The following is a 461,373-nucleotide window of genomic DNA, read 5'->3' as shown; positions in this document are numbered from 1 at the left end:
GTCTAGAATGCCTACACGGTTTGCATAGCCGTGCATTGCAAAAGCCATGGCAAGATTAACAGTTACTGTGCTTTTTCCAACTCCGCCTTTGCCGCTTATAACCGCTATTTTATGCTTAATCCTGCTTATTCTCTGCTTTAGCCTCTGCTGCTCCTCCCACCTTTCCTTTCGCGGGTCTGTGCATTCACCCTTCTTTGAACAAGATTCACATTTGCCGTCACACTCTGCGCTCATGGTAATTCCTCTTCGCTTTTTTGCTATTTACCCATTGATTATCTCGATCTGTTTGTGAATAATAGTTTGATGCGCAAACTATATTAATACTTTATGTTTAGAAAATAAACAGAGGAACAAGCCTTGGACGATGTTGACAGAAAGATAATTTCGCAGCTTCAAATGGACGGAAGAACCACCTTGGAAGACATCGCTAAAAATGTTGGATTCACAAGCATGGGAGTAAAGAAAAGGCTGCAACGGCTTGTTCAACAAGGCGCCATAAAAGTTTCCGCTTCAATAAACCCATTCTTTTTCAAACTTTTTCCGGCTGTGGTTCTATTGGAAATGGAAAGCGCTGAGGCGATGCAAAAGCTGCTTGAACGTTTCAAAGATTGCCCAAGAGTAATTCACATTTTTAAGACTATAGGCGGCTACAACCTAATCGCCCTAGTTGTTGCGGAAAACCAGGACACCCTCGAAAGCATATCCATAGAAAAATGCTCATTAAGAAGCAGCGCTGGCATACGGAGATCAGAATTTTATCCCATAGGCGAGGTTCACTTTTCGCCGTTCCTTCCAGTAAGAGAACACTTAACCCACAAAGAAATGGAAACCGCGCCATGCAACGTAGACTGTAGACCATGCATAAGATATGCGGACGGAAAATGTGTCGGATGCCCCGCAACAATCCATTACAGGGGAACCCTTTAAGGAGGTTAAACCGTATGACCGAAGGCAATGACAAACCAGATTTGAAGCTCAAAGAAGCAGAAGGCGCGGAAATAATCAGTTTAATGGATAATTCGGTGGATATTCTTTCAACGATCCAGAGAAGTGAAGTTAAAAGCGTCAGGGAGTGGACTAAGAAACACTTTCGCCTTCCAATAGCCGAACATGGATTTTCAATGCTTGTCCGAGTCTTTGATGAAGGCAGGGTTCACAGCATATTGTTCGACACGGGTTGCAGTCCCAATGGCGTTGTAACAAACGCTAAAAGGATGGGAATAGACCTGTCGGAAATAGAATGTATAGTTCTCTCCCATGGACATTACGACCATTTCGGCGGGTTACCCGCCGCAGTCAAAGCTATTAAGAAGAATAAATTGCCAATAATAGTGCATGAAGACATGTTCAAAAAGCGAGGCGTAGCCAACCCAAACGGAACCATAAGAGAATATCCCGCGTTCCCGGAAGAAGAAAGGGTGAAGCCAGCCAAATACATCAAAACCAAACAACCATACCTAATAGCAGACAACCTCATACTCGTCACAGGCGAAATCCCAAGAACAACAAGCTTCGAAAAGGGATACCCTCAACACAGAGCCTTCATAGATGGCAAATGGCAGTCTGACCCGTGGATATGGGATGACCGCGCCCTAGTAATCAGCGTTAAGAATAAAGGCTTAGTCATCGTATCTGGATGTGCCCATGCAGGCATAATAAACACTATACTTTACGCACAAAAACTCACAAGGGTAAAAACCATCCACGCCATATTAGGCGGATTCCACCTAGCGGGAAAAGAATATGAACCACGCATTGGCCAAACAGTGAAAGAGCTGAAAAGAATAAAACCCAATTTAGTAGCGTCTTCACACTGCACGGGCTGGCGCGGAAACCACGCCATTGCTGAGGCAATGCCAGAATCCTACGTCTGGAACAGCATTGGGAACCTCTACAAGTTCTAACCATACTATTTTAAGATATTCGCCATTTACCACAAACCACCGAATCTTGTCGCATAAACTGTTTTCTATTAGTGTCTCTTAACAGAAAAAGTGACAGAAATAGATAGATATTTTAGTTTAGTGCAAATAAAGGCTCATCTTTTCTCGATTGAATGAAAGTAGCGCAAATTTAGAGAATTTGGAGTGTTAGTGGATACGCCAAGTAACGAAATCTTACGCTTCTCAGATTCATATATAGCCAATCAGTTACCTCTGTAGAAAAGTCTGAAGTGTAAGCTGCCGAAGCGTAGAGATAGGTTATTTTTGTATTGTCTGATGGGTTTATGTCTTCAGTTATTTCATTTGTGTAGGCCTTTATTTCATAGCGACCTGTAGCATTCGGCGTCCACGTGAAATTTAATGTTACGAGTCCTCCGGGTTCTAAGGTTACTGTTTTTGTTCCGATTAATGGGTCAAAGAGTAAAGTATAGTTGAGGCTTACATCAAAGGTTTCTGTGAAGTTGCCTCGGTTTTCCACTGTTACATAAACGAAGATCGTTTCGTTGACAGAGGGGTTTTGCTTTGAAAATGTAATGTTTGATATAGCGATGTCATGTATTACGTCTATTTCTTCTATCGTGACTGTTCCATCTACATAGATGTTGTCTCCGGCATCAGTTTCGTCTTGAATTGGGGTGGCATAAGCACTGATGATGTAGTTGCTTGTGGTAAAGCCTGCTGTATTCCATGTGAAAGAGAATGTTGCTGAGGTTCTGATGGGCAAATCTGTTATCGTTTCTGTTCCGATAACTGTTGTGTTGGCATAAACTGTTAGATTAAAGGTCTCAACAAAATCTCCTTGATTAATAACCGTCACATTAATGGTTAAATAGTCTCCTCGTTTCACACTTAAAGAAGAAGGAACAACATTGATTATTGCGAGATCATGTGTAGGCCAAGTGTTCATGAGCGGGTATCTGTCCGCATTACTTGGATCAATGAAGTATTGGTTGTCCCCAATGGCATCCATGCCCGTTTCGTTTTGATATGCACCACTATAGTAATCAACTCCACCATAATCACTCCAATAGTTTCCGCCAGAAGGATAACCATAATCCCAAATGTTGTAAGAATTCACGTATAAACGCACATGTGCGAAGTTATCTACAAAATTATTGTGGTAAAACAAATTGTCCGAGGAATTATACAACAATACTCCATCACCATTATCTTTTATAGTGTTTTCTGAAACCGTATTTTGTTTTGAATTAAATAGTGCGCAGCCTACCAAGTAATTTGCTATATTGTTTTTCGAAACTATGTTATTATAAGAAGCTTCGAATTGAACGCCAATGTTGTTGTTTGTTATGATGTTATTGGCTATTATTGTATCATTTGTCATTGAAAGCTGTATTCCTATGTCTGTGTTTGATAAGTTGAGATTTTCCACTATTATGTGATTGCAGTTAACAAGTATAACTTGCCCAGCGTCGATAACAGTCATGTTTGAAGCACCCTCAAGATAAACTAAAGGCTTTCCGTTAACAAGGTTATCTGCTACAATGTTTCCATAGGAATTATAAATGACCAAACCATCTTCAACGAAGATGTTTCCTGAAAAAGTGTTGTTAGAGGATGCTTCCAGGTCGATACCAAACCAGTCATTGCCAGCTATGTTATTCTCTGAAACAATACTGTTATAGGAATTATAAATAAAGATCCCAAAGTTGTTGTTCGCTGTTATATAGTTTCTGGTAATGCTACAATTATCTACGTTATCTAAGCAAATTCCAGCATCAAGAACTCCCTCGCCACCGTTTCGTATCGTGAAACCTGTTATGCTTACATTGGATGTTGTTATATTTATAACAGTTCCGAAACCTCCTCCGTCAATAATTGTAGTTGCCGGATTTTCTCCGACAAGTGACACGGCTTTGTTTACTGTAACGTGCTCATAGTAGGTTCCAGCTCCGACCATGATGGTGTGTCCATCCAAGGTTTCTGATGCATCTATTGCCTCCTGTATACTCATGTAGCCCAAGAGTGTGTTGCTATTTCTAACCTTTGAAGCTTCAACTATTGCTCTGTTTGCCAAGTATGTAAAAACTGGTAGCCATCGTTCAATTACCGCCATTATTTGAGTTGGTTCTGGGTTGAAGACTTGTGTTATACCTTTCTCCCAATATGTGTCAGGTTCGGGGCCAGGCTCATATTGCCAAGCACTTTCATTACCGTAAATTTCGCATGTAAATGGGAATTTGCTTATGTTGGGATATATCCAGTCATCCCAGAAGCCTGTTGGAAACCCCAATTGACCTGCAAAATACCATGGCACTCCTACAAGATCTGAAAGATTTGCTGCAATTTCAATAAATTTTCTACTCTCTTCTTCAGTATATCCTTCCGGGCAACCTATCGAAGCAGCACCAGAATGAAAACTTATGGCATATTGAAAATAATGTTGGAGCGTGAAATCGCGTATTGCTTGTGTTTCAGGTTCTGAGAAGGGTTCTGGTCCTCTGTATGTTTCGTCCCAGGGATTTGGGCTTCCAAGAGCATAGAACTCATCCCAGTTGTAGTTTCTGTTTAGGTCGACTCCTCCAATCCAGTCTTCGTTATATAAGCCGTCGCCATCATCGTCGAATCCTTCCACTCTAATGAACCAAGAGTGGGTTTCATTTCGGAAGAAAAGGTTTTCTATGTAGCCGTCTCCGTCTTCGTCATCTGGTGGATCTTCGTCAAGTAGACCATCTCCATCTTCGTCGTATGGGTGGACGTTTTTACGTTGCCATTCATTTAATTTAACGGCATCGAAGCCATCCACATTTAATGCTGGGATTATGTAAATTTCGCTGTAGTTTAGCATGCGAGTTATAGTTTCATTTATGCCGAAATTTGTAGCAGCGTCTACTGCAAAGTATAATGGTAATTCTGCACTTATGGGTTCTCGGGCATGGTGATAACCTATGAATAGTAACTTGGGCTTCGGATTTGTTATTCTTTCGTTAGTTAGTTTGATGCAGTAAATGCTTCGGCCCTGCCAACTCTTTCCAATTGGAAAGGCATCTACAATTTCTGGATAAGTCATATATAAGTGGAAAATGGTGCTGACAAGTTCATTGTAACTGTGGTAATGTGTCCAATCACGCCATGGTAAAGACAAAGTAATAGGGTTCATAAGTGGATAGCGATCTTGGTTGTTCTCGTCAATTACGTATGGTTCATCGCCTATTCCGTCGCTTCCAGTTTCATTCTGATATGGGCCACTATATAAGTCAACGCCATTATAGTTGCTCCAGTAGTTTCCGCCACTTGGATAGCCATCATCCCACCTATTCACTGCACCACTATACATTTGACAAGTGTTATTTACAAAGTTGTTATGATAAATGGTGTTGCTGGCACAATCGCTTGAAATCGAAAGCCCATATTGAACATTGTCCTCGATGTGATTCATATATAAGGCGTTGTTGGAGGAATAATGGAAAAGGATTATACCGCGCGCGTTAGCCGTGATATTGTTACCCCAGATATTGTTGAATGAAGAATACCAAAGCCAAATGCCCCAACGGTTTTCGTTTATTTCATTGTAGAAAATCTGATTATAGTTTTCAGATATCTGCAAGAGTAAGCCAACATCGCTATTGTTTGTTATGTTGTTACCAAAAATGAGGTTGTAGTTTGAAGAATAGCAAAGTCTAACGCCAACATTGTTGTTTGTTATGTTGTTGCCCGAAATGGTATTGTTGCTAGAGTTCTCAAGATTGATGCCGTAAGAGAATTGTTTGATTGTCAAGTTCTTGAGTGTAACGTTGTTTCTTCCAGTTAGGTCTACTCCTCTCGAATCAGACGCTCCTGTTCCCTCGAGGGCATAGCCTGCTCCATCAACCACAATGTTATTCCGTTCAATAACAATTCCATTGGCATTGCCGATGATGTCATCTTTTAGAGTATAAGTTTCATTGTCAACGGTTGACATAGGAGCGTCTGCTGGATCTATTCTCCCATCAGCCCTAACATAAACAGTTCCAGTCCAACCCTCAGTCAGTTCAATTTTGAATGCGAACATCAACATGTTTGCCAAAAGAAGGAATAACAATATTTCTGCAGCAGTTTTCCTAAACAATCCATCATTCTCCTACTCTGCTTAATACGTTCTAAAAAATAAGACTTGTGAAGAAATCCTCTATTACTATTATCTAACAACTATTTTCTGTTAGTCATCGTTAACAGAAAACCTAACCCTTGATGGTGTTTGTTGCCGCTGTCTTTTACGAAAATTTTTAGCTTTCCTTCGTTTTACCTATTTCATTCTGCAGGTTTTTCTCCTGTAGTTAATAGGGTTGTTTTTCCGTAGTATGTGGGGGTTGTTTTGATGTTTTTGAAGCCTGTTTTGGACATGAGGTTTTCGATGTATTCTTTTTTGTAGTGGATTATGTTTGTTTTTAGTTTCATGGGGAGGTTCATTAGGGCTACAGCCAAGTAGAATGGTGTTGAAGTTATTGCTTGGAGCGGTTTCTGTTTTATAAGCAGCTTGTAGTCGCTTACTCCTTTTGTGTAGGCGACCGTTTGCACGTATACGAGGCTTAGCCTACCGCCCTTCTTTAAAACCCTTTTCGCCTCTGAAATCAGGTTTTGCACGGAAGATGGTTCTATGTAATTGATGAAGTTTACAGCGGAAATCCCATCTAAAGATTCGTCTTTGAGGGGTAGCTTGTCCACGAACTTAAAAAGGTGAATTCTGGCAGAACCACTTGTTTTTTGCTTTTTTATTTTTGCATAAGCCACTTTTAATGCTGAAAATGAGGAATCTAAACCGTATACGGTTGCGCCCTTTGATATGAGCAGTTGTATTAGGTTGCCTGTTCCACACCCCAAATCAAGGTATACGCTATTCTTTTTGGGAGACAAGCTTTCAGCAACTTTCTCCATCATCTCTCTGTATGAGGGGAGAATGCGCATCCTATCATAGAAAAAGGGATAAAGCGTCCACAGCCAATCATTTAAAACGGTTCTAAAGCGCATTGATTTCTTCCTCAAGCTGCCGTGAAGGCTCGAGGATGATGTTGTGGGGTTTATGGTGAATGTTCGAGTAGACTATTCTCCTTAATTTGTCCTCTTTAACCCTTTTCACTCTTACAAAATCGTAAATTGGCGGATATGCGATGTATCTAATTTTTTGGCATATTTCATCAAAGTCGCTTTTTTTAATGCTTTCTGGAACGAGTATTATGAGTTCATCTTTTAATTGAGGCTTAAAGATCGCATAGTCATAGCTGCAGTGTGTTGCGAGAATTTCATTCAAAATTGGCAGGGACATGGGATACTCCCTTATTTTAACATAAGAGCTTTCATGGCTCCTTTTAATATCGTATGAAAGCAACGCATACGGCAGGTTTATTCTCCACCCTTTAAATTCAACAGCGCTATTGTAGCTTAATAGTTTTGTAACATCTCCAGGAGCATAATCGATTAGGGTTGTTCCTTCAAACGGGGAAGTTATCCTTATTTCGCCTTCCTCGCCTTCCTCAACGTTTTCACCATTCCTGTCCACCACCCTAACATGGCAGAGATTTCCCATAACCATCAAACCTTCAGTAGGCTCCCAGCTCTTATCTAGGCTTGAAATGGTTCCAGAGGCTATGCAGCCTAAAGGCATACATTCTTGCACGCTATATGCGTTTATAATTAGTTGTGCACCTATTTCATGTCCTAACTCCACAGCCTCTTTTGTAACCTTAAAACCACCGGTTCCTATATACCTTAAATTTGGATATTTGAGGTTATTCTCTACCATAAAATCGCCTACATCGCAAAGAGTAGATGGGGGAATGATTATACCATTTGTGTCGTTTTCGATTGAATCAAGAACATAGTCGCAAAGCTGTTCTTTACTTGAAGGTTCACTATACGGAAAAACTATGACATGACGCTTACAGGATATTCTTAAAAGGCTTGCGAACGGATAGGTTCCAGACCCCCCGTAAACATAAAACCTCGAGAAAATTGCAATTCTTGGTATAATGTTGTTTGGAAATAGTCTTTCTAAGCCACGACTATAGGCTTCATTTATTACAAGCTTTAAATCGTTCTCTGTAAAAGCCACCTTTTTCCTTCTAAACTTTCTTGCAGCCTCCAGAAACTTTTCACCTTTTCTTAAACGCTCAACTAACGTATAGCCAGACGAATATTGAACCCAAGTTCTTTCGCTTTTAGGTGTAAGGCTTAAGTGGGAGGAAAAATCTCCGTCAATAAGGTCTTCGCTTTTCACCCATTCTATCTTGTGTTTTTGAAGGAAAACGTCAAGCTTCTCAATGGTGTTAATCCCCTTAACCTCATGAAGCCCAATAGAGTTTTTCTTCAGCTTCTCTCTATAGAAGGGAATAGAAAGCAAAGCCCTCCTAACCTTCTTGGCAACCAAATCCCTACGCCTCTTAACAAACCAAGAAGAAACCTTACCCGCAAACCATCCAAGCCACAAACCAACATCCCCATTCATAAAACATTAAAACTAAAATGCAATCACTAAAGCTATAATTTTTTTGGAAATATCCTCTATAACATTCACCCTTAACGAAATGACATATATTTCTGTTAGTCGCTGTTAACGGAATCTCGTGGCAAATGTGGTTTTTTGAAGTACAAGCAAGCAGTGTGTTCTTTGGCGTTTTTATTCGACGGTATTATTATTCTTATAGTGGCTGTTCCAGAGAATGTTGTTCCATCTTTGAATTCGCCAGTTATTGTTAGCGATACTTCCATGGACTTCTTCTTGCAAATGATCTCTTTAGAGATGAGTTCAATGACGGCCTTTCTGTCAAATCTAACTATTAAATAGCGACTTCTTTCAGCTTTGTTGATAACTTCGCCTTTGATGGTGCCGTTTAGCATAATTGTTGACTTGTCGACATCTTTCACGGTATAGCCTTTAGGAAGTTTTACAATACAGATTATCCATTTGCCTCTGCTCTTCAAATTTAACGTGCGTGGACAGAAACTAACTTTGACGTTTATTATGCTTGGTTTGATCCAAATGCTTGTTTCTGTTATGACCATCTGGAGAAACATGCTGGTTTCGTAGCCCTTCTCTATGTTGGTGTAACTGGCGTTCATTTTTTGTTCGCATAATATGCCGCTTATCCTATCCCAGTGAATTTCGAAGTCCATAACGGTTCTATAATAGCCTGGAATGGTTGTATCTGTTTTTATTAATAGAGAATTGACCACCCTTTGCAAACCTGCGTAGAACGCTACGGATGTTAAGTTTATTGTTGGGGCGTAATCATTGAAATATACTTTATCGCCCGCTGTTAGGTTTGCTGCAATGATTGGTCCATACGACATTGTGGCTCCATAGCAGGTTAGTCCTGTAGTTATGTCCAGCCACGAAACTTCTTTTTGTTCAGTTCCATTTTTGTAGCGCACAATAGACTCATAGGTGACATTAGTTCTCACAACTGAAACGATTCTTATTAATAAATAATCTATGTCCGCGAGGGGAGGAACTGGCATAGTAGGATCATTTGTTGAATAGTTGAAGATCACGTTATATTTTGCCCAGTCGCCTTCTTTTACTCCGACGCTTCGTTGAGCAAATTCCAGCACTATGAACATCACGTTGTCAGAGGTGTTTGATGCGACATCCAATGCCAGAATCGTGTAGTTTCCAGGGCTAACGTCCGGTACGATAAAAGTTGTTGACCACCCTCCGTCGTCATAAGCTATTGTGTTTGCGGCATTTAAATGGTCAAAGTAGATTTTGACTTCACCTTTTGGGGTTGCTCCATGTCCTGCTATGAAAACTAGAGTATCTGGGTATCCTTCAACTGGACTAATATTTTCTATTCGTATTTTGGTAGGAGTTGGCGGTAATACGTAAAATTTGGTTACATCGCTTGTTTGGGTGAAGTTATCTAAAACAAAAATTTCGTATTCTCCTGGAGACGCTTCAGGCACAGTGAAGGGTATAGACCAGAATCCATCGGAGTCTGCTACAGTCCACCCTAAAGTCATGTTGATTATAATTGTTACGTTTTCTTGGATTTTTGTGGATTGTGAATCTATAATAACAATTGTCTGATTTATTGGGCCGCTCAGCAAGGCAACAACCGTCCCGTTCGGAGTGGCTCCCCCTCCGAAAATGAAGGCTTCTGTTCCCGGGGTGCCTTTAATTGGTTTGATGGCGTCGATGTAGATGTGCGAGGCAACTTCCGCATTTACAAAGCTCGAGCTGTATCCTCCAATCCTATCCTCATATTGATAACTTGGGCCAACACCAGCTTTTTCTCCAACAATTCCTGTAATCTTCCCTTCTGCCTCAACTGTTATTGAATAGTTTCCTGGACGCTCAGCTTTAACCCTCCAAGAAGTTTGAGCACTGCCACCAGCGTAAATTTCTCCGAGGGTTTTAGTTGGTGATTCACCATCAGCGGGGGCTAATCCTTCTGGTAAGGTTATTGTCGCATTGCATGAAGAGGCTTCATAAACATAAATGGGAGTTTGAAGGGGACAAACATAGAAAACTGTTGCCGTAACAGTAAAAGTTTGGCCCACGTAAATATTGCTTGGTGTTTCAATTTTAACGTTCCATGGAGAAACAAATAATCCCCAGTGGCCAGAGTAGTCCCACATCTCATTAAAGAATGTGTAATTCATAGGTAGGTTTGGACCGCCATAGTCTCCGCCCCAAAGGACATTATTCCACGGATCATGCAAGAAAACATGCGTCGCATTATAGCCCACAGCAACCCTATAATGGCCATAAGATTCGCCCGGAATCCACCTCATGAGCAAGATTACTGGAAAATCCCTATCAATAAGAGCCTTCAAATCATCCAATGTCATACTGAACATTTCAAAAGCTGCATATCCAAGTTTTCTGGCTGAGTATCCAGTTATGTTTTCTGGCATTTCGCTTCCCATAGAAGTGCTCATATCACTAAAATGGACCGCCCTCCTAAGCTCATCAGTATAAGTCACATAAGGCACTGTTCGCGCAACATCAGCAATCTCAAACTGAGAAACATTCTCACCAAAATAATCAAAAACCATTTGCAAAGCAGCTGGGCCGCAATAGTAAGTTTTCACTTGATAATAAAATGGAACATCGATAAAATGGCCTTCCGCAATAATAATAGCCTCTGCAACGTTAGGCAAACCCGCTGGAGCGTCTGAAACACTTACAGTGAACGCAGGCAAAATAGATACGCAAATCAAAATCAGAATAAACCATTGATTCAATCTAAACTTTAACAATAACCCTCCTCCAAAAGAAATTCGGAATAGCCGATATAAAAAGATACTCTTTAGAAAACTTCACACCAAACTTTTATTTCCAACCTCTGTTAGTTGCAGTTAACGGAAAGTTGTTTACTTATGGGGTGTAAGTGCTTACGGGGGTAACAAATTAACGGCACCTTAACAATAGAATAGAAAAAGGGGGAAGGTGCGGGAGAAATCGACAACTTCTAATAGATTTGACCGGACTATACTACCGGAGCTTCCGCTAATAGAATATGGTTTTGTTGTTTAAATTTTTGGTGTATTAAAACGTGGGGTTTTGGGAGTGAGAAAAAATTAGAAAGGGGGGCTATTCTTCGCTTTCGGTTTCTCCGCCTTTTGGTGGTTTTTCTTCTTTTGGTTTTGTTGCGGCGATGACGTCGTCTATGCGGAGTATCATTGATGCGGATTCTGCGGCGGATTTGACTGCTTGTTCCTTAACCACTAGTGGTTCGACTACGCCGTTGTTGTAGGTGTTTTCTGTTTTGCCTGTGAAAACATTCACGCCCATGTGCTTCCCGTCTGTCTTCTCGTGTGCAGCGCGTAGTTCAACGATTATGTCTATAGGTTCTAACCCAGCGTTTTCGGCTAGTGTGCGCGGTATTACTTCTATGGCGTCTGCGAAGGCTTCTATTGCAAGTTGTTCGCGTCCGCCGACTTTTGTTGCGTAGTCTCGCAGTTCTTTGGCTATTTCAACTTCTACTGCGCCTCCGCCTGCGACGATTTTGTTGTTTTCTATCACGTCTGACACGACTGATAACGCGTCTGTCATTGCACGTTCGGCTTCGTCAACCATTCTTTCCAGTCCTGCGCGGATTAGCACGGCTACAGAACGCGGGTCTTTACATTTTTCGACGAAAATCATTTTGTCTTCGCCGATTTTGCGTTCTTCAACTACGCCTGCGTCGCCAAAGTCCTGTTTTGTTAAGTCGGCTAAGTCTGTGATTATGCGTCCGCCTGTTGCGCGTGAAAGTTTTTCCATGTCTGATTGCTTTACGCGTCTGGCGGCGAGTATTCCTTCTTTTGCTAGGAAATGCTGTGCCATGTCATCTATGCCTTTTTGGCAGAACACCACGTTTGCGCCTGAGGCTTTGATTTTGTCAACCATTTCTTTGAGCATTTTGGTTTCTTGGTCTAGGAAGGCTTTCATTTGGTTGGGGTCTCGTATGCGTATTTCGGCGCTGAATTCTGTTTTTTCAATTTCTAATGGGCAGTCTAGTAAGGCGATCTTGGCTTTTTCGATTTTTTTGGGCATGCCTGGGTGGACGACTTCTTTGTCGATTATTAAGCCTTGGACTAGTTGTGATTCGAGTAGGCTTTTGCCTGTTTTTTTGATTATTTGGATGTTGTCTATGTCGGCTATCATGCGGTCTCCGCGTTTTTCTGCTATTTGTTTGACTGCGTCTATGGCTATTTCTGCTAGGTGTTCGCGTGCTGTGCCTACTGCTTTGCTTGCCATTGAGGTTAATGCTACTTTTTTGAGGGTTTGGCGGTCTTCGATGTTTACTGGTGTGGCGATTTTATTTATGATTTCTACGGCTTTGTTTGCTGCTTTGCGGTAGCCGCTTACGATTATTGTTGGGTGGATGTTTTGGTCTAGGAGTTCTTCTGCTTTTTTGAGTAGTTCGCCGGCTAGTACTACGGCGGTTGTTGTTCCGTCGCCTACCATGTCGTCTTGTGTTTTTGCGATTTCAACCATCATTTTTGCTGCTGGGTGTTCGACTTCTATTTCGTTGAGTATGGCTGCGCCGTCGTTGGTTATTGTTATGTCGCCGAGGCTGTCGATTAACATTTTATCCATGCCTCGTGGTCCCAGCGTGGTTTTGAGTACTTCGCCGATTACGCGGGCTGCCATTATGTTGTTTCTTTGGGCTTCGCGTCCGCGGGTTCTTGATGTGCCTTCTTTTAGTATGAGTACGGGTTGTCCAGATGCTGTTGTTGTTAAGTATGCCATTTTTAACTCACCTTTCACCTTTATTGTTAAAATGTTAGTTTTTTGCCAATTCGGAATAAGCAAAAGGCACAAAAATATAAACTTTTACTTTGGTTTGTTGCGATTGTATAATTGAATGCATAAGGGTTAAAATTGTGGCTTTGCTCTTGTGTTTTTGGTGAGTGTTGCAGTGCGTGTTTCGGTGCGGTTCTTTACTAGCCTGCGAGAGTTGACTGGCAAGCGAGAGGAGACGTTGGAGTTTTCAGGTAAGGAGAAGATTACCATTGGTTTGGTTTTGGAGAGGCTTTCGAAGCGTTATGGGCGGGAGTTTGTTGATTACGTTTTTGACCGGAAGACGGGTGAAGTGAAGGGTTTCTTGCAGTTTCTTGTTAATGGAAGAAGTGCGTCAACGCTTAATGGTTTGGACACGCCTCTTAGAGATGGGGATGTTTTGGCGATTGTTCCGCCTGTGGGCGGCGGTTAACGGTTATGGGTAAATGTCTTGTTTGTGGTTATAGTGCCGAGACGGTTTCGGATGGTTTAGGCGTTTGTTTAAGGTGTATTAGGGATAAACCGGAGAAGGCGCTTGAGATAACGCGTAGTGTTCATGCAAAGAGTTGCGGTGTGTTTGGTTTACCTGCTGAGCCGCCGCGTGATGCGGGTGGTTTGGCTTGTGGCGTATGTGCGAACGAGTGTGTGATTGGCGATGGTAAGCGTGGGTTTTGTGGGCTTGTAGGGAATGTTGGTGGACGTTTGGAGCGTTACGGTGGCACTGCTGAGCGGGGTGTTTTGGAGTGGTATTATGATGGTTTGCCGACGAACTGCGTGAGTTGGTGGTTTTGTCCAGGCTGCACGGGCGCTGGTTATCCGCGTTACGCGCTTAAGCCTACTGCGGAGTTTGGGTATGCGAATTTGGCGGTTTTTTACGGCGCTTGCAGCTACGATTGTTTGTTTTGTCAGAACTGGCATTATCGGCGTTTGTCTGTTAAGCATGAGCCTGTTTTGAATGCAGCGGATTTGGCGGCGAAAGTGGATGCGCATGTTTCTTGTATTTGCTATTTTGGTGGTGACCCGTCGCCTCAAATGCCGCATAGTCTTGAGACCTCGCGTATAGCGTTGGAAAAGGCAAAAACGGAGAAGCGTATTTTGCGGGTTTGTTGGGAAACGAATGGTTACATGAATCCTCGGTTGGCGGAGAAAGCAGCAGAAATCGCCTTGGAGAGTGGTGGTAACATTAAGTTTGATTTGAAGTGTTGGAGTGAACCGTTAAGCCTTGCGTTGTGTGGAGTTTCGAACAAGCCTACGATTGAGAATTTCCGGATGATTGGAGAGAAGTTTTATGCGAAGCGTAGGGAGTTGCCGGTGCTTGGTGCGAGTACGCTTCTTGTTCCGGGCTACGTGGATGTGAAAGAAATTGAGGGTATTGCCAAGTTCATAAGCGAAATAGACGCGAGTATTCCTTACACGCTTTTGGCGTTTTACCCTTGCTATGTGATGGATGATTTGCCGACTACTAGTAGAAAGCAAGCCTTGGAGTGTCAAGAGGCGGCTGAGAAACATTTAAAGAATGTGCGTGTGGGAAATGTTCATTTGCTTTCGTGAGTTAAGCCTTTTATATCAAGTTGACCATTTAATTCCCGTGGTACTATGGGTTATGTGCGAATTCGTGGAGTTATTGCTAATCCTTTAGACCGTAATTTGAAGGAAGAGTTGGAGTTTATTGTTGATACGGGCGCGATTTATACGGTAATCCCTCAAGGCGTTGCTGAAAGATTACAGTTGAAAGTTGTGGATATGAGGAAGTTCAAGATTGCCAGCGGAGAGGTTGTTGAATATCCCGTTTCTGAAGCATACATAATGATTGAAGGGAAAGGGGTTACGTCGCTGGTTGCTATAGCGCCAGAGAAAACACCTATACTGTTAGGAGTTACAACTCTGGAATTGTTAGGCATGCAGGTTGACCCAGTTACTGGAAAATTGACGCCATTAGAACTTATGATTCTTTAGGAACACGCTTTTACTTACATAACCAAGTTGCATAGGGGCTTTCAGTTTGGTTAAAAAGGAGAAAATTGGCGTTAAGATTCTTTTTCTTTGTGAAATGTGCGGTTTGGGCTACTTGGATGAAGAGACTGCTCGCGAATGCGAAGAATGGTGTAAGAAAACCGGAACATGCTCTGTTGAAATTACCAAAAAAGCAGTATACTTCCCAAGCCCCTTCAAGAAACAAAAATGAACGTTTAATCGTGTGTCATTCATGTGGACAAATAAAAATAGTACCCCATAATCTCGTAGATGTTAAAAATATAAGCTTCTTGTTAATCAAGTTCTTCTGGGTGGGAACATGCCTCCGCCAGTGGTTAGGAGCGTTAGGGATTTGATTTTTTGGCAGTATGCTAAGATTATTGCTGAGTCTGCGGGTTTTGGGAAGAAGAATTATGGTTTTGTTATGAAGAAGTTTTGGCAGCTTAAGGAGGGCGAAATTTTCTGGAATGAAATTAGAGAGTATGTGAAGGAAAGAGAGAGAAAAGATGAGTGCATATTCTGCGGAGCTAAAACAAACTTGACGATAGACCATATGTTGCCTCGATGTTTTAATGGACCAGATGATGAGAAAAATGTAATTTGGGTTTGTCAAGAATGCATTTCATCTAAAGGTTCAAAGAGGCTTTACGAGTTTTGGACCATTAAGAAAGGTTTAGAGGGAGCTAAATATGAAGTGCCTAGAATAGCAGAAGGCAAATATCTCAAACTAGTTTACGAAGTTCTAAAAGAAAAAAATCTGTTAAATTTAGGTGCCAACAAAATCAGAGAAGATGTTTGCCCAAAATGCGACATAAAGAAACTGTGTGTAAGGGAGAAGTCTGAAGGAAAATTTTCTCCACTTTGTCTGGATGGAATTTTGACTTTATGTTTTCAATAAAACGATGCAGTTATGCCTTTCAGGGTGACGAATTAAAGTGAAAACCTCGATTAAGTACGTTTCAACATACTTAACTAAATGCATCAAAAAACACCCATCTCCCTTGTTGTATCTCGGAGTCTATTTTATCTTTTCCCTAGTTTTCTCTCTTGCTATTTTTCTAAGACTGGTTTATACTGTTAATGTTGGTTTGATTCATATTGTGTTTTTTGATATTTACTATGGCTTTATGCCCTCAATCGGAATCAGTATCCTTATACTTATGTTGATCAGTCGGCAGTCTCAGAAAACCAATAAAATGAAGAGTCTCAGAGTCTTAGGGTGTGCAATCTTATTCTCGGTCTTCATGATGCTACTGATCCGTGTCTACTATGTTATGCTAACCATCGGTTATGACTTTGCTACGTCTTTACCTTACGTATACCTTCCATTGGTCTCCATTCCGGTCGCTTGCTTGTATTTCTATTTCAGAAAGCCTGATGATTTTTCGCTATCAAAAAAGAAAGCCTCAATGATTTCAGCTCTCATGCTAATTGTTACTCTTTTGGCGCCTTATGTGATGACATATATAGGCATCAGCGTGACTCTTTCAAATGCTAGAGGCATACGGAGCGACATAGAGAGGGTGAAATTTGTTTCGTCTTATGTTCTTAATTCCACGATTTGGGCTGGAGGACCTGATGGGATTGAAGGCTGGTATGTGTATCTTCATCGATGTTCAAGCAACTTTTTGCAATTTCTAATGCTTGGTGTGGGAAACTGTGGAGAGATGGCTTATGCAGCAAAAACTTTGCTTGACAATCTAGGCATAGAATCACGTATAGTGCACCTGTCTGGGGAAGACCATATGTTCGTAGAAATCAAATTTAATGGCACTTGGATGGTTGTCGATCCAGGCTATAGCTATAATTTGGTAACAAGAGAGGAGAGAGCGTCTAAAAGACTTGCAGAGATGGGCGGCTTATCTTATGTTGTTGCAGAGACGGGTCAAGGGTTGATAGAGTTGACCACATACTATGTGACAACAGATAAGATAACAATAAGAGTAACTGAACATGGCGAGCCCGTGATTAATGCCCGAATCATTTTTAAACATATGTTCCATGGCACTGAATTTTCTTTACCAGAATTTCATTCTGGTCCTGATGGTATGCTTACATTGAATTTAGGCCCCTCAACTTATAATAACACTGGCATAGAACCAGCCGAGCCCTACTACAGAGTTTATGTCAACGACAGAGACAGTAATTTTATTGTAAACAGCACAGGAACCGGCAGATCTTTTTTCATAGAAATAGATTTAGCGAATATTCCTTAAGAACGCTTATTTTCTATGCAAAGGAGCGAGTCAAGGTGGCAGTGTATATCTGTTATTTGAAGTTGATGTTTTTCTTGATTTTTTTGATGGTGGCTGTTAGGAGTTTTACGGCGTTGACGACATCGTTAACGTCCAGAACCTCATATGAATGCGCATATCTTGTTGGTATTGATATTACGCCGCTTGGGACTCCTTCTCTTGTCAAATGGATTGTCGCTGCGTCGGTAGAACCTCTGGGCAAGACTTCCATTTGATACGGAATCTTCTCTTCCTCAGCCGTCGCAACCAGAAGCTCCCTCACTTTCGGGTGAGAAATCAAACCCAAACCGCCACCAGCCTCATCCATAACCTTAATCGCTGGACCCGCACCAAGCTTCGTGACTTGATCCTTCTCGGCTACGCCTGGAATGTCTCCCGCAAGCGTTATATCAACGGCTATAGCCATGTTTGGCGCTATCCTATAGGCTGCAACTTGTGCTCCACGGCAGCCGACCTCTTCCTGCACGTCCGCTACGCCATAAACATTCGCTTCAACCTTCTCTTTCGCTAGTCGCTTCATAGTCTCAATAATCACGCAAACGCCCACACGGTCGTCAAACGCCTTACTCGCAAGAATATTCCCAGAACCTAAAACCCTGAACGGGCGCTCAAAAGTAACCGAATCGCCTATTCGCACGCCCAACTTTTCAGCCTCAGCTCTACTCTTTGCACCTACATCAATGAAAAACGTCTTCAAATCAGGCACTTTATTGGCTTCTTCGGGCGTTTCTGGTGATTTACAGTTTATTAAGCCATAGACTGGGCCTTTCTTGCCGTGGACTATTGCGGGATGAGCAAACAAAGTTCTCGGAAAAACCCCGCCGACTTTTTCAAAGTACAGAAAACCTTTATCATCAATATGTTTAACAATTAGCCCAATCTCGTCCATGTGTCCCGCAAGCATAACTTTCGGAGCATTCTTCACAGAAGCCTTCTTAAGCGATATCACATTCCCAAAATTATCCATCTCAATGGAATCCGCGCATTTCTCAAGCTCCTGATAGACAACTTTTCCAACATTCATCTCGTACCCAGCAACTCCCGGAGCCTGAGTCAAACGTTCCAGAAGACTCTTAATTTCCTTCTCCAAACCAGTTCCACCTTACATGTCAAGAACTTTGCACTATACAGTCAACAAATAAAAGACTTTCCCACGTTCCAAACAAGTTTACACCAAATCTACCCAAAAATTTTCCACAAAAACAAAACAGAAACGTGCAAACCAAACCCTAACCACAACTTCAACCTATATATAAGGGGGGCTAACAGCTACAGAGAGCCTAAAAAATAAGGCTATCACCTAGTTTGCTATCACTTCAAACAATCGTTAAGGTGTCAACCTAAACTTATCCCGAGGATAAAGCGTCACTTCTCTAATATTCTTCTTCCCAGTCAACATCATAGTCAACCTCTCCAGCCCAATAGCCCAACCAGCATGCGGAGGCATCCCATAGTCAAACGCTTGTAAATGATACCTAAAAGATTCCGGATTCAAGCCCTTCTCCTTCAACCGCTCTATCAAAAGCTCTTTAGAAGCAATTCTCGTTCCACCAGAAACAAGCTCTATCCACCGCCACATCAAATCAAAACCTTCACATAATTCAGGATCATCATCACGTGGCTTTATGTAAAAAGCCTTAGAATGCGTCGGCCACTCAGTTATGAAATAAAGATGTGGATGAATCTTGCCCAATTTTCTAAGCGCTGGTGTAGGTATGTCTTCTCCCCATGGAATCTCTATGCCTTCACGTTTTAATTCACGCAATGCTTCATCATACTTTAAGCGTTTCAGAGGTAACTCCGGCACTTCCACAGAATATTTCAGCACTGCTAACTCTCTCTTACATTTCTCACGGACGGTTATGCAAACATACCGCATCAACTGCTCAAGTAACTGCATTACATCTTCAGCATCGGCAAAAGCCTGCTCAATATCCACAGAAATAAACTCGCTCGAATGAAGACGCGTATGTGACTCCTCAGCTCTGAAAAAAGGACCAACCTCAAAAACCTTCTCCAAACTCATCACCAACTGCTCCTTATACAACTGCGGACTCTGCGCAAGAAACGCCTTTCGCTCAAAATAATCAACCTGAAAAAGAGCTGCACCGCCTTCAGTTGCGGACGCAATTATCCGTGGTGTATGCACCTCCAAAAAGCCCTTCTCGAATAAGAAATCCCGTATTGCCTCTACGGCTACATGCTGCACTTTGAAAACTGCAGTGTTTTCTTCTTGGCAAAGGTCCAACGCACGCGCATCCAATCGAACCTCAAGATTTGCAGGCGTTTTTCCAGTTGTATCAATAGGCAATTGAGAAGCAGCAGTGCTGAAAATCTTAATCTCCTTCGGTATTACTTCGATGCCTCTCGGCGTCATATCTGTCTTTTTCACAACACCCTTCACGCCTATACTATACCTTCTCTGCAACACATCAGACTTCGACAAAACTTCGCTAGACACCTTTTTCTTTGGAACAGTAACTTGAACAGTGCCCTCTCGGTCCTGCAATATAATAAACCGAATACCACCTAAATCCCGAACATCTTGAACCCAACCAAAAACAGTAACTTCCTCCCCATCCATTTCAGGCTTAATCTCAACAGTATAGTGCGTTCTACGCCACCCACCAAGAGAATCCAACTTCACAATTCCACCGCCAAACCTTAATCCGCAAACTCCACACGCAAGACCATGTTCCGAACCTTACGCGCAATCTCCTTTAAAGCCTTTACATCAAAAGGCGGCTGCGCGCCACGCCGCTTCTTCAAAATCACCCTCGTCTCAGTAGTTCCATCAGGCAACCAAATCGTATTAATAGTCATTATGCTCAAAGGCGCAAACAAATCTTCCAAAAACTTACGATCATCAACTCCATACTCCAAAACACGAACCTTCCTACCAGTTTCCTCACTCAACGCCCTCATAATTTTACCACCATAACCCAAAAGTCGAGGAACATCACCATGCCCAACAACCAAAGCCAAAGTTCCGTCCACTTCAACCGCGCCGTGAAAATAAACATTCTGAAGAGAAGGATACTTCTCCTCCAAAGACAACAACAAACGGGCAATCCTCAAATCAAGCTCACTAATTTCTCCAGACTTTAATTTAGCCGAACACTTCTGACACAGTATCCCACTCTTTAAACAGAAACTACATAATACTGTTTTCACCTGAAACAGTGCCCTCCACAAATAAAGGAGGGGGGCGGAGCTCTGAACATTTACGCGAACGCTGTTTAGCGTTCTAGGGTTATCTCGATTGTGCTTACGTTTGTGGGCGTGCTACCCTCTTCTCTGGGTGCCATTTGTTCCGTTCCAATGCCGACTTTCTTGATCTTTACGTCTGGCAGGAATCGGCGTCTAACGACTTCGACGACATCTACGGCACGACTTATGGATCGCCCTCTTGCTTTAACATTTACTTCTTTTGCTCCGCCGTGAAAGAGGGTTATGCAAGCCAGTACATAGTTCATTACTGGCTTATTTCCGATCAATACCGAGTTGCTTTCTGACATACTGACCGCCTCACTCCTAGTTTTTCCATTTTTTATGGCTTCATAACCATTTTTGTCGACAAATAAATACATTACGGTTTATACTTCTAGTTAACGGCTGAAAACTGCTCATGCCTTGTGCTTTTTTGTTTGCTAAACTTTTAAATAATCCCTACTATTGTAAAATTTCACTTTAACAAAACGTTACAAAGAGGAAGAAATATTGGAGGCATTAACAAGACGGTCATTGAAAATTCTGCGGATGCTGTATGAAAAAGGCAAGTCCACAAGCACATACACGTTACATGTGAAACAGGACGAGTTGGCAAGGCAGTTGGGCATAAGTAGGCAAGCATTGAATGTTCACTTGAGGAAACTTAGAGATTTAAATTACATACGCACTGGCAGAGGGTTCATAGACGTAACCGAAAAAGGGCTGGATGCGCTTGGGATAACGTCGGCTCCCGCGTTTGTTTTTCTTAAGGTGTCTCCTCACAAGAGAATGTATGCTTATGAAAAGGTTAAGGAGCTTACTCTTCAAAGGGCTTTCAGAATAGCCGGTGATGTTGACGCATTATTGATAGTTGACCGTGAAAAACTTGACGAAGTTCTGAAAAGGTTATCTGCGATTGAGGGAATACAAGACACAAAATCTTACGTTACTATAGAAAGCATAAAGTGAGGAGCGAATTAGTGTGAAACTGTTCGAGTATGAAGCTAAAAACATACTTGCAAAGTATGGAATTCCAACGCCTCAAGGTGGATTGGCAACAGACAAAACTCAAGCACATGAGATATTATCTAAACTGAAACCGCCATTCGTCGTCAAAGCACAAGTATTGGTTGCTGGGAGAGGGAAGGCTGGCGGAATACTTTTCGCTGATTCCATCTCTGAAGCGGAGAAGTCCGTTGAAAAACTGTTAGGCATGCAGATAAAGGGTATTCCCGTCAGAAGTGTTTGGATTGAAGAGAAAATACAAGTTAAGAAGGAGCTTTACTTCGGCATAACCACAGACAGATTCAACCAAAGTTACGTAGTGATTGCCTCTGCAGTTGGCGGAATGGAAATAGAAGAAGTAGCCGCTCAAGCTCCAGAAAAAATCATTAAATTATTGATAAATCCTCGGCATGGTTTTAGTTCTTTTCATGCTCGGCAAGTGGCTAGAAAACTTGGCTACGCCAGCGGTCAACTTTCTGAGCTTGGAAAAATTTTTGAAAGACTTTACCAAGTAGGCATGGACTATGATGCTGAACTGATTGAAATGAACCCTATCGTAGAAACAGTTGAAGGAAAATTTGTTGCAGCAGACGCCCGTATAATAATAGATGATAACGCGCTTTTCCGACATCCAGAGTACAAAAAGAGACTTTTAAGCGAAGAAAGTGAGCTTTCTCCGCAAGAGATAGAGGCTCTGAAAAACGATTTGGCTTACGTTAAACTGGACGGAAATATAGGCGTTATTGGCAATGGAGCGGGGCTTGTGATGGCGACGCTTGACACAATCCAATATTATGGCGGAAAACCAGCGAACTTCTTAGATGTAGGCGGCGGAGCTCCATCGGACAAAATTGCCACAGCATTAAAAATCGTGCTTTCAGACCCAAACGTCAACGCCTTATTCATCAACATTCTAGGTGGAATCACCAGATGCGACGAAGTTGCACGTGGAATTCTCGAAGCAAAGACGAGAGTTGGAGTAACAAAACCCATGGTTATAAGACTTGTTGGAACAAATGAAGAAGAAGGAAAACGAATACTAACAGAAGCTGGCATACACGTATTAGAAAGCATGGAAGAAGCAGCGCAGCGTGTTGTCGAAATCGCTAAAAGCGGAGGAAAATAACGTTGGGAATAATAATTGACAAGAACACTCGAGCAATCGTTTGGGGCATCACTGGAACCCAAGGAAGCTTTCACACAAAGCTAATGTTGGAATACGGCACAAAAATCGTCGCTGGCGTAACTCCCGGAAAAGGCGGAACCCAAGTCCTCAACGTTCCAGTTTATGACACTGGAGAGGAAGCCCAAGAAAAACACTCAGCAAACGCAGCAATAATTTTTGTTCCAGCACCCTTTGCTGCAGACGCGACTCTGGAAGCCTTAGAAAACGGAATAAAAACCGTTGTAATAATAACTGAACACATTCCCATAAAAGACGCAATCAACATAATGGCGCGTGCAAAAGAAGCAGACGCAACAATAATTGGCCCAAACACTCCCGGCATAATAACTCCTGGAGAAAGCAAACTTGGAATAATGCCGGCACATATTTTTAAGCCCGGCAAAGTTGGCATGGTTTCTAGAAGTGGAACCCTCACATACGAAGTAGCTGCAAGCCTAACAAGAAAAAATCTTGGACAATCAACATGCCTTGGACTGGGCGGAGACCCAATAACGGGCTTGAACTTCATAGATGCACTAAAAATGTTTGAAAGAGACAAGCACACAGAAGCGGTGGTTTTGATAGGCGAAATCGGCGGCAACCTCGAAGAATTGGCAGCCAAATACATCTCCGAAACTAAATATCCAAAACCAGTTGTAGCATTTATTGCTGGGCGTTCCGCGCCACCGGGGAAACGTATGGGTCATGCAGGGGCAATAGTGATGGGCAAGGCAGGAACTGCAGAGAGCAAAATCGACGCTCTCAGAAAAGCGGGTGTAAGAGTCGCCGAAAAGCCGGGCGATGTAGCTGAACTCATAAACGTCTGATGCAGACAAAAAGTATATGTGCAAGCAAATAGTCTGTGTTCTAGTCAAAAAGAGATGTTGACAAATGCCAATCTTAGACCCGCTCAAAAAGACCATAGCTCAGAAACATAGGCTATACATGAAAATCTGCAGAGAATGCGGTGCGCGAAACGCAGAGACTGCAGTAAAGTGTAGAAAGTGCCGAAGCAAGAATCTTCGTTGGAAGAAACGAGAAATTGTGAAATAGCTTCTTTTAAAGAGTTTTAATCAGAGTTTCAATGTTGAAAATTGTATTTGCGCAACCGTTCTTTATTAGCGGAACAGCTTGGCTGGCAACGTCCATATGTTGCGTTATTTCTCCGCCAAGCCTTATTTCTTCACCGCAAGCTATCCCGACAACGCCCTCATAGCGTTTACTGCTCAAGATTTTTGGTACACATGAACCTCCTGGTAAAATGTAAACGTCATAGCCCTTTTTCTTTGCAAGCGTTGTTGCTTTATTAATTAGGCAATCTGGAGAACAGTGAGCGCAGACGTAGGATGGAATGTTAGGGTCGAAGGTTGCGTTACAACGGTTATCCATGTATTTCCTTGAGCAGTGGGGCAGAAAAAGTGCTCTTTTCTTTGTCTGCATGAATTTTTCTCTTTCTTTTATGTTCCTCGCTTGCATGTCTATTAGGTCTTGTATAACAATCACTGCGTCAGATAAGTTGAGACCCGTTGCCTCGTCAATTTTGAATTTTTTTATTATTTCCTGAGCGGTTTTGCCAACTTTTTTGTGCACGCTTGCTTGATAGCCCACTATAGCGATTTCTTTAAAGAAGAAACGTGGAATCCTTGAAAGGTCAAAGGCAAATTTGTATGGCATATTCACATAATAGACAGACAAACCTTTAAAATTAACTGATGTTTATATCTAATGCTAAATATAAAAACGCTCAATAATCGAGGAGGATTAACCGTGGGCATACTTAGCAAATTTAGAAAAGGAAAAGAAAAGGAAAAGAAGGCAACCGTTCAACCCGTACAACAAAAAACTGCTCTTGAAAGACTTTGTGGAGATGATAGAGAAACTTATGAAGCATTGCTTAACACAATGTTTCTTGATCCGAGAAAAACTGGGACGACGATGAAAGAAGCTGCTGAAAATGCCAAGAAATTTGAAAAAGCTAAAGACATTGTGAGAGCCAAAGTATGGTATGAAATTGCTGGGGGTTTGGCGATTTATGAAGGAGACGTCAAAAGAGTTGAGGAATTTTTTAGTGCTGCTGAAAAACTTTCGCCGAATACAAGGTACACGATACTGAAAAATCCGGAGAAGGCCGTTGCTAAAGCGCAAGAATATTACAAGAAATATTTGGTGCAAGCGGCAGAGAGCTCTTGATCTTCTCATTAAGCGCAAGAAACTGCTAGCGTTATTTTTCTGGGTTCTCGCTGTAGCCTAGCAGTTCTCTTAAAGATTTTACTTCCTCTCTTAACATGCTGACTTCGCTCTCGAGAGCTGTGACTTTTGATTCCGCTACCTTCCTCAATTTTTCAATTTCAATCATTAAGTTTGCCCGTTCTGTTTCTAAGGTTTTTATTTTTTCGCGTAGATTTTTCAGTGTCTGCATTAGTTCTCCCCTTATACCTTTTATTCTTTCAACTATATTTTTAATGCTTACTGTCTCTTCGACTTTGGTTTCAAATTCAACAGCGGCTCTGAACCTAGCTTTACAGTTTGGACATTCGAAAATTCCCATTGCCATTTTGGTTTCTTCGCCTTTTTTTAATGGTTTTCGGATAGAAATTGGCCAGGTTTTGATGGGTGTTGCTACTTCGCTCCCGCATTTGGGACAATTAACCAAACTATGAGCCCCTTCCTATAATTATCGTGTTACAGTCTAAAATGTGTTTTGTAAGCAACATAGGGTGTGACGGACAAGATAAAATATTAATGCTGATTATGTAGAATAGATGTTGAGAGGGTGGAGAGCGTATGCAAGTTATAGGCATGAAGACTAAGCTGGAAGAAAGGATTAAGGCGTTAGAAAATGAGAAAAACATGCTTTTGGAAGAGATAGAGCAGCTTAGAGAGGTTGTTGAGTTAAGCGAAAAGGCGAAGGTTTTAGAGAATGAAGTTGATAAACTGAAAAAAGAAGCTAAAACTCTGAAAGAGAGAATTCCACACGAGCTTCTTCAAGAACTCGGTGAGGCGACCTCTCAATTCTTGGAAGAAGAGGAAGAACAATGCTCAAGTTGTGATGAAGAAGAGCTTCTCTAAAAAGGTTGAAAATAAAAAAAGGAAGGAGCTAAAGAGCCATCTGAAACATTAAGCGGTCAACAAGCTCCTTGTAACGGTTCCGAATAGTAACCTCCGTTACCTGCGCTATCTCAGCTATTTCTCTTTGCGTTTTTCTTTCTCCTGTTAATACTGAGGCAATGTAACTTGCTGCTGCCGCGATGCCCGTTGGGCCTCGGCCTGAGGTAAGTTTTAGCTCTTTTGCTGCACCCAAAATTTTGTGAGCTATTTCTTCAACTTTTCCTTGCATTGTTAACTGATTTGAAAACTTTGTTATGTATTGTCCTGGTTTAAGCGGAGGAATGGAATAGTCAAGTTCTTTTATTAGGAAGCGGTAGCTGCGTCCAACTTCTTTTTTGTTTACGCTCGATGCTTGTGCTATTTCTTCTAATGTTCTAGCTAATCCGCATTGTCGGCAAGCCAGATAAATCGCTGCCGCGGTTACGCCTTGAATTGATCTTCCGCGTATTAGTCGTTCTTTTACGGCTTTTCGGTATATGACTGACGCTGTCTCCAGAATGTTTTTGGGAAGGTTTAAGTTGTTTGCGATTTTTGTGATTTCTGACAATGCGAAAGCTAGGTTGCGTTCTGTTGCGTCGGAGACTCTTATTCGCCGTTGCCATTTTCTGAGGCGATAAACTTGTGCTTTCTGTCCAGGGGATAGGCTTTTTCCATAGATGTCGCGGTCATGCCAATCAATCATTGTTGATAAGCCTTTATCATGAATTGTGTAAGTTAATGGCGCTCCAACTCTAGTTCGTTTTGTTCTTTGTTCATCATCGAAAGCTCTCCATTCTGGTCCTCTATCAGCTATTTTTGCAGCTACTACGAAGCCGCATTCCATGCATACTATTTCTGCGCATTCATAATCACGCATGAGCCTTGTGCTGCCGCATTCCGGGCAACATTGAACCTTTGTTGGTTCAGCATGTGGTGCAGATGATTGAGAATTAGCAGTTTCATGTCCTTCTTCGTTACTACTCATTTACGCCTTCTCCTCTCTCCTTTTGAGGGGACTACATACAATGTTTTGTTAGCTAATTTTTCAAGTTCTCGTGATGTCGGTTTTACTGCTGCGTATGGCGAGGATACTGGGCCGAATATGTCAAAGATTTTTCCAATAGGCTTTAAATTTTCATCAACAACTGTTTCGCCGATTTTTGGAAGTTTATCAATTTGGATGATTATGCTTCGGCTTGGACTTATATGAAGGACCCGACCCAGTCTCTGCAAAATGTTGATTTCCCCTCGCGAAAAACGAATGGTTCAAAAACGAAGCATTTTATTTAAACCTTTCTACTTTAATTTGTAACTGAAACTTCTTCTGCACACAATTTTACTCGAAACCTTCACAAAAATGCATACATAAAACAGAAGACTTCTCCCGCAAACTCTTCCTTCTCTTTACTCTATACCATATAACAACCAGAACTGCAATATCAACAACCAATAAGATACTCGGTATTCTCTGCAAACCTCCCAAAGCAAACAACCAAAAATTCAACCTATATATAAGGGGGGTATAAAGCCTCTTCACACCCACAAACACCTAATATCCCCCGCAAAGATACAAATTACGCCATTACAAGAGTCGAAACATTCATAAATAAGAAAAGTTGATAAGACTGTGCATTTAAAGGGTGAGGCTCATGTCCAAACCATTCTATGTAAAATTTGAAGTCCCGAAAGAAATCGCAGATGCGGCCTATGAAGCCCTGCAAATAGCCTGCAAAACAGGCGCTGTCAGAAAAGGCACCAACGAAACAACAAAAGCAATCGAAAGAGCCCAAGCAAAACTCGTAGTAATAGCTGAAGATGTAGAACCACCAGAAGTCGTAGCGCACCTGCCACTTCTATGCGAAGAAAGAAAAATCCCATACGTGTTCGTGCCACATAAAGAAAAAATAGGCACCGCAATAGGAATCGACGTGCCAGCCGCTTCTGCATGCATAATCAAAGAAGGAGACGCAACCGGACTAGTCAAAGAAATAGTATCAAGAATCGAGCAGATGAAAAGAGGAACAAAGTGATGAGTAAAGAAGAGAAAACCGCAGAAGCAGTAGAGGAAGAATTAACACCCGCTGAAGTGATTCAAATAATCGGACGCACAGGCGTGACTGGCGAAATTACACAAGTAAGAGTGCGTATTCTAGAAGGAAAAGACAAGGGACGCATAATAACACGTAACGTTAAAGGACCAATCCGCGTACAAGACATTCTCATGCTGAGAGAAACCGAAAGAGAAGCAAAGAAAATCACACGCTAAACTAAACCTAACACACTCTGGAGGAACCATAGTTGCCTAGACCAAAAAAATGTTCATTCTGCGGCAATGAATTCCCAATAGGCACCGGAATGATGTACGTCAAAAATGATGGGTCTATCCTATGGTTCTGCTCAAGCAAGTGCAGAAAAAGCTCATTGAACCTCAGAAGAGATGCGCGCAAGCTCAAGTGGACAGCATACTTTGGCAAAGAAGAAAAAGGAAAAGCCTAAACCTCAAAGTAGACCATGCCTGAAGATTTAAGTCAAACCACTATTTTATTTTTAACAACTCTTTCCCACAAAACTCTGTTGCAGATGCACCCTATATCTGGTTTGTTTATATCCCCATCAAAGTACCCGTAAGACCTTGCGCGACAACCTCCACATATGTACTTATCTGGGCAACTTCCACACCCAACTATTTTTCCATCTACCATGAAATCTTGCAGGTTTTCTCTCACGCGCAGATTCCACAAAAATGAATTATTATCCCATATTTCTTCAAAATTATCTGTTAAGATGTTGCCAAGAACCGTATCTTTGTTGGTGGGGAAAAACACACATGGCTTTATGTCTCCATTAGGCTCAAGACAACAGTATAACCGTCCTGCCCCACAACCGCCTAAAAAGTGTGCAACATTTTCTACACCCTTTTTTGCCGCATAATGTGCTTCTACAAGGAAATTTTGTCCATGCCTTTGTGAAATTTCTTTGGTCACACTTGCATATTGTGGACAAGTACTAAAAAACTTGTCAACTTTTTTGTGAGATTTTCCATATTTCATTTCCTCTTCTTTTGCTTGTAAGTATAACTCGATTATTTCTTTTCCAATAGTCTCAAGCACTTCATATCTCTCTTCTGGGGTTAAATCCAATTCAACATGTGCCTTTGCTCTTCCAGTAGGGATGTAATTGAAATGTATGAATCTAACATTCAATTGCTTTGCAAACTCAATTAGCTTGTCAAGTTCGAATATGTTATTCTTGTGCAAAACTGTTGCTATACACGTATCTAATCCTTCTTCGATACAATTTTTTACGCCTTCCATAGTTTTTTCGAAGGCTCCATGTATCCCTCTAAACGTGTCATGCACTTGAGGAGTTGCCCCATCAATGCTTATTTCTACATAATCCACCCCCGCATCTTTAATTCGCTTCGCATTATCTTTTGTGATGAGCGTTCCATTAGAAGCTATACTCACATAACTAACTCGCTTTTTGGCGTATGCAGCAATTTCATAGAAGTCTTTCCTTACGAGAGGTTCTCCTCCACTGAAAGAGAGAGCCGGTAAACCTACCCCTACTAACTTAGAAAGGATATCTAACACCTGTTTTGCTTCTTCCGTTGATAACTCAAAGCGTTTCCCACCAGCATTTTCATAACAGTGCTTACATTTCAGATTACATTGATATGTAAAATTCCAAACAACCTCGAAAGGCCCCGCTGGAACAAAAGGTATGCGGACACCATATTTTCTCATACCTTTCATCATCAAACCGAAACCTCTAAGCCAAGCGTCACCATATTGTTCATTTAAGAACTGGTTACGCATGAATTCTCTATCTACATGTAACAAACGACTACCAACTTCGTAGAACGGTTTGGCTATTTTATGGCTCACGTTGTAACATAAACGACATAAAGAAACTGGCTGACCAAGAAACTCCTTTAGAGAATTTAAAAGCAAGCTTCCATCTTTTTGACATTCCCTATCAAAAAGATTGATCAGCAATTTAAGTATAGGATTGACTGCCACCGAAAATAGGGTATTCTCGACGGCGTCAACTTGCATACTAAATCAAACTATTATAATCCAGAAATAAGACATATATTTTTCTCATCACGACTTGAATGGCATATGTTGTTTTTCGACATATTCTTGAACAGAAAGAACTGATTTATTAAGATACACGAAAATACATAAAAGGGATCAAAATGGGCTCCAAAAACAAAAAACCACAGAATCTACTAGAACTGCCCAATCCAGAAAGACTTAAGCTCATCAAAGAATTAAAAGAAAAACTTCAACAAAGAATCATAGAAGAGAAACTCTGGCAATCACTACTGGAAACCGAAAACATAGTTATCAATGGAAACACTGTTTACCGAATGGGCGAGCAACTGTGCGGGTTTTCAGTGAATAAATAGTCTTTCCCTATACTTTCTCTTTCTTCTATTTCCTTAGTTCATAGATGAAAAAACGCCATAGTCATATCACTTTAAGATAAATAATTTTGGTAGCGGGGGGTTGATTTGAACAACCGATCTCTGGGTCTTTCAGCTTAAGCTTATGAGCCCAGCGGGTTAATCCTGGCTACCCCACCCCGCTACTGTTATGCTGAATGAAGACTTTCTTAAATCTTTTGGGAATACTCTTTCATTGGGTATAGGTTTTCTTTCAGTAAAACATTTTTTAGCATCCAAATTACTTATTGACTTTGGTTGTTGCCATATGGATAGACCATATTTCAATTACATGTTCAATCCAGCCCTTGAAAATCCAATTTTTGTGCAAGGGCTTCCGGGATTTGGAAATGTTGGAAAGATCGCAGCACATCTTCTAATAAAGTTTAGTGGGGCGAAGCCTTTTGCTGAGTTATATTCGCCTACTTTTCCAGATTATGTTTCAGTTAATTCAGATGGCATTTGTCGTTTGCCGAAATACGAGTTCTACGCTGCCTCGATGAAAGAGAATGATTTTATTATTATGACTGGCGACACGCAACCATCTTTTGACGACGTGCTCGCGCATTATGAAGTCTGTAGCGAAATCCTAGATTTCCTATTAAAGCAAGGATGCCGTTTCCTAATAACAATAGGCGGAGTGCCAATTTCAGAAGAGAAAACACAAGTATACGTCGCTGCAACTTCGCCGAGGCTCGCATTAGAGTTTATGGAAAAAGGCGCCGTGATATATAGCAAAGGCAGAATTGTAGGCGCCACCGGATTGCTGCTTGGCCTCGCAAAGGAACGCAATCTTGAGGGCATATGCCTTCTAGGCGCAACGGCAGGCTTCAAAGCGGACCGCGGCGCAGGTTTTTCTGTTTTCAAGTTTCTTATGAAAGCGTTAGGTAATGAAGTTAAGGAAGGGTTATAAGGGAAAAATTTAGATTGTTACTAGAGCGTGAATTTATGAGTGAGGAAGAGCAAAGGGGTAAAAGCAGTCAATCGTCAAGGGTGAATTTGAATTCGAAATTTTGGAGAGCATTTCTTTTTGTGTTGGCAGCTTTTTTGATATTTGCTGGACCAACATATGTTGTTTATGCGCTTATGGGTGTGCTTGATATGAGCTATGTTTTTTCGATGCTCTCTGGATTTATCTTGTTGGTTATTGGGTTAGTGCTTTTATGGTATTTGGTTAGGAATAAGGTTGTTTCTTAAATAGAAAGTAGTTTTGTGCCTCAGATACCCTAGGGTGCATCATCCATTCAGACCCTATTTTCGTCATTGGCAATAATCTACATGTAAGTGCAATGCTAAAAATCGTTCGGTTGCAGTGATTGAATAGTAAAGCATAAAGTGTCTAGGCGACAAAACGGTGTAAGAGGATGTTGGTAATAATTCGTTCATGAACTATTTGTTTATCTGGCGCATAGAGACATAAAGCATATATGATATGTCGAAAGATATATCCTCTATGCAAGAGGATAAAGAGAAAAAGCTCGAAGAAATGATAAAAAAAGATGAAGAATCAACAAAACGGACAACAATAATTCTGGAAAAAGAAGAACGCGAATTTATCGACTCACTAATTCGAGAAGGAAAAGAACCAGGCATAAAACCTCTAATTTCCAAAATGCTTGACGTTTACAGAAGCATGATGATTTACGATTGGCGTTTTCCCGGCGAATACTATTGTGGCATAAGCCGCATAGCCTTCGTGAACGTAGAATTAATCAACATCCTAATACAACATATTCCAAAAGAAAAATGGCGCGAAATAGGCAGGAAAATGGGTGAAGCTGCAAAAGTTTCCATGGAAACAAGCCTCGGTATCCAAACTGGTGAACGGGAAAAATGGTCAGAAGTTTTCAAACGTTTGAGAGTGCAAGGATTTGGCGATTTCTACCTGAAAGATAAATACCTTCTTGTTAAAACGCCTTTTATTAATGAAACTGATATTTGGGCTGGTTTTTTGGAAGGCTTGCTTAGTATAGAATTAGATGTAAAAACCGATGCTCCACCTTTCGTTTTTGAAATAAGAGAAAAACCAGGTTCTGCGTTAAATAAGTAAGTGATGTTTTAAATAGGCAAAGATTTACACGGAAGATTGAGTCTAAGAAATTGAAGGAAGGTTAAATGTCTCTGCATGAAGCTATGCTCTATGAAAAGTTGAAAGATAAAAAAGTCAAATGCAACTTATGCGGGAGAAGATGTCTAATAAACGAGAATGGAACAGGCTTTTGTTTAGTGAGAAAAAACGAAGGTGGAACGCTTTTTTCGCTTGTTTATGCTAAAGCCATATCAGCGTGTATAGATCCTGTAGAGAAAAAACCTCTTTCACATTTTAATCCTGGGTCGTTGGTTATGTCTGTCGCTACTGTTGGCTGTAATTTTCGTTGCCAATTTTGTGATAATTGGATGATAAGTCAAGAGAAAAAAATAGAAGGTAAACATTTCCCTCCCGAAGAGGTTGTTAAAGCGACGAGAGATAACAATTGTCAAGGAATAAGCTACACATACACGGAACCGACGATATTTTTTGAGTATGCCTATGAGACTGCTAAGCTCGCTCATCAAGTGGGGTTCTTTAACACTTTTGTTACTAATGGTTATATGACGCCGGAAGCTGTTAAAACTATTGCGCCGTATTTAGATGCAGCTACTGTGGACTTTAAAGGTGGTGGAGATCCGGATTTTTACAAAAGTTATTCTGCGGTTCCTTCTGTGGAGCCGATTTATGAATCTTTGAAAGAGATGAAGAAGAATGATATTCACATTGAGATTACGAACTTGATTGTGCCGAAGATTGGAGATTCAATTGAGAGAATTAGGGAGCTTGCTTTGTGGATAAAGGATAATCTTGGTGGCGATACGCCTTTTCATTTGTTGCGTTTTCATCCGGATTATCAGTTGACGACTGTTTCGTCTACTCCGATTGAGACTTTGGAGAAGGCGTACATGGCTTCTAAGGAAGCTGGATTGAACTATGTCTATATTGGTAATGTGCCTGGGCATCCTTGTGGAAACACTTATTGTCCAAACTGTAATGAGTTGCTTGTTAAGCGTTTTAATTTTGAAATTGCAAGGTGGAACTTGACAAGGGATATGCGTTGTCCAGTGTGTGGGCACGCGATTCCTATTAAGGGTAAGTTGCATGCAAGTGGGTACTCTTATCCTTATGCGTTGTTTTAGTGTTGTGTTTGTGTGCGCGTGCGATTGTGTTAGACCTCTCTATTTAAAGCCCAATAGGTTTTGAAGGATGCTAATGTTTAAGATTTCTAAATCTTATCGTATAAATTGGTGTTTGTATTAACTAATTATTGAGACGAAATGTGGAGGATTCTTCGTTCAGACGCTGTTGCTGTGCTAAACGATAAATTAGCGAAGAAGAGTTTAGGTAGGTACTTCGCTGTCATGCAAAATGAGAAGCCAGCGAAATTCCTTATTGCCAAAAAACTGCCAGCGGAATTCAGCGAAAGGGATTCTTTAGAGGAGCTTTGGCAGAAACATGCAATGCTCACGCAAGAGTTCTATGGACTGGAAAAAGAAATTGATAGTGGTCAGAGAAACTTAAAAGAAATGCGTGTTCCAAGAGAGTCTTATTTGGATTTGAAAATTGAAATTGCAAAGCGTATGCTTTCGCGTTGTCATTTTTGTACTCGTAGATGTGGGGTCAACAGGCTTGCGGGTGAACTGGGGTTTTGCGGGTGTGGCAATGAAATAACAGTTTCAAGTATTTTTGAACACGTTGGTGAAGAGCCGGAGCTTGTGCCTTCTGGAACAATTTTCACTATGGGCTGTAGTATGCGTTGCAAACATTGCCAAAATTGGACAATTTCGCAGTGGATTGAGAGAGGCGAAATTTATCACCCTGAAGAATTGGCTAGGGAAGTTGAAAACTTACGTGCAAGTGGCTGCAGAAATGCAAATCTTGTGGGCGGTGAACCAACACCTTGGTTGGAGCAGTGGCTTGAAACATTTAAACATGTGAACGTTAACATTCCAGTTGTGTGGAATTCTAACAGTTATTATAGTCCAGAAACAGCTCAGCTGTTAGCTGGATTTACTGATGTTTACTTATTAGATTTCAAATATGGACCAAGCGATTGTGCCGTCAAAATTTCTGACGCTCCACACTATTGGGAAGTGTGCATACGCAACCATCTAGACGCCAAAAAATATGGAGAACTGATAATTCGCGTGCTTGTTTTACCGGGTCATTTGGAATGTTGCACGAAGCCAGTGTTGAATTGGATTGCCGAGAATTTAAGCGTAGAAACAAGAGTAAACGTGATGTTTCAGTACAGACCAGAATGGCGAGCTTACGAAATTCCTGAACTACGCAGAAGATTAACTAGAGATGAGATGGAAAGAGCTCTGAAACTGGCTAAAGAAGCAAAACTAACAAATATCATAACGTAGATAGCAAAATTGGTTGGCGGCAATAGAAAGCTATTTCTCAAAGAATGTTCAATTTTAATGGCGGAATCGTGATTAAAAAATGCCCTATTGTCCAGAATGCGGCGGCGAAATGCATTACATGATTGCAACTAAGCACTATGTTTGCAAAAGCTGCGGTTTATCCGTAACACAGCAAGAACTTATGGAGCTCAGAGAGAAACTACGTCCAAGCACGGAATCCAAAGAAGAGGAAGAGGAACAGCGAAGAAAAGAATACTTGAAATGGTGGCTTAGCAAGAAAAAATAAGTCGGATGCCTCAGCTTTTTGAAGAGTATGTTAGCAAATAGCATAAAAGTGGAGTTACCCTATTTTTACAGCATGTTTGTCTGTGCGGTGGTAACAAATGAATAGGGAGATGGAAATAATCTGTGTTGGCAACGAATTGTTAATCGGTAAAACTTTGAACACAAACGCACATTGGATGGCTAAACGCGCCACTTCTCTGGGTGTTTCGGTGAAACGTATAACCGTTGTAGGCGATGATGTTAGCGAAATTGCAAACGCCATCCGAGAAGCTCTGCAACGAAAACCAAGATTCATAATAACAACTGGCGGATTGGGTCCAACTTTTGACGACAAAACTTTGGAAGGAATCGCCAAAGCCTTAAACAACAAATTGGAAGTCAGCGAGAAAGCTTTGAAAATGGTTAAGGAAAAATATGAAGCTTACGCAAAAGCAGAAAAAATAGAGCAAGTTGAGTTAACACCACATAGGGTCAAAATGGCGAAACTTCCCAAAGGCGCTGAACCATTACCCAATCCAGTTGGCACTGCTCCGGGCGTGATGATTCAAATTGATGAAACTTTTCTAGCGGCATTGCCTGGTGTTCCCTCCGAAATGGAAGCTATTTTTGACGAGTCAATTGTGCCTTTGCTCAAGAAAGCAGCAGAAGGCGTGGTGTTTTTTGAAACCAGCATATACGCAGACAAAATTATGGAGTCAACGTTAGCGCCTTTAATTGACCAAACAATGCGTGATAATCCACACGTTTATATAAAATCTCATCCCAGAGGCGAGGAAGAAAAGCCTCACATAGAAATTCATTTCTCGACAACCGCGAAAGAATCAAAAACTGCCAAAGACCGTTTGGGAAAGGCAATTATTCAACTGTCAGAATTGATTGAAAAGAAAGGTGGAAAAGTTAAGCTAAAAAGAACGTAGTAGCCTTTGCAAAAAAGTTTTGCCGCTACGTTACTGCTTGATATTATCGTTATTACACAAGAAAGTCAGAATTTCTCATATTGATTTGCATTTCATAAATGCCTTAAATCAACTTTGCAACAAAGTTTTCTATGAAAAAAACAAAAGTAATGCTAGCTCTGGCAATATTATTCATTTTTTTGCATTTGCTTCCTTCTTGCTTGTCAGAAAATTATGCTCAAACTTACCAGCTTTTGAACCATCCAAACGGTTCAACATATTATAGGCTTAACGTCGTAATTCCTCAATCGCTTTATGATTATTATACTGAAAAAAGCCATAGCGTAAGCTCAATTAGTGACTTTGCTAAATTCGTTACGCCTTATGCTTTGGAACCTATCGCGGAGAGCCTCTGGCAAATTTACAAGGATGATGAAGACTTTGCAAATGGAGTGTTAATGATTGTTCATCAGATACCCTATGAAGTAACTGCTCCAGCGCGCTATCCGGTGGAAACAATGGTGAAGAACAAAGGTGACTGTGACCTTTTTTCTTTTATCGCTGCCTCAATCATTGAAGCTGGTGGAATCGATGCAGTTCTTCTCTACTATGAAGACCAAGAGCACATGAACATCGGCGTTAGGCTGTCTCATGAACCTTATGATGCGAGAGGACAAGCATACAGTATAACATATGGCGGCGCAGAATATTACGTAGCTGAGTGCACAGGTGATGACTGGCAAATTGGATGGAGAGTCGGCGAGTGTCCCGAAGAATTGAGACAAGCGTTAAAGACTGTGAAGATAATTTCTCTTGGGACTACTGAACAGTGGGCTCCTGGACAAGTTTCTGCAAGCTATGCAACTTTGGCGTCTTCCTCTATTTCGTTAACTGTTTCAGCAACCTATATTATCCAAGGAAACACAATTTCTCTTGTAGGGCAACTCTTTCCAAATCTGCAAGACAAGACGGTGATTATTTACATTAAAGAAAACAGTTCTCCCTGGGCGGTTTTAGGCACGGTTGTAACAGATTCTAGTGGACGTTTCTCATATTCTTGGGTTGCTGAAACTGCTGGTATGTATTATGTGCGTGCAAGCTGGTCTGGAGACGATGTTTACGCTGGAGCTGACAGTCCAACCTTAACCATTACAGTTCTATCCATGTTCTTTATTTTGTTAATAGTTGTCACCGTAATCCTAATCTGTGTTGGCGTGGTTGTTTTCGTCTTCTCCAGAAAGGCACAGTCACAAGTGTTGGAACCACAGCCACCACAAGCTCCCACTTGAGAAGAAAAGCTTTTACTAATCAACGAACGCTTTTCTAGGCAATATGATTTCAAAGTCAAAGTAGGGTGATGCAAAGAATGTTTATAGTCTTTATCATTGGGACTGCAGGGTCTGGCAAGTCTCTGTTGACAGCAGCATTTAGTGAATGGTTGAAAATGTCAAAGCAGGATATTGCTGTGGTTAATCTGGACCCTGGAGTTTTGTCGCTTCCATATTCTCCTGATGTGGATGTTCGGGATTTTGTAGATGTTGGAGATTTAATGGAGAAGTATGGTTTAGGTCCTAATGGCGCGTTGATACTTGCTGCTGATTTAATTGCAGACGAGGTTGAGAATATTTCGAGGGAAATTGAAGATTTAAACTCTGATATTGTTTTGGTAGATACGCCTGGACAGATGGAGCTGTTTGCTTTTAGGGCAAGTGGGCCATACATTGCCAGTGAGCTTACAAAGGCGCCTAAGGCTATCGTTTATTTGTTTGATGCTGTTTTTTCTGTTAACCCGTTAAATTATGTTTCAAATGTCTTTCTATCAACGGCGGTTTATAGTCGTTTTCTTCTTCCTCAAGTGCATATCTTATCAAAATGTGATTTACTGCCTAAAGGAGAAGTTGACAAGATTGTGGATTGGTCAGCTAATCCGAATGTCTTAGAAACGGCAATCGAGCAGAAACTTGAGGGAACAAGGCGTTTATTGAGTAGAAATATGATGCGGGCGATTTATCAGCTTGGTTTGAGATACTTGTTAATTCCAGTTTCTGCGAAAACGAATGATGGAATGGTAAACTTTAACGCGGCATTAGAACGTATACTGGCTGAAGGAGACAAATACACTTACTAAAGCAAACCGACAGTTGTTAGCAGTCACTAATTAGCGTCCACATAGCGGCTAACGTTCCATACTCAGCATCTGCTAAATTATCAGCGCTTCCAATTATTATCACATCATTTTCTTCTGGTTTCAGAAGTTTAAAAATTTGGTTTGCCGCTTTTGGAAAATCCTTGGCTACATTCTCGCTTGCGGATGGAATTATTAAGCATCCTTTATTGAACAATATTGTTATGGCTCCTTTTGCGCCAATTCTAACAGCAGCATCACGTTGTTCCATTCCTGACTTAACCTTGTTTCCATGGTTTTTTACCAGAATCGCGAAATTATAATCTGCAAGGGTCAACTCATTTTTTTCAATTTCAACTTTTTTGACTATGTCCGCATATTCTTTCCAAAGTTTCATGCCTTTGCTCGTTAAACTGCATCCAATCTTAGATGTGGCAATTAAATCAGCGTTTTTTAAGCGTTCTATTATAGTGCGCATGGTGCCTTCTCCTACATTGAGTTTCTCGGCTAGTTTTCCGCGACCAATTGTTTTTTCAGAGATGAGCTCTATTGCGTGGAGAAGATGCAATGCGGAGAAAGTTGGTGATGGACCCGGCGCTTTTTCACTTGATAGTTTTTCTAAAACTTGCTTAAACATGTGAGGCATAGTTCCACAAATTATAGATTATCTTGTTAATTATTATAATTATTGTAGGTGAAAAATTTGCTGCTCTGTCGTGGTCAGTTTTAGAAGCGGGGTTTTCTGGCGTAATATTCTCTGACTATGCCCGCTGTAAGCGATACTAAACCTACTGCTAACAAGTAGATTAATGGATAAATGAATATTGACAGTAAAGTTTCGTATGTTACTGATGGCAGCATTGGCGTGAAGAAAATTGCAATCCACGTAATTACGAAAGTGGCGATGCATCCAATTCCAAGCCCAACAGCTAATCCATGTATGAAACTGCTTCTGTCTTCTCCAACGTTGTTTATTTTTGAATTTTTTGGAAACCTTTGTTCTTGTAGATTTTCTGTTTCCGTGTATTCTTGTTGTTCAATCTCTTGTTCTGGCTGAGGATTTTCGCTGGTTGCTTCTTCTTTGTATTGATTATTTTCTTGCGTCTGTTGTTCAGCAGCCATAGTATTCGCCTTCTTGTTTTTGTTGTAAGTGTCGATTAATAAAATTATTCAATTCTAGATTATTATTTAGAATGTGAATTCAAAATAAGCAATTAGCAATTGTGACTATTTTGAAACAAGTTTTGGCGTAAGCTGTTCAATGGCATTCTTGAGTTTGTTCCACTCTTCCAGATTGCGCACGTTAAACTTGTGTTTTCTTCTCCACACTTCTTGATTCTTTTCTTTATCTAGCCTTTTTTGCCAAAGATACAAGCCGATTGAACGTCTTCCAAAGGATTCGAACACGACTATGGCTTCCCACCATTTTTCGCTTTTGAAGATTGTAACATAGTCCACTACTTTATAGAATTCAGATATTGGCAGTTTTTCGCTTGTCTCAACCATTTTTAACGGCACCTTCTCTATAACTTCCCGCCTCAACCATTTAAATGTTTTAACCCTTATTGCACTACATAATCTTTGAATTTTCTGTTTTGTGAACGACAAAGTTTTAGAATTAAATGGCTCTTTCGTTTTTGGAGGAGCAGTGATGCGCAAAGACATTATAGATTTTATTGCGTGTCCACTTTGTCGGAGTCAGTTAATTTTTGAAGGCGACGAATCGAATGAGCGTTTTGTTAATGGGCATTTCAAGTGTAGCCGTGGGCACTTGTTTCAGGTTAAGGAAGAAATTGGATTGTTAAAGGATGCGAAGGTTTCGGCTGGCGAGTTTGAGTGGAAGGTTAATGTGGCAGATGAGAAAAGATATGATGAGATACAGAGGCAGTACATTTCATATTTGAGAGATGACCAGAAAGACGCGTTGAAAAAGCTCATGGACAAACTAGTAAGTTGCACAATTGCTTCTTGTGAAGAATCTGGTAATACGGTTTTGGATGTTGCAACTGGAATGAGCAGATTTATTCTACCGTTAGCTGAAAAAAGTTCCAGAGGCGTCTCTATTATTGGGACGGATATAGATGAGAAACCTTTACGCGGTGCTATGAGTAAAGCAAAAAGAGCGAATACTTATCAGAAAATTTCTTTGGTTGTCACTGACGCTAAACATTTAGCTTTCAAGAGCAACGTCTTATCGACAGTAACGTCAAATTTTGGTTTTGACAATGTTCCTGAAGCAACTTTAGCGTTTATGGAAGCTGCGCGTGTTTTGCAACCTAATGGTAAAGTAATCTTTTCTTCTTTGTGGTTTAAGGAAGGTTCAGAAAGCATGAAATTGGCTGAGACGCATGGTTTTGGGCAAATGGCAAGTGAAGCGAGGCTTAAGAGGACATTGGATAAAGCGGGACTTGTTCTTGACTGGATTGAGAAAGTATATTCTGGAATTTGGCCATATAATCCTATGGATTTGTTGCCTTTGGAAGGCGAAGAATATTCGCATGTGGTAGTGCAAGCGCATAAGCCGAAAGGCTAGGTGGCGCTTGTCTTCGTTCTTTTGGCAATCAAGTATATGGGGATTAGGAGAAGCCACACTAAACCTAAGAGTGTGAAATAGTTTGTGTAGTTTGCAGTTGATATGAAAATGTTGGTTGGTGCGAGGTTTAAGATTCTGCCAATCATTAATCCTGCTTCCAGCATGACCAGTATGCTTGCATGGTATTCTTTGCTGAAGGAGTCTCCGTAATGGGCGAACCATGAAAGGGAGAAGGCGCTTGCAAATCCTGAGAGAAGCGATAAAGCAACAATTTCTTGCGGTGTAGATGCGAAAGATATACTGAAATACCATGCTGCGTTTAGAACTGCGCCGACAATAGCGAAATTTACGCGTGTTCTTTTGATGTCTGAAAGCCAATTAACAAGAAAGGTTACTGTGCAGATTAACACGGCGCTTGCGGCTAGAACTAGTCCCATCTGAAAAGTTCCTCCGGAAATTTTGTTAAGGAATAATGGGTAAGTGAGCCAATATGCTTCGGATAAGCCTAGAAGAATGAAGGAGATGAAGAATATTTTGAATGTTCTGTTTTTAGGAATTGTGAATTTGTGAGTTTCTGATTGAAATTTTATGCGTCTTGAGAAGAGGAAAGCAGTAATGTATAGGAGGATTGAGATTGCAAAGAGTGTTGGAAAACCAAAAGTTGAGGCGACAAAACCACCAACTGCTGGGCCGATGATGCTTGCAATGGAGGGTATTATTGAGGAGAATAGACTTACGGTTCTGGCGCGAATTTGTGTTTCGCTTAAGCGGAATTGCAAAAGGTTAAAGCTTGGCCAGAAGGTGGCTATGCCTAGTCCGTAGGTTAATCCTAGAATTATGGGGTTTTTTATGTAGATTAGAGTTGCGAAAAAGAGTGCGGTGGAGAGTATTCCGAAGGCTATTATTTTTTCAAAGTTTTTCACAAGTTTGAGCAGTGTTATTGGGAGCAGTCCTATCACTATGAAGGTTGAGAGTAAAAGTTGGGTAATTTCGGTTACGCTTAAGCCTGTTTCCATGTAATAGACTGGTAGAAAACTTGTTGAGAGGTTATTTGTGAAAAAGAAGATGCCGACAGTGAGTGCTAGTATCTTCAGCGAGTTAGTTTGCACTTTGCACACCTAAACAGAAGTTACAGTAACAAGAAATTTATGTTTAAGCAAGTAAACGCTTTAGCGTGTGGAATTAGGTTAGTAGGTTTGGATTTTTCCTTGAGCTAGTTCATAGCAGAATTTGTCTATATCTTCCAGTTCGCAGTCAAGTACATCGTTTATTTCATGTCTGACCTTGTCTAGGTTGTTGTTGCCTTTCATGATGACTTGGGCTGCTGCTACTGCTGGCTGGTCTATGGGGCTTCCGATTTTGCTTAGAAGCCAAATGTAGACTTCTTCAACTTCTGGCACTTCTTCGTAAACGTGTTGTGCGATTTTGTATGTGAGAACGTTGTAGATTTTTCCTACGTGGCTTACTGGGTTTTTGCCTGCTGCGGCTTCGGAGCAGAATGGTCTGTTTAGGGATATTAAGCCGTTTACGCGGTTTCCTCTGCCGACTTGTCCGGAGTCTCCGCTGTCTGCGCTTGTGCCTAGGACTGTTAGGTATAAGCCGCTTAATCCTCTTCCTTGTATGTCTAGGGTGTTCAGTTCGATTGTGATGTCGTCAAAGTCTGTGTTTGCTGTTACAAATTTGCGTGTTTCTTCGAGGATTTTTGTTTTCTTTTCGAAGTAGTCTTCTTCGCTGTTTATGAATTGGTCGACGAATGCCATGGCGATTGTTAGTTTTAGGTGGTTGTTGTTTCTGAAGCCCATTACTTTTATGTCTTCGCCGGATTCTGGGAAGCGTTGTTTGAATTCTTTTGAGTTTAGGAATTGTTCGGTTTTTTTGACTATTTTTTCTGTTTTTGTCATTGGTGCGTAGCCTACTGCTGCGGATGTGTCGTTTGCGCCTAGGACTTTACCTTTGCGCTTGAAGATGTCTGTTAAGCCTATTGAGCCTGGTTTTAGTTCTACTTGGTATTTTACGTGTTTTTCTGGGTCTATGAAGCGCATGTTGTTTTTGAACCATTCTTTTGCTGTTTGTATGGCTATTTGGTTGATGTCTATTTTGACTTCTCCGATTTCTGATGTTGCTCTGTCGCCGAACACGAAGAGCATTGGTTGTTTTACTGTGCCTCCTCCAAATTTTGGTTCGGATTCTCCAGCGACTAGGAGTGATTTGTCAACGTTGTGGTGTAGTATTGTTCCGGCTTTTTCTAGGTATTCTTTGCTTAGGCGTATTGAGATGCTGTCCATTACTGCGTCGCATATGTAGTCCGGGTGTCCTAATCCTTTTCTTTCGACTATTTCTATGCGTTGTTTTTCGAGGGGTGTTTGTTTAAGGTCTTCGACGATTATGTTTCGCATTGTGTCCTTTCTCCATTGTGAAGTTTAGGGTGTATGCACACCATTAAATATATATTTTACTGTATTAATTTATAAATAAAAATAACTGGTGGTTATTTTTGGCTATAACGGGAACTACGCTTAAAAAATTAAGGGTGGAGGCTGGTTTAACACAGAAGAAATTGGCAGAGCTTGTTGGCGTTTCACAGGCGCATATTGCTAAGATTGAGCAGGGGAAGGTTGACCCTAGGCTTTCGACGATTAACAAGATTTTGCAGGTTTTGACTGTGACGAAGCAGAGTAAGTGTAGGGACATAATGACTAAGGGTGTGCTTTTTGCGAAGCCGAGTGATACTATTTTGCGGGTGAGTGAAGTTATGATGCGTCATGCTATTTCGCAGTTGCCTGTTATGAGTGGAGGCAGGGTTGTTGGGACGGTGACTGAGGAGGTTATTATTCGGAATTTGCGTTCGAATTTGGCGGAAGAGAAGGTTAAGAATGTTATGGGTGGTCCTTTGCCGACGGTTCAGGAAGAAACGAGTATTGATGTTGTTCGGCGGATTTTGGAGAAGCATCAGGGTGTTTTGGTGGCGAGGGGGAAAGAGATTGTTGGTATTGTGACGCGTTCTGATTTGCTTAAGACGATAGGTTGAAGGCTGGTTGCTCTCGGGTTTCTATACCCCCCCTTATATATACCTTGGACGCGTGGTTCTAATAGAAAGTTCTATTATTATGTTATAGAAGTATACTGCAGAACGCATAAAGAGGACTTGTCCCTTTTTTGTATTTTTGGAGGAAGGAGACTAATGAATAAGAAGTTTGCGTTATGTTCTCTCTCAGCAGTTGCGCTGGTTATTGTTTTGCTTGTTTCGTTTTTCAATTGGGCCACTCAATCGTTTGCTTGCTTGGCATGTGGAAGCGAAGGCGGCGTAGTTGATAAAACGCCATGCGAGGCTTTTACGGTTAAGATTACATTCAAAAACACCGGCACGGCGGAAGGCACATGGTTTATCAACATAGCTTTTGAGGGAAACGCTTGGAATTGGAGCGGAACACAGCAAACATTAACGCTTAAGCCTTCCAAAACCAAGACTTTATCGTGGAATGGCCGTGTTCCATTCAATGCTCCAGTAGATTCTGTGGCGCGACTTATAGTATACTACAATGATTCATATACTGCACTAAACTGGTGGATACACGTAGTTTCTGGCGCGGAGCTGAGCATCACATCAAGCACAGTAGAATAGCCAAACTTGAAAAACGCATTGCTATGATGTTCCTAATTCTATAGATTTTGTTTCTTCTATGTGTTTAACGTCTGTGAAGAACCAAGAAAATATTAGTATCAACATGCCTGAAAGGCTGCATCCAATAAACAGGTATGATGCTCTAACAAACTGCACTATGGCTCCTGAAATAATCATTCCAGCCGGTTGAGCAGCGGTGGCTAACGCCATCGTAACCGCGTTTACTCTGCCTTGCATGTTTAAAGGAACAACCGTCTGCGTTATTGTTTGTATCAGAACGTTAGCCACTGGAAGGCACAAAGTTAGGATTAATACGCTTAAAGCCATGAACCAAAACATACCCGTAGGAGTCAATGCTGCAAGTGCATATCCAACAAAAGCAACAAAAATCGAAGCCATGCACACTGCCATTTTGTTTTTGATTTCCTTCTTAACTGACATGAACAAGCCGCCAGCAAGAATTCCCGCTTGCAACGAAGCAGTGACAAGAGCCAACTCCGTTGCTCCTCCAAAATGGTCAAAAACCACGAAGTAAGAAAGCAAAGTAGAGAATGGCGTGAAGAGGAAGTTTAGGGCGGTCGCTAATACGATAAGAGGCATGAAGCCTCTTGCATGTTTGATGAAGCTGAATCCTTCCGCGAGATCTGCTTTGAAAGAGCGGTTCTCGCTTTTCTTTTTGACAGCAGGTATATTTATCGTCAGTAGAGGGACTATTGCCACTAAGAAGGTTGCGACATCTACCCATAAAATCTGATAGATTTGCCATGCTTGAAGCAAAATCGCCGCTAAAATGGGACCAACAAGATATACTGCTCCAGAAAAGAGATAGTTTAACCCGTTCATTCGGCTTAGCTTGTCTTGAGGAACCATTGAAGGAGTGATTGCTGAGACAGTTGGCGCGTGAAAAGCTTGGAAAACGCCTCGAAGACAAAGCAGAAGCAGCACTATCCAGATTGAGATGCTTCCATGCCAGAAAAACACTATAAGAACCACCGTAGCCACTGCTTGCAACAAATCCACTGTTGCAATTAGCATTTTGCGGTTCCAACGGTCAGCGAAAACGCCGGTAAACGGAGCAAGAATCACTATTGGAGCCAAACCTAGAAAATACGCAAGCGACAAATATAACGCGCTTTGTGTTGTGACTGTTATCCACCATATTATGATAAATTGTGCAATAGACGAGCCAAGCAACGAAACAAGTTGTCCAGACCAGAAGAACAAGTAATGCCTAAATGTAGCATAGTCTGGCTTCGTTTCCATAGATGGCACTTGCATCTTTTCCACTTCCTTGAAAGAAACTAAACATGTGGATAACCCAATTATTCATTGTGGAAAAAAGTGACCAATTACTCGGTCACTTTTGGCTGTCGAAAACGATAAGAACAGTTACTTCTTTCATAAAGAGTTTACAAGGGTTTACATGTGAAAATAAAGGATTTGTATTTGGAAATTGTCAGCGAACTTACAAAAAGAGCTGATGCTGAAAGAGCCAAACTGGACAAATATTATCACAAAACAGCGGGGCACAAGTCTTACGGAATCAAAACCGCAGAACTCGAAGAACTTATCAAAAAACACCGCAACACCTTCAAACAACTAAGTTTACAAGAAAAACTTGGCTTGTCAAGGATGTTTTTTGAATCTGGCTATTCCGAACAATCAACTTTTGGAATTGTAGTTTTGGCGCAAGGCGCAAAAGAAATGAAACCGTCAGATTTCGGTTTTCTGGATGAAATTGCTAACTATCTCAACAATTGGGGAACCACAGACGGATTCAGCCTTTATGTTATGCAGCCTTTGCTAGTGGCATATCCAAAGGAAACCCTTAATCTCTTAGAAAAATGGAACAAATCAGACAATTTGTGGAAACGGAGAGCAAGCGTTGTTATTTTCACAAGAAAAATTGGGATGAGCGGAAAATTTACAGATAAAGCGCTAGCGTTATGCGGCAATCTAATTTGGGATAAAGAGGACATGGTGCGAAAAGGCGTTGGCTGGACACTCAAAGATTGCATGCGCGGCGACAGAGAAAAAGTTCTCAGCTACGTGAAGTCACTGAGACAGAAAGGCGTTTCTGCAGTAATCACGCTTTATGCAATTCGAGACTTAAAAGGCAAAGAACGAAAGGGAATTTTAGACATAAAACCATAAAATTAGGCGTAGCTCACAATTCATGGACTTTTTATTTAAAAATGTTCTAAAAACTGATAAATAACCACTTACTTCTATTGCCCATCAGACAGGAGAGGAACCCAAATAGGCTGCGGAGTCTTCGCCGCAATAAACTACGAAAACCAGCCAATCTTCCCTTACATATACTGGGGAATGCGCGCCCAAAATCACCGTGGACACCAATCACACGGTTTTCTCACATACCACGATGGCAAATTCCATGTACACAGAAGCCTAGACCTCATACCTAAAATAAAAACAAGCGCCATCCAAGAATGGTTTGGACGGTTACCAGGCAATGTTGGCATCGCAAACGTCAGATACACCACTTCTGGAAAAACCGACGAGAAATCCCTCATAAAAGGCACACAACCAGTTACAGCCACAAAAAACGGACACAAACTCGCAGTCTCCTTCAACGGCAACGTAGTCAACACATTCCAAATAAAAAAAGAAATAACTAAAGAGTTCCCAGGTTTTTCTTACGAATGCGACGCAGGCCTCATCTGCCACAAACTCCTCATCGAACTTATGAAAGGCAAATCCCTCACGTCAGCAGTTGAAGCATGCATGCAAGAAATTGAAGGCGCTTTCTCCGTGTCCGGAATAACAAAAGACGGCAAATTCTTCGCCTTCAAAGACCCGCATGGAATAAGACCGTTATGCGCTGGATACAACATGGAAAAAACAATTTTTGCATTTTCCTCAGAAACCGTGGGCTTAGACATAAATGGCTTCCAACGAGACCACGAAATCGAACCCGGCGAACTCATAACCGTGACAAAAAACGGCTTCCAAAAAGAAAAGCTAGTCAGTTGCAGCCATAAGGCTTTTTGTGCTTTCGAATTTGCATATTTTGCTCGTCCCGACTCGCGGTTTGACGATAAGTATGTTTATGAAGTTCGCGAAGAATTTGGAAGAAACCTTGTCAGAGAAAACCCAGACATAGTTAAAAACGCGGACGTAATCATCTCGTTGCCAGAAACAGGCGATGACGCCGCTTTGGGAGCGCATGAAGAGTCTGGGTTAAGATGGGAACGGGCTTCGCGGCGGCACCGTTACGTGACCGAAAGAGCCTTCATTCTCCTAAACAAAGAACGGTATGCGACAATCGACAAGAAAATCAACATTTTACCAACAAAATTTGAAGGCAAACGCGTCATAATAACCGAAGACAGCGTAGTCCGAGGTGACACAACAAAAGTCGCTATAGAAAAGCTTCGAAGAATGGGCGCCAAAAAAGTCTACTTGTTCGTGACTTTCCCGCGCATTATCGGACCGTGCTTCTACGGAATAGACATGGCAACTTACGGGCAACTAATCGGCTCAAAGCACACGCCAGAAGAAATAGCTGAAATAATCGGTGCAGACGCAGTGTGTTACCAGTCAATAGAAAACTTTGTGAAGGCAACGGGCTTCACGCGAGACCAGCTTTGCATGGCATGCATAACTGGTAAGTATCCAACGCCGCTTGCGCAGAAAATCGCCGATGAGATGAAAAAGCGTTTCCTTGAAGGCTACGAGGAAAAGGGTCGCCTTTACGAGATAGAACAGTTAGTTCAAAACATGTGATTAGCCAAAAGATAATTAGGTTTTGCGCTTAATCTTTTCACAGTTTCGACGGGATTAAATCATGGAAAAAGTAGGAATACTCGTAGTATCGTATGGCGCAAGAGAAGTCGCCATGGTTGATGCTTTCGCGCGCAGCCAAAACTACAATGTGCACCTTTACATTGCAGATAAACAACGAAACCCCTTCAATGCGAAGAACGCTACAGAAATCGTGGTCATACCAGACTTGAATGTTGAGGAAATCTGCAAATTCGCAGAACACAACAAAGACAAAATCGACTTTGGCATTGTTGGTCCAGAAAAACCCATAATCGAAGGCGTCCGCGACCTCGTGGAAAAGCGCGCTGGAATACCCATGATTTGCCCAACAAAAGACTACGCTATAGAAGCAAGCAAAGTGCAGCAACGCATGCTCTTCGAAGAAATCGTGCCAACCGCGAATCCTCGCTACAAAATCTTCCACCCAAAAGACTACAAAAACCAAGAAGAAGTGAAAAAGGCAGTTTACAAATGGCTTGACGAACTAAACAATATGGCAGTTGTGAAGCCAGACCAGCCCGCAGCGGGAAAAGGCGTCGGCGTGTGGGGCGACCACTTCACAACTCGAGAACAACTCATGGAACATTTTCTAGCCAATTTCCAACACGGCGCAGTCATCATAGAAGAAAAAATCGAAGGCGAAGAATCAAGCTTTCAAGCTTTCTGCGACGGCAAACACCTCGTTCCCTTACCAGAAACAAGAGACTACAAACGCGCCTTTGACGACGACAAGGGACCAAACACTGGAGGAATGGGCTCCTACAAAGATGTTGACGATGTTTTGCCTTTCATAACAAAAACGGATAGAGCCAAAGAAATAGAAATCGTTAACAGAATCTTCGAAAAATGGAAAAGAAAAGATAACACTGGCTTATGGGGTGTTCCTTTCTACGTGGCTTTCATGCACACCGGTAAAGAGCCTAAAATTCTTGAGAATAACAGTCGACCCGGCGACCCAGAAATAATTAATATTCTGCCAATTTTGAAGGATGATTTTGTGGATGTTTGTTTCAAAATTTTGGAAGGCAACCTGACACATGTAGAACTGGAAAAGACGGCGACTGTTTTAACTTATAAGGTTCCGCCAAACTACGGCGGCTACATGGATGTATTCCCAAATCTGGTAGACAAAAAGGAAATTGGCTCGCCTGTTGACTTGACAAAAGCATACGCGCTGACCAAAAAATACCATGATAGAGTTCGTGTTTATCCGGCAGCGATGGAACTGCGTGACGGCGGAACTTTCGCGCTTAAATCCCGAGCCGTAGGCGTTGTCGGCATAGGCGAAGACATCAGCGAAGCACGGCAGCTATCTCTGGAAGGCGTTAAAGCCGTGAAAGGCGGAGCGCTCTGGCACAGAACAGACATAGCGTCGCCGCAGCATATAGAAAAAAGCGTAAAACACATGGAGGAGTTGAGGCGCAAAAAGTGAAGCGCGTCTTCGTTTCCGACTGTGAAGGACCCATATCCAAAAACGATAATGCCTTCGAACTGACAGCGCACTTTGTTCCCGACGGCGATAAACTCTTCACAGTAATCAGCAAATATGACGATGTTTTGGCAGATGTTCTCAAGAAATCACATTACAAGGCTGGCGACACGTTAAAGCTCATCTTGCCCTTCCTCAAAGCTTATGATGTTACAGACAGCAAAATGCGCGAGTTTTCAGCGCAAAATCTAATTTTAATCTCAAACGTGAAGGCCACGCTACAACACGTTAAGAAAATAGCTTACACGTTTATCGTAAGCACAAGCTACGAGCATTACATGAAAGCCTTATGCAAAGCAATCGCTTTTCCATACGAGAGCACTTACTGCACAAAACTAAACATCGACAAGTATCACATAACGGAAGAGGAAAAGGCAAAACTGAAAAAACTTGCAAAGGAAATCGCCAAGATGCCTCTTATGGCTATTCCTAAAAACGCAAAATCGCTTGAGGATTTTTCAGAACAAGACCAAGAAACGATTCGGAGGCTTGATGAGATTTTCTGGACTGAAATGGCAAGTATGGGGTCTGGAAAGATTTTGGACGAGGTTAATCCTGTTGGCGGCAGCGAGAAGGCTGAAGCGATAAATGATGTGGCGCAGAAAGTAGGCGTTGCATTGGCGGATGTTATGTATGTTGGCGACAGCATAACCGACGTCGAAGCCTTCCGACTTGTCCGCGAACACGGCGGCTTAGCAGTTTCTTTCAATGGCAACCAATACGCTGTGAAGAATGCTGAAATCGCGGTTTTGTCAGAGAACAGCATAGTAACCACTGTTATTGCAGATGCTTTTGCCACTTTTGGAAAAGAGCAAACTATACGGCTTGTTGAGAATTGGACTCGTGAAGTATTGGCAAAAAGCGGAGTAAACAAAACCTTGCTCACTAATCTTTTTAGGTTATATCCCCGCGAGTTGCCTAAAGTTAAAATAATAACAAACGAGAATATGGAAACTCTGGCAAAAGAGAGTAGCGAATTCAGAAAAAAAGTGAGAGGAGAAGCCATCGGACGGTTGGGATAAAATGGTCAAGAAAGGTTTGATTGAAGACACTTACGCGGAAGCTTTTGAAGGCATCTATTGCCGAATAATTGTGACGGCTGATGATGAAGAAACGTTGCGTAAAGCCGCGTTGCATGCGACAGCCACGCCATCAATAGTCATCGGTAGAGTTGAAGGCGGAATAGAGAAGTGGCTGAAAGAAAAAGAAACTCCAGACAAACGCAAAGGCGTAGTTCTGCAATTCTGGGGCGGAATAGACCCAAAAAAACCATTCAGTGAATCATTAAAAAAATTTGAAATCGAGCTTTCTTACAGGATAAGGCAAGACATTCTCGTTAAGCCCTTCACCGCAGTTTTTGACGCGATGTCCAAGGCTGAAGGAAAAATTGACATGATGGAACGTGTGGGACACTGTGGCGACGGTTACGAGTGGACTGAAAAGCGTTATGGACGTGAAGTGATAATCGTGCCGATAATGGTTCCAGATTTCATAATTGAACGCCACATTGGCTACGCGCATGGTGTGATGGGCGCAAACTTTTGGGTGATGTGCAAAACTAAAGAGGCGCTTAAAGAGGCTGGTGCAAAAGCCTTAAGCGCCATACACAAGATAAACGGCGTAATAACCTCCTTTGATATTTGCTCTGCTGGGTCAAAGCCTGAAACGCGTTTTCCATGGATTGGTCCGACAACAAATCATCCTTATTGTCCATCGCTTAAGAAAAAGTTGGGTAAGGAATCGAAGGTTCCCGAGGATGTCGGCTACATTCCTGAAATAGTGATTAACGGTGTCTCTTTGGATGCGGTGAAAAAGGCCATGAAAGTCGGCATAGAAGCAGCTGTGGACGTTGATGGTGTTGTGAAGGTTTCTGCTGGAAACTACGGTGGAAAACTGGGTGAGTATAAGATTTATTTGCGCGAGCTGTTCGCATGACACATTTTGACGTTGTTGGATTTGGCGCGTTAAACGTAGACAAACTCTTCAGAGTAAATAAGATAGCTGGTGCGGAAGAGGAGGGCTTCATAATAGAATGCGAGGAAGCTTGCGGCGGTTCAGCAGCTAACACAATCGTGGGTTTGGCGAGGCTTAAGTGCAAAGTGGGCTTTATTGGAAAAGTAGCAAGTGACAGAGAGGGCAAGATGCTTGTTGAAGATTTTCGCAGAGAAGGCGTCGACACAAGCGGCATTATTCATGTGAATAACGGGCGAAGCGGCGTGGTGATGGGGTTCGTGGACGAGAAAGGCGAACGCGCATTGTATGTGGACCCTGGTGTGAACGACACGATAGGCTTTGACGAAATAGATAAAAAGTATGCTTTCCAAACGAAATTTCTGCATTTAACATCTTTTGTCGGAGAGAAATCCTTCCAAACTCAGAGAAAACTAGTTGAAGTTCTTCCCAAAACTGTTAAGGTAAGTCTTGACCCTGGAGAGTTGTATGCACGAAAAGGAATCGCCAAGCTGGAGCCCATGATAAGCAAGGCGTTTGTTTTGATGCCAAATCAAGCTGAGCTTAAACTGTTAACAAGAGTGAATGATTATGAGAAGGGTGCTGAGGTGTTGCTTGAGAAAGGCGTAAGAGTGGTTGCCGTAAAACTCGGTAGCAAAGGCTGCTACGTGACGGACGGAAAAGAAAAACACTTAATAGAGCCTTTCAAAGTTCGAGTCATCGATACGACAGGTGCGGGCGACGCTTTCTGCGCAGGCTTTCTCTACGGACTGCTCCGCAACAAGAGCCTTTACGAATGTGGAAAACTTGGCAATTTTGTAGCTTCCAGATGCATAATGAAAATGGGCGCTAGAACGGGACTTCCACACCTTGAAGATTTAGAAAAGGGTAAGCTGGCATGATTTTTATGAGTAGAGGGAAGGAGCTAGTTATAATACGCGAGGCAGATGAGACTGATGACTTTGCAATAAAAGATGTCGTTAAAAGCGTTGCAGCCGAAAAATATTACATTGTTCCAGAAGATTCAAGAGAAGATTGGCATGAGACTATTAAAGAGATAAAGAAAAGGAAAGGAGTAATTATAGTCGCACAAGTCAAAGATAAAATCGTAGGTATGGCATATCTAGTTAGAGGAAAATTTGAGAAGAACAAACATGTCGCGTCTTTGGGTATCACTATTTTGAAGAGTTACAGGCAAATGGGCATCGGCACAGCAATGATGAATCACCTACTCGAATGGGCAAAAAAGCAAGAGAGCTTAGAAAAAATCACATTAGAGGTTTTCTTAACAAACAAGCCTGCAATAAACCTTTACCGCAAACTTGGCTTTGAAATTGAAGGTGTAAGGAAAAAACAGTACAAGATTGGAGAGAAATACGTTGACGAAGTAACAATGGCAAAATTCTTAACCTAAACTTTCATGCAGCAGTAATATATCTGCTGTGGTTCATTTCTTTGTCCTAAAAGTTGTCCACAACAAGCCAAAGAGAGTTATTAAAAATATTGATGTAGATGTAGCTAAGGCATTGAGAACGTTCATTTTTCGCCATACCAACAAATCTGCTGTAATGTACGCTGCGAAGGCAGCAAGCCAAGTTATTGTTGCAACCATTAACGCTTTTAAAACTTTTTTTCATTCCATTAGCATCTCGCTTCTCAGGTCTTTTGGTTTTAAATAGTATCATGAATCCCGGTAAGAAAACCACAAAACCAAGTATAAATCCTATTAATGGTGCATCGCAAAAAGCTCTTTCTAGCGGTTTATCATATAGGATATTTGCTATTACTGAAAATAATCCAGCTGCTGCGGACAATCCGATACCCATAGTTAAGGAGCCAAGAAAAGCATAACGAGTAAGCTCACAAAATGTTGCAGGAGACCAATATCTCAGTTTTCTACCTATCCTCCAAGACAACCAGAAAACTAGAATTACAAGAAAACCATAGAATAATATTAACAAAACATGAATAGCAGAAACTTCCATAGTCTCTTCTCCTCTGCAATTTCAAACAAAACAATAAAATATAGTTTACTAAAAAATTTGAGAAAGAAAAACAATGAGAAATTCTAGTTTATCCTTTCTTTTCTAAACAGCTGAGCAAACTTAAAAACTGAAAGTTTGTGTCTCTATTATCTTCTCTTCTTTTTTCTAATTTCATGCGAGTGGTTTATAATCTCGTCTCTTGCCTACATGATCTCCTACGAAGGCTCCTACTGATATCGATGTTGCCATGGTTATGGAGAAAGGTATCCAGAATCCAATAATAGGGCTGAGCGCCTTTATCACAAGGAAGTTCATGATTATGAAAAGAGGGAAACCAATCACACCTATGCCTGCTATTATCCAGATTATTCTCCATAACCTAAGCGAGGAAGTAGTCCGAACATAGTAGGACAATGCTATGAAAGCGGTCGTTACCATATATGCAAGAATTGTTGTGTTTCCACAAGTCTGCCAGCCACAAGCATGCCAAAAAGTGTTAAGATCGCAAAAAAGGCAACACGTTTCAAAGAAGGAATGCTATATGTTATGACCTTTGGGATAGGCTTCGTTTCTGCCGCCATTTTTCTTGGAGCAACCTTTGCTCTAATATTACTTTCAATACCCAGTCTTCAAAATGCCTTCGTTTGGATTATATGCGCTTTTGTCATCATTTTCGGATTTAATCTGTTGGGTTTGTTCAAACTACCCTTTCAAACAAAATCCTTACTGAAGAAACTGACAGAAAGATATGTGTTCACTTATGCTGGGCTTTTTTCTCTTGGTTTCCTTTTCTACTTTCTAGATCCTTGCATTTCTCCATTCCTGTTCAGCGTGCTGGTGATGCTTCAAAATTCCGAATTTACATTTCCCCTGATACTCTTCTGTTTAGGTGCAATACTACCTTTCATTTTCATCGGAATTGCCGCTGGTTCTGCATCAAAACTAACCAGAAAAACCTACAAACATCGCCGCAAAATCCGAGCAATCCAGTGGTCTAATCCTAATAAGCTACGCTATCTACCTCATCTTATCATATCTTCTTTAACTCGGCATACGCTTGTTAACGTTTCTCAATAAAAGAGAATCAATGAGCTTGAATTATAATTAGGCCCTAAGATGCGGGAAACAGTGAAAGAATTTCTCAGTTATCCTTTTTTTCGAGGTAGTTTATCAAGCCTTCGAAGATTAGTTTTCCGTCGCCGTGTTGTGGCATCTGCTTTTGTCTCGTCCAGTTTGGTTGTTGCCACCAGTAGAAGGCTCTTTCTGGATGCGGCATCAAACCAAATATTGTTCCTTCTGGGTTGCATATTCCAGTTATGTCATGGAAAGAACCGTTCGGGTTCGCCGGATACCGCCCATCCGCATACGCTCCATCTTTCATACAATACCGAAAGACTAGCTGGTCATTCTCATAAAGCCTTTCTAAAAGTCGCTTTTCCTTTTCTTTTGCAAATATAAATCTGCCTTCCGAATGCGCAACTGGAACACGCAAAACCTTCCCTTTCGGTATTTTCGATGTAAACAAGCATTTTCCGTTATTCTCATGCTTAAGATAAACCCAACGACAATTATACCCCGGCGGAACATTAGTAGCCAAAGACGCTTCAGGATAAGGACTCATTCCCTCAAAACCCGGAAGCAAACCAGCCTCAACAAGCACTTGAAAACCATTACAAATGCCCAAAATGGGGCGGTTTTCGTCAACAAACGTCTTCAACTCCCTGCCCATCTTAGCCAGTATCCACTTAGCCCATATGGCGCCAGCCCGCACATAATCTCCATAGGAGAAGCCGCCTGGAAAAACCAAAGCGTGATATTCAAGCAGTCCGCCATGCTTGACAAGCTCGTTCACATGCACAACTTCCGCATGCACGCCTAACTCTTCAAACGCCCTTTTTGTTTCCGCGTCGCAGTTAGTTCCACCCACACGCAAAACACAAACCTTAATCTCTCCACGCTTCACAGTTTACACCCCGCTGCTTAATGTTCTCTTCCAACTTGCCAGCAACTCTGCAAGCAACGCGTCAACAACAACCTTTCCATCCAACCCTTTGATGCGCAACCTTGGATTTTCGCTGACCTTGCCTATCTCCGCACAAACCGTGTTCTTCATTAGAACCTCAAAATCCACTTTATCCCTCTCTGAAACTTCAACTAGAAAACGGCTGTTAGACTCCGAAAACAAAACAAAATCATCACGTGCCAACGCCTCGCATGGAACTTTTAGCAAATCCAACTCCAACCCAAGCCCACCAGCAAAAGCCATCTCTGCAGCACCCACTGCCAAGCCACCTTCAGACAAGTCATGGCAGGCCTTAATCAAACCCAAATCAACAGCCTTCGTAATAGCACTAAACGTTTTCTTAGCCTGAGCTGCACGCACTTTTGGCACAGTCTTCCCAACAAATCCTTTCAGCTTATAATACTCCGAGCCGCCTAACTCCGCAAATGTCTTGCCAACAATGTACACCGAATCGCCCACATCCTTAACATCCATCGAAACAGCCAAGCGAATGTCTGGGATAATGCCTAAAGCTGTGATTAAAAGAGTCGGTGTCACTGGACCAAGCGGAGATTCATTGTATAGGCTGTCTTTTCCGGAAATAAACGGCGTTCTAAAAGCCTTTGCAAACTTGTAGCATGCCTCGCACGCTCTAACTAAACTGCCGAGTCTTTCGGGCTTTTCAGGGTTGCCCCACGTAAAATTATCCAGCAAGGCGATTCTTCTTCCGCCAACAGCTACATTATTCCTAACAGCCTCATCTATCGCGGACGCGGCCATCCAATAAGTGTCAATCTTACCGTAGTTCGGATTCATCCCACACGAAATGGCTATGCCCTTCCAAGAATTTTCTAGAGGTTTTATAACCGCTGCGTCATTAGGTCCGCCGTATTCTCCTTGCAAAGGCTTAAGCGTCGTGTTGCCCTTCACTTCGTGGTCGTAACTGCGAATTACGCTTTCCTTGCTTGCAATGTTCGGCGAAGACAAAAGCTGCAAAACAGTCTTTGTTAGGTTTGTTGGCTCTGGAAAAACTGGCTCCTCAAAATTCGATGGTTCATACTTTGCGGTTCTCACAATTTTTGGCGGTTCAAAGAGAAAGGAAATATCCATCTCAGCAACTTTTTCGCCGCAATAATAGATTTGCAAAAGCTTGTCTGAAGTGTATTTCCCAATAGCCGTCGCCTCAACATCTTCATTTTCAAAAATTTCCAAAACCTTACTGAGGTTCTCAGACGGAACAGCCAAAAGCATTCTCTCTTGCGATTCGGAAACATAAATCTCCCACGGAGCCAATCCCGGATACTTCAATGGAACCCTATCAAGCTCTATAACAGCACCGCAACCAAACTTCTTCGCCGTTTCACCAACAGCTGATGATAATCCACCGCCTCCAAGGTCTGTTATCGCCGACGCTAACTCACAGTCGCGAACCGTGATTATGGCTCTTTTCAGTTTTTCCTCTTCAATCGGATTTGCAATTTGAACCGCCGGTCTAGAAACTTCCTCTGATTTCTCCGTCAGCTCAGCAGACGCAAACGTTACTCCATGAATCCCGTCGCGTCCAGTTTTTCCGCCAGCCAAAACAATTACGTCATTAGGCTTAGCGTTTTTCCTGAATTTTTTCAGCGGAAGCAACCCTACGCATCCGCAGTAAACAACCACATTTCCAGTGTAGCTTTCGTCAAAGTATATTGCGCCATTCACAGTGGGAATGCCCATGTTGTTGCCGTAGCTTCCAATACCTGCTACGACACCCATGTAAATATATTTTGGATGCTTCACTCCAGCTGGAAGCTTACTATAATCGAAATCTAATGGTCCAAAACCTAAAACATCCGTGCATACAATCGGGTCAGCCCACACTCCCAAAATGTCTCGGATGACGCCGCCCACACCAGTCGCGGCTCCGCCAAACGGCTCTACAGCAGAAGGATGATTATGCGTCTCAACCTTAGCCGCTACACCATAGCCCCTGTCAAATCGTATAATACCCGCATTATCTTCAAAAACAGAAAAACACCATTTTGGATTAATCTCATCCGTAGCCCTTACAATGTATGTTTTAAAGAGGCTGTCAATCTCTTTTTCGCCCACATTTATCTTGCCTTTAAATGTCTTGTGAAAACAATGCTCCGACCACGTTTGCCCGATGGTCTGAAGCTCCACATCAGTTGGATTACGCCCTTTTTTCCTAAAATATTCTTGGACTGCCTTCATCTCATGCAAATTTAATCCTATGCCAAGTTCTCGACTGATTTCCAACAGTTGCTGGTCTGTAGCCTCGAACACGTTTATTTCAAAAATTGGAAAGGCCGTTTTTCTGCGGATATACAAGCTGCCGTTCATTTTTCTTCCTCAATCGTTACTGTGTAGTTGTCTTTTGTTGGATTCGCCAGAAGCCTTCTACACATTTCATCAGCCTTCACTTCAGCCTCCTTTCTCGAATCAGCATTAAGAATTACACGGTAAACTTTGCCCACATTAACCGTTTTAACTTTATACCCAAGCTCTCTCAGCAAGCGCTCAGTTGTTTCGCCTTCGGGGTCGCTATGTCCAGGTTTAAGGTTAACTTCAATTTTTAAACGGTATTTCATGGGTTAAGTTTGAATTTTATGGAATTTAAACGCTTTTATCAATAACAAGGCAAATTACCACTTCAAAATTATTTTCTTGTCTCTATAATGAATTTTTATGCCCGCGTTGTCGGTCACGTTGCCTATTTGCTCCGCCTGCGCACCTGTCTTCTCCAAAACATCCACAGCCTCATCCTTGTCTCTTTTATCCACTATTACTGCGAAACCCCAACCCATGTTGAACGTCTTGAACATCTCCTCATCAGTTATTGTCTTGCCCAACTTTGAAGCAGTTTTCTGAATTAACTCAAAGATTGGTTGAGGCTTAAAGTTGTCAAATTCAAAGCCTACGCCTTTCGAGAATCTTGCTAAATTGTCAAATTTAAGATACGCATCGCCCGTAATATGCACTGCCGCCTTCACCTTAAGCACATCAGCAACTTTGAGCAATGGCTTAACATAAATTTTCATAGGCTCCAAAGCCTCCAAAACAACCTCACGGTCTAGCCCCTCTGGAATGTCATGAGGCTCATACATGCCACCCCACTTTTTGAAAAGAATCTTCCTAGCCAAAGACACGCCATTACTGTGAACTCCAGAACTCCGCAAGCCAATAATCGAGTCGCCTGCCTTTATGTTTCTCCCATAAATTATCTTTTCACGCGTCACCACGCCTATTGTAGCCACAACCATGTCGAAACCTTTCCCTTCTACCAGCCCCTTCACTACTTCAGCGACATCGCCAATTTCTCCACTCGGCACCACACATTCAGCTTCTACCGCACCTTCCGCTATACCCTTCAACCACTCCCTAACTAAATAAGGGTCTGAAACTTGCGCATGAATATTATCCGCGACGGCTAACGGTTTAGCTCCAGACCTTATAACATCATTAACAGCCAACGCCACAGCATCAACACCAATCGTATCATATTTATCAGCTAACTGCGCGACAAGCACCTTCGTGCCCACGCCTTCAATAACCAAATCCAAGTAACGATCTGCACCAAAAGGAAAAATGTTCCCATAAGGAAGCTGAACAACCTCGCCATAGCCGCTAAACCTGTAAGTTTCCCGCAAAACTTGCAAAGCCTTTTTCGACTCTGCCCTTAACTCTCTGTCAACTCCGGCTTGCGTATATGTAAATTCACGTGGCAACCAACATCGCACCGAATTACAGTGAGCAACATTCATTTATAAAGTGATAGATTGCGCTTCCAAAATCACTACTTAACTCCAGTTGTTTTCCGAAAACTAAGTTTATTGGGCGGGGCAAGCGGAATTCGCTTTTAAGCCGAAAGGAGAAGGGGATTAAAAGCGTGAAATAGACTGGTATTCCGCTTGCCTTTCCGCTAATGTTCCGTAAGTTAAGATTTGTGATTTGGTTTCTGTTGACGCTTCTAACAGCATTTCTTGAAGAATGTAGTATTGTTTCAGAAACGCGAGTCCTTTCTTGCTAGCGATATATAAAAAGCGGTTATTTTTTAAGGTAGCTTCTGCAAAGCCCAGTTGGATTAAGGTTTTTAAATATCTATTAAGCTGAGCAGAGTTGGTATTTGCATGTTTCATTATGAAAAATTTAGATGCGCCATTCTCTCTCATTGCCTCCAGCATCAAGGCTATGATTTCAATACGGCTTCTGTACTTTCTGTAAAATCTGAAACCGTTTTCTTTAAGCAAAGGAATACAAAGCTTCACAGTATAACGTTCCAAACTCTCCGCCCAATAATACTCTCCCTATTGAATAAGTTACGGATTTTTTCGGTAGACTACATTGAAAAGCAGATCAAATACTCGAAAAACTGTTGAAACTATTGAAATCACCATCCAATACGCGAAGACTTTTTAAGCTTGTTTCAACTGAAACTATTGAAAAGGAAGAAAAATGTCTCAGCACAAACCAACATTAGACGAAATAAGATTTTTACAAGAAGCTCTAAGGGCGGACCTTAAAATAGCCAATATTCGATTGCGTGAAGGCGAATATCAATATACTCTCGCCAAAGCTATCGCATCTTTTCAGCTTGAACTGTATTTTCCAGATGTGAAAGATCTCGTGAAAAAATTGTATGGGGAAGAAAAAGCAAATGATATTCAATTTATACGGAAAATTCAAACAATTCTGAAAAAAATGGAAAAAAGCAATATTGTAAAAATTTTACCAAAGAAGCGACCTTGGGATCTACAAAGATATGCTCTTTCAAGTTTTAAGTTTCAAGATACCGATAAAAATCTAGTAATTCTTGTGACCGACCAGGAAATGAGGGATGCAAAAGAACTGCTTGAAACAGCATTAGCTCGGCAACAAGCTATCGTGGCTAAAAAAATAGTAAATATTAAGGTTCAAGCTTTTGCATTTGCATTAATGGCATTTGTGTTATACACAGCAGCTTTATGGGCTATTACACAACCTGTCATTGATCCAATCATTTTTGTTCTCGCTTTCTCTTTTGCTACTGCATGTTCAGTTATGCTTGGGAAATCGCTCGCAAAAATATGATTATTTGCGTATGTTACCTTAACGTTTAATAATTCTACATTCTAACATAAGAGAACGTGGTTAAATTGAAAACATCAATATCGAGTTTGTTTATATTTCTATCTTTATTATCTCTACCCTTCCTACTAGCTTGGAAGACAGATGTAAAAGCGGAAACCAGTGTTATATATGTAGACTCGCGTAACATTCTTGGTCCTTGGGATGGCACTATAGAGCACCCCTATAGAAACATAACAAGCGCGTTAAAAAACGCCTTGGATGGGTATACCATTTATGTTCGAAATGGAACATATGTTGAAAACTTACTTATCAATAAAAGCGTGTCATTAATTGGCGAACATACAGACCTTACAATTATTGATGGTTCTGGAAACGAAAACGTGGTAGTTATAACGGCTGAAAACGTGACGATCAGAAACTTCACGGTTAGAAACAGTGGAGAAGATGCGATGAACTGCGGAATACTATTAAATTATTCCAACCGAGTTGTCGTAAGTTATAATAAAATAATACAGAACACAAATGGAATTAGCCTTCGCTTCTCTAGCAACAACATAGTTCTAAACAATACAATATTTTCTAACGTCTTAAATGGACTAAGTTTGCATTACTCAAGTAGTAACACGATATCTTATAACACAATTACTTATAACATAAATGCGGGCATCTATCTTCTATCCTCTAGCAACAACATGATTTCTGGCAACACTGTGCTCTCAAATTACTACGGAATACATCTCACACTCAGCGGAGAGAACACTATTTATCATAACAATTTTAATAACACTCAGCAAGTGTATTCTGACACTACGAATTCTTGGAGCTATAATAGTGAAGGCAACTATTGGAGTGAGTATTCTGGTCGTGATTTGAATTATGATGGAATAGGCGATGATCCGTACCTCGTGGATTCAACGGTTCAAGATAATTATCCACTAACGGGTATGTTTTCTATTTTCTATGTTGATTTTCAAGGTAAAGCGTATGCTGTACCCTTTATTTGTAATTCAACAATTTCTAATTTCAAATTTGAGGTTGCGACTGAAACAGCAGATAGAATGATAATATTCAATGTTACCGGTAAAGAATCTACTACTGGTTTCTGCAGAATTGTTATTTTAACGGAATTGATGAACTATTCACTTATTGTTACTATAGATAACGAAGAAGTTCAACCAAATTTGCTGAGTCCCTCTAATGAAACACACCGCTTTTTATACGTCAACTATACCTTCAGCACACACACAATCAAAATAATCTCTTCCAAAACCATGTACCTCTACACTCAACTTCTCGGCAATTACGCCCAACTGCAATCAGATTTTGACAGTTTGAACGCATCATATTATGAATTCTTGGACAACTATACCATTCTTTCCGAAAACTACTCTTATCTTCAAGAAATTTACAATCAATTAAACAATGCTTTCCTCGAACATTTGTCAGCTTACAATGAAAGTATACGCAATTTTCAAAACCTAGTCTATATTTTTGCGGCAACTATAGCAATCTTTCTTCTTATCACTGTCTACTTATCAAAACGTGCTCATGTAAGCGCTTCGATTAAGAAAAAAGTAGAAGAGGAACAGTTAACATAAAACTGGTATCCCTAGGGCTTTTAGGTAATGAAAAACCTAAATTATCTCAAATGATGGATTTTGGTGAAATCATTCGTGTCCCTTGTTTGTATGCTTGTTTATTTGTGTCGACAGTGTTCCTAGTTACAGTATCTTTGATGGCGTTCTGAATTGCCTTTTCACTGACGATGTTTGTGGCTTTTACTAAGGCGCCAAGCATAATTATGTTTGCATATACTTTGGCGCCGAACATTTTTTCGGCGTTCTCTGTCGCTGGAATCTGAAGCACTTTTGCTGTTATCTCCGGTATTTTCTTTACGTATGTACTGTCGACAAGTAACACTCCGTTTTCTTTCAAGTCTCTGAGATGTTTCTCGAGGGCTTGCTGACTCATTGCGATTAGTATGTCGCTTTTTCTTACCGCAGGAAAACCAATTTTGCTGTCTGATATTATCACTTCGCTTTTTGCTGCGCTTCCTCTTGCTTCAGCACCGTAGCTTTGAGTTTGAACAGCATTTTTTCCATCGTAGACTGCTGCTTTGCCTAATATTTGACCTGCCAAAACTACGCCTTGCCCGCCAAGTCCGCTTATTCTAACTTCAATTTTCATCGATTTTTTGTGCCTCCTCAATCATTTTGTATACATTGTCAACAAACGTGGGGCGTTGTCTTTGGATAAATTCGCCTACAACTATCTTCTCGGCTAACTTGTCTTCATCGAGTTTCTCTGCTTGTTTTATCGAAACAGAATTTTCTTTGAACCACTTTAGCATTTCTCCAGCATCTTTAAAACCCACTCTTCTTCCAAAAGCTGTTGGACATTGACTTACTGCCTCAATGAATCTGAAACCTTTCATTTTCATCGCCTTTTTTATGGTTTCTCTTAATTCGTTTTGATGTATTGTAGTCCAGCGCGAAACGTAACATGCTCCGGCCGCAACGGCTAATCTCGTGGCGTCTAATGGTTGCTCAAAACTTCCATAAGGGGTTGTTGTAGTCTTTATTTTAAATGGCGTTGTCGGTGCGACTTGTCCACCAGTCATTCCGTAAACCATGTTATTAACCATTATGACGAGTATGTCTAAGTTTCTTCTGGCTGCATGGATAAAGTGGCTTAGGCCTATACCCACTATGTCTCCGTCGCCACCGAAAACAACCACGTTAACGTCTGGACGGAGTAGCTTTACGCCTGTTGCGATTGGTATGCTTCTTCCGTGTGGTGTATGGATTGAGTCGGCAATGAAGTGTGGTGATGGAATCCATGCTGAACAACCGATTCCGCTGCAAAAAACGAATTTGCTCAGGTCTTCGTGGCCTAGTTCATGGACGGCTTTCAAAAAAGCGTTCATAACTGTGAATATGCCGCAGCCTGGGCAGAAGGGCATCTCGATGTCTCGGAGATATTTTCTTATTGAGAATTGCTGCGTCATTTCTTCTCCTCCTTCGCTACTTCTTGAATTTTAGCTGTTAACTCTTCTGGCGTGATTAATTCTCCACCGCCAATTTTGTTTAATGGGATTATCTCCGCTGAACCCTTTGCGGCTCGTTCTACCTCGTAAAATATTTGTTTCAAATTCATTTCTGGCACAATTATCTTCTTAGCCGATTTTGCTAGTCTTCTGATGATTTGTTCCGGAAAAGGCCAAAGAGTCCTCAATCTCACATATCCAGTTTTTATTCCCATTTTTTCCGCATTTTCTGCTGCTTCGTAGATGGCGCGTGATGTGCAACCAAAGGCGACTATACCTATTCTGCACTTGTCGACATTGTAGCTTTCGTAATCTGCAATTTCTTCCGCGTGGTTCTGTATTTTGTTGTTGAGTCTCTCTACGAGGCGTCTATGCACAATCGGGTTGGCTGTTGACCTAACACCATACTCGTCATGGGTTGACCCAGTAACGATAACATTGTAGCCTTCGCCAACTGCTGGCATAGGCGGGACTTCTTCATTGCCAAAAAATGCTTTTTCTCCAGTTTTTGGTTTTCTGCGGTTAATTATTTCTATACGTTCTATTGGCGGCACGGTTACCTGTTCTCTCATGTGAGCGACTATTTCGTCTGCAAGAAGTATAACTGGAGTGCGATATTTTTCTGCATAGTTAAAAGCTTTAATGGTTAACGTGAACATTTCTTGGACGGAGTTTGGCGCAAGCACAATAGCTGAGTAATCGCCGTGAGTGCCCCAGCGAGCTTGCATCACGTCTCCTTGCCCGCATTTTGTGGCTTGTCCAGTGCTTGGTCCTACCCTTTGCATGTCGGCTATCACGCATGGCGTTTCAGTCATAAACGCGTAACCTATCAATTCCTGCATTAAGCTAAAGCCTGGTCCTGATGTGGCGGTCATGGCTTTGTTTCCTGTCCAGCTTGCGCCTATAACTGCGCCTAAAGAAGCCATTTCATCTTCCATTTGAATAGTTATTCCACCAACTTGTGGCAAACGTTTAGCCATATGTTCAAATAATTCGCTGGCTGGCGTTATTGGATAGCCTGCAAAAAAGCGACATCCAGCAATTATGGCGGCTTCTGCACATGCTTCGTTTCCTTGCCAGAAATAAGTATTCAGCTTGGCTATTTTCATGAATTTTGACTTCCTTCGTTATGTGGTAGAAAGATAGTAATAGATAAAAGTTCAAGTTAATTATTTCTTTGCATGTTTTATGATTGCATTCGTAGACTCATTGAGACTCCATTAACAATAGAAGATTTTTCCACAAGTCTTATCTTTTTGCATAGAATTGTTTTATGATTCTTCGGAGAAGGGAGAAATATGTCTGCAAGAATGGCCTTCAAGATAATGGTAATGTTGTTGTCAGTGAGCATGTTAGTATTGGCACTTAAAGGCAACGGAGTCAGTGTTAAAGCCGAAGGTGAGGTTGCGACAATAAGAGTGCTTAACCCGGAAACAAATGATAGTTTCTTTATACTGAAAGCTTCAGAATACCCTATCGGCAGTGTTTTTACAGCAGTGTTCTCTATAACTCACGTTGAAAAATTGGTCGCATGGGAGATTTCTGTTTCATGGAACAACAGTATAGTAAACTTCCAAAACGTTTCGATACCAGACGGCAATGTTTTTGCCTCTGCTATTGACGGAGCCACATTAATAACTTCCGCTTCAAGTGATGTTGTAGATGATACTGGATACTTAAAAGTGAATGCAACATTATTACCAGAAACACCTGTAGATGTCACAAATCAAGGAGTGTTATGTCAAGTCAACTTTACAATACAACAACTTCCAAGCGATGAAGTATTGTGCACAGAAATAACGTTCGTACAGCAAGAAACTTTCGTCGTCTTGGAACTTGGACAAAAGCCGGTCTTCACAACGTCTGCATATCTCTGTATACTTAATTTCTCACCTATACCCGACATCAATGATGATGGAGTTATAAAATTCGATGACGTCATGGCAGTCGTAGATGCTTTTGGCTCATATCCAACTCACCTAAGATGGAATCCACACGTGGATTTGGACCTGAATGGCAGAATAACAATGGCAGATATAGTTGTCATATTAATGAACTTTGGAAAAACCTACCCATAATTCCCATTTTTTCTCTCCGCCCTAAACCGTTAACTCGTCACTGTGATTAATCGATTATACGTAGCTTACGTGCCACTTTTCTGTATCTAACAAATAACATTGCTTGAAATTTGGGTTATCTAACTTTCATGATTCTAATCAACACTTTTGGTTCAGCTAATGGCAAACTCAAGTTTGAGTGCCACAAGCAAAATCTATAATACATTAATGGAGTTAACACTCGACCAGACCAAAAGCAGTATTGACTCAATTGACCTAAATCTTAAAGAATCAAGCTTCAATAATCAAAATAGTTGCGGTCGTAGTCCAGTCTGGTTAGGACATCGGCTTCCCAAGCCGACAACCCGGGTTCAAATCCCGGCGACCGCACTGTTCTCGGCTTCTTTCCTTTTTTCAGCAATAATTTATATTTCATGCGGCCTAATTATTTCTTGGAGAGATAGGCTCTTTGTTTAGCGTATTAAGCGTTCATGCTCCGAAAATATTTGCGTTTACTGGGTCAACCTTTACATTTTTTGGCATAGCATTGTTGAAACCGTTAGGTTTTTCTGTGGAAGCTACTACCTTTCTGAGTTTAGGAGCCGTTTTTCTGACGATTTTTGTTACATTACATTTTGAGATCTCTCGAAAGAGTTCTTTTCAAGAAAAAGCCTTCGCCACAATCTTATGTGCCTCTTTACTTTTTGTAACACTAGCGATAATCACCTACACCCTTGTTAACGTTGAATACGAGTGGATTGAAACAGCGCAAGGGGGGTATGCATATTATCGATCTAATGATTTGGCTGGAACATTTCTCGATCCTCGCTCCGTTGCTCCACCCGCTGGGGTAACACCAAACGCCAACCCTCATTATAAACTTGAATTAAAAGTGGCACATGTGTATGCAGATTATGCTATTCTTTTTTGTGAAATAGGCACAGCACTTTTCTTTTTATCTGTTTATATTAAACGAAAATTTCTCTAAACCTTCTAATGTCAAGTTTTGGTTTGGTATTCGATCCTTAAAAGTGTATTATTTAATTCGATATTAAATTAAAAAGAAAAAAGGGTTATGGGTAGGTTTTTCCGAAGTTGCCGCATGTTATGACTATGTCGCCCATGTCTACTTTGCTGTTTCCGTCTACGTCGTAGTTTGGATTATGGGGACATAGTATGCAGGGTGGCGTGTGCCAGTACCATCCGTCTGCTCTAAGCGTTGACCCGAAAGCACCAACAATAAGCACTATATCATCCATCTTCACTTTAAAATCACCATCAACATCGCCAGGAATAGTCACTTTTATAGTACTATCTACGAGTTGGTTGTCGTATACGTCTATTTCGTCGGGTACAACCGAACTGGAAGCCCATACTGTGTAGATTCCTTTTTCGTAGCTGTTGGTGTTCCAAGAGAAGTTCAGAATGATTGACATTCCTGCGGCTAGGTTGTTAACTGTTTGAGTTCCGATAACTGTTGAATTTGTGCAAAGTGTTACTTCAAAGGTTTCTTGGAAATCGCCTTCGTTCGTTACGGTTATGCTAATGTTTGCGTTGTATCCTTGTCCTACAATGGTTTTGTTTGGCTTTATGCTGGTGACTGCCACATCATGGTCTGGGTATGGAAACATGCATGGGTATACCTTAGAAATAGCTACGGAATGAATTGCTCCACCGGTCATCCAACTCCACTTAAATCCAGTATCCTTGTCAAAGAACCAGACGTTGCCTGTGTTATCTCCTGCAACTCCGTATTTTCCGGAAAGTGTAAGATCCACTGACTGAATCGAGCCTGGCATTATGCCGATTTTTTGTTGAATGGTTGCGTCGTTTTTTAGGAGGTAGGTGTTGTGTGGTGTGCCGCCTGTGGCTATGTAGTTGCCGCTTTCTGAGATTGCTACTGTGTAGAAGTCTGCCAAGGGGTTTTGTGCGCTTCCTATGTCCTTGTCTGGCCAATAAGTCCATACTGGTATTGAGTCTCCGGCGTCCCAGCCGTTGCCGCCGTCATTCCAATAGATGGCGAGGGCGCCGACTGAATCGCTTGGGTCGTCGTTAACTACTACTATGCTTTTTCCGTGGCATGGCATGTCAACTCTCCAGAATGCTGATTGTGGAAGGTTGGCTTGCCAAACTTGAAGGGGCGGTGTTGTTTTCATTTTAATTAAGCTGAGTTGGTTAGGTGCTGGCCATGATCCGCCAGTATAGGTTATGTAGCTGCCGTCTCCAGAGATGGCTGCCCAGAAAGCATGCACGTCAGGGGACTCCCAAACAGGAAGGCCGTCTGAAGCTTGCCATCCTGGTATTCAGTTGCGCATGTGCGAGAAGTAATGCACTTGTCCGTCGATGTTTCCTAGGCATATTATGTAGTTTCCATCTTGTGAGATTCGTACTAATGTTTCGCTTATTTGGTGGTAGAATTGCCATATTTGGTTTCCATTCTGGTCGAACAAGTACAAACCTTGATCTGTTGCGGCCGCTACTACGACTAGGCCGCTATAGGCGTTGTATTTTACGTCGACTGATTTGGATTCTGTTCCCGCCCAGCCGCCATTATAGCTCGTGGACACGTTAAGGTTTGATTTTACCCATTGAAGATTGCCGAGAGCGTCAAACAGCCATAGGTCGCCTACTCCGCTGGAAGTTCTTGTTCCTGCAGCTACAAATGTTCCGTTGTTGTCCATCGCAACTGATATTACTGGTTTTCCAAGCTGTTGTTGCCATTGTAATGCACCGAAGAAGTCCCAGACATAGAGGTTCGTGTCTTCTGAGCCTGCGGCGACGATTCCTGTTTTGCATGAGGTTACAACTGCATATTCTATCTCTGTGAAGAGTTGTTCACCAGGCAAGTATTCGCCGTCGAATTCAAGGAATTCGTCTGGAGTGTTTTGACATGAGCCGAAGTTGTCGATAATATATTCTGCTGGATAGTCATAGAATCCGAAGGGTCCGCCTGGGCTTGGTGATGGTCCTATTGGATAGAAATCGTGCGAAACGTATAGTGCGTCGTTGTGGAGTGTTTCGGGTATTCCTGTGTGTGGATGTGGAGGTGGTGGCAATACTCTTCCTTGTGAAAGTCCCATTTCCGTAGCGTCTATGTATGGGTCGCTTATTGCAAGCTTCCAATTTGCGGAGTCAACGCCTGCGCATGTCACGTAGTGTCCGCCGACACGCACCCACTGTTGTATGTACGGATTAAACTGCCAGAATCCGAGAAGCAGTACTACGTCTTGGCACTTTTTGATTTCTTCTCCTATCCAGAGGAAGCCTGGAGCTTTCTGCAAGTGCACGTAGAATTTCCAGTCGAGTCCTTGGCGTGATATGTATTCGTTGAGCCCCATAGTCATCTCATGCACTTCCGTGCCGCAATGTTGATGACCGAATCTTTGACCGTTAGTGTCCATAAGAAAAGCAAGGTCTTCGACGAAGGGTGGAACGTTTTGCGGGTCATGGTCGTCCCAAACTCCAGGTGCGTAACTTTGGACTAATGGGAAATTGTCATTGATTATCGGTGGGGGTATTGGGTTTGGTTCGTGTTCTGAGTCAAGCCACCATAATGAGTTTGCTATTGCTACTGGTCCACAGTAGCTCCATGTGCCGACTGGTGGGAACGGGTTTATCCACATTTGCGTGCCCCATTGTTTTTGGTCGAAGTCTGGAACGCCGCTTGGTGCGTAATCGGGGTATGGTGGTTTAAAGTACCAGCTGGTTTGTGTAACGCGTCCATTTATAATTTTATTAACTGGAATGGGGTTTAGGTATGGGTCGAATAAATAGTATTGTGCTATGGTTAAGTCGCTTATTCCTCCGCCAGTACAGCGGAATGTGAAATGTGCTAGCGGTATGGAACCATGAATGGGAGGTTCAGCTACGCTTTCTATTTGCATGTAACCGTTCGCATCATCGATTATCTTGTTTGTAGTCGAAAAGGGGGGAACCGCTTCAACATCTACTGCGTCAATAATTGAAGTGTCGTAGGTCAAAATTATTCCGTCCATATAAACGTCGAAAAAGCTATCTACCCAAACAAATACATCGAAAAACGGTTCATCTGGAATTTCTTGTTCTGGTGGGTCAACACGAAGTGTTGCTGGTTCTTGTCCGTGTACGTTTATGTTACTGATTATCGGCATGGTCAACATGAAACAAAGCAGCATAGTCGCTACTATTTTTCCAGTTATTTTCTGCATTTTTCCTTCTCCTTTCCCTTTTTTTACTATTCAAACAGTTTCAGAATAATCCAAACGATGGTTCAGACTAAACTGAAAATGTCTGTAAATGAAGTATTAGGTTATCTATGGCATAAAAGGTTTCTGTAAACTTATTATAGAACAAAAATTCGCTTGCCCATTAAATCTATCATTTGCAAAATCGTCTAATAATTTAAATTTCTCGGTTGATATAACAAGCTAATTCTGACTTCAACGTGTTTACTACGGCATAATGGGCAATGTGTACTACCCTACAACGAAAAAAGAAACTGACAAAGGTCCCCTTTACACCAGGGCAATAATCTTCCTGACCTTTTTCTTTCTTGTCTCTTCGCAACCTATTTTTGTCGGATGTTTTTGGGATTTACGTAATTCTTGCAGTTTTGGAAGTCATGTTTTCCATATTGCGTAGAGTTCCTTTTTTTCCAATTCTTAATTGTCTTTCGCCTCTAAACGTTGATGTGCTTGCATTTTCAATCTGGATATTGTCTCCTGTGGATATGGAACTTATCTGTTCATTCCATAAGCATAGTTTGATTGCTCCTGTTTCATCCGCTATCAAAGCGTTAGCTACGCTGGCATAGTTTCCAAATCTTGTAATGACCAATTTTGGTTTTGCAATCTCCAAAACTTTCGCTTTCACATTGACCTTTTTCATTCCTATTCGCAAATCTTTAATCTGGAAGGAGCGCTTTTCACTATGCCTCTTGAGTAGATGTCTGCGGAGCATTTCAGTTTCTCTGAGACTTTTGATTGAGCTAGTCTCTTCTTGAAGAAATTCTCCTGGTATGGGAAATTGTGCAACTACTTTTTGACCGTTTGTTATTAGAAAAATAGCCTTGTTTTTTTGTTTGCCGCGGCATTCTATTGAAAGTTTTCCGCAAGAAGACTTCTGATTTTCCCATGCTGAAATTAACGCGTAAAAAAGTTTGTCGGGGTCAACTTCGTATTTTATTGAAAGAAAGGCGAGGTACTCGCCGGGGGATGCTTTGTTTCGCAATGTTTTTCTACTCTTTTGTCAGCGTTATCTCCATTGTTGAAACCATTCTTGACCTGTTTTCGCCTTCTCTCGGCGGCATTTCCATTGTGCCTATGGATACTTTGCTAATTTGTAGGTCTTTTAGGAAGCGTCTTCTTGCTATTTCAGCTGCGTCAACTGCTGTGGTAATTGCTTGTCCGCGTGCTTTCAAGGTTATTTCTTTGGCATTGCTTGAGGAGAGGCTTGTAATTATTGCTAGAACGTAGGCCATTGGTGGTTTGTTTCCGATGAAGATAACATCTTTATTTTGTGTCATTTTTCATTTCACTCCTTATTTGTTGTTTGTTGTGTGTAACGCTGCCGTGAAACTGTGTCGGTGACAGAACGTTACTGACACATAATCGTCAGCCTTGCTTATAAAGGCAATTGGAAATTGGTTAGAATAGCGTGTGTTTTTCATTAATTTTTAGAGTATTGAATCTGTAAGCGCGATTGCGTGCAATATTCTGACAATAGCCGCATAGGCGAATATTTATTTCACGAATTTCATTGGGTGTCTTTTGAATTTTTTCTTGCATGCCAAGCTGCAAAAATGGTAGGTTTCGCCATCATAGGTTATCTTAAATTTTGCTGTTTTTTCGTCGAGAACAATGCCGCAAACTGGGTCCTTAGGCATTATTTTAGTCTTAACCTCACTTAAGCATGTGCATTCTGTTTATTATGGTTAGTGGTTTAAAAAAAGGTTTGGGGAACGAAATAAAGATGTTAGCCTAAAAGCTTAATATCTTCTCGGGGGTCTTCGTTTTGAATAGCATTCTCGGCAGTATACTGGTCTGCTTCCGTCTGGTTTGAAGGGAACTTCACATTCTCTTCCGCAATCAGCACAAACTGCCTTATGCATCTCTTTCTCATACATTTTGCTGATTCAACTCCTTATACTATTTAGCGCAAAAAATGTTTTTGCACACCTTGCTTAACTGGCAACACTGCTTTAAACTTATCCCTTCGCAACCATCTATTTCTTGATTGTTTCTATTCTAAAGTATGTGGCGCATCAAATTTGGGTAATGAATAAGAGGAGCTAATTGTCATTGTAGTTCTTCTATGGTGGTTTTAGTTAAGGCTCTTATGTTATTGAACTCTGCAAGTTCTCCGTAGCCTACAAGCGTTATGGCTATTCCTTCGCGTCCTACTCTGGCTGTACGACCGATTCTGTGAAAATAGACTAGTGCATCCAGTGGAACATCATAATTTATTATATGTGTTACTCCTTGAATATCCAAGCCTCTTGCGGCAACATCCGTTGCAACAAGCAACTTCAGTTTTCCGTTTCTGAAAGAATTTATTACGAAATCTCTTTGAGGCTGCGTGAAACCGGCATGTAGTGGTTTTGCGTCGTATCCTCTGGTTCTTAGTTTGTCTGCGAGGGTGCTTGTGTCTGTGCGTGTTTTGCAGAATATTATTGCGCGGTTTATGTGGTTTTCGTTTAAGATGTTGCAGAGGGTTTCGAATTTGTCGTGAGGGTTTACAACCATGAAATATTGGCTTATCTGCGTGAGGGCTATTTCATCTTTGCTTACGAGTATCTTTTCTGGGTTTTTCATGTACTTATTACATATTTTCATTACTGACTGGTCTATTGTCGCTGAGAAAAGGCTTGTCTGTCTGTTTGACGGCACTCTCGCAAGTATGTATTCGATGTCGTCTATGAATCCCATGTCAAGCATTCTATCCGCTTCATCAAGAACTACAGTCTTCACTGAAGAAAGATTTAGAATGCGGCGTTTAAGCAAGTCGATTATGCGGCCTGGTGTGCCAACAACGATTTGGACGCCTTGTTCCAACGCGCGTATCTGCTTTCCTACTGGTTCTCCTCCATAAACCGGCAAAACTTTTAATCGTGCATACTTTCCTAGGTGGCTAATGTGCTCTGCGACTTGGACAGCAAGCTCGCGGGTTGGCACTAACACCAAACCCTGCACATTTCTATCTTTCGGATTCAATCGTTCAACCATTGGAACTCCGAAAGCTGCAGTCTTGCCGGTTCCTGTTTGCGCTTGTCCAATAACATCTTTGCCTTCAAGCAGCGGTGTTATGGCTTGAGCTTGAATTGGAAAAAGATTATGGAATCCAAGCTCTTCAATGCTTTTTAAAACCTCCATGCTCAATGGTAGGTCTTTAAAGTTTTGTATTTGCATATGTTTCATTTCTCCTGCCACAAAATTTTTCATGCATCTAGTTGAAAGCTTCAAAAGCTTTGTTAATTACATGAATTAATGTGACAACACTACAGAGCATCAATCGCCTTATAAAAAGGTTTACCACGTATCACGAAAGAAAGAATCATGTTAATGGTTCATTTCAAATTTTATGAGAGAATAATACCGCATGTAGACGGGCGAATAGGATTTGCTCCCCGTTCTCGGAAGAGAAAACTCCCGCAAAACCTTTTTTTAAGTCAGAAACAGTTACATGACTTTATCGGGAAATCCTTCCCATTCGATGACGCCGAGTTGTTTGAGGAAATCCATTTGGTCATAGACTATCCATCCTTCTACAATCTTGCCCTCAAAGATACGCCAGATAGCAATAACCGTGTATGAGAGTTTATTGCCTGTTGGGGCTAATCCATGGTATTCGCCTCTATGTGTTCCAGTTTCTTGAAGACGAACACAAACCTTGTCCCCCTCAGCGATTATGTCTTCAATAGCTACATATAAATCGGGAAAAGCCTTGATTTCACCCTCTACGACTTGTCTATTAACTTCCCATCCCTTCATTTGTTGGGCATGCATATGCAGAACAAAATCAGGTGCCATCAACTCGTCCAGCAAAGCTAAGTTCTGCTTATTAATAGCTTCAAACAGCGCACGAACAATCGCCTTATTCTCTTCCAATGACATGGAACATAACCTCTCCTTAATTCTCTTTTTCAACATTTAAGGGTTGTTGACACCTGCACAAATGCTAGTGTGGGCTTTGCACTCCAGAATTGATGGCGGAGGCTCCCTAAAACAGATCCTAAAAGCGTCCGGGAGTTCGGCGTAGACGGGCGGGGTGGGATTTGAACCCACGACCGCCGACTTAGGAGGCCGGTGCTCTATCCGTACTGAGCTACCCGCCCACACAAGCATACCTACTCAAAATGTGAATTTTAACTTAATGCATACACGGCACAAAAAACTTAAACTGCACAAAGCAATCAACAATACGCGGTGCGGCGGGGGTACCCGAGCCAGGTCTAAATAGGCGTGGGCCAGAAAACACATAAGCCTAAGATAAGGGGGAGGACTTAAGATCCTCTGGCGTAGGCCTTCGTGGGTTCAAGTCCCACCCCCCGCACTATATTTTGGCTTTTTTAGGAATCTATTTGATTTAATAAGTTTGATTTGAGCGTTTTTTCATCAATAGAGCATAATTACGGACAGTTGTAGCGGAATTTGCTTAACGTATTCTTTGAAGCTTTATAATGACCCATTTACAATTCTTTCATAGTAGTGGGGACCAAGGAAATGACAAAGAAATTGTTGCTTATCAATCCAGTTAACACCAGCCGCGTAGGGTTAACAGTGAATCCAAGCTCTCGCTTTCAACCATTAGGGCTGGGAATAATTGCCGCATTGACGCCTTGTGATTGGAAGGTCGAAATTGTTGATGAAAATTTCACTTCTTTTAGTTTTCAAGAAGCCGATTTAGTAGGTTTAACAGCTTTTACGGCAAATGTTTGCAGAGCGTATGAGATTTCTAGCCTTTACAGAAAAAGAGGAATACCGACTGTGCTGGGCGGAATTCACGCTTCAATGTGCCCAGAGGAAGCTTTGCAATATGCAGACGCCATCGTAATTGGCGAAGCAGAAAGTGTTTGGGCTGACGTCATTTCCGATTTTGAAGCAGGCAAAATGCAAGAAATCTACAAAGGAGACTGGTTGGATTTGCAGGAGATGCCTCAACCCCGCCGTGACTTGTTCCATCCAAACTACATGTTCGGTTCAGTTCAGACCTCACGAGGATGCCCAATGAATTGCGAATTCTGTTCTGTCACAGTCTTCAACGGTCATAAATATCGCAAGCGCCCTGTGGAAATGGTTCTGGATGAGCTCCAAACGATTCCTCAAAAAATGGTTTTCTTTGTAGATGACAACATTATCGGCTTTGGCAAAGAGGATGAGGAACGAGCTATCGCTTTGTTTAAGGGAATGATTAAACGCGGCGTTAAGAAGGATTGGTTCTGTCAAGCATCCATTAACTTTGCTAGCAATGATGAAGTGTTGGAATACGCGGCGAAGAGTGGTTGCCGCATGGTGTTTCTCGGATTGGAAGCTGAGAAGACAGACGCACTAGAAGAAGTGAACAAAAGAATGAACCTGAAAGTGGGAGTGGACGCGTATGAAGAAACGTTCCGTCGCATTAATAAGCATGGTATTGCTGTACTTGGAGCTTTCATCTATGGAATGGACGGCGACACGCCAGAAAAGTTACACCAACGTACCCGCTACATTCTAAAATCCGGAATTGACGTGATGCAAGTAACTTATTTGACGCCTTTGCCAGGAACCAAAACATTTAACAAACTTAAAAGTGAAGGGCGACTGCTTTACACCAATTTCCCGTCTGACTGGGTTCATTACGACATGACTGAAGCTACCTACAAGCCTCTCTCGATGAGCCCAGAAGAACTCACAAAAGCCATGCAAGAAAGCACTCGCCAACTTTACAGTCACTGGGCAATTCGAAGAAAATTCATGAAGACATGGTGTGCCACTAAAAACTTTACAACAGCAATGTGGGCTTACACCTCCAACAAAAACTATCGCAATGTAGCTTTTGGAAGAGAAAACAGATACAAGAATTAGAAAAATATCCCCGTATCACACTGTTCCTTTCCATTTACGTGTAGAAACTCAAGGTTCGACCTATTTATAAGGGAGGGGCTAGTCAACACAGAAAGCAAAAAACACACAATCTTCATCCAACCAATCAAACCCTTAAATGAATGGGCAAGTTTTGCTATGGAAAGACTAATCTCATTAAAACCGAAATAATCTCCCTCAATAAGGTAACGTGTAAACAAATGCACGACAACACAAAACGCATCGCAACACAACGCATCCACACACTCTTCCGTTTAGCAAAAGAAACCTTCCACGACAACCCACAACTAGCACAACGCTACGTAAACATAGCAAGAAAAATAGCCATGGCAGCCAAAATCCGCTTACCCACAGAATACAAACGACAGATATGCAAACATTGTAAAAGCTTTATCCTACCAGGCGTAAATTGTCGTGTGCGCATAAAACAGCAAAGAGAACCACACCTAGTAATAACATGCCTCAATTGCGGTAACCAAATGCGCATACCACTAAAAAACAAGAAAAAGGAGAAAACAAAAACATGAGCAAACTCAGCGCAGGCGCCAAACGCCGCATCAAACACAAACTAAGCAAAGAAAAACCCACAATATGGATTGGCAAAAGCGGAGCTTCGCAAGAGCTTTTAAAAGAAATCGAAAAGCAACTTGACAAAAAAGAAATGCTAAAAATTAAACTGTTAAAAACCGCATTAGGAGAAAACGAAGCAAAACAAATCGCACAGCAAATAGCAGAACAAACACAAGCAGAACTAGTCGAAGTTAGAGGCCACACATTCATCCTTTACAAGCACCACAAAAAGTGAAAGGCTTTATATTTGGCTTCCCGATTTACTGAAGGAAAAATCAGAGGAAAAAGAATCTTGGTAACCCCCCACGACGTCCCAGCATCAAAACTCATCGAAAAACTAGCCGAATACCTAAAAGAAAACGTTGAAACAATAAACCCTCCAACATGGGCAAACGCAGCTAAAACAGGCTCGCACGTTCAAAAGCAACCACAAAACCCTAACTGGTGGTACATTCGCTGCGCATCCCTCCTGAGAAAAATCTACGTTCACGGACCAATAGGAATAGAAAAACTACGAGCAGACTACGGTGGAAGAAAAGATTTCGGAGTCAAACCAGAACACGTAGTCAAAGCAGGTGGAACAATAATAAGAAAAGCCCTACAACAACTGGAAGCCGCAGGTTTGGTTGAAACCTTGAAACCCAAAGGAAGAAGAATAACACGTGAAGGAAGAAAGCTCTTGCAAGAAATCGCCGAAGAACTTTACAAGAACTTAACAAAAGAAAATCCTGAACTAGAAAAGTATAGGAAAGGCGACTGAAATGTCAGATGAAGACGAGCTCGAGGAGCTTCGCAGAAGAAAACTTTTGGCTTTACAACAAAAACTTACAGAAGAACAGAGACAAGAACAACTACAGCAGCAGTTGGAACTGCAAAAGCAAGCATTACTAAGAAAAATATTAACTCCGGAAGCAAGACAAAGACTAACAAACCTAAAAATGGTCCGACCAGACTTCACGGAACAGCTAGAACTACAGCTAATCCAACTGGCGCAAGCAGGAAAGCTGCCCATACCCTTATCAGATGAACAATTAAAACAGTTACTCATCCAACTTCAAACCCACAAGCGAGAAACAAAAATAAGGAGAATATAACATGGCGCGAAACAAACCAACAGCAAAAAAACGAAGATTAGCAAAAGCGGGAAAACAGAAAAAAGCTGTCCCATCATGGATAATGGCTAAAACAGCAGGAAAATTCAGGACACACCCAAAAAGAAGACAATGGAGAACCAGAAAGATAAGAGCATAGGAGGAACACAAATTGAAAGAAGAAAACGAAGAAAAACCAAAAACCAAAGAAGAACACGAAGAGTTACCCGAAACTTCGAAAGAAGAAGAAACCAAAGAAGCAACAGAGGAAACCATTGAAGAAGTTGAAAGCGAAATAGAAGAGGAAACAACAGAAGAACCTAAAGAAGCCGAAGTAAAAGCAGAAGAAAAAATAGAAGAAACAGTTGAAGCAGAAAAAGAAACATTAACGACAGAAGAGGAAAAAGAGGCAAAACCCGAAAAAGAAGAAAAACGCGAAGAAGAGGAAATAGTTGAAGAACGAATCTACACCATTCCATTAAGCAGAGCATGGATTGCCCCGCCACGAAAAAGAGCACCAAGAGCTATCAGAATAATCAAAAGCTTTGTGACAAAACACATGAAACTTGAAGCACGCAAAGAAGGAGAAGAGGAAGAAGAACCTAAAAGATTAATCCTTGATAACAAAGTAAACGAAGCTATTTGGAGCAGAGGTATAGAAAAGCCCCCCAGAAAAATTCGAATAAGAGCTGCAAAAGACAAAGAAGGCAACGTTACAGTTTATTTGGCTGAAGGAGATTAACGAAGCGCTTAGCAACCGCGTAAACAAACTTGTAATCCTAAATTTAGAGATATGCTTCTTCAGTCCCAACAACCATCAAACATGTTTATCTAACTGAGAATAATTACGTGGGAGAAGAGGGAAGGGAAGGAAAAGGGCGACTTCGCGTCGTCCTAATTCACTGGGCTCTCTCCCATTCAGTAATAGGCGCTATTGCATATTTAAGTTTTTGTTTTTCACCGTTTTAAGAATTTTTTGGGGCATTTTCCAAAAAGGAAGAATGTCATATGCTACGATGATAAGAGCACAGTAAAGCATTATTGAAATTTAATTCATAAACAAATTCACATCGCTTCTTTATGGTAGCCTTTAAAAAGAAGCTACAAATAATTATCTTCGCTCAAACTTAACACGACTAAAGGAGACTATTGTTTGGCAATTTACCTGTCCACAATCGTTGGAAGCGTAAGCATAGGCGTTTATTCGCTTGCAACAGATAAGATAGTTATAGTTCCCAGAATTGTTCCTCTAAAAAAAGCTGAACGGCTTCGTGAATGGTTGAAAGTCAAACTAGTACATACAACTATTGGTGGTTCAATCTTAGTCGGCTCGCTTGCATGTGCAAACTCAAATGGAATTTTGCTTCCCCATTTCATTAAGGAAGAAGAACTTGACACCATAAAATCCACGTTCGATGGAAACATCACCATCATGGAGACAAAGAAAACCGCATATGGAAACTTGGTTCTAACAAATGACCATGGAGCAATCGTTGACCCAAGATTAAAAACGCCGGAAATTCAGAAAATCTCAGAAACATTAGGCGTTGAAGTTGTAGCTGGCGAAATTGCTGGATTACCTTATGTAGGCTCGCTTGGAGTTGCAACTAACAAAGGTGTTTTGGTTCATCCGATGTTGAAGGATTCTGAACGTAAACTTTTGGAAGAAGTGTTAAAGGTTCCGGTTGAAGTTGGCACCATTAATTGTGGCATACCTTACGTTGGTACTGGTTTAATCGGTAACAGTTATGCAGCTGTGGCTGGAGCTATGACAACTGGACCCGAGATGTTTATAATTGGGAACGCACTGGATGTTGTGAAGGAGGAAACTGCATGAAGGTTTTCAGAGTATCCGGCGAAATTCAAAAGCCAAACTTGAAAACTTCGTTCAAAAAAGAAGTTGTGGCAATGAAGCCAGAACATGCTATCGAAAAGGTTTATACAGAATTAGGAAGTAAACACCGCGTGAAACGTTACCACATAAAAATAGCAAATGTAGAAGAAATTCAACCTCAAGACATCGAGAATCCGCTATTGAAAAAACTTGTTGTTGGAGAAGAGGAACTTGGCGAACAAAAGTGAAGAAGAACTCCGCAAATTAAGCGTAGAAATACGTGTTCTCGAAGCCAACGCAGAAACAGTCCAGTCAAGAATTAACATGGTAAACGCCGTCATAACAGACTTATCCTATGCGAGCATGACACTGGAAGGTCTAGAAAAGGAAAAGGAAAACTCTGAACTCATGGTTCCCATAGGCGGCAACTCCTACATAAAAGCAAGACTTGACAACCCAGACAAAATAATCGTTGGAATGGGTGCTGGAGTATCAATTGAAAAGACATTAAAAGAAGCAAAAGAAATAATCAAAAAGCGCCTTGAAAACTTGGAAAACACGAGAATAGCGCTTCAGCAACAGCTCGCTCAAATAGCTGAAAGAATAGGCGAGGACAGAGAAAAATTTGAAGCTTTAGTGGCAGCGCTCAGAGAGGAGAAAGCCAAAAAAGATGTTTGAACGGCTTAAATCCGGATTAAAAGGACTTGTAAACAAGGTCACCACAACCGAGCTTAAGGCTGAAAATCTTCGTCCAATGCTTTCTGACTTCAAAATAAGCCTTGTTGAAAACGACGTCGCTTTTCCCGTGGCAGAACGAATATGTGACGAAATGGAAAAACGCTTAGACGGCGTTCAAGTTAAGCGTCTAGAAGACCGCAAGAAAATTGTAGAAAAGAACTTGCGAGAAGTACTTTTAGAAGTTATGCTTACAAATAACAAAATAGACTTTTTTAGGGCAATTGAAGAAAAACGAAAAAAAGGCGAGCCTTTCGTGATAGTTTTTGTTGGAATAAATGGCACTGGAAAAACTACATCAATTGCCAAAGTTGCACGCCTACTGAATAAAAAAGGTTACTCTGTTGTTCTTGCGTGCAGCGACACATACAGAGCTGGCTCCATTGAACAGTTAGAAGAACATGCAAAACGTTTAGGGATACGAATGATTAAGCACGAGTATGGTGCGGATCCTGCTGCAGTAGCCTACGACGCTATAAGCCATGCTAAGGCTCACGGAATAAACGTTGTTTTAATAGACACAGCAGGTAGGATACAGACAAACAGAAACTTGATGAATGAACTTGCAAAGGTAAAACGAATTGTTAATCCAGACCTCACCATTTTAACTGTGGATTCGCTTACTGGAAACGACGCTGTAATGCAAGCCGAGGAATTTCACAAAATCGTGAACATAGACGCGACAATACTAACTAAGGTTGATGCTGATGTTAAAGGCGGATCAGCCCTCAGCGTCACTTATGTAACAAAAAAGCCGATTCTTTTCATTGGTGTTGGACAAACCTATGATGATTTGGAAGAATTTAACCCAGAAAAATTTGTGCAAATGATTTTAAAATAGTCTTTTACTGTTTTTTCAATAGTTTTAGTATTATTGCCTTTGCCGAGTAAAGCCTATTTTCGCTTTGTTCATATATAACTGACTTTGGGCTTTCAATGACATCTGCACTGATTTCGTATCCTCTGTGGATGGGCATGTCATGCATTATGTAGGCATTGCTTTTCTTTAGTAACTCCTTGTTTATTTGGTAAGGCATCATAAGTTTTACGCGTTTTTCTTTTTCTGCTGCAAATTTAGGGTCCAAAAAGAATTCCATGTCAACCCAAGTATCTGTATAAACAAAATCCGCGTCCTCAACCGCTTTCTTAACATCCAAAGTAGTTTCCCAAAGTCCAGTCTTCCTTGCATTTTCCAAAAGTTCTTCGTCTCTTGAGGGCTCGTTGAATATCGGCGTCACCGTGGTTATTTTTACTCCAGTTTTTGTGCATCCTTCAATAAGCGAGTTACAGACATTGTTGTGAATGCCTATGTAAACCAATTTTGCACCTTTTAGCTTTCCTTTTTTCTCTTTCACTGTCATCAAATCTGCTACTGCTTGGCTTGGATGATATTTTTCGTCACATCCATTTATTACTGGAACGCGTGAAGCCTTAGCCATAACTTGTAAGTCAGCGTTTTTCAGCAATCTCGCCATTATACAATCAACATTACGCGACAAATATTGCACTTCATCGTAAATGTCTGCAAGGGCAAAGTTTGTTGTTCTCCAATCTATGTAGAGCGCGTGACCGCCAAGCTGAGTCATTGCAACCTCAAAAGAAACACGAGTTCGGGTAGAAGTTTTTTGAAAAATCATAGCTAAAGACTTGCCTTCCAGCGCAGTGCGATATTTTTGCGGGTTACTCTTGACTTCTATGGCTCTGTCAATAATCTCTTCGAGTTGCTTACCAGTTAGCTCCTTAAAATTGATTAAGTGCATTTTTCCACCTTTATTTTGGACTTTAAAGGCTCAACCGACTTCAAAAATTATAAACTTTGTGGAAACATTTTTCTTCAAACAACAAGTGTTGTATCATGGAAGTATGCTGATGATTTTGATTGTTACTTCAAACAAGGATGTGGCAAGTCAAAACATCACAGAACAAATACTGCAACACTATTCTTTCGAGAAAACCGCAGAAACTTTTCAGCAAAACCCAATTTACGAAGCCAACTTAGACCATAAAAAAGTCCAAATTGTAACATTAAACAACGAATCTGTTTATGCACAAAACATAACTGATTTTTTCCCAAATTCCGAACTCATACTCTTCGTCTCAAGACACAGCAGCATTAGTGGCACTCCCACGTTGTCCGTGCACACTCCAGGCAACCTAGGCGAAGCAGAGTTAGGCGGGCTTCCCAGAAAAGTTTCAGTTTCTCCAGCAAATGTCATGCGTGATGCTTTAAAAGCTATGGCACGCTTACGAAATGCAATGCGGCTTAACTATGAAGTTTCTTATGAATGTACGCATCATGGGCCATCTTTAGATGTGCCAACAATGTTTGTTGAGCTTGGCAGTTCACCTAAACAATGGAACGACTTGAAGGCTGCAGAAGCTATAGCGCACTCGACAATAGAAGCCATTTCATGCTTCGGCAATTCTCAAGCAAAGACTGTCATGGGAATTGGCGGACCACACTACAACAACAAATTCACCAAACTGGCACTTGAACAAGAAATAGCGTTTGGACACATAATTCCTAAATACGCTTTTCCAAACATAGATTCGACGATTCTAAATCAATGCAGAGAAAGAACCTTAGAAAAGGTTGAGTTTGCAATTTTGGACTGGAAAGGAATAAAAGGTGAACATAAACCAAAACTGATTGAGATTCTTGAAGAAATAGCTCTTCCGTTTGAAAAATTTTAGGTTCCTTCGTTTTCCGTGCGCGTCTCTCTTCAATAAGGGAAAAGTTAATAGAAATGTCTAGCTTATCCTAATAGAAACCAGCAATCGTAGTAACGTTTATATTAAGAGTGATATGTTGAGGTTGCGATGAACCATGGGTTTAAGGTCGTTCCTTTCAGGATGCGCAAGAACACTGAAGCTATCGGTGAAACCTGGAAAAAGCGAGTTGTGGCTTTCAATAAAAATATGCTTCTTAGGCATAGGAGCCATCGGACTAATCGGTTTCGTCATTAAACTAGTCTCTTCTGTTTTGCAATCAAGCGCGCCTGCAACAAGCTAGAAGGAAGATTCTTATGGAGAAAAAGGAAGAAACATTTCCAACGAAGATTTTTGCAGTAAAAACGACAACTGGACAAGAAAAAAACGTAGCTAAACTTGTTGCCGCAAAAGTTGAGATGAACAAAATACCAATAAAAGCCATTCTAGTGCCCGAAGCCTTGAGAGGATACGTATTCATGGAGGCAGAAGGCCCACATATGGTTGAAGAGGCAATAGCTGGAATAAGACACGTACGTTCACGAGTTCCAGGTGTTGTGAGCTTCGCTGAAATTGAGAGATACATCGTGAGAAAGCCGGTGATTGAAGAATTAAGTGAAAACGACATCGTTGAAGTGACTGGTGGACCCTTTAAGGGTATGCGTGCAAAAATTACTCGTATCGATAAGACTAAAGCTGAAGTAACGCTTGAGTTGTTGGAAGCAACTTTCACTTTGCCAATCACTGTTCATTCCGACTACGTAAAATTAGTTGAAAAAGCAAAAACAGAAGGCGGTGAAACATAAAATGGGCGAAAAAAAGGTAATAGAACTACTCGTAAGCGGAGGACAAGCAACCGCTGGACCACCTTTAGGTCCCGCTCTTGGTCCTTTAGGCGTGAATGTTCTTGTCATTGTGAACAAAATAAACGAACTAACCAAAGACTATTCTGGAATGAAGGTTCCCGTGAAAGTTAGTGTTGACCCTGAAACTAAAGATTTTGAAGTTAGCGTTGGAACCCCAACAGCATCGGCGTTGATTGTTAGCGAACTTAAAGTAGAGAAAGGTTCTGGTGCTCCTAATACGCAAAAAATTGGAAACCTCTCAATGGAACAGATTATTCGCATAGCAAAAATCAAACGCGAAGAGCTCTTAGCAAAAAATCTAAAATTAGCTGCAAAGGAAATCCTAGGCAGCTGTGTTAGCATGGGCGTTACTGTGGAGGGCAAGGATCCGCGTGAGATACAACGAGAAATTGATGAAGGCAAATATGACGAAATATTTAGTAAGAGTTAAGCCTAAGAGAATATTTTTATAATCGCGTTATATTCCCTCATTGGCACGAGGCTTTAAAATGCCCCTAGACCAAAAAACTATCTTAGACGCAGTTAAAGAAGCAAAAGGAAAATCCGAAAAAAGAAAGTTTACCCAATCAGTAGAGCTCATTCTAAACCTTAAAGACATCGACATGAAATCTCCTGAAGGCAGAATTCAAGAACTCGTAGAATTGCCGCATTCACCGCCGGAAAAGCCAAACAAAATATGCGTAATAGCATCTGGCGAATTGGCTTTGAAGGCAAAAAAGGCAAACGCGGATTTAGTAATTGAAAGATCTGAACTTGAAGGCTTAGCTGGCAAAAAGCGTGACTTGCGTAAGATTGCCGATGGATACGACTTTTTTGTTGCTGAGGCTCCTTTGATGCCCTTAGTGGGCAAAATTTTTGGTCCAGTCTTGGGTCCTAGGGGTAAAATGCCAGTTCCAGTTCCTCCTACAGCAGACATATCAAGCTTGCTTGAAAAGTACCGTAAAACTGTCATTGCGAAGATGCGAAATCAGCCGATATTGCAGTGCCGTGTTGGAACGGAAAGCATGAAAGAAGAAGAGTTGGCCGATAATATCCAAGCAGTTTTGAGAGCAGTCGAAGGGAAACTTAAAAAAGGAATGAAAAACATCAAATTCGTCTACATAAAAACTTCCATGGGTAAGCCCGTGAAGATTAAACCGTGAAAGAGGAAGACAAATGCCATCCCAACAAGTTTTGCAGGAAAAAATCAGCGAGGTTGAACAGATAACTCAGCTAATAAAGAAACATAAAGTCATTGGAATCGCCAGTTTGCAGAAAGTTAGGGCTGCCCAACTACAAGAGTTAAAGAAGAAATTATCAGACAAAGCATACATGAAAGTTATAAAAAACACGTTAATGAAATTGGCTATTGAAAACTGCAAGGAAAAGCCAGAGCTGAAAAAAATCGAAGAATACTTAAATGGGTCCAACGTCTATCTAATGACCGACCTTAACCCGTTTAAGCTCGCTTTACTTCTCGAAAGAGGAAAAGTACGAACAACGGCAAAGGCTGGTGACATAGCTGCTTTTGACGTTGTAGTTCCCGCAGGAAACACTGGACAACCGCCAGGTCCAATAATTAGCCAGTTGAACGCGGTGGGTTTGCCAACAAGAATTGAAGCAGGTAGCGTTTGGATAAACAAAGATACATTGGTCGTTAGAAAAGGTGAAGTAATCTCTGAAAGACTTGCTAGTGTTTTGTCGAAGCTTGGAATAAAACCCGTGGAAGCTGGGCTTTCAATGAAAGTGGCGTATGATGATGGCTTAGTGATAACTGCTGAACAACTCAAAATAGATGTGGCTGGGACTAAACAAACCGTTGAAAAATCTCACATGGACGCCTTTGCATTATCGATAGCTGTAACTTATCCGACGAAAGAAAACGTTGTAGTGCTTTTGCAATTGGCGCATCAGAAAGCCTATGCACTTTCAATAAATGCTGCTGTCCCAACCAAAGAAACGATTGCAGATTTACTTCGAAAAGCACATGCTGAAATGTTAAGTCTAGGAAAAAAGACTAACCAACCAGTTTAGTTTTTACTTTTTTGCCTTAAAGTAAAGTCATTCTTTGCTCTCTTACTTATCGTACATACAATGCAAGATTTCCAGCGCAGCCACACCAACCGTCACGTAATAGGCGATGAATCCTAAGAAGGTAGCATAAGCAAATACAAAGAGACCAAGCAAACCAGCAAATAAGCAGACATAGAAAACCACAATAGCATGCAGTGGAGAGATTCTCTCAACTACGCGGTGTTTTGGAAAATCTTCTCTGAACAGCATAAACCTAAGAGTGCTTGAATGGCGTATCTTTTCTATTGCGTGTTTTAGATTGTTGGATTTGGTATGTCTCCCCAAATTGTCTTTATGTAAGGCGCTATTATCACTGTTGCCAGAGTTATTATCAATGGAAGCCACTTTATCAGTTTGGTTTTCCACAATAAGTTTCACCTCCTTTTTTGTTTGTTTCCGTCTTAAGTTTGTGTAAGGCTAAAGCTTGAGCTGATGAAAAATTCAAGCGAATATGGTGTTTCTTCGGTGAAGTTTCCAACAATTGGAAGTTTCACGCAAAAACTAGAGTTAGCTCCCTAAAACTACTTAACAATTATGAACTCAAAATATAGATTGAAGTTTCTGAAGCTATTACGCAGAATTCGCTTGGCAAAGAGATCATTTTCGGCTTACATCAATTTATCCAAAGCATGAAACCCTACCAGATTAATCTGGCTTTTGCAGCTATTGCATTGCAGAATTATCTTTTCTAAGCAGTCTCCGTTCATCACAGTTTCCAAAATAGTATAAATCTTGTCGGTTTTGTCATCCGGAGAAATTTGGATGCCACATTTTGGGCATTTAAACTCTCCTTTTCCTCTAGTTCTGCTTATGTCGATAGTGTAGGATTTAGTTTCTTGCAACTCCATTCCTTCAGGGTCTCTACTAGTAATTGGTTTCGACGAATCTAAATGCTTATCGGAAAATTCTTCTACTTGCGCAAAATTACAAAGCGGAGGATTGATATTGGGCGGTTCTTAGACATTTGCATGCGAATGACAGAAAAGGTTTATATTTTAAAGCTTGGTATTTGAACCGAAAGGTGAAACGAGTATGGAATATGTTTACGCTGCCATGCTTCTTCACAAGGCTGGAAAGGAGATAAACGAGGAAAACTTAACGCAAGTTTTGACAGCAGCAGGCATAAATGTTGATGCTGTGAGGGTTAAGGCTTTAGTGGCTTCCTTAGCTGAAGTGAATATTGACGAAGCGATTAAGTCTGCTCCCACAATGATGGCTGCACCTGCAGCAGCGCCGGCAGCAGCGGCACTAGCGGCAGAAGCTAAACCAAAAGGAGAAGAGAAGAAAAAGAAGGAAGAAGAGGAGAAAGCCAAGGAAGAGGCAGCGCTTGAAGGTTTAGGCGCACTTTTTGGCTAGACACTTCTTTTTGAATTGCCGGTTTTTCTCTTTTAAATTCTCTTTAATGTTTTAGGGTTTTCCAAATTACTTTTAAAATTACTAGGGGTAGCCATCCGCAGATGATCATTAACGTGCCTGGGAATGCTTTCAGTTCATAGTTTAATAGTATTGTTTCGAAGATGAAGAATGAAATGCACATTGCGGCAACCGATAATATTGCGAATTTTTTGTCGAACTTTTTCATGGTTTGTATGCCTAATAATCCAGCAAAGAAAAAGTCGCCAAGACCTAAGGACATATAGATTATTCCCCATTCTGTTGTGATTGCAGGAAGAGTTGGCAATGAAACAAGCACAGGGAGTCTTAGAACTGAGACATGTCTTGCTGCGGAAACCATCGCACCCGTGAATAACACTAGAATTATGTCCATAACTGTTAATAGTGTGGCGAAAATCAGTGTGGTTTTCCATGTGAATAGTGTTCCTAAGTAGAGAGTTATTAAGACTGCGAAGACGATTCCGTACATGTCAAGTAGATAAGGAAACCATATTGGTGTTCTGCTGAAAAATACGTATAGGCATATGAATGATGCTGGTGGCAACACTGCCAGATACCATCTTTCTTCCGTGCTAATTCTATGTTCCTCATATAGCAATGCCACCAATGCAAAGCTGGAGAGACCGAAAAAGGCTAGGGCTCCATAAGCCACCATGCTGTTTGCTCCAGAAGTGAGAATGCTAATCATGGCGATGGCGAAGCTGATTATGAGGAATGCTTTGAAAAAGAGCTGAGCTTTTGCTTTTGGGAGGTTTGAGAAAAGGTAAGAAAAAATGAACAGTACCATTGAATATGCAAAGAGAAACATCGTCATGATTGCCATTTGCGGTACAAACACTATTAGCGATATTGTTATACTCATCGCTACGACGAGTACTATCGCATTCCAAGTGCTGAATTGTTTTTCTTCGAAAATGCCCTTAAACTTTCCTTCAATTTTCTTTTCTAAAAGCATAGCTGCTATTGTGACTAGGAAAAGTGTTAAGGGCATGACGATGTCGAAATACATAAACGCACATATGCAAAACGTGCATTTAAACGTTAAAATCGTAAGTGCATGTTTAAGATTGCTAAAGACGCTATGAGTGCTTCTTCTGTTCTAACAGTCTCCGTTCCTTGCGTTGGAATTGTGTTGACGATAAAATCTACTACATCGTCCAAGTTGAACCCTTCACGTTTTACTATTTCGTACAAGCCTTGAGTTGGCGCACCGAACGCTACAAGAATTTTTTGTGCTGGTTGCCATCGTTCTGAAATTTCTTCGGATGCATCTACAAATGGAGTGCCATATTTGGAGGTGGCGATGGTTAAATCGAAATTTCTGTTTTTTAACATTTTCACGAATGGTTGTGTTTCAGGGGTGATTGTGTATCCCCAATAATGGGGTATTTCTTCGCGGCTTGCGGTTTCAACTTGTGCTTGCTCGTTTATCTTGGTTATTTTTACGGTTATGCGCTTGTTTTTTGGTAATTGTTTATTTTGGATTATTGCTGGTTTTTCTACGCCTATGTCTATGAGTGTGCCATTTTCCTTGTTAGATAGTGTTACTCCTTCTCGGTATTCGCCGATTTTCAAATCTTTTGTTTTGCGGTTTAATGGGTGGTGTGGTGTGCGTAATGGTGGAAGTATTCCTGCGTATCGTAGTGTTGGTTTGAGTTTGAACAATCTTTTTCTTAGATACTGGGGTGTTTCTATGTAAGCGAGCAAGGTTGCGATTAAATCTATCTCATGTCTTTGATTTGTTTCCGGGTTATCTGGGTAAACTATGATTTCGTCTACTTTGAAAATTGCGGCTGCTCTTCCGATAAGACCTATTTTTGATGTTTTTTCACGTAAATGAGGAGTGTCAGAAACAACCGAAGCAGGTATGGCTATCGAAATTTTTTTCTCGTTCAAACTGTGTTTTCCGCCTTTATTGCTATTGGGCTAACCCTCAAATGGTTATTATTTATACATCTTATGCTTAAAAGCTAAAAGCGTATGGCTTTCACATTTGACTGTAACGGGTGAAGGAGTTTGCCAAAAACAGCCATTCTGGATAGTCTTGAGGAAATTAAACGGATTGATAAGAGCGATATGCTCTCTTTCTGCGTTGATGCTCCTAAACATTGCAGTGAAGCCGCAAGGTTAGCTGAAACGATTCATATCAGTTATCCAAAGCCTAACTCAATAATTGTTGCGGGCATGGGTGGGTCAGCTATCGGCGGCGAGCTTTTAAAAGATTGGACACGAGACAAATTGACCGTTCCAATAGAAGTTTGTCGGGAATACTCTTTACCTGAGTATGCAAACAAGAGCACTCTGGTTTTTGTTGTGAGCTATTCTGGCGAAACTGAGGAGTCACTAAGCGTATTTTTAGATTCGGTGAAACGAGGATGTATGAGTGTTTGCATAAGTTCTGGAGGAACGTTGCAAGAATTTGCCGAAAAATTAGGTATTCCGCATTTACATGTTCCTTCTGGAATGGCTCCACGCGCAACTCTTCCTTACCTTTTCCTACCTCTTTGCATTTTGATGGAGAAAATCGGTTTAATCAAAGATGCCAAGCCTGAAATTTCTGAAACCATTAGTGTTCTGAAGCAGATTAGCGGGTCAAACGCGTCTACGATTCCTTTAAATGATAATTTTTCTAAGAAGTTGGCATTAAACATCCGCGGCACTGTTCCGGTTGTTTATGGCTTTGGAATTTACCGTGCAGTTGCTCAACGTCTCAAGCAGCAGTTTAATGAAAACAGTAAGGTTCCGGCGAAATGGGAGTTTTTCCCTGAACTTAACCATAACGAGATTGTGGGTTGGGAAAGGGCAGAGAAACTTGCAAAGTGCTTCTCTGTATTATTCATTCGGGACAATGACGAGTCAGAAGCAATGCGGCAGAGAATTGAAACTACGAAGGAGCTGATAAGCAAAGAGTTATTGAAGGTTTTTGAAATTCGAGGTCAAGGTAGAGGAAACTTGGCGAAGATGTTGTCGACGGTTGTTTTTGGTGATTTTGTTAGTGTTTATTTGGCTGTTCTGCGTGGTGTCGACCCGACGCCGGTGAAAACTATAGCTTTTTTGAAGGAAAGGATGAAGCATGTTGGAGTGAAGGAGAAGGTGGTACGTGAACTGCAGAAAATTGTTAGGCATTAAGGCGCTTAAGTTTGTTTTTCCATGATGAAGTCCATGAACATTTTCTCTGCAGTTTCCAGCGGTATAATTTGTGGTGGATGTTTAAACGCGTAGGCGCAGATTGGCAATATGGTTCCTTTTAGCTTTTTGTCCAGCGCTATCTTCATGGTTCTTATTACATCTAACAATACAGAACCCGCGTTTGGCGCGTCTACTGTCGAAAGTTTCAAGTCTATTTGCATTGGGGTGTTGCAGAAGTATAAGCCTTTTATCCAGAAGTAACTGTCTCGTCTGTTCTCTAAAAAGTCAACGTAATCTGTTGAGCCTGCAACCACTTCAGCCTTGTATGGCAAAGCGGTTTCTACAGATTTTGTTTTGACGGTGCGTTTTACGTCTCTTGTTCTTTCAAGCGTGTCTAAGGATTCTGTTCCTCCGCCGACATCTAGCTGGTATGTTTGGGTTATGCGAACGCCATGCATTGAAAGGAGTTTCAGTAATGTTTTGTGTAGTGTGGTTGCGCCTACTTGGTCAATTAAATCGTCGCCTGCAAGTTGCAGTTCTGCGTCTTCAAAGCGTTTAGCCCATGCTGCGTCGCTTGCGATAAAAGCTGGTGTAGCATTTACGAACGCGCAGCCTGCCTTTAAGGCTTGTTCAGCATACCATTTTGAGGCTTTTGCTGCACCGCTTGGAAGCAGATTTAGCATGATTTCTGCGTCGTTTTCTTTCAATGCGTCTGCGATGTTTGTTTCTGGTTGGTTGCTGATTTGGATGAGGTTTTTTGTGTATTCGCCGATGCCATCTAATACGGGACCTTTGTTTACAGTAACGTTCAAGTTTGGTACAGTGGTTATTTTTGGGGCGTTGTTTGGTGCTGCAAAAATTGCTTCTGAAAGGTCTTTGCCGACTTTTCTGTTGTCGATGTCGAAGGCTGCGACAATTTGTACGTCTCTTGGGTGGTAGCCCCTTATAAATAAGTGGCGTAGTCCAATGGCTTGGTTTTCTTTATCGCAATTGCTGTAGTATTGTATGCCTTGAATTAGAGCGGATGCGCAGTTTCCAACACCGACGATGGCAACTTTTATTTTTGGCATGGTTGATTCCTCTCTTTTGCATTTGATATTTTGCGTCTTCTTTATAAAATGCTACGTTGCCTTATTGCTAAAATGGTGAATGATGAGGTTAGGGTTTGGTTGGACGTATCTCTTTTTTTTGTTAGTTTTGTCTTAAGCTGGAAAAGTTTTGTGCGACAAATAAGCGTGTGTTTTGTGCTCTTTGAAAGTTATAGCCCTCCCTTATATATAGGTTGAAACACTGGTTCTTCCTTGGTTGATGTTTTTGGCATGTTGTGAATGGAATCAGACATTGAATATGGCTATTGTAGAGCAGAATTTAACAGTAAGAAAAACGCGAAAGACCGTGTGATGCTCGATTCCAAATAGACGAGAATGGAAAAATACAGGATGTAAAAATTGTTGAACACATAAAACTAGAATAGTCAGCACTTGATGTTGTAACGCAAACTGCTTGTAACATTTCTGAAACTATTGCAAATTTTAGTAAGCCTTAAAGTCTTTGAGTAAGTATCAATAGAAAAGGCTGAACACAATTGATTGATAAGACTAAAAATTTGGACAAGTTTGCAATAATTGACGAGTTAGCGCGCCGCAGAGGCTTCTTTTGGCAATCATACGAAATGTATGGCGGAGTAAGCGGCTTCGCAACTTACGGTCCTTTAGGCGCAAAACTAAAGCAGAACATCGAAAACAAACTTCGAGAACTCTTCGTAAACAAACTAGGCATCTTAGAAATAGAATCTCCAATAATCGCTCCAAGCAAGGTATTCGAAGCCTCAGGCCACGTGGACCATTTCAAAGAAGCCATGGTGGAATGTCTAAAATGCAAGAAACGATTCCGCGCAGACCATCTACTCCAAGAATTCGCAAAAATAACCGAGGCTGAAGCTGAAAAGCTAAGTCTAAAAGAATTGAAAACCGCAATCAAAAAACATAATATTAAATGTCCAGAATGCAGCGGCGCTTTCAGCGAACCAAAACTGTTCCTAACAATGTTTAAAACCACGATAGGTCCGTATTCCGGCGCGGTTGGTTATGGAAGACCCGAAGCAGCGCAAGGAATTTTTGTAGAGTTTCGGCGTTTGTACGAAATGGCTCGAGAAAAGCTTCCCTTTGGCGTTCTGCAAATTGGTCACGCGTTAAGAAACGAAATTTCACCGAGGCAAGGGCTCATACGATTGAGAGAATTCACAATAGTGGATTTAGAATTCTTTTTTGACCCTGAAGAACCCGACTGTTTTCTCTTGAAAGATGTTGAAAATGAAAAGTTGCGGCTTTTGCTTGCTGAGACCAAACTACGGGAATCTGACGAAATAACTGAAGTTACTGTAAAAGAGGCACTAAAGAAAGGTCTAATCAAAGCAGAGTGGCAAGCAGTTTTCATGGCTTACGCCAAAAAACTATTAATGGATTTAGGTGTTCCAGCCGAAAAACAACGTTTCATAGAGAAACTTCCTTGGGAAAGAGCCCATTATTCGCTTCAGAGTTTTGACCAAGAAGTTTACGTTGAACGTTGGGGTTGGGTAGAAGTTTCTGGGCACGCTTACAGGGCAGATTACGACTTAAAACAACACATGAACTTCAGCGGAGAAGACTTGCAAGTTTACAAAGAATATGCTAAACCAGTCGAGAAGGAACAGCTAATCATAAAGCCAGTGATGGCTAAGCTTGGTCCAACGTTTAAAGCTGAAGCTGCGAAAGTGGCGGAGCTTTTTTCTAAAGCTGACCCAGAGAAGGTTGAGGCTTCTCTGAAGAAGAACAAATACTACATGCTTGGAAAATACAAGATTCTTCCAGAACACGTAATGATTACACGGCAAAAGGTTGTTGAACGCGGAAAGCGTTTCATCCCGCACGTTGTTGAACCCAGTTTCGGCTCTGACAGGCTTGTTTATGTCGCCCTTGAGTACGCCTACAATGTTAAGGATGATAGAGCTGTGCTAAGCTTCCCTCGTGATATTGCGCCAATACAAGTCGGCGTTTATCCTCTTGTAAGCAAAGATGGACTGCCCCAAAAAGCATTAGAAGTGTATACCATGCTACTCGATGAAGGTTTCGCAGTTGAATATGACGAAGCGGGTTCAATTGGTAGAAGATACGCTCGTGCAGACGAAATCGGCGCAGCCTTAGGCGTAACAGTTGATTATGAAACACTGAAAAACGATACAGTAACTATTCGCGACCGCGATTCATGGAAACAAGTCAGAACCAAAATCCAGAACCTGCCAGAGCTTCTGCGCAAATATTTCAAGAAGAAAATCAATTTTGAAGATTTAGGTAAGCCACTCTAAAGCACTGTTTACGTTACCTTTTTTAATGCTTCAGTATATTTAATGATAAGAAAATTTGCCCTGTTTTGCGGGCGGGAAAAACTTTGGTGCTTCCAGCAGAAACTGAAGAACGTGTAAAACGGCGAGCCTTAACCGTTTGTCAAGACCACCTAAGAAAAGTCTTAGACGTCACTCGAAAGGTTCCACAAATGATAGACTGTTTTATGCGAAACGATAAGGAAAAAGCAAAACAGCTTTTCACTGAAATCAGAAGCGGCGAAGAAGAAGTTGACAAAGCCAGACGACTGGTTTCGCAGGAACTTGCAGAGATAGGCGCTATTCTTCTTAGCAGAGAAGACTTTTTGAGGTTTACCAACTTGACAAGCGAAATTGCGGACTTCTCTGAAGGTATAGCCTTCAGGCTAGTTGAAATTATGGAGCACAATTGGAACGTTTCGGGAGACATAAAGAAAGATTTGCTTAAGCTTTCCGAGGCTGTTTTGGACGCTGTTGTTAGGCTTAGAGAGACTGTAATGGTTCTGAGTTATGGTCCCGCTAAAGCTATGGAAAAAGCTAAGGACGTTGAGGTTGCTGAAAGGGCTGTTGATGAGCTTTACCGCGAGTTTGAAATAAAACTTCTAAGCAGCAAGTTAGAGTTTCCCGTGTTGATTTTATTAAGAGATGTTCTGCAACTTCTTGAGGATTCTGCTGACAAGGCGGAAGATGCTTCCGATGCTGCACGAATCTTATCTTTGATTATGTGAGAGCGCGAAAAACGAAATGCCTAAAAAAATAGAAGTGGAGTTCATCGAAAACTTCTTAGTGGTGTGGGATTCAACTAAGGGCTCAGAACTTTACAAAATGGGTTTCTACGGAAAACCTTTAGGAATTTCTAAACCAAAAATTCCGGAATTCAATGTTCCGCTTGTTTTAGATTTGATGGAAGGCTTGTATCTTGCAACGAAGGGAATTATAACCATCTATGAGGGCATTGACAAGAAGAAAGTTAGTCTAGTTAAGTTACGTCAAAGAGCTAGGCAATTGTATGAAGATTTTGACGAGAAATACGCTGTTTATCGAGATTTGCGAGATGACGGATTAATCGTCACACCAGGGATAAAGTTCGGATGTGACTTTGCTGTTTACAAATATGGTCCTGGTGTTGAACACGCGCCGTATATGGTGTCTGTTAAAAGTGCCAAGTCTGAAATTACCGCCACTGACATTGTTAAAGCTGGAAGACTAGCGACAACCGTCAGAAAAAGATTCATTATTGCAGTGCCGAACGTAGAGAAGGGAAAAATACGATATCTAATTTTTAAGTGGTTCAAAGCCTAAATAAGCATAGAAAAGTGGTCATTTCCTCTTCTCTTTATTAAAACAGATTTTAAGTATGATACTTTGATAGGATGGAATGAACCTGTTTATGGGTGTTTTTCTGAAATAACTGTCAGTAATTCTTCTTCAAGGGTTGGTTTCTGCGGGTTTTCAATTATTTTTCCGACTTCTTTCCCTTCCTTAGAGAATAATATTATGAGTGGAATCTTATCCACTCTGAATGTTTCTACCTCAGGCGGCGATGGCGGGATTCTCCATTTTCTAATATGACTTAACGGGTCTTTCATTAATCCACCGAAGACTCTGACTTCCAATCCTGTTGCCTCTGATATTAATGCTAGAACTGGGATGTTGGCGGCGCAGTCTTTGCACCATTCTGCTGAAAAAGCAATCACCACAAATTTGTCTGCAAATTTTTTAAGTTGGGTTATCGCTTCTTGATTTAACTTGTAAGTTTGTTTTCTGGCGAAGAATTTTTCGCGGAATGGTTCTTTTAAACTATTTAAATATTCGTTTACTGAAACTGTTCTCTTTCTGATTTCAGCTAATTCGATGTCCATTTTTAACCTGGCATTAATGTTTGATTGTTGAATTCTCCTCTTACATATTGGTGAGGGTAGACTTTTGTTGCTGTTAGTTTGCATCCTTCTGCTATTGTGACATCATCCGCAACAACTGATACTCCCTCTATCGTTGTCTGTTTCCTCGGACTTGATAAAACAGTCACGTGTCTTCCTACAATGCTGTCCTTTATCTCCGCTTTCTCTTCGATTATGACCCTGTCTAGAATTGCCGAATTCTCTATTACAGCATTCTTTCCTATCTTCGTATAATTGTCAATGCATGAATTCACCAGTCGCACACCATCGCTTATTTCACAGTGCCGCCCAATCAGAACGGCACCCTCAATTTCTATCCTTCCCTGTTTAATCTTCCTTATAATTTCTTGTCTTCTCTTCTGCGATTCAGAGCTTTCTCCTTGAACCCACACTCTTGTTTCTTCGCCTATTCTTCCTCCAAAATCCTTTAAGGACGAGAAGCGTCCATTGAGCATGTCTTGCATTGCTTCCAAATAGCGTTTTGGACTGCCGACATCATACCAGCTTCCCTTCAAAGTGTACCCGTACACTGGTCTTCCAGTTTTTATGAGGTATGGAATAAAGTCAAAACCAAAATCTAGGCGATTTTTTTCTTTGATTATTTGTTTTACTCCTTTTTCTTTGAAGATTTTCTTTATTTCTGGAGAGACCATGTATAAACCCGTGTTGGCAAGGTTTGATGGGGCTTCTTTAGGTGTTGGCTTTTCAACGAATCTTGAGATTTTCATGTCTTTGTTTATGTCAGCTATTCCGTAGCCTTCAACATCAGCAACCTCCCGCAATGCTATCGTCATAGTTGCGCCTTTTTTTCTGTGAAATTCTACAAGCTCTTTCACATTCACATCAAAGATGTTGTCACCTTGCACCGCGAAAACAGGGTCTCTAACGTTGTAATATTCCATGTTTATTCTCGCTGAATCTGCACTTCCTAAGTCATCAACGTTGGGTTGATATTTTATGTGAACACGTGGACTGATGCCATACCTTGTGGAAAATCCATAGCCTGACTCAAAATAGTCATGTAAATCTCTATAATTCGTGTAACCTTTCACTCCGAAAATGAAGTTTCGGATGCCTTGACGTGCAAGAGATAGAAGCGAAAATTCTATTAACGGTCTATTCAAGAGACGGATGCAGGCCTTGCTGGTTTCCGCTGTAAGCGGTAATAAGCGTTTGGCTTTGCCGCCTACTGGAATTATCACTCTTAGTCTTTCTGGTGCGTAGTTGTCACGCAAAAGTTGTCACCAACTTCGAAAATGTTTATTTTACGTTCAACGTATTAAACTTTCGAATCTTATCGTGAGTTTTATAACTTTAATGAAGGCTTATGGTTTAGTGCAAGGCTTGAGAAAATGCAGAAATTCGTTGGTTATCTGCGTTTGATGCGTCCAGTTAATTGTTTAATGATGGGTTTCGCGGTAATAGTCGGCGCGGCGCTTGCAAGCTCAAGTGAGTTAGGCGTTTTTTGGCAGAATTTAGCTTATGGCTTTTTCACTGGTTTCTTTCTTACTGGCGCTTCCATGGCGATAAATGATTATTACGACCGGGAAATAGACGCCATAAATGAACCGAATCGCCCGATTCCAAGCGGGGTAATCAAGCCAAAAAATGCCCTAGTCTTCGCATTTATCCTTACTGCCACAGGTTTTGTGTCTGCATATTTAACAAATATTCTCTGTCTATTTACCGCCTTAATTGCTTGGATAGTTTTCGTTATTTATATCACAATTGGAAAACGTAGCGGATTACCCGGGAATCTTCTTGTGAGCACATGTGTGGCAATACCCTTTATCTATGGCAGCGTAGCAATCGCTAATGAAGTCAAAACAAACGTCTTAATTTTCGTCTCTATGGTTTTTCTTTCTAACACGGGCAGAGAAATAACCAAGGGAATCGTGGATATTGAGGGAGACAAAGCGCGAAACGTGAAAACTTTGGCTGTGCGTTTTGGTGAAAGAGCCGCGGCTGTTGCGGCTTCGGTATTTTATCTTTCTGCGGTTTTACTTAGTCCTGTTCCGTGGCTTTTAAACATCGTTTCTTTATGGTTTATTCCATTTGTTGCAGTAACTGATTTTGGGCTTGTTGCTTCTTCAATTCTGCTTCTAAGGGATTATTCGAGAGAAAACGCCAGAAAAATCAAGAACATTGTTCTGTTATGGTTTGTTTTTGGATTAGTAGCTTTCCTTGTCGGTGTTCTTGTATTGTGAGTTGATGTTTGGTGAAGAAATCAATCATGTATTATGTTGCCATCCTTAGTATTGTTCTAAAAATTGGACTTATAAGTGTCATATTCTAGAACTATATTTTGAGAAGCGTGTTGCTTGTTGAATGAGGCTGAAGAGGCAAAGTTTGAATACGCGCTTAGGGGAAAGGCTTGGAAAGTATACTGGCTTCTTTTGAAAAGCGGTCATCCCCTGAGTGTCCGAGAAGTTCAGAAAGCCTTGCATTTTAGCAGTCCTAGTGTGGCGCAGCATCATCTTGAACAGCTCCGAGAATTGGGACTGGTTGAGAAGCAGAATGTCGGCGGTCACTATTTCTTAGTCAACGAAGTCAAAATTGGCGTGCTTAGACACTTTGTCAAGCTGGGAAGATTATTGTTCCCGCGTTACTTCTTTTATGCCGTGTTTTCCACCGTTTTTTACGCTCTTTTTCTTTTATTTCTCGTTCAAGGGATTACAAGAGAGAACTTGTTTATAATAACTTTCGGAGCCATTGTCTCGGTTATTTTCTGGTACGAAGCATTTCGAGTATGGTCTTTACGACCGTACTAACTTTTGGAACATCGCGTTCCAAAGTATAGCATGAAATATCGCTGAAACTCTAACGAGTAGTAGGTGATTAATCAGTGGAAAGCAAAATTAAGAAACAAGCACTCATCTATGGACTCGCTGCTATTCTGCTCGCCTCTATATTAACAGCAGTAATTCTTAACATCATTATCCCGTTTAAGTATACTCCCGGCGCTCCACCAATCTCGGCACCACAGTCTCCTCTGCTCTCATCATTTCAATCCGAGGAAGAGCTGAAGAACTTCTTAAGAATAAATTCTAGGAATCAAGCGCCTTTCTGGATTTATGGATCTGCAGATGCCAGGTTCACTAACTCGCTTGGCATACTATCTGAAAGCGGAATAGTGAAAAGTGCTGCTCCTTCGCATTCAACCACAAACATTCAAGTTGCTGGAGTAGATGAAGCAGACGTTGTAAAAGTTGACGATAGGGGTTATATGTACACTTTGTCTGGTAATGCGGTTTATATCCTGAGAGCTTATCCTCCCACGCAGGCTAAAATAGTTTCAAAAATAACCTTTGAGAATCTATATCCTGTTGGACTTTTTGTCAACGGCGACAAGTTAGCGGTTTTAGGGTCAGAATATCACTTTCCACTAGTTTACGATAAATATTACGTTGTTGATATCAAGACCTTCGTGAAAGTATACGATGTCGAAAATCCTGACAATCCAATACTCTTGCGCGACCTTGTCATTTCAGGTAGCTACTTCAACTCCAGAATGATTGGCGACTATGTCTACTTCGTCGTCAGTGAAGCAGCTTATTTGATTAATGAAACGCTTTTCCTTCCAGAAATTAGCTCTGACGGTAAAATCATACGGATTGCTCCTACTGAAATCCGATACTTCAATGGAACTGATGAATATTATCAGTATACAACATTCTTTGCTATGAACATGCAAAACATAACGGAATCACCAGTTTATTTGACACTAATGCTTGGTGGCACATGCAACATGTATGTCTCACTCAATAACATATATGTGACATATCGAGGCTGGGACTGGAATGGCAACACCACTATCTACCGAATACGTGTACAAGGTAGTAATATGACATGCGAAGCCAGAGGAACAGTGCCAGGGCATGAACGCAACCAATTTTCAATGGATGAATACAGCGACTATTTCAGAATCGAAACAACGTCGTGGACACAGAACTGGACAACGCAAACAAACCTCTACGTGCTAGACATGAATCTAAGCGTAGTTGGAAAACTGGAAGGGCTTGCACTTGGTGAAAACTTCCATTCCGCCAGATTCATGGGCAATAGAGCTTATTTTGTAACTTTCAAAAAAACTGACCCCTTGTTCGTGATAGACTTAAGCCAACCAACCAACCCCTCAGTTCTAGGAGAACTGCACATTCCTGGGTACTCAGATTATCTGCATCCTTATGATGAAACACATCTAATCGGTATAGGCAAACATACAGTCGAAGCAGACGAAGGAGACTTTGCATGGTATCAAGGAGTAAAAATATCCCTCTTTGACGTCACCGACGTCAACAATCCAAAACAAATAGCAAACTACACGATTGGTGATAGGGGATCAGATTCACCGGTTCTGAGCGATCATAAAGCGTTTCTTTTTGATAAGTCAAAAAATCTTCTAGCTATACCCGTTTTAGTTGCAGAAATAGATGAAAGCGAATATCCCGGCGGTGTACCTCCTTGGGCATTAGGAGAACCAGTGTGGCAAGGTGCTTACGTGTTTAGCGTGTCTCTTGAAGGTTTTATGCTTAGAGGAAATATTACTCACTTATCTGTAGGGATGGATGTATGGGCTCCTAGTTACTGGGTGAAGCGAATATTTTACATCGAGGAAACACTTTACACCGTGTCTGACAAAAAAATTAAAATGAACAGCTTGGACGACTTACATTTGATAAACGAAATTGAACTTCCATAGTTTCTTATTTTTTCTCTGGTTCTATGTGAACGGTGACTATTGTTTCCGCAAATTTTTCCTTCAATTTTTCTTCAATATAAGAAGCGAGTTCATGCGCATCTTTTATTGACGGTTTGCCGCTGAAACTGCAGTCTATGTTTATGTAACGTCTTTTTTCAGCCACGTAAGTCACTATTTTTTTAATTTCAAAAGTTTGCTTATACTTATCCATAGCATGATAAACAATTTCTTTTATTTCATTCTCGTCTACTGCAGAGCCTTTCCGCAATTCAGCGTCAAATGGTTCTATGTGAACAGTTATGTTTTTAACATCCCGTATTCCTTTACTAACTTTTTGTTCAATTTTATCCGCTATTTCATGGGATTTTTCGATGGACATCGTTGGGTCTACTTGCGCATGCAATGTTATGTACAGTCTTCCTCTAGTGCATGTTACATTTATTTCATGAGCTTCCTTTACACCTTCAACTTCGGTTGCCAATTTCTCCACAAGCTTTTCAGTTCGTCCTTCTGCTTCTAATGGTTCAATGTGAATTGTGACATCTGCATTTCCCAGAGAGCCTTTGATATCTGTTTCTATCTTTGAGGCTAGTGCGTGCGCTTCTTCTAGACTCATGTAATCTGGCACTTGCACCGTAGCTTCCACAAAGGTTTTCTCGCCTACCCTTCTGACTCTCAAGTTCTCGCATTTGCAGACTCCTTTTATGCTGAGTATTTCTTTCCTAACTTTTGTTGCAACGTCCCCTGATATTGCATCGCTTAACTCCATTCCACTGCTCCAGATTAATCTGACGCTTAAGTATCCTATTATAGCGCTAAGAACCATGGAAGCTAGCGCGTCGCCGAGGAAAATTCCTATCGTTGCCAGTCCAAATCCGAGAAACGCGATGAGTGTTGACCCTAAATCTGCTAGAGCATGGTAGAGTCCCGCTTTAACCGTTACACTTTCATGTTCTGTCTTATGCAACATTGTAACTCTTAATATGTCTATGCAGAAAGTGTAGGCGATGGCTATAAAACCAGCAAACTCCCACTCTGAAATCAAATATGGCTTGCTTTCCAGAAGTTTTAAAACAGCCTCAAACATCAAGAAAACTGCTGTAACAGAGAGAATTATTCCGCCAATTAATCCGCCAATAGGCTCAATTTTTTCATGCCCATACATGTGCTCCTCGTCTGGCGGTTTAAGCGAAGCTCTTGTCGCAATTACGAGCACAAACATGGATATGGCATCTAACAACGCATGAGCGCCATCACTTAGAATTGCTAAACTTCCAACAATAAAGCCCAAGATAACTTCTACAAAGACTACGCTCATTATTGCGACTGTCGAAATTTTCAGAATTAACAGTTTTTGATTGTGTTTTTCCATAATATGCATTCTTCTTCACGTAGTATTGCCAAATGTTAGAGATTTAAGAATTGTGTGGCGGCAATTTATTATTCACCTTACTTTTAACAAGAAAGTTATTATTGAAAACGAAACGTTTAAAATTAAAGATGCAATTAGGGTTGTAAGGTGCTAAATTTGCACGGTGAACGTTTTAACTTCACCTGAAAAAGCTGAATCTTCTTTTGGATTTATAAGCATCTACTCCGTAAGTTTTGAAGAAGGTGCTTGCACATGAGCGTTAGCGATATATTAGACGGAAAACTAACCGAAAAAGAAGTTGAGATAAAGGGCTGGCTAGTTACAAAACGTTCCGGCGGCGGAGTCCAGTTTTTGATGGTGCGAGACGGAACTGGAACAATACAAGCCACAGTTCACAAAGACGAAGTCTCTAAGAAAGTTTTCAGCGACGCTGACAAACTAACACAAGAATCATCCATCATAATTAAAGGCGTAGTTAAGGAGGACAAAAGAGCACCAGGCGGCTACGAAATAAGAATTAAGGATTTACAAATTATCCATTTAGCAGAACCAGAATATCCATTAGGCAAGAAGGAACACGGCATCGATTTCTTACTTGGCTTTCGACAATTATGGGTTCGAAGCCCAAGGCAAGTTGCTATATTGAAAGTGAGAGCTGAAATCGTGAAAGCATGCAGAGATTTCTTGGATGAAAGAGGTTTCACCTTAACGGATTCTCCAATTCTCACCCCAGCCGCCGTAGAGGGCGTTGCAACTCTTTTTGAAGTTCCATATTTCGGCGACAAAGCATTCCTAACACAAAGCGGACAGCTTTATGTTGAAGCTACAATCGCCGCGTTTGGCAAAGTTTACTGTTTCGGACCAACCTTTCGAGCTGAAAAATCAAAAACTCCACGGCATTTAACAGAGTTCTGGATGCTTGAGCCTGAAATGGCATTCTACACTTTTGAGGATAATTTGAAGCTTCAAGAAGAATTAGTCACATATATAGTGAAAACAGTCTTGGAAAAAAGAAAGCGAGAACTGGAAGCCTTAAAGAGAGACTTAAAGCCTCTGGAAAAAGTTGAGCCTCCTTTCGAAAGAATCAGCTACACGGAAGCAATAGAGATGCTGCAGAAAGCCAAATGCCCAATACAATGGGGAGAAGATTTGGGAGCACCTCATGAAAGATTCATTTCATTAAAATTTGAAAAACCTGTCTTCGTTCACAGATACCCAGCAAAAGTCAAAGCCTTCTACATGCAACCTGACCCGAAAAATCCTGAAGTTGCGCTTTGCGCTGATTTGATGGCTCCTGAAGGCTACGGCGAAATAATTGGAGGAAGCGAAAGAATTCACGATTTAAAACTGCTTGAACAAAGAATAGAAGAGTTCGGCTTGCCTAAGAAGGCTTACGAATGGTATTTAGATTTAAGAAGGTACGGCTCAGTGCCTCACTCCGGGTTTGGATTGGGACTTGAAAGAACTGTTATGTGGATATGTAAACTAAAGCACATACGGGAAGCAATTCCTTTCCCTAGGACAATCACTAGAATTTATCCCTAAAGCTGTAAAATGTGATGTTGAAATAAGCGGTCTAGTTTCTTCTGGTATAGGTCATTTAGGAATACTTTAAAGAATATGTATCGTATATACTAACATGTGAAGGGCGCATTCTGCAAAGAATGGAGGGCGAGAGGATGGGCACTGAAAATCTTGACAAAATCTTCAATCCTAAAAGAATTGCAGTAATAGGCGCAAGCGACGAGGAGGGCTCAGTTGGCGCCAGGCTTATACAAAATTTGGTTGGTGTAGGCTACACTGGAGTAGTTTATCCTGTTAACCCTTTCAGACCCACGGTTCAAGGCATCACTGCCTACCCAAGCGTCACTAAAATTCCGTGGCAAATAGACCTTGCAGTAATTGCAACTCCGGCGCATACGGTTCCGCAAATCGTAGAAGAATGTGGAAAAGCTGGCGTAGCGGGAGCAATCATTATTTCGGCTGGTTTTAGAGAAACAGGAAAAGAAGGAGAAGCACTCGAGAACCAAATTCTTGAACTCAAAAATAAATACAGCATGCGAATCATCGGGCCAAACAGCCTTGGAATAATGCGACCAAAAATCAAACTAAACGCTACGTTTGCAAATAAAACAGCCATGCCTGGAAGAATAGCGTTCATTTCTCAAAGTGCAGCGTTATGTGCTTCAGTGCTAGATTGGGCTGCTGAAGCAAATATTGGTTTCAGTGCCGTAGTCTCTACAGGCTCAATGATTGACGTAGATCTTGGAGACTTGATTGATTATTTCGGAAATGATGTTCAAACACGAAGCATCATACTCTACATTGAGTGTGTCACAGACGCGCGGAAATTTATGAGTGCTTCTAGAGGATTCGCTAGAGCCAAACCTATCGTAGTGGTGAAGGCGGGGCGTTTTCCCGAGAGTGCAGAGGCAACAGTTTCTCATATCGGCGCCCTCTGCGGAGAAGATGCAATTTACGATGCTGCTTTTAGACGCGCTGGAATTGTTCGTGTTGAAGCGATAAATGATCTCTTTAGCTGTGCAGAAGCTTTGGCGATGCAATCAAATCCAAAAGGACCAAATCTTACAATAATCACTAATGCTGGTGGACCGAGCATAATTGCAACTGATTGTCTCATTGCGCGTGGTGGGCGTCTTTCAAAGTTAAGCAGTGAAACTGTTCAGGCTTTGCGGAATGTTTTGCCTTTATATTGTCGTGTGGCAAATCCCATTGACATTTTGGAAGAAGCCACCGTGGACAGGTTTAGGAAGGTTATGGAAATATGTTTTAAAGATCCTAATAGTGATGGCTTCTTGATTGTGTATACTCCTCAAGGGGCGGCTAACCCTCTTGCAACAGCAAGAATGATAATTGAGCTTTCAAAACAAACCACAAAGCCGGTTCTTACGTCGTTTACAGGTGAAGGTGACTGTCGAAGGGCTAGGCAGCTGCTGCAAAAGAACAATATTCCAGCGTTTAGTACGCCAGAGCAGGCTGTTTCTACGTTCATGTACATGTATAGCTATACTCAAAACTTGGAGCTTCTCTATCAAACTCCAGAAGAGCTTTCCATCGAGTTAACTGTTCCCGCCTTTCTCAAAGAGATTTTGCGAAGAGCTTTTAGCGAAGGACGAAAGGTTTTGACTCAACCAGAGTCTCTTCAGTTTCTCGAGGCGTATCAGATTCCCACAATAAAAACTATGACTGCAAAGACTCCGGAAGAAGCTGAAGCTGTGGCTTCTGCGTTAGGATACCCAGTTGTCATGAAAGCCCTTTCGCCACAAATAACCCACAAATCCAAAGCTGAAAGCGTTATACTCAATGTTTGGTCACCAGCAGAAGTCAAAATGTTTTTTGACGAATTAGCGCAAAAAGTAAAAAGCTATAGCCCTGAAGCCGAATTTCAAGGCGTCGTAATCCAGCCCATGGTTCGAAAAAGAGGATACGAACTGCTTATTGGCTCTAAGAAAGATCCTCAGTTTGGCTCCGTAATAGTTTTTGGAATGGGTGGTGTGGCGACAGAGCTATTGCAAGATATAAGCATAGGGCTTCCGCCATTAAACCAAGTTCTTGCAAGACGACTTATAGAGAAAACTAAAATTTACCAGTTTTCTGAGTCAAGCGGTTTTCGTCCCAATTTTAAACTTCTCGAGGAGATTTTAGTGAAGTTTTCACAGCTTGTTATGGATTTTCCGGAGATAAAGGAGATTGATGTGAATCCTTTACTTGTCGATGAGAATAGTGCTGTAGCTGTTGATGCCAGAATAGTTATAGAAACTGAAAAAATGCTGCATGAAATTCAGCCTCACGAACATCTCGTGATAGCTCCCTACCCTAAGAAATACGTTACTCAGTGGACGTTAAAAGATGGAACCTCCGTGGTTCTTCGTCCAATAAAGCCTGAAGACGAGGCTCTCTTAAACGAACTTTATTGCTCTCTGTCTGAAGAAACGATGCGTCTTCGATTTTTCCAAGTTTTCAAAGAGGTTCCTCATAAAACCTTAACGCGTTATTGTAATATAGATTATGACCGTGAGATTGCCATTGTTGCGGAGATGCAGAAAGACAAAAGAAGCATAATTGGCGTTGCTTTGCTCACTTTGGAGCCTGGTGGAAAACGTGGAGAGTTTGCCGTTGTGGTAGGTGACCAATGGCAAGGACTTGGGCTTGGTTCCAAACTGCTTGATTGTATTATTGAAATTGGCAGAGATATGAAGTTAAAAACGATATTTGGTTACGTAATCTCAGACAACTCTAAAATGATTAACATGTGCACCAAAAAGGGGTTTAGGATACAGCCGTTTGACAGTGAACTTTCCATTGCGACATTAGAAATATCTTAGCACTTACTATTGTGGATTTTGAGAAGTAGAATTAAGAAAAATTTTGAAACTCGAAGTTTGATGTTTAGTTGTTAGGCAGTTTTTCTTTCATTTGCGTTCGAGAGCTGCTTTTACCGATTCATAGGCTTTCTTTGCTTCTTCCACTGCTACTCCATCTTCTAATGTGCTGACGTCTCCGAGAGTTGCTCCTGCAATTATCGCTTTTAATAAACGTCTCATGATCTTGCCGCTTCTTGTTTTGGGAACGGAGTCGACAAAGGCTATTGTGGTGTCTGATGCTACGAGTGGACCAATAGTGCTTCTTAAATGCATTTTTAGCTCGTTTGCAAGTTCTTGGCTTGGAGAATATCCTTGTTTGAGCACTGTGAAAATAAATGGTGTTTGCCCTTTTACTGGATCTTCTTTGCCGACACATGCCGATTCTGCTACGGCTGGATGTTTAATCATTGCCGATTCGATTTCTGCTGTTCCGATTCTGTGACCTGCAACTTTGAGAACGTCGTCAGCTCTTCCCAGCACCCATATGTATCCATCTTGGTCTTTGATAGCGAAGTCTCCAGTGTAGAAGTACATTTTACCCTTGAATCTTGACCAATAAACGTCTATGTATCTCTGTGGGTTTTTGTAAAGTGTCATGAGCATTCCTGGCCATGGTGAAGTTATGGCTAAATATCCTCTCACTCCGGGTTTGCATGGATTTCCGTCGTCGTCGAGAACTTCCATTGTAACTCCTGGTATGGGATAGCCGTTTGTTCCCGGTTTGAGTGGGAATATTTTTCCTAACCCAGGGAAGTGTCCTGTGAGCATTTGTCCTGTTTCTGTCATCCACCATGTGCTTGATGCGACTATGTCTTCTCTGCCGATGTTTTTGTAATACCATTTGAATGCTTCTGGGTTGATTGGTTCACCAACGGAATGGCAGATTCTTACTGTTGATAAATCGTATTTTCTGACAAGCTCTTCTGGGAATTTCATTAGCATTCTGATCGCTGTTGGCGTAGTGTAGAAGATTGTTACGCCATATCGCTGGATTATGTTCCACCATCTGTCTGGTCCCGGACAGTCTGGGGCTCCTTCATACATTACTGATGTCAAACCCGCCATGAGTGGTCCATAAACAATGTATGAATGGCCGGTAACCCATCCGATGTCCGCTGTGCACCAGTAAATGTCATCTTCGCGCACATCGAATATGAGCTTCATCGTAGTGTACAGAGCGACTGCATAGCCACCTATAGAATGTTGCGCTCCTTTTGGAGCGGCGGTCGTGCCTGATGTGTAGAGTATATAGGAGAAATCTTCTGAGCCGCATTTTTCGACTGGAATGTTTACATTCTGTGGCACATCTTTGATGAATTCGTGATGCCAAACGTCAACGTCATTATTCCATGGAATGTCTTGTCCTGTTCTTTTGACTACGATGACTTTTTCGATTTTGCATCCGTTTTGTGCGCATATTTTTACGGCTTCGTCGACGATGGGTTTCAAGCTTATTATTCGTCCTCTTCTATAGAACCCGTCTGCCGTAACTATGATTCTGGCGCCACCGTCTATTGCTCTAGTGGCTAGTGCGTCTGCGCTGAATCCACTGTAAACTATGCTGTGTTTTGCTCCTAATCTTTGTGCGGCGAGCATGTAGAATGGGAGTTCTGGAATCATCGGAAGATAGAATGTGAGAATTTCTCCCTTTTTGACCTTTAATTTCTCCTTCAAAGCGTAGCTAATAACGTTTGATATTCTGTGAATATCATAATATGTGAATTTTCTAACTTCCTTTGACTGCTGCAATGCGTCGTCCCATGGCTCTCCTTCCCATATCAGAGCTAACTTGTTTTTTCTGCCCTGTGCTAGTTGCCAGTCTGTGGCTAAGTACGCCAGATTAGTTTCGCCGCCGACAAACCACCTATAGAATGGCGGGTTGCTATCGTCTAATACTTTGTTCCACTTTTTGAACCAGAAAATCTCGTTTGCCCATTTTTCCCACCATTCTTCCTTTGCCTTTTTGTCTTTTACTGTGTTTTCGTACCATTCTTTGAAGTCCTTTTTGTTCCAGACTCTGTCTTTCCAACTGGGTGGGATTATGTCAGCTTCGAATTCTTTGTAAACTTCTATTGATTCTTTGGACATTTTATTTCACACCTTTTATGGTTTTGGTTACTTGGTTTTCTTTTTAGGAAAATTTGTTATCGTATATATGCATTTAGGTTCTTTTAAGAGGGAATTATTGTTGTTTGACTTTCAGATTTAATTTTGCACTAGCTTTTATTTTTTGGTAAAAAATGGTGGGAGGCGATTATTGAGTTACTGGACAAATTGGTAATACTGTTTTTCCATGTGCTTCGTTTAATACTTCTGCCAATGCTAGATAAACTGCACTGAAGCCGCAAATGATACCTTCAGCTCCGATTATACGGGTGAACAGTTCTATTTGTGGGTCTGTGGGCGATATTGTTGTGTAAGCGAGGACTGCTGATTTCGCTGCGAGTAGAAAGAAGAGTATTGCAAGGCTCATGAAGACAAATTGTAGGGCACGGTTGGTTTTCAGAGTGCCAAAGAACATCACGAACGTGAATATTCCCCACATTAGGAAATAAGCCATAAACGCTTCTTGGCTAACGAACCAAGGTGTATTGTAACCTGACAAGTATGGAGCGTAGGATGTGAATGGCCAGATTCCTCTGGTGGCTACGCTTGTCGTTCCTAGCCAGTTTAGAGTTACGAAAGATAGCCAAAAGAGTCCGTAGGATGTGAATGCTGTTGTTCCAAACGTGTTGCCCTTTTTATATTCTAATATACCCGCAATAATCTGCGCTAAACCGCCGTAGAATATGCCCATTCCAAGAATCATGCTGTCGATTGGGCCTAAGCGGGCATTGTGGACGAAGTTTAGGAGAACGGTTGTCATTCCGAAGCCTAATAGTCCGAGTGGTGCTGGGTTTGCTGATTTTTCGTTCATGTTGTTCACGTCTTTTTATGTATGTTGATTGTGGAACGTTTTTTGAAACGCCTTTTCATATAAGCTTTTCTAAACGATTATTTCCATTTCCAGATTTTTTTGTTCATTAAGAATTCTGGAAGGATGAAGAGTCCCCAACTGGCTACTCCTATTACGTAGGCTAGATCTGTTGGGCTTAGTGGTGATAACCCAAACATTTTCGCTGTTATCGGAATGTAAGTTATGCCTATAGTAGCAGCTATTGAGACAATTTCGGCTATCACAAAGAACTTGTTCTTGAACGCATCTTTCCCCATCCTCCACACACTTCGAGTTTCAGAGCGGCAGTTCCAAACAACAAACAACTCGAACATCGCAGCTTGCACGAAAGCCGTTGTTCTCGCTTCTCGCAGAGTTTCTTCTGTTCCAAATCCGTGAGCTGGCCACACGTAATATTCGAGACAAAAAACTAGAATTGTTCCAGTAGCTTGCAGTATGAACGACGCTATAACAAAGCGACCCATTCCATGCAATATTCCTTCTTCTGGCTTGCGAGGCTTTCGGTCCATAACATCCACATCTGGTGGGTCTGTGGCTAGCGCTACTGCTGGTGCGCCGTCGGTGACAAGGTTTATCCACAAAATCATTGCCGGAAGCAGAGGCAACGGAAACTGTTCAGGGCTGAATATGCCTCCTAAAATAGCGAATGACCCGATGACAAGTAATTCGTCAAAGTTGCAGGCGATTAAGAATCGCGCGTATTTGCGAATGTTATCATAGATTACCCTTCCCTGCTCAACAGCTTTCACTATAGTTGCGAAGTTGTCGTCTGTAAGCACAAGGTCTGAGGCTTCACGGGTAACATCAGTGCCCGATATGCCCATTGAAACGCCTATGTCTGCAGCTTTAACTGCTGGTGCGTCGTTGACGCCGTCGCCAGTCATCGCTACAATGTGTCCTTTAGCCTTCAAGGCTTTCACAATTTTCAACTTATGCTCTGGCGAAACTCTCGCGTACACGGCAACGTTTTCTACGATTTTTTCGAAATCTTGGTCGCTCATAGCATCTAACTCTGCACCAGTGAGAACTATACTATCTTCTTTCATCATTCCGATTTCTTTCGCTACCGCTACAGCCGTGAGTTTGTGGTCACCAGTTATCATTACAGTCTTTATTCCGGCTCTTTCGCATTTCTTGTTGGCTTCGATTGCTTCTTCGCGCGGTGGGTCAATCATTCCTTCTAAACCAACGAAAACCAAGCCTTCTTCAATTGTCTTCTCGTTAAACTCATTAAGCTCAGCGGGTAGTCGCTTGTATGCCATGGCTAAGACACGTAATGCTGAGCTTGCCATTTCCTCATTTACTTCTAAAATTTTCTTCCGCTTAGCTGCGGTTAATTTCTTTTCTTCACTGTCTTCAAGAATGTAACTGCATTTTTCAAGAACTATTTCGGGAGCACCTTTCATAAATGCAACTTTCTCTTTTTCCGGCGTTAAGTGGACGGTTGTCATGCGTTTTCTTTCTGAAGTGAAGGGAATCTCGCTTATGCGTGGATACTGTTCTGTCAATGTTTTTTGGGTGAAGCCCGCTTTTGTGGAAGTGACAATTAGGGAGCCTTCTGTTGGGTCACCTACAATCGTCCATAATCCGTTATCATTCTGCGAAAGTTGCGCGTTATTGCATAACGCGCCTATCTTTAGAAGCGTTGAAATTTCCACATCATTTGTGGGGTCAACGGGTTTGTTTTCTTGTTGAAATTCGCCTTTCGGCTCGTAACCAACACCCGAAACTTCAACAAATCTGTCGTGCACATACAATCTTCGAACAGTCATCTCTCCCTTGGTTAGGGTTCCAGTTTTGTCTGAGCAGATGACTGTAACTGCGCCTAAACCTTCTGCCGCGGAGAGTTTCCTAATTATAGCGTTGCGCTTAGCAAATTCTCTTGCGCCAAGAGCGAGGCTTATAGTCACTATAGCCGGTAATCCTTCCGGCACTGCAGAAACTGCGAGCGAAATTGACGACATAAACGCTCCAATAAAGCCTTCAAGTTGTACTGGTCCGCTGCCATGCCACGCGATAGAGGCTACCTCAAAAGCTTCTAAAGCAAAAATTAACGCACAAACAGCGACGACTACTTTTGCGATTTTTTTCGCAAAATTGTCAAGTTTTCTTTGCAGCGGAGTTTCTTCTTCCTCAGCTTCTTGAACAAGCTCTGCAATCTTTCCAAATTCAGTTTGCATTCCAGTGGCTGTAACCACCGCTTTGCCTCTTCCATAAATGATGTGTGTGGCTGTGAAAACCATGTTACGTCTTTCGCCAACTGGTGTGTCAGGCGTTAACACGGCTGTTGCATCTTTATTTACGGGTGTTGATTCTCCAGTTAAAATTGCCTCGTCGGCTTTCATTTCAATGCTTTCTATTAACCTAGCGTCAGCTGGCACCAAGTCTCCTGCTTCCAAAACCAAAATGTCTCCGGGAACAACCTCGCGTGCTGGAATAATCATCTCTTTATCTTGACGTAGTACGCGAGCTTTAGGTGCTGCAAGTTTTTTCAATGCTTCTAACGCTTTTTCTGCTCGATATTCTTGAACAAAGCCAGCTACAGCAACCAAGACTACTATTATGGCTATAACAATTGAGTCGGCATACTCTTCAAGAGGTTCCTTAGGTAATTCGCCGGGCATTAAAGGTCGTTGCAACTCGTAATAGCCGACTATCGCAGAGAAAATTGCCGCAGCTATAAGAAGTAATATGAATATGTCTTTAAACTCACTCAAAAACATTTGAAGCGCAGTTTTTCTTTTCTTCTCCTTCAGTTCGTTGTATCCATATTTTTTCAGTCTTTCCTGCGCTTCTTGAGAAGTTAAGCCTTCACGGTTCACATTTAGAAGACGCATAGCTTCATCGATTTCTGTGGCATGTAGCGGTTTTGACGTGATTTACACCTCTCGGTTTGGTTGTGACTATGAATAGACGCGGGCATCACTATAAAAAAATTGTGCGTCGCTTAACACCTTTCTTTCTAATGTATCAATAGTAAGATTAAGGGAGCGAAAACTGATGCGACCAGGGACATCACTGTAATCATTGTATTTAATGAAGGCCCAGCTGTATCTTTAAAGGGGTCGCCAACCGTGTCGCCTGTGACTGCCGCTTTGTGGGCTTCTGAGCCTTTCCCACCGAAAGCTCCAGCTTCAATGTATTTTTTGGCGTTGTCCCATGCTCCGCCAGAATTTGCCATGAGCAAAGCGAATATTATTCCTGTAATGATGCTTCCAGCCAAGAATCCCGCAAGTGCTTCTTTTCCCAAAATTAACACAACTACTATCGGGGCTATTATTGCTAAAGCGCAAGGCAGTATGAGCTCTTTCAAGGCGCCTTTAGTGGCGATGTCAACGCATTTGGCATAGTCTGGTTTTGCTTTTCCTTCCATAAGTCCTGGAATTTCCTTAAATTGGCGTCGAATTTCTTCAACCATTCTTCCAGCATTTTTTCCAACGGCTAAGATTAGCATTGCCGAAAGCAAAGGCGGCATCATTGCTCCAGTGAAAATGCCTACAACCACTTCTGGTTTCATTAAATCTAATGTTGGAATATCTACAAGTGTTAGGTAACCATGGAAAAGCGCGAGAACCGTTAAGGCTGCAGCTCCTATTGCGAAACCCTTCGTTATTGCTTTTGACGTATTGCCTGCAGCGTCAAGCTTGTCAGCAACTTCTATAACTTCTTCGCCTAACCCTGATTGTTCAGCTATGCCTTTTGCGTTGTCAGAAATTGGTCCGTAAGCGTCAGCGGATATTATCATTCCGACAATTGAAAGCATTCCAAGAGCTGAGACAGCGATTCCGTAGAAGGGTTCGACTCCAAAAGCGCTTGCGAGATACCATGAAGCTAAAGTTGCGGCGCAGATGCCGATCACCGGCGGGACGATGCTCATTATTCCGTAAGAAAATCCCGTCAGTATGTTTATTGCTGCTCCGCTGGTGGAAGCAGAAGCGACTTTCTGTGTTGGTGCTCTGTCGATTGAAGTGAAGTAATCCGTTGTGATTCCAATTATCATTCCTGCTATTAATCCAGCTAATGTTGGAAGAAAAACGCCAAGCCACATATTTCCGCTTAACCCTGAAAAATACGTAATAATCAGAAGGAAGATTGCAAAGAATAAGCATGTTGAGAAAGTTCCTCTGTTCAATGCAGCTCCTGGATTGTTAGCCACAGTAACTTTCACAAAAAGGGCTCCAACTATCGACGCGAAAACTCCTACGGCTGCTATCAAAAGTGGAAGTGTTGCAAAGATTCCGCCTCCAATTTCAGCGCCAATAATTACTGCTGCGATAACGCTTGCAATATAGGAGTCGATCAAATCTGCACCCATGCCCGCGACGTCACCGACGTTGTCGCCAACGTTGTCTGCAATTACAGCTGGATTTCTTGGGTCATCTTCGGGAATCCCTAATTCCACTTTTCCCACAAGGTCGGCGCTTATGTCTGCTGTTTTTGTGTAGATGCCGCCTCCTGCTTTTGCAAAAAGTGCCAGCGCGCTGGCTCCGAAACTGAAGCCTAATACGATGTTTGCGGCTTCTCCTTCAGTCCAGCCTAGAACTACATGGTAAATGTAAAATAGTAGGCTTATTCCGAGGAGAGCTAAACCTACTGTCGCTAGACCCATTACTGCGCCTCCGAAAAATGCCACTGGAAAAGCTTTTTTCAAGCCGGATTTTGCGGCGTTTGCTGTTTTCACGTTTGCTTTGACTGCTGCCATCATTCCAGCGTAAGAGGCTATTGCTGTGCATAAGGAGCCAAACAAGTACGCTATTGCAATGCTTGCTCCATGAAATGTGCTTTGGGTTATGCCGAAAAGTATTCCAAGCACTGTCGCCATGGCCAAAACAAATATTGTGAGAGTCAAGTTTTGTCTTCTTAAGTATGCCTTTGCTCCTTCTTTTATTGCGCTAGCTATTGCCTCCATCTTTTCTGTGCCACTTTCTTGGTTGCTAACATAACGGTAAAGATAAGCCGCAAGAGCAACAGAAGCCAATCCAGCTAATGGAGTTATAAGGAACCATTCCATGCATATCCCTTCTGGTTCTTTTAATTTTAAACCGTCTGAAATTAATATGTCTTGTTAATAAACTTAGCGTAAAATTGACTTATGCTTGAGTGAAAGCTTCAAAGAACGCCTGAAACTTTCTTGTTTCTAAACGACTAAAAATAAAAATCATCCTAAAAACATCAAAATCTCAGATGAAACATTTGGCGCCGGGAATGGGATTCGAACCCATGCGGACCCAAAGGGTCCACAGGCTCTCAAGGCCTGCGCGTTATCCACTCCGCCATCCCGGCATTATTATACGCTCATTTAATCCTTTTTACATCTTAAAATGTTTACTTGCTGAGTAGCCTTCTTATTAACCGAAAACCTATTTTAAAAGAACCCTAATCAAATAGAGAATACCGAAACGGGCCGGTAGTCTAGCTCGGTTAGGACATCCGCTTGACGTTAATATTTATATAGATTGGAACTACTTTAGAGATTGGTTAAAAGCTAAGTATTCTAAACAATATACTGCCACTACATACTGTTATGCTAGGAAATATCATCATTTACTTTATGGTAATCTTAAGCAAATAGACTTTCTGAAAGATTCGACTAAATCAACAGTTGTTAAGGCTTTAATTGTCTTATCCAAGTTTCTGGGAATGCATCAGCAATTTAAACAAAGATTACTTGATCATGGAGTTAAAATACTTAGACAAGATAGTTTTACTTCATTCCTTAGAATTCTAAACACTAACAGTAATGGTAATGAAGTTCTGGAATGGGTAAGTGAAGTTCGACCTATCCTTAGTGATAGAGAAAACACATTCCTAAAATTTTGTCTATACTCGGGATTACGAAAACAAGAGGCTGTCACAAGCTTCAATAGAATAATAGAACTAAACAACAAAAAATTATTGAACGGATACTATGACAAAAACCTAAACTGCTTGCTACACTTCAAGTATCCCAAAGACTTTATCCGTAGAACCAAGAATTGCTTTATTTCATTCATTCCAGAGGAACTAATCAAACAAATATGTAATTGTCAACCAGTAAGCTATAATGCTATTCGTAAAAAGCTAGAACGTAAGAATGTCAGAATGAGAATAAACGAGCTGAGAGATTATTTTGGGACCTACATGTTGCAGCATGGAATCTTAGAAGCAGAAATTAACCTATTACAAGGCAGAATACTAACATCAATATTCATTAAACACTACTGGAGCCCAAAACTAACAGAGCTCAGAGACCGAACATTCAAAGCATTAACAGAACTCGAACAAACAATAAGCAACTAACCCTTCTTTTTCTAATTCTTAAATCTTCCATTTTTCTAGTCCTAAATAGCTAGATGTCTATGCAATAGTCTTGAAATATGTAACTTACATGCTAATCTTACTTATTTTACAGAGACTACAGGACAGATAACTATAGAAGATTTCTCCGTAAATGTTATTTTTCAAATTAAACTATTTTAGGGTTAGGAGAGGGTGAAATGTTGAAGTGGATAGTTTCTGGAATAATGGTAGCCTTGTTGTTTATTGGCATGTTAACATTTGCTGTTGAAATTAAACCTATTAAAGGCGAATGGACTGGTGGAACAATCTACATAAGGGCTGATGGAAGCATAGACCCACCCGATGCGCCAATAATAACCTATGATAATATAACATACACGTTAACAGATAACATTGTATGCCCTGGAGACGGAATTGTTATTGAAAGGTCCAACATTATTCTTGATGGCATAGACCATCATATTGAGCCAATCATCTATAATTCGTATACTGGGATCCAAATTCAACAATGTAATAACGTGACTATTAAAAATATGAACATCGAAAATTTTTATGGAGGTATATTTGCTCAGGGAGAAGGAAACTTTTTTGTTAAGAACTGTATAACTAGTAATGAATTGGGTTTAGAGGTAAGCGGTAGTTTTGATGTGTTCTCTGAAAATAACATAACAAATAGCTTATACGGGATTTTTTTTCATCCTGACAGCTCAAATGCTAATATAACTAAAAATTACTTTGAAAATTGCAAAAATGCAGGAATCGATCTTCGGCATACAAATTATGATGTTATTTCTGAAAACATATTTGTTAATTCCGGTCTCCTAAATGGGTATTCTTATAACAATATAGTTGTAAATAATACTGTGAATGGCAAGCCATTGACATATCTTGAGAACTTTTCAAACGCAACAATAGAAGACTCTGGGCAGGTTATACTCGTTAACTGTGACGCAATACGTATAGAGAATATGACTTTGTCATTCACTAACATTGGCATAGAATTAGTCAATACAAGGAATACTACTATAACAGGAAATCGCATATATAATTGCAGCTTCTATGGTGTTTACCTCTTACAGTCTTCAAATAATACCATCACAGCAAACAACTTAACAAGTAACGAAGTTTCTGGATTATGCTTGATTGGTGACTCGAATTATAATAATATAAGTCAAAATGTTTTTGTTGGCGATGGACTACGGATTATTAATTCATATCATAACGTTGTTGTCAATAATGCAGTTAATGGAAAGCCTCTCGTATACTTGGAAGGCAACTCTAATGTTGTTGTTGAGAATGCTGGTCAAGTAGTCTTAGTTAGCTGTACTAATATTAGGATAGAAAACCTTAACCTTTCCTATACATCTGCGGGAATCGAACTGCTCAATACAAGCTACACCAACATTTATGGAAATGAACTAATAAATAGCCGCAATGGTATCATAATTTTTTATGGTTCGTGTTACAACAATATTTCTAAGAACAATATAGTAGGAAATAGGGGAAATGGCATTTCCGTGTGGGCCAGTGATGCCCAAAGTCAAACTATTTCAGGTAATGTGTTATCTAATAACTTCGCTGGCATCTACCTTCAGTCATCATTTAATATTATTTATGGGAATAATATATTGAATAACCGTTGGTGTGGCGTATACTGTTTGGGAGGTATTAATACATTTTTTCATAACAATTTTATAAACAATGAGAAACAAATAATTTTTCAAGCACATGGCGGTCATGTTTGGGATGATGGTTATCCTTCTGGTGGAAACTATTGGAGCGACTATGCAGGTGTTGATTTTTATAGTGGTCCTTATCAGAATGAGACTGGTAGTGATGGTATAGGAGATACTCCATACATCATCGATGCAAATAACGTGGATAACTATCCTTTAATGGGTCCATTTGGAGGATTAACAATGGAAGGCCAGAACGTAACAGCTTTTCCTTCCTCTGAAGTTTGTTTGATTTATGATAATGTGACAGTAGCTGGTTTAACAACTGCTAACATAATAGATGTTGGTCCTGAACCACCAAGCGGCTTCAAGTTAGCAGAAAACTATTATGATATTAAAACTACAGCTAACTATTCTGGAACTATTAGACTTAGAATCGCTTATGATGATTCTAACATGACTGCTGAAGAAGAAGCGAACTTGTGCTTGCTGCACTGGGATGAATCTCTACAGGAATGGACTAACATAACAACTGCTGTAGACATAGAAAATAATATTATATGTGGAGAAACCACTCACCTTTCAACCTTCGCATTTGCAGTCCCATACATTCCAGGCGATGTTGATCGTGACCTTAAAGTGAAAATGGACGACATAATCCTGTTATGTGACGCTTTCGGTTCAAAAATTGGACAGCCAAACTACGATCCAAACTGTGATATAAACAGTGATGGAAAAATAAGCATGGACGACATAATCATAGCCGTAGAACACTTTGGACAACACTACCCATAAACCTTTTTTTATCTCTTGTTTTCAAGCTCTGATCAACAAAATCTGCTTGATATAATCTTGTAACGTGATACTTACATGCTAGATTTGCTTTGTTTTTTGATAAAAAGTTATTCTTACAGTATTTGGTTAAAGTGTCTATTAGTGTCTGCAATACATTAAGTTCTTCTTCTAATCTTTCCATTCACAACGTTGTATCTTATTATGTATCTTGTAAGCCAGAGATGGTCATCATAGATAGTTAATTCATAGAAATCAGTTAGAAACCATCCTCTATTATACATCAGTTTCTTTACATAGTAACGAACTGTGTTGATGTTCTTGGACAATACAATCTGATACTGATCATGCTCAGACTCATCTATGAAATGTAGTTTGTAGACGTTAACATATGTTTTCTCTAATGTAACCATAATATCACCTCCTAAAATTTTGTCATAGACTTGTGACTGCCAATTCACTTGTTTCAGAAGGCACAATTTCTATTCTAGAAGACTGTAAATACTGAATTATCTTCGATCTAAGTTGTCTATGGTTTCTCTTGAATCAGTCTTCCTATATTCTATTTGGTTCTTGTTAGCACAGAAATCATAGAAATACTTCGGTAGCAGCTGAAAACCTATCTTAAGAAGAGAAATTCCATAAGTGGCGAAGGTATCGAGGACTTGTTCATTTTCTAAGGTCGTATAAATCAAAAGTCTCTTACAATTATAATGTAAGAGATTCTTAATTATCCGGTTCTTTCTGTTTTCTGATAGTTCTGAGCGTGAAGACCAATTGAGAATCTCTGCTACTATTATCAAATTACCTTCATCATCGAAAACTTTGAGATCAACATCATTTGATTGACCCTGAGCAATCCATGACCCAAATCCTAATTCTTGAAGTATTTGCCCAATTCTATGTGGAAGAAGTTTTCCAACAGACTGATAATAACGAGATTTATCAATAGGATATCTTCTATCAGACTCTCTACTCATTTTAAAACACACTGCCAAAAAGGTGTAATAATAAGTGATGAAGATGAATTACAAATAGTTTACATGAAAACTCAAAGAGTTTATCAGTTTAAGATAGACTATTATCACTTATCATAAATAGGATAAGTTCACTTCTTTCTTTTCTAGTAAATACCAATAAGATTTGAGCTTTAAGTAAATAAATAACTATTGCTTATGCATGATTCGTCATTTCGAGTTCAGACTGTGGCTTTTTTTCCTTCCTGGGAAAGAAAAGAAGGGACTTTCCCTTATAAACTTTTTCTTTTTTAATGCCCAACAAGACTACCCATCCATACTAAAAATAGCCTTGTCTTGCATGTAAGTCACATGATATCAAGTAGAATATAGCTTAATCAAGTAAGGAACCTTATGTTCATTCTCTGTTCAGCGAACAAAGCCCTTGGGAGGCAGTTCGGGAAATCCAAGGCATGGTGTCGTTTGATTGCAAGACTGCCCATTCCTTTTTTTAATCACTTTTAAATAGGGAATCATAAAGATATGCAGACAGGACAGAGCTATTTTCAAGCCTTTTAGTATGTGTTTATTGTTACCTGTCTAGGACAGAATTATGCTTTAAAATGTATTGCTTATGGTTGATGTAAATAGTTTGTTTTAGCATTGAATACATACTAAACCGTTAACGAACCAGTTTTAATGGTCTTTATATGCTTAGATTGACCCAAGGTGCAGTCAAAAACAGTAGGGAGGTGAAAGCTAGAATGAAGGTTGTCTGTGGGGTCTGTGGAAAAGAAGGCTACTTGCAGCGCATTGGCAACAATTACTATAGAGTCAAGCACTACATAGGATTAGATCCAACGACAAAGAAGCCTAGGTTTGAATACCACAAGCAAAGTTTAGAGTATGCTAACTCAGTTATTAAAAATAAGCAGACGAACAGCAAGATTGACCCAATTGACCTAAACAACATTGACCAAAAACTCTTTAATAACGGCTCCTTTACTGAAAATACAAGGGCCGGTAGTCTAGCTCGGTTAGGACATCCGCTTGACGTGCGGAAGGTCACCGGTTCAAATCCGGTCCGGCCCACTTATCTTACCATTCTTTTGTTCTTTTCTGAGCTTACTGCTCGTTTAAAGGCTCTTTCCATCTGCAGTTTCTTATATTCTTGGTAGGTTATCTGAGAGTAAGGATAAAGTTCTTTGAATCTCTTGTAGGTAAGTCTTAAATCCACATCGCTGGGTTCTTCTCGAAACTCCTTTACATAGCTTCTGACTTTCGGCTCGGCTTTCTTTATTCCTGAAGAAACTATTAGTAATAATACCATGATGATGAGAAGCCAGAAGAGTAGTTCGAGCTGAAACACTGGTTATCCTCTCGTTGCCTCAGCTTGTTCATTTGTCTTCTTTTCTGACTTTATAGGAATCAATGGTGCGCCTTCCAGCCCAAGTACGTTAAGAATTTCCGCTGATGATGGGACGACTATCTTTGTTTGTTGTGCGAATGTGTCTCTTATAACGTCTAATTTCTTGTTTAGCTGAGCGTTTTCTTTGAAGTATTGGTTTGCGGATTCGGAAACCATTTTTATTGCTTGGGCTTGTGCTGCTGCTACTGTTTCTATAGATTTAGCTTCTCCTTCAGCTTTCAGTATTGCTGCTGCTTTCTCTCCTTGAGCTCTTAATATTGCAGCTTCTCTGTCTTGTGCTGCGGCTTCTTTTCTTCCTGTTGCTATAAGTCTCATTTGTCTTCTTTCTTGTTCTGCTGTTTTCTGTTTGTGCATTGCTTGTTGGATGTCGCTTGGGGGGTCAATTCTCTGAAGTTCTATTCTGTTAACTTTGACGCCCCACTTATCTGTAGCCTCATCTAAGACTTTCCTGAGTTCTGTGTTTATTTTTTCTCTTGACGTTAGACATACGTCCAGCGACATTTCGCCTACAATGTTCCTCAATGTGGTCTGCGCAAGCTTTACTATAGCAAGTTCAAAGTCTTCCACTTCATAAAGCGCCCTCTTCGGGTCAATCACTTGATAATAGATTATGGCGTCGATTGTTACAACAACGTTGTCTTCTGTGATAATTTCTTGCGGCGGTACATCGATGACTTGTTCTCGCATGTTGACGCGAAACATTCTCTGAACGAAGGGTATTATGAACCTTAACCCTGGCTCAACGGTTTTTTCGTAAGCGTTCCATCTTTCAACGATTCCTTTTTCGTATTGGTTTACTCTTCGCACTCCAGAAGCCAGAAACGCTATGACAACTACTATTATTGGGGCTATTATCATGGTTAGTAGTATCGTTTCAAACATCTGTTTCTTCCACCTCCTCCACTATAAGGCTAACTCCTTCTACCCTCACAATTCTTACTTTTGTTCCTTCTTTTATAACTTTATCTTGTTCTGGTCGGCAAAACCACAGTTCACCCATGAGCTTGACTACACCACCATTGATTGGGTCGACATCAGTTTTAGCCACTGTTTCCTTGCCGACTAAGGCGTCAACATTAGTTTTTATCGGCTTCACGTTTAGTTTTTCCAATAATCCTCCACCGTGTATTTCTTCAACTTTGAAGATGCAATCTTTTAGGTGGTTTAGTCTTCTCACTAGTTCGCCGAAGTTGTCTGTGTTCATTTGGAGAATGAATTCGCCGTTTTTGCGTTTGAGCGCATAAGTTGCTCTATATTGCTCTGAGAATTTGTCTAATAATTGTGCAAGTTTCAGCTCGTCGGCTTTGATTGTAAGGGTGAGTCTCATCGTCATCAGATATCAGTGAACATTAGGTTATATATATAGTTATTGATTTTTATTGGCTCTTATTGGCGGTCATCTTTTGTTAATGCGAACATAAAATATCCTCATAATTTCTTAATTTTTCCATACAAAGGCATAGCAGACAAATTTTTCACAAAAGTCTCAATTTCCTTTCTATTTTCCTTTTCTAATGGCAAAGATGGCATACGCGGATATCCCCCTGGCAGTCCTAAAATGTTTAGTGCTTCTTTTATGGATGATAGTTGGTTGTATTTTTTCACGAGTATTTCGTTTATGTGCGATATTTGTTGCTGTAGTTTACCCGCTTTTTCATAGTTTCTTCTTTTAAAACTTTCATAAATTTCGTTGCATAGTTTTGGGAACACGTTTGCAACGGCTATGACTGCACCGCTTCCGCCCGCGATTAGTGTGGGAAGAGTTACTTCGGCTGTTCCAGCCAGAACTGAGATTTTGTCGCCAACCAACCTTATAGTTTCAGTTATAGTGCCAAGGTTTCCGCTGCTGTCTTTAACTCCGATAACATTTTCGTATTTTGATGCGAGTTGTTGTATCAAGTTTGGTTCGAGAGAATAACCCGTGAATTTTGGGACACTGTAGAGAATGATTGGAAGGTCAACAGTCTCCAACAAAGCCTCATAATGCTTTAGCACTTCTTTGTTTGAGAGTTTGAAATAAAACGGTGTGACCACAAGTGCTGCGTCAACTCCAGCATCTTTTGCGTCCTTTGTGAACAGAATAGTCTCTCTAGTGCTTATGCTGCCGGTCCCAACGATGACGATTGTTTTTTCGCTAACCTCGTCCATCACTGTTTCTATGACTTTTTTCCTTTCTTCCCTAGATAGATACGGTGCTTCTCCGTTGCTTCCACACGACACGAGTCCAGAAACTCCGCCTTCCAGCCAAAACCTTACGCATGTTCTTAACGCTTTTTCATCAAGACTGCCGTCACGTTTGAAAGGCGTTACGTGTGGAACAAAAATTCCCTCAAGCTTTCTTTTTGCCATTCTTTCTCTTCCTTTGTGTTCTTCTTTGTTGGAAATTGCAGATATCATTTGCTCTTAAAGTTGGAGATTGTGCCTAACCAAAACAGATAAAAATGTGGCGTCACTCAAGAAGTGTCTAACGTGGGAGGATTCATGCCCTCTGAAATCTTTGACGAGGAAAAATTCATCAGCATAAGTGAGCGTGCGGATTACTGTGCAGTGAAAAGATTAAAGGATGTTGTAAAACTGAAACTGCGCACGCCAAGGAAGCTTTACACTTTAAAAGTCGAACCAGCAAAGGCTGAAGAAATCATAAAGAAACTTCAATGCGAAATTCGTGAAATATAATCAATCATCACTTCACTTCCATGGCGATTTTAGCCAAACGAATAGAATCTTCCAGAGTTTTCATTACCGTATCAGTAACAGTTACTTTTACGTCTAACTCTTCTATCCGTCTCTTATAGTCTTCATCGACCTTATCTATTATGAAATGGTCAAGAAAGTCTGCATAAAATTTAGCCACGCCATATGCTGAGGCTTCCAATCCCATACTAGCCATAATTTTATCTGCTGGTCCTTTGAGCGCTTTTCCGCCTATGATTGGGCTGATGCCAACAACATACGCATTAGTTTTTTGTAACTCTTTTCTGATTGGCGAAACTGCGAGTATAGGCAATATGCTCAATATAGGATTGCTTGGGCATACGACAACGCGGTCTGCTTCCCTTATTGCCTTGATTATGCCAGGTGTGGGTTTAGCGTTTTCTGCTCCCTCAAACAACACGCCAGTTACTGCATCTTTGGTTTCTCTTTTTACAAAGTATTCCTGAAACTCAAGGCGAAGCATGCCCGACAATACTTTAGTTCTCACAGGGTCATTGCTCATGGGCACGAGTTTGGCTTCGACTCCAAACATCTTGCAGAGTTCTGTTGTGACCCGTGAAAGCGTCATGCCTTCCTTCAACATTTTTGTTCTTAAGATATGAACTGCCAAATCGCGGTCGCCAAGCTTAAACCATGTTTCAAGTCCAAGCTTACCCAGCAAGTCGAGGCAGTTGAATGTGTCGCCAGAAACGCCCCACCCTTTCGTTTCATCAATAATCCCGGCTAGCGTGTACATGATTATGTCCAAGTCTGGGCTTATATGGAGTCCATAAAGTTCTGCATCGTCGCCTGTGTTACCAACAATCACTAAATCCTGCGGTGGGATTATCTGAATAAGACCGCGTAACAGTTTGGCTGCACCTACTCCGCCAGCAAGAGCTGTCACGAATCCCATAAACATTCACAAGGGTAAAGCTCTCATTTAACTTCATAAAGCTGACTCTAAACCACGATTTTAAAAACTTACAATTCAAATAAAGAACGTGGAAAGAGGAATAAATTTGGATATAACTGAACTGGTAAAGTCGAGAAGAAGTATTAGAAGATTCACGTCCACTAAAGTTTCACGTGAACTCATAACTGCCGTTTTAGATTTGGCACGGTGGTCTCCTTCTGCTCACAACGCTCAGCCATGGCGCATAATAGTAATAGACGATGACGAAGTAAAGAAAAAATTAGCCGCTAAAATGGGCAAAGTATGGCTTTTTGACATGCTTAAGGATGGTGTTCCCAAAGGGGAAGCTGAAAAGATTGTGAAAGTTGAGAGTTTGGATAGAATCACAAAAAGCCCAATTGTTATGATTGCTTGTGTAACAATGGCAGACATGTACGAATATCCAGACCAGCGAAGGCGAAAGGCTGAATACTTAATGGCAACTCAAAGCGTAGCAGCATACATCCAAACCCTGCTCCTCTTAGCCCATCACCACGGACTTGGCGCATGTTGGATTTGCGCACCACTTTTCTGTCAAGAAGCTATAAAAGAAGTTCTGCGACTGCCGAGAGAATTTGAACCGCAAGCTATGGTTATCATGGGGTATGCAAGTGAAAAACCGCAGCTTCCTCCTCGAAAACCATTGAGTGAAATATGTGCTTTTAACGGGTGGATTAGCTCTTAGGCTGAGCTATTTCTTCGCTTGCGGTTTTTCGTTTTTTCGCTGAAAGCTTTAAGAGTAAACTAAGCGCAAACTCGCCTTTTTCTACTGGTCGAGTTTCAATTATTCCAGTTTTTTCTGCTGCTTCAAAGAGTTCTTCTCCCTCTTTTGTGCGTATTATCACGAAAGTCCAGCCGTCGAGTCCGAGACCGCCGACGGATATGTCTGCCAATTCAGAGCTGAAGTCATCGCAGAATCTGCAGCTTTTTCTGACGTATTGCTTAACATCAGCTAAGGGAATAGCTTTTACTTCTGACTCTGTTGTGACGAGCATTTTTCCTTTAATATTCATCTTTTTTATCGAGTTCAAGTTTACGCCTAATGCTTCTCTGATGTGGTTTTCCATTAGTCCCTCGTAAGTGAAGCATTCTGAACACATGAGTCCAACTAAAAATTTTAGAGGCGCACTATATTTCTTTAAGCCTGACATTTGTATTTTTCTTATTGCACGAATTTGGCAAGGCGTCCCAACAAATGCTAAACTCGTCTTTTTTTGTTTAATTCCTTCAGTCAATGCGAGAATGTTGGGCGAATAGGAGTATTTTGTTCCGGCACATTCCATAATTTCCTTCTGTGTTGTGGCTAACTTTGGAATTGGGTAAAACGGTTTTTCACCACCGATTCCAGAGACGACTGCACCATCAATAATTCCTTTTTCCATAGCAAAAAGCAACAGTGCCGTAGCAACGCCGCCATCTTGACAAACCTCAAGTGTTTCACTATTCTTCGCTTTAGCTACCGCGAGCCTGCGATAGACGCCGAATTCTTCTTCAGCCTTTCGTTCTCTGCCGAACACAAAATTTTCCACTTTCAACCATGACCACTCGTATGTTGGGCAGGTTTGTGCGCAGATGCCGCAGACTTTGCACTCTTTAACTATTCGCGGCTCGCCTTTCATATATTCTAAACAACCGAAAGGACAAATGACAACGCATGTGCCGCAACCAACACATTTCCCTGCGGCGACAACATTTTTTCCTAAGGATTCTTCAAAGCTTATCTTATTAAAGCTCATGTGAATAACCCACTTTATGAGAGAATAACATTTGTGTTTAAGTTTAAAAGTTTCGGAAAAGCCTTTTTTCTTCATTAATGGTGTAGAATATTCTGTGAAACTAAAAACAAAAAGGTAAAAGGGTTATGAGTTAAACCTTATTTTATTTTCTGAATTTCTGAAGTTTTCCTAGTAGTTCTTTGTCGCCTTCGTGGTCTCCAGCGCATGTTGCGATTACGCCATCTACGATGCCTTCCAATTTTGCCACATAATCTTCAACGCGGTCTATGCTGGTGGTGCTTGTCCAACCAATCATTTTCATAGTTTCCACGTTTTTGGGTGTTTCCACCAGCAAGTACGTGTATATTGGCTTGTTTAGGCGTTTGCATTCTTTGGCTATTTGCTCCAGTGCTGGGAAGGTTTTATCTTCCAGTCTCATGAAGAAAACAAAGTCCCATGGTTCTCTCACTCTGGCGATACTGTCCTCAATGGAACGGCGAGCCGTAAGCAAAGAGCCCAGCTTCAGATTTTTTAAGCGTACTGTCGTGCGCAGGAAATCTCGGGCTTCCTCTGAAGATTTGAGCATTTTTATTGGCTCTCCATATTTTGGGACGTCGCCCATAGAGAGCACGAGGCCGTCTAGGCCTACGGCGTCTGCTGCTAAAGCTAAACCTCCCACTTCCACTGGACCTTTATAGTGCAATATGAAGATTGGTATCACCATCTTGTCGGGATACTTAGCCTTGAGTACGCAGCTTACGGCTGTGCCGCTTGGCGCTGGGAGTCCCGCTGCGCTGTCGGTGACGTTCCATCCGTCAACTAAATCTTTGACTTCTTCTGCGATTTTTAGAAATTTGCGTGTTGGAACAAATTCATGTAATATTTTCATTGAAACATCATCTTGACTAAAGAGAAAATAGTGTTGAGATTAAAAATCTTTCGTAGACGCGTTGCAAAATGTGTGAAAATTGCGTTTAAACAATCCCTTTTTGCCAAGAGTGTTGTTGAGCAGCTTTCTGGTTGTGATTGGTGGGGTTCAGCGAAATTGTAAAGAACCACTCCTCTTATATTAATGCCGATGTGGCGCTGCTATGAGCATAATTCAAATAATTGGAATCAATGGGTTGCCAATAATTAAAGAAGGCGACAACTTAGCCAAACTTATTTGCGAGGCAGCAGAAAAGCAGGGAACTCCAATCCGCGATGGAGACATACTCGTGGTTACGCATGTTATTGCTTCGCGCGCTGAAGGCAAAATTGTGAACCTTGATGATGTTGTGCCGTCGGAGTTTGCGAAAAGTATAGCCGCACAATTCGATAAGGACCCTGCCATGGTTGAAGTCGTCCTCCGAGAATCTAAAAGTATCAAGCGAATGGGCGACGGTAAGCTTATCACGGAAACCAAGCATGGGTTTGTCTGTGCGAATTCTGGTGTTGACAAGTCTAATGTGCCTGGCAAAAGGATTGTTGCTTTGTTGCCTGATGACCCAGACGCTTCTGCGGAAAGGATTAGGCAGGAGGTTAAGCGGTTGACTGGTTGTGATGTTGCAGTGATTATTTCGGACACGCATGGGCGTCCGTTAAGGGAGGGTGAAATAAACGTGGCTATTGGAGTGGCTGGGATAAAGCCGATTCGAGACAGGCGTGGCGAGAAGGACTTGTTCGGTTACGTTTTGAGGGTGAAACAAACGGCTGTGGCTGATGAGCTTTGTTCCGCTGCTGAGTTAGTGATAGGACAAGCAGACGAGGCTGTTCCAGTAGCGCTAATCCGCGGCTACAAATATCAAAAATTCGAAAACGCGAAAGCAACAGAACTGGTAAGACCACCAGAAAAGGACCTGTTTCTCTAACAGTTGCAAAGCTGCAGCGTAGAAAAGTGTAAATAATTTTGCGAGAGTTAATCAGCAAGAGGCATGTCGAGTGAAAATTGCTGTTTCTGGAAAGGGCGGGGTTGGCAAAACGCTAATTGCTGGAGCTCTTGCCTGCCTTTTTGCGAAGAAAGGACTAAAAACGATAGCTATTGATGCTGACCCTTCGCCGAATCTTGCTTTAACTTTAGGTTTGTCACCTGAAGAAGCTCGAAAAATAATGCCTATATCAGAAAATAAAGAGTTGGTGGAATCTAAAACTGGCACGGGCTATTCGGGCGTTTTTCGCTTATCCTTCACTGTCGACGATATTGCCCACGACTATGCGGTTGAAACTCCTTTTGGTGTGAGCTTAATTGTTATGGGAACTGTGCGGTCAATGGGTTCTGGATGCACTTGTCCGGCGAACGCCGTTGTTCGCGCTTTGCTTCGCCATTTAGTTGTGGAGCGAAATGAAGCTGTGGTTTTGGATATGGAGGCTGGTGTTGAACACATTGGTCGTGGAACAGCGCAGCACGTTGACACGATGCTTGTTGTTGTAAATGCGAATATGAAGTCTCTTGAAACTGCAAAAAGCATTCATGATTTAGCCGCGAAGGCAGGTATGAAACGGGTTTTTCTTGTTGGAAACAAAATCGAAAACTATGTGCAAAAGGAAAGCATCAAAAAATATTCGTTGGAAAATGGTTTGGAAGTTTTGGATTTTGTTCCTTTCGACCAAACAGTTGTAGAGGCAGAAATGCTGGGGAAAACTCCACTTTTACTTGAGAAGTCTGAAGCGTTACTTGCCATAGAGCGGTTGTGTGAAAAGTTAATGGCTAACAACATCTAAATACGTTTGAAACAGAATCTAGTAGATAAAAAGGAGAAAAGAGAACGTGAAAATGCTTGTCACAATAGGACGCGGAGGCACGGGAAAAACAAGTTTTGTGGCTTTGATGGCAAAATATTTCATGGAAATCGGCGAATCACCCTTGTTACTTGTTGATGCTGACCCAGACCAAAACTTGGGCGAAATGTTAGGCGTAGACCTGAAAGATGCGGGTAAAAAGACAATTTCGGAATTGCTGGTTGAAACTTTTTTGGAGCAAGGCGGAACCACAATTGGTGTTGCGCCTACTGAAAGGATTGAAAATAGAATTTGGTCGTATGGCCTGTTCGAGGGTGACTATTTCGATTTTATAGCGCTTGGAACGAAGTGGGTTGAAGGATGCTATTGCCTGCCCAACGCAGCCCTAAAGGGAGCATTAGAATCATTAACCAAAAATTACAAGTATGTTCTAATCGACTCTCCAGCGGGTTTGGAACACTTAAACCGAAGAATCACGTCAAAAGTTGATGACATCTTCGACGTTTTGGACCCTTCTAAGAAATCCTTCGACCATGTTGAACGTGCACATCGCATAGCCAAAGAGGTCAAGATTGATTTCAGAAACTTTTATGTTGTTGGCGGTTTCCGATTTCCAGAAAGTCTAGCGGGTAATGCTGAAAAGACGTTGAAACATAAATTTTTAGGCAAAATAGCTTTTGATGAGGCTGTCGAGGAGCATGTTCTAGCTGGAAAATCCTTGCTGGCTTTACCTTCAAATTCTCCAGCGTATGTTTCCGTGAAAAAGATAATGGAAAATGCTGGATACGTAAAATCGTAAAGTAGCATCTACTTTTTGCTTTACGTTTAATGGAAAAAGGTTCTAGAAAAACTTAAAATAACGCAGCGATAAGGATACATCTTCTAAACTCTTTAGGTTGTGTCTCTGAGTGAGTAAAAAAGGCGTTAACATAAAAATTGACGAGTTAAAAACTGATGTTGGATTTATAAAAAACCTTCAACTTTCATTCGGCAAACTTGTTGCCGAAACGTGGACTGAACCGATGGGACCGACACCTTTTCCTTCGCTTACGGCACTGAGAGAATGGGACTTTAAGCTTCTCCAACGCTACAAACCCTTTTATCTGCCATACTGTGACGTTTGCTGTCTCTGCACTTTTGGAAAGTGCGACTTAACCGGCGACAAACGCGGAGCATGCGGAATAAACATGTCAGCCCAGCAATCTCGCATTGTGCTTTTGGCATGCTGCATCGGCGCTGCAACACACATTGGTCACGCTCGCCACTTACTTGAACATTTAATCGAAAAATTTGGGCACAATTATCCTCTTGACGTAGGTGGCTTAAACATTAAAGTTGAGGCGCCAGTAACCCGTCTCGTTTGTGGAGTAAAACCTGAAACGCTTGGCGATTTAGAAGAAGTTTTGGATTACGTCGAAACTCAAGTTACGCATCTTTTGTCTGTTGCGCACACGGGACAAGAAGGAAGTAACCTTGACTTTGAGTCAAAAGTTTTGCATGCTGGCATGGTTGACCATGTTGGGATGGAAGTTGCAGACATAGCGCAAATAGCAGCTTATGGTTTTCCCAAGGCTGACCCTGAAGCGCCACTTGTAGACTTAGGGTATGGAACAATAAACGTGGAGAAGCCGGTGATTCTCTGCATAGGACACAATGTTGTTCCTTCTATTGGCATAATCGATTATATGAAAGACAACGGACATGACGGGGAAATCGAAGTTTGCGGATTATGTTGCACAGCCCACGACATAACACGGTATTATAAGCGTGGCAAGATTATTGGTCCAATATCTTGGCAACTTCGTTTCATACGAAGCGGCGTTCCTGACGTTGTTGTGCTGGATGAACAATGCGTCAGAGCGGACTCCTTCTTTGAGGCTCAACGTATTAAGGCACCTGTGATTGTTGCTTCCGAAAAGAATTGTATGGGTTTGCCGAACCGCACCAACGACCCTGCTGACGCTATAGTCGAGGACTTATTGAATGGAAAGGCTCCTGGAGCTTTAATTCTTGACCCAGAAAAAGTTGGTGAAGTCGCCGTAAAATTAGCATTAAAGGTTGCTCCGTTACGCAAGAAGTTTAAGGTAATTCCCGAAGTCGACGAGGTCATTCAACGTGCAAAAGAATGTAGACAATGCAACGACTGTAGAAGGGCGTGTCCACAAGACCTGCACATTCCGGAGGCAATTAAAGCCGCGGCCACGGGTAACTTGGCAAAGCTTGCTGACTTATACGAGTTATGTGTGGGTTGTGGACGATGCGAACATGCTTGTCCGGTAGGCTTGACAGTTCACAGCTTCATCGTTAAGGCTGGAGAGAAAAAACTGAAGGAAGAGACTTACAAGGTGAGAGCTGGAAGAGGCGCGATACAGGATGTTGAAATAAGAAACGTTGGCAGCCCCATTGTGCTAGGTGAAATTCCAGGCGTGGTTGCCGTTGTGGGTTGCTCTAACTACCCGAAGGGCGGGCAGGAAGTTGCTGAAATCTGCACCGAGTTTGCGAATAGACGCTTCATAGTTGTGACTTCTGGTTGCTCAGCCATGTCGGCGGCTATGTACAAGAATGAAGAGGGAAAAACACCCTACGAGTATTTCACAGGTGAGTTCACGTCTGGCTGTCTTGTTAACGTGGGTTCCTGCGTTTCGAACTCGCACATTGCTGGAGCTGCAATAAAAATCGCGAACATTTTTGCAAAGAGAAATTTGAGAGCTAACTATGAAGAAATAGCTGATTACATACTGAACCGCGTTGGCGCGGTTGGTGTTGCATGGGGCGCTTACTCTCAAAAGGCAGCGTCAATCGCAAGCGGGTTCTGGCGACTCGGCGTGCCAGTTATTGTGGGTCCGCATGGCATTAAATACCGGCGTATGCTTCTTGGAAGGGCTGACCGTGAGGAAGACTGGTACGTGTATGACGCGCGGACTGGAGAGAAAGTGTATGTTGGACCGACGCCTGAACATTTGTTCTATACTGCAGAAACTAAGGAAGAAGCCATGGTCATGATTGCTAAACTTTGTATGCGTCCAAATGACACGATGAAGGGAAGAGCTATCAAGCTCACGCATTACATTGATTTGCACAAGAGATTGTATGGAACGATGCCTGAAGATATCCATTTGTTCGTGCGTACAATTGCTGACGTGCCCGTGACGATGAAGGATGAAATAGTTAAGATTCTTGAGGAGAAGGGGTGGAAAGAAACGGTGATTCCTGACCCGACGCTTCTTCCTAGGCTGATTAGGAAGAAAAAGGAGTGAAAAGGCATGGCTGCTGAACCTTGGCAAACGGCTGAAATTCCCGGACCGAAAAAGGCTCTGGTGGTGACGAAGCCGGAAGTTGTTGCTGCAATGATTAAGAAGGCTAAGCATCCAATTCTCGTTGTTGGTCATAAGGCTGTTGAAACCGAACTGGATAAGAAAAAACTGATTGACCTTATGATTGAGCTTGCAAAGAAAGCGAAAATTCCAGTCGTAGCCACAGCCCACATCATCAGCGAATTTCACAAGCGAAAATACAAACCAGCTGGTTTCATGCCTGTAGTAGACATTGGCAACAGACTCGTGGATGCGGAATGGTCTGGAATAGACGGCAAGGGACCGCATGATTTAGCATTGTTTGTTGGGCTTCCTTACTACATGGAGTGGACAATCCTTTCTGGATTGAAGCATTTCGCCCCAAATCTTAAAACGATAACGTTGGATAACGTTTACCACCCGCATGCAAGTTGGTCTTTCCCAAACACTTCAGTGAAAGACTGGGTGGAAAATCTTAGAGTAATAATTGAAAAGTTTGAGGAAGGAGGCAAATAGCAAATGTCAATGTTTAAGGACATACCAGTAGATGTAGGCGTAATCTACGAAGGCGAAAGAATCCGTAGAAAAGACATGTACGTGGAACTCGGCGGACCAGACATTAAAGAAAAATTTGAACTTGCAAGAGTAAAAAAGCCAGAAGAAGTTGAAGATGGAAAAGTAACAGTCATAGGACCAGACATAAAGGACATGGAAGAAGGCAAAACCTATCCTCTGGGCATCGTCATAGAAGTTGCTGGTGCCAAACTTGAACCCGAACTTGAAGGCGTAATCGAAAGGCGAATTCACGCCTACTGCAACTTCATCGAAGGCTTCATGCACCTTAACCAACGCTACGACATTTGGCTGAGACTAAGCAAGAAATCTTTTGAGAAAGGCTTAAACTCCTTCGATTTCATAGGCAAAGTTTTGCACAGACTCTTCAAAAGCGAACTGCCAATAATCGAGAAAATGCAGGTTACTTTCATAACTGATGCAGAAAAAGTGAAAGGACTTTACGATGAGGCCTTGCAAATCTACGATGCAAGAGATGCGAGGGCTCGAGGTTTGAAGGATGAGGAAGTTGACAAGTTTTACGGGTGCGTCTTATGTCAGTCTTTTGCTCCAACCCATTGTTGCGTAATTACGCCTCAGCGGTATTCAAACTGTGGAGCTATAAGCTGGTTTGACGGCAGAGCCGCGGCAAGCATAGACCCTAAGGGACCGGTGTTCACGATTGAAAGAGGCGAATTGTTAGATCCTGTTAAGGGCGAGTACTCTGGCGTGGACGAAGCGGTGAAGAAAAGGACTCTTGGCGAAATAACGAAAGTGTGGCTTTACACGGCTTTTGGCTATCCGCACACTTCTTGCGGTTGCTTCGAAGGTGTGGCTTTCTATATTCCAGAGGTGGATGGCTTCGGCATAGTTCACAGAGGCTACAAGGACGTGACTGTGAATGGGTTGCCATTCTCCACTTTAGCGGACTCGACGGCTGGCGGTCGCCAAGTTGACGGTTTCCACGGAATATCCATTGAGTACATGCGTTCGCAGAAGTTTCTGCAAGCAGACGGTGGATGGAAACGAGTGGTTTGGATGCCGAAAGAGGTTAAGGAAAGAGTTAAGGATTTCATTCCAGCCGAGATTGCCGACAAAGTTGCTACAGAAGAACAAGCTAAAACAATTGATGAGTTGAAGGCTTTCCTTAAGGAGCGTAATCATCCGGTTGTGGAAAGTTGGAAGGAAGAAGCTGTGGCTGTTGAAGAAGCGGTGCCAGCTGAAGCGAAAGAAGAAGCGCCGATGGTTCCGGTTGCCACTGCAGCAACCTTGCCGATAACCGCAGGCGGGTTCAAAATCATATTGAAAGACGCCAAAATCTACGCCAAGAAGGTCATCATCCGCTCAATGAAAAGCGAAAAGTCTGAGAAAAGGTGAAAAAGACTTGCCAGAAAAGAAGAAAGAAGAGGAAGCGTTCGGGCTTAAGCTTAGCCCGCGTTTGCTAGAGCTTCTTGCGAAGCTTCAGGAGATTGAGCTTGAAGATTTTGAGATGAACGTGGGCGACTTGGAGATTTGGCTTCAACCCGGCGCTGTTGCTGCTCCCACGATGGCTTTGCCAAAGATTGCGGCTCCAGCAAAGGCTAAGCCCACTACGATAATTGAGACAGATTTTATTCCACCAATAGAAACTTATCCGGGCAAGGTTGTTGAGGTAAAACTTGGCGCCACAAAAAGCGAAGGAGGGACTCGCGGAAAGTCTCTCGTTATCGGAGGCGAAACCACTCCTGCCTTCTACACTTTTGAGCGTCCGACTTTGCATCCTCCTGTTGTGACATTGGATGTTTTTGACATGGAAGTGCCGCTTGCGAAAGCTGTGAAAATGCATGTGAAAGAAGTTTTGGGTGACCCTGCGGCTTGGGCTAAGCTTGCTGTTGAAAAGTTTGGGGCTGACATGGTGACGATTCACTTGATTACTATTGATCCGTTGGTTAAGGATGCGTCGCCGAAAGATGCGGTTAAAACGGTGGAGGCTGTTGCGCAGGCTGTGGATGTGCCGCTTGTGATTGGCGGTTGCGGTGACCCTGTTAAAGATGCGGATGTTTTTGCGGAGATTACTGAAACTTTTGCTGGTGAACGTTTTCTGATTAGTTCATTAACGCGGGACATGGATGTTGAACGTTGCGCGAAATTTGTTAAAAAGAATGGGCATGTAGCCTTGTCCTTTACGCCTATGGATTTGAATTTAGCCCGAGAGCTTAATCGTAGATTGTATGATTTTCTACCGAAAGAAGACATTGTCATGGACTTGACAACTGCCGCTTTAGGTTATGGTCTTGACTACGCTTTTACTAACATGGAAAGGGCTAGGCTGGCAGCTTTGATGGGCGACCCGGAACTTGCGCATCCAATGTCTTCTGGAACAACAAACGCTTGGGCGGCGAGAGAAGCGTGGTTGAAGATGGCGCCGGAGTGGGAGCCCCGTGAACTGCGTGGACCCTTATGGGAAGTGACTACCGCGTTGACTTTGCTGCTTGCTGGTGTGGACTTGTTTATGATGATGCATCCGGCTGCTGTGAAAACTCTTAAGGACGTAACGAAACAGTTGACGAGTAGCGGTTCTGGCAATGCGGATAGGCTTGTTGAGTGGGTTTCTGCTAAAGTTTAGAAATGGAGTGTGTGTTTATGGGTGAGAAAGAAGGAAAGGGAAAAGTTGGCGTAAAAGAACTAAGCCCCATTGATGTTTACAAGCTTCTTCCAAAAACTAACTGTAAAGAATGCGGCGAAGAGAACTGTATGGCTTTTGCAACGAAGGTTGTTAATCGTGAAGTCGCCATTGAGAAGTGTCCTCCATTATTGACTAAGGAGCATGAGAAAGCCTACAAGCAATTGAAGGAAATGCTGAAACCCGCCATAAAAGAGATTGTTGTTGGCGTTGGCGACAAGGCAGTGAAGATTGGCGGAAAACTTGTAATGTATCGCCACGAGTTTGCATATTTTAATCCCACTGCCATTGCGATTGACGTTACTGACGAAATGTCTGACGAAGAAATAATGAACCGGATAAAGCGGACTGAACAGTTCAATTTCGAATACATTGGGCAAACGTTAAAGCTTGACATGATTGCCGTTCGCTCCACGTCGAATGACCCGGAAAAATTCAAGGCGACAGTAAAGAAAGTTGTTGAAAACACTCGGTTGCCACTGATTCTGTGCTCTTTAAACCCGAATGTTTTGGAAGCTGGATTAATGGCTGCACCGAAGGCACGTCCGCTTTTGTATGCGGCAACGAAGGAAAACTGGAAGGACATGGCTGAGCTTGCATTAATGTATAATTGTCCCGTGACGGTTTTTGCGCCTAACAATCTGAAGCTACTGCGTTCTTTGGCGAAGACTTTACTCGAATATGGCGTCGAAGACATAGTGTTGGACCCGGGCACTTTCTCAAGCGATGGACTGGCTGACACGATTAACAATTTTACAATGATTCGCAGAGCCGCTTGCAAGCGGGGCGATGAGCTTTTTGGTTTTCCTTTGATGGGTGTGCCTATGACGGCCTGGGTTGACCGTGGTGAAGCACCGGAAGAAATTGCGAAGTGGCGAGAAGCGTATTTGGCTGGGTTGCTTATTACTCGCTTTGCTGACGTTGTGATAATGCATAGTGTTGATGGTTGGTCTCTTCTTCCGCCAGTCGTGTTGCGACAGAACATTTACACAGACCCGCGCAAGCCAGTTGCTGTTGAACCCGGCTTGAAGGTCTTTGGGACTCCAGACGAGAATTCGCCTGTGATGTTTACTACTAACTTTGCTTTGACATATTACACAGTTGCTTCAGACATTGAGAATGCAAAGGTGAACGCGTATCTGCTGGTTGTTGACACTGAAGGCATAGCCGTAGACAGTGCAGTAGCGGGAAGAAAACTTACAGCAGAAAAGGTTGCCGATGCCATTAAAGCGTCTGGAGTAGAAAACAAAGTTAAACACAAAAAACTCATAATCCCCGGAAAAGCAGCGCGCCTCAGCGGCGAAATTGAAGAACTCAGCGGATGGCAAGTTCTCGTCGGACCACGGGACTCCTCAGACATACCAAAATTCCTACAGGAGAAATGGCAGACTCAAACCTAATTTTTTAATGTTTATAATTGAACCAAAGATTCAAGGTATATATAAGGGGGGTATCTCACTAAAGAAGGCATTAAAATCACGTATTCTGAAATATTATTATTTTGTCTTGTACCTTTCAAGGTAAGTTTCTGGCTTTGGAAAAACGTCACCGATTCTTTCAAAACGCTTTCTAGTGCAAATGCCATGCTGAAGCGCTACGAAATCTTTCGGTTTACTGAAACGTTCAATTTGTCCATTCCGCCTTCTTCTCACAATTTTAATGCAATCATCCACAATACAGTTCAAAACACACGCACCACAATAAATGCACAAGTCTTCCGTTATCCCAACTTCGCCACTTTTCCAAAACAAAGCATTAGTTGGACAAGCCTTTATGCAGAGTTTGCACTCGACACCCTTACACGTCCGCTTATCAATCGATATTTTCCCTTCAACAAAAAACTCCTTTACGCCCAATGGAGCCAAAAGTTCCTCTTTACGCTTCCTTTTCTCTTTTTCAGCCGTTTCCGTAAGAATTTGAAATATGTTAACATCCGAAGACTTGTCAAATTCCTTTTTATTGGGCATCACGTTCATCTTTTAATCTACAAGAATTAAAACCTATAATACTCGTGGATTATAACTACTTATCCCAAATACACAAACAAAGGAGACGTTTATAACTAAGCACATTTTATTTGTTGTCGGTTGTGGTGTGAATGTGCGAATTCACCGTAATACTCAACGGGAAAACAGTTTTCAAAGACGTGGTATACGCAAAAATGGAAAGTAACCGCATCCTCGTCAAAAACGTGCTTGGAGAATCCAAAGAATTCAAAAACTGCAAAATAGTGGAAGTCGACGTAAACTCCACACGAATGGTGCTAGCAAGCAACTAAGCCAAAAAAAATTACAATCCTACTCGGAACCACGGATTAACTGCAGTTATCTCTTGCACTGGCATACGAACACGAAAAACCATCACGTCAGTAGCATTCACGTTTCCAGCGACATCGAAAAAGTAAATTCTCCACGCTATCGCACCTGAAGCAATCGTCTTATTGCACCAAACAAACTTTACAGTAACCCAAACATTAAATAAACTAACAAAATCTTTAGGCTCCGTCAACGGATACCGCACATACTTTATGCCATTTTCTGAAACGCTCTGATGCAACTCATCGCCACAAAACATACGCCAATCACCAACACCAAGTCCTATCCTAAAAGCATAAAGCGCAAAATCGTTCGTGATAAAGACGCACCCATCACCAACGCTTGGGCTTCCAAAACCATATCCACCCAAATCATAAGACCAAAGAACACTTCCATCAGCTTCGTCTATAACATAAAATGTTCCATTCAAAGCTTGATAATAAATTGCTCCACCAGCTAAAACTGGACTGCAATAACTGTGATTTTGAAAAGTTCCATTGTGAAGCTGCACAGTATGCCACAACCCACTTCCAGTCATTAAATCAAAAGCCCAAATGCGCCAATCCTCACTTGGAATAAATATTTTGCCATTATACACCAAAGGCGTGCTGCAGCTTCCCTTTCCGTCAAATTTTCTTATAACCTCTCCATTTGTTTCATTCAGCACATAAGCAGACCACATATTAGCTGTGTTTCTCGTAACCTGAACAATCATTCTCTCGTAGATTACAGGTGAAGAATCCCACGATGCACCATAGTTTTTCTGCCATATTATATCCCCAGTTGTCGCATTGAAAGCATATTGCCCAGACGGTTCATGCGCCGAAACAAAAACCATCCCATCATGATATGCAACAGAACAAACTATCTTTCCAATGTCACGCTGCCAAATAGGCGCACCATTAGTTTTGTTTAAAGCGTAAACTCCAGAACCATACGTTGTAAAATACACGTAATCACCATAGACAACAGGCGAACCCACCCAAGTAGAACCGTTTGGCTCAACAAACTCCCAAACTACTTCGCCATTAGTCTTGTTTAATGCCATTGCCTTTGGAGACGGTATAGGTTCATGGTCAGGACCCATACATTCACCCACATAAATAACATCCTCGTCAATGTATGGAGAAGCATCACATTGTCTAACCGTAGTGTTCCAAATAACATTCCCATTAGAAGCGTTCACCGCATAAACCTTATTGTCTCCTTTCGAAGGCGCATACAACACTCCATCTTCATACGTCGCAGTGCCAAAATTGTCAAAACCGAAAACAGCTTCTTGCCTCCACATAAAAGCGTACTCCGTCTCATTTCTCCAAACTCCACTTTCATTCGTCGCAAGAACAGCCTTACGAAGCAAAAAATTATCCCTACCATCTGCTTGAAGAGAAATGCGTTCTCCTTGCAAAATCCACGCGTCACTCTGGTTTTGATTCCTCCATTGCGGAGCAACATTATCAGTAATAGAACTGTAGCGAATAATGTAAAAGGATAAAGCCACAGACGCCACAATCAAAACGCACAAGACAATCAGCAATTTTTTAATGAAATCCCTCAACACACTTTCCCTTCTCACTCAAACCAAGTTAATTATCCTTTCCAATCTTATATTTTCAACTTTTCTCAAATAAAAAACGACATAACCAATGGTATTAAACCTAATGCTATTGGAAAAGGCAACCCAGGAAACATCCCCTTTTTCTCCAACATCTTAAAAGCAAAAAACACACCAGCCAAAACACCCATCATAGAAACAAAACAGAAAACCGGACCAAAATCAAAAAACACTCGACTTGTCAACATGGAATAAAAAGTCAAATCACCCAAACCCATCTGCACATTCTTAAAAGAAAAACTCAAACCACGCAATTGTTCAAGTCCACTACGAGCTATTTTCCCAACAGGTCCATAATAAACGGCAAAAGCATCATAAACCGCCAGAAAACCCAAAATCAACAGCGCACTCAAAGTTGGAATCGAAAAACCCAAAAAAGTCCCCAAAGCACCACCCAAACACAGAACTGTAAAATCATAAATGCCGCTTCTAGCTCGAAAAATTGCAAAATACGCAGAAATTGTCACAAGCACGGATAACGCCAAAACCAAAACGTCAACATACGCAACCGCAAAAAAAGAAAATACAGCCGAAAAATAAACAACCGAAAGCATAAAAACCGCAACTGTCAAAGCAAAACCAGTAACCAAACTAATCAATCTACGACTTTTCCTCTTAACAAGCAAATACAGCAATAACGCACCAACCCCAACCAAAACAACAAAATAAAACGCGTTACCAAACGACCCAACACCTTCTGGAAATGGCGTAACCACATAAATTTCCAAGGAAAACGTCAACAACAGAAAAGCACACAATAATCCAAATAGGAGACTCACTAAAATAGGCGCCAAATGAATAGGCTTAACTTTAAACTTGCCGTTCAATGTGCTTACCTATGCCTTTGATGGTCTTCTCAGCTTTTTGATAGCATTTACTGCAGAATAAGCTTTGTTTTCTGTCAGTTTCGAAAATGGAATTTGAAAAATACATGACACAGAACGGGTTAGAACAATGCCGCAAACCAAACGTGTGTCCAAGCTCATGTACTGCCTCCTTTGTGCTTCTCTCCAGGAAAAGCTCCACATTTGCGGGTTTACCATAAAACTCTGGTCTTAACCTCCACAAAGATATCAACGCTGCTTTTCCGGGGAATTCTGCTTCTCCGAAAACGAAGTTCAGTTGTGGAACAAAGATGTCAACGTCCACAATTCCCAAAATTCTATCCAAAGTTTCTTCTTTTTCAGCGTAAACATGAATTCTGTTTAGGATAATGTCTGAGCGATATTGGTCTCTCGCCTTATCAAAAGCTTCTTTGGGAACTGAAATCTTCTCATCTATAACCACGCATGTCGCGTCTGGAAAAATCATTCTCAAATTTTCTTGAACTCTACCTACAATGTAGGAATCCACTTGTCCAATCTGCAGAATCCCAATTTTCATAGTTTCACTCGTTAAAGCTTAACTACGTCGCCAGTTTTCGGAGCAGAAGCGTCTAATCCTAACTCGTTCTTTATCCATTTTGCAAAAAGTTCACAGTTTCCTTCTGCGCCATGAACCACAAAAACCTTCGGGTTTCCTCCAAGTTCTTTAACTGCTTCCTTAAGCTGAGTTGCTCCGCAATGAGAGGAAAAGTCGAAATGTTGAACTCGAGCCTTCACCTTTCTCATTTTTCCATCAATTAAGCACACGCCTTTCTCTAACAATTCTTTTCCGGGAGTGCCAGGAATTTGATAGCTAACTAAGAAGATAGCGTTGTGCGCTTTTTTCCCTATTTTTGACGTGTAAAACACTGCTGGTCCGCCTTTGAGCATGCCGGCTGGCGAGATTATCACGCATGGTGTTTTTGTTGCTTTTCTGCGGTCTCTCCAACCTTCTATCCATTCAACCGTGTGCATTGTGTCGTTGAAAAGTTTTGGGTCTCTCAGAAACTCTCTGTAGTTGAGTATTATGCGGCTTGCTTCTCGTGCCATTCCATCCATGTAAATTGGATATTCAAAATGGTGTGCTGTTAACACACATGCGATTTCTTGTGATCTGCCTACGCCGAAGGCTGGGACGAGGACTGTTCCGCCTTTTTCGATGACGTCTGTGGTTTCGTCTACGAAGCGTTTTTCGAGTTCTAAGCGTTCTGTGTGGTCTTCGTTTGCGTAGGTGCTTTCGATTATTACTGCGTCTAAATCGTTGTATTGCATTTTTGCGCCTTCTAGAAGCCTCGTGTCTGTGGTGTTGAAGTCGCCTGTGTAGAGTATTCGTTTTCCTTCTGCTTCGAGTAGTATTGATGCGCTTCCTGGTGTGTGTCCTGCGTTTACGAGTTGGAAGTTTATGTCTTTGATTTGTTCTTGTTTGTTGTAGTCTATGTGTTTGTTGCTGCGTGTCATTGTTTTTAGTTCTAGGTATTCGAATGGTAGGTAGTAGCTTGATAGGTGGATGAAGTCTGCGATTAGTATTTGGGTTAGTTCTAGGTTGAGTTTGTTTGTGTATAATAGTTTTCTTTCGTGGATGTAAAATATTGGGACTGCACCTGAGTGATCAAGGTGGCTATGCGTTAGGATTACTGCGTCGACGTTTTTTGGTGGTACGTGCATTGGGAATCCGGGTTTGTGGTTTAGCATTACGCCGTAATCTAGCAAAACTTGTGTTTTTTCGGTTTTTACGCTTATGGCTATTCTGCCTACTTCGCGTGTTCCGCCTAGGAATCCTATTTGTAATGGTGTCATTTGTTTTTCATCTGTTAATTCAGTAATGATGTTGTTTGGTGTTTTAAAAATGTATTGACTTTGGGGCGTATGCGGTTTTGACTTTGCCGTTTTTTATTGCTTTTAGGATTTCGTTTATGTCTGGTGGTGCTTGGATTTCTGTGTAAACTGTCCATAGTTCGTCTGTGTTGTGTGCGTCGCTTCCTGCAACGCCTGGTAGGTTTAGTGTTTTTGCGAGGTTTTCTGCCATTTTGTTTATGTGTGTGGGTGATGTGCCGTTTAGGGTTTCTATGGCGTCTATTTGGTAGTTTTTTGTGTTTTCGCCTAATCCGTATGTGCGGTATGGGTGGGCTGCGATTGTTATGGCGTTGTTTTGTTTTGCGTAGTTTGTGATGTTTTGTGGTGTCCATGGTTTTGATGGGAGTTCTGCTGTGCCTAGGATTATTATGTCGCCTTGTGTTGTGGTTATTTCTGCTGCTGGGATTATGAGTATGTCTGGGTATGCGGATGCGAGTTGTTTTGCGTGGTTGTAGCCTTCTGTTGTGTTGTGGTCTGTTATGGCTACGGCTTTGATTGTTGGGTGTGCGTTTAGTTGGTCTATTAGGGTTTTGGGGTTGATTGTGGAATCTGCCGAATAGTTAGTGTGGACATGCAAGTCTACGCGTATCAAGGTTTTCATGCTCTTTATGGTTTTGTCTTTTTGCTGTGCGGAAGCTATAGCCCCTCCCTTATAAATAGGTTGAATGCTTTATCAGATTGGGGTGTTGAAGGGTGCGTAGGGCTTGGTATTGGCTGCTTTGGTGGTGGCTTCTCTTGTTTCTGTTTTTGGTTGGGATTGTTTTGTTTCTTTTGGGTTTGTATTTTACGTATGGTGTTGGTGAGCGTAGGTTGGGTTATGATTTTTCTGTTGTTGGCGCGGTTTTGTTGGGTGTGTTGTTGGCTGTTGGGATGTTGTATGTTGCGCGTGTGAGGGTTAAGATTCTGCGTGGAAGCAGAGATTTCGGCGTGCGTCATTGCTGGTTTCTGTTGCGCTAAAAGAAAATGGAAGATGAGCGGCGCATTTTAGGTTGTTTTTATTGAGAAGAAGCCTATTGCGAGGAATATTAAGGCTATCCACATTATGAGTAAGCCTACGCCGATTATTGTTAGTATTGCGCCGAGGAAGATTAGGAATCCTGCGGTTTTGAAGGCGTGTATGCCTGTTTTTTCGCCGAGGATGTTGAATGACCTTCTGATGAAGGTTGATGCGACTACGAATAGTATGAAGAGCATTACTAGGCTGAGGGCTATGACGATGATGTATGGTGCGAAGGTTTCCCACTTGAAGAGTTTTGGCCAGTCTATTCTTTGGAATATTGTCGGGTCTGTCCAGCTGACGTCGAGTCCAAGTGTTCTAAATAGGTCGAATGCAGCTATGAGTATGATGCCGAGGGATATTGCCGCTCCGGCTATTGCGGTGATTATTCCATAGATGGCGTTGTTAAATATGCCTGGTTCGTTGTAGTGGTGTGCGAGTCTGCTTAGGGCTATTAAAACGAGGATTACGCCTGCTATGCCTACTATACCTGTGTGCATGCCTATGGGTGAGACGAGCATGAGTACTGCGCCTATTCCACCTAAGATTTTTGTTGTTTCTAACGCCATGTTTTAAACTCCTTGCTGAACATTTGCGGGGCGGTTGGATAAAAGGTTTTGTTTTATGATTTTGTGTTTGTGCGTGTGATAGTAGCTAGCTAGTTTATTTGGGTTCTAATATGTTTGTGTTTGCTTGTTGTTTTCAGTTATGGCTAGGAAGGTTTCGATTACTGTTTTTATTAGTGGCGTGCAGAGGTTTTCTTTTGCGTCTTCTTCACGGATTTTGCCTTCCAACTTGTCATGTTGGGACTGTTTTAGTTTAGCGCAGCTTAAGGAACCGTATTGATCAAGGATTCTGTTGAGAAACTGGAAAACTGGACGTTGTGTGCGAATAAAAGGTTGTTTCGGGCTGGTTCTGCCGTATTTTTGGCTTATGCCCATTATGGCAACGTTTACTGCTCCGCAAATGCTACCTGTTCTGGCGATGCCGCCGCCAAAAGCGGTGACGGTTTTTGGTGTGACGTCTATTTTGTAGTATTCGCGGAAGATTGCCATGTAAACGGATTCTGCGCAGTTCCAGCCTTCTACGTTGAAGTAGTGTAGGGCTTTGTTTATGATGGTGTTTTTGGTTGACATAGGAGAGTAAGTGAGTGTGTTAACAGATTTAAACGTATATGCCTATTACTGTTCTACGGTCGCTATAGCCTCCTTATAAATAGGTTCAATCTTAGATTTAAATGTGATTTTGTTTTAGTTGTAAATTTGGTTGTTATGTTTTTAGTAGTTTTGTGTTTGTGATTTTGTTTGCGATGTTGTGTAGTTTTTGGTCAGCTGTGTATAGGGTGGCATTTAATTTTTGGGTTGCTGCTATGTATAGTGCGTCGTAGACTGTTATGTTTTGGGTTAAGGCTATATCTGTGGTTTCTTCGGCGATTTCGCGGGTGGTGAGAATGTCTATCTTGTCGTATATTCTTGTCAAGTCTTGTATTGCCTGTTTTGTTTCTTCAGGTTTTAGATCTTTGTGTATTTTTGCGTGTTTCCATAATGCGCTTAGGCTTTCGGCTAGTGCTATATCTACAGTGTGTAGAGTGTAGCCTTTTTTGAGTAATGTTGTTATGGTTGCCCGGGCTTCTTTGGAGTTTGGTTCGTTTGTGACGAGTTTTACGAGGATGTTGGAGTCGAGGATTAGTTTTGGCGTTCTCGATCCTCCCTGATGAGGGTTGTTGAGTCTATTTTCGTTTTTCGTTTTTCTGCTTTTGGTTCTATTTCTTCGAGTGTTTTGAGGAGTTCGAGGTGTTTGATTCTTTCTTCAATGAATTTTCTGACTTCTTCGCTCCATTGTGCTGGGTTTTGTTTCATTTTTTCTTTGAGTTCTCGTGGTATGCGTATTGTTATTGTGGTTGACATTGTGCTTCTCACTGTTTTATGACTTGTAATACAAACCTATAAACATTATTGTAACACAGACTGTCTGTACCGAATGAGGATATGAAAAACTTTCTAACTGTTATCGTGCAGATTCAATGAAAATGTCTAATGCTTGAGACAATATAAGTTGATTAATAGTTGGAAATCGTAGGTAAATAGACTCCATTTTCTAATTTGAATTTGTGCTGTCGCAGTTGAAGAGACTTTTTATGTTTGAATTTGTTTTTTATAGGCAAAAGTTTTATGATTTTGCACGTTTTAACTCTGTTCAAAACACACGGGGAGACTATATAATTTGGACATAATTGTTTGTGTTAAGCATGTTCCGGAAACAGCAGAGGCAGAACTAAAAATTGATTCTAGCGGTAAGACAATAGACAAGGCTGGTTTAGTCTTTGACATTAACGAGTGGGACGACTACGCATTAGAAGAAGCAGTGCGCATAAAAGAGAGATTCGGCGGAACCGTAACCGCCATAACCATCGGTCCACAAGACAGCGAATCCACGCTAAGAAAATGCTTAGCCCGCGGAGCAGACAAAGCCATACGCTTAACAGACCCAAAATTTGAAGGCTCAGACGCCTACGCCACAGCCAAAATATTACACAGCGTAATCAAAACCTTACATTACGACCTAATCCTTCTTGGCGCGCAAGCAGGCGACACAGGCAACGCTGCAACTGGACCAATACTCGCTGAAATGTTGAACATTCCACACGCAACCATGGTAAAAAAAATCGAGTTAGGCTCTGGCATTGCGAAAGTAAACCGTGAACTCGAAGGAGGCTTAGAAGAACAGTTAGAAATTCGCTTACCAGCGCTATTTGCCGTATCTACGGGCATAAACGAACCCCGCTACGTCAGCATAATGGGTATCCGCAAAGCCATGCAAAAAGAAATCAAAGTTCTAAGCCTAGCAGACACGGGACTAGCCGAAACAGACGTTGGCATCGCAGGCTCATGGCTAAACATTGAGAGGCTTTATGTGCCGCCAGTTGAAAAACAAGCAGAATTCCTCAAAGGCACACCAGACGAAATCGCAGCCAAACTTGTAGAAATAATCAAATCAAAGGGGCTGATTTAAAATGGCGAAAATTTTCGTTTTAGCCGAACACCGCCAAGGACAAATAAGAGACATAACTTTCGAACTACTCACCAAAGCCCGCGAACTCGCAGAAAAAACAAACGCCGAACTATGCGCAGTCATACTTGGCAAAAATGTTCAAGAACACGCTAAGGCACTGGCGGAATACGCAAAAACAGTCATAACAGTCGAAGACCCAAAACTTGAAAACTTCAACTCCGAAGCTTACAAGCGAATCTTATCGAAACTTATCGTTGAACACAAGCCTTCACTCGTCATTTTGGGACACACAAGCTATGGCGTCGAACTCGCCCCACGATTAGCCGCAGCATTAAACACGCCGCTCGCGACAGACATCATAGACATCGCGTTCGAAGGCGACACACTAGCAGTAACGCGTCAAATGTACGGCGGCAAAGTCAACGTCAAAGCAGTATTACGCAAAGCAGACACCTACATGGTTACCGTTCGCCAAGCAACCTTCACACCCAAAAAACCAGAACCGCCAGCAAACGGACAAATAATCACCGTGCCATCGCCACTCACAGAAGAAATCAGTGAAAAACGCTTCTTACAATACGTTTTGCCACCGCCCGGCGGAGTAGATATAACCGCAGCCGAAAAGCTCGTGGGCATAGGACGCGGAATAAAAGACCAAGCGAACATGCCCCTCATGGAAGACCTCGCAAAAACATTAGGCGCGGTTCTCGCATGTTCACGCCCAATCGTTGACAAAGGCTGGCTTCCAAACGACCGGCAAGTTGGCAGTTCAGGCAAAACAGTCAAACCAAAACTTTACCTTGCCCTCGGCATCAGCGGCGCCTTCCAACACGTGCTCGGCATGAAAAGCAGCGACTTGATAATCGCAGTGAACAAGGACCCCAAAGCGCCCATCTTCAGCTTCGCAGACTACGGCGTAGTCGAAGACCTGTTCAAGATTGTGCCTTCTTTGAAAAACAAGATTAATGAGGCTAAAGCGCAGAAGACATAAGCTCTGAAAGGGAGAAGCGCAAAATGGAATTCAAACTAAACGAGGAACAATTAGAAATCAAGCGTGCAGCCCGCGAATTTGCAGAAAAAGAACTCACGCCAGAACTTGCCCTAGAATTTGACCAGAAAGAAGAGTTTCCAATGGCTCTTTACAAGAAAGCCGCTCAACTGGGCTTTACAAGCATGCGTATACCAACGCAGTATGACGGTCAAGGCTACGGCGTACTTGAAGACTGCATCGTGGTTGAGGAACTGTGCCGTGTTGACCCAGGCTTAGGCGTTGCAATATCATTAGGCAACTTGATGATTCCCGACGTGTTGCTAAAGCATGGCAGCGAAGAGCAAAAAGCAAAGGTTATTCCGCCTTTGGCGAGAGGCGAGAAAATCGCAGCAGCAGCGTTCACTGAGCCCGAGCATGGAAGCGACATCACACGCATGAACTCGACAGCCGTCAAAGCTGGAAGCGAATGGGTAATTAACGGCGCAAAAGAATTCATAACTAACGCTCCAATCGCCGACTACTTCATACTATTATGCCAAACTGACCCAAACGCACAACCTTCACATCGTGGACAAAGCCTTTTCCTAGCCGAAAAAGGCATGCCAGGCTTGGAAGCCACTAAACTGCATGGGAAGATGGGCATAAAACCCGCAGTGACCGGCTCGTTGTCTATGAGTGACCTGCGAGTGCCAGAGGCGAATCTTGTTGGCGAATTAAACAAGGGCTTCTATTACACGCTGGAGCTTTTCGACGGAACCCGCATTACAGTTGCGGCTCAAGCGGTTGGCATGGCGCAGGGCGCATTCGAAAAGGCGTTGGCTTACGCTAAGACGCGGAAACAGTTTGGACAGCCAATTTTCAACTTTCAAGGAGTTTCGTTCAAACTGGCGGAGATGGCAATCAAAATTGAAGCGGCACGGTTGATGACGTATAAGGCGGCGTGGCTTTATGACAAGGAAAAACCCAATCCAGTCGCAACCAGCATGGCAAAAGCGTACGCAAGCCGCGTGGCAATGGAAGTCACAGACGACGCCATACAAATTTTCGGCGGATACGGCTACTTAGCAGATTACCATGTAGAACGCTTCCACCGCTGCGCAAAAATCACGGAAATCTACGAAGGAACAAGTGAAATCCAAAAATTAACAATAACTAACTACCTACAAAAACAACCCTAACTCTTTTTCCTTTTTTTGGCAGACCAAAATAAAGACTGCGTATTCAAAACTTTTATTACTATTTCCTACTTCTTTCTTTATTCTTGTAAGATGGAAGTGAATGTTTTGGTTGCTGAAAAATTGAGAAAAGCAGCGGTTGTCGGTTCTGGAACAATGGGTCACGGAATCGCTGAGCTTCTAGCCATGGCTGGCTACGAAGTCACCATGATAGACATCAGCGACGAATTCCTAACCAAAGCAATGGAAAAAATAAAGTGGAGCCTCGACAAGTTCGTTGAGAAAAAACGCATCCGACGCGAAGACGCCGACGCCACATTAGCGCGGTTGCATACAACAACCAGTTATGAACAAGCTGCAAAAGACATAGACTTAGCCATAGAAGCCGTGCCCGAAAACATGGAACTAAAAAAGAAAGTGTTCGCAACCCTTGATTCTCTTGCTCCACCACATGCCATACTAGCATCTAACACTTCAACCCTAAGCATCACTGAAATGGGAAAAGCCACACACCGCCCAGACAAAGTCGCTGGAATGCACTTCTTCAACCCGCCACACTCAATGGCGCTTGTTGAAGTCATCAAAGGCGAAAACACAAACCAAGAAACAATCGACACACTTGCGGAACTTGCCAAAAAACTTGGAAAAACACCCGTAATCGTCCGCAAAGACGTTAGAGGCTTCATAGTAAACCGCGTTTTAGGCGCAGTCTTCAACGAAGCTTTCTGGGCGTTTAAACGTGGCGAAGCAACAAAAGAAGGCATAGACGCTTCGGTGAAGTACACGGGCGGCTTTCCAATGGGCTGGTTTGAATTGGCAGATTTTGTTGGGCTTGACATTGCCTATGAGGTTGGAAAAATATTGTATGAGGCTTATGGAGAACGGATGAAACCATGCGCCGAAGTAATCGACCCGCTTATTAATGAGAAAAAGTTTGGACAAAAAACGGGCGTTGGCTTTTACGATTGGACGAAAGGCAGACCGCGAATACCCTTCAATTTGCTTGACGAGTACGATGTTGAAAGGTCATGGGCAGTAGCCGTAAACGAAGCCGCATGGCTAATACACGACGACGCAGCAAACCCACAAGACATTGACACTGGAATGAAACTTGGCACTTACTGGCCTTCTGGACCATGCGAATACGCGGACAGAACCGGCTTGGATGTGGTGCTAAACAAGCTTAAGGAGCTCTACGCCAAGTATAACATGGAAATGTATAAGCCGTGCCCGCTGCTTGAAGAGTACGTGAACAGTGGAAGATTAGGAAAGAAAACTGGAAGGGGGTTCTACTAAATGAATTTTGAACTAACACCCGAACAATGCGCAATCCTAAACGCAGTTAGAGAATTCTGCCAAAAAGAGTTCAAGCCAGAACTCTCCTTGGAGCTTGACAAAAAAGAAGAATACCCGATGGAACTTTACAAGAAAGCCGCCAAGCTCGGCTTCACGAGCATGTTCTTTCCGCAGGAGTATGGCGGACAAGGATGCGGACTGCTTGAGACATGTCTTGTCATTGAAGAAATGTGCCGAGCGGACTCTTCGTTAGGTGTAGCCATATCCAGCGCAAACTTCGGTAGCGAATTCATTCTTGTCCACGGCACGAAGGAACAGAAAGAAAAATACTTGCCGCCAATTTGTAAAGGCGACTTCATTTCCGCCGCGTGCTTTACAGAGCCAAACGTGAGCGGAAGCGACATAACAAAAATGGAAACCACAGCCACAAAATACGGAAACGAATGGTGGATAAACGGTACAAAAACCTTCATAACAAACGCCACACTAGCCGACTTCATGGTTGTTCTAACACAAACCGACACGAAAGTTAGACCAACATACAGAGGCGAAACCCTTTTCGTGGTTGACAAAGGCACGCCTGGACTGGAAACAACTAAACTGCACAATAAAATGGGGATTCGCTGTTCAGTGACAGGCGAAGTAAAATTCGACAATGTGAAAGTGACAGACTGGAACATAATTGGCGAACTCAACAAAGGATTCTACTATTCAATGGAATTCTTCGACAAAACACGCGTAGGCGTCGCAGCTCAAGCCCTAGGCATGGCACAAGGAGCATGGGAAATCGCCTTCAAATACTCCAAGCAACGCGAAGCCTTCGGACAACCAATACTACAGCACGAACTAATCGGCTGCGGACTAGCAGAAGCCATGACAAAAATCGAAGCCGCAAGAAGCTTAACCTACCGTGCAGCGTGGCTAGTTGACGTTGGAAAAATGGACCCAATGGCTACAGCAATGGCAAAACAGTACGCGAGCAGAGTAGCCATGGAAGTCACAGACTTCGCAATACAAGTCTTAGGCGGATACGGCTACTTAGGCGATTACCGCGTTGAGAGATATCACCGAGACGCAAAAATAACGGAAATCTACGAAGGAACAAGCGAAATCCAAAAACTAACAGTGCTCAAGTATCTACTCAGAAAATTCTAAAAACGTCGCATCCAATTTCTCATCCTTTATTTTCTAATTTTTCGATGACTTTTCGCGTAGATTACTAGAATAACAAATGTTCTAACATGACTTAGACGCATGATTTGAAATTTATTTTTTTATGTACATTAAAAATAATATAGTACACACGCAATTTAGGATTGGTGATAAGTGATGGATTGGCTTGTCTTAGCGATTCTGGACGCATTTTTTGCTGCACTTGTGGCGATTTTTGCAAAGGTTGGGTTGCAAGGTGTTGATTCCAATGTTGCCACTGCAATAAGAACCATTGTTATGATGGTTTTTACGCTAGGCTTCGTAATAGCCATAGGTAAGGGTCCTCAACTAACGCAACTAACTAGTAAGGATGTGTTTTTCATAGTGCTTTCCGGAATAGCTGGCGCTATATCTTGGCTGCTCTATTTTGCCGCTTTAAAATTGACTGACGCTTCGAAAGTTGCGCCAATAGACAGAGCAAGCGTATTATTCGTGTTAGTCTTATCCGCCCTTATTCTAGGCGAAAAAATAACACTTAAAACGGCGATGGCTGGGGTCCTCATTTTCATTGGGGTTCTATTGCTTGCAATTTAAAGGTCGCAAATTCAGATCCATATTTCCACAGCACAGTGTTAATGCCTTCACAGTCCCGCAATCTTACCCTTTATGACGTTAGGAACATTATGCTGAATGCAACTATTTTCACTAATCACTTCTTTCCTCTTTAAAGGAAAGTAACTGCTACACAATCGAAAGGGGGGATGATGCGCGCGCCAGCGCGCCATTCAGCTCGGCGTCAACCGAAGAATCAGTGGAATGGGAGGATTTAAAATTTATATATGTCTTACAATCAACCCAGTTTCCTAACTATCTGAGAGCATAATCTCGGATAGAAAGAAAAAGGAGAATAGAAAATGAAAGCTAAAAGTATGCTTTTAGCGGGGCTCCTAATATTCTTCTTTGCCTTTTCACTTGCACCCTCAGCATATGCTTATAGTACCGTTGAAACCGCACAAAAACATAATTTCTCAATTGACGAAGCTGCTGTGGAAAGCCAAAGGGCTGCCGCACGGCAAGTTTTTACCTTTACTGGCACAGTTAGCCGCAATAGAGACAGCACTAAACATTCGTTCACTGTTCCTTCTGGGACAGTGAAAATTGAGGCTAAGCTTCAAATGCCCAGTAGCGCGGATTTTGATTTGTCCATGTGGGACAATTTGAATCGTAGAACTGGCGGATGGACTTATAGCGACCATTCAGTCAAAACTAACATTCCCAACTCAGTCTATAGTGGTTATTCCGTGAAACCAGAGTGGGTGAATGTTACTAATCCCGTGACTACTGGCACGTGGAAAGTTGGTTGTTACGCGTATAGTGGTTCTGGAACATACACAATCACGGTTACTGTCACAACTGGCGCTTCAGACACGACTCCTCCCACCATAACAATAACTTCACCTGCAGACGGCGCCGTACTAACGAGCTCAACAGTCTCCGTTACATGGACGGGTTCAGACACTGGAAGCGGAATCAGCTACTACGAGACTCGAATCGACAGTGGTTCATGGATAAACAAAGGCACTTCTACAAGCCACATTTACACAGGTGTCTCCAGCGGCACCCACACGGTCGATGTGCGCGCATGGGACAACGCGGGAAATAGCGCCATAGATTCAGTTACCTTCAGCGTTAATGTTGCCAGTGGCGTAGTAAAATACGCGGTTATCGTTGGAATCAGCGACTACAAAGCCATTAGCGATCTCTCATATTGCGATGAAGATGCTTCCGACTGGTATAACCACTTGGTAGGCGCTATGGATTTTGACATCGTTTACGTTTACGGAGACGGACACGCCGCAAACTATCCAAAGTATGATGGATTAGCCACAGAATACGCCGTGAAACAAGCCCTAACAAACATCGTTCAAAGCGCGGACAGCGACGACATAATTTGCTTCATCTCTTCCGGTCACGGTTCAGGCAACGGTCTCGGCTCATCTTACCTTTGCATGTGGGACTCCGGCAGTGGAGAAAACGGCGAAAACGGCAACCTATACGACACGGAACTCGCCGCTATACTGGACGATGCAGTTGCCGCCAAAATCTTCGTGTTCCTCGACCACTGCTACAGCGGAGGATTCGGCGACAACCTAATGGCAATGCCAAACAAAGCACATGTCTATTTAACGACCACATGCACTGCAAACGGCTATGGCTATGACGAACCTTCATATCAGAACGGTGCTTGGACTTACTTCTTCTTGGAATATTCGTGGATAAACCATTATGGCGCTAATCCAAACACTTCAATGGAAACAGTCTTCAGTTATGCACATGCAAACTATCCATATGGCGGCGGTGACGAACCTCAACAATACGATGGAGACACTGCAGCCGCGTTCTACTTGACTTAGAATGGCTACGCAAAAAAACAAAGAAAACACTCTCCTTTTTTTCTACTTCGTGATGCTTTCCGCTTAGTTTGTGAAAAAGCATATAGGCGTTAACGATGGACATCAATGTGGTGAATAAAAGTTGAGTAAAGCGTATGAAACCGTGAAAATAGAAAGAGAACAAAGCGTACTGTGGATTATACTCAACAGACCGCACAGACTAAACGCCTTCAACGATGTCCTCTTAGAAGAGCTGGCAGACGCCTTAGACACCGCAGAAAAAGACCCCTCAATAAGATGCCTCGTAGTAACCGGCGAGGGCGACAGAGCCTTCAGCGCAGGCGCAGACGTAACGATGTTTCCTAAAGCGACACCAGCAAAAGCCGAAGAATTCTCAAGATTCGGACAGAAAGTGTTCGGCAAAATCGAAGAAATGTCCAAACCAGTCATAGCCGCAATAAACGGCTTCGCACTAGGCGGCGGACTAGAACTAGCCCTAGCATGCGACTTCAGAATAGCCGCAGAACACGCAGAACTTGGAAGCCCAGAAATACTGTTAGGCTTAATTCCAGGCTGGGGTGGAACCCAACGTTTAGTGAGAATTGTTGGTTTGGCAAAAGCAAAGGAAATGGTGATGCTCGGCGTCAGATTGAAGGCTGATGAGGCGTTAAAGGCGGGTTTGGTTCACAAGATAGTTCACTACGAAAAATTGAAAGACGAAGTACGTGCAATAGCGCAGAAACTTGCTGAAGGACCACCAATAGCGATGAAATATGCAAAACACGCGCTGAACTTCGGAACGCAAGTGCCGTTGGATGTGGGATTACGGCTTGAGTCTGGACTTATGGGGCTGTCGTTTTCCACAGAAGACCTAAAAGAAGGCGTAGAAGCTTTCATGTCCCGAAGAAAGGCAGAGTTCAAAGGCAAATAACACAGTAGCTTTTTCTTTTCCCCATTTTCTATACTTAACATGCAAAAAAGTGTGAGTGCCCATGAGAAAAGTTGCAGTAATAGGTGTTGGTAACTCCAAATTTGGAGTAAGAAACGACGTAAACATTGCAGAATTAGCCTTCGAAGCCGTTAAGCCCTCACTTGAAGACACGGGCATAACAGCAAAAGACATAGAATTCGTCGCTTTAGGCTCCACAGGCGCAGGAGCATGGTATGAAGAGCTTCTTCCAGCAGTTGTCTCCGCCGAATATTGCGGGTTAACAAAGGCTGGCTTAACCCGTTGCGAAGCAGCATGCGCAAGTGGCAGCGCCGCATTTTTCACTGCCTACGCAGCAGTAGCAAGTGGACAAGCTGAAATTGCCATGGCTCTTGGAGTTGAAAAGATGAGAGAAATTGATTCTCCGACGGCTATGGAGTGGATTGGAAGGGCTGGTTATTACTTTTGGGAGTTCCACAATTTCGGGTTGACATTTCCTGCGTATTATGCGTTGTATGCGAATGCGCACATGGCTAAGTATGGCACAACCGAGGAAGATTTGGCGTTAGTAGCTGTCAAGAACCATAAATACGCGACGATGAACCCGATTGCGCATCTGCAAAACAAAATAACAGTTGATGATGTGCTGTCTTCCATGGTTATAGCTTCGCCTCTGAAACTTTTTGACTGTTGCCCCATGACTGACGGGTCTGCTTCTGTTATTGTGGCATCTGAAGAAAAAGTTAAGGAACTAAAAATTGACACGCCAGTTTGGGTTGCCGGCATCGGCTACGCTTCTGGAACAGCGAACATGAGCAAACGGAAAGATTATGTGGGGCTCGAAGCCAGCGTTTTAGCTTCTCAGATGGCATATAAAATCGCAAAAGTAACGCCAAACCAAATTGACGTAGCGGAAGTTCACGACTGCTTTACAATAGCTGAAATACTTGCCTACGAGGACATTGGATTATGCGCTAAAGGCGAAGGCGCTAAGCTGATTCGGGAAGGACAAACAGAAATAGGCGGAAAAATCCCCGTGAACGTTGACGGAGGCTTAAAAGCAAAAGGACACCCAATCGGCACGACCGGCTGCTCAATGATTTGCGAGATAACAAAACAGCTTAGAGAAGAAGCCACTGAAAAGTCAAGGCAAGTGCCCTTGAAAAATTATGTTGCTTTAGCCCACAATGTAGGCGGAACTGGACATTACTGTTATGTGACAATTTTGAGGAGATGAATTGTATGGCGTCTATGCCTTCGATAAAATCGAGAGAAATTAAAATTGTGCAAGACATGCCTATAAGTAAGACTTTGAAGTTTTGGGAAGGTTTGAAAGAAGGAAAAATCTACGCAACCAAATGCCGCAAGTGTGGACGGTTATATTTTCCGCCTTCTGCCGATTGTTCAGAGTGTTTGTGTTCGGATATGGACTGGGTTGAATTGAGTAGCGAAGCTGAAATCGAAACGTTTACGCATGTCGTTTTTAGACCCACATCATTCTGCGAATACAAACCCTACACAGTGGCTATTGGAAGATTGAAAGAAGGCGTCCGAGTGCTTGCGTGGCTTACTGGGTTTAAGCTGTCGCAGATTAAGGTTGGAATGAAAGTCAAACTTGTCGCGAAAACTTCGCAGGAAGGAAACCCAACATATGAGTTTGTCCCACTCGAAACACAATAAATCCCTTTTTTACTGCCCAACCTTTTTTATCCAATCAACCGTTTTAGCGATTAATTCTTGTTCTTTCCCTTTGTAAATGTGGTTTGCGCCGTTTATTGTCAACAGGCTTTTTGGTTCGTTGGCTGAACGGTAGATTTCTTCCGCTTCGTCCACGCCTACAATGATGTCTTTTTCGCCTATTACTACGAGCACCGGAATATTATGGAGTTTTGAGGCGGCTTCGCATTCGTTCAATTTCATAAGTTTTTCTCGAACGTCTCGTGGACGTAGCTTAACACCGTAAACCTCTAAATTAAGCAACCTTGAAATATCTAAAACCCTGTCTATTCGCGAAAGAATCAAAAACGCGTACAAACCCAATGTTCCTCTTGTGCGTCTGATGAATTTTCTAACGTTGTAGTTGTGATTTTTGGGCGTTGACCACAGCACGAGTCCCTTAACTCTTGTCTCGTTTTGTAAGGCATAAAGTGAAACTGCACCGCCTAAGCTGTGTCCAACAACAAAAATTTTGTTTGGAGCGACTTCTGGTCTCGAAGCTAAATAGTTTACTGCGCATTTGACGTCTTGTTGTTCGCCGATACCGTAATCAAATTTTCCCGTGCTCTTTCCAACTCCACGGAAATCAAAAACTAAAGCCACGCATCCTTCTTTGCAAGCAGTTTCAGCCAATCGAGCATAAAGTCTTAAGCCGTTTGAGCCTTGCGCGTTCAGCCCGTGGCAGACAAGCACAGCTGGTGCTGGCACGGCGTTTGGAATATAAAGTTTGCCGTAAAGCTTTGCATCGGCACATTCTATCCAAACTGTTTCGGTTTTCACTGCAAGGTCATCTGTGGAAAAATGTTATTACTTCCTTATTTCGTTTATATTTAAAAATAGGGTTATTTATGCCTAGAAAAAAAGCTAAGAAGGTAGAAGAGCCGGAAAAACTGGAAAAACCATGGTTCAAATTTTGGCCGGAAAAAGTCCGTAAACACATTGATTATCCCGAGATTCCACTTTTCGAGTTTCTGCGAAAAACCGCGGAAAAATATCCTTTCAAAACTGCGCTGGTTTATTTTCATAAGGAAATCACCTACAAAGAATTGGATTTGCTGACTGACAAGTTTGCGACAGCCCTTGACAGTTTAGGCGTGAAAAAGGGCGACAAAGTAGCTATTTTCCTACCGAATGTTCCCCAGTTCATAATCGCCTATTATGGTGCGATTAAGATTGGCGCGATTGCGACTGCTATAAGCCCGCTATATAAAGAGCGTGAAGTGGAGCATCAATTGAACGATTCGGAAGCCGAAACCATAGTTGTTTTGGACTTGCTTTATCCGATTGTGGAGAAGGTTTGGAGCAAAACCAAATTGAAGCATGTCATTGTGACTGGGCTGAAGGATTACATGCCTAAGGCTACGGCAGTGTTAGGCAGTTTGCTCAAGAAGATTCCGCAGCAAAAAGTTGAGCGTAAACCTAACGTTTACTTCTTTACTGAACTAATAAACAAGTATGAAGCGAAGCCGCCGAGTGTGGAGATTAACCCGAGAGAGGATTTGGTGGCGCTTCAGTACACTGGCGGCACAACGGGCACTTCGAAAGGCGCGATGTTGACGCATATGAATTTAGTTTCAAACGCTGTCATGTGCGCAGAGTGGCTTCAAGGCGACGAGGCTGAAGAAACTTTTCTTGCTGTATTGCCGCTCTTTCACATTTACGGCATGACAACTGGCATGAACGCGCCGATTTACTTGGCTGGAAGAATCGTTTTGCTTCCGCGATTCGACCCAGTAAGCACTTTCAAAGCTATTCACAATTACCGAGTCACAGTGTTCTGCGGTGCGCCAACAATGTACGCTATGCTTTTGGCTCATCCAGACTTGAAGAAATATGACTGCACTTCTGTGCGGTTCTGCATTTCTGGTTCTGCTCCGCTTCCGCCTGAAGTGCAAAAGAAGTTTATGGAAGTAACAGGCGGCGTTTTGGTTGAAGGCTATGGCTTGACAGAATCATCACCAGTCACGCATTGTAATCCGCTTGATAAGTCGATGAAAACTGTTAAGATAGGCTCTATTGGTATTCCTTGGCCTGACACGGACGCGAAGATTATGGATTTGGAAACTGGAGAGAAAGAGCTTGCGCCTGGCGAGATTGGCGAGTTGGTGGTTAAGGGTCCGCAGGTGATGAAGGGCTACTGGAAGATGCCCGAAGAAACGGCTGAGGTATTGCGTGGAGGGTGGCTTTACACTGGTGACATTGGAAAGATGGACGAGGATGGCTACTTCTACATTACCGACAGAAAAAAGGACCTTATTAAATACAAGGGATACAGCGTTTACCCAAGGGAGCTTGAAGATGTGCTTTATGAGCATCCAGCCGTGAAACTTTGCGGAGTGATAGGAAAGCCAGACCCGGTTGCGGGCGAAATTCCAAAGGCTTTCGTTGTGTTGAAAGAGGGAAAGACGGCGACGGAAAAGGAGATTATGGATTTTGTGAACGAAAAGGTGGCGCCTTACAAGGCGATAAGAGAAGTGGAGTTTCGAACGGAACTGCCGATGACGCTGGTGGGCAAGGTTCTGAGAAGAGTGCTGCAAGAAGAAGAGAGACAAAAACTAGCCAAAACTTAGCGTTCTTTCTTTATGCTGGTTCGTTGATTTTTTTGCCTGTTTTCTTTGTCCATTCGCTGATTGGTATTGCGAATTGTTTTTCCACGTTTGGTCTGTGTATGCTGTTGTAAGTGCAGAATGAGCGTATTTTGCCATCTGGCGTGGCATAGTGAATTGCGCATTTTTGAACACGGTCTAGGTCAAAGTTCCAAACGTCTTGGAAGTGCATTATTCCTATCATAACTATTCTACGCATGAAATCGCCCAAAGCCTCGTAGCTTCCCTTGGTTATGACGTCTCTGAGTAGTCCTCCGACAAGGCTGGACTTTGCCATCGGCAACAGCTTAAGCATCTTCATTTTAGCAATCGTCTTTTTACCCTTAACGCCCGAATAGTAAACGCTCCAGAACACGTCGGCGAACTTGTCAACATCCACGTAATCCATGATGGGCTTGAAAGAACCATCCTTCTCAACAACAAGAAAAGTCGCTGCACCGCACATGGGGTGCATCGTAAACTCCGGATAAGCCTTACCTTTTATTACGCTCATGCCTTTGGAGACTGGAACAGGCCAGTTGACCGGTCGCCAGTCCCACCGCGAAACAACGCCGTTAGTTTGCTCCTCAATCAGCTTCATCGTGTCTGGTATTGTGATGCGCATCTTTCTAAGCTCGTCTTTTTTGGCTCTGCCAGCCATTGAAATCGGCTGAATATTGATGCATCGTACAACATCATGGTTTTTGATTGCATAATCTACTATTGCGCCTAAATCCTTGTCGTTAACGCCCTTTGCCAAGGTGACAACCAAAACAACCGAGTCTAACCCAAGCGTTCTCGCGTTGTCTATAACTTTCTGTTTGACTGGAACAAGGTCTGCTCTTGCGCGTGTCTTTCTGTAAATGTCTTCTCTTAAACCGTCAAACTGTAAGTAAAGCGTGCTCAACCCTGCATCTAATAACTTCTTGAAGTAATCAATGTCTTCGGCAATGCGCAACCCGTTGGTGTTAACCTCAACATGGCTTATTCCAGCCTTTTTGGCTTCCCTAATCAAGTCTGGCAAATCATTCCTAACTGTTGGTTCACCACCACTAAACTGTAGCGCGTTGCAAGCCCATGGACGATTAGCTCTTAAGAGCTTAATCATGTCAACAATCTGCTCGTAAGAAGGCTCGTAAACATAATTTGCGGCTCCAGCATAAGCGAAACAGACTGGACAAGCCAGATTGCATCGGTTTGTGATGTCAATTATACCTAAAATGGTAGCCGTCTTGTGTTTTGGGCAAATTCCGCAGTCAAACGGGCACTCGTTAACCGTTTTGGTATGCGGATTCTCCAAACCAGTGCCCACGTACTTATCGTTATACCATTTATCATAAAACCACTTGTAAAGTTCAGCGTCGCCCCAGTAAATGTCATCAAACTTTCCATGTTCAGGACAGGTTTTTTCCAGATAGATTATGTTGTTTTCCTCGTAAATTCTCATGGGAATCCGTTTGAGGCATTCTGGACATATGCTTGTAGAATGGGTTTCGAATTTTTCTGTTTCTTGTTTGGTTGACATTTAACTCTCACGCTCTGAATGAAGCGTTTATTATTTTTATACACCAGATTTAAAAATTAAACCATATAAATCTTGTAGTAAACTTTCACACACTAGGTGTACACGCATGAACCGCAAGGTAGTCTTAAGCGACGAACTCCGCAATTTCGTAGAATCCCGCCTAAAAGTAAACCTTGAAGGTATAGAGGAAACTCTTCGCCAAATATTCCAAAAGCAAGAATTAAGCGTTGAAGACTTAAAAGAGACAATGCAGAGTCTCGAAGAAAGCTTCACTCTTTTATCGCAGAAATGGAACCTTCAAATCCTCTACATACTCTTCCTCAAAAACGCCGCAAGTTTCGGCGAACTGAAAAGAATCTTAGGCGTAAACTCACGCACTTTATCAGATAAACTGAAAATCCTGGTGCGAACCCGTTTCGTCCAAAGAACAGTGGAGGAAGGACCACCATTAAAAGTGAAATATTCGCTTACGAAACTGGGCTATAACACAATTTTGCTTGCGCTTCCATTCCTTTACTACGCCAGCGGGCACCTCATATAAAAACAACGTATTAAGCATACTTTAAACAGCTTAACACTTATGTAAATCACCCACAACGTTTCTAAATTCAGGAGTCACACTGCAGTGCGCTTAAAAATCAAAATAGTCGGCATAATTCAAGGAGTAGGCTTCAGACCCTTCATTTACCGCACTGCTGTGAAAAACAACCTTAAAGGCTACGTAAAAAATAGAGGCGATGCCGGAGTAGAAATTCTCTTAGAAGGCAGAGAAAGCGACATCCAAAACTTCATGAGAGACTTAAAAGAAAAGAAGCCGCCGCTTGCTCAAATCCACGAGATACTCACCACAGAACTTAAAGGAAAAGACGAGTACGCCAATTTCTCAATTCATAAAAGCTCAAAGGAAACAGAGCTTTCTGGCTCTGTTATTCCACCTGACATAGCCATATGCGACGACTGCCTAAAAGAGCTTAGAGACCCTAAAGACCCAAGATATGAATATTTTTTCATCACATGCACGGACTGCGGTCCAAGATTCACAATCATCGAGAAACTTCCATACGACCGCGAAAACACCACTATGCGGGAATTTCCAATGTGTAGCTTCTGCCTAAATGAATACAAAGACCCTCTGAATAGGCGTTTTCACGCTCAGACTGTGGCTTGCCCAAAATGTGGGCCAAAAGTGTATTTGACAACTAATAAAGGAGAATTAGTTGAGCACAAAGACCCTGTTCGAGAGGCTGGCAAGCTTCTTGCTGAAGGTTTTATAATGGCAATCAAAGGCTATGGCGGATTTCATGTGGCATGTTCGACGCTTAAGGATAAACCGTTAATTAAGTTGAGAGAGGTCAAGCATCGCAGCCAGAAGCCCTTCGCTATTATGGCGCCAAGCTTGGAAGCCATAAAAACTTTCGCGGAAGTAAGCAAACAAGAAGCAGCACTTCTAACCGCTTACACTCGCCCAATCGTCTTGCTAAACAAAAGCCACACGTATTACCTTTCCAATCTAGTCGCCCCGGGATTACATAACGTTGGCGTCATGCTACCTTACACTGGATTGCATTACATGTTATTTGACAAGGTAGACGAGCCAGCTTTCGTGATGACAAGCGCTAACCCGCCAAACCAACCAATAATAAAAGACGACGAAGAAGCCTTGCAAGCCTTAGGCAGCACGGTTGACTACTTCCTCTTTCATAACCGCCAAATAGCCCACAGATGCGACGACTCAGTAGCCCGAATGCACGGCAAAACCCTTGTCTTCTTAAGGCGCTCAAGAGGATACGCTCCAGCACCGATAATGTTGAAGGAAAAGGCGAAACGTTGCATTGTAGGTTTGGGCGGAGAACTCAACAACACCGCATGTGTCTTGCTTGGAAATAAAGCCTTCCTTTCCCAGCACATAGGCGACGTAGAAAACATCGAAACCCGAGAGTTTCTGGAAAACGCAACAAAACACCTAGTCCGCTTAACAAACAGTAAAGTAGACGCAGTCGCCTGTGACTTACATCCTAAATTTACAACAACAAAGCTCGCCCGTGACTTGGCGGAAGAAAATAATTGGCAACTGTTTCAAGTGCAACATCATTATGCGCATATCGCCGCATTAATGATTGAGCACGGCGTAGAAGAAATTGTTGGCATCTGCTGCGACGGATACGGTTATGGCGTGGACGGCGAAGCATGGGGCGGCGAAATTCTGCTCTGCACGCGTGAATCTTCTAATTTTGAACGAGTAGCCCACCTCGAAAAGCAGCCCTTGGTCGGTGGCGACTTAGCCACACGTTTTCCGTTAAGAATGGCAGCAGGAATACTCCACAAAAAAGCGAATGTGAAAAGCTGGCTTTTACAAAACAAACAGCATTTCCCACACGGCGAAAACGAAATCAACCTAATCCTAAACCAGCTTGAGAAAAACAACGGCATTACTGCGACAACAAGCTGCGGACGAGTTCTCGACGCTACAGCCGCTGTTTTGGACGTTTGTTATGAACGCACTTATGAGGGCGAGCCGGCGATGAAGCTCGAATCCATAGCGTTAAAAGGTAAAGATGCAATTAGGCTTAAACCCATAATAAAGAGCAACACGTTAGACACGACACAGATGCTACTGGAAATTTTCGAAAACAGAAACAAACATTCCAAAGCAGACTTAGCCTATTCCATGCACTCCTACTTAGCCAGAGGATTAGCAGAACTAGCCATAGAAAACGCAAAAAACAACGGCGTCAAAACCATCGGGTTTTCCGGTGGAGCAGCATGCAACCAAATACTAGCGTCAATAATATGGAAAACAGTGGAAGCTGCTGGTTTACGATTTCTAGTTCACGAGGCTGTTCCACCCGGCGACGGCGGCGTATCTTTTGGTCAAGTAGTTGTAGGTGGATTTTTCCAAGTTTAAACCATAACCATTTTATTACCGTCTATTCGTGGTTTAATATTGATAATTAATGTGTTTGGCTATTCCAGCAAAAGTCATAAGCGTTCAAGAAGACAAAGCCAAAGTGGATTTCGGCGAAGGCGTTTTGAGAGAAGTTAATGTGACGCTTGTAAATGCGAAAGTAGGCGATTACGTGTTGGTGCACGCTGGCTACGCAATTCAAGTTTTGGACGAAAAAGAAGCAAAAGAAACAATACAACTATGGAATGAAATTCTCGAAGCGGAAACACCGAAAAACTAGACAGTTGAGTTAGAATGACTGAAAAATTAAGGTTTCGCGACCCAGAACTCGCGAAACGTGTAACAGAAAAAATTCACGATGTCGCACCCAAAGAGGGAGTAGTCAAAATCTGCCATGTCTGCGGCACGCACGAGTGGACAATTACACATTTTGGAATACGCAGTTTATTGCCGGCTAATGTTGAGGTTATTGCGGGTCCGGGCTGTCCAGTTTGCATAGTGCCCGCGTCTGAAATTGACGAAGCCGTGCAGCTAGCTCTGAAAGGCGTGACGATCACGTGTTTTGGGGATGTCTTGCGTGTGCCGGGTTCGAAAATGTCTCTTTTAGACGCTAAGGCTGAAGGTGCTGATGTGCGTGTTGTCTATAGTGTCAGTGATGCTGTAAAATTGGCTGAAAAGGAGTCAAATCGAGAATTCGCGTTTTTTGCAGTAGGTTTCGAAACCACAGCGCCTTCAACAGCCGTGGAAATCCAAGGCAAACCGCCAAAAAACCTTTCTTTTCTGGTTTCTCATCGTGTAATCCCACCAGCCATGAAGCTTTTAGCTGAAATGGAAGACTTAAACTTGGACGGGTTTATTGCGCCTGGTCATGTGAGCACCATAATTGGACTGAAATCTTATGGGGTTTTTCCGAAAAAATATGGTATGCCGACGGTTGTGGCTGGCTTTGAACCGCTTGATGTTTTGTTTGGCGTTTACATGATTCTGAAGCAGTTAAGAGAGCGTACTCCACGCTTAGAAAATGAATATACGCGGGCAGTAACTTGGGAAGGCAACACGAAAGCGCAAGAGTTAATGCAGAAAGTTTTTGATGTTGTGGATGGTAACTGGCGTGGACTTGGCACAATTCCGTCTTCAAAATGTGTGCTTGGCAGTGAGTATGCTGTTTACGATGCCCATTTGAAGCATGGCGTGAAGGTTGAGCATGGCGCTGACATACAACACGGATGCAAATGCCATCTTGTTATTATCGGTAAAATTAAGCCTACAGAGTGTCCGCTATTTCTTAAGGCGTGTATTCCACAAAAACCAGTTGGCGCTTGCATGGTAAGCATAGAAGGAACATGCAGAATATGGGCAAGAGAAATGACAGCTGAATCAGCGAGTTAGCATATTCTCGGCACGGGGTCTCCAACCGGTCTAGCGATTATTCTTTTCCCACCAACGACTGTTTGCATCGCTACACCCTTAAAGTCTCTTGCGGCTTCACCGATAATTTCCGCTTCTTTTCCCTCCTTAGTCATTTTCAGAAGCTCCAGCATCTCTTCAGCCTTCTCTTTCACAACACCAATGATTATTTTTCCTTCATTTCCAATTTCAAGCGGGTCCAACCCAAGCATTTCGCAAGCTGCATGCACGTCTTCTCTTATTGGAATTTTATCCTCTTGAACAAGTATGCCCACGTGGGATTTTTCGCTGAACTCGTTTAAAGCGTCAGCTAATCCGCCTCTTGTTGGGTCTTTCATGGCTACGACGCCGCCGACATCGCTGAGCAAGCACTGAATCAAACGGTTTAAGGGTTTAACATCAGATTTTATGCCACTTCCGAAGCTTAGTCCTTCTTGTGCAGACAAAACAGCCAAACCATGGTCTCCGATTGTTCCAGACAATATTATTTTGTCTCCAGCCCTAAGGTTTGAGTCGAGAATCCACCGCGTTCCAAAATCACTTCTGAACTGTTTAACAACTTTGAGGTTTTTCTCTAAAGCGTTAGTTCGTCTGCCAATTCCGGAAACATTTATTACACAGCCGCCTAAACTTCCCTTTTCAACAACCTTAGTATCGCCTGTCACAATGTTTACGTTGGCTTCTTTGCATGTTTTTTGCATGCTGGCTAGAATTTTCTCAAAATCGTTTAAGGCTAAACCTTCTTCGAGAACAAAACCGCAAGTTAACGCGTAAGGCTCAGCGCCCAAAACTGCTATGTCGTTAACTGTGCCAGAAACCGCGAGGCGTCCAATGTCTCCGCCTGGAAAGAAAATGGGTTTTACCGCGTGTGAGTCGCTTTTTAACACTACATCACCAACAACCGCCGCATCATCTAAAGCCTCAAGCGGAACATCAATATTGTTAGCTCCGCCAAAATACCTCACAATATAATTCTTAACCAGGTCGTGCATGACTGTTCCGCCAGCACCATGCAACATAGTAATATGCCCATTCTTAACCGTCAACGATTTCCACTCCCGTCTTAAACTCTGAATACTTTACTATACAAGTTGAACATAAACACATCGTAAATGCGCCTAAAACTTCACCATTCAATTTTTAAAGTTAGAATAAGCTTTCTAATAAGTCATGCAGCAAACGAAAGGGTATCTTCTCATAGTCGCAGCTTCAGTCATATGGGGAACTATGGGAATTTTTGGAAAACTTGCTTTCGCTTATGGAATTGACCCGGTGACGCTAACTGCCTTGAGAATCATAATTTCATCTTCAACAATGCTATTTGCGCTACTCTTGTTTAGGAGAAGTCTTCTCAAAATTGAAAAGAAAGACCTTCCACAACTAATAATTTTTGGCGTTTTGGCTGTGGCTCTTCAAAGAGTCGCCTATTTCTACACTGTTGAATTGACAACTGCGACGATAGCAGCAGTGATGTTTTACACGTATCCCGTTTTCGTCACAGTTCACGCATCAATATTTTTCAAAGAAAAAATAACTTCTATGGTAATACTTGCGATAGCCTTGGCGTTCTCGGGCGTTACGCTTGTCGTTAAGGCTTACGAAGCCGCATGGTTAAACACAAACCTTTTGGGTCTAGCCTTTGGCATACTTACGAGCCTATTGTTTGCGTTATACTTTTTAATGTGCAGAAAACTACGAACCCGCTACACAAACTGGACTCTACTGGTATATGGCGACGGAATAGGCGCAATCGCTCTAATCCCCACCCTCTTCTTTTCTTCCTCCCAAATCATCAATTATCCCCCACAACTTTGGACGCTAATAATTGTAATTGGACTTTTTCCCTCCCTCACGGCATATCTTCTCTTTTCTTACGCTTTAAAATACGTTGAATCCGCAAAAGGAAGCATACTATCCATTATAGAGCCTCTTTCAGCTGCTGCCTTCTCAATAACAATTCTCGGAGAAAAATTTGAAGTATGGCAAGCTGCAGGCGTAGCGCTCGCATTAACTGGAATAATCTTGCTCTTCTATAAGCCGAAACCCAAAAATTGAATACGCTCTTCCTTCTATACTATCAAAGGCGCTACCTCTTGCAAGCCAAAATTATTGACATCACTAGAAACAAAACTACGAAAACTATCTTTATAGATGCTTGGCGCCCATGCCGTTCAGAAAATATAAGTCAAGAAATGAATACTTGGAGAAAGCAATCGCTAAGGGTTTTCATAAGAAACTTTTAACGCTCAACAATAGGATAGTTGGACAAATAGAGTATGCGCCGTCAGAGGCGTCTGGCTATCCCATAATAGGCGATGACATAATAGTGTTGAATTGTATCTGGGTTTTAAGAAAAGCAAAAGGACACAGTTTTGGCAAAGTCCTCATAAAAAACATGGTGAATAACGAAAAATGCGCTGCTGTTTTCGCTACCATAGGCTTAGAAAATCATTGGAGCCCTTGGTTTATGAAGTGGCAAATGGAAGAGCTTGGTTTCAAACCGGTCGATTCAATTAAGGTTTCACACAAACTAAAGCGTAAGCAACAAGCTTTCGGCATATATCTCATGTGGATGCCGATGAAAGAAAAAGCAAAACTTCCCACATGGGATAAACAAAAGATATTAGAAGGAGTAACTTTTTGTCTTGCACATCCACTTTATCGCCCGCAAACGTTCAAAGGAAACATTTTTGAAGAAAAAAGCATGTTTTAAAAAGGCGTAAGTTAGTCTGAAAATCGTTTACGTTAAAGGAAAACCATATAAATCGCCATGTAGCTGTTCAATTGCACAGTTGGAGAGAATACAAATTGCCAAAATGGGGATACTCCATAACAGAAGAAGCATTAGACCCCGAAAAAACCGCAAAAGCAAGCGGGCGAGAAGTTAGAGTATCCCATAAATCCGCTCGCGAAGTCTGCAGAACAATCAAAGGAATGATGCTCGCAAAAGCAAAACAATACCTTAAGGACGTAATAGCCAAAAAACAAGCGGTTCCCTTCAGAAGATTCAAGAAGAAAGCGGGTCACCGTCACGGACTAACAAAAGCCTACGCAGGCAAATACCCAGTAAAAGCAGCAAAATACGTGCTGAAAATACTTGAAGGCGCAGAAGCAAACGCTGAATACAAAGGTTTAGACACCGACAGACTACGCATAATACACGCATCCGCATTCCCTGGAATCAAAGTAAAACGGTTCATGCCACGCGCTTCTGGAAGAGCAACACCAGACTTTGAAACTCTATGCCACATTGAAATAGCTTTAGAAGAACAACCAGAAACAGGAGTAGAAACGTAATATGGCAGTCGTTAAACATTTTGTGACAGAATCAATAAAGAAAACAGAAATTGACGAGTTTTTGCAGAAAAAGCTTGAAAGAGCCGGATACGGCGGAGTGACAATATCAAAAACTCCGCTTGGAACACACGTAGTAATTTACGTAATGCGTCCTGGGCTGGTCATAGGACGCGGTGGAGAAACAATAAGAGAACTCGCAGCAATTTTGGAAGAAAAATTCAAAATTTCCAACCCGCAAATTTCTGTTTCTGAAATTGAAATTCCCGAATTAAACGCTTATGTTGTCGCTTCTCGTGTGGCTTCCGCTCTGCAAAGGGGCGTACATTTCAGACGTGCCGGGTTCTGGGCTCTAAACCAAGTCATGGACGCTGGAGCTTTAGGCGCGGAAATAATCATAAGCGGAAAATTAAGAACTGAAAGAGCAAGATTTGAGAAATTCCGGACTGGATACTTACCTAAGACTGGAGACGCGGCGCTGAAATACATGCGCAAAGCCGAAGTTCACGTTCAATTGAAACCCGGCATATTCGGTGTAAGAGTAAGAATAATGCCACCAGACGCAAAGTTTCCAGATAAAATCCAAATAGTGGAGGAGGCTCCCCCGCTAACCGAAGAAGAGAGTCCAGAAGAAACAATGGAAGCCGCTGCAGAAGAAAAAACAGAAGAGCCAACAGCAGAAGCTGCAGAAGAAGAACGCAAGGAAGAAGCAGGTGAAGAAAAGGAGGAAACAAAGTAAAATGCCAATACTGCGGGTCAAAGAGATACGGGACATGTCCAGCGAACAAAGAATGGAAAAACTTGACGAGCTCAAAACAGAACTTGTCAGGCTAAAAACGATGGTTAAAGCAGGCGGCACAATAGAAAACCCTGCGAGAATCCGAGAACTGCGCAGAACAATCGCTCGGATACTAACAATAGAAAACGAACAAAAACTCGGACTTAACAAAGAAAAGAAAGAGGAGAAAAAGAAACGATGAAAGTAACACCTGATATAATCCGCTGCGAGTTCATAGGGAACGAAGCCAAAGTTGCTAAAAGCACGCATACGGGGTATTTGGGAATTTCTGGAAAAATAGTAGATGAGACACGCAACACTTTTACGATTTTACATAAAGGCGAAAAGAAAATAGTCATTAAGAACATGGCGGTTTTCCACTTTAAATTTCCCGATGGCACAATTGTGGAGATTGACGGCAAAATTCTTACTGGAAGACCGGAAGACCGCCTTAAACGGCATGTAAGGAGGCTGTGGTGATGTCGCTGGTTTTTAAGAAACCTAGGAAGACTTGTAAGGACCGAAACTGTCCTTTCCACGGTGAACTCCCAGTTAGAGGTCGTGTGTTAGACGGTGTTGTTGTTAGCGCAAAAATGGATAAAACAGTCATAGTGAAACGTGAATATCTCCATTATGTTCCTAAGTTTCTGAGATATGAGAGAAGACACAGTCGCATTCCATCCCACGCTCCGCCATGCATAGAAGTGAAAGAAGGCGACAGAGTAGTAATAGCTGAATGCCGCCCAATAAGCAAAACCGTCTCGTTTGTCGTCGTTGAAAAAATGGAGGAGAAGTAAAAATGGCGGCGAAGGCAAAACAAAGAGCATTAGTTGCTAAGGGAATGCTCGGGCATGGACCCAAAATTTCAAGAGGATTACAGCCTCCCGCAATATTAAGATGTGCTGACAACAGCGGAGCCAGAGACCTAAGATTAGTTCAAGTTATGGGTTACAAAGGAAGGTTACGGCGTTATCCTTCCGCTGCAGTCGGCGACAAAATAACCGTGTCAGTTAGACATGGAACGCCAGACATGAGAAAGAAAATCTTTCAAGCAGTAATTGTCAGGCAAAGAAAACCCTACCGAAGAGCTGACGGCGTCTGGGTTCAATTCGAAGACAACGCTGCAGTAATAATAACGCCCGATGGCGAAATGAAAGGCTCCGAAATTCGCGGTCCAGTGGCAAAAGAGGCAGCGGAAAGATGGCCAAGAATAGCGAGCGCCGCCAGTATCATAGTGTAGAGGGAAGAACATGCAAGCAATAAAGCCAGTAACAAAACCGTCGAAACAAAGAAAAATGGTCTTTCAAGCTCCGTCCCACATACGTTACAAACTTTTCGCTGCGCCTTTATCGCCCGAATTACAAGCTTCGCAAGGAGTGAAAACTCTGCCAGTTAGAAGCGGCGACACTGTCCGCATAACGCGTGGAGACCACAAGGGGTTCGAAGGAAAAATAACCAAAGTGGACCGAAAAAAATACAGAATTTACGTTGAAGGCTTAACAAGAGAAAAAGTTGACGGCACCACAATATTTGTTCCCATACATCCTTCCAAAGTCATGATAACTCGCCTAAATCTCGATGACAAATGGCGAAAAAAAATCTTGGAAAGAAAAAAGGCAACACGCGAAAAAATCGAAGAAGTAGTGGAAAAACCTCCGAAAAAAGTCGCCGAAGTAAAGGAAAAAGTCATCGAAGAAAAACCGCCAGAAAAGAAACCGCCAAGAAGAAAGAAAAAAGTAGCCGAGAAAGCAAAAGAGGAAAAAACTGAAGAGAAAGCAGAAAGACCAGAGAAAAAGGAAAAACCCAAAGCAAAGAAACCAAGAGCCAAACGCAGAACAACAGAAAAAACTGAAGGAGGAAAATAGCTTGGGAAGAAAAGGAGGCTCAACAGGACTAAAACGCAAACCAGCACCGGGATTTTGGCCAATCCACAAAAAAGAAAAAGTATGGGTTGTAAAACCGTCGCCTGGACCACATTCACTTGATAAATGTGTGCCTTTGACTGTGGTTCTCCGTGATATTCTAGGCTTCGCAGAGACTAAGAAAGAGGCTAAAACGATAGTTTCGCAAGGAAAAATGCTTGTTGATGGAAAAGTTAGACGCGAAGACGACTTTCCAACGGGTTTAATGGATGTTATCTCTTTGCCGGACGCTGAAAAGTACTTCCGTGTTTTACCTTCAAGAAAAGGCTTGATTCTTCACCCAATCAGTAAGGATGAAGCAAACTTCAAACTATGCAAGATAGAAAACAAAACCGTTGTTAAAAATGGGCATGTGCAAATTAATCTTCATGATGGCTCAAACGTTCTTGTTAAGGTTGCTGATCCTAAAAACCCGCAGGAAGATGTTTACGAAACCTTCGACACTCTAAAGATAGGTTTCCCAGAAAGGCAAATTCTTGAGCATGTAAAACTGAAAGAAAACGTTCTCGCCATGATAACAGGCGGAAAAAACATTGGAAAATACGGTAAGATAGTTGAAATCGAAAAAGTGAAGGGTAAAAAACGTAAGAACGCTCTCGTAATAATCGAAGATGAGAAGGGCAATCGATATCAGACAATTTTGGACTTCGTCTTTGCAATAGGCGAAGCTCACCCACTCATATCACTACCGGAGGCAGCCTAAAATTGTCTGAGGACGAAATTCGTAAAGCATGGGAAGAGCATCCTTCTCTTAAACCGAAGATAGAGAAAGTTGTCGTTAACATCAGTGTTGGCAAGTCTGGCGAGCCGTTGGAAAAAGCCACGAAGGTTCTGAAAGAATTAACCGGTCAGACTCCTTGCAAAAGAAAAGCCAAGAAAACCATTAGGGACTTTGGCATTCGAAAAGGAGAACCCATAGCATGCATCGTGACCCTTAGAAAACAAAAAGCAATAGACTTTTTGAAGAAAGTTTTACCCGTAATCGACAACAAACTCTCCCAAGGATGCTTTGACCTATATGGCAACTTTTCCTTCGGCATAAAAGAACACATCGAAATTCCAAGTGTAAGATACGACCCAGACATAGGCATATACGGCATGGACGTTTGTGTTTCTCTAATTCGCCCTGGATACCGCGTCAAAAATCGGCGCAGGGGAAAGGCGAAAATTGGTTCAAAACACATTTTAAAACCAGAGGAGACCATGATGTTTGTTAAAGAAACTTTAGGAGTTGAAATCGTCTAGGTGAGAAATTAAAATGGGTAAACAGAAACCAAAGAAAGAAAGAAAATATGGCAAAGGAGCAAGACCATGCAGCAGATGTGGATCTTACGGACCGGTTATTCGACGTTACAATTTATATTTATGTCGGCATTGTTTTAGAGAAGTAGCCAAAAAACTTGGATTTAAAAAATATGAGTGATGAGGAAAAACACGATGGACACAGTGGCAAACGGTTTGATAACAATCATAAACAACGAGATGCGCAACAAGCGCGAATGTGTAATTAGCCCAGCGTCTAAACTCTTGGGTCGAATTTTAAGAATTATACAGTTAAACGGTTACATTGGAGAATTCGAATTCATAGACGACGGCCGCGCTGGGAAGTTTAAGGTTCAGCTTTTGGGAAGAATAAACAAGTGCGGCGCTATCAAACCACGCTTTTCAGTTAAAGTGGACGAGTTTGAAGAATGGGAGAAAAAGTTCCTTCCTTCAAGGGGCGTTGGCATATTGATAGTGTCAACACCTAAAGGTGTTCTTTCTCACACCGAAGCAAAAGAAAAACGCTTGGGAGGCAAACTAGTAGCTTTTGTGTATTAGAAAGGTGTCTTGAAATGCGGATGGTTGAAGTCTCAAGAAGTATTCAAATTCCGGATGATGTGGAAGCTACAGTGGAAGGTAGGAAGGTCACACTCAAGGGCGCAAAAGGAACATTAACATGTGACTTTTCGCATGCGCCAGTATCCATTGAGCTCAATGGCAAAACCATCCGCGTTTGGGCTAAATGGCCACGCAAAAAAGAAACAGCCCTCGTAGGCACCGTTTACTCGCACATTCAAAACATGATAACCGGAGTTAGAAAAGGCTTCACATACAAACTCAAAATAGTTTTCTCACACTTTCCAATATCAGTCAAAGTTCAAGGAAAAACCGTACTAATCGAGAATTTCACGGGAGAACGAGGCTCTAGAAAAGCCAAAATTGTAGGCGACGCTCAAGTTAAAGTTCAAAGCGAAGATGTGATTGTTCAGGGCATAAACCTTGAAGACGTAAGCCAAACAGCAGCAAACATAGAACAAGCAACTAAAGTGAAAAGAAAAGACCCACGGGTTTTCTTAGACGGCATATACGTGTATGAACGAAGCGAGGGAATGTAAAAATGGCGGCACCAGAAAAAACCTTGAAACTCAGAGAACGTATAAAAAAGAAGAAACCCGCCTTTGTAAGACAAGAAAGTTGGCGGTACATACGCCTAAAGGAAAACTGGCGCAAACCAAAAGGTATCGATAACAAAATGCGGAAAAAAGTCAAAGGATGGCCCGCCACTGTAAACGTTGGGTATAGAGGACCAAAAGCGGCACGGGGGCTTCACCCCTCCGGCTACAAGGAAGTCCTAGTTTACAATACAGAAGATCTTAAAGAAATTGACCCTAAAACGCAAGCTATTAGAATTGCGCATACTGTTGGTAAAAGAAAGCGCGCAAGAATTCTTGTTGAAGCAAGAAAAAAGAAGATAACAATTTTGAACCTTAAAGAGGTCAAAGAAGAAGTTAAAGAGGAAAAAGTGACAGAAGAAGCGGAAGAAAAGGAAGAAATGGAAAAAGAGGAGGCTCTTGAGGAAGAGAAAGAAGCTGAAGAAAAGAAAAAGACCGAGAAGCCGAAACGCAAGCGAGAAAAAACGCGTAAAAGCAAAAGGACGGTAGAAAAGCAATGAGTCTCAAAAGTCAACGACGTCTTGCTGCTCAAATACTGAAAATTGGACAAAACCGCGTCTGGATAGACCCCGAAAGAATAGACGATGTGGAAGCTGCAATAACACGTGAAGAAATTCGAAAACTAGTCCACGAAGGAGTTATCCAGCCTCTTCCTGAAAAAGGTGTAAGCCGCGCAAGAGCACGAGTTCTGCATGAAAAGAAAAAGAAAGGACGACGCCGCGGACCAGGCAGCGCGACAGGTTCAGCGCATGCTAAAATCTCTAGAAAAGAAGCTTGGATGAACAAGATTAGGGCTTTGAGAAAAAGACTTCGTGAATTAAAGGAGAAAAAGATCATCACTGAAGATACTTATCGAAAACTCTACAAAATGGCAAGCAGCGGAAGATTCGAGTCAGTTGCTGATTTAGAACGCTATCTAAAAGCACAAGAACTTTGGAGGAAACGTTAATGGCTAAAGACTCGCGTTATTGTGTTCCATTTAGGCGAAGAAGAGAAGGAAAAACAGAATATAAAACAAGGAAAGCTCTAATCCTTTCCGGAAAGCCTCGGCTTGTCGCCCGTGGCACTCTCCAAAACATGGTCGCGCAAATAATAATAGCAAAACCTAACGGTGATGAAGTTCTAGTTTCAGCACACAGCAAAGAACTAACCAAAAACTACGGATGGACAGCCCCAAGAGGAAACTTGCCCGCAGCCTATCTAACTGGGCTTCTCTGCGGACTGAAAGCCAAAGCACAAGGCATAGAAGAAACAATTCTAGACATAGGACTGCACACGCCTTCTAAAGGCGCAAGAATTTTTGCCGTTCTAAAAGGAGCTCTCGACGCTGGAATAGCCATTCCACACGAGGAAGAAAAATTGCCGGACGACAAAAGAATAAAAGGCATACACATTGCAGAATACGCAGAAAGTTTAACATTCAATCCAGAAGTTTATCAGTCTAGATTCTCGAAATATCTGGAACACAAACTTTCGCCAGAAAAACTTCCTGAACATTTTGCGAAAGTTAAAGCGGACATAATTGCCGCATTTAAAAGTGGAGGTAAAAAGACTTGACACAAAGACAAAGAGAAAGGCAACAGTCTTCAGGGAATCTTGAGCAATGGGTTCCTAAAACCCGTCTTGGAAAAATGATTCAAGAAGGCAGAATAGCGTCTATCGAAGAAGTTTTTATGGGCGGCTTCCAAATACGCGAGCCACAGATTGTGGACGCATTACTTCCAGACCTGCAAGAAGAAGTCATAAACATAAACCTCGTTCAAAAACAAACAGACGCCGGTGAAAAATCAAGATTTAAAGCCATAGTCGCCGTTGGAAACAGAGACGGCTACATAGGTTTAGGCTCCGGGAAAGCAAGCCAGGTTCGAACCGCCATAGAAAAAGCCGCAGCCCAAGCTCGCTTAAACCTCGTTCCAGTCAGAAGAGGATGTGGAAGCTGGGAATGCGGATGCGGAAAACCCCACTCAATACCTTTCCAAGTTAAAGGAAAAACTGGCGCAGTAACTATAGTTATCGTTCCTGGTCCTCGAGGTTTAGGACTAGTGGCAAGCGAAGTTGCGAAAATAGTTCTCAGCCTAGCGGGAATAAAAGACTGTTGGACCAGAAGTTATGGTGCAACAAGAACTATTCCCTCTTTTGCTTACGCTGTTTTTGATGCGTTGAAGAAAACTTACAGCCTAATAACTCCAGTGGATTGGGTGAAATAAGTGGCGGAAGAAAAAAAGGGACGAAAATGCATCATAGCCGTGAGAATTCGCGGAACAATTAGCGCTCCGCTAGAAGTTAGGGAAACCTTGCAAATGCTACACTTAACAAGAAATAATTATGCAGTTTTAATTGATGACCGCCCATCCTTTCTTGGAATGCTAACCACAGCGCAAAACTTCATAACATGGGGCGAAGCTACCCAAGAAACTGTAAACATGCTGATAAAAGAGAAGGGAAAGCTTCTCGGAAACAAAAAACTAACGGATGAATATGCACAAAAGACTGGTTACAAGTCTCTTGAAGAACTTGCAGAATCAGTTTTCAATGGTCGCGTTGAATATTGGAAGCTGCCAAATATACAACCAGTATTTAAGCTACATCCACCAACCAAGGGCTTCAAAAGAAAAATAAAAAGAAGCTATAAGGTAGGTGGCGAGCTAGGCTATCGCGGAGAAAAAATCAACGAACTGATAAAGAGAATGATATAAGCCTTTTGCGATACATTTTATAGATACTTTGGAGCTACTTTTGAGATGCGTTCCGTTGAGGAGAAAGTGAGATTGAGCGCGAAATGGCGAAGAAGTAAAAAGCATTCAAAATGGCTAGACATTTTAAAAAATGCAAATCAAACTAGAAGCAGAAAACCCCGTCAAATGCTTCCAATTAGGAACTTGAGGGTTAAAAGGCAAGCTCATCTCTACACGTTCAAAATGCCTAAGGCGCGTATAGAAAGAGCATGGAGAGAACCTAAACCTCTTATAGACATTCTTGAAGAAAACGATGAAATTATTGTCGTCACCGAGTTCACGGGATTCAATAAAGAAAATCTGAAAATTCACGTGAAAAACCAAAAATTAACCTTATCCGCAGAAAGTCCAGAACGCAAATACTATAAAAGTTTAAATCTTCCTAAAAGAGTGATTCCAGACAAAATACACACGAAATATAAGAACGGTGTGCTCGAAATCCGACTAAAAAAAGATGTTGAAGAAAAAGCGATAGATAAGCTGGCTGGTTAAAGAAAATGCCGCATAAACTCAGAAAAATCAGGAAAAAACGCGGTTCCAGAACTCAAGGCTACGGCAGAGTAGGACAGCATAGAAAATCCGGGTCCAAAGGCTACCGCAAAGCTGGACGGCACAAACACGGCTGGTCATACGTTATAAGATACGAACCAGACTATTTCGAGAAAAAAGGGTTCACTTCTCCTAAGAGCCTCAGACAAAAAGAAAATATAATAAATGTTGGAAAACTTGACGAAATAGCCGAAAAAATGTCAACAAGTAAAGAAAAAGGTAAAATTTTGATAGATTTAGAAAATATGGGTTATACTAAACTTCTCGGCACCGGCAAAGTCACAAAACCACTTATCATCAAAGTCTCCTCTTGCTCCAAATCCGCCGCAGAAAAAATAAAGAAAGCCGGTGGAGAGGTTCAAATGGAGGCTGTAGAACCACAGGAGTAGTTGCTAGTACATGGCAGGCAGATTTCTAAACCTTTTCAAACCAATTGCAAGGATTATTCCAGAAATTAAGGCCCCGGAGCGAAAGGTGCGTTTTAACGAGAAACTTTTCTGGACAGCGCTCGTTCTAATAGTCTATTTGGTCATGTCTGAAGTTCCGTTGTACGGTATTCCTTCTGGGCAAGCGCCAGAACTTGCAGCTCTTCGTGTAATCTTTGCTTCTCATAGCGGCACTCTTATGGAGCTCGGCATAGGCCCCATAGTCACGGCGGGTTTAATATTGCAACTTCTAGTAGGCTCTGCCATGATAGAATGCGACATGTCAAACCCCGAAGACAGAAGCTTATTCACCACAGCCAGCAAAGTGTTTTCAATAGTTCTTACAGGCGTCCAAGCTTCCGCATATATACTTGGCGGAATGTATGGCGCATTGTCAGGCCCGACGGCTGTAATAGTTTTTCTACAGCTTATAGCAGCAGGAATAATTATTCTACTTCTGGATGAGCTTCTCCAAAAAGGATGGGGATTCGGCAGCGGAATAAGCCTTTTCATAATGGCCGGAGTGGCTCAAGTAATATTTTGGGACAGTTTTGCACTAATTCCTTTAGATGAATTTGGTGCTCGCGGTTTCTTCGTAGCCTTAACACAGACTTTGGCAAGCGGACAATCAGTAGGAGGTCTCTTAATTAGAGGAGGAAATCCTTCCATAATCGGTTTCATAGCTACAATTGCGGCTTTTCTAATTATAATTTATATGGAAGGTGTAAGAGTTGAGCTACCTTTATCATACGCTGGCTACCGAGGCTTCCGCAGCAGATATCCAATAAAGCTTCTCTACGTGTCCAACCTTCCAGTAATCTTTGCATCCGCCCTCTTCGCAAATATATACTTGTTTTCTCAAATCTTCTGGAGTATGTTTAACCCAAATAACACAAACCCATGGCTCAACCTTCTAGGAATGTATAAAATTGTAAATAACAGACCTCAACCAGCCGGAGGTCTTGTGTACTATGTGACTTCTCCTCGCAGTTTAGACCAGGTCATGGCAGACCCACTTAGGGCTGTGGGATATCTTGGAATCCTCGTTGCTTTTTGTATTGTTTTCTCACTTACATGGCTTGAAGTCGGCGGTCTAGGGCCCTCCACAGTATCTAAGCAGCTTGTTGACGCTGGCATGCAAATTCCTGGATACAGACGCTCAGGAAAAGCTGTAGAATCCATTCTTAAACGTTATATTCCAACAGTCACAGTACTTGGCGGAATAATCGTAGCATTGATTGCTGGCATTACGGACTTTTTTGGAGTTTTCGGTTCTGGAATGGGTATTTTGCTTTCCGTTGGCATAATTTACCAATATTATGAAATATTGATGCAGGAAAGAGCCTCAGAAATGTATCCTGCTTTCAGACGAATCTTTGGAGAATAGACCAAATAGTGACTATAATGTTTCTTTAAGACGTTTTAATAAAAATAGTTATTAATGAAAAAGGTAAACAAAAGAGGTGAGATGTGAAACTTAAAGAACGTGAGGATGACGAATGAACTTCATTGAATGGTTGTCAATGCCAGAGGCGCCTGGAGCCACAATAATAATCATGTGTATTTGTGTAACCATTTCACTTATCAATTCCTCCATCAACCGCTTTCTCATAGCTAAACTTGTTGGTTGGGAACAATATAGAGCAATGCAGAAGGAAATAGCTGAACATCGCGCCTTGAGCACACAAGCATTGCGCACACAAGATAAGAAGTTGCTTGAGAAATTGAAGAAGAAAGAGTCAGAAATTCTTAGCATGCAGAAAAAAATGGCTAGACCCCAGCTTGTTCTATTTGTTCTTTCTTTCTCTTACATCTTTGTTTGGTGGTTTGTGCTTGGACCCGCATACGCTGGTAACGCCGTAGCAATTATTCCGGGCATTGGAAAGATAGACCTATTTTGGTGGTACTTTATCTGTTCATTTGCTTTTGGAACTATTTCATCGCGCGTTTTAGGTATTATACCTATAGAATAAGGAAGTGAAGCATCATGCCTCAACCTCATTTACGTGCGAGAAGCAAAAGAAAATTAAAAGCGGCAGTGCCAGGCGGTAAAAGTAGAATACACTACATAAAAACTGCTCCATCTGTAGCATCATGCTCTTTATGTAGTCGACCCTTAGGTGGAATATCACGTATGGCAACTGTAGAAATACGTAAGCTTAACAGAAGCAAAAGAAGAATTTGGCGGCTCTACGGTGGACAAGTCTGCACTAACTGTGTAAGAAAGGCTATAAGGCAAGCTGCAAGAACCGTTTAACAACACTTTCTGGAGAAAAACAATGGCCGCAAACAAAAAACTAGAGAAGAAAAGTGGAAAATCCATAGTTCTTTGCATCAGTGGAATGGCAGGAAGTGGAAAAAGCACTTTGGCAAGAAGACTCGCTGAAAAGTATGGGTTAAAATATTATTCTGGTGGAGATGCACTAAAAATGCTTGCTGAAGAGGAAGGTTATCGAATTTTGAAACGCGGTTGGTGGGAAAGCCGTGAGGGATTGCGCTTTTTAGAAAGAAGAGAAAAAAATTCGAAGTTTGATAAGGCGGTTGACGAGAAACTTTTAGAACTAGCAAAACAAGGAAATGTGATTTTGGATAGTTGGACGATGCCTTGGCTTGCTAAAAAAGGTTTTAAAATATGGTTAGAGGCTTCTCCCGAAAAGCGTGCGGAAAGAATAGCGAAAAGAGACAAGATAAGTGTTAAAGAAGCTTTAAAGGCTTTGCGAATTAAAGAGAGAGGAACAAAGGCTATTTACAAAAAGCTTTATGGTTTTAAACTTGGAGAAGATTTCAGTCCTTTCCATGTAATTCTGGATACTGAATACTTGGACGCAGATGAAGTGTTCGAAGTCTTGTGCATGGTAATCGATAATCTCTGGCAATTGGAGAATAACGAGAACTTGTGATGTCCAATTTTTCTTATAGGTAAAGGCAAAGGTTTTTATCTGATTACTTCTGGACGGCGGGTTTTTGCGCAAATTTTAAAAAGGTTCTAGAATTATCTTCTAGATTATTTTTCTATAAATAACTTCCAATTTGCCCGTGTAAAGGTGATAAGGATGAACGAAAGCAAATCGAGACTAAACCATGTTATCTTCGGGATTTTAGCAAGTACAATAGTTTCATGTCTACTTTTCTTTTTTTCCTACATCAATACCGAATCTGCTGTCGCCTTGGCGATATTCAATTTTCTTTTTGGCTCCTTAATTTTTCCATTATCGGGAGCATTAAAAAGAAAATTTTGCATTCTTGCAATCGGTAATGCCATTTGTTTCGTCTGGAACTATATCTTCTTTTTATTCGTTACAGTCTCCGCTTTTTACTTTGGTGATTTCCTTAAGGTTCTATACATCATTTTGAATCCTTTTTTGAATGCGTTATGGATTGTTTCATTTTGGTCGATGAGTTTGACGTTCCTACGTACTTCCAAGCAAGAGGTTTAAACTTTGATAATCGCAATTATAGACTCCTTATTTCTTCTTTTGTCAGCTATAACGATAACTTACCTTATTCGGCACTATATTTTTACCTTTGCAGTTCTTAAAAACACTCAAAACCTAGAAGCTCCACTACTATAGGAAGCGTTACGTACCAGCCTAGCGTGTCGATTCTAATTCCTGCACGCAATGAAGAAAAGGTGATTGGAAGGCTACTTCAGAGATTAACTGAACTGACTTATCCCAAAGATAAGATGCAAGTAATAGTTATTGATGATGCCTCAGCAGATAAAACTGGAAGAATAGCGGATGAGTACACAAAAGTCTACAGCTACATTGAAGTTATACATCGAAACAAAGATGAAGGAGGACGCGGAAAAGCCTCAGCCCTCAATGCCGGGCTTAAACATGCAAAAAACGAAATTATACTCTGCTTCGACGCAGACTATTACCCACAAAGAGACATCATAGAAAAACTCGTAAGCGTTTTCTCTGACCCCAAAGTTGGAGCAGTGCAAGGCAGAGTTACAGTGCTGAACGAGCCTCAAAATCTGGTAACAAGACTCGTGGCTTTAGAAAGAATAGGTGGATATCGTATAGATCAACAAGCTCGCCAAAGCCTTGGACTAATACCGCAATTTGGAGGTACAGTAGGTGGTTTCCGCCATAGTCTCTTGGAACGTTTAGGCGGGTGGGACGAATCAATCTTAGCTGAAGACACAGATTTGACTTTTTGCGCTTATCTTTTAGGATATAAGGTTTGCTATGTGAATGACGCTGAATGTTATGAGGAAGCAGTTGAAAACTGGCGCGATTACTGGAAGCAGAGATATAGATGGGCAAAAGGGCATATGCAGTGTTTTTTCAAGCACTGGCTTAGCGTGTTGAGAAGCGATAAATTAAGAGTTAGAGAGAAAATTGATGGTTTGCTTTTGTTGAACATTTATTTCATGCCAGTTTGGGTTTTGCTTTCGTGGATCATAGGGATTCCGTTTTTCTTCTTTAAATGCTCCCAAGAATTTAGCGTTCAATGGACGCTTGTACCAATTACACTTTACAGTTTTGTCGGAAATTTTGCACCATTTTTTGAGGTAGGTGCCAGCGTATATTTGGATGGTAGAACCAGGACCAACCGATTGATTCCGCTGTTACTTTTCACTTTTCTGTATAACACCCTCATATGCTCGAAAGCTTTCATCGACTTGCTAACATCAAAAATCACCAAGAAAAACACTAATCACTGGGAAAGAACAAACCACACAGGAAATGGCGATTGTTACCTCATAAAGTAATCATTTTCAAAGAAACAGGCAAACAAAAACCTGTAATACGCACATTTCTCTTGATTCTGTTCCACAACTCTTTTAAATTGAACGTATGTAACAACATCATCAGCATGGAAATTTTCAACATCGAGGACGACAACGATAAAGAAAAGCAAGTTTCTGAAGCATTGAGACTCTTATGGAAAGAATGTTTTCTAGAAGACATCGAAGCATTTTCTTAAAAGCAGACATGGCAAAGGATTCAAGTAAAAGTAGTCAGTAACTTTGAAAAAATTTTAATACACATTGCGATGACTAGTTTTAGAGGTAACAATGATTCTGAATCAGACTTCGACCACATTTATCCTATTGGTTTCCGGAGTTATAACTTTCATAATCATAATGCTATTACCTGCGCTTTTTGAACTGATAAAGCCAAAAGATGCAGGACCAAGAATAATAATGGATGACGTAATCATTATGCAGTATCTACCGAAAAAGAAACTTCTTCCCTTACAAAGCATAGAAGAAGAAAAGCTCGGATTGGACCATGCAATTCTCAAGAAAATAACTGAAATTATCGCTATTTTGCCAAATTTAGAGGCATAATTTTACTTTTCTTTAAGAAGTGACTGGCGTTTTTCCATTGTTCTTTAACAATTTGGAGGTTACCCGCAACGCTTCCGTGAATAGAATAGAAAATATAGCACATATAAGTACAACTAGTGCAGTTGCTGTATATTCTCCGTAAGTTCTCAAATTTTGGACTGTTCCATGCATCGGGCAAGTCAAATATAGACGCCACGGGGTTATGCAAGTGACATCCGGCAACTCTGCCAAGATGATCTATCACAAAAAAGTTCTGCAGTGCACGACACTTCCATGTCCTTTTCCCCGTCAAGTAAAGATTCTTAAGAGAGCTCAGCAATTTAGAGGTCATAAAAATTTTGCTGTTTTTCTTCTTTAACGCCAAAAGAGAATCGCAAAGCTCAACCATCGCTTTGTTGTCAACAATTGCGAATTCATCGTTTTTCTTGCCTATCTTAAAAATTTGGTCAGGGTCACTAGAAAAATCGTAGGAGTACAAGCAATACCAAACTGGAATGTCCCTACTTAGAAAGTAGTTTGTGAAATCTAAAATTTCGTATAGATTAAATTGTGAAATGGTTGGGGAAACGCTGACGGAGATGCCTTCTTTCCGAAGTTTTTCAACGGCTTCCACTGCATTTTTCCATGCATTTCTTACGCCTCTAATATAGTCGTTTTTTTCTGGGTGTAGGCTATCAATTGAGATTGCGACGAAGTCAGCATGTCGCAAGGCGTCAATTTTTTTTGCAGCCATACTCCCATTGTCGTAAACTGTTGTGATGAAGAATTTGGAGGCGTATTCTATGATTTCGTCTATGTCTTCTCGTAAAAGTGGGTTTCCGCCGGACAACACGACTTCCATTACGCCAAGTTTGCGGAGAATATCTAATCCCGCTTTTACTTTTTCAGTCGGCAATTCTCTATTGTCTTGTTCTCGCCAGACATTGCATCCTTTACAGCGGTAATTACATTTTCTCGTGATCATCCATTGCACATGATAAGGTCTGTTAGGTGTTAGAGAACGAACCATGATACTAGTAGCTTTTTCTAAAGTCATCACTGGTTATGCACACCGTACATTATATTATAGCCAACCGAGTAATAAAATCAAGAAGCTATTTAAGAATATAAGGTTAAAGCTGTATGAATCTGCGATAAATGTTGCTACAAGCCTTTTTGCCATAATCTAAGAGTTAAAGATAAATCGTGGTCTTTTTAAATAATCTAAAACACATGTAATGGCTTAAGTATCCAAATCTTGGTAAAAATCGAGGATAACTTCATGGATCCGATAGATGTTGTAATGCTTACAAAAAACAGCGAACATATACTGAATAAATGCTTAGCGTCAATTTATGAAAACGTCCCTGTTAAACGTTTGATAGTTGTTGACGGTTTTTCAACTGATAACACGTTGAGTATTATTAGTGAATTGAATAAGAAATATGGGAACGTCAAGGTCATAACTGAAAATGGTTCGAGGGCTAAAGCGAGAGAGAGGGGAATAAAAGAAGTAGAGACAGAATGGTTCATGTTTGCGGACAGTGACGTAATACTCTGCAAAGACTGGTTTGCGAAGGCTGAAAAATGTATTGCAGAGGATGTTGGTGCAGTTTGGGGATTAAACATTGATGTCATACAAATGGTGAAAAACAGATTTTTACTACATTCTCTTATGCTGGTTGCGAGAGATTGCTTTAATCTCAGAGGAGGAATGCATGACACGCTCATTAGACGCGAACTTGTAGAAGACATTAAGATTCCAGAGAAATTACATGCTTATGAAGATGCGTATATTGTGAATTGGATTAAGAAGAAAGGCTACCGGGTCATCATAGGAGATGATATTTACTGTTTGCATTATAGACCATCTGAAGATTGGAACTTGAAAGAAAGTATTTCGTTAGCTGCATTAGAAATAAAATGTGGTTTAGCCTATAGCCATATTTTTAGATACGCCTTTTACTATCCATTCTTCTTGTTTTACTGGTTTTTGCAGCTGTTAAACAAGAAATCAGGAAATTTTTCATCTTTGAATGGCAGTCCAAAGGTGATCAGATAAAGGTCTTGGTAAAGCACTGATTTTGCCCCCTTCCTTTACGATTATACGTTTATGCGAGTTCTTTGAGAATTCACCGATAATAGATGCGCGAATCTGTTGTTCTTCTAGGCGGTCAGTTATTTTTGTTGCAATTTCTGGTTTAGCAGAGATTAATAAGGCTCCAGAGCTGATTAATTGTAATGGATCAATTTTGAAGAATTTGCATATTTCCAAGGTTTCTTTACTTATTGGAATTTTCTCTTCGAAGATTTTGAAGCCTAGGTTTGATGCGTCTGCCATTTCGTGTATTCCTCCTGCTATTCCGCCTTCGGTTGGGTCGTGCATGGCGTTGACGCCGCCTGTTTTGTAGGCGGTTATGGCTTCTTTGACGACGCTTATTTGGTAGAAAAACTTTTTAGCTTTTTTCAATAGTGATGCATTAATGGCTTTTTTTAATTGTTGTTCTTTGTCCGAGGCGAGTATAGCTGTGCCTTCGATTGCCGCGGTTTTGGTCATTATTAATTTGTCTCCGGGTTTAGCGCCGCCTGCTGTTACATATTTTCCTTTTTCTGTTATGCCCATTGCGCAGCCCACAACTATTGGGTGTGACAGTCCAAGAGCTACTTCGCAATGTCCTCCGGCTATTGCCATTCCCAACTGTTTTGCGGCTTTATCCATTTGGATGCATATAGTTTCAACGGCTTTTTTGTCTGCTTTTTCTGGAAGCAGTATGCATGAGAAGAAAAATGCTGGTTCTACGCCAAATGTTGAGATGTCGTTTGCGTTGATGTTTACTGCGAGCCAGCCTATGCGTTCTAATGCTCCGGTGATGGGGTCCATTGAAACAATCAGTGACTTATCACCAGCATCTATCACGGCGCCATCGATTCCAACGGAGGGACCTAAAACGACTTCTTTGCGTTTTACACCTAAATTTTTGAAAACGACCTCTCTCAAGATGTCTATGGGAATTTTGCCAAATGGTAGTTCCATGTTAACCCTCTGTGGACATTATTGTGGTTTTAGCTTTTAAGTTGTGGTAGACGCCGCAAAACAATTTTCGCTACAGGTATTGCGACGATTAGTCCAATAAGCATCTGCCCAATATTTACTGGAATCTCGGTTATAGCTACTACTTCGATTTGGAAGAGCGGGTAAATTAGGAACATTTGGTAGAGGAAATATCCCAATACCATGACAAAGCCGCCGACAATTACTGAAAAAATCATCCAGCCAAACTCTGGGTCCGTTAAAAGGCCTAGGGCAGCTATGGCTAAGGCTGTTATTATTCCGAGCGTTATCCATACCTCTGGAGGAACGTAAAAGGCGAATGTTCCCCAGCCTAGTGTGAGTTCTACGTCGCCGCTATAACGGGTAGTGCCAACCCAGCCTAGCAAGAAACCTGCAACGATACCTAAAGCTAAAGTCAAAAACTTCCATTGAATCTTGGTGCAGAAACTCGGATTTTTCCTCTTAAGTGTTCCTACAACAGCGCCTTCACAAGCCTTGATTATCAGCGTGGCTGGTGCGTAGTGTGGATAACCTAAGATTAGGTCAGCCAACATTGAGCCTACTCCGCCGGCGAAGGCTCCCACGAAAGGTCCAAAAAGAAGAGCGGAAAGAAAAACCATGGACTCGCCTATATTGAAGAACCCTTCTGTTGCAGGTACGTATATGGAAAAGAGAATTGTTACAACGCAAACAAGTGCTGTGAAGACTGCTGTAACTGCTAAACTGCGTGTTGACATTTTGTTATTTACCAGCATTTTTATCACGTTTTAGTATAGCTGTAACTATACTATATTAGTTTTTCGAGTCAGAGCAGAAGTTTCACATCATCTATTGCATGTAAAACTTTTTTACCTCGTTGCGTTATTTTAAAAAACCTCTTCCTTTCTTTTTCATAACCAGTTATCAATCCTTTTTCTGAAAGCTCGCTGAGGTGTTGGTAGATTGCTGCTCTCGTCATTGTTTTGCCCAGCTTTTTCCACAAATCATAACCATACGTGTCTTTTTCTTTTAGGGCTCGCAATATCTTTTCTTTTGTGCTCAGTTCTAAGCCGAGGACTGCTGTTTTTTGTTTTTTAGTCAATGCTTGAAGTACGTCTGTGGCTTTGAGCCCGCTTCCCGTAATTAAGGATACAACAGTGTCTTTTCTGCCTATTTTTTCTTCCTCAACGAGTTTTTTCAATGCTGCAATTGTAGCGGAGCTTGCTGGTTCCGCGAAAATTCCTTCGAATTTGGCTATTTGAAGCTCTGCTGCAAAAATTTCTGCGTCTGAAACAGTCAAGGCTAAACCATTCGATTCCTTTAAGGCTTTTATTGCTAACTCACCTTGCAACGGGTCTGCCACTAAAATGGCGAGCGCACGAGTGGATGGATTTCGTGTTTTTTCCACTTTGGCATATTCTTCTTTTAATGCTTTGACTATGGATGCGCAACCCTCTGGTTGGACGCCGACCATTTTCGGCAACGATTTTATTATTCCAAGTTGTTTAAGCTCCTTAAACCCTTTCCAGAGTGAGTAGATGGTTCCACCACTTCCTATAGACACTATGAGCCAATCTGGAACGCCCAACTGTTCGCACACTTCATAGGAAATTGTTTTCTGAGCTTCAATTGAAAGAGGATTCAGCTCCGCAGTAGCTTGATACCAACCGGTTTCATTGGCTAAAGCTTCGGCTTTGCGTATGGAGTCGTCAAGGATTTCGCCGAACTCTTCAATAACTGCGTCATAAGCAAGCATTTGGGCTAGTTTTCCGACATCAACAAGCTTGGGCACTATCACGTGGCATGTTAATCCTGCCTTTGCAGAGTAAGCAGCTAGAGAGGCGCCCATGTTTCCGTTAGATGCACAGATTAACGTGTTATGATGGAGGTCTATGGCGTTTGATGTGAGAAGAGCAGCTGCACGGTCTCTGTAGGAGTTTGTCGGATTGCGGGTTTCATCTTTCAAATACAACTCTTTCAATCCAAAGCTTTGGGCAAGCCTTTCTGCCTTGTGCAGAGGCGTTCCGCCTTCGCCTAGACTTACCATGTGCCGTACTGGCGGAAGCAGAGGCTTGTATCTCCAAAAACGTAATTGCCCAGAAAACTTGACTTTACCATTTCTAGATAAACCACTATCATACTCTAATGGTCCTTCGCATTTGTCACATTTAATTTTCAATGGATAAAGCGGAAATTTTGAACCGCATTGGATGCATCGGAGGTTCATGATTTTGCTCCACTAAATCGGTGCCAATAGTTATTTTGGTCTGAATGCTTTTTAATGTTTACAATTCTCTTTTGTGAGATTGCAGAATGGGAAAACCTAAATGCAAGTGTTATGCTGATAAATAGCAACTTGCGAGTTGACCATCATGAGTGAAGGAAAAGTGAAAGAAGACCCGGTTAAAATGCATAAGGATGCGAACACGCTTTACGAGACTGGCAAATACAAAGAGGCTATGGAGCTTTTCCTGCGAACTGCTGAGCTGTATCATAAAGTGCAGAACTATTTTGATTCTACTTCAATGCTTTACAAGGCTGGCGAATGCGCTTATGCATTAAAGGATTACGAAACTGCTGTTGAACATTTCCTTAAATCCGCAGACCTGTCTTTTCAAAAAGGATTTGACAGGTTCGGAGTAAGCGCGTTGGAATACGCCCGAGACTGTTATACGGCGATGAACAAGAAAGCGAAAGTCAAGGAAATCGAGAAGAAAATAAAGGAAGTTAAAGCAAAGCTGGAAGCCGCATTCTAAAAGACGCTCAATCAACTATCAACTTCTTTTTTAGCGGCGCGTCTAAAACAACTTTTATCTCTAGAATTAACAAATGAAGAATTAGAGATGTTTTAAAGGTAAACATTATGCCTACCTCCTTCAAGGCTCTGGCTGAATTGGGCGAAAAACTAGAAGCCACAACCAAAAGGCTTGAAATGATAGACTTTGTTTCGGATTTTCTGAGGAGTTTAGAGCCACAGGAAGTTGAGCCAGCGATATCTTTGCTTTTGGGCAGGGCTTTTCCAAAATGGAGTCCACGGGCGCTGGAGGTTAGCTGGGCAACTTTGAGCGATATAATAAAGCGCATCACCGGCGTTGAATGGAGTGTTTTTTCTGAAGCGTTCCGCAAGACTGGTGATGTAGGTTCAGCCACGAAAATTGTCTTTGAAGAGAGTAAGGTTAAGAGGCAAGTGACCCTTTTTGAAAGGGCATTAACTATTTTAGAGGTTAGGCGCAGTTTAGAATCCATTGCTGAAGTTTCTGGGCATGGTTCAAGAGAGAAGAAGGAACGCTTAATAGAATCGTTGTTGAGTTTGGCTTCGCCTTTGGAAGCTAAATATTTGATTAGGATTTTCATAAGTGGAATGCGAACTGGCTTTTATGAAGGGTTGATGGAGCAGGCAGTTTCGAAGGCTTTTCAGATTCCGCTTGAGACTGTGCAGAAGGCAAGCATGACTTTGGGCGATATTGGAGAAGTTGCTGCAATAGCCAAGATTGAAGGCAAAGAAGGCTTGGCGAAAATCAGCTTTAAAGTTTTCAGACCCGTGGGCCTCATGTTGGCTCAGATGACAAATGACATTACTGAAGCCTTGAAGGAGCATGACGGCAAAACAGCTTTCGAGTACAAGTTGGATGGCGCCAGAGTGCAGATTCACAAGCTTGATGATGAAGTGAGAATTTTTAGTCGCAGATTAACAGACGTTACTGAGAGCTTGCCCGAGATAGTTGAGATGACAAGAAAGAATGTTGGCGCAAAAGAGGTGATATTGGAGGGTGAAGTTATAGCTGTTGATGCAAATTGCAATCCTATTCCTTTTCAACATTTGATGCGGAGGTTCAGGCGAGTTCACGCGGTTGAGGATATGACTGAAAAGCTTCCGGTCAAACTTTACCTCTTTGACATTCTATATCTTAATGGAGAAAGCTTAATCACCCTTCCTTATCTGCAGCGAAGAAAAATTTTAACTGAAAACGCTGGCGAAATACCTTTAACAAAACAGTTAATTACCGACAAAACCGAAGAAGCTAAGCGTTTTCTTAAAGAGGCGATAGACGCTGGACATGAAGGGTTAATGGCTAAGAAACCCGACAGTCCCTACACGCCTGGGATTCGTGGAAAACGGTGGTTGAAGATAAAGCCTGTTCTCGAACCTTTAGATTTGGCTATTGTTGCAGCTGAGTATGGTTATGGCAGAAGGCGTGAGTGGCTCTCGGATTATTATTTGGCGGCGCGGGATGCTGAAAGTGGCGAGTTTTTGACTGTGGGTAAAACGTTTAAGGGCTTAACTGACGAGGAGTTTGCTGAAATAACTGGGCGACTTAAGGAGTTAGCCGTGAAGAAAGAGCATGGGAGAGTGGTTGTTGTTCCAAAGATAGTTGTTGAAGTAACATATAATGAGATTCAGAAAAGTCCAAAGTATGAGTGTGGTATGGCTTTGCGTTTTGCGCGGATAAACCGCATAAGATATGATAAGGCTCCAGAAGAAGTGGACACGATACAAAAAGTTAGAGAAATTTATGAGAAGCAGTTTTTGAAAAAAGGCAGATATAAGGCTGAATAACGCAATAGTAAGAGAGGAGAGCAGAAACAGATGCCTAAGATTCGAAAGATCCCTAAGTTTGATGAGTTTTACAGTCGCCAAATAATATTGAAAGAGTTTGGCAAGAAAGGACAAGAAGCGCTTGCACGGTCGAAGGTTGCGGTTGTCGGGCTTGGCGGTTTAGGCACTGCTTCATCGCTTTATTTGGCTCTTGCTGGCGTTGGGCATTTGCGTTTGATAGACCAGGACACTGTGGAATTGCATAACTTGCACAGGCAAGTCTTGTACAGTGTTGATGATTTGAGTTATCCGAAGGTTGAGGTTTCCGCTAAAAGATTGAAGAAGATTAATCCACTGGTGAATGTGGAGGCGGTTCCTGAAAACTTGAATGCAAGCAATGTTGAAAGGCTTCTTTCTGGCGTTGATTGTGTTGTTGACGGTTTGGATAACATGCGAACGCGCTATCTGATTAATCGTGCATGTGCAAAATTTAAGGTTCCTTATGTTTTTGGAGCCGCGATTGGAGTTGAAGGGAATCTTTCAGTTTTTGCTCCGCCTGAAACGCCCTGTTTAGAGTGTGTTTTTCCAAACGTCAGCGATGAGGAGTTGCTGACATGTGATGTGCGCGGGGTGCTCGGCGCAACACCCGGAATTATTGGGACAATGCAAGCGATGGAAACCATAAAAGTTTTGGCTGGTATGGGGGCTCCTTTGAAGAGCAAGTTTATGATTTGCGATTTTAATGACATGTATTTTACGACAATTGACATTTTCAAAAGAGACGGCTGTCCAGCATGTCAAGGCGACGTTACTTTAGGGGTTAAGGAGAAGCTTGTTTGGTTGTGTGGGCGGGAAACAGTTAATGTGAATCCAGAGAAGCCGTTAAAACTGAACCTTAACGAAATCTACGAAACAGTTAAGCAGCTTTTCAGAGTTCGTGTAAAATCTCACTTTGCAATTATTTTTGACTATAAAAATTTTGAAATCAGCCTTTTCAACGGTGGACGCATGTTAATAAAGAATGTTAAAGACGAGAAATCAGCTTTAGAAGTCTATAAGGAAATCAATAAGAAGCTTGGGATAGGCTAAACAAACATTTATAGGTGTTAATTCAGAGTTTTATGATGCCGGGGTGGCCGAACGGTTCAGGCGGCGGCCTGCAGAGCCGCTATATGTGGGTTCAACTCCCATCCCCGGCTTCTAACTATGCATCAAAAACTTGTGGATGATGCTGGGTTCTGTTGGTCTTGGCGTCTAGGCCCCCTCCTTATATATAGGTTGAACTTTCCGATAGACTGCTGAATACTTATGGTAATAGGTCGGACTAGGTGTTGACAGCAACTGATTTTTATCTCTTTAAGGGTGCTGTTCTAGACTGTGGTATCGCTTTTTTGCTAGTTCCTGTTGCATTTTTTCACAGCGCTTAAGCCACAGCACATCATATTCTTTCTGCGAAACTATTCTATTCTTTAGGTCAGCTATTGAGCGGATGCCTTCACTTTTACACCATTCAACACAAATCTTGTATTCATCCCAATCCAACTTTTCCTCTTCCCAATACACCATGATTTCTGAAAAACCATGCAGAAACGCTGCAAGGGCTCTAGTGTGACCATCTACAAATATAACTTCACCATCAAGCTTTTTCACTGGTATAGGCTCAAGCAACTCGGGCTTTGAAGGGTCAAACGTTTTCATTACTAGAGACAGTTTTTCTGAGCTTATGTACAATTGGCTTGGCTGTATCTTATCCAGTCTCATCTTGAACGTTTTAGCCACTTTTGACGCCTTCTGCATACATAAGCGTATTGTCATAAACTCTCAGATGACTTTTATCTCTTATATCTTACATCGGTTTCTTTAAAAGGAAGAAAAAGGAGATAGCTTCAACTTTAAGGTGATTATGCATGAGCGTAAAAGTTGCAGTAGTAGAACTCGGTTCTGATGTTAAACAATCCTTTAATCAAGCAATACAACTTATCGGAGGAATAGACAACCTAAACACACCAGAAAGGTCTATCGTAATCAAAGTTGGCGTTTTTGACCACAAAACAAGCCATCACGCAAGCGTAAATGTTGCAGACGCAATCATCAATAGCTTCGGCAAAGCTCCCAAAATATTCTTAGCAGAGTCCGAAAATTACAAGGGAAAAGCGTTGGAAAGACTTCAAAAATGGAATACCCTTTTTAGTGAACGCGTTGTACCCTTTGACCTTTCTGGAGATACAGAAACCAAGCAGGTTAAAGTTGCAGATGAAACGATAGGCTTATCTCACATAATTTTCAAGCCAAACGTATTTGTTAGTACTCACGTTCTACGCACGTTTGAGAAAGGTAGTATTCTAAAGAACTTGTTAGGTTTGATTCCAGACAAGAAAAAGGTGAGGTTTCACAAGAAGTTGGAAGAGACGCTTCTAGACTTATATGAGGCAGTCAGTGGAATAGATCTTGCAGTTTTGGATGGTACATACCTATGTAGTGGAGTTGCGCCGACTGCTAGCAGAACTTACATGAACGTTCTCGTCGTCGGCAGAGATGCAGTTGCAGTAGAAGCAGTTGGTTACGCCCTCGTAGGCTTGGACCCGGAAAAGATACCAGTCATAAAAGAAGCCATGAAAAGAGGCTTCGGAGAAGGGCGAATGGATAAAATCCAAGTTTTAGGCGAACCTTTCGAAGGCGTAAAAGAGAAAATTGCTCAACTGCTTAAAGCTTCTAAAAAGAAAACAAAAAAATCCAAAATTGAGAAAAAGGCTAACTAATTTAGAATTTTAATAGTAGTGAGGAAATGGGTGATGCCCAAAATTCTCGTACTCTATTATAGTCGAACTGGAAACACTGAAAAAATGGCAAAGGCGGTGGTTGATGGCGCTAAAACGGTTCCAGGAGTTGACGTAGAACTAGCCTACCACGTGACGCCTGAGATGTTAAGCGAATTTGATGCAGTAATTGTTGGCACGCCAACTTACCATCATGACATGACCCTTGACATGAAAATGCTCTTTGAAGAAGCCGCAGTGAAAAGCGTAAATTTGAAAGGCAAAATCGGCGCAACCTTCGGGTCTTACGGATGGAGCGGCGAAGCCCCCAAACTTGTTCTTGAAATCTTGAAAAACAAGTTTGAAATGCAAGTAACCGACCCACCACTCTTAATCAAATATACGCCAGACCAGAATGGTCTAGAAAAGTGCAGAGAGTTTGGAAAGAAAATTGCCGAAAGACTTATGCATAAAGCTTAACAACGTTAATGATTGGAGGCAAACTCTTTGAAATCAAAAGACGAGTTAATAGGTTTTATTAAAGCGCAAATTAAAATTGAAAACGAAATTGTAGATTCATTGAACGCTGGCTTGGTGGGAATGAAAAATCCGCCAGTAAGAGGAGTTTTGAAAGGAATATCGCTTGATTCTGTTAAACATGCGGAACTGTATGCTGCAGCTACTGAACTTCTCACTGGTGTAGCTCAAGCCTTGACGCAGGAACATCTTGACAAACAAAAAGCCTTAGTGGAAAAACACATTCGCATGGAAGCTGAACTTATCAAAAAAATTGGAAAAGTGCTGCCAAGCGTTGAGGACGAAAAAGTTAAGCTTTTGTTGAATGCGATTTTGGAAGACGAAAAAAGACATCACGAACTTTTGAAGATGGTTTTGGAAATTCTGGTTCGTGGAGAAACGATAACGGAAGAGGACTGGTGGGAACTTCTCTGGAAGAACGTCCCATTTCACGGGGCACCTGGAGGATAGAATAGTAAAAACTAATGCGCGGCTATTGTGTGCTTATAACTTCAACTGGACAAGAGGTTTTGGCGCTTTCTACGCATGCACTTAAGCTGTCGTCAACTTCTCCTTCGCTTGGGCTGCCTTTTCTGTATTTTTCGACTATGCTTGATTTTGTGTCTTCTAATAGTTTGAAGACTTCGGGACAGAGAGCTTCGCATACGCCGCATCCTATGCATCCTTCTCGGTTGATGGTGACTTTCAATTTTGTTCACCGATAGGTTTTTATGACATACGGCATATTTAAGATTTCAGCCACAAAACCATAAAAATCAACAAGACTCTAATAAGGAAAAGAAGAGTAAAAAATGTCTGGGCATCATCACCACGCTCACCACATGCAAGAATTCAAAAACAAATTTCTAGTCTCCTTAATCCTAACAATCCCAATACTGCTACTTTCAACAATGATTCAAGAATGGTTTCCACCACTCCAAATCCTAAAAATACCCTACCAATCCTACATCCTACTAGCCCTATCCACAATTGTTTATGTTTATGGCGGATGGCCATTTCTGAAAGGCTTAATTGAAGAAGTAAAAGCCAGACAGCCCGGAATGATGACGCTAATAGGAATGGCAATAACAGTTGCATTCTTCTATTCAGCAGGCACGGTCATCTTTCAATTAGGCATGGACTTTTTCTGGGAACTCGCCACATTAATTGACGTGATGCTTCTTGGACACTGGATAGAAGCGAAAAGCGTAATGGGCGCTTCCATGGCGCTGGAAGAACTCGTTAGAATAATGCCCACAACCGCGCATTTATTGAAAAATGGCGAAATCGTGGACGTTCCAGTCGCGCAATTGAAAACCGGCGACGTTGTTCTTGTTCGCCCCGGCGAGAAAATACCTTCTGACGGCGTGGTTGTTGAAGGTGAATCCTACGTTAACGAGGCTCTTTTAACTGGCGAGTCAAAACCCGTCCACAAAGAATTAAAAGACAAGGTAATAGGCGGCGCCATAAATGCTGAAGGTGTTTTGAAAGTAAAAATAGAACGGGTAGGCGAAGAAACCTACTTATCGCAAGTAATCAAACTAGTTAAGCAGGCGCAGGAAAGCAAGTCTCGAACGCAGGATTTGGCAAACCGCGCTGCCGCGTTGCTCTTTTACGTAGCAGTTGCGATGGGAATAGTAACGTATGCTGTTTGGTCTCTGATGGGTAGTTCTTTCATGGCGCTTGAAAGAACAGTGACTGTGTTAGTAATTGCTTGTCCGCACGCGCTTGGTTTGGCAATACCGCTGGTTGTTGCTCTTTCCACATCGATAACCGCGAAGAGCGGCGTTCTCATCCGTGACAGAAAAGCCTTCGAAATGGTTAAAGATGTAAACGCGGTGGTTTTTGACAAGACTGGAACGTTGACTTCTGGCAAGTTCGGCGTCAGCGATATAGTCTCGTTCATTCCAGAAAATGAACTGTTAGAATTAACCTCAAGCGTTGAGCTAAACTCTGAACACATCATAGCCAAAGCCGTGGTAGAATATGCCAAAGAAAAAGGCGTAGAAACTCCTCAAGCTAAGGAATTTAAGGCTTTACCTGGCAGAGGCGCCTACGGAAAAGTAGGCAAAAAAGAAGTTTACGTGGGAAGCGTAAACCTTCTCCAAGACATGAAAATCGACGTGAACGACCCGAAAATAAAAAAATTGCAAGAACAAGGCAAAACCGTGATTTTCACAGTTGTCAATGGAAAACTTGCCGGCGCCTTAGCGCTTTCTGATAAGATACGTGAAGAATCCCTTGAAGCCATCAAAAAATTGAAGGAAAAGGGCATAAGAGTTTACATGTTAACTGGAGATTCTGAAGAAGTAGCCCGCTGGGTTGGAAAAGAACTAGGCATAGACGACTATTTTGCTCAAGTTCTTCCAGACAAAAAAGCAGAAAAAATCAAAGCATTAAGAGAAAAAGGCTTCAAGGTCGCCATGGTTGGTGATGGTATTAACGATGCTCCAGCACTTGTCACAGCAGACGTCGGCATCGCCATAGGCGCCGGAACAGACGTCGCAATCGAAAGCGCAGACATAATCCTTGTAAGAAATGACCCGCGCGATGTTCCGAAAGTTATTGACCTTTCCAAAAAGACTTATTCTAAAATGGTTCAGAATTTATGGTGGGCTGCAGGATACAATATTGTAACAATACCGTTAGCGGCTGGAATCTTGTCTGGCTTTGGCGTTGTGTTGCATCCTGCGATTGGCGCGGTTATAATGTCACTTAGCACGGTGATAGTGGCATTTAACGCTCAGACTTTAAGGAAATATGAACCAAAGGGGGTGCAGTTTATGGAGAAAAAGCAGTTAGTTACTGATCCAGTGTGTGGAATGAAAATAGAGCCTGAAACAGCCTATAGCAAAGTCGAGTATGAAGGACGCACTGTGTATTTCTGTTCGAAGCACTGTGAAGAAGAATTCAAAAGAAATCCGAAAAAGTACGCATCAAAAGTGAAAAAGTAGGAAACTTAAAACTTTGTTCAGCACATTCTCGGCGTTGGCTTAGACAACCTTTGCGAATTAAGTAAGAAAGTTTTAATAGTTTCGGAAAGTTTACTAGCAAAGGCGAAGTGCATGGCTAAAATAGTAATTGACTATTCCAAGTGTGTTGGGGACCGTGATAAAATCTGCGTGGAGATATGCCCAGTTTCCGTTTTTCGCAATGCGAAGTCGGAAAAACCAAAAATCGTGAATGAAGAAAACTGCATTTTATGTAGAACGTGCCAAGTGAACTGTCCCGGGCAAGCCATAAAAATCTTAACTTAAAATCTTCAGCAGTCTGCCTTCGTGATTTCTTATCTCCACTTTCAAGCTGTCTGTTGCGTTTCTAGTAGCACATTTTATACATGGGTCATAGGCGCGAACAACCATCTCTATTCTGTTCAAAAGTCCCGGTTTGATTTCGCCTTTCCGTATGAATTCTGTTGCAGCATCTTTAACGTTAAGATTTATAGCTGCACTGTTCACTTGGGTCGGTATTATCAACTTCATGCTTTTCAATCGTCCATTACGAGTTAGTGCGTATTCATGAGCGAGTGTTCCTCTTGGAGCTTCAACAACGCTTGTGCCTACGCCGCCTTTAGGTTTAACTTTGACTCTGGTATCAGTTCGCGTTATGCTCTCGTCTTCTAACAGTTCTCGTGTTCTCTCACAAGCGTAGAGAAGGTCTATTAGGCGTGCGTAATCAAAAAGCAAAGTAGCATGCGTTGGGCTTCCAAATTTTCGTTTGAACTCTTCCAATTCTCTGTTTGCAAATTCTGTTTTTGTCTTTTTGTTCACGTTCACCCGAGCGGTTGGTCCGACTTGAACGATTCCTTTTTGGCATCCCAAGGCTTTTAGACAAGCAAACTTTGCATATGTCCATTCATACCGTTTTTCTTCGACGTGTTTCATGTAATCTTGTGCTGCAAACTCTGAGAAAACATCGCCTTCCGGGTTTAAGATGCGTATTTTGCCTTCGTAAAATTCTATGGCGTCATCATCTGTTAAAGCCATGTAATGTGTCTTGTAGTCCCCAGCTTTTCTGAACTCTTCCCAATTTTTCTCGAAAAGTTCCTTTCCTAAACTGACTGCCTCTTGCGTGATTGCACAAGCTTCTTTTGCCGCTTTCAGCAGTTCTTCTCGTTCCTTTTCCTTAAGCGGACTTATTAAACCACCCGGTATTGCTGACACTATGTGAACTTCACGTTTCCCAATGGTGTCCAAGATTTTAGTTGCAAAACTTCTTAAGGCAATGGCTTTTCTGCCTATTTCTGGATTTTCGCGCATTATTTGGAAAGCATTTCTTTTTGACGGGTCTTCCTCCTTTGAGAACCAAAAATCTGGCAATATCAAGAAAAAGAAGACAAGAGAGTGATTGCTGATTATCTGTCCCATGAGAAGAAGCTCTCGAAGTTTTTTGGCAGTTTCTGTTATCTCTGTTCCGTAAATGTTTTCTATGGCTTTTACTGAAGCAAGCACATGGGCGGTTGAGCAAACGCCACATATTCTTGAGATTATGAATGGAAGTCTATCTGCCTCCATGCCCCTTAAGAAGTAGTCGAAGCCGCGGATTTCCGTAGCGTAAAAATACGCGTCTGAAACGTTTCCAGCCTCGTCGAGGATTATTGTTACTTTCCCGTGTCCCTCAATCCTCGTAGTCGGCGATATTGTTATTTCTCTTTGGCTGGTCAAATGATTCTCTCCCTTGCTTTGAAACGTTCAAATTTTGAGAAAATGAAGGTGTGGAAGATGAAGGGGTTGCGGTATAACTCCTTCTTAACTTCTTCTTCTGGAATGCTTGTTCTTTTCGATATCACTTTGACAAGGAAAGAATACAAGTCTCGTGAACGATAAAGCAGAGAATCAGTGGGTCCTCTACATCCAAAGCATGTGAAACCTGCTCTTGGACATGGTGCACCGCAACCTTCACGCGTCAAAGACCCTAAACAGACGAAGCCCTGGCTGACTAGACAAAGGTTCGGGTCTGCCTCCTTATCATATATTCCGTAGAGACGGTCAAGTTTTGCAGCGATTATTTTTCTGTTGCATTCTGTGCATACTACGCTCTGGTGGCGGGTGGGCGTTTTTCCGCTTACGATGCTTTTTAGGCTGTGAACTATGAGGAAAGGCATTGGTGGGCATCCTGGAATATAATAGTCCACGTCGACGAAGTTGCAGATTGGATACATCAAATCCTCAAGTTCTGGAAGCTTGCTTGTTTCTAGAACGAAGTATTCTTTTTCTAAAAGTTTCTTTACGGAAATTATGTTGCCTAAGCTTGTTATTCCGCCGTGAGTTGCGCAGATTCCCAACGCAACAAGGATGCGTGATTTGGCGCGCACTTCTCTAATTAATTTCTCATCTGCTTCTGTTCTAACTCCGCCTTCAACTATTGCTAAATCAACTTGCGGGACCTCTTTTAAATCAACAAATGTAGGCGAGTAAACTATGTCGAAATCTTGAGAAAGAATTTCCAGTAGGGCGTCGCCTGCATTTAAAAAAGAGGATACGCATCCAGCACAGCATGTCAAAGAAACTATGTTAACTTTCACGAACTCCGCCTCGCCCTTAATTCTCTATTCTTTAGAAGCCTTACTGTTTTTATGAGTTATGCACAGTATTATTGCGAGGCTTTAGCGAGCATGTTTTTTCTGTTTTTCTGCTGTAGAGATGTAAGAAGTGTCCAGTGTTGGAAGATAAGAAGTTTCTCTGTCATTGACAAAGCGTGATGCAGCTACTAAAGTTTCCTCGGTTAATTTTTGTATTTTCTCTAAGGCAGATGCTATTTGGATGCCTTTGGCTGTTAATGAGTAGGTTTTGGGTTTCTTTCTGCTGAAAACCATCTTTTTTCCTTTAAGTTTTCGAAGATACTTGTATGTTCTTCTCAGCGAAATCATGGCTTTTTCTGCGAGTTTTTGTGCAGATACTCCATTTTCAGCAATGTTTTCGTAGATTTTTCTTTCAGTCGGAGAAAACCTTGCTTTTTCCGGGTCTCTTTTTGTTTTGAAATAGAAAACGTAGTCTTTCTCTTTTGTAGCTTCTATTAACCCAGCTTTGTGTAATCGACTTAAGACTCGGGCAATACTTTTTGTCGGAATTACGGTTTTGAAATCGTCGAAAGTTTTCGGAGCGTTTAACAGTAAATGTAAGGCTTTTTCTTCGTGGCATTCGGAGTGAGGCGGTAAACCATTTTCAAAATCGCAATTTTTAATCGCGTCTAGGAGCTGGCGCCCGAAGGATGTTATGCAGTAGCGGTTGTTTCTTTCCTCAATCAGTCCAACATTCAGTAGCGGAGTTACGTATTCGTCTTGTATCGTTTGTAAGCTATGGTTGTAGCCTATTTTTCTGAGTTCTTGTTGGAGATTATCTATTGAGTAGTGTCCTTTTGAAATCAATTTTAGATTGTGAAGTCGTCGTGTGTTTTTTAGAGTGTTTAGCAATGTTGGAGTGAAGTTTGGGGTGCTTATTATCTTGTGTAGCCTTCTCAGCTCGTTCTTTAAGTTCCAGATTCTGCAGTTTGTCATGCAAACAATAGGTGTTGGTGGATGACAGTTTTTGCATGTTTCCTCCCACTCTCTCACACTTTCTGCTAGGCTTGCTTGAGTTTCTGCCCGTTCATGCGGGTTTGGGTGGGTTTCGGTCTTCATGGTTGACCGGACACTTCTGACGTATGTCATGGCGTTCTTGGGGGAGAAAGGAGGGTTTTTGTAGAAGTTAGCTTTAGTCTGGTTTCGTCATGACATACGTCATAAACAATATGACATACGTCATCCTTATATACCTTTCCCCAAAAATATGTTAAACGGTGCAAAACACTTGATACTTCCCTGCGAAGTCGCAGCCAAATCAATAGTGCCCGCCATAAAAGCGCTAATGGCAAAACAACTCGTCGAAAAATACAACCTCAAACAAGACAAGATAGCTGAAATTTTAGGAATATCCCAATCCGCAGTAAGCAAGTACACCCGAAACGTCAGAGGATACGTAATAAAAATTGACAAAACACAAGAAATAGACTCTTTAATAAACCGAATGATTGACCTCCTCCTAAAAGGAACCTATCCAAGAGATGAGCTCCTAAGACATTTTTGCCAAACATGCATAATCGTAAGAAAAAAAGGTTTAATGTGTCAATCCTGCAAAAAAGCAGACCCAAAAATCAAAATAGAAGAATGCCATTTCTGTTTCACCAGCTATCACGAGCCAAAATAGAGGTGAAGAAATTTGTCTTCTTACGATGAAAAAAAGGTTCTTGACATTCTGGAGAAAGTCAGCAAGAGCGTTGTTAACATAAGCACCATTAAACTTGTTCACTCCATTTTCTATCAGGTAGTGCCAGTAAAAGGAATGGGTTCTGGAACCATAATCGACCCAAAAGGCTACATACTAACCAACAATCACGTGGTTGGCGGCGCAGAAAAAATCGCAGTTACCCTCTGGAATGGCGAAATGGTTGAAGGAACCTTAGCTGGAACATGCACTGTACACGACATAGCAGTGGTCAAAGTCAACAAAGAAAATCTTCCCGCTGCAGAATTAGGAGATTCCAATACGCTGAGAGTGGGTCAAAGAGTCTACGCTATCGGAAATCCTTTCGGCTTGGCTGGCGGGCCTTCTGTAACTTCTGGCGTCATAAGCGCTGTAAACCGAACCATAGAATCTCAAAATGAAATGTTGGAGAATCTCGTGCAGACAGACGCTGCCATAAATCCTGGAAACAGTGGCGGACCGCTAGTGAATCTTGAGGGGAAGGTTGTTGCGATAAACACTGCTATAGTGCCTTTTGCTCAGGGAATAGGCTTTGCGATTCCAATAAACTCTGCGAAGGAATGCACGGATGAAATAATAAGGGGCAGAGTTTATGCCAGACCGTGGCTTGGTATAATAGGCTTAAGTATTACTGATGAAATAGCGCGGTATTATGACTTGCCCATCGACCATGGCGTTTTGGTGACCAGAGTCTCAGAAGGAAGCCCCGCAGATAACGTGGGAATAGCGGTTGGCGACATAATTTTCAGAATGAACAACACCGAAATCAGTAGAATAGAGGAATTGGTTAGGGAAATTCACAAAAGAAAAGTTGGAGAAAAAGTGGAAATTCTTGTTCTTCGCAGAGGCAGAGAACATTACTTTGAAGTTGCCTTGGACAAGATGCCATAAAACGCGCGTGGCCCATTTGGAAAAATGTTCTTTCTTGATTTTGCTCAATCGAAATAATAAATAATGCTTAAGTAAATTTCAAAATCAACCATGAATTAGGAGCGCGACGGAGATATCTTCAGAAGAAAAAATAAAGACGAAGCCTAACCTTTCAGTAGTGGCTTTAACTTCTTTTATAGCCTCTTTCCTAATAGCCAGAGCATTTACTAGTTTTTACCCAAGGGTTGTCTGGGAATTCAGCGGTTTTCATATTCACCATTTTTGGTATGGTTTGATAATGCTTGCAGTGGGCGGTTGGCTCGGCATAAGCGTGGAAGATGAGAGGCTTAGCCGAGTTGCAGCGATTTTTTATGGTGCTGGAGGCGGACTTATAGTGGATGAGGTTGGGCTGCTGCTTACGCTTAATGCACAGGCTTATTGGGCTGAATTCACTTACACTTTTGTAATTATTTTCTTAGCCGCCGTGTTCATGGTTGCCTTAGTAAGTAGGTATAATAAAGCAATACGTGCGGAAGTCGCTCAGTTCCTAAGTAGTAATGGGAGTCTCTATTTTGGAGTTTTTCTCGCTGCAATTTCCGTAGCGTTTATTTTGGAGACCGACAATGCAATAGTCATCACCGTCTCAAGCGTACTGACTTTTGTGGCTTTCATAATCATTCTGGCATATTTTGTTCAGAAAATCAGAAAAAGACGTTAGATGCTCGTAGTATCCGTTATTCTTTGTTAAGCCGTTTAACCCATTCAACCAAACTCTTTAACAACTGCCCTATTTTCTTCCTGGTTTTCTCGTCTCTCAAGTTGCCTTTCTCATCAATTTTTTCCTCAACAAACCCTACTATAACTTCTGGCCTGTTTATTGCGTGCATGTTAAGAGCCACGAGAACTTGGCGCAGATGATATTGTGCCCTTGCTCCGCCTAAAGCTCCAGTAGAAGCGCTCATTATAGCCACTGGCTTGTCTTCAAAAGAATTGTCTCCTGGCGGTCGTGAAGCCCAATCAATTGCATTTTTGAGAATGCCGGGTATTGAATAGTTGTGTTCTGGAGTCGCAATAAGAAGCGCGTCTGCCGCTTTGATTTTTGCTTTAAATTCCTTGACTTTTTTGGGCATGTTGTTTTCTAAGTCTTGATTGAAAGGCGGGATTCCTTCTAGGTCGTAGATTTCAAGTTTCGCATCTTTGGGTAAGAGCTGTAAGGCTGCACGTAATAGTGCCTTATTGTAAGAATCTTTTCGTAGGCTTCCAGCAAAGCCTAGAATGCTTATTGGCTTGTCCATAATTGCGTTATTCGATGGTGGATATTTAAATCTGTTTTCATAACGGAAGAAACACGTGTGGTTTTTCTTTTGGCTGCTATGCTTTTGCTGGAATTATCAGGACTGAACATTTAGCCTTGTGACTTACGTCGTCGCTTACACTTCCAAGCAAAAACCGCCTTATGGTTCCCAAACCTCTGCTTCCCAGAACGATTAAATCGTAGTTGCCTTGCTCAGCAACCTCCACTATCTTGTCTGAAGGAACGCCAAATTCTAGTTTCTTCTCAATTTTTATTTTTGTTTTGCCTGCGTCTGCAAGGCTTTTTGAGAGAATTTTATCGCCCATTTCCCTAGCGGTTTTTGGCGATGCTTTGTATAGTTTTTGGTCTTGCACATTTAACAAAGTAACTTTCGCGCGTAATTTTTCCGCGAGCCCAAGAGTGTATTTTAAGGCTTTAATTGAGTTTTTTGAACCGTCAACGCAAACGAGTAAGTTTGACAGTGGACTGAGCTTTTTTACGATTAATGTGGGGCATATCGTGTACATTATTACTTTTTTGGTTACGCTGCCTAAGGCGTAAGGGTCTTTCTCATTTTCTCCATGGGCTCCAATAACAAGTAAATCGTAATATTCCTTCGCAAACTCTAATATGCTATTTGCCGGGTCGCCGCTGAAAACTTCCGTTTCCACCTTAACTTTCTCTTCTGCAAATAATGCGCGTGCACTGTTTATTATTGACTCTGCATGCTGTTGTATGCTGCCTAAAAGTTCATCTTGTACGTTTGCTGGGAGGCTATAACTCATTCTCACTTCTTGCATTACATGCAGTACTGTTACTGTTGCGCCAGTCTTCTTGGCGATTGTTGCCGCTGTTTCTTCAGCCATGACGCTTGCAGCAGAACCGTCTATGGGGACAAGAATTTTGTTCAAAAAATCACCTCTCACAATTTTCTCGTTGATTTTATTTTAAGGCGCTAATTATATAATATTTGTGTCAATATGTTACTCTTGGCATATGGAGTTGCCAATTTGGGTTCAAGCTATGAAGAGTGGGATCAAATATATAGAAAATACCCATTGGAAACTTTACCTTGGGAGCTTGGTAAACCCCGCAGAATTTTGGTTGAGCTTGTGGAAAAGAACGTGATAAAGAAAGGAAAGGTTCTAGACATCTGTTGTGGCGCTGGAACAAATGCGGTTTACCTTGCTGAAAAAGGTTTTGATGTAACTGGAATTGACATTTCCCAAAAAGCCATAGAGTATGCCAAGGATAAATCAGAAAAAGCGAATGTTAAGATTAGGTTTATGGTGCAAAATTTTCTAGAGCTTCCGTTCAAGAATGAGGAGTTTGATTTTGTATTTGACATGGGTTGCTTCCATCATGTTGAGGTTGAAGACAGAAGCGTTTTCATAAAAGGAGTTTACCGTGTATTAAAGAAAGGTGGCTTTTATCTTTTGGTCTGCTTCAGCCATAAGAACGGTCCTGCATGGAATCACTTCACGAAAGAGCAGATCGTACAGCTTTTCTCAAGCTACTTTAAAATCATAAAAATGAGGCACATATCTTCTGTTGAAGGAGACGGTTACAGACGGTTTTTCTATTCGGTTTTGATGACGAAACAATGAAACTTAACTGAATGTAAAAGCTGATGGGCAGAGTTTATTTAACACACATTTTTTGCATTCTGGTTTCTTTGCTATGCACACTCTTCTGCCGTGAAATATTAGCAAGTCCGTGAATCGCATCCACTTTTCTTTCGGAACTAGCTGCATCAAATCTTCTTCTATTTTGGCTGCGTCTTCGTTTTCGGTCAGTCCAAGTCTTTTTGCGAGTCTGCGAACATGTGTGTCCACGGCTATTCCTTCAACTATGCCATAAGCGTTTGAAAGAACAATGTTAGCAGTTTTTCTTGCAACACCCGGTAGTTCCAGCATTTCTTTCATTGTTTTTGGAACTTGCGAGTTGTATTTCTCAACAAGCATCTGGCAGCATTTTTTGAGGTTTCGAGCTTTGTTTCTGTAAAATCCCGTGCTCTTTATGTCTTGTTCAAGCTCTTTTAAATCTGCATTAGCGTAGTCTTCTGCTTTTCTGTATTTCTTGAACAGTTGTTTTGTGACTATGTTTACTCTTTCGTCGGTGCATTGGGCTGAAAGAATTGTGGCTACCAAAAGTTCGAGAGGATTAGAATAGTTTAGCGCTATTTTTGCGTCGGGATGTTCCTTCTCAAGCAGCCTAATTATTTTTGCAACCTTTGTTTTATCTTTAAGAGTTACATTTGAAAGTTTTTTCCCCAAATGGTGCGCCTCTTGACATTTACACTTTTGCTTAGAGGTGACAGAAAACTTTTACCTTTCTGAAGCGATTTTAGTTTGAGGTGATGTGTTTGGAAGCTAAGCTTTTGGTTGACGGAGAAGAAATCGCGCTTAACGAGTTTGTCACGAAAATTCTAAGCGGCACGGTCGTCGGTGCAGTGACATCTCTAAGAGGGATAAATAAGGACTGGAAAACAATCGAAATAAAAGTGACACGGTAAAACGAAGTTTATCCTTGCATGCTCATGCTTATCGTTATTTCAGCAAACATTTCCCTTTTTGCCTTACAAATCGGACAGATGTAAGGTGGCTCTTCTCGGAAAACTACGTAACCGCACTGTTTGCAATACCACAATTTCTGTTTAACCGCTGAAGGCGTTCTCGCTGTTGCAGTAGCTGTTTCAGCTTTCTTTTCTGCCGAGACCGAAACAGTTTCGTACGCTCTGACCTGTTTTTCCAGCGGTCTACGTTCTGGAACAGGCTGCAGAGGAGTTTTTCCTTCAAAAACATCCTTTCTCACATACAAAGCACAGTAACACGCTCCAAATTCTTGAACATCTGGGTCTCGATAATCGCAAGGACATATGATGTCTCTGTCAAAGTCAAAATTTCCAGAAGCAAGCCGGCATGGGCATGATGGATAACCGTAACGTTCTTCATTACGCTTTAGTCCTTCAAGAAGGTCTTTCAAGAAATCTTGGTTGGGGTTCAAGTAATAACCATACGTTTTTGCGTCAGCTTCTGCTCTTTGGCGAACTTGTTCAAGAGTTATCAAATTCCCAAAGTCTCCTTTAACTTGTCCTTGCGGAAACCTGTTATCAAAATTTTATCATCAATTATTATCGTTGGGTAGCTGAGGTATCCGCCTCTGTTCAAAATTTCTTTTTTGATTTTTTCTTTATCTTCTTCATTGCACAAGTCAACATCAACGTACTCGTATTCGACGCTGTTATCTTTCAGAAATTGTTTCGTCATTTTGCACCATGCGCATGTGCTTAATGCGTAGACGAGAACTTTGTGCTTATTGTTTTTACCTGCGATTTTTACAATGTTCATTTTTCCACTTCCGTGAATAGTTGTGTATTTGTTTGATAGGTTAAAAAAGGGTTTGGTGAAAGAACGTTTCAGCTATTACGCTTTTCATTTTAGCAGTTCTTTGATTCTGTTGTTTACTTCGTCCCAGTTGACGATGTTCCAGAAGGTTTCGACGAATTTGGCTCTGTCATTCTTATAATCAATATAGTATGCGTGTTCAAAGACATCCAAAACCATCAGAATTCTGAACATTGGATAAACATTAGTGTTGTGTTTCTCGATTTGCATTATTATGGGTCTATGAGTCTGCCTACAATATGACAACGCCGCCCAACCGGAACCTTCAACGCTCACGGCAGCCTGCGTGAACTCTTTTCTGAACCTTTCAAAACTTCCAAATTCTTTCTCTAACGCGTCGCCTAGCATTCCGCCTGGTTTTCCTCCTCCTCTGCTTGGTGGTGCAAGGTTTTCCCAGAAAAGTGAGTGTAGCAGATGTCCGCCTATGTTCCATGAGAGTTCTTTCAGGGTGGATTTAACGTCTATATCTGTGTTTTCTTTGCGTGCTTTGTCGAGTTTTTGAAGGATTGCGTTTGCGGCGTTAACGTATGCTTGATGATGTTTACTATGGTGTATTGTTAATTGTTCTTCAGACATATGCGGTGCCAAATCGCCATAGCCATATGGCAGTTTTGGGAGTGCATAAAACTTGGTCGCTTCCATATTAGACACATCCAAATTATTTATTTACTCACAAAACGTTATTATCATTTTTGATTTTCGGAGGCTTTAATAATTGGATAAGTGGGAATGCACAGTTTGCGGCTATATATACGACCCAGAGCAAGGAGATCCTGATCACGGCGTAAAACCTGGAACGCCCTTTGAAAAATTACCTGATGATTGGCTTTGTCCAGTTTGTGGCGCGCCTAAGGACCAGTTTGTTAAAAAAGAGAGGTAAGCATCGACTTTTTTTATTCTTCTATAGCTTTTACCTTGTAGCTTAGCTTGACTCCTGCTTTTTCGAAGAGTTTTCCAACTGGGCAGTTTTGCAAAGTTACCTCGTGTATTCTTTGTATTCTGTTTTCTGGAACGCCTTTTGCTGTGATGTCAAATTTTGCTTCGGTAACTGTGCCTACCTCTTCAGATTTGACGGCTTCCACTTTAACCTCCAAATCTTTCAGAGAGATTCTCATTTTTTTGGCTGTTAAGACAAAAATGGTCGCATAGCAACCTGCGTGGCTCATTATGCATAGTTCTAAGGCTGATGGTCCCATGTCAGTTCCAGTGTCTCGTGGCAAATCGAGGCATATTGCGTGGTTTCTGCCGTCGTCAACATCTATTCTATAGTCTTTAACGAGTTTTGCGTTTGCGAAAAGTTTAGTCAATATTTACTGCCTCCCTAATGATGGTTGATTGAGTTTTCTTTGCGTTCTTTCTTTTATTCTTTTTCAATTTGGGAAAACAAATAAGCAATGAGGCTATAAAAAAGGAGTAGTATAGCGCGTTAATAATTTGAGGGTGGCGGGATGAGTCTGATACCCGACGAGCATAAGGAGCATCTTAAAGAAGAACTTAATGAAAAACTGGAGAATCCCGTAAGAATCGTAATGTTTACTCAAACGGTTGAGTGCCAGTTCTGTTCGCAGACGCGGCAACTAATCACTGAGGTTGCGGCTTTAAATGATAAAATTAAGGTTGAAATTTACGATTTTGTGGCTGACGCGGAAAAGGCGAAACAGTATGGCGTTGACAAGGTTCCAGCGTTAATCGTTATGGGCGAGAAAGATTATGGAATCCGATTTTACGGGTTGCCCTTCGGCTACGAGTTGGCCACGCTTTTGGAAGCCATAATAAACGTTTCGAGAAGAAAAACGGACCTTTCGGAAGAAACAAAAAACAAGCTTAAGGAAGTTAAAGTGCCTGTGCACATTCAGGTTTTTGTGACTTTGACTTGTCCTTACTGTCCAATAGTTGCAAGCATTGCGCACAAGTTTGCAATTGAAAGTGACTTGATAAGAGCTGACGTGGTTGATTCTGGCGAGTTTCCTCATTTAGCTCAAAAATATGCGGTTATGGGTGTTCCGAAGACTGTCATTAATGAGAAAGTAGATTTTATGGGACCAATTACGGAGGACTTATTCGCACAACAAGTGTTGCTTGCCGCGGGGCAGATGCCTGAATATGTACGTTGATCTTTCTTTCTTAGCTAAGAAAAGATAAATAGAATTGAAACCATAGGCTTGACTTAAGGTGGCGTCTTTGGGAAAGACTAAAACTTTAGAGGTGATAATTCGCGGAGACTTAATTGAACGTAACATTTTGCTGAAGCTTGGTCAAGCGTTGGCTGATTCTAAGCTTAGAGCTGATTTTAGTGCTTCGATTATTGTGCCGCCTTTTCAGAAGGCTATGGTTAAACGTTATCCTTCTCTGGGCGTTTTGCATGTTGTGGTGGACATTGAAGACCGTTTCCAGTTTGAGGCTTTGCTTAAAGAGCTTTTGTGTGTGGAAAAATGTGAGGTAGCTTCGATTCGTGAGTTGTGTGAGTAGGCGTTTTTGATGAAATTTTCGTCGTTGAGTAAGCGACTGTTGAAGATTGCTGTTGTGTCTGTTGTTGTGGTTGTTGCTTACTTTGCGGCTAGCGGGTTAAGCACAGGTATGCAGTTAGCCTTTGTTGTTTTTGTTATGGCTGCTTCGCTTTGGATTACTACTGCTATTCCATTGGCTGCGACGTCGCTTTTGATTGCGGTTTCTCAGCCGTTGCTTGGTATTCAATCGTTTGAGGCTGCGCTTAGACCTTTTTTTGACCCGATTGTGGTTCTTCTTTTGGGCGGTTTTCTCCTTGCGTTAGCCATAGAAAAACATGATTTGGATGAGGTTTTCGCTCAGAGAATCGTAGCGCGTTTTAGTGTGGATTTGAAGATGGTTACTTTGGGGCTTATGGTTTCCACGGCTTTTCTTTCTATGTGGATAAGTAACACTGCGAGCACGGCGATTATGATGACGCTTGCGTTGCGTTTAACTGCAGATGTTAAAGACGAGAGGGGGAATGCTTCGAAAATTATGGTTTTGGGAATAGCTTACTCTGCTACTGTCGGGGGGTTAGCGACGTTGATCGGGACGCCTTCTAACGCGTTGGCTGCTGCGATGCTGAGAAAGACTGTTGGGTATAATCTTTCATTTTTCGAGTGGTTCCTTTATGGTTTGCCTTTAACTGCTATTTTAGTCATTGTGATATGGTTGCTCTTGTTCAAGATTTTTCCTACAGACGTTAAAGAGCTTCCGAAGGTGGAAACGCAAAGCAAAAAGTTGACTAAACAGCAAAAAATTACTTTTGCATTGTTTATGTTTGCGGTTGTTTTGTGGGTTACTGGGCAGCTTCCTGAACCCTTAGTTGAGTTGACTGGTTGGAGTGGTCATGGCTTGTCTTCGGGCATTGTTGCAGCTGTTGTTGCTGTCGCGCTTTTTCTAACTGGCTTGTTGGATGAGAATGACTTGCCTAAGGTTAGTTGGAATACTCTGCTTCTTTTTGGTGGAGGCTTGAGTCTCGGTTCAGCTTTGGAAGTTTCCGGTCTGACCGGCTGGATTGGTCAAGGCATAACGCAAGCCACTGGTGGTGGCGGTATAAGCGCAATTTTTCTTTTGGCATTTTCTGCCCTGGGCTTTAGCATAGTTGCCAGTAACACTGCAAGCTCCAGCGTTTTCATACCGATTGCGATATCGGTGGGTTTGGCGTCTGGGATGAGTCCTGTTGTGCTTGCGGTGCTTGTTGCTATATGTTCTAGTCTCGATTTTATGCTTCCTGTGGGTACGCCGCCGAATGCGATTGCTTATAGTACTGGGAGGGTTAAGATGCAGGAGATGGTTAAGGCGGGTGTGCTTCTTGACATTTTGAGTGCGTTGATAACCATTTTCTTGGCTCTTTTTCTCTGGAGTTTTCTAGTCTAATCCGCTGTTCTAGCATAGTTTTGCTTTGTTCAGCAAAATCAATTAAAGCGGCGGCTGGTAAGTAAAAAGGTAAAAGTGGTCTGGTTTGAGTAAAGCTCACAAAGAACAAATGTTAACGGTCGTTTTCATTTATAGTGGAGAATTTGCAGAGCGGGTTATAAGGAATTTAATTAACGACCCCAGTTTCTGCAAGTCTTGCGGTTTGTACTGCGACTCATGCAAATATAATGTTTACAGTTATGTGCGTAACATTCGTGCTGCAATGCAGTTGCCAAGCCCACTTGAGCTTCCTGCTTTTGTTGACAATCCTGAAAAGTACATGCCTAAGGCGGTGCCGAAGGCTGATTTGTGCGTTGCGTCGGGATTGCATAAGGACTTGTTGTTGGAGTTGCCGTATCATTTGCAAAAAGTTGGGATAAAAGGGTTGGTTGTGCCGATAGAAGATTTTGCCGAAGTGCCTTCTGGCTTGAGAAAGCAGGTGGAGGAGAAATGTCAAGAGTTGGGTTTAGAAAGCGCGTTTCCGAAGCCTTTCTGTTCGCTTGAGCCGGCAAAGGATAAGCCTGTAATTTCAGGATTTGTGAATGAGCTTCGAATTGGTAGGCCTTCTTTGGAGATTTTGACTGCGGAGAGAGGTAAGCGTGAAGTTGTTGAGGCGGCTGTTGTTAGGCGAAGTGCTCCATGCGGCTCCACGTGGTATGTTGCGAGAAAATTAATAGGAGTGGAAACGAAAAGAGAAGTTCTTTATGATGCGATTGCAAAGGCTCATCATAGCTATCCGTGCACGGCAACAATGAATGTGGACCCGGAGGTTAAGGAGCCTATTCTTCACATTGGAGGCTACATTATACGGGAAGAAGTCGAAAAGGCGTTGAAGCAAGCTTTGGCGTAAATGTTTGCTTGGTTGTTATTCCAATCGTTTTATGATGTGATACCCAAACTTTGTTTTCACGATGGGCGAGATTTCTCCCTTGTTAAGTTTAAACGCTGCGTTTTCGAATTCTTTGACCATTTTTCCTCTGCCGAATGTTCCAAGGTCTCCGCCGCGTTTTCCGGAGGGGCATAGTGAAACTTCTTTGGCGATGTTGGCGAATTTTTCGCCCTTGTTTAGGCGTTCTAACACTGTTTTAGCTTCTTGCTCTGTTTTGACGAGAATGTGTGCACAATGAACTTTGTCTGGCATGAGCAGATAATATCTTCCTTTAATTTATAATGTTTAACCTTTTTGGCACTATTTTTAAAAGGTCCGGTTGTGTTAGGCTTTTTTATGCATGAGTGGGCTTTGGCTGAAGCAGTGATTGCCGCTGCTTCTGAAATTGCTGAAAAAGAAGGACTACACAGCGTTAGAGAAGTCACGATAAAAGTTGGAGAACTGCAACAGTTAGAACTTGACATATTCAAATTCGCCTTGTCACAGCTTAAACCCGCCAAGTTCCAAAACGCAAAGTTCAAAATAGAAATTGCAGAAGCTGAGTTCAAATGCAGAGTCTGCGGACACAAGTGGCTTTTCAAAAAGGAAAAGCTTAACAATGATGCTTCTGAAGCCATACACTTCATTCCAGAAGTCGCCCACACCTATGTCAAATGTCCAAAATGCGGAAGCCCAGACTTTGAAATACTACGAGGACGAGGCGTCTGGCTTGAAAGCATTAAAGGAGTGAAGAAAGGCGATGGTTGACCCTCGCGTCAGCATCATAGACGAGAGGATGCGTGGAATACACAATATAATAGCAGTTTCAAGCGGCAAGGGCGGAGTGGGCAAAAGCCTCGTTGCGTCAACGCTTGCGCTGACTTTGGCAAAAGAAGGCTACAAAGTTGGACTTTTCGACTTGGACTTCACCAGTCCATCAACCCATTTGATTTTAGGCATTGAGGGTGTGCAGCCGAAAGAAGAGAAAGGAATTGTTCCGCCAATTGTTCACGGCTTAAAATACATGTCAATAATCTACTATTCCGGCGAACGTGCTGCTCCATTGCGCGGCGCAGACGTTTCAAACGCTTTGATTGAACTGCTTTCAATCACGAAGTGGGAAAAGCTGGATTATCTCGTAGTAGACATGCCGCCTGGAATAGGCGACGCAACACTCGACCTCATACGCTTGATTAAACGCATCAACTTTCTAATTGTGACGACGCCTTCACAACTTGCCTTCGAAACAGTTCGAAAACTCGTAGGTTTACTTAAAGAGCTGAAAATTCCAGTGATAGGCGTTATTGAAAACATGAAAATGGACAATTCGAACACTATTCAAAAACAAACCAAAACGTTAGGTGTGAAGTTTCTCGGCGAAATCCCATACGATTCAAATGTAGAACAAGCAATAGGCAACACAGACAAACTCCTAAACACCAAACTCGCCCAAAAAATGAAAGAAATAGCTACTTCTTCAACATTAAAAATCAACCAATAATCTAACACTACACTAAAAGTGAAGGCAAACTTCAACCTATTTATAAGGGAGGGGATAGCCTCCGCAGAGACTAAAAAATAACCCATCAAGAATTCAATTTCCCTTCTTCAACTTCCTGCTTTAACAACACAACCGCATTAGCCTTCACGTCACGACTAACCACAACGTTTGGGCCAATCCAACTGTTACATCCCACTTTCACACCCGGCATGAAAAGCGCATTTATCCCAGTCTTCACATTATCACCCAAAACCGCACCAAGCTTCGTCCTCCCACTATCCACAACCTTATCCTTAACCACCATCTTCACAGTTCCAGCATCAAACCTATAATTCGCCGTAACCGTGCCAGCCCCCAAATTACACTTCTCACCCAAAATGCTATCGCCAACATAAGACAAATGCCCAACATGCACGCCATCCATAAGGATACTATTCTTTATCTCACAAGCATTCCCAATTCGAACCTTTTTACCAATACTAGTATACGGACGAATGTAACAGTTAGGTCCAACATCACTCTCCTCATCAATAAACACCGGCCCCTCAACATAAGCTCCAGAACGTATCCGCGCAGTTTCCGCAACACTAACAGGACCAACCAAATGCGCGCCGCTTTCCACAATCCCACAAACCTTATGCTCCCTTCGCATCAACGCCCAACGATTCGCCTCAAGCAAATCCCAAGGTCTACCAATATCAATCCAATCCTCCCTCGAAATCTTAACAGCCAAAACCGTCTTATCCTTAGCCAAAAGCGAAACCGCATCCGTCACTTCCAACTCGCCTCTAACCGATTTCGATGTCGCCTTCAACTTTTCAAAAATTTCAGTTGAAAACACATAAATGCCCGCATTCACCAAGTTTGTTGGCGCTTCACCGCGGTTTGGCTTCTCTACTATACGCTTAACAGTTTTCTCGTTCTCAAGCTCTACTACACCATAATTCTCCGGATTCTCAACTGGAACCACAGCCATCGTTGCCGCAGGTTTTTCTTCCCTATGCAGATTAGCAACGTTCTTCACAGCTTCTGCAGAAAACAGCAAGTCACCATAAACCAGCAGAAAATCCTCCTCCACATAAGGCTCAGCAACACTCACAGCATCACCTGTACCGAGCACGCCCTTCTGTTCAACATAATCGATTTTTAACCCAAACCTTTTGCCATCACCAAAAAATTCGCGAATCGCATTCCCCATATAATGAACAACAATTAAAACCTCGTCAACCCCGCAACTTTTCACAGCGCTTAAACAATGTCCCAATATCGTTTTTCCGCCAACCTTTATCAAATGCTTCGGTCTAGTCGACGTGATTGGTTGAAGCCTAACTCCTTCTCCAGCAGCCAAAACCACCGCTTTCACTTTCCCATCTCCTCAACAAGTTTCCTAACAAACACCACACTCTTACCCATTATCTCTTTTGCCGCTTTTAATGATTCACCCTCAACCGTCAACCTAATAAGCGGTTCAGTACCAGAAGCCCTAACCAAAACCCACCCATCCTCGAAAGCCAAACGCACACCATCAACCATAGATGATTCCACAAACTTTGGAAAAACAGTCTTCAATCCCTTCTCAACCTTCTCCATAACCTTAAGTTTCACACTATTCTCACAGTGAACATTTTCTCTAAGCGTCACAAATTTAGGCGTCTCAGCAACAAATTCCGAAAGCCCTCCACCCTTTTCTTCCAACGCCTCAAGCAGCAACACAGAAGAAAGTATCCCATCTGGACAATAATGGATTTGAGGATGAATCCATGCTCCACAAGGTTCTCCACCAAAAACCGCCTTATGCCGCTTAATTGCCTCCGCAACATAAACATCACCAACCCTTGTCCTAACAACCTTCCCACGATGCGCCTCAACCATTTTCTCAACACACATAGACGCCTCAACATTCGTCACCACAACTCCGCCCTTTTCTTTAGCCACCACGTATGCAGCATACGCAGCTAAAATACGGTCAAAATCCACAAAACTGCCTTTCTCATCAATAAAACTCACCCTATCACCATCACCATCATAGGCTATCCCAACATCAGCACTAAATTCTCGAACAATCCTAGCCAAAGGCCTTAAAACCTCAGCATTTGGTTCAGGACTTCTGGCAGAGAAGAACCCATCAGCATGTGCATTGACAGCAGTTACTTTGCATCCTAACCTTTCAAAAATTAAAGGTGCAAGGCTATATGTGGCGCCGCATCCAGGGTCAACTATCACGTGCCATTTTTTGCGCAATTTAACACTTTTCTTTATCATTTCAATGTATAACGCGCTTTTGTCAACAGACTCGACTTCACCAACATCACGCCAATCCACAAACCTAAAACGTCCACTCTCAATAATTCCTTCAATCGCGTCCTGTTCCTTTTCGCCATAAGCCACGCTATCGCTACCAAAAATTTTAACACCATTATACTGTGGCGGATTATGCGATGCAGTAATCATCACACTTGCATCCGCATTCAATTGCTTCGTCAAAAACGCCAAAACAGAAGTCGGCACAACTCCCAAACAACTAACATCCGCTCCTCCAGCCAACAAACCCGAAACCAACGCATTCTCAATCATCAAACCCGAAACTCTAGTATCACGCGCCACAAGCACTTTTTTCGCTTTACAAAAAGTCGCCACAGCCAAACCCACTTTAACCGCCAAAATAGGCGTTAAATCAACATTCACTAAACCCCGCACACCGGAACTACCAAACAGCTTTGACTTCAATCTTTCCCAGCATCCCTAAATGGGCTAATTCACCTTTATGGTTTAAATAAATTTAGGCATTTGCTATAGAGCCATTTTCCGCTTAAACTTTCTAAGAAATTTTATCAGCTTTTCTCTCGTGGGATGCGTACCATTCTGGCTTGAAATGTAATAGGCTGCAACTGCATTAGCCAGCAACAAACGACAACCATCCGAAAGCCCGCAAGCATCTCCCACAATGTTTCCCGCATTCCAAGCATCACCCGCACCAGTCACTCTCAAAACTGGAACCTTGAAAGCAGGAACAACTGTTCCGCCTTTTTTGGTAAATGTTGCCGAAAAGCTCGTCGTGTGCAAGTCAATCCGCACAGATAAGTGCAATCTCAAGATTTTAGCGGCTTCCTTCGCCAATTCGTCAAATTTCAAGCGTTTTTCAGTCTTTCTCAGTTCACCACTCACTTGAAATGCATAACACACTGCTTCGTTCTCATTTACGCTCAAAATATCCAAAAATCTGCTCTGCAAAACTTTCCGCGTCAATTCAGAAACTTTTCCTTTGTTAGGAGTTGGGTCAGCCGTGTCACAGTAAGTCTTGCCTTTCCCCTTTGTTTTAACGTGTCTAAAAACGGTTTCAGCCAATTCTGTTCCAAAACGCCTAGTCCCAGCCCAGTTAAAAACACACGCGTAATCAGCCTTCTCAATTGCTTCAAAATCTGCGCTATTTAGATTATCTGGTCCAAAATCAGCAAGCGAACCAACATCTCTGAGCATAACATTGGCTCTTCCTTTTTCGGTTTTGAATTCCAAAGCGGTTGTTATTGATGGCTTTTCAAGAATCTTTACATGAGAAAGATTAACCCTGTTGGATTTAAGGTAAAATTTGATAAACTCTAGTCCTAATTTACTCGTGCAGACTATTGGAGTAACCTTCGCACCTAAAGTAGCCAAAGCTGATGCTGTATTAATCGCGTTTCCGCCTCTAAACTCTACTTGCTCAATACCATCTATGCTTCCGCCTTTTCGTTTAACCACATCCATGAGAGTGTCGCAGAAACTCTCTGCATCAAAATTTATACTCAAAAAACGGTCAAGGAAAAAGTCAGGCATAACAACCACGTTAAATTCTCGAATTCCGTTTTTCAAGAAATCTAACAGTTCTTCAAGAAAACCAGAATACACGCCTTGCTTCACCTTTAAGCAAAGTAACCAGCGAATCCAGATAACATTTTTCATAAATTCTTATGGCTTTACCCAAGCAGGAAGCGAATGCAAACCCAAATAATATCGCCAAAAAACAAGGCAACAATTAAACCTGCAGTAATGAAAATGAGCATTGGAAGACCAGGAGTTGCCCAAACGCCGTTTTCAATTTTCCCAGCGTCCACAGCCTTAGCCAACCGTTCAACTATGGCGTTTCTTTCTTCATCCTTAGGAATGATGACCAATTTCTGTTTGAAAGTTTCTTCCTCCACATCTTCCAAAGGATACAAATGCCATTTCTGCTTTAACTTATCAATAGACACCTTGTAACCAGTTATCAAAACCAAAATTTTCCTCCCCAAAGATTCACTCTCATAACCTTTCCCAAAAAGTTCTTTTCCAGTTCTCCAGCGCCAAAACACATTACGCAAAAGAATATAAACTGCCGCAGCCGCCGCAAACAAGACAGCGTTACTGAAAACACTTATTGGAAAAAGCATTTGCGAAATTGGCGAATTCTGCCCCGATAATGGAGCGAACAACTTTTCCGGATAAAAGGGCAACGCAAGCGCTAGGCACATCAAAGCCTTCGCGTCAGCACCTCCAAAACCTCCTGAATAGAAAAGGATTATTGCGAAGGCTGATGTCAAACCGAAACTTAAGCCATAAAAGGGCAGTTGAGACTGCTCAAAAAGAATCAGCTCCATAAATGTTAATGCAAACGCTGGAGGCGCAAACAGTATCCACACACTGTTGCTTACTTCGCGAGTTTTATAATCAGAAAAAGAAGCATATGCTAGAAATGCGAGAGCAAGCGAAGTTCTTGCTAAGGCAAGTATTGACTGCAAATCCGCGCACCACTCAACAACGACGAGCTTTCTATTTTAACGATTGCCTATAATAACTGTTAGGCTGCTTTAATGAAAAATTAGGTTTCGTTGCAATAAAAGCTTAGACATTCTAAGATAGAAATTATTGAAAATTTGGAATTAGGGTGCTTGTTCTGGAAATGGTAGTTCGTGTCCTGTTTCCGTGACTATTTTGAAGTAATAGTAGTTTCCAGATGTCCAGTCGTTTGCTACGTCGTTTGGCCAAGACAATGTTATTGTGGCTACTGACTTTGCGTTGAGCATGATTCCCATGCCAATGTTCGTATATGCCGTCACGTTAACAAGGTTAGCCTGCGCTGTTCCCAAGTAAAGCCTCACTATCTTAGTGTTGCCAGTTCCAGAATTGCCTATGGTTATGTAAGTCTTTTTTTCAGTTGAATTCCAGTAAATATTCTCTTTGTACAACGTTACGCCCGCTTGTTGTCCAGCACTACTTACGTAAGTCATTATCCATGCATATGTAACAACTATAGCTGCAACGGCAATAACAATCAGCAATAACGTAGCCAATATTGGTGATATGGCTTTTTTAGATTTTAACACGTTATTCTTTGTTAACATAGCATCTCCCTTTTGCTGTTTAGGAAATCCTCAGATTTCTTATTTAACTTGTATGAATCTGAAATCTGCATTCTAAATAACTCGAGGATTGAGCAGTGCAAACCTAACCCTCCGTTGTAACCGTAACTGTTGGTGGATACTCGACAATTATCCACAAGCCGTTTTCTCCACTATAAATTGGCGTGGTTCCGTCAAATGTAACAACGGCACCATGCCATGTGACATCTAATGCGTATGTAAATGCAACTTGAGCCATCGATGTTACTGGAGCTAATTCAATAGCTCTTTCAGTGGCATTAGAAACTCTGAGAGCGCCTGTTTTGTCTCCTGCAATAGCATCAAAAACGTAGAGCATTTCATTCGCCATCTCAGTGAACATTATTCCTGCACCTCTATTTCCGGAGATGAATTGGCTCCAATGGTGTTCCCAAGTGGAACTTGAGGCATTATAGAATAGACCGGTCGCTTCCGAGACTACAGGAAATCCACCTACGGCTCCATTTTCAGTTTGTGGTGTACCTATTGTAGTGGTTAATTTGAGTGGGCACAAGTCTGTGATGGTTCTGGCTTGTTGCGAATCTACAAACATTAGTCTCAACTGGTAAGTATAGTAGGATGCGTTAGCTGGCAAAGTTATTACTACATGGGCGTACAGATTCGGGCAGTTATTAGCTCCACCGCTCCACTCAGATTCCTGATGCACTATGTCCCTTACTATGCCATGGTGAATTACGTACGCTGGGCTTGCTCCGTAAACGCTCCATTCGTTGTTGATGCGCATGAATCTAGTAGTGGAAGTTACGCTTCCTGTAGTTGATGTTAAGGTGAATCCACCACCGAATTGAAGTGTCAATATGCCATTTGTCAGCGTTTCTGCAGAAGGATTATCTCCAATGAAGTATCTGTTTGTGTATGCATAAGCTGTTTGGTTAACATTGTCACCTCCTTCCCACCAAACAGTGATTTTGGAAACTTTGCTGGTTACGAGAAAAACCAACATGTTCCTGTTGTTAAAAACGCTCGCATTATTAGTCAATCCTAACGGTATGCGATATTCTGAAGCCCAATCTTCAATTTGGAACGGAACCTCTGTATCTACACCATCTATAGTTTGGTTCACCCGAATAGCCTTCACAGGTATAGGCGGAATAGGTTTAGCCTGTGTTGACAACTGCAAATTCTGGCCGAGCCATCTCATCGTGCCATTTTGCAACAACTCAACAACAACCGTCGCATTTTGCAAAGAAGCGTACAAATCTGGAGATGGCCAAACTTTCAGAATTGTTGCGTCTATCCTCCAACTGTCTTGAATAGAATCCAAGCTTTCGGTAGCGCCCTTAAATCTTATAGTAAACACTGAAGCGTCTAGGTAAGGAATAACTGAAACGTTGTTCCATCCATTTACGAGATTTGGGAAAAGATTCTGCCATGAGCCGCCATACCAAACATCCACTCGCAAGTTTTCTGTAGCGTTCATAGTGTCAACGTAGATGGCAAGCTCCTCTGTTGTTCCGTTATAGTAAACATTTGTCCATTGAACTTCCAAGTCAAGTTCATAGTTATCTCCTCCAAATGCCACATAAATTACCTGTCTTCCAGAAGCTTCCACATTGCTCCAGCTTAACCTGAATCCGGTTGACAGGAATGAAACAAAATCTGCTGAGCCTCGTAAAGTAAAACTGTTCAATGCTGTTCTGTCTCTCCATTGAATAATTTTTGTGTTTAACGTTTCCATTTCATTGTCTGAATCTTGCAAGTTATCTGGGTCTTCAAACCATGTTGCGCCTCTGTCAGTCGCGGTTGTTGCTGCGCCTAAAGATAATTCAGCGTTTGAACCTATTGCAGTTGATGAGCGTCCTTGTGTTGTCAGCATTATCGCTGCTGGTTGAAAACCGAGAGTTGCGATGTCTTGTGCTCCTGTGGAAGTTGGTGAATTGAAACTTCCTACATCGTAGTTGCCACCTTTTAATGCAAGATAAAAGATTGGAGTTATGGCTGCTGGCGCGTCAATTTTGTTAACTCTGAAACCGTCGGCTAAAAATTGGCTGAAATCAACAATCGCGTCTTGACTGCCGGATGTTGGGTCTAGAAGAAGTATGCACGAGTCTGCTCTTTGTTGTTGCCATGTGTCTGTTCTTGTTCTACCATCCTCCGAAACAGCAACTACTGCAGCTCTCTTTGTTGGGGATGCAGCGAATCCTATGCCTACCTCAGCGTGTGAGGTGCTTGTGTCCACTGCTTCTGTATAAGTCCAAAGGAACATTGCAAAATTCGGCTGAAAGCCGACACCTGTTATGTCTTGTGTCCCAGATGCTGTCGATAAGTTAAATGAGCCTGCTTTCGCGTAGATTAAGTCTTCTCCGCCTAAAGCTAAATAGTGTATTATATCCGCTCTATTCTCGTTTATTTGCCAGTTTAAGGAAAATCCGTCCGCATTAAAACTCGTTATGCTGGCTAAAGCCGAGGCAGTTGGTTCTCCTGAAGACAAAATTATTATTGAATATGTTTCAGACCTGTATCTTCCGGCATTTGAGTCTGCTAGTCCATCGTCTGAGGCAAATGCAACCCCGCGATTTTGATATAGCCCGCTATAATTAGTCGCGAATCCGTAGCCTACACGAATAGAGGATAATTCGCCAAATGAAGTTTGCCTTGTCCACCATAAGATAACCACTTTTGGTGTGAAACCGACACCAGTGACTGTCTGTGCTCCAGTTGTTGTAGCTTTTGTGAAAGTTCCTTTTTTAGCTAGGTAATTCTTGCTGGTCTTTCCTTCCGTTAGAGTGTCGAAAACTCCGTCAAAAGATTGTTGAGCTTGAAAGCTACTATGCGATCCTTTGTCTTCTGAGGAGTCTACATCCGACGTGTTGTTATCCACGTAATTTTGCGATGAGGATTGAGCAGAGCTCCACGATAATGTAATCGTATAGTGGCTGAATGTGGAAGCAACAACAATTATTCCCCTCGAATCTTTAACTTGAATAACATAAGATTGAGGATCTATCCCTGATGGAATATCTACCAAATATGTGCCATTTGCGAAGGCTATAGGCTCTCCGCTTGGCTCAACTAGTGACCATGACGAATTTGTTTCCCAATAACGGTAAAACTTGAAGTTTTGTTTTCCAAGATTTATAAGTGGCTCACTTCCATCTTTGGTTATCTCTAAACAAGCTTCATTGTCCGCTGTTGTGTTCATGACTTTCACATCTAATCTGCTTGATGTTTCATAGGATACCCCGTAAATTCCGAGACCAGTAAGATTGTATGTTATTACGAGTTCTCCTGTGCTGTAGCTGGTATTTGTGAACCAGTAGGCGTAGAGCTGTGATCTGGTTACGTTGAATGATGTTCCCCATTCTGGGTGCATGTTTCCCATGTTTTCTAATCCGCTCTGAAGATAGTTTAGGGCAAGTGTCTTCGCGTAAGAAGAGTTTCCTGTAACCTGCAGGACAGAGCCATAATAGCCTATTGTGAAGCCTAGAATTTGTTTCAAGGCAAGGTTTGTTTCGTCTATTGCACTTTGGACTTGCGGCTGATCTCGAATTGGACTGTTGCGTATTGTAGAGTAAGTGATTACGACGGTTGTTATGAGGATAATTGCGACGAGCAAGGCAGCGATTATTGAAAATTGGCCTTTATTATTCAATTACACACCTCCAACAAGCCCAAGCTGCAAAACCACAAGTCTAGAAGTCCCATAAGCTGTATACTCAGATCGGTAAAGTCTAGGTTTATAACCGCACAAGAGACCAAGCGCTGTAAGTCTAATATCCGGGGTTCTTGTTAAACCCAAAGCTAGAAAAGAACCTGAGACATTGTTCTTGAAAAAAGCGCCTGCAATCCAGTTGTCTACTTGATTGAATATGTAGGATGTTACCGTTAAATGGTAAGTATTCAGTATTGATGAGGGAAGTGCTCTTGTGGCTGTTTGATATGGAGAAGGATAAATACCATAATAATTGCAATAGTATAAGGCTTCGTTGGAAAGGTAGACAACTCCAGGGCTTCCCGTGATCCAGCCTGAATTATATACGTAGTTTTGATTGTCTATGCCTTGAAGGAACGCTGTTAATCCTGCTGGTCCAACATACTCCATTCCATATATGCCCCATGTGTTTTGTTCGTCTGGAAATAATGCAGTATTACTGACATAGTAGAGTGGGTAGCCTACTATGCTGACCCATGTCCAATTGTACTGGCGCACTCTTAATCCCAACGTATGGCAATATCTGGCGTAAGAACTGTGTGCTGCGTCATATCCAACGTCCGAACTTGCATAGTATCCTGCGGGTATCGGTACAGCTTCTCCAAAAGTGTTTATAACCACGGCGTTTTGTAAGACTTCGTTTTGAAGCGCTGTGCCATTTAGTATCTGTGCAAGTTGTGCCGTGTTTTGAATCATTATTGTGATTTGGAAATATGGCGAGAGAAGGTTGTATAAGTCTTCTGCGAGGCTTTGGGCTGTGTATCCAGTGATCCACCATCCATTGGCATCACTGCAATTCAATATATATAGAGTTCCTCCGCCGCCTTGCTCTCCAATTTTCTCTGGGACAACATTGAAAGTCACATTAGAAGAAGCAACCAGATAAGAGGAAGCTTCCGAATCTATTCCAAGGCTTTCAGCATTAGAGATTGATTTAAGAGGGCTATAAAGTATAGCGCCATCGCTTGAGACTTCGTAAACTGTCAGGTTATAAACAATATTAGGAGGTAACGTTGCTGCGAGGGCTACTTGTAGTTTGCTCCAAGACAAGTCATCAGTTAGTTTGAACACGATCTCGCTTAAGTCGTAATCTCTATCTAACGTTTGAAGAGTTGTTAATGCGAGTCTTCTTAAATTGAGGGGCGAGACTTCTCGTGGCTGTGGCAATACGGCGAAAAAGGAGGAGATTATGAAGGCTGCGGTGATTATGATTATTACGAGTAAAACTTCAATTGTTCGCATCATTTTACTTAATCACCTGATAACCTTCAAGGCTCCACAAAGCCAAGGTCGCTTGATAAGCAATGTCGTTAACTATTACTTGACGTATATCTGTGGCTACCCATTCCTTTCCTGAAGGGTCTTCTCCAAATACCACTGGAAAAGCCATGGCACTTATTCCCCAAGGCATCATGATAACGCCTCCTTCTACAGCACTTTTTCTGTAAGTGATAACCAAAATACCTGGGTTATGAGTTGGAATAGTAACATTCTTATATGGTTGTCCTTCGCCATAATTCACCTTGCCAATCTTATCCGCACCTAATGGTACTTCACGCAGAGTGAAATCTTCTGCCAATAAAACAAAAGTTGCATTGTAAGCGACTTCTGCCACTGGCGGTCCAAAATACTGCACATCATAACTGTGAGCAATAATCACTCTACCTTCCGCGATGTTATCGACAAATGGCACTACATATTGTCCACTGGAACTTACACGTTGATGATATCCAACTCCAATAAGTCCACTTAACTGGGCATACGCGATTAAAGCATATGAAGTGTCTTCTTTTGTAATCTCTGAAAACTCTAACAATGTCGAACCCTTTTCATCAGTATAAACAGTGCCATACGTTGTTTTATAGGATGGAAATGACCCTTCTCCTCCTGCGAGTTCAACCGTGAGAAAGCAGTAGCTTACTGCAGCATTTGCGAGAGGAAACCCTCTCCCAGTGACATTAACCGCTATTCTCAATGGATTTTTAGATCGGATTTCCGAAATTGAAAGAGTTACGATTGGCGTTATAGTTAATTGGAAGCCGTATGTACCATTTAATCCAAGGAGTCTGGATGCGGTTGAATAGTTAATAGCCTCACTGAATGATGTTAGCAAGAAGTTTCCGAAACCCATTGTTATGTTACTGTACCATTGACCAGTTTTTGGGTAATATACTGGCGTTCCAACAGAAGAAATCAATCGCATAAGCGAGAATGCACTAAGTCTGTACTGTGTAAATTCTGGATCTTGAAGTCCAAAGCCAGTCGGAGTAACATTAGTTTGTCCCCAATTAGACGGTATGCCTGGGCTCAGTAACATGTTGTCAAGCAGGTCACTGCATTTCATTGCGAGGCTTCTGTGCCGTTGATATAGTGCTGCTGTTTGCAGAATTTGGTTAAATAGACTAATGAAAATTAGTATCGCCGCTAGAAAGGCAACGACGGAAACGAGGTGGTCTATTGTTGAACCTGCCATTGTTTATTTCTCCCTCATCCTCCAAAAGATAGAGAGATTGTTCCATTCTCAAACTTCTCAGCCACTATGCAAGTGTTGGCTGAGTTGCTCACGAAAGTGGAATTTTTCCATAAAGCATTTTGACCTAGAATAACGCGTGTTGTTGCTGTAATTCCAGTGTTTTCTAGTTTGAAGGTTATGTCCAAAATTTTGCTCGCATTCTGGGTTTCGTCTACTACCGTTTTCAGTGTTGCGCTTCCCGTATATGGGTTATTCTCTATATATAATGGAACATCTGGTTTTTGCGTTACAGAACCAGCTAATATTGTCTCGTGGCTTAACGAGAAATACATTTGCTGCATTATACTACCTAAATGGCTAGCTGCTTCTTGAAGAGCTAGACTTCTTCGCGAATCCACCCATGTGCTCATGAGCCAGCTTGCTGTAATTGGAAATAGGAAAATCTGTAATATTAAAACTGGAACCAAGATGACGTATTCGATAGTTATATGAGGCATTCATATTTCCTCCTTGACATCATTATGGGTAGAGCCCTAACGATGTAGTCACCTCTCCAGTGTAAAACTCAACAACAGAACCATCCATTACGTCAATTTCTTCCACTGTGCTTCGAAAGTTGAAGAAACTCTCGTTAAATCCTAAACTTTGTTTTAGGAAAGAAACTTCTATTCTAACCGAGTTAATGCTGCCCTCTGTTTTAACAGCAACATTCTTTCCCATGAGTGTAACGGTTTGTGAAAGGTAAGAATGGTTCCCAGAATTGAGTATGGGCAAGTAAAATTTTGCATAATTAATCGTTTCTCCTCCTGTGAAAATTGTTGAATTCAACATTCTGATTGATGGGGCGACAACTATTCTTATGAAACTTCCATCATTCATCGCTAACTTTTCAACAACAAAAATGTGATTTACCGGCGCGGATGTTCCCTTCTGAAGAAAAGAGTTATCTAAGGGAAAAATACGTTCGTGATAATTGTCTCCAATTGAATATCTGTTTATAGGCATTTTGAATAGGATGACGCCGGTAGTGTAATTTGCTAAGTAAACATACCCCGCACCTTTGTTTACATAGACAGTGTAATTCAAAACTGCGGTTTCAAAGTATATCTGTCCATATTTGCTTGCGTAACGAACTGTTTGCGTACGTCCTGGCATCCACGCCACATCGTCTATATCCAAACCTACTGTTTGCATGAACTGTTTCATCGCGGCAAACTCGTTCTCCGCTATTCGTCCATTCAAGTAGTTGTTTGCAAAAACAACCGCTACAAGAACCAACAACACAACAGCGCTTGTTATTATAACTGCAGAAATTGCTGGGCTAACCGCTCTTTTATCTTTTCTTATCTTGTTAAGGTGAATATTTTTTATTTTCATTTTTCTCCCTTTTTTAACCCATTAACATTGGGGTCAACTTTGCCGCCAACACAGCAATTATTACCAGAACAGAGGCGTGTTTGAAACCGGCAGCAATTGATTCTTCACTGATTTTACCCGCAACCAAACCGATAAGGTAGCTGTGGAAAATGCTTGAAGTAACGAAAATCGTTATTGTCGGACCTAGATTTGCTGCTTTCGAACCTCCTGCAACTCCCAGAGTTGCTGGCATTATACCAATCATCATTGTCGTCGTCGCTACTAGCAGAATTGCAGCAAAATAGGGCATTAATACGTAGGGGCGAACAGCCATTCGCTTTTCTTTATCAACTTCTTGAGTAAGATTGTTAAACCTAGCTATGGATTCAATCATGGCTATCGTTCCGCCACCCACATCTATCGTTTCGACAAGTAAGAACATGATGACTTGAGTCATCCAACTTTTGACTCGCTTGACAAAATCAAGTATCACTTTCCTAATTGGGACTCCCCAAGAGATTTCTGAACTTATCTTACGTAGTTCTTTGCTGAATTCGCCATAATCCCTGTGAGCAAGGCTTTCGATGCATTTTTCTGGTGATAGTCCAGTTTTTCTGACTTCTGTTAAGTCTCTCAGGAAGCTGTTTATGCCTTGTTCCATGCTGGATTTTTTCTTTGATAATCTACTGTGTACGACTGCTGCTGGCGCGGTTGCAATGAATAAGGCTATGGAGATTGCTATGGGCAAGTCTACCATTGTTTGAATAGGTTTTAGGAATGGGACTTCTATGAATCCCAAGAAATTTGTGAGTAGCATCAGTAGCACTATTGCTATTGCGCTGCAGATTCCGAAGACCTTGTAGGGGCGTGTTTCTACAACTGGCGTTTTGGGCTGCATACTATGCGCTAAGTAAATGAAAACCATTGACAACATAGGCGTGAACAAGTAAGTGTATAGAATTATGCCAGAAGAACTTGATATGCCTGCACTATAGAATGATTCTACGCTGAACAGTATGTAGAAGCATAGAGACATCAAAACCATTACGATTATGAAGGTCTCTAAGAGCATTCCAAGCCTTTCAGCTGCAGCCTTAACGCGCATAGCTCTTGTTTTGAAAATATCCTCGGCTTTTCTCTCAAGAAAATGTCCAATGTCGCCACCTATAATAACCGTTGATGCATAGCCTGAAAGAAAATCCTTAAACACATCTAACGGGTTTTTCTTTGCTGCATTCTCTATAGCAGTGAGTGGGTCTATTCCGAAAATCTCCACATCCTTCAAGATTTCTCTTGCTTCGCTTCTCATTGAAGGCATTAGCTCAACTTCTGCAAGCCGTTTAAAGCTTGTGTAAGGAGCGATGCCTCCTGAAGCCATGACGCTGATGTACGAGGCTGCGAAGGGCATTTCTCTCTCGAGGTTGCTTGCCCTATCACTTGCTTTTGACATGGGTATTAACAGAAAACCTATCATGACATAGAATGGAAGTGGAACTAAGAATATTATTGGTAAAAATCCATAGAAGTAAAGGAGCAGTATTGATATTATACTGACGGGAAGTGTAAGCACAGCAATAAAAAACATCATTGAAACGTAGGTTTCTGGGTAAATCTTGATTTTCGCCCTTTCCAAATAGCCCTTAAATTCGAAGACATTCTTCAGGAAGGAAGGCGCTAGTCTACCGAAGATGCGAAAAGACCAAGCTTCAAGGGTTTTTAGCAGCGACAACTACTTTAACCTCCTCCCCCGCAAGAACTTTCTCGTAAATCTGTTTTGGTCTAGCGTAGTATTCTGCTATGATTGCGGCTACGTCTTTGTAGCTGCGTATGTTACGTTCTCGCATCCAGTGAAGAACGTCTTTGCGTCTATTCAATTCCTCTATCAATTCTTTCTTGGTAATGCCTATCCGCTCAGAAATTTTCGTTAGCATTAAGCTTTTGTCAAATGAAGATACATACACGTCTTTGGTTGGGTTCCACTTTAACGCAGATCTGTAGTCTTCGTAATCTGCGATTTCGTTCACATCCATTACACGCCTATACGCTTTCTTCTCGGAGCCTTTCACTAAGTGAACTCTTTGAACCGATAACACAATATTCATTAATGGAATGTAGGCAGGTGAAATGTCCATTGGTTTTTGCGTCAAACGTTTCACCGCTGAATCCAAGTTTTCAGCGTGCATCGTGCACATGCCACCGTGGCCTGTGGCTAAAGCTTGGAAAAGCACGTAGGCTTCTTGACCTCTAACCTCGCCTACGATTAGTATGTCAGGACGGTGTCTCATCGAAGTTTTTACGAGGTCAAAGAGTGTTACTTCACCAACGCTGGTTCCGCCTAAGCCGTAGCTCTGTCTTGCTATGAGTGAGACCCAGTTTTCATGGGGCAGATTGAGTTCTGCTGTTTCTTCTATAGTTATTATTTTACTTCCTGGTTTGATGAGGCAGGCGAGAGCGTTTAATGCCGTTGTTTTTCCTGCTGCTGTGCCACCTAAAACCATTATTGAGGCTCTGTTTTCAAGGCATAGCCAGAAATAGGCTGCCATTTCTTCGGAGAATGTGCCCAGGTTTATTAGGTCTATTATTGAGTAGGGGTCTTCTCTGAATTTTCTGATGGTGAATGCTGTTCCGAATGGCGTAACTTCACGCCTATAGCACACTGCCAATCTATGTTTACCCGGCAGTGAGGCATCTACTATTGGAAAGGCTGAACTTACATGTTTTCCAGCCATGTGTACCAGTTTTACAACTACGTTGTCAAGCTCTTCATCGTTTTCAAATTCAAGGTTAGTTTCAATGCTTTCGTAGTTTCTATGCCAAATATAGACTGGTTTGCCTACTCCGTCGCATGAAATGTCTTCAATATTGGGGTCTCGCATTAATGGGTCGATTCTGCCGAAACCTACAAGGTCTCTTTCTGCGTGATATAGAATTTTGTACCATGAAACGTCTGGTAACCATCCTAAGCTTATGCGGTATTTATCAACAATTTTCTTGGCTTCTTCTGCGAAAAATTTTCTCGGGTCTAAGATTTCCTCTTTTGGTGATTCAATTTCTGCGAGTAATATTTCCAAGATGCGGTTGTAGACGTTTCTTTCTAGAGGGTCTAGCTGTAACTCGTCTAGTATGTATTTGTGTTCGCCTGTTTTTGGGTTTTGCACTATAGCGACATGAGCGAACGGCTCATAAAGTGGATATTTATCAACAACCTTGAACCCTCTGGGAACAGGTTTTGGCGGCGGTGGTGGAATTGCTACTTGTTGACGTTTTCCTACATTGAATCGGATTTTCACTTTTTTCAGTTTGGCTAGTGTTTCTTTGACTCGGAACTTCGCCATTGTTTTTTCTCCTATTCTACTATTATTGATATGTCCAGATTATTAAATATTACGTCTCACGATATATTACTGTACGCGTCACGTCTCCTCCTCATGGGAAATCACGATGATCTTCAGCTTAATCAGAACAACCACTATGATCACTATCACTACTGGAATTAGAATCAGAAGCAATGTCCACAACCATCCCCCATCACCTGATGGGGCGGCTTTTAACACAGTTATTGTTGTTTGGCTTTCTCCGGGTATGTATCCTTCTTTGACTACGTTAGCTGTTAGGGTTACGTTGAGATTTGAAGATGTTATTGGGGCGTTAAAAGTGAATACGCAAGCGCCTGTTGAATCAGTAGTTTGTGTGATTATCTCAAAGCTTCCATCTGTGGAGGACATTGTAACTGTTGCGCCGGCAACAGAAGTGCCATCTTCATTACATACCGCAATGACAGTAACCATTGCAGTTTTTCCAGACTCGACTGACGGAGCAACTATCAAAATATTAAACGTTCTGGGATTTATCGTTATTTCCAATTGGCTTTCTGTTCCCGCGTATCCAGTCGCTGTGGCATAGGCTGTAATTATAATGTTGGTTTGTTCGCTCACCGGCGGTGCAGTGTAAAAGAATGTTACATTACCGTAATTGTCTGTCAATTCTGAGCTTGTTGAGAAATATCCGCCGTCAGCTGTTATGGTAACATTTGCTCCAGAAACAGGATTCGCGTCGTATTCAACGTGAACTGTGACGTTTAGCTTTGCTTCTGATATTGTTGTAGCATTAGGCGCGGCTGTAATTTCAACTGCAAGCACTTTTGGTTCTACAGTTATTGTTGTGTATCCTATTCCGCTCATGTATCTGTCTTTTGTCGCGACTGCCGTTATGTCCACATTGAGCAGAGTTGTTGTTTGAGGAGCCGTGAAGACGGCTGAAAGGATTCCGTTTAGGTTTGTTGTTCCGGTTTGTGGAGAAAGGCTTTCTCGGTTAGATGACAATGTTACGCTTGCATTGGCAACGGGTTCTCCGTTACTTTCAACGTAAATTGTGATTTGCGATGTTTCTTCTGATTTAATAATTTGTGGGTTAGCAGTTATTTGAACTGAGAGGAATGGTGAAACTTGCAAATATTCATAATCTGAGCCGTCAGCGTATTGAATTCCATTTTTTGTGGCTCTCGCCACGATTCTGACGCTGGTTCTTTCAGTTACATCTGGTGCTGTGAAGTTTGTGATAAAATAGCCGGTAGTGTTTGTTGAACCGCTCGATTGGGAGAAGTTGCCTTCTTTAAATGAAAGCATTGTTACGCTTGCGCCTTGGACTGGAGCGGTTCCGTTAGTCACGTAGACTGTGACAGAAATTTGTTCTCCTTCGCTTACAGAAGAGTTGCTCAATTCGAGGTTAACGTGTAATTGTGGTGTTGTTGAAGAGATAACGGTTATTGTTACAAAAGCGACATTGCTTAAAGCGCCATAGTCATCAATTACTCTGAGGTTTGCAAGATAGATTCCCTCAGCTGAATATTTGTGCGAGAAAATCGATAGTGTGGTCCAGCCGCTATTGCTGCCGTCTCCAAAATCGAAAAGATACTTGTCAACTCTCCCGTCTGGATCGTAAGAGTTTGTGCCGAAAAACATAACATCGGCGTTTCTGGGAACCCAAAGTTTGTCTGCTGCGAGGTTTGCTGTTGGACGCTGATTAATTACGCCAAATGGTTTTGTTGAGAAGAATATAAAATCTAAGTTAACGCCGTTACCGCCTACTTTGTTGCCTCTTCCAGTCGGGTTTAACGTTTCATGGTATGGGCCGTTTGAGGCACCCCAATAATTATATTCTGCAATTACAGTTGCGTCGTTTTCAATGGTCATGCCGTAATCGGCGTTGTCGTATATGTCGTTCCATTTTGCGATATGGTTTCCTGAGTCATATAAGAATCCAATTCCGTTGTAAGAAATGGAGTTATTAGTTATTTGCGTGCTTTGGCTTGTGGAGATGTGAAAGCCTCTGTGGTTTGATGCTATGCTGTTATTGATTATTGTGATGTTGCTGTGTGTACTGGCATCGATTCTTATTCCACTTTGCGTGTTTGCCGAGATTATGTTCTGGCTTATGTGCACGTTTGATGCGTCGCTACCTGTTAAGAGTATTCCGTTACCGTTTGCTAGTAGGGAGTTGTTTTGTATGGTTACTTGGCCATTTCCAGTGAGGTATATGCCATTTTCGGAGTTCTGTGTTATCTGGTTGTTTATGATTGTTGAATCGCAGTCTAGTATGTTAACTCCATTTTGACTGCCAAAACTGATTACACTGTTCTTGAACGTTAACTTTCCATTTACGGCTGTGATTGCGTTTTGGCAATTGCTAAAAACGCAGTTTTCAATTTCGGCATCACTGTTCACTACGCCTATGGCATTTTTGGCATAAGATATGTGGCAGTTAACTAACACGGACTTTCCGGTTCCTGTGAACAAAATTGAGCTCCAATCTTCGTTTGTTGGTTGTTCTTTATTAGACGTGAAAACTATCATGTTGCCAGTGCCATTTGCATACAGTCTTCCTGAAACGTTTATCCAAAAATCTCCTCCAAACCTTACTTCTACGCCTGGTTCTATTGTTAATGTGGCGTTTGAATAAACCGTGATGTTGTTTGATACTATAAATGGGCTGTCAACTAAAGTCCAGGTAGTGTCTTGTGTGATGTTTCCCTCTACATAAGTGGCATTGACAAAAGAAACAAAATTGCTACCAATAAAACTGAAAATGTTAAGAGTTATGGCTAACAGAATAACTAATACGGTTGATTGTTTTTTCATGTTCATTCATCCGCTAGGTTAGTTAGGCTTACAGTATCCCTCTGGTCACTTTGAGTTTAAGCATTATGAATCCAAAATAAAACTTCAAAATCTGTATAACATTCTCATTTAACTAGACAAATAAGCAAGAGATTTAACAAAGAAAGATAAAAACCTAGACTCTGTTAGGAGGAAAAAGTGTGAAAGGATTCACTGCGGTCGCGCTTGAAAATTTTCCTTTAGTGAACTCTGGGGATAATGTGGCAGAAATTATTGTTGAAACTGCAAGTAAAAATGGCTTGATTATTGAAGATGGAGATGTTGTGGTTGTTGCGCAGAAGATTTTTTCGAAGGCTGAAGGAAGAGTAGTGCGGTTAAGGGATGTTGTTCCTTCTAAAGAAGCTGTGGAAATTGCGAAATTAACTGGGAAAAGTCCGAAATTCGTTGAGTTGGTTTTGAAGGAATCAAATAAGATATTGAAGGCTTCTCGCGAAGTGTTACTTGTGGAAGATAAGCGCGGTTTGGTCTGCATAAACGCTGGAATAGACAAGTCAAATGTGAAGGGAAGAGGAAACTTTGCGTTGTTGCCAGAAAACCCTGATGAATCAGCAAGAAAGTGTCGTGTGGGCATCAAGAAGTTAACGGGTAAAAATGTTGCAGTGATAATATGTGACACTTATAGTCGTCCTTTTAGGCGTGGACAAGTGAACTTCGCTATAGGTGTTGCTGGCATCAAAAACTTCAAAGACTATAGAGGTAAAAAAGATTTTTTTGGGCAAATTTTAAAAGTAAAGAACGTCGCGGTCGTGGATGAAATTGCCGCAGCCGCAGAATTGCTTATGGGACAAGCAGAAGAAGCCACGCCAGTTGTAATTTTCAAAGGCTTGAACAGTATGGTAGAGTTTTGTGAAAAATGCAGCGCAAGTGAATTGCATATCTCAAGCGACGAAGACCTTTTCAAAAATGCGCTATAGCCATTGAAGAAATGGGTTGGCGTGTTTTTCTTCACCGATTGTTGTTGCTGGGCCATGTCCCGGATAAACAATGAGGTTTTCCGGTAACTGTGCCAATTTTCTTAGAGAGTTTTTCATATCGCGTTCAGAGCTTTCTGGGAAATCTACTCTTCCAATCGAACCTGCAAATAATGTGTCTCCGGTGAAGACTTCTTTTTTGCCCAGAAGTGAAATGCTTCCGCGGCTATGGCCTGGAGTGTGTATGACTTTTAAGAGTGTATTTCCAAACTTCACAGTGTCCTCTTCATGTAGCAGTATATCTGCTTGCGGCGAGAAATTGTGAAATCCAAAAAATTGAGCGATTTTCTTGCCTGTTTCGCCGAGCATGTGTGCGTCATATTCATGGATTAAGATTGGTATGTGAAATTTTTCCTTCACTGCATTATTCCCACATGTGTGGTCAGGGTGACCGTGGGTGTTTACAATAAATTTTGGTATTAGTTTTTCTTCGCTTAAGTGTTTGAAGATTTTTTCTGCTTCAGTATGCCCATCGAAACCTGGGTCAATTAGAATTGCTTCCTTTTTTTCTTCACAACTTACAATGTAGCAGTTTGTAAGTAAGCTGCCAACCGTAAACATTTGCACATTCATTTGTCGTCAGCCTTTGGAAACGAGGAATTTAATGTTAATAAACTGTTTCGTTTCTAGTAATGAAATATCAAAATTATTAAATTTCTCAACGAGTATTATTTTATGGAGATTGGAGAGCACTTGAGATTTCAAGAAATTGAGGACGCATTTGGTAATCTCAAAGTATGTCCCAAATGCAACTCCAAAGAAGGTTTCTGGCTGGGAATGAAACGCGATAAACCTTACGTTCATTGTAAAGGTTGCGGAGCGATATACGAACTTTATGAAATCTACATGGTTAGTAAAGAAGCTAAGACTTCCAAAAGGTTGACGTTTTTCAGAAAATAGTTCATGTTCCAGTTCAAAAACCGAACTTTATTAATTTCTTAAAGAACATTCATAAAAAGCCCATTCTAATTCAGATTCAGAATAAATAATAAATCATAATAATCAAATTTTATTCTTTTAGTCTTAAAAAGGTGAAAGACATGGTCAAAAAGGTGATTATTGAAATTTTGCTAGTTCCAGAAGCTATCGACAAACCATCTAATACAATTAGAAGTGAAATTTTAAGAGAATTTTCTGAAGGCTTTTTGTTGATTCCTTGGGCTCAAAGAATTGAAAAGCTTAAAATTGTCGAATAATATATGGGTTGTAAACTTTTTAGCGATACGCCACCAATTTGAAAGATTTTAAAATTCCAATAACCTTTTCTATTCCCACTCACTCATAGAAAACACCAAAACGCTAGGGAAAAAAGGTCATGACTGAAATACCAAGCGAAACCGCGGAAGCACCATTCGACCAAGCATATTTTGAGCAAATAACCGCGCTTGTAACTGCAGAGTTTCAAGTAGAAGAGGCATTGATAGAACATAACGTTCCAACATACTTTTTAAAACAGCCTCAAGAAACAAAAAACGCTTTTTTAAGATTGTTAGATAATCTAGAAAAGATAAATTTAATAGCGATTTTACGAAAACGTGATGGTAAAATTGTTTTAAAAGTGGTTCAGAAACCGCCTACAAAACCAAGCAACATTCTAATCAATTGGTTATTGTTTTTTGCTACTATTGGAACGACGTTTGCGACTGGATACTTGATTTCTCCTGCAATGATTAACCCGTTCATAAGCGGTGCAACATTCACGGTAGCTATAATGGCGGTTCTCGGAGCACATGAGATGGGACACAAATTAACCGCAAACAAGAGGAAAGTGGAATCGTCGCCACCATATTTCATTCCAGGCCCGCCGCCTGTTGGGCAAGTTTTTGGCATCGGCACCTTCGGCGCAGTTATAATGCAGAAATCTTTACCACGTAACAGAGACGCATTGTTTGACATAGGCGTAAGTGGGCCGCTTATAGGATTTGTTATTACTGTTATTGTCACTTTTGTTGGTCTTGCGCTTTCGCCAGTAGTGTACAGACTTCCTGAGGGACCGTTTGGGTCGTTTCCAATTCTCTTCGACCTTATAGGAACAGCGTTGAGTAATCTTGGTGTGTATGGACGCGGTAACATAATTCTTATACATCCTGTTGCTTTTGCGGGTTTCATAGGTATGATTGTTACGATGCTGAATTTGTTGCCTGCAGGCATGCTAGATGGGGGTCACGTTGCCACGTCTATTTTGGGCGGAAAATTGAGAGGCGTATTGAATGTTGTAGCAATTGTTTTTCTTGTAATCTATGGATATTATCCCATGGCTTTTTTTGTTCTGTTTTTGTCTCTTTTTCGGCATCCTGGACCTTTAGATGATGTGTCTTCTCTCTCGAAAAAGCGGAAATGCGTGATTCCCATACTCTTTATAGTTTTTATTCTTTGTGGGATAACTCTTCCTCCACCGCGGGTTCACTCTATCAAAATAGACTCTAACGTGCCAGGAGTTACTTTTTGGATACAATATGAAGGGTCTGAATATTTCCAGAGCAGTGCTCCTTGGGAAAGCACGTTGGCTGAAGGAACATATTTCATTCTTGTTAATTCAACTGTTATAATTGGCGGAACAGCCTACAGGTTTTTGTGGTGGGAAGATGGAAGCACTAGTCTGAATAGGACTGTGACTCTTAATCAAGATATGGTAATCTTTGCTAACTATACAATGAGCGCTCCCTTGCTTTAGATTGTTCTAGCTTGTATTTGTGTTGGACTGGTGAACAATAACATTTATTAAATATTGCTATACAAGACTCTGTTGAATAAGACCCTGTTCGAAACAATAATGTAATAGTAAATGTTAGGCGACACACCATGAAAGGCGCCGTAATCTTAATAGTCTTCTTCTTGTTGATTACGTCAGCCTCTATAATAATGCAATCACCAATGTTTCCTGGAAATATTTTCTGTGCACTACTTGGAGACGCCGTGCAAAACTTTTCCAGTTATTTAAGTGCCATTTTTAATGGCCTCTTCTATGGCGCAATCTTATGGCTAATCTTCGTTGCTATAAGTAAAAGGTTAGAAGAACAAAAGTAACATTAAAATTGTCATTGAGTTTTTCAGTTTTCTGGTTGTGATAGAAAACCTACAAGTTTTATTTTGCTTCCGCATTTGTTGCATATCAATGTCAATTCTGCCAGTTCATCGTTTTGGACTCTTGTTTCAACAATCTGGTAGACTTCTTCGGTTTCGTCTTCTGGCGATATCATAACTCCACATTTTGGGCATGGAAATGCGCCGTCTCCATCAATTTTTGTCAAATCAATTGTGTATGTCATGTTTTTATTAATTGTGGCTTTTTTCATCATGTTTTTGACACACCATTTTGTCTTGATTTTTTGATTGTGTTTCCATGGTTAGCCAAGAATATAATTAACAATTATGAATTTTCAATTCAGACTACAGATATGCTAAAACTATTTGCACATTTACAATCAGCAATTAAAGACCGTACTCTGCGAATCTGTGGAGTTTCTCACTATACATAACTTAATGGTAATGCTGACTCATACCAAGTGTGCAATGGCTTACTTCACAATTTATAAAGGTTTATTTATACAACAAAATATGGAATTTCACCTTTAAGGAGGAAAACCATTTGGAAAAGTTTGACGTTGTCGTGGTCGGCGCTGGAACAGCAGGTTGCCTAGCAGCGAAAACAACTGCAGAAGCGGGCTTAAAAGTTTGCATAGTTGAACGGAAAAAGCGGGAGGAGATTGGTGAAAAAATTTGTGGAGACGCTCTGGGAGAACATCACTTAAAAACTGTTGGTTTGGAAAAGCCCCAAGGCGGCGAGTTGGAAAAGAGAATTGAGGGTATTAAAATTTATTCGCCTGATTTAGAGACAATCTTCACTATTCACCACGAGGATTTTGTTGGCTACTTGCTGAATCGGCGCCTTTTTGGGCAGTGGTTGTTGGAAAAAGCCTTGGATGAAGGTGCCATTCTCATGGATTCTACGCTGTGTTTGGAGCCAGTTATTGAAAAGAATTTTGTAACCGGAGTTATGGTTAAAGATGTAAAGACGAGCAGAAATCTTCAATTAAAGAGCAAAGTTGTTGTGGACGCTAGTGGTTTTCCAGCAGTGATTAGACGGAAACTTCCAGAAAATATGAAAATAGAAACTGAAATTGCAAACGAGGATGTCGAGGCTTGTTATCGTGAAATTAGGCAGCTCAAACAAGAAACCAAGAACACAGACTACTGCGAAATTTACTTGAACCAGAAGGTAACGCCTGGTGGTTACACGTGGATTTTTCCTAAAGGCGGAGCAAAAGTCAACGTTGGCTTAGGAGTTTGCATGCATGGCAATTTTCCAAACCCAAAAAACCAACTTTACAAGCATATACTAACAAAACCCCTTTTTGAAGGTTCACTGCTTCTTACTGGCGGCTCTTGGTATGACCCAACACGTAGACCCTTAGATAGTATGGTTGGAAACGGAGTTGCAATTCTTGGCGACGCAGCGTGCCTAGTAAATCCGATACATGGTGGCGGAATTGGTCCGTCTATGCTCAGCGGCTATCTTGCTGGAAAAACTATAGCTGACGCTTTGGAAAAGGGAGATGCAAGCCGAGAATCATTATGGTCTTACAACTGTAAGTATATGGAAATGTACGGGACGAAACAAGCAGGGCTTGATGCTTTTCGCATGTTGCTTTTGACATGCCGCGACGAAGATTTGAACTATGGAATGAAATATAGACTCTTGACTGAAGAAGATGTCTTGAAAGCTGGCTTGGGCGAAGAGTTCCATTTGAACATAACGGAAACTGCCAAGCGAGTTTTCAAAGGCTTAAAAAGAATACGATTTCTGAACAAGCTCAGAATCACTGCTAACTTAATGAAGCAGATAAAAGTTCACTACAAAAACTATCCAGAAACTCCGGAAAATTTTGAGAAATGGCAAGGAGAAACAGAGGCTTTATTCAGGGAAGCGAGAGCAAAACTTGTGGAGTGACACTATTCAATTTCTTTAAATTTGGGATTATTGGTTAATTAGTTAGAAGTGTAATGCTACATGCGTGTTGCGGTTTTAGCTACCGGTGGAAAGGATTCTACCTTAGCGCTTTATAGAGTCTTAAACGCGGGTCATGACGTGAAATGCTTGGTGAGTATGATTCCTTTGAGAGAAGATAGCTGGATGTTTCATTACCCAAACATTCGCCTAATGGACTTGTTTGCGCAAGCCGTTGAAATACCGCTTGCAAAAGCGGAAACGTCTGGAATAAAGGAGAAAGAAGTTGAAGACCTTAAGCATTTAATCGGGACGCTTGATGTTGACGCGGTGGTCTCCGGCGCAATCGCCTCAAACTATCAAAAAATAAGAATTGAAAAAATCTGTGAACAACTGAAACTAAAATGCATGACACCCCTTTGGGGAGAAAACCCATTAAGCCTTATAAAAGAAGTTCTGCAACAGCGATTTGAGACCATAATCACTGGAGTTTATGCGCATGGCTTTAGCCGAGAATGGCTTGGAAGAAAAATTGATGAAGCCACAGTTAAGGCTTTAATTGAGTTAAATAGGCAGTATGGAATTTCAATTGTTGGCGAAGGAGGTGAATACGAGACACTCGTGCTTGACGCGCCCTTTTTCAAAAAAAGAATAAGCATTATTGAAGCAAAGAAGACGTGGAAAAATCAAAGCGGATATTTTCTTGTCACCAAAGCAATGCTCGAGAACAAATGATTATTTCTGAAGTGGTACATTAGAACCAGTTATACTCTGAAATTTTCAATCCCAATTTTCCACAAGCAAACCTCTCGAAAGTTCAATTTATTTATAAGGGGGGCTAGAGACTCCGAGAAGCTACAAGTTATCCGGAAAAGTTTATTTTACTGCATGATGCTATGAATCAAAGCTATTGGCGGATTAAACGTCCGCTGGGATGTAGCCTGCAAAGGCTGAACCATAAACTAGTGTGAGGTGAATGAAATGGCATACAAGTACATAGCCGAAGCTTGGGCAAAACCAGAAAAATCCTTCGTAGACGAGTTAATGCGCCAAAGATTAATAGAATGGCGAAAGCAACAAGCAATAACTCGCATAGAAAAACCAACACGTTTGGACAGAGCAAGAAAACTAGGCTACAAAGCAAAACAAGGCTTCGTGATGGTTCGTGTACGCGTCAGACGCGGCGGCTTAAGAAAACAGAGACCAAAAGCTGGAAGAAGACCAAAAAGAATGGGTGTAAAGAAGTTTAAGCCTGCCAAAAGCCTAAGACTAATCGCTGAAGAAAGAGCCGCGAGAAAGTTTCCAAACCTTGAAGTTCTCAACTCTTACTGGGTAGGCGAAGACGGACGCTCAAAATGGTTCGAAATAATCATGGTTGACCCACACCATCCTTCAATAAAAAATGACAAAAACATCAATTGGATATGCCAAAAACAACATAAAAAACGAGTCTTCAGAAGCCTAACAAGCGCGGGCAAAAAAGTTAGAGGCTTAAGAAACAAGGGACGCGGAGCCGAAAAGGTTAGGCCAAGCAGAAAAGCAGCTAGAGGAGATTAGGCTGATGATTGCAGTAAAGCCTACAGTTTTCAAAAAGAATGGAAAACAGCGTCTTGGAAGAGGTTTCAGCCGAGAAGAACTGAAGAAAGCCGGAATAAGCGTGAGTGACGCTTTGAAGCTTGGCGTTCCCGTGGATTTGCGAAGAAGAACCGTGCACGAGGGAAATATTGCTACTGTTAAAGAGTTCTTGAAACGCAAAAAAGCTGAATCTAAACCTAAGAAAAGAGGAAAATCTAAAAGTTAAGCCGTTGTTTATTCATGATTAGTGTGATGCGTGTTTGCCTTCTAAAATTCCTATAGGCTACATTGACATACGAGTCTTTGCCCATGCAACAGAAGACGTAAACAAGGTTCTCAACGCTGTATACAATACGCTTCCAGCCGAAGTAATCGAAAATGTTGTCATCAAACGAACAAATCTATCTGGTCACCATGGAAACCCAATAATTCTTTTAGAAACAAGAATCAAAGAAAAAAGCGCCGTCCAAGCAGTTTTTGAAAAGTTGTCTTCTGGACTGAGCATCATAGACAAAGAGCAACTGAGCAGTGAAATTAAAGAGCACTTGGACAAAGGAAACCTTTACTTGAGACTCGATAAGCAGTCGGCTTATTTGAATGAGATTAAGCTCTCCCGCGCGGACCCAATCCACTTCTGCATTCACTTCCAAAAATCTAACCCAGAAGAAATAGTGAACATCTGCCGAAAATTTGGGATGCTTCCATGAAAAGAATCTTTGCAGACTTTCATTTATGCCCAAATTTGAGAGACCTTGAACAAACTGCACGCATAATAAGAAAAGCTTCTCAGTTAGGTTACCGCCTCATCGCAGTGCCTTTACCATCAAACTTTCCTGAAGACAGACTTACACAATTGCAGAATCTTTGCAGCGAAGCCGGCGTCGATTTTGCATCCCGCATTGATTTGAAACCCAAAACACCCAAAGAATTATTGAGCAGTTTAAGAAATTTTAGAAGAAGATTTGAAATAGTCGCGGTGATGTGCGACTCTAAAAGTGTGGCAAGACAAGCAGCAAAAGACCGCCGTGTAGACCTCTTAAATTTCCAATCCGTCGATTTCCACAAAAGATTCTTTGACAAAGCAGAAGCAGAATTAGCCTCACAAAGCTTTGCCTCTCTTGAAATTGACCTGAAACCATTACTTGTTCTGGAAGGACCAGCTAGAACTAGGCTTCTTTCATATTTGCGAAGAGAAGTAGCGATTGCGCAGGAGTTTCATGTTCCAATTGTTATGTCCAGCGGAGCTTCAGAAGAACTGTTACTACGCAAGCCGCGGGAATTGGCTTCCCTAGCTTCTCTTTTCGATTTAGACACAGCATCAGCCATAAAGGCGGTTTCAGAAAATCCAGTGGCAATCGTTCGAAGAAATAGAGAAAAGCTGGATTCCCGGTTTGTTGCGCCTGGAATACGTATTATAAGGAGAGGAAGAGATTGCGAAGAAATGTGAGGTGGCGCTACCTCGCCTTAAGAATAGATGCTGAAGACACGTTTACTTCAAAAGAATTGATGGATACGATTTGGAATTCCGTTTCCAAGCTTTATGGCGAGTATGGCGCAAGCCGGACAGGTTTGGCTTTGATTGATTATGACGCAGAAGAAAAGTTTGCTGTTATCCGCGCTACGCATGTTAGTCTCGAAAATGTTAGAACGGCAATAGCTGTGATAACCAGTATTGGGAACAAGCCTGCTACAATCCATGTTTTGGCTGTTTCTGGAACCATTAGGGCGCTACTCAAAAAGACAAAACATTAGTCGCTTTATGAAAGCTTATTTGGCTGTTTTTCGTTAGTCTTTTTGGGGGATGATGTAGCCGTCCCAGTCTGATTTATGCAGATGAGGAACTTATGACGGGCAGACCCCAAAACCATTACTAGCTAGAAACTACGCTTGGCATCTCGAACCTTTTTCATTCTCCGCCCAAAAATAAGAGCTAAAACCATTCCAGCAATAAAACCGCCTATGTGTGCCCAATAAGCGACTCCTCCGGAGATGTCGAAGAATCCATAAAACCATTGCATTATGAACCAGAAACCAAGAAAAATTACTGCTGGAACTGGCACTATTATTGGCCACCCAAAGAAAACCAGTGTGAGGATTCTTGATTTTGGATAAAGTATAAGATAAGCGCCTAAGACTCCTGAAATTGCTCCCGAAGCTCCAACGACGCCCGTCATCAAGTCTGAGCTGGAAGAGATGCCGATTAAATTACCTATCGTGGGTGCAAAAAATATGCTCATTATGTGTGATAATGCTGCGGTTATTCCGCAAACAAGATAAAATATTAGGTAACCAACATGTCCAAAAGTGTCTTCCACATTATCTCCGAAAATGTAAAGGTAAAGCATGTTACCAAGTAAATGGAAAAGTCCTTCCATTAATCCTGACGGGTCATGCATAAACATTGAAGTTATAATCGTGTAAAGTCGCTGTCCCTTAATTATTTGATATGGATACATGGTAAAGTTTTGGCTCATGTCTTCTGCAAACTTAACATCTAAAATTATGTTGAAGTTGGCAAGCCAAAAAACTATGAAAACAACAATGTTTGCGGTTAATATTAAACGATTTACATGTGGCGTTCGCAAAGACCTTGTCAAATCTCTTAACGGAAACAAATGCTGGCAACCTTGTTACTGATAAGTTTTATAGTTGAATAATTATTCCTTTCCTTTTTACAAGCAGAATAGAGTCTCTTAGAGCAACATAGTTAAGCTTCTAAATGTTGTTTTACACCAAGTTTTCTACGGTATACCCAGTTCTCAGCGAACCATACACTCAATCATTTTGCCACATGTAAGGCACTCGTCAGGAATAGGCATGTCCCTTGAACGTTTTTTCAAATAACCCAAAAAATGTTTACATTGAAAATCTTTGTCTTCCGCTATCCCTTTCTTCTCAGAAACGTTCATTGCGCTTCTTTTTTCTTCGCTTTTTTCTGTCTTTATATTGCCAACTTTTACCATGCAACGGGGACATGCCAGATAAGTTCGCGCACTTCCGTTGGACGTGACTGTTGCCAAAAGCGGCTTCTGAAAGATTTCTCCACAAGTGCCACACGTGAAACCATCACGTGCTTCTCGCGATGAATAATCTTCATTATCAAACTTTAATGAATCAACACTTCTTCGCATGGTCTTCACCTTTGTCAGATATGAATAGTGAATATTAATATGTAATAAACCTTTTTGAAGACATGTACAACAAAAAGACACATGGGCCCGGCCGGATTTGAACCGGCGACCTTCGCCGCGTGAGGGCGACGTCCTAACCAACTAGACTACGGGCCCTCTTTTGGTTTCTAGCTATTTGTTTTGTCTTTGGCTTTCTGATATTGTTTACTGTGGGATTTGAAATACGTATTTTGGCTTCATAAAATCTTTGCTTCTAGTTTTTGAACAGAGAAGCGGTGAAGTGTGTTTGAATAGTCTTGGAAATGATGTGGATTTGGAAAAAAGAAAAATTGATAGAGTCTTGAAAATCTATTGCTTTTTGCTATCCGCCTTTACGGGTTATCTTTTTATCTATATTTTGCGGTTGCTGATTGTTTAAGAAGCCTTCACCGTTATTTTTTTCACTTTTTTAGCCCAAGGAATAGAAACCGCATCTTCATTAAACCACTCAAACAGTTCTCGTGTGATTGTTTCATTGTTTTCCATAAGACTTTCATCGACCAATTCAACCGTGATTAACGCTGTTTTCTTTTTCATGTTTCATTCCCTCTGCAGTCTACATCACTTTTTTTGGGTTTTAAGCAGTATTTCCCTTCTTGATGTATCATGAATTATGATTCTGAATCCAAAAACGACTGAAACTTTGTTCCATAAACCTTTTCAATAAAACCTTCAACTTCAACAATAGGTGCAATTTAGGAAGCTTACATAAACTTCTCCTTTCTCCCTTCTCCTCTCGGCTAGGTGAGAAACAAAAACTTGCACCCAACCGTTCTGGTTTTTAATTCAGAAAACTTAAAAACACGATAGTCCTTTTTGAATTGTTGACCTTGCCGAGGTAGCTCAGCCTGGGAGAGCGCCCGGCTGAAGACCGGGTTGTCGCAGGTTCAAACCCTGCCCTCGGCACTGAATCCTCTTTCTGAAAAGAGCTTTCATTGAGAAAGAGAGAGTTTGTTTCTGAGGTTTTTTGTATGTTTTAAGCTTCCATGTGGAATTTAGGTTCAAGCCTGGTTCTTTACTTATGACTCATTCCTTCCTCTGTTTAGCTCCACAGTAGGAGCATTCTTCAGAAGCTATTGGAATTTTTTCGCCGCACTTAATACATTTCTTGAGGAAGGCGTTTTCACGTCTAACTCCTTTAATTTCTTTGTAAAGTTCTATGTAACCGCATTTTTCGCAGTAATAAGGAACAATTCCATCACCTAAAATATCGCCTCTCTTTGCCAAATAAACACTTGACAACACGCGAGTAGCCGTAGCCAATCTGTCTCCTCTAACCATGTCTCCACCACACTTAGGACACTTCTGATTTTCACTCATAACTTAACGCCTCCCATATTGATTTGGAAGATAAACAATAAAGAATTTGCCTCTAACCATGCTCACGAAGTCTTTTGAGTTTGTTTTGTCTAAATCTGCACCTTGCCTTCGGCACCGCATAAATAGTTTAAAATATAAATTTATGCCAAAATATGAGTGTGGAAAAGGAATGAAGTTTACTTATACTGGTATCCGAGTTAAGAACCTAAAACGTTCTATTGAGTTTTATACTAAGACAATGGGCATGAAAGAAATTCGGAGGGGAAAAATGCGGGCGGGCGGTATATTTGTGCAATTGAAAAATAAAGGGTCGCAGCAAATTTTAGAGCTGGACTATTACCCGCCTGGAACGAAATACTATGAAGAATATGTGGAGGGTTCAGAGTTAGATCATTTGGCTTTTTGGTGTAAGGATGTTCGGAGAAGTTATGAAAAAGTGCTTGCTGGTGGTGCGACCTCCGCCGTTGAAGCGTGGGATGAGGATGGTTACACTTTAGCATTTGTTAGAGATCCTGATGGAATTTGGATTGAGTTGATCGGAAAGACTGTGAAGTTAACTTCTAACAAATCCTCTAGGAAACTTTAGGCGATTTTAATATTATTTTTAATACGAGCCTTTGATTGTGGGTTCATGTCTTTTACTGATTTTTGTTCCCAATGTAGTTCACTTCTAGTGTGGCGGCTAGCTTTTGTAGGTCTTGTTTGCTCATCCATTCTGTCCATAGGTATTGGCATATTCTTTGGTCAGATAGTCCCATTCTTCGAGCTTCTTCTACTGCGTAGCGGTAGGCTTCAATTTCCGTTGGTCTATCAATGTAGCTGTATTGCTCATCGAATAGTTTGCGTCTTTGCAAAAGTTGTCGTACATGCACTAATTCGTGAATTAAGTCCAAGTAGATGTCAATCTTGTCTCCGTTTTTCAAGTAGTTAGCATTTATCATTAAGTGTCCATTTCTCTCGTCTACCCACATGTAGCCGCCTATCCACGTGAACTTAATCTTCAAATTGCGGAGCACTTCTTCTGTTTTGTCGCCGAATATTCGTTTGACTGCTTCAGCCTTCTCCATGCCTTTAAAGTAGTCAGTAAACGCGTAAGCTGAGCTTCCCATACGTAAGATTCTGTCTAGTCGAAGTTTTCCAATCAGATGCCACATTTTGAGCATTAATAGTTCGCGTGCATCCATCCTAGCCATCACTTTAAAATAATCTCCACTTCACGGTCTAATAGTCTTTATTAATCATTGTGTGTAGATTAGTTAGGAAAAGGTGAAAATGCAAAATGAAAGTTTTTGATGCTGTTTCAGCGTATCGTTTTATGGAGAGGCTTGTCAAAGAAGTTGGAAATCGAGAATCAGGAACCGATAAAGAGCGTCAAGCGGCGCATTTGATAAAGGCATGGTTTGAAGAGTTTGGGCTTGCTAATGTGAGAATGGAAGAGTTTGAGGTTCAGACAAGCCGCATTTTAAGAGAGGAGGCTTTGCTTCCAGACGGCGCGCGGCTTGCGTGTGCTGCTGTTGGTAATTCGCTTTCGACTCCGCCGGAAGGTGTTGAAGGCGAAGTAGTTATGTTAGAGTCTACATCGCCTGAGGCGTTGAAGAAAATTGAAGGTAAAATTGCTGTTTTGGGCTTAGTTCCGTTTCAGAAAGATTTTGAAAAAATTTTGAAAGCTAAGCCCTTAGCCTTGATTTTTCCTTCTCGGACTCCTTTGGCTCCGGCGATTTATCGTTCGGTTAGGGCTGAATATGTTGAAAAGCAAAATGTTCCAGCGGTTTCAATGGCGCATGATGATGTGCTGAACGTGTTAAAGGGTCCGCGGAGGCTTAGGATAATTACGGAAGTAGAGAAAATAACCGCTAAGAGCCAAAATGTTATTGGCGAAGTGCCGGGAGTTGTTGAAGATGAAGATATACTGATTGGAGGACATTACGATACTGTTAGAAGCGTTATGGGCGCGCATGACAATGCCGCTGGAACCGCCGTAGTGCTTGAGTTGGCAAGAATTTTTGCGCAGGAGAAACTGAATCGCACATTGAGGGTTGTCGCTTTTGGCTCTGAAGAACTTGGACTGCGAGGCTCTTTCTATCACGCTGAAAACTCTGAGAATACTCGGAATCTCAAGCTTTGTCTCGACTTTGACGTTCATGGAATATTGCTTGGCGAGTTAAGCGCGGTTGTTCTTGGACCGGAAGAAGTTAAGTCATTGTTGTCTTTTACTGCCAAGGAGCTTGGAATTTCTCTTCGCGTTAGTAGCGAGTTGGGAATGGGCGGTTCAGACCACATGCCTTTGGCGTTTTATGGTGTTCCTTCTGTTATGTTGTCACGTGCTGGCGGCGCGGCTCAGATAATGCACACGGACCTAGAGGATTTGCGTTGGTGTGATTCAGAGGCTTTTGTTCCGGTAGGTAGATTGAGTCAAACACTTCTGGAGCGTTTGTTAAAGGCCGAGGAGTTGCCTTTTGAGAAGAAAATTCCAAACGATATTGCTAAGGCTCTTGAGAAAAGGTTTGAGGATTCGGGAATCAAAAAGAAGAGTGTGCAAGGGACTCAATAAAAACGTCTTCAAAACGCGTTAGGATTATTAGATTAGGAAGTAAATGAGTAGCGCCATTGGAAATGTTACTAGAAACGATGGGATTACGTACTTGTAGACTTTGCCTAATGTGCATTTGAAATAGTCCGCTGTAAACGTGAAGCACAAGTGTGTTGGCGCGATGGTGTATCCGAGATAAGCGCTAATGTAAATTAACGCGGCTACGCTGGGCGTGGCGAGTGATGTTCCGCAAAGAATTGGAATGCTTACGGCGACGCCGCTGACTGGTGAGCCTGTTAAGACGCCTAAGATTGCTGGGATTGTTATTAATAGTAGGATGCTGGTTGTGCCTCCGCTGTTTGTTACGAATGTTGAGAACACGTTTGAAATTTCTGGTGTCGTCATGATTTTTCTTAGTAAGAATGCACCGTAGGCTGCTGCTGTTATTCCATAGATTCCCCAGCTTTTGAATGGTCTCTTGAAGACTGCAAAATTCAGTTTGGAAATGGCGATTAAAATTAGCAATCCTACTAAAATTGCTATTACGGTGTGGAAACCTTCTAGGGATAGACCAATCGAATCCATGGATATTGCGACAATTATCGTTGCCAGAATAGGACTAAAAGTGACGAAAAAAGTTTTGAGGTTTGAGTTTTTTGTTTGTTTGTTGCCGTTTGTTTCTTCATTTTTGTATTTCGGGACTTTCCAGAAGCCGATTATGAATCCGATTATTATCATGACGAGAACTACGGGAATCTGCCGCATAATTATCAAGGGTATTGCTACTCCCGTGAGCGCGGCGGTTGTGATTATTGGCGGACTTAAGGGGTAAACGGGAAAAATCGTGTGTCGGAACCAAATGTTCACGTAGGCTTTTCTGTTTGGCTTTAGCTTAAGTTTTTCAGCTTCTGTATCAACGAGTGGCGCTGACATTAATGCGCCGCCGGCGACTGGTAGAAGCCCTATGATTGCGGGTAATACGCTTAGCACGATTTTTGGGTTTTTGATGAGGTTGCCTACACTTTCGCTTAGCTTGTTTATTATTCCCGTTTCTTTGTAGAGTTGGCTTAGTAGCATAATGTCGAAGGTTGCGAGTACAACTGAAATTGCCAGTGGGTCAGTGGTTGTTTGCCAGATTATCAGCGGGATTGCTGTCCAGTCGAGTGCGAGCAACGCCAAAAGCAGAGCTGTCACGTTTAGGGTTATTCCCAAGTTCACACGCTTATACAATAAGGCTATCAGAAAAGCTAATGAGGCGATTATTGCGATTGTCGGGTCCACTAGTCCCAAATTTTCTGCTCCCTTTTCGGCTTTGAGAAAATTAGGATGTGATGGCATACTCTTAATTCTTTTCCTTTGTTAATGAGGAAATCTTTTAAAAGTCACATGTGCGTTTTGCGTGTTGATTGCCATGAAGAGTAAGGTTTTCGTTTCTGGTCCAATTCAAGGCATGGAAACAGAACAGTCTTATAGAGATGTTATTCGTGAAATTTGTGTTCGGCACGGTTTTGAAGTTGTTGACCCTTGGGAACGTGAAAAGGTCATTTATAGAGGCGAGGAACATGGCTGGTGGGATAAGGTTCCGGCGGCTGATTTCATAAAAAGAGATTTGGAAGACATAGAAAAATGCGATATTTTAATTGCGTATCTCCCTACTCTTTCAGCTGGAACATGCATGGAACTCTTCTACGCCAAACTCAAAGACAAAAAGACCATATGCATATGCAAAATTGAAAATCCCAGTCCATGGATAACCGTTCACTCCGACATAATCCTAAAAGACATAGAAGACCTTGACAATCTTCTAGACCAAAACTCTTAACAGAACGCTAATGTTTAATGGCAAATGTTCAGAAAAAGAAAATAAGCACCAAAGCAAAATTTCATTGCCAGTACGCGGTTGTAGTCTAGCCTGGTCTAGGACATCAGCCTGCCACGCTGACGACCCGGGTTCAAATCCCGGCAACCGCACCATACCACGATAAAATATGATTTCGGGTTTATGTCTGCTGAATAACCCTGAATTTATTGTTCTTTTAGTCTTGTCTGCGCAAATGATAGTCGGTTTGATGCGCATTTTATGTTCTGAAAAAATGAGTGTTAACATCTAAAATTTATGGGAATCTACTCTGTCTATTTTGAATTCGATTTAGCCGCGTATTTATTCGTTGATGATTTGCATTTTTTCTATTTTCGCCGCCCATGGAATTACATGCGTGTTTTCTGAGAGCTCATCACGAATCTCCGCTTCGAGTTCTCTGTCTGTTTTCTCTGCACTTTCTTCGACAAGCAAAACTTCAATTAACAACTTTTTTGTCGTAGCCTCTCCACCTCCCATTATGTTATGTTGAGAAACAGTAGCATCCATTAGTGAGGTTAAAAAGGATTTCTTCCACAATTTAAGCAGAAACGTTTCTAATAATACATTTCTGTTTCTTCAAAGTGTTTAAAGCATCATTTTTTAATATCAAGATTTTAAAAAATTTCTAATTTCTTTGCAAAGCATACAAATATCCTTTACAATCAAGTCTGGTTTCTGTTGGCTTTCCATAAGGTTTTCAAGTGAATAAAACTGTGAAGGAACAAAAACTGTTCTCATTCCAACAGTCTTCGCGCCTTTCATATCCTCTAACGGGCTGTCTCCCACATAAACAGTTTCTTCCGCTTTCACTCCAAGCCTTCTGATTGCTTCTTCAAAAATCTTCGCGTGAGGCTTGCGCCAACCAACAGCTTCCGAAACCAAAACAACGTTAAAAAACCTGTTTATGCCCAGTTTTCTCAAACCTGCATAGATTACTGGTGCATACGTGAAGTTTGAGATTAAACCAAGTTTGTAGTCTCCGCAGACTTTGCTGAGCGTCTTTTTTGCGCATTTTCTAAGTTCGAAGGAGTTCACGTAATCTTCAAAGAAAACGTTTACAGCCGCTTTTATGCGCGTGTCTTCCGGAGATGTTGCGAATCCTAGAGTGTTTAGGGCTTCTGAAATCCACACCGCATTTGTCACTTCGACCAGTTTTTGATAGCGTATGACGCGGTATTTCTCGTGCGCTTGAGTGTAGGCTTCCAGAAAATTTTCAAGACTGACGTTGAATCCTGCTTCGGCAATTGCCTTATACAATTTGACTTTTGAATTTTCTAGGCTATAGTTTTTAACGTCTGTTAAGGTGCCGATGAAGTCGAAGATTATTGCTTTTGTAAGCGCCAAGCATTGTTCCTCTTTTGCCTTTTTAGTTATTATTGATTCGTTTTTGGAATGTTTATTTGAATATAATAAGATTTACGTACACGTTCAATTATCTGACATATTGAACCTCCATGTCCTTCAGAGATTACCTTCACGAGAAAGCAGAAGAATCAAGACACAACGAAACACTCTCTTACCTAATGTTTTTAGCAGGCGCCATTTTCCTTGTAGGCGGCATCCTCGAAACCTTAAGCCTAACGTCACAGCCTAATTGGTTCCTTATTTTTCCATACGTCACCGAACCGTTTGTGGGGGCAGTTTTAGGTCTATCTCTGATTATTAGCGGATGCTCTCTCATAGTCTTTGGGATAATTGTTGGCCTAAACTACTCTCGTGATAGAGGCTGGTATATGGAAGAACTGCGCAAAGCAAACTCTATGGAAGAAACCATGCTGCAAGAGAAATCGCCGAAAACTGCACGCAAAAAGAAAAACGCAACCTCATAACCCATTTTTAGACAAGTCCAAATTCAAACGTCTTTTTCTGTAGGGTGACTTGGAATAACTTAAATATCAAGCCTTGTGGAAGAGAAAGAAGTAATTCTCTGCAAAATGCGGTTTGAAATGTGTTTTATGTGAATCTTGATTTCTGTTTCCGAAAACATTAATAACTCTGAAAACACAGCGAAATGCCATGAAACAAGAAAACATCGCTAAGCTGTTGAAAGAGTTAATTCGCAACTCAAAAAGAAGTGATAGAGAACTAGCTAAAGCTGTTAATTTATCGCAGCCAACTGTGACTAGACTTAGGAAACTCGCGGATAAATATGTTAGAAGTTACACGATTGTTCCGGAATTTGGCAGGATTGGCTACGAACTTTTAGCGTTCACGTTCGTGAAAGCTAGGACGTACGAGAAAGCCACGGTTGAAGAGAGAATTCGGTTAGTGAAGGAGTGGTATAAGAAGCATCCTAATGTGATTTTTGCTTCTGATGGAGAAGGACTGGGAAAAGATGGCATAATAGTTTCGGTTCACAAGAATTATTCCAAATATGCTGATTTCATGCGGGATTTCATATTGAGCTTTGCTGATTTTGCAAGCGATGTCCAATCTTTTCTTGTGAGTTTGAAAACGGGAATAATCTTGAAACCTTTCGACTTGACATATCTTGCAGACGACATAGACAATTTAGAATAGCTAAACGTTCCTTTTCCATTTTTAATTGGTTGGGGTTTCATAGTAGTTTCTGAGCAATGCAAGGACACGTGTTGACCAGTCATGCTGACGATGCCTTGGGGTCAGCCATGTTTCCGAAAGAGGAAAATAAACCGACGTGCTTGCTCGTGGTCCGAAATTCCATAAGCCTTCATTATTTCTTTGCGTCCACAGCCAGTCAATTATGTCTTTTGCGAATTTGCGCCAGCTTGGAAAAAGAGAAAGTAGCTCAAGCGACGTGAAAAACCTATCCAGCATTCCCTTCGTAAAATGATGTGGAATGTTTGATAAGGGAATCCCTAAATAACCAACACCTTCCTCATTGTGCCAAACCCAATCAACCAAGGCGTATTCAAGTGTTGCTGGAAGTTTTGTGGCTCTTGAGCCGAGAAGAGCCAATTGGTATCGGTTGTTGAGCACTAGATAGCTGTTTTTAACAGAAGCGCCAGTCAGCGTCTTGTGCGCTCGGGTCTCCGCGTCTGAATCATATTTGCCCGAAGCAAACGTGTGCTTTGCGATTGTAACCCACAAATCCCATGTTCTGTCAATAGCCGGGTGAGTCGGGCGTATTCTGGCTAAGGTTGCGGCGACAAAAAGTTGCTTACCAGTAGCCCAGCGGTTGTTTCGTTCTGGCGGGTCTGGAAAATCAAGTGAGCCGTCAAGTAAATGTGAAAGATAGTTTATTGTCGCTTGAAAAATGGGGTCTGATGCTTCTAACCCTAATGCTAAGCCTCTTTCAACTGCGGCTTCGGTGGTTAAGATTTTTCCTTTGGTTTTCGTTGCGGAGTGAAATCTTCCCCAACTTCCATCTTCTTTTTGTTCTTTTTTAAGTTCCAGAACCCATCGGCTCTGCAGCATTTCTTGTTTGGCGCTGATAAGCTTACTATTGGAAGGTGACAGCTTCAGAACATTACGTAAGAGACGAAAACGAACCACCGCGTCAGGGTTTTCTAATAGAATATTTCGCGCGGCTTCTTCGACCTGCTCAATTTCATTCATTGCGATTCTCTCCAGAAAAGGTTAATCTTACTTTCATTTGGTAGGTGTGTTGGGGAGTCCCTTTTGTGTTTTGTTAAAATCCTAAATATGGGTTTTCATAAGTGTTAAGGGTGGTAATGGAGGTTTGAAAGATTGTCAGTAGCGCAGAGAAAATTCTTCACTGAGGTCACAGCGTTAGTTGACAAAAGCGTTGTTGTCGCGACCACGACTGGAAAAACCTATACTGGAACATTAATCGGCATTAACCCCGACAATTTGAGCCTATGTCTAGGCGAAGCAAAGGACGAAACAGGAAAATCACTGCACAGAGTTTTCCTAAACGGAGTTACAGTAGCCCAAATAATAAGCGTGGAAAAACCCTTCGACATGAAAGCACTCGCTGACCGTTTGGAAAAGGTATTCCCAACCATGGTGAGACTTTACGAGGATAAAGGGTTCATTTGGGTCATGGACAAGGTCAAAGTTACAGAGAAGGGCGTCGTTGAAGGTTCTGGTCCAGCAGCTGAACGTGTGCAGAAAGTTTACGAGCAGTTCATCAGCGACATTAAAGGATAACGCTTGCAAAAATGACTCTTAATTCCTTCCTTTCTTATGTTTCTCTGAGCGATAAATGAAGAATGATTATTATGGCTGATGAGCTGACGCAAACAGAAACTGAAAGTGAAAAGGATTTTCATAGGTTAGTTAGAGAGTTCTTTCCTTACCCTGATTTTCGTCCCTTTCAACTCAAAGCAATAAAATTTGCTTTTGACGTTATTAAAAATGGAAATGTAGGCTTGCTTTCTTCTCCATGTGGCACTGGAAAATCCATTTCAGTATTAACTGCTTTCTTAATGGCTAAAAAGGCTGATTCTTCAGTTGGCAAACTTCTCGCGTTAACTCGCACTAGAAACCAGCTTGAAATCTACTGCAGAGAACTCCAAAGCATTAAAAAACAATGTGGCGCAAGCTTTGTCGCTTCAGTTTTCAAAAGCAAAAAAGAACTGTGTCCCCAAATTATGGAAGACCCAAAACTTCGAACTCTAAGCTACCGCGATTTTCTTTACTATTGCAAGGGATTGAAGGAAGGTGCTTTCGAAAAAACATGCAAATACTATGATAGAACCTATACTGATTGGAAACCAAGCTGGCACGCTTTCAACGTTGTTAACAAAATCAAAGAAGCCGGTCCATTGATGCCTGAGGAAGTCTACGAAATCAGCCAAAGCCAAGAACTATGCCCTTACGAAGTGACAAAAATCCTAACGAGACACGCCAACATAGTGATTGGCAATTACAATTACATTCTGGTAGACGCCATTAGAGGCTCAATTCTCGGCAAAGCTGGATTGCGAACGAAAGACATAAACTGTGTTTTCGACGAAGCACACAGTCTACCCTATTATGCAGCCGGCATCTTTTCAGACGAATTGTCCTCAACAAGTATCAAGCGGGCTTTGAGGGAAGTCAAAGATTTCGGCTTAGATGATTATGGCTTTTTAGAAGCGCTACATCATGTCCTTTTAGAGCTTGGAAAAACGGTTTACAAAAACTATGGGTTAGACGTTGAACACCTTATTGCCACAGACAAAATAGTCAACGCCTTATCCAAAAACCTTCGAGTAGAAAGTGGCAAACTGAAAGAATTCGCGTCTGAGCTTCTAGAAAAAGGTGAATACATACGGCAAAAAAGGGCTGAAGTCGGCAAAAGCCCAGTTTCCTATCTTTCTCGCTGTGCAAGTTTCTTGCTGAATTGGGTCAAGCTTTCCGGTTCGGCTTATGTGCGTTACGTTAAGGTTGAGCTTGACAGAGAAGGGCGAAGACATGTTAGAATTGGAATTAAGTGTCTCGACCCGTCGGTTGCTGCAAGCGTCATCAACGAACTTCGCTCTGCCATATTAATGTCTGGAACGCTTTGGCACGCAAACTATTACATTGACGTTTTAGGCATCGACCAAAAACGCTGCAGAAGCATGGAACTTCCTAGTCCGTTTCCGCCAGAAAACAGGCTTATCCTAGTGGATAAAGCAGTTACAACACAGTTTGAAAAACGCAATGAAACGCAATGGAAGCGAATAGCAGACCACTTAACGCAAATAGTTCAGCAAATCAACGGACGGGTAGCCGTTTACTTTCCTTCATACGAGATAATGCGCCAAATAGCTAAGCTGTCAGAGTTTGATTCGCCTTTGGTTGTTGAAGAAAAAGGCACAAAAATTGTGGATGTGCTTCGTTTCTTAAAAACCAACAGAGAATGCGTCGTGTTCGGCGTTGCGAGAGGCAAAATCAGCGAAGGCGTTGACATGTCAACTGAAGGAAGAAGCATGCTTTCCTCGGTTGTTATCGTTGGCTTGCCATACCCAAAGAGAACAGAACTTCAAGAAGCCCTATACACGTTTTTCAGAGAAAAATTTGGTGAAAGGGCACTAGAATATGCAAATGACATTCCATGCTTAAACGCGTTGGCGCAGTCTGCTGGAAGACTTTTACGCAGTCCAGAAGATAAAGGCGTCATTGTCATAATGGATGGGCGAGCAGCTGGACGATTTAGATTAAAACTTCCTAAGGAATGGAGAGAAGAAATGAAGCCTCACATGAAAATAGAGAGCATCCTCGGCAGAATTGAAGAGTTCTACGCTTCTTTCTAAATTGTATATTTGCGAGTTTAAACGAACCAGCGGAATTTCTGTTCTTCTTTCTTTTGTGGTTCAACAACGGTTCTAATCAAACCGAAAGACTCCAATATTTTCTTGGTCTTCTCCGCAGCCACATCCAACTTCGACAAGTCAACATTCATATTCAAATACTTGTTCACTGCTGACAAAGCATAACGCGTAGCATTAGCATCCGGATAAGTTCCTTGTGTTTCAACTAAAAGCGAGAAACCCTTAAAACCTCTGAGTCTGCCAAGCCCTACTAGAAGCCCAGCCACGCCGAAAATTTGTCCAACCATCATTTTCGTTCCCAAGCCTAAGGCTTCTTTTGCGGTTTCAGCGTCTGTGGCTGCACAGTAAACCTGTGGAACTTCCTTTATCTCGTCTTGTTTGAACCCGCCTAAAGTGATTAGAAAACGGCAGCCTAACTCTTCAGCTATGTCTAAAACGCGTCCGCATAGCTCGTATTGCCCAAAAGTTGTTAGCGCCTGTGTGTTGCCATACCATATTATTAAGTCGCGACCGTTGCCATCCGCCTTATAATGGTAAAGCTCGTTTATTGGTGAACGTGTACCTCCAGTTTCGGTTGTCACAGCCAAGTCTTGAAAAGAAGCTGAGAGAATTTCAGCGAAAAGTTTGGCTTTTAACTCGCTGATTAAATGCAAAGCGGCAATGTTGGCTACGAATCCTATACCTGGCAAGCCCTCTATCAAAACGGGAGTGTTCAGTTTTGGTTTTTCATAGATTTTAATTGTGCAAACCATGTTTAAGCCTCTGTCTGCCGTGAACAGATAATCTAAACAAAATCACAATTATAAACATGTTCTGCTCGGTATGGTGTTGTGTCTAACCCATAATTGTTAAATAGACGGTTGCCATTTTCGAAGGTTGGCTGGTTAGCTTGGCTAGGGGCAACGAGATTGCAACGCTTTATGAGTTACGGACGAGACATACTGCTTCTTTCCATCGTTTTCTTAGTTTGCTCCTTAGCCCTCAACCTGATTAGTCCAATATGGCCAATTTACATTACTGAACTTAACGCTTCCATGACGGAGCTTGGCTTTGTCTTTTCCGTTTCAAACGCTTTTGCGGCTGGCGTGCAGATTCTCAGCGGCTTCCTATCTGACAAGTATGGTAGAAGAAAAATTCATGCTTTGGGAACGTTGCTGGCTGCTTTTCCGCCTTTAATGTATGCCTTAGCCAACAATTGGGTGGATTTGGTGCCTTGGGCTATGCTGAGTGGTTTCGCGACGGGTTTGTATATTCCGATTCGCTGGGCTATAGTTGCGGATGCTTCAGCAAACGGTGGAATGGCTTCTGCTTATGGGTGGACGAACATTTCATGGTTGATTGGGTCAACAGTGGCTCCTTTTTTGGGTGGTGCAGCCGCGGACGCTTTGGGTATTCGTTTTCCTTTCTTTGCATGTTTCATTTTGATATTGAGTGTTTTTCCGTTGACGCTTCTGATGCGTGAGACTCGGAGAAAGCCGTTGGCGAAAGCTGAAAGCGTAAATGATGCTGGCAGTAGCGTAGCTAGGAAATATTTGTTTGTTCTCGTCATGTTCTCGTTGATTAACATAATTCAAGGCGTCGGCATCGGCGCAACTGGACCAGTGATTTCAGTTTTTGCTAGGCTGAATTTTAACTTGGATTACACTTTAATTGGAATATTATATGCTATAGGTTTTGGTGTTGCTTCGATTGTGGTGCAGCTTCCCGGCGGCAAGTGCAGTGACCGGTTTGACCGGCGAAAGGTTATGTTTTGGACGTTTTTGGTTTCTTCCCCGTTTTTCCTGTTGTTTGCTTATTCGCGAAGTTTTGTTGAGCTGGTTCTTTTCATGTTCTTGTCAAATGCTTTGTTGAACATGTCTTGGCCTGCTTTTCAGACGCTTATGATGGACTCTACGCCTCAATCGCGGTGGGGCTTCGTTAACGGCGTGTCGGCGACGACATTTTGGGTTGGGTTAATGATTGGAAACGCTTTGAGTGGTGTTCTCTGGGATGCGTGGGGGCAATTGGCGCCGTTTTATGCTTCTGCCGTCACGATTGGCGTGTCTGCGGTTTTGCCGCTTTTTCTGGAAGAAACAAGAGCGAAAAAGAAGAATGGCGTTGCTATTCAAAAGTGAGTAGTTTCGCTTTTTCTAGGTCTCTGAGAAATTTTAGTGCAAGTTCTAGGTTGGTTTCGTTGTATTCTGCTGAGACTGCGGTTAGAATTTGATGCGCGTTTCGTTTTCCGTCCATGAAGTTTATTAGTTCGCCTATTTTTTTGCCGAATTGTGGGTCTTTTTCCCAGATTTCCTCGTACCATTCGTATTCTTTTTCACCTAAGGCTTTCTTTAATATGTCGAAGCTGAGTGTGCCCTTAAACAAGCGTTTTGGAACAAGCTTTTTCAGTTCTTTTTCTGGTTCGGTTTCTTCTGTGGTTGTTGGAATGGTTAAGGCGGATGTTTCTGCGATGAAGTTTAGGGTTTCTTCTATTCTTGCGGTTTTTTGTTTGCCTTGGTTTGCGATTTCTTCGCAGAGTCTATTTATAAAGGCGGCTAGTTTTGGTGTTTGTGCGAGTTTTTGGGCTGATTTGGTTGCTTCTTGTTCGCGCCATGTAATGTGCGCTATTTTGCTTTTGTAATATGCGGCTGTTTTTGCGAGTTCTTTGGCTAGTTCTTCTGGTTTGTCTTTCAGTTTTGGGTCTTCTTTTTTCTTGAACAGTGCTTGGGTTGCTTCTGTAGCTGCGTTTTCTAGGCGGGTTATGCCTTTTGAAGCGGTTAACTGCGCCAGTAAATATGCGGTTTCGGCTGTGGCATTTGCAAGCGTTAAAGCTGCAACTGTGGTTATCCAGCCTACGCGTTTGAGGCTGTCTTCGCTTACTTTGTCGATTGTGTCCATGCTTGTGTGATAGTAGAGGTCTGGCCATTGTAGCAGCATTACGCATGGCGCGTGTACGGTTGCTTCTGTGAATTCTGCGTGGTCGCTTCCTCCGCTGAAGGCTGTTGCTGCGTAGCGGAAGGTTGAGCTTGAGCCGAATGCGGTTGGTGAGTCGAATTCTTTTGTGGATTGTTCAATTAGGCTGTAAACGTAGTCGTTCAAGTAAGACGGGCAAGAATCAGGCGTGCAGTCCAAGTTTAGCGTGGATTTGCAGAGTTCCTGGTTTTGTCCGACCATGTCCAAGTTTATGCCTGCTATAAAATGGTTGAACATGTCTTCATGTTGGCTTAGATATGCGGCTGTGCCTAGTGTTTCGGGAACCCAGAAGAAGCGTATTGTTCTATCTGGCGGTTGGATTTTGCCGCTGTTTATTAACGCGGTGATTGTGCGTGCGATTTCAATTAGTAATCCGCTGCCGGAAGCGTTGTCGTTTGCGCTTTGTTTTGGGTGGCACAAATGCGCGATTAGGAAGATTTCTTCGTCTGGTTTAGACTTGCCCTTTATTGTGGCGGTTACCACGTCTGAGTAGCCGCTGAAAAGTTGCGCGTCCACTTTTGCCTTAAGTTTCACGGTTTTGTCTTTCGCCAGCAAAGCGCGGAGCATGTTTCCTTGGCGTTTGGATAGGCTGAAGCCGAATGTTACTTTGTCGATTTCTTCGGCTTTTGGCCATATGCCCTGGTAAGCGTGGGCGTCTGGTATGTCGAGGCTTTCGCGGACTCCGGGCATTTCGTAGGTTAGTGTGTCTGTTATTACTGCTATGGCGCCGCGTTTCCACACTGCTTCTTCGTGGACTTGGTGGGCTCTGCCCGTGGCGAGGACGAATTTGCCTTTTACGTCTTTGCCTTCGTAGTCTTTTGGTTTTGTTCCTTTGCCCACGTCTATTACTTCGGCTGTTATACCTTCGGGCGGCGTGGCTTTGCTGTATGTGTGTAAGCAGGTGGGTACGTCTTCGTAGCGGACGATTAGACGTTCTTCTGGCTCGACAAGGTGAAGTTCTGCGCTTTTAGCTGTCCAGCCGACCGGACTAGTGTGTGTCCAGTATTGGGTTTTGCCGTCTGCCGTGAACTGCTCGATTACAGCGTCTTTCAAGCCTATTTTTAACAGTTCATTTCTGACATATTCTGCGGCTTCATGAAACATCGTGGAGCCTTGAATGCGATGAAAACGGGCGATTTGCTCAACAAAACCCTTAGCAACAACACCAGAAATTTCGTCTTTGACAAGTTTATTTAAACTCATTCTTATTCATCAACCTTTTGAGTAGCTAGAATTGTTTCGTCTAGTTAAGGTTTTGGCGTAATTTACCATTAGAAAAAAGAGGGAATTGAAAGGCGCATACCTCTTGAACTATTCTATTCCATATTTTGATCGTAAATAGTATGCTGTTATTGTTGTGTTTTGAGTGATGTTCATGCTGCGTGGGTTTGCTGTCACGCCGTCTGACCATTTCAAGAAGGTGTAGATATAGTAGGTTCCTGGTGTCCATTCTTCTTTGAGAAAGCTTCTTTCCGCTTCGAGTGTGTGTACGCCCGTTGCTAAGGTGACGACTACTGGAGTACTGGCGTATGCTACGTAAGCTTGTCCGTCTATCCATATGATGACTCCTTCCGGAGGAGCTTGCGGGACACACACTGTCAATTGAGCGTGTGCGGGAGTGATGCTGAGGTTGAATGCATATTGTCCTTCGCCAGTGTATCGTGAAACGCGTATGCTCCATGTTCCACCTATTTCCGCTCTGTGGTTGATGCTTTCCATCTGCCCAGCACCATTGTAAGAACCATACACGTTTCCATCTGGACTGTGGACTTCTAATTGAAAATCAGAAGTGGATGGAGGAACCATGGTCACATATATCCAGTCTCCAACTGTGATAGTGAAATTGTAGAAGTCTACCGTGTCAGTTGGATTTGGGTAGTATAGGGTGCCTTTGTACGAACCTGGCGAGATTGATAAAGCTGTTGAGGGAGTGTTGCCTGCGTCTCCGCCGCTACCTGCGTCATTTTGGCTCAGTGTGATTGTCTTGAAGTCTGACCAAGCGCTCCATAAGCCATGGGCGTCTTTTGCTCGCACTTTGATGTAGTAAGTTTGGGGATATTTCCACTGATGGGATATTGTTATGGGTTGTCCTGAAGGATATGGAATGATTGTTGTAGTGGTTGAGCTGTCATTCCAGTCAAATTGGTAGATGATAGTATCGCCGTCTGGGTCAGTTGTGCTTGTTGTGTACGCGTAGTAGGTATACACGTATCCACTACTGGGACCCGAAGGAGCTGATGGTTTCTCTGGTGGACTGTTGGTTGGTGTAATAGTGAAGGAGTATTCGCCTTCATCTGCAGTCGAATTTACAAAGATGTGAATTGTCCACGTTCCGTCTGAGTTTGCTAAATATGAAATTGATTCTGTTTCGTTGACGCCTTTATATGACCCTGCTTTCAAGTGTCCAGTGGAATTAAACAGTTGCAGATGGAAGTCCATGTTTGGTGGTGGCGCCATTGTTACGTTTATCCAGTGTCCATTGTAAGCAGTGAAATTGTAATAGTCCGATACGTCCTCTTCGTTTGGACCGTACAATGTGCCAGTGTATGTGTTCGGCGTGATGAAAAGTGCTGTCTGCTGAGTGTTACCTGCATCTGTACCGCTGCCTGCGTCGTTTTGGGGTCTGGCAAATGATAAGCCTGGGAGGGCAGCGAACAAGATGAGAGTTACTGCCGCTAGAGCTACTAATTTTTCTTTTCTCATAATTTCAATCTCCTGAAAGCAAAGTTTTCGTGTGTCAATTTCGCTATTTTTGTTTTTCCAACACTGCTGATTAAAGAATGTGATGAAAAAAGATAGAAAAATGCTGATAATTTCGGCAATATGCCTCTGTTGAACATCTCTGAGGGAAACTTAGAATTGAAATCAGACGTTCCTCCTTGCCGTAATTAACCTCGTAGCCCAACAAATAAACGCATTTTTCTAATTTACCTCATTTGTCTCTCTAAACTAAAGCAACGTCTTAAATATCCATGGTTAAAAACACATAACGATCTCCAACAATTTTTCTATGCACATATTCTGGTGCACTTTATGGTTCAGTCACATACTCTGTCCACATTTTTATAAGCGTGTTTATTCTGATTCTGTTTAGGTTTGATGATGAGTTTTGAAGTTAGGGAGCGGGATTTGCTTGCGAGGATTGGTAGGTTAAAGACTAAAAGTGGTGTTGTTGAGACTCCTTTGTTGTTTCCTGTTGTAAACCCTTCTATTCAGCCTATTCCGCCAAAAAGGATAATGACCGAGTTTGGCTTAAACGCTTTAATAACTAACGCTTACATCATCCGCAAGCGTTTCCAAGACCAGCCAATTCAACAAGGCTTACACAAGTTTTTAGACTTTGACGGGACAATAATGACGGATTCTGGCGCCTACCAAATCCTCGTCTACGGCAACATAGACATCACACAAAAAGAAATAATCGCCTATCAAGAACAAATAGACACGGACATCGCCACAATCCTAGACATCCCAACAGGATGGAAAGTCACAAAAACCCACGCACAAACCACAGTAAAAGAAACACTAAAACGCGCCAAACAACTTTTCAAAATCAAAACCCGCGATGACATCTTCTGGGTTGGTCCAGTCCAAGGTGGCAAGCACCTAGATTTAGTAGCAGAATCCGCCCGTGAAATGAGCAAGTTGCCCTTCCAAATCCACGCTTTAGGAAGCCCAACAGAAGTCATGGAAACCTACCGTTTCGATGTGCTCGCGGACATGATAATGACTGCAAAAATGAACTTGCCACCAGACAGACCCTTACATCTTTTCGGCGCCGGACACCCATTCATGTTCGCTTTGGCAATAGCTCTCGGTTGCGACTTTTTCGATTCTGCAGCCTACGCAATCTACGCCAGACAAAACCGCTACATGACAGACTCGGGCACACACCGCTTAAACGAACTAGACTATTTCCCATGCGCATGTCCAAAATGCGCACACACGACGCCAAAACAAATTTTAGAGATGCCTAAAAACGAAAGAGAAGCCTTCCTCGCAGAACACAACCTATACGTCTGCGTTGCCGAATTAAAACGCATAAAACAAGCCATAAAAGACGGACGCCTCTGGGAACACTTAGAAATGCGCGCCCACGCCCACCCCTCACTACTTCAAGCTCTAAAACAATTAAAGAAATACGAAGAATTCATCGAAAAACACAGCCCAATAACAAAACCAAGCGGACTCTTCTACTACTCTTCAGTAGGACTAATGCGACCAGAAATAGTCCGCCATAGAAAACGCTTAACAAAAAGATACACACCACCCAAAAACGCAAAAGCTCTCTTGCTCGCGCCACAGACACGAACAAAACCCTTCCACAAATCACCAGAATTCAAACAAATCCAAAAGAAATTCGGCGAAGACCTTAAAGATGCTCATATCTGCTTTTACGCTGCTCCTTTCGGCATAATCCCAATCGAACTAGACGAAGTTTACCCCCTCTCACAACACGAAACCGCCACGCCACTCGACAAAGAAACAATAGAATACGTCGCAAACCAAATCGCAAACTACATCCAACACACAAACTACAAAACCATCACACTAATAAACGACCCACAAAACTGGAACAAAACCATACTAAACACAACCAAAAAAGCCTGCAAACAAAAACACATAACACTCAAAACCATCAACACAAAACAACTTCGACCTAACCACCAACCCAAACCCTAACCACAACTTCAACCTATATATAAGGGGGGGCTATAACTTTCACACAGCACTTACTTCTTCATCAAATACTCATGAATCGCCCTAGCCGCTTTCTTCCCAGCACCCATAGCACTAATCACAGTCGCCTCACCAGTCACAATATCCCCACCAGCATAAACACCTTCAAGACTCGTCTTACCATTCTCGTCTGCAACAATCGTACCCCACCTCGTAACCGCCAAACCTTCCGTAGTGCGCTGAATAATAGGATTCGGCGTTCTACCAATCGCAACAATCACTGTGTCAGTATCCATAACAAACTCGCTACCCTTAACAGGCACAGGTCTACGCCTACCACTATCGTCTGGTGGACCCAACTCCATGCAGATACACTCCATCTGCTTAACCCAACCCTTCTCGTCGCCGATAAACCGTGTAGGCGCAGCCAAAAACTTACAAACTATACCTTCTTCCTCCGCATTTTCAATCTCTTCCTTCCTCGCTGGCAACTCTTCCCTTGAACGCCTATAAACAATACAAACCTCCTCAGCACCCAAACGCAAAGCAGAACGCGCACTGTCCATGGCTACGTTGCCACCGCCAATAACAACCACATGCTTTCCAATACGAATAGGCGTGTCATAACACGGAAATGCATAGGACTTCATAAGATTAACCCTAATCAAAAACTCATTCGCACTATAAATCCCACCTAAATCCTCACCAGGCACATTCATAAACGCTGGCAAACCAGCACCTGTCCCAATAAAAACCGCGTCAAAACCACGCTCTTTAAGCAATTCTGGAATCGTGTAAGTACGCCCAACCAAAAAACCACACTTAAACTCCACACCTAACCGTTGAATATAATCAACCTCCGCCTGCACAATCTTCTTCGGCAAACGAAACTCTGGAATACCATAAACCAAAACGCCACCAGGCAAATGCAAAGCCTCAAAAATTACAACCTTATGCCCAAGCTTAGCCAAATCAGCAGCAACCGTCAAACCAGCAGGACCAGCACCAATAACCGCAACCTTCTTTCCAGTCGACTTTGCAATCTCCGGAACCTTAAAGCCACGTTCCCTTTCCCAATCAGCCAAAAACCGCTCCAAACGCCCAATACTAACTGGCTCGCCAACCTTTCCAACAACACATTTCAGCTGACACTGTTCTTCCTGAGGACAAACACGCCCACAAATCGCTGGCAAAGAATTTTTCTCCTTAATCTTCGCTATGGCTTCCTCATACTTGCCTTCTCGCAACAACTTGATAAAAGCTGGAATTTCAATTTCAACTGGACAACCAGTAACACACTGCGGCTTGGGACACTGTAAACAGCGATTCGCTTCTTCAAGCGCTTGCTCTTCCGTGTAACCCAAAGCAACCTCGTTAAAATTTCGCCTACGCTCTTCAGGTTTCTGCTTGGGAATCGGCACAGCTTCCTTCTTAATTTTGGGTTTAGGCTTACTTTCCGCCACAACGGCAACCTCCATGCAACTCCCATAAAAGCGAGCTTAAACGCTCTTCTGGCAGAAACATACGTTGACGCTTAATCAAACCGTCAAAATCTACCTTGTGCCCATCAAACTCTGGACCATCAACACACCCAAACATCATTTTCCCACCAACAGTAACCCTGCAAACACCACACATTCCCATACCATCAACCATGATAGGCGTCAAAGTAACAACCGTTGGAATACCAAAAGGCTTAGTGATTTCGCTAACGTTCTTCATCATAACAACAGGACCCATAACAACACAACGGTCAAACTTCTCCTTAGCAAGAACATCCTTAAGAAAATCTAAACCCTTAAAACCCTTAGAACCATCATCAGTCGCCACGTAAAACTCGTCACTTAACGCTTTCATCTCATCCTCATAGAAAAGCAAATCCTTAATCCGCGCACCAACAACCGTGACAACACTGTTACCCGCATCACTCAACGCTTTAACTTGCAAACGCATAGGCGCAATCATCACACCGCCAGCAACACACAAAACCCGCCCAAAACGCTTAATCTCAGAAGGATTACCAAGCGGACCAGTAATGTTCCATATGCCATCGTCTTTCTTCAAAAGCCCCAACTGCTTAGTGGATTTGCCAACTTCATTAAAAACAAAAGAAATCGTCCCTTTTTTCGCGTCGTAATCGGCAATAGTAAGTGGAACACGCTCGCCTTTCTCGTCAGCAATAACAATAATGAATTGTCCAGGTTTAGCCTTTTCAGCCATTTCAGGAGCGTAAACTTCAAACAACTTAATCTTTGGAGCCAACTCTTCATTCTTCAAAATCTTATACATCCACTAAGCCTCCGCTTTCACCAGTTTCAAAGGTGGCAAAGCCGTAACTTGTTTCCAAAACATATCCAACTTTTGGTTAAAGTCACCTACGCATCTTGGAGACACTTCAAAAAGCATGAAACGCTCTTGTAAACCCATTTTTTTCAAAGCATCTTTTAACACTGCCATATTTCTTTCCGCCGTGTCCCTTCCTTCTTGCAGTTTGCAATCTTCCGCAGAGCACACAACTGCCATCACACCATCAAAGCCGTTCTGCAACGCGTTAACGACATGCACTGGGTCAAGCGCCTTAAAACATGGAACCTCCAAAGCAATAGCATTCCGCTTCTTAAAAAGCTCGCTTTCAAGGTCATCCAAAGCCCTAAACTCTGACCATTGACAACTGAACACTAAAATGACTGGTGCTTTTCCTTCAGCCTTCAGTTTTCTAGCGGCTTCTCCATAACGCTTTAGAACATTTTCAAACTCGAAACCTTTAACTTGAATGGCATGGTGCGGACAAACAAGTTGGCACGCGCCACAGCCCATGCAGTAATCGTAAAGTATTTTAGGAGTTGCAAAAGGCTCCGCTTCAATAGCAGCATATGGACATATGAAAACACATTTGTCGCAACCAACACATTTTTTAGTTTCGTAAACAACTTTCCGAGAATACTTCACAACTTTTACGACGTCTTTGCTGAAACCTAACTGTTCAAGCACACCTTTACCCAAAAGAAGCCGTCTCGTGTTAATCTTCGTGCCTTCCTTAAAACGGCAAAACGCATCTTCACACTGAACCGAAACAACATTCTTGATGCCAGATTTCAAAACTTTGAAAATGAATTCCGTTGGAACACGCCCAGAACACGGCAAACGCAAAGGAACATAATCCTTAACGCTTAAGCCTTGCTCAGCCAAAATTTCTTCAATTTCACATGTTGAAGGCGAGTTTCCGCGGCACATCAAAACAAGCGTGTCGCTCTGCACTTTTTTCCTCACGTAATCTACGTAATCTACTAGCGTATTGTAATCGTAGTAGACCATTTCAATGGCAAAAACGGGACAAGCACTGTAACATATACCGCAAACTTGGCACTTCTGTATATCTATTTCGACTTTGCCAGTCTCAACATTCCGCGTTATAGCTTCATATGGACAGACTGAATAACAGATTGAACAGCGGCTACAGTAATCTTGATTGATAGTTACTGCAGTAACGCATTTTTCATTCATCCTTGGCACTTCTCCAATGCTAACTGCTTTCAGTTCCTTAATGTGTCAACCGTGCCTAGAAATCTTCAAAATAGATTCAGAGTGATATAATAGTTTTGCAGCATTTCCTATTTTTTGTAATATGGTCTCCTAATGAAAACGTAAGCTTCCAATGCTGCCGTTATGCCTTGACCAACTGCGGCTCCAACTTGCTTGACGGGATGATTGGTAACGTCGCCTGCAGCGTAAACTCCAGGAACATTTGTGCGCTGGAAAATGTCAATTTTAATATAGCCACGTTCGTCAACTTCAACACCCGCCTCCTTTGCCAATTGACTGTTTGGGGCTTCACCAACCTGAATGAAAACGCCATCAATTACCATCTCTCGGGTTTCGCCACTTTGATTATTAAACAATACTACTTTGGTAACTAGTTTTTCGCCTTGAATTTCCCGCACTTCAGTATTCCACAAAATTTCAATGTTCTTTTTCGTAGCCAAATCTTTAACAAGAGCTTCTTCAGCACGAAACTCGTTTCTGCGATGGACAATTTTAACTTCAGATGCAAGTCCTGCAAGATATAAAGCCGTCATCACCGCAGAATTTCCACCACCAACAACAAGAACACGCTTATCCTTGAACAATGGACCGTCGCAGATTCCGCAATAGCTCACTCCTCTTCCGCGAAATTCCTTTTCGCCTGGAACGTTAAGTTCGCGATAATGTGAACCAGATGCGATGATAACCGCGTTTGCCTCATAAACTCCCCTGTTGGTTTTCACGATTTTCTTTTCGCCTTTAAGGTCTAACCCAATTACGCTTTCAAATTCGCGGATTGTCACGCCTGTACCTCTGCAATGCGTTACCATTTTCTGTGCTAGTTCCATTCCATTTATGCTTTGAAATCCCGGGTAATTCTCGATTAATGGAGCATCTGCAGTTGTGCCTCCAGCCATTTTTTCTTCTAAAACTAGTGTTTTTAAGCCGCTTCTTGCGCCGTAAATTCCAGCAGCAAGTCCAGCAGGACCAGCACCAATGATTATCAGTTCCCAGTTTTCCATGTGCATTTCCCGAGAAGAATAGTTGGAAGGTTGGGGTTTATGAAGTCTTCGTAATGGTGTGTTTGCTATTTGGGTTTTATGCCGTAGACTTTGATGCTTGCAATTGAGCTAGCGTATTCTTTTGCTTCTTCTAATGAAATGTCAAAATCTTCCATCATAGCCTTTGCAGATGGGTCGTCAACAACGAAGTCAATGGGGAAACGTGTTTCTTCAACAACCTTAACATCTTGAAAGCCAGCCTTTTTGATTAATTCTAGATATTGGTCTTTCATCACTGCTCCGGAAATACAGCCAACGTATGCTTGCTCCTTTTCCTTTATCGCTTTAGGCAACTCTTTCAATAAGACAATGTCAGAAATCATTAATCTTCCACCAGGCTTTAGCACTCTGAAGGCTTCTTCGAAAACTCTCTTTTTGCTCGGTGAAAGATTGATGACACAGTTTGAAATAATAACGTCAACCGTGTTGTCTGCAACTGGAAGGTTCTCAATTTCTCCAAGCCGAAACTCCACATTTTTGTATCCACCTTTTCTACAGTTTTCTCTTGCCTTGTCAATCATTTCAGGCGTCATATCAACGCCGATAACACGTCCTTTTTCTCCAACTTTTTTCGCTGCAAGAAAACAGTCAAGCCCACCACCAGAACCAAGGTCAAGAACTGTTTCGCCTTCCTTAAGTGATGCAAGCGCTACTGGGTTTCCACATCCCAGACTGAAAGCGGCGCCTTCGGGAAGCGATTCCAGTTCGAGTTTGCTGTAGCCAATCTGCTCAAAATTTGCCTTACATTCCGGACCACAGCAGCAAGATTCTTTTTTAGCTGCCTTAGCATAGCTTTTTCTCACCATTTTCTTAATCTCTTCTTCTCTTACCAAATTAACACCTCCTTACTTGAAAACATCTTTCAATATTGGTCCCAGCATGCTTTTCACCGTGTTTCCAAGCGCTTCGGCTTTGACCATCATGATGCAGCATACCTCGCCGTTACGTTCGCACCCTATGACTGCCAATTTATCGTTTGGTTTCAGTCTGGCTTTTTCTCGTAAATCTTTTGGTAAAACGATTTGTCCTTTAGAATCAACAGTGACTACTGCATCGACTTTGCAGCATCCCGTGTTGTTAGTCATGTTTTCACTTCCTGAGAGAAATTGCAAAGCGGAATATTTAGACTTTTCTGAAAAATAAGAATATTCCGAAAAATCCAACAACAAATAATGTAAAAAAGCTAAATTGCCAAAGCAAGCAGTTCCGCTATATCCATTATTTGGATTTTGCCCTCGTTACCAGTTGTCTTAACAGCATCTTCTATGGTCAATAGGCAGAATGGACACGCCACAGCCAAAATCTCCGCACCAGCTTCAACAGCATCCTTAACGCGGATTTCTGCCAAACGAGGACCTGGAATGTCAACCCAAAGTCTTCCACCACCACCTTCACAGCAAAGGCTTCTTGCTTTGGAACGGTCAAATTCTAACAGTTTTACTCCTGGCACGCTTTCGATGACTTTGCGTGGTTCTTCGTAGATGTTGTTCTGTTTTCCGAGAAAGCATGGGTCGTGATAGATTACTTTTTTGTTAACTTCTTTTGTGAAAGTTAGTTTTTTCTCGTCTATCAGTTTTGCAAGCAGTTGCGTGTGATGTTGCACTTCAATGCTTGTTTGATTATACCTGTTTTTGAATGCGTGAAAACCGTGGGGACAGTTTGTGACAGTTTGCTTTACGTTGTATTTGCTGAAAATTTTCATGTTTTCTTCAACGAGAAAATCGAACAAGCCCTTTTCGCCCATGCCGTAAACTTCGCTTCCACAACATGTTTCCTCATCGCCCAACACGCCAAAGTTTAATCCGGCTTTCTGGAAACATGCTACAAGGCTTTTGGCTACGTTTTGCACTCTCGGGTCATAGGCTGATGTGCAGCCGACATAATAGAGGATTTCTGCGCCTTGCGAAGCATGCTTGAGATTTAAATCTTGACTCCATTCTGAACGCTTATTGCGTATTCTTGCCCAAGGGTTGCCATTTTTGAATATGCTTTCTAACGCGTCTCGAATTGTCGGTGCGATTTGTCCTTCTTCAACAGCCATGCTGCGAATGTCGATTAAGAATTCGTATGGGTTTATTTCTTTTGGGCATCGCACGCCACATGTTGAGCATGTCGTGCAACTCCATAGCTCGTTCTGTGGATGAATTGTTAACTTGCCAAAGGTGGCGACTTCACGCATGTATTTTCTAACGTTTAAGTTAGCTTTTCTTGCCACTGGACAGCTTCCAGTGCATGTTCCACATTGGATGCACTCGAGAAGCTTGTGTTTCTGCACGAGTTCTTGAGCGTTCATGTTCAACATCACTTTTAACTAAATTGGGGCATAAGATTTTTAATAAGTGTTTTCCCTTGTATCATCTAAAACTATCATGGAAAGCGGAGATTGTCAAGATGGAGAAGAAAACGCCGAAAATCGGAATTTTCGTCTGTGAATGTGGCGGAAACATAGGCGACGTTGTGGACGTTAAAGCAGTTGTTGACGCCATTAAAAGCTGGGAAGGCGTGGCAGTAGCCAAATATCACAAGTATTTATGCTCTAAACCAGCTCAAGAAATGATTGCCGAAGCTATAAAAAAGGAGAATCTGGACAGAGTTGTAGTTGCTAGCTGCACGCCACGCATGCATCTTGCTACTTTTCAAAGCGTGCTGGAAAGGGCTGGGTTAAATCCTTACATGCTTGAGTTTGTGAATATTCGGGAACAAGATTCTTGGGTTATGGGTCCACATTCATCGCAGGAGGCTACGAAGAAAGCGATAAGTTTGATTAGAGGTGGTTATGAACGGAGTAAGGAGCTTGAGCCTTTAGAAACTATAAGCGAGAAGGGTTCGCGGGAAATTCTTATTGTTGGTGGTGGGATTGCTGGGATTACGGCTGCGCTTGAGCTTGGTTATTTGGGTTATAAGGTGCATTTGGTTGAGCGTAAGCCTAGTATTGGCGGGAACATGGCGAAGTTGACGAAGGTTTTTCCAACTTTAGATTGTGCGCAGTGTATTTTGACGCCGAGGATGGCTGAGGTTGGTAGGAACCCGAATGTTAATTTGCTTACTTATGCTGAGGTGCAGGAAGTTAGTGGGCGTCCGGGCAATTATAATGTGAAGGTGTTTATGAAGCCTCGTGGTGTGGATGTTCAGAAGTGTAGAAGTTGTGGTGTGTGTGCTAAGGTTTGTCCGATTTCTGTTCCGGACGAGTTTAATGAGGGTTTGTCTAAGCGAAAGGCGGCTTACATTGAGTTTCCGCAGGCTGTTCCTTCTGCTTATGTGATAGATTTTGAAGCGTGTAACAAGTGTCGTAAATGTGAGCAGCTTTGTCCTGCTAAAGCTATTAATATTGATGATGCTGGGCAGGTTGTGGAGTTGAAGGTTGGCGGCATAATTTTGGCTACTGGTTATCAGCTTTATGATGCGCGTAAACTTGAGACTTTTGGTTATGGTGTTTACAAGGATGTTATTACGATGATGGATTTGGAGCGGTTTGTTTCTGCGACTGGCCCAACTGGCGGGTATGTTAAGCGTGCGGATGGCAGCGATGTTAAGCGTGTGGCGATTGTTTTGTGTGCTGGTTCGCGTGATAAGAAGTATATTCCTTATTGTAGCCGCATTTGTTGTATGTACGCGTTGAAGCAGGCTTTTGTGTTGAAGAAAATGTTGGGTATTGATGTTACGATTTATTATACGGATATTAGGGCTACTGGAAAGGGCTATGAGGATTTGTATTGGCGTGATCAGGAAGCAGGTGTTACTTTTATTCGTGGGAAAGTGGCGGAAGTTTTCAAGAATAACAGTAATGGTAAGCTTGTGGTTCAGGCTGAGGACACGTTGACTGGTGAGGTTGGCGAGGCAGAGTTTGACATGGTTGCTTTGGCGACGCCGATGGTTCCTCCTAAGGGTTTGAAGGAGCTTGCGGAGAAGATGAAGGTTTCGATTGGTGAGGATGGTTTCATTACTGAGAAGCATCCGAAGCTTGATCCTGTTGATTCGCTTGTTACTGGAATTTTTGCTTGTGGTTGTGCTTTGAGTCCTAAGGATGTGCGTGATACGGTTAGTGATGGTTTGGGAGCAGCGGCTAAGGCGGCTTTGTTTTTGAAGAGTGATTATGTGACGACTAGCCCAGAAAAGGCGTTTGTGATTGCGGATTTGTGTAATGGTTGCCAAGCATGTGTGCCTGTTTGTCCAGTTAACGCGATTACTATGGTGGATGGTAAGGCTAAAGTTGACCCGTTTCAGTGTGTTGGGTGTGGTGCTTGTATTCCTGTTTGTCCGCAAGAAGCGATTGATTTTAAGAATTCGACGAGTAGGCAGTTGTTTGCGCAGTTGCGTGGTGTTTTGGCGGATAAAGATGCTGGTGAAGTGCGGGTTGTTGCGTTTGTGGATAAGAATGTTGGTTATACGGGTATGGACTTTTTGGGTTTGGACCGCGCGAATTATCCGGAGAATATTCGTATTGTTGCAGTTCCTTCTACGGCGATTTTGGGTAGGAAGCATTTGTTTAGTGCGTTTGCTTTTGGCGCGGATGGTGTTTTGGTGATTGAGGGCAGTGAGGAGATTGATGAGAAGTTTACGAAGAAGCGGATGATTGAGTTGGGACGCGAATTAGCGCAGTTTGGCGTGGAGAGCATGCGTGTGCGGTATAGTTATGTGCCTTTGCCAGTGTATAAGAAGGCTGCGGAGTTGTTCGTGATGTTTACTGAGCGTATTAAGAAGTTTGGTCCTTTGGCGGATGAGAAGCGGAATGCGATAAAGCAGAAGTTGAATGTTTAGGCGATTGTGTTCTTTTTGTGCTCGTGGAAGGTATAGCCCTCCCTTATATATAGGTTGAATTTTTCGGTGAATTGTGGTTTAATGAGAAAAATGGGGTGTGTTATTATTTTCTTTTTCTTTTGTAGGCTGTGGCTGTTAGGGTTGTTGCTGTCATTAGCGCTAGTATGAGTAGTGTTGGCGTGTATTCTGGGATGACGTGGTATTGAAGCGCGAATCCCAGTTCGTCTGTTGATATTGTGTTGTAAGCGTTATCTTCTGCTATGATTATGTAGGTTATTGTTGTGCAGTATGGGAAGGCTGGTATTGTGGCGTTCCAGATGTCTGCTATGTAAAGCTCCATTGTTTGGGTGAACCATGTTCCATTGCCAGTAGTATAGTTTAATATTACCTGTTTTACTCCGCTTTGGTCGTCTGTCACGTTGGCGTAGACTATTACAGTGTTGGTTGGATACACGTTGTCTTCGTCTGGTTGTTGGTAAACATCGTTTATTGAGGGCGGGGTTGAGTCTGTTTCTATTTTGAATAGGTATAGGCTGTCGTAGCCCGGTCCAGCCATTGCTACTGTTGTGCCCGCAGTGGACATTGAAACCATGTTTGCGAAAGACGGCAACGTGATGTTGCCTATGATGTTACCATTTGCTGTTAAGAAGTAAGCTGCGTAATCGCCTGATGAGGGGTCCATGGTTGGAACCGCCATTATGCTTCCGTCCTTGCTTATTGCTATGTCATAGACGTTTGTTTCGGTTAGGTTTACCCAATCTTCGTCTTGTGTTCCTTCGCGTGTCCTTGCATTTGCCCAGTAGTGCACGCTTGTAAAGTAGATTCCCCCTGTTACCACCGTTTCGCCATTGCCGTTAGTATCTACGCAACTGAACGCGTTTGGATTTGTCCATGTTGCCTCTGGGTCGCCTGTTAGGTTTGTGGCGTTTGCCCAGTAATATAGGGTTGATGGTATTGGTCCAGAGTCTATTGCTGCTACTGCGTAACCGTCGTCTGACAGTGCCAACTCCATTATTGTGCTGGTTAGTTGAGTCTGCGCCATCCATGTTGGTGATGGGTTTCCTTCAAGCGTGTCTGCGTCTTTGAAGAAAATTACAAATCCGCCTTCGTAGCTTGCTCCGCCGCCTGCCACGTATTTACCGTTTGGTGAAATATGGACAGTGCGGTAGTCGCTTACGCCTGCCATGCGGGTCCATGTTGGAGTCTGGTCTGGTCCTGTTCGTGCTATGCATCCAGCGTAGTACCATATACTTATGCCTGTTCCCCCTACTACGGTGTAGTTGCCGTTTGCCGACATATCCAATGTACCCTTTTCTACTGGTCCCGGGCCCATGCCCATGCTTGTCCATGTTGGCGTGGTTTGGCTGCCTGTTCTGTGGGTTGACTGGTTAAAGTAGTGTAGGTAGCCGTTGGTGTCGCCTGCTACCACGTAGTCGCCGTCAGCGGATATAGCCACTGACAAGAGTGTGCCCGCTTCGGGCTGGTAAGACCATATTGGGTTTGGGCTGTCTGCATCGAAATAGTGTAAGCCGGTGTTGTTTACTGCGGCTAGGTAGTTGCCGTTGGCTGAGACTGCTACATCGTGTACTTGCATGGGATTCGTCCACAGAAGTTGTACGGTTGTTTGTACGGCATTCGTAGGGTTTATTGAGATAAGTTTTGCACATAATAAAGCAGACACCAGTATTGTCAATGTTAGGGTTAGAACGATTTTTCTTTTCATAACACATCAATCCACTATCTTTCATGCAATTGATTTTTAATACTTGCGCATGTTAACCCAAAATCACTTTTCTTTATATTTCGAATGACTCTTCGTTAAACGAAAGAAACAAGTTCCTCAAGCGAAAGTTGTAGTATTAAGTCGCAAAGTTTTAATTTCCGCTATAGGATTCACCACTTATCTGGATGGTTGCTCTGTCTTGGTTACCTTGTATCTTGATAAGATTTTTAATCCTCGAAGCGTCGCCATAATCGGCGCAAGCGACGAAGAGGGCACTGTAGGCTATGCGTTAATGAAAAATTTTATTGAGCTTGGTTTTAATGGCAAAGTCTATCCCGTAAACATTCGCAAGCCAGAAGTTTTAGGCTTAAAGGCTTACCAGTCTGTTAACCAAATCCCAGAACCAGTCGACTTAGCCGTTATCGCCACTCCAGCCAAAACCGTCCCCGAAATAGTCGAACAATGTGGCAAAGCAGGAATAAAAGGCATAATCATAATTTCAGCAGGCTTCAAAGAAATCGGCGAAGAAGGCAAAGCACTAGAAGACAAAATAACTGAAATAAAACGCAAATACGGCTTACGCATAATCGGACCAAACTGTTTAGGCGTCATTCGCCCAAGTGTCAACTTAAACGCTACTTTCATAAGCAAAATGCCCAAACCAGGCAACATCGCCTTCATCAGCCAATCTGGCGCGCTTGGCTCCGCAATTCTTGACTGGGCAATAGAAGAAAACATCGGCTTCAGCAACTTCGTCTCAGTAGGCTCAATGATAGACGTAGACTTCGGCGATTTAATCGACTATTTCGGAACAGACCCAAAAACCCGCAGCATCCTCATGTACATAGAAGGCATAACAAACGCGCGAAAATTTCTAAGCGCAGCCCGCCACTTCGCACGCACAAAACCCATAATCGTAGTAAAAGCAGGCAAATTCACAGAAAGCGCAAAAGCCGCCGCATCACACACGGGCTCGCTCACAGGCGAAGACATGATTTACGACGCTGCATTCAAACGCGCAGGCATGGTACGCGTAGAAGAAATCGCAGACCTATTCAACGCCGCCGAAGTCCTAGGCATGCAGCCCCTACCAAAAGGACCAAACCTCGCCATAATCACAAACGCAGGCGGACCCGGAGTCATGGCTACTGACGCGTTAATCGCGCGAGGCGGAAAACTCGCCAAACTAAGCCAGAAAACAATGGATTATCTTAACAGTATCTTGCCGCCTTACTGGAGCAGAGGCAACCCAATCGACATTCTAGGTGATGCGCATGCAGATCGTTACAAGGCGGTAGTTGAAGCGTGCTTAAACGACGAAAACGTGGACGGCATCCTAATCATCTACACGTCTCAAGCAGTTGCTGAACCAGTCGAAATCGCACAAGCCATAGCAGAAGTAGTAAAGAACAGGGGCTACCAAAACAAGACAATCTTAACTTCCTTCATGGGACGCGGAGCCGTGGAAGACGCAAACAGCATCCTAAACCAAAACAGCATTCCAACATACGGAACGCCAGAACAAGCAATCAAAACCTACCTTTACATGTACCATTACAAACGCAACTTGGAACTAATCTACGAAACACCAGAAGAGCTCCCAGTCGACGCGTCTCCGCCAAAACGCCCGATAATGACAATAATCAGAAACGCGGCCGCAGAAAATCGCGAGCTCCTAAACGAAGCCGAAGCCAAAAAACTACTAGAATACTACGAGTTTCCAGTAGCAAAAACAATGGTCGCTAAGACACTAGAAGAAGCAATTTCATGCGCCTCACAAATCGGCTATCCAGTCGTTCTAAAAATCCTCTCGCCGCAAATAACGCACAAAACCGACGCTGGCGGCGTAATCCTCGACCTGAAAAACGAAACCGAAGTCCGCGAAGCCTACGAAACCATCATAAAAAACGCCAAAGCCTACAACCCCAATGCTGAAATCATCGGCGTAACAGTGCAAAAAATGATAAACAAACGCGGCTACGAAGTCATACTTGGCGCCAAAACCGACCCACTCTTTGGACCCGTAATCCTCTTCGGCATGGGCGGCGTAGGCGTGGAACTTTTCAAAGACTTTTCGCTTGGGCTTCCACCCTTAAACCAGACGTTGGTAAGGCGGATGATGGAAGAAACCAAAGTTTACCAGCTTCTAAAGGGCTACAGAAACGTGCCGCCCGCTAACATTAAACTTCTCGAAGAAATCATCGTGCGGTTTTCGCAACTGTTAATTGATTTTCCACAAATTAAAGAGATTGACATTAACCCGCTTTTCATAAACGAGAAAGAGGCTTGCGCAATAGACGCGCGTATTCTCATAGACAAAGAACGTGTCTTCCAAAAAATCGAGCCACACCAGCACCTCGTGATAAGCCCCTACCCCAAGAAGTATGAGACTTTATGGCGGATGCGCGACGGGCGAACCGTGCTGTTAAGACCAATAAAACCCGAAGACGAACCCTTATGGCTGGAAATGTTCCAAAACTTCAGCGAAGAATCCATACGCTACCGCTTCTTCCAAATAATAAAGGACACACCACACGAAATGCGAGTACGCTACTGCAACATCGACTACGACCGCGAAATCGCCATAATCGCCGAACTAACCGAAGAAGGACGAAGAAAAATCCTCGGCGTAGTCCGCGTCAGCATCGAACCAGACGGAAAAACAGGCGAAATCGCCTTCATAATTGCAGACCCATGGCAAGGACTCGGCTTGGGCACGAAAATGGTTGACTACACAATTGACATTTGCAGGGACATGGGCATCGAAACATTATACGCGATAATGTTGCCGGACAACCACCGAGCCATCAGCCTAACACAGAAAATGGGTTTTGCACTGAAGTACATGGAAGACGGCACAGTCAAAGGCACACTCAGCCTAAAAGAAGAAGCGGTGTCATGTGAACCGCCAAAAACCATGGAGCACGTATTAGAACAGACAAAATCGCAACCCGCACGAGTAGAACAGAAGGAAACAGAAAAAGGTGAAGCCTTAACCGCGTAACTCGTCACATGTTTAAGCTAAGCTTAACGCATAAGGCTTAATCATCATTTTTCTATTTACTAATGGCTAAATTTAAATTATAGAAACTGCAATTATCATATTCTTTCATCAAAATTGCTTCAGACAGGTGACAAGATGAACAAACTTAAAATTGCCTTCTACTGGGCAGCAAGCTGCGGAGGCTGCGAAATCGCCGTTTTAGACATAAACGAAAAAATCCTCGACGTAATACAAATCGCCGACATCGTTTTTTGGCCAGTAGCCATAGACATAAAATACAAAGATGTCGAAGCCATGCCAGACAAAAGCATTGACGTATGCTTCTTCAACGGCGCCATAAGAACCGAAGAAAACGAGCACATGGCAAAACTCCTAAGACAAAAATCCAAAACCCTAGTGGCATTCGGCTCATGCGCATGCGACGGATGCGTAATAGGCCTCGGAAACCTTTGGAACAAAGAGAAAATCTTTGAAAGAGCATATTTTGAAACGCCCTCAACAAAAAACCCGCGATCTGTAACCCCGCAAACCTCATTAAAAGTGAAAGAAGGAGAACTTGAACTGCCAGAGTTTTATGACACAGTGAAAACTTTAGCTCAAACCGTAGACGTGGATTACTTCCTCTCTGGATGTCCACCGCCAATCCCATGCATCCTCCAAGCCATCGAAGCAATTGCAAGCGGCAAACTCCCACCAAAAGGCTCCAGCCTACTTCCGACAAAGGCAGTTTGCGATGAATGCCCAAGAGAAAAGAAAGACCGAAAACTCCACGAAATAAAAAGAATCTACGAAATAGACGATGACTTCAAAACATGCTTCTGGGACCAACAAGTCATCTGCATGGGACCCGCAACACGCGCAGGATGCGGCGCGCAATGTCCCAAAGTGAATATACCATGCACGGGTTGCGGTGGTCCAGCACCGCGGGTGAGCGACCAAGGCGCCGCAGCAATAAGTGCTCTTGCATCCATAGCCACCAACCCAAGCGTCATCGAACAAGTTGTTGACCCCGTTGGAACCTTTTACAAGTATTCTCTCGCTAACTCGATATTGCGGAGGAAGATGATGAAATGAAAGAAATAGTAATAAATCCAATAACTCGACTTGAAGGTCACGGAAAAATAACCATATTCTTAAACGACAAGGGTGACGTGGAAAACGCTTATTTGCAGGTTCCAGAACTCAGAGGCTTCGAAAAATTCTGCGAGGGAAGAAGAGCCGAAGATTTACCTATAATAACCACGAGAATCTGCGGTGTATGTCCAGTCGCGCATCACATGGCAAGCGCCAAAGCCTTAGACGCCGCGTTCAATGTGGAACCAACAGAAACAGCCAAGAAACTGAGAGAGTTAGAATACGTCGCCTACTACATTTACGACCACATCTTACACTTCTACTTCTTAGGCGGTCCAGATTTTGTTGTTGGTCCAGACGCTCCTCCAGAAAAAAGAAACGTTCTCGGCGTAATAGAAAAGGCTGGCTTAGAAATCGGCAAAGAAGTGATAAAGCATAGGGCTTATGGACAAAAAATAACCGGCATGCTTGGCGGAAGACCCACCCATCCCGTGAGCGCTTGTGTGCCAGGTGGAATCGCTAAGGCTTTGTCTGAAGAGGAGCGGCGAGAAATAGAAACAATGATTAGAAGCTGCGTGGAGTTTGCAAAGTTCACCTTGAAACTCTTTGATGACATAGTTCTCAAAAACGCTGATTACGTGAACTTAGTTAAAAGTGAGCCTTATGCGCTTAAAACCTACTACATGGGCACAGTTGACAAAAACAACCACGTGAACTTCTACGACGGCAAAGTTCGAGTCGTAGACCCAAACGGGAAGGAATTCGTGAAATTTGCCCCTTCAGAATACTTAGACGTTATTGAAGAACACGTTGAACCATGGACTTACGTTAAACTGCCATACCTGAAAAAAGTTGGATGGAACGGATTCGTTGACGGACCAGAAAGCGGCATATACCGTGTTGGACCCTTAGGCAGATTAAACGCCGCTGAAGGCATGGCAACGCCCTTGGCAAACGAAGAATACAAGAGAATGTACAAAACACTCGGCGGCAAACCTGTTCACGCCACTTTGGCATTCCACTGGGCACGATTAATCGAGCTTCTATACGCAGCGGAACGCGCGCTGGAGCTGATAACAGACCCGGGCATAACAAGAAAGGACATCAAAAACAAGCCGGGAAAGCCCGGAGAAGGCGTAGGCATCGTGGAAGCAGCCAGAGGCACGCTTATTCACCATTACATACTTGACGAGAAAGCCTTAGCCAAAAAAGTCAACTTGATAGTGGCTACAACCCACAATGCGCCTGGCATTTGCATGTCCATAAAGAACGCGGCAAAGGGCTTGATACGCAACGGTAAAGTCAGCGACGGCATACTGAACATGGTTGAGATGGCTTTCAGAGCTTACGACCCATGCTTTGCTTGTGCTACACACTTTGCTGTTGGCGAGATGCCGCTTGAAGTTGAAATTTACGACAGTGAAAAGCGTTTAGTAAAAACGTTGAGAAGGTGAGGGATGAAAAATGGAAGAAGTAAAAGTTGGAGTATTCCTATCTGATTGTGGAAAGCAACTCGCTGAAATACTGGATTTCAAAGCCTTGACAGAGCACGTGAAGAAAGTTTCAGGCGTAGCTCTTGTTGTGCGAGGAAACGAGTTCTGGAGAGGCGAAGGACTAAAAACTATCGTGGACGCCATAAAAAGCAAAAAGATAAACCGACTAGTCGTAGCAGAGACCCTTCCTAAACTGAGCGAAGTAAAAATTGTCAAAGCCGCAGAAGAAGCTGGGCTTAACCCATACCTCGTGGAAGTTATAGACCTCAAAGACCACTGCGCATGGCCTCACCGAGACGCACCATTAGAAGCTACAGAAAAAGCCAAAGCGATGCTTTCAGCTGCCATTGAACGTGCCAAACTTCTCGAACCATTGGAGAAGCTGGAGTTTCCAGCTGTCAAGTCTGTTCTTGTGATAGGCGGTGGAATTGCTGGGATGCAAGCTGCCGAAGATTTGGCTGATTTGGGATTTGAAGTGCATCTTGTTGAAAAAGCTCCATTTCTTGGCGGTCTAGCGGCTCGTGCTGGAAGATTCTTTCCAACAGACGACTGCGCCATCTGCATACAATCTCCGGCTTCCGACGTGAAAGCTATAACTCACACTTCAAGAAAATGCGTTTACCGCTCTGGATTTTCCGAAATTCCAAACCTAAACATATTAACTAACTCAAAAGTTGTCAAGGTTGAAGGAGTTCCTGGAAACTACAAGGTTACAGTTGAGAAGAAACCACGCTACGTTGATGAGTCCAAATGTGTTCGTTGCGACCTTTGCACGACAGTCTGTCCAGTAGAAGTGCCAGACGAATATAATGCGAAACTGAAAACACGAAAGGCAATCTACATAAACACTCCACCAGTTCATCCGCCAGTCTACGTAATCGACGAGAGCGCTTGCAAATTCCAAGAATGTGCTAAATGTGTGGAGATTTGCCCCACAAAAGCCGTCAAATTAAACCAGAAAACTGAGAAGTTAACGCTTAATGTTGGCGGCATAATTGTCGCGACAGGCTTCAAAGAGTACGACCCAAGCGTTATAAAAGAATATCACTACGGCGAATATCCCGATGTAATAACCAATCTTGAACTTGCAAGAATGATTGACGGTTTCGGACCCACAAACGGCGCAATTATAAAGCCTTCAGACCGTAAACCCGCCAAAAGAATCGTTTTCATCCAATGTGTTGGCTCACGCGACCGACGATGGAACCCATGGTGCTCAAGCATTTGCTGTATGATATCTCTGAAAAACGCGATGCTCATTAAATCTGCATATCCAGACACGGACATTACAATCTGTTACATCGACATCAGAACAACGGGAAGAGAACACGAATACTATTATGAAAAAGCCCGAGAAATGGGAATAAAGTTCGTTAAAGGCAGACCAACTGAAATTTCACACGACCCAGACGGAAACATCTTAATCGTAGACGTTGAAGACGCTATCTTAAGAAGATTCTTCGAACTCGAAGCCGACCTAGTAGTTTTAGCCACCGCAATGGTGCCCTCAGAAGACACTAAAGAACTTGCCGAAATGCTCGGAATAGAACTTGACCAAGACGGCTTCTTCAAAGAATACAACGCCAAACTGAGACCAACAGAAACCAAAATCAGAGGAATATACTTGTGTGGAGGCGCAACTTTTCCAAAAGACGCTCCGACAAGCTCTCTGCACGCTCACTCAGCAGCTGTGAAAACCGCCAAATTCTTGTCCACTGGCAAAATAATCAAAGACCAGCGAACAGCATTCGTGAATGAAGAGTACTGCGGAGACTGCGAGTTCTGTCCAGTCATCTGCCCATTCAACGCCATAACACTAGTGCCTAAGGGCGAAGATCACTTTGTTGCACAAGTTTCTGACCTCAAATGTGAAGGATGTGGCATTTGTGTTGGCACATGCCCCGTCAACGCCATAGAACTTAGACACTCACGACCAAACCAAATGGAAGCCCAAATGAACGCGCTCTTATCTGTGAATGGAACATCCAAACCGTTAATTCTTGCTATAACCTGTTCAGAATGTGGTCACACAGCCGTGGACTCTTCTGGCATGGCGATGATGCAGTATCCAGCCAACGTCAGAGTAATGAAAGTCCCATGCACCGGCATCTTGCAAGTCCACCAGTTCTTACAAGCCTTCAAAGCTGGCGCTCAAGGCGTCATGGTTGTAGGATGCAAAACTGACGGTTGCCATTACGAAGTCGGCAGTCAAAAGGCTCAAAAGAAAGTAGACCTTGCAAAAGTGCTGTTAAAGGAATACGGCATAGAGCCAGAACGTTTAGAAATGTTCCACATGGTTTTCATAGAAGGCGACAAATTCGCAGAAGCCGCGCAGATGATGACTGAAAGAATAGAAAAGCTTGGTCCACTGCAGTTAATGTGACTTTCACAAAAGGAGAAAGCATAATGAAGCATGAAAAAGAACAAAAAACCTCTGCAACCTCATTTTCCGACGAGATAAGAAGCCAGTTAGGCGGCGAAACCATAGCCTTATGCTATCAATGCGGAACATGCGCCAGCAGTTGCCCAGTCGCCAAAACCACTGAACGCTACAACCCCCGAGACATTATCAGACTGTCACTTTTAGGCGAGAAACAAGAAGTTCTCACAAGCGGCGCCATTTGGCTATGCAGTTCATGCTACAACTGCCAAGAAAGGTGTCCGCAGAAAGTCGAAATAGCAGACGTTATCTACGCGTTAAGAAACATAGCCATCAAAGAAGGACACATCCCCAACATCTACTCGGAATTCGCGACTGGACTGATGAATGAAGGACGCATAGTTCCAATATCCAAATTCGTGGAAAAGAAAAGACCAGAATATGGCTTACCACCGCTTAGACCAGCAGGCTTAGACACATTGAAGAAAATACTTGCCGCAACAGGATTCGATAAAATACAGTGGAAGAAGGAAGGAACGCCATGACAAGTTACGCGCTCTTTTTAGGATGCACCATACCCGCCCGCCAACCAAACTATGAAACATCAGCACGAAAAGCCTTAACCAGACTTGGAATAGGACTCGTCGACTTAGACAACATGACCTGCTGCGCTCCACCACCCTTACAATCCATAGACATGGAAACCAGCCTAGCAATCGCCGCACACAACATTTGCTTAGCCGAAGAAGCCGACCTCGACATTGTAACATTGTGCACCGGCTGTTTCGAATCTCTAGCCATGGCAAACAACCTATTGAGAGAAAATCCGAAACTGAAAGCAAGAGTCAACAAAATCTTGTCCAACGCTGGCAAAGAATTCAAAGGAACCAAGGAAGTAAAACATTACTTGAGAGTCTTAATGGATGATGTTGGTTTAGAACGCTTAAAGAAAAACGTTGTTAAAGATTTGAACAGTCTTAAAGTAGCATCATTCTCAGGATGCCACTTGCTGAGACCAAGCGCGCTTTTGAAATTCGACGACCCAGAACGCCCGCACATCTTTGACGATTTAATCGAAGCATTAGGCGCAAAAAGCATCTGGTACCGAAACAAACTGAAATGTTGTGGAGGGCTCTTGAGAGGTTATGCTGACGATGTTGCGTTAGCGATTGCCCGTGACAAAATCGTTAACACAACAAAAGCGGGTGCCGACTGCATTGTTACGCTTTGTCCTTTCTGCTTCTTAACTTTAGACCTTGGACAGATGTTGATAAAATCTGCTTACAAGGAAGAATACAACATACCCGTTATCCATTACTCTGAACTTCTAAGCTTAGCGTTGGGAATAGACCCTAAAGAGCTTGCGCTTGACTTCCATAAAATCCGATTGGACAAGGTGCTGAGCAAGATCATGTAAGAAACCTTTGTGTGCTCAGAAGCACTTTTCGATTTTCTTTTTTTATTTTTATCACGTTATTTTCTTGTTTTGTTCGTGGAAAACGTTAAGAACAACCGTTCACCACATGTTCTCTCGGGAAAAAACAATGAAAGTTGTCGCTTTAAAAGAACATAAATGCTTTTGCTGCGGAGCATCAATTAGCAAAGGCGAAGAATGTTTCGCATTTATCGTTAATCCTTCTGACCCTGAAAAAAACGAGTTTGACGTTATCTACACGTGTTCCAAATGTTCCGGAGAAGAAGCGTGTAGAATTCGAATAAAACGGAAAGGCGCCGCTTCACAATAACTGAGACTGCGCTCTAGCTTTCGTAGCTTTTTCTTGGAATAGTAACCTCAAAAACTTCGTTATTTGAACATCTCACAGTCATGTCTTCAAGCTGCAATTCTTTAACTGGCACATTTATCTTCTGGCATTTGTCAACACACACTTCCGTGCCTTCTGAATCAATGTGACATTCTCTCTTGCAGATTTCTAAACCGTCAATGCTTGGGTGAATTGTAACTTTTTGTTCCTTACAGCGGCACTGCATCAGAATCCTAACGTACCTGTCTTCCTCGAAAATGTCAATTAAAGGTTCTTCAAGTTGTGGAAGAGGAATGAAATTTTTGCCTATAGGACTAGACTCAACCTGTTCGCTTATTATGTACTTTTTATATAGGAGATGTTCCATCGGCTCGATTGTGATGTTGCTGTTTTCTTCGTTTCCGACGATTTTGTTAACCAAAACTTTGCAGAAAACATCTATATTTCGTAACGCTTCTTCAAAGTCGTTCATGGTGCATGACACACCTTCTATATATACTATTTATTTCTGTTTATATTAACCTTCTCAAGCCAAATCTGAAGTAATTATGACGCAAAAAGAATGTTAAGTTTTCTTCTTCGCGGCTAATGGTAAAGTTCGCACATGTTTTACTGTGCGAATAATGTTCTCCACTTCCTTACTCGGTTGCTCCAGCGCTCTGTTTATCGCGATGTCTGCTATCGTGGCGCCCTTGTCTGCAATTTTGTTTAAACACGAAATTATTGCTCTCAAGTATGGAATTTCAGGAATTTCCCGCATGAGCTTGTCCGATTCAGTTTGGAGTACGCTTTTCATTTCTAGCACGCTGTTTGCAACTTTGAGGTCGCGTGTGAAAACGCAGTCTAAAGCTTTCTGGAAGATGGTTTGTGTTAGCTCGCTGAGGTGATAGATTTTTTCAATCACGTTTTTCGGCAATCTACGACGGTAAACTTCGAGGTCGATGATTTTTTTAGCCATGTCTTCCGAGTAGTCTGCAATCAATTCTAAATATTGAAGTATCAAGCGTGTTGCAGGAATGAAGAGCACGTCGGTTGCGCCTGTTTGTTCTGCAATTTCTGGTTTTTGTTGCGCAGCCAAGAGTAGACGCACTGCTAAATAGTAGATTGTGTCGGCTTCGTCTTCGCGGTTTATGGCTTCTATGGCTAAGGTTTCGTTTCCTTCAAGAAAGGCTTGCATGGTTTCAGACAATATTGTTGACGAAATTAGAGACAACCGCCTGATTAGCATGTCAAGTTTGAATTTTGCTGGGTCGACGGAGCATTGTAGCAGAATGTTTTTTGGGGTTTCTTCGAGAATGCCTAATCCTATTAGTTTGCGGACAATTCGGCGAATCTCGTCCACGTGTGCTTTTCCTATTCTGGTTGCAGAGGTTACTCTTATGACATCTCGTCCCAGTATGTAGCTTCCCACGATTATTCTTTCAAGCAGTCCGTGCTCGTCGCATGCATCAGCATTTATTATGTATTCATCTGCTTCTTCTTTTTGTGCCACGTGGCTTGGCACGATTTTCAGCGTACCATCTTTTTCGGGCAAGAGGAAGACGATGTCGCCTGGATTAATATTGTTCTGTTTTGCCCATTCGCTTGGTAGCGACACGGTCATTGTTGAATATCCTACTTTTTGCACTTTTCTGCTTTCCAAAAAGTTCACCGCGTTTATGGTATTTACTACTATTTGTTTTTTTATATGCCTTACTATATTCTTGCGTTAAAACTACATATCATGTTGTTTTTTGTAGAGAATGTGCGTTTGGAAAGTTACTTATGTTTCCTCGTTGCTTATTAAAGAGTCTCGGTTGGAAGTGTGTAGATGGAGAAACCAATTAGAAGTGTGGTGAAGGCAGTTTCTTGGAGGATTGTTGCAACTTTAACAACGATATTTTTGGTTTTCATATTTAGTAAGGACCTAACTTTAGGAACTATTGTTGGTATCACAGAGCTTATTGTAAAAACGGTTGTTTACTACGTGCATGAGCGCGTGTGGAACCTGTCGAATTTTGGCAGAGTAAAAGAATAAAGTCAGCAGTGTGTGAATTTTTAATGTGCACAGATAAATATGTTTGTTGTTTAGATTAATATGATATTTACTATAAATAAAATATATGCATTAGATATATATTTCTGACTTGTGTTATATATCAATCAGATGTAAAGGAGGTTGATGTAAAATGAATGAAAAAGAAAAAACATCAGAATGGAAAACCGTGAGCCTAAGAACAGAACTCATAAAAGAAATCGAAGAAGCAATCAAAACAGGACGCTACAGAAGCATATCAGAATTCGTCTCAGAAGCCATCCGCCTTCGCTTAGAAGAGCTCATGCGCACCCAAGGAATTCCCACAGAAAAACGTAAAGAGCTTCTAGTCACACCAGAACTGTTGCTCTACACGCCAAAACACACATGGGCTCAAGTCACACCTGAAGGAAACATCCGCGTGGGCGTATCCGACTACGCACAGAGACACTTGAAAGGAATAGCCCATGTAATGACTGAAGCTGTGGGTAAAGAAGTTAACAAGATGGAGCCTTTCGGCGTTGCGGAAACTTGGATGTTCATGTTCGACCTCTACGCACCAGTCAGCGGTAAAATAGCCAAAGTTAACGAGAAGCTTAGGAATGAACCAAACATAATCAACGAAGACCCCTACGGTGAAGGCTGGATTGTGGAGATAAAACCGAAGAACTCGTTGGTTCTGGAGCAGGAACTCAAGGGTTTACTTGGTCCAAGAGAATACAACAAGCTGGTTAACAAACTGGAAGGAAGACTGCGCGAATAGCCCCAATTTTCCTCTTTTTTCCTTATTACTTTATGTCAATTTTGCGTCAAACTTGATTTAGGTGGCTTAATATAATTGGCAGATAAGGATAATATTCTACATCAAGCTGGTTTAACAATGACAAGTGGTAGTAGCACAAATGTAAAGAGACAACTGCCACCATGCCGCTCAGCCTGTCCAGCACGCGTCAACGTTCAAGGATACGTTTCTCTGCTTCAAAAAGGTAAATTCAAAGAAGCAGTCGAACTCATAAGGCAAGACATGCCTTTTCCCGCAATTTGTGGAAGAGTCTGTTTCAGCCCATGCGAGGATGCATGTGCAAGAACAAACGTGGACCAAGCCGTAGCAATTCGCGCTCTAAAACGAATCGTCGCCGACGTAGAACGTGAATATGAACGAGTAAAACCTAAACCCATACCAAAGAAACACAAAGAAAAAATCGCCATAGTCGGCGCAGGACCAGCAGGTATAACCGCAGCCTATGAACTTGCAAAACGTGGTTATCTCGTAACCGTTTTTGAACGTATGTCTGAACCCGGCGGCATGATGCGGTATTGCATACCCGATTTTCGCTTGGAAAAATTTGTTGTATTAAACGAAATTGCCTACATCAAAGATTTGGGTGTGGAAATAAAAACTGGCGTGGAATTTGGAAAAGACATTACAATTGAAAGCTTACGCAAAGATGGCTATAACGCCATCTTTCTAGCTATCGGAACACAGCTTGGCATGAAATTGAACGTGCCTGGCGAAGATTTGGAGGGCGTCATAAACGCCGTGGATTTCCTGAGAAAAATTGCGCTTGGAGAACGTGTTGAAGTAGGTGAAAAAGTTGCGGTTGTTGGCGGCGGAAACAGCGCAATAGACGCTGCCAGAACAGCCAAAAAACTCGGTGCAAAAGAAGTTATGATATTGTATAGGCGTTCTCGTGAAGAGATGCCCGCGCTGCCGCATGAAGTGGAGTTGGCTGAGAAAGACGGCGTAAAATTCTATTTCTTAGTCGCGCCAAAACAGATTATAGGCGAAAATGGCAAGGTCAAAGCCATCGAATGCTTGCGAATGCGACTAGGCGAACCAGACGAAAGCGGAAGAAGGCGCCCCGTTCCAATAAGTTTCTCTGAACATCAATATGAAGTAGACATGGTAATCCCCGCACTGGGACAAGTTGCAGAGTCTGCCTGCATACCCAAGGAACTTCTGGACAAAGAAGCAAGAGCACCATCAATGAAAGTTGACCCATTAACATTAGAAACCAACATGCCAGGCGTGTTTGCAGGAGGCGACATAGCCACTGGCCCTGCAAGCATAATTGAAGCCGTTGGAGCAGGCAAAAGAGCAGCTGTTTCCATCTATCTCTACTTGACTGGGCAAGATTTGCGAAAAGGAAGAGACGATGCCGTTGAAGAAGTAACGTGGGTTAAAAACTGGGGTTCTCTGAAAAAGAAAGAACGAAGATATGAGCCGCCAATAGAAAAGCCACGTTTGAGCTTTGAGGAAGCAGCTGAATATTTAGAGAAAACAAAGCAGAAAGCAATGTTTGAAGCTTTTCGCTGTTTGGGATGTGGACCATGCGCAGAATGTCTCGCAAGCTTGGAGCTTTGCGAAGGTGACAAGGCAGTTGTTGACGAAAACCTCTGCGTGGGCTGCAATGTGTGCGCGGTTGTTTGCCCGTTTGGTGCAGTCAAAAAGGACGAACGAGAAATTGCCAAAGTAAACGAGGACCTTTGCAAAGGCTGTGGAATATGTGCTGCACGTTGCCCGGAACAAGCGATAACGATGAAGAAAATGCCTAACGAGCAAATTATGAGTCTTGCCTTGGCAGCAACGGAGGGACGATAAAAATGGAGGCAGACGACCCTAAAATTGTTTGTTTCATGTGTAACTGGGCTTTTTGTCAAAACGAAACTGAAGTTCCATCAAACGTTAATGTTGTTCGAATCATGTGTCTTGGAAGAGTGGACCCAGTCATCGTTTTGGACACGCTTGCAAACGGAGTTGACGGCGTCATGCTTGTGGGTTGCAAACCACCAGACTGCCACTACCAAGAAGGAAACCTTCAAGCAGAACGCGCCGTAAAAATGCTTACAAAACTCGTTGCATTAGCTGGATTGGAGCCTCAACGCGTAAAATTAGTTTGGCATTCACCATTAGATGAAAAGAACTTTGAATATTACGCCAAAGAGTTTTCCAGAGAAATCGGAAAACTTGGGTCTTCTCCGTTGCGAAGCAAAGATTTGGGTTCAAAAATTAAGGTTAACGTGTTAGCAGCCAAGAATGCTGCTTCAGATTTTCGTTTGAGAGTTTTGCTTGGAAGAGAGAAAGAGCTAACCGAAGGCGTTAACGTTTATGGCGAGAAACTGTCGCAAGATGAATTCGACGAGTTGCTGGATGAAATTGTCAATGAAGAGTTTGTTCGACACAAAATCTACGTCTTAACCAAAACCAAACCCTTCTCTGTGAAGGACTTGGCAGAAATGGTTGAAATGAAACCTGCGGCTGTTTTAAGGCAGATTGTTGACATGCGCCGTAGAAACATGATAGCTCTAGACCATGTGGAAGGTCAAACTCCATTTTACAAGGCTTTGGAGGTTAAGTGAAAATGGCAAAGGAGAAAGTTGGAGCTGTTCTAGTCGTCGGTGGAGGAGTTGCCGGCATACAAGCATCGTTAGACTTGGCGGATTCCGGCTTCAAAGTATATTTGGTTGATGAAGGCGCAAGCATCGGCGGCGTCATGGCTCAACTGGACAAAACATTTCCAACAAACGACTGCTCAATGTGCATTCTCTCGCCTAAACTCGTGGCGACGGGAAGACATCCGAACATCACGATTCTGACAAACACGGAAATATTAGGCTTAAACGGCGAAGCTGGAAACTTCGAAGTAAAACTTCGAAAACGTAGTCGTTACATAATCGAAGACAAATGCAACGGCTGCGGCTTATGTGCACAAAAATGTCCAATCGAAGCGGTTGACATGTATAATGAAGGTTTAAGCGAAAGAGGCGCAATTTACGTTGATTATCCACAGGCAGTTCCGCTCAAGTACAAAATAGACCGTGAAAAATGCATTGGTTGCGGAACATGCTACGAAATCTGCAAAGCGAAAGCAGTGGCATACGACCAGCAAGACAGCGAAGCCACACTCAAAGTCGGCTCAATAATACTTGCGCCTGGCTTTGAACCCTTCGATGCAAGATTGAAAACCGAATATGGTTATGGACGTTATCCAAACGTGGTGACAAGCATAGAATTCGAACGCATCTTGAGCGCATCCGGACCCTACGGTGGACTTGTCGTGCGCCCTTCGGATGGCGAGATTCCCAAGAAAATTGCGTTTATTCAATGTGTAGGCTCGAGAGATTATCAGCTCGGCAACACTTACTGTTCCGCAGCATGCTGCATGTACGGCATGAAAGAAGCCGTAATCGCCAAAGAACACACGCCAACCAAATTGGAGCCAACAATCTTTTACATGGACTTGCGAGCTTACGGAAAAGAATTTGACGCCTACTACAACCGCGCTAAAGAAGAGTGGGGCATAAAATTTGTGAGGTCAAGAGTTGCAGGCGTGACTGAAGACCCGTTGACCGGCAACCTTTTCGTTCACTATGTTGAGGATGAAACACCTAAGACAGAAGAATTCGACATGGTCGTCCTATCCATCGGAATGCAACCGCCAAAAGGCGTTGAAAAACTTGCTAAAGCTTTGGGAATAAAACTCAACAAATACAACTACTGCGAAACCGGACATTTTACGCCATTAGAGACATCAAAACCCGGCATATTCGTTTGCGGAGCCTTCAGCGCTCCCAAAGACATTCCAGAAAGTGTCGCGCAAGCAAGCGGAGCAGCAGCCAAAGCAATGAACGTTGTAGCTACTGAAAGAGGAAAACTTGTGACAGTTAAAGAGTATCCGCCAGAAAGAGACGTCAGCCAAGAAGAACCGCGCATTGGCGTTTTCGTCTGTCACTGCGGAATCAACATTGGCGGAGTCGTCAACGTTCCTGAAGTTGTGGAGTATGCTAAAACTTTGCCCTACGTGGTTTACGCTGAAGCCAACCTCTACACTTGCTCGCAGGACACGCAGAAGCTCATCCGCGAAAAAATCCAACAGCACAATCTGAACCGCGTCGTCGTAGCTTCTTGCACGCCTAGAACGCATGAGCCGCTTTTCAGAGAAACAGTCCAGGAAGCGGGCTTAAACCCCTACTTGTTCGAGATGACCAACATCCGCGACCAATGCAGCTGGGTGCACATGCACGAGCCCAAAGAAGCAACAGAAAAAGCTAAAGACCTCGTCCGCTCAATAGTAGCCAAAGCCAAACTTTTGAAACCGCTTAAGAAACCAGAAATCAGCGTCACGCCAGTTGGGTTAGTTATAGGCGGCGGAGTTTCCGGCATGACTGCGGCGCTTGAACTTGCAAGACAAGGGTTTGAAGTACATCTTGTTGAGAGAGAAAAAGAGCTCGGCGGACACCTACGCACAATTCATTATCTATTGGAAAAAGGGGAAGACCCGAAAGAAAAACTGACCGCTTTAATCAAAGAAGTCATGGAAAACAAGAAGGTACACGTTCACTTAGACTCGGAAGTGGCAGAAGTCAGCGGTTTCGTCGGCAACTTCAAATCAAAAATAAAAAACCACAGCGGCAAAGAGGAAGAAGTTGAACATGGCATCGTCATAGTCGCCACGGGCGCAACCGAATACAAACCAAAAGAATACCTTTACGGCAAAGACCCACGCGTGATGACACAACATGAACTGGAAGAAAAACTTGCGAACGGCAAATTCAAAGCTAAAAACGTAGTTATGATTCAGTGTGTAGGCGCTAGAAATGAGGAAAGACCGAACTGCTCGCGAATATGTTGTGGACAAGCGATAAAGAACGCTTTAAAAATTAAAGAGCTAAGCCCAGAAACAGAAGTCTACGTTTTATTCAAGGACATTCGCTCTTACGGTTTCAAAGAAGACTATTACCGTGAAGCCGCACAGAAAGGAGTTTTATTCATAAACTACGAGGATGAAAGAAAGCCTCAAGTCGCAAATGATGATGGAAAGTTAAAAGTGTCTTTCTGGGAGCCCGTTTTGAAAGAAACAGTTGAAATCGAACCAGACTTTCTAATCTTAAGCGCCGCAACAATTCCGAACCCAGACAACAAACGCATTGCCGAAATGCTCAAGGTGCCACTGACAAAGGACGGTTTCTTTCTAGAAGCTCACATGAAACTCCGTCCAGTTGACTTTGCCACCGAAGGCGTTTTCTTGTGCGGAATGGCGCATTCACCAAAATACATCGACGAAAGCATAGCGCAAGCATGCGCAGCCGCGGCAAGAGCCACAACCATACTTTCGAAACCCACACTTGAGATGGAAGGAATTGTTGCAAACGTGAACGAAGATTTATGTAGCGGTTGTAGGATTTGTGAATATCTATGCCCGTACGGTGCCATAGAAATGAAGGAAAAAGACGGCAAACTTACAGCACACGTAATTGAAGCATCATGCAAAGGATGCGGAGCGTGCGGCACGGCCTGCCCAACCAAAGCCATCATAATGGGTCACTTTACCACGGAAGAGATACTTGCCCAAGTCAAAGCCGCACTTGTGGAGGTGCAAGCATGACCCAGAAAAACGGATTCGAACCAAAAATCATCGGTTTTCTCTGCAACTGGTGCAGCTATGCAGGCGCAGACTTGGCTGGAGTAAGCCGAATCCAGTATCCGCCAAACATAAGAATCATACGCGTCATGTGCAGCGGCAGAATCGACCCAACATTCATTCTTGAAGCCTTCAAAAACGGCGCAGACGGCGTGCTCGTAGCCGGATGCCACTTGCCTTCGGATTGCCACTACATTAGTGGAAACTTCAAGGCGCAAAGAAGGGTAACTCTTTTAAAGAAAGTTCTTCAAGATTTCGGAATCGAACCTGAACGCTTACGGTTGGAGTGGGTTTCAGCCAGCGAAGGTGACAAGTTCGCGGCAGTCGTACGGGACATGGTTGAACAAATAAAAAAGCTTGGACCAAGTCCATTAAAAAACGTGGAGGTTAAGGCTTAATGTCTGAAGTTGAAGAGAAAGAACCGATTAAAGCTTCGGAAATGGACCCTAAATTCAAGTATGAAATTGCAAAAATGCACGGCGGAGAAAAACTGATGCGCTGTTTCCAGTGTGGAACATGCACGTCTGACTGTCCAGTCGCCAAGTTCAGCGAAACATATCGCCCAAGACAAATAATTCGCATGGCACAGCTTGGACTTAAAGACCGCGTGCTAAACAGCGACACATTATGGTTGTGCGCGGCATGTTTCACGTGTACAGACCGTTGCCCGCAAGATGTTGAAGTAGCCAGTGTAATCCGCGTACTACGCAATTTAGCCGCAGAAAAGGGCATAGTGCCTCAAGTTTTTAAAGAGCAAGCTATGAGCATTCTTGAGTCGGGTTACGCTTACAAAATTCCAGACTTAAGAATAAAGAAGCGAGAAACCCTGGGATTGCCGCCACTGCCAAGAGGCAATTCTGAAGGCATAAAGAAAGCACTTCATGGAGTGAGTTTTCTAAAACATCTCGAAAAGAAGGGTGAGTAGAAAATGGCTAAGAATCAATATCTCATTTTTCTTGGGTGCGCAATTCCTTATCGTGTTTCAGCCTACGAGATATCTGCCAGAAAGGTTCTGCAGAAACTGGGCGTTGAGCTTGTTGAAATGCCTGAATTCAACTGTTGCGGTCTCCCGCTTGACCCAGTCAGCCACGAAATGATGCTCATTCTTGCAGCTAGAAATTTGGCTTTGGCTGAACAAAAGGGATTGGACATTCTCACTTTGTGTCCGGGTTGTGCTGGAACTTTAAAGAAAGTTAACAAGATGCTTAAGGAAGATAAGGCGTTACGCGAAGAAATAAACAAACATTTGAAAGAATCTGGCTTAGAGTTTAAGGGAACTGTCAACGCGAAGCATATAATGCAAGTTCTAATGGAGGATGTTGGCTTAGAAAAGATAAAAGATTCCGTTGTTAAACCGCTCACGATGCTTAAAGTGGCGGAGCACAACGGTTGCCACATACTGCGACCAAAAGAATACATAGGATTCGACGATCCAGAAGACCCTCAAACGCTTAAAATGCTTATCGAAGCGACAGGCGCAACATGTTTAGATTACATGGATGAGACTGAATGTTGCGGTGCGCCAAGCGTCGGTGTAAGCGACAAAGTCGCCTTACAACTTGCAAGAGACAAGCTAAACCATGTTAAACAAGTCAGTGCAGAGGCTTTGATAACGATTTGTCCATTCTGCCACATAATGTACGACACGAACGAGTTGCGCATAGAAAAAATGTTTAACGAAACTTACGGCATTCCAGTTTTGCATTATCCGCAATTGCTCGGTTTAGCTATGGGCATGTCGCCCGAAGAGCTTGCATTTAACGAGCTTAGAGTTGACGCTTCTAAAATATTGAAGCATGTTACTGAAGGTGGAGAATGAAATGGCAAAAAACAAGCTGAAGCTAGCCTTTTATTGGGCTGCTAGTTGTGGAGGCTGCGAAATCGCCGTTTTGGATATAAATGAGAAAATCCTCGATGTAATACAAATCGCCGACATCGTTTTTTGGCCAGTAGCAATGGACATAAAATACAAGGATGTTGAGGCAATGCCTGATAAATACATCGATGTTTGCTTTTTCAACGGTGGAATACGCAACTCAGAACAAGAACACCTTGCAAAGCTTTTGCGGCAAAAATCAAAAATCCTAATCGCTTACGGAGCATGCGCTCACCTCGGCGGCGTTCCCGGACTAGCAAACTTAGCTAATAAAAAGGAAATCTTCGAAAAAGTCTATTTCAAGACTTTCTCCACGGCGAACTCAGAAAATAAAACACCAAAACCAACAGTGCATGTTAAAGAGGGAGAAGTTGACATCCCAGAATTTTACGACACAGTCAGAACCTTAGACCAAGTTGTTGACGTTGACTATTACGTTCCAGGCTGTCCACCAGCAGTCGAACGCACCTTATTCGCAGTTGAAGCCATAGCCAAAGGCGAATTGCCGCCTAAAGGCTCCGTGCTTGCACCCTTAAAATCAGTCTGTGACGAATGCCCACGAAAGAAAGAAAATAAGAAAATCTCCAAGATATACCGCGTTTACGAGAAAACTCCAGAGCCCGAGCGTTGCTTGCTTGAACAAGGAATAATCTGCATGGGACCCGCGACTAGAGGCGGATGCGGCGCCAGATGCTTAAAAGCTGACATGCCCTGCACAGGCTGTGGCGGTCCATGCCCCAACGCGCCTGAACAAGGTGCAGCCATGATAAGTGCTTTAGCTTCAATTCTCGGTTTGGAAGAAGAGAAGGAAAAGTACACGGAAGAGGATGTTGAAAGGCTAATGAGCCAAGTTAAAGACCCAATTGGGTCGTTCTACATGTACGCTTTACCAGCATCCATTTTGAAGAGAAAGGTGATGAAAGAATGAAGAAGATACTAATAGACCCGATAACCCGACTTGAAGGTCACGGGAAAATATCCATATTCCTAAATGACAAGGGCGACGTGGAAAACGCTTATTTGCAGGTTCCAGAACTCAGAGGCTTTGAAAGATTCTGCATCGGAAGAAAAGCTGAGGACATGCCCCTTTTGACAAGCAGAATCTGCGGTGTATGCCCAGTCGCGCATCACATGGCTGGAACAAAAGCTTTGGACGCCGCGTTTAATGTTGAACCTCCGTCTGCAGCTAAAAAGCTCCGAGAACTCATGTACTGTGGCTACTATATTTACGACCACACACTTCACTTCTACTATCTCGGTGGACCCGACTTTGTGGTCGGTCCAGACGCTCCTCCAGAAAAAAGAAACGTCATCGGCGTTATTGAGAAGGCTGGCTTAGAAATTGGCAAAGAAGTCATTAAGCATAGAGCTTATGGACAAAGAATAACAGAGTTAATCGGAGGAAAAGCCACACATCCAGTCTGCGGATTGCCTGGTGGAATGTCTAAACCTTTGAAAGAAGAGGAAAGACAAGAAATTGAGAAAATGGCGGAATCCTCTGTAAAGTTTGCTCAGTTCTCATTAAAACTGTTCCACGACATTGTCTTGGGAAACAGCAAATACGTGGACTTGATTAAAAGCGACGCTTACACATTGAAAACTTATTACATGGGCACAGTTGACGAAAGCAATAAAGTCAACTTTTACGACGGAAAAGTCCGCGTTGTCGACCCTTCTGGTAAAGAATTTGTCAGATTCGAACCGAAGGACTACTTAAACCACATCGCTGAGCGCGTAGAAGAATGGACCTACGTGAAATTCCCATACTTAAAGAAGGTCGGCTGGAAAGGTTTCGTGGACGGCGCAGACAGTGGTGTTTATCGTGTTGGACCACTTGGGCGATTAAACGCTGCTGAAGGCATGGCTACACCGCTTGCACAAGAAGAGTATAAAGTTATGTACAAGACTCTCGGCGGAAAACCAGTCCATTCGACATTGGCTTTCCACTGGGCACGATTAATCGAGCTTCTGTACGCGGCTGAACGCGCTTTGGAGCTGAGCAGAGACCCGGAAATAACAAGCAAAGAAGTACGCAACAAACCAGGCGAACCAAGTGAAGGCGTGGGAATAGTTGAAGCCGCTAGAGGCACATTGATACACCATTATGTACTGGATAAGGATGCTTTGATTAAAGACGTGAACCTCATTGTCGCAACAACCAACAACGCTCCCGCAATAAACATGTCAATCCGCGACGCAGCCAAAGGCTTGATTCAAGGCGACAAAGTTGACCAAGGCGTGCTTAACATGGTTGAAATGGCTTTTAGAGCCTACGACCCTTGCTTTGGATGCGCCACACACTTTGCTGTAGGACAAATGCCGATGACTATAGAAATTTACAATAACGAAAAGAAGCTGCTTCGAATGGTGCAGCGATAAACTTTTTTCTTTCTTTATGTTCTTTTTAGGTTTTGATGGCGGTTTCTATTGCCAAAAAGAAGCTACGACATCAAGAAAGAGTTAAAGAAATGGTTTTCCGACGCCAAGAAAATCGTTGTAGCAGGAATAGGAAATCCAATCCGTATGGACGACTATGTTGGAGTCAAGATTGTCCAAGATTTACGTGGAAAAGTTTCAGACAATGTTCTCTTGATTGAGTGTGAAACTGTTCCTGAGAATTTTCTTCAGCAAATAGTAGATTTTAATCCGTCACATGTTCTATTAATTGACGCGGCGGTTTTAGGCTTAAAACCCGGCGAGTCACGACTCATAAACCCAGAGCAGCTAAAAAATTTTCCAGCATACACAACACACATGCTTCCACTGCGAATATTCTGCGAATATCTTGTCAAAACAACGAAAGCAAAAATCGCTCTTCTCTTAATAGAACCTAAAAAAACTGATTTTGGTGATGGATTAACTCCGGAAATTGAGGCGACGGCACAAGATGTCGCCAGTGCTGTTCTTTCGCTTCGTATTTGAATGAATTTATTTTTCTGCCTTTTTTGTGAATTTGACGTTTAAGGTTTTGGCAAGTTTCTCCAATTCCTCTTCGCTCATCCATTCAGTTTTTAAATATTGCAGAATTCTCTCGTCGCTTAATCCCAGCCTGCGCGCTTCTTCAACCGCTGCAGCGTACGCTTCAATCTCGGTTGGCCTGTCCACGTAACTGTAGTGGTTGTCGAAAAGCTCTTTTCCCTCCATGAACTGTTTCACGTGCACTAACTCGTGGATTATGTCAAGGTAAATGTCAATTAAGTCGCCATTGTTAAGGTAATGCGCGCTTACGAAAAGGTGTCCATCCTCGTCGCTGACGCCCATGTACCCTCTTCTTCCAACAAATTCTATCCTTAAGTTGTGCAGTACTTCTTCGGTTTTTTCTCCGAATATTCGTCTTACTGCTTCCACTTTCTCGAAGCCTTTGAAGTAGTCGGTGAATGGGTGTGTTGTTATTTTTGCTTTGCGGCGTATCTTAACCTTCAACTGCAAGTCTGTGCGCGCCTACCCTTTCAATGTTCAATCAGTTTATGATGTGTGCATTTAGTAAAATTTATTCCAGTATAATACTTTTTATCTGAAGCATCCTTTAACAGACACGTGAAAAAAAGGGTTTGTATGTTACGTGTTAAAAGAATGACGCCGGAAGATTTCGAGTTTGCTGTTCGCCTTACAGATACGCAAGGCTGGAATTTTGTAGAAGAAGACTTCAAGTTTATGATGGCTTTAGAGCCGGAAGGCTGCTTTGTGCTGTTTGACGATTCGAAGCGGGTAGGGATTGTCACGTCCATAGGCTTTGACAAGCTTGGCTGGCTTGGAAACCTAATAGTAGAGGAAAAATATCGAAGGAAAGGCGCGGGTGCGTTGCTTGTTAAAAGCGTAATCGAATATTTTTCAGGCAAGAATGTGAACAATGTTGGCTTATACGCTTATGTTAACACGATACCCTTCTACGAAAAACTTGGTTTCAAATACGATTCAGACTTCATTGTTCTCGAAGGAAAAGCCTTTACAGCGTCGGTTGAGTCTAGTTTGAGAGTGGCGAAAGAAGAAGATTTTCAAAGAATTGTCGATTATGATTCTTACTGGTTTGGTGCTTCTCGAAAAAAATTGCTCGACGCGATTCTGCAAAGTTCCAGTAATCCATGTTTTTTGTCAGTTGAAAGTGAACGTATTGTGGGATATGTTATGGCGAAAGTTTACAATGGAATAGCTGAAATAGGACCATTAATGTGTTTGAGAGAGCGAAAGACTGTGGCGATTGACCTTTTGAAAGCCATCCTTAACAAACTCGCTGGCTCTGAAGTTTCTTTGTGTTTGCCTAAGAAAGAGTCAGCAATAATCAGTTTTCTTATGCGCTCTGGTTTTACAGAGCAGTTCCGTGTGGCAAGAATGTTTTTAAAACCCTTCAATGCTAAAGACTGCTTCTACTTGGCAGAGTCTTTAGAGCGAGGTTGATGTTGCTTGTCCATTGAGATGGCAAAGTTGCTGGTTACCGACTTTCTTAAGAATTCATGGAGCTGTGTCGAAACCATAGTTAAAGAGCTAATTAGTTTTAAGGAGCGAGAGAATGGAAGCAAAAAGAGAAACGTAAACTTCTTCTACTTTAAGAATGAGCGAAGAAACGATGTTACAGTGGAAGGTTGGCACTTTTTCCTTCGAACCTCTGTTGAATACTCCAATCCACAGTTAACCATAGAAGAAGTTCAAGGCTTAATCGCCGCGCGACTGCTTGAAGCTTGCGGAAACCACTTCCACACTTGCGGACTGCACAACCCAGACGATAAAGACGTGAACGCAATTTGTGAAAGGCTGAGAAAACCTGCTGAAGGCTTAATTTTTCCTTTTCTGCTAAACACGGACGACATAGAACCCGACAGATATTCTATGAATCCCCTCAAAGAGTCAATAGTTAAAAGTGGACAAAGCGCTTTTCCAGCAACAAACGTTACTACTCGCGGGTTAGAGATAGACCAGAAATTTGCACAAAAATACGCTGGCTCGCTTATTTGCCAGAAAGAAATAGAGCTGATTGACTATTGCCTCAAAACTTGCGGAGACAGTTACATGGATATGGCTGACGCAGTAAAATACACGCAGCTTGAGCATTTCTCGGAAGCTTTCGGAATTGACCTTAGGCTTCCAGCCATGCGGTTGCCGCTTACAATTATGAAAAAAGAAGCGACGGATGGATTATTGCATCATGTGATAAGAGAAGTGCATAAGGACTATGCGGCTGTTGAGCGCGTTTACAACTGCATCGGCAGAAGCATGAAGAGTCGAACAACATTATTAACTATTCCGCATTCGCCTAAAGGCTACGGCTCCAAACGCGCCGCTAAAGGAAAAATCTACTTTACTGGAACAAAACTGAAAAATGTTAAGGTAGATTATGAAACAACGCCGCTTTATCCGAACGCAATCGACCCCAAAGACGTCAGTGTCGCCGTGGCAGACGACCATTTCACGGTTGAAGGTGAAAAACTTGTTAACTACAATTTCAATGAGACTCCTTCTTCGCCTCAGTTCTTTCTTTACATTTTGGCTTCACCGGAAAACGCGGCATTGTGGCATGGGATAGGCGCTTTTGGTGCTTCTCAGCTTGTAAAAAGCTACGTTACTGTGCGCTTTGCGTGTAGCCGAGACTCTTTAATCAGAGATTTGAAAGAAAAGTATGGGTTACCAATGGAAATTCCTTTGCAGTTTAATCTTGTGCCGGAGTTTATGTGGGCGCATCCAGTGCATCACAATATAGACGCAAGTATTGGCTGTGTGGAAAACTTGGGAGAAGTGGCAAAAAGAGGAATGAAAATAGAGGCTCTTCCAGCCTCAAGTTTTATTCGCGTTTGAAATGGAGGTAAGCACTTATGTTTTTTAGGCAAATAAAACAGTATGGCGACAATTTCTCCTACATAATCGCAGATGAAGCCGCAAAAGAAGCCGCTGTTATAGATTCCAGCTTTAACACAGACGCGATAATACGAGTTTTGAAGAACCAGAATTTCACCCTAAAATATACAATTAACACGCACAGCCACAGCGACCACACGGCAGGCAATGAGAATTTAAAGGCTTGCTGCGGCGGCAATGTTGTCGCTCACAAATTAGCCAAAATCAACAAGGACGTAAGCGTTGACGACAGCGACATTTTAACAGTTGGCAAAATAACAATTAAAGTCATTCACACACCTGGACACACGCGCGACAGCATATGCCTTCTAGCAAATGGCAAACTGTTCACAGGCGACACCTTGTTTGTTGGCGAATGTGGCAGGACAGATTTGCCAGGCGGAAGCTCTGAAGACATGTACTACAGTTTATTCACGAAATTAATGAAGCTCGATGATGATGTTGAAGTGTATCCTGGGCATGATTATGGACCGCGTCCTTATTCCACAATTGGCGACGAGAAACGAACAAATTACACGTTAAAGAAGCGGACTTTGGAAGAGTTTATAGAGTTCATGGAAAGCTGACGTGCATAATGCTTTTAAAATTAGAAAAAGGAAAGGTTAGGGTTATTTTGTTGTTTCTTTTAGTGCTTCTTGAAAGAGTTTCTTTGTTACTGTGAATCTTGCCTTCTGCGCTAGAACATCCGCTGTGACTAGGTCTAATGCTTCTTCTGGGCACCATTTGACACATTGGGGTTCGCCTTTTTCCTTGCAGAGGTCGCATGAGAAAACCACTTTTCTGTCTGGGTGAAGCATTATTGCGCCGTAATCGCATGCTTCTATGCACCATCCGCATCCGTTGCATTTGTCCTCGTCAACCATTATTATTCCTGTTTCCTCTGACTGTGTTAAGGCGTCTCTTGGGCATGCTGCAACGCAAGGTGGGTCTTCGCAAAGTCTACATGTGATTGAGACGTTCACGAGTGGGTTAAGCCGCACAACGCGTATTCGCGACTTCAATGGGTTGAATGATTTTTCTTTTGTCCATGAGCAGATGTACTCGCATACTTGGCAGCCTACGCACTTGTCTGGGTCTGCTGAGACGAATTTTCTTTCGTGAATCTTAACCATTGTCTATTCACTCCTTACATTTTCTCTTCAACTATGTGTATTAGGTCGTCCATGCCGAGTTCCTTCAGTTTCGCTACTGTTGGCACTCCTTCTCTTGTCCATCCGCGAGCCTCGTAGTAATCGTCTAGAAGCAAGTCTAATTCTTCCTGCGTCACGTATGCTCCTTTAGACGGTCCCTCATCGGTAATTGGCTGATTCATAACTTTCCATGGTAAACTGTCGTCTTTTCTGCCTAAGCCTTCTCTGACGTTGAACACTCTTGCAAGGTTGTTTATGCGTTCACCAGCCATTTTCATCTCTTGGGTTGTCATTTCTGCACCAGTGACCAAATTGTAAAGTTTAGTCATGTCCTCGAGTTCCTTGTAGTACGTGCCACGCGAGAACTTGCAGACGATGAATGAGTCTATGAGGGTGTACATGTCTTCCATGTCCTTGACCAGTTTGCCTCTTCCTTTCTCGGCTTTTAAGCGGTTGACTTTTCCTTTGACGTCAAAAGCGTATGCTCCGTGTCTGTTGTGGTCTGCTCCTCGGAAGGAGACAGCAAAGCCTAACGCTGCTGTTTTTAGGCATCTAAGGTCGTAACCGGTGACCTCAACTCCTTTAATGTGCAATGCCAGTTTTTCGGCGCCGTTGCCAATTTTTTCGGCGGCTCCTTTTACGCCTTCTGCGAGTATGTCGCCTATGCCTTCGCGTTTGCCCATTTTTTCAAGAAGCTTTACTAGTGCTTCGTGGTTGCCGAACTTTGCGTCTATCCCATCCGTGTCTTTCTCTGTTAATATGCCCTTTTCGTAGCAGTCCATTGCAAAGCCAACAATCACTCCAGCGCTTATAGAGTCCATTCCATAATAGTTGCATAAGTCCATTCCCTTTATGATAGCGTCGAGCCTGTCAATGCCGCAGTATGGTCCCAAAGCCCACAAGGGCTCGTACTCCATCCGCGTCATCGTACCCTTATATGGTCCTTCAGCAACAACGCATACGTGTTCGCATCGCATTGCGCATGAACTGCATCCGATGACTTTTGCAACATATCTGTCGTTTAGAACTTCGCCGCTGACTCTTTCCGCGCCTTCGAAAGTCGCGTTATTGTAGTTTCTTGTTGGCATACAATGCAGAGCGTTGTGTACAAGAACGTTTTCCGGCGTGCCTAAAGTTCTATATTTCTGCGTTGCTGGTCCTTTCATTCTTTCGTGGAACTCTTTCACGTATTCCAGAAATTCTTCCGGCTTAGCCACTGTAATGTCGCGTGTTCCTCGAACCGCTATGGCTTTCAAATTCTTTGAACCCATCACGGCGCCCAGTCCTGTTCTTCCAGCGGCTCTTGTCTTGTCATTAATTATGCATGCTATTTTGACGAGTTTTTCTCCAGCCGGACCGATGGCTGCAACGCGAATGTAATAGTCGCCTAGCTCCTCTCTAATCGCATCTTCTGTGTCAGCGGGTGATTTACCCATCAAATGCGAGGCGTCTAAAAGCTGAACTGAATCGTCATCGATCCAAACATAGACTGGCTTTTCTGCTTTGCCTTTGAAAATTACTGCGTCATATCCTGCTCTTTTGAGTTCTGTTCCAAAAGAACCGTGAGATTTGGCTTCGCCGACACCATAGCTTTGAGGCGACTTTGAAACGAAGGCATGTCCGTTTCCGCCTGTCGGCCAGACTGTGCCTGAGATTGGTCCTGTCGCTAGAATCAGCGGGTTTTCTGGACTTAATGGTTCCACTCCCGGTTTTGATTGGTCCAGCCATAAGCGCATTCCTAGACCTATTCCGCCAATGTATTTCTTGGCGTATTCTTCATTTAAAGGTTCTACATGGGTTTTTCCCGTTGTTAAATCTATATGAAGAATTCTACCAGCGTAGCCGTGCAACATTTTTCCTCCACGTTTAGCATATTTTAGAGAGTTATTAACTTTTGTTATATAGATATATTAATGTATCTGCATGGGTTTGGCTGATTTATCAAAATAAATTTTGAGATGAAAATTGCAAATGAGCGCTTCTTGTAACGTGGTAAAAAGAGGAAGCGGTAGGTTTTAGCAGTTTAAATGGCTTCTTTTAAGAGTTCTATGACATCTTTGACTGCAATCTTGTTCTCTACGTCTAACACTTTAACAGCATCTTCCAGAGTCGTCACGCAGAACGGGCAGGCAACTGCGATAACGTCAACGTCGAGTTCCAAAGCCTCTTTAACTCTGTCCACGCATGGTCTCTTTTCTGAAGGCGCCTCTTCAGTCCAAACTCTTCCTGCGCCGCCACCACAACAGAAACTGCTTTGTCTCGTACGCTTCATTTCAATAAGTTCTAACCCGTCTATTGCCTTCAAGATTTCTCGTGGCGCCTCATATACTTCGTTGCGTTTGCCTAAGAAGCACGGGTCATGATATGCGACTTTTTTTCTCATGGGTTTTGTTGGTTTTATCTTGCCTTGCTTAATTGCATCTGCCAAGTATTGCGTATAGTGCTGCACGTTGAGTTTTTCGTCAGCGTAGGGCTTGTCATTCTTAAACGTGTTGTAACAATGTGGCGACAAAGTGACGATTTTTTCCGCATTGAACTTTTTGAACATGTCAATGTTGTGTATGGCAAGTTCTTCGAAAAGTCCTTTCTCTCCCATCCTTAGCATGTGGTCTCCGCAACACCATTCTTCAGCGCCTAAAGTTGCATAGTCCACGCCTAAACTGTTTAATATTTGAGCCATTGTTTTGGCGATTTCTCTGTTTCTAATGTCAAAAGTGGTTGAGCAGCACGTGAAAAGCAAAACATCAGCTTTTGAAACGTTTGGAAATGTTTTAACATTCAAGCCTTCAGCCCAATCCATTCTTTTGCTTTGATGTGTTCCCATTGGATTATGATATTTGTAGACGCTTTCAAGAACGTCCTTAACTGTTCGTGGAATGTTTCCAGCCTCAATCAAGAAGCAGTGGTCATCAAGTATCGCGTTTGCGCAACTTACAAGTTTTGGACAGAACAATGTACATGAGTTGCATTGAGTGCAAAGCCATATATTATCCGCCATGGGCTTTAAGCGTTCGTCTAAGCCGTTGTCCCTCGAGTCTGTGAGGAATCTATAATTGGCAGTTAATGCTGTGGGTCCAAGGAATCTCTCGTCTATTGCGGCTGGACATGCCGAATAACAGATTGAACATTTAATGCACAGTGTCAAATCCCAGAACTTCTTGAGCTCCTCTGGCGTTTGCGCAAACTCGTTGGGCTGCTTGAATGTTTCTTCTGGCTTTATCAAAACGGTTCTTATTTTCTTATATTTCTCGAAGAAGGATTGAATGTCGACAACGAGGTCTTTGATTACTGGCAAGTTTGAAAGCGGCTCGATTGTTAACGAATCGGCGTCTAAATGTAGCACTTGCGTGTAGCATGCCAGCATGGGTTTTCCGTTAATGTTGACTGCGCAGTCTCCGCAGATTCCCATTCTACACGATTGCCTAAAAGATAGCGTCTCGTCCAAGTTATCTTTTATGTAAAGTAGCGCGTCAAGTACTGTTGTTCCTTTGCGAATTGGCACTTTATACGTGGACACGTAACGTCTTTTACTTTCCGGGTCATATCTGCTTATTTTGAATTCAACAATTTTCTCAACTTTAGTGCTCATTTTTTCATCCTCCTAATAGGTTCTGGCAACTGGCGACCACTTAGTTATCGTGACTGGAATGTACTCAAGTTTAGGTCCATCCCTCGTGTAATAAGCTAATGTATGCTTTAGCCAGTTTTGGTCATCACGTTTTGGATAGTCAACCCGTGAATGGGCGCCTCGCGATTCTGTTCGTTGAAACGCGCTAGCTATTGTTACTTCCGCCAAATCCAACATGAAATCAAGCTGTAAAGCGGACAAAAATCCAGTGTTAAACGGTTTGCCTTTGTCCTCAACCCTTACGTGCTTGAACCTTTCCTTAAGCTCTCTTATTTCTTTCATGGCCGTTTGAAGCTGGTCGCCTCTACGGTATATCCACACCTTCTCATTCATTATACGACGCATTTCGTCTCTGATTGCTGGGACTCGTTCGCTGCCTTCGCTTCCCAATATGCCATCGAAAACTCTCTTTTCTTCCGCCAACAATTTTTCCTTAGGAATCTCATGAACACTGTTTTTCAACGCGTATTTTGCAGCTTCCTCGCCTGCAACTGCTCCGAACACGAGGCATTCAGCGGTTGAGTTTGTGCCAAGCCTGTTTGCGCCATGCACGCTTATGCATGAGCATTCGCCCGCAGCGTATAAGCCAGCTATGGGCGTTTCAGTTTTTATGTTGGCTTTGATTCCTCCCATAGAATAGTGCGCTGCTGGTCGAATGGGTATTGGTTCCTTGACTGGGTCGACTCCGCCAAGTTTTATTGCAACATCGCGAATTAGCGGCAACCGCTCGTTAATTTTCTCTTCGCCCAAATGTCTAAGGTCTAAAGCTATGTAAGGTCCATAGGGTCCTTCAAGTCCGCGTCCTTCCAAGATTTCTGTTTGTTCCGCTCTCGAAACAACATCACGCGGAGCCAACTCCATTTTTTCCGGCGCATATTTCTTCATGAAGCGTTCGCCATTAGCATTAATCAAGTATCCTCCTTCGCCTCGGGCGCCCTCGGTAATTAGAACGCCTGAGGGAACCAAACCTGTGGGATGGAATTGTACAAATTCCATATCTTCCAATGGCGCGCCTGCGCGGTATGCCATTGCCATTCCATCGCCTGTGGTTGTGTGTGAGAATGTTGTGAATTCGTAAATGCGTTCGTGTCCTCCTGTTGCCATAATGATGGCTTTCGCAGAGAATGCGTGCATGTCGCCGGTTGTCATGTCTATGGCGGTTAGTCCCACTGCGGTATTGTTTTCTACCAAAAGCGAAGTTGCGAACCATTCATCGTAAAATTTCACATTGCCATAGGTTATTGCTTTTCCATATATCGCGTGCATTTCATGAAAACCCGTCATGTCCGCTGCAAAGCAAGCTCTTGGAAATGAGTGTCCACCAAATGGTCGTTGGTCTATTTTTCCATCAGACGTGCGGCTCCATGGGCATCCCCAGTGCTCAGTTAATACGATTTCTTTTGGTGCTTGCCTAACAAAAAATTCCACAACATCTTGGTCTGCAAGGTAGTCAGCGCCTTTTACAGTGTCAAACGCGTGCAAGTCAAAGGAGTCTTTTTCACGCATAACAGCTGCTGTTCCGCCTTGTGCACAAACAGAATGCGACCTTAACGGGTGATGCTTGGAAATTACGGCAATGTCAAGCTTGTTGTTGATTTCTGCCGCGGCAACTGCTGCTCTTAAACCTGCTAAGCCAGCTCCGACTATAACTATGTCATGAGCGTTTTTTTCCATCTACTTTTCACCTATGCTATGAGAATAACCACTACTTTATCATGTAGGTTTTATAGTTTTCCGAAAGCAAGCAAATTTTAAAATGTTTTCATTCACAAAAACGCGTTTTCTTCTCACTCCCTTTCTCAGTGAGAATTACGTGGAGAGTTTCAAAAATTGAAACTATTCTTTTCTCTTTTCACTTTCAGGAATTCCGTTTGGCTCTGGTGGTGGGCGGTGACATAGCTCATGAGGATGCCAACGAATCCACTGTTTCATAAACTCAAACTGTTTGCCCACAGTGTATAACGATTCTGGTTGTGGAAAGCCGAAAATTCTGTTTCTAATTCGTCCAGCTGCAAGTTGAATAGCTAATGTGATTATAGCAAGCCATAATGTAGTATAAAAGGCAACTAAAACTCCCCATGAAGATGCAAGTCCGAAGGGCAGCGTAACAACCCATACAAAAGTGAATATTGCTGAAGACATGATGTAAGGTAAAATGGCTGAAAAGACAAAAAAGACGATTGCTAACGCAAAGTAGTAATTTCTCAACTTTGGCAAAGTCTTTTTTACTATAGAAAACACAGTTAAATCGCCCTCTCCTAAACTTGTTCCTTCTTTGATGGCTTTCAAAAGGATATCCGCGTTTTTGGGAATTTCAAATGCTTCTTCAAACGTCATTAAGGAAGCGCAAAGGATAACGATGATTGTGCTTAGTAGCAAGCCAGTTTGAATAATTGTTGCTGTCACAACAAAGGTGAGAATTAGAGCTGCGAAAAAAATTAGAAATGGCAGTATAGTGATTATGTTGCCGTGAATGATTGTCCTTCTGCTTGGGTATGGGTCAAAAATGTTGAAGCGTTTGTGGAAAATGTTTGGTGTAAGCTTTTTTGGGATTTTCTGGATTGCACGCGATTTTCTATGTAAGATTATCGAAACGGATATAGAGATGCAACCTATCGCGATAAGAACTGCGGAGGAAACTAAGAATGGAGTATCAAGCATGCTTAACTCCATTATGGTTCTATTGTAGCTGAAACTTAAAAAGCTGCCGAATCCTATTCGAACCAACTAAATTTGCCTTCTCCCACGATTCTCATTATTTTTCTAGAAAACGTCATAGATGAATGATGAAAAATTTTGTAATCTTTTCAATGTCCAATGGTGAAAATATTTAATTCAATTACGCTTAATTGACTTGTAAAGTAAAAGAAGGCTGTTTGCGTCTGGACTGAACAAGACATGTTCAACAAAATCTTAGTTGCTAACCGCGGAGAAATCGCAGTTAGAGTGATTAGAGCTTGCAAAGAGTTAGGAGCAAAAACTGTCGCTGTCTATTCTGAGGCAGACGCAGACTCTCTGCATGTTCAATATGCGGATGAAAGCTACTGCGTGGGACCAGCAGACCCCAGCCTGAGCTACCTAAAAATCAACAAAATAATTGAAGTAGCTAAAAAATCAAAGTGCGAGGCAGTACATCTTGGTTATGGATTTCTTTCTCAAATCCCAGCTTTCGCCAAAGCCTGCGAAGAAAACGACATAGAATTCATTGGGCCATCTAGTGAAGTTCTAAAGAAAATGGGAAGTAAAGTGGAAGCCCGCAGAACCGCTGTCAAAGCGGGTGTATCCGCTATTCCTGGAAGCATAGAACCCGCCCGAAGCGTGGATGAAGCAGTTGAAATTGCAGGGCATGTAGGCTTTCCAGTTCTTGTGAAAGCTGTTTATGGTGGTGGAGGAAAGGGTATGCGTCTGGTAATGAACAAAAGAGAAATGCAGCAAGCACTGGAACTTACGGCTTCTGAAGCGGAGAGCTCTTTTGGAAACCGCGAAATTTACGTTGAAAAATTTCTTCCCAGAGCAAGACATATAGAATTTCAAATTTTAGCCGACAAATATGGAAAAATTGTTCATTTTGGCGAACGTGAATGCTCGCTTCAGAGGAGATATCAAAAGCTTATCGAAGAAACTCCATCAATGTTGATGACTGGAAAGCTTAGAAAGGAGATGGGAGTGGCTGCAGTAAAAATTGCAAGAGCAGTAGGCTATGTTAACGCTGGCACTGTCGAGTTTCTTGTTGACCAAGAAGGGCATTATTATTTTTTGGAGATGAACACTAGGCTTCAGGTTGAACACTTGATTACGGAAATGGTTACTGGCTTAGACATTGTAAAGGCGCAAATTAGAATTGCGGCTGGTCAAAAACTTGAATATAAACAAAACAACATCGTCCAAAGGGGACACGCGATTAACTGTAGAATCAATGCGGAAGACCCCTACAACAATTTCATGCCGTCTCCAGGCGTCGTATCCAAACTTCAGTTGCCCGGAGGTCCCGGCGTAAGAGTTGACACTCACCTATATGTTGGCTATCCTATCTCGGTTTTTTATGACCCTCTCATCGCGAAACTTGCAGTTTGGGGAGAAAACCGCGGGGAAGCAATACAACGAATGAAAAATGCGCTGAACGAATTTGTAATAGTAGGTGTAAAAACAACGATTCCCTTTCACAAAAAAATCATGGAAGACGAGCAGTTTCTCAAAGGAGACATTCACATAAACTTTGTCGACGAAAAAATTGAGAGACTTATGCCGAAACAAACCTTAGAAGAGGAAGAAGCCGCCGCAATTATTGCAGTGTTAGCCGACTATGTGGAAAGAAGCGAGACTCGCGCGGTAATTCCGAAAAGAGAGCCTAGGGCGGTTTCTTCTTGGAGGCTTGCTGGAAGAACAAGGAGAGTGAGTAGGGCGCTTTGACTTTTCAAGAAGTTCTTGTGAACAAAAAGCCATACAAGATTAGGGTTTTGGAGCGGAACGGAAGTAGTTTTTTGGTGGAAGTGGACGGCAAAACATTTAGTGTTGCGTTCAGAAATTCGGGACAAGGCAAAGCGGCAGTGCTGGAGATTAATGGTAAAACTTTTTCGGCGAGTGTAAATAAGGTTTATAGCGGCTTTCGGCAAGTTGTAATTGACGGAAAACTTTTCGATGTTCAGTTTCAACCTAAAATTTTGAGAGAGTCGACTACACAGCAAGAGCCTATGTTCAAGGTTGTTAAAAAGCCTGCAGCGGGTTTGATTGTTGGAAAGGACGCTGTGACTGCTCCCATTTCTGGCAGAATTGTTTCCTTAAAAGCGAATATCGGTAGAAAAATTGAGAAGGGCGCGTGTATTTGCGTTTTGGAAGCTATGAAAATGCAAAATCTAGTGGTTTCGCATAAGGCTGGGATTGTAAAGGAAATCAGAGTTTCTGCTGGGGCTGTTGTGAATAAAGGGGATGTTTTGGCAATCATTAGTTAATTTTTGGTGGTTGTTTTGGAAACTCTTTTATTCGATGTTTCGCATGGAGTTAAGTGTTCTCTGAGGAGTTGAGAGTAATGTTTGCTGGGATGGACCATGTTGGTGTTGCAGTGAAGAATTTGGATGAAGCTGTTCGCGTTTACTGTGACGTTTTAGGTTTTAAGCTGTTAGGTGTTCATGTTTTGACGGAGCGAAAGGTTAAGGTGGCGTTTCTTTCCACCGGCGGCGAAACGCAGATTGAGCTTTTGGAGCCTCTTGGCGGTGATAGTCCAGTTGCGAAGTTTCTTGAAAGCCGCGGTGAAGGCGTGCACCATTTTGCTGTGGAAGTCGATGATATTGAAATGGTTTTGGCGGAGCTCAAGCGTAAAGGCGTTGTGCTTGTTGATGATAAACCGCGAGAGGGCGCTGAAGGCAAGAAAATAGCGTTTGTTCACCCGAAAAGCACGCGTGGCGTTTTGTTGGAGCTTGTTGAAAAGCCTTAATGGTTAGAAATGCTGTGCCTGCAAAGATAAATTTGGATAAGCTTCTGGAAGGCTTGCGTACAAAACGGTTTGGAAAGCGAATATTTTTCAGTCGTGTTGTTGGCTCGACTAATGAGTTGGCTAAAGAATTAGCCGTGCTTGGCGCTCCTGAGGGAACAGTTGCGATTGCTCAAACTCAGACTGCTGGGCGTGGACGCTTGAGCAGAGTCTGGTTTTCTCCTGAGGGTGGCTTGTGGTTTTCTGTTGTGCTTAAGCCGAAACTTAAGGCTGCAGAGGCGGTTAGGCTTGTTTTTGTGGCTGGTTTGGCTGTTGCTGATGTTCTGCGTGAACTGTATGGTTTAAAGGTTGAGACTAAATGGCCTAATGATGTGTTGGTTGGCGGGCGCAAGATTTGTGGTGTATTAGCGGAGATGAGCACGCTTGGCGAAAAAGTCAATTTTGCAGTGTTAGGCATTGGTGTTAACGCAAATTTTGATGTGAGAAAGGTTTTTCCGGAAGAACTTTGGGAAAGCGCGACTTCTTTGATGAACGAGCTTGGAAGAAAAGTTAAGCTGGAAGAACTGTTTAGGGCGTTGCTTGAAAGGCTAGATTGTGTTTACGAGCAGTTTCTGAAAGAGGGATTTAATCCAGTTCTGGAGAGATGGAAAAGCTATGCGGGTTTTCTTGGTAAGCAAGTGGTTGTTGCAGGCGAAACTGAAAAGTTGCGCGGGTTGGCTTTGGATGTTGACAGCGAAGGCGCTTTGGTTCTCAAACTTGAAGATGGAACAATAAGGCGCGTCTTTGTTGGAGATGTTTTCTTTTAGGCTAAGAATAGTGTTGCTATTTTTTAGGCAACATTGAGGCGTTTAGAATCTATAAAAGGTGTGCCTTTATCAAGCGGACCTTTTGCGAAAATTTTTAATTTTTGTCAGTGTAACTATGGAATGGTGGTATTGTGTCTACAAAAAATTGCACGAAGTGTGGCAAGCTTATTCCTTCCGACGCGTCATTTTGCCCGTATTGTGGAATATCTCTCTACTCCCATCAACACTCACTCATCGGGATGGATGATTATGTCTTTTCTCATTTCCTTCTTGTGGTTTAGGATTAACAATAATCCTATTTTTCCTCTGGGGTTTATTGGAGCGTTACTTATCGCATTATGGTCTGCTGATATTGACAAGACTCTTGGGAAGGAACCGCTTCTCAACTATTCTCTAATATTGTCGAGTATAGGTATGATTATCGGATTTATAGTGCGATGACGATGCAGTGAGATGTCCACCATCTTTGAAGATTGGTGAATCAGATTGGTTTATGCTTCCATAGGTTCTAAATATTTGTTGAGTTATTATACTGTTTCAATTTGAGGTATCTCATAATGTCAAGCATTAAGGAGCCTAGTGTTGATGAGAAGATTAAGCGTTTACGCGAATTAAACGAACAAGCCAAGCTTGGCGGCGGACAAAAGCGAATTGAAGAGCAACACGCAAAAGGCAAGTTAACCGCTCGCGAACGCATTGAGCTACTGCTTGACCCGGGAAGTTTCAACGAGCTCGACCGTTTCGTGGTTCACCAATGTACGGAATTCGGCATGGCTGAAAAAAAGTTTCTGGGCGATGGTGTAGTAACGGGCTACGGCACAATAGACGGCAGGCTCGTTTACGTTTTCAGTCAAGATTTCACGGTTTTCGGCGGTTCATTGGGCGAGATGTTCGCTAAGAAAGTCTGCAAGCTAATGGATTTGGCATTGAAAACGGGCGCGCCAGTTATAGGCTTAAACGACAGCGGCGGAGCACGCATTCAAGAAGGCGTTGCAAGTCTCGCTGGTTACGGCGACATATTCTTCCGCAACGTAATAAGCTCTGGCGTAATTCCACAGATAAGCGCCATTATGGGTCCGTGCGCAGGCGGAGCCGTTTACTCGCCAGCCCTAACAGATTTCATAATCATGGTGGACAAAACATCGCACATGTTCATCACTGGTCCAGACGTGGTTAAAGCTGCGCTTGGACAAGAAGTCACATTTGAAGACCTTGGCGGAGCGATGGTGCACAGCGCAACGAGCGGTGTCGCACATTTTATAGCCCAAAACGAGGAGCAGTGCATCCAAATCATAAAGAAGCTTCTGAGCTATTTGCCAAGCAATTATCTAGAAGACCCGCCCGTTGTTGAGCCCACAGACGACCCAAACCGCACAGATGAAGGCTTAGCGAAAATTCTTCCAGACGACCCAGACAAACCCTACGATGTAAAAGAAGTAATAACCCGCGTAGTGGACAACGGCGAATTCTTCGAAATTCAACCTCTCTGGGCGCAAAACATTGTGATCGGCTTTGCGCGTTTGAATGGCAAAACAGTAGGCATTGTTGCCAACCAGCCCATGCATTACGCTGGGGCTTTAGACATAAACAGCAGCATGAAAGCCGGACGCTTCATACGCTTCTGCGATTGCTTCAACATTCCAATAATCACTTTCGTCGACGTGCCAGGCTTCTTACCAGGCATAGAACAGGAGCACGGCGGAATAATAAAACACGGTTCAAAGCTATTATACGCTTACTGCGAAGCAACAGTTCCAAAAATCACGACTATACTGCGCAAATCTTACGGTGGAGCCTACGACGTCATGGGCTCAAAACATAGCGGCGCAGACATAAACTACGCGTGGCCAACAGCAGAAATCGCAGTCATGGGACCGCACGGTGCGATAAACATAATCTTTCGAAAAGAAATTGCTGAAGCTAAAGATCCGGAAAAGAAGCGTATGGAACTTGTTAGTGAATATCGCCAAAAATTCGCAAGTCCCTACATTGCCGCGCAGAAAGGTTACATAGACGAGGTCATCGAGCCAGCAGAAACCAGACCAAAACTAATCAGCGCACTCGAAAGTCTAGCCACGAAACGCGAGCCGAGGCCTTCAAGAAAGCATGGAAACGTGCCGCTCTAAACTTGGCTTAGGCTTGCACCGTGTTATTCGGCGTGTCAGCATACACGATTTCTTGTCTCTCAATTTTTTGTGGAATCGTTATGGTGAAAGTTGTGCCCTTGCCAACCGTGCTCTCTACGGCTATTATGCCTCCATGTGCTTCTACTATTCTTTTACAAATTGGCAAACCAAATCCCATGCCCTTTGCTTTGGTCGTAAACAGAGGTGCCCAAATTTTCTCAAGATTTTCTTTTGGAATGCCAACGCCCGTGTCAGACACACTTATTGAGACATAATCTTCTAGGCATGAGCAGCGAATAGAAAGTTTGCCGCCGTTAGGCATAGCTTCAATTGCGTTTTTGATGATGTTTATGAGAACTCTCTGCATTTTTGCTGCATCAACACGCAATTCTATAGCCTTGCAATCTTGACATTCAACTTCTATTGAATCCGGAATCTCTATGGAAGATAAGCTTTCCTTTATTAAAACGTCAAGGTTAGTGCTGTTTACATCCAAGTGTATTTCCTTAGCGTATTCCAAAAGGTCGTTGATTATCTTGTTAGACCGGTTTATAGCATCTTGGATGATAGTAATCATTTCTTTAGCTTTGTTGTCTAGTTTGTTGTAGTGTTTAGTTTTGAGGTAATATACTGCGCCTTGGATTCCCGTCAGCGGGTTACGTAAATCATGTCCCACCATTCCCGCCAATTCTCCTATTGCGGCCAGTTTCTGTGCCTTGAAAAGTTGCTGCTCCAACTGTTTGCGTTCACTAATATCTTTTGTTATGGCAACGAACCCTACTGGTTTGCCATTTTGGTTTCTAATAACACTTGCAGAAAGCTCTGCGGGAAATTCTCGCCCATTTTTTGTAAGAAAGGTGTATTCAACGTTTTTCACGTATCCCTTTTCTAAGGTTTCTTTTATTTTTTCTTCAGCTTTTTTATGATCGTTTGGTGCGATAAGAACAAAGGCGTTTTTTCCAATTAATTCGCCTTTTGACGCGTATTCATGCATTCTTAATGTCTGCTCATTACATTCGGTGATGATCCCGTTTAAGTCGGTAGCTGTGATGGCGTCTGGAGAAGCAGAAAGAATGCTTTTCAGTTTTTCCTGGTTTTTCTTCAACTCTTCCGTCCTTTGTTCAACCAGTTCTTCCAAATGCTCGGAGTAATTGCGCAATTTGTGTTCAAGTGTGTCAACGGTTGACAACATTTTGTTGAATTCTCGTGAAAAATCAGAAAGTTCGTCGCTTCCGATTTCTGGCACTCTTAATGAGAGATTGTGGGTTTTTCTAATTTCTTTAGTTGTGTTGCTTATTTTTTCTATTCGCGCTAGAATAAGCTTCTCTAAGAGTATGAGAAACACGCCGAGGAAGACGAGACCGCCAACAACTATCGAGTAGATAATGTAGTATAGGCTGGCCAGACCTTGCTTGTAGATGTTTCTAGGCATGTCAACTTGAAGAACTAAAATGGGGTTTCCATAAATATCACTTAGAAATGTATAGCCTAAAACTATGTCAGAATTCTGCGGCATAACCGAGATTTGCTCACTATCTGTTGAATCCAAAAACATCGTCTGAAAATCTGATTGCAATTGCGAATCATCTAATCTTTGTATGCTAAGCGTCAGAGCCGCTTTTTCGATCAATTCTTGAATTTTAGCATCATCCAAGTTACGTCCCATCAGAAGAGCTCCAGCAATGGGTCCTTCGCCACTTGACATAGTAATCGGTCTTGAAGCAATCAACATTGGTCCTTCTTGAAGAAGTAACAAACCGCTGACATGGCTTGTGGTCTCCGAGTGGTTCCATAAAAGGTCGCTGTCTTCAATGTTTGAAAGAAGACTCTGAGAAATTGGAATGGCAGCCTGTTCATTCAAGTCAAAAGCTTTACTAAACACGATTTGCCCTGAAGAATTTACGAAAATTATGGCGTTAAGCTCTGCGTTGATGAAAGTTAAATCGAGAAGATTAGCCTCAATGTATTCTGTGTTATTGTCCATAACAAAATAGTAAGTGTCGTCCCAACAACTCCAATCCAGTAAGAATAAGTCTAAATCTGAAATCATTCCCTCAAGCACGTTTTTGGCACGTTGAACGTTTTCAGTTACGTGCTCTTTTTCTAACTCGCTGAAACTAGACAACACCACAACATAGGCTATAGACGAAAAAATAGCTAGAAGCATAAACACTGTCACGCATACTACAATGACCGATTTTAACCGAAGTTTCATAAACCTACATCACACTAAAAAAATTAAACACTTATGCAGACTGAATACTTACCACAAAATAATAATACGCTTCAACAAAACCAACCTAAACAATTTAATACCGCTTCAATAACCCTTTCTACTCTCCCATTCAACCTATAAATAAGGGGGGCTAGTAACTTTGCCAAGCAAACCAGTCAAGCTCACTGACACAACATTCCGCGATGCACACCAATCCCTAATGGCAACAAGAATGCGTACAGAAACAATGCTGCCAATCGCAGAAAAAATCGACCAAGTGGGCTTCTTCTCACTGGAAATGTGGGGAGGCGCAACCTTCGACGTCGCAATTCGCTTTCTCGCAGAGGACCCATGGGAACGCATCCGCCAACTAAAACGCCACATAAAAAAGACACCTTTCCAAATGCTACTGCGCGGTCAAAACATCGTCGGATACCGCAACTACCCAGACGACGTGCTCATAAAATTCATAGAAAAAGCCGCAGAAAACGGCATAGACATATTCCGCGTCTTCGACGCCTTAAACGACATTCGCAACATGGAAGTCGCAATCAAAACCGTCAAAAAATGCGGCAAACACGCCCAAGGCACAATCTGCTACACCATCAGCCCAATCCACACAATAAAATACTACGTAGACTTCGCCAAAAAACTAGCACAACTAAACTGCGACAGCATCTGCATAAAAGACATGGCAGGCATGCTCGCACCGCAACCAGCCTACGAACTAATAACCGCCCTAAAAAAAGAAGTAGGCTTACCAGTACACTTGCATTCGCACAGCACAAGCGGCATGGTAATGATGACCTACTTCCGCGCTTGCGAAGCAGACGTAGATATTCTTGACACTGCTTTTTCGCCGTTAGCATGGGGCACATCACAGCCTCCCGTAGAATCAGTTGTAGCTGCACTGAAAGGAACACCCTACGACACGGGACTAAACCTCGAACTCCTAAGCGAAATTGCAGACTACTTCAGAGAACTCCGCGAAAAATACTACGACCCACTAAAACTAATAGACCCAAAATCCGAACACGTAGACGCCTCAATAATAGTTCACCAAATCCCCGGCGGAATGTTTAGCAACCTCCTCGAACAGTTAAAAGAACAGAAAGCCGAACACCGCCTAAAAGAAGTTCTCGAAGAAGTCCCAAAAGTGAGAAAAGAACTCGGTTATCCACCGCTCGTCACGCCTACAAGCCAGCTTGTCGGCATCCAAGCAGTTCTCAACGTCATTTCTGGCAAACGCTATAGCATAGTGCCCAAGGAAATTAAAGATTACGTTAAAGGCTTATACGGAAAACCGCCAGCTCCAATCGACCCAAAAGTGAAAAAGAAAATAATAGGCGATGAAGAACCCATAACAACTCGCCCAGCAGACCTTCTCGAACCCGCCTTAAACAAAATCCCAGAAGACGTGAAACCCTACATTGAGAGCGAAGAAGACAAAATCACATACGCCCTTTTCCCACAGCAAGCCCTAGAATTCTTCAAGAAAAGAAAAGTCAAACGCGAAGAAACCAAAACTGGAATCCCCCCCGAAAAACTTGAAGAACTAGAAAAAATTGCTGCCGTTTCTGTTGCAGTCGCAACATGCCTAACAAGCTCACGTGGAACAAAAGCCTTAATTCCAGTCAGAACCAAAACTGCCACATCAAATTGGATTTTGGCTGGCAGACAAAGCCTAACAGAATACGGTGCATAACGATGCCAACATACGAAATTTGCATAGATGGCAAACCCAGAAAAATCGAAGTCACAAAAACAAGCGAAAAATCCTTCACTGTAAAAATCGATGACAAACCATTAAATGTGGAATTACAAACCGATATATCCACGTTAGAAAAGCAGTTCAGCATAAAAATAAACGACAAAATATACAAGATAGAATTGCCAACAATCGACCGCGAAAAACCTTTTCAAGTGAAAGTTGAAGAGGCAACATTCAAAGCAGAAATAAAAACGCCCTCAGCTAAACCAATGCTGACCGCCTTTCAGCCAGTACTGCTTCAACCTACAAAACGAACAATAACACAAAGACAAGCCATTGAAGGTGCCGTAGCTGCGCCAATGACGGGCAAAGTAATCGCAGTCAAAGTTAAGAAAGGCGACCAAGTAAAAGCTGGTCAAGTGCTCTGCGTCATCGAAGCCATGAAAATGGAAAACGAAATAACCGCGCCAAAAAATGGAGTAATTCAGGAAGCTAACGTTTCCGAAGGTTCTTCAGTAAGTGAAGGCGAAATCCTTTTCATTATCGGCTAGAAAATTGTCGAAGGTTTGTATTCGCCAAAAACTTCACGCAGAACCCCGCAAATCTCACCTAATGTTGCATATTCTTTCACTGCGTTAAGAACGAAAGGCATGAGATTCACCTTCTCGTTTTCAGCAGCTTTACGCAATTTGCTTAAAACTTCACTCACTTTCGCGTTATTTCTCTCTTTTTTTATCCGTTGCAGCCTGGCAATCAAGGTTTTCTCAATTTTCGGGTCAATTTGCATAATTTTTATCGGAATCTCTTCCTTCGTTATGAACTCGTTCACTCCTACAACAATTCGTTTCTTGCTCTCGACTTCCTTCTGATAGCGATAAGCGCTTTCCGTGATTTCACGTTGCATGAAGCCCTTCTCAATCGCAGCTACAGCACCGCCCATGCCGTCAATTTGCTCAATGTATTTCTGGGCTTTCTCCTCAATTTCATTCGTTAAATACTCAACGTAATACGAACCAGCCAACGGGTCAACGGTATCCACCACACCACTTTCATACGCAATAATCTGCTGCGTCCTAAGCGCAACCAACACCGCTTGGTCACTAGGCAACGCGTAAGCTTCATCAAACGAATTCGTATGCAACGATTGAGTTCCACCCAAAACAGCAGCTAAAGCATGAAGCGTCGTTCTAACAATGTTGTTATATGGCTGCTGAGCAGTAAGCAAAACACCTGAAGTTTGCGTGTGAAAACGCAACATCCACGAAGACGGATTTTTCGCCCCGAAACGTTCACGCATAATTTTTGCCCAAAGTCTGCGGGCTGCGCGGAACTTGGCTACTTCCTCAAAAAAGTTATTGTGCGCAGCAAAGAAGAAGGATAATCTGCCAGCGAACTTATCAAGGTCTAAACCACGATTGATTGCCGCTTCCACATAGGCGATTGCATTTGCAAATGTGAAGGCAATTTCCTGAACCGCTGTCGCGCCTGCTTCGCGAATATGATAGCCACTTATGCTTATCGTGTTCCATTGCGGCATGCGCTGAGAACAGTATTCAAAAATATCCGTAACCATGCGCATTGAAGGCTTCGGCGGAAAAATGTACATGCCTCTGGCAACGTATTCCTTTAAAACGTCGTTTTGAACTGTTCCGCCAAGTTTAGATTGGTCAACGCCCTGTTTTTGCGCAACGGCAATATACATTGCAAGCAAAACGTTTGTAGGCGCATTTATCGTCATAGAAGTCGTAATCTTATCCAAAGGGATTCCTTCAAAGACGATTTCCATATCTCGCAAAGTGCTGACGCTTACGCCAGCCTTGCCCACTTCACCACGCGCCATAGGATGGTCACAATCATAACCAACTTGTGTTGGAAAATCAAAAGCGACACTCAAACCTTTCTGTCCTTGCTCCAGCAAATATTTGAAGCGCTTGTTCGTTTGTTCTGCTGTACCGAAACCTGCATATTGGCGCATGGTCCACAATCTAGCACGATACATGGTTGGATAAACGCCACGAGTAAACGGAAACTCGCCTGGAAACCCCAAGTCCCGCAGATAATCATGTTCTGCGATATCAATTGGAGTGTAAACTCTATTAACTGGAATGTCGGAGGTGGTTGCGAATTCTCCTTTTTCAGGGAGCTTCTCAAAACTCTTAGCAACAGCATCCTTCTCCCACTTCTCCTTTAGCTTGCGGATTTCCTCCAACTTGTGCCTATCAAACATTTCTAGTGCACCACCTTGAAACTAGACTGTTGGCTGAAACATAAAAGAATTATTAGCAGAATTACTTTTGCCCGATGAAAAACAAATATGTCCAATTTTCCAATTTTTCTTATCAACTAACTAGATAATTTCATAATCAGTACTCGTTGATTCGAGAACATTTTTTTGCGTCTTCTCTTATGATTTTTGCTGATTCTTTGAACAGCATTTCAAAAAAGTTTCTCTTTAGGCTTGGGCCTTTTCCAATTCCGGGGCATTCGCTTGTGTATGTGAATGCGAATTTGTTGTCTCCCATATTTTCAAGTTGGAAAGGATAGAACCTGCAGATTAGCGGTCTCACTTCATAAATCATGCATAGATTATCTTTCAAGAATACACATTTTCCTTCTTCGGTCTTTTTCATACGATATGCATAAGGTTCTGATCCCTCAATTTTCTCAGCAAAACCACCAATGTTCTTCGAAATGTCCCGCGATATACGTTCGGCTTCAATTTTCAAAAGAAGAACTTGCCTAACCCTCTCTTCAGTGTCGCCACAGCAAATTGCGCAGCGTTCACAAACAAAACGGACACGCTTAGGATATTCAAAGCTCAATAGGCTATACGCTCAGATAACTTGCCCCACTCAAAAGTAAATAAAACTTTAGGACCGACTGAAATGAATATATAATCACTCCAAATCATAAATATTACAGATGCCCGAGGAAGTTCATCGTTGAAAATCAAAGTCGAATATCTTGGTCACATAAAAAACATAATTCGCAGTATGCGAGAAGAAGAGGTTGAAATTCAAAAAGACGCCTCAATCGCAGACCTGCTCGAACTGCTTTCTGAAAAGTATGGTGAACCCTTCCGAAAGGCTGTTTATGAACCGAAAGGCGCCGACGTGAAGGCAAACTACATCATCACCGTGAACGGTTACCTGCTGAACCAGTTAGACGGCGTAAAAACCAAACTCAAACATGGAGACCACGTTATCCTATTGCCAATCGTGAGTGGCGGCTGAAACAAAAACGTTTTAGGTTAAAAGCAACAATAAGAGTTTCTTTCACGGGTGAAAAATCTTGAAAAGAATAAACGCTTTAAAGCAAATAGCCTTTGAAAAGAAAGGGTTCGACGGATTTCTAGTCACAAACGAAACCAACCTCATATATCTCACGGGTTTTCCAGGTGCCGCTTGCTTATTAATTCCTAAAAAAGGCGAAAATACAATTTACGTTTACGGCGTTAACTACGAACAGGCAAAAGCTGAGGGAAAAGACTTCAAAGTCGAACTTGTAAAACGTGGCGAAAAATTGCCTGAAAAACTAGGCATACAAATGAAGGAATGCAAAATCAAAAAACTCGCAGTAGACACACTTAGTTATGATAGTTATCGCCTTTTTGCAAAAGCCATGAGAGGCAAAGCAAAACTGAAAATTCAAGGCAAGCTGGTTTGGGAACTTCGCAAAGTGAAAGACGAAAAAGAGCTTGAACTAATGCGAAAAGCCGGAGAACTCACAACTCAAGGAATGAAAGTTGCCCATGAAACAATAAGACCTGGAGTGAAAGAGTATGAGGTTGCCGCAGAAATCGAGTATGCAATGCGAAAGTGCGGTTGCTGGGGCACAGCCTTCGACACCATCGTGGCTTCTGGTGTTCGCTCTGCTTTTCCTCATGGCGGCTGCACTGACAGAGAAATCAGAAAAGGCGACTTGGTGGTTGTTGACATAGGCGCCACATATCACTTCTACCGTTCAGATATGACAAGAACCTTTACGGCGGGAACACCGTCAGAAAAGCAAAAGAAAATCTACGAAATTGTGAGACTGGCTCAAGAGAAAGCCTATCAAGCCATAAAACCCAAAGCAAAAGCAAAAGAAGTTGACGCAGCAGCCAGAAAAGTGATAACAGATGCTGGCTACGGCGAATACTTCGTTCACGGTTTAGGCCATGGCGTAGGATTGGAAGTTCATGAACCGCCTGTATTGGGTCCAGAAAGTAAGGATAAGCTTGTTGTTGGCAATGTTGTTACGAATGAACCTGGCATTTACCTTGCTGGTTTTGGCGGTTTCCGCATAGAGGACACTGTTTTGGTGCAGAAACGTAAAGGTGAAAAATTCACCGATGGGTTGTACAGTTTGGAGGTTGCGAAGTAAACAATTTAAATATGCCATATGTCATTAATTACTACATGAGGAGACGTCAACCATGAAAAACATGGCAGTCATAATAATTGACATGCTCAACGACTTTGTAACTGGCGATTTAAAATGCGAAAGAGCCAAGTCCATAATTCCAAACCTAAAAAGACTAATTGAAGCTGCACGCAAACATGGCGTTCCCGTCATCTACAGCAACGATGCGCACTATCCGCAAGATGTTGAGGTTGTTGAAAAATGGGGAAAGCACGCTATAAAGGGCACAAAAGGGGCGGAGGTAATCCCTGAGCTTAAGCCTACGGCGAAAGATTACGTTGTTGAGAAGCGTACTTACAGCGGCTTCTACGAAACCGGCTTAGAACCGTTATTGAGAAGTCTATACAAAGGAGAAGGTGCTAAGGCAGTCGTTTTGGGCGGATTACACACAAACATATGCGTTAGGCATACTGCTGCGGATGCTTTCTTCCGAGGATACAAAATAATAATTGCCAAAGATGGCGTAGAAGCCTTCACGCAGGAAGATCATGAACAAGGATTGAAATATCTGGAATACGTTTACAACGCAAAAATAATGACCGTGGACCAAATAGTAAAGGAATTTGGCAAATCCTAATTTTTCTCTGAAGAAAATCAAGCAAATAATGGGCTAAAAACCGGGAAAAAGGCTATTTTTCTAGGTTAAATTCGAGATGCAAAGAAAAATTTAAAAGCAACCTATGCATGCATATTGAAGATTGTGTGAGGAGAATGGTAGAAAATAATTTTATCCCCTCTCCTTTCTCCCCTTATAAGTTGTCTACCGTTCTCCTCACGTCCAATTTAATACATTTTTAGACACTTATACCTTGTGGAACAATCTTCTAGTGCTCATTTGAGGACATGCGAGTGCACCGGAAAGGTTTAAAATGAATGGTCATTCCAATTGGTGGTCGAGAGCGTGTTTGAAATGGTGAAGATTTTGGTTGTTTACGATTCTAAGAGTGGCAATACAGAGAAGATGGCGTTTGCTGTGGCTGATGGCGCAAGGGAGATTAAAGGCGTGGCTGTGAATGTGAAGAAAGCTGACAAAGCAACAGTTGAAGATTTGCTCGGTGCTGATGGAATAGTTATGGGGTCGCCAACGTATTATGGGTTAATGTCTGCCAAGCTCAAGGCTTTGTTTGACGAGTCTGTTAAAGTTCATGGGAAACTTGAGGGAAAGGTTGGCGCAGCCTTCACAAGCTCGGGTGGAACAGCAACAGGCGCAGAAACCACCATACTATCCATATTGCAGGTTATGCTTGTGCATGGCATGATTGTTCAAGGGCGTGCAAACGATAAACATTATGGGGCTGCGGCGGTGGGTTTTCCGCGTGAGAGAGATCTTGGCTCGTGTAAGGAGCTTGGGAGACGAGTTGCGAATCTTGCTATAAAACTTGCAAAATAAACTTTAAAGCTTTCCCGTCATGTGACGGCTTAACCAATAAATAGGCAGAGTACCATTTTTTTAATCATGCCACTCTTTGAGGTAGTATTTAAAATAACGCACGATTGCCCATTCTGCAATATTTCCAAGAAATTTCCATCAATGAAAATGTTCTTTTGGTGCAATAACGAATACGACGTGATAGAAATGATTGCAGAAAAGCCCGAGGAATACTCAGCCGTAGTGCAAGAACTTTCTAAAATCAGCAAAATAGTTGAAGAATCATCCGACCAGCATAAAGTGCATATAGTCATGAAGACATGCGCTTGTTCTACTATCGAGAACCCTGCAAGCAAATTCATTGATGAATGCGCGCTTTTGCATGTATATCCAATTGTTTACGAAGGAGGCTGGGAATACTACCGCGTAATAGCTTTCAGACATAAAGATTTGGAAAAGTTTTTCAGAAGCATCGAAGAAAAAGGCTTCGTTTTTGACGTCTTGCGTAAAGTTCCTTTTGACGGGTTTATTGCCAGTTCTTTAGCGCTTACGGCTGATTCTTTGTTTTCTGATTTAACAGAGAAACAAATGAATGCGTTGCTTGCGGCTTATAATTATGGTTATTATAAATTGCCGAGAAAAGCTGACGTTTCAACAATTGCTGTGAAAAAGAAAGTTCCGCGAACGACGTTTCAGGAGCATTTGAAAAAGGCTGAAAACAAGCTTATTGCGTCTTTGATTCCTTATATTATGCTCTACAAGCAGGCGCCAGAAGAAAAGAGAAAAAGCCTCAAAATTGTAGCTTAGACAAAACAGCTTCTTGTTTTCTCTGTTTTTCTTATTGAATTCGCGTTGCTATTGCTCTATTTCTGGTAGTCACATGACGGTAGAAGACTTATGCTTGCCCGTCCAGCCATATCTATCACGGGAAACAAGATGAAACAGTTAGATTTAGGAAAAATTAGCACAATTAAAGGAAAACTGTACCAAATGTTAGAAATGGGAAAAAATTACATAATTTTGCAAATCACTCATGAAAAACGCGTAGCAAATTCAACCTCAAAACGCTTCGATTATTACAAGATTAATGACGCTTACTTAACTCAAATGGAAATCACAAAAGCTGAAGGAACCACAATGCTGGAAAGACAAAGAAAACGCTTAATCAACTAAAAATAACCTCTCTTTTTTCTCTTTTTTTCATGCAATGGTGGGCCCGAGGCGATTTGAACGCCTGACCAACAGGTTTCTCAGCTGCTGTGTATTTATGAGCCTGTCGCTCTAACCTAGCTGAGCTACGGGCCCGTGTTGTTCGTTAGCATTTAATATGCTGTTTCAGAGTTAATTTAAACGTTTTCTGCTTATAGGCGTTCGTGAAAGATTTAAAAAGGGTTATCTGCTGTTAAGATAGATTTTGGGGAGAAGCCTTATGGAATTGAAGGTTTTCACGTTGCCCACTTGTCCAACTTGCCCTTTGGCTAAGACGTTTGCTTTTGAAGTGGCGCAGAAGTTTGGGATAGTTTTTAAAGAGGTTAATATGGCGACTGAAGAGGGGGCGAAGGAGGGGTTGGCTTATGATATTAGGAGTACTCCGAGTATTGCTATTGATGAGGAAGTGATTGTGCGTGGGCGGTTTATTTCTAAGGAAAAGCTTGAGGAGGAAGTTAGCAGAAGACTGGAGAAATGGAAGGTGCGTGCGTCCAAAGAGTAGGTTGGGCACGTAAAGCTTATCCTTGATGTTAAACATAGCACTTTTGAGAGAAAAGCTTTGTCAGAAATTAAAAATGCAATAATTGTTTTTCATTATGCAGAAAAAATCAAATCAAACCTAATCATTGCTTCCAGTCTTCTGAGCATTTTAGAAAGTTTGAAAGATGAAGAAATTGCTGGTGCAGAAAAACTCTTGGTTGCTTACTTTAATGCTCTCATTCAAGAAGTTAACATCGCCGCAAACGCTTCGGGCGTTCAAGGTTTTCGAGACGTGAGTGTAAAGCTTGAAGAAGCTATTGAACAAACGAAACAGCACAATTACGCTAATATGGTGAAGCTTGTTTCTGAGGCAATATCGCTTACAACAACAAGCGGAAATCAAGCAGCCGAAACACTGAAAAAGAGCAACATCATCTGATGCTGCATTCTTTCGTAATGATACAAGTATTCTTGAGCATAGCCCGCATATTCGCCAAAATACTTTCGTCCAAACAAACTCATTTTCTCATATTCCGCTTTTCCAAACGATTTATGTGCTAAGATTTTCTTGGTAAATTCGCTTTCAAAATGGTCCGCGTAATACTTTAAGATTATACGTTTTATCCACACATCAACTGGAAAGGCTTCCAATTTTTCGAGAGAAAAAAGCGAAACGCAATCTGCAACTTTCGAACCGACTCCAGGAAGCTTAAGCAATTCGCTGCGTGCCTTCAAATAATTTGCCTTCTTCAAATCCTCAAGACAGGAATTGCCATTATGCACCATTTTTGCAGTTTCCAAAACATACTCTGCTCTATAACCTAAACCACATTCAAGCAATTCTCGCTTGTTTGCCTTTGCAAGAGTTTCTGGGGTCGGAAAAGTGTAAAAATCACGTCCTTCAAAAACTGCTTTTTCTCCGAATTTTCTTGAAAGATTAAGAAGCATTTTCTTTATGGCTGGAATGTTCTTGTATGTCGCGCAAATGTATGAAATCAAGCATTCCCACGGGTCTTGACGGAGAATTCGTAGACCTTTAAACTTCACGATTGCAGTTTTGACATGCTTATCTTTGCTAATCTGTGAAAGGATTTTTGGCAAATCATCTTTTAGCCCAAAATATTCTCTTACAAAATCTTCATCTGCATTCTCAAATTCCAGTTCCTCGCCGATCTGACGTATTTTAAAGACTTTTTCTCCGGTAACGCCAAACCACCATTCGCCCATTTTATCCCATCTGAAAACTTGACCACAACAAAGTGTAACGTCAAGGTTGAATGGGCATGAGCGACTTAGTAGTATTTTCATGCAGTTCTCACTTATTCCTTCTCTACAAATTTTTCTGGTTTAGGAATTTCAAGTGGTAACCCTCTTCTTTCTCGAATTTGCCTTATTATTTGCGTTGCCATGTTTTCTGGGACTCGTTCCCAGTGAGAGAATGTGCATTGCCAGAAGGCACGTCCAGAAGTTGCTGTGCGCATTTCTGCCGATAAGCCGAATGTTTCGGCTACTGGGATGTAACCGGTAATAATTGTCAAAGCGCCTTTGTTTTCGGAAGCTAATATTTTTCCTCGTTTTCGTGTTATTATGCTTGTGCAGGTGCCGAACCATTCGACTGGAACAGATACTTCAATTTTATAGATTGGTTCGAGAAGCACTGGTTTAGCAGTTAGAACTGCACCTAGAATTGCTCTGCTCATTGCTCGCATTATCTGTGTAGGTTCACGTTGTGTTGGGTCCTCGTGAATTTGGGTTTCTATAAGAGTGACTTTCACGTTTCTTAGTGGTTCTTCACATAATGGTCCAGTGTCGCATGCCCAGTGAAATCCCGCGATGATGTTTTCCTTTATTTCTTGTATGCTTTGAACGTTTTTGGTTAAATCTATGAGTATGTTTCCGTGTTCGTTTAAAGCCAAAATTTTAGCATTTTCTTCAGTAAACTGCTTTAATACTCTTTGAGCGACATCGCCTATTCGTTTCTGTTCCATTCCGTTTGCAAGCTCGCCCTTTTCCATCAATTCCACAAGCTCGGTTTCGAGAGGCGCTACCTGCACGAATAGTTTATTGCGCATGTTAGAAGTTTTCGCCATAACTGTTTTGCTTAGTTTCAAAATGCTTTCTCTATAGGTCACTATTGGACTGGAAGCCGTTAGCTCCATTTTTCCACTGTATTGTTCTAAGAATTTCAAGGCAATTTCTAAATGGAGTTCTCCCATTCCACTGAGGAGGCATTGTCCAGTTTCTTTATCTATTGTGGCGGCGAGGTTTGGGTCTTCTATGATAAGGCGGTTCATTGCTTCCACTAAGTGTGGCAATTCTTTAGGGTTTTTTGGCTCTATAGCTATGCTCATGACGGGTTCTGAAACGTATTTTACACGTTCAAAAGGAACCATGACATCCTTATGTGCAATATCGACGAGTGTTTCTCCGGCTCTTGCCAGTTCAAGATTTGATAAAGCGGCTATATTGCCGGCAGTAATTTGGTTGACAGTTTCTCTGAAGGCACCCATATACATGAATACTTGCTTGATGTGGTAGTCTTTTTTTGCGCCAACAAGATAAACGTGGTCCCCTTCTTTAACTGAGCCTGAAAATACTCTGCCAGTTGCGACGAGCCCTGTTTTTGGGTCTATTTGAGCGTTTGTTATGCACATTACTGTTGGTCCTTTGTCGTCGCATTTCAGCATTGCTTGTCCTATTTCCGAGTTGATTTTGCCTTTCCAAATTTTTGGCAGTCTGTATTTTTGGGCTTCTGTTGGGTTTGGCGTTTTTTCGACTATCATGTGAAGTAGTGTGTGGTGAAGTGGAAGTAACCGTGAAAGTATTTCGTAGTTATCGTTGGCGTATGCGTTTACTATGTCTGTGAATTTTACTTCCTTTTGTCTTGCTATGTTTAGGGTGAATCCCCACTTGTGAAGGGCGGAACCAAAAGCAACTGTTTCTTTTGCAGGGTTAACTTTCCACTTTTTCTTGAATTCTGGTTCTGCGTAAATTTCTATTAGATTGTTGAAGTTGCTGATTATGCGGGCGAATTTTTCCTGAATTTTTTCTGGAGCAAGTTTTAACTCTTTGATTAGCCTGTCGACTTTGTTTATGAAAAGAACTGGTTTGACTCTTTCTTCGAGTGCTTGGCGTGTGACTGTTTCGGTTTGAGCCATGATTTCTTCTACTGCGTCTACGACGACGATTGCGCTGTCTATTGCGCGTAATGCTCGTGTTACTTTGCCTGTGAAGTCTACGTGTCCGGGTGTGTCGATTAGGTTGATGATGTATGCGTTTCCTTTTGTTTCGTGTAGGAGTGATATGTTGGCGGTTTTTATTGTGATTCCGCGTTTTTGTTCTTCTTCTAAGTAGTCGAGAACTTTGGCTTCGCCTGCTATGCTTGGCGGTAATAGTCCAGCTCCTGCCAGTAGCGAGTCTGTCAGAGTTGTTTTTCCGTGGTCTATGTGGGCGATTATGCCGATGTTGCGTATGTTTTCTTTTTTATTCATTAGTTTGAGTATTTCGGCGGTTTGCTTGAATCTTGGCATTTTTTGCTCCTTTTTTCTATTAACTTTGCGATGCTTTTATGTTTATTTCAGCAGATGTAGAGTGTGGCTGTTTGAGGTTTAATGTTGAGAGTGACTGTTGAACGGCTAAGCGAAGAGCCTTACGCGTCCATATTGTGTTATCCGCGAGCATGTAAGGCGGAGGTTAGGAAGCGTTTAGTAGAGTTGGGTAGATTAGGCGTGACTGCCGTGGAGTTTTGCGGGGACAAAGACGTGTTTGGCGTGTCTGTTTTGGGTAAGGGTTGCGTGGGTATTGTTACAATAGCCTATGTGAATGGAGAGAAGGTGGCTTTGAAGATTCGAAGGGTGGATGCTGACCGTGAGGGAATGCTACGCGAAGCGGAAATGCTTGAGAAAGCGAATTCTGTGGATGTCGGACCGAAGCTTTGGGGCGTTAGCGCCAATTTTCTTGTTATGCAGTTTGTTGATGGCGAATTGTTTCCGGAATGGCTAAAGAAATGTAAGAGCAAAAGGCGTGTGAAGCGTGTTTTGCGTGAAATTTTGGAGCAGTGTTGGCGTTTAGATGTGGCCGGTTTAGATCATGGAGAGTTAAGTCATGCGCCTAAGCATGTGATTGTTGGGGAAGATGGTAAGCCGTTTATTGTTGATTTTGAAACTGCTAGTGTGCGTCGTAGACCGTCGAATGTGACTGCGGTTTGCCAGTTTCTTTTTGTTAGTGGTGAAGTTGCTGGTTTAGTGGTTAAGAAGCTTGGAGTAAGGGATAAGGGGGCTATTGTTGATGCTTTAAGATGTTATAAACGTGATAGGGCACATGAGAATTTTGAAAAGGTTTTGGAGGCGTGCGGTCTTCTACACAACATAATCCGTTTTTGAATGTGAGTTATGGTTGTTTTCGTTTAGTTTTTCGATGCCTAATTCTTTGACTAACTGTGTAAGGTCAAGCCACATTTCCACTTGATACTGCCTTGCCACTCTTCTTTTATCATAAAGCAAGGGAATGTGACCTACGAATACCCAACCGCAAGCTTCTGCCATTTCTCCTTTCTCTCCTTCAATTAGAAAATCTCTTTTTTGTCCTTTATAATTGGGTATGTAAAAAAAGGATAGAAGAGAGTTCTGGAGGAAAATTCTATGTGTAGGTTTGGTTTTCCACTGTTTTGATTGTTTAGTGTAAAAAAGGTTTAAAGCGTTGGATTTTAGAGTTCTAACCAGGAAATGGTGTAATAGCTATGGTGATTAGTAGAGAAGAAATGCAGGAAATAGCCAAACGGTATCAGGAGCCTATTGGATTAAATTTGGGTTCGCATTCGGCTTTGGATGCTTGGCAGGGACAACGCAACTATGGCATAAGAAGCATTATTTATACGACTCCTGGCAGAGCGAGGATTTATCTGCAGAATCCTATGGTTGGCAAGCCTGATGAGCCTGTTGAGGATTTGCCGGTTCTTGTGAAGCGTGACGTTCGTGTTGTTAATGACCCTAAGGATATTAAGAAGACTGGTGATTGGCGAAGTGTCATTGTGGTTTTGGATAAGTATTCGGACATTGTGAAGTATGCGGATGTGCTTGTGGATTTGGAGTGTTTGCAGATTACTAATAGGGCTTTTGCGGTTTACGTTGGCGGTGACGAATACTGCAGCGTTATCGAGAATGATTATGCGGTGCCGATTCTTGGTTCTAGGCAGTTGTTGAAGATTGAGAATAGAGGCGAAATTGAGAAGGATTACTATTGGTTTGCGGAGCAAGCGGGGATTCCTTATCCGAAATCTTACAAGTACGAAGTTTACGAAGGTGGGATTCGTTTTAAGGAGCCTATTGATGAACCAATGATTTTGAAGGCTGAGCATGCGCACAGGGCTTTTGAGCGTGAGTTTATTTTTGCTGCGGATTCACGTGATTTGGAAGAGAAAGTCGCTAGGGAGGTTGCTGCTGGAAACTTGAATAGGGAAGCCTTGGAGAATGGTCGTGTGGAGCAGATTGTGCTTGGTCCGCATGCGAATTTTAACTTTTTCTTTTCGCCTTTGGATGCTAAGGGTGAGTGGGGTGACACTGAAGAGTGGTTCTCTAAGCTTTACAATGTGAGCGTTGAGGAAGCGCGAATTTGCTTGGCTAACCAGTTTTTGTCTATTGATGAGCGACGTGAAACGATCCTTGATGGTTTGAAGCGTTTGCCTAGTGATGTGCAGGAGAAGATTAAGCGTGTGCCGTCTTTTGAGGTTACTGCGCATGCAATTCTTAGTCTTAGGGAGTCTTTGCTTAAGGATTTGCATAGGTACGCTGACCGCTTTTTGCTTGCTTGTAGGGAACATGCGTATCCGGGGATTATTGGTGCTTGGTGTTTGCAGACTTTGATTACTTGGGACCGTGTTAGCAAGTATGAGCTTAAGCCGAGTGTGAAGTTGGATGTGACTGTTGGTGCTGAAGCGAAGAAGGCGACGGATTATGGATTGTATGATATTCATGGCGAAGCAGACCCTTACATGCATATTCCAGTGACGCAGGACGTAGCGTTAAGGCATGGTGGCGGAACAAACGTTCACATGGGATTAGGTGCACAGTATGCGAATGCGAAGTATAAGAAGCGAATGAGCACTGGAGACCGTATTGCGCTAGAGATTAGGCGAGCGTTGAAAGCAAAGCAACTGCACGAACTAGTAACATAAACAAAATAATATCCATCCTTTTTTACATAGTTTTAGAACAGTCCTCTCGAAGACGCTAGACCCCCTTATAAATAGGTTCAATCAAAAGGTTAGACTCTTCGAAGTATTTCATAGAGAATCAAAGAATCTCACTATTCAATAGTATGCTCATTCTAAAACGTGACGTCGATGTGTAGTTTCATGGTGGCAACGTGTGTAACAGCAAGCCCGCTTTAACGGTTTTACTTGGTTTTTGAGAACTGCAAATCAGCAACGTTCAGAGTTTCAATTCTCCATGAATAACTCTGGTCATGTAATTTGCAAAGGCTTCCAATTTTTCATGATTCCATTTTCGCTCTTTCTTTTTTCCTTGGTAATGGGCGAGTGCGTGTTCAATCAGGCCTTGGTATTTTTTAGGTAAATTAGCTAATCCCCATTGTCCTCCTTCTAGCTTGGAAAGCACTTTCTCTTCTCTTATGAAAGCTAGAATTCTGCATGAACCAAGTACCCAATAGACTGTGGGGTCGTATCCAATATTCTCGGGATTCTCATGCAAGTATTTTCTCGTGTGCTCCAAATCATCTATCACCGACCTAAGGTGGTATTCAGCAGGGATTTTTGAGAAAACATCGTCTATTGGTTTGCCCCAGACGCAAAACCCTCTCTTCCTCGTAGTGTACAAGTTGGATAGAATTTCGTTGTCCTTTTCGTTTTCGAAGACTTCTCCCCAATATTCAAAGTGCAAATCCACCATCAATGGATATTGTGGATTTCGAACAACACCCTCGCGAACTATGCTCAACTCTATACGTCTGTCCTTTGAGCCTATTCCTTTTAAATACTCAACTATTTTTCTTTTCGGTTCTTTTGATAACCTTTTCTTCACGATGAGAATGATGTCTATGTCGCTTGATTTTGGATTAAAACATTTCATGGCAAGCGAACCATACAAGTAAATGCCGACCAAATTGTCTCGAAGTACAGAATGAACACTAGTAAATGTATCTTTTAGAAAGTCTCTAACAAATTTAGGAGTCTTTTCTGGAAACTCGTATTTTATGGTCACGTTAATTATATCCTCTTAATCGCCTCTAAGTGAGTGGTGTTTTTCGTATTCTTTGACGATGTCGGCGAGTTTTGGAACATCAAAAATTCTCTTTCTCGTAACTTCGTTTGCCGCTGCCATATACATTTGCCTTATTATATTCTTCAATGTTGAATCCAATTTTGGCGGTTTACTCTTAACCAGCTGTTTCCAGTCTTCTAAGCCTTCGGTAACAGCTTTTTTCTTTGCTTCTTCCACTTCCCTCGCCCATTCCGTCTGTCTATAGTATATTCTTGCTATTTCCTTGCTCACATGCAACCCTTTGTAGGTGAATCTGCACTCGTCCAGTGTACCGACAACATCAACAATCATAAGCCTCCGCTGCGGGTCAAAAGCCAACTCAATCTTTCCATCCTCATTCACCAAACTTGCTGGAGCAGCTATCTCCGTAATCGTCTCATCCACACGCAACAACAAACCCTTAACTTCAACCAATTCTTCATCCGTCAAACCCGCAATACGCTGCGCCTCACTCCAACTCACGTAACGATCGCCCTCCTCCAACTTCGTGCTCACATCAAAAATTGGCTTCGCAAGCCTCTCACCCGCCTTCGGGTAATGGTCTAACCCTAACTCCTCAAGCGTAACCAAACCCTTCTCAAGACGTTTAAAAACTGATGAGCCCTCTGGCAAGCCGTTACGGTAGATTATTTCAAGCGGAATCAAAAAGTTACGCAGAGCCGGCGTGTAAACGCTGTAGTCATATTTGAGTTTGCCATTTTCAACATAAGCCCTAGGCTTGTAAACGTTCACTAAATTAATCTCCATAATACTGGAAGGCGCTTTTAGCTCGTCAAAATGCACAACTCTGCCATTCTTATCCACTAACCCGCGATAATGCGTTCTAATGTCCTTTTCTTCAAGCCTCTCAAAACAATACGCGCCCATCATGCACAAGGCTGCGCCTTTGCCTTCGATGAGGTCTGGCATTTCGCCCCAATCAAAAACTGAGTAACGGTCAGAAAAATGAAAACGCCCAACACCCATCGCGTCTTTAGTTGGCTTCTTAACAACCTCTAAATCCTTAACGCTGCCCATAAGCTTTTGCACGCTACCTTAATTTCTTAACAGACTTATCCGCCTTCTCAATCTCGCTCTTCTTAGCAGACTGATACTCGCCAATACGCTTCGCTAACTCCTTATCTTCCAAAGCAAAAATCTTCGCAGCCGCAATCGCGGCACCTTCAGGCTCAACAGTCACAACCGAACCCACACCGCTTGGAACCCTAAGCGACGAATAAATATCCGCACCCGCAAATTTGTCGCTATAGGGCGGACAAGCAATAACGGGCTTAATGGTGTTTGCGTCAACAAACGCGCTAAGCGCATTGGAGCGTCCAGCAACCGTAATGTAAACAACCCGTTCCTTCTCATACTCCTTCAAAATCTCCAAAACCTTCAAGGGCGTTTTATGCGCAGACGCCACCCGAAACTCATAATCAACACCTAACATCTTCAAAGTCTTGGCTATTTCGCGACAAAGCTCCACATCACGCTCCGAACCCATCAACACAACAACCTTACCCTTCATTCACATCACCTAGACAACTACACTGCTACAAGAACTACTAATTAAAATTTTTAAACCCGAACTTTAGTTTTTCATTTTGGAGGGCATTGCCTAATGTCTTCCCGCGTGAAACGCGGAAGAAGCATAATAGACGACCTCTTCGGAAGCTCAATCTTCGAAGAAACAGAAAGCTTCTTCAACGAATTCCCAGAAAGCGGATACTCCATAAGCGTCACACAAACACCCGAAGGAACAAAAGTCCGCGCAAAAATTGGAAAAGACGCAGACGCCGACGCACTCCGAAGACAACTGCAGCAGAAATATCCAAACGCTGAAATTGAGATAGAAGGCGGCAGAAAAGAACCGTTAATCCGCGAAATTTCCACAAAACCCATCAAAGAAGGAAATAAAGAAAATAAAAACCAATCAAGCTAAGGCTTCGCTGCTGATTTTCTACGTTTAAACACTACCCACACTAGACCAACCGCTAAAATTCCAACAACAAACCCGAGAGCAAAAAACAGTAGCCCCAACATCGTTGTATCTGCACTTACGGGTATAACCATAATCGCTAACATCCCAACCAAAAACCCAGCAATAAAAACAACAAAAGCCAAAACCAAAAAACCACCTATAAACCCATCTTCACGCGCCATCGTCTCAAACCACAACCAAAAAACGGATTAACAAACTTTTAAGCTTTAATAACCCCTTAACAATTTTACCATTCACAAGCCCGATGGGGTAGTCGTCTAGCTTGGACTAGGATACCAGCCTGGGGCGCTGGCGGTCCTGGGTTCAAATCCCAGCTACCCCACCACTACCAACGCCTAGGACTCTGGTGCTTCTAGTGCTCCTTTACTCATTATCGTCCAAAAAGTTTTATTACAGATTTTACTCCCCTTGACGCTGGGCTTCGCTGCGAATGTTCTACATGGTCCATCGCAACAGCATAACCTAACACAAGCAACGGGTTAAAATCTTGTCTGATTATTTCGACGCAGTATTCGTCGCTGACAGTTGCCCAGTTCAGATGAACCCTCGCGATTGTAGCCTTATCCGGCGAAATAATGTCATAAGTGTGATGGACAACATTACCCTTTATTCTTGCTATTTCTTTTCCTTCAACATCTTCCATCCACCATTCGCTGCCAAACAGTTTTAGAATCTTCTTCTTTATCCGCGCCTTTGCGTTTCCATCCTTATCTTTGATTTCGTATTCATGGTGAACCGTGAGAACTTTTCCGTCAACCTCTCCTAAACGAGCACCCGCATTGTCTTCAAACCAGAATTTAGGTCCAAAACTGACGAATTCTTGTTTAATGAAACCTAACTGCTCGCCAAACTTGTTCTTGACAACATAAGTGTTTCTTACTGACAAAAGCCGCTGGTCAACAGTGAATTCTTTATGGTCAAACATGTTCATTTCTTAACACCTAACGTTACATTTGTGCATGCTTAAGTTATCCCTTGCCAATTTTGAATATTGATTTTCACTCAGCAGCATGCAGCATCAACATCTGGTTACGACTAAACTTCAATTGTTCCATTACAAACCGAATAGTCTTTCCCTTAAACTTCAAAGAACGTTTAAAAGGAACATACACGTTTAAAGTTGAATTGAGGCTGACTCAAATGAAAGTTTTAATTGTTTACGACACAGTTTCTCTCATGCGGTTAACGGAAAAAGTTGCCGAAACAATCAGCGAAGCACTAAAAGAAAAGAGAATCGAAGTTGACTCTTCCTATGTTAATGATGCCAACGCGGCAGTCATAAAAGATTATGATTGCTTAATTGTTGGCGCGCCCACCATGGCATTCAGAGCCTCAAACGATATGAGAAAGTTTCTTGACAACTTGTCAAAGGAAGATTTTTCTGGTAAACTAGCAGCGACTTTTGATACGCAAGTTCAATCAAGAATAAGCGGAAGCGCAGTGAAGGGCATTGAAGACAAGCTTAAAAAATTAGGCTTTAGGCTGATAACAGCTCCGTTAATTGCTTATGTTGAAGGCAAAATGAACCAAATGCGACTGAAAGAGGGAGAATTGGAAAAAGCGAAAAAGTGGGCACAAGCAGTCGCCGAAACACTTCAGCCTCAATCGTCATAGATTCAAAAACCAGAAGATATGGAAACTCCAATAATCTCGTTTTGTGCGGCACTAAAGTTTTGTTCCTTAACTTAGGGTAAGCTAGAAAATACTTTCGTAAGGCATAAATAACAAAAGAATTTTAAGTGTTGGCTCAAGGTGAAAAAATGCCAAAAATCACGAGAAAAATAGCGATACCGCTCATATTTTGCCTTATCCTACTCACTGTAACGCCAACGATGGCAGCCGCAACAGTAGGCGTCAAAGAAAATGAATGGATAAAATGGGAAATCAAGGTTACCGCTCAAGGACAATCAGTCACGACATGGATAAAAATAACCATCCAAAACGTTAGCGGCACAAAAGTAAGCGGAACATATGAAGGAAATCAGCCAGGATGGCCTACCACTCCAAGAGACTTCACAATAGATGTCGCTACAGGTTCAGGGTTCACAACAATCTCCAGCGTGCCACTCATTGTTTCGGCAAACCTAAGCACAGGCGATCTTGTCTATGGAACGGTATCTCCAATAACGGGAACGACAACAAAAGATGGCAGAGATGCTGCTTATCTTAATATTTCTGTTCCAATGATTGGGACAAGCACATACTACTGGGATAGAGAGAAAGGCGTGCTTCTGGAATTCTATAGCTCATATGGAGGCTCAACAACTTTGATGAAAGTTGTCGAAACAAACATGTGGAGCACTGGAGGCTTAGACATGTGGCTTCTAATCGCAGTTGCAGCTGTTGTTTGCGTCGTTGTAGTTGTAGCCGCTCTTATACTGCTCAAGCGAAAACCACCAACGAAAACTCTCGAACCGCCTTCACCCTCAGAAAAACCAAAAGAATAAACTCTGACTATAAAACTCAACATTTTTCTCTTTTTATGTTAAATCTTCACCGTTATGCTTGACTGCGGCTTTAAACGTTTGAAAAATGAGAACTTTTAAGTGCGATTAAGTCTTAAGGCGTCTATGCTATCCGAACCGGAAATACCGTATTCAGTTTATGCGGATAGGAATCCTCCATCAACAGTTATTAATGTGCCATGCACGTAACTGGACAAATCGCTTGCAAGAACCAGAGCCATACGTGCAATTTCATCTGGCTTGCCCAATCTGCCCAGCGGGTTCCTCATGCCATATTCTATGCCAGTTTTCACCACTTTAAACTTGAACTGCAACGCTTCTTTTGCTAAACTTTTTGTTCCAGACGTCCAAACTCCACCCGGCACAAGTACGTTTATTCTGAAACCATGCTTGCCGTATTCGCTTGCTAAGGCTCGAGTAAGCACCATTACGCCAGCCTTACTGATGCTATAGTGGCTAAGCTCTTCTTTCAGCGGCATTACTGCCTCGATAGAGCCAACATTTATTATTACTCCACCTTTTTTCAATCTGCTTCTTATCATGTGCTGGCACATCCAAAAAACCGAGTTCAAATTAACATCCATCACCTTCTGCAGAAAGGCTTCATCCACTTCGAGAAAGGACTTGGAAGGGTATATGCCCGCGTTATTGACTAGTATGTCTGGCTCTTTGCCTTCCAACTTCTTCCATAAAGCGTCTATCTCTTCTTTTTTGGACAGGTCAATTCTGTGAATGTTTATGTGCACTTTAAACTGTTTGAGCTCTTCTTTTGCAGCGTTTAAGCCGTCTTCGCTGATGTCGACGAGTTCCAAATCAGCGCCTGCCTCAGCAAACCTGTAAGCTATGGCTTTTCCAATGCCCGCAGCAGAACCAGTGATTAAAGCCTTTTTTCCTTCGAGAGAAATAAGCGTATGCAAAGGCGGCAAACCAGTTTTAGCGGTATCTTTCTTGGTCATTACTATGCGCTCCTAGACTGTTGAACCATCAAAGGAAGCGGGTTATTAAAATTTCTTGTGAATTTAGAGTACAATAATTTTGAAAAGATTATTTGGTTTTCCAGTCGGAATAGCTTATTCCTCGTTTGACTCTCTCTTTTTGTTCCTTTATCCATCTGTGGGCGTCTATTGTCTGCAGTATAAACCACAATAAGTTACAAAACAGAGTGAATTCTTGTTAATCATGTTTAGGGCATGACGGGTTAAAGGATAAATAGTTTTCTTGATGACTCTTGCCATAACCACCCGTTTGAAACGAGAATAAAGAAGCATGGAGAGCAACGCATGGTAAAGTTGGTTGCAGGAAACAAAACGATAAAATGCGAGTTGGTGATTTTTGACAAGAATGGCACTCTTATCAATCAGCATTTGTTGTTGCTGGAGCTGGCTAAAGCACGCAAAAACGCAATTGAAAAGCATGGTGGAAAGGCCGTTTCTGAGTTATGGGAGCATTTGGTCGGCGTTGATTTGAAAAATGAGAAAATAGACCACAGTGGACCTTTGGGAACTGCTCCGAGACGTGAAGAGATTTTAATTGCAGCTGCAGCTTTCTATTTGGATGGCTATCCGTGGAGTGATGCTAAACGGTCGGTTCAGAGGGCTTATGATGAGGCTGACGATTCAATGCGGTCTCCTTACGGTTCAGTTCTTTTAGAAGGCGTCGAAAGCGCTCTTAAACGGTTAAAGCAAGGCGGCTTGAAGCTTGCAATTGCTTCCACAGACACTCACAAGCGCACGGTGAAATCGTTCAAAACCTTAAAGATAGCGCATCTTTTTGATGCAGTAGTTGGAAGTGACGATGTGATGAATGGGAAACCTTCTCCGGACATGATGCTTGAAATCTTAAAAAAGACGAAATCTAAGCCAAGCAACACTGTTATTGTTGGAGATTCCGTTTCAGACATGCAGATGAGTAGAAACGCGAAGCTAAAGGCGTGCATAGGCGTTTTGACTGGGTTTACTCCTAAAGAAAAGCTTGAGCAAGTTGCAGATGTTGTTGTTTCTTCAGTTTCTGAATTATATGTGCGCTAATTTTCTTTATCAAGTTTGCAAACGTTTAACTTTCCAGCCTTTCCCACGTGATTTAAGAAAATTTAATATAAGAAGAACAACAAAAACTGTAATTCAATCTGTCAAAATAAGGTGAAAGAAAATTGGCTTCTAAAGAATTATTGAAAATGTTGAATGACGGCATAGCAAGAGAGTTACAAGTTTCAATTCAGTATATGTGGCAACACGTTCAATGGGGCGGCGTTAAAGGCTTCGCGGTGCAGGATGAGTTAAAGAAGATAGCGATAACCGAGATGAAGCATGCTGAAGCCATTGCTGAAAGACTTTATTATTTGGGTGAAACACCGACAACGAAGCCAACTGAAATTGTTGTGGGTAAAACACTTAAGCAGATGATACAACGCGACATAAAGGACGAAGAAAACGCGATAGCGCTTTATAAGAAGATAATCGAGCAAGCCCGCAAAGAGAAAGACCAAACAACCGAGATACTCTTTATGAACATTTTGAAAGACGAAGAAGAACACCATGACACATTCACGACTTTGTTTGAAGACTTGAAGTAAAACCAGAACTACTCCCACCTTTTTTCTCCTCTTTTGCTTTTAGCATAATTTTACGCAAGTTTTAATTTTGCAAAAAACGATATACTAAACGGGAAATAGCAAATGAAATCGGAAAAAATGGAGCCTATATGTGAAAGATGTGGCTACCCGATTGACGATTGCAAATGCGTGTGCCCCTACTGCGGCGAATCCGCTAACTGCGAATGCAGCATAGGCATCGACAAAGCCACAGGCGGATAAAAGCTAACCATTTTTATCCTAAGCGAATTCAAGTTGGTGAGAATATGATGGTAAAAGAGGAACTTAACTGGATGGCAGGTGGACCGCAAGGAAGCGGTGTTGATTCTGCTGCGAACATTTTTGGAAGAGCTTGCGGTTACGGAGGCTTGTATGTTTACGGAAGAAGAGAATATCACTCAAACATTAAGGGACTGCACAGTTACTTTCATTTGAGAGTTTCAATCCGTGAAGTTTCGGCGAACGTTAATGATGTAGATTTGCTTGCGGCATTTGACGCGGAAACGGTTGTCAGACACATAAACGAAGTTGTTCCAAACGGCGGAATAATCGTTGATAAAGACCAGGTTAACACAAAAATTTTCAGCATACCCACCTTGCCTTACGAATTCAAAAAAGAATACCGAGAGTTTTTGGAGAAAAAAAGCTGGGGCGACAGTTTAAGCGATTTACTTTCTGAAGCAGAAAAAGCGGGTGTTCACGTTTTTCGTGTTCCTTACATGGATTTGCTGAAGGATGTCGCAGCAAAATTGGGCATAGAACAGTTAAGTAAGGCTACTAGAATGATAAACGTTTTAACACTTGGCGTTTCCTTCGGTTTGCTGGATTATGACCCAGGTCTTGTAGAAAAGGCGATTGCATCGATTTTTGCAGAAAAACCTAAAATCGTAAACATGAACATTTTAGCCTTCAGAACAGCCTACGCATATGCCAAACAAACCTTCGGCAACAGTTTCGAACATAAACTCGAAAAAACCGAGACAACCGAAAAACGGATTTTCCTATCTGGAAACCAAGCAGTCGCGATTGGCAAAGTCTTAGGCGGGTGTAGAATCCAAACCTATTATCCAATAACTCCCGCTGCAGACGAAAGTGAATATTTAGAAGCTCACGAAATCATCCAAACAAAAACTGGCGATGAAAAAGGCGCCATAGTCGTCATTCAAACCGAAGACGAAATTGCAGCGGTTAACATGGCATCTGGAGCAGCCTTAACCGGCACAAGAGCAGCAACTTCCACGTCTGGACCTGGTTTTTCGCTTATGGTTGAAGGCTTAGCTTGGGCTGGAAACAACGAAGTGCCCGTTGTCATTACATATTATCAGCGAGGTGCGCCTTCTACTGGTTTGCCGACGCGACATGGACAAGACGACTTGCAATTTGCTATTCACGCTGGACATGGCGAATTTCCAAGGATAGTGCTTGCGTCTGGCGATATACGTGAATGTTTCTATGACGCTGCAATCGCGTTTAATTACGCTGAAAGATATCAGCTGCCAGTTATCCATTTGGTTGATAAAGCTCTTGGCAACAGTTCCCAAACGTATCCAATCTTTGGCTCCAGCCAATTTAAGATTGAGAGAGGCGAGATTCTTGATGAAGCAGAACTTCAAGGCATAGAATACAAACGATTCAAGTTCACAGAAAACGGCGTTTCTCCACGAGTTTTTCTAGGAACAAAAAATGGTGTGCATTGGTACACTGGTGACGAGCATAACGAGTTTGGACACATAAGCGAGGAATCTCCCAACAGAACAATGATGGTTGAGAAACGCATGAAAAAGCTTGAGGCAGTTGAAAAAGAGGTTCCAATAGAAGAGAAAATCAACTTTTTCGGAGACAAAAACGCGAAAAACATGATTGTCAGTTGGGGTTCTTCGAAAGGCGCGATTCTCGAAGCACTTGGCATGTTAGTAAAAGAAGGTTTCAGTTTAGGTTTTCTGCAAGTTCGGATGGTGCATCCTCTTCCAAAAGAATATATCGCTGATATTTTGAAAAACGCCGAAAAAATCATTGATATAGAAATGAATTATTCTGGACAGCTTGGAGGGATAATCACGGAAAAAACGAGAATTCCCATGAATTTTTACATTTTAAAGTATAATGGGCGTCCTATGACAACCACCGAAGTGTATGCGGCGTTGAAGCGTATTCTGCTTAATCAAGCTCCGAAAAGGCAGGTGTTAACCTATGGCTCTTAAAATGTCAGATTTCAAAACAGACGTTTTCGTTGATTGGTGTCCAGGATGCGGCAACTTTGGCATACTCACTGCCATGCAGATGGCATTTGCCGAGCTTGGATTAGAACCACATCACATTGTGATAGTTTCCGGAATTGGCTGTTCTGGCAAACCACCACATTTCATTAAAGCCTACGGAATTCACACGCTTCACGGTAGAACCTTGCCTTTCGCTCAAGGAATCAAAGTTGCGAATCCAGAGTTGGAAGTGATAGCTGTGGGCGGGGACGGCGACGGTTTAGGCATTGGCGCTGGACATTTTGTGAATGCTGGAAGGCGCAACGTGGACATGGCTTATTTGATTCATGACAATGGCGTTTACGGGTTAACCAAGGGACAAGCCTCTCCAACATTGAAGCTGGGCTTAAGAACTAAGTCTCTTTCAAAACCAAACATAAACGAAGGCGTGAACCCGATTGCTTTGGCGGTTATGACTGGCTACACTTTCGTTGCGAGAGCGTACGCTTACGACACAAAACACTTGAAAGACATGATAAAACACGCTATTCAGCACAAGGGACTAGCCTTCGTTGATATTCTGCAACCGTGTCCCACATACAACGACATAAACACTAAAGACTGGTACGCTGGCATGGACAGAATAGACCCAAAAACTGGAAAACCAAACCCGAGGCTTTACAAACTAGACGAAACCGGCTACGACCCAGTCGTGCACGAGCCTGATGAAGATTTCAAAAAGAAAATAGCGGCCCTTGAAAAGGCTCAGGAATGGGGCGACAAAATTCCACTCGGCATATTCTACCAAAACGAGCTTGTACCAACCTTCCAAGAACGCTTCACTCAAAGAATACCCTTTTATCCCACTAATCCACCCGCAAAACAGAAAATCAGCGAAGAAAACGGCTCTCCAATAGCAATTTTAGACCAGTTCTTCGAAGAATTAAAAACTTCTTAGGAACCAAAAAGATTGAGTAGCGCGTAAAGTCTGCATGAAATTATAGTGCCGTCCATCCTCCATCTACAAAAATCGTTTGTCCAGTTACATAGTTAGACGCTGGAGAAGCCAGATACGTGAGTGCTGCCTTCAAATCTAATGGTTCCCCTGTCCTTCCTAAAGGCGTTCTCGAAAGAATATATGCCGTTGCTTTTTCATCTCGGAAAACTGATTCAGTCATTTCGCTCAGGAAGAATCCCGGAGCGATAGCGTTCACGTTTATCTTGTATGGAGCCCATTCTATAGCTAAAGCTCTAGTCAGGTTTATTACCGCTCCTTTTGAAGCATAATAGGGCGCTGTTGGAAAAATGTCTCCTACTGCCCCGTAAATTGAGGCTATGTTTACTATTTTTCCATAGTTTTTCTTAATCATTTCCCGTGCGACTGTTCTGGCGCATAAAAATACGCCTGTGAGATTTATGTCTATTACTTTTTTCCATTCTTCGATGCTCATTTCAACAGAAGGACTTAAGCTTGCCACGCCAGCATTGTTAACTAAAATTTCTACACTTCCAAACTGTTCTACTGCTGTTTTGACCATGTTGACTACTTGTTCTTCTTGGCTCACGTCAGTTTTTACAGGAACCACTTTTACATCATATTTTCTATTTAGGTCTTCAGTCACTTTGAGAAGTTTTTCGTATCTTCTTGCGGCAAGCACTAGGTTTACTCCGTGCTCAGCGAGTGTTTCAGCAAATGTTACGCCTAATCCGCTAGAAGCGCCTGTTACTATTGCTGTTTGCCCCTTAATGTCGAAACATAATTTCATAACGCTTTGGCTCAAACAATCCACCTTACTGCATATTTAATTGAAATTTGCATAAAGATTTTACCATAATCTATAGTATTTACATTTAAGGCGACGCATCAAAGGGATTTAAGGGCGATTTCCTAAATGAGTCTTGAAAAGTACCGGAAAAAACGGAGTTTCGATAAGACAAGTGAGCCGAAGGGTGAAGTAAAAATGGGTGAGGGAAACATTTACGTTGTTCAGAAACATGCAGCGACGCATTTGCATTACGACCTACGTTTAGAAATGGATGGAGTGCTGAAAAGTTGGGCAGTGCCTAAAGAGCCGCCTCTCACGGTTGGTGTTCGAAGATTAGCAGTCCAAGTGGAAGACCATCCAGTCGACTATGCAAGTTTTGAAGGCACAATTCCTGAAGGCGAGTATGGCGCGGGTACTGTGGAAATCTGGGATAAAGGCACTTACAAAATGATAGACCGCAAAGAAGACAAGCTCATTGTGGAAATCAACGGCAACAAACTGAAGGGCGTATATGTGCTAGTGAGGTTTAAAGACCAGAAAAACTGGCTTTTATTCAAAAAGAAATAAGTGTTAAAAGTAGAAAAGAACAGAGATTGGAAAAAACTTTGAGAAGAAATATTCTACAGTTTTTGGTTACTCTTCTTCTTTTTCTTCGGTTCCCGCTTCTCCTTTTCCAACAACTTCGGCTTCTGCGAATCTTCTGCTTATCCTTGTTATTTTTATCGTGACGTGTTCGCCTGGTTTAGTGTTTGGTACAAAAGTCACTAAGCCTTGGATGCGGGCTATTCCTTCGCCGCGTCGGCTTGTTTCTTGTATGTCAACTTCGTATTCTTTGCCTATTTCTACTGGTTTCGGTGGGAATCTGCTTCCTCCACCTCTTCCTCTGAATCCTCCTCTTCTTGGGCCGAAGCTTCTTCTTTCACTCATTCGTTTCACCTCTCATTGCGTTAAATAAAATTTGATTCGCGGTTATTCGATTGTTAGTTTTCCGTATTTTCCTATGTTCAGTTGGATTTCTCCTCGGAAGCTTGTTATGTATCCGTTTTCCACTTTGACTGTGTCGTTGACGTTTACTTGGTTGATTTGTTCGTTCCATAAAGTCAGTTTTATTGTGCCTGTTTCGTCTGCAATTATTGCTGTTGCGACCTTGTATGTTTCGTCTTTGAATCTTGACAGAACCTCGCGTGGGTCAGATTTTTCTGTTACTTTGGCTTCTATTGTAACGTTTTTCATGCCGTTTCGCAATTCTTTTATTTTCAAATTCGTCCTCCGTCTAAGCTATTCTTTCCGCGACTGCGAATTTCTCATGCACCGAGCGAATTACGACTTTAACCCGTTCGCCTATTTTGCTGTTTGGAACAAAAATCAAAAAGTTCTGTATTCTAGCTACTCCGTCGCCTCTGCTTCCAATATCGTCGATGACAACTTCTATTTCTTGGTTCTCTTTGACAGGCGCCATCGAAAAGAGCGGTCTGCTTGGACGGAACCTTCTTTGGCTTCCAAATCTTCTCGGTTTTCTTGGCGCATTTTTTGTTTTTTCTGGCAGCCTTCTTGGCATGTTACGTTTTCGTCCTTATCGCGGAACCAGCCTTTCACCTTAAAACTCACATGCCTTTGTATTGGTCACTTGAGTTTTTGGTTGTTGGCCAGTTACATGCAGAAAAGTCCTTCAACCATATAAATTTTGCTAAGTTTTTATTCATAACGTAAAGCTTCAACTGGGTTTAGTTTGGCTGCTTTTCTGGCGGGGTACAAACCGAAGATTATGCACACGATGATTGCGAAGACGAAGGCTATTATCGTCCATTCGGGCGAAAAAACCGGGTTTATGTTCATTCCACGGGTTTCGGGTGTTCTGAAAAGAGTGTCTTGCTGTTGTTGCGGCTGCATAAAACTTGACAGCATATAGGCTAGTCCGTAGGAAATTCCATACCCAGTAAACATGCCTATCAAGCCGCCTATTATTCCTATCAGCACAGCTTCAGCGAGAAACATGCCTAGCACAGTTCGGCTTTTCGCTCCGATAGCCTTTAAAATTCCGATTTCGCGGGTTCGCTCCATCACTGAAACCGTCATTATGTTCATTATGCCTATTCCTGCGACAAGCAAGGAGATTGAGGCTATAGCCATCAGAAACAGTTGAACAAAATTTAGAATTCGGTCTACTTGACGCATGAAAGCTATTGGCACAAGTATGCTTATGGAATAGGGATTTTCAAAAGTGTTTTCTATATCTCTCGCGATTTGTTCTGATTTTTCCGTGTCGGAAACTTTGACTAAGATTATGTTGTACGTTTCATTGTTTGGAGCTGGCACCGCATTTAATGGTATGAATGCCCAGTAATCAAAATTTGTGATTCCCGAAGTTCCGCCCTTGTTTAGTATTGCAGCAACTTGAAGAGTTTTATTTACTGGCATTCCAGAAAAGTCAATTTGCAAAGTTACATTTTCGCCCACATTGACAACCGGTGTTACATCATTCAGATAGCAAGTTCTAAATCCTAAAACAACAGTGTCGTTTTCTTCTTGACTTGGTAATTCTCCCGCCAATGGGACAAAGCGGTCTGGAAAGATTTGGCTTATTTCTGAAAAATTCACTGCGCCCACTGTTATAGCGTTTAAACCTTCGTTTGTTTGTGTGTTATTCAATTTTGCCTGCGGCAACGTTATTATTGGAGTGACCACTTCTATGCCTGTAACGTTTTCCCGAATGTTTGCAACATCTTGCGGTGTAAAGCCTCCTCTAAGTCCTGATGTGAAGCTTCCGGGGATTACTATCAGAACATTTAGTTCGAATCCTTCTTCCATGCGTTCTTTTACGCCAAGTCTGAATCCTTCGCCTAAAGATGCTAAGCCGATTATTGCTGTTATGCCTATCACAACGCCTAGAGTGGTTAGTGATGTGCGTAGTTTTCGCTGGGTCATGTTTTCCCATGCCATAGCTAAAATCTTGCTTAACCTCATTGCCTGTTCCCTCTGGGTGCTTCTTTTATTGCTTCTATTAAGCCGTCTTTAAGGTGTATTATGCGGTCTGCAGTTTCTGCAATGTGCGGGTCGTGAGTGACAACTATGAAAGTTTGTCCTTTTTCCTCGTTTAGCCTTTTCATTAATTGGACTATTTCCCAACCTGTTTTTGTGTCGAGATTTCCAGTTGGTTCGTCGGCTAGCACGATTTTTGGATTATTTATTAACGCCCGTGCAATTGCTACGCGTTGTTGTTCTCCTCCGCTTAGTTCTGTGGGTTTATGGTTTATGCGAGTTTCAAGTCCCACAAGTGTTAGCATCTCCTTTGCTCTTTCCACCGCTTCTTTCTCTTGCACACCTGCAATCGTGAGCGGCAACTCAACATTACGCAATGCAGTCAATCTGGGTAATAAATTGAAAAATTGAAAAACAAACCCTATCCTAGTCAAACGAAGTTCAGCCAGCTTGTCACCGCTTAGCTCAAGAATGTTAAAGCCGTCAATGAAGATTTCTCCTTCGTCAGGACGGTCTAACCCTCCAATTAAATGTAGCAATGTTGATTTTCCACTGCCAGAAGGTCCGAAAATTGTTAAGAATTCACTTTCTTTGGCTTCAAAACTTATTCCACGCAAAGCAGGAACAAGCACTTTGCCCATTCTGTAAGCTTTCTTAACATCGCGAGCTTCAAGCAGAGCTTTCATGCCTTATCAACGCAAACTCAAAAATTTTGCTTAACTATTTAACTTTATCTTGTTGACGTCATCAGATTCCGTTGTCAACAACCAAGTCTAAACTAGAGCCAAACCGTTCCATATATTATAAGGCGAAATGCTAGCATACTAATCAAGCTGCTTAGAATGGAGATAGAAATGCTCCTCGTCCATGAAAACGCAAACATTAATCGAAGCGCAATAGCGCACAAAGCTACAATCCAAACATAGTATACTATCCTGTCTAAAATGTCATATCGAATAGTTAGAATGGACTGGAAATTTTGGGCGTCAACTGTCCATCCTTCTCCGGAGACTCCGCCTAGGGTTTGAAGAGAAAAGTGCGTTTCTGGATAAGCAAGAACTACTCCCGTGATGATTAAATTCTGTAGAAAGAACGTTATCAGGGCAAATCCGGATATTGTAAGCATACTTTTCCAAACGGGTTGTGCTTTAAACAATTTTGAAAGTAAGTATAAGAAGATGCCGAGTATGGTCCATTGTATAGTGAACTGCATGAATCCGCTTATTACGGAATTAACTAGGATTCCGCTTCCATTCATTTCAAGTGCGGATTTATAAACGCCGTGAAAGAAGAGTCCGTCAATCAGAACGGTGATGTTCTCATTTGTATTCCATGCCAATTCAAGTTTTAAACCAGTAATATCGCTCCAGTCGGCATTATTAACCTTTGTAAATTCGCTCAGCAGAATTGTTTTGTTGTTCCAGATTCCTGCTTCAGCGACGCCGTCTGTTATGGAATGGTAAAAGTAGTTATCAGTGGTGTTCGCCGAGAACAAATAAATGCTTAAGTTAGATGGATTAGTTTTCGGTTCAACTATTTTCACTCTAAACGACACATTCGCATAACCGTCAGCGCCCAGACAGTTTAAAGAGGTTGGAATTTTTAATTCCATAGAAATCTGAGTTTCATTTTCAAGATGGAACTGAATACTTTTGTTTCCATAATAGCTGCCTTTAATGTAGTCCATGTTATTCTCTGATACAACCGCACTTGAATTCCAAAGGGTAACGTCTTCTGTCCATTTATCGAATTCTGTTGATGACAATTGTGGCGCTGTCTGGTCATAATAAACTCTCGAAGAAAGAACATAATAAAAGATTGCAAAAGACAACACAAATAATCCCATAATTATTATTGGTCCTTTGTATCCGGGTTTTTGGATTATTTCTTTGAATGCTTTATGTGGTGCGTATATGACTCTGAGTACTTCTTTTGCGGACATTTAGTTTAGACTCCGCTGGTAACTTGTTATTCTATCACTATTAAAGTTTGCTTACATTCCAAGTTTTAATCTTCTATACGTTGTGTAATCCACATATTCCAAGAACGGATTTTCCGCCTGATACTTAACCGTCAACTTCTGCCGTTTCCGTTTATCCGTTATCTGACTCGTAGTGACAAGCGAGTAAGCGTCGCTGCCAGCACCAGAACCATAACTCGCAATTAAAATGCGCTCTTCAGGTTTAGCAATGTCCAAGACTGCCGCAAGACCAACAGGCGAAGAACCAGAATACGTATTGCCAAACTTTGCCACTTGCAATGAAGGCAAATACTGTTCTTCCTTAAATCCAAGCTCCTTCGCGATGCGTACTGGAAACTGAACGTTGGGCTGGTGAGCAACAAAATAGTCGATGTCACTGATTTGCAAGCTAAGCCGTTCCATCAATTTCTTTGCTGACTTTCTGATGTGTTTGAAGTAAGCTGGGTCTCCGGTAAAGCGTCCACCGTGCATTGGGTACGGTTCGCCGTCTCTTCGCCAGAAATCCGGAGTGTCCGAAGTGCACGAGTACCACCCTTCAATCTCGGCTATGACATCATGTTTTCCAAAAATGTAAGCGCAAGCGCCGAAGCCGACGAAAAGGTCTAACTCGCCTCCGGGGCAGTCTCTTGGTGCCGCTTGAGAATTGTCAGTGCCTATGGTCATGGCGTATTGGATGTTTGATTTGGGATAACTTACAAGCGAAGCTGCGTCTTTAAACATGCTTGTTGCAGCTTTGCATGCAAACTCCGTGTCGACAGCGTCTACTCCCTGCACATCTTCACATTCCTCGCCCAATTTTAGCACTTGTGCCACTTTGGAAGCGATGGGCTTGACAGCGTAAGGGTTAGATTCGGAGCCCACGTATATTTTGCCGACAAGCGCACTGTCAACGCCTGAATGAATCAGTGCTGTTTTTCCAGCTTCTACAGCCGCAGTTATGGAGTCTTCGTCAATGAACGGTACTGAACGTTCAATGTTTCCTTCCCTTATCCTAAACTTTGACGTGTAAACTCCGTAGCCAACTATTCCTGGATTGTCGTATTCCTTGTTAGGTTTTGCCACAGTGTATTCTTGGTAGGGGTAATATTCGTCTGCGAAGGTGAACGCCAAAGAAATTGTTGGAATAACGTCGCTTCTATCCACTGAATAACGCCTTCTAAACCTTGGAACAACTTCTCTTCCTTCCAAAACCGAAAAATCAATGTTTTCCCCTTGCTTTATCATGCGATCCGTCAGTCTGCCCGGAACCCGTATTTTCCCATCGTGAAATGAAACTATTCCGTAAATGTAACTTCCCAGTTTTGTGAATTTGTTTGTTGGCTCATTCACAAGTGTGCATATTTCAAGTTTGCCCTTCTCGTAGAAAAGGTCTATGTCAACCATTTTTCCGAAGCTTTTTCTTCCGCAATTTCCGCAGTAGTCTCTAAATTCGAAATATTCTTTTCCGCATATTTGGCAGCGTCTTCCTCTAAGCCTATCGCCAAGATAGGAAACTCTTCTTTCTATGGGTTCGCTACTCATTTACTAATCCCTCCCTAAAACGTAAACGTAGCCTTTAGTGCCGAATCCCTCAAGCTCCAGCACGCAGCCATACTTGAGTTCTTTGTCGCTTTTGACTTGTCGTTCGCCAGCTTCGCCCTTTAATTGTTTAACAACTTCAAAAATCTGGGCACCGCCCGTGGCGCCGAGTGGGTTTCCATCCGCTTTTAAGCCACCGTTCATGTTCACAAAAATTTTCCTTCCATCAATCTCGTAATAGCCCTTATAATCTTGACAGCTCTCGTAAATGCTTCTCCACGCTTTTCCACGTTCACAGAATCCCATATCCTCAAGCGAAACCATCTCCATAACCGTGGACTGGTCATAAAGCTCCACAATTTGTATATCCCACAAATTCACCCCAGCCATTTTCAAAGCGTTTTTCATTGCAATTTCGCTTACAAGAAAATGCGTTAAATCTTCTCTTGCCGGAAAGGTTAAGTAATCTGTTGCTGAAGACGAGCCGAGAACATGGACTGGTTTGTCCGTGAATTTTCTGGCAACATCTTCGCTCGTGAGAATAATGATTGCGGCGCCGTCTGAGATTGGCGCGTAATCATAAAGTCCCAAGGGTTTTCGGGCTTCTTTTCTGGCGTTTAAAACCTGCTCAACGGTTATTTTTCGTTGATACTGTGCATACTCGTTTTTTGTTCCATGCAAGTGGTTTTTCACTGCGATTTGTGCTAAGGCAATGTTTAGTTTTTCAGAGTCTTCACCTGCTATTCCGTATTCTTTCATGTAAGCTCGAAGCATCAGCTCATGGTTTGCTTCTGGCGTGCATCCCGCGTAGTAGCTCCATGGGTCTTCGAGAAGCATGAGGTCGTCTCGGATTTTGTCCCAGCGGTCTGTCATTTTTTCTATGCCGCCTACTAGAACCACATTGTATTTTCCGGCTTGTATTGCGTTGCAGGCGTTTGATAGTGCGGAGCCGAAGGAGCGGGTTACTTCCATGGGCACGTGTAGTTCTGTGAGTTCTGAAAGGAAGCCTTCTTCGAGTCCAAGCTTGTTCGTGATTGGGAGAAAATAGTCTGATAGGTAGCATGCTTCTAAATCCTTGCGTTCTATGTCAGCTTCCACAGACGCCTTAAGCCATGCTTCTTCAATTAGTTTTTCGGGTTCCTTCTCGTAATGTTCTCCAAATTTGGTTCTTCCAGCAGCAACTATGGCTGGACGATTTTGCATTGTTTTTGCACCTTTTCCTCTCAATTATCAAATATCCGTTTCATGATAACTTTTAAGTGTTTGCCATTTCGGCGTTTTCCAAAACTTCATAACTCATGCTAATAAGCATATTGAATGTGATGAGGTGAATGTCATGTTCGAAACTGGTAAGTACCGTTTGGTTATTACCGTTAAAGAAGTGCGTGGAAACTGTCCAGTCCATAAGGTTGGAGAACAAATAGTTGTAGACTCGCCCAGAATAGCCGTTAGTGAAACTGACAATCTTTGCATTCATGCTTTAGGCTGTATGCTTTCTATGATTGTTCCCTTAAGTCACGGAATAAGCTTTAAGCAGTTGGGTTTAGCGAAAGAAGAAGGCGAGAGAGGCTATTTTCAATGTTTGGACCCGGGGAAACCTTACACGGGCGGCGGAACTGTGCTCTTCGAAATAAAACGGGAGAAAATCTAGTCGTATGCTTCATAAAACTTTTATTTTGTTCCATTAATAGGGCTAGGCATTGAGTGGTTTACATGGCAATCGCGCATCTCTTGAAAGTTTTCATTATTTTTTTCGTAGCTATGGCTGCTGATGGAAGAGGTGGCTGGTGGAACCTCATTCCTTCAGAGTTTCAGATTCTGTTTCCATTAATTTTCTTCCTTGTCCAGCTTTTGGTTCTGTCTGGGGTTCTTTATGTTGCGGGGTTAATTGTTGTTGGTGGAAGACGTGCTCGTTTTAGAGACGCCTTTTTGATTTCCTTTCTTGGAACGATTTTGTCAACGGTTTTCTTTTTGTTTATTTCTTACTCGTTCATCTCGCTGATTTTGAGTATTTTTGTGTGGTTGCTTCTTATCAAGAGTCTTTACGAGACTGGTTGGCTTGGAGCAATTGCTGTTGGCTTATTGGCTATGATAATTTTCTTGGTCGTTGCTATACTTCTTGCTCTAATTTTTGGAATAATAAAAGAAATATGGGAATTATGGAGACTCCTGTTTCCATCATTTATCTTTTCTCTTTAGGAGCGTTAAAATGCTTTGGACTCGAAAAAGGCTACGGCGCTCCTAGGATTAGCCTTCTTAGTTTTTTTAGCGCTTTCATACTATGAGAACCTGTTTTTCTTTAACATAGTCGGCGACATTACACGCAACCAGCTTTTAGCGGTTCTCATGCTTTTCGTTCACAACGTCCTCGTAGTATCATTGATATTGCTTGGAATGACGTTTTACGTTAACCTAGTTCTCTTGGACTTTTTTAAGAGAGAAAAGCATGGACGAATCGTGATTGAACATCCGAGAACTTTCGCAATAGCTTTTACTGTAATGATTCTCTTTTTGAGCATTCTGCGCGGAGCCATCCTCATCTATGGCAGAGTATACGTTGAAGACTTGCCTCTGATTTTGTTAGTAAGCACGCCAATGGGTATCATTGAAGGCTACGGCATATACTTAACCCTAAAGAAAACATTAAGCCGCACAATGACCATCAAAGACTTGGCTTTTATCTACGGCATATTCTTCATCGCAGCCATAATAGAAGTCGACTTCATAAATCTCCTTTCGGCTGTTACAGCAAGCTAAAAGTTAACGATTTCTTTTTCCTTTATTCGCTTCTTTAACTCCTTCATTAACTTTCTTAGCTTTGGACTAAGCATGACAGGATAACGCGGCGCACCCTTCAGCTTCTTATACTTCTCCGGAAGCTTTGAAACGTTTTCCGTGGCTTTTTTTCTTATTTCATCCAGCGACGGGAGACTGCAAACTATTTTGCCATTAGCCATAACCTTCGTGAGAAGCGGTTCTCCCTCTATTTTTTCGTCATGCAAGGCGATTATGTCTTTCACAAAGTTGCCTTCAGCATCTTTAAGTCGGAAAACCTGTTTTTTGCCTGGAAGTGTGACTTTGCCTTTGCTCAGTTTCATTATGGGCGAAAGCTCTCCGTTTTCGTTCATTTTCTCGGATAGTTTGTAGATGATGTCTACATATGGCTTGTCTGATGAAGTTCCCATTTTAGTTCCAACACCGAAAGCGTCAATCTTTGCGTCTTTTTTTAACAGTTCTTCTATTCTATATTCGTCTAAGTCTCCGCTTGCAAAAATATTCACATACCTCAAGCCGTTCTTGTCTAAGAGTTGTCTAACTTTCTTGCTTATTTCCACCAAGTCTCCACTGTCCAGTCTCACTGCGCGAAGTTTGAATCCTTTCGCTTCAAGCTCTTTCGCAACGATGATTGCTTTTTCTGCGCCTTTTATGTCGTCGAAAGTGTCAATCAGAAGTGTGGATTTGTCTGGGAAAGTTTTCGTGAAAGCCCTAAACGAGTCTATTTCTTTATCAAACAGCATGACGAATGAGTGCGCCATAGTGCCAAAAATTGGAATGCCATATTTCATTCCCGCGAGAACGTTTGAAGTGCCACTGCAGCCTGCTATGTAGCTGCTTCTCGCTACTTTCATTCCCGCATCTATGCCATGCTCTCTTCTTAAACCAAACTCGATGATTGGTCTGCCTTTTGCGGTGTTAACGACTCTTGAAGCCTTCGTGGCTATTGTTGTCTGCAGGTTGACAGTGTTGAGAATGAAGGTTTCTATTAGTTGAGCCTCTATTATGGGTGCGGTAACTCTAATCAAGGGTTCGTTTGGAAAAACCACGGTGCCCTCTGGGACAGCCCACACTTCGCCTGTAAATTTGAATTTTTTAAGGTAATCGAGAAAGTCATCCTTAAACCCCTGTTTTTTCAAAAAGTCAATCTGCTTTTCGTTGAATCTTACTTTTTCAAGGTAAGCCAGAACCTGTTCTAAACCAGCAAATAAAAAGTAAGAGCGATTTGGCGGCAGTCTTCTTATGAAGAGGTCGAAAGTGGCTGTTTCAAATTTTTTGTTGTCGAAATAGCTTGCGCACATTGTTAACTCGTACAAGTCAGTGAACATGCTCACGTCTTCTTCGCACACAAAATCCAACTTTTGACTCACGCATCTCATCCCTTTTTCAAAGTTTCCGTTAAGCATATCTTAAAGTTTCTTACTGATGCATGAATTTTAATTATTTCAGCTTGGAAATGGGCAAGTTTGGGTTGGGCAACCGCCAGCATATTCTGACTCTGCTGAAATGAATTTTCCTTCCGGAGTTTTTATTTCACCTATATAGAGGACCTGTTCTGGTTTGCTACCGTAACGAAACACCGTGACTCCTTTACATTTCAGCTTCCAAGCTAAATCATACACTTTTCTGACATCCTCAACAGTGGCATTAGCTGGCAAATTAACGGTTTTTGAAACTGCGTTGTCGGTGTATTTCTGAAAGGCCGCTTGCATTCTCACGTGCCATTCAGGTGCAATGTCTAAGGCTGTTAAAAAGAGTTTCTTAACGTCTTCTGGGACTTTGTCAATCTTTTGAACAGAGCCTGTTTTCGCGATTTCTTCAAGAAGTTTTGCATCATAGAATCCTCTTTCCTTTGCTATTGCCTCGAATAGAGGGTTAGTTTCGAAAAGTCTTGTTCCGCTCAAAACGTTTCTTATGAAAGAGATTGCAAATATTGGTTCGATTCCGGAGGAGCAGCCGGCTATTATGCTTATGCTTCCAGTAGGCGCTATCGTTGTTACTGTGGCGTTTCTGAACGCTTTATACTTGTTTTTCCATATGCTTTTTTCAAAGTTGGGGAACGACCCTCTTTTCTCGGCAATCTCTTGGGATTTCTTATGCGCTTCTTCCTCGATGAATTTCATTAGCCGTTCAGCAAGTTCCAAGGCTTCATTGGAATTGTATGGGATTTTCAGTTTTATGAGCATGTCCGCGAAGCCCATGACACCTAAACCGATTTTTCTGTTGGCTCTGGTTATCTTCGCGGTTTCTTTCAGTGGGTATTTGTTTGCGTCTACAACATTATCGAGAAAATGAACCGCATTTCTTATCGTCTCTCTTAGTTTTTCCCATTTAATCTTTCCATCTTCAACCATTCTTGAAAGATTTATAGACCCTAAATTGCAAGATTCATATGGCAGTAGCGGTTGTTCTCCGCAGGGATTAGTTGATTCTATCCTTCCCACTTCTGGCGTTGGATTATGCCGGTTAATTTCATCAATAAAAATGACCCCCGGGTCGCCGCTTGCCCAGGCAGATTTAACCATCAAATCCCACACATTTCTGGCTTTAAGCTTCGCAGTTTTCTCCTTATTTCGAGGGTTAACAAGCCAATATTCGCCGTCCTCCTCTAATGCTTTCATAAAATCATCAGTAACCGCGACTGAAATGTTAAAATTCGAAAGAAATCCTGGTTTCTGCTTAGAAGTTATAAATTCCAAAATGTCTGGGTGATCAACTCTCAAAATTCCCATCATAGCGCCTCTGCGTTTTCCTCCAGCCTTTATAACTTCAGTAGCCATGTCAAAAACGCGCATGAAACTCACCGGACCCGACGCGACCCCTTTCGTTGACATGACAATGTCGCCTTTCGGTCGCAGTCTTGAAAAGTCAAAACCAACTCCGCCACCGCTTTTCTCAATCAAAGCAGTGTTTTTCACTGCGGTGAAGATGCCCTCCAAAGAGTCTTCAACTGGCAAAACGAAGCAAGCGGAAAGTTGACCTAGCTTTGTTCCAGCATTAAAAAGCGTCGGCGAATTGGGAATAAACTCCAATCGCGTCATCATCTCGTAGAAGGTTTTCTCGCTTTCCCTTGAATCTTCACCATATTTTTTGTCAACCTTGGCAATGGCCCGCGCAATTCTGCCAAACATCTGCGCTGGGGTTTCCACAATCTTTTCAGTTACGTCCTTCAAAAGATATCTTCGGTTCAAAACTTCTAACGCGTTAACCGTCAGTTTTGGCTCTATTCTGAACTCTTCTCTTAACGCCCTTATCTCTTCCTTCTTTTTCCTGTAAGTCTCATACTCCACTGCGACCTTTTCGTAACCTCTCTTCCTCAAAACCTCAACAACAAAATCCTGAGCGTCTTCCACAGAAGGAATCTGCTCTTTGAACTTTTCCTCCAAAAGGCTAACAACTTCTCTGGTTATGCTTTCCGCTCTTTCGCCGTCTTTAAGCTCAACTGCGACAAAAGCCTTGTGAATCGCGTTTTTGATTCTTCCAGCGTCGAAATCAACGATTCTTCCGTCTCTTTTCCTTATCTTAGCGATAACCATGTGTGGTCAACTCAAAATTGCGCTAATTTCAATATAAAGCTTCCAGAAACACGCGGTTTTACCAGTGAACCTAAGCTATCTCCTCTCTAATCCGTATTCCTCTATTCACCAATTCATCCAAGAATTCTTGAAAAACGCTTTCATTCATTCCTAACAGTTCAGGCGGAACCACGCCTTTCTCTTTTATAGCGCCTTTAAGCATTAACTGCGCAATTATTGAGGCCGGATAGGCTGTGGTTCTCGCCATCGCCGTCACATTATGAACTGAATCGTAATGGTCAACCAAATGGTAAATACGACGCACATGTTTGCTTCCTTTAACGCCGGAAACTTCCATCTTTAAAGCTACGATGTCTCCGATTTCTGGCTTACAAAGTTTCTGTTGAAATAACTTAGCTGTAAGTTTTCTCGGCGACAATCGAATGCCTTCTATTTCAACTTGTTCTTCTTCAAAGAAGCCTAAAGCTCGCAACAGACTGATTTTTTCCGCATGTCCGGGATATCTGAGCGTTTTCTCCCACATTTCTTCCACGCCTTTTATGGTGTCCAACAAATTTCTTAGACCGTCGGTATAGAACGCTTCAAGTTTTCCAACGTTTAGGAATTCGATTTGCTCCAATCCGCTTAGGGCTTCCACCTCTTCAATCTTGCCATTTCTAACAATTCTGGCTTTTCTCGTGTATTCGTCGATTAGGCTTTCAGGCGACCATGTTATCGTATAGCCCAATGGTGGGACGGGTTTTTCTGGGAGTCCACCAACCATTATGTGCACGCTTTCAGCCCTATCCAGTTTTCTTACGGCGTTTCCTACGAGGATGTTGCTTATTCCCGGAGCGAATCCGCAGTCTGGAATGATGGTTACGCCAGCCTTTTTGGCTTTATTGTTGAGTGTTAATGGGTTTTCTTCCATGAAGGACACGTCAACTAGGTTGGTTTTGGCGTTTATGCACGCTTCTGCTAAACGATAGCCGAGCGTTGCTGGTAAAAACCCTGCTACAACGTCGAAGCCTTTCAAGGAACTGGCTAGTTTGTTTTGATTTGCTGCGTCTATTTGAGCCCAAGAGACGTTTGTTCTGCCTATTTTTTTTGCGACTTTTTTTGCTCTGTTTTCGTCTTTGTCGGCTACTACGATTTCGAGTGAGCTTAGGCTTTTTGCAAGGTCTTCTGCTGCAGCGGAGCCTATGTTTCCGCAACCTAGCACAAGCGCTTTCATGGGGCATTATGAAGGGGCTAAATGGATTAAAGTCTTACTAGAAAAAGGTCTGAAATGTATTCTAATTATAGAGGATTGATTTGAAAATCTTATATACTCCCACGGTAATTGTTAGGGTTGAGCATCATGGCTGAAATCTGTCCGACATGCGGGCTTCCCAAAGACTTGTGCGTATGCAGTGAAATTGAGAAGGAGCAACAGCGAATTCGCATACGGCTTGAGACACGCAAATTTGGCAAACCAACAACCATAGTGGACGGAATAAATGACAAGAATTCGAATTTGGCAAGTTTGGCGCAGAAGCTGAAGAGTCATTGCGCGTGTGGCGGAACAGCAAAGAATGGTCAGATAATGCTGCAGGGAGACCACCGCGAGAAAGTTCACCAGTATCTGATAAAGCTTGGATATCCCGCAGAAAATATAGAGCTGCAGTAACTGCCGCATAGTAAAGGAGTAAGCCCAATTTGAAACTGTTGCAGAATCTACGAGAGGTATTCGGAACACTGAAGCGTAGGAAACCCTCAAAGATTTTTTGTCCAAGATGCGGAAGCTCGAAAATTCATTTGTCAAGCAGTCTAGATTATTGGTTGACTCCTAGAAAGTACGTATGCGATGATTGTGGATACGTTGGCATTTTAGTTATGGAACTTGAAAAAGAAGAAGAGAGTTAACAAAATATTCTTGCTTAGTCTGGAAGCTCTAAGTTAAGCTGTTTCTTCAAAGTCTTGTAGCGGTTCCTAACAGTAACTTCCGTAACACCCGCAGCCTCAGCAATGTCCTTCTGCGTTTTCTTCTCGTTATTCTGTAAACAAGCAATGTATAATGCTGCTGCAGCCAAACCCATAGGGTCTTTACCAGCCGCAGCCCGTCTCTTTCTCGCGTCACGTAAAATCTGTATGGCAATTCCCTGCGTTTTACCTGAAATCCCTGTTCTCTCGGCAATCTTTGAAATATAAGTCAACGGGTCAGCAATCGGCATCTGCACATCAAGCTCACGAAGTAACAATCTATAACAACGCGCAACATCCTTCTTATCAACCAAACTTGCCTCAGCGATTTCCCTAAGCGTCCTAGGCGTCCCACTTCCACGACACGCAGCATACAACGCAGCAGCCGCAATCGCGGCAATTGACCTACCGCGAACCAAACCTTTATCCAAAGCCTTACGATAAATAACAGCCGCTTTCTCCTTTATCGGTGGTGGAATGTAAACCTTATCCGACAAACGGTCAAGTTCAGCCATCGCTTGAGCAAGATTTCTATCAACAGAGGAATGCACTCTCGAACGTATCTGCCATTTCCTAAGACGCCACATCTGCAAACGCGTAGATAACGGAAGCTTTCTTCCGAAAGCATCTCTGTCAACTTGGCTTATGGCTGTTGACAAGCCTTTATCATGCACTGAATATGACGTTGGCACTCCAACGCGACTTCTTGACGCTTTCTCTTCCTGGGTGAAAGCACGCCATTCAGGTCCTTTGTCCATCATCTGCTCATACAAGACAAGTCCGCAGTCGCCGCAGACAGTTTCGCCAGTATCGTAATCATGAACAAGGTTTGCGCTTCCGCATTCTGGGCATTTGTCAACTAGACGTTGACGGGCTCCGCCTTCTTTTTTACTCATTTTTATTCACTCCAATATTGCTGGAGAACCGTCACTTTTTTCGGGTTCCTCATCAAATTCTTCGGGAACAGAAATCAGTACATCCGGCCCCGTGTGCCTATTCAGATGAAATGTTTTAATATATAAGTTTTACGGTTCTTTTAGGAGTATCCATTTCACAAATTTTGAATACTTACACAAACTACTAACTATAAAGGAAGGAGAGTGGTTTAAGTGTTGAAGCTTCCAGAAAAAATACGCAGAACACTGGAGAAAACCGTTGCTGAGTTGCGGGTTAAAGAAAACGTTTATGGTATAGGCTTGTTTGGAAGTTGGAGCCGAGGCGAAGCTTCAGCGTCAAGTGATGTTGACTTATTAATTCTCGACAAAAGCAGCTTCAACTACGAGTATGTAGAAAGAATCGACGCAGCTGGTTTACTTATAGACTTAGACCATGTTCCGAAACGGTGGATTCACGGTCCAATTCCTCCCGAAATAGACCAAAAACTCTACGAGATGCAAATCCTCTATGATAGGGATTGGTCTTTGACAAACACTAAACTTTTGATGACTAAATTCTACAACTCAACTGAGCGTGTTGACATTCGAACAGAAGCGCACGTCGTAGATTCAGATATATACTTGAGCCGTGCAACCTCAGCCTTTTCAAGAGAAGATTTTGAAAGCGCTTATCTTTTCGCCGCTGTCGCCTTAGAAAGCATTTTGAAAGTTTTGGTTGAAATTGCTCTTGAGCCTTTCTCGAACAGCCGGTTTATAGAGCGATTGGAAACTTCAGCGGCAAAACTGGAAATGTCCGATTTGTTTAAGGAGTACATGGAAATGTCAAGGTTGAACAAGGTGGATAATGAAAGTGTCAAAGAAAAACTACGTCTTTTCAAGCTTATTTGGGACGAAGCAAGAGTGACAGCCTTGCAGAATCTTCCGGTTTTGGAGTCTGCACACTTTAAGGTTAGGACTAAACTGAATTATTATCTGTCTCCCGCTTTTCTTAATGGCATGGTATTACGTGCAAGCTCTCTAATTGAAAACGGAAAACTCGCTGAAACAACACACTACCTAAACAACGTGCTTATTGACATTGTTGAAAACTATGTCTGGCTGACATCACTAATCGAAAAAGTCAAAGTTGACTACACGACTATGATGCGCTCTTTGAAAAGCCTCGGAGAAAAAAACCCGAAAAACTATGAGAACATAACAAAATTTTTTGAATTAGCTGACATAAACACGCGTGAAGCGAAGCGGGCTATCGAGAAAACCCGAGAAATAACGCTTAAAATACGACGAGATAGGAAAGTTTTAATCAAAAATCACTTAAGAAAGAGTTAACTGAAAGACTTTGCCGAACAGAAGCCCGGTGGTGTAGCGGACAAGCATAGCGGGCTTTGGACCCGCCGACGAGAGTTCGAATCTCTCCCGGGCTACCAACGATAGATCTTGACCACTTGTGCTAGATGTCCTGTCCTAAGTGAGGAAAAACGGGTCACCACCAGTTAAATCAAAAAAGTTATTAGCTGTTAGTCACGCTACATTTAGTGAGAGACGATCGACTTGGGGAAGCCGTCGCCTATTATCCTAATGTTGCTTGTCTCATCTCTTTCGGTCATGGGTTGCGCTGTTAAGATTTCTCGTGCAACCACAACTGTCTATATAAATCCTGATGGTTCGATTTTTCCAGTTACCGCGCCCATAACATCCAGCGACAATGTTACCTACATCGTCATCGGCGATATGTTGGATTCCAACATTGAGATTCTGCGGGACAACATCGTTTTCAACGGCAACAATCATACGCTTCAAGGCTCAATCAACGTAAATGGTCGCGTTGGAGTCATTGTGGAAAATCTAATGGTTTCGGCAGCGTCACGGCAGCTGAGTGCATGAATACAACTATAAGTGGAATAACGATTTCGGGCAGTATACACGGCTTAGATTATCCCCCCGACGAAATTTTCTCGACAGGTCAAAACAACAGCATAATCGGAAACACTGTCAACTTGGGCGCTATACGCGTCGAGAACAGTTCTCAAGACTTAATCAGCAAGAACATAGTTAACTGCAGCGACCGCTACTTGGACAGTGGTTCATTGGGCCATGGAATATGGCTTATCAATGTTACAGATTGCATTATACGGGAAAATGTGGTGAATGGTGCTAAAGATGCCATTCAGTACTCTGGTTCAAACTGCAGTATCTATGCGAACAATGTGACAAACTGCAGACATGGAATAATTGGGAACGGCGACCAAACCATTGTGGACTCTAACAGACTCGTACACTTCTGGACCGAGCAGGAAGCCTCTATCCACTCAGCTGGAGATACGCTGGCGCTAGAATTCTCTGGAACAAACCACATAATCAGCCATAACTTCATTGCAAACAGTTCCAACAGAGGGATCGTTCTTAATGTTTTCAACGCTACTGTTGAGAGCAATGTTGCGGAAAACTGCGCAGTGGGGTTCGTGATAAACGGGTGCAATAACACTGTAACTTACAACAATATTACGGGCAACACTGCGAGCATTGCCAGAGCGTTAGGAGACGACTCAATAGCTCCCTATGGACTGGTTCTTGGAGGCAGCAATATGACATTAAGAAATAACATGATGGAAAAGAACAAGGGAAGCTTTAATTTGAGTATGCAGGGCGACTTATCAAACTTCATAAATGACGTTGACACATCTAATAAAATCGACGGAAGACCAATCTACTACTGGGTTGATAAGCACAATCTTGCTGTTCCAAATGATGCAGGATACGTTGCACTCGTTAACTGCACGAATATAACGGTTCAGAACCTGAACCTCACAAATAACGGGCAAAGCCTTCTCCTAGCATTCACAACAAATTCCACAATCGCAAACAATAGCATTACGGCCAACCGGCAAGGCATACTACTTCGCAATAGTCCAAGAAACATAATCAGAGACAACTACGTCGCCATAAATAACCCTGGGCTCAACATAGAACTTGTGGCGTCTCCAAATTGCACGATTTACAGAAACATTATAGCTTCCAGTACCTATGGCGTCATACTCACCATGTCAAACAACACCAGAGTGATAGCCAACACATTAATGTACAATTACTACGGAGCTAACTTGTACTTGAATCAATCTTGGTTCTGTGTGGTATATCACAACAACTTCATACAAGAGCCCGGTCTACAAGGCCCTCGCCAGCTGGTGATTGTCTCAGGCTCAAACAACACATTTGACAACGGATACCCTTCTGGAGGCAACTTTTGGAGTGACTATGTGGGAGTTGACTCACAAGCCACGGGTGTAGGCTTCCCGTACTACATCATCTCGGGAGAAGCACAAGACAAGTATCCTCTGATGGGTCAAATTCACGAGTACGACATTGTCGTCTCGGGAAACATCTTTCAAGTTGACATCGAGAGCAATTCAACAGTGTCAGGCTTCCAGTATCTTGAAACTGCGAAGGCGATAAGCTTCAATGTGGAAGGCTCAGAAGGCACACGCGGTTTCTGTAGAATCACCGTGCCCAAACTCGTTTATCAGCAACTTTGGCAGAGTAACATCAGCATTTTCATCAACGGAACCAAAGTCCAATTCAGCAATTTCACTGACTCCGAAAACGTGTACTTCTACTTCTTCTATGAGCATTCTGCGCGCAATATCATTGTAGTACCTTGGTACCTGTTGCTTTTCTTGATTCTGCTGTTTGTCGTCGTTGGAATATTTGAGATCAAGCATCGCAAGCGCTCCGATGCCGCTCTGACAAAACAGACGAATGATTTAAAGACGGGGAGTAAGTCCAAAAACGAACCACACAGAACCGAAATTGCTCACCCATAGCTCGAAGAAATACAGAGTCACTATTCAAGCCTAGATCCAAGAGAAAACCAAAATAGAAACTAGAAATTGGTATGGGTTCAATTCTAGAAAGAGGTCTGGAACTACCCTTATTTGTTTATGTTTGTCTGATGGGTTGAATGTAATTATATGATTGTTGGGTTCTATTGCTGTTTTTTCTCTATGATTAGTTTTTTTCCTTCGATTTTTACGGTTACATCTTCGCCTATTTTGAATGGGAAGCTTGTGTCAGAGGAGACTTCTTTGGGTATGTAAATGAAAATTTTTCTGTATTTTTTGCCTCTGTCGACGATTTTGCCTTTTCCTTCGCCGGTCATAGGCGCTTTCGCGCCCCAAAGTAGCAACTATTATTTTTCTTATTGTTGTGTTTGAATATAAAAATTTTAACCCAAACCCAAACCCAAACCCAAAAAAATCGGAAAGGGTTAGGGAAGGGTGAGGTTCTGGTTTTAGTTGTGAGATATGTGTTGTATCATTTGACTTATACGATATGACTTCGAATAAAATATTGGGAAATTCCCATAGTTCGAAAAACATCGAATTGTTTATATATCTGATTGACAAATTATAGATTGGGACGTTTAGTCCTAGAAAAAAGAACAAAAAATAAAAGGTGATAAAAAATGCCAGTGAATTACAATGAATACAGCAAAACGTTAACCCAATTTGACTTCCTAAAAGAAGATGTGCAATGCTTAAAAGACAAAATGGGTGAAGGAATAGGTTTTGCTGATTATGAAGGTTACACGCTAATCGGAGAATACAAAATACCTAAACAAACACTCGTAGCAGTAGGAAAAAGACCGCAAATATACGACCAATACATAGGCGGATTATTCCATCTAGAACTGCATGATTCATCAAACAACGACATAGAAGGAGAAGTTAAAATAGTCTTGAGCAACGCACCCAAAACTCGCAAACAAATAATAACCAAAAAAAGAACAGCCTATATGAATAAGACTTCTCCGACTGACAGAAGCAAAGTTGATTTGCTGAAGCTTGGCGTAAACGTTCCTTTCGTGTTTGCTCAAGAAGACGGTTACATAGAATTATACTTTAAACCAGACACAGATGGCGTAACAATTGACTACGACAACGTCAATAACAAATTACTGCTGGACATAACAATCAGAGAACGCTTCGCAATAAGATACACAACCATTTAAGGTGAAACCATAATGTTCGACGCAATAGTTAATTTTTTCAGCATGATACTAAATGCAATCGCAGACTTTTTCAAATGGCTCTTTAACCTTTTCATTCCAAAACAGAAAACGGAGACTTACTAAAAACTTTACAAAAAGAAAAGGAATGATAGACAAATGACAAGTAAGCAAGAGAACCTTTATAAACTTTTCTATAAAGGTCAAATTCCACCCAAAAAACCGATAAAAATTAAAACTCAAAAAGTCAAAAAACTACCAAAAAACATAATTGGAAAACAAAAAGCAGGTAACACGGAAGTTTACTTAACCCAAAAATGTATCTATTGGAAAGTCAACAAAACAACAATTTTCCGTTTTAAACCTAAAGAATTCCTAAAAATGCTGTGCATACTAATCCAGACAAGCGAATACTACGAGCAAAACAACCAAAGGAGACTAGCCTACATTGTCTAACAAAACAGAAACAACCAGAAAAGACAAAATCAGAGAAAAAGCCGTTGAGCTTTCAGCAAAACTCATGGCTAAAAGCCTTCTCAAACATGAAACGGAAAAGAAGGAACTGCAAAATGACAAAGAAAAAAACCAAAACTGAAACACCCTTCACAGACTACATCAACAAAAAAATAACCCGAAGACAATTCAGCAAATACATTAAAAAAGCAAAAACACAAGAGAAACTCGAAAGCCTAATGCCAGAACCAGAACCGCCAGAATTCAAAGAAGACACAACAACTACGGAGAACCTAAAAGTTGAAATTTTACACAACACGCCAGAAGGCAAAAAACTTTCAGTTTATACAACATCAAAACCAATAAAAACAGAATACTAATACCGCAAAAACAGAAACCTTCTTTTCCTAACACACGTTCATCGCTGGAAAATCTACTTAGACAACGAAGGCAATTATTGGCTGTATGCTTTCAGTCCAGACGGTAAAAAAATGGTTGCAAAAACAAAACTTAGAAAATGCGATAAAACAAACATCTTAGCATTTTGTCTAGCTGACATTTACGGAACAAACATTCCCAAAAGAATATGGATTCCCAAAGAAATCAGAGAAAAAGCTTCAATCATTGCAGACAAAATAGAAAATGTGATTATCTAATGATTCCCTTTCAGACTTCAACCCAATTGTGCCACAACTGTGGCAAAATTCCCATGCTTTTGACTAGTCTAATAGGGCTATATACAGAGATGATTAAACATGACCGAAGAATGCTTAATAGTTGAATGTCCAAAATGCGGAGAAAAAGCAATCAAACACGGAAAAAGAGACGGAATACAACGTTATAGATGCAAGAACAAACACGTGTTCACATTAGAAAAACCAGAAAAACAAAAACCTTCAACAATAGAAAAAACCAAAGAACCAGAACAGCAAATTACACCAGAACCGCAACAAGAATTCTTTTCAGAACCACAACCAAAACCAGAACAACAAGAACAAGAATTCGTTTCAGAACAGCAACCAGAACAACCACAACAACCAAAACAGCAAGTAAAACTTCCACCAACACCACTACACATTTTCACGCCAGAATACAACCCATTTGTCAAATGGCTTTTTGAAGGAATGGAATCTTGGGCTAAAATTTTCGGGTTAATCAAAGAACAAGACAAAGAAAAACAACAAAAAGAATACGTTTAACTCTATTCCAACCGATTATTCCGTTTTTTCCCGTTTTTATTTGAATTTCTGAACGTTTAGTTTTTGTTTTGTTGTTTAAAAGTGTCTTAGAACAGGCTATTTTATTGGTTGGTTGCTGGTTGGTTGGTAAACGTTCATTCACGAAAGGTTGACTATTCTAGGAAACCATTTTTGCCGTTCATTCCGTAAATATTTAGCCAAAAGCATAGCCTCCTCAAAAATTAACGTTTCAATTTCACATTTAAAACCATGTTTTATTCTAGGAACATCTACTTTACGTTTAAAATAACCATGCAATTCAACAAGAAAATCTTTAGTTTTCGCATTGTTAAGATAAATGCGTTTTCCCAGCTTATCTCTCGAAACAATTTCTGTTTTGCTTATGAAGTCTTTAAGCTTTAAGTCTTGAGCATACTCAATTACAAAATCATCAACCAAATAACGGTAAACTTCTTGGAAATCCAACACTAAACTCGGCTTTGAATATTCCAATGCGTGAACAAACCCTAGAAAAGGTTCTAAATGAGTTTTAATTAATGCTTGATAACATTTGTAATAGAGTATTTCATAAGCCAAATTGAAAAGGTTGTTAATTCCGTCATACGCTTTATATGACCGTCTGCGTTCAACCCTTAAAGGTTCTGGAAACAACTGAAAAATCTGGTTGAAGTATTTTTTGGTGTGTTTTCCTTCAATTCCTATTAATTTTCTGCGAATTTCCATTATTTTTTTGCTTTTTAAAGCATTAATCCTTTCTCTTAAACCAACAATATCATGCTGTTTCAACCCGTATTTCTTAAGTATTTGATTTTGACCTTCAATTTTAGCTTTCAAAATTGTTTTGGCTATTTCAATGCTTTTTCCATTTTTAAAAGCTTCATACTGGCAAATTCTAGTTTTTACGTGACTGTCATCATCTAAACTTTTAAGTATAGCAACGGGTTTACCGTTCCGAGTAGCCACCAAAACGTCAATATCCCAATAACCAAAAGACGCCAAAACACCCGTAGAAACCATGTTTCCACTCATCAAAACAACTTCTCCGATTTCAGCTTCTAACTGTGGAAACTTCTTTATGTTTCCATGTCTGTCTTTAAGAATGTAACATCCCTTCTGCATTCCCAAAAAACATCCATAATCAGACAGAATAATCTTTTCTGCTTTCTCTTTTCCCATTTCTCTTATCTCCATTGTTATTTAGGAAATACCGCTTTAATAAAAGTTTCTTTTTCAATTTAAAGGGAATAGAACACGGGTTTCTCTAATTGGAGATAAGAGAAATAGGTTTTCAGAAACCCATTTAACCCATGTCCTATTCCCAAATAACCTAAACACCTAACACCAAATTTTAAACTTTAAGTTTTCAAAAAGGGAAAGGTATGGAAAACCGTAGGTTTTCCGATTTTTTTGGGTTTGGGTTTGGGATAAAAATTTTAACACTGTTGATATTTCAGAGGCTTTTGATGGTGAATTCGCAGTATGGGTCTCCTTTTGCAATGCATTTGGTTTCTTGAACTTTCACGTCTTTTTTGAAGAAGCGGGTGAAAAGTCCAGCAATCGCGCCTCTGTAGAATTGGCTGTAGGGTTTTCCGTTGTTTTCGCTTAGTTCGCATTCGAAATTTTGGTGTATTCGCACTCGAGCCGCTCTTTTTTCTACATCTATTCTTATTTTGTCAATTATTCCCCAGCCTAGTGTCATGTTGACTGCTTTTGCAACTTCGACTATATCCTCCAGATTTTCTGAATTGGCAGCTTTCATGTATCTGTCATAGATTTCAAAACCTACTGCAAATCCTTCATAATATAACATGGCTTCGCCTGCTGAACCAAATTTTCTTCTGACACCATTAAATAATGCTTCGTAAACCGACCTCCGGAATATAACAGCTCTTTCATCTTCTGCGATTAGTGGAAAAAAGTAACTATCAAAAATTATGCCTTCTCTTTTTGGTTTTATAATATGAGCAGTTTTAATGAATTTTTGTTTTTTAACAAGTTCCAAAGCTTTTTCTGGAGTAGTCTTTGAATTTGAGAAATCTATAAATGCTATTGCAGTGATCGTGGGTTCATGTGCTTTTGGCATGGAAATCTGAATGTATCGAACTATAACACCGAGTTTTTCTGCCAACTCAGCGATTTTTCGAAGCACACCCTGCTCTATTTTCGATTGGATAATGATGCCGTAAATTTTTTGGTTTTTGTCAAAAAGTATTATTCTTCCCATGTTTAACGGTTCGTAATATTGTTGGGTTGTTTGCTGCACACCTTTCCAGATGAGTTGGTAGGTGCACAATTTGACCACCCACAGTAGTTACTTTCCACAAGATACGCTACGACATATATACTTTATTAACTGAAAATAAATAACCAAAAAGTTAACCTCACAGACACAAGTAAGTGTGTTTATAAGAGTTCATTTATATAGCTTAAATTCAGTCTATTTTTGACTCGGTTAACATCCATGAACCGTCACATGCTGCAGTGTTCAAATAACTTAAGCCTTCTCGGCAAGTTGCAAATTTTATATTGTATTTTTCAGCAATTGCGCCCAGAGTCTTCATTAATTTTAGCCGTAATTCCTTAGGCAGAAGAAAGTATCCCCCTATTTTTTCGCCTTGCTCAAAATAGAGTGATTTTAATTTTTCCGCGGTTTTCGGCATTGCAGCACTGAATCTTTTCCAGTTATCTGGTTTTACTTTGTATGTTGAGGCTGTTATGTGCTTGACACCTATCTGTGCGAGTGTTCTGATGAGATTTTCACTGTTCTCGTTTATATGTGGAATTATTGGGTCTATGCGTACACACACGGGAATGCCTTTATTGGCTAGTTCTTCTGCGGCTTTCAAACGTTTTGATGGGAGCGGCGCATTTGGCTCGATGATTTTTGCAGTGTCGTCGTCTTCTATTGTGATGGTTAAAGCAACCATGGAAGGACGTTTTCGTAAAAAGTCAATGTCTCTGACGACTGATGAAGATTTTGTTATTATTTGAATTTTACAGTTGCTTTGGGTTAGAATTTCCAAGCATTTCCGCATTAGACCAGTTTTTTCTTCCAAGTTAGGGTAGGGGTCTGAAGAATTGGAAATTGAGATTATTTCTCCTTTTAGGCGGGTAGCTTCTCTTCTTAGTTTTGGAATTAAATCTTTTTTTGGTCTGCAATCATGAAACTTTGGAATATAGCTTGAGGCATAACAGTAAACACAATGATGGTCACAACCAGTATAGGGATTAAAGGTCAATTTAGGCGGACAAGTACAAAACTTAGAACGCCAAGGGTCAAATTTGGAAATCAAAGCCACAAGATTTCACTGTGAACATTCTAGGATAAAACGTCAACAAAAACCATTCGCTCCCTAATCTACTAACGGAATTTGAATATGGTGCGGGGGGTTAGGTTTATACTGTCATTTAAAACTGTCAAGTCGTTCTTTTACAGTAATATTTTTAAACTATCCAATCGTGCACTATGTTAAACCGACACTAATTACTTTGCAAACAACAAAAAAAGAGGGGATTGTATGCAGTTAAAGACGCTCATAGCGGTGGATTTATTGGCAGCTGGAACAGTAGGAGTAATTTTCGCCATGATCAAAGAATACAGCCTAGCCATTTTTCTCTCAACATTCACAGCTCTTGCTCTTGGTGCGACACTCGCCAAAATATCAAGAAGAAAGACGATTTTACAATGGTTCGAAGATGAAGAATGCAAGTCTCTGGAATTGTTTAGAGAAAAGCTTGCCAAGGAAGGGGTCATAGAACTAACTCAAAGTATTGCCAAGGGAAAAAATTTCCAGGAGGCAGTAATAAAATTAATGGACTACTAACACTTATTGAGGATGATGCCAAAGTAGTAACGATTAATGGACGAATTTACGCCATTCACCGAGCAACCCTAACCGAAATACTTGATATGCTCTCCAAAAATGAGAAAAAAATAGCTCAGCTAACAGAGACTCAACGCCGAATTCTTGATATAGCTAGCTCCGCTAATGCAATATTACATAAAGACGGAAAACTACAAGTGAATGAAAACGATTAGTATTCTTTTGAAAGTTTAAAACATGATAGACGAATAAACGCATGGGTAAACACCAACTATTTAACCAAACACAAACTATCAGTCTATCAATGCAGATATCCTTTGCAAAGAAACCTTAGTCTATATTAAGCACATTACATGCCCTACGCCCAAAATCAAGCCAGCTAAAATAACCTCAAAGCAAACCTTAATTCAGATGCATGAATGGGATTCAAATCCACACTTCATTTCTAATTACGACCACAGCAACAACAAAATACAACAAATATTTACTCACAAGAAAACATAAACCACACAGAAGAGCAAGAAGTTCAACTTATATATAAGGGAGGGGTCTAACGCTACAGAGCACAAAAGCATTAAAAGCCTCGGGCGGGCGTCGATCCCGCGACCTACGGCTTACAAGGCCGTTGCTCTACCTGGCTGAGCTACCGAGGCAACCACGCGCAATACGCACACGCATTATTCCTAACATCAAAAATAAAAACCTTAACCATCAAAAACCACAATCAAAAACACTTAATACCTACGACGTAACCCTTATATGTGCGAAAGCAACTTCAGAAATATTTTGGCTACATTACTTTAAGCTATAGCCATCAAAAACATGCACCTCCCCATCACCTTGATAGGGAGCGAAGCGGTGAATGAGCAACAAACGCTCATAATGACACCATGCACAGGCAAATCCACACACCCACGTTAAGGTTTCACCATCAAACGCCAAACAAACACCGCCAAAAGGCCCGACATGCTACGCCGTCTGGAGGATGGCTCGGCTTGAGCGCTGAAGAAGGGCGCGGCAAACCGCGAAAGGCCCCGGGTAAGCGCATGCAGCCTTAGAACCGGGGATTCCTCAATGGGACTTCCTACCATGGTTCTTCGGAACCGTGGTGCTCCCACATGGGAGCGGGAACCCCCCGAACTGAAGCATCTTAGTAGGGGGAGGAAAAGAAACCAACTGGGATTCCCCTAGTAGCAGCGAGCAAAAAGGGAAAAGTCCAAACCAAATCCCACAGGGAAACCTGCGGGAGATGTAGTGTTACGGGTCCAGCTTCCTCCTCACTGGCGAAGCCGAAGTGGCCTGGAAAGGCCCGCCAAAGAGGGTGAAAGCCCCGTAAGCATAAACCAGAAGGAGCTGAGCTGGAATCCCAGAGTATCGTACCCTGGTTTGGGTGCGAGAAGTTAGGAGTCACTAACTTCCAAGACTAAATACGCCTCAAGACCGATAGCGCACTAGTACGGTGACGGAAAACTGAAAAGTACCCCGGAAGGGGGGTGAAAAGTGCCTGAAACCAGACGGTTACAGACGTGTGCAGCCCGGAAGGGCAGATTCCTCCCAAAGGAAACCGTCGCGAGACGGCAGTACGAGGGAGGAGGACCAGGGTTGCACGTTCCGTCTAGAAACACGGGCCGGGGAGTTCACGGCTGTGGCAAGCCTAAGGGCTTAAACCCGAAGGCATAGGGAAACCAACAAGCGCGCAATCCTCGCAAGAGGACGAGGCGCGGAGTCTGAAAGGGCTCGGAGTCACAGCAGTGAAAACTAGAAACCGGGCGATCTAGCCCTGGGCAGGGCGAAGCTAGGCGAAAGCCTAGTGGAGGCCCGCAAGGGTGCTGACGTGCAATTCGTTCTCCAGACCTGGGGCTAGGGGCTAAAGACCAATCTAGCCCGGTGATAGCTAGTTCCCTCCAAAGTGGGTCTCAGCCCAGTCCTGAGCGAGATGGCTGGTGGGGTAGAGCACTGATTGGAAAGTAAGGAGTCGAAAGGCTCCGCTTTTCTTTCAAACTCCGAATCCACCAGCGCCGTAGACCTCAGGAGACGGGTTACGGGGGGTAAGCTCCCGGACCGAGAGGGGGACAACCCAGACTGAGGTTAAGGTCCCCAAGTGCTGGCCAAATGTCAAACCGAAGGGCGTCGTCAGCCTTAGACAGCGGGGAGGTAGGCTTAGAAGCAGCCATCCTTCAAAGAAAGCGTAACAGCTCACCCGCCGAGGCTGACGGCCCCGAAAATGGACGGGGCTAAGCCAGCCACCGATACCTCAGAGCACAGCTTAACGCTGTGTTGGTAGGAGGGCGTCCTGGCTGGACAGAAGCTGGGCCGTGAGGTCCAGTGGACCGGTCAGGAGTGCAGATCCCGGCGGTAGTAACAGCAAAGAGGGGTGAGAATCCCCTCCGCCGAAGGGGCCAGGGTTCCCCGGCAACGGTCGTCAGCCGGGGGTAAGTCGGTCCTAAGGCATGGCCTAACCGACCTTGCCGAAAGGGAATTCGGTTAAAATTCCGAAACCACGAAGATACACGCGGCAACGCAAGCCTAGCGTCTGACGCTTTGGGGTAGGCTGAGCAAGGCTGTCGCCTTGTTTAACCGTATAAGCCTGGGGAGTGCCGTAATGGCGAGAACCAGGTGAAAGCGGGAATAGCCGCCCGTTTAGGGCGGTTCAGCTGATTCCTGGAGCCAGTGAAAAGGGCGCTGGGAAGGATTCTTCGTGACCGTACCTAGAACCGACACAGGTGTCCCTAGGCGAGAAACCTAAGGCGTGTCGGGTATACACTAATGCGAGGGAACTCGGCAATTTAGCCCCGTACCTTCGGTATAAGGGGTGCCTGCTGTTTCTGCCTCTGGCTGGAATGGCAGGTCGCAGTGACAAGGGGGTCCCGACTGTTTAATAAAAACACAGGAAGCCGCAAGCGCGAAAGCGTGTGAACGGCTTCTGAATCCTGGCCAGTACAGGTACCTGAAACCTGGGTACAACCGGGCTAAGGGCCTGCAAACGCCGGGAGTAACTCTGACTCTCTCAAGGTAGCCAAATGCCTTGTCGGGTAAGTTCCGACGTGCATGAATGGATCAACGAGGGCCCCGCTGTCCTCGCGTAGTACCCGGTGAATCCACATAACGTGGACGAACAGTCCACGATCTCCCAGCGGGAAAAGAAGTCCCTGTGGAGTTTTACTGCAGCCTGCCGCTGGAATACGGCTGCGGATGCAGAGTGTAGACGGGAGCCGTCGATCCTGGTTTCTCCGGGAACTGGGGGAGGCGAAAATGGAACACCGTCCTTCTGCAACCGTGTTTCTAACCGGCGCCTTCGGGCGCTGAGACAACGGTAGGTGGGCAGTTCGGCTGGGGCGGCACGCCCTTGAAAAGATATCAAGGGCGCCCTAAGGTCGGCTCAGACGGGACAGAAACCCGTCGTAGAGTGCAAAGGCAAAAGCCGGCCTGACTGGATCCTCCACAGTAAGGGATCCAGGGGCGAAAGCCGGGCTTAGCGATCATCCATGTCCCCTTTGGTGGGGGCTGGATGTGTCAGAAAAATTACCCTAGGGATAACAGGCTCGTCGCGGGCGAGAGTCCCCATCGACCCCGCGGCTTGGTACCTCGATGTCGGCTCTTCCTATCCTGGTCCTGCATAAGGGACCAAGGGTGAGGCTGCTCGCCTATTAAAAGGGAACGTGAGCTGGGTTTAGACCGTCGTGAGACAGGTCGGACTTTATCTGCTGGGAGTGCTGGCTGCCTGAGGGGAAAGGGTCCCCAGTACGAGAGGAACGGGACGCTGTGGCCTCTAGTTTACCGGTTGTCCGATAGGGCAAACGCCGGGCAGCCACGCCGCTGAGGATAAGGGCTGAAAGCATCTAAGCCCGAAGCCTCTCCCGAAAATAGGCAGCCATTCCCCTTTTTTGGGGACGAGGGCTCCCATAGAAGATGGGTTTGATGGAGCCGGGGTGTACGCCGGAAGACTTCGGTCGACTGGTTTAGCCTGCGGCTTCCAACCGCCTGAGGTGTTGGGCCGTTAATGGTGGTGTTTGGGCGATTTTGTGATTGGTGGAAAGGGGTGTGTTGATTTGTCTGTGTGTGGTGTTGTTATGTTTTGTTTTTGTTTGTGTTTGGGAGTGTGGTTTTTATTTGGGTTTTGTGAATAGTTGGTGTTTCTGGAAGTTTGTGGGAGGGCGTTTGGTTTGCGGTTGCGTTATGTTGAGGCTTTGGATGTTAAGCGATTGGTTGATGAGATTGTTGAGCGGTTGGGTTTGTTCCATGTTGTGCCGCAGTTTGTGTTTTGTTATCGGAGTTTTGGTTCGGAGAGTAAGCGTGTTGTTGCGCGTATTCATGGGTTGAGTAGGATTTGGCAAGAAGTGTTGGGTAAGCCTGCGATGTATGTGATTGAGGTTGTTTCTGAGCGGTTTGATAGGCTTAGTGATGTGGAGAAGGAGAAGGTTATTATTCATGAGTTGTTGCATATTCCGAAGGGGTTTTCTGGGGGTTTTCGTCCGCATAAGGGTTTTGTTGAAAGGGCAGAAGTGGAACGACTGCATAAGTTGTTGGTGAAGCAGAGGAACACGAAAGAGTAGATTCTGCTGGAAAAGCAAAATTTTTTCTCTGATATGTAACGTATCTTTTGTGCTCTGCGCAGCTATACCCCTCCCTTATATAGGTTGAATTATGGATTAGAATGCAAGAGGAAAAATTTTAAGGCAACAGGCGATAAAGACTATTTTATGCCTGAGTTTACTTTTGAAGGAACAGCCAAGTGGAAGAGCGGGACAGAATGCGACTTGTCAATAAGAGGCAAACACATTGTCACGGTTAGTCCTCCACCAGAATTCGGCGGAAAACAAGGCTACTGTGTTCCAGAAGAAATCTTTGCTGCTTCATTAGCCTCATGCATGAACACGATTTTCCTATTAATCGCCAAAAACTCTCAGTTAGCTCTGAAAAATCTGGAAACAAAAACAACTGTGAAAATGAACGTTGAAGGTCTTGAAAAGCTCATCTTCACGCACGTTCACTTTGACATGACAGTTAAGCTGGAAAAGGATGACGAGTGGAACCGCAAAAAAGCGAATACAGTCTTTAAAATGGCTGAGAAAGTATGTCCGCTTAGGCAGTCGTGGGGAGAAAAAGTCCCAATAACGTTTAAGCTAACCTTTCAATAGGACTTCGGCAAGCCTAACACGTGCTGTCCAATAAATGCTAAAGCCATCTGATGCGTGACAGGCGCTAAGCGTATCAAGTTTACTTCACGCCACCACCGCTCAACATCGTACTCCACCGCATAGCCATAACCGCCAAAAGTCTGCATCGCATGATAAACAGCACTAATTCCCGCATCTACAGCAGCAACCTTAGCCATGTTCGCCTCAGCGCCGCATTCTTGTCCCTTATCATAAAGCCAAGCCGCCTTATAATTCAGCAAACGCGCCGCTTCAATCTTTGCCTTAGCATCAGCAAGCGGAAACTGAACAGCCTGATGCGAACCAATAGGCGCGTCAAAAACTTTACGCTCTTTCGCGTAATCAACCGCTTTCTTAATCGCCAAAAGCCCAATACCGCAAGCAGCAGCAGAAAAACTCATCCTCTCCGGATTAAGCGTGTCCAAAACAAAATACCACCCCTTATCCACCTCGCCTAAAAGACAATCCTTAGACACTCTAAGGTCACTAATATACATTTCAAAAGTCTTCGAATAGTTAATTCCATGCTTCTCTATCGGGATAATCTCCACAGCAGGATTAGGCAAATCCACAACAAAAAGGCTTAAACCCAAAGTGCGCTTGGCAACCTTGTCCACAGGCGTGGTTCTCGTCACAAGCAACATTCCCTTAGCTCTGTCAGCACCAGAAATAAACATTTTCTGACCATTAACCACGTATTCTTCCCCTTCAAGTTTGGCTGTGGTGCTAATGTTCAAAGTGTTCGTTCCAGCATCAGGCTCCGTTAAAGCCAAACAAAACTCCATTCCTTTAGCAATTTGCGGCAAATACTTCTGCTTCTGCGCCTCATTACCATGTTTAACTATTGATAAACCACCGAAAACAGAGCTTAAACACAAAAACCATTCACCAGCTAACCCGCAACCTTCAGAAGCCAAAGTTTCCATAGCCAAAATCATCTCAAACATGCCCATGCCACCGCCACCATACTTTTCAGGAATCACAATGCCCGGAAAGCCCGCTTCAACTAAACTCTTCCAGAAATCCTCTGGAAACTCGTGCTTCTTGTCCTTCTCACGCCAATATTCAGGACCAAAATCCCGCGCAATATCGCATGCTGCTTCAACAATCATTTTCTGCTCGGCTGTTAAGTCAAAATTCAAAGTCATCCCTCACCCAAATTCGCTGTTAAGTATTGGCTAAAAGCTTCCATCTAATTTTAAACTTTCGCCAAAAAATCGCAAGAAATAACGAAGCAGTTGATTACAACAGAAAAAAGAGAAAGTTTGCGTGCGCTTTATCCTGCTAATGCTCCGCCTATAAGTCCACCAATAGCAGCTATTATCGCTCCAAAAATGCCGAGAATAACCGCTGCAACCGCCACAAGCAACCCTAACAAGAAGCCTATAAACCCACCAAGCAATCCGCCCAAAAGCCCGCCTAAAGCAACCAATCCAATAGCTATAAGCACAGCAATTATGAGCCCTCCCAAAATTCCAGCGAGGAAACCAGCCAAAACACCTTTCCACACGCCCTTAGCTATCAGCCCAGCAACTAATCCGCCAATAAAATGACCAATTATCGGAAGCGCCCACCCAATAGCAACGATGACCACAAAGCCTGCAAAAGCTCCAAGCCACAAACTACCAGAATTATTTCCCAAAGCCAAATCTCCAAGCGCATATGGTATTTTACATGAATAAAACACTTTGCATGATTTCAGCGCAGACCGCACGCCGTAAATGCTCTATAATTCTTATATAAATGCACGTGAAATAACAAAATACACTTCACTCTAATTTGTCGGAATGTGCGTTGGATGAGAAAGACAATATTCAAAAAACTTGAAGCGCAAGGACTAATAGCAAACTACAACCATTACAGAAAAAACCTGCCTCCGAAACTTCCAGAAAGAGTCTTCATCTGGGACGAAACCCTGAGAGAAGGCGTCCAAACACCCACAGTATATCTAACATACGTTGAAAAGGTTAAACTCGCCAAAATGCTGGATGAAATGGGCGTAGCCCTTATAACCGTTGGGTTTCCCGCAATCTCTGAAGAAGAAAAAGGCGACGTTAGAAAAATCGCAAACGAAAGCTTCCAACAAGCACGCCTCGCAGCATCTGCACGCATAATAAAAAGCGACATAGACGCTTGCCTAGAATGCGGAATAAGAGAGCTTATGATATTCACGCCTTTCAACGGGCTGAACCTTCAATACAGACTAAAAATGACAAAAGAACAAGTGCTACAGAAAACTAGCGAATCAATAGAATACGCAAAAAAACACGGCGCAACCGTAAACTTTGTTTTAGAAGACGCAACAAGAACACCAATAGAAGAGATTATACAAATCTTCGAAACCGCAATAAAAGCAGGAGCAAGCCGCCTAGTAATAGCTGACACTGTGGGCTTTCTAAGACCCCTATCAATGCGCTATCTGATTTCGCACATAAGAGAGGAACTTCTACAAAAAACCAAGAAGGAAATCCCACTTTCCATTCACTGCCACAACGACTTCGGCTTAGCCACAGCAAACACCCTAGCAGCAGTTGAGGAAGGCATAGCATACGTTCACACGTGCATTGCAGGGTTTGGAGAAAGAGCCGGAGTCGCACCATTCGAAGAAGTAGTTGCCGCATTAGAACTGCTCTACGACATAGACACGGGCGTGGACATGAAAAAACTTTACAGACTCTCGCAGTTAGCCGAAAAAAGCTTCGCATTGCCAATACAATATCACAAGCCAATAGTAGGTGACAACGCATTCTCATACGAAGTCGACGAACACATACACGGCATGCTTGCTCATCCGCTCATATACGAACCCTTCCCGCCAGAAATCATCGAGAGAGGAATAACATTCTTTTTCGGTAGACAAACCGGAAGACAAACAGTAGAAAGCCGTTTGGCATCCGCGGGAATTAAAGCAACACCATGGCAAATAGACGAGATAGTAAGACGAGTAAGAACAATGCAAGAAAGCATGGACAAGGGCGGAGCGCAAATGACGTTTTACCAAATCAAAAAATTAATGCGAGAACTAAGAAAAGGGTTAACGGAAGAGGAATTCTGGAGAATCACAGAGCAAATCACGAAACAAAAACCTAAACTTCCAACACCCACTTGACGCCTTTAGCTTGTTGCCTTGCAATCGTTGAACTATTCTTTCTGAAGCTCCGGAAGAATCTTCTCAAAATAATCAAGAGATTCCGGATTAACCAAAGCCTCTCGATTTATGACAGGCTTGCCATGAATTATGTTCCAAACGGCAATCTCAACTTTTTTCATGTTAAAAGTGTAAGGAATGTCTGGCGCTTCAATTATTAAAGCTGGCACGTGTCGTGGAGAAGCATTTTCCCGCAGGCTTTTCTTAATCTTATCTTTCAAAGCCTCTGTTAGGCGATATCCCGGGGCAATTTTAACGAATAGGATTATGCGCTGGTCTCCCTTCCATTCCTGCCCCACGGCTAGACTGTCAGCGATTTCTGGCAGTTTCTCCACTATGTTATAAATTTCAGCCGTACCTATGCGCACTCCAGAAGGCTTTAAAACAGCATCAGAGCGTCCGCAGTGAGTTACGCCGCCCGTGTCGCCGTGGATGATTATGAAGTCACCGTGCCGCCACACGTTCTTATTCGGATAAAATCTGAAGTATGCATCCAGATACTTCTCGTTGGTTGGGTCGTTCCAGAAATAAAGCGGCATTGAAGGCGCTGGTGCTTCGCAAACAAGCTCCCCCTGCTTATCAACCACGGCATTGCCCTTTTCGTCATAAGCCTTAATTTTCATCCCTAACGCTGGAGCTTGCAGTTCACCAGCGTATACTGGAAGGGTTGGGCTTCCAGCTGTGAAACAACCGTTGATGTCTGTGCCGCCGGCTATCGAATTAAAATGCAAATCCTTTTTGATTGCTTCGTAAACGTACTCGAACCCTTCTGCTGACAATGGCGAGCCAGTCTGGGAAATTTCCCGAAGCGAAGACAAATCATAGTTTTTGCATGGCTGAACGTTTTGGCTTCTTAGAAAGTTTATGTAGCTTGCGCTGCAGCCAAAAATGGTTATCTGCTCATCTTGAACTAACCGCCACATGGCATCAGCGTTTGGATAGCAGGGGTTCCCGTCATACAAAACTATGGTGGCTCCCACAGCTAAAGAGCTCAAAAGCCAGTTCCACATCATCCAACTACAACTTGTAATATACATGATTATGTCTTCACGTTTCAAATCTGTGTGAAGCATAAGCTCTTTTAAATGGTTAATGAGGATTCCGCCTGCTCCTTGCACCATACATTTTGGCTTGCCAGTTGTTCCAGAAGAAAACATAATGTACACGGGATGGTCAGAAGGCAACTGCTCAAACCTAATTTCTGGACGCTTCTCCTTCGACAAGAAGTCCTCGTAATATGCAGAGTGAGGAATGCTGCTGATGTCTGGCTTATCTTCCGTGAACGAGGCAACAACAACCTTTTCTAGCGAAGGAATCTGCCCAGCGATTTTTTCCACATTAGCCAAAATGCTGAAGGTTTTTCCTTTATACCAGTACCCATCAGCCGTAAACAAAACCTTAGGCGCAATTTGACCCAAACGGTCCAGCACTGCTGAGGCGCCTAACTCTGCACCACATGAAGCCCACACTGCACCGACGCTTGTTGCAGCAAGCATTGCAGTAGCTGTTTCGATTAAATTTGGCATGTAGGCAACCACGCGGTCTTCCGGAGCAACGCCTATCTCTCGTAGTGATTTGGCAAGACGAGCAACTTTATTGTATAATTCTGCATAGGTTATTTTAGCTGTTTTCCCGTTTTCGCCCTTGAATATGAAAGCAGTGTGGTTGTCTCTGTATCTTAGAAGGTTTTCCGCAAAATTCAGCCTTGCTCCAACAAACCATTTTGCTCCAGGAAACTTGTTTAAGTCGTCAACGACTTTTTCGTATTTGCGTGAACATATGACCTTACCGAACTCCCACATGGCGGCCCAAAAATCTGGTATGTTCTCGATTGACCAGTTGTAAAGTTGAAAGTAAGAACTTATCTTCAAAGAGTACTTCTTGTTAACGAAATCAATAAACTTGGTCATATTCGCCTTTTCTATGCGTTCCGCAGAAGGTTTCCAAAGCAGTTTTCCCATAGTCCTATCCCATGCAGCAAAAACTCAACTAAGCTTTATTTCTCGGTATGTAAATGCCTTGAGGGTCTATTTCCCTAAGAAGCTTAAGCTCTTCATAAGTTGGCAGTTCCGTTGTCGGCACTTCTTTTGGCACTATTAAGTCGAAGCCGCTGTTTTCCAGCACTTGTTTCACTGAAACGCCTGGATGAACCGCAGCCAATCTGACTCTTTTAGTCTGCGGGTCAAAGTCCATCTGACAAAGATTAGTAACAACAAGCGATGGACCGCCACCGCGTAATCCAGCTTTTTCTCTGGCGCCTGGTCCGTTTATGAAGCCTGGGCTTGTCATGTAATCGAGTTTTTTCACCATTTTTCTTTTTTCATGCGTCATTATGATTACTATGCGTTTGGCTGATGAGACTATGTCGTTTCCTCCGCCGCTGCCTGGTAGTCTAACGTTTGGTTTTTCGAATGGTCCTATGTATGTGGTGTTTATGTTTCCGTATTCGTCGATTTGTGCTGCGCCTACGAAACCAACATCCACGTGTCCGCCTTGTAGCATTAAGCCTAATGTTTCGATTAATCCGATTGCGCCTGATGCGCGGTAGCCTAGTCTTGAGTCAGCTATTGATAGTGCGATGTCTATGGCGTTTGAGTCGATGAATCCGGCTTCGTAAACTATTTTTGCGTTTGGCGCGTGTGTCCGTTTTGCTAGCATTGCAGCTATCATTGGCAGTCCGGTGCCTATGAAGACGACTTCGCCGTTTTTTATTGCTCTTGCTCCGCAAACAGCCATGAGCTCTAACGTTGTGAATTCGCCGAGTTTTGCGTATTTTTTCTTCATTTTGTTCTCTCTCCTTTTTTCTAGTATGGAAGCGGTCTTTTGGCTTTGAGTTTTTGTAGTTTTTCGTTTCCGATTTTTCTTAGGAATTCCTTATGGTCGTCTACGCTTGTTATGTATTCATTGCAGTATTTTTGCCAGCCTTCTTCTGTTTTGCATTGCTCGTAGTACATGCGGATGTGCTCCATGTCGTAATCGTAATAATTGTAAACCATCATTGGATACGAGCCCCATGGACATTCAACAACATGCGTAACGTAAATGTTTGGTATGACTGTTTGGTCTGGTTGAGAGCGGATAAATTCTGTGTCAACGATTTCTTCAGCCATAACAATTAGTTTTTTGCCGGCTCTTGCGCCTTCTATGTCTTCGCCTTTTATGCCGTCTATCTGAGCATTGCCTTCACGGTCAACACGTGAAACATGGACTATGCTGAAGTCTGGATGGACGGAAGGAACCAACACGACTTTCTCGCCAGTGAAGGGGCAAGTGATTACTTCTGCCTTTTTGGGTCTAAATCTCTTTTTTGCAAGCAAATCTGTGCCTAACATGCTTTTCAAAGGCATGAAGGGAACGCCTAATGCTCCGCCAAAGAAACGCAGAGCCATAGCCAAATTTGTGTAATCTTCAATTTGAATTGCGCCTTCGCGGACTCTTCGCTGAATATTTGGTGCTAAACCTATGCCTTCAATGGCAAAAAATGCTAGTTCAAAGTGTGAAACCACGTAGGCGCCAGAGAGTATGTCAATGTCCATTTCGGAACCGCAAGTGTAGATTGTAAGGTTGCGCTTTTTCTGTCTCACAAGTTCATGTGCAAAAGCCATGGGAGGACGTTGAAAGCCGAAGCCTCCCCAGAACAAATGCGCGCCGTCTGGAACAAGCTTTACTGCTTCCTTCAGAGTTATTCGTTTGTCTTCTGCGGCTGCTTCCACCAAATCTTTCTCACCTATATCGGTTTTAGAAAAGCATTAACCTTATCCTACACATAGATTTTTCGACTAAAAACCCAGCCATTTTGAGATTTCCGTTTCCTTTTCTGTTTCCAATTTGATGCCCATCGGATGAAAAGTTTGATTCAGAGCAGTTAGCAAGTTTCGAATGTAATCTTCAACGTTTATTTCATTTAAGCTTTTCACAAACTCAGCCGGTTTTACAGTGAAGTTTCTTCCTTTATAATTGAATGATTTCACTTTTACAAACGAAACTGTGTCCCACCTTTCAAGTTTCTTGCCAGAATCTATCAGCTGCAGTGCACATTGGTATTGCTGCGCGGCAGTTTTCATCTCCGCAACTTTCTCGTTAGGGTCAAAATAAAGCCTCACCGTATAAACCAAATCTTCCAATGTAACCCGTCTACTCCTCAAATCATCAACAGCCTTTTTAACAATATCTTTAATCACTTTCTTTGCTTGCTCAAAATCCTCAAGATTCTTAACTGTTGAAAGCGCCTTAACGCATTGTTGAAAAACCATGTTGATGAACTTTGGAGCGTTAGACTTTATGGGAGTGACTCCTTTAATATCCGGCGTTCCGTCTGGCAAGATTCCGAAATAGGCTTTTTTTGCTTTAGGCAAAACGCATAGGTTATAGCGTTTTTCCACAGCCAAATCCAAATTGAATCTTTCTTTTACTTTTTTGATTAGCCATTCCACTTGCTCGTTTGACGCGTTATCCAAGAAGATGCTGTCTGTGTCGCCGTAAAGCGGTCTCAAACCCTTTTCTTCTGCCATTTTCCAAGTTTCCCTAAGCGAGTAGCGACTGTATCCAGTTATTGCATCAGCAAGCGGCGGACAAGCAACACCGTGAATGCGAACGGTTACACCGTAACTGGAAACCAAAATAAGCTTCAACAGCTTCGCTGCTACGCTTGCCATTTTCCGCTCTTCTTCAGGCAATGAAGCGTCCTTGGCGGCTGGCTTGAACAGTTTTATTCGCAAGTCCTTTAAAGCGCCAAAGAGAACAGAATAAAAACCTCTCCGTTTAGTGCACACGTAATAGTCAACTTCTGAAATCTTGTTACCTCTGCATTCTGTGTGTGCGCAATCCACTGTCTCGTAGGACAAATTGAAACTGTCAATACAGCTGGGATATAGACTCTCAAAATCGCAGACAACAGTGTTAAAGTAAACGCCGGGCGTAGGCGAAACAGTTAATGCTCCAATAACTCTGTGCGTGGGCTTTCCACGTCTAAGCTCTTCCGAAGTGGGAATGAGGATGCCGTTCTTTCTCAAGTGCGTATAAATTATGGATTTTATCCAATCGCTAACGCGTCTACTGGTTAACGCTTCATTCAAGGGAATATTCGCTATTCTAGAAAGCATCCACGCAGAATAAACCCTCTCTTGGTCTATCTCCTTAACGCCTAAAATCTCTGGGCTTAGGTGCGGGATTGATTGAGAAAGAAGCGTGTACCAATAGAAAATCTGCGCATACTTCAAAGGATCTTTCGCTCTGACTTCGCTGAAAATTTTCTCAAACTTTTCCTTCGCTTCAGCGGAAACTTCCAAAAACAGCCTCAACGGCTCTTCGGAATGAAGGGCTCCAAAAACCAAACCATTATCATAAACATACGACCTTGAAAATTCAATTTCGCCCTCCCAAACCTGCCGCATTCGTCCAACCGCTTTCAGGGCAATCTTCGGATTCAGCCAAAAAACTTTCCCAAAAATCTTCTTTTCGCCACTGAAAAGTTCTATTTTTTCTGCAGTTTGGAGGTTGCCGCTAAAATATCTGATGACTTCCAAATCTTCGTTTGTTGGCGGATAAGGTATGAAGAAATATGGTTTATATTTGTCATCTACGACTTCCTTGATTTTTCCATAGGCATCAAGAAACTTCAGCTTTACCGCGTTTGTCTCCGTCACTGTCGCGTCGAGAAGATAAAAAGAGTTCAATACTTTTGTGCCCCATGTAAGCCTAACTGTTTCCAAACAGTGACAAGTTCTTCTTCCGTTAAGTCCTTAGGATAATTGAACATGGGACCGCTTGGCTTCTCGTTATAATAGGGACGGTTACAGCTTGGACATCCAGAAGTAAGGAAAGGTTCGCCTGTTTGGGCAATCTGCCACAACACCTTCTCATCCACACCGAAACCTTGTATGTTTCCTTCTTCATCAAAACGCATATTCCCGTATCTGGCTATCCCATGAACTATTAAATGCCTAGCAATTTGGATTCGCCTGTATCTCTCAATTGGCGGTTGAGCTTTGTTTTCCAAAGCCGTTCCGCTTATCGGCGTAAAAGCAAAAAGCGCCGGCAAAACACCCATGTCCACGCATGTTTGAATGGCTTGAACCATTTCCTTTTCTTTTTCTCCCAGCCCAACAATCAAGTGTGTGCTAACCTTACCCTTTCCAAAAACATTAACCGCCTCATTCAACAAGTCAAACTGTCGTTTCCAATTGTAAGGTCCTCCAGCACCCGTTCCTTTAACCTTGTTAAACAATTGCTCTGTGGCAGCGTCTAATGGAATCCCTATCCTTTCTACACCCGCCTCAGCTAACCGCCTCAAGTTGTCACTGTTAAGAGGCTGACAAGAAATTGAAATCGAAACATTAACTCTTCGACGTATCGCTTTTACAATGGCTACCAAATCATTAAAGACGCGTGGATAATTCAAGGCTTGGACGCAAACACGTTTGACCTTGCCACTTTCGACGGCACTCTCGATTCCATCAAGCACTTTTCCAGTTAAGAAAATAGGCCATGAAACTCTAGAAAGCATGTCTGCTCTACCATGGCTTTCTCGAGCTTGCGGACAAAAACTGCAATTTGCACTGCATTTATCCTTTCGATACGTCATTAAATAAATGGTTGTTGGCGCAGCGTCAAGCTTACCCTTCAAAAGCCCGAGAACAATGGCTGAACCTAACGAAACACGAATTCGCCTTGGCAGATCATCAGCGGCAGTCACTCGTTTACACGCCCTTTTACGAAATTAAATAGGCACGGCTTGGCTTAATATCTGTTACAATTGTTTTTTTGCTAAAGATTTTGAATTCACAAATGATTTATCCAAACCGCATAAAACAAGGACAGTGGCGTATGCAGATGCGAAAATCAAAACTTGAAACCTACGAGGATATTCTAGGCGCAATAATAAAGAAGCCCCTAACCATCGACAGCATAGCCTACGAAACCAACATGGACTGCACCATTGTCGAACAGCGTCTAAACTCTCTAATCAAATACGGACTCGTCCAAGAGCGCATTTCCGGCACAAAAACACTGTATGCAATCACAGAAAGAGGCGCAACCGTTTTCAAAACCCTCAGCTTCCAAAAATACCTCGAAAAAGTAACAAGCGCCATTAAAGTGATGGACGAGGCTTTGCAAGTCGTTCCAACACTTTCAAAACAGGTTGAAAACGAAGAAAAATAGAATCGGCGAGAAAAAAACGAAAACTATTAAGCAGGCAGTGAAGGGTTTCTTAAAAGAAGATTAATGACTCCGCTTTCACCTGAAACTGTTTGGCAAATGAATGAGAGCGAACTTGTGAAACTGTTAGACACGCCTACCCTCTTCTCTAGGCACAGAAAAATTCGCCTTTATGCGCCAAGCTTCATGTATTACAAGACAAGCTATTACTGTTCTTCGCCGAAAGACTTTCCAACAATCTCCGTGACAGGAAAAGGCTGCGCATTAAAATGTAAGCATTGCGGCGGAATAGTTCTAGAAACCATGTATCCAGCTAACACGCCTGAAAAACTGTTTGAATTGTGCGTTAAGCTCAAAAATGAAGGCGCTTTAGGCTGCCTAATAAGCGGAGGATGCCTACCAGACGGTTCTGTGCCATTGGAACATTTCGTGGACGCCATTGGAAAGATTAAACGTGAATTAGACATGACGGTCTTTGTTCACACAGGCATAATAAACTTTGATACAGCTAAAAAACTGAAAGACGCCAAAGTGGACGCCGCCCTTATCGACATAATCGGCTCTGACGAAACAATAAAAGAAATCTACAACCTAAACGTGACAGTTGAGGATTACGAAAACTCATTAAAGGCGTTACATGACGCGCGAATTGTCTTCGTGCCTCACGTGATTGTTGGGCTTCATTATGGAGAGTTGAAAGGTGAACTTCACGCTTTAAAGATGATATCCAATTACAAGTCTTCCGCATTAGTCATAATCGCGTTCATGCCAATACATGGAACAAAAATGGAAAAAGTAAACCCGCCAGAACCCGCAGACATCGCAAAGGTCACACTAACTGCAAGGTTGATGTTTCCAGAAACGCCTTTGGTTCTGGGCTGTATGAGACCGAAAGGCGCGCACCGTGCGAAAACGGATGTTCTAGCCATAAAAGCTGGAGTAGACGCCATAGCCTTTCCCGCGGAAGAGGCGATACGATTCGCCGAAAAGTTGGGTTACGAACCTGTGTTTTCTTCGCTTTGTTGTTCTCAAATTTATTCAGACATTAAGGCTTAGCGGTTTCTGAACATTGAACCTTTCATTGTAGTCATAATGTTGTCTTTAAGTTTTGAATAGAAAGCGCTTAGTCTTTTTGCGTCTTTTTTCGCCATTCCTTGGCGGATTAGCTGTTTTTCGAAGGCTTTTCTTGCTTTGCGCACTTTCCAGCCTAACGTAAGCCATAGGAAGAAGAGGCTTGTAAGGAGGCGAATCATGTAGAGAAAACTTACTGCTATACTGCTTGCTTTCATGTTTGTTTCTCTCGCAATTAAGCCACTTTCACTTTAGTCTTCGTCTTCTTCCTCTTCTTCTCTTTCCCTGCGCTTTTCAGCCAATTTTTCACGAATCTTCCTTGAAATTTCCTCGCCTATCTCTTCGCCACTTTCCGGTTTTCCTTTACCTACAGACCGTTTCATTATTTCGCTGAGGCTTGTGAACACTGAAACGTAGTTCTCCGTCATTTTAACCGCTGTTTCTTCCGGCATGCCTGCTTCTTTCAATTCTTTGTAGAAGGCTGCAGCTGCTTTTCCCATGTCTCTTCCCGTTTCTTCGGAAAACACGCTCGCAACAATCCCCTTTATCAGGCTTGGAACTTCTTTTGAAACAACACTTAGAACTTCTCTCAGCTCTTCAACGTCTTCTCTCTCTTTTTTCTTTTCTTTTTCTTCACTCATTCAATTTCACCCCCTCTGCTTGAATACTGTTTGCGTTGATTTTTTTGGAAGTTTGAAACATGTTTGTATCACCAATTTACATGTAGAGTCTGGTCATCCTTGTTATATATTATGGGAAAAAGTGACCAGCGGCTCGGTCACTCTGCGAGTTCGTAAGTGTTTCCGTATCCGCTGACACGTTTGACTATGCCCTCTTTCTCCAAGCGCTTGAGTCTACTTCTGATTATTCGCCGTGATGCTTTTCCACGCATGCGTTGGACTTGCCGCGTTATTGCTGATACGTTGAGTTTTTCATGCAGAGCAAGCGCTTGAATGATGCATCTTGAAATGTCGTCTTGGGCAATCCATGTTTTACGTAGATATCTTTCTGCAGTTTTCAATCGTTTCGCAATTTCTAAAGGTTCACCATACAAGCCCACGCCCAAGCGGCTTATTCGAAGATAAGGAGCTAAACCCGCGTATTCTGGATTGTTAACTATGAAAGCTTCGAGAGTTTCAAGCCTCTTCATTATTAGGTCAAGTTTTCTGCTTAATTCTTCAATACTTGACCCTTCTTCGCTGGTTTTTCTGTTCTTGTTGTTTTTATATGCCATTTCTTTTCACGAACTCTGCGCTGCAACATTATTTGCTTTGGCGGGCAGTTTCTCTCAACATTTTATATCCAAGCACTATTGCCCAAGCTGACGCAGCAAGCGCGGAAACTGCTTCGGGAATGGCAACGCCCGAAACGAAACGTGTTGAGAAATACGTTATCCAAACGGTTGCTGCGACTGCCGCTGTTAGAAAAGTGAACAGGCCAGTCTTTGTTTGTTTCTCAAGTAAGAAACTTGTGCCGATGACAAGCATGGAAATTGGATAAAGCGCAAAGAATGCTACGGAAACTTGGTAATGTGTTGGAGTGATGTTCTCTGGGAACACGCCTATTAAGGTTAAAGCCAAAGCGTCAAGAACGAAGATGAAAGCGCCGACTTTCCCCATTAACCTATTGCTCAGCAGAACGAATAGTCCGCATGCAAAGACCAACGTGAGAATTCCGCTGATGACAAGTCCGTAATTGAATAGTGGAGCCGTAATGCCTTCTTGAATGCCCAAATCGCTTAACGCGTTATCTGTCCAAACGAAACTTGGAGAATAAGTTATTGCGAGTGAAATGAAAGTAAACGCAACTATGGGCGTGATTATGCCGCTTATTCCAGATATCTTTAGCAATCTGGCATTTCTTGAATTCATAAGAGTGCACCTTTCAATACAGAATATTTTAAACTATTTCTGTTTTGCTTAGAAAACTCAAGAAAGAAGGCAGCATATCGTGTCAGCAACTTTACGCCTAAGTCAAGCTTTTATCTCTAATCACGTTTATTTTTGAAACTTAAACAATGGCTTGGCGAGTAAGACGTGGAAAAACCTCTGTGGATTATCTGCATAACGCACATGTTCATCGAAGTCTATCTTCTTATGCAAGTCGCCCTAATCCCAGTGATTATACGAGAATTTCAGTTGAGCCTTCTTGAGGCTTCTCTGATTGCTACAATTCCAAGCATTCTCACACTATTGATGAACCTTCCCTCCGGGCTCTTAACAGACAAGTTTACTACCAACCAACTTTTATCCGCCAGCATGCTAATAGAAGGGCTCTCAACTTTTCTTGTAAGTCAAACAAACAATTTCTGGACGCTGATAGTTGGCGTGTCCTTACTAAAAATCTCTTCACCCATATATCACATCTCTGGACTCAGTCAACTTAGTCGACTTGCAAAACCCGAAAAGATTAGTAGATATGTAGGCTTTCATAATGCTCTTGGAAGTTTAGGCTCAGTAGCAGGGCTCATTACGCTTGCAGTTTTCTTGACAACATTTAGTTGGCGGATAACCTACCTTTTTTGGGCAGCTCCGATTCTACTTTGGGGATTCATAATCTTGAAATCTCCATATTTGAGAACTAAACCAGCCAAAAGAGAAAGTTACGAGAAAAAGAATCATAGATTCACGCGGCTTTCTCTAATCTTTTCAGCCGAGTTCATTATTTTATTGTTGGTTATAGGTGTCAGAGAAATTGGAGCCACTGGAAGCTCAACATTCATGACAACGTTCTTCACGGACACCCGCGGCTTGCCTGATGCTACTGCCAGCTTAATATTCAGTTTAGGACCTTTCGCTGGGATAGCTGGCTCTTTGATTGGCGGCTACTTAGGCGAAAGACTAGGTGCAAAAAAAGCGCTCAGCTTAACTATCCTCTGCAGCGCATTCTCGCTCATACTGTTGCCAGTGGCTTTCGAGCCTTACCTTATCGTCCTCGCTTATCTTCTTTACTCGTTTTTCAGCAGCGCAATCTGGTCGCCCATGAACACGATTGTGGCAAATGTGACACCCGAAACAGAGAGAGGAATGAGCTACAGTGTTTACTTCCTAACAGAAGGCTTGCTAGCTTCAGTTGCGCCAACCTTAGCAGCCGGCTTCATAGTACTCACTGAAATATGGTTTGTATTTCCCTACAGCGTGGTTTTCATGATTGTCAGCGTCTTCATACTTCAATTTCTAAAACTTCCGCAACATCAACGAAACAACTTTAAACAATCCACAGAATAAGGCGTTAACAAACAAAGAGGAGAATTAAGAAAAAATGAACTTTAAGAGAAGGCTTACGGGACTTCAAGAAAAAATGGCGGAAAACAATGTTGACTTAGTCATTTATGGCTCATGCCAAAACTTCCAATACTTAACTGGGCTTTTGATTGATTGGCGTCATGGAATAGACTTGGGAAGTGAAGCAAACAACATTTTTGTGCCTCGAATGGGCATGCCAATTTTAACGTTGGCTGAAGAGTGGGCTGAACAAGCGTCTAAAACGTGGGTTAAAGATGTTCGCATTTTGAAAAGAGAAGAAAATTATGGAGAATTACTGAAAAAAGTGATGTTTGACTTGGACTTGAAGAAGAAGGAAGTGAAGATTGGCTTAGGTGACCATGTGTGGGGAACAACAATAGCGGAAATTTCGAAAATTGCTAAAGATGTTGAGTTTTGTAAGGCTGAAGGATTTATGCGCAATTTAAGAATGATTAAAGAGGAAGAAGAAATTGAAAAGCTAAGAAACGTTGCAAAACTTACGGACAAAGTGATTGAAGTCATTGTTCCAAAAATCAAAGAAGGCATCACTCAGCATCAATTAGAGCTTGAGGTTGAGTTTTGCGGAAAAAGCTTAGGAGCCTCAGACGTGTCATTTCCTTCCACAGTGGGTTTTGTCAAATCTGGCTCTGAAATCTCGCCTAACCCATTCACTTACCTAAAAGAAAAAGGACTAGTCCACGGCACTTCCGTCGCTTTTGACATAGGCTTCGTGACGGATGGTTACTGTTCAGATTTTGGAAGAAGCTTCTACTTCGGACATGCTGGCACTGAAGTTAAGAAAGGTTATGAAACACTACAACAAGCAGTCATTGAAACAGTTGATAAAATGCATGACGGAAGCATGCGTGTCTGCGACCTTTTTCCATTTTTGGAAAGTGTGCTAGATAGGCTCGGGTATGGAGATTATTTGCGTGCGCGTTTGCCGACGAAAAATCTTGGACACAACATCGGCGTTGAAGTGCATGAGCCTCCATGGCTTAGTCCAGCTTATGCAGAAGTTCTTCGTGAAGGTATGGTGATTGCTTTGGAGCCGAAACTTTGGCATGTTGGCGAATATTATTTGCGTGTTGAAGACATGGTTTTGGTGAAAAAGCGAAAAACCGAGTTCCTAACAAACTTTGACAGAAAACTCTTTCAGTTGTGAAAATGGAAAGAATTAAAAATAAAACGAATTAAAGTTTAAGGCAAGGTTGATGTAAAATGCCGAAAGTGAAAGTTGACTGGAATAAATGCAATGGCGACGGCGTTTGTGCTGAAGTTTGTCCAGTGAACGTTTTCGAACTCAAAAAGCTGCCAGAATATCAAGACAGCCAAAAGTCGGTTCCAGTGCGAGAAAGCGACTGCATAGCGTGCATGGCATGCGTAACCTCATGCCCAACACAAGCAATAACGATTGAGGAATAACAAACTATACGGCAGAATCTCGCTTAACGAGTTATGTTGTCTGGAACAAACCGTCTGAGCCTTTGCAGAGACCTCATTTTCTCTTTCTCTCCCACCTTAGCCTCTTGTATCGCCTGCTTAAGCATGCCAATCGACTCGTCCATGGCTCTTCGGTCTACTGGGTAGGGTACGCCATCTTTTCCTCCATACGCAAAAGAATACTTCACCGGGTCTTTCCAGCTTGGCTTCTCTCCATAGATTAATTCCGCAACTAATGCTAAGCCCCTAACGGTTGCTGGTCCCACGCCTCTGAAACCTAAGAGTTCTTCATAGTTTTTCGGTTGGAAATCGTAAACTTGCTGTAGGAATTTCCAGTTTATGGTTTTGGGCATGGATAAAAAGTCGATTGAGCATTCCTTCCATGCTGAGTCAGCAGTTTTTGGCAGCCATTCCTGAAGCGACTTCTGATACTCGGGTCTAACGGACATTATTAGGCGCATGAGCTTCTTAGGCGGCTCACAAGCTATATCTACCGAAGCCTTTCTGCACCCTTCACTTTCTTTGGCAGTCATGTCTAACGCAACTTCTCGTCTGGCATCACCAACAATCGCGCTGTGAGGTTCGACAACAAAATCTTTCACACTCTCCGAAAGCCAATGGTAACGTCTGGCAGTGCGGTCTCGAGGGCACATTCCCTGTTGGATAACTGCCCATTTTCCATCCTCAGCAACCATAAACGCGTGATGATAAAGCTGGTAACCCGCCTGAATAGCCGAATTATCAACTTTAGCGCTCATTCTGCTTGCATAGCACATGCGCTCAATCTTCGTGTCTGAAAAGCCGAACCTTTCGCTTACATTCTCAATTTCTATTGGCGTCTGTCTAGAAATTCTGCCTTTTCCGCCGCAAACAGCAATACCATGTTCTTCGGGAGTGATTGCGTGTTTTAGAACTCCGGTGACAACTGTTGTGACGCCTGAGGAGTGCCAATCATAGCCTAAAACGCATCCTAAGGCTTGGAACCAAAAGGGGTTGGATACGCGTTTAAGAAAATCGTCCGTGCCATACTCATCGACAATTATGGTGACAATTTCGTTGGCAAGCCTACGCATTCGAATAGTAAGCCATCTAGGCGCTTTGCCATAATGAAGCGGAAGCTTAGCAACACCCGTTCTCTGCATATTAGCCCTTCAGAAGGAAATATTGTTGAAAAAGAGTTTAACTGTTTTCTTTTGTTTTCAATAAGCGTCCTTCGCGGTCGATTTCTCCATGACGAATTCGCGTAGTGGAAATTGGAGCGTGATTTTCAGAGGGAACCATGTCTATAACAACAATTTGCAATGGCGCCAATCCGCGTCTCTCTCTTTCCTCATTAATCTTCACAGCCATACGTTCAGTTTCACGACTCACAACCAAAGCCTCAACACATCCTTCAGAAAGGGTTACTCCAAACGGGTCATTCAAAGGCATAATCTCCGCTCTGTTCAACAAGCCTTTTTCTCGCAAAAACTTTTTCAGTTCTTCAAGCCTCTGTTCGTAAGGAGCAGTTATGTGCGGCTTGCTGAGGCTTTCAACAAGCTTATCGGAGCATAAACCAATCAGAACGTGTTCTCCAACTTCAAAAGCCTTAGTCAGTAAAGTTCTGTGTCCCTTGTGAAACTCGTCAAACGTGCCGCCGACAGCCACGGTTTTGAACTTTTCCCGCAACACTTTTCATCTCAATAGTCTTGCGCCTTGAACGTCAACTTGGGATACGAGAATCTTTTGTTCTGGCAAAACCTGCTTAAAAGCTTGAACCACTTTCTCAGCATTTTCTGATGTTGTTAATGCGTGGACCGCTTCGCCGACCATGTTTTGTGCAGCACCTATCGCATCCGCTTTGTCTGCAAGCTTCATTAGCGCTCTTATACGTTCTGTCATGAAACCAGTTTTTTGGGCAAACTCTCGGCAACAAGCCAAAAAGTTTTCAAGCGAAGGCTCAGCGAGAATCTTTTCCAGAGTTTTTCTACCCCATTTGTTTATGGCTAAACGTTTTTCTGGAGAAGACAAAACTTCCCTCGTTGGTATAGGTCCGAAGACGCCGGCGACAATCATGTAATCCGTGGATATTGGAATGCGGTCTATAACGGCGATTCCAGGCGCGCCGGGCTCTAGCGTGATTATGCATCCACCAAGCATTAACGGACCAACAGTGCCCAAGCCAGTTTTGCATTTAACTTCAGCAACATGTGCGATTCTGCCAAGCTGATTGTAAGTTAATTTTAAACTCAAAGCCTTCGAAAGCGCTAAAGCTGTGGTTAAGGCTCCAGCGGCGCTTGAGCCGAAGCCCGCTCCGATTGGAATTTCAACTTTATGCTTGACAGCAACATTGTAAGCACGATCAACTTTATCCAGAAGCGCTTTCACTACGGTCTTTGTGGTTTCTGCTTCTGGAGCAATCTTTTCATTAATGAAAACTTGAACGTTGTTTCTTTCTGCTTCTGAAATGTTAACATAAGTTGTGACGCCTTTTTGAATTCCAAAACCGCCACCGCGAGCCCCAACTTTCTCTAAATCTGAAATTGGATTGCCGTTTTTCTCGTGGTCGCAGATTTCAAAAAAGCTCGAAATTCCACCTGGGCTGAAGGCTTCTGCACTTTTCACCATTATCTACTCTTTTGTATTAGGTTTCAAGGCTGGAAACGCTCTTTGGCATGCCTCAAGTATTGGCGGTCCGAGAATTATGAGAAATGGTATTTCGGTTGAGAAAGTCCAAACGAGATACCATAAGCCGGCTGAGACTGTTAATGGTGTTAGTTCAGTTTTTCCAGGCATGACAAACATTTGGCTGAAGACTGGAACCATTGTTCCAATTATTGCGCTGCCTACGAGCAAGCCAATCATGCAGCCTACTTCGTAGCTTCTCCATTTAGAACTCAATAACACAACAATTAGCAAGACTGCATAGGTTCCTAAAATTATCCCCGAAAATATGAGACCTTCAGTTGCTGAGAAAAGTTCAGGAACCAGAATGAGTTGGGTAATTCCTACCAATAGGGCGCTGATTATCCCAAAAATCAGCATGGGAATCTTCCACTCTACATTTCGTTTTGCAACATAACCGATTATGAAGAAACCTGCAAAGTTTGATGTAACTCCGGCCATTAAACTCAATATTGGGTTACCGTGGATGAGCATGTCGCTTATGAATATGCCTATCGCAGCGCCTATGCCACCGACCCATGGACCGAAAAGTGCCGCAAAGGCTGCGGGAATTATTACTTGTGGCCAAAATCTGACTAAGCCAAGTCCAGGAGCTGTTAAGGGTAGAATATAGTAGAAGAGGTAACCAAAAGCTGTGTATAACGCTGCATTTAAAGCGGTTGCCGCAACATCTAATGTTCTCATTTTTTGCGCCTTCTTTTGGAAACGCTACCAATGCTGGTTTTTAAGATAAGTTTTCCGTTTGAATTGTTTAAACAAGTTTAAACTTCTCGATGATGCAGATGTTGCTTATCGTGCTGTTGCACACGTCTACAGTTATGTGTAGCTCTGTTCTACGCACAAACTATCATATTTTAACAAGGGCGATTTTGCTGCACGGAGAGAAAAAAATGAAACTCTTAAAGAGTAAGAAAGCATTGAGCACAGTAGTGACTACATTGATTATTCTCGTTGTTTCAGTGCTATTGGCAACAGTCGTAACTTTCTACGCCATAAACGTGACAACCACCAGAGTGCAAGAAGAAAGCCTACAAGTCTTCAAACTGCACACATGGCACAACGGCACAAACTTCGCCGAAACAGCATTCCTCATAATCAACACCGGCGGACGCGATGTCGTCCTCGACAAAATCACTGTCAGAGGCCAAGAATGCACGTGGAGTACTATTTACTTTGTTAAGACACAGGACACAATAAACAACGACCTTCCATATGCACCACCTGCGAACTTAACAGATGGTGGAATGTTATCTGTCGGCACAACTAACTACACATTTGATCAGGCTAGTGACGATTTGATTCTGAAGTCTGGCTGGAGCATGATAGTCTACATATCTAACCCAGACCACATATCAGTCAACGACATCGGTGTCACAGTAGGCGTAACCATCTTCACTGCCAATGCACAATACTACAAGGAAGCCAACGTAGAAGCCTCAAGTTAGAAACAAGACCACTTCTCCCTTTTCTTTTTTCCCTCTGTTTTTATGTTCCTTCTCTAAGATGATATTAATCATAATACATTAGATTTTGAAGTATTGATTCTGTATACTTATGTGTAGTTTTGTTCTACGCACACCATCTTATCTTATCACAGAATGAAAAAGCACTGATTGTACATGCAAGAGAGGAGGCTGTAAAAAACAATGCATACCAATAATTTCAAAAAGCTAATACATTCTAAAAAAGCCTTAGCTGTGCCAGTAACCTACCTGATACTGTTCGTTTCGTTAATGGCGGTAATCTCCGCAACCTACAGCTACGCAGTAGTAAAAATAGGCTCAAGAGCAGCTTCGCTTAAGGCTTTTGTGGCTAAACAAAACATGCAAGCCTTAGACAACGCGGTTCGTTCAGTTGCATGGGGTTTCGGGGCTTCTGAAGTTGTTTACATGGATGAGTGTGGAGGCGTTTTCAGAACAGAGCCTGTATCCAAAAGTCTTGTTCTCAATTTTACTGATGAACAAACTTTTTACGATGTAGTGTTTAACAGTTCTGTTGGAGAAGCATCTTACCAACTTGAATCTTCTGAATCAAATTATCTGGGTTTATACATTAGAGGTGACAATAGAGCCGTAATAAATCAAAGCTCCTCAATTATGACTCAACTCTACGTTGCAGCATCAGAAAACGCACAAGCCATAATTCTTTGTTACCGTCCATTGGCGACAACAGCAGTCATCGACACAAGCAATGGAAAACCAGTAAACCTCCTCCGCGTAAACATCATAAACCTCAACTTTTCACAAAAGCTAACGTTGAGAGAAAAATTCTACTTGAAAATAACCGCCATAAACGTCACCACAATCTCCAGCCAATACACGTTTAACGAGTCAATCTTCTCTCTTGCATTAAAAGCCTCTTTAGACGAAACCTCAAATGTTGTTTGGCTTCCGATTTCCAGCAGCACTGAAGGCGCCATTGTAAACTTGGACATAGTCATCTGCAACATCAAAATTGAAAAAACAGAGGTGTAAAACTTGCCATCTATTACTCCAGGTTATCTTTACACGTTCGTTGCGTTAATAGCCATCAGCAGCATGCTGATTTTCTCGTTCATGGCATACGCTGACGCTTTACGCGCGCCATTAGAAGTGAAACAACTCAAAAATCTAATGAATTATGTAGCAGCAAAAGGCACAGAACTGGTAACGCTGGCATCTGCGACAAATGCAACAACAGAAACATTCCTTCAAATGCCCACGAAAATAGGCGACAGGCAATACTGGCTTCGACTCCGCAACGACTCCGCTAAGACTTGGTTAGAAGGCAGATTTGGAAACACACCCACCGAAGGAAACGAGCTTCAAGTATCCCTTCCCAAAGAAGCGTCAGCAACAGGCTATTATAAGAGCGGCTACGGCGCGGCTCATCTGGAATGCCGCATAATCGATGGCATTTTACAGCTCATTCTTTCAAGCCAAAACGAAGGTGATGTATAAATGAAGTTTAACCTTAAACTACGTAAAAACGCGTCTCAAAAAGAAGAGTCCTTCCAAGAAATGATGAAAGAAGAAGGTGAAATAGTAGAATTTTTAGACGTGAAAAAATGGAGCATTCCAGAAGGTTACATAGAAGCAGAATATTACCCGCTTAAGCCACCATTCTCTTACGCTGCAATCGTTCAAAACGAGGAAACTTTGGAATATCTCTACATTCTTGACGAACTTCCATTAACACGGGAAGAACGAGACGGCTATTTCAGGCTGAGAAACATTCTGGAATATGAGCTTCAAGCTCCAGAAGCAGAAGAGACACTCAACGAATCTTTTAGACGACAAATACCAATAATCCTCTCAAATCACCAGAAACAGTTTGCTGGAATATCCCCAGTTGGAATGCGCAAACTTCTCTATTATTTGGAAAGAGACGTAGTTGGCTATGGAAAAATAGACCCGCTAATGTACGACGAATACGTGGAAGACATCGGATGCGGAGGAGTTGGCAAACCAATTTTCCTGTGGCACAGAAAATACGAAAACATAAAAACTAACATAGTTTTCCGAGACGAACAAGAACTCGACGACTTCGTAATGCGCATAGTCCACAAAGCTGGAAAACACGTAAGCATAGCCTTCCCAATAGTTGACGTCACACTGCCAGAAAAACATCGTTTGGCAATTTCCTTCGGAAAAGAAACAACACCATCAGGCACATCATTCACCATAAGAAAGTTCCGCAAAGACCCATTCACAATAATCGACTTAATTGAAAACGAAACCATAAACGAGAGCATAGCCGCTTACTTGTGGCTTCTTATGGAAAACAAAATGTCAGTCATGATTATCGGTGCTACAGGTGCTGGAAAAACAACAGCTCTAAACGCAATTGCATGTCTCATACGTCCAAACCACAAGATAATTTCAGTGGAAGAAGTTGCAGAGATAAACCTGCCCCATGAAAACTGGACATCAAACATCGCCCGTTCAGGCTTCGGCGTTGAAGGCGAAGGCGAAATCACCCTATACGATCTAATCAAATCAGCCGTAAGACACCGTCCAGACCTAATTATCGTAGGCGAAATCCGTGGAGAAGAAGCTTACGTGCTGTTCCAAGCCCTTGCAACTGGACACGGTGGCTTATGCACATTACACGCTGAGGACGTTGACACCTCAATCAAAAGGTTGACGCAACCGCCTATGAACATTCCGTCATCCATAATTCCGCTGATGAACTGCGTCATAAACGTAAAACACGTTAGAACACCAGTCTTCCTAGAATCTGGAAAACGTCTCTCAAGCAGAAAATTCATAAACATTTCAGAAATAAAAGACGCAAACACTTTCCAAGAAGTTTTCAGTTGGAATCCATCTTCGGACACGTTCAACGAAAGATTAAACGAAAGTTATCTTCTAAAAAAGATGGCTGCAAGCTTGGACATTCCGATGGAACGATTAATAGACGAACTAGAATATCGCAAACGCGTACTCATGCACATGGTCGAGCATAACATTCGCGACTACAGAAGCGTCAACAAAGTCTTGAGCAAATACTACAACAATCCGCAGTTGTTCCAGAAAGAATTTTTAGAAAAGCCAAAGTGGTGAAAAACTTGCAGACTCTAATTAAAAGACCAAAAATATTCAGTTGGCTATTGAATCTTTACGGCAAAGAGAACACAAGCGAACTTAACCGTGAATTACCTTTCGCAGCGCTATTATTCACTTTATTATCTGCCAGTGGAGTGACAATCTACGATAGCTGGAAAAAACTATGCAACGTGAATTTGTTGCCAAATTTTCAGAAAGAAGCCAAAGAAATTGTTAGACAAGTAGAAGTTCTGGGTTACGACCCTTTAACTGTAATGTATAAACGAGCGCATAAAACGAAATCGAAAAGTTACCGTGAATTCTTGTTGGGCTATGTTTCGTCGGTGAGAAGCGGCGGAAGCGTTGTAAGCTATTTAAAAAGCAAGCTGCGTTCAATATTCGAAGTTCAAAGCGCTTCTGCAATTCGTTCAATAGAGAGACTTGGCACCTTAGTAGAAGCCTACGCAGTAATGCTGATAGTCACATTGTGCTCCTACATACTTTTCATCGTCTTCGCAACAACTTCAGTGTTTGAACCCATGAAAATGAGTGGAACACCTGGCGTGTCTACAGAAATTGTCTGCGTTCTCATATTCTTTGTAACGCCTATAATTTCAATAATTTTCATGATAATCGCGCACACAGAGAGAAAGAGTAACTTAGTGAATGTCAATCAGCCTTACTATGCAACTATAATACCGTTAATAGCGGTTTCCGCTTTTATAGCAGCATTATATTTCATGCCACAGCTTGCATTTCTAACGAGCCCAGAAATATTTCCACTCGTCACTACACTTTGTTTACTAACGATTTCGTTGCCTCCGACAATAGTTTACATGAGAATATCCAAAGTGAACAATGACGCTGAAAACTCGATGCCAAATTTCCTCAGAGACGTAACAGAAGCCAGAAAAATCGGGCTTTCACCAGAAAAAAGCATAATCCACGCAACAAAACGCTCTGGCTACGGCAAATTCTCTGAAACCCTAAGCCTAATAAGAAGTCAGATGGAATGGGGCGTTTCTTTGAGAAAAGTGTTCGTTAACATCAAAAGGAAAATTCAAACATGGCACGTGCTTGTAAACTTCTTAATACTCGTTGAAACAATCAAAATTGGCGGTGGCTCAGCAGCGGCACTAGAGATATTGACTGATTACAGTGAAAAACAGAAGGATGTTGAAACCAACAAGAAGTCGCTTCTGAGACCTTACGTGATATTGGCGTTCATATGGAGCGTCCTCATAGCTTTAACAACCACGATGGTCGCGATGGCAGTCTACGCTTTGACCAATATTTCACTTCCAGGCGCTACAGCATCAGTGCCGCTTGGAGTTATGCAGTTGCAAGTGAATCTTTTCTCCATTGGCATAATATTGCAGTGTTGGCTTTCAGGGTTCTTCGTAGGTAAAGTGAACGAGGGCACATTTGCTGCGGGCTTCAAATATTCAGTAATGCTTGTAATCACGGCTTACATTTCGCTTTTGCTTTCGCAGAACTTGCTCGGCGGAATGTATAGTGCGGTTTCTGGTTAATAGAACAGAAATAAAGTGAGGGTTGAAAAGGGAATGCCTGCGATTTCGATTGACACGTTCTTTGCGTGTTCGCTAATGGTTATTCTGGCGCTTTCAGCTATGGCTGGGACTTCAAAAATGTTGTATCCCTACATAAACAACGTGGCGGACCAGAATATTCAGGAAAGGTTCAAGGAAATCTCACGATATATACTTTTGAATGCGGGAGCTCCGTTAAGTTGGGGACAAAATTCTCAGACGATGCCAGAAATTTTTGGTTTAGCTAAAGCTGAGGCGCAGGGTCCATATGAGTTAGATATAGACAAAGTTTCACGATTGAACAGTGAGAATCTTTATGCTTTGAGTTATGCGCAAATATTCACGGCTCTCAAAATGTCTGATGTGTCTTTCAAAATTGAAGTGGAGCTAATCTTTGAAGTTTCTATTAGCTTGACAGCAACTTTCAACGGGACTGATGAGACTGTTTATCAGTTTGAGGTTTTAACTGAAGACCAAGGCATTGCTGTTCAAGCGGACTTGAAGGGTTACGTGATTGCAGAAGATTATCTGGAAGCAACCAATGTGTACGCGTCTAATGGCAGAACCAGCTTAAATGTAACTCTTCCAAACACGGTGGAAGGACCAGTACTTTTCGTTGTTTTCGCCAAAGCCAGATGCGATAATCGAATAGTGTCTTTCGGCGTATATGCCTTTGCGCACAACTCGGCGGAACCAAGCTCTAAGGGCACTTTTCTTAGGCTTAGTCCTCTAAACTATGTTTTGAATGCGTCTTTCGCTTATCCAGAAACTGTTTTGTCAGATGCTTATGCCCTAACCTTTGATTATAACTCGACATTAACACAGATTGCAAGCGGCAACCAGTCTGCAGCATTCCAAATTCCGCAATTTCACGATTCAAGCCCAACAGTGCTCATTGTGACTGGACAGAATTTGACTACCTTCTTTGCGGAATGGGCTACCTATCCACAGATTCCCCTTCAAATTGGTGCGGACCTTTCAAATTTGTTGGTTACCTCTAACGTTTTCGTTTACACATACATTGTCACAATAGATTCTGGATTTTACAAATGCACTTTTTGGCTTGGGAGTCCAAAAGAATGAGAAGCCAAAACAAGGGACAAATCAGAATAATCGAAGCTTTCTTAGCTGTGCTTATAATTTTCTCATCGTTTGCTGTTTCAGCAAATCTCACAACGACTCAAAACACGACTAAACGTGATGAATTAAGCTATGCGGGATTGCAGGCGCTAATTAAATTGGATTCTGAAGGAAGTCTCGGGAAATATATAGATGACGAAAACTGGACTGCCTTACGAGATGCGCTTTGTCTTGTTCTGCCAACCGGAGTATCCTTCAACTTGACAGTTTATGACTCGCAGATGCAACAAGTCAACACTGCCATTATCTCCAATGGTGCCTTTACAAGTCAAGAAATAGCTTTCGTGGAATACCTTTGCGTAGGCCAAGGGTTAGTTTTCAAATGTTACATAATCCACTTGCACTTGACGGTGGCTTCATGAAAAGAAAAGACAGAAAGTTTAAGTCAAACAGTTCGGCGCAACTTCTCATAGTGGCAGCTCTGGCAATAGCAATATTGATTTCTGCAACTACAGCGTACGTTTATGAGCTAGGCAAGGAAACAAACAGCACATATAACATTTCAATCAGCGATTTCGTTTTCGCCATAAAACAGACCACACGAAATGCGGTGATAAGCTCTCTTGTGAACATTTCGAATGGTGGAGAAAAAACGCTGCTGGCAACAAATCTAAATGAATTTTCACAGAGCTTGAGGAATCTTATACAGTTTGGAATTTGGCAATTGAATTTCACTGTTCTCGATGATTCAACGTATGATTCTGGCATTTGGCTTTCGTGGGATACAAATGGCATGGGCGTTTCTAGTGCTTATGCAGACTTCACATTGAGAGCCTATGATGTTGCAACGAACTCCACTATAAACTACGCCGTGAACGTAACAACCACCGTTACTGTTAGCGGCTATTATACTACGGTTCTTGGGATAGAAAAAGTGGTGAATCTAACCTGTAACGTGTATAATGAAGGTGAATCAGCTTTATCTCAAAACATAACATTGTTTTATGAAAACCTTAGAACCTGGGTGCCTATTGACGCGTCAAACAATCTTTCCATAACAGATTACGGCAACGGCACATACGCCATATCTTTTAGAGTTATAACACTCTCAGATACCGTGCAAGTTTCAGCGCATTTGAAGGATTTGCGAGGCATATTCGTTCAGGCAAACATGACATGTTATGAAGGTTGATTGGTGCAAAATTTTTTCGAGCCGCTTAAATATGCAGCATGTTATTTTTAAATAGGCAAGGATGTTCAGAGGCAGAGTGGATGGCTGAAAAGCAAGAGTGGCGTCATCTGTTTACACTTTTAAAGTTGGCTGAGATGGGTGCTCATCGGCGAACAGCAAAAATTTCTACGGAATATTTAGCTGGAAAGTTGGGTGCTTCTCAGCAGACAGCTTCACGTTACTTGATTGAATTGGATGCTAAGGGATTGATTAAGCGCACGATAACACCTGATGGGTGTCTGATTAAAATTACCGATTCGGGTGTAAAAGAGTTAAAAAAGCTTTATTCAACTCTGCACTTTTTGATGGAAGCTGCTTATCCGCCTTCAATAACTTTGGAAGGAACAGTTTTCACCGGGTTAGGTGAAGGAGCCTATTACATATCGAAAGAGCGTTATAGGAAGCAGTTTTTGGAGAAGTTGGGTTTTGACCCGTATCCTGGCACGCTTAATCTTAAACTTACAAGTGATTATGATGTTAAAACGCGTTTGGAGCTTGAGGCTTATCCTTCTATTGAGGTTGAAGGTTTTAGGAATGAGAATCGTACGTTTGGTTCTGTCAAGTGTTATCCCGCGATAATTGGGAATAAGGTGAAGGGTGCTGTTATAACGGCTTTGAGGAGCCATTATGATTCTTCGGTTATTGAGATTGTTGCTCCTGTTTGTTTGAGGAAGCATTTGAAGTTGAAGGATGGGCATAAGGTGAAGGTTGAAGTTTTAACTTTGCCGTGAACTGTTTTGGGTTTGAAAAACTATAGCCCTCCCTTATATATAGGTTGAATCTGTGGTATTCTTGCTTTTGTTGTGCGCGTTTCATTTGTAGTAGGAGTAGTGGTATCTGTATGTCATTGTTATTTTTCGTTTTGTTGCAAGTGCGTAGCCAATCAGCAATCCAATGATCAAACCGCCAAAATGAGCCAGGTTGTTGACGTTTGGACCTATATTAACCATCAACAAGAAGAAAGAGTACATCAACGCGCCCAGTATCGACTGCCCAACAGCTCGCCTAACATAGATTGTAACTGCTCCAAACATTCCGAAAATGGCGCCTGAAGCTCCAGCTGAAAGCATGCTTGGTCCAAAAAGTAATGTTAACAAGTTTCCAGAGAGCCCACTTAAGAGGTAGATGAGAAGGTATTCGTGAATTGCAAACATGTCTTCTGCTCTAAGTCCAAAAATAAGCAAAAAGAACATGTTACCTAGAAGATGCAGAAGACTAACATGGACAAACATTGCTGTAAAAAGCTGCCAGTATCCCCCACTCATAACGAAAGAGTTCGATTGACCATACTGCAATAGTACATAATAGTTCGTTTCCATAAAATCTCCGCCGATAATTGAGGTGTAAACGTAAACTGCTATGTTTATCGCGATAAGTATGTATGTTGGCATGAACTTTTTAGAACTCTTAAGTATACCGCTCATCTTTTGAAATCCTCAATAATCTTCTGTATAATCTTCGAAGAACTATCTAACTCGTCCTCTCCAAACTTGCCAATTTTCACGATTTTAATTTTCAATCCTCTTTTTTCCACATAATCCCTTACAGTTTTTTCCATGCCATCCTGATCGTATCCAACAACAATTATGTCTGGTTTTATTTTTTCGATGACTTTTCCAATGTCAAATTTTTCGTAGCCGAGAACTGCTTCATCAACGACCTTTAAAGATTCAACCAATGCTCGCCGCTGGTTTTCAGGCATTACAGGCTTCTTTCCCTTCCTCTTTTCAACAGTATCATCTCTGGCGACGATAACTATAAGTTCGGCATCTCGTCCGCCAGCTTTTTTTGCTTCCTCCAAAAATCTCACATGCCCAAGATGCAGCAAATCGAATACGCCGGAAGCCAAAACTATTTTTCTCTTCTCTTTAGTTTTTCCGTTGGCCATTCAAATTTCACGACTCCCAACAGTCTTAAGGCGTCTAATAAGCCTTCACAATACGCAATTGAAGTTAAACTTACCGCAGCCTTTTTATCTTTATAGTACCTTGCGTCTTCCAAATAGGCTTTGGCAAAATCCACAACTTTTTTGACGTTATCGCCGTTGAGGCTTGTAGGAGTTTCAACGATTACCATGTTGCTAAAAACATGCTCCGCAGAAGCAATATATTTCGAAACAAGCTCTTCCAAACTCATTCCACCATCTCCTTAACCCTCTCTGGAGCGCCAGCCAAAACCACAAGAGCCTCAGCCTCCATAAAATGAAGTTTCCCGGGAAAAATAATACTGTGTGGTGGTTCTCCAAAGTCATAGTTTAATAACTCTTTTAAGAAGCCAGCTTTCACACTCGGGTTTTCGCTTCCAGCTCTTGCCACACCAACCGCAAGCGCATTGGGCGTGACAATTTTCTTTTTTCTTTTCTCTTCGATTTTTAGAAGCCACTCCAAACTTTCTTTAATGCTCAAGTAACGTTTTTCCTCAGCGTTTATGTCTAACAAACAAAGCGTGTGAATCCCCAGCTTCTTGTTTTGGGCGATGACCTCGTATGGAGTTTCAGAAGGAGTCTCGTCTGGGAAAGGTATAGTCACGCTTTTTCCAAATTTATAGTTGTGCAAGCCACATAAGCCAATCACAGCAGAAAGTATAGAAGCTCCATGAACTATGCGCGTTTTTATTCCAAGTTTTTCTGCACGTATCCTCAATGCAACATGAGTAGTGGCTATTAACGGATCGCCGGGAACAAGCAGAACCGTTTTGCCTTTCTTAGACGCTTCGATAATGACTTTACCATTCTCTTCTTCAAGCTCTCTCCGCGAAACCACACGCAACTTTTTTCCAGAAAGCTCTTCCAAATGTTTTTTAGAAAAATTCGGCAACAAACTCGTATAAACCTCCAAAAACGCAGCATCTGCAGTTTTAATCTCTTCTAAACCACGCAAGCTTATTCCCTTCTCGTCATGCAACCCAAGCCCAACAAAAACCAATTCACCCAAACTACACCACTTCACAGCATAGAATTAAAACCAAAGCTTAAAACTCTTAATGCTTATTAACAGCCTTTAAATTGCATATTCTAGAAAACCACACCATAGGGCCCGTAGCTCAGTAAGGCCAGAGCGGCGGACTAACCGCCGAGCGGGGTTAGGTTGAGGCTCTTAACCCGTAGGTCCCGGGTTCAATTCCCGGCGGGCCCGCCACCGCAAAATTGAATAGAGAAGATGAAGGTTATGGTTAGTTGGCAGAGTCTTTTGAAAGAAAGTCCCATTGAGTGGCTCCTTGAAGAGTCTAATCCTTCAGTGCGATATTTCGCGTTACGTGATGTTCTTGGCAAAAGCGAGAATGATCCGCGAGTAATTGAAGCGAAACGCGAGATTCCACAGTCTAAGGTTGTAAATAAAATATTCCAGAAGCAAAGCGCAGAGGGCTATTGGAGTGAACCATTCAACCCTTACCACCCAAAATACAAGTCTTCTTATTGGCAAATAATGATTCTCGCTCAGTTTGGAATGGATAAAACCGACAAAAGAGTTGAAAAAGCATGCGAATACATCTTCCAATTTCAACTAGAAGACGGCGGTTTCTCCAGCTACACTCTCGAAAGAGCAAAGGAAGAACACGCATTGTTGCTTAAAAAGGGAAAGAAGCTGCCTTCGCCAGCTGAGTTTGCGTCTTCACTTGTTTTTGAACATCAATATTCCTGTCTTACGGGCAACATGGCAGCAGCACTTATTAGGATAGGCTATGCTGAGGATGAAAGGGTCAAAAAAGCCTTAGAGTGGCTTGTGAAAATTCAGAACCCAGACGGCGGTTGGCTCTGCCCCTACTGGCGAGCACACATAAGAGACAAACACGGCTGTTTCTACGGAACAATCTGTCCATTAGAGGCTTTCTCCGAAGTTAAAAAAGAAAATCTAACAAATGAGATGAAAGAAACAATCGAAAAAGGCGCGGAATTCCTACTTATGCACCGTTTATTCAAAGATGACCACCACAACTACAAAATAATCAATAAGGCTTGGTTGACCCTGAGCTTTCCGTGGTTTTACGGCTACAGCATCCTTAGAGGCCTTGACGTTTTAACACGACTTGGCTACGTAAAAGACGAGCGTTTAAGCGACGCCATTGAGGCTCTACTGCAAAAACGCCAAGAAAATGGCACTTGGATATTGGAAAGCACGCCAAGTGGGAGAATGCATGCTGACTTAGAAACAAAAGGCAAACCAAGCAAATGGGTCACCCTCACCGCTCTAAAAGTTCTAAAGCGCCTAAACCAAACATAGTCTACGCCTCTCTAAAATCGCCATAAACCATGCCGCTCCTATGCAATCGTATGCTTATGCAAAATTCGATATGGCATAACTCTTCATACATTTTCCAGAAAAAAGAAAAACCCACAAAAATCTCATTGTAGCCTAGTTTAGGTTTACATGTCGATTTAAAAATATTGGGGTTAAGACACAGTCCTCCATCCTTTTTGGAAAAATTATCTCAAGATGAGTCTAAAAAGTACTTTGCATCATTATTTAGGGAATGTTGGAAAGTGGAGTATAAATGGTATTCTATCCGATTTTTGCTTGTTGATGCTTTCTTTTCAGAATTTCATTGTAGAGATCTTCAAACCCTTCCCATACCTTTGGGTCATTAGCCTGTCTTCTTAGACCTAGCATCACAGGCTTCATTTTTTCCCAAAAAAGCGTGATTGACGTACCAAAGAGGTCGCTAGCGAGGCCAACATCAATAAGCTTTCTGCGGAGAAGAATACCGATTCCTTCAAAGAACATGGCGACCATAGCCATGGCTTTATGAGCAGGTTCGTCAGAAAACCATGAGCCATACTTTTTTACATAATCTTCGTAGTCCTCAAACTGTAGATTCACAACTTTTATTAATGCCTCTCGGAATTCGTTGCTACGATAATCCGAATATAATTTCATGATCAAGTCTGTCTTTCTTATTCTGGCTTGATGTCTAATTTGAAAGGCATAGTATACAACTCCAGCTATTACACTTGCAGATGCCAACACGATTGAAATCGTCTGTATATCAACCACTTATTAACACCTAAAAGATACGATTAAGCGAAGTAGGTATTAAAAGCTCACAACATAGCATGCAACTCAACTTCAAGCAACACACAGTTTATGCCCATTTCTCAACGAAAAATCAAGAAAATCTCATGGTAGCCCGGGAGAGATTCGAACTCTCGTCAAGGGCTCCAGAGGCCCTCATGCTTGACCGCTACACCACCGGGCTTTCGCTTATCATTAGAACACTAAAAGTTCTCTGTAATAACTTTAATGTTGAACAAAAAAGAAAAATGTGGGAATTATTTTTTTGTTTTCGTGGCTTCTTCGACACAGTAGCATTCTTGGCTGCTTGGGTTCCATTCTTCGCAGCACCAGAGCGTCTGCACCACGGGATTTAGGTTTTTGGAAAAGCGTCTCATGCAGAAAACTTGGTCTGGATAATTATACGCATTGTGATTGCCGCAGTTCCCGCAAAATTTCAGTTTCTCCTTCGCCATTTAGCTTCCTCCAACTCCGAAGCCTCTACGTTTTAAGTATGGTACACGCTTGAAATCTTCGCCCAATCTTTCGAGAACCGAAGCAACCATAATTGGAAAGACTATCATTGCATCGCCTATAACCATGACTTTATCCGCCTTTTCTTTCACTTTCCCCCAACTAACCGTCTCTTCCAATGTTGAGCCAGAAAGCCCACCCGTTTCTGGGCGATCCATCGTTATTATTACAGCGTAATCCATACCTTTTTTGGATGCAAGTGCAGCCGATTGCACAGTGTTTCTAGGCACTCCACCGCCAATTACTATCATACCGTTTTTTGGAGAGTTCTTGCAGATATTGCATATTTCTGGCACATCCTTGAAAGCGTCTACTACCAATTTTTTAGGAGTATTTTTTCGTGAAGAATGCAGCCAGTATATGAATCCAAATTCTGCATCACGGACAGCTGGAAGGAATATTGGCACTTTCGCTTCATATGCTGCCCGCAAAATAGAGTTTGGATCATTGAGCCTTTTTCCTAATTCCCATGCGAATTCGTTTGAGGACAAACCTTCATGGTTATTTTCAGTAGCTATCGCGTCGTATATTTCCGCAAGTTTATAGTCTAATTTTACGAAGTCTTCTTCAGGCACAAAAACATCGTAGATGCGGTATATATGATACTTATACAGTACCTTGTCGTCTACATTCCAATGTCCCTTATAATGATGTCCGCCGAGAGCTTCTATGGCATCATGCACCATGTTTGCTCCTGTGCTAACAACCACATCGATGAGCCTCTCGCGGATTAAATCTGCAACAAGCGAACGCATCCCTGCGGGAACAACAGCTCCAGCCAAAGCTAAAAATACTGTACATTCCTTGTCGCGTAACATGCGCTCGTAAATATCGCATGCCGTTGAAAGTCTTCCAGCACCAAATGAGCCCGAATTTTGGAATTGACGGATCAGCTGGTCGATGGTTAGTTTTCCATTGATTTTTATGTGCTTTACTGGTTCGAGAAGAAAATCTCGCCTCCGAATCAAATTTCTTCACTTGGCTTTCTTTTTCTTGCTAATTAAAGAAAAGTTTTTCTATAGAAAAGAAAATTAGCCAAAATAATCATACCATTAACAATTGAAAACTGCTTTCATCACTGAAGGTTCATAATGCAAAAAATGATGTTTGAAATCTCAAATTCTATTCCCTTGGTCGGCTGTATCGCTTTCGGCTTAATCGATAGAGGAACAAACTTGATACAAGTTCGTCCAGTTTCCACTTGCCCACTTTCATGTGTGTTCTGCTCAACTGACGCTGGTCCTAAATCTCGAATACGCCAGACAGAATACATAGTGCCCGTGGACTATTTAGTTGAAGAATTCGAGAAGCTCGTCGCCTTTAAAGGCGGAAAACACATTGAAGCGCATATTGATACTGTAGGCGACCCAATAACTTACCCGAAAATTGCCGAGCTTGTTTTCTGCTTAAGTCAAGTTAAAGGCGTGGAAACAGTCTCTATGCAAACACACGGCTCAACATTGGACATGAACCTTTTGAATAAACTTTGCGACGCTGGCTTAACACGAATAAACCTTTCATTGGACGCTTCAGAGCCAGAGCTTGCTAAAAAACTGGCTAATACAGAATGGTATGATGTCGAAAAGATTACGCAATTAATGAATCATGTAGTTTCAAATACAAAAACCGACTTACTAGTCGCTCCCGTATGGGTTCCAAAAATAAACGATAAAGAAATTCCAAAAATAATACACTTAGCGACTAAGCTGGGCGCTGGAAAAGTTTTTCCTCCTTTAGGCATCCAAAAGTATGAAGTTCACAAGCACGGAAGAAAAGTCAAGGGAGTCAAACCTATTCCGTGGAAAAAATTTTATGAACAATTAAGAATGTGGGAAAAAGAGTTTAAAGTTAAACTTGTGCTAAACGCTAAAGACTTTGGGATTCATGAGAAACCCATGCTTTCAATTCCTTACAGGAAATTCGAAACCTTAAAAGTTGAGGTTGTAGGTACGGGTTGGCTTAAAAGGGAAAAATTGGCAGTTACGCCTGGGAGAGATAGATGTTTAACCCTTATCAACGCTGAGGAAATTCCGTTGGGGGCTAGGTTGAAAGCTAGAATAGTAGCTAACAAACATAACATTCTGATTGCTGAACCAGTCTAATTAGAGGATGGGTGGACACGCGGCTACTTTATCACTAAAACTGGACAGGAAACGTGATGTATCACTCCGTCTGTCACGCTTCCCAAAAGCATTTCTCTCACTCGGCTTATGCCTCTAGCCCCGATGACTATCAGGTCATAGTTTCCTTCTTTCGCTGCTCTGATGATTTCTTGAACAACATGACCTTCCGCTAGTATCTTTTCAACTTGAATGCCTTCAGCCTTAGCTTTTTCTTCTCCATCTCCCAGAATGCGATTGCCCACTTCACGGGCTGCCTCAGCTACTTTTGAGATTTCTAAGGGGGTCATAATTGGCACTCCCGGCGGGGTCAAGGTTGTCGGTTCAGGCATTATTATTGGTCTAATTGTGACGGAGTACACGTGAATTAGTGTTAGTTTTGCTTCAAATTTTTTGGCTATTTGAATTGCAACATTTAATGCTTTTAGTGAATGTTCAGAGCCGTCTAATGGAACTAAGATTTTTTCAAACATTTTCAGCTAGACCTCAATTATAAATTATCTTTGATACCTTTAATATTTTCTTGTAAAAACGCGTGAAAGAGCAGATGATTAATAGTGGTATAGTAAAAAGTGTAATGGGTTGTTGCATTTTGGCGTTGTGTTTCTACAGAAGCGAAAAGTCCGTGGCTTTAATTTTTCCTTTCTGATCCACAATAACCTCAAATTTTTCAGCCCAAGGGTGTCCTTCTAAGTCTATTGGGCATGTGCCTCTAATTATCCATTCTCCGTTTTTCTGTTCAACCGAGGAAATGTCTATCCTTTCCGTATTTTTCCTTTTTTTGATGAACTCGATAACCACTTGTTGAGCGGTTTCTGTGGAAACGGAGTTGCTGTTCTTCATTTATTTTCCTCTCCATGTTTGGTGTCTTTTTTATTTGTTAAGGGTAGCATTAAGGGTTATGAATGAAAAATCGTTAGTGAAACTAAACATAGGTTTGATTCTGTACACATTCCTTTTCTGCGATAGATTCAAATCAGCAGAAACCATTTTTTATTTAGAAACATGTGGAAAAGGGAAGCTATGGGAGAGAAAAAACGTATAATTTTCCATGTGGATATGGATCAGTTTTTCGCTGCTGTTGAGGAGAGAACGCATCCAGAATATAAAGGTAAGCCGGTGATTGTGGGTGCCGATCCAAAGGAAGGAAGAGGCAGAGGGGTTGTAAGCACATGTAATTATGAAGCTAGAAAATTTGGTGTAAGATCTGGCATGCCAATTTCTAAAGCGTGGAAATTGTGTCCCAATGCGGTGTATCTGCCTGTGAATTATGAGCTTTACATGAAAGTTTCTGAGGATATTATGAATATTTTGCGTAAGTATGCCGACAAGTTTGAGTGTTGGGGGATAGATGAGGCTTTTCTTGATGTAACTTCAAAAGTGAAAGATTATGCTGAAGCTGAAGCCTTAGCACGTCAAATTAAAAATGAAATTTACGAAAAAGAGCAGTTGACTTGTTCAATTGGGGTTGGTCCAAACAAGCTTGTAGCCAAAATAGCCAGCGATTTCCAAAAACCAGATGGATTAACAGTTGTTAGGGAAGAGAATGCTGAAAAATTTTTGGCTCCTTTACCTGTTCGCAAGCTTCTTTGGGTTGGGCGAAAAACTGAACAGAAACTGAAGGCTATGGGAATCAAAACCATAGGTGATTTGGCACATTTTGACCCTACCGTTTTGGCTGAAAAATTTGGTGTTGTAGGCACACAAATGTATTTGATGGCGCGTGGAATTGACAAGAGCGAAGTTGAAGAAAGAGGCGAGGTCAAATCTATCAGCCGAGAAACCACTTTTGAAGAGGACACATCTGATTTCGGGTTAGTTTTAGACACTGCCGATAGGCTTTCTGAGGAGGTGCTTAAGGATGTTTTAAGGCAAAATCTTTACTTCAAAACGGTTACGGTGAAGGTGCGCTACGAAAATTTTGAGACGCATACGCATAGTAAAACTCTGCCTTTCTTCACTAATCGACTGCAAGATTTGAATCTCACAGCCAGAGAACTGTTGGAAGCGTATTTTAGACCTGATAGAAAAATACGGCTTATAGGTGTGAGAGTTTCCAGTTTTGTATCTGGTGAAAAACAAAAAACACTGGCGTGATGATGAAAAGGATTTGCGTCATTTCCGTTTTATATTTGGATATTTCTCTCTTATTTTTGCATCTGCTATTTTCGCAATCATCGCATTTGAAATCAACACATACTTTACTCCAGTGAGTTCTGCAAGCTCTGCTGGTTTCTGGTCTTGCGTAATCAAAAGTAAATCGTTTTTCTTTGCGTACTCTACAACATCCTTGTCTTTTGCTCCTTGCAATCCTACCTCTTGAGCTGTTACCGCTTCCCATCCTAAAGTTTCAAAGTATTCTTTTAAGCCCGCATACATTTCATCAAGCAAAAGCTTCAATGAACATTCACCTTTTTTCATTTTAGTGTTGATTCTTTCTTAATTTAGTTATCCTTTTCGTTCTATACTCAACAATAATTTTAATAAGCTCATAAGCAAGTCCATTAGCATTATTGTAAAAAGGGAAGAGAGAGTTGGCGCAAGTTTCCGGCGTAAAAGTGGTGCTCACAGCTTCAGCTACTGAAATGAGCGACTTTTACAATAATCCATTCATTGCATTCGTTGCAGGTTTTGCTAAAGGACCTTTGCCCTTGTGGTTTGTGAGAAAGATGCTTTATCCGCCCGTAGAGCGAACCCCTGATGGGAGAGCTAAATACGCGCCTTATGGTTTGCGAAAGGTGGAAGCTATTCTTTTAGAAAATGGCTTCAGCGAGTCTGAAGTTGCTGTAGTGCATCCATGTGACTTAGAAGCGTTCATCGGACCTAACACAAAAGCGGTAGGAATTTCCTCAATGGACCCTACAGGCATGGGTTACGTAAGCAAAACGTACTCTTCACTTGTTGGCGGAGGAGAACCAATGAACGCCATCGAGTTCAGAGAACTCGTAAAGCATCCAAGCATTCGGAGATTTAAGCCCAAGATTATTGTGGGCGGGTTTGGCTCATGGCAACTTGAACGCAAAAAGGTGGCGGACAGCTACGGTGTAGACTGTGTTGTTATCGGGGAAGGAGAAAAAGTTGTGGCGGACATTTTTAAGAAAGCCGTGAACGGAGAGCCTCTTCCCTCAGTAGTTCGTGTTACTAGAAACCTTGAAAATGAAAACTCACCCATCATCAGACACGCGGCAATTCATGGCTCAGTAGAAATTTCTAGAGGTTGTGGACGTAACTGTCAGTTTTGCACTCCTACGATGCAGAAGAAACGTGATGTTCCACTGGAAAGAATAATGAGAGAAGTAGAAATAACCGTCAGAGAAGGCTGCTCAAGAATTACACTGGTCACTGAAGACCTTTTCCTATACGGCTCAAAAGATAAACGTTTTATACCCAACAAGGAAGCCATCCTTAAACTAGTAAAAAGCGTAGCAGCTTATCCAGGCGTTAAATCCATTCAACTTTCGCATACATCTCTTGCTCCAGTTGTCTGCGACCCCGGCATGATTAAGGAAGTCGCTGAGATTCTCATAGAACGTTACTGGTACACTCATAATAAAAAGCCGATTGTAACTTCTGAAACAGGAGTGGAAACCGGAAGCGTTAGGCTTATGCGCAAGTATATGGCTGGAAAAATGCTTCCATACGAGCCTGAACAATGGAAAGAAATTGTCGCTCAATCGTTTGGAATATTAAATGACAACAATTGGTATCCACTTGCAACATTAATAATTGGGCTTCCAGATGAAAAAGAAGAAGATGTACTTGAAACACTTGAGTTGTTGGACGACTTAAAAGGTTACAATGCATTTTACGTGCCGCTATTTTTTGTGCCCTTGGAAAACTGCTTGCTAATGGATAAAAGTGGAGCAGAACTCGATTCTCTGACGAAAGCGCGATGGGAGTTCCTCACTCGCTGTTGGGAATATAACATTAGAATCTGGCGAGACACATTCCTTGAAAACAGAATACACAATCCGCTTCTGTGCAGTTTTCTCAAGCAAGGAGTCATCCCAATAGCCGGAAAAATCGCCGGATATTATTACGGAGCAAAACATGGTGAACAAATGAAGAAAGCCATATGGAGAATGGCAACTGCTTAACACACGTTACACTTTAAAACAGAAAATAATCTTACCATTATAGGGTGAAGCGTTAAGTGATAGAGTCTTACGAATTTGGCTCAATAGTGATAAACAGGAAAAAATACACAAAAGACCTCATAATTTTCCCCGAAAAAATCCTCGACAATTGGTGGAGAAAAGAAGGACACATGCTTAATGTAGAAGATTTAAAAGAAATCTTCGAACAAAAAACAAAACCAGAAATGCTCGTAGTTGGCACTGGTTATTATGGAATTATGAAAATTTCGCCTGAAGTAAACGATATTTTAAAAGCTCAAGCAATCAAGTTAATTGCGCAACCTACTAAGGAAGCGTGTCAAACGTTCAACAAGTTTTTAGGAGCGAACAAGAGAGTCGTTGGAGCCTTTCACCTGACTTGCTAAAAAACAAAATGTTAAGTTAACCAAATATCATAACTTGAGACTAGGGAGGCTCGTCATATGCATGCTCAATTGTTGCGAGAAGTCGAAGAGGAAGTCACAACACTTCTCAGCGATTTGATTCGCATAAACACGACCAACCCGCCTGGAAACGAAACTGAAGCAGCAAAATACTTGGCTGAAAAGTTGACGAAAGAAGGCTTCAAATGCGAGCTTTTTGAGTCTGCGCCTAGAAGAGGCAGCGTAATCACACGTCTTAGAGGAAACGGCGAAAAACCAAGTTTGCTTCTGCTTTCGCATTTGGATGTTGTTGCCGCGAACCCAAAAGAGTGGACTGAGGAACCTTTTGGCGGCTTGGTTAAAGACGGGTTTGTTTGGGGACGAGGCGCTTTAGACATGAAGTCCCTAACAGCCATTGAAGTTATAGTTCTGAAGCTTTTGAAGAGAAACAAGGTGAAATTGAAAGGTGACGTGATACTTGCTGCGACGGCGGACGAGGAAAAAGGCGGAGAAGCAGGCGCAGGCTGGCTAGTCCGCAATCATCCAGAAAAGGTTCATGCTGACTACGTGATAAACGAGGGCGGAGGTTTAGCAATTCCAGTGAACGGCAAAAATATCTACACAATTCAAACTGCGGAAAAGGGAATTCTCTGGTTTAAAGTTAAGGCTAAAGGTAGACCAGGACATGGTTCTGTGCCCGGTGCGGCGGACAACGCGATACTGCGTATGAATAGAGTTATTGATAAACTTGGAAATTACCGCTCAAAAATTATGCTTGTAAACACTGTAAAGCAGTTCTTAAGCGAGATGGCAAGAGAAAACAAGAATGCAAATCAAGCTTTAACGCGTTTGCTTCAAAATCCAGACTCCGGCGACCAAATTTTGGATGTGTTAGCTCAGAAAGACAAGGCGATGGCTGAAGAGATTCGAGCAAAAATCCGAATGACAATCACACCTACAATAATTCATGGAGGGGTGAAAGAAAACATAATTCCCTCAGAATGCGAAACCGTTTTTGACTGTAGAATTTTGCCTGGACAAACTCCAACGAACGCCTTTGAGGAGATAAAAGGTTTACTGAAGTATATTGAACCAGAAAAATTAGTTTTCGAGGTGATACAAGCCAATGACCCTTCTGAATCGCCGACAAACACGCCGCTTTATAAATTAATTGTTGATGTTTTGAAGGAATTTGAGCCAAACTGTTCCGTAGCGCCAACCTTGCTTACTGGTGGAACAGACTCTCGTTTCTTTAGGAAGATGGGCAGTGTATGCTACGGTTTTCATCCGATGCGTGCTGATTTGCCTTACAGTGAAATCTCAAAAATGACACATGGCATAGATGAGCGAATTTCCATAGAAAACCTTGTGTTTGGAACAAGCGCGCTGTATAATGTTGTAGAACGATTTATGACCTAATATTTGAAGGAGGCAAAGTAATGAAAGATGAAGATTCAGCTAACTGGGCTATCTCGGTTTGCGGTTTGAACTGTGCAAAATGTGATATACGCCGTGCTGGTCGTGGCGACGAAAAACTGCGAAATGAGATACTTGAATGGTTTAGAAGAGAGCGCAACAAAATTTTGAAACCTGAACAGATAAGATGTGAAGGATGCAGAGGTCCACTTGAGGCACATTGGAGCGATGACTGCAAGATGATGCTCTGCGCAAAGAAGAAAGGCTTTCAATACTGTTTCCAGTGCAGAGAATTCCCATGTGCTCATGTTACTGCATTCAGCTCAGATGGAGTTCCTCATCATAAGCGAACCGTTGAAAATTCAAAGAAGATGAAGGAAATAGGCTTAAACGCATGGATTGCAGAACAGAAAAAGAAAGGACAATGCTCATTCTGTCCGTAAATCTGAAAAACCTTATTTCAGCAACTAATAAATACCTCTTTGAAGGGTTTCATTATACCCCCTAAAAGGAGGCTTATATTTGCCAGCAATAGAAGTTGGTAGACTCTGTGTGAAACTGCTTGGTCGAGAGGCTGGAAGAAAATGCGTAATAGTTGACATAATAGACAAGAGTTTCGTTTTAGTAACTGGTCCAAAAACTGTTTCAGGCGTGAGGAGACGTAGAACAAATGTTAACCACATTGAGCCACTAATGGATAAGATAGACATTAAACGAGGCGCGTCGGACGAAGAAGTAACAGAAGCGTTAAAGGCTGCTGGTAAACTCGAAGAAATGGCTAAAATAGTTAAGCCAGCACTGGCTTAGTTTAAACTCTTATACTTCTAATTCTTTTTTGTACACTGTAGGAGTGAAACATCTGCTATGCCTAGAACAGTTGCTCCATGGGAAATTGAACACAAACTAATAGTGAAAGCTGAAGACAAAACAAACCCGCGCTATGGACACATACCAGAAGAAAGACCTGCTGAGGAATACATCCGCTTTGGTGTCATAAACCTTGACAAGCCAGCAGGTCCCACAAGCCACGAAGTAGCTGCTTGGGTTAAACGCATACTTCATGTGGAGCATGTTGGTCACGGCGGGACTCTAGAGGTTTAAAAGCGTTAAGCCAGAGAAATCCCAACGTGACCGGTGTGTTGCCAGTAACCTTAGAGGAGTCTAGAAAGACAGTTCAAGCTCTGCTTCACAGCGGGAAAGAGTACATTTGTGTTATGAAACTTCATGGAGACGTAAATGAAGAGGTTGTTAGGGAGGTGCTGGCGAAGTTTGAAGATACAATTTATCAGCGACCACCCTTGAGAGCTTCTGTTAAACGTCAACTGCGAACAAGAAAAATCTATTACATTGACTTTCTGGAGAAGGATGGGCGAAATGTGCTTTTCAAAGTTGGATGCGAGGGTGGCACATACATACGCAAACTCTGCTATGATGTTGGAGAAGTTTTAGGTTGTGGTGCGCACATGCAGGAATTGCGTAGGACAAGGGCGGGACCGTTTGTTGAGGATGGTGGAGAAATTGTTACTTTGCATGATGTGGCTTACTGGTTTATGGAATGGCAGCAACAGAAAGATGACCAAATTCTTAAGAAATTTATAAGACCGATGGAAACCGCGTTGGCTTTGGTTCCGAAGATTTACATTAGAGATTCTGCTGTTGATGCTGTTTGTCATGGAGCAAACCTTACGGCGCCGGGCGTTTTGTCTCTTGAAACTGGAATAAAGGATGGTTCAATGGTGGCTGTGTTGTCGTTGAAAGGTGAGGCTGTGGCTTTGGCTAAGGCTACTGCTTCTACAGAAGAAATTTTGCATATGGAACATGGTATTGTTGCGGAAACAAAGAGGGTTCTTATGCCTAGAGGCACTTATCCGAAATGTTGGAAAAGTGGCGAAATTTAAAATGCCACAGAAACATGATGGCTTAAACCACTATTTTGCTGCTCAACCAAGGTCTAAGCTGAAGCTTGGAAAAATCCACGTTTGTCTTCGTGGTGTTTCATTTGAATTTTTGACGGCTTCGGGCGTGTTTTCCAAGAAGCGTGTGGATTTGGGTACTAAGCTTTTGGTTGAGTCTATGCTTCTTCCTGAGAAGGGTAGTGTTTTAGATGTTGGATGCGGATATGGCGCTGTTGGAGTTGCTGCTGCCACTTTTAATCCGAGTTTGCGTGTTGTGATGGTTGACGTGAATGAACGTGCGGTTTGGCTTGCGAAGCAGAACATTGAAATTAACCGTGTTGGCAATGCTGAAGTTAGGTGTGGAAATTTATACGAGCCTGTTGGAGATTTGACTTTTGACTGTATTCTTTCTAATCCTCCTGTGAGTGCTGGAATGAGCACGGTTAAAGCAATAATTACTGAAGCGCCAGCGCACATGACTAGCAAAGCTCTTTTTCAAATGGTTGTGAGATCTAAAATTGGAGGAAAAAGACTGCAATCTTTTTTTGAAGAAGCTTTTGGAAATTTCACAATTTTGGCGCGGGAAAGTGGCTATCGAGTGTTGATGGCGGAAAAGCGCTAATGCCTAATTATTCTTTTGTCAACTTGTCAACGATTCTTCTAACGATTGGAATTATGGCTAGTGATGTTGGAAGACTTACAATGAAGCCTATTGCAAACGCTACAAGCCACTTATCCACGTAGAATCCCCTCAAATTTATCATGCTGAGAACCAATGACTGCATGCAAGACATGCCTAAAGACATGAAAACTCCAAACAGAACCGTAGAGTACTTCTTGTTTATTTTCAAATAAGTCACCAGTTAATCAAAGTATTAATTGGCAAATAAATAAACATTAAATCATGCAAATAGTAAAGTCTAAGCAAGCGTGCCGGGGTCTCCTAGTCAGGTAGGGAGCAGGCCTGGAGACGCGAAAAGCGCCATTCAGCCTGTGGCCCGAAAGGGCCGCGTGGGTTCAAATCCCACTCCCGGCGCTTTTCTTGCTAGTTTTCTGTCCTTTTTTTGCGTACAGTACATATTGTACACTTGGCTGTAAGACACACATATGTCTATAACTTGAAGAAAAACAATGTTTAATCCTTGGGTGACACTGTGCCAAGAAGGTTCTCCGAAACAAAACTTGCGTTAATCTTTTTTGCGCTAACACTAGCCGTGTCTGCATATTGCATAATCGAAATGCAATCTACATACCATTCATCATACATCATTTATGCCTCTAAACTCAGTGAGAAGCCTAACTATTATTTTGTCTTGGAGAATCCTGATGCCTACCTTCTTGAGGCAATGTCAAGCCAAGATTATGTGAATATCGGGTCTCCAGAAGACACCCAAATTGATGACTTGATAAGAGCTAAAGAAACAAGCTATTTTGAGTATAACGGTACTTATTACGCAGCAGGATTCGGATTTGAAACCAAATATCCTCCTGCTATTCCATTCTTATTGATCTTAACAGGGGCTGTTGCTTCTGCATCATCCATAGTTGTTATTGCCTCCTCAAGAACTGTTAGTAAAATGCGAAATAGATTTCGAAAAGCAAACTAAGAATCATAGAGTCTCAAAACACAATGCGTGTAATTCAGTTTTTAGTTCTTCCTTCTATAGGGTTTATCTCATGAATTAACCGCTTACTACCTGCGTTTCTTGAATTAGATTAAAAGGCTGTTGCCACCTTCTGCATATTTTGTAGCGGTCACTACACGTGAAATTTAAACGTGTTTTTAGACCTAACTCTCGGCGCTTACGCCGAATCATTAACGTGGGTTGATGTGAGCAGGAAAAAGGAAGCCTTGTATTTTTAACAGAAGGTTTTTTGGAAAGGATGCGGCTGATATTTGAGAGAGATGAAGGAACATGAGTAGTGAACAAGATTCCCGTAGAAAAGCCAAAGAGAGCGCTCGCCGTGATAAAGCAAGAGGTTACCAGACGAGAAGAACTCGTGGAGGAAAGAAACAGAAAAGAAGGTAACGCTATCTGACAAGCGTGTAATAAGATGAATTAGTAAAAAAGCAAAAGGCAACACGCACTTCAATAAAAGAGACTACATAGGCTTCAGCAAGACCATGCGAAAACTTATTTGAAATCCCATCCAAACAATGCCAAATCAAAATCAGTGATCAATCCCACGAGTTTATTTTTGGCGTTTACGACCGGAATACGCCTAAGATGTTTATTCTTCATTATTTTTACAACGTCAAGAACTGTGTAGTCAAGATTGCAAGTCACCAAATCCCTAGTCATTATGTCTTCGACTTTGAGTTTTCTGACATCAGCTTGTGAATAAACAACCTTCGTCACGATATCTCTAAAGGTAAGCAAACCATGCAAGTTCCCCTCCGAATCAACGATAGGAAGGCATTCAACATCAAAGTCAACCATCTTCTTCACAGCTTCCTCTACCATGCTACCAAGCAAGGCGGTAATCAGATTTTTAGTCATAACCCTACTAACTTTCACATCAGCCATGGTCAACTTTTTCATAATAAATCCTTCTTTCAAGAAAGCACATAAAATATTTAAATTTACTTTTATGCACGCATGTCATTTAGTGTGTGTGCCATAACATCTTGCCCATGTTTTCTCTTTCATCGAAGTCACGTTCGCATTGCACATATATCGCTTTACATTGTAAGGTAGCCCTTTTGCCTCAACATGTCAGTCTGGTTTTTCCTATACCGCCAGAATATGTCGCCTCTTTTGTCTGACTGGAAATCCCAAGGAGAAACTAAAACTATGTCTCCCTCTCTAATCCACACTCGCCTTTTCAATTTGCCCCGAACTCTGCATAATCGTTCTTTACCATCTTGGCACTTCACCAAGATTCTGTCAAAACCAAGCATTTTAATAGCTATGCCCAGCACGTCATTTGCACTAGGCAACAACATATTTTCAAGTTCTTCTTCGTTGATGACTTTTCTTTTACCCAATTTTCCACCTCCAAATCATGGAAACCCAATTACATGCATTGGTCAGAACAATCAGAGAAAAGTGAAACGATATATGATCGAACTCTTTCTCTAGAGAATCCCAACTGCCATAAATGATTATACCGCCAAGTATATTAGTCTAGCTCAAGCGAATTGGCGAAAACATCATTCTAAGGATCCAAAAATGCAAATTTGCGTGCTTTTGAAACTATTATTTTGCAAAAAGTTCGAAAGAACTGCGAGATTGATGAGAGATAGCCTATTGCGGTCTTTGCGTGTTGCGTAATTGACTATTTTTTACTTTTAGTATGTTTTGTAGGTAGCGCAACCTGTTTTCTCTGTTTCCTTTTCATTTCCTTAGCTCTTTGCAATTGCTTGTGCTTTTCCAGACCTGCAACTTTCTCTTTCTTGCTTTTGGGCATCTTAACCACCGAAAGGCATTATGGCATTGTTGATATCCTTTAAAAACATTGCTATCCTTTTTTGAGACTAGAAAGAATTGGAAGATTATAAAAAGAAGAATCTTTCTTTCACAAAGGTTAATAAGAAAGGCGGAGTATCTTAGGTCAGGCGGTTAGTCTTTTCCAAAAAGGTATAACGGCTATAGACGTTCTTACTTTTGAGGACAATTCTAGCTGGAAATTAACTGAGGTGATAAAATGTCGTACAAATTTAGAAGTAGTGGATCAAGGTACAACTTGAAAAAACCTGTTGAACTTAACAAAGAATACGAGGCTGAAATTCAGGATATGAGTAGAAGAGGCGACGGAATCGCAAAGATTGAAGGCTTTATAATATTTGTGCCAAACGCTAAACAAGGAGAACACGTGAAGTTCAAAATAACCAACGTTGGAAATAGGTTCGCTATCGGAGAACTAGTGCAAGCCTAATTGTAGCGGAAATCGCCACGATGTCTTTCATGATATTCTCCTGTTTGTCTATCTTTATACTAAAAAATGAGGTGAGAACTATGGAAATGGAAAATAAGCAGTTAAGCAAGTCAACACAATCTTGGATCAAGAGAATAGAGAGAAAAGATCCGTCTAAGCTAGATTATCATTCTGAACTTAGAAATTGGATGAAATGTGTCATAATGCAAGCAGAAAAAGACAAAGATTTCAAGAAAAAGAATCAGTTTGCAATTTTTCTAGAAGATCTTGAAACATCGGAAACCTAGAACTAGGAAGCATATGAGAAGCGAACTATGCGCTCTCTCTAACAAAATCTGTTTTTGTTTTCGTTGTCAATGAAAATTTTGTTCAGCGCTTCTTTCAAGTATTTCTGTGAGAAGCTGCTTCGTTGTCTATTTTTTGCAGAAGCTCTATTACTTTTCGTCCTTTTCTTTTGAGTTCTATTTCCGAGACTGTGTTTTTCATTGGACAAAGGTCATCCACCACTATTCCTTCTTGTTCGCTGTAGATTACTGGATAAATTCGGCATCCTAATGGTCTATGTTTATAAATTTTGCAGCGGCGTTTTTGGGCGTCATAGAAAACACAGAACTCTCGGCGATTTTTTAGTTTAGCAAGACCATGCTTGTCATAACGCACAAATTTCTGCTTGTTATAGCCCACTCTTTCTAAACGTTCAATATCCGCATTAGAAAGCATCATTTCAGTTTTTTTACAACATATTCCGCAATGCGAACAATGCATGAACAGATTTTACTTCTAGCTTTCTTTTATTAGTTTTTCTGGCGCGCACAATACAATCTTCAACATCTATGGCTTGACGATGAAATCCTTAACATATCCACCATGGAATACACGAAATGCGTCAAATGCCTACTAGACACATTTGAAGGCGGCTGGCGATACTCCGAAAAATGGTAGATCACAAAGCTTCATAGACAGCCCAAGCAACAAACTGCAAAAAGCATTACACTTCTGCCTTTTTCTCCCGTTTTTTTCTTAGCAACAAAACTCAAGCATAGACATTCATAACCAACATCGCTGACCCAGTCTCGGTTCAACCTATAAATAAGGGGGGTATAGCTGCCTTAGAGAGAAAGACTCCAAAAAACAACGCAGAGGAACCAACTAACAATTTTATTACAGCGCTAAGAACAAGCTTTAACCCCGCAAATCTCGCTACGTCACCGCTTCTCTAAAAACGGCTCACACGTTAAATCTAAACACAAATTTGAACCCTAATTCCGACGCCATTGAAAGTGTTTGCTTTTTTAGGTTTGTTTTGTTACTCCTCTCATAGATAGTTTGAACCAAATGTTGTCTAAGACGCGTCAAGAAAGCTTAATTAATCAAAATTCTTTTTTTATTCAGTTTAGCGTCTTAAACCGTTCAACAGCCCTGGTAGTATAGTCCGGTCTAGTATAAGCGGCTGTCGCCCGCTGGACCCGGGTTCAAATCCCGGCCAGGGCGCCATATTCTTTTTGACAGTTTCATGTAAGGAAAACATAAGAGCAAGTTTAATCAAAATTTTAATGACAAAACGTTGAACAGTTCTTATTGGCAGGCAGACAAGCGTTCACCGAACGTTTGGTTACTTGATATTTTAAAGGGTTCCAATCTTGGCGCTGATGTGAAATGTGGTGAAGATTTTTTAGTTACAAAAGCGTCCAGAAGCGGCTTGTGTGTGGCTTGTAAAGGCTCCAGATTTCTATGCGGCAAGGCTCGCTGCCCAATAATCGTTAGAGCTAACTATTTTCTGAAGAGCATTCCATTAATGCAAAGCGAAGACATTGCTGGAGCTTCGCCTCCAAGCGTTTTTGTTGGAAGAATCGGCTATCCATACGTTTATGCTGGACCCTTAGTGCCGCCGATTGAAGAGGACACGAGCATTTATGACCTGCCAGAATTTTGGCTTGGAAAAACCATCGACGAGATTGTCAGTTTTCGTTCAATGCTCATTCGCGGAAAACACCGCGTACAAGTACGAAAATTCGAAGAAGCAGGAAAAATAATCGACAAAACTCGCGAATTAGCCTTAGCAGTTAAGCCCGTTGATGTAGAATTAATATTGACTAAGAAGCCCAGAGGCTTTCTGTTCCTAGACGACGATGTGCAACCGTTTGGGCCGTCAGCGCCAATACGCGACTTGCTTGTTGGCAACGCCAGATGGGACCATCAAATAGAAAAGGCATACAGCGACACCGACTTAAAAGCTACAAACGCGGTTTTGGAGCTTTACGACAAAGGCGTTTTAGTCACTAAAATTCAGAGAGCCTTCAGCGTCGGCGCTTTCGGCTTGAAACAAAACAGGCGACTTGTGCCCACTCGATGGAGCATAACCGCCGTTGATAGCATACTCTCAAAAGACTTGATGGAAAAGGTGAAAACTTTCCCTGAAATAAGCGAATATCGCGTTTACGAGTCTCGTTATCTGGATAACCTTTTTGAAGTTTTAATGATTCCGAATGCATGGAGTTACGAAGCAATAGAAGCATGGTATCCCGGCACAGTTTGGAACCCTAATGGCAAAAATGTTGTCATGTTCGGAGACTGGGAAGGCCATGAGGGAAGAACAACCTACGCAGAAATAGGCGGATGCTACTACGCTGCAAGACTTGCCGTTTGCGAACTGCTTGTGAAGGAAAGAAGACAAGCAACAGTCATTGTTTTAAGAGAAGCGCACCCAGGCTACATAATGCCAGTGGGCGTGTGGCAAGTGAGAGAAAACGTGAGAAACGCCATGCGCCAAAAACCTTTCATGTTCAACACTTTAAACGAAGCCTTAAAGTTCATCGCTGGCAAATTCCAAATTCCCATACAACAATGGATAATGCGAAGCGAACTATTAAAAAACGCACTTTTCCAGAAAAGAATTACAGACTTCTTTGGAAAGCAACATACAGCATAAATCCAGTTTTTGACAGCTTTTTGTCTTTTCTACAATTATCTAGCTTTCAAACACGCCATTGCCTTCAAAATCAACTAAAAAACAGCCAACAGTTATGTTCAGGAATATTTTGGAAAGATAGGCTCACACTACAAGACAACAGAAAATCTTTTATAGAAAACCAGCGGAATTGTAGATTCGAGGTCACAATCGTGGCTGGAAGCAAAACAAAGAAGAAAAAGGGGAAAACAGGAAAAACAAAGTAAATAACAATCACAACTGGCTAAATATCCCCTATTTTTTCAAATTTCTTTCCTTTATGCTATGAATTGCGCTCTGGAACTCTAATGAATGTTTTTTTCTGGGTTTAGTCTTCGCCGAGAAGAAGGAGTAAACCACATAGAATGTTTAAGCCGCCGAGAAAACCCAAAGCGCCAGTAAACACGATGTTTAACCTCGCTGAAAGAATAGAGTCTTGCGGAGTTATCAAGGCGTAAACACCAAAAGCAAAAACCAGAAAGCCACAGGTAATCATTAGTCCACTTAATTTTGAACCCAGTCTTCGAACAATGTTGCAAACTTTTAACCGTTCTTCCTCCACGGTGTTCTTTAAAAGGTGTTTCTCTTCTTCTTCAGCCATTGTCACTCGCTCTTCTCTTTGGTGATGTTAAGCAAACCAGCAACTAAATAAATTATGCTAATGAGAATGGCAGCCCAAAAAAGTAGCGAAACCATACTTTGAGATAGCGGTAACGGCAAAGAACCTGATGCTAATAAGAGAGCAAGCAACGCTGAAAATGTGCTTATGCCCAGGTTCATTCCGCCTACAGCAAGACAAATGCGATGATACCCCACCATTCTTATGTAGTAGGCGATTAATCCGAAAATGAAGAGTTCAGCGCCTATGAATAGTGTGCTCGGCTCAAGAAAGCTAATCAGTAATAATGATGTGATTATTCCCAAAATAGGTGTTAACGGAAAAAGTGGAACCTTAAATGGTCTATGCAAATTCGGCTTATCTCTTCTCAATTTAATCAATGAAAGATTAACAAAAACGAAGCCTATTATGAAACCAAAATCAGTCGCGTACGCAACAAAATTAACAACTCCTGTAGCCGCAACTGCCGCTACAAAAATTGATCCTACAAGAATCGCTATATGCGGTGTAGAAAAGCGTTTGTGAACCATGAAGAAACTCTTCGGAAAATAGCCATCTCTGGCTAATGCATATGCAACTCTTGACTGAGCCATAATCGAAGTATTAACCGACGATAAAGCGGCAATGCTTCCAGCAATTGTTATTATGCCAACACCCACAGGTCCCATAAACCGTTCTGCCACATAAGCCAAAGGCGACTCCTTGCCGGCAAGATCTGCAGGCGGAACTATCTTGAAAACGACAAATGCAATCGTTGTGTAAATGATAATTAGAGCCAAACATGACAATAATATTGCACGTGGAATCGTTTTACCCGGCTCTTTTATCTCTGCCTGCGCAACCGCTATGGCTTCTCCACCCAAATAAACCACGAATATGAATGCTGTCGCCTTAAATACGCCTAGAAAGCCTCCAGGCGCCGAAAGTTCAAAACTGCCAGCCCCTTGACTGCCGAATAATCCCCAAAATATGAACACACCTAAGAGAGCCAACAAAACAATTACTAGGACAGTTTCGGTTCTGCCCGTCTCTTTCACGCCTTTAATGTTGATTACGGTGAATATCGCTACTGTTATTACTGCGACTATTGGAACGTTAACTGTTATTGGCAGATTGGCCACTTGAACTGCATAAGAAACCAGATACGCAAACCCAACCGCAGAAAACGACGCATAGAACATGTTGCTAACCCATTCAAACCATCCAGTTGCAAATGATAAGAAACCGCCAAAAGACACTTTAGCAAAAGTGTACTCGCCACCAGCACTTGGAATGGCCGCACCAAGCTCTGCATAGCTTAACATTGTAAATAGGTTTATGATTCCACATAGAATCATAGCTATTATGAGAGCAGTGCCCGCGAGAGTTGCAGCATAGCCTAAGGTTACGAAAACACCAGCACAAATTGCGCCTCCTATTCCCATCATAGTTGTCTGAAGCAGCCCAAGTTCCCTTTTGAGGCGAGGCTCGTTCATCTTCAATCCTCTCTTATTTTTCTCCGCGGATAAGAAGTAATCCGCTTAGGATTGAAAATACGCCGAAGATTAATGATAGAAACATGTAAAGGTAAACTTCTCCTTCTGATGTTATGGCTATTGTTTCTCGCATTGAAGGACTTGCATAGATTATGAAGGCAAAAACTGATGCTACCACGCCTAAGACGCATTGAACTCCTCCTACAAGTCGTGAAATTACCTTTCTAACACTTGCCATTTTTTCACCAGCGAGCAATTACGACTGCTGCAATCGTGTCCAGCAAGCCGATGGCTACCATTGCAACAGCGAACAGAGGCAAATATTTGCTTTCAAGCAACATGCCAGTGTTCAAATAGCCCAACGAAGCCAAAACTGCTACGCCTAGAAGGATTATTCCTGCTAATATTAGGAAGCCGCCAATCATTGCTACAATCTTTGTGAGGCGTTGTCCTTTACGGCGCAAATTTTTCACTCTATGGCTTACTTCAGTCAAAGCGAATCTATATAACAATTTAGTCTTTTAAAGAAACGAATATTAACTGATGATATAAAGGGATGAGATGACTACGCGTTGGTTTTTATGACAAATTTAAAAAATGAACTTACTAATCTATAATAGCGTGAATCATAAAATGATTGAATATCCACGTTCTGAAACCGCCAAACTCATTCTTCCCTTTTCAGCGCTCTCTGAAAACCGAAAGGAAGAATTCACAAAAGAAATGGAAAAAACCGCCATTTTCTGCTTCGCTGAACTGGAAAGAGCCAAAGGTGGCGGCCTAATCCTGAAGCAACCCGCAGAAAAAATAGCTTTCATATCCGAGTTTTGTTATCCTTTCTGGCTTATCCCTTGGAGCAAGCTTAACCTTCTTTTCGATGGGTTAAGCAATACAGCTTACACTTTGACTTATAACGCCATTCCCGACGTAAAGGCGTTTACCGAAAACATCGAAAGAAGCTCAAAAACCCTCGAGACATACATGGCTTCTCTTGTTGACAACATCAACTATTTCCAAATTCCCGAAGGCGCAAAAGAAATTGCAATAAATGGCCTCATTAGCGACCCAAGTTTCCTCAGCGAATTTGCCTCATACCTTAACGAAGCCAATCAAGTTGAAACCTCCCTGTCAGATTTGACCATGTTATCACCCACCTTGGAAGAATCCTCTATCCTTTCTTCATTGCAAGAACTTGAAAATCTCAAAACCACGTTTAAAGAAGAAATTGACGCTCTTTACGGCAGCATAAAACTATTAAACAACACAACACGCAACTTCACTAAAACAATTAGAGCCAAAATAAAAACAATCAAAGACGAATTCAACAGAGAAATCAAAAAACAAGAAGCCATCGTAAAACCTAAAGTAGACCGCATAAACGAAGAATACAACGAGAAAATAGCTAAACTCGCAAAAGACATCGAAAAACAACTTCTTCCGTTGCAAAAAGAGAAGGTCAAATTTGAAAAAACCAAAGAACAAACGCTTAACAGAATTGAACGCTACAAACTGGAAGCAAAAACACGAGCAGCAAGCAAGGATGCTGTCGGCGAACGAAAATGGAAAGAAAAAATAAGCGAAACCAAAAAAGAACTCTCCGACATCGAATCGAAGATAAAGGATGTTGGAAAGAGAATAAAAGAAGTGGAAGATACCAGGTCGATTGAAACTATAAGGCTGAAGTCTGAATGGGAAGCCAAAATAAAAGAAGCCAAAAAAGATTTGTTAGAACTTGAAGCTTCTCGTGACTCTAAAATTCAGTTTCACAAGCAAGAAATAGAAAAACTGGAGAAAACGACTGCGACTATAATTGAGCAGATAAACAAGATGGCTAAGATGAGAGAAACGGGGCTTGCTGGATTTGAAAAGCTTGGAATTGAACAAAAACATAAACAAAACACGATAATTTATGTGCCGTTATATTTAGTCTGCTACACCTCTGAAAAAGGCAAACGCTTCGTAATTTTCCCTCCATCCATCGTAAACAGCATAAGCTTCTTAACAAAACTCAAAGGAGTTCTAGGTAGAGCCAAAATCAAACAGTTACTTGCCCCACGCTTCAAAAGTCTAAGCTCACACTTCTATAGACTTCCAGCGTTAATCGAGCGAAACGCAGTTTTTGAAAGAGAAATAAGCGAGAAAGGCAGCAGAACCGATATTTTAAAAGCAGAATCGGCACGAGAAGAAATCCTGAACAACTTAAAATCGCTAAAAAATGAAGGCTGGCTTTCTGAGAAAGAGCATGAAACTTTAGTAGAAGTTATCTCCAAGGCTTATGCATAACATAAAATTCATTTCAGTTTGTTTGCTCGCTTCGCGGTTAACGATATAGGACTTTCACTTGCTGTCTTTGTTTTGTCTTTTTCTAGCAATTCTACAACTTCGTCAACGAATCGGAAATATTCTGGGTCTCGTAAATGTTTAGTGCGTGGTCTTGGAATATCAATTTTGACTTCTCCGATGACTTTTCCTGGTCGTGGTGACATCACTATTATTCTGTCTGCCATGAAAACTGCCTCCTCAACGTTATGGCTCACCATCACAAAAGTATTAGTTGGTAACGTTGGGTTTCGCCAGATGTCAAGCACCAATTCCCGAAGAGTTTTTGCTGTAAGTTCGTCTAGAGAAGAGAAAGGCTCATCCATAAGCAAGACTTCAGGTTTCAATGCGAGTGCTCTTGCGATTCCAACGCGTTGCTTCATTCCACCCGAAAGGTCATGAGGATAAGTGTTTTCGAAACCTTCAAGTCCAACCATTCTTAAATATTCTTCAGCAATATGCTTTCGTTTTTCCTTTTCTATACCAAGTACTTCTAAGGGCACTTCAATGTTTTCCAGTGATGTTTTCCAGGGTAACAAACCGAAAAGCTGGAAGACCATTGCAATTTTTGGCGTGGATTGAGTAAGAGGTTGCCCGTGAAACAACACCTCGCCTGAATCGGCTTTTTCTAAACCTGCGATTATTCGGAGTATTGTGGATTTTCCACAGCCTGAAGGCCCAACTAAACACACAAACTCATCGTTTCCAACTGAAAAACTCACATTGTCTAGCACTAATATTCTGGTTTTCTCCATCATGAAAGTTTTCGACACGCTTTTAACTTCAAGTATTGACATGTTTACACCTCCACATGATATTTTTCAAACTTTCTAAGTAAACGTCGCCAAACAAATGCTTCCATAGAAAGCACTATTAATGCGATTATACCGAGAAGAAATATGAGTACTACAGTATTTCCGTACTCATATCCAGCTTTGTCTAACAGCGATCCTATACCAGGAACTGAAAGAGGTTGACTTACAGATCCTGTGGATGGCATATACTCTGCAAATATTATTGTGTTCCAACCAGTTCCCCATGAAAGTATGCTTCCAGTAACTATTGAAGGCAATATGGAGGGAATGACCAAATGCGTTATTCTTTTCAGACCTTTAAACCCAAAGATCTGACCTACCTCTTTTATTTCGGTTGGGATGTTTTTCACTGCGCTTACAATGTTTAGGAACATGTACCATATCATGTCAAGAACTAACATTGTTATACATGTAAGCTCAAGTGCTAATCTAGGTATTCCGATAAGCTGGTTTAACCCGAGGAAGATGACTGGAAATAATGCAAGAATTGGCACTCCTTGTCCGATGTCATACAGTGGGTAGAAAATGACTGCAAATTTCTTGTGCTCTGCAGCGAGGACTCCCATACTAATTGCCACTACAAGAGAAATTCCATAGGCTATTGTAAGCCTTCCCATAGTTAACGCGATTAGTAACGGTAGACGATTGATTTCTTCTGCGGGTGGTTGACTGAATCCTTCACTAATTATTTTAAATGTTGGGAATTGACCGAATACCACGTATAAAATAAAGAAAATTGCTGAAAAAACCAGAACAACGGCAATAATTCTTTCGGCGTGCGTGTATTTTCGTAGTCGTTGTGAAACAATTGAGAAGGCTTTGGGCCAGTGAATTCTTTCAGAGTGTAGCCAACTAGTCGCTTTTGCTAATCCAAGCTTTCCGACGCCTGAAAGGTCCATTTTAAAAACTGGTTTGAAAGTGCCGGTGCTTGCTCTTTCCATAAACTTATGCCAAGTTAGAGTGTTAAAATATACAACGATGAAAGTTATGAATAATAGCAAGATTACTGCGAGATTCATATCTTTATATTCATAAGCAGTTTTTGCGAGCAAGTAACCCAAGCCGCCAAAAGGCGGTTTCATAATGTTTCCTTGATATTGGATGTATTCTGCTGCGATTATGAAGAACCAGCCATCACACCATGCAAGGTTTGCTCCTGAAATAACCGCTGGCGTGATTGCTGGTAACACGACATGCCTAATGTAGCGCCAACCTGTCAAGCCAAAACTTCGTGCTGATTCGGCAACATTTGTTGGAATGGCTCGAATTGCTCCTAACACTCCAAAGAAGATAGCCCATGCCATGGATGTAAAAAGCAGAACAATAACGGAAAGTTCGATGCCCCAAGGACCTAGCGCAAAAAGAAAACCGATTACCATTGGAAAATATCCGAGTATAGGAATTGATTGCAGTAGGTCGATAAGGGGTGTAAGTACAAATGATGCTACTTTGTTTGTAGCAGCAAGTATGCCAAAGGAAACTCCCCAAGCGACCGAAATCAACAGTGTAATTATTATTCGTGAAATCGTGCTGAACGTGTAGAAAGGAAGGGCTTTAACCTCTGGATAGTCCACGAAGGTTACAATTAACCAAGCCATTACGCAAAGTGCGAATAATCCCGCAATGAAGACAACCATGTATCTTCGCAAGTTTCATGCGCCAGCTTAAGGCTCGCCATGTAGTATTATAATTAACTCGAACAGTTGCAAGGAGGATTTAAGAGTATTGTATTATTTTGTGTCAAGTTGTTTAAATCGGTTGATGGCATAGTTCACAATTTTTGTGGTTTCCTCCGCATTTTTCCATTCCTTAAACTTCACCCACTTATGCGGTTCTAGCCGTTTGTAAGTTTCAAAGAATTCCTGAATTTCTCTAAGTTTATGCGGATGCACATCGCTGATGTCATTGTATCCGTCAAATCTTGCATCGTTAACAAGCACAGACAATATTTTTGGGTCTATACCATTTTCATCTTCAATTATTAATGCTCCTATGACTCTCACTCTAACTATGCATCCAACTTCAAGCGGTTCATAACTTAACGCCATTATGTCCAGCGGGTCTCCATCATCAAACCACGTTTGTGGAACGAACCCATACTCCACTGGAAAAACCACAGAGGATGGTATTATGCGGTCTAAAACAAACTGTTCCCATTTAATGTTATATTCGTATTTGTCTCTTGAGCCACTGATAACCTCAACCACCATGTTGAGCAGTTTTGGTGGTTTATCGCCTGAAGGAATATCTTTCCAAATGTTCATTTGCTTAAACCTCAAGCAAAGTATCAAATTTAATGATTTATGCTTTTTTAGGAAAAGTTATTGCTTTTGTTTTTCTCGTCGCCATATTTTGCATATAATTCCTTTCTTAAAGCTTCGAGCATTTCGATTTTTCTTCCACAAAATTCGGCAGCCGTGACAACTTTCACTCTGCACTTTTCTGCCGCTTCATAAACTGGCTTTATTCTCAATTTGTAATTTAAATCGCGCAGAAAATGGTGGTCCAGAACAAGCGTGTCAAGGCTTAACTTCTTTATGATTTTAACAAGGTTGTTATTGGAGATTTCAAGGCTTTTGTATGAATAACGAAAGCCAAGCATGTAAGTCATTGGGCCATCAACAAACAGAATGGCTGGCTTTTCTTTCAGTATGAATCTGATTTGTTCTGGAAGCGAAGGGCCTTCCACATCAGACGTGTAAAGAAATCTGTCGTTGCCGCTTTTTATGCTAACTTCAGTAACGTATCCAAGACGTGGATTTGTTCCGTGGCAGACAGCTTTTGAAAAAGTTATCTGTGTCTTTCCTATTCGAAAATTTTTTCCGTCAGCAATCTCAAGTTTTTTGGGTTTCTCTCTTACTGCTTTTAGAAATAAGGCTGCTCTTTCCCGTTGACTTAAGTTTATGTTTTCTGTTGGATGTTTTATGAAAACCATTTTGTTCTTGTAAAGTTCTGGAGCATCTGGGTCATGGTGGTCGTAATGGTAATGCGTCACCATTAATATGTCCGCTTCTTTCGCTTGTCGCTTTATTTTTCTCCAAGATTCATCAAGCTTCTGCCATTCCAAAAAATGCGGTGGTAAACCATAACGGATGGGTCCCAAAGCTGCTCCGGGGTCGATTAGAATTTTTAGGTCGTCTGTCTCGATGAATGTTGCCATTGAACGAACGCCGAGGCTGTCAAAGGCTAAGGGAACAATATTTTTAATCATTGTTTTGTTTCCTCTGTGAAGAATGCCTCAAGTTTTTTCGTTTCGGTTTTCCTTAGAATTTCCGCACATTTTTTTGGGTCTAAAGATTTGAATTCTAACCCTAAAGTTTCAAGTAGTCGTTGAACATCTTTTGCTATGTTTGGCGCGGCAAGTATTCCGCGTATTTCGCGGTTTGCCTTTTCTTTTATTGCTTCGATGTATTTTGCAAGCTGGATTGCCGCTTCCTTACCAGCAGTTTTACGTTTAACCTCCACAACCACAAGCCTTCCATTCTTATCTACACCATAAACATCAACAAAACCCGGCTCAACCTTCTTCTCATAACTTATGGGCTTGAATCCTTCCTCCAAAAGTGAAGGCTTCATCAAAATTGCCTTATGCATGTCTTCCTCACTTGCGTAAAGAGAAAACTCGCCGGAATCAACAAGACACATAGCTGAGACCATGTTAATCTTATCAAAGGACACGTTAACCGATTCGCGCGGTTTTTGTCTCACTGCACGAATTTCTAGAATGTCGTTTTTAGTTTGCACATGGAAGATGCATCCTGGTGATTGCCAATTAACTGGTTCATAGCCTACTGAGCGGTGAACAAGAAGCGAACCGTCTTCCTTAATTATGAGAATGCGTTCGCCAGGTTCAAGCTTCGATTTGGCTCTACCGAAGTAATGCACCCAACAATTGCCAACAATCAGAAGTGTTTTGCGTTGAGAAATTGCATCTCTAGCTACTGCTTCTGCTTCCAAAGCGTTTGGATTAATTAGAACGTTCAAAGGCTTATTGTTTGGCACGGTTTTTCTCCAATACTTTTAGAAGGCTCGTGCCTACATAAGATTTCTTAAGGGTTGCCATGAACGAGTGGGACAAGAAACGAGAGATAATGCATCGTTATGATGTGACGGCGCACATTTATGACATGCGGTATGCTGAAGAACAAAAAGCTAAGTTTCAAGCTGCGTTCAAGAATCTTAAGATGGACAGACTAGGCTTGGTTTTGGATGTTGGGTGCGGCACGGGGCTTTTGTTTGATTATGTTGCTGATAAAGCAGAAACCGTTATCGGCGTGGACCTTTCCAAAAAGACAATGCTCAAGGCAAAGGAACACGCGAAAAAATTTCAGTATATGCATTTAGTATTGGCTGATGCTGATAAACTACCTTTCTCAGAGAACTTTTTCAATCACGTTTTCGCTTTCACGTTACTTCAGAACATGCCAAATCCATGTGCGACTTTGAAAGAAATTGTGAGAGTTGCAAAAGCAAATGCGGTAATTGTGGTTACGGGTTTAAAGAATGTTTTCTCACGTGAAAGTTTTGAAGAGTTGCTTAGAGACGCTGGCTTGAGAATTGCTGTTTTAGAAAGTGAAGATTTAAAATGTCATGTTGCAGTTTGCGCAAAAACGGTAGATTAAAACTTGTCTATTGGGTTTTTAGTGTTAATGTTTATTGTGCACCAAAAAAAGTTGATAAGCGTGCAAGTTTTATCCGCAATTTTACTTTAAACATAATTGAAACAAAATCAAGTTTCTTATACAGATTGTGGCCCGTTCCGTGCCTTTTCCATCATTTTTCACGTGATTGACAACTAAACTATATATGAAAGTAAAGAATTAGAACTATAATTCCACCGAATTCACAATGTGCTATTCGAATTGGTGGGTTGCAGATGCCTCTAAAAACAATAAAAAAGAGCACACAAGAAGCGTTAACATTAGAATGGGTTCTCCACGTTAAAAATTACAAACTTAATCTTGACAAAAACCTTTGCGTAGGATGCCAAATCTGCGCTTTGGCTTGCCCAAAAGAAGCTATCAAACTTGAGAAACAGCCTAAAACGCAGGGAGAAAAAGCCAAGAGGGCTAAGGTTGACATTGATTTGGCAAAATGTAATTTTTGTGGAATATGCGACGTACTATGTCCATACGGCGCAGTAAAGGTAACTTTGAACGGTCAGCATGTCCTTTCAGTGATTGAGAAGGAAAGCTTTCCGCAACTGATTCGTGACATTCAAGTGGACGCAAGCAAATATCCACCAGAGAGTTTAAAGTGTGAAGAGGCATGTCCCCTTAATCTGGTTAAGATAACATGGCTCACACCTGATGGAAAAACGGTGGAAAACGTCAAGAAGCTTACAAAGAAAGAAAGGAAGGACCTTCAAGTTAAAATTGACGTGGACAAAGAGCATTGTCCATGTTGTAGAATATGCGAGTTCAAATGTCCAGAAGGCGTCATGCGCGTTAAGAAGTTTATTCATGGCAAAATCGCAATTCATGCTGAGAAGTGTCCGGAAGGCTGCACGGACTGCCTTGACGTTTGCCCAATAACTGGGGCACTTTACTATTCTGATGAGGATAAGAAAGTGCACGTAGACGAAATGTTTTGTGTTTATTGTGGTGCATGTAAAGTTGTTTGTCCAGTTGAGGATGCTTTAGAGCTTAAGCGGACGAAGATAATTCATACTCCTGTTCGTTCAGGCGCGTGGAATAAAGCTTTGGAAAGGTTGGCTTCGCCGATTGAGGTGACTAAGGAGTTGAAGGCTAAGGGTTCTCGGAAAGGAATGGAATCTGTTGAGAAAAGGCTTGGATGGAAGGGTGTGTAAGTATGGCTGAAAAGAAGGTTGAGTTTGAGGAGCCGCGAATTGGCGTTTTCATATGTCACTGTGGCTTGAACATAGCTGGCGTAATCGACATTAAAGAACTCGTTGAATACGCTAAGACGTTGCCAAATGTTGTTTACGTTAAAGACAACCGCTACACATGCGCAGACCCTGGACAAGAGGAAATTAGGAAGGGAATAAGGGAGCATAAGCTGAACCGTGTTGTTGTCGCAGCTTGTTCTCCGCGTATGCATGAGCCTACTTTTCGTAGGACTGTTTCTGATGTTGGCTTGAACCCATTTTTGTTTGAGATGGCGAATATCCGTGAATTTTCGTCTTGGTGTCATCCGAGCACGCCGAAGGAGGCTACGGAGAAGGCTAAAGATTTGATAAGGATGGCTGTTGCGAAGGCGAGGTTGCTGCATCCGCTTCAGACGATTGAAGTTCCTGTTACGAATAAGGCTTTGGTTATTGGCGGCGGCATTTCTGGGATGAATGCTGCTTTGGATTTGGCTGAGATGGGCTTTAAGGTGTATGTGCTTGAGAAGGGCGAAAGCATTGGTGGTCACATGGCGCAGTTGGATAAGACGTTTCCAACGCTTGACTGTTCTATTTGTATTGAAGGTCCGAAGATGGTTGATGTTGGAAGGCATCCGAATATTGAGATAATTGCTTTTGCTGACTTGTTAAGTGTTAGCGGTTACATTGGCAATTTTAAGGTTAAGATAAGGAAGAATCCGCGTTATGTGATTGCTGCTAACTGCACGGGCTGTGGCGAGTGTAAGGAGGCTTGTCCGATTGAGTATCCTAACGAGTGGGACATGAATTTAGGCGTTAGAAAAGCGATTTCTGTGCCTTTTGACCAGGCGGTTCCGCTTGTTTACACGATTAACAAGGATTATTGTATTGAGTGTTACAAGTGTGTTGATGCTTGTGGAGCGCGGCAAGCGATAAATTTTGAGCAGAAACCCGAGGAAATTGAGTTGGAGGTTGGGGCGATTGTTGTTGCGACTGGTTATGATATTTATTTGCCTTATGACATGCCGCTTTATGGTTATGGCAAATATCCCAACGTGATTACTTCGCTTGAGTTTGAGAGGCTTATTCTTGCTGCTGGTCCTACTGGCGGGAAGGTTGTTCGGGCTTCGGATGGGCAGAAACCGCATAGCGTAGCGTTTATTCAGTGTGTTGGTTCGCGGGATAAGAACAAGTATCCGTATTGTTCTAACTTTTGTTGTATGTATACTTTGAAGCATGTTGTTCAGCTTAAGGAGAAGTATAAGCAGGATGTGGAGGTTTACGTTTTTTACATGGATATGCGTAGCAACTTTAAGGGTTATGAGGAGTTTTATGACCGTGCGCGTGAGTTGGGTGTGAATTTTATTCGTGGGCGAGTGAGCCGCATTTTGGAAGTTCCTGAGACGAAGAATTTGCTGGTTCATGCTGAGGATATGACGCTTGGTGAGCCGATTGAAGTTGAAGCGGACATGGTTGTTTTGGCGACTGCAGCTATACCGAAGAAGGGCACGGATGAGATTGCGCGTATTTTGAATTTGACTCGTGGGGCTGATGGGTTTTTCATGGAGAGTCATCCTAAGCTTAAGCCTATTGATGCGCCTACTGACGGGATTTTTTTAGCTGGTGCCTGTCAGGGGTTGAAGGATATTCCCTACAGCGTTTCGCAGGGTAGTGGTGCGGCTTCGCGTGCGGCGACTGTGCTTTCTAAGCCTAAGTGGAAGATTGAGCCGATAGTTTCTGTTGTGGACCCGAGCAAGTGTAGGAATGTTAATACTAAATGTGGGATTTGTGCTGAGCGTTGTCCGTATGGCTCGATAAAGGTTGAGGAGAAGAAGCCAGCGGAAGTTATAACTGCCATGTGTCACGGTTGTGGAACATGCGTTGCTGAGTGTCCTGCTGACGCGATTACGCAGATGCATTTTACTGATGCGCAGATTTTGGCTCAGATTAGGGCTGCTTTGGAGAGGGAGCCTGAAGATAAGATTTTGGCGATTTTATGCAACTGGTGCAGTTATGCAGGTGCGGATTTGGCTGGCACGAGCAGGTTTGAGTATCCGCCTGTGATTAGGCCTATTCGTGTTATGTGTTCTGGTAGGGTTGACCGTGATTTTGTTTTGGAGGCGTTTAGGCTTGGCGCGGGTATGGTTTTGATTGGTGCTTGCCATTTGCCTTATGATTGTCACTATATTAGTGGGAATTGGAAGATGAAGGCTAGGATGGATGCTTTGGCGCCTATGTTGCAGAAGCTTGGACTTAGCCCAGAAAGGTTCCGTGTGGAGTATGTTTCTGCAGCTGAAGGCGTGAAGTTTGCTGAGGTTGTTCGTGAGATGGCTGCGCAGATGCAGGCTTTGGGTAAGGAGAAGATTAAAGCGGAGAATGCGAAGTTGCGTCCTGTTTTGGAGAATATGTTGAAGAGGAAAGAGAAGAAATAAGCGCGTGGAGAGACTAGACCCCTCCCTTATTTATAGGTTCAACTTGTGGTTAAGTGGTTTTTTGCTAAGTAGACAATTACGCCTACGCCTAGTCCTGCAGCGCCGATAATCCATGCTTCAAGTGGAATGAAAACCATTAAGGCTAGGCAAGTGATTATGCCTAAAGCTGGAATACATCGTGGGCACAGTCTTTTCTGCGTTTTCAATTTTAGTGCGGACACGTTTGCTAGCGTGTAGTAGAAAAGCAACGCGAAGGTGCTTATGGCTACGACTCTGCTGAGGTTCACGAACAGTGCAAGTAGCGTCATTGCGGTGCCGAATATCCAGATTGAATAGTAGGGCGTGTTAAATTTTGAGTGAAGTTTGCTTAGGGCTTGTGGCAGGTCTTTTCTTCTGCCCATTGCGTATGCCATACGCGACACGCCTAGAATGGCTGTTAGTAGGACGCTTGCTGTTGCGAGTAATCCGCCTGCTGAGACTGTGTAAGTTGCTGTTGTATTTCCTGTTATGCTTATGGCGTCTGTTAAGGGCGATTTTGAGACTGAGAGGCTTGGTGCTCCTATGAGTCCGATGGCTACGATGCCAACGAGAATGTAGACTAGCGTGGATATTGCTAACGACAATAGTATAGCTCTGGGAACGTTGCGTTTTGCGTCTTTGACTTCTTCTGCGATTACGGCTACGCGTGCGAAGCCTCCGTATGCGAAGAAAATGTAAAACGCGCCGTAGAACACTCCGACTTCTAAGGGTGCGAACGGTGCGAAGTTTGCAGTGTTTATGTATCTTACGCCGGCTATGACGAAAAGTGTGAGTATCAGTAGTTTTGCGGCTACGAGGATGTTGTTTATGAGAGCTGATTGCCGTATGCCAAGAAAGTTGAGCACTGTGAAGGCTATGCAGAGAAGCGCGGCAATCACATTCGGCGGTATGGTCGGCGTTATTGCTGTTAGGTAATACGCGAAGCCTAACGAGACGGCTGCACCTGCGAACGTGTTTGATACTATCCACATCCAGCCAGTTAGGAAGCCAGCGAAGGGCGAGATTAGCTGATACGTGTATTCGTAGATGCTTCCTTCTCGGGGTTGCCACGCGGTTAGTTCAGCGAAGCTCAACGCGGTGAACAGAGCAATTACGGCAGCGATAAGCATGGAAACGATTAAGGCTGAACCAGCCAAACCAGCAGCAATACCAGTAACAATGAAAATGCCAGCGCCTATGATTGCGCCAACACTTATAGCCGTAGCATCAAACAAACCCAAAGAGGGTTTTAATTCATGGTGTTGGGTTTCTTCTCTATTCATGCATGCACCAGATATAGAAATCTGTTTTTGGAGTAATTTAGTTATTAAACTTTAATACATTTGTAATGTTACACGTTATGCGATAAATAAAAATAAGTAGTCATATGTTGAAGGGTGGAAAAGAAAGGGGAATGATACTACGTAATGGTTTTTTGCTTAGACCCACAAATTGGGCATTCCTCTGAAGCTATTGGGATTTCAGCACCGCATTTAATGCATTTTTTCAGAAAACTTAGGTGTTTCTTCGGGTTTTAGACTTATCTTAGGGAGGCGTGGTGCTATAAGCGCAATGTAAATGGCAATTGCGAATCCCAAAATGAGGAGAAATAGAAAGGTTACTAGAAATCCAAAAGTTTCAATTAAAAATCCGGCTAGAAACGCACTAAGGATACATATTAGCACGGTTTCTTGGCGCTTATTCATCACCTACAGCTCCACACTAGACATTATTAGAGCATTCGTAGCTATAGTTGTTAGAAATAACACATACAACTTTTTTATTTACCCCTTTCAACACTCCACTCTTTCTTGTATTGTTTCATTCAAATTTTCACTATGTATTACGCTACAAGGGCGTGTAATTTTTTTGGTAATAGATTTACCATTTTATGTGGTTTATCGGCTCAAGAAAAGATGAGTCGCATTAATGTAAGTTTCAATGTCAAAAAGCATTAAAGTTCTTGAACACCATGATTTGTTTGCTTTACTTTTTTTGGAGGTTCTCTCTGTTTTCCCAGAATTCTCGCGTGCGCAAATATTGTATCTTCGCCTTTAGTAGGTCCATGTAGAATTCGTCTTCTTTCATATGCATTTTCCCCAATATCCTAAACGCTGTTTCCGGTCCAACACCTTTAACTTCTAAAGCCACCATCGCTTTCTTGCCATAGCTTAGCACTAAATCTGCCGTGCGTCTCGCATCTCGCAACTCTTTAAGCTCCTCTTCCGCTAACTCTTTATCTTTACGTCTTTTCCTCAAAATCTCACGCAGACGCTTCGCATCTTGGCTCGGATACAATAGCGCCAAAAGTCCCGAACCACATTTTTCACATGCTGGCTTTTCTGGCAAACTCCTAATCTTCTTTTCGCTCGTCCATTCGCCACAATTTATGCAGAGCAGCTTTGCAGTTCTCGCCTCTATCGCCTTCTTCATCTTGTCAATATTGCTTAGCAAAACTTCTTCTGGAGCCATAAGCTCCGAAATGTCAGAATACATTGCGAGTATGCGATAGGCTAGTGGCGTGGGCTTTTCAGAACGCCACACAGTGCTAACATTCACCTTCCCATCCCTAACCGCATGCATAATCTCTTTAACCTTCGCCACATCCACTTTCTCCAACAACGCCTCACGCAAAGTCTCATCATAAACTGGCGTGTTCCTAAATTGACCAACAAGCTGACTCTGCCGTTCAGGACCCATCGTTTTCCCACGAGGCAAAGCTCCAAACCTTTCAGCAACAAACTTCATCTTGTAAGAAAACGGAAACCGCGCTTCCAAATAATCACTAAAAGCCTTATCCACCTCTTCATCCGCCAAACCAAACAATAATGCGGGCATCTTTTCAACATCCCGCTGCGCAAGATTCCTAGGCATCTCAATAAGTATCCTATAACCATCATTCCACCAGCCAACAATCAACTCCCTATCAGAAAGCACCGAATCAAAAACACTGCCCAAAGTGCGATTTACAATCTCGCCAAAACTCGCATGAATTATTAGGTATTTGTCGAATGCTTCAACGAGAATGTGATTATGTGTTGGCAACGGCGCGCCTTGCTTCAGATGTTCAGCAACCTCTCTAACCGCGTCAAGCAAAGCCGCCTTATCCACTTTAAGTTTACCAGCAAGTTTCTCCGCTACAGCCTCTGCCTTATCACTTTCTCGCAACGCTTCTCTAATCTGCTCACGCAGTCTACCCGTTTCCTGAGCCAACTCAAACGGCACAGGCAAAATCTCCCCATCCCAACCAGGAATCGCTGCAAACGGGTCTTCGGCAGGAACAACGTAAACCGTGCCAGTCTCATCCTCTATCTGCACTATACGCCAAACCCTACCTCTCACAATGAAATTCAAGCCTACACGGGCTCTTATAGCCATGAACTCGTCGCCCAATGTGCCAATCTTCCTGTCAGAAATCACGTTCACTATCGGGTAGCGCTTCTCGTCCGGAATCATGGACAAATTCTCAAAGTAATAACGTCTACTTTTTCTGGCTTTTCTCAAAACTTTTCCTTCTCTGTCAAATCTTAATTCGTCGAGGCTGTCTAAAAAGTCTATCACGTCCAAAAGCGTTTCTTCGCTCAAATTGCGGTAAGGATAAGCCCGGCGCACAGTTGCCAGCACCTCTTTTGTTGTCAAGAACTGCTTATCCATGAGCAATCCAACCACTTGATGTGCCAAAACGTCCAAAGCGCCTTCGTGAATTAAAACCGGCTCAACCCTATTCGCATAAGCGTTTTTTACAGCCGCTGTCGATTCCAAAGTGTCGTCTGGAAAAGCCGTGAGGATGACGCCTTCAGAAAGCATATCCAGCCTATGTCCACTACGCCCAACACGCTGAATCAAGTTGCTCACTTGCCTCGGCGAAAGATACTGAACAACCAAGTCCACGTTGCCTATGTCTATGCCAAGTTCCAATGTGCTCGTGCAAATAATCGCCCTCAAAACACCACTCTTAAACTCGTCCTCAATCTGCACACGTTCCTCTTTTGACAAAGAACCATGATGAACCGCAATGTCCACTCGTCCAAGCTGACCAAACTTGTGACCCAGCATCTCCGCGTTCGTTCGACTATTCACAAAAATTAACGTTGACTTGTGACTGTCAACAAGCTCTAGCACTCGCCTTATTCTCGCCGCCGCTTCAGGCGAAGTCCTAAGTTTCCCAGCCAACTCATAATCCGCATCAGTCGGCAACGGACTCTCCACGTTATAGCTGTAGCCTTTATGCGGCAACGCCTCAATAATTCGAACCTTTCGACCAGTTCCAGCAACAAACTGCGCAACCTCTTCTGGGTTTCCAACAGTAGCCGACAAACCAACCCGCTGAAACTCTCCGCCAACAACATCAAAGAGACGCTCCAAAGCTATTGAAAGCTGGACTCCACGTTTGCTAGATGCTAATTCATGCACTTCATCAACAACAACATGCCTAACATGGCTTAGGTGCTGTCTCATGCGAGCGCCTGGAAGAATCGCCTGCAATGTCTCCGGCGTAGTCACAAGCATCTGCGGCGGCGAAATCGCTTGTTTCCTACGCAGTTTCATTTCTGTATCGCCATGCCTAACCTCCACCGTCAAGCCCAGCCGTTGAGCCCAAAAAGACAAACGCTTCAGCAAATCACGGTTCAAGGCTCTCAAAGGTGTAATGTAAACTACTGATATGCCCCTCTTCTTTTCCTGTTGAATAAGCTTAGAAAAAATTGGAAGAAGAACCGCTTCAGTTTTGCCGCTTCCTGTAGGCGCAATCAAAAGCACGTTTTCTCCAGCCATAACATGCGGAATCGCCTTTGCCTGCGGAAGTGTCGGCTCAGCAAAGCCTAATTCTGCTAAAGCGTCTCGGATAGGCTTGGCGAGTGAAAAGAAAACGTTTGAGTCCGCATGGTTACTTTTCATTTGCCTGTGCCAAAATTATATTGTCAAGGAAAGCTTTAAACTTGCATCTTCACGATAAGCAACAGCCACTTTCCTCTCGAATTTTCCCTGCGTTAAAATGTCACCAAACACTTCAACCAACAACTCATTTCGGGAACAGAAAAACACTTCACCCTGCCCGTTTATCCAAACATGCAAACCCCTCGTTTTTTCTTTGTGAAGAAAATGCAAGAGCACACGCGTTTTCTCCACATGTAACAGACTCAATGCGCTTGGTCCTTCCAGAGACGAAAAAAGCGCGTTTAAGGCGTCGTTAACATCAGTCTTCTCTGTCAGCAATTTTTCAAACAAGTGTGGAATCACTTCCGAGTCGATAAGTTCAACTTTTTCAGACTCGAAACTATGCATTTTAAGAGCTTTTCTAATTTCCTTATAATTCGTGACACTGCCATTATGGGCTGAAATGATGGTCAAATTTGGATTGCACTTTGCGATGTAGGGCTGAGCGGTTTCCCTAAAAGAGGTGCTTGCCATAAACTGTGGACTCGGCATCCGCACATGCGCAATTAGAACAGACGCTTCTTCCAAGCCGAAAATTTCAGATAAACGCTTAACAGGAGAACCGTTAATGCTTCCAACTTTTTCCAAAACAACCTCTCCGTTCTCTTTAAGAACCGCAATTCCTGCTCCGTAGCCTCCGACAGGTTTGGGTTCTGTTGGGTACTGGTGGGTTTCCAGTTTTTCAAGTAATCTGAACACGTTTTCCACGGCAATGGGCGTTTTTAAAGCGAAACCGAATATACCGCACATTTGCAATGTCTTCCGTAAGCGTAAATAGCGTGAACAATTATTTCAATATGTTGGACGATAAGCAATCTCATTCAACACAGTGAATTTCTTCCACAGATCCCTCTTTTTTCATTTCCTTTTAACGATGACTAACAGGATATGATTATACGCTTTAACACTTCGATGTGCTCGATGAGTTTTTATTTTGGCAACGATCACAGTATTGGTGCGGTCTGTAGGTTGGATAAGACAGATGGGCAAAGCGGAGAAGGTTTTGAGCGAAATTGAGAGCAAAATTAAAAAAGGTAAGTTTTTGCCCATTGTTGGGCCTGATAGAGGTCAAATTTTAGTTGAAATTATTCGCGATATTACGCCTAAACGTGTTTTGGAAATTGGAACTCTTATTGGTTATTCAGCTATTCTGATGGGAAAAGAATTGGGAAGCGATGCCCAACTAATCACCATAGAGATCGACTCTCATGCAGCAGAGATTGCGAAGAACAACATAAAAAGGGCGGAAATACCGCCAACGGTTGAAGTTTTGGTCGGCGACGCTCTTAAGATAATTCCGAAGTTAAAGGGCAAGTTTGATCTTGTTTTCATAGATGCCGAGAAACAGCAATATCTGGATTATCTACAGTTAATCGAAAATAGACTCCACAAAGGAAGCGTCGTGATCGCAGATAACGTGGAACATGCGCCGGACTATCTGGATTATGTAAGACACTCAGGAAAATACGCGAGCAAACACATATCAGCAAGTGCTGGAGGTCTCGAAGTAAGTTTTAAACTTTGAATGCCATTAGTTTTGTTAGGAGACATTAAAAGAAGTTTGAAAACCAATTTACTCCGCGTTAACTTGGCTCCAGAAAAGGCGAAGTAAGGTCGGGTTTGAATATCTCGCAGAAATGGACGGGACCAAAATCTTTAGGAAACGTAAATAAACTTGAACTATTACCCAAAATGTGGACGATGAGGTAATCGAGGTACACTGACAAAGCGGATGATTGCTTTTTCCGCTCCTGAGTCCAAAACTTTTCGCATAGAAGAAGTCAACTAAAAATACGCGAAATAAGAGGAGAGAGGGGTAAGAACGACTTTTACTTTTCTGATGGTCCCGTAACGTAAGCCCATATGCTGACCATGACAAGCGTTAAGCAAGCACCAGCGAATCCTGAAATTACGTATCTAGCCTTGAGAACTTCGGGCAACACTGTCATGATTGCTGGAATCACGTATTCCGCTGTTATGTCAGCGATGACTCCTGCAGCGAATCCGAGGGCAGCTACTATGAGGAAGATTTTCATTCTGTCTTTCAACTTTTTCACCTTTGCCTTACACTTGATTTCTAAGCCTCTTTTTAGTCTAACTTACACATTTTTGTCTATTACGCAGAAATCAGCAACTTTACCTTTTAATTGGAAAATTAAAGCGCAAAACGCTTTTCGCTTTGACATATAGCTCTACGTATATACGTGCATATTTCTACCATGTTAACAATGTATAATATTGTTCTGTGCATCCTTCATCTTTCGGAGGTAATTAATTTGTCAGAAAGATTCGCAAAAAAATGGGAAACTAGAAGAGATGAACAACCATTCACAAACCGCATCAAGGAGGCAGTCAGACCGCCAGGTCCACTGAAGCCGCGATTGGATTTCGCAGTTAGACGCATTGAATTGCAAGTTCAGAAACTTGACCAGGCAACTGAAAGGTTCAGCCAAAGAGACAAGACAATATTCGCAAGAATAGTCGACGCCTACACAAAGCATGACACTGCACGCGCAAACGTCTTCGCAAACGAGCTCGCGGAAATACGCAAAATGGAAAGATTAATTATTAACGCAAGACTCGCACTCGAACAAATAGTATTAAGATTACGCACAGTATCAGAACTTGGAGATGTAGTATCAACTCTAGGACCAGCAGTCGGCGTTTTAAGGTCAGTGAGAGCAGGACTTGTAAGTGTATTTCCAGAAGCAGAGAACGAACTTGGAGAAATTGGCAACTTACTCAGTGGCATAATGATTGAAGCTGGACAAAGCTCGGGAATGACGCTGAACTTTGACGCAGTAAACGAAGACGCACAGAAAATTCTCACAGAAGCCGCAACAGTCGCAGAACAAAGAATCAAAGAAAAGTTCCCAGAACTCCCACCAGGAATTCCGGGACTCCCAGCGCCTTCCTTAGGTGAAAAAGCGCCAACCGAAACTTCTTAAAAATGTAGGGGAGAAAAACCATGCCACAAGACCCCAATCTTTTTCTTTCTGTTGGAAAGCAAATCAAAGATGAATACGGGCGAGTAGTAGGCAAAGTAGCCTCTTTTGCAGTCTCTCCAAACGGAAAATTCGACGCTGCATTCATTGAGCAGGGCGATGGAAAATTCTTGAAACTTCCCGCGGACCACCTGAAATTTGATGGTGCCGAAATAACACTCATGTCTAAAATAAAAGCGAAAGCGTCCCTCTTATGTGACCAGATACCACTTTTATGGCGAAAAGACCAAGCCCTCAAAGAGTTGGTTGAAAAGAAGAAGATTTCGCAGGAGCTTTATGAAGAACTTCACAACAGTTTTGAGGGAGCACTAACTCAACTGAAAACCGAAGCTCAATCTATTATTGAAGAAATTAATAGGGAAATTGTCGGATGTACCGAAGAAACGCGAGAGCTGAATTACGCTTTGGTGCATCTGGAAATCGAACACGAGATAGGAAAAATCGACGACCAATATTATGGAGCCGCCTTCGCAATAATCCAAGAAAACCTGAAACGAGTCAACGTGGAGAAAAACGATTTAGAACTTACAAAAAATAAACTTTCAAACATCCTACTCGGCGAAGACCTAAAAACTACAGAACTGCCGAAAGAGAAGGCAAAGATTGAAGCTCCAAAAGAGTTCGCTCCAGTTTCGGCAAGTCCTGAACTCCCAGAACCCCCAGTAGTCGTTTATGTAAAGGAAATAGGAAGAAGCGGCATATAGGCCAGCAACTGACGGTGGCGGGCGGAGGGACAAAAAATCAAAGGTTTTCTTCATCCGAACCCTCCACCATTTCGGGAAACAGTTGCTAAGTCAATTCAAACCTTAAAAGTTCAACGCAACAAACTTGACCAGGCAACTTTTCGTCTGAAAGAAAGAGACAGAATTCTCTTTCAAACATGCATCACTGCTTTAAAAAATAAGAATAAAGAGAAGGCAGCAATCTGCGCAAACGAAATCGCAGAAGTTCGCAAATTAATAAAGTTTCTTTATAATGTTGAGTTAGCCATAGAACGCGTGATTCTCAGACTTGAAACCATAAAAGAGTTAAGCGACATCGTTGTCGACTTGAAACCTTCTTTAAAGCTTTTGCAGCGGGTATCACAGGAACTGTTTGAAGTTTTACCTGACGTCTCTTCCGAACTAAACAAGGTCAACGAAGAAATAAGCGAAACATTGTATTCGACGAGAATAACCGCTGACGAGTCAATAATACCAGTGAACAGAAAAACCCCAGGAGGAGAAGAAATACTAAAAGAAGTGTCGGGCTTTCTAGAACAAAGACTCGCGGAGAAACTTCCCGAACCGCCCACCACCATTACTACGCCAGAAACCGAACAGCCCGCATTGAAAGAAATGGTTGCGTTAGCCGCCAACTGTTCCCAAGCAACAGGTCAAGAAACCGTGACAGAGCAGAATGGAAATTCTTCCCAAACCCTCTTTTCTTATAAAAAAGCCGAAATTCAAGAAATCTCCTTGAAAATTGAGAATCCACTTTTAGAGGATATGCTTCTTGATTATGTAAGAAAATGTAATGGAGAAATTGACATAGCGCGCTGTTCTACAGATTTGAAAACTTCTGATGAGGAAGTTAGAAAAGCGCTTGAAAGTTTAGGAGCGAAAGGGAAAATAAAAATTGAGTTAAGAACTGGAGAGTAGGAGTGGAAAAATTTTGAGCGCCTCACAAGAACTTGAGAAAGCCGCAACAAATTACGCGTTAGAAGCAGTGCGCTTAGACAAGCAAGGCTCCAGAGGCTTGGCAATAACAATGTATCAGAAAGCCATAGAAAGTCTACTGAAACTTGTCCAGCTCTATCCAGAATACAGCTTAAACAAAGTTTACATACAGAGAGCAATCGCCTACCAAGAGCGAATAAAAGCATTGCAAGGAGCAGTTTCGCCCGCAGAGTTTCGCGAGGAAACCCAAGGTTCTGAAAATGCAAAAACCACGGAAGGCGGCAAGTCAAGCTACGAGGAACTAATAGTAACTGAAAAACCAAACGTTAAATGGGAAGAAGTAGTTGGACTAGACAATGCCAAAAGAGCCGTGAAAGAAGCAATAGTTTATCCAGTTCAGAGACCCGACTTATTCCCATTAGGATGGCCACGCGGAATTCTCTTGTTCGGACCGCCAGGCTGCGGCAAAACTCTTCTGGCTGCCGCAGTCGCCACAGAAATCGACGCAACTTTCATTTCCATCGACGCAGCCTCAATAATGTCTAAATGGTTAGGCGAGGCTGAACAGAATGTTGCCAAACTTTTTGGTTCAGCCAGAAAATCAGCAAATGATGGAAAACCATCCATAGTTTTTATCGATGAGTTGGATTCTCTGATGGGTGCACATTCAAACGAAGTGGGCGGAGAAGTGCGCGTTCGAAACCAGTTTCTGAAAGAGATGGATGGAATAGTTGACAAAGGCAAAAATCTTCACGTTTACGTGATTGGAGCCACGAATAAACCGTGGGACTTGGACTGGGCTTTCATCAGAAGATTCCAAAAAAGAATTCTAGTGCCACTTCCAGACCATCACACTCGCTTAATGATGTTCAAGCTTTACACAAGCAATCTACAACTCGCCGCTGACGTTGATTTGCATGAATTAGCACGATTGTCTGAAGGCTTTTCTGGAAGCGACATAAGAGACGTCTGCCAATCAGCACACCTGAAACTTATAGGCGAATTCTTCGAATCGGGCCAAGCAACCAATAAACAAGCCAAGCCTAGACCCTTAAGAATGGACGATTTCAGACTGATACTTGAAGAGAGAAAACCAAGCGTTTCGCTTGACATGCTATCCTTATATAACAGGTGGTTTGAAGCCTTCAAGGCTCTTTAAGGAGGGAGATGAACAGCAGAAACTGTTGGGTGGAAAGGTTTGGAGAAACCCTTTATAATTTTTGTAGAAATCTCCTTTCTCCCCCTCAAACAGAATCTCCAAACCCCACAACCCAACAAAAACCGACGCATTAACGTTTTTTGATGGCTAACTTCTCAACAATGTCCGCAATTTTCTCCGGATTCTTCAACACATCCACGTAGGGAACTTTCAAGTTCATCTTTTCCGTTGAAAAAGGACCAGTAAATGCCAAAACAGGTTTGAAATTGTTTAAGATTTCCAGCGCTTCTCTTTCAGATTTTACAACTGCAATTTTTGGTATATTCTCGTTTTTGTTTACAAGCTTTCTGAATCCTTCAAGAATAACTACATCGTGACCTTCACATTTTTTCAAAATCTTCTCTAACGAAAAATCTGCTTCGTTCACTTTTTCTATCGTTGCTATTTCATGTGATGCTACGCTTATGATTGTTCTCGCTCCAGCCTTAGCAAATCTCCATGTATCCTTATCTTTTGTGTCTATGGTGAAGTCTGGCTCTGGAATGTGTTTTACTGCGGCGACTTTGTAGCCTCTTTTTGTTAGCTCTATCGTTAGGGCTTCTATTGTGGTTGTTTTTCCAGAACTTTTGCTGCCAACTACTGCTACTATTGCCGTTTTCAATTCTTTAACGCCTTTGTTACCTTAGTTCTTCTTTGAAGATTTCTTCTAAAGTCTTCTTGCTTACATTAAGCTTTTGGGAAAGGTCTTTCACCCAGCTCATGTATTTTCTGAAAATGTTCTGAAGTATCTCCGCTTTTTCACTTTCTGACAAGTCCTTTTCTTCAGCTAACAACAGCGCAAACCATCTGCCTGTGTCCGACAATTGATAAGCCTTAACCCATGTTGCACGCTGTTCTGTTTCGATTTTCTCCATGTTTTCTGCTAAAATTCCAAGGTTTGTCAGCGATTTTAGAGTTTCAATTATTGTCTTGTTTGAGTAGGCAAGTTTTCTTACAAGTTCTTTTTGGTAGATTTTGTTTGATATGCCCCTGCTGAGTGAGAATTTTAGGATGTCAACTGCTGCTTTTGAGCCGAAGATTGCGCTTAATATTTTGCTTTTTTGTTCGGACGGAAGAAACACTACATATGGATGTAAACTTTCTTTCACGCAGGTCACGTTTAAATGCTCTATTAGGATTTGATTTTAAGTTTTCTGTTGTATGTGCAATAGACTTTTTAACATTCCCTCACACCATTTTATCAAGGTGCACCAAAACGACTACTAAAGACTGGGTTCCAGCGGACGGCGACACCATCGCAACCAAAGAAGGCTTCATACTCAACGTCTTCGGCTATGAACATCCGCAAGATCGCGTTTTCGCCTTCTTAAAGTACATTCCTTCCAAGTTCAAAACGCTCTTTCAAATCGAGTTTCTGGAGCGAACGTGGAAATATGGGCAGCTGGAACTTTTCCGCGCCGAAAAACTCTATACGGTCCAAAATTATCAGGTTTTTCTTGAAACTTTTCGTAAAAACTTTCCAAGTTATGTATATTTCTGTCCTTTTAGGGGTAAATATGTAATAAGTGCGCCGTTGGGTTCGGTTGAAAGGGTTTATGTTCCGCGGGATTGCTTGGCCTCTATAATTAAGCAGAAACGGCATGACCGCTTGCAGAAAATGACTTTGGATTTTGTCAATTTGTTGTCTGACGAGTCTGGCATAGCTATTGAAGACTTTGGCGTTCATGGCTCCATAGCCCTTAACATGCACTCGTCAAAATCCGACATAGACATTGTTGTTTATGGCGCAGAAAACTTCCGCAAACTAGAGAAAACAGTGGAAAGGCTTGTTGAAGCTAAAAAGTTAAGTTATGTCTTCAATAACCGTTTAGACGCTGCAAGACGTTTTAAAGGGCGCTTTTCTGGGAAGATTTTCATGTACAACGCAGTTCGCAAAAAAGAGGAGATTCACGTGGAATATGGCGCTTACAAATTCACGCCTTTAGCTCCATTAAAATTCACATGCACGGTTAACGATGACAGTGAAGCCATGTTCCGCCCAGCAATTTACAAAATAGAAGATTACACACCAGCAAATCAAACTTCAGACATTCCAAAAGAAAAAATCCCAACACTCGTAGTTTCAATGATTGGATGTTATAGGAACGTTGCGAGGAAAGGAGACAAAATCAAGGTTGCCGGAACACTGGAAAAGGTTGAAGGTCTTTGCAAAGATGAAGTTTTTTACCAAGTTGTTGTTGGAACCGGCGTAAGCGAGGAAGAGTACATTTGGCCAATCTGAAACTTAGAGACCGCGACACAATAGTAACCAGAGAAGGCTTGATTTTTCGCGTTTTTGGCTATTCTCATCCAGCAAATGCATATGTTTGCGATGTTGAATATGCGCCGGCAGAAATTTTTAAGTCTAATAATCCTAAAGCGTTTAGAACTGATGGAAACCGCGTCTTCTTTAAGTTTTATGAGGATGAAGGCTGGAAATTTGTTAAAGAAAATTTTCCAGAGCACATGATATTTCTGCCTACTATTCGTAAGAAGGTTGTTGGCGTTAAACGCGCAAATATTATGGAAACACGGAAACCAGATGAAGGACTTGTGCAACTTGTTGAAAAAGAGCCGAAAGACGAGCTTTTAAACGCTTTAAAAAACGTTTTGAAAATTGTAACTGACCATGCGGGTTTATCTGAAAGGAATTTTGGCGTTTTCGGTTCTCTCCTTCACGGGTTCTACCATCCAAAGTTTTCTGACATAGACCTAATCGTTTATGGCGGAAAAAACTTGGCAAAACTGCGAGAGGCTCTTCTGGCGCTTTATTGTGACGGAAATTCTCAATTTAAGAACGAGTTTGAAAACGATGATTCAATAAAAGGGAAAGCTTGGAGATTCAGAAATTACAGCGCCATAGAGTTCGTTTGGCATCAGCAGAGAAAACTGATTTACGCAGTGTTTAATGACAAACAAAGCGGAAGAACCATAAAGGCAGAGTTTGAACCCGTGAAAGACTGGAAAGAAATACATAAAGCATATTTTCTTGACGGAAGGATTGTGCAGAAGGGCTGGGTTAAACTTTTTGCGCGCATAACCGAAGACTGCGACGCGCCTTTTATTCCTTCAGTTTATGGCGTCGAACCGTTAGAAATTATAGAAGGAGAAGCTGGCGCTGACGAAATTGAGCGTGTAGTGTCTTACATGGAAGAGTTTCGCATGCAAGCATTCAAAGATGAAAAGGTCTACGTGGAAGGAAACTTGGAAGAGGTAATAACGCCAAAAAGCAGTTTTCATCAAATAACGCTAACCTACTGCCCAAGATACTACGAGCAAGTCCTTAAAAGCATAAACCAAAAATAAATTATTATAGTGGAGGCTTAAACGTGGCATCTCACTACATGAGGTGCATTGTGAAGGGACCTTTTGAAAATGTTTTTACAATTCTAAGCAAAGCCTTCGGCAATGTACACACAGAAAGATTCAGCAACTCTCATGAACCATCCATCGGGGTTATTTTAGGCGAAGAGTACTTCTTTAGAGTTAACAGTGACGTTGCTGTTCTCATAATTGTTGAAAGCTATTCAGCTGATGAAACGAGAATTGAAATCATTTCGTGTGCTGGAGGAACTGGGCTTCTTGAAATTTCTTATAGTGCCCATTCAGCCTATGTTAATGAGGTGAAAAACTTTCTCGTGAGCAGTGGGTTAGAAATAAAAGTTGAAGAGGAAATTCCCTATTACAGAGCTTCTCATTGACATTTCAGAACCATGTAGTCTAAAGGTTTGTTGCCCAGCAGAAGCCTAAAATATTCTCGGTTTTGCCTCTTATCCATTACATGTTCAATTTTTCCTTGTGCAATGACTGTTTCGCCTTTTTTGGCTTGTTCGCAGAATCTTCCTCTGAAGGAAGCGATTTCCTCAATTAAGCCCGTGTGTGTGCCGTCTAAAATTTGAGTGTTCTTGAGTTTGTAGGTGCAGGGCGTGAAGATTGATTCAGAATCGTCTGCTATTTCCGCTTTTATTCTTGTGTAACCAGCATTTCGGTATTGGACTGTGCCGTAACTTTCGTTAATTTCATTCCAGTCCTTAATGAAACGCACAAAATAGTCTAGGTTCTTGAATTTTCCTTGCAGGACTTTCCTTTTTTCTGTCTGCACAAAGTCTTCAAAACTCATCCTTGTGTCTTTTACACGAAACTCATATAGCCTCTGCAATTCTTCCGTCGTGTATTTTTTTACGTTGCTTTTTGCGTCTTGCGTCAAAGACTTTAATGCCTCGTAGACTTTACGGCAGTTTTCAGTCCCGTAAATTATCGGGTCAATGTCAGAACTCTGCGTGTGCAACTTAACAAGAAGCGAACCTGAAATCCCCATCTTAGCCCAGCGAATTCCCGCTTGATTTTTTAAAAGTTCCAAAAAATTTAGCGCATCCCTTTCCAAATCATCTAATCTTTTGCAATATCGAAGTTGTCGTAAACGGTTGACAGGCTGATAATGATGCGTCACATCTTCCAGCGACACTTCACAAAGCTTCTCATCAAAAACCTGGTCGTAAACAATGTATTGCGGAAAATTCTGTTCAAGAAACTTGAAGCGCTCAGAAATACTGTAGATTTTTTTGTAGACGCTTTTTCCACGGATGCGAGTGCCATGAGGCTCTGGAATAAACCGTGGAAAAGCAATAACCCTATCTAAAGGATGAATTAAACCCTTTATCTCAAAGATAACATTATCCTTAGTTTTCAGTAATTCACCTTCTCGCATTCGCATAAGGGCTCGCTCACATTGTTATATTACTTAAGAAGAGCTATGAAGATAGTATGTTTTTCTCCTGCCAACTCCAAGGCGTATCCGCTATTGCCTTCATTAACGGCACCGCGATTATTGTTGCTATTATGGCTTGTAATAATCTAATGGCAGGATATACAAATGGACTTACAACGAAGAGGAAACGAACGGTATCCACTGGCAATCCAAAAATTCCCTCATAAACTACAGGTGTAGCAAACGCAAGCGAACCCCACATGTTGTCAACTTGGTTTCCGATAAAAGTGAGCAAGAAATACAGAAAGGGCAAGGCTTTGGAAACAGATAGTTGCCTCGCAAATATTGCACATGGCAATATTAGTAGCAGGGCGATGATTTTATCCCACAAAACGGCTACTCCCACATAGAAATTTTCAGAAATAGGCTGAACAGGAGGCGTGAACAAGAAAGCAATTATGAGAATGGCATAAACGAGGAAGCCAACTTTCCACTTTCTATAAAATATCAGTCCAGTCACTAGGGCGTTTAGAGGCGGCGACAACAAAAAGGGCATGCCATAAGGACTCATGCTCGCTGGAGGCAAAGTCCAAGTGACGAATGCTCCCACGAAACTTGCTAATGCTCCCAAATAAGGTCCTAACACGAGACCATAGACGGAAGCGATGAGAGCTTCCAAACTTATCTTTATCTCGGGAATTGCGACTGCGGGAATATAGGGAGTTATTAATGAAAGCACATAATATAGCGCAGCAAATACCGCTGTTAAGGCGACGTTTTTAGTTGACAGTTTCATCTTTGTAGCTCCATCATGTAGTATTTTTCGTTGCTGTGTAGTTTTTTACACAACGTTAATAAAACTTTCGCGCAAAAGTTATATACAGAAAAAGGAGCACTGATGCGAATGCATCCCAGCGAAAAAGCAAAACACATTTCAAAATGCCTAGAGTTGGCTATTCTTTTTGAAGTCAGCGCCGACAAGCCTGGTAATGTGAATTTGATTGTTGGTTTTGAAGGAACCCGCCACGAGCATTTTCTTGCTTCAGCGGTGGCTGCCGCGCCGTTTTTTGAGTTAGCCGCAGAGCGGGGAATCGCCGTTTCTCAAGGAAGAATGCAGCTTAGCCAAGTTGGCATAGGCGAAATCATTCGAGACTGCATAGCTAGCATTAACGCTTGGCAGCGAGGCGGTAACACGCTACTCGGCACAATAATCCTCTTCGCGCCCATCGCAGCTGCTGCAGGAATGACTCCCACAGGACATGGATATATTTTTGAAATTCAAAGGCTACGCGAGAAATTGAAGCTTGTTGTTGAATCAACCACGCCGGAAGACGCGGTTAACGTTTATGAAGCCATTAAAATTGCGAATCCAAGCGGTCTTGGCAAGGCTCCTGACCTTGACGTTAACAGTCCAGACTCCGTGGAAAGAATAATAAAAGAGAATGTTTCACTTTTTCAAGTGTTCAAAATAGCCTCAAGCTACGACAATGTTTGCTCTGAATGGGTAAACAATTACCCCATAACCTTCGATGTCGCTTATCCTTTCTTAATGAAACAGATTAACGAGAACAAAGACTTGAACACGGCTATAATTCACACTTTTTTGAAGGTTCTGGCTGAGTACCCAGACACTTTCATAGCTAGAAAGGTGGGATTAGAAAAAGCTCAAGAAGTCTCCAAGATGGCAAGGGAAATCTTAAACCTCGGAGGGCTTTCAACAGCAAAGGGCAAGGAAAGTCTTCGCACGTTTGACTTGAACCTTAGAAGGTTCGGTAACCATTTTAATCCTGGAACAACCGCTGACATAATCGCTACTGCGTTAGCATTGTGTATTCTTGGCGGGTACAAGCCCTAACTATTCTTTTTCAATCCATCTTTTGTAGAGAAGAATTCCAACCGCATATAATGCAATGGCTGAAAGGCTGAGCGTCGCTATTGTGAAGGTCAAATCAGCTAACACGGCATTTCTTATCATTATGTTTCTTAACGCTTGAGCCGCATACGTCATTGGAATGAACTGACCAATCTGTTGAAGGTATGTCGGAAGATACTCCAGTGGGAAATACATTCCCACGAAGAATTGAAGCACTATGGCTATTGTTGTGGCTGCATTTGACGCTTCTTGGGGTGACCTGCCAATGCAAGATATGATTAAGCCTAAGGCTATACCGTTCATTGAGCCCAAAAAGAATATTGGAAGAAGCAATGGAATGTTCCAGTTGAGTTTTGGACCAAGTAGAAACGCAGCAAGAATTGCCATCACAAGGATTGATATTGCTGTTTGAAAGAGCGCAGCCAAAGTTTTGCCTAAAAGCATATTTATGGGACGAATAGGCGAAGCTCTAATCTTTTTAAGTGTTCCTCTTTCGCGTTCATATACTATAGCGCCCGTGGAAACTACCATGCTCGAGAACAAAAGCGGATAAGTAAGCATGCCTGGAACAATATTTTCTTTATAGCCTATCTCTTTCCCAAATGTCGCCTCTTCATTTATCACTATGGGTTCGGTATAGTTTGGATTAATGCCCTTATAATATTCTGTAAGAAAGGTTGCAACTCCGTCGCTGATGAGTCGAGACACGTCAAGATTAGTTTTATCCAATATCAGCGTGATGTTTGCGTGGCCACTAAGCATAAGGTTTTGCGTGAAGTTTTGTGGAATGATGAGTACCGCGCGTATGTTAGTTGCATTTAACTCTTTTTCTGCTTCTACTCTATCTGTGAAGTTTCTCACATTTAAGAATCCTGTGCTGTTGAGTCCCGAAATTATGCCTTCTGTTATTTCGGGCATCGGCGCCTGCGTGTCTTCATTTACTATTCCAATGTTGGCGTTGAACGGTATTTCTCTCCCGAAAATTGCAGTGAAAAGTAAGAGTATCATCACTGGGAAGGCTATAGTCCAGAAAATCGTGCCTTTTTCTCTAAAAAATTGCTTGATATCTTTAACAGCTATTCCTATCACTGAATTCATTGCGACTCCTCCATTAACTTGCGTCCAGTCAACTTTACGAACACATCTTCCAACGTGGGCTCTACAACCTCAATTTTTTCCGTGAGAATCTTCTGTGAGATTAACTTCTCTGACACTTCAGGCATGATTTCCCAAGGGTCTTTAGAGAAAACTTGAATTTCGTTTTCTTTTGTGACGCAATGGTAACTTTCAAGGATTTTTAACGCCTTTGTTGTTGAAGCATCCTTAACTCTTATGTGGACTGATGCTTCTCCGCCTATAGTTTCTTTTAAAACGTGAGGTTTATCAAGAGCAACAATCTTCCCTTTATCCATTATAGCGACTCTATCGCAAAGCTCATCAGCCTCATACATGTCATGCGTGGAAATTAGCATGGTTTTTCCGTAGCCTTTCAAATCTCTAATAAGCTCCCAAAACTCTCTTTTGACGTTCGGGTCAAAGCCAACGGTGGGCTCGTCTAAAATTACGATGGAGGGGTCATGAATGATTGACGCGGCGAGATTTGCGCGTCTCTTCATTCCTCCAGAAAGTTCCTTGACTTTTCGCCGCATGAATTCTCCAATTCCCAGAAATTTGGAGTAAAACTCAATTCTTTCTTTAAACTTCTTTGAGCTTAGTGAGTAAAGCGAAGCGGAAAAGGCAAAGTTTTCGTAAACGCTTAACAAATCGTAGAGCAAAGTTTCCTGAGGACAAAATCCTATGGAACTGCGAACCTTGTAGGAGTCCTTAACCAAGTCAAAGCCCAAAACGGCGACTTTGCCCTTGTCAAATCTTCTCAAACCGCACAGTATTTCCATTAACGTGGTTTTTCCCGCGCCGTTCGGGCCTAGTAATCCAAAAATTTCTCCTTCAAGAACACTGAAAGACACGTCGTCTAAGGCTGTGATCTCGCCGTAATGTTTCGTTAAACCTTCAACTTCTATAACCGTCTTTTCACCCATAAATTATCAACCTTAATTTGTTCAAAACGTTCCAGCAATCGCATCTCTGGTTTAAAAGTGTTTCCGTTTACAGAGCGTAAGATAAAAGTTAATTAGGTTAAAATTAGTGTATTTTCTTTTCAAAACATATCAAGCTTCATTCAAGAAAGAAATGTAAAAAGTTGTGTTGCCTAATGGAACAAAAGTCCAAACTATATGTGACGTTGCTTACTGGACGAACAATAGAGCAAGGAGTGGCCAAAGAACGCGGAAAATCCTCAAGCGAATATGCAGAAAGCGTTTCTGTCTGTTACATGGACCCCGAAGATATGAAACAACTTGGAATTAAAGAGAAAACTAATGTTCAAGTTTCAACAGAATACGGTTCTGTGGTGGTTAAAGCTTTAAAATCGCTTAGGGCTCCACATACGGGAATTATTTATATTCCTTATGGTCCATGGGCGAACGTTGTGGTCAGCTCTGAAACGCATAGTATTGGAATGCCATCATTTAAGGGAGTTTCAGCAGAAATTGAGCCAGCTCCAGACATGCCTGTGTTAGGCTTAGAGGAACTTTTAAAGAAACAGTTTAGGAAGGGTTAAAATGCAAGTGGTTAAGGCTGTAACTTGTCCAGTTTGCGGAAGCTTATGCGACGACATCGAATTAACAATTGACGACGGAAAGATTGTAAAGGTCAAAAATGGCTGCGCCATGTGTGAATCAAAATTTCTGGGATACTGCGGCGAGCACAGAATTTCGAAACCGCTCATTAGGAGAAATGGCGAACTCGTTAAGGCTTCTATGAAAGAGGCTATTGGAAAAGCTGCTGAAATCCTCGCAGAAGCAAACTATCCCATACTATACGGCTGGAGCTCAACAAGCTGCGAAGCAACACGCGTTGGACTTGAATTGGCAGAAGAAGTCGGCGGAGTAATCGACAACACGGCAGTAGTATGTCATGGGCCGTCTCTTTTAAGTGTTCAAGAAGTAGGAATTCCATCTTGCACTTTGGGACAGATTAGGCACAGAGCGGACCTTGTTATTTACTGGGGAAGCGACCCTTGGAGTGCTCATCCACGGCACATAGAAAGATACACAGCCTTTTCTGAGGGCAGATTTGAAAAAAGCGAGTGGAGAGGATACTTAACAAAACTGAAAGCCCTAATAGGTAGGAAGAAGATTGAAAGCACCTTGAGAAGGCTTTTCCTCAAAAAGCAGCCATCAGTTTCTTCTGTGCCAGAAGGTAAAGTTTGCCCGACAATTTCTAGGACTGGAAGAAAGTTAATTGTTATTGATGTTAGAAGGACTAAGTCTGCTGAGATGGCTGACTATTTCATTCAAGTTGAGCCAAACAAAGATTACGAGCTTCTCCAAGCATTTAGAAGTCTAATTCGCGACCAAGAACTTGACGTTGACAAAGTTGCTGGCGTTCCAGTGGAACATCTTGAAGAGGTTGCTGACGCAATGGTCGGGTGCAGTTTTGGAGCACTCTTCTTCGGTGTTGGTTTGACAATGAGTAGGGGTAAGTTGAAGAACATAGACGCCGCGCTTTCTTTAGTTCGTGACTTGAACATGTGCACTAAGTTTATAATAATGCCTATGAGAGGACACTTCAACGTCACCGGCGCAAACACAGTCTCCACATGGCAGAGCGGCTACCCTTACGCGGTTGATTTTTCTCTTGGCTATCCACGTTATAATCCAGGCGAAACATCAGTTATGGACGTTTTGCTTAGGAAAGAGTCAGACGCGGCTTTGGTTGTGGCTTCTGACCCCGTGGCGAATTTTCCCAGAAAAGCGGTTGAGCACTTGGTTGAGAATCCGCTTATCGTGATTGACCCTCACATGAACGCTACGGCTCAGATGGCTGACGTTGTTTTTCCATCAGCATTTGTCGGAATAGAAGCTGAAGGAACAGCCTATCGCATGGACCACGTGCCTCTTCCACTCAAAAAGGTTGTCGAACCACCGCGTGGAGTGCTTCCAGACGAAGAAATTTTGCGGAGGATTCTCTCTGAAGTCAGAAAAATAAAGAAAGCCAAAACTACGGAGGAAGCCTAAATGGAGCTTCTGATAAAAAACGGTTTCGTTTACGACCCTCTCAACGGCGTTAACGGCGAAAAAATAGACATAGCCATCAAAGACGGCAAAATAGTCGATAAAGTCAACGAACGCAAAGCACGAAAGATTGACGCTTCCGGAATGGTTGTAATGCCCGGCGGAGTGGACATTCACTCGCACATTGCAGGCTCAAAGGTTAACGCTGGAAGACTTTTGAGACCTGAAGACCACTTTAAGGATTTTGAACCCAAAACGCCTGTAACAAGGTCTGGTGTGGGCTATTCAATTCCGTCCACTTTTACGACTGGCTACCGCTATGCTCGAATGGGCTACACAACAGTGATGGACCCGGCAATGCCTCCGTTAGAAGCCAAACATACACATGAAGAATTTAACGACACGCCAATAATTGACAAGGCTAGTTATCCGCTTCTCGGCGACTGGTGGTTTGTGCTTGAATATTTGCGTGAAGGAAAAATTGAGGAATGCGCGAGACATGTGGCTTGGATGTTAAACGCGACGAAAGGCTACGCGATAAAACTTGTTAACCCCGGCGGTTTAGAAGCTTGGGGTTTCGGTCATAACGTTCATGGTTTAGACGACCAAGTTCCATATTTTTGCATTACGCCACGCGAGATTATACGTGGGCTATCAAAAGTGAATAGACTACTTAACTTGCCTCACACGATTCATGTTCACACTAACAATCTTGGAAAACCTGGAAACTACGTTACGGCTCTTGAAACAATGAAGTGTGTTGAAGATTTAGCCCTTGAGAACAAGCCCGTAATTCACATTACGCATTGTCAGTTTTCTGCCTTTAAGGGTGATGACTGGCGGACATTTGAGTCTGGAGCTGAAGAAATCGCAAATTATGTTAACGCGCATTCTCATGTGACCATGGATATGGGTCAAGTAATATTCACAGACACGACGACAATGACGGCTGATGGTCCCTTCCAATATAATCTTTATGAACTTAGCGGAAACAAATGGGTCAACCATGATGTGGAAACCGAAACTAGCAGTGGAATAGTCCCCTTCCATTACAAACGCAAAAGCTACGTCCACGCAGTCCAATGGTCAATAGCCTTAGAGCTAGCTTTGCTGATTAAAGACCCGTGGAAAATTTTTATGACAACAGACCACCCCAACGGCGGACCATTCATTGCATATCCAAAAATAATCGCGTGGCTCATGAGTAAGAAAGCTAGAGAAAAAACTCTGAAGAAGATTAATCCAAAAGCAAGAGCCAGAAGCCTTCTGCCATCAATTGACCGAGAACTAGGCTTTTATGATATGGCAATTATGACGAGAGCCGGACAAGCTAAAGCTCTGGGGCTCAAGAGTAAGGGTCATTTGGGCGTCGGCGCAGACGCGGACATAGCAATATACAATTTTAATCCCGAAACGACAGACCCTTCTAAGAAGTATAAGACTTTGAGAAAAGCGTTCAAAAGAGCCGCTTACACGATTAAGGATGGAAAGATAGCAGTTAAAGACGGCGAAGTTGTGAAGCATGTGGAAGGCGCCACAATGTGGCTTGACGTGCAAACTTCCGAGCCTGTTGAGATAACAGAGGAAATGAAGCGAAGATTCAAGGAATACTGGACGGTTGAATATGAAAATTATCCAGTAACAGAGCATTATCTTGAGGTTTCTCGTCCAATACTTGTGAAGGCTGATGTTTAATGATAACATTGTATCCAAAAAAAGAGTTTAAATTTCCAATAATCGCCGACTGCATAAACCCAGAAGTTTTTCAAAACAAAAAACCCGAGGAAATAGCGCGATTGAGTGTTTGGGAAGGAAACAAACAGAAAAAGCTTGCGGAGCTCTTCAACATCGAAGAAACCAGAACAGAAAACCCCTCTGGAAAAGAAGTCATAACCATAAAAGGTGATGTGGGCAAAGTCCGCCGAATAGGCGCAAACATGAAAGAGGGAGAAATAGTAGTTTACGGAAATGTAGGAATGCATCTTGGCGAAGAAATGAAAGGTGGCAAAATAACCGTGCACGGCAACGCTGGCGGATGGGCAGGGTCAATGATGAAAGGAGGAACCATAGAAATTCACGGGAATGCAGGCGACTATTTAGGTGCTCCCTACCGTGGATGCAGCGAAGGTATGCATGGAGGAAAAATAGTTGTCTACGGCAACGTTGGAAACGAAGCCGGCGCTCACATGAGGAAGGGTATAATCAAAATCTACGGAAACGCTGGACAGTTTGCGGGCTTCCGAATGCGTGACGGAACAATATACGTCGAAAAAGATTCTGAAGGCAGAGCGGGCGCTTGCATGACTAACGGGAAAATAATTGTTGGCGGCTTTTTAGAGTCTGTCTTGCCAACTTTCACAATCGACAGCGTCAAGGGCAAAGTTAAAGTTGAAGAAGACGAAACAGCACAAGGACCATTCTACCTTTTCTTAGGAGACTTAACGGAAAACGGAAACGGCAAACTTTATGTCTCCAAAACTAAAAATCCACACTTAAGCCATTACGAAAGGCTTCTCTAAGCAGCTAGAAGTTTAAGGAGAAAAGCGTCATGAAAGAAAAATTAAGCGTTAACCGTTTAGCATGGAAACTTCTCGAAAAACTCTGTAAAAACCCTGATTTTTATGGAGTAAAAGTTGGGGAGACAGATTCTGGAACAACCATTGTGGACGCCGGAGTAAAAGCCAAAGGCGGCTTTCAAGCAGGAAAAATCGTTACTGAAATATGCATGGGAGGATGTGGAAAAGCCAAAATAACCCATAGGCAATATGGCGAATTGTGGCTTCTCTCAATATTCGTTTACACAGACCACCCAGTCATCGCCACTTTGGGTTCACAGTTTGCTGGTTGGCAGATAAAAGAAGGCGACTATTTCGCGATTGGGTCCGGACCTGGAAGAGCTTTGGCGTTGAAGCCTAAGGAAATTTATGAAAAAATAGGTTATAAGGATGATTTTGACAAGGCGGTTGTGGTTTTGGAAACTGAGAAGCAGCCACCAGAATCCTTGATAAACAAGCTTGCGAAAGACTGTAAGGTTTCGCCGGGAAATTTGGCGATAATCTTAACGCCAACAACAAGTATAACTGGGTCAACGCAAGTTTCTGGACGAATTGTTGAAACTGGAATTCACAAGCTTAGCCGAGTTGGCTTGAACCCAAACGTGATCCGTTATGCTTGGGGTTGCGCTCCCATCTCGCCGACTCATCCAAAATTTGCTAAGGCAATGGCGAGGACGAACGATGCAATTCTTTATGGTGGAATAACCTATTACGTGGTTGAATATGAAAATGAAGAAGAATTGAAACGAATCGTGGAGAGTGTTCCTTCTAAAGCGTCTAAAGACTATGGGAAACCTTTCATGGAAATCTTCAAAGAAGCAAACTACGACTTCTACAAAATCGACCCAAACCTTTTCGCGCCAGCAGTCGTTATCGTTAACAATGTAAAGACTGGCAGGCTGTTCAAAACAGGAGAAATTAATGTAGAAATACTGGTGAAATCTTTAGGCTTTGAGAAAGCGGTACAAAAGTGAAAAGTTGCCTATTGTGGTGTTTTTACGCCCCGTTTTACTGCCTCTGCTATGACGTGTCCCAGAGGAATAGTGTAAAGCGCTAGTGTAGCATTAAAAATTGCTATAAGCGATAGCGCAGCAAGTATTGCTTCTTCTGGCATTCCAAACCCTACCGGAGGCGGAAAACGAAGGAACGTCCAGTTAACAAGCGTCATGATGCCAACTCTGAAAATGGTTCCCACTACTGTAGATAGAGTAATCACCAATGGGTCCGCATTTTTTTGAGGATTTTTTCTAGTCAATTTTATTATTAGAAACACGCCAAAAAGCATGCTTATTACTGCGGCTAGATTGTAAAGCGGACCTGTAGGAAGCAATCCAGGAAAAACAGCAAACAGCACAAGGGTATTCACTAATGCTATGGCGATTCCTATGAGGATTCCGTAGAGTAGAAACGCCGCGATTATTGGTATTTCCCATATTTGATATATGAGATACGGTGCATAAGGCGCTGGAATTTTTATTGGTGATAAATTGAGGACTATGGTAAGCGCAGCAAATATGGTTATTATCGCTACGGTTTTTGTGTTCATTTTGACCACTTTGGACGGCGCAAGATTTGTGGTATTAATTATTTAAGAGTAGCTACTCAAAAAAGAGTATTACGGGATGCGGGAAAACTTGAAAAATAAATATTGCTTATGCATATCTTCTAGTGGGAAACGTCTTTGACTGAAATCGTAAAGTTCCCCTCAAACGAAATCAAAGGCTGGCTTGAAAAAGAAACAAGTTCAATTTTTGTTCCAGTCCATGCCAAAGCAGAAAAACTGCTTGGAGAAATGCGTAAGGCACTTGAGAGTCTTTCTGATGCTTCAAAAATGCTTCTCGATAACAGCGCTAAGGAAATTGAGAAACGAAACATAAAAACTTACGGCAGAGCACGCGCCCTAAACAAACTCGCGCACATGTTTATTGACAGGCTAAGGCTGATTAAAGTTCCTGAAAAAGTTACCTACGACAGCCTTCAACAATTTTTTCAAGAAACCCAAAAAGCATTCTTGGTAACTGAGGTTGATATTAGAAACTGGTTTCCACGAATATCACCGTTCTTTATTCTTGACAGAAGAAAATTTCAACTGGTTTTCGAAAGGTCAAAAGAACTGCTTAAAATGCTCGGCGATTTTCTGGCACGAGAATACGTTAAAACGAAAACTTTGGAAGAAACCTTCCAACTCATAGACAGACTTCACGCTCTCGAAAATCAACTCGTAAATCTGAACGAACGAAAACTAAAAACTGAAAATGAAAAGGCTTTGGTTGAAAAGGAAATCGCTGGCACGCAACAAAAAATTGCCGAATTAAAAAGTAAGGGTGGCATAGGTCAACTAAGCCAAATAGACGCTGAAATTGAAGCTTTAAGCATGGAAGTAAAACATAGCTTGGGGCATTTACAGAAACCTTTCATAAAACTTCAATCATTAACCCTTCACGGCAGCGGAAGCGGATTAACTCCAGAAGAAGTCAAAAAACTTAATCAGTATTTGGAGAGTCCTTTTGAAGCTCTCGCAACCGAAGAAAAGGGTTATCCATTGTTGAGGCAGATTTTGCAAAAACTTGACCGTGGAATATCAGAGGAAAAGCTTAAACTGAAACCGGAGAAGACGCGAAAAGCCAAACAAGCAATAGAGAACATTCTCAACAAGAATTCATTAGAGAGTCTCCATCAAAAATGCGTTGATGTAATGTTGCGTAAAAGCCTGCTTTCAACATCTTCAGAAGTAGCTGAAACAAAAAACAGCTTATCCAAACTTCAGGAACAGCTTGAAAATCTTGAACGAAGAAGCAAAAGCGTTGAGTCTGAAGAAAACGCTGTCGAACAAGCATATAGCGAAACGATGGAAAGAATTCGTGTTCATAAAAGTCAAATAGAAAGGAACATTTTCAGTTTTATGGGAAGAAAAGTTCACATCGAATAGTTTGAAGGCTTGACATTTGCAATTTAACATCACACAAATTGTTAAGGAAGCTTTAGAAGTCAAATCTGACGCTTTTATGGATTTGGTTGAAGAGGCTACGCGTCTGCTTTGTAAAGAGAATGGAAAAGTTGGCAATCTCGACATTTTAGGAAGACTAGTCAAACTCAAACCTCAAGGCGAAGCGCTGGTAATCGGCGACTTACATGGAGACCTAGAAAGCCTAATCGACATACTTAAAATGAGCAATTTTCTTCAGAAAATGAGCCAAAACACAGATGCACTTCTAATTTTTCTTGGCGACTATGGAGACCGCGGCGAATACTCCACGGAAATCTACTACACAGTTCTAAAACTGAAACTGCATTTTCCAACGCAGGTTGTTTTGATGCGCGGAAACCACGAAGGACCCAAAGACCTCATGGCTTCTCCGCATGATTTACCCGTGGAGTTTGAAGTCAAATTTGGCGAAAAATGGACAAGTGTTTACGCTAAAATTCGTGAACTATTCGCTTGCCTTTACAATGCGGTTTTGGTGGAAGAGCGCTGCTTGATGATTCATGGCGGTTTATCTCCTCAGGCAAGAAGCATTGAAGACTTGGCATTTGCTCATGCTACGCATCCGAAACAGCGAATACTTGAAGATATCTTATGGAGCGACCCAAACGATACAGTTAAAGAATTATGTGCGTCGCCGAGAGGCGCGGGAAAACTGTTCGGTGAGAAAATAACTAATGAAGCGTTGGAGAGATTTAATGTTAAGATTCTGATAAGAGGTCACGAGCCCAGCGAGGAAGGTTTCAAACTCAACCACAGTGGCAAAATTTTAACTTTATTCTCTCGGAAGGGA

At 42.3% G+C, this 461,373-nt stretch carries 491 protein-coding genes, 18 tRNA genes, 1 rRNA gene and 2 pseudogenes (2 of these 512 running past the window's edge); 293 read left to right on the top strand and 219 right to left on the bottom strand.

Annotated elements, in window-relative coordinates; genetic code table 11:
• On the bottom strand, positions 1–234 hold the 5' end (the start) of the coding sequence (locus tag QXW63_05140) for an Mrp/NBP35 family ATP-binding protein (protein MEM3461276.1). It extends 702 nt beyond the left edge of the window; 234 of the gene's 936 nt are visible here — the first part of the coding sequence; its start codon is at positions 232–234; its stop codon lies beyond the left edge, outside the window.
• A gap of 123 nt (positions 235–357) precedes the next feature.
• Between QXW63_05140 and QXW63_05135 the strand changes: the two genes are divergently transcribed.
• Positions 358–927 (top strand): AsnC family transcriptional regulator, encoded by a 570-nt coding sequence (locus tag QXW63_05135; protein ID MEM3461275.1) that lies wholly within the window; start codon positions 358–360, stop codon positions 925–927.
• Between the two features lie 14 nt (positions 928–941).
• Positions 942–1,904: an MBL fold metallo-hydrolase gene (locus tag QXW63_05130; protein MEM3461274.1), complete on the top strand. Its 963-nt coding sequence runs from the start codon at positions 942–944 to the stop codon at positions 1,902–1,904.
• Positions 1,905–2,073: 169 nt separating this feature from the next.
• Here the strand turns inward: QXW63_05130 and QXW63_05125 are convergent, their stop codons facing one another.
• The 5 genes from QXW63_05125 to thsB form a co-directional block, all read right to left on the bottom strand.
• Entirely contained in the window at positions 2,074–6,009 is a 3,936-nt protein-coding gene (locus tag QXW63_05125; GenBank protein ID MEM3461273.1) for a NosD domain-containing protein, read from the bottom strand.
• 182 nt (positions 6,010–6,191) lie between these two features.
• Positions 6,192–6,908, bottom strand: a complete 717-nt coding sequence (locus tag QXW63_05120) for a class I SAM-dependent methyltransferase (GenBank protein MEM3461272.1) — start codon at positions 6,906–6,908, stop codon at positions 6,192–6,194.
• A complete protein-coding gene (locus tag QXW63_05115; protein MEM3461271.1) occupies positions 6,898–8,382 on the bottom strand; it encodes a hypothetical protein in 1,485 nt (494 codons plus the stop codon). Before QXW63_05115 ends, QXW63_05120 begins: the two co-directional genes overlap by 11 nt.
• Positions 8,383–8,477: 95 nt before the next feature.
• Positions 8,478–11,138, bottom strand: a complete 2,661-nt coding sequence (locus QXW63_05110; protein MEM3461270.1) for a C39 family peptidase — start codon at positions 11,136–11,138, stop codon at positions 8,478–8,480.
• A gap of 334 nt (positions 11,139–11,472) precedes the next feature.
• Positions 11,473–13,116 carry a thermosome subunit beta gene (gene thsB / locus QXW63_05105; GenBank protein MEM3461269.1) on the bottom strand — a complete coding sequence of 548 codons (1,644 nt, stop codon included), beginning with the start codon at positions 13,114–13,116 and terminating at the stop codon, positions 11,473–11,475.
• 157 nt (positions 13,117–13,273) lie between these two features.
• Here thsB and QXW63_05100 point away from each other — a divergent pair, with 157 nt between their 5' ends.
• The 6 genes from QXW63_05100 to QXW63_05075 all read left to right on the top strand — a co-directional run bounded on the left by QXW63_05100 (position 13,274) and on the right by QXW63_05075 (position 17,336).
• Entirely contained in the window at positions 13,274–13,579 is a 306-nt protein-coding gene (locus QXW63_05100; protein ID MEM3461268.1) for a MoaD family protein, read from the top strand.
• 5 nt (positions 13,580–13,584) lie between these two features.
• Positions 13,585–14,697 (top strand): radical SAM protein, encoded by a 1,113-nt coding sequence (locus QXW63_05095; GenBank protein MEM3461267.1) that lies wholly within the window; start codon positions 13,585–13,587, stop codon positions 14,695–14,697.
• A 45-nt stretch (positions 14,698–14,742) separates the two neighbouring features.
• Positions 14,743–15,102 carry a retroviral-like aspartic protease family protein gene (locus tag QXW63_05090; GenBank protein MEM3461266.1) on the top strand — a complete coding sequence of 120 codons (360 nt, stop codon included), beginning with the start codon at positions 14,743–14,745 and terminating at the stop codon, positions 15,100–15,102.
• Positions 15,103–15,148: 46 nt separating this feature from the next.
• Complete coding sequence (locus QXW63_05085; protein MEM3461265.1) at positions 15,149–15,331, top strand: hypothetical protein; 183 nt, start codon at positions 15,149–15,151, stop codon at positions 15,329–15,331.
• Between the two features lie 108 nt (positions 15,332–15,439).
• Positions 15,440–16,018 carry an HNH endonuclease gene (locus tag QXW63_05080; protein ID MEM3461264.1) on the top strand — a complete coding sequence of 193 codons (579 nt, stop codon included), beginning with the start codon at positions 15,440–15,442 and terminating at the stop codon, positions 16,016–16,018.
• A gap of 298 nt (positions 16,019–16,316) precedes the next feature.
• Entirely contained in the window at positions 16,317–17,336 is a 1,020-nt protein-coding gene (locus QXW63_05075; protein MEM3461263.1) for a transglutaminase-like domain-containing protein, read from the top strand.
• A gap of 52 nt (positions 17,337–17,388) precedes the next feature.
• On the opposite strand, the gene QXW63_05070 is transcribed toward QXW63_05075, so the two are convergent.
• The 4 genes from QXW63_05070 to albA (QXW63_05055) form a co-directional block, all read right to left on the bottom strand.
• Positions 17,389–18,465 (bottom strand): M42 family metallopeptidase, encoded by a 1,077-nt coding sequence (locus tag QXW63_05070; GenBank protein ID MEM3461262.1) that lies wholly within the window; start codon positions 18,463–18,465, stop codon positions 17,389–17,391.
• 237 nt (positions 18,466–18,702) lie between these two features.
• Positions 18,703–20,022 (bottom strand): aspartate--tRNA(Asn) ligase, encoded by a 1,320-nt coding sequence (gene aspS, locus QXW63_05065; protein MEM3461261.1) that lies wholly within the window; start codon positions 20,020–20,022, stop codon positions 18,703–18,705.
• A 17-nt stretch (positions 20,023–20,039) separates the two neighbouring features.
• A complete protein-coding gene (locus tag QXW63_05060; GenBank protein ID MEM3461260.1) occupies positions 20,040–20,549 on the bottom strand; it encodes a hypothetical protein in 510 nt (169 codons plus the stop codon).
• Between the two features lie 65 nt (positions 20,550–20,614).
• Entirely contained in the window at positions 20,615–20,893 is a 279-nt protein-coding gene (gene albA, locus QXW63_05055) for a DNA-binding protein Alba (GenBank protein ID MEM3461259.1), read from the bottom strand.
• A 202-nt stretch (positions 20,894–21,095) separates the two neighbouring features.
• Here albA (QXW63_05055) and QXW63_05050 point away from each other — a divergent pair, with 202 nt between their 5' ends.
• The 4 genes from QXW63_05050 (at position 21,096) to QXW63_05035 (ending at position 23,808) form a co-directional block, all read left to right on the top strand.
• A complete protein-coding gene (locus tag QXW63_05050) occupies positions 21,096–21,554 on the top strand; it encodes an Lrp/AsnC family transcriptional regulator (GenBank protein ID MEM3461258.1) in 459 nt (152 codons plus the stop codon).
• A 13-nt stretch (positions 21,555–21,567) separates the two neighbouring features.
• Positions 21,568–22,716: an ADP-forming succinate--CoA ligase subunit beta gene (gene sucC, locus QXW63_05045; protein MEM3461257.1), complete on the top strand. Its 1,149-nt coding sequence runs from the start codon at positions 21,568–21,570 to the stop codon at positions 22,714–22,716.
• A 2-nt stretch (positions 22,717–22,718) separates the two neighbouring features.
• Positions 22,719–23,582: a succinate--CoA ligase subunit alpha gene (sucD, locus tag QXW63_05040; protein ID MEM3461256.1), complete on the top strand. Its 864-nt coding sequence runs from the start codon at positions 22,719–22,721 to the stop codon at positions 23,580–23,582.
• A 64-nt stretch (positions 23,583–23,646) separates the two neighbouring features.
• Positions 23,647–23,808, top strand: a complete 162-nt coding sequence (locus QXW63_05035; protein ID MEM3461255.1) for a 50S ribosomal protein L40e — start codon at positions 23,647–23,649, stop codon at positions 23,806–23,808.
• A 6-nt stretch (positions 23,809–23,814) separates the two neighbouring features.
• On the opposite strand, the gene QXW63_05030 is transcribed toward QXW63_05035, so the two are convergent.
• Positions 23,815–24,429, bottom strand: coding sequence for a DUF116 domain-containing protein (locus QXW63_05030; protein ID MEM3461254.1), 615 nt, complete (start codon positions 24,427–24,429; stop codon positions 23,815–23,817).
• 93 nt (positions 24,430–24,522) lie between these two features.
• On the opposite strand from QXW63_05030, the gene QXW63_05025 reads away from it, so the two are divergent.
• The gene (locus QXW63_05025) at positions 24,523–24,945 is read left to right on the top strand and encodes a hypothetical protein (protein MEM3461253.1); all 423 of its coding nucleotides are present in this window, start codon (positions 24,523–24,525) and stop codon (positions 24,943–24,945) included.
• Positions 24,946–24,976: 31 nt separating this feature from the next.
• Here QXW63_05025 and QXW63_05020 read toward each other — a convergent pair whose 3' ends face one another.
• Entirely contained in the window at positions 24,977–25,408 is a 432-nt protein-coding gene (locus QXW63_05020; GenBank protein ID MEM3461252.1) for a hypothetical protein, read from the bottom strand.
• Positions 25,409–25,539: 131 nt separating this feature from the next.
• Between QXW63_05020 and QXW63_05015 the strand changes: the two genes are divergently transcribed.
• Positions 25,540–25,824 carry a hypothetical protein gene (locus QXW63_05015; GenBank protein ID MEM3461251.1) on the top strand — a complete coding sequence of 95 codons (285 nt, stop codon included), beginning with the start codon at positions 25,540–25,542 and terminating at the stop codon, positions 25,822–25,824.
• Between the two features lie 28 nt (positions 25,825–25,852).
• On the opposite strand, the gene QXW63_05010 is transcribed toward QXW63_05015, so the two are convergent.
• Together QXW63_05010 and QXW63_05005 are read right to left on the bottom strand one after the other, a co-directional pair.
• Positions 25,853–26,827 carry a transcription initiation factor IIB gene (locus QXW63_05010; protein ID MEM3461250.1) on the bottom strand — a complete coding sequence of 325 codons (975 nt, stop codon included), beginning with the start codon at positions 26,825–26,827 and terminating at the stop codon, positions 25,853–25,855.
• Positions 26,824–27,075 carry a Gar1/Naf1 family protein gene (locus QXW63_05005; protein ID MEM3461249.1) on the bottom strand — a complete coding sequence of 84 codons (252 nt, stop codon included), beginning with the start codon at positions 27,073–27,075 and terminating at the stop codon, positions 26,824–26,826. Before QXW63_05005 ends, QXW63_05010 begins: the two co-directional genes overlap by 4 nt.
• A 416-nt stretch (positions 27,076–27,491) precedes the next feature.
• Here QXW63_05005 and rpl7ae point away from each other — a divergent pair, with 416 nt between their 5' ends.
• Genes rpl7ae through QXW63_04990 form a run of 3 tightly spaced genes read left to right on the top strand, consistent with a single transcriptional unit; the run spans position 27,492 to position 28,338 of the window.
• On the top strand, positions 27,492–27,872 hold the full coding sequence (rpl7ae, locus tag QXW63_05000; GenBank protein MEM3461248.1) for a 50S ribosomal protein L7Ae: 381 nt from the start codon (positions 27,492–27,494) through the stop codon (positions 27,870–27,872).
• Positions 27,872–28,108, top strand: a complete 237-nt coding sequence (locus QXW63_04995) for a 30S ribosomal protein S28e (protein ID MEM3461247.1) — start codon at positions 27,872–27,874, stop codon at positions 28,106–28,108. Before rpl7ae ends, QXW63_04995 begins: the two co-directional genes overlap by 1 nt.
• A 32-nt stretch (positions 28,109–28,140) precedes the next feature.
• On the top strand, positions 28,141–28,338 hold the full coding sequence (locus QXW63_04990; GenBank protein ID MEM3461246.1) for a 50S ribosomal protein L24e: 198 nt from the start codon (positions 28,141–28,143) through the stop codon (positions 28,336–28,338).
• A 32-nt stretch (positions 28,339–28,370) separates the two neighbouring features.
• Here QXW63_04990 and QXW63_04985 read toward each other — a convergent pair whose 3' ends face one another.
• Positions 28,371–29,900: a radical SAM protein gene (locus QXW63_04985; protein MEM3461245.1), complete on the bottom strand. Its 1,530-nt coding sequence runs from the start codon at positions 29,898–29,900 to the stop codon at positions 28,371–28,373.
• Positions 29,901–30,043: 143 nt separating this feature from the next.
• Here QXW63_04985 and QXW63_04980 point away from each other — a divergent pair, with 143 nt between their 5' ends.
• Positions 30,044–30,256 (top strand): hypothetical protein, encoded by a 213-nt coding sequence (locus tag QXW63_04980; protein ID MEM3461244.1) that lies wholly within the window; start codon positions 30,044–30,046, stop codon positions 30,254–30,256.
• A gap of 87 nt (positions 30,257–30,343) precedes the next feature.
• Here QXW63_04980 and QXW63_04975 read toward each other — a convergent pair.
• Positions 30,344–30,437, bottom strand: a tRNA-Met gene (locus tag QXW63_04975).
• A gap of 123 nt (positions 30,438–30,560) precedes the next feature.
• Between QXW63_04975 and QXW63_04970 the strand changes: the two genes are divergently transcribed.
• From QXW63_04970 to QXW63_04935, 8 genes are all read left to right on the top strand, one after another.
• Positions 30,561–31,205: a PAC2 family protein gene (locus tag QXW63_04970; protein MEM3461243.1), complete on the top strand. Its 645-nt coding sequence runs from the start codon at positions 30,561–30,563 to the stop codon at positions 31,203–31,205.
• Positions 31,206–31,745: 540 nt separating this feature from the next.
• Entirely contained in the window at positions 31,746–32,342 is a 597-nt protein-coding gene (locus QXW63_04965; protein MEM3461242.1) for a hypothetical protein, read from the top strand.
• A 65-nt stretch (positions 32,343–32,407) separates the two neighbouring features.
• On the top strand, positions 32,408–33,463 hold the full coding sequence (gene amrS / locus QXW63_04960) for an AmmeMemoRadiSam system radical SAM enzyme (GenBank protein ID MEM3461241.1): 1,056 nt from the start codon (positions 32,408–32,410) through the stop codon (positions 33,461–33,463).
• Between the two features lie 138 nt (positions 33,464–33,601).
• The gene (locus QXW63_04955; GenBank protein ID MEM3461240.1) at positions 33,602–34,693 is read left to right on the top strand and encodes a radical SAM protein; all 1,092 of its coding nucleotides are present in this window, start codon (positions 33,602–33,604) and stop codon (positions 34,691–34,693) included.
• A gap of 79 nt (positions 34,694–34,772) precedes the next feature.
• A complete protein-coding gene (locus QXW63_04950; GenBank protein MEM3461239.1) occupies positions 34,773–34,979 on the top strand; it encodes a hypothetical protein in 207 nt (68 codons plus the stop codon).
• Positions 34,980–35,076: 97 nt separating this feature from the next.
• Complete coding sequence (locus QXW63_04945; GenBank protein MEM3461238.1) at positions 35,077–35,895, top strand: nicotinamide mononucleotide deamidase-related protein; 819 nt, start codon at positions 35,077–35,079, stop codon at positions 35,893–35,895.
• A 131-nt stretch (positions 35,896–36,026) separates the two neighbouring features.
• Positions 36,027–37,163: an Ig-like domain-containing protein gene (locus QXW63_04940; GenBank protein ID MEM3461237.1), complete on the top strand. Its 1,137-nt coding sequence runs from the start codon at positions 36,027–36,029 to the stop codon at positions 37,161–37,163.
• 77 nt (positions 37,164–37,240) lie between these two features.
• Positions 37,241–38,002, top strand: a complete 762-nt coding sequence (locus tag QXW63_04935) for an ATP/GTP-binding protein (protein MEM3461236.1) — start codon at positions 37,241–37,243, stop codon at positions 38,000–38,002.
• Between the two features lie 16 nt (positions 38,003–38,018).
• Here the strand turns inward: QXW63_04935 and QXW63_04930 are convergent, their stop codons facing one another.
• The 3 genes from QXW63_04930 to QXW63_04920 form a co-directional block, all read right to left on the bottom strand.
• Positions 38,019–38,636, bottom strand: coding sequence for a DUF4443 domain-containing protein (locus QXW63_04930; GenBank protein ID MEM3461235.1), 618 nt, complete (start codon positions 38,634–38,636; stop codon positions 38,019–38,021).
• Between the two features lie 89 nt (positions 38,637–38,725).
• Positions 38,726–39,121 carry a hypothetical protein gene (locus tag QXW63_04925; protein MEM3461234.1) on the bottom strand — a complete coding sequence of 132 codons (396 nt, stop codon included), beginning with the start codon at positions 39,119–39,121 and terminating at the stop codon, positions 38,726–38,728.
• Positions 39,122–39,226: 105 nt separating this feature from the next.
• Positions 39,227–39,505: a hypothetical protein gene (locus QXW63_04920; GenBank protein ID MEM3461233.1), complete on the bottom strand. Its 279-nt coding sequence runs from the start codon at positions 39,503–39,505 to the stop codon at positions 39,227–39,229.
• Between the two features lie 145 nt (positions 39,506–39,650).
• Between QXW63_04920 and QXW63_04915 the strand changes: the two genes are divergently transcribed.
• Complete coding sequence (locus tag QXW63_04915) at positions 39,651–40,532, top strand: class I SAM-dependent methyltransferase (protein ID MEM3461232.1); 882 nt, start codon at positions 39,651–39,653, stop codon at positions 40,530–40,532.
• On the opposite strand, the gene QXW63_04910 is transcribed toward QXW63_04915, so the two are convergent.
• Together QXW63_04910 and QXW63_04905 are read right to left on the bottom strand one after the other, a co-directional pair.
• Positions 40,529–41,641 carry an MFS transporter gene (locus tag QXW63_04910; GenBank protein ID MEM3461231.1) on the bottom strand — a complete coding sequence of 371 codons (1,113 nt, stop codon included), beginning with the start codon at positions 41,639–41,641 and terminating at the stop codon, positions 40,529–40,531. The genes QXW63_04915 and QXW63_04910 overlap by 4 nt on opposite strands.
• Before the next feature lie 78 nt (positions 41,642–41,719).
• The gene (locus QXW63_04905) at positions 41,720–42,928 is read right to left on the bottom strand and encodes a methionine adenosyltransferase (GenBank protein MEM3461230.1); all 1,209 of its coding nucleotides are present in this window, start codon (positions 42,926–42,928) and stop codon (positions 41,720–41,722) included.
• Positions 42,929–43,026: 98 nt separating this feature from the next.
• On the opposite strand from QXW63_04905, the gene QXW63_04900 reads away from it, so the two are divergent.
• Together QXW63_04900 and QXW63_04895 are read left to right on the top strand one after the other, a co-directional pair.
• Positions 43,027–43,560: a CBS domain-containing protein gene (locus QXW63_04900; GenBank protein MEM3461229.1), complete on the top strand. Its 534-nt coding sequence runs from the start codon at positions 43,027–43,029 to the stop codon at positions 43,558–43,560.
• A 153-nt stretch (positions 43,561–43,713) separates the two neighbouring features.
• Positions 43,714–44,154 (top strand): hypothetical protein, encoded by a 441-nt coding sequence (locus QXW63_04895; protein MEM3461228.1) that lies wholly within the window; start codon positions 43,714–43,716, stop codon positions 44,152–44,154.
• A 21-nt stretch (positions 44,155–44,175) separates the two neighbouring features.
• Here QXW63_04895 and QXW63_04890 read toward each other — a convergent pair whose 3' ends face one another.
• Positions 44,176–45,432 carry an MFS transporter gene (locus QXW63_04890; GenBank protein MEM3461227.1) on the bottom strand — a complete coding sequence of 419 codons (1,257 nt, stop codon included), beginning with the start codon at positions 45,430–45,432 and terminating at the stop codon, positions 44,176–44,178.
• Between the two features lie 147 nt (positions 45,433–45,579).
• Between QXW63_04890 and QXW63_04885 the strand changes: the two genes are divergently transcribed.
• The 7 genes from QXW63_04885 (at position 45,580) to QXW63_04855 (ending at position 52,793) form a co-directional block, all read left to right on the top strand.
• The gene (locus tag QXW63_04885; protein ID MEM3461226.1) at positions 45,580–46,308 is read left to right on the top strand and encodes a DNA alkylation repair protein; all 729 of its coding nucleotides are present in this window, start codon (positions 45,580–45,582) and stop codon (positions 46,306–46,308) included.
• A 174-nt stretch (positions 46,309–46,482) separates the two neighbouring features.
• Entirely contained in the window at positions 46,483–47,901 is a 1,419-nt protein-coding gene (locus QXW63_04880; GenBank protein MEM3461225.1) for an amidophosphoribosyltransferase, read from the top strand.
• A gap of 61 nt (positions 47,902–47,962) precedes the next feature.
• Positions 47,963–49,372, top strand: a complete 1,410-nt coding sequence (locus QXW63_04875) for a hypothetical protein (GenBank protein ID MEM3461224.1) — start codon at positions 47,963–47,965, stop codon at positions 49,370–49,372.
• A complete protein-coding gene (locus QXW63_04870) occupies positions 49,369–50,451 on the top strand; it encodes an HAD hydrolase family protein (protein ID MEM3461223.1) in 1,083 nt (360 codons plus the stop codon). The genes QXW63_04875 and QXW63_04870 overlap by 4 nt, the downstream gene beginning before the upstream one ends.
• Position 50,452: 1 nt before the next feature.
• Complete coding sequence (locus QXW63_04865) at positions 50,453–51,364, top strand: formylmethanofuran--tetrahydromethanopterin N-formyltransferase (protein MEM3461222.1); 912 nt, start codon at positions 50,453–50,455, stop codon at positions 51,362–51,364.
• Positions 51,361–52,281 (top strand): carbohydrate kinase family protein, encoded by a 921-nt coding sequence (locus QXW63_04860; protein ID MEM3461221.1) that lies wholly within the window; start codon positions 51,361–51,363, stop codon positions 52,279–52,281. Before QXW63_04865 ends, QXW63_04860 begins: the two co-directional genes overlap by 4 nt.
• A gap of 5 nt (positions 52,282–52,286) precedes the next feature.
• The gene (locus QXW63_04855; protein MEM3461220.1) at positions 52,287–52,793 is read left to right on the top strand and encodes a GNAT family N-acetyltransferase; all 507 of its coding nucleotides are present in this window, start codon (positions 52,287–52,289) and stop codon (positions 52,791–52,793) included.
• Positions 52,794–52,839: 46 nt separating this feature from the next.
• On the opposite strand, the gene QXW63_04850 is transcribed toward QXW63_04855, so the two are convergent.
• Together QXW63_04850 and QXW63_04845 are read right to left on the bottom strand one after the other, a co-directional pair.
• Positions 52,840–53,364 carry a hypothetical protein gene (locus QXW63_04850; protein ID MEM3461219.1) on the bottom strand — a complete coding sequence of 175 codons (525 nt, stop codon included), beginning with the start codon at positions 53,362–53,364 and terminating at the stop codon, positions 52,840–52,842.
• Positions 53,365–53,535: 171 nt separating this feature from the next.
• Positions 53,536–53,802: a hypothetical protein gene (locus QXW63_04845; protein MEM3461218.1), complete on the bottom strand. Its 267-nt coding sequence runs from the start codon at positions 53,800–53,802 to the stop codon at positions 53,536–53,538.
• A gap of 45 nt (positions 53,803–53,847) precedes the next feature.
• Here QXW63_04845 and QXW63_04840 point away from each other — a divergent pair, with 45 nt between their 5' ends.
• Positions 53,848–54,441 (top strand): cytochrome c biogenesis protein CcdA, encoded by a 594-nt coding sequence (locus tag QXW63_04840; protein MEM3461217.1) that lies wholly within the window; start codon positions 53,848–53,850, stop codon positions 54,439–54,441.
• 64 nt (positions 54,442–54,505) lie between these two features.
• Here the strand turns inward: QXW63_04840 and purQ are convergent, their stop codons facing one another.
• The 5 genes from purQ to QXW63_04815 form a co-directional block, all read right to left on the bottom strand.
• Positions 54,506–55,327 (bottom strand): phosphoribosylformylglycinamidine synthase subunit PurQ, encoded by an 822-nt coding sequence (gene purQ / locus QXW63_04835; protein MEM3461216.1) that lies wholly within the window; start codon positions 55,325–55,327, stop codon positions 54,506–54,508.
• Positions 55,328–55,330: 3 nt separating this feature from the next.
• Entirely contained in the window at positions 55,331–57,712 is a 2,382-nt protein-coding gene (purL, locus tag QXW63_04830) for a phosphoribosylformylglycinamidine synthase subunit PurL (protein MEM3461215.1), read from the bottom strand.
• Positions 57,709–57,960 (bottom strand): phosphoribosylformylglycinamidine synthase subunit PurS, encoded by a 252-nt coding sequence (purS, locus tag QXW63_04825; protein ID MEM3461214.1) that lies wholly within the window; start codon positions 57,958–57,960, stop codon positions 57,709–57,711. The genes purL and purS overlap by 4 nt, the downstream gene beginning before the upstream one ends.
• 54 nt (positions 57,961–58,014) lie before the next feature.
• Positions 58,015–59,097, bottom strand: a complete 1,083-nt coding sequence (gene purM / locus QXW63_04820; protein ID MEM3461213.1) for a phosphoribosylformylglycinamidine cyclo-ligase — start codon at positions 59,095–59,097, stop codon at positions 58,015–58,017.
• Positions 59,098–59,250: 153 nt separating this feature from the next.
• Positions 59,251–59,652, bottom strand: a complete 402-nt coding sequence (locus tag QXW63_04815; GenBank protein ID MEM3461212.1) for a winged helix-turn-helix domain-containing protein — start codon at positions 59,650–59,652, stop codon at positions 59,251–59,253.
• Positions 59,653–59,824: 172 nt separating this feature from the next.
• Here QXW63_04815 and QXW63_04810 point away from each other — a divergent pair, with 172 nt between their 5' ends.
• Positions 59,825–60,439: a hypothetical protein gene (locus QXW63_04810; GenBank protein ID MEM3461211.1), complete on the top strand. Its 615-nt coding sequence runs from the start codon at positions 59,825–59,827 to the stop codon at positions 60,437–60,439.
• 56 nt (positions 60,440–60,495) lie between these two features.
• Complete coding sequence (locus QXW63_04805; protein ID MEM3461210.1) at positions 60,496–62,037, top strand: NosD domain-containing protein; 1,542 nt, start codon at positions 60,496–60,498, stop codon at positions 62,035–62,037.
• A 46-nt stretch (positions 62,038–62,083) separates the two neighbouring features.
• Here the strand turns inward: QXW63_04805 and QXW63_04800 are convergent, their stop codons facing one another.
• The 3 genes from QXW63_04800 to QXW63_04790 are packed head-to-tail and all read right to left on the bottom strand — an operon-like array spanning position 62,084 to position 64,594.
• On the bottom strand, positions 62,084–62,626 hold the full coding sequence (locus QXW63_04800) for a 2-oxoacid:acceptor oxidoreductase family protein (protein ID MEM3461209.1): 543 nt from the start codon (positions 62,624–62,626) through the stop codon (positions 62,084–62,086).
• Positions 62,616–63,446, bottom strand: coding sequence for a thiamine pyrophosphate-dependent enzyme (locus QXW63_04795; protein MEM3461208.1), 831 nt, complete (start codon positions 63,444–63,446; stop codon positions 62,616–62,618). Before QXW63_04795 ends, QXW63_04800 begins: the two co-directional genes overlap by 11 nt.
• Positions 63,443–64,594: a 2-oxoacid:acceptor oxidoreductase subunit alpha gene (locus QXW63_04790; protein MEM3461207.1), complete on the bottom strand. Its 1,152-nt coding sequence runs from the start codon at positions 64,592–64,594 to the stop codon at positions 63,443–63,445. Before QXW63_04790 ends, QXW63_04795 begins: the two co-directional genes overlap by 4 nt.
• A 189-nt stretch (positions 64,595–64,783) precedes the next feature.
• On the opposite strand from QXW63_04790, the gene QXW63_04785 reads away from it, so the two are divergent.
• The 3 genes from QXW63_04785 (at position 64,784) to QXW63_04775 (ending at position 66,530) form a co-directional block, all read left to right on the top strand.
• Positions 64,784–65,563: a hypothetical protein gene (locus QXW63_04785; protein ID MEM3461206.1), complete on the top strand. Its 780-nt coding sequence runs from the start codon at positions 64,784–64,786 to the stop codon at positions 65,561–65,563.
• A 295-nt stretch (positions 65,564–65,858) separates the two neighbouring features.
• Positions 65,859–65,932 (top strand) — tRNA-Gly (locus QXW63_04780).
• Positions 65,933–66,011: 79 nt separating this feature from the next.
• Positions 66,012–66,530 (top strand): hypothetical protein, encoded by a 519-nt coding sequence (locus QXW63_04775; GenBank protein ID MEM3461205.1) that lies wholly within the window; start codon positions 66,012–66,014, stop codon positions 66,528–66,530.
• Between the two features lie 85 nt (positions 66,531–66,615).
• On the opposite strand, the gene QXW63_04770 is transcribed toward QXW63_04775, so the two are convergent.
• The 9 genes from QXW63_04770 to QXW63_04730 all read right to left on the bottom strand — a co-directional run bounded on the left by QXW63_04770 (position 66,616) and on the right by QXW63_04730 (position 73,853).
• Entirely contained in the window at positions 66,616–67,794 is a 1,179-nt protein-coding gene (locus tag QXW63_04770) for a CARDB domain-containing protein (protein ID MEM3461204.1), read from the bottom strand.
• Between the two features lie 51 nt (positions 67,795–67,845).
• A complete protein-coding gene (locus tag QXW63_04765) occupies positions 67,846–69,729 on the bottom strand; it encodes a cohesin domain-containing protein (GenBank protein ID MEM3461203.1) in 1,884 nt (627 codons plus the stop codon).
• A gap of 385 nt (positions 69,730–70,114) precedes the next feature.
• Positions 70,115–70,750: a hypothetical protein gene (locus QXW63_04760; protein MEM3461202.1), complete on the bottom strand. Its 636-nt coding sequence runs from the start codon at positions 70,748–70,750 to the stop codon at positions 70,115–70,117.
• A 7-nt stretch (positions 70,751–70,757) separates the two neighbouring features.
• Positions 70,758–71,045 carry a DNA-binding protein Alba gene (albA, locus tag QXW63_04755; protein MEM3461201.1) on the bottom strand — a complete coding sequence of 96 codons (288 nt, stop codon included), beginning with the start codon at positions 71,043–71,045 and terminating at the stop codon, positions 70,758–70,760.
• A gap of 216 nt (positions 71,046–71,261) precedes the next feature.
• The gene (locus QXW63_04750; protein ID MEM3461200.1) at positions 71,262–71,405 is read right to left on the bottom strand and encodes a YHS domain-containing protein; all 144 of its coding nucleotides are present in this window, start codon (positions 71,403–71,405) and stop codon (positions 71,262–71,264) included.
• Between the two features lie 102 nt (positions 71,406–71,507).
• Entirely contained in the window at positions 71,508–71,630 is a 123-nt protein-coding gene (locus tag QXW63_04745; GenBank protein MEM3461199.1) for a CxxC-x17-CxxC domain-containing protein, read from the bottom strand.
• 187 nt (positions 71,631–71,817) lie between these two features.
• Entirely contained in the window at positions 71,818–72,927 is a 1,110-nt protein-coding gene (locus tag QXW63_04740; GenBank protein MEM3461198.1) for a DEAD/DEAH box helicase, read from the bottom strand.
• A gap of 270 nt (positions 72,928–73,197) precedes the next feature.
• Positions 73,198–73,632 (bottom strand): ester cyclase, encoded by a 435-nt coding sequence (locus tag QXW63_04735; protein ID MEM3461197.1) that lies wholly within the window; start codon positions 73,630–73,632, stop codon positions 73,198–73,200.
• 146 nt (positions 73,633–73,778) lie between these two features.
• A tRNA-Arg gene (locus QXW63_04730) sits at positions 73,779–73,853 on the bottom strand.
• Between the two features lie 96 nt (positions 73,854–73,949).
• Here QXW63_04730 and QXW63_04725 point away from each other — a divergent pair.
• The 12 genes from QXW63_04725 (at position 73,950) to ftsY (ending at position 80,671) form a co-directional block, all read left to right on the top strand.
• Positions 73,950–74,071: transfer RNA gene (locus QXW63_04725), tRNA-Leu, on the top strand.
• 170 nt (positions 74,072–74,241) lie between these two features.
• Positions 74,242–75,582: a radical SAM protein gene (locus QXW63_04720; GenBank protein ID MEM3461196.1), complete on the top strand. Its 1,341-nt coding sequence runs from the start codon at positions 74,242–74,244 to the stop codon at positions 75,580–75,582.
• Between the two features lie 218 nt (positions 75,583–75,800).
• Entirely contained in the window at positions 75,801–76,127 is a 327-nt protein-coding gene (locus QXW63_04715; protein MEM3461195.1) for a ribonuclease P, read from the top strand.
• Positions 76,124–76,405 carry a YhbY family RNA-binding protein gene (locus QXW63_04710; protein MEM3461194.1) on the top strand — a complete coding sequence of 94 codons (282 nt, stop codon included), beginning with the start codon at positions 76,124–76,126 and terminating at the stop codon, positions 76,403–76,405. Before QXW63_04715 ends, QXW63_04710 begins: the two co-directional genes overlap by 4 nt.
• A gap of 57 nt (positions 76,406–76,462) precedes the next feature.
• Positions 76,463–76,930, top strand: a complete 468-nt coding sequence (locus tag QXW63_04705) for a 30S ribosomal protein S19e (protein ID MEM3461193.1) — start codon at positions 76,463–76,465, stop codon at positions 76,928–76,930.
• 1 nt (position 76,931) lies between these two features.
• A complete protein-coding gene (locus QXW63_04700) occupies positions 76,932–77,264 on the top strand; it encodes a DNA-binding protein (protein MEM3461192.1) in 333 nt (110 codons plus the stop codon).
• A 1-nt stretch (position 77,265) separates the two neighbouring features.
• A complete protein-coding gene (locus QXW63_04695) occupies positions 77,266–77,421 on the top strand; it encodes a 50S ribosomal protein L39e (GenBank protein ID MEM3461191.1) in 156 nt (51 codons plus the stop codon).
• Between the two features lie 12 nt (positions 77,422–77,433).
• A complete protein-coding gene (locus QXW63_04690; protein MEM3461190.1) occupies positions 77,434–78,003 on the top strand; it encodes a 50S ribosomal protein L31e in 570 nt (189 codons plus the stop codon).
• A 411-nt stretch (positions 78,004–78,414) separates the two neighbouring features.
• Positions 78,415–79,098, top strand: a complete 684-nt coding sequence (locus QXW63_04685) for a translation initiation factor IF-6 (GenBank protein MEM3461189.1) — start codon at positions 78,415–78,417, stop codon at positions 79,096–79,098.
• Complete coding sequence (gene rpl18a, locus QXW63_04680) at positions 79,095–79,343, top strand: 50S ribosomal protein L18Ae (GenBank protein ID MEM3461188.1); 249 nt, start codon at positions 79,095–79,097, stop codon at positions 79,341–79,343. The genes QXW63_04685 and rpl18a overlap by 4 nt, the downstream gene beginning before the upstream one ends.
• A complete protein-coding gene (pfdA, locus tag QXW63_04675) occupies positions 79,327–79,773 on the top strand; it encodes a prefoldin subunit alpha (GenBank protein ID MEM3461187.1) in 447 nt (148 codons plus the stop codon). Before rpl18a ends, pfdA begins: the two co-directional genes overlap by 17 nt.
• Positions 79,766–80,671 carry a signal recognition particle-docking protein FtsY gene (gene ftsY, locus QXW63_04670; protein ID MEM3461186.1) on the top strand — a complete coding sequence of 302 codons (906 nt, stop codon included), beginning with the start codon at positions 79,766–79,768 and terminating at the stop codon, positions 80,669–80,671. Before pfdA ends, ftsY begins: the two co-directional genes overlap by 8 nt.
• Before the next feature lie 4 nt (positions 80,672–80,675).
• Here ftsY and QXW63_04665 read toward each other — a convergent pair whose 3' ends face one another.
• Positions 80,676–81,590 (bottom strand): ornithine carbamoyltransferase, encoded by a 915-nt coding sequence (locus QXW63_04665; GenBank protein ID MEM3461185.1) that lies wholly within the window; start codon positions 81,588–81,590, stop codon positions 80,676–80,678.
• Between the two features lie 109 nt (positions 81,591–81,699).
• Between QXW63_04665 and QXW63_04660 the strand changes: the two genes are divergently transcribed.
• From QXW63_04660 to QXW63_04635, 6 genes are all read left to right on the top strand, one after another.
• Positions 81,700–82,524 carry a D-aminoacyl-tRNA deacylase gene (locus QXW63_04660; protein MEM3461184.1) on the top strand — a complete coding sequence of 275 codons (825 nt, stop codon included), beginning with the start codon at positions 81,700–81,702 and terminating at the stop codon, positions 82,522–82,524.
• A gap of 133 nt (positions 82,525–82,657) precedes the next feature.
• Positions 82,658–82,843 carry a protein translocase SEC61 complex subunit gamma gene (locus QXW63_04655; protein ID MEM3461183.1) on the top strand — a complete coding sequence of 62 codons (186 nt, stop codon included), beginning with the start codon at positions 82,658–82,660 and terminating at the stop codon, positions 82,841–82,843.
• A 13-nt stretch (positions 82,844–82,856) separates the two neighbouring features.
• On the top strand, positions 82,857–83,345 hold the full coding sequence (locus QXW63_04650) for a transcription elongation factor Spt5 (GenBank protein MEM3461182.1): 489 nt from the start codon (positions 82,857–82,859) through the stop codon (positions 83,343–83,345).
• Between the two features lies 1 nt (position 83,346).
• Positions 83,347–83,835 (top strand): 50S ribosomal protein L11, encoded by a 489-nt coding sequence (locus tag QXW63_04645; GenBank protein ID MEM3461181.1) that lies wholly within the window; start codon positions 83,347–83,349, stop codon positions 83,833–83,835.
• Between the two features lie 58 nt (positions 83,836–83,893).
• Positions 83,894–84,547, top strand: coding sequence for a 50S ribosomal protein L1 (locus QXW63_04640; protein ID MEM3461180.1), 654 nt, complete (start codon positions 83,894–83,896; stop codon positions 84,545–84,547).
• 13 nt (positions 84,548–84,560) lie between these two features.
• Entirely contained in the window at positions 84,561–85,418 is an 858-nt protein-coding gene (locus tag QXW63_04635; GenBank protein MEM3461179.1) for a 50S ribosomal protein L10, read from the top strand.
• Positions 85,419–85,460: 42 nt separating this feature from the next.
• Here QXW63_04635 and QXW63_04630 read toward each other — a convergent pair whose 3' ends face one another.
• Positions 85,461–85,823, bottom strand: coding sequence for a hypothetical protein (locus QXW63_04630; protein MEM3461178.1), 363 nt, complete (start codon positions 85,821–85,823; stop codon positions 85,461–85,463).
• 242 nt (positions 85,824–86,065) lie between these two features.
• On the bottom strand, positions 86,066–86,305 hold the full coding sequence (locus tag QXW63_04625) for a hypothetical protein (GenBank protein MEM3461177.1): 240 nt from the start codon (positions 86,303–86,305) through the stop codon (positions 86,066–86,068).
• 184 nt (positions 86,306–86,489) lie between these two features.
• On the opposite strand from QXW63_04625, the gene rpl12p reads away from it, so the two are divergent.
• Positions 86,490–86,813, top strand: a complete 324-nt coding sequence (gene rpl12p / locus QXW63_04620; GenBank protein MEM3461176.1) for a 50S ribosomal protein P1 — start codon at positions 86,490–86,492, stop codon at positions 86,811–86,813.
• Between the two features lie 43 nt (positions 86,814–86,856).
• Here the strand turns inward: rpl12p and QXW63_04615 are convergent, their stop codons facing one another.
• Both QXW63_04615 and QXW63_04610 read right to left on the bottom strand, forming a co-directional pair.
• Positions 86,857–87,861, bottom strand: coding sequence for a hypothetical protein (locus tag QXW63_04615; protein ID MEM3461175.1), 1,005 nt, complete (start codon positions 87,859–87,861; stop codon positions 86,857–86,859).
• A gap of 32 nt (positions 87,862–87,893) precedes the next feature.
• A complete protein-coding gene (locus QXW63_04610) occupies positions 87,894–88,748 on the bottom strand; it encodes an RNA methyltransferase (GenBank protein MEM3461174.1) in 855 nt (284 codons plus the stop codon).
• 120 nt (positions 88,749–88,868) lie between these two features.
• On the opposite strand from QXW63_04610, the gene QXW63_04605 reads away from it, so the two are divergent.
• Positions 88,869–89,981: a bifunctional phosphoglucose/phosphomannose isomerase gene (locus QXW63_04605; protein ID MEM3461173.1), complete on the top strand. Its 1,113-nt coding sequence runs from the start codon at positions 88,869–88,871 to the stop codon at positions 89,979–89,981.
• 5 nt (positions 89,982–89,986) lie between these two features.
• Here the strand turns inward: QXW63_04605 and QXW63_04600 are convergent, their stop codons facing one another.
• A complete protein-coding gene (locus tag QXW63_04600) occupies positions 89,987–91,051 on the bottom strand; it encodes an inositol-3-phosphate synthase (protein MEM3461172.1) in 1,065 nt (354 codons plus the stop codon).
• 515 nt (positions 91,052–91,566) lie between these two features.
• Here QXW63_04600 and glyS point away from each other — a divergent pair.
• The 3 genes from glyS to endA all read left to right on the top strand — a co-directional run bounded on the left by glyS (position 91,567) and on the right by endA (position 94,641).
• Positions 91,567–93,324: a glycine--tRNA ligase gene (gene glyS / locus QXW63_04595; GenBank protein ID MEM3461171.1), complete on the top strand. Its 1,758-nt coding sequence runs from the start codon at positions 91,567–91,569 to the stop codon at positions 93,322–93,324.
• An 86-nt stretch (positions 93,325–93,410) separates the two neighbouring features.
• Positions 93,411–94,067, top strand: coding sequence for a DUF47 family protein (locus QXW63_04590; protein MEM3461170.1), 657 nt, complete (start codon positions 93,411–93,413; stop codon positions 94,065–94,067).
• Positions 94,068–94,083: 16 nt separating this feature from the next.
• Complete coding sequence (gene endA, locus QXW63_04585; protein MEM3461169.1) at positions 94,084–94,641, top strand: tRNA-intron lyase; 558 nt, start codon at positions 94,084–94,086, stop codon at positions 94,639–94,641.
• A gap of 86 nt (positions 94,642–94,727) precedes the next feature.
• Here the strand turns inward: endA and QXW63_04580 are convergent, their stop codons facing one another.
• Together QXW63_04580 and QXW63_04575 are read right to left on the bottom strand one after the other, a co-directional pair.
• A complete protein-coding gene (locus QXW63_04580; protein MEM3461168.1) occupies positions 94,728–95,201 on the bottom strand; it encodes a thioredoxin family protein in 474 nt (157 codons plus the stop codon).
• Between the two features lie 2 nt (positions 95,202–95,203).
• On the bottom strand, positions 95,204–96,475 hold the full coding sequence (locus QXW63_04575; protein ID MEM3461167.1) for an NDP-sugar synthase: 1,272 nt from the start codon (positions 96,473–96,475) through the stop codon (positions 95,204–95,206).
• 117 nt (positions 96,476–96,592) lie between these two features.
• Here QXW63_04575 and QXW63_04570 point away from each other — a divergent pair, with 117 nt between their 5' ends.
• The 3 genes from QXW63_04570 to QXW63_04560 all read left to right on the top strand — a co-directional run bounded on the left by QXW63_04570 (position 96,593) and on the right by QXW63_04560 (position 99,942).
• Positions 96,593–97,447 (top strand): geranylgeranylglycerol-phosphate geranylgeranyltransferase, encoded by an 855-nt coding sequence (locus tag QXW63_04570; GenBank protein MEM3461166.1) that lies wholly within the window; start codon positions 96,593–96,595, stop codon positions 97,445–97,447.
• Between the two features lie 117 nt (positions 97,448–97,564).
• Positions 97,565–98,011 carry a hypothetical protein gene (locus QXW63_04565; protein MEM3461165.1) on the top strand — a complete coding sequence of 149 codons (447 nt, stop codon included), beginning with the start codon at positions 97,565–97,567 and terminating at the stop codon, positions 98,009–98,011.
• 74 nt (positions 98,012–98,085) lie between these two features.
• Complete coding sequence (locus QXW63_04560; protein MEM3461164.1) at positions 98,086–99,942, top strand: beta-propeller domain-containing protein; 1,857 nt, start codon at positions 98,086–98,088, stop codon at positions 99,940–99,942.
• Positions 99,943–99,946: 4 nt separating this feature from the next.
• On the opposite strand, the gene QXW63_04555 is transcribed toward QXW63_04560, so the two are convergent.
• Positions 99,947–101,314 (bottom strand): cation diffusion facilitator family transporter, encoded by a 1,368-nt coding sequence (locus QXW63_04555; protein ID MEM3461163.1) that lies wholly within the window; start codon positions 101,312–101,314, stop codon positions 99,947–99,949.
• Positions 101,315–101,566: 252 nt separating this feature from the next.
• Here QXW63_04555 and asnS point away from each other — a divergent pair, with 252 nt between their 5' ends.
• Both asnS and QXW63_04545 read left to right on the top strand, forming a co-directional pair.
• Complete coding sequence (asnS, locus tag QXW63_04550; GenBank protein MEM3461162.1) at positions 101,567–102,859, top strand: asparagine--tRNA ligase; 1,293 nt, start codon at positions 101,567–101,569, stop codon at positions 102,857–102,859.
• A 134-nt stretch (positions 102,860–102,993) separates the two neighbouring features.
• Positions 102,994–105,660, top strand: a complete 2,667-nt coding sequence (locus QXW63_04545) for a bifunctional acetate--CoA ligase family protein/GNAT family N-acetyltransferase (protein MEM3461161.1) — start codon at positions 102,994–102,996, stop codon at positions 105,658–105,660.
• An 87-nt stretch (positions 105,661–105,747) separates the two neighbouring features.
• Here the strand turns inward: QXW63_04545 and acs are convergent, their stop codons facing one another.
• The 5 genes from acs to QXW63_04520 form a co-directional block, all read right to left on the bottom strand.
• Positions 105,748–107,787, bottom strand: coding sequence for an acetate--CoA ligase (gene acs / locus QXW63_04540; GenBank protein MEM3461160.1), 2,040 nt, complete (start codon positions 107,785–107,787; stop codon positions 105,748–105,750).
• Between the two features lie 166 nt (positions 107,788–107,953).
• Positions 107,954–108,616, bottom strand: coding sequence for an acetate uptake transporter (locus QXW63_04535; GenBank protein MEM3461159.1), 663 nt, complete (start codon positions 108,614–108,616; stop codon positions 107,954–107,956).
• Positions 108,617–108,693: 77 nt separating this feature from the next.
• The gene (locus QXW63_04530) at positions 108,694–111,504 is read right to left on the bottom strand and encodes a cation-translocating P-type ATPase (GenBank protein ID MEM3461158.1); all 2,811 of its coding nucleotides are present in this window, start codon (positions 111,502–111,504) and stop codon (positions 108,694–108,696) included.
• A gap of 113 nt (positions 111,505–111,617) precedes the next feature.
• Positions 111,618–113,666, bottom strand: a complete 2,049-nt coding sequence (locus QXW63_04525) for a sodium-translocating pyrophosphatase (GenBank protein MEM3461157.1) — start codon at positions 113,664–113,666, stop codon at positions 111,618–111,620.
• Positions 113,667–113,849: 183 nt separating this feature from the next.
• Positions 113,850–113,938 (bottom strand) — tRNA-Ser (locus QXW63_04520).
• A 357-nt stretch (positions 113,939–114,295) separates the two neighbouring features.
• Here QXW63_04520 and QXW63_04515 point away from each other — a divergent pair.
• Together QXW63_04515 and QXW63_04510 are read left to right on the top strand one after the other, a co-directional pair.
• On the top strand, positions 114,296–114,934 hold the full coding sequence (locus tag QXW63_04515) for an integrase (protein ID MEM3461156.1): 639 nt from the start codon (positions 114,296–114,298) through the stop codon (positions 114,932–114,934).
• Between the two features lie 197 nt (positions 114,935–115,131).
• A complete protein-coding gene (locus tag QXW63_04510; GenBank protein MEM3461155.1) occupies positions 115,132–117,405 on the top strand; it encodes a NosD domain-containing protein in 2,274 nt (757 codons plus the stop codon).
• A 506-nt stretch (positions 117,406–117,911) separates the two neighbouring features.
• Here QXW63_04510 and QXW63_04505 read toward each other — a convergent pair.
• The gene (locus tag QXW63_04505) at positions 117,912–118,382 is read right to left on the bottom strand and encodes a hypothetical protein (protein ID MEM3461154.1); all 471 of its coding nucleotides are present in this window, start codon (positions 118,380–118,382) and stop codon (positions 117,912–117,914) included.
• Between the two features lie 993 nt (positions 118,383–119,375).
• Between QXW63_04505 and QXW63_04500 the strand changes: the two genes are divergently transcribed.
• Positions 119,376–119,450 (top strand) — tRNA-Val (locus QXW63_04500).
• 1 nt (position 119,451) lies between these two features.
• On the opposite strand, the gene QXW63_04495 is transcribed toward QXW63_04500, so the two are convergent.
• The 4 genes from QXW63_04495 to dapA all read right to left on the bottom strand — a co-directional run bounded on the left by QXW63_04495 (position 119,452) and on the right by dapA (position 122,136).
• Positions 119,452–119,727 (bottom strand): hypothetical protein, encoded by a 276-nt coding sequence (locus QXW63_04495; protein MEM3461153.1) that lies wholly within the window; start codon positions 119,725–119,727, stop codon positions 119,452–119,454.
• Positions 119,728–119,730: 3 nt separating this feature from the next.
• Entirely contained in the window at positions 119,731–120,669 is a 939-nt protein-coding gene (locus QXW63_04490) for a stomatin-like protein (GenBank protein MEM3461152.1), read from the bottom strand.
• Entirely contained in the window at positions 120,662–121,120 is a 459-nt protein-coding gene (locus QXW63_04485) for an NfeD family protein (GenBank protein ID MEM3461151.1), read from the bottom strand. The genes QXW63_04490 and QXW63_04485 overlap by 8 nt, the downstream gene beginning before the upstream one ends.
• A 95-nt stretch (positions 121,121–121,215) precedes the next feature.
• Positions 121,216–122,136 carry a 4-hydroxy-tetrahydrodipicolinate synthase gene (gene dapA / locus QXW63_04480; protein MEM3461150.1) on the bottom strand — a complete coding sequence of 307 codons (921 nt, stop codon included), beginning with the start codon at positions 122,134–122,136 and terminating at the stop codon, positions 121,216–121,218.
• A 132-nt stretch (positions 122,137–122,268) separates the two neighbouring features.
• Here dapA and QXW63_04475 point away from each other — a divergent pair, with 132 nt between their 5' ends.
• The gene (locus QXW63_04475) at positions 122,269–122,463 is read left to right on the top strand and encodes a 50S ribosomal protein L38e (protein ID MEM3461149.1); all 195 of its coding nucleotides are present in this window, start codon (positions 122,269–122,271) and stop codon (positions 122,461–122,463) included.
• A gap of 7 nt (positions 122,464–122,470) precedes the next feature.
• Here QXW63_04475 and cofD read toward each other — a convergent pair whose 3' ends face one another.
• Positions 122,471–123,397, bottom strand: coding sequence for a 2-phospho-L-lactate transferase (cofD, locus tag QXW63_04470; protein ID MEM3461148.1), 927 nt, complete (start codon positions 123,395–123,397; stop codon positions 122,471–122,473).
• A gap of 106 nt (positions 123,398–123,503) precedes the next feature.
• Between cofD and QXW63_04465 the strand changes: the two genes are divergently transcribed.
• A complete protein-coding gene (locus tag QXW63_04465) occupies positions 123,504–124,121 on the top strand; it encodes a nitroreductase family protein (GenBank protein ID MEM3461147.1) in 618 nt (205 codons plus the stop codon).
• Here QXW63_04465 and QXW63_04460 read toward each other — a convergent pair.
• Positions 124,111–125,172 (bottom strand): Coenzyme F420 hydrogenase/dehydrogenase, beta subunit C-terminal domain, encoded by a 1,062-nt coding sequence (locus QXW63_04460; GenBank protein ID MEM3461146.1) that lies wholly within the window; start codon positions 125,170–125,172, stop codon positions 124,111–124,113. The genes QXW63_04465 and QXW63_04460 overlap by 11 nt on opposite strands.
• Positions 125,173–125,314: 142 nt before the next feature.
• Positions 125,315–126,040, bottom strand: coding sequence for a hypothetical protein (locus QXW63_04455; GenBank protein ID MEM3461145.1), 726 nt, complete (start codon positions 126,038–126,040; stop codon positions 125,315–125,317).
• A gap of 202 nt (positions 126,041–126,242) precedes the next feature.
• Between QXW63_04455 and cofE (QXW63_04450) the strand changes: the two genes are divergently transcribed.
• The 8 genes from cofE (QXW63_04450) to acsC all read left to right on the top strand — a co-directional run bounded on the left by cofE (QXW63_04450) (position 126,243) and on the right by acsC (position 135,776).
• Positions 126,243–127,001: a coenzyme F420-0:L-glutamate ligase gene (cofE, locus tag QXW63_04450; protein MEM3461144.1), complete on the top strand. Its 759-nt coding sequence runs from the start codon at positions 126,243–126,245 to the stop codon at positions 126,999–127,001.
• Positions 127,002–127,071: 70 nt separating this feature from the next.
• Entirely contained in the window at positions 127,072–127,851 is a 780-nt protein-coding gene (locus QXW63_04445; protein MEM3461143.1) for an AAA family ATPase, read from the top strand.
• 52 nt (positions 127,852–127,903) lie between these two features.
• Complete coding sequence (locus QXW63_04440) at positions 127,904–128,668, top strand: AAA family ATPase (protein ID MEM3461142.1); 765 nt, start codon at positions 127,904–127,906, stop codon at positions 128,666–128,668.
• Between the two features lie 109 nt (positions 128,669–128,777).
• Positions 128,778–131,126 carry a CO dehydrogenase/acetyl-CoA synthase complex subunit alpha gene (cdhA, locus tag QXW63_04435; protein MEM3461141.1) on the top strand — a complete coding sequence of 783 codons (2,349 nt, stop codon included), beginning with the start codon at positions 128,778–128,780 and terminating at the stop codon, positions 131,124–131,126.
• A gap of 6 nt (positions 131,127–131,132) precedes the next feature.
• Positions 131,133–131,678: a CO dehydrogenase/acetyl-CoA synthase complex subunit epsilon gene (cdhB, locus tag QXW63_04430; GenBank protein ID MEM3461140.1), complete on the top strand. Its 546-nt coding sequence runs from the start codon at positions 131,133–131,135 to the stop codon at positions 131,676–131,678.
• Positions 131,679–131,681: 3 nt separating this feature from the next.
• Complete coding sequence (gene cdhC, locus QXW63_04425; protein ID MEM3461139.1) at positions 131,682–133,091, top strand: CO dehydrogenase/CO-methylating acetyl-CoA synthase complex subunit beta; 1,410 nt, start codon at positions 131,682–131,684, stop codon at positions 133,089–133,091.
• 7 nt (positions 133,092–133,098) lie between these two features.
• Positions 133,099–134,319, top strand: coding sequence for a CO dehydrogenase/acetyl-CoA synthase subunit delta (cdhD, locus tag QXW63_04420; GenBank protein ID MEM3461138.1), 1,221 nt, complete (start codon positions 133,099–133,101; stop codon positions 134,317–134,319).
• 17 nt (positions 134,320–134,336) lie between these two features.
• The gene (acsC, locus tag QXW63_04415; GenBank protein ID MEM3461137.1) at positions 134,337–135,776 is read left to right on the top strand and encodes an acetyl-CoA decarbonylase/synthase complex subunit gamma; all 1,440 of its coding nucleotides are present in this window, start codon (positions 134,337–134,339) and stop codon (positions 135,774–135,776) included.
• A 96-nt stretch (positions 135,777–135,872) separates the two neighbouring features.
• Here acsC and QXW63_04410 read toward each other — a convergent pair whose 3' ends face one another.
• Positions 135,873–136,343, bottom strand: coding sequence for a hypothetical protein (locus QXW63_04410; GenBank protein ID MEM3461136.1), 471 nt, complete (start codon positions 136,341–136,343; stop codon positions 135,873–135,875).
• Positions 136,344–136,474: 131 nt separating this feature from the next.
• Between QXW63_04410 and QXW63_04405 the strand changes: the two genes are divergently transcribed.
• Positions 136,475–136,654, top strand: a complete 180-nt coding sequence (locus QXW63_04405; protein MEM3461135.1) for a CooT family nickel-binding protein — start codon at positions 136,475–136,477, stop codon at positions 136,652–136,654.
• 11 nt (positions 136,655–136,665) lie between these two features.
• Here QXW63_04405 and QXW63_04400 read toward each other — a convergent pair whose 3' ends face one another.
• From QXW63_04400 to QXW63_04380, 5 genes are all read right to left on the bottom strand, one after another.
• Positions 136,666–138,249 (bottom strand): PQQ-binding-like beta-propeller repeat protein, encoded by a 1,584-nt coding sequence (locus QXW63_04400; GenBank protein ID MEM3461134.1) that lies wholly within the window; start codon positions 138,247–138,249, stop codon positions 136,666–136,668.
• Positions 138,250–138,314: 65 nt separating this feature from the next.
• On the bottom strand, positions 138,315–139,049 hold the full coding sequence (locus QXW63_04395; GenBank protein MEM3461133.1) for a hypothetical protein: 735 nt from the start codon (positions 139,047–139,049) through the stop codon (positions 138,315–138,317).
• 67 nt (positions 139,050–139,116) lie between these two features.
• Positions 139,117–139,689 carry an archaemetzincin family Zn-dependent metalloprotease gene (locus QXW63_04390; GenBank protein MEM3461132.1) on the bottom strand — a complete coding sequence of 191 codons (573 nt, stop codon included), beginning with the start codon at positions 139,687–139,689 and terminating at the stop codon, positions 139,117–139,119.
• Positions 139,690–139,700: 11 nt separating this feature from the next.
• Positions 139,701–140,966, bottom strand: a complete 1,266-nt coding sequence (locus tag QXW63_04385; protein MEM3461131.1) for an MBL fold metallo-hydrolase — start codon at positions 140,964–140,966, stop codon at positions 139,701–139,703.
• A gap of 43 nt (positions 140,967–141,009) precedes the next feature.
• Positions 141,010–141,624 carry a PHP domain-containing protein gene (locus tag QXW63_04380; protein MEM3461130.1) on the bottom strand — a complete coding sequence of 205 codons (615 nt, stop codon included), beginning with the start codon at positions 141,622–141,624 and terminating at the stop codon, positions 141,010–141,012.
• Positions 141,625–141,716: 92 nt separating this feature from the next.
• Here QXW63_04380 and QXW63_04375 point away from each other — a divergent pair, with 92 nt between their 5' ends.
• Positions 141,717–141,980 carry a hypothetical protein gene (locus QXW63_04375; GenBank protein ID MEM3461129.1) on the top strand — a complete coding sequence of 88 codons (264 nt, stop codon included), beginning with the start codon at positions 141,717–141,719 and terminating at the stop codon, positions 141,978–141,980.
• A 27-nt stretch (positions 141,981–142,007) separates the two neighbouring features.
• Here the strand turns inward: QXW63_04375 and QXW63_04370 are convergent, their stop codons facing one another.
• The 4 genes from QXW63_04370 to QXW63_04355 all read right to left on the bottom strand — a co-directional run bounded on the left by QXW63_04370 (position 142,008) and on the right by QXW63_04355 (position 143,927).
• Positions 142,008–142,589, bottom strand: a complete 582-nt coding sequence (locus QXW63_04370) for a DUF996 domain-containing protein (GenBank protein MEM3461128.1) — start codon at positions 142,587–142,589, stop codon at positions 142,008–142,010.
• A gap of 105 nt (positions 142,590–142,694) precedes the next feature.
• Positions 142,695–143,156, bottom strand: a complete 462-nt coding sequence (locus tag QXW63_04365) for a C-GCAxxG-C-C family protein (protein ID MEM3461127.1) — start codon at positions 143,154–143,156, stop codon at positions 142,695–142,697.
• Positions 143,157–143,289: 133 nt separating this feature from the next.
• Positions 143,290–143,706 carry a type II toxin-antitoxin system VapC family toxin gene (locus QXW63_04360; protein ID MEM3461126.1) on the bottom strand — a complete coding sequence of 139 codons (417 nt, stop codon included), beginning with the start codon at positions 143,704–143,706 and terminating at the stop codon, positions 143,290–143,292.
• Positions 143,706–143,927, bottom strand: coding sequence for a hypothetical protein (locus QXW63_04355; protein MEM3461125.1), 222 nt, complete (start codon positions 143,925–143,927; stop codon positions 143,706–143,708). The genes QXW63_04360 and QXW63_04355 overlap by 1 nt, the downstream gene beginning before the upstream one ends.
• Positions 143,928–144,243: 316 nt before the next feature.
• Here QXW63_04355 and QXW63_04350 point away from each other — a divergent pair, with 316 nt between their 5' ends.
• From QXW63_04350 to QXW63_04305, 10 genes are all read left to right on the top strand, one after another.
• The gene (locus tag QXW63_04350; protein MEM3461124.1) at positions 144,244–145,032 is read left to right on the top strand and encodes an electron transfer flavoprotein subunit beta/FixA family protein; all 789 of its coding nucleotides are present in this window, start codon (positions 144,244–144,246) and stop codon (positions 145,030–145,032) included.
• Position 145,033: 1 nt separating this feature from the next.
• A complete protein-coding gene (locus QXW63_04345; GenBank protein ID MEM3461123.1) occupies positions 145,034–146,023 on the top strand; it encodes an electron transfer flavoprotein subunit alpha/FixB family protein in 990 nt (329 codons plus the stop codon).
• A gap of 23 nt (positions 146,024–146,046) precedes the next feature.
• A complete protein-coding gene (locus QXW63_04340) occupies positions 146,047–147,201 on the top strand; it encodes an acyl-CoA dehydrogenase family protein (protein MEM3461122.1) in 1,155 nt (384 codons plus the stop codon).
• Between the two features lie 105 nt (positions 147,202–147,306).
• On the top strand, positions 147,307–148,494 hold the full coding sequence (locus QXW63_04335; GenBank protein MEM3461121.1) for a 3-hydroxyacyl-CoA dehydrogenase: 1,188 nt from the start codon (positions 147,307–147,309) through the stop codon (positions 148,492–148,494).
• On the top strand, positions 148,495–149,649 hold the full coding sequence (locus tag QXW63_04330; GenBank protein MEM3461120.1) for an acyl-CoA dehydrogenase family protein: 1,155 nt from the start codon (positions 148,495–148,497) through the stop codon (positions 149,647–149,649).
• A 174-nt stretch (positions 149,650–149,823) separates the two neighbouring features.
• Positions 149,824–150,240 (top strand): EamA family transporter, encoded by a 417-nt coding sequence (locus QXW63_04325; protein MEM3461119.1) that lies wholly within the window; start codon positions 149,824–149,826, stop codon positions 150,238–150,240.
• A gap of 320 nt (positions 150,241–150,560) precedes the next feature.
• On the top strand, positions 150,561–152,060 hold the full coding sequence (locus QXW63_04320; protein ID MEM3461118.1) for a caspase family protein: 1,500 nt from the start codon (positions 150,561–150,563) through the stop codon (positions 152,058–152,060).
• A 121-nt stretch (positions 152,061–152,181) separates the two neighbouring features.
• The gene (locus QXW63_04315; GenBank protein ID MEM3461117.1) at positions 152,182–152,970 is read left to right on the top strand and encodes an enoyl-CoA hydratase-related protein; all 789 of its coding nucleotides are present in this window, start codon (positions 152,182–152,184) and stop codon (positions 152,968–152,970) included.
• Between the two features lie 61 nt (positions 152,971–153,031).
• Positions 153,032–154,204 carry a thiolase domain-containing protein gene (locus tag QXW63_04310; protein ID MEM3461116.1) on the top strand — a complete coding sequence of 391 codons (1,173 nt, stop codon included), beginning with the start codon at positions 153,032–153,034 and terminating at the stop codon, positions 154,202–154,204.
• A gap of 5 nt (positions 154,205–154,209) precedes the next feature.
• Positions 154,210–154,647, top strand: a complete 438-nt coding sequence (locus QXW63_04305; GenBank protein MEM3461115.1) for a Zn-ribbon domain-containing OB-fold protein — start codon at positions 154,210–154,212, stop codon at positions 154,645–154,647.
• Positions 154,648–154,656: 9 nt separating this feature from the next.
• Here QXW63_04305 and QXW63_04300 read toward each other — a convergent pair whose 3' ends face one another.
• A complete protein-coding gene (locus QXW63_04300; protein MEM3461114.1) occupies positions 154,657–155,463 on the bottom strand; it encodes an alpha/beta fold hydrolase in 807 nt (268 codons plus the stop codon).
• A 110-nt stretch (positions 155,464–155,573) separates the two neighbouring features.
• On the opposite strand from QXW63_04300, the gene QXW63_04295 reads away from it, so the two are divergent.
• Positions 155,574–157,253, top strand: coding sequence for a long-chain fatty acid--CoA ligase (locus tag QXW63_04295; GenBank protein ID MEM3461113.1), 1,680 nt, complete (start codon positions 155,574–155,576; stop codon positions 157,251–157,253).
• Positions 157,254–157,263: 10 nt separating this feature from the next.
• Here QXW63_04295 and QXW63_04290 read toward each other — a convergent pair whose 3' ends face one another.
• Complete coding sequence (locus tag QXW63_04290) at positions 157,264–158,793, bottom strand: radical SAM protein (GenBank protein MEM3461112.1); 1,530 nt, start codon at positions 158,791–158,793, stop codon at positions 157,264–157,266.
• Between the two features lie 106 nt (positions 158,794–158,899).
• Between QXW63_04290 and QXW63_04285 the strand changes: the two genes are divergently transcribed.
• From QXW63_04285 to hypD, 4 genes are all read left to right on the top strand, one after another.
• A complete protein-coding gene (locus QXW63_04285) occupies positions 158,900–159,334 on the top strand; it encodes a helix-turn-helix domain-containing protein (GenBank protein MEM3461111.1) in 435 nt (144 codons plus the stop codon).
• An 84-nt stretch (positions 159,335–159,418) separates the two neighbouring features.
• On the top strand, positions 159,419–161,698 hold the full coding sequence (gene hypF / locus QXW63_04280; GenBank protein MEM3461110.1) for a carbamoyltransferase HypF: 2,280 nt from the start codon (positions 159,419–159,421) through the stop codon (positions 161,696–161,698).
• Between the two features lie 49 nt (positions 161,699–161,747).
• Complete coding sequence (locus QXW63_04275) at positions 161,748–161,978, top strand: HypC/HybG/HupF family hydrogenase formation chaperone (GenBank protein ID MEM3461109.1); 231 nt, start codon at positions 161,748–161,750, stop codon at positions 161,976–161,978.
• Between the two features lie 14 nt (positions 161,979–161,992).
• Positions 161,993–163,087, top strand: coding sequence for a hydrogenase formation protein HypD (gene hypD / locus QXW63_04270; GenBank protein MEM3461108.1), 1,095 nt, complete (start codon positions 161,993–161,995; stop codon positions 163,085–163,087).
• Here hypD and hypE read toward each other — a convergent pair.
• Positions 163,084–164,124, bottom strand: coding sequence for a hydrogenase expression/formation protein HypE (gene hypE / locus QXW63_04265; GenBank protein MEM3461107.1), 1,041 nt, complete (start codon positions 164,122–164,124; stop codon positions 163,084–163,086). The genes hypD and hypE overlap by 4 nt on opposite strands.
• A gap of 151 nt (positions 164,125–164,275) precedes the next feature.
• Between hypE and QXW63_04260 the strand changes: the two genes are divergently transcribed.
• The 28 genes and pseudogenes from QXW63_04260 to QXW63_04125 all read left to right on the top strand — a co-directional run bounded on the left by QXW63_04260 (position 164,276) and on the right by QXW63_04125 (position 180,548).
• Complete coding sequence (locus QXW63_04260) at positions 164,276–165,160, top strand: DMT family transporter (GenBank protein MEM3461106.1); 885 nt, start codon at positions 164,276–164,278, stop codon at positions 165,158–165,160.
• Positions 165,161–165,269: 109 nt separating this feature from the next.
• Positions 165,270–165,818: a hypothetical protein gene (locus tag QXW63_04255; protein MEM3461105.1), complete on the top strand. Its 549-nt coding sequence runs from the start codon at positions 165,270–165,272 to the stop codon at positions 165,816–165,818.
• 95 nt (positions 165,819–165,913) lie between these two features.
• Positions 165,914–166,402: a 50S ribosomal protein L22 gene (rplV, locus tag QXW63_04250; protein MEM3461104.1), complete on the top strand. Its 489-nt coding sequence runs from the start codon at positions 165,914–165,916 to the stop codon at positions 166,400–166,402.
• A gap of 1 nt (position 166,403) precedes the next feature.
• On the top strand, positions 166,404–167,138 hold the full coding sequence (locus QXW63_04245; protein MEM3461103.1) for a 30S ribosomal protein S3: 735 nt from the start codon (positions 166,404–166,406) through the stop codon (positions 167,136–167,138).
• Position 167,139: 1 nt separating this feature from the next.
• Entirely contained in the window at positions 167,140–167,379 is a 240-nt protein-coding gene (rpmC, locus tag QXW63_04240) for a 50S ribosomal protein L29 (GenBank protein ID MEM3461102.1), read from the top strand.
• Positions 167,376–167,657, top strand: coding sequence for a ribonuclease P protein component 1 (locus QXW63_04235; GenBank protein MEM3461101.1), 282 nt, complete (start codon positions 167,376–167,378; stop codon positions 167,655–167,657). The genes rpmC and QXW63_04235 overlap by 4 nt, the downstream gene beginning before the upstream one ends.
• Complete coding sequence (locus QXW63_04230) at positions 167,657–167,974, top strand: 30S ribosomal protein S17 (GenBank protein ID MEM3461100.1); 318 nt, start codon at positions 167,657–167,659, stop codon at positions 167,972–167,974. Before QXW63_04235 ends, QXW63_04230 begins: the two co-directional genes overlap by 1 nt.
• A gap of 2 nt (positions 167,975–167,976) precedes the next feature.
• Positions 167,977–168,417: a 50S ribosomal protein L14 gene (locus tag QXW63_04225; protein MEM3461099.1), complete on the top strand. Its 441-nt coding sequence runs from the start codon at positions 167,977–167,979 to the stop codon at positions 168,415–168,417.
• A 10-nt stretch (positions 168,418–168,427) separates the two neighbouring features.
• The gene (gene rplX, locus QXW63_04220; GenBank protein MEM3461098.1) at positions 168,428–169,042 is read left to right on the top strand and encodes a 50S ribosomal protein L24; all 615 of its coding nucleotides are present in this window, start codon (positions 168,428–168,430) and stop codon (positions 169,040–169,042) included.
• Position 169,043: 1 nt separating this feature from the next.
• Positions 169,044–169,802, top strand: a complete 759-nt coding sequence (locus tag QXW63_04215) for a 30S ribosomal protein S4e (protein ID MEM3461097.1) — start codon at positions 169,044–169,046, stop codon at positions 169,800–169,802.
• Positions 169,781–170,344, top strand: coding sequence for a 50S ribosomal protein L5 (locus QXW63_04210; protein MEM3461096.1), 564 nt, complete (start codon positions 169,781–169,783; stop codon positions 170,342–170,344). Before QXW63_04215 ends, QXW63_04210 begins: the two co-directional genes overlap by 22 nt.
• A gap of 13 nt (positions 170,345–170,357) precedes the next feature.
• Positions 170,358–170,522 (top strand): 30S ribosomal protein S14, encoded by a 165-nt coding sequence (locus QXW63_04205; protein ID MEM3461095.1) that lies wholly within the window; start codon positions 170,358–170,360, stop codon positions 170,520–170,522.
• A 14-nt stretch (positions 170,523–170,536) separates the two neighbouring features.
• A complete protein-coding gene (locus tag QXW63_04200; GenBank protein MEM3461094.1) occupies positions 170,537–170,920 on the top strand; it encodes a 30S ribosomal protein S8 in 384 nt (127 codons plus the stop codon).
• Positions 170,921–170,934: 14 nt separating this feature from the next.
• Positions 170,935–171,477: a 50S ribosomal protein L6 gene (locus QXW63_04195; GenBank protein ID MEM3461093.1), complete on the top strand. Its 543-nt coding sequence runs from the start codon at positions 170,935–170,937 to the stop codon at positions 171,475–171,477.
• A gap of 2 nt (positions 171,478–171,479) precedes the next feature.
• Positions 171,480–171,848, top strand: a pseudogene (locus tag QXW63_04190) (50S ribosomal protein L32e).
• 182 nt (positions 171,849–172,030) lie between these two features.
• Positions 172,031–172,483, top strand: a complete 453-nt coding sequence (locus QXW63_04185) for a 50S ribosomal protein L19e (protein MEM3461092.1) — start codon at positions 172,031–172,033, stop codon at positions 172,481–172,483.
• Positions 172,483–173,091, top strand: coding sequence for a 50S ribosomal protein L18 (locus QXW63_04180; protein ID MEM3461091.1), 609 nt, complete (start codon positions 172,483–172,485; stop codon positions 173,089–173,091). The genes QXW63_04185 and QXW63_04180 overlap by 1 nt, the downstream gene beginning before the upstream one ends.
• Positions 173,088–173,741: a 30S ribosomal protein S5 gene (locus QXW63_04175; protein MEM3461090.1), complete on the top strand. Its 654-nt coding sequence runs from the start codon at positions 173,088–173,090 to the stop codon at positions 173,739–173,741. Before QXW63_04180 ends, QXW63_04175 begins: the two co-directional genes overlap by 4 nt.
• On the top strand, positions 173,742–174,230 hold the full coding sequence (locus QXW63_04170; protein MEM3461089.1) for a 50S ribosomal protein L30: 489 nt from the start codon (positions 173,742–173,744) through the stop codon (positions 174,228–174,230).
• Between the two features lie 72 nt (positions 174,231–174,302).
• On the top strand, positions 174,303–174,761 hold the full coding sequence (locus QXW63_04165; protein ID MEM3461088.1) for an Hsp20/alpha crystallin family protein: 459 nt from the start codon (positions 174,303–174,305) through the stop codon (positions 174,759–174,761).
• Between the two features lie 5 nt (positions 174,762–174,766).
• The gene (locus QXW63_04160; GenBank protein ID MEM3461087.1) at positions 174,767–175,207 is read left to right on the top strand and encodes an uL15 family ribosomal protein; all 441 of its coding nucleotides are present in this window, start codon (positions 174,767–174,769) and stop codon (positions 175,205–175,207) included.
• Between the two features lie 10 nt (positions 175,208–175,217).
• Positions 175,218–176,630 carry a preprotein translocase subunit SecY gene (gene secY / locus QXW63_04155; GenBank protein ID MEM3461086.1) on the top strand — a complete coding sequence of 471 codons (1,413 nt, stop codon included), beginning with the start codon at positions 175,218–175,220 and terminating at the stop codon, positions 176,628–176,630.
• A 112-nt stretch (positions 176,631–176,742) separates the two neighbouring features.
• Complete coding sequence (locus QXW63_04150; GenBank protein MEM3461085.1) at positions 176,743–177,216, top strand: hypothetical protein; 474 nt, start codon at positions 176,743–176,745, stop codon at positions 177,214–177,216.
• 14 nt (positions 177,217–177,230) lie between these two features.
• Complete coding sequence (gene rpl34e, locus QXW63_04145; GenBank protein ID MEM3461084.1) at positions 177,231–177,500, top strand: 50S ribosomal protein L34e; 270 nt, start codon at positions 177,231–177,233, stop codon at positions 177,498–177,500.
• Between the two features lie 22 nt (positions 177,501–177,522).
• Complete coding sequence (locus tag QXW63_04140; protein ID MEM3461083.1) at positions 177,523–178,143, top strand: cytidylate kinase family protein; 621 nt, start codon at positions 177,523–177,525, stop codon at positions 178,141–178,143.
• A 695-nt stretch (positions 178,144–178,838) separates the two neighbouring features.
• On the top strand, positions 178,839–179,966 hold the full coding sequence (locus tag QXW63_04135) for a glycosyltransferase (protein MEM3461082.1): 1,128 nt from the start codon (positions 178,839–178,841) through the stop codon (positions 179,964–179,966).
• The gene (locus QXW63_04130; GenBank protein MEM3461081.1) at positions 179,948–180,181 is read left to right on the top strand and encodes a hypothetical protein; all 234 of its coding nucleotides are present in this window, start codon (positions 179,948–179,950) and stop codon (positions 180,179–180,181) included. The genes QXW63_04135 and QXW63_04130 overlap by 19 nt, the downstream gene beginning before the upstream one ends.
• A 91-nt stretch (positions 180,182–180,272) precedes the next feature.
• Complete coding sequence (locus QXW63_04125) at positions 180,273–180,548, top strand: hypothetical protein (protein MEM3461080.1); 276 nt, start codon at positions 180,273–180,275, stop codon at positions 180,546–180,548.
• Here QXW63_04125 and QXW63_04120 read toward each other — a convergent pair.
• Positions 180,523–181,512 (bottom strand): radical SAM protein, encoded by a 990-nt coding sequence (locus QXW63_04120; protein MEM3461079.1) that lies wholly within the window; start codon positions 181,510–181,512, stop codon positions 180,523–180,525. The genes QXW63_04125 and QXW63_04120 overlap by 26 nt on opposite strands.
• Before the next feature lie 297 nt (positions 181,513–181,809).
• On the opposite strand from QXW63_04120, the gene QXW63_04115 reads away from it, so the two are divergent.
• Positions 181,810–182,589 carry a glycosyltransferase family 2 protein gene (locus QXW63_04115; GenBank protein MEM3461078.1) on the top strand — a complete coding sequence of 260 codons (780 nt, stop codon included), beginning with the start codon at positions 181,810–181,812 and terminating at the stop codon, positions 182,587–182,589.
• Here the strand turns inward: QXW63_04115 and QXW63_04110 are convergent.
• From QXW63_04110 to thrC, 3 genes are read right to left on the bottom strand one after another with little or no spacing between them, the layout of a single operon-like run.
• Positions 182,554–183,561 (bottom strand): AIR synthase family protein, encoded by a 1,008-nt coding sequence (locus QXW63_04110; GenBank protein MEM3461077.1) that lies wholly within the window; start codon positions 183,559–183,561, stop codon positions 182,554–182,556. The two genes, QXW63_04115 and QXW63_04110, sit on opposite strands and share 36 nt — an antisense overlap.
• Positions 183,562–183,590: 29 nt before the next feature.
• Complete coding sequence (locus QXW63_04105; protein MEM3461076.1) at positions 183,591–184,334, bottom strand: ECF transporter S component; 744 nt, start codon at positions 184,332–184,334, stop codon at positions 183,591–183,593.
• A 50-nt stretch (positions 184,335–184,384) separates the two neighbouring features.
• Positions 184,385–185,785 (bottom strand): threonine synthase, encoded by a 1,401-nt coding sequence (thrC, locus tag QXW63_04100; protein MEM3461075.1) that lies wholly within the window; start codon positions 185,783–185,785, stop codon positions 184,385–184,387.
• Positions 185,786–185,930: 145 nt separating this feature from the next.
• On the opposite strand from thrC, the gene QXW63_04095 reads away from it, so the two are divergent.
• The 4 genes from QXW63_04095 to QXW63_04080 all read left to right on the top strand — a co-directional run bounded on the left by QXW63_04095 (position 185,931) and on the right by QXW63_04080 (position 189,294).
• Positions 185,931–186,314, top strand: coding sequence for a hypothetical protein (locus QXW63_04095; protein MEM3461074.1), 384 nt, complete (start codon positions 185,931–185,933; stop codon positions 186,312–186,314).
• 107 nt (positions 186,315–186,421) lie between these two features.
• Complete coding sequence (locus QXW63_04090) at positions 186,422–188,116, top strand: ATP-dependent DNA ligase (protein MEM3461073.1); 1,695 nt, start codon at positions 186,422–186,424, stop codon at positions 188,114–188,116.
• A gap of 30 nt (positions 188,117–188,146) precedes the next feature.
• Complete coding sequence (locus QXW63_04085; protein ID MEM3461072.1) at positions 188,147–189,184, top strand: HesA/MoeB/ThiF family protein; 1,038 nt, start codon at positions 188,147–188,149, stop codon at positions 189,182–189,184.
• 37 nt (positions 189,185–189,221) lie between these two features.
• Positions 189,222–189,294 (top strand) — tRNA-Cys (locus QXW63_04080).
• Positions 189,295–189,451: 157 nt separating this feature from the next.
• Here QXW63_04080 and QXW63_04075 read toward each other — a convergent pair.
• On the bottom strand, positions 189,452–189,910 hold the full coding sequence (locus QXW63_04075) for a ParB/Srx family N-terminal domain-containing protein (GenBank protein ID MEM3461071.1): 459 nt from the start codon (positions 189,908–189,910) through the stop codon (positions 189,452–189,454).
• 92 nt (positions 189,911–190,002) lie between these two features.
• Here QXW63_04075 and QXW63_04070 point away from each other — a divergent pair, with 92 nt between their 5' ends.
• From QXW63_04070 to QXW63_04060, 3 genes are read left to right on the top strand one after another with little or no spacing between them, the layout of a single operon-like run.
• On the top strand, positions 190,003–190,854 hold the full coding sequence (locus QXW63_04070) for a DUF362 domain-containing protein (GenBank protein MEM3461070.1): 852 nt from the start codon (positions 190,003–190,005) through the stop codon (positions 190,852–190,854).
• 33 nt (positions 190,855–190,887) lie between these two features.
• Complete coding sequence (locus tag QXW63_04065; GenBank protein MEM3461069.1) at positions 190,888–191,331, top strand: flavodoxin domain-containing protein; 444 nt, start codon at positions 190,888–190,890, stop codon at positions 191,329–191,331.
• Positions 191,332–191,358: 27 nt separating this feature from the next.
• On the top strand, positions 191,359–191,838 hold the full coding sequence (locus QXW63_04060) for a ferritin-like domain-containing protein (protein ID MEM3461068.1): 480 nt from the start codon (positions 191,359–191,361) through the stop codon (positions 191,836–191,838).
• A gap of 22 nt (positions 191,839–191,860) precedes the next feature.
• Here the strand turns inward: QXW63_04060 and QXW63_04055 are convergent, their stop codons facing one another.
• Positions 191,861–192,076 (bottom strand): ferredoxin, encoded by a 216-nt coding sequence (locus QXW63_04055; protein MEM3461067.1) that lies wholly within the window; start codon positions 192,074–192,076, stop codon positions 191,861–191,863.
• A gap of 103 nt (positions 192,077–192,179) precedes the next feature.
• Here QXW63_04055 and QXW63_04050 point away from each other — a divergent pair, with 103 nt between their 5' ends.
• On the top strand, positions 192,180–194,321 hold the full coding sequence (locus QXW63_04050; GenBank protein MEM3461066.1) for a copper-translocating P-type ATPase: 2,142 nt from the start codon (positions 192,180–192,182) through the stop codon (positions 194,319–194,321).
• Positions 194,322–194,432: 111 nt separating this feature from the next.
• Entirely contained in the window at positions 194,433–194,624 is a 192-nt protein-coding gene (locus QXW63_04045) for a 4Fe-4S binding protein (protein MEM3461065.1), read from the top strand.
• On the opposite strand, the gene QXW63_04040 is transcribed toward QXW63_04045, so the two are convergent.
• The 3 genes from QXW63_04040 to QXW63_04030 all read right to left on the bottom strand — a co-directional run bounded on the left by QXW63_04040 (position 194,616) and on the right by QXW63_04030 (position 197,986).
• Positions 194,616–196,031, bottom strand: coding sequence for a Ni/Fe hydrogenase subunit alpha (locus QXW63_04040; protein ID MEM3461064.1), 1,416 nt, complete (start codon positions 196,029–196,031; stop codon positions 194,616–194,618). The two genes, QXW63_04045 and QXW63_04040, sit on opposite strands and share 9 nt — an antisense overlap.
• On the bottom strand, positions 196,028–196,891 hold the full coding sequence (locus QXW63_04035; protein ID MEM3461063.1) for a F420-nonreducing hydrogenase: 864 nt from the start codon (positions 196,889–196,891) through the stop codon (positions 196,028–196,030). Before QXW63_04035 ends, QXW63_04040 begins: the two co-directional genes overlap by 4 nt.
• 81 nt (positions 196,892–196,972) lie before the next feature.
• On the bottom strand, positions 196,973–197,986 hold the full coding sequence (locus QXW63_04030) for a winged helix-turn-helix domain-containing protein (GenBank protein ID MEM3461062.1): 1,014 nt from the start codon (positions 197,984–197,986) through the stop codon (positions 196,973–196,975).
• 169 nt (positions 197,987–198,155) lie between these two features.
• On the opposite strand from QXW63_04030, the gene QXW63_04025 reads away from it, so the two are divergent.
• The 3 genes from QXW63_04025 to QXW63_04015 all read left to right on the top strand — a co-directional run bounded on the left by QXW63_04025 (position 198,156) and on the right by QXW63_04015 (position 200,196).
• Complete coding sequence (locus tag QXW63_04025; protein ID MEM3461061.1) at positions 198,156–198,551, top strand: helix-turn-helix domain-containing protein; 396 nt, start codon at positions 198,156–198,158, stop codon at positions 198,549–198,551.
• Positions 198,552–198,563: 12 nt separating this feature from the next.
• A complete protein-coding gene (locus tag QXW63_04020) occupies positions 198,564–199,499 on the top strand; it encodes a trypsin-like peptidase domain-containing protein (GenBank protein MEM3461060.1) in 936 nt (311 codons plus the stop codon).
• 277 nt (positions 199,500–199,776) lie between these two features.
• Positions 199,777–200,196 carry a hypothetical protein gene (locus QXW63_04015; protein MEM3461059.1) on the top strand — a complete coding sequence of 140 codons (420 nt, stop codon included), beginning with the start codon at positions 199,777–199,779 and terminating at the stop codon, positions 200,194–200,196.
• 16 nt (positions 200,197–200,212) lie between these two features.
• Here the strand turns inward: QXW63_04015 and QXW63_04010 are convergent, their stop codons facing one another.
• Positions 200,213–200,773: an NAD(P)H-dependent oxidoreductase gene (locus QXW63_04010; GenBank protein ID MEM3461058.1), complete on the bottom strand. Its 561-nt coding sequence runs from the start codon at positions 200,771–200,773 to the stop codon at positions 200,213–200,215.
• Between the two features lie 76 nt (positions 200,774–200,849).
• Positions 200,850–201,683 carry a universal stress protein gene (locus QXW63_04005; GenBank protein ID MEM3461057.1) on the bottom strand — a complete coding sequence of 278 codons (834 nt, stop codon included), beginning with the start codon at positions 201,681–201,683 and terminating at the stop codon, positions 200,850–200,852.
• A 99-nt stretch (positions 201,684–201,782) separates the two neighbouring features.
• Between QXW63_04005 and QXW63_04000 the strand changes: the two genes are divergently transcribed.
• Positions 201,783–202,379 (top strand): class I SAM-dependent methyltransferase, encoded by a 597-nt coding sequence (locus QXW63_04000; protein ID MEM3461056.1) that lies wholly within the window; start codon positions 201,783–201,785, stop codon positions 202,377–202,379.
• Positions 202,380–202,382: 3 nt separating this feature from the next.
• On the opposite strand, the gene nth is transcribed toward QXW63_04000, so the two are convergent.
• Positions 202,383–203,048 (bottom strand): endonuclease III, encoded by a 666-nt coding sequence (nth, locus tag QXW63_03995; protein MEM3461055.1) that lies wholly within the window; start codon positions 203,046–203,048, stop codon positions 202,383–202,385.
• 89 nt (positions 203,049–203,137) lie between these two features.
• Here nth and QXW63_03990 point away from each other — a divergent pair, with 89 nt between their 5' ends.
• Positions 203,138–203,287, top strand: coding sequence for a hypothetical protein (locus QXW63_03990; GenBank protein ID MEM3461054.1), 150 nt, complete (start codon positions 203,138–203,140; stop codon positions 203,285–203,287).
• 8 nt (positions 203,288–203,295) lie between these two features.
• On the opposite strand, the gene QXW63_03985 is transcribed toward QXW63_03990, so the two are convergent.
• The 3 genes from QXW63_03985 to QXW63_03975 form a co-directional block, all read right to left on the bottom strand.
• Entirely contained in the window at positions 203,296–203,841 is a 546-nt protein-coding gene (locus tag QXW63_03985) for a ferredoxin-thioredoxin reductase catalytic domain-containing protein (GenBank protein MEM3461053.1), read from the bottom strand.
• On the bottom strand, positions 203,838–204,122 hold the full coding sequence (locus QXW63_03980) for a glutaredoxin family protein (protein ID MEM3461052.1): 285 nt from the start codon (positions 204,120–204,122) through the stop codon (positions 203,838–203,840). The genes QXW63_03985 and QXW63_03980 overlap by 4 nt, the downstream gene beginning before the upstream one ends.
• Positions 204,123–204,206: 84 nt before the next feature.
• Positions 204,207–204,821 (bottom strand): superoxide dismutase, encoded by a 615-nt coding sequence (locus QXW63_03975; GenBank protein MEM3461051.1) that lies wholly within the window; start codon positions 204,819–204,821, stop codon positions 204,207–204,209.
• Positions 204,822–204,894: 73 nt separating this feature from the next.
• Between QXW63_03975 and QXW63_03970 the strand changes: the two genes are divergently transcribed.
• Entirely contained in the window at positions 204,895–205,059 is a 165-nt protein-coding gene (locus QXW63_03970) for a rubredoxin (GenBank protein MEM3461050.1), read from the top strand.
• 13 nt (positions 205,060–205,072) lie between these two features.
• On the opposite strand, the gene QXW63_03965 is transcribed toward QXW63_03970, so the two are convergent.
• Entirely contained in the window at positions 205,073–205,486 is a 414-nt protein-coding gene (locus QXW63_03965; GenBank protein ID MEM3461049.1) for an OsmC family protein, read from the bottom strand.
• Positions 205,487–205,627: 141 nt separating this feature from the next.
• Here QXW63_03965 and QXW63_03960 point away from each other — a divergent pair, with 141 nt between their 5' ends.
• The 4 genes from QXW63_03960 to QXW63_03945 all read left to right on the top strand — a co-directional run bounded on the left by QXW63_03960 (position 205,628) and on the right by QXW63_03945 (position 208,935).
• Positions 205,628–206,293, top strand: coding sequence for a thioredoxin family protein (locus QXW63_03960; protein MEM3461048.1), 666 nt, complete (start codon positions 205,628–205,630; stop codon positions 206,291–206,293).
• 67 nt (positions 206,294–206,360) lie between these two features.
• On the top strand, positions 206,361–206,648 hold the full coding sequence (locus tag QXW63_03955; GenBank protein ID MEM3461047.1) for a hypothetical protein: 288 nt from the start codon (positions 206,361–206,363) through the stop codon (positions 206,646–206,648).
• A gap of 9 nt (positions 206,649–206,657) precedes the next feature.
• The gene (locus QXW63_03950; GenBank protein MEM3461046.1) at positions 206,658–208,046 is read left to right on the top strand and encodes a DASS family sodium-coupled anion symporter; all 1,389 of its coding nucleotides are present in this window, start codon (positions 206,658–206,660) and stop codon (positions 208,044–208,046) included.
• A gap of 85 nt (positions 208,047–208,131) precedes the next feature.
• Complete coding sequence (locus QXW63_03945; GenBank protein ID MEM3461045.1) at positions 208,132–208,935, top strand: DUF166 family protein; 804 nt, start codon at positions 208,132–208,134, stop codon at positions 208,933–208,935.
• Positions 208,936–208,950: 15 nt separating this feature from the next.
• Here the strand turns inward: QXW63_03945 and QXW63_03940 are convergent, their stop codons facing one another.
• On the bottom strand, positions 208,951–209,226 hold the full coding sequence (locus tag QXW63_03940; protein ID MEM3461044.1) for a peptidylprolyl isomerase: 276 nt from the start codon (positions 209,224–209,226) through the stop codon (positions 208,951–208,953).
• Positions 209,227–209,310: 84 nt separating this feature from the next.
• On the opposite strand from QXW63_03940, the gene hypA reads away from it, so the two are divergent.
• Both hypA and QXW63_03930 read left to right on the top strand, forming a co-directional pair.
• Complete coding sequence (gene hypA / locus QXW63_03935; GenBank protein ID MEM3461043.1) at positions 209,311–209,721, top strand: hydrogenase nickel incorporation protein HypA; 411 nt, start codon at positions 209,311–209,313, stop codon at positions 209,719–209,721.
• On the top strand, positions 209,714–210,454 hold the full coding sequence (locus QXW63_03930) for a P-loop NTPase (protein MEM3461042.1): 741 nt from the start codon (positions 209,714–209,716) through the stop codon (positions 210,452–210,454). Before hypA ends, QXW63_03930 begins: the two co-directional genes overlap by 8 nt.
• Before the next feature lie 85 nt (positions 210,455–210,539).
• Here the strand turns inward: QXW63_03930 and QXW63_03925 are convergent, their stop codons facing one another.
• The 13 genes from QXW63_03925 to QXW63_03865 form a co-directional block, all read right to left on the bottom strand.
• A complete protein-coding gene (locus tag QXW63_03925; protein ID MEM3461041.1) occupies positions 210,540–211,817 on the bottom strand; it encodes a sugar phosphate nucleotidyltransferase in 1,278 nt (425 codons plus the stop codon).
• Positions 211,814–213,181 carry a phosphoglucosamine mutase gene (glmM, locus tag QXW63_03920; protein MEM3461040.1) on the bottom strand — a complete coding sequence of 456 codons (1,368 nt, stop codon included), beginning with the start codon at positions 213,179–213,181 and terminating at the stop codon, positions 211,814–211,816. The genes QXW63_03925 and glmM overlap by 4 nt, the downstream gene beginning before the upstream one ends.
• Before the next feature lie 63 nt (positions 213,182–213,244).
• Positions 213,245–214,393 carry a carbohydrate kinase family protein gene (locus QXW63_03915; GenBank protein ID MEM3461039.1) on the bottom strand — a complete coding sequence of 383 codons (1,149 nt, stop codon included), beginning with the start codon at positions 214,391–214,393 and terminating at the stop codon, positions 213,245–213,247.
• A gap of 14 nt (positions 214,394–214,407) precedes the next feature.
• The gene (locus QXW63_03910; GenBank protein MEM3461038.1) at positions 214,408–215,208 is read right to left on the bottom strand and encodes an A24 family peptidase C-terminal domain-containing protein; all 801 of its coding nucleotides are present in this window, start codon (positions 215,206–215,208) and stop codon (positions 214,408–214,410) included.
• Between the two features lie 141 nt (positions 215,209–215,349).
• Positions 215,350–215,811 carry an archaellin/type IV pilin N-terminal domain-containing protein gene (locus QXW63_03905; protein ID MEM3461037.1) on the bottom strand — a complete coding sequence of 154 codons (462 nt, stop codon included), beginning with the start codon at positions 215,809–215,811 and terminating at the stop codon, positions 215,350–215,352.
• 103 nt (positions 215,812–215,914) lie between these two features.
• Entirely contained in the window at positions 215,915–219,460 is a 3,546-nt protein-coding gene (locus QXW63_03900; GenBank protein MEM3461036.1) for a hypothetical protein, read from the bottom strand.
• Positions 219,461–220,765, bottom strand: a complete 1,305-nt coding sequence (locus QXW63_03895; GenBank protein ID MEM3461035.1) for a hypothetical protein — start codon at positions 220,763–220,765, stop codon at positions 219,461–219,463.
• Position 220,766: 1 nt separating this feature from the next.
• Entirely contained in the window at positions 220,767–221,993 is a 1,227-nt protein-coding gene (locus tag QXW63_03890) for a hypothetical protein (GenBank protein ID MEM3461034.1), read from the bottom strand.
• A 14-nt stretch (positions 221,994–222,007) separates the two neighbouring features.
• Positions 222,008–222,490, bottom strand: a complete 483-nt coding sequence (locus QXW63_03885; GenBank protein MEM3461033.1) for a hypothetical protein — start codon at positions 222,488–222,490, stop codon at positions 222,008–222,010.
• Between the two features lie 22 nt (positions 222,491–222,512).
• Positions 222,513–223,370: a hypothetical protein gene (locus QXW63_03880; GenBank protein MEM3461032.1), complete on the bottom strand. Its 858-nt coding sequence runs from the start codon at positions 223,368–223,370 to the stop codon at positions 222,513–222,515.
• A 13-nt stretch (positions 223,371–223,383) separates the two neighbouring features.
• On the bottom strand, positions 223,384–225,078 hold the full coding sequence (locus QXW63_03875) for a type II secretion system F family protein (GenBank protein ID MEM3461031.1): 1,695 nt from the start codon (positions 225,076–225,078) through the stop codon (positions 223,384–223,386).
• Positions 225,056–226,684, bottom strand: coding sequence for a type II/IV secretion system ATPase subunit (locus tag QXW63_03870; GenBank protein ID MEM3461030.1), 1,629 nt, complete (start codon positions 226,682–226,684; stop codon positions 225,056–225,058). The genes QXW63_03875 and QXW63_03870 overlap by 23 nt, the downstream gene beginning before the upstream one ends.
• Positions 226,685–226,762: 78 nt before the next feature.
• On the bottom strand, positions 226,763–229,486 hold the full coding sequence (locus QXW63_03865; protein ID MEM3461029.1) for a right-handed parallel beta-helix repeat-containing protein: 2,724 nt from the start codon (positions 229,484–229,486) through the stop codon (positions 226,763–226,765).
• Between the two features lie 179 nt (positions 229,487–229,665).
• Here QXW63_03865 and cofE (QXW63_03860) point away from each other — a divergent pair, with 179 nt between their 5' ends.
• Positions 229,666–230,439, top strand: coding sequence for a coenzyme F420-0:L-glutamate ligase (gene cofE / locus QXW63_03860; protein ID MEM3461028.1), 774 nt, complete (start codon positions 229,666–229,668; stop codon positions 230,437–230,439).
• On the opposite strand, the gene QXW63_03855 is transcribed toward cofE (QXW63_03860), so the two are convergent.
• The gene (locus QXW63_03855; GenBank protein ID MEM3461027.1) at positions 230,434–231,069 is read right to left on the bottom strand and encodes an MBL fold metallo-hydrolase; all 636 of its coding nucleotides are present in this window, start codon (positions 231,067–231,069) and stop codon (positions 230,434–230,436) included. The two genes, cofE (QXW63_03860) and QXW63_03855, sit on opposite strands and share 6 nt — an antisense overlap.
• A gap of 120 nt (positions 231,070–231,189) precedes the next feature.
• On the opposite strand from QXW63_03855, the gene QXW63_03850 reads away from it, so the two are divergent.
• From QXW63_03850 to QXW63_03840, 3 genes are all read left to right on the top strand, one after another.
• Positions 231,190–231,396: a hypothetical protein gene (locus QXW63_03850; protein ID MEM3461026.1), complete on the top strand. Its 207-nt coding sequence runs from the start codon at positions 231,190–231,192 to the stop codon at positions 231,394–231,396.
• Between the two features lie 140 nt (positions 231,397–231,536).
• Entirely contained in the window at positions 231,537–231,692 is a 156-nt protein-coding gene (locus tag QXW63_03845) for a hypothetical protein (GenBank protein ID MEM3461025.1), read from the top strand.
• Between the two features lie 119 nt (positions 231,693–231,811).
• Positions 231,812–233,170 (top strand): site-2 protease family protein, encoded by a 1,359-nt coding sequence (locus QXW63_03840; protein ID MEM3461024.1) that lies wholly within the window; start codon positions 231,812–231,814, stop codon positions 233,168–233,170.
• 376 nt (positions 233,171–233,546) lie between these two features.
• On the opposite strand, the gene QXW63_03835 is transcribed toward QXW63_03840, so the two are convergent.
• Entirely contained in the window at positions 233,547–233,795 is a 249-nt protein-coding gene (locus QXW63_03835) for a hypothetical protein (GenBank protein MEM3461023.1), read from the bottom strand.
• A 209-nt stretch (positions 233,796–234,004) separates the two neighbouring features.
• Here QXW63_03835 and QXW63_03830 point away from each other — a divergent pair, with 209 nt between their 5' ends.
• The 7 genes from QXW63_03830 (at position 234,005) to QXW63_03800 (ending at position 238,771) form a co-directional block, all read left to right on the top strand.
• Positions 234,005–235,447: an NAD(P)/FAD-dependent oxidoreductase gene (locus QXW63_03830; GenBank protein ID MEM3461022.1), complete on the top strand. Its 1,443-nt coding sequence runs from the start codon at positions 234,005–234,007 to the stop codon at positions 235,445–235,447.
• Positions 235,448–235,507: 60 nt separating this feature from the next.
• On the top strand, positions 235,508–236,179 hold the full coding sequence (locus QXW63_03825; GenBank protein MEM3461021.1) for a TIGR00289 family protein: 672 nt from the start codon (positions 235,508–235,510) through the stop codon (positions 236,177–236,179).
• A 246-nt stretch (positions 236,180–236,425) separates the two neighbouring features.
• Entirely contained in the window at positions 236,426–237,001 is a 576-nt protein-coding gene (locus QXW63_03820) for a 50S ribosomal protein L15e (protein ID MEM3461020.1), read from the top strand.
• Positions 237,002–237,005: 4 nt separating this feature from the next.
• Entirely contained in the window at positions 237,006–237,245 is a 240-nt protein-coding gene (locus QXW63_03815) for a ribosomal protein L13e (GenBank protein ID MEM3461019.1), read from the top strand.
• Positions 237,246–237,279: 34 nt separating this feature from the next.
• A complete protein-coding gene (locus tag QXW63_03810) occupies positions 237,280–237,726 on the top strand; it encodes an RNA-binding domain-containing protein (GenBank protein ID MEM3461018.1) in 447 nt (148 codons plus the stop codon).
• Positions 237,723–238,466: an RNase P subunit p30 family protein gene (locus tag QXW63_03805; GenBank protein MEM3461017.1), complete on the top strand. Its 744-nt coding sequence runs from the start codon at positions 237,723–237,725 to the stop codon at positions 238,464–238,466. The genes QXW63_03810 and QXW63_03805 overlap by 4 nt, the downstream gene beginning before the upstream one ends.
• Positions 238,451–238,771 (top strand): Rpp14/Pop5 family protein, encoded by a 321-nt coding sequence (locus QXW63_03800; protein ID MEM3461016.1) that lies wholly within the window; start codon positions 238,451–238,453, stop codon positions 238,769–238,771. The genes QXW63_03805 and QXW63_03800 overlap by 16 nt, the downstream gene beginning before the upstream one ends.
• A 122-nt stretch (positions 238,772–238,893) precedes the next feature.
• Here the strand turns inward: QXW63_03800 and QXW63_03795 are convergent, their stop codons facing one another.
• The 3 genes from QXW63_03795 to QXW63_03785 form a co-directional block, all read right to left on the bottom strand.
• Positions 238,894–239,634, bottom strand: a complete 741-nt coding sequence (locus QXW63_03795) for a rhomboid family intramembrane serine protease (protein ID MEM3461015.1) — start codon at positions 239,632–239,634, stop codon at positions 238,894–238,896.
• A 144-nt stretch (positions 239,635–239,778) separates the two neighbouring features.
• Positions 239,779–240,150 (bottom strand): hypothetical protein, encoded by a 372-nt coding sequence (locus tag QXW63_03790; GenBank protein ID MEM3461014.1) that lies wholly within the window; start codon positions 240,148–240,150, stop codon positions 239,779–239,781.
• Positions 240,151–240,232: 82 nt separating this feature from the next.
• Positions 240,233–240,306, bottom strand: a tRNA-Val gene (locus tag QXW63_03785).
• Positions 240,307–240,436: 130 nt separating this feature from the next.
• Between QXW63_03785 and QXW63_03780 the strand changes: the two genes are divergently transcribed.
• Positions 240,437–240,568: a hypothetical protein gene (locus QXW63_03780; GenBank protein ID MEM3461013.1), complete on the top strand. Its 132-nt coding sequence runs from the start codon at positions 240,437–240,439 to the stop codon at positions 240,566–240,568.
• Here the strand turns inward: QXW63_03780 and QXW63_03775 are convergent.
• Positions 240,565–240,726, bottom strand: coding sequence for a hypothetical protein (locus tag QXW63_03775; GenBank protein ID MEM3461012.1), 162 nt, complete (start codon positions 240,724–240,726; stop codon positions 240,565–240,567). The two genes, QXW63_03780 and QXW63_03775, sit on opposite strands and share 4 nt — an antisense overlap.
• A gap of 295 nt (positions 240,727–241,021) precedes the next feature.
• Here QXW63_03775 and QXW63_03770 point away from each other — a divergent pair.
• A tRNA-Phe gene (locus tag QXW63_03770) sits at positions 241,022–241,095 on the top strand.
• A gap of 120 nt (positions 241,096–241,215) precedes the next feature.
• Here QXW63_03770 and QXW63_03765 read toward each other — a convergent pair.
• On the bottom strand, positions 241,216–241,509 hold the full coding sequence (locus QXW63_03765; GenBank protein ID MEM3461011.1) for a zinc ribbon domain-containing protein: 294 nt from the start codon (positions 241,507–241,509) through the stop codon (positions 241,216–241,218).
• A gap of 58 nt (positions 241,510–241,567) precedes the next feature.
• Between QXW63_03765 and QXW63_03760 the strand changes: the two genes are divergently transcribed.
• On the top strand, positions 241,568–242,095 hold the full coding sequence (locus tag QXW63_03760; protein ID MEM3461010.1) for a VOC family protein: 528 nt from the start codon (positions 241,568–241,570) through the stop codon (positions 242,093–242,095).
• 52 nt (positions 242,096–242,147) lie between these two features.
• Here the strand turns inward: QXW63_03760 and QXW63_03755 are convergent, their stop codons facing one another.
• Positions 242,148–242,702, bottom strand: coding sequence for a hypothetical protein (locus QXW63_03755; GenBank protein ID MEM3461009.1), 555 nt, complete (start codon positions 242,700–242,702; stop codon positions 242,148–242,150).
• A gap of 86 nt (positions 242,703–242,788) precedes the next feature.
• Between QXW63_03755 and QXW63_03750 the strand changes: the two genes are divergently transcribed.
• Positions 242,789–244,060, top strand: a complete 1,272-nt coding sequence (locus QXW63_03750) for a M28 family peptidase (GenBank protein ID MEM3461008.1) — start codon at positions 242,789–242,791, stop codon at positions 244,058–244,060.
• 27 nt (positions 244,061–244,087) lie between these two features.
• Here the strand turns inward: QXW63_03750 and QXW63_03745 are convergent, their stop codons facing one another.
• Positions 244,088–245,377, bottom strand: a complete 1,290-nt coding sequence (locus QXW63_03745; GenBank protein ID MEM3461007.1) for a DUF401 family protein — start codon at positions 245,375–245,377, stop codon at positions 244,088–244,090.
• Positions 245,378–245,450: 73 nt separating this feature from the next.
• Between QXW63_03745 and QXW63_03740 the strand changes: the two genes are divergently transcribed.
• Both QXW63_03740 and QXW63_03735 read left to right on the top strand, forming a co-directional pair.
• Positions 245,451–245,861, top strand: coding sequence for a nucleoside 2-deoxyribosyltransferase (locus QXW63_03740; GenBank protein ID MEM3461006.1), 411 nt, complete (start codon positions 245,451–245,453; stop codon positions 245,859–245,861).
• Positions 245,862–245,935: 74 nt separating this feature from the next.
• A tRNA-Gly gene (locus QXW63_03735) sits at positions 245,936–246,013 on the top strand.
• Between the two features lie 187 nt (positions 246,014–246,200).
• Here QXW63_03735 and QXW63_03730 read toward each other — a convergent pair.
• Both QXW63_03730 and QXW63_03725 read right to left on the bottom strand, forming a co-directional pair.
• A complete protein-coding gene (locus QXW63_03730) occupies positions 246,201–246,347 on the bottom strand; it encodes a hypothetical protein (protein ID MEM3461005.1) in 147 nt (48 codons plus the stop codon).
• A 159-nt stretch (positions 246,348–246,506) separates the two neighbouring features.
• Positions 246,507–247,244, bottom strand: a complete 738-nt coding sequence (locus tag QXW63_03725) for an HAD family hydrolase (GenBank protein ID MEM3461004.1) — start codon at positions 247,242–247,244, stop codon at positions 246,507–246,509.
• Between the two features lie 110 nt (positions 247,245–247,354).
• On the opposite strand from QXW63_03725, the gene QXW63_03720 reads away from it, so the two are divergent.
• Positions 247,355–247,729, top strand: coding sequence for a hypothetical protein (locus tag QXW63_03720; GenBank protein MEM3461003.1), 375 nt, complete (start codon positions 247,355–247,357; stop codon positions 247,727–247,729).
• 187 nt (positions 247,730–247,916) lie between these two features.
• Positions 247,917–248,420 carry an Lrp/AsnC family transcriptional regulator gene (locus tag QXW63_03715; GenBank protein ID MEM3461002.1) on the top strand — a complete coding sequence of 168 codons (504 nt, stop codon included), beginning with the start codon at positions 247,917–247,919 and terminating at the stop codon, positions 248,418–248,420.
• Positions 248,421–248,441: 21 nt separating this feature from the next.
• On the opposite strand, the gene QXW63_03710 is transcribed toward QXW63_03715, so the two are convergent.
• Positions 248,442–249,437, bottom strand: coding sequence for a hypothetical protein (locus QXW63_03710; protein MEM3461001.1), 996 nt, complete (start codon positions 249,435–249,437; stop codon positions 248,442–248,444).
• Between the two features lie 132 nt (positions 249,438–249,569).
• On the opposite strand from QXW63_03710, the gene QXW63_03705 reads away from it, so the two are divergent.
• Positions 249,570–249,992: an Lsm family RNA-binding protein gene (locus QXW63_03705; GenBank protein ID MEM3461000.1), complete on the top strand. Its 423-nt coding sequence runs from the start codon at positions 249,570–249,572 to the stop codon at positions 249,990–249,992.
• Positions 249,993–250,063: 71 nt separating this feature from the next.
• A complete protein-coding gene (locus QXW63_03700; protein MEM3460999.1) occupies positions 250,064–252,064 on the top strand; it encodes an ATP-dependent DNA helicase in 2,001 nt (666 codons plus the stop codon).
• Between the two features lie 17 nt (positions 252,065–252,081).
• On the opposite strand, the gene QXW63_03695 is transcribed toward QXW63_03700, so the two are convergent.
• Complete coding sequence (locus tag QXW63_03695; GenBank protein ID MEM3460998.1) at positions 252,082–252,834, bottom strand: PAC2 family protein; 753 nt, start codon at positions 252,832–252,834, stop codon at positions 252,082–252,084.
• 168 nt (positions 252,835–253,002) lie between these two features.
• Here QXW63_03695 and QXW63_03690 point away from each other — a divergent pair, with 168 nt between their 5' ends.
• Positions 253,003–254,196 carry an MFS transporter gene (locus QXW63_03690; GenBank protein MEM3460997.1) on the top strand — a complete coding sequence of 398 codons (1,194 nt, stop codon included), beginning with the start codon at positions 253,003–253,005 and terminating at the stop codon, positions 254,194–254,196.
• Here the strand turns inward: QXW63_03690 and QXW63_03685 are convergent.
• Both QXW63_03685 and QXW63_03680 read right to left on the bottom strand, forming a co-directional pair.
• On the bottom strand, positions 254,183–256,231 hold the full coding sequence (locus QXW63_03685; GenBank protein MEM3460996.1) for a DUF4910 domain-containing protein: 2,049 nt from the start codon (positions 256,229–256,231) through the stop codon (positions 254,183–254,185). The two genes, QXW63_03690 and QXW63_03685, sit on opposite strands and share 14 nt — an antisense overlap.
• Positions 256,232–256,339: 108 nt before the next feature.
• A complete protein-coding gene (locus tag QXW63_03680; GenBank protein MEM3460995.1) occupies positions 256,340–257,731 on the bottom strand; it encodes a hypothetical protein in 1,392 nt (463 codons plus the stop codon).
• A gap of 399 nt (positions 257,732–258,130) precedes the next feature.
• Between QXW63_03680 and tgtA the strand changes: the two genes are divergently transcribed.
• Positions 258,131–259,711, top strand: a complete 1,581-nt coding sequence (gene tgtA / locus QXW63_03675; GenBank protein ID MEM3460994.1) for a tRNA guanosine(15) transglycosylase TgtA — start codon at positions 258,131–258,133, stop codon at positions 259,709–259,711.
• Positions 259,712–259,761: 50 nt separating this feature from the next.
• On the opposite strand, the gene gltA is transcribed toward tgtA, so the two are convergent.
• The 7 genes from gltA to QXW63_03640 form a co-directional block, all read right to left on the bottom strand.
• On the bottom strand, positions 259,762–261,171 hold the full coding sequence (gene gltA, locus QXW63_03670; GenBank protein MEM3460993.1) for an NADPH-dependent glutamate synthase: 1,410 nt from the start codon (positions 261,169–261,171) through the stop codon (positions 259,762–259,764).
• Positions 261,158–261,997 (bottom strand): sulfide/dihydroorotate dehydrogenase-like FAD/NAD-binding protein, encoded by an 840-nt coding sequence (locus QXW63_03665; GenBank protein ID MEM3460992.1) that lies wholly within the window; start codon positions 261,995–261,997, stop codon positions 261,158–261,160. Before QXW63_03665 ends, gltA begins: the two co-directional genes overlap by 14 nt.
• 3 nt (positions 261,998–262,000) lie before the next feature.
• Positions 262,001–263,212 carry a hydrogenase iron-sulfur subunit gene (locus QXW63_03660; GenBank protein ID MEM3460991.1) on the bottom strand — a complete coding sequence of 404 codons (1,212 nt, stop codon included), beginning with the start codon at positions 263,210–263,212 and terminating at the stop codon, positions 262,001–262,003.
• 107 nt (positions 263,213–263,319) lie between these two features.
• On the bottom strand, positions 263,320–264,252 hold the full coding sequence (gene trxB, locus QXW63_03655) for a thioredoxin-disulfide reductase (protein ID MEM3460990.1): 933 nt from the start codon (positions 264,250–264,252) through the stop codon (positions 263,320–263,322).
• 65 nt (positions 264,253–264,317) lie between these two features.
• Positions 264,318–265,124, bottom strand: a complete 807-nt coding sequence (locus tag QXW63_03650; GenBank protein ID MEM3460989.1) for an arsenite methyltransferase — start codon at positions 265,122–265,124, stop codon at positions 264,318–264,320.
• Between the two features lie 12 nt (positions 265,125–265,136).
• Positions 265,137–265,376: an HgcAB-associated protein gene (locus QXW63_03645; protein ID MEM3460988.1), complete on the bottom strand. Its 240-nt coding sequence runs from the start codon at positions 265,374–265,376 to the stop codon at positions 265,137–265,139.
• A gap of 98 nt (positions 265,377–265,474) precedes the next feature.
• Positions 265,475–266,584, bottom strand: coding sequence for a (Fe-S)-binding protein (locus QXW63_03640; protein ID MEM3460987.1), 1,110 nt, complete (start codon positions 266,582–266,584; stop codon positions 265,475–265,477).
• Positions 266,585–266,682: 98 nt separating this feature from the next.
• On the opposite strand from QXW63_03640, the gene QXW63_03635 reads away from it, so the two are divergent.
• A complete protein-coding gene (locus QXW63_03635; GenBank protein MEM3460986.1) occupies positions 266,683–269,049 on the top strand; it encodes a 4Fe-4S binding protein in 2,367 nt (788 codons plus the stop codon).
• A gap of 103 nt (positions 269,050–269,152) precedes the next feature.
• Here QXW63_03635 and QXW63_03630 read toward each other — a convergent pair whose 3' ends face one another.
• The gene (locus QXW63_03630; protein MEM3460985.1) at positions 269,153–270,772 is read right to left on the bottom strand and encodes a hypothetical protein; all 1,620 of its coding nucleotides are present in this window, start codon (positions 270,770–270,772) and stop codon (positions 269,153–269,155) included.
• 199 nt (positions 270,773–270,971) lie between these two features.
• Here QXW63_03630 and QXW63_03625 point away from each other — a divergent pair, with 199 nt between their 5' ends.
• The 7 genes from QXW63_03625 to QXW63_03595 all read left to right on the top strand — a co-directional run bounded on the left by QXW63_03625 (position 270,972) and on the right by QXW63_03595 (position 280,468).
• Entirely contained in the window at positions 270,972–273,776 is a 2,805-nt protein-coding gene (locus QXW63_03625) for a bifunctional acetate--CoA ligase family protein/GNAT family N-acetyltransferase (GenBank protein MEM3460984.1), read from the top strand.
• 135 nt (positions 273,777–273,911) lie between these two features.
• On the top strand, positions 273,912–274,850 hold the full coding sequence (locus QXW63_03620; protein ID MEM3460983.1) for an oxidoreductase: 939 nt from the start codon (positions 273,912–273,914) through the stop codon (positions 274,848–274,850).
• Complete coding sequence (locus QXW63_03615) at positions 274,847–276,304, top strand: Ni/Fe hydrogenase subunit alpha (GenBank protein ID MEM3460982.1); 1,458 nt, start codon at positions 274,847–274,849, stop codon at positions 276,302–276,304. Before QXW63_03620 ends, QXW63_03615 begins: the two co-directional genes overlap by 4 nt.
• Before the next feature lie 10 nt (positions 276,305–276,314).
• Positions 276,315–278,726 (top strand): hydrogenase iron-sulfur subunit, encoded by a 2,412-nt coding sequence (locus QXW63_03610; GenBank protein ID MEM3460981.1) that lies wholly within the window; start codon positions 276,315–276,317, stop codon positions 278,724–278,726.
• A gap of 23 nt (positions 278,727–278,749) precedes the next feature.
• Positions 278,750–279,268, top strand: coding sequence for a 4Fe-4S dicluster domain-containing protein (locus QXW63_03605; GenBank protein ID MEM3460980.1), 519 nt, complete (start codon positions 278,750–278,752; stop codon positions 279,266–279,268).
• Positions 279,265–280,140: a CoB--CoM heterodisulfide reductase iron-sulfur subunit B family protein gene (locus QXW63_03600; protein MEM3460979.1), complete on the top strand. Its 876-nt coding sequence runs from the start codon at positions 279,265–279,267 to the stop codon at positions 280,138–280,140. Before QXW63_03605 ends, QXW63_03600 begins: the two co-directional genes overlap by 4 nt.
• 127 nt (positions 280,141–280,267) lie before the next feature.
• Positions 280,268–280,468 (top strand): hypothetical protein, encoded by a 201-nt coding sequence (locus QXW63_03595; protein MEM3460978.1) that lies wholly within the window; start codon positions 280,268–280,270, stop codon positions 280,466–280,468.
• 13 nt (positions 280,469–280,481) lie between these two features.
• On the opposite strand, the gene QXW63_03590 is transcribed toward QXW63_03595, so the two are convergent.
• The gene (locus QXW63_03590; protein MEM3460977.1) at positions 280,482–280,958 is read right to left on the bottom strand and encodes a hypothetical protein; all 477 of its coding nucleotides are present in this window, start codon (positions 280,956–280,958) and stop codon (positions 280,482–280,484) included.
• Between the two features lie 93 nt (positions 280,959–281,051).
• A complete protein-coding gene (locus QXW63_03585; protein MEM3460976.1) occupies positions 281,052–282,128 on the bottom strand; it encodes a phosphate uptake regulator PhoU in 1,077 nt (358 codons plus the stop codon).
• A 168-nt stretch (positions 282,129–282,296) separates the two neighbouring features.
• Here QXW63_03585 and QXW63_03580 point away from each other — a divergent pair, with 168 nt between their 5' ends.
• From QXW63_03580 to QXW63_03530, 11 genes are all read left to right on the top strand, one after another.
• Entirely contained in the window at positions 282,297–282,503 is a 207-nt protein-coding gene (locus QXW63_03580) for a DUF2061 domain-containing protein (GenBank protein MEM3460975.1), read from the top strand.
• Between the two features lie 301 nt (positions 282,504–282,804).
• Positions 282,805–283,263, top strand: coding sequence for a glycine cleavage system protein GcvH (gene gcvH, locus QXW63_03575; GenBank protein ID MEM3460974.1), 459 nt, complete (start codon positions 282,805–282,807; stop codon positions 283,261–283,263).
• Between the two features lie 75 nt (positions 283,264–283,338).
• The gene (locus QXW63_03570) at positions 283,339–285,102 is read left to right on the top strand and encodes an FAD-dependent oxidoreductase (protein MEM3460973.1); all 1,764 of its coding nucleotides are present in this window, start codon (positions 283,339–283,341) and stop codon (positions 285,100–285,102) included.
• A 2-nt stretch (positions 285,103–285,104) separates the two neighbouring features.
• Positions 285,105–285,860 (top strand): hydrogenase iron-sulfur subunit, encoded by a 756-nt coding sequence (locus QXW63_03565; protein MEM3460972.1) that lies wholly within the window; start codon positions 285,105–285,107, stop codon positions 285,858–285,860.
• 2 nt (positions 285,861–285,862) lie between these two features.
• Positions 285,863–288,886: a CoB--CoM heterodisulfide reductase iron-sulfur subunit A family protein gene (locus QXW63_03560; GenBank protein MEM3460971.1), complete on the top strand. Its 3,024-nt coding sequence runs from the start codon at positions 285,863–285,865 to the stop codon at positions 288,884–288,886.
• Positions 288,883–289,320, top strand: coding sequence for a hydrogenase iron-sulfur subunit (locus tag QXW63_03555; GenBank protein MEM3460970.1), 438 nt, complete (start codon positions 288,883–288,885; stop codon positions 289,318–289,320). The genes QXW63_03560 and QXW63_03555 overlap by 4 nt, the downstream gene beginning before the upstream one ends.
• Positions 289,320–289,847, top strand: a complete 528-nt coding sequence (locus tag QXW63_03550; GenBank protein MEM3460969.1) for a 4Fe-4S dicluster domain-containing protein — start codon at positions 289,320–289,322, stop codon at positions 289,845–289,847. Before QXW63_03555 ends, QXW63_03550 begins: the two co-directional genes overlap by 1 nt.
• A 3-nt stretch (positions 289,848–289,850) precedes the next feature.
• The gene (locus QXW63_03545; GenBank protein MEM3460968.1) at positions 289,851–290,741 is read left to right on the top strand and encodes a CoB--CoM heterodisulfide reductase iron-sulfur subunit B family protein; all 891 of its coding nucleotides are present in this window, start codon (positions 289,851–289,853) and stop codon (positions 290,739–290,741) included.
• A gap of 1 nt (position 290,742) precedes the next feature.
• Complete coding sequence (locus QXW63_03540; protein ID MEM3460967.1) at positions 290,743–291,726, top strand: oxidoreductase; 984 nt, start codon at positions 290,743–290,745, stop codon at positions 291,724–291,726.
• Positions 291,723–293,177, top strand: coding sequence for a Ni/Fe hydrogenase subunit alpha (locus QXW63_03535; GenBank protein MEM3460966.1), 1,455 nt, complete (start codon positions 291,723–291,725; stop codon positions 293,175–293,177). Before QXW63_03540 ends, QXW63_03535 begins: the two co-directional genes overlap by 4 nt.
• A gap of 48 nt (positions 293,178–293,225) precedes the next feature.
• Positions 293,226–293,720 carry a hydrogenase 3 maturation endopeptidase HyCI gene (locus tag QXW63_03530; GenBank protein ID MEM3460965.1) on the top strand — a complete coding sequence of 165 codons (495 nt, stop codon included), beginning with the start codon at positions 293,226–293,228 and terminating at the stop codon, positions 293,718–293,720.
• 6 nt (positions 293,721–293,726) lie between these two features.
• Here QXW63_03530 and QXW63_03525 read toward each other — a convergent pair whose 3' ends face one another.
• The gene (locus QXW63_03525) at positions 293,727–294,227 is read right to left on the bottom strand and encodes a hypothetical protein (protein ID MEM3460964.1); all 501 of its coding nucleotides are present in this window, start codon (positions 294,225–294,227) and stop codon (positions 293,727–293,729) included.
• A gap of 126 nt (positions 294,228–294,353) precedes the next feature.
• Between QXW63_03525 and QXW63_03520 the strand changes: the two genes are divergently transcribed.
• The 3 genes from QXW63_03520 to QXW63_03510 are packed head-to-tail and all read left to right on the top strand — an operon-like array spanning position 294,354 to position 297,211.
• Positions 294,354–295,193 (top strand): GNAT family N-acetyltransferase, encoded by an 840-nt coding sequence (locus QXW63_03520; GenBank protein MEM3460963.1) that lies wholly within the window; start codon positions 294,354–294,356, stop codon positions 295,191–295,193.
• Positions 295,194–295,199: 6 nt separating this feature from the next.
• Positions 295,200–296,585 carry a hypothetical protein gene (locus QXW63_03515; protein MEM3460962.1) on the top strand — a complete coding sequence of 462 codons (1,386 nt, stop codon included), beginning with the start codon at positions 295,200–295,202 and terminating at the stop codon, positions 296,583–296,585.
• A 17-nt stretch (positions 296,586–296,602) separates the two neighbouring features.
• The gene (locus tag QXW63_03510) at positions 296,603–297,211 is read left to right on the top strand and encodes an MBL fold metallo-hydrolase (GenBank protein ID MEM3460961.1); all 609 of its coding nucleotides are present in this window, start codon (positions 296,603–296,605) and stop codon (positions 297,209–297,211) included.
• 42 nt (positions 297,212–297,253) lie between these two features.
• Here QXW63_03510 and QXW63_03505 read toward each other — a convergent pair whose 3' ends face one another.
• From QXW63_03505 to QXW63_03485, 5 genes are all read right to left on the bottom strand, one after another.
• Positions 297,254–297,757, bottom strand: a complete 504-nt coding sequence (locus QXW63_03505; GenBank protein MEM3460960.1) for a 4Fe-4S dicluster domain-containing protein — start codon at positions 297,755–297,757, stop codon at positions 297,254–297,256.
• A gap of 14 nt (positions 297,758–297,771) precedes the next feature.
• Entirely contained in the window at positions 297,772–299,628 is a 1,857-nt protein-coding gene (locus QXW63_03500) for an aldehyde ferredoxin oxidoreductase family protein (protein MEM3460959.1), read from the bottom strand.
• Positions 299,629–299,798: 170 nt separating this feature from the next.
• Positions 299,799–301,364: a succinate dehydrogenase iron-sulfur subunit gene (gene sdhB / locus QXW63_03495; GenBank protein MEM3460958.1), complete on the bottom strand. Its 1,566-nt coding sequence runs from the start codon at positions 301,362–301,364 to the stop codon at positions 299,799–299,801.
• A gap of 12 nt (positions 301,365–301,376) precedes the next feature.
• Positions 301,377–303,077, bottom strand: coding sequence for a succinate dehydrogenase/fumarate reductase flavoprotein subunit (locus tag QXW63_03490; protein MEM3460957.1), 1,701 nt, complete (start codon positions 303,075–303,077; stop codon positions 301,377–301,379).
• 162 nt (positions 303,078–303,239) lie between these two features.
• Complete coding sequence (locus tag QXW63_03485) at positions 303,240–304,130, bottom strand: hypothetical protein (GenBank protein MEM3460956.1); 891 nt, start codon at positions 304,128–304,130, stop codon at positions 303,240–303,242.
• A gap of 171 nt (positions 304,131–304,301) precedes the next feature.
• On the opposite strand from QXW63_03485, the gene accC reads away from it, so the two are divergent.
• The 4 genes from accC to QXW63_03465 all read left to right on the top strand — a co-directional run bounded on the left by accC (position 304,302) and on the right by QXW63_03465 (position 307,637).
• Positions 304,302–305,813 (top strand): acetyl-CoA carboxylase biotin carboxylase subunit, encoded by a 1,512-nt coding sequence (gene accC / locus QXW63_03480; GenBank protein MEM3460955.1) that lies wholly within the window; start codon positions 304,302–304,304, stop codon positions 305,811–305,813.
• Entirely contained in the window at positions 305,810–306,352 is a 543-nt protein-coding gene (locus QXW63_03475; GenBank protein ID MEM3460954.1) for a biotin/lipoyl-containing protein, read from the top strand. Before accC ends, QXW63_03475 begins: the two co-directional genes overlap by 4 nt.
• A gap of 77 nt (positions 306,353–306,429) precedes the next feature.
• Positions 306,430–306,834, top strand: coding sequence for a methylmalonyl-CoA epimerase (mce, locus tag QXW63_03470; protein ID MEM3460953.1), 405 nt, complete (start codon positions 306,430–306,432; stop codon positions 306,832–306,834).
• A gap of 14 nt (positions 306,835–306,848) precedes the next feature.
• Positions 306,849–307,637 carry a biotin--[acetyl-CoA-carboxylase] ligase gene (locus QXW63_03465; protein ID MEM3460952.1) on the top strand — a complete coding sequence of 263 codons (789 nt, stop codon included), beginning with the start codon at positions 306,849–306,851 and terminating at the stop codon, positions 307,635–307,637.
• Between the two features lie 227 nt (positions 307,638–307,864).
• On the opposite strand, the gene QXW63_03460 is transcribed toward QXW63_03465, so the two are convergent.
• A complete protein-coding gene (locus tag QXW63_03460; protein ID MEM3460951.1) occupies positions 307,865–308,023 on the bottom strand; it encodes a hypothetical protein in 159 nt (52 codons plus the stop codon).
• A 171-nt stretch (positions 308,024–308,194) separates the two neighbouring features.
• On the opposite strand from QXW63_03460, the gene QXW63_03455 reads away from it, so the two are divergent.
• Complete coding sequence (locus QXW63_03455) at positions 308,195–309,763, top strand: carboxyl transferase domain-containing protein (protein ID MEM3460950.1); 1,569 nt, start codon at positions 308,195–308,197, stop codon at positions 309,761–309,763.
• 7 nt (positions 309,764–309,770) lie between these two features.
• On the opposite strand, the gene QXW63_03450 is transcribed toward QXW63_03455, so the two are convergent.
• Positions 309,771–311,978 carry a CHASE4 domain-containing protein gene (locus QXW63_03450; protein MEM3460949.1) on the bottom strand — a complete coding sequence of 736 codons (2,208 nt, stop codon included), beginning with the start codon at positions 311,976–311,978 and terminating at the stop codon, positions 309,771–309,773.
• Positions 311,979–312,138: 160 nt separating this feature from the next.
• Here QXW63_03450 and QXW63_03445 point away from each other — a divergent pair, with 160 nt between their 5' ends.
• Both QXW63_03445 and QXW63_03440 read left to right on the top strand, forming a co-directional pair.
• A complete protein-coding gene (locus QXW63_03445; GenBank protein MEM3460948.1) occupies positions 312,139–313,683 on the top strand; it encodes an oxaloacetate decarboxylase subunit alpha in 1,545 nt (514 codons plus the stop codon).
• 2 nt (positions 313,684–313,685) lie between these two features.
• Positions 313,686–314,240 (top strand): biotin/lipoyl-containing protein, encoded by a 555-nt coding sequence (locus QXW63_03440; protein MEM3460947.1) that lies wholly within the window; start codon positions 313,686–313,688, stop codon positions 314,238–314,240.
• Here QXW63_03440 and QXW63_03435 read toward each other — a convergent pair.
• Positions 314,237–315,916, bottom strand: a complete 1,680-nt coding sequence (locus tag QXW63_03435) for a methylmalonyl-CoA mutase family protein (protein MEM3460946.1) — start codon at positions 315,914–315,916, stop codon at positions 314,237–314,239. The two genes, QXW63_03440 and QXW63_03435, sit on opposite strands and share 4 nt — an antisense overlap.
• 136 nt (positions 315,917–316,052) lie before the next feature.
• The gene (locus QXW63_03430; GenBank protein ID MEM3460945.1) at positions 316,053–316,511 is read right to left on the bottom strand and encodes a YkgJ family cysteine cluster protein; all 459 of its coding nucleotides are present in this window, start codon (positions 316,509–316,511) and stop codon (positions 316,053–316,055) included.
• Positions 316,512–316,631: 120 nt separating this feature from the next.
• Between QXW63_03430 and QXW63_03425 the strand changes: the two genes are divergently transcribed.
• The 6 genes from QXW63_03425 (at position 316,632) to QXW63_03400 (ending at position 320,635) form a co-directional block, all read left to right on the top strand.
• Complete coding sequence (locus QXW63_03425) at positions 316,632–316,922, top strand: MoaD/ThiS family protein (GenBank protein MEM3460944.1); 291 nt, start codon at positions 316,632–316,634, stop codon at positions 316,920–316,922.
• 58 nt (positions 316,923–316,980) lie between these two features.
• Entirely contained in the window at positions 316,981–318,054 is a 1,074-nt protein-coding gene (locus tag QXW63_03420; protein MEM3460943.1) for a Xaa-Pro peptidase family protein, read from the top strand.
• A gap of 52 nt (positions 318,055–318,106) precedes the next feature.
• Entirely contained in the window at positions 318,107–318,670 is a 564-nt protein-coding gene (locus tag QXW63_03415; protein ID MEM3460942.1) for an isochorismatase family cysteine hydrolase, read from the top strand.
• A gap of 333 nt (positions 318,671–319,003) precedes the next feature.
• The gene (locus QXW63_03410) at positions 319,004–319,483 is read left to right on the top strand and encodes an NAD(P)H-dependent oxidoreductase (protein ID MEM3460941.1); all 480 of its coding nucleotides are present in this window, start codon (positions 319,004–319,006) and stop codon (positions 319,481–319,483) included.
• Positions 319,484–319,624: 141 nt separating this feature from the next.
• Positions 319,625–320,269 carry a helix-turn-helix domain-containing protein gene (locus tag QXW63_03405; protein MEM3460940.1) on the top strand — a complete coding sequence of 215 codons (645 nt, stop codon included), beginning with the start codon at positions 319,625–319,627 and terminating at the stop codon, positions 320,267–320,269.
• Positions 320,270–320,359: 90 nt separating this feature from the next.
• Positions 320,360–320,635 (top strand): hypothetical protein, encoded by a 276-nt coding sequence (locus tag QXW63_03400; protein MEM3460939.1) that lies wholly within the window; start codon positions 320,360–320,362, stop codon positions 320,633–320,635.
• Positions 320,636–320,670: 35 nt separating this feature from the next.
• Here the strand turns inward: QXW63_03400 and QXW63_03395 are convergent.
• A tRNA-Ile gene (locus QXW63_03395) sits at positions 320,671–320,767 on the bottom strand.
• A 124-nt stretch (positions 320,768–320,891) separates the two neighbouring features.
• On the opposite strand from QXW63_03395, the gene QXW63_03390 reads away from it, so the two are divergent.
• Both QXW63_03390 and QXW63_03385 read left to right on the top strand, forming a co-directional pair.
• The gene (locus QXW63_03390; protein MEM3460938.1) at positions 320,892–321,173 is read left to right on the top strand and encodes a thioredoxin family protein; all 282 of its coding nucleotides are present in this window, start codon (positions 320,892–320,894) and stop codon (positions 321,171–321,173) included.
• Positions 321,174–321,230: 57 nt separating this feature from the next.
• Entirely contained in the window at positions 321,231–321,590 is a 360-nt protein-coding gene (locus tag QXW63_03385) for a hypothetical protein (GenBank protein ID MEM3460937.1), read from the top strand.
• Here the strand turns inward: QXW63_03385 and QXW63_03380 are convergent.
• Together QXW63_03380 and QXW63_03375 are read right to left on the bottom strand one after the other, a co-directional pair.
• Positions 321,551–322,459, bottom strand: coding sequence for a DNA glycosylase (locus QXW63_03380; GenBank protein ID MEM3460936.1), 909 nt, complete (start codon positions 322,457–322,459; stop codon positions 321,551–321,553). The two genes, QXW63_03385 and QXW63_03380, sit on opposite strands and share 40 nt — an antisense overlap.
• A gap of 11 nt (positions 322,460–322,470) precedes the next feature.
• Positions 322,471–324,681, bottom strand: a complete 2,211-nt coding sequence (locus QXW63_03375) for an elongation factor EF-2 (GenBank protein MEM3460935.1) — start codon at positions 324,679–324,681, stop codon at positions 322,471–322,473.
• A gap of 81 nt (positions 324,682–324,762) precedes the next feature.
• On the opposite strand from QXW63_03375, the gene QXW63_03370 reads away from it, so the two are divergent.
• A complete protein-coding gene (locus QXW63_03370) occupies positions 324,763–325,533 on the top strand; it encodes an RIO1 family regulatory kinase/ATPase (protein ID MEM3460934.1) in 771 nt (256 codons plus the stop codon).
• Here the strand turns inward: QXW63_03370 and QXW63_03365 are convergent.
• Complete coding sequence (locus QXW63_03365; protein ID MEM3460933.1) at positions 325,510–325,695, bottom strand: hypothetical protein; 186 nt, start codon at positions 325,693–325,695, stop codon at positions 325,510–325,512. The two genes, QXW63_03370 and QXW63_03365, sit on opposite strands and share 24 nt — an antisense overlap.
• A 194-nt stretch (positions 325,696–325,889) precedes the next feature.
• Here QXW63_03365 and QXW63_03360 point away from each other — a divergent pair, with 194 nt between their 5' ends.
• Positions 325,890–327,323, top strand: coding sequence for a DUF1297 domain-containing protein (locus QXW63_03360; protein ID MEM3460932.1), 1,434 nt, complete (start codon positions 325,890–325,892; stop codon positions 327,321–327,323).
• A 256-nt stretch (positions 327,324–327,579) separates the two neighbouring features.
• On the opposite strand, the gene QXW63_03355 is transcribed toward QXW63_03360, so the two are convergent.
• Genes QXW63_03355 through QXW63_03345 form a run of 3 tightly spaced genes read right to left on the bottom strand, consistent with a single transcriptional unit; the run spans position 327,580 to position 329,938 of the window.
• Positions 327,580–328,368 (bottom strand): DUF4111 domain-containing protein, encoded by a 789-nt coding sequence (locus QXW63_03355; protein ID MEM3460931.1) that lies wholly within the window; start codon positions 328,366–328,368, stop codon positions 327,580–327,582.
• A gap of 15 nt (positions 328,369–328,383) precedes the next feature.
• Positions 328,384–329,445 carry a phosphoribosylaminoimidazolesuccinocarboxamide synthase gene (purC, locus tag QXW63_03350; protein ID MEM3460930.1) on the bottom strand — a complete coding sequence of 354 codons (1,062 nt, stop codon included), beginning with the start codon at positions 329,443–329,445 and terminating at the stop codon, positions 328,384–328,386.
• Between the two features lie 13 nt (positions 329,446–329,458).
• Entirely contained in the window at positions 329,459–329,938 is a 480-nt protein-coding gene (locus QXW63_03345; protein ID MEM3460929.1) for an AIR carboxylase family protein, read from the bottom strand.
• 93 nt (positions 329,939–330,031) lie between these two features.
• Here QXW63_03345 and QXW63_03340 point away from each other — a divergent pair, with 93 nt between their 5' ends.
• Entirely contained in the window at positions 330,032–330,352 is a 321-nt protein-coding gene (locus QXW63_03340; protein ID MEM3460928.1) for a hypothetical protein, read from the top strand.
• Here QXW63_03340 and QXW63_03335 read toward each other — a convergent pair.
• On the bottom strand, positions 330,349–330,573 hold the full coding sequence (locus QXW63_03335; protein ID MEM3460927.1) for a hypothetical protein: 225 nt from the start codon (positions 330,571–330,573) through the stop codon (positions 330,349–330,351). The genes QXW63_03340 and QXW63_03335 overlap by 4 nt on opposite strands.
• Before the next feature lie 85 nt (positions 330,574–330,658).
• On the opposite strand from QXW63_03335, the gene QXW63_03330 reads away from it, so the two are divergent.
• Positions 330,659–330,737: transfer RNA gene (locus QXW63_03330), tRNA-Pro, on the top strand.
• 45 nt (positions 330,738–330,782) lie between these two features.
• Here QXW63_03330 and QXW63_03325 read toward each other — a convergent pair.
• The gene (locus QXW63_03325; GenBank protein ID MEM3460926.1) at positions 330,783–331,343 is read right to left on the bottom strand and encodes an LURP-one-related family protein; all 561 of its coding nucleotides are present in this window, start codon (positions 331,341–331,343) and stop codon (positions 330,783–330,785) included.
• A gap of 44 nt (positions 331,344–331,387) precedes the next feature.
• Between QXW63_03325 and QXW63_03320 the strand changes: the two genes are divergently transcribed.
• Together QXW63_03320 and QXW63_03315 are read left to right on the top strand one after the other, a co-directional pair.
• Positions 331,388–332,026: a flavodoxin domain-containing protein gene (locus QXW63_03320; protein ID MEM3460925.1), complete on the top strand. Its 639-nt coding sequence runs from the start codon at positions 331,388–331,390 to the stop codon at positions 332,024–332,026.
• 146 nt (positions 332,027–332,172) lie between these two features.
• A complete protein-coding gene (locus QXW63_03315) occupies positions 332,173–332,859 on the top strand; it encodes a hypothetical protein (protein MEM3460924.1) in 687 nt (228 codons plus the stop codon).
• A 155-nt stretch (positions 332,860–333,014) separates the two neighbouring features.
• Here QXW63_03315 and QXW63_03310 read toward each other — a convergent pair whose 3' ends face one another.
• Positions 333,015–333,833, bottom strand: a complete 819-nt coding sequence (locus QXW63_03310; GenBank protein MEM3460923.1) for an SDR family oxidoreductase — start codon at positions 333,831–333,833, stop codon at positions 333,015–333,017.
• Between the two features lie 324 nt (positions 333,834–334,157).
• On the opposite strand from QXW63_03310, the gene QXW63_03305 reads away from it, so the two are divergent.
• From QXW63_03305 to QXW63_03285, 5 genes are all read left to right on the top strand, one after another.
• Positions 334,158–334,904: an HAD family hydrolase gene (locus QXW63_03305; protein ID MEM3460922.1), complete on the top strand. Its 747-nt coding sequence runs from the start codon at positions 334,158–334,160 to the stop codon at positions 334,902–334,904.
• A 122-nt stretch (positions 334,905–335,026) separates the two neighbouring features.
• Entirely contained in the window at positions 335,027–335,449 is a 423-nt protein-coding gene (locus tag QXW63_03300) for a ferritin-like domain-containing protein (protein MEM3460921.1), read from the top strand.
• Positions 335,450–335,551: 102 nt separating this feature from the next.
• Positions 335,552–335,689 carry a hypothetical protein gene (locus QXW63_03295; protein MEM3460920.1) on the top strand — a complete coding sequence of 46 codons (138 nt, stop codon included), beginning with the start codon at positions 335,552–335,554 and terminating at the stop codon, positions 335,687–335,689.
• 47 nt (positions 335,690–335,736) lie between these two features.
• Complete coding sequence (locus QXW63_03290) at positions 335,737–337,668, top strand: 2-oxoacid:ferredoxin oxidoreductase subunit alpha (GenBank protein MEM3460919.1); 1,932 nt, start codon at positions 335,737–335,739, stop codon at positions 337,666–337,668.
• A gap of 1 nt (position 337,669) precedes the next feature.
• Entirely contained in the window at positions 337,670–338,623 is a 954-nt protein-coding gene (locus tag QXW63_03285) for a 2-oxoacid:ferredoxin oxidoreductase subunit beta (protein ID MEM3460918.1), read from the top strand.
• Between the two features lie 40 nt (positions 338,624–338,663).
• Here the strand turns inward: QXW63_03285 and QXW63_03280 are convergent, their stop codons facing one another.
• Positions 338,664–339,446 carry a glucose 1-dehydrogenase gene (locus tag QXW63_03280; GenBank protein MEM3460917.1) on the bottom strand — a complete coding sequence of 261 codons (783 nt, stop codon included), beginning with the start codon at positions 339,444–339,446 and terminating at the stop codon, positions 338,664–338,666.
• Between the two features lie 111 nt (positions 339,447–339,557).
• Between QXW63_03280 and QXW63_03275 the strand changes: the two genes are divergently transcribed.
• A complete protein-coding gene (locus QXW63_03275) occupies positions 339,558–339,998 on the top strand; it encodes a DNA polymerase ligase N-terminal domain-containing protein (GenBank protein ID MEM3460916.1) in 441 nt (146 codons plus the stop codon).
• A 66-nt stretch (positions 339,999–340,064) separates the two neighbouring features.
• Here the strand turns inward: QXW63_03275 and QXW63_03270 are convergent, their stop codons facing one another.
• From QXW63_03270 to QXW63_03235, 8 genes are all read right to left on the bottom strand, one after another.
• Positions 340,065–340,358 (bottom strand): TRAM domain-containing protein, encoded by a 294-nt coding sequence (locus tag QXW63_03270; protein ID MEM3460915.1) that lies wholly within the window; start codon positions 340,356–340,358, stop codon positions 340,065–340,067.
• 42 nt (positions 340,359–340,400) lie between these two features.
• A complete protein-coding gene (locus QXW63_03265) occupies positions 340,401–340,691 on the bottom strand; it encodes an OB-fold nucleic acid binding domain-containing protein (protein ID MEM3460914.1) in 291 nt (96 codons plus the stop codon).
• 13 nt (positions 340,692–340,704) lie between these two features.
• A complete protein-coding gene (locus QXW63_03260) occupies positions 340,705–340,989 on the bottom strand; it encodes a TRAM domain-containing protein (protein MEM3460913.1) in 285 nt (94 codons plus the stop codon).
• 137 nt (positions 340,990–341,126) lie between these two features.
• On the bottom strand, positions 341,127–342,395 hold the full coding sequence (locus QXW63_03255; protein MEM3460912.1) for an ABC transporter permease: 1,269 nt from the start codon (positions 342,393–342,395) through the stop codon (positions 341,127–341,129).
• Positions 342,392–343,096, bottom strand: a complete 705-nt coding sequence (locus QXW63_03250) for an ABC transporter ATP-binding protein (GenBank protein MEM3460911.1) — start codon at positions 343,094–343,096, stop codon at positions 342,392–342,394. Before QXW63_03250 ends, QXW63_03255 begins: the two co-directional genes overlap by 4 nt.
• A 92-nt stretch (positions 343,097–343,188) precedes the next feature.
• Positions 343,189–344,352, bottom strand: coding sequence for a hypothetical protein (locus QXW63_03245; protein ID MEM3460910.1), 1,164 nt, complete (start codon positions 344,350–344,352; stop codon positions 343,189–343,191).
• 51 nt (positions 344,353–344,403) lie between these two features.
• Positions 344,404–345,912 (bottom strand): hydroxymethylglutaryl-CoA synthase, encoded by a 1,509-nt coding sequence (locus QXW63_03240; GenBank protein ID MEM3460909.1) that lies wholly within the window; start codon positions 345,910–345,912, stop codon positions 344,404–344,406.
• Between the two features lie 3 nt (positions 345,913–345,915).
• Positions 345,916–347,112, bottom strand: coding sequence for a hypothetical protein (locus QXW63_03235; protein MEM3460908.1), 1,197 nt, complete (start codon positions 347,110–347,112; stop codon positions 345,916–345,918).
• Between the two features lie 133 nt (positions 347,113–347,245).
• Between QXW63_03235 and QXW63_03230 the strand changes: the two genes are divergently transcribed.
• The 3 genes from QXW63_03230 to QXW63_03220 all read left to right on the top strand — a co-directional run bounded on the left by QXW63_03230 (position 347,246) and on the right by QXW63_03220 (position 348,666).
• On the top strand, positions 347,246–347,560 hold the full coding sequence (locus QXW63_03230; protein ID MEM3460907.1) for a TIGR04076 family protein: 315 nt from the start codon (positions 347,246–347,248) through the stop codon (positions 347,558–347,560).
• A gap of 62 nt (positions 347,561–347,622) precedes the next feature.
• A complete protein-coding gene (locus QXW63_03225; protein MEM3460906.1) occupies positions 347,623–348,108 on the top strand; it encodes a hypothetical protein in 486 nt (161 codons plus the stop codon).
• A 15-nt stretch (positions 348,109–348,123) separates the two neighbouring features.
• Entirely contained in the window at positions 348,124–348,666 is a 543-nt protein-coding gene (locus QXW63_03220) for a hypothetical protein (protein ID MEM3460905.1), read from the top strand.
• On the opposite strand, the gene QXW63_03215 is transcribed toward QXW63_03220, so the two are convergent.
• The 3 genes from QXW63_03215 to QXW63_03205 form a co-directional block, all read right to left on the bottom strand.
• A complete protein-coding gene (locus QXW63_03215; protein MEM3460904.1) occupies positions 348,663–350,054 on the bottom strand; it encodes a nicotinate phosphoribosyltransferase in 1,392 nt (463 codons plus the stop codon). The genes QXW63_03220 and QXW63_03215 overlap by 4 nt on opposite strands.
• 75 nt (positions 350,055–350,129) lie before the next feature.
• Positions 350,130–352,220 (bottom strand): vitamin B12-dependent ribonucleotide reductase, encoded by a 2,091-nt coding sequence (locus QXW63_03210; protein MEM3460903.1) that lies wholly within the window; start codon positions 352,218–352,220, stop codon positions 350,130–350,132.
• A gap of 70 nt (positions 352,221–352,290) precedes the next feature.
• Complete coding sequence (locus QXW63_03205) at positions 352,291–353,433, bottom strand: saccharopine dehydrogenase family protein (GenBank protein MEM3460902.1); 1,143 nt, start codon at positions 353,431–353,433, stop codon at positions 352,291–352,293.
• A gap of 126 nt (positions 353,434–353,559) precedes the next feature.
• Here QXW63_03205 and yciH point away from each other — a divergent pair, with 126 nt between their 5' ends.
• Positions 353,560–353,868, top strand: a complete 309-nt coding sequence (yciH, locus tag QXW63_03200) for a stress response translation initiation inhibitor YciH (protein ID MEM3460901.1) — start codon at positions 353,560–353,562, stop codon at positions 353,866–353,868.
• Positions 353,869–353,897: 29 nt separating this feature from the next.
• Positions 353,898–354,104, top strand: coding sequence for a hypothetical protein (locus tag QXW63_03195; protein MEM3460900.1), 207 nt, complete (start codon positions 353,898–353,900; stop codon positions 354,102–354,104).
• A gap of 14 nt (positions 354,105–354,118) precedes the next feature.
• Here the strand turns inward: QXW63_03195 and QXW63_03190 are convergent, their stop codons facing one another.
• Complete coding sequence (locus QXW63_03190) at positions 354,119–355,057, bottom strand: transcription initiation factor IIB (GenBank protein MEM3460899.1); 939 nt, start codon at positions 355,055–355,057, stop codon at positions 354,119–354,121.
• 213 nt (positions 355,058–355,270) lie between these two features.
• Between QXW63_03190 and QXW63_03185 the strand changes: the two genes are divergently transcribed.
• The 4 genes from QXW63_03185 (at position 355,271) to QXW63_03170 (ending at position 358,878) form a co-directional block, all read left to right on the top strand.
• Positions 355,271–356,386, top strand: coding sequence for a nucleotidyltransferase domain-containing protein (locus QXW63_03185; protein ID MEM3460898.1), 1,116 nt, complete (start codon positions 355,271–355,273; stop codon positions 356,384–356,386).
• Between the two features lie 22 nt (positions 356,387–356,408).
• Positions 356,409–356,484, top strand: a tRNA-Gln gene (locus QXW63_03180).
• Positions 356,485–356,608: 124 nt separating this feature from the next.
• Positions 356,609–356,941 (top strand): hypothetical protein, encoded by a 333-nt coding sequence (locus tag QXW63_03175; GenBank protein ID MEM3460897.1) that lies wholly within the window; start codon positions 356,609–356,611, stop codon positions 356,939–356,941.
• Positions 356,938–358,878, top strand: a complete 1,941-nt coding sequence (locus QXW63_03170; GenBank protein ID MEM3460896.1) for a NosD domain-containing protein — start codon at positions 356,938–356,940, stop codon at positions 358,876–358,878. The genes QXW63_03175 and QXW63_03170 overlap by 4 nt, the downstream gene beginning before the upstream one ends.
• A gap of 161 nt (positions 358,879–359,039) precedes the next feature.
• On the opposite strand, the gene QXW63_03165 is transcribed toward QXW63_03170, so the two are convergent.
• Complete coding sequence (locus QXW63_03165; protein ID MEM3460895.1) at positions 359,040–359,240, bottom strand: hypothetical protein; 201 nt, start codon at positions 359,238–359,240, stop codon at positions 359,040–359,042.
• 279 nt (positions 359,241–359,519) lie between these two features.
• Here QXW63_03165 and QXW63_03160 point away from each other — a divergent pair, with 279 nt between their 5' ends.
• The 6 genes from QXW63_03160 to QXW63_03135 all read left to right on the top strand — a co-directional run bounded on the left by QXW63_03160 (position 359,520) and on the right by QXW63_03135 (position 361,714).
• Positions 359,520–360,065, top strand: coding sequence for a hypothetical protein (locus tag QXW63_03160; GenBank protein MEM3460894.1), 546 nt, complete (start codon positions 359,520–359,522; stop codon positions 360,063–360,065).
• Between the two features lie 156 nt (positions 360,066–360,221).
• A complete protein-coding gene (locus tag QXW63_03155) occupies positions 360,222–360,518 on the top strand; it encodes a hypothetical protein (protein ID MEM3460893.1) in 297 nt (98 codons plus the stop codon).
• A complete protein-coding gene (locus tag QXW63_03150) occupies positions 360,511–360,657 on the top strand; it encodes a hypothetical protein (GenBank protein MEM3460892.1) in 147 nt (48 codons plus the stop codon). The genes QXW63_03155 and QXW63_03150 overlap by 8 nt, the downstream gene beginning before the upstream one ends.
• Positions 360,632–360,895 carry a hypothetical protein gene (locus QXW63_03145; GenBank protein ID MEM3460891.1) on the top strand — a complete coding sequence of 88 codons (264 nt, stop codon included), beginning with the start codon at positions 360,632–360,634 and terminating at the stop codon, positions 360,893–360,895. The genes QXW63_03150 and QXW63_03145 overlap by 26 nt, the downstream gene beginning before the upstream one ends.
• Before the next feature lie 111 nt (positions 360,896–361,006).
• Entirely contained in the window at positions 361,007–361,171 is a 165-nt protein-coding gene (locus tag QXW63_03140) for a hypothetical protein (GenBank protein MEM3460890.1), read from the top strand.
• Positions 361,172–361,270: 99 nt separating this feature from the next.
• Positions 361,271–361,714 (top strand): hypothetical protein, encoded by a 444-nt coding sequence (locus QXW63_03135; protein ID MEM3460889.1) that lies wholly within the window; start codon positions 361,271–361,273, stop codon positions 361,712–361,714.
• Positions 361,715–361,852: 138 nt separating this feature from the next.
• Here QXW63_03135 and cas1 read toward each other — a convergent pair whose 3' ends face one another.
• From cas1 to QXW63_03120, 3 genes are all read right to left on the bottom strand, one after another.
• The gene (cas1, locus tag QXW63_03130; GenBank protein ID MEM3460888.1) at positions 361,853–362,890 is read right to left on the bottom strand and encodes a CRISPR-associated endonuclease Cas1; all 1,038 of its coding nucleotides are present in this window, start codon (positions 362,888–362,890) and stop codon (positions 361,853–361,855) included.
• Positions 362,891–363,164: 274 nt separating this feature from the next.
• Positions 363,165–364,007, bottom strand: a complete 843-nt coding sequence (locus QXW63_03125) for a V4R domain-containing protein (protein ID MEM3460887.1) — start codon at positions 364,005–364,007, stop codon at positions 363,165–363,167.
• Positions 364,008–364,146: 139 nt separating this feature from the next.
• A complete protein-coding gene (locus QXW63_03120; protein ID MEM3460886.1) occupies positions 364,147–365,013 on the bottom strand; it encodes a radical SAM protein in 867 nt (288 codons plus the stop codon).
• Positions 365,014–365,232: 219 nt separating this feature from the next.
• On the opposite strand from QXW63_03120, the gene QXW63_03115 reads away from it, so the two are divergent.
• Complete coding sequence (locus QXW63_03115) at positions 365,233–365,538, top strand: hypothetical protein (protein MEM3460885.1); 306 nt, start codon at positions 365,233–365,235, stop codon at positions 365,536–365,538.
• Between the two features lie 579 nt (positions 365,539–366,117).
• Here the strand turns inward: QXW63_03115 and QXW63_03110 are convergent.
• A tRNA-Thr gene (locus QXW63_03110) sits at positions 366,118–366,191 on the bottom strand.
• A gap of 304 nt (positions 366,192–366,495) precedes the next feature.
• On the opposite strand from QXW63_03110, the gene QXW63_03105 reads away from it, so the two are divergent.
• The 3 genes from QXW63_03105 to QXW63_03095 all read left to right on the top strand — a co-directional run bounded on the left by QXW63_03105 (position 366,496) and on the right by QXW63_03095 (position 370,676).
• Positions 366,496–369,535 (top strand): 23S ribosomal RNA (locus QXW63_03105).
• 166 nt (positions 369,536–369,701) lie between these two features.
• A complete protein-coding gene (locus tag QXW63_03100; protein ID MEM3460884.1) occupies positions 369,702–370,091 on the top strand; it encodes a putative metallopeptidase in 390 nt (129 codons plus the stop codon).
• A 147-nt stretch (positions 370,092–370,238) separates the two neighbouring features.
• Positions 370,239–370,676 carry an OsmC family protein gene (locus tag QXW63_03095; GenBank protein MEM3460883.1) on the top strand — a complete coding sequence of 146 codons (438 nt, stop codon included), beginning with the start codon at positions 370,239–370,241 and terminating at the stop codon, positions 370,674–370,676.
• On the opposite strand, the gene QXW63_03090 is transcribed toward QXW63_03095, so the two are convergent.
• On the bottom strand, positions 370,670–371,836 hold the full coding sequence (locus tag QXW63_03090; protein MEM3460882.1) for an acyl-CoA dehydrogenase family protein: 1,167 nt from the start codon (positions 371,834–371,836) through the stop codon (positions 370,670–370,672). The genes QXW63_03095 and QXW63_03090 overlap by 7 nt on opposite strands.
• Before the next feature lie 134 nt (positions 371,837–371,970).
• Complete coding sequence (locus QXW63_03085) at positions 371,971–372,336, bottom strand: DUF5518 domain-containing protein (GenBank protein MEM3460881.1); 366 nt, start codon at positions 372,334–372,336, stop codon at positions 371,971–371,973.
• 156 nt (positions 372,337–372,492) lie between these two features.
• Here QXW63_03085 and aksA point away from each other — a divergent pair, with 156 nt between their 5' ends.
• The gene (aksA, locus tag QXW63_03080) at positions 372,493–373,803 is read left to right on the top strand and encodes a homoaconitate hydratase (GenBank protein ID MEM3460880.1); all 1,311 of its coding nucleotides are present in this window, start codon (positions 372,493–372,495) and stop codon (positions 373,801–373,803) included.
• Positions 373,804–373,835: 32 nt separating this feature from the next.
• Here aksA and QXW63_03075 read toward each other — a convergent pair whose 3' ends face one another.
• The 5 genes from QXW63_03075 to QXW63_03055 form a co-directional block, all read right to left on the bottom strand.
• A complete protein-coding gene (locus tag QXW63_03075; protein ID MEM3460879.1) occupies positions 373,836–375,803 on the bottom strand; it encodes an acetoacetate--CoA ligase in 1,968 nt (655 codons plus the stop codon).
• Positions 375,804–375,831: 28 nt separating this feature from the next.
• The gene (locus QXW63_03070; GenBank protein MEM3460878.1) at positions 375,832–376,626 is read right to left on the bottom strand and encodes a CoA-transferase; all 795 of its coding nucleotides are present in this window, start codon (positions 376,624–376,626) and stop codon (positions 375,832–375,834) included.
• Between the two features lie 20 nt (positions 376,627–376,646).
• Positions 376,647–377,555, bottom strand: a complete 909-nt coding sequence (locus QXW63_03065) for a CoA-transferase (protein MEM3460877.1) — start codon at positions 377,553–377,555, stop codon at positions 376,647–376,649.
• A gap of 66 nt (positions 377,556–377,621) precedes the next feature.
• Positions 377,622–379,553 carry a DNA polymerase domain-containing protein gene (locus QXW63_03060; protein MEM3460876.1) on the bottom strand — a complete coding sequence of 644 codons (1,932 nt, stop codon included), beginning with the start codon at positions 379,551–379,553 and terminating at the stop codon, positions 377,622–377,624.
• The gene (locus QXW63_03055; protein ID MEM3460875.1) at positions 379,514–380,536 is read right to left on the bottom strand and encodes a radical SAM protein; all 1,023 of its coding nucleotides are present in this window, start codon (positions 380,534–380,536) and stop codon (positions 379,514–379,516) included. Before QXW63_03055 ends, QXW63_03060 begins: the two co-directional genes overlap by 40 nt.
• A 137-nt stretch (positions 380,537–380,673) precedes the next feature.
• Between QXW63_03055 and QXW63_03050 the strand changes: the two genes are divergently transcribed.
• Both QXW63_03050 and QXW63_03045 read left to right on the top strand, forming a co-directional pair.
• Entirely contained in the window at positions 380,674–381,003 is a 330-nt protein-coding gene (locus QXW63_03050) for a winged helix-turn-helix domain-containing protein (protein ID MEM3460874.1), read from the top strand.
• Between the two features lie 63 nt (positions 381,004–381,066).
• Positions 381,067–382,056 (top strand): radical SAM protein, encoded by a 990-nt coding sequence (locus tag QXW63_03045; GenBank protein MEM3460873.1) that lies wholly within the window; start codon positions 381,067–381,069, stop codon positions 382,054–382,056.
• Here the strand turns inward: QXW63_03045 and QXW63_03040 are convergent.
• From QXW63_03040 to QXW63_03025, 4 genes are all read right to left on the bottom strand, one after another.
• The gene (locus tag QXW63_03040; GenBank protein ID MEM3460872.1) at positions 382,053–382,289 is read right to left on the bottom strand and encodes a hypothetical protein; all 237 of its coding nucleotides are present in this window, start codon (positions 382,287–382,289) and stop codon (positions 382,053–382,055) included. The two genes, QXW63_03045 and QXW63_03040, sit on opposite strands and share 4 nt — an antisense overlap.
• 33 nt (positions 382,290–382,322) lie before the next feature.
• Positions 382,323–382,712 (bottom strand): hypothetical protein, encoded by a 390-nt coding sequence (locus QXW63_03035; protein ID MEM3460871.1) that lies wholly within the window; start codon positions 382,710–382,712, stop codon positions 382,323–382,325.
• A 137-nt stretch (positions 382,713–382,849) separates the two neighbouring features.
• Positions 382,850–383,305, bottom strand: coding sequence for a hypothetical protein (locus QXW63_03030; protein ID MEM3460870.1), 456 nt, complete (start codon positions 383,303–383,305; stop codon positions 382,850–382,852).
• A gap of 28 nt (positions 383,306–383,333) precedes the next feature.
• Positions 383,334–383,942 carry a DUF998 domain-containing protein gene (locus QXW63_03025; protein MEM3460869.1) on the bottom strand — a complete coding sequence of 203 codons (609 nt, stop codon included), beginning with the start codon at positions 383,940–383,942 and terminating at the stop codon, positions 383,334–383,336.
• Positions 383,943–384,107: 165 nt separating this feature from the next.
• On the opposite strand from QXW63_03025, the gene QXW63_03020 reads away from it, so the two are divergent.
• From QXW63_03020 to QXW63_03010, 3 genes are read left to right on the top strand one after another with little or no spacing between them, the layout of a single operon-like run.
• Complete coding sequence (locus QXW63_03020) at positions 384,108–385,298, top strand: MFS transporter (GenBank protein MEM3460868.1); 1,191 nt, start codon at positions 384,108–384,110, stop codon at positions 385,296–385,298.
• Positions 385,299–385,332: 34 nt separating this feature from the next.
• Entirely contained in the window at positions 385,333–386,481 is a 1,149-nt protein-coding gene (locus tag QXW63_03015; protein MEM3460867.1) for a Xaa-Pro peptidase family protein, read from the top strand.
• Between the two features lie 56 nt (positions 386,482–386,537).
• Positions 386,538–386,741 carry a ferredoxin family protein gene (locus tag QXW63_03010; GenBank protein MEM3460866.1) on the top strand — a complete coding sequence of 68 codons (204 nt, stop codon included), beginning with the start codon at positions 386,538–386,540 and terminating at the stop codon, positions 386,739–386,741.
• 23 nt (positions 386,742–386,764) lie between these two features.
• On the opposite strand, the gene QXW63_03005 is transcribed toward QXW63_03010, so the two are convergent.
• Genes QXW63_03005 through QXW63_02990 form a run of 4 tightly spaced genes read right to left on the bottom strand, consistent with a single transcriptional unit; the run spans position 386,765 to position 390,107 of the window.
• Positions 386,765–387,901 (bottom strand): DUF763 domain-containing protein, encoded by a 1,137-nt coding sequence (locus QXW63_03005; protein ID MEM3460865.1) that lies wholly within the window; start codon positions 387,899–387,901, stop codon positions 386,765–386,767.
• Between the two features lie 37 nt (positions 387,902–387,938).
• Positions 387,939–388,430, bottom strand: a complete 492-nt coding sequence (locus QXW63_03000; protein ID MEM3460864.1) for a phosphopantetheine adenylyltransferase — start codon at positions 388,428–388,430, stop codon at positions 387,939–387,941.
• A gap of 3 nt (positions 388,431–388,433) precedes the next feature.
• The gene (locus QXW63_02995) at positions 388,434–389,366 is read right to left on the bottom strand and encodes a hypothetical protein (GenBank protein ID MEM3460863.1); all 933 of its coding nucleotides are present in this window, start codon (positions 389,364–389,366) and stop codon (positions 388,434–388,436) included.
• Between the two features lie 3 nt (positions 389,367–389,369).
• Positions 389,370–390,107, bottom strand: coding sequence for an ECF transporter S component (locus QXW63_02990; GenBank protein MEM3460862.1), 738 nt, complete (start codon positions 390,105–390,107; stop codon positions 389,370–389,372).
• Positions 390,108–390,313: 206 nt separating this feature from the next.
• Here QXW63_02990 and QXW63_02985 point away from each other — a divergent pair, with 206 nt between their 5' ends.
• The 9 genes from QXW63_02985 to QXW63_02945 all read left to right on the top strand — a co-directional run bounded on the left by QXW63_02985 (position 390,314) and on the right by QXW63_02945 (position 398,541).
• Positions 390,314–390,868 (top strand): hypothetical protein, encoded by a 555-nt coding sequence (locus tag QXW63_02985; protein ID MEM3460861.1) that lies wholly within the window; start codon positions 390,314–390,316, stop codon positions 390,866–390,868.
• Between the two features lie 201 nt (positions 390,869–391,069).
• Complete coding sequence (locus QXW63_02980; GenBank protein ID MEM3460860.1) at positions 391,070–391,897, top strand: hypothetical protein; 828 nt, start codon at positions 391,070–391,072, stop codon at positions 391,895–391,897.
• A gap of 3 nt (positions 391,898–391,900) precedes the next feature.
• Positions 391,901–392,362, top strand: coding sequence for a hypothetical protein (locus tag QXW63_02975; protein MEM3460859.1), 462 nt, complete (start codon positions 391,901–391,903; stop codon positions 392,360–392,362).
• Positions 392,363–393,967 (top strand): type II/IV secretion system ATPase subunit, encoded by a 1,605-nt coding sequence (locus QXW63_02970; protein MEM3460858.1) that lies wholly within the window; start codon positions 392,363–392,365, stop codon positions 393,965–393,967.
• A gap of 5 nt (positions 393,968–393,972) precedes the next feature.
• Entirely contained in the window at positions 393,973–395,481 is a 1,509-nt protein-coding gene (locus tag QXW63_02965) for a type II secretion system F family protein (protein ID MEM3460857.1), read from the top strand.
• A gap of 33 nt (positions 395,482–395,514) precedes the next feature.
• On the top strand, positions 395,515–396,582 hold the full coding sequence (locus tag QXW63_02960) for a hypothetical protein (protein MEM3460856.1): 1,068 nt from the start codon (positions 395,515–395,517) through the stop codon (positions 396,580–396,582).
• The gene (locus tag QXW63_02955) at positions 396,579–397,001 is read left to right on the top strand and encodes a hypothetical protein (GenBank protein ID MEM3460855.1); all 423 of its coding nucleotides are present in this window, start codon (positions 396,579–396,581) and stop codon (positions 396,999–397,001) included. Before QXW63_02960 ends, QXW63_02955 begins: the two co-directional genes overlap by 4 nt.
• Positions 396,998–397,771, top strand: a complete 774-nt coding sequence (locus QXW63_02950) for a hypothetical protein (GenBank protein ID MEM3460854.1) — start codon at positions 396,998–397,000, stop codon at positions 397,769–397,771. The genes QXW63_02955 and QXW63_02950 overlap by 4 nt, the downstream gene beginning before the upstream one ends.
• Positions 397,772–397,851: 80 nt before the next feature.
• On the top strand, positions 397,852–398,541 hold the full coding sequence (locus tag QXW63_02945; GenBank protein MEM3460853.1) for a DUF120 domain-containing protein: 690 nt from the start codon (positions 397,852–397,854) through the stop codon (positions 398,539–398,541).
• Between the two features lie 81 nt (positions 398,542–398,622).
• On the opposite strand, the gene QXW63_02940 is transcribed toward QXW63_02945, so the two are convergent.
• Genes QXW63_02940 through dph5 form a run of 4 tightly spaced genes read right to left on the bottom strand, consistent with a single transcriptional unit; the run spans position 398,623 to position 400,743 of the window.
• Positions 398,623–399,234, bottom strand: a complete 612-nt coding sequence (locus QXW63_02940; protein ID MEM3460852.1) for a rhomboid family intramembrane serine protease — start codon at positions 399,232–399,234, stop codon at positions 398,623–398,625.
• Entirely contained in the window at positions 399,231–399,698 is a 468-nt protein-coding gene (locus QXW63_02935) for an adenylyltransferase/cytidyltransferase family protein (protein MEM3460851.1), read from the bottom strand. The genes QXW63_02940 and QXW63_02935 overlap by 4 nt, the downstream gene beginning before the upstream one ends.
• The gene (locus QXW63_02930) at positions 399,662–399,946 is read right to left on the bottom strand and encodes a DUF357 domain-containing protein (GenBank protein MEM3460850.1); all 285 of its coding nucleotides are present in this window, start codon (positions 399,944–399,946) and stop codon (positions 399,662–399,664) included. The genes QXW63_02935 and QXW63_02930 overlap by 37 nt, the downstream gene beginning before the upstream one ends.
• The gene (dph5, locus tag QXW63_02925; GenBank protein MEM3460849.1) at positions 399,943–400,743 is read right to left on the bottom strand and encodes a diphthine synthase; all 801 of its coding nucleotides are present in this window, start codon (positions 400,741–400,743) and stop codon (positions 399,943–399,945) included. The genes QXW63_02930 and dph5 overlap by 4 nt, the downstream gene beginning before the upstream one ends.
• Positions 400,744–400,841: 98 nt before the next feature.
• Between dph5 and QXW63_02920 the strand changes: the two genes are divergently transcribed.
• Together QXW63_02920 and QXW63_02915 are read left to right on the top strand one after the other, a co-directional pair.
• Positions 400,842–400,947 (top strand) — tRNA-Lys (locus tag QXW63_02920).
• A 30-nt stretch (positions 400,948–400,977) separates the two neighbouring features.
• Positions 400,978–402,030 (top strand): prenyltransferase/squalene oxidase repeat-containing protein, encoded by a 1,053-nt coding sequence (locus QXW63_02915; GenBank protein MEM3460848.1) that lies wholly within the window; start codon positions 400,978–400,980, stop codon positions 402,028–402,030.
• Positions 402,031–402,309: 279 nt separating this feature from the next.
• Here the strand turns inward: QXW63_02915 and QXW63_02910 are convergent, their stop codons facing one another.
• The 4 genes from QXW63_02910 to QXW63_02895 all read right to left on the bottom strand — a co-directional run bounded on the left by QXW63_02910 (position 402,310) and on the right by QXW63_02895 (position 404,300).
• Positions 402,310–402,801, bottom strand: a complete 492-nt coding sequence (locus tag QXW63_02910) for a hypothetical protein (GenBank protein MEM3460847.1) — start codon at positions 402,799–402,801, stop codon at positions 402,310–402,312.
• 126 nt (positions 402,802–402,927) lie between these two features.
• Positions 402,928–403,003: transfer RNA gene (locus tag QXW63_02905), tRNA-Gln, on the bottom strand.
• A 73-nt stretch (positions 403,004–403,076) separates the two neighbouring features.
• A complete protein-coding gene (locus QXW63_02900) occupies positions 403,077–403,274 on the bottom strand; it encodes a hypothetical protein (GenBank protein MEM3460846.1) in 198 nt (65 codons plus the stop codon).
• Positions 403,275–404,300, bottom strand: coding sequence for a deoxyhypusine synthase (locus QXW63_02895; protein MEM3460845.1), 1,026 nt, complete (start codon positions 404,298–404,300; stop codon positions 403,275–403,277).
• Between the two features lie 123 nt (positions 404,301–404,423).
• Here QXW63_02895 and QXW63_02890 point away from each other — a divergent pair, with 123 nt between their 5' ends.
• Positions 404,424–405,434: a radical SAM protein gene (locus QXW63_02890; GenBank protein ID MEM3460844.1), complete on the top strand. Its 1,011-nt coding sequence runs from the start codon at positions 404,424–404,426 to the stop codon at positions 405,432–405,434.
• 23 nt (positions 405,435–405,457) lie between these two features.
• Here QXW63_02890 and QXW63_02885 read toward each other — a convergent pair whose 3' ends face one another.
• Both QXW63_02885 and QXW63_02880 read right to left on the bottom strand, forming a co-directional pair.
• On the bottom strand, positions 405,458–405,925 hold the full coding sequence (locus tag QXW63_02885; GenBank protein ID MEM3460843.1) for a universal stress protein: 468 nt from the start codon (positions 405,923–405,925) through the stop codon (positions 405,458–405,460).
• A gap of 133 nt (positions 405,926–406,058) precedes the next feature.
• A complete protein-coding gene (locus tag QXW63_02880) occupies positions 406,059–406,295 on the bottom strand; it encodes a hypothetical protein (protein MEM3460842.1) in 237 nt (78 codons plus the stop codon).
• A gap of 180 nt (positions 406,296–406,475) precedes the next feature.
• Here QXW63_02880 and dinB point away from each other — a divergent pair, with 180 nt between their 5' ends.
• Positions 406,476–407,549, top strand: coding sequence for a DNA polymerase IV (gene dinB, locus QXW63_02875; protein ID MEM3460841.1), 1,074 nt, complete (start codon positions 406,476–406,478; stop codon positions 407,547–407,549).
• Positions 407,550–407,567: 18 nt separating this feature from the next.
• Here the strand turns inward: dinB and QXW63_02870 are convergent, their stop codons facing one another.
• A complete protein-coding gene (locus QXW63_02870; GenBank protein MEM3460840.1) occupies positions 407,568–407,852 on the bottom strand; it encodes a DUF5615 family PIN-like protein in 285 nt (94 codons plus the stop codon).
• A 134-nt stretch (positions 407,853–407,986) separates the two neighbouring features.
• Between QXW63_02870 and QXW63_02865 the strand changes: the two genes are divergently transcribed.
• From QXW63_02865 to QXW63_02835, 7 genes and pseudogenes are all read left to right on the top strand, one after another.
• Positions 407,987–409,549, top strand: coding sequence for a radical SAM protein (locus tag QXW63_02865; GenBank protein MEM3460839.1), 1,563 nt, complete (start codon positions 407,987–407,989; stop codon positions 409,547–409,549).
• A gap of 56 nt (positions 409,550–409,605) precedes the next feature.
• Positions 409,606–409,953 carry an MTH938/NDUFAF3 family protein gene (locus tag QXW63_02860; protein ID MEM3460838.1) on the top strand — a complete coding sequence of 116 codons (348 nt, stop codon included), beginning with the start codon at positions 409,606–409,608 and terminating at the stop codon, positions 409,951–409,953.
• Between the two features lie 57 nt (positions 409,954–410,010).
• Positions 410,011–411,369 (top strand): M20/M25/M40 family metallo-hydrolase, encoded by a 1,359-nt coding sequence (locus tag QXW63_02855; protein ID MEM3460837.1) that lies wholly within the window; start codon positions 410,011–410,013, stop codon positions 411,367–411,369.
• Positions 411,370–411,389: 20 nt separating this feature from the next.
• A complete protein-coding gene (locus QXW63_02850; GenBank protein ID MEM3460836.1) occupies positions 411,390–411,809 on the top strand; it encodes a DUF3795 domain-containing protein in 420 nt (139 codons plus the stop codon).
• A 79-nt stretch (positions 411,810–411,888) separates the two neighbouring features.
• The gene (locus tag QXW63_02845) at positions 411,889–412,173 is read left to right on the top strand and encodes a 50S ribosomal protein L14e (GenBank protein MEM3460835.1); all 285 of its coding nucleotides are present in this window, start codon (positions 411,889–411,891) and stop codon (positions 412,171–412,173) included.
• Between the two features lie 57 nt (positions 412,174–412,230).
• A pseudogene (locus tag QXW63_02840) lies at positions 412,231–413,264 on the top strand (RNA-guided pseudouridylation complex pseudouridine synthase subunit Cbf5).
• A 1-nt stretch (position 413,265) separates the two neighbouring features.
• Positions 413,266–413,883, top strand: coding sequence for a methyltransferase (locus tag QXW63_02835; protein ID MEM3460834.1), 618 nt, complete (start codon positions 413,266–413,268; stop codon positions 413,881–413,883).
• Between the two features lie 7 nt (positions 413,884–413,890).
• Here QXW63_02835 and QXW63_02830 read toward each other — a convergent pair whose 3' ends face one another.
• A complete protein-coding gene (locus tag QXW63_02830) occupies positions 413,891–414,112 on the bottom strand; it encodes a DUF2798 domain-containing protein (protein ID MEM3460833.1) in 222 nt (73 codons plus the stop codon).
• 81 nt (positions 414,113–414,193) lie between these two features.
• Here QXW63_02830 and QXW63_02825 point away from each other — a divergent pair.
• Together QXW63_02825 and QXW63_02820 are read left to right on the top strand one after the other, a co-directional pair.
• Positions 414,194–414,297, top strand: a tRNA-Ser gene (locus tag QXW63_02825).
• Positions 414,298–414,415: 118 nt separating this feature from the next.
• Positions 414,416–414,868 (top strand): hypothetical protein, encoded by a 453-nt coding sequence (locus QXW63_02820; protein ID MEM3460832.1) that lies wholly within the window; start codon positions 414,416–414,418, stop codon positions 414,866–414,868.
• A 528-nt stretch (positions 414,869–415,396) separates the two neighbouring features.
• Here the strand turns inward: QXW63_02820 and QXW63_02815 are convergent.
• Positions 415,397–415,804: a CBS domain-containing protein gene (locus tag QXW63_02815; protein ID MEM3460831.1), complete on the bottom strand. Its 408-nt coding sequence runs from the start codon at positions 415,802–415,804 to the stop codon at positions 415,397–415,399.
• Between the two features lie 140 nt (positions 415,805–415,944).
• Positions 415,945–416,250: a translation initiation factor eIF-1A gene (eif1A, locus tag QXW63_02810; GenBank protein ID MEM3460830.1), complete on the bottom strand. Its 306-nt coding sequence runs from the start codon at positions 416,248–416,250 to the stop codon at positions 415,945–415,947.
• A gap of 659 nt (positions 416,251–416,909) precedes the next feature.
• Here eif1A and QXW63_02805 point away from each other — a divergent pair.
• Both QXW63_02805 and QXW63_02800 read left to right on the top strand, forming a co-directional pair.
• Entirely contained in the window at positions 416,910–417,140 is a 231-nt protein-coding gene (locus QXW63_02805; GenBank protein MEM3460829.1) for a TRAM domain-containing protein, read from the top strand.
• A gap of 80 nt (positions 417,141–417,220) precedes the next feature.
• Positions 417,221–417,427: a hypothetical protein gene (locus QXW63_02800; protein ID MEM3460828.1), complete on the top strand. Its 207-nt coding sequence runs from the start codon at positions 417,221–417,223 to the stop codon at positions 417,425–417,427.
• A gap of 94 nt (positions 417,428–417,521) precedes the next feature.
• Here QXW63_02800 and QXW63_02795 read toward each other — a convergent pair whose 3' ends face one another.
• Positions 417,522–417,905: a YkgJ family cysteine cluster protein gene (locus QXW63_02795; protein MEM3460827.1), complete on the bottom strand. Its 384-nt coding sequence runs from the start codon at positions 417,903–417,905 to the stop codon at positions 417,522–417,524.
• Positions 417,906–418,556: 651 nt separating this feature from the next.
• Here QXW63_02795 and QXW63_02790 point away from each other — a divergent pair.
• Together QXW63_02790 and QXW63_02785 are read left to right on the top strand one after the other, a co-directional pair.
• Positions 418,557–418,634, top strand: a tRNA-Asp gene (locus QXW63_02790).
• A gap of 70 nt (positions 418,635–418,704) precedes the next feature.
• Positions 418,705–420,069, top strand: coding sequence for an Nre family DNA repair protein (locus tag QXW63_02785; protein MEM3460826.1), 1,365 nt, complete (start codon positions 418,705–418,707; stop codon positions 420,067–420,069).
• 346 nt (positions 420,070–420,415) lie between these two features.
• Here the strand turns inward: QXW63_02785 and QXW63_02780 are convergent, their stop codons facing one another.
• The 4 genes from QXW63_02780 to QXW63_02765 are packed head-to-tail and all read right to left on the bottom strand — an operon-like array spanning position 420,416 to position 422,645.
• A complete protein-coding gene (locus tag QXW63_02780; GenBank protein ID MEM3460825.1) occupies positions 420,416–420,688 on the bottom strand; it encodes a hypothetical protein in 273 nt (90 codons plus the stop codon).
• 2 nt (positions 420,689–420,690) lie between these two features.
• Positions 420,691–422,181 carry an amino acid permease gene (locus tag QXW63_02775; GenBank protein ID MEM3460824.1) on the bottom strand — a complete coding sequence of 497 codons (1,491 nt, stop codon included), beginning with the start codon at positions 422,179–422,181 and terminating at the stop codon, positions 420,691–420,693.
• Between the two features lie 13 nt (positions 422,182–422,194).
• Positions 422,195–422,419: a hypothetical protein gene (locus QXW63_02770; GenBank protein ID MEM3460823.1), complete on the bottom strand. Its 225-nt coding sequence runs from the start codon at positions 422,417–422,419 to the stop codon at positions 422,195–422,197.
• A gap of 4 nt (positions 422,420–422,423) precedes the next feature.
• Complete coding sequence (locus QXW63_02765) at positions 422,424–422,645, bottom strand: hypothetical protein (GenBank protein ID MEM3460822.1); 222 nt, start codon at positions 422,643–422,645, stop codon at positions 422,424–422,426.
• A gap of 169 nt (positions 422,646–422,814) precedes the next feature.
• On the opposite strand from QXW63_02765, the gene QXW63_02760 reads away from it, so the two are divergent.
• Positions 422,815–424,464, top strand: coding sequence for a hypothetical protein (locus QXW63_02760; GenBank protein MEM3460821.1), 1,650 nt, complete (start codon positions 422,815–422,817; stop codon positions 424,462–424,464).
• A gap of 8 nt (positions 424,465–424,472) precedes the next feature.
• Here the strand turns inward: QXW63_02760 and QXW63_02755 are convergent, their stop codons facing one another.
• The 5 genes from QXW63_02755 to nucS all read right to left on the bottom strand — a co-directional run bounded on the left by QXW63_02755 (position 424,473) and on the right by nucS (position 429,317).
• Positions 424,473–425,297: an ABC transporter ATP-binding protein gene (locus QXW63_02755; GenBank protein MEM3460820.1), complete on the bottom strand. Its 825-nt coding sequence runs from the start codon at positions 425,295–425,297 to the stop codon at positions 424,473–424,475.
• Between the two features lie 2 nt (positions 425,298–425,299).
• Positions 425,300–426,964: an ABC transporter permease subunit gene (locus tag QXW63_02750; GenBank protein MEM3460819.1), complete on the bottom strand. Its 1,665-nt coding sequence runs from the start codon at positions 426,962–426,964 to the stop codon at positions 425,300–425,302.
• Positions 426,965–427,045: 81 nt separating this feature from the next.
• Positions 427,046–427,579, bottom strand: coding sequence for an inorganic diphosphatase (locus QXW63_02745; GenBank protein MEM3460818.1), 534 nt, complete (start codon positions 427,577–427,579; stop codon positions 427,046–427,048).
• Positions 427,580–427,626: 47 nt separating this feature from the next.
• Positions 427,627–428,526 (bottom strand): MBL fold metallo-hydrolase, encoded by a 900-nt coding sequence (locus QXW63_02740; GenBank protein MEM3460817.1) that lies wholly within the window; start codon positions 428,524–428,526, stop codon positions 427,627–427,629.
• Positions 428,523–429,317, bottom strand: coding sequence for an endonuclease NucS (gene nucS / locus QXW63_02735; GenBank protein ID MEM3460816.1), 795 nt, complete (start codon positions 429,315–429,317; stop codon positions 428,523–428,525). Before nucS ends, QXW63_02740 begins: the two co-directional genes overlap by 4 nt.
• A 59-nt stretch (positions 429,318–429,376) precedes the next feature.
• Between nucS and QXW63_02730 the strand changes: the two genes are divergently transcribed.
• The 3 genes from QXW63_02730 (at position 429,377) to QXW63_02720 (ending at position 433,571) form a co-directional block, all read left to right on the top strand.
• A complete protein-coding gene (locus QXW63_02730) occupies positions 429,377–429,937 on the top strand; it encodes a methyltransferase domain-containing protein (GenBank protein MEM3460815.1) in 561 nt (186 codons plus the stop codon).
• A gap of 254 nt (positions 429,938–430,191) precedes the next feature.
• Complete coding sequence (locus QXW63_02725) at positions 430,192–431,124, top strand: 4Fe-4S dicluster domain-containing protein (protein MEM3460814.1); 933 nt, start codon at positions 430,192–430,194, stop codon at positions 431,122–431,124.
• Positions 431,125–431,126: 2 nt separating this feature from the next.
• Entirely contained in the window at positions 431,127–433,571 is a 2,445-nt protein-coding gene (locus tag QXW63_02720) for a hydrogenase iron-sulfur subunit (protein ID MEM3460813.1), read from the top strand.
• A 38-nt stretch (positions 433,572–433,609) separates the two neighbouring features.
• Here the strand turns inward: QXW63_02720 and QXW63_02715 are convergent, their stop codons facing one another.
• The 3 genes from QXW63_02715 to QXW63_02705 all read right to left on the bottom strand — a co-directional run bounded on the left by QXW63_02715 (position 433,610) and on the right by QXW63_02705 (position 439,274).
• Positions 433,610–434,872, bottom strand: coding sequence for an amino acid permease (locus QXW63_02715; protein MEM3460812.1), 1,263 nt, complete (start codon positions 434,870–434,872; stop codon positions 433,610–433,612).
• A 703-nt stretch (positions 434,873–435,575) separates the two neighbouring features.
• Complete coding sequence (locus tag QXW63_02710; protein MEM3460811.1) at positions 435,576–438,485, bottom strand: DEAD/DEAH box helicase; 2,910 nt, start codon at positions 438,483–438,485, stop codon at positions 435,576–435,578.
• 15 nt (positions 438,486–438,500) lie between these two features.
• Complete coding sequence (locus tag QXW63_02705) at positions 438,501–439,274, bottom strand: hypothetical protein (protein MEM3460810.1); 774 nt, start codon at positions 439,272–439,274, stop codon at positions 438,501–438,503.
• Between the two features lie 184 nt (positions 439,275–439,458).
• Here QXW63_02705 and QXW63_02700 point away from each other — a divergent pair, with 184 nt between their 5' ends.
• A complete protein-coding gene (locus QXW63_02700) occupies positions 439,459–440,049 on the top strand; it encodes an O-methyltransferase (protein ID MEM3460809.1) in 591 nt (196 codons plus the stop codon).
• 304 nt (positions 440,050–440,353) lie between these two features.
• On the opposite strand, the gene QXW63_02695 is transcribed toward QXW63_02700, so the two are convergent.
• Complete coding sequence (locus QXW63_02695) at positions 440,354–440,572, bottom strand: hypothetical protein (GenBank protein ID MEM3460808.1); 219 nt, start codon at positions 440,570–440,572, stop codon at positions 440,354–440,356.
• 228 nt (positions 440,573–440,800) lie between these two features.
• Here QXW63_02695 and QXW63_02690 point away from each other — a divergent pair, with 228 nt between their 5' ends.
• From QXW63_02690 to QXW63_02675, 4 genes are read left to right on the top strand one after another with little or no spacing between them, the layout of a single operon-like run.
• Positions 440,801–441,472, top strand: coding sequence for a Snf7 family protein (locus QXW63_02690; protein MEM3460807.1), 672 nt, complete (start codon positions 440,801–440,803; stop codon positions 441,470–441,472).
• Positions 441,473–441,492: 20 nt separating this feature from the next.
• The gene (locus QXW63_02685) at positions 441,493–442,233 is read left to right on the top strand and encodes a CdvA-like protein (protein ID MEM3460806.1); all 741 of its coding nucleotides are present in this window, start codon (positions 441,493–441,495) and stop codon (positions 442,231–442,233) included.
• A 36-nt stretch (positions 442,234–442,269) separates the two neighbouring features.
• Positions 442,270–443,169: a Snf7 family protein gene (locus tag QXW63_02680; GenBank protein ID MEM3460805.1), complete on the top strand. Its 900-nt coding sequence runs from the start codon at positions 442,270–442,272 to the stop codon at positions 443,167–443,169.
• 10 nt (positions 443,170–443,179) lie between these two features.
• The gene (locus QXW63_02675; protein ID MEM3460804.1) at positions 443,180–444,346 is read left to right on the top strand and encodes an AAA family ATPase; all 1,167 of its coding nucleotides are present in this window, start codon (positions 443,180–443,182) and stop codon (positions 444,344–444,346) included.
• Positions 444,347–444,476: 130 nt separating this feature from the next.
• Here the strand turns inward: QXW63_02675 and mobB are convergent, their stop codons facing one another.
• Positions 444,477–445,007, bottom strand: a complete 531-nt coding sequence (gene mobB / locus QXW63_02670) for a molybdopterin-guanine dinucleotide biosynthesis protein B (protein ID MEM3460803.1) — start codon at positions 445,005–445,007, stop codon at positions 444,477–444,479.
• A 16-nt stretch (positions 445,008–445,023) separates the two neighbouring features.
• Positions 445,024–445,494, bottom strand: a complete 471-nt coding sequence (locus tag QXW63_02665; protein MEM3460802.1) for a hypothetical protein — start codon at positions 445,492–445,494, stop codon at positions 445,024–445,026.
• Here QXW63_02665 and QXW63_02660 point away from each other — a divergent pair.
• From QXW63_02660 to QXW63_02650, 3 genes are read left to right on the top strand one after another with little or no spacing between them, the layout of a single operon-like run.
• On the top strand, positions 445,473–446,627 hold the full coding sequence (locus QXW63_02660; GenBank protein ID MEM3460801.1) for a nucleotidyltransferase domain-containing protein: 1,155 nt from the start codon (positions 445,473–445,475) through the stop codon (positions 446,625–446,627). The two genes, QXW63_02665 and QXW63_02660, sit on opposite strands and share 22 nt — an antisense overlap.
• Positions 446,615–447,691: a nucleotidyltransferase domain-containing protein gene (locus QXW63_02655; protein ID MEM3460800.1), complete on the top strand. Its 1,077-nt coding sequence runs from the start codon at positions 446,615–446,617 to the stop codon at positions 447,689–447,691. Before QXW63_02660 ends, QXW63_02655 begins: the two co-directional genes overlap by 13 nt.
• Before the next feature lie 23 nt (positions 447,692–447,714).
• Positions 447,715–448,086, top strand: a complete 372-nt coding sequence (locus QXW63_02650; GenBank protein MEM3460799.1) for a hypothetical protein — start codon at positions 447,715–447,717, stop codon at positions 448,084–448,086.
• Here the strand turns inward: QXW63_02650 and QXW63_02645 are convergent.
• Positions 448,080–449,099: a hypothetical protein gene (locus QXW63_02645; GenBank protein ID MEM3460798.1), complete on the bottom strand. Its 1,020-nt coding sequence runs from the start codon at positions 449,097–449,099 to the stop codon at positions 448,080–448,082. The two genes, QXW63_02650 and QXW63_02645, sit on opposite strands and share 7 nt — an antisense overlap.
• Positions 449,100–449,136: 37 nt before the next feature.
• Entirely contained in the window at positions 449,137–449,889 is a 753-nt protein-coding gene (locus tag QXW63_02640; protein MEM3460797.1) for an ECF transporter S component, read from the bottom strand.
• Between the two features lie 102 nt (positions 449,890–449,991).
• Here QXW63_02640 and QXW63_02635 point away from each other — a divergent pair, with 102 nt between their 5' ends.
• The gene (locus QXW63_02635) at positions 449,992–450,948 is read left to right on the top strand and encodes a triphosphoribosyl-dephospho-CoA synthase (GenBank protein ID MEM3460796.1); all 957 of its coding nucleotides are present in this window, start codon (positions 449,992–449,994) and stop codon (positions 450,946–450,948) included.
• On the opposite strand, the gene QXW63_02630 is transcribed toward QXW63_02635, so the two are convergent.
• Together QXW63_02630 and QXW63_02625 are read right to left on the bottom strand one after the other, a co-directional pair.
• A complete protein-coding gene (locus tag QXW63_02630; GenBank protein MEM3460795.1) occupies positions 450,949–452,064 on the bottom strand; it encodes an ABC transporter permease in 1,116 nt (371 codons plus the stop codon).
• Complete coding sequence (locus tag QXW63_02625; protein MEM3460794.1) at positions 452,061–453,005, bottom strand: ABC transporter ATP-binding protein; 945 nt, start codon at positions 453,003–453,005, stop codon at positions 452,061–452,063. The genes QXW63_02630 and QXW63_02625 overlap by 4 nt, the downstream gene beginning before the upstream one ends.
• Positions 453,006–453,178: 173 nt before the next feature.
• On the opposite strand from QXW63_02625, the gene QXW63_02620 reads away from it, so the two are divergent.
• From QXW63_02620 to mch, 5 genes are read left to right on the top strand one after another with little or no spacing between them, the layout of a single operon-like run.
• Positions 453,179–453,586 carry a molybdopterin dinucleotide binding domain-containing protein gene (locus QXW63_02620; protein ID MEM3460793.1) on the top strand — a complete coding sequence of 136 codons (408 nt, stop codon included), beginning with the start codon at positions 453,179–453,181 and terminating at the stop codon, positions 453,584–453,586.
• Between the two features lies 1 nt (position 453,587).
• Positions 453,588–455,045 carry a formylmethanofuran dehydrogenase subunit B gene (locus QXW63_02615; protein ID MEM3460792.1) on the top strand — a complete coding sequence of 486 codons (1,458 nt, stop codon included), beginning with the start codon at positions 453,588–453,590 and terminating at the stop codon, positions 455,043–455,045.
• Positions 455,046–456,737 carry a formylmethanofuran dehydrogenase subunit A gene (locus QXW63_02610; GenBank protein MEM3460791.1) on the top strand — a complete coding sequence of 564 codons (1,692 nt, stop codon included), beginning with the start codon at positions 455,046–455,048 and terminating at the stop codon, positions 456,735–456,737.
• Positions 456,737–457,561: a formylmethanofuran dehydrogenase subunit C gene (locus QXW63_02605; protein MEM3460790.1), complete on the top strand. Its 825-nt coding sequence runs from the start codon at positions 456,737–456,739 to the stop codon at positions 457,559–457,561. Before QXW63_02610 ends, QXW63_02605 begins: the two co-directional genes overlap by 1 nt.
• Positions 457,562–457,590: 29 nt before the next feature.
• Positions 457,591–458,571 (top strand): methenyltetrahydromethanopterin cyclohydrolase, encoded by a 981-nt coding sequence (gene mch, locus QXW63_02600; GenBank protein ID MEM3460789.1) that lies wholly within the window; start codon positions 457,591–457,593, stop codon positions 458,569–458,571.
• A gap of 8 nt (positions 458,572–458,579) precedes the next feature.
• On the opposite strand, the gene QXW63_02595 is transcribed toward mch, so the two are convergent.
• Positions 458,580–459,143, bottom strand: a complete 564-nt coding sequence (locus QXW63_02595) for a hypothetical protein (GenBank protein ID MEM3460788.1) — start codon at positions 459,141–459,143, stop codon at positions 458,580–458,582.
• Positions 459,144–459,278: 135 nt separating this feature from the next.
• Between QXW63_02595 and QXW63_02590 the strand changes: the two genes are divergently transcribed.
• Entirely contained in the window at positions 459,279–460,526 is a 1,248-nt protein-coding gene (locus QXW63_02590; GenBank protein MEM3460787.1) for a hypothetical protein, read from the top strand.
• Positions 460,527–460,542: 16 nt separating this feature from the next.
• A protein-coding gene (locus tag QXW63_02585) for a metallophosphoesterase family protein (protein MEM3460786.1) crosses the window boundary here: on the top strand, positions 460,543–461,373 show its 5' portion. It continues 99 nt past the right edge of the window; the window shows 831 of its 930 coding nt (coding positions 1–831); it begins with the start codon at positions 460,543–460,545; its stop codon lies off the right edge, out of view.

The sequence above is a fragment of the Candidatus Bathyarchaeia archaeon genome (genome assembly GCA_038873195.1).
GTDB lineage: Archaea > Thermoproteota > Bathyarchaeia > Bathyarchaeales > Bathycorpusculaceae > DSLH01.
This window is presented reverse-complemented; position numbering and strand designations above follow the sequence as displayed.

What these genes read in the sequence shown, in the direction of transcription:
- QXW63_05130 (MEM3461274.1), top strand. Translation starts at nt 942, where the DNA reads ATGACCGAAGGCAATGACAAACCAGATTTGAAGCTCAAAGAAGCAGAA.
- QXW63_05120 (MEM3461272.1), bottom strand. Translation starts at nt 6,908, where the DNA reads ATGCGCTTTAGAACCGTTTTAAATGATTGGCTGTGGACGCTTTATCCC.
- QXW63_05115 (MEM3461271.1), bottom strand. Translation starts at nt 8,382, where the DNA reads ATGAATGGGGATGTTGGTTTGTGGCTTGGATGGTTTGCGGGTAAGGTT.
- thsB (MEM3461269.1), bottom strand. Translation starts at nt 13,116, where the DNA reads ATGGCATACTTAACAACAACAGCATCTGGACAACCCGTACTCATACTA.
- QXW63_05095 (MEM3461267.1), top strand. Translation starts at nt 13,585, where the DNA reads ATGGGTAAATGTCTTGTTTGTGGTTATAGTGCCGAGACGGTTTCGGAT.
- QXW63_05090 (MEM3461266.1), top strand. Translation starts at nt 14,743, where the DNA reads ATGGGTTATGTGCGAATTCGTGGAGTTATTGCTAATCCTTTAGACCGT.
- QXW63_05080 (MEM3461264.1), top strand. Translation starts at nt 15,440, where the DNA reads ATGCCTCCGCCAGTGGTTAGGAGCGTTAGGGATTTGATTTTTTGGCAG.
- QXW63_05075 (MEM3461263.1), top strand. Translation starts at nt 16,317, where the DNA reads ATGAAGAGTCTCAGAGTCTTAGGGTGTGCAATCTTATTCTCGGTCTTC.
- albA (MEM3461259.1), bottom strand. Translation starts at nt 20,893, where the DNA reads ATGTCAGAAAGCAACTCGGTATTGATCGGAAATAAGCCAGTAATGAAC.
- QXW63_05035 (MEM3461255.1), top strand. Translation starts at nt 23,647, where the DNA reads ATGCCAATCTTAGACCCGCTCAAAAAGACCATAGCTCAGAAACATAGG.
- QXW63_05030 (MEM3461254.1), bottom strand. Translation starts at nt 24,429, where the DNA reads ATGCCATACAAATTTGCCTTTGACCTTTCAAGGATTCCACGTTTCTTC.
- QXW63_05015 (MEM3461251.1), top strand. Translation starts at nt 25,540, where the DNA reads ATGCAAGTTATAGGCATGAAGACTAAGCTGGAAGAAAGGATTAAGGCG.
- QXW63_05010 (MEM3461250.1), bottom strand. Translation starts at nt 26,827, where the DNA reads ATGAGTAGTAACGAAGAAGGACATGAAACTGCTAATTCTCAATCATCT.
- rpl7ae (MEM3461248.1), top strand. Translation starts at nt 27,492, where the DNA reads ATGTCCAAACCATTCTATGTAAAATTTGAAGTCCCGAAAGAAATCGCA.
- QXW63_04995 (MEM3461247.1), top strand. Translation starts at nt 27,872, where the DNA reads ATGAGTAAAGAAGAGAAAACCGCAGAAGCAGTAGAGGAAGAATTAACA.
- QXW63_04985 (MEM3461245.1), bottom strand. Translation starts at nt 29,900, where the DNA reads ATGCAAGTTGACGCCGTCGAGAATACCCTATTTTCGGTGGCAGTCAAT.
- QXW63_04980 (MEM3461244.1), top strand. Translation starts at nt 30,044, where the DNA reads ATGGGCTCCAAAAACAAAAAACCACAGAATCTACTAGAACTGCCCAAT.
- QXW63_04970 (MEM3461243.1), top strand. Translation starts at nt 30,561, where the DNA reads ATGGATAGACCATATTTCAATTACATGTTCAATCCAGCCCTTGAAAAT.
- QXW63_04965 (MEM3461242.1), top strand. Translation starts at nt 31,746, where the DNA reads ATGCAAGAGGATAAAGAGAAAAAGCTCGAAGAAATGATAAAAAAAGAT.
- amrS (MEM3461241.1), top strand. Translation starts at nt 32,408, where the DNA reads ATGTCTCTGCATGAAGCTATGCTCTATGAAAAGTTGAAAGATAAAAAA.
- QXW63_04955 (MEM3461240.1), top strand. Translation starts at nt 33,602, where the DNA reads ATGTGGAGGATTCTTCGTTCAGACGCTGTTGCTGTGCTAAACGATAAA.
- QXW63_04950 (MEM3461239.1), top strand. Translation starts at nt 34,773, where the DNA reads ATGCCCTATTGTCCAGAATGCGGCGGCGAAATGCATTACATGATTGCA.
- QXW63_04945 (MEM3461238.1), top strand. Translation starts at nt 35,077, where the DNA reads ATGAATAGGGAGATGGAAATAATCTGTGTTGGCAACGAATTGTTAATC.
- QXW63_04940 (MEM3461237.1), top strand. Translation starts at nt 36,027, where the DNA reads ATGAAAAAAACAAAAGTAATGCTAGCTCTGGCAATATTATTCATTTTT.
- QXW63_04935 (MEM3461236.1), top strand. Translation starts at nt 37,241, where the DNA reads ATGTTTATAGTCTTTATCATTGGGACTGCAGGGTCTGGCAAGTCTCTG.
- QXW63_04930 (MEM3461235.1), bottom strand. Translation starts at nt 38,636, where the DNA reads ATGTTTAAGCAAGTTTTAGAAAAACTATCAAGTGAAAAAGCGCCGGGT.
- QXW63_04925 (MEM3461234.1), bottom strand. Translation starts at nt 39,121, where the DNA reads ATGGCTGCTGAACAACAGACGCAAGAAAATAATCAATACAAAGAAGAA.
- QXW63_04920 (MEM3461233.1), bottom strand. Translation starts at nt 39,505, where the DNA reads ATGGTTGAGACAAGCGAAAAACTGCCAATATCTGAATTCTATAAAGTA.
- QXW63_04915 (MEM3461232.1), top strand. Translation starts at nt 39,651, where the DNA reads ATGCGCAAAGACATTATAGATTTTATTGCGTGTCCACTTTGTCGGAGT.
- QXW63_04905 (MEM3461230.1), bottom strand. Translation starts at nt 42,928, where the DNA reads ATGCGAAACATAATCGTCGAAGACCTTAAACAAACACCCCTCGAAAAA.
- QXW63_04895 (MEM3461228.1), top strand. Translation starts at nt 43,714, where the DNA reads ATGAATAAGAAGTTTGCGTTATGTTCTCTCTCAGCAGTTGCGCTGGTT.
- QXW63_04890 (MEM3461227.1), bottom strand. Translation starts at nt 45,432, where the DNA reads ATGCAAGTGCCATCTATGGAAACGAAGCCAGACTATGCTACATTTAGG.
- QXW63_04880 (MEM3461225.1), top strand. Translation starts at nt 46,483, where the DNA reads ATGCGCGCCCAAAATCACCGTGGACACCAATCACACGGTTTTCTCACA.
- QXW63_04875 (MEM3461224.1), top strand. Translation starts at nt 47,963, where the DNA reads ATGGAAAAAGTAGGAATACTCGTAGTATCGTATGGCGCAAGAGAAGTC.
- QXW63_04865 (MEM3461222.1), top strand. Translation starts at nt 50,453, where the DNA reads ATGGTCAAGAAAGGTTTGATTGAAGACACTTACGCGGAAGCTTTTGAA.
- QXW63_04860 (MEM3461221.1), top strand. Translation starts at nt 51,361, where the DNA reads ATGACACATTTTGACGTTGTTGGATTTGGCGCGTTAAACGTAGACAAA.
- QXW63_04855 (MEM3461220.1), top strand. Translation starts at nt 52,287, where the DNA reads ATGAGTAGAGGGAAGGAGCTAGTTATAATACGCGAGGCAGATGAGACT.
- QXW63_04850 (MEM3461219.1), bottom strand. Translation starts at nt 53,364, where the DNA reads ATGGAAGTTTCTGCTATTCATGTTTTGTTAATATTATTCTATGGTTTT.
- QXW63_04845 (MEM3461218.1), bottom strand. Translation starts at nt 53,802, where the DNA reads ATGGTAACGACCGCTTTCATAGCATTGTCCTACTATGTTCGGACTACT.
- QXW63_04840 (MEM3461217.1), top strand. Translation starts at nt 53,848, where the DNA reads ATGCCAAAAAGTGTTAAGATCGCAAAAAAGGCAACACGTTTCAAAGAA.
- purL (MEM3461215.1), bottom strand. Translation starts at nt 57,712, where the DNA reads ATGAACGGCAGCTTGTATATCCGCAGAAAAACGGCCTTTCCAATTTTT.
- purS (MEM3461214.1), bottom strand. Translation starts at nt 57,960, where the DNA reads ATGAAATACCGTTTAAAAATTGAAGTTAACCTTAAACCTGGACATAGC.
- QXW63_04810 (MEM3461211.1), top strand. Translation starts at nt 59,825, where the DNA reads ATGTCTCAGCACAAACCAACATTAGACGAAATAAGATTTTTACAAGAA.
- QXW63_04800 (MEM3461209.1), bottom strand. Translation starts at nt 62,626, where the DNA reads ATGAAAATTGAAGTTAGAATAAGCGGACTTGGCGGGCAAGGCGTAGTT.
- QXW63_04795 (MEM3461208.1), bottom strand. Translation starts at nt 63,446, where the DNA reads ATGACGCAGCAATTCTCAATAAGAAAATATCTCCGAGACATCGAGATG.
- QXW63_04790 (MEM3461207.1), bottom strand. Translation starts at nt 64,594, where the DNA reads ATGAAAATAGCCAAGCTGAATACTTATTTCTGGCAAGGAAACGAAGCA.
- QXW63_04785 (MEM3461206.1), top strand. Translation starts at nt 64,784, where the DNA reads ATGTCTGCAAGAATGGCCTTCAAGATAATGGTAATGTTGTTGTCAGTG.
- QXW63_04765 (MEM3461203.1), bottom strand. Translation starts at nt 69,729, where the DNA reads ATGCAGAAAATAACTGGAAAAATAGTAGCGACTATGCTGCTTTGTTTC.
- albA (MEM3461201.1), bottom strand. Translation starts at nt 71,045, where the DNA reads ATGACACAAAATAAAGATGTTATCTTCATCGGAAACAAACCACCAATG.
- QXW63_04750 (MEM3461200.1), bottom strand. Translation starts at nt 71,405, where the DNA reads ATGCCTAAGGACCCAGTTTGCGGCATTGTTCTCGACGAAAAAACAGCA.
- QXW63_04745 (MEM3461199.1), bottom strand. Translation starts at nt 71,630, where the DNA reads ATGCATAAGGCAGTTTGTGCTGATTGCGGAAGAGAATGTGAAGTTCCC.
- QXW63_04740 (MEM3461198.1), bottom strand. Translation starts at nt 72,927, where the DNA reads ATGCAAATACAAAACTTTAAAGACCTACCATTGAGCATGGAGGTTTTA.
- QXW63_04735 (MEM3461197.1), bottom strand. Translation starts at nt 73,632, where the DNA reads ATGTCATTGGAAGAGAATAAGGCGATTGTTCGTGCGCTGTTTGAAGCT.
- QXW63_04720 (MEM3461196.1), top strand. Translation starts at nt 74,242, where the DNA reads ATGACAAAGAAATTGTTGCTTATCAATCCAGTTAACACCAGCCGCGTA.
- QXW63_04715 (MEM3461195.1), top strand. Translation starts at nt 75,801, where the DNA reads ATGCACGACAACACAAAACGCATCGCAACACAACGCATCCACACACTC.
- QXW63_04710 (MEM3461194.1), top strand. Translation starts at nt 76,124, where the DNA reads ATGAGCAAACTCAGCGCAGGCGCCAAACGCCGCATCAAACACAAACTA.
- QXW63_04700 (MEM3461192.1), top strand. Translation starts at nt 76,932, where the DNA reads ATGTCAGATGAAGACGAGCTCGAGGAGCTTCGCAGAAGAAAACTTTTG.
- QXW63_04695 (MEM3461191.1), top strand. Translation starts at nt 77,266, where the DNA reads ATGGCGCGAAACAAACCAACAGCAAAAAAACGAAGATTAGCAAAAGCG.
- rpl18a (MEM3461188.1), top strand. Translation starts at nt 79,095, where the DNA reads ATGAAGGTTTTCAGAGTATCCGGCGAAATTCAAAAGCCAAACTTGAAA.
- ftsY (MEM3461186.1), top strand. Translation starts at nt 79,766, where the DNA reads ATGTTTGAACGGCTTAAATCCGGATTAAAAGGACTTGTAAACAAGGTC.
- QXW63_04665 (MEM3461185.1), bottom strand. Translation starts at nt 81,590, where the DNA reads ATGCACTTAATCAATTTTAAGGAGCTAACTGGTAAGCAACTCGAAGAG.
- QXW63_04660 (MEM3461184.1), top strand. Translation starts at nt 81,700, where the DNA reads ATGATTTTGATTGTTACTTCAAACAAGGATGTGGCAAGTCAAAACATC.
- QXW63_04655 (MEM3461183.1), top strand. Translation starts at nt 82,658, where the DNA reads ATGGGTTTAAGGTCGTTCCTTTCAGGATGCGCAAGAACACTGAAGCTA.
- QXW63_04650 (MEM3461182.1), top strand. Translation starts at nt 82,857, where the DNA reads ATGGAGAAAAAGGAAGAAACATTTCCAACGAAGATTTTTGCAGTAAAA.
- QXW63_04645 (MEM3461181.1), top strand. Translation starts at nt 83,347, where the DNA reads ATGGGCGAAAAAAAGGTAATAGAACTACTCGTAAGCGGAGGACAAGCA.
- QXW63_04640 (MEM3461180.1), top strand. Translation starts at nt 83,894, where the DNA reads ATGCCCCTAGACCAAAAAACTATCTTAGACGCAGTTAAAGAAGCAAAA.
- QXW63_04635 (MEM3461179.1), top strand. Translation starts at nt 84,561, where the DNA reads ATGCCATCCCAACAAGTTTTGCAGGAAAAAATCAGCGAGGTTGAACAG.
- QXW63_04625 (MEM3461177.1), bottom strand. Translation starts at nt 86,305, where the DNA reads ATGGAGTTGCAAGAAACTAAATCCTACACTATCGACATAAGCAGAACT.
- rpl12p (MEM3461176.1), top strand. Translation starts at nt 86,490, where the DNA reads ATGGAATATGTTTACGCTGCCATGCTTCTTCACAAGGCTGGAAAGGAG.
- QXW63_04615 (MEM3461175.1), bottom strand. Translation starts at nt 87,861, where the DNA reads ATGTATTTCGACATCGTCATGCCCTTAACACTTTTCCTAGTCACAATA.
- QXW63_04600 (MEM3461172.1), bottom strand. Translation starts at nt 91,051, where the DNA reads ATGCCAAAAATAAAAGTTGCCATCGTCGGTGTTGGAAACTGCGCATCC.
- endA (MEM3461169.1), top strand. Translation starts at nt 94,084, where the DNA reads ATGCCTAAAAAAATAGAAGTGGAGTTCATCGAAAACTTCTTAGTGGTG.
- QXW63_04580 (MEM3461168.1), bottom strand. Translation starts at nt 95,201, where the DNA reads ATGGACATCGAATTAGCTGAAATCAGAAAGAGAACAGTTTCAGTAAAC.
- QXW63_04570 (MEM3461166.1), top strand. Translation starts at nt 96,593, where the DNA reads ATGCAGAAATTCGTTGGTTATCTGCGTTTGATGCGTCCAGTTAATTGT.
- QXW63_04555 (MEM3461163.1), bottom strand. Translation starts at nt 101,314, where the DNA reads ATGGAAAAACACAATCAAAAACTGTTAATTCTGAAAATTTCGACAGTC.
- asnS (MEM3461162.1), top strand. Translation starts at nt 101,567, where the DNA reads ATGAGCGTTAGCGATATATTAGACGGAAAACTAACCGAAAAAGAAGTT.
- QXW63_04545 (MEM3461161.1), top strand. Translation starts at nt 102,994, where the DNA reads ATGGGCACTGAAAATCTTGACAAAATCTTCAATCCTAAAAGAATTGCA.
- acs (MEM3461160.1), bottom strand. Translation starts at nt 107,787, where the DNA reads ATGTCCAAAGAATCAATAGAAGTTTACAAAGAATTCGAAGCTGACATA.
- QXW63_04535 (MEM3461159.1), bottom strand. Translation starts at nt 108,616, where the DNA reads ATGAACGAAAAATCAGCAAACCCAGCACCACTCGGACTATTAGGCTTC.
- QXW63_04525 (MEM3461157.1), bottom strand. Translation starts at nt 113,666, where the DNA reads ATGGAATGGTTCCTTATAACTCCATTAGCTGGATTGGCTTCTGTTGCT.
- QXW63_04515 (MEM3461156.1), top strand. Translation starts at nt 114,296, where the DNA reads ATGCATCAGCAATTTAAACAAAGATTACTTGATCATGGAGTTAAAATA.
- QXW63_04510 (MEM3461155.1), top strand. Translation starts at nt 115,132, where the DNA reads ATGTTGAAGTGGATAGTTTCTGGAATAATGGTAGCCTTGTTGTTTATT.
- QXW63_04505 (MEM3461154.1), bottom strand. Translation starts at nt 118,382, where the DNA reads ATGAGTAGAGAGTCTGATAGAAGATATCCTATTGATAAATCTCGTTAT.
- QXW63_04490 (MEM3461152.1), bottom strand. Translation starts at nt 120,669, where the DNA reads ATGTTTGAAACGATACTACTAACCATGATAATAGCCCCAATAATAGTA.
- QXW63_04485 (MEM3461151.1), bottom strand. Translation starts at nt 121,120, where the DNA reads ATGACGATGAGACTCACCCTTACAATCAAAGCCGACGAGCTGAAACTT.
- dapA (MEM3461150.1), bottom strand. Translation starts at nt 122,136, where the DNA reads ATGGCAAAAAGAAAGCTTGAGGGAATTTTTGTTCCACACGTAACGCCT.
- QXW63_04475 (MEM3461149.1), top strand. Translation starts at nt 122,269, where the DNA reads ATGCCCTCTGAAATCTTTGACGAGGAAAAATTCATCAGCATAAGTGAG.
- cofD (MEM3461148.1), bottom strand. Translation starts at nt 123,397, where the DNA reads ATGGGATTCGTGACAGCTCTTGCTGGCGGAGTAGGTGCAGCCAAACTG.
- QXW63_04460 (MEM3461146.1), bottom strand. Translation starts at nt 125,172, where the DNA reads ATGAGCTTTAATAAGATAAGCTTTGAAGAATCCTTAGGAAAAAATGTT.
- QXW63_04455 (MEM3461145.1), bottom strand. Translation starts at nt 126,040, where the DNA reads ATGAAAATATTACATGAATTTGTTCCAACACGCAAATTTCTAAAAATC.
- cofE (MEM3461144.1), top strand. Translation starts at nt 126,243, where the DNA reads ATGAGCATAATTCAAATAATTGGAATCAATGGGTTGCCAATAATTAAA.
- QXW63_04440 (MEM3461142.1), top strand. Translation starts at nt 127,904, where the DNA reads ATGCTTGTCACAATAGGACGCGGAGGCACGGGAAAAACAAGTTTTGTG.
- cdhB (MEM3461140.1), top strand. Translation starts at nt 131,133, where the DNA reads ATGGCTGCTGAACCTTGGCAAACGGCTGAAATTCCCGGACCGAAAAAG.
- cdhC (MEM3461139.1), top strand. Translation starts at nt 131,682, where the DNA reads ATGTCAATGTTTAAGGACATACCAGTAGATGTAGGCGTAATCTACGAA.
- acsC (MEM3461137.1), top strand. Translation starts at nt 134,337, where the DNA reads ATGGGTGAGAAAGAAGGAAAGGGAAAAGTTGGCGTAAAAGAACTAAGC.
- QXW63_04410 (MEM3461136.1), bottom strand. Translation starts at nt 136,343, where the DNA reads ATGCCCAATAAAAAGGAATTTGACAAGTCTTCGGATGTTAACATATTT.
- QXW63_04405 (MEM3461135.1), top strand. Translation starts at nt 136,475, where the DNA reads ATGTGCGAATTCACCGTAATACTCAACGGGAAAACAGTTTTCAAAGAC.
- QXW63_04390 (MEM3461132.1), bottom strand. Translation starts at nt 139,689, where the DNA reads ATGAAAATTGGGATTCTGCAGATTGGACAAGTGGATTCCTACATTGTA.
- QXW63_04385 (MEM3461131.1), bottom strand. Translation starts at nt 140,966, where the DNA reads ATGACACCATTACAAATAGGATTCCTAGGCGGAACACGCGAAGTAGGC.
- QXW63_04380 (MEM3461130.1), bottom strand. Translation starts at nt 141,624, where the DNA reads ATGAAAACCTTGATACGCGTAGACTTGCATGTCCACACTAACTATTCG.
- QXW63_04370 (MEM3461128.1), bottom strand. Translation starts at nt 142,589, where the DNA reads ATGGCGTTAGAAACAACAAAAATCTTAGGTGGAATAGGCGCAGTACTC.
- QXW63_04365 (MEM3461127.1), bottom strand. Translation starts at nt 143,156, where the DNA reads ATGTCAACCAAAAACACCATCATAAACAAAGCCCTACACTACTTCAAC.
- QXW63_04355 (MEM3461125.1), bottom strand. Translation starts at nt 143,927, where the DNA reads ATGTCAACCACAATAACAATACGCATACCACGAGAACTCAAAGAAAAA.
- QXW63_04345 (MEM3461123.1), top strand. Translation starts at nt 145,034, where the DNA reads ATGGCGAAAATTTTCGTTTTAGCCGAACACCGCCAAGGACAAATAAGA.
- QXW63_04340 (MEM3461122.1), top strand. Translation starts at nt 146,047, where the DNA reads ATGGAATTCAAACTAAACGAGGAACAATTAGAAATCAAGCGTGCAGCC.
- QXW63_04330 (MEM3461120.1), top strand. Translation starts at nt 148,495, where the DNA reads ATGAATTTTGAACTAACACCCGAACAATGCGCAATCCTAAACGCAGTT.
- QXW63_04325 (MEM3461119.1), top strand. Translation starts at nt 149,824, where the DNA reads ATGGATTGGCTTGTCTTAGCGATTCTGGACGCATTTTTTGCTGCACTT.
- QXW63_04320 (MEM3461118.1), top strand. Translation starts at nt 150,561, where the DNA reads ATGAAAGCTAAAAGTATGCTTTTAGCGGGGCTCCTAATATTCTTCTTT.
- QXW63_04310 (MEM3461116.1), top strand. Translation starts at nt 153,032, where the DNA reads ATGAGAAAAGTTGCAGTAATAGGTGTTGGTAACTCCAAATTTGGAGTA.
- QXW63_04305 (MEM3461115.1), top strand. Translation starts at nt 154,210, where the DNA reads ATGGCGTCTATGCCTTCGATAAAATCGAGAGAAATTAAAATTGTGCAA.
- QXW63_04290 (MEM3461112.1), bottom strand. Translation starts at nt 158,793, where the DNA reads ATGTCAACCAAACAAGAAACAGAAAAATTCGAAACCCATTCTACAAGC.
- QXW63_04285 (MEM3461111.1), top strand. Translation starts at nt 158,900, where the DNA reads ATGAACCGCAAGGTAGTCTTAAGCGACGAACTCCGCAATTTCGTAGAA.
- QXW63_04275 (MEM3461109.1), top strand. Translation starts at nt 161,748, where the DNA reads ATGTGTTTGGCTATTCCAGCAAAAGTCATAAGCGTTCAAGAAGACAAA.
- hypD (MEM3461108.1), top strand. Translation starts at nt 161,993, where the DNA reads ATGACTGAAAAATTAAGGTTTCGCGACCCAGAACTCGCGAAACGTGTA.
- hypE (MEM3461107.1), bottom strand. Translation starts at nt 164,124, where the DNA reads ATGTTGCATGGTGCTGGCGGAACAGTCATGCACGACCTGGTTAAGAAT.
- QXW63_04260 (MEM3461106.1), top strand. Translation starts at nt 164,276, where the DNA reads ATGCAGCAAACGAAAGGGTATCTTCTCATAGTCGCAGCTTCAGTCATA.
- QXW63_04255 (MEM3461105.1), top strand. Translation starts at nt 165,270, where the DNA reads ATGCCGTTCAGAAAATATAAGTCAAGAAATGAATACTTGGAGAAAGCA.
- QXW63_04245 (MEM3461103.1), top strand. Translation starts at nt 166,404, where the DNA reads ATGGCAGTCGTTAAACATTTTGTGACAGAATCAATAAAGAAAACAGAA.
- rpmC (MEM3461102.1), top strand. Translation starts at nt 167,140, where the DNA reads ATGCCAATACTGCGGGTCAAAGAGATACGGGACATGTCCAGCGAACAA.
- QXW63_04235 (MEM3461101.1), top strand. Translation starts at nt 167,376, where the DNA reads ATGAAAGTAACACCTGATATAATCCGCTGCGAGTTCATAGGGAACGAA.
- QXW63_04230 (MEM3461100.1), top strand. Translation starts at nt 167,657, where the DNA reads ATGTCGCTGGTTTTTAAGAAACCTAGGAAGACTTGTAAGGACCGAAAC.
- QXW63_04225 (MEM3461099.1), top strand. Translation starts at nt 167,977, where the DNA reads ATGGCGGCGAAGGCAAAACAAAGAGCATTAGTTGCTAAGGGAATGCTC.
- rplX (MEM3461098.1), top strand. Translation starts at nt 168,428, where the DNA reads ATGCAAGCAATAAAGCCAGTAACAAAACCGTCGAAACAAAGAAAAATG.
- QXW63_04205 (MEM3461095.1), top strand. Translation starts at nt 170,358, where the DNA reads ATGGGTAAACAGAAACCAAAGAAAGAAAGAAAATATGGCAAAGGAGCA.
- QXW63_04200 (MEM3461094.1), top strand. Translation starts at nt 170,537, where the DNA reads ATGGACACAGTGGCAAACGGTTTGATAACAATCATAAACAACGAGATG.
- QXW63_04195 (MEM3461093.1), top strand. Translation starts at nt 170,935, where the DNA reads ATGCGGATGGTTGAAGTCTCAAGAAGTATTCAAATTCCGGATGATGTG.
- QXW63_04185 (MEM3461092.1), top strand. Translation starts at nt 172,031, where the DNA reads ATGAGTCTCAAAAGTCAACGACGTCTTGCTGCTCAAATACTGAAAATT.
- QXW63_04180 (MEM3461091.1), top strand. Translation starts at nt 172,483, where the DNA reads ATGGCTAAAGACTCGCGTTATTGTGTTCCATTTAGGCGAAGAAGAGAA.
- QXW63_04160 (MEM3461087.1), top strand. Translation starts at nt 174,767, where the DNA reads ATGCCGCATAAACTCAGAAAAATCAGGAAAAAACGCGGTTCCAGAACT.
- secY (MEM3461086.1), top strand. Translation starts at nt 175,218, where the DNA reads ATGGCAGGCAGATTTCTAAACCTTTTCAAACCAATTGCAAGGATTATT.
- QXW63_04150 (MEM3461085.1), top strand. Translation starts at nt 176,743, where the DNA reads ATGAACTTCATTGAATGGTTGTCAATGCCAGAGGCGCCTGGAGCCACA.
- rpl34e (MEM3461084.1), top strand. Translation starts at nt 177,231, where the DNA reads ATGCCTCAACCTCATTTACGTGCGAGAAGCAAAAGAAAATTAAAAGCG.
- QXW63_04140 (MEM3461083.1), top strand. Translation starts at nt 177,523, where the DNA reads ATGGCCGCAAACAAAAAACTAGAGAAGAAAAGTGGAAAATCCATAGTT.
- QXW63_04125 (MEM3461080.1), top strand. Translation starts at nt 180,273, where the DNA reads ATGATTCTGAATCAGACTTCGACCACATTTATCCTATTGGTTTCCGGA.
- QXW63_04120 (MEM3461079.1), bottom strand. Translation starts at nt 181,512, where the DNA reads ATGATCACGAGAAAATGTAATTACCGCTGTAAAGGATGCAATGTCTGG.
- QXW63_04115 (MEM3461078.1), top strand. Translation starts at nt 181,810, where the DNA reads ATGGATCCGATAGATGTTGTAATGCTTACAAAAAACAGCGAACATATA.
- QXW63_04110 (MEM3461077.1), bottom strand. Translation starts at nt 183,561, where the DNA reads ATGGAACTACCATTTGGCAAAATTCCCATAGACATCTTGAGAGAGGTC.
- QXW63_04105 (MEM3461076.1), bottom strand. Translation starts at nt 184,334, where the DNA reads ATGCTGGTAAATAACAAAATGTCAACACGCAGTTTAGCAGTTACAGCA.
- thrC (MEM3461075.1), bottom strand. Translation starts at nt 185,785, where the DNA reads ATGAACCTCCGATGCATCCAATGCGGTTCAAAATTTCCGCTTTATCCA.
- QXW63_04095 (MEM3461074.1), top strand. Translation starts at nt 185,931, where the DNA reads ATGAGTGAAGGAAAAGTGAAAGAAGACCCGGTTAAAATGCATAAGGAT.
- QXW63_04090 (MEM3461073.1), top strand. Translation starts at nt 186,422, where the DNA reads ATGCCTACCTCCTTCAAGGCTCTGGCTGAATTGGGCGAAAAACTAGAA.
- QXW63_04085 (MEM3461072.1), top strand. Translation starts at nt 188,147, where the DNA reads ATGCCTAAGATTCGAAAGATCCCTAAGTTTGATGAGTTTTACAGTCGC.
- QXW63_04075 (MEM3461071.1), bottom strand. Translation starts at nt 189,910, where the DNA reads ATGACAATACGCTTATGTATGCAGAAGGCGTCAAAAGTGGCTAAAACG.
- QXW63_04070 (MEM3461070.1), top strand. Translation starts at nt 190,003, where the DNA reads ATGAGCGTAAAAGTTGCAGTAGTAGAACTCGGTTCTGATGTTAAACAA.
- QXW63_04065 (MEM3461069.1), top strand. Translation starts at nt 190,888, where the DNA reads ATGCCCAAAATTCTCGTACTCTATTATAGTCGAACTGGAAACACTGAA.
- QXW63_04050 (MEM3461066.1), top strand. Translation starts at nt 192,180, where the DNA reads ATGTCTGGGCATCATCACCACGCTCACCACATGCAAGAATTCAAAAAC.
- QXW63_04045 (MEM3461065.1), top strand. Translation starts at nt 194,433, where the DNA reads ATGGCTAAAATAGTAATTGACTATTCCAAGTGTGTTGGGGACCGTGAT.
- QXW63_04030 (MEM3461062.1), bottom strand. Translation starts at nt 197,986, where the DNA reads ATGAAGACCGAAACCCACCCAAACCCGCATGAACGGGCAGAAACTCAA.
- QXW63_04015 (MEM3461059.1), top strand. Translation starts at nt 199,777, where the DNA reads ATGCTTGCAGTGGGCGGTTGGCTCGGCATAAGCGTGGAAGATGAGAGG.
- QXW63_04010 (MEM3461058.1), bottom strand. Translation starts at nt 200,773, where the DNA reads ATGGACAAGCCAATAAGCATTCTAGGCTTTGCTGGAAGCCTACGAAAA.
- QXW63_03980 (MEM3461052.1), bottom strand. Translation starts at nt 204,122, where the DNA reads ATGAACATTGTAAAAATCGCAGGTAAAAACAATAAGCACAAAGTTCTC.
- QXW63_03975 (MEM3461051.1), bottom strand. Translation starts at nt 204,821, where the DNA reads ATGGAAGCGACCAAGTTTTATGCACTCCCAAAACTGCCATATGGCTAT.
- QXW63_03960 (MEM3461048.1), top strand. Translation starts at nt 205,628, where the DNA reads ATGAGTCTGATACCCGACGAGCATAAGGAGCATCTTAAAGAAGAACTT.
- QXW63_03950 (MEM3461046.1), top strand. Translation starts at nt 206,658, where the DNA reads ATGAAATTTTCGTCGTTGAGTAAGCGACTGTTGAAGATTGCTGTTGTG.
- QXW63_03940 (MEM3461044.1), bottom strand. Translation starts at nt 209,226, where the DNA reads ATGCCAGACAAAGTTCATTGTGCACACATTCTCGTCAAAACAGAGCAA.
- hypA (MEM3461043.1), top strand. Translation starts at nt 209,311, where the DNA reads ATGCATGAGTGGGCTTTGGCTGAAGCAGTGATTGCCGCTGCTTCTGAA.
- QXW63_03930 (MEM3461042.1), top strand. Translation starts at nt 209,714, where the DNA reads ATGGTTGACCCTCGCGTCAGCATCATAGACGAGAGGATGCGTGGAATA.
- QXW63_03915 (MEM3461039.1), bottom strand. Translation starts at nt 214,393, where the DNA reads ATGAAAAATGTTATCTGGATTCGCTGGTTACTTTGCTTAAAGGTGAAG.
- QXW63_03905 (MEM3461037.1), bottom strand. Translation starts at nt 215,811, where the DNA reads ATGTTAACAAAGAATAACGTGTTAAAATCTAAAAAAGCCATATCACCA.
- QXW63_03895 (MEM3461035.1), bottom strand. Translation starts at nt 220,765, where the DNA reads ATGATGCGAACAATTGAAGTTTTACTCGTAATAATCATAATCACCGCA.
- QXW63_03890 (MEM3461034.1), bottom strand. Translation starts at nt 221,993, where the DNA reads ATGGCAGGTTCAACAATAGACCACCTCGTTTCCGTCGTTGCCTTTCTA.
- QXW63_03885 (MEM3461033.1), bottom strand. Translation starts at nt 222,490, where the DNA reads ATGCCTCATATAACTATCGAATACGTCATCTTGGTTCCAGTTTTAATA.
- QXW63_03880 (MEM3461032.1), bottom strand. Translation starts at nt 223,370, where the DNA reads ATGAAAATAAAAAATATTCACCTTAACAAGATAAGAAAAGATAAAAGA.
- QXW63_03870 (MEM3461030.1), bottom strand. Translation starts at nt 226,684, where the DNA reads ATGGCGAAGTTCCGAGTCAAAGAAACACTAGCCAAACTGAAAAAAGTG.
- QXW63_03865 (MEM3461029.1), bottom strand. Translation starts at nt 229,486, where the DNA reads ATGAAAAAACAATCAACCGTATTAGTTATTCTGTTAGCCATAACTCTT.
- QXW63_03855 (MEM3461027.1), bottom strand. Translation starts at nt 231,069, where the DNA reads ATGAATGTGCAAATGTTTACGGTTGGCAGCTTACTTACAAACTGCTAC.
- QXW63_03845 (MEM3461025.1), top strand. Translation starts at nt 231,537, where the DNA reads ATGGTCAAAAAGGTGATTATTGAAATTTTGCTAGTTCCAGAAGCTATC.
- QXW63_03840 (MEM3461024.1), top strand. Translation starts at nt 231,812, where the DNA reads ATGACTGAAATACCAAGCGAAACCGCGGAAGCACCATTCGACCAAGCA.
- QXW63_03835 (MEM3461023.1), bottom strand. Translation starts at nt 233,795, where the DNA reads ATGATGAAAAAAGCCACAATTAATAAAAACATGACATACACAATTGAT.
- QXW63_03825 (MEM3461021.1), top strand. Translation starts at nt 235,508, where the DNA reads ATGCGTGTTGCGGTTTTAGCTACCGGTGGAAAGGATTCTACCTTAGCG.
- QXW63_03820 (MEM3461020.1), top strand. Translation starts at nt 236,426, where the DNA reads ATGGCATACAAGTACATAGCCGAAGCTTGGGCAAAACCAGAAAAATCC.
- QXW63_03815 (MEM3461019.1), top strand. Translation starts at nt 237,006, where the DNA reads ATGATTGCAGTAAAGCCTACAGTTTTCAAAAAGAATGGAAAACAGCGT.
- QXW63_03805 (MEM3461017.1), top strand. Translation starts at nt 237,723, where the DNA reads ATGAAAAGAATCTTTGCAGACTTTCATTTATGCCCAAATTTGAGAGAC.
- QXW63_03790 (MEM3461014.1), bottom strand. Translation starts at nt 240,150, where the DNA reads ATGCGAAGAAGTGTTGATTCATTAAAGTTTGATAATGAAGATTATTCA.
- QXW63_03775 (MEM3461012.1), bottom strand. Translation starts at nt 240,726, where the DNA reads ATGAAAAAGAAAACAGCGTTAATCACGGTTGAATTGGTCGATGAAAGT.
- QXW63_03765 (MEM3461011.1), bottom strand. Translation starts at nt 241,509, where the DNA reads ATGAGTGAAAATCAGAAGTGTCCTAAGTGTGGTGGAGACATGGTTAGA.
- QXW63_03760 (MEM3461010.1), top strand. Translation starts at nt 241,568, where the DNA reads ATGCTCACGAAGTCTTTTGAGTTTGTTTTGTCTAAATCTGCACCTTGC.
- QXW63_03755 (MEM3461009.1), bottom strand. Translation starts at nt 242,702, where the DNA reads ATGGCTAGGATGGATGCACGCGAACTATTAATGCTCAAAATGTGGCAT.
- QXW63_03750 (MEM3461008.1), top strand. Translation starts at nt 242,789, where the DNA reads ATGAAAGTTTTTGATGCTGTTTCAGCGTATCGTTTTATGGAGAGGCTT.
- QXW63_03745 (MEM3461007.1), bottom strand. Translation starts at nt 245,377, where the DNA reads ATGCCATCACATCCTAATTTTCTCAAAGCCGAAAAGGGAGCAGAAAAT.
- QXW63_03740 (MEM3461006.1), top strand. Translation starts at nt 245,451, where the DNA reads ATGAAGAGTAAGGTTTTCGTTTCTGGTCCAATTCAAGGCATGGAAACA.
- QXW63_03720 (MEM3461003.1), top strand. Translation starts at nt 247,355, where the DNA reads ATGTCCTTCAGAGATTACCTTCACGAGAAAGCAGAAGAATCAAGACAC.
- QXW63_03715 (MEM3461002.1), top strand. Translation starts at nt 247,917, where the DNA reads ATGAAACAAGAAAACATCGCTAAGCTGTTGAAAGAGTTAATTCGCAAC.
- QXW63_03710 (MEM3461001.1), bottom strand. Translation starts at nt 249,437, where the DNA reads ATGAATGAAATTGAGCAGGTCGAAGAAGCCGCGCGAAATATTCTATTA.
- QXW63_03700 (MEM3460999.1), top strand. Translation starts at nt 250,064, where the DNA reads ATGGCTGATGAGCTGACGCAAACAGAAACTGAAAGTGAAAAGGATTTT.
- QXW63_03695 (MEM3460998.1), bottom strand. Translation starts at nt 252,834, where the DNA reads ATGGTTTGCACAATTAAAATCTATGAAAAACCAAAACTGAACACTCCC.
- QXW63_03690 (MEM3460997.1), top strand. Translation starts at nt 253,003, where the DNA reads ATGAGTTACGGACGAGACATACTGCTTCTTTCCATCGTTTTCTTAGTT.
- QXW63_03685 (MEM3460996.1), bottom strand. Translation starts at nt 256,231, where the DNA reads ATGAGTTTAAATAAACTTGTCAAAGACGAAATTTCTGGTGTTGTTGCT.
- QXW63_03680 (MEM3460995.1), bottom strand. Translation starts at nt 257,731, where the DNA reads ATGAGAAAAGAAAAATTAGTAGCTCTAGCGGCAGTAACTCTCATCTTG.
- tgtA (MEM3460994.1), top strand. Translation starts at nt 258,131, where the DNA reads ATGAGTTTTGAAGTTAGGGAGCGGGATTTGCTTGCGAGGATTGGTAGG.
- QXW63_03665 (MEM3460992.1), bottom strand. Translation starts at nt 261,997, where the DNA reads ATGTATAAGATTTTGAAGAATGAAGAGTTGGCTCCAAAGATTAAGTTG.
- QXW63_03660 (MEM3460991.1), bottom strand. Translation starts at nt 263,212, where the DNA reads ATGAATGAAAAATGCGTTACTGCAGTAACTATCAATCAAGATTACTGT.
- trxB (MEM3460990.1), bottom strand. Translation starts at nt 264,252, where the DNA reads ATGGAAAACTGGGAACTGATAATCATTGGTGCTGGTCCTGCTGGACTT.
- QXW63_03645 (MEM3460988.1), bottom strand. Translation starts at nt 265,376, where the DNA reads ATGACTAACAACACGGGATGCTGCAAAGTCGATGCAGTAGTCACTGTT.
- QXW63_03640 (MEM3460987.1), bottom strand. Translation starts at nt 266,584, where the DNA reads ATGAACGCTCAAGAACTCGTGCAGAAACACAAGCTTCTCGAGTGCATC.
- QXW63_03635 (MEM3460986.1), top strand. Translation starts at nt 266,683, where the DNA reads ATGGAGAAGAAAACGCCGAAAATCGGAATTTTCGTCTGTGAATGTGGC.
- QXW63_03630 (MEM3460985.1), bottom strand. Translation starts at nt 270,772, where the DNA reads ATGAAAAGAAAAATCGTTCTAACCCTAACATTGACAATACTGGTGTCT.
- QXW63_03620 (MEM3460983.1), top strand. Translation starts at nt 273,912, where the DNA reads ATGAACAAACTTAAAATTGCCTTCTACTGGGCAGCAAGCTGCGGAGGC.
- QXW63_03615 (MEM3460982.1), top strand. Translation starts at nt 274,847, where the DNA reads ATGAAAGAAATAGTAATAAATCCAATAACTCGACTTGAAGGTCACGGA.
- QXW63_03610 (MEM3460981.1), top strand. Translation starts at nt 276,315, where the DNA reads ATGGAAGAAGTAAAAGTTGGAGTATTCCTATCTGATTGTGGAAAGCAA.
- QXW63_03605 (MEM3460980.1), top strand. Translation starts at nt 278,750, where the DNA reads ATGAAGCATGAAAAAGAACAAAAAACCTCTGCAACCTCATTTTCCGAC.
- QXW63_03600 (MEM3460979.1), top strand. Translation starts at nt 279,265, where the DNA reads ATGACAAGTTACGCGCTCTTTTTAGGATGCACCATACCCGCCCGCCAA.
- QXW63_03595 (MEM3460978.1), top strand. Translation starts at nt 280,268, where the DNA reads ATGAAAGTTGTCGCTTTAAAAGAACATAAATGCTTTTGCTGCGGAGCA.
- QXW63_03590 (MEM3460977.1), bottom strand. Translation starts at nt 280,958, where the DNA reads ATGAACGACTTTGAAGAAGCGTTACGAAATATAGATGTTTTCTGCAAA.
- QXW63_03580 (MEM3460975.1), top strand. Translation starts at nt 282,297, where the DNA reads ATGGAGAAACCAATTAGAAGTGTGGTGAAGGCAGTTTCTTGGAGGATT.
- gcvH (MEM3460974.1), top strand. Translation starts at nt 282,805, where the DNA reads ATGCGCACCCAAGGAATTCCCACAGAAAAACGTAAAGAGCTTCTAGTC.
- QXW63_03565 (MEM3460972.1), top strand. Translation starts at nt 285,105, where the DNA reads ATGGAGGCAGACGACCCTAAAATTGTTTGTTTCATGTGTAACTGGGCT.
- QXW63_03560 (MEM3460971.1), top strand. Translation starts at nt 285,863, where the DNA reads ATGGCAAAGGAGAAAGTTGGAGCTGTTCTAGTCGTCGGTGGAGGAGTT.
- QXW63_03555 (MEM3460970.1), top strand. Translation starts at nt 288,883, where the DNA reads ATGACCCAGAAAAACGGATTCGAACCAAAAATCATCGGTTTTCTCTGC.
- QXW63_03550 (MEM3460969.1), top strand. Translation starts at nt 289,320, where the DNA reads ATGTCTGAAGTTGAAGAGAAAGAACCGATTAAAGCTTCGGAAATGGAC.
- QXW63_03545 (MEM3460968.1), top strand. Translation starts at nt 289,851, where the DNA reads ATGGCTAAGAATCAATATCTCATTTTTCTTGGGTGCGCAATTCCTTAT.
- QXW63_03540 (MEM3460967.1), top strand. Translation starts at nt 290,743, where the DNA reads ATGGCAAAAAACAAGCTGAAGCTAGCCTTTTATTGGGCTGCTAGTTGT.
- QXW63_03535 (MEM3460966.1), top strand. Translation starts at nt 291,723, where the DNA reads ATGAAGAAGATACTAATAGACCCGATAACCCGACTTGAAGGTCACGGG.
- QXW63_03520 (MEM3460963.1), top strand. Translation starts at nt 294,354, where the DNA reads ATGTTACGTGTTAAAAGAATGACGCCGGAAGATTTCGAGTTTGCTGTT.
- QXW63_03510 (MEM3460961.1), top strand. Translation starts at nt 296,603, where the DNA reads ATGTTTTTTAGGCAAATAAAACAGTATGGCGACAATTTCTCCTACATA.
- QXW63_03505 (MEM3460960.1), bottom strand. Translation starts at nt 297,757, where the DNA reads ATGGTTAAGATTCACGAAAGAAAATTCGTCTCAGCAGACCCAGACAAG.
- QXW63_03500 (MEM3460959.1), bottom strand. Translation starts at nt 299,628, where the DNA reads ATGTTGCACGGCTACGCTGGTAGAATTCTTCATATAGATTTAACAACG.
- sdhB (MEM3460958.1), bottom strand. Translation starts at nt 301,364, where the DNA reads ATGAGCACTAAAGTTGAGAAAATTGTTGAATTCAAAATAAGCAGATAT.
- QXW63_03490 (MEM3460957.1), bottom strand. Translation starts at nt 303,077, where the DNA reads ATGGAAAAAAACGCTCATGACATAGTTATAGTCGGAGCTGGCTTAGCA.
- accC (MEM3460955.1), top strand. Translation starts at nt 304,302, where the DNA reads ATGTTCAACAAAATCTTAGTTGCTAACCGCGGAGAAATCGCAGTTAGA.
- mce (MEM3460953.1), top strand. Translation starts at nt 306,430, where the DNA reads ATGTTTGCTGGGATGGACCATGTTGGTGTTGCAGTGAAGAATTTGGAT.
- QXW63_03455 (MEM3460950.1), top strand. Translation starts at nt 308,195, where the DNA reads ATGTCAAGCATTAAGGAGCCTAGTGTTGATGAGAAGATTAAGCGTTTA.
- QXW63_03450 (MEM3460949.1), bottom strand. Translation starts at nt 311,978, where the DNA reads ATGAAACTTCGGTTAAAATCGGTCATTGTAGTATGCGTGACAGTGTTT.
- QXW63_03440 (MEM3460947.1), top strand. Translation starts at nt 313,686, where the DNA reads ATGCCAACATACGAAATTTGCATAGATGGCAAACCCAGAAAAATCGAA.
- QXW63_03435 (MEM3460946.1), bottom strand. Translation starts at nt 315,916, where the DNA reads ATGTTTGATAGGCACAAGTTGGAGGAAATCCGCAAGCTAAAGGAGAAG.
- QXW63_03415 (MEM3460942.1), top strand. Translation starts at nt 318,107, where the DNA reads ATGAAAAACATGGCAGTCATAATAATTGACATGCTCAACGACTTTGTA.
- QXW63_03410 (MEM3460941.1), top strand. Translation starts at nt 319,004, where the DNA reads ATGGTGAAGATTTTGGTTGTTTACGATTCTAAGAGTGGCAATACAGAG.
- QXW63_03405 (MEM3460940.1), top strand. Translation starts at nt 319,625, where the DNA reads ATGAAAATGTTCTTTTGGTGCAATAACGAATACGACGTGATAGAAATG.
- QXW63_03400 (MEM3460939.1), top strand. Translation starts at nt 320,360, where the DNA reads ATGCTTGCCCGTCCAGCCATATCTATCACGGGAAACAAGATGAAACAG.
- QXW63_03390 (MEM3460938.1), top strand. Translation starts at nt 320,892, where the DNA reads ATGGAATTGAAGGTTTTCACGTTGCCCACTTGTCCAACTTGCCCTTTG.
- QXW63_03380 (MEM3460936.1), bottom strand. Translation starts at nt 322,459, where the DNA reads ATGAAAATACTACTAAGTCGCTCATGCCCATTCAACCTTGACGTTACA.
- QXW63_03375 (MEM3460935.1), bottom strand. Translation starts at nt 324,681, where the DNA reads ATGCCAAGATTCAAGCAAACCGCCGAAATACTCAAACTAATGAATAAA.
- QXW63_03370 (MEM3460934.1), top strand. Translation starts at nt 324,763, where the DNA reads ATGTTGAGAGTGACTGTTGAACGGCTAAGCGAAGAGCCTTACGCGTCC.
- QXW63_03365 (MEM3460933.1), bottom strand. Translation starts at nt 325,695, where the DNA reads ATGGCAGAAGCTTGCGGTTGGGTATTCGTAGGTCACATTCCCTTGCTT.
- QXW63_03360 (MEM3460932.1), top strand. Translation starts at nt 325,890, where the DNA reads ATGGTGATTAGTAGAGAAGAAATGCAGGAAATAGCCAAACGGTATCAG.
- purC (MEM3460930.1), bottom strand. Translation starts at nt 329,445, where the DNA reads ATGGGCAGCGTTAAGGATTTAGAGGTTGTTAAGAAGCCAACTAAAGAC.
- QXW63_03345 (MEM3460929.1), bottom strand. Translation starts at nt 329,938, where the DNA reads ATGAAGGGTAAGGTTGTTGTGTTGATGGGTTCGGAGCGTGATGTGGAG.
- QXW63_03340 (MEM3460928.1), top strand. Translation starts at nt 330,032, where the DNA reads ATGTCTTCCCGCGTGAAACGCGGAAGAAGCATAATAGACGACCTCTTC.
- QXW63_03335 (MEM3460927.1), bottom strand. Translation starts at nt 330,573, where the DNA reads ATGGCGCGTGAAGATGGGTTTATAGGTGGTTTTTTGGTTTTGGCTTTT.
- QXW63_03325 (MEM3460926.1), bottom strand. Translation starts at nt 331,343, where the DNA reads ATGAACATGTTTGACCATAAAGAATTCACTGTTGACCAGCGGCTTTTG.
- QXW63_03315 (MEM3460924.1), top strand. Translation starts at nt 332,173, where the DNA reads ATGCCAAAAATCACGAGAAAAATAGCGATACCGCTCATATTTTGCCTT.
- QXW63_03310 (MEM3460923.1), bottom strand. Translation starts at nt 333,833, where the DNA reads ATGACCAAGAAAGATACCGCTAAAACTGGTTTGCCGCCTTTGCATACG.
- QXW63_03305 (MEM3460922.1), top strand. Translation starts at nt 334,158, where the DNA reads ATGGTAAAGTTGGTTGCAGGAAACAAAACGATAAAATGCGAGTTGGTG.
- QXW63_03295 (MEM3460920.1), top strand. Translation starts at nt 335,552, where the DNA reads ATGAAATCGGAAAAAATGGAGCCTATATGTGAAAGATGTGGCTACCCG.
- QXW63_03290 (MEM3460919.1), top strand. Translation starts at nt 335,737, where the DNA reads ATGGTAAAAGAGGAACTTAACTGGATGGCAGGTGGACCGCAAGGAAGC.
- QXW63_03285 (MEM3460918.1), top strand. Translation starts at nt 337,670, where the DNA reads ATGTCAGATTTCAAAACAGACGTTTTCGTTGATTGGTGTCCAGGATGC.
- QXW63_03275 (MEM3460916.1), top strand. Translation starts at nt 339,558, where the DNA reads ATGAGTCTTGAAAAGTACCGGAAAAAACGGAGTTTCGATAAGACAAGT.
- QXW63_03270 (MEM3460915.1), bottom strand. Translation starts at nt 340,358, where the DNA reads ATGAGTGAAAGAAGAAGCTTCGGCCCAAGAAGAGGAGGATTCAGAGGA.
- QXW63_03260 (MEM3460913.1), bottom strand. Translation starts at nt 340,989, where the DNA reads ATGCCAAGAAGGCTGCCAGAAAAAACAAAAAATGCGCCAAGAAAACCG.
- QXW63_03255 (MEM3460912.1), bottom strand. Translation starts at nt 342,395, where the DNA reads ATGAGGTTAAGCAAGATTTTAGCTATGGCATGGGAAAACATGACCCAG.
- QXW63_03250 (MEM3460911.1), bottom strand. Translation starts at nt 343,096, where the DNA reads ATGAAAGCTCTGCTTGAAGCTCGCGATGTTAAGAAAGCTTACAGAATG.
- QXW63_03245 (MEM3460910.1), bottom strand. Translation starts at nt 344,352, where the DNA reads ATGTCCGCAAAAGAAGTACTCAGAGTCATATACGCACCACATAAAGCA.
- QXW63_03240 (MEM3460909.1), bottom strand. Translation starts at nt 345,912, where the DNA reads ATGAGTAGCGAACCCATAGAAAGAAGAGTTTCCTATCTTGGCGATAGG.
- QXW63_03235 (MEM3460908.1), bottom strand. Translation starts at nt 347,112, where the DNA reads ATGCAAAATCGTCCAGCCATAGTTGCTGCTGGAAGAACCAAATTTGGA.
- QXW63_03230 (MEM3460907.1), top strand. Translation starts at nt 347,246, where the DNA reads ATGTTCGAAACTGGTAAGTACCGTTTGGTTATTACCGTTAAAGAAGTG.
- QXW63_03225 (MEM3460906.1), top strand. Translation starts at nt 347,623, where the DNA reads ATGGCAATCGCGCATCTCTTGAAAGTTTTCATTATTTTTTTCGTAGCT.
- QXW63_03210 (MEM3460903.1), bottom strand. Translation starts at nt 352,220, where the DNA reads ATGGTTATCGCTAAGATAAGGAAAAGAGACGGAAGAATCGTTGATTTC.
- QXW63_03205 (MEM3460902.1), bottom strand. Translation starts at nt 353,433, where the DNA reads ATGAAAGCGCTTGTGCTAGGTTGCGGAAACATAGGCTCCGCTGCAGCA.
- yciH (MEM3460901.1), top strand. Translation starts at nt 353,560, where the DNA reads ATGGCTGAAATCTGTCCGACATGCGGGCTTCCCAAAGACTTGTGCGTA.
- QXW63_03190 (MEM3460899.1), bottom strand. Translation starts at nt 355,057, where the DNA reads ATGAGTAAAAAAGAAGGCGGAGCCCGTCAACGTCTAGTTGACAAATGC.
- QXW63_03170 (MEM3460896.1), top strand. Translation starts at nt 356,938, where the DNA reads ATGAATACAACTATAAGTGGAATAACGATTTCGGGCAGTATACACGGC.
- QXW63_03160 (MEM3460894.1), top strand. Translation starts at nt 359,520, where the DNA reads ATGCCAGTGAATTACAATGAATACAGCAAAACGTTAACCCAATTTGAC.
- QXW63_03155 (MEM3460893.1), top strand. Translation starts at nt 360,222, where the DNA reads ATGACAAGTAAGCAAGAGAACCTTTATAAACTTTTCTATAAAGGTCAA.
- QXW63_03145 (MEM3460891.1), top strand. Translation starts at nt 360,632, where the DNA reads ATGACAAAGAAAAAAACCAAAACTGAAACACCCTTCACAGACTACATC.
- QXW63_03140 (MEM3460890.1), top strand. Translation starts at nt 361,007, where the DNA reads ATGGTTGCAAAAACAAAACTTAGAAAATGCGATAAAACAAACATCTTA.
- QXW63_03135 (MEM3460889.1), top strand. Translation starts at nt 361,271, where the DNA reads ATGACCGAAGAATGCTTAATAGTTGAATGTCCAAAATGCGGAGAAAAA.
- cas1 (MEM3460888.1), bottom strand. Translation starts at nt 362,890, where the DNA reads ATGGGAAAAGAGAAAGCAGAAAAGATTATTCTGTCTGATTATGGATGT.
- QXW63_03115 (MEM3460885.1), top strand. Translation starts at nt 365,233, where the DNA reads ATGCAGTTAAAGACGCTCATAGCGGTGGATTTATTGGCAGCTGGAACA.
- QXW63_03095 (MEM3460883.1), top strand. Translation starts at nt 370,239, where the DNA reads ATGCCTGAGTTTACTTTTGAAGGAACAGCCAAGTGGAAGAGCGGGACA.
- aksA (MEM3460880.1), top strand. Translation starts at nt 372,493, where the DNA reads ATGAGAAAGACAATATTCAAAAAACTTGAAGCGCAAGGACTAATAGCA.
- QXW63_03075 (MEM3460879.1), bottom strand. Translation starts at nt 375,803, where the DNA reads ATGGGAAAACTGCTTTGGAAACCTTCTGCGGAACGCATAGAAAAGGCG.
- QXW63_03070 (MEM3460878.1), bottom strand. Translation starts at nt 376,626, where the DNA reads ATGAAGAAAAAATACGCAAAACTCGGCGAATTCACAACGTTAGAGCTC.
- QXW63_03050 (MEM3460874.1), top strand. Translation starts at nt 380,674, where the DNA reads ATGCGAAAATCAAAACTTGAAACCTACGAGGATATTCTAGGCGCAATA.
- QXW63_03045 (MEM3460873.1), top strand. Translation starts at nt 381,067, where the DNA reads ATGACTCCGCTTTCACCTGAAACTGTTTGGCAAATGAATGAGAGCGAA.
- QXW63_03040 (MEM3460872.1), bottom strand. Translation starts at nt 382,289, where the DNA reads ATGAAAGCAAGCAGTATAGCAGTAAGTTTTCTCTACATGATTCGCCTC.
- QXW63_03035 (MEM3460871.1), bottom strand. Translation starts at nt 382,712, where the DNA reads ATGAGTGAAGAAAAAGAAAAGAAAAAAGAGAGAGAAGACGTTGAAGAG.
- QXW63_03030 (MEM3460870.1), bottom strand. Translation starts at nt 383,305, where the DNA reads ATGGCATATAAAAACAACAAGAACAGAAAAACCAGCGAAGAAGGGTCA.
- QXW63_03025 (MEM3460869.1), bottom strand. Translation starts at nt 383,942, where the DNA reads ATGAATTCAAGAAATGCCAGATTGCTAAAGATATCTGGAATAAGCGGC.
- QXW63_03015 (MEM3460867.1), top strand. Translation starts at nt 385,333, where the DNA reads ATGAACTTTAAGAGAAGGCTTACGGGACTTCAAGAAAAAATGGCGGAA.
- QXW63_03010 (MEM3460866.1), top strand. Translation starts at nt 386,538, where the DNA reads ATGCCGAAAGTGAAAGTTGACTGGAATAAATGCAATGGCGACGGCGTT.
- QXW63_03005 (MEM3460865.1), bottom strand. Translation starts at nt 387,901, where the DNA reads ATGCAGAGAACGGGTGTTGCTAAGCTTCCGCTTCATTATGGCAAAGCG.
- QXW63_02995 (MEM3460863.1), bottom strand. Translation starts at nt 389,366, where the DNA reads ATGGTGAAAAGTGCAGAAGCCTTCAGCCCAGGTGGAATTTCGAGCTTT.
- QXW63_02990 (MEM3460862.1), bottom strand. Translation starts at nt 390,107, where the DNA reads ATGAGAACATTAGATGTTGCGGCAACCGCTTTAAATGCAGCGTTATAC.
- QXW63_02985 (MEM3460861.1), top strand. Translation starts at nt 390,314, where the DNA reads ATGAAACTCTTAAAGAGTAAGAAAGCATTGAGCACAGTAGTGACTACA.
- QXW63_02980 (MEM3460860.1), top strand. Translation starts at nt 391,070, where the DNA reads ATGCATACCAATAATTTCAAAAAGCTAATACATTCTAAAAAAGCCTTA.
- QXW63_02970 (MEM3460858.1), top strand. Translation starts at nt 392,363, where the DNA reads ATGAAGTTTAACCTTAAACTACGTAAAAACGCGTCTCAAAAAGAAGAG.
- QXW63_02960 (MEM3460856.1), top strand. Translation starts at nt 395,515, where the DNA reads ATGCCTGCGATTTCGATTGACACGTTCTTTGCGTGTTCGCTAATGGTT.
- QXW63_02955 (MEM3460855.1), top strand. Translation starts at nt 396,579, where the DNA reads ATGAGAAGCCAAAACAAGGGACAAATCAGAATAATCGAAGCTTTCTTA.
- QXW63_02950 (MEM3460854.1), top strand. Translation starts at nt 396,998, where the DNA reads ATGAAAAGAAAAGACAGAAAGTTTAAGTCAAACAGTTCGGCGCAACTT.
- QXW63_02945 (MEM3460853.1), top strand. Translation starts at nt 397,852, where the DNA reads ATGGCTGAAAAGCAAGAGTGGCGTCATCTGTTTACACTTTTAAAGTTG.
- QXW63_02940 (MEM3460852.1), bottom strand. Translation starts at nt 399,234, where the DNA reads ATGAGCGGTATACTTAAGAGTTCTAAAAAGTTCATGCCAACATACATA.
- QXW63_02935 (MEM3460851.1), bottom strand. Translation starts at nt 399,698, where the DNA reads ATGGCCAACGGAAAAACTAAAGAGAAGAGAAAAATAGTTTTGGCTTCC.
- QXW63_02930 (MEM3460850.1), bottom strand. Translation starts at nt 399,946, where the DNA reads ATGAGTTTGGAAGAGCTTGTTTCGAAATATATTGCTTCTGCGGAGCAT.
- QXW63_02915 (MEM3460848.1), top strand. Translation starts at nt 400,978, where the DNA reads ATGGTTAGTTGGCAGAGTCTTTTGAAAGAAAGTCCCATTGAGTGGCTC.
- QXW63_02900 (MEM3460846.1), bottom strand. Translation starts at nt 403,274, where the DNA reads ATGGCGAAGGAGAAACTGAAATTTTGCGGGAACTGCGGCAATCACAAT.
- QXW63_02890 (MEM3460844.1), top strand. Translation starts at nt 404,424, where the DNA reads ATGCAAAAAATGATGTTTGAAATCTCAAATTCTATTCCCTTGGTCGGC.
- QXW63_02885 (MEM3460843.1), bottom strand. Translation starts at nt 405,925, where the DNA reads ATGTTTGAAAAAATCTTAGTTCCATTAGACGGCTCTGAACATTCACTA.
- QXW63_02880 (MEM3460842.1), bottom strand. Translation starts at nt 406,295, where the DNA reads ATGAAGAACAGCAACTCCGTTTCCACAGAAACCGCTCAACAAGTGGTT.
- dinB (MEM3460841.1), top strand. Translation starts at nt 406,476, where the DNA reads ATGGGAGAGAAAAAACGTATAATTTTCCATGTGGATATGGATCAGTTT.
- QXW63_02855 (MEM3460837.1), top strand. Translation starts at nt 410,011, where the DNA reads ATGCATGCTCAATTGTTGCGAGAAGTCGAAGAGGAAGTCACAACACTT.
- QXW63_02850 (MEM3460836.1), top strand. Translation starts at nt 411,390, where the DNA reads ATGAAAGATGAAGATTCAGCTAACTGGGCTATCTCGGTTTGCGGTTTG.
- QXW63_02835 (MEM3460834.1), top strand. Translation starts at nt 413,266, where the DNA reads ATGCCACAGAAACATGATGGCTTAAACCACTATTTTGCTGCTCAACCA.
- QXW63_02815 (MEM3460831.1), bottom strand. Translation starts at nt 415,804, where the DNA reads ATGAAAAAGTTGACCATGGCTGATGTGAAAGTTAGTAGGGTTATGACT.
- QXW63_02805 (MEM3460829.1), top strand. Translation starts at nt 416,910, where the DNA reads ATGTCGTACAAATTTAGAAGTAGTGGATCAAGGTACAACTTGAAAAAA.
- QXW63_02800 (MEM3460828.1), top strand. Translation starts at nt 417,221, where the DNA reads ATGGAAATGGAAAATAAGCAGTTAAGCAAGTCAACACAATCTTGGATC.
- QXW63_02795 (MEM3460827.1), bottom strand. Translation starts at nt 417,905, where the DNA reads ATGCATTGTTCGCATTGCGGAATATGTTGTAAAAAAACTGAAATGATG.
- QXW63_02780 (MEM3460825.1), bottom strand. Translation starts at nt 420,688, where the DNA reads ATGGCTGAAGAAGAAGAGAAACACCTTTTAAAGAACACCGTGGAGGAA.
- QXW63_02775 (MEM3460824.1), bottom strand. Translation starts at nt 422,181, where the DNA reads ATGAACGAGCCTCGCCTCAAAAGGGAACTTGGGCTGCTTCAGACAACT.
- QXW63_02770 (MEM3460823.1), bottom strand. Translation starts at nt 422,419, where the DNA reads ATGGCAAGTGTTAGAAAGGTAATTTCACGACTTGTAGGAGGAGTTCAA.
- QXW63_02760 (MEM3460821.1), top strand. Translation starts at nt 422,815, where the DNA reads ATGATTGAATATCCACGTTCTGAAACCGCCAAACTCATTCTTCCCTTT.
- QXW63_02755 (MEM3460820.1), bottom strand. Translation starts at nt 425,297, where the DNA reads ATGTCAATACTTGAAGTTAAAAGCGTGTCGAAAACTTTCATGATGGAG.
- QXW63_02745 (MEM3460818.1), bottom strand. Translation starts at nt 427,579, where the DNA reads ATGAACATTTGGAAAGATATTCCTTCAGGCGATAAACCACCAAAACTG.
- QXW63_02740 (MEM3460817.1), bottom strand. Translation starts at nt 428,526, where the DNA reads ATGATTAAAAATATTGTTCCCTTAGCCTTTGACAGCCTCGGCGTTCGT.
- QXW63_02730 (MEM3460815.1), top strand. Translation starts at nt 429,377, where the DNA reads ATGAACGAGTGGGACAAGAAACGAGAGATAATGCATCGTTATGATGTG.
- QXW63_02725 (MEM3460814.1), top strand. Translation starts at nt 430,192, where the DNA reads ATGCCTCTAAAAACAATAAAAAAGAGCACACAAGAAGCGTTAACATTA.
- QXW63_02720 (MEM3460813.1), top strand. Translation starts at nt 431,127, where the DNA reads ATGGCTGAAAAGAAGGTTGAGTTTGAGGAGCCGCGAATTGGCGTTTTC.
- QXW63_02715 (MEM3460812.1), bottom strand. Translation starts at nt 434,872, where the DNA reads ATGAATAGAGAAGAAACCCAACACCATGAATTAAAACCCTCTTTGGGT.
- QXW63_02710 (MEM3460811.1), bottom strand. Translation starts at nt 438,485, where the DNA reads ATGAAAAGTAACCATGCGGACTCAAACGTTTTCTTTTCACTCGCCAAG.
- QXW63_02705 (MEM3460810.1), bottom strand. Translation starts at nt 439,274, where the DNA reads ATGTGCGGTATATTCGGTTTCGCTTTAAAAACGCCCATTGCCGTGGAA.
- QXW63_02685 (MEM3460806.1), top strand. Translation starts at nt 441,493, where the DNA reads ATGCCACAAGACCCCAATCTTTTTCTTTCTGTTGGAAAGCAAATCAAA.
- QXW63_02660 (MEM3460801.1), top strand. Translation starts at nt 445,473, where the DNA reads ATGGATGTAAACTTTCTTTCACGCAGGTCACGTTTAAATGCTCTATTA.
- QXW63_02645 (MEM3460798.1), bottom strand. Translation starts at nt 449,099, where the DNA reads ATGCGAATGCGAGAAGGTGAATTACTGAAAACTAAGGATAATGTTATC.
- QXW63_02640 (MEM3460797.1), bottom strand. Translation starts at nt 449,889, where the DNA reads ATGAAACTGTCAACTAAAAACGTCGCCTTAACAGCGGTATTTGCTGCG.
- QXW63_02635 (MEM3460796.1), top strand. Translation starts at nt 449,992, where the DNA reads ATGCGAATGCATCCCAGCGAAAAAGCAAAACACATTTCAAAATGCCTA.
- QXW63_02630 (MEM3460795.1), bottom strand. Translation starts at nt 452,064, where the DNA reads ATGAATTCAGTGATAGGAATAGCTGTTAAAGATATCAAGCAATTTTTT.
- QXW63_02625 (MEM3460794.1), bottom strand. Translation starts at nt 453,005, where the DNA reads ATGGGTGAAAAGACGGTTATAGAAGTTGAAGGTTTAACGAAACATTAC.
- QXW63_02620 (MEM3460793.1), top strand. Translation starts at nt 453,179, where the DNA reads ATGGAACAAAAGTCCAAACTATATGTGACGTTGCTTACTGGACGAACA.
- QXW63_02615 (MEM3460792.1), top strand. Translation starts at nt 453,588, where the DNA reads ATGCAAGTGGTTAAGGCTGTAACTTGTCCAGTTTGCGGAAGCTTATGC.
- QXW63_02610 (MEM3460791.1), top strand. Translation starts at nt 455,046, where the DNA reads ATGGAGCTTCTGATAAAAAACGGTTTCGTTTACGACCCTCTCAACGGC.
- QXW63_02605 (MEM3460790.1), top strand. Translation starts at nt 456,737, where the DNA reads ATGATAACATTGTATCCAAAAAAAGAGTTTAAATTTCCAATAATCGCC.
- mch (MEM3460789.1), top strand. Translation starts at nt 457,591, where the DNA reads ATGAAAGAAAAATTAAGCGTTAACCGTTTAGCATGGAAACTTCTCGAA.
- QXW63_02595 (MEM3460788.1), bottom strand. Translation starts at nt 459,143, where the DNA reads ATGAACACAAAAACCGTAGCGATAATAACCATATTTGCTGCGCTTACC.